Origin of the sequence: Halorubrum depositum (assembly GCF_007671725.1) — an archaeon.
GTDB lineage: Archaea > Halobacteriota > Halobacteria > Halobacteriales > Haloferacaceae > Halorubrum > Halorubrum depositum.
In genome coordinates this window covers 667161-1112458 of record NZ_VCNM01000002.1, presented here as the reverse complement: position 1 = coordinate 1112458, position 445298 = coordinate 667161, and the positions used below count along the sequence as shown (strand labels likewise).

Sequence of the window (445298 nt, the reverse complement as noted above, 5' to 3'; positions counted from 1 at the left end):
ACAGGCAGTTGTGCGCCTCGAAGCGGTCGATGACGGACTCCTCGAGCGAACAGAGGCAGGACTGCGTGACGACGTGGTACCCGTCGTCGTCCTCGGACTCGTGGAGGACGGTCCCGAGCCGGTCGATGTCGTCGAGCAGCGCGTCCGTCGGGGTCGTCTCCGTCGTGATCTCGAGCACCTGGCAGTCGCTCAGCGGCCACTCGCGTATCGTGAGATCCGGGTGCCGCTCCGATATCTCCCGGTACGGACACTCGTGTTTGACCCGGACGGAGGCCTCGTACAGACTCATCGAGCGGATTTGGGCCCTCTCCGGATTAATAGTGCCGGTCATGTCCGGCAGCGACCGTATCCTCCCGTCCGCGCTATTCAAGAGTACGATGCAGGAGCTATCGCCGGACGCGCTCGGTGAACAGCTGCGAAACGACGAGGAGGGCCCGCTCGTCCTCGACATCCGCCACGAGGCGGAGTTCGAGGAGTGGCACGTCCCGGGCAGCGTCAACGTCGACGTGTACGACGAGCTGACCGGCGACCCCGACCGCGCCAAGCCGGCGCTCTCGGAGCTCCCCGAGGGCTCGGAGATCGTCACCGTCTGCTCCGAGGGCGTCGTCTCGCAGACCGCGACGGACGTCCTCCGCGAACTGGGCTACGACGCGGTGACGCTCGCCGACGGGATGAGCGGGTGGAGCCGCGTCCACCGGCACGCCGAGGTGCCGGTCGACCTCGACGGCGCGCTCGTTCAGATCGCGCGCCCGGGAAAGGGCTGTCTCTCGCACGTCCTCGTCTCGGACGGCGAGGCCGCCGTCTTCGACCCGTCGCACTACCTCGACGAGTACGACGCGGTCCTCGACGAGTACGACGCGGAGCTCGTCGGCGTCTTCGACACGCACGCCCACGCCGACCACGTCTCGGGCGCCGCGGCGCTCGCCGACCGCCACGGCGTCCCCTACTCCCTCCACTCGAAGGACGCGCTCGCGCTCGACGCGACGCCGATCGAGGACGGTCAGGTCGTGACCGTCGGCGGGCTCGCCGTCGAGGCCATCCACACGCCCGGACACAGCGAGGGAAGCGTCTCGTTCGACGTCGGCGGCGCGGCGCTGCTCACGGGGGACACCCTGTTCCACGACAGCGTCGGCCGCGTCGAGCTCGGCGTCGAGGCCGGCATCGAGGACTCCGACGTCGAGGGGAACGCCGCGACGCTGTACGAGAGCCTCCGGCGGCTGCTGGACCGACCGGACGACGCGGTCGTGCTCCCGGCGCACGATCCCGGCTCGCCGGAGCCGCCGGTAGCCGCGACGCTCGGCGAGGTCAAGAGCCGGAACGCGGACCTCGGTCGCGACCGCGAGGCGTTCGTCGCGGAGCTCGCGTCGGACGTCCCGGACCACCCGCCGAACTTCGAGCGCGTCAAGCGCGCGAACGTGGGCCAGGAGTCGATTCCGGTAGACGAACTGGCCGAGCTGGAGCTGGGGCCGAACAACTGCGCGGCCGAGTGACCCATGAGCACGGCAACCGATATCAAACAGGGAATCCGCGAACACCTCGGTCAGTTCTCCCTCCACGTCCTGCTCGTCTTCGCGACCGGACTGACCATCGGGTCCGAGCGCACCGTCGTCCCCGCGCTGGGCGAGGACGTCCTCGGCGTCGAGTCGTTCCTCGTGATCGGCTCGTTCGTCGTCTCCTTCGGGATCGTGAAGTCGATCCTCAACCTCTACGCCGGGAAGTGGGGCGAGGAGTACGGCCGCAAGCCCGTGCTCGTCGCCGGGTGGGTCACGGCGCTCCCCCTACCGGTCATCCTCATCTTCGCCCCGAGCTGGGGCTGGATCACCGTCGGGAACGTCCTGCTGGGCGTCAACCAAGCGCTGACGTGGAGCATGGCGATCAACGCCAAGATCGACCTCGCGGGCCCCGACCAGCGCGGCCTCGCGGTCGGTATCGACGAGTCGTTCGGTTACACCGGCGTGGCCGTCGGCGCTTGGGTCACGGGCGTCATCGCCAGCCGGTGGAGCCTCCGTCCGGAGCCGTTCTACTTCCTGGCGATCGTCGTGGTCCTGGCGTTCCTCATCTCGGTCTTCCTGATCAAGGAGACCGTCCAGTACGCGGAGGCCGAGGGCGACGACGACGCTCGCGACGCGAACCTCCCGTTCAAGGAGGTGGTAAAGCGGGCGACCTACGGCGACCGGACGCTGTTCGCGGCGGCGCAGGCCGGTCACATCGAGAACTTCGTCGACACGCTGTTCTGGATCGCCGTCCCGCTGTACCTGCTGAATCAGGGGCTCGGTATCGCGGCGGTCGGGGCGGTGGTCGGCGTCCACAGCGCGATGTACTTCCTGCAGATCGGTACCGGCGGGCTCGCGGACCGGATCGGCCGCCGGCCGCCGGTTATCGCCGGGATGTTCCTGGCCGGCGCGGGCGTGCTCGGGATGGTGCTCGTCGAAGGGTACCTCGCGTGGGCCACGCTGGCCGGCGTCTCCGGGCTGGGAATGGCGCTGCTGTATCCGAACCTGATGACCGTCCCGAGCGACGCGTCCCACCCGACCTGGCGGTCGGCCGGGATGGGGGTCTACCGGATGTGGCGGGACTCGGGCTACGCCGTCGGCGCGGTCCTGATCGGGCTCTCGATGGAGTTCGTCAACGCCGAGGCAGCGTTCTATCTCACCGCCGTCCTGATGTTCCTCTCCGGCGCGGTCGTGTACGCCTGGATGGAGGAGACCCACCCCGAGTTCGGGACCCACGAGCCGCCCGCCCCCGCCTCGGAGCCGCCGGCCGGACCGACCGCGCAGGACTAGCTCGGCGGCGGTCCCGCTGAGACGGTTCGACGTTCGTCGAACCTCAAAAACGACGACTGTAGGCTCTCTCACGGCGGATTAGCGGCGAGAGATAGCAAGACCGTTAACGGCCGAGTCCGTTTCGAGGAGTGAGCTTTCATCACGCATGTCGGAACACACTGATCTTGTCATCGTCGGCGGGGGTATCAGCGGGGCGTCGCTGTTATACGCGGTCGCGAAGTTCACCGACGTCGACGACGTCACGCTGATCGAGAAGGAGCGGGAGATCGCGGCGGTGAACTCCCACCGCACGAACAACTCCCAGACGCTCCACTTCGGGGACATCGAGACGAACTACACCCTGGAGAAGGCCGAGGAGGTCAAGGAGGGTGCGGAGCTGCTCGCTGGCTACCTCGAGGGGACCGACCCCGACCGCGAGATGCACAGCAAGCGGAGCAAGATGGTGCTCGGCGTCGGCGAGGAGGAGGCGGAGAAGCTGGCGGAACGCTACCACGAGAACGGGTTCGGCGACCTCTTCCCGAAGCTTCGGGAGATCGGCCGCGAGGAGATCGCGGAGCTGGAGCCGAAGGTCGTCGAGGGCCGCGACCCGGACGTCGGGCTCACGGCGCTCCAGACGCCCGACGGCTACGTCGTCGACTACGGCGCGGTCGCGAAGTCGTTCGTCGAGGACGCCCGCGCCGAGGACGGCGTCTCCGTCCACCTCGGCACCGCGGTCGAGAACGTCGACGAGGGCCCCGACGGGTTCACCGTCGAGACCGACGACGGCGACTTCGCGGCCGACGCGGTCGTCGTCGCCGCCGGCTCCCACAGCCTCCAGTTCGCCAAGGAGATGGGGTACGGCGAGGACCTGTCGCTGCTGCCGGTCGCGGGGAGCTTCTTCCTCGCCGACGACCTGCTGAACGGGAAGGTGTACACCCTCCAGATGAAGAAGCTCCCGTTCGCGGCGGTCCACGGCGACGCCGACGTCCACGACCAGGGGGTCACCCGGTTCGGCCCCACGGCGAAGCTCGTCCCGGCGCTCGAACGCGGCGAGCTCTCCACCGTGAGCGACTTCGCCGACGTGTTCGGCTTCTCCCCCGCGTCGGTCTTGAGCTACGTCAACATCCTCTCGGACCGCATCCTCTTCCCCTACGTCGTGCGCAACCTCGTGTACGACATCCCCGAGATCGGCAAGCGCGCCTTCCTCCCCGACGTCCAGAAGGTCGTGCCGAGCGTCGACGCCGGCGACATCGAGCGCGCGAAGGGGTACGGCGGCGTGCGCCCCCAGATCGTCGACACGGAGCGCAAGGAGCTCGACATGGGCGAGGCGAAGATCACCGGCGACGGGGTCCTGTTCAACATCACCCCCTCGCCCGGCGCCTCGACCGCGCTGAAGAACGCGATGACCGACGTGCGGACCGTCCTCGACTTCTTCGACGCCGACCACGAGTTCGACGAGGCGGCGTTCCGCGAGGCGACGATCGAGAACTTCCCGCGCGTCGACGACGAGGACGCCGAGGCCGACGGCCCCGGGGTGGCCGACGCCGATCGCGTCCCCGCCGAAGCCGACGACTGACTCCGGACGAGAGCGCGCGCCGCGCGAAACCGGTCGGATCTCGGTCCGACACCGTCCTCCGACGAGACGCGACGTCGCTATCCGAATTGAGCCGGATGTGACCGGCTAAAATGGGCCGAAATCGCGCTAAAATCGGCTGCAGGGCCTGCCTCCCTTTTATCCAATCACCCGCTACGTCGAGTCGCGATGTTCGAAACAGACCCGCTCACGACGGCGACGCTCGCAACCGACGCGGCGCAGGTGGCCCTGCAGGCCGGTCCGCCGGCGGACGCCGCCTCGCAGGCCCCCGCGTTCGTGCAGGAGATCCTCGCCGAGGTCGGCTCCGCCGCCGGCGACGCGGCCGGCGGCATCGGCGAGACGATCAGCGGCCTGACCCCCGGCGGAAGCGACGCTGCCGAGGGCGCGGGCGAGGCCGCCGGCGCTGCCGCGGGGAACGCCCCCGGTCGATAACGACCGCTTTCCTGACCGCTCGGGTTCCTCCTCACTGACACCGCTCCCCCCGTTGACCTCGTTCGGCCTTCCCCCCGCTGACAACGCCCACCGATCGTTTTCGCGTCGGCCGCGACGTTCGTTTCCCGCCGTTCGAGCCATTCTTAAAATCCGGAGATCGGCGACTCCCGGGCCGGGTCACGCTCGCGTCGCTTCGCCGACCTCCCGCTCGAACGCCTCCCGGAGGACGCGGATCGCCCGTCGCTTCGTCCCGTCGGGGACGAACACGAAGGGGATCGGCACGTCGAACGCGCGGTCGCCGTACAGCCCCCAGTCGCCCACCGAGCGCGTCGTTCCGCCGTAGGCGATGGGGATGTCCTCCAGCTCGTCGGGGTCGTACGCGGGCACGTACGATCGGTCGATCCACACCTCGTGGACCGGCACGTCGAGCGCGTCGGCGAGGAGCCGCTCCAGCCGGTCGTCGCCCTCGGTGAGCCACGCCGTGAACTCGTCGAGGTCGGGGGCGCGGCCCCCGCCGTCGCGGTCGTCCCCGCCGTCGCCCCCGGCGCCCCGACCGCCGCCGAGGTCGCCGCCGATCCGGTCGGCGAGCGCGATCCGGTGTTTCCAGCAGGTGGCCGGGAATCGCCGCCCGCGGAACCGGTCGTACATCGACGCGAGCGTCGAGTCGGGGTGATCGCGGGCGGCGGTCCGGAGCCGTTCGAGCACCGCGTTGTCGTCCAGTTCTCTGGAGAGCACGCCGTCGACGGTAACCGGGCTCTCGCCGACCACGGTTTCGTACTCGCCGAGCAGCTCCTGGAGGAGGCGGTTGGCGTAGACGGCCTTGTGGTGTTGGGTGACCCACATGTACAGCGCGATCCGCCCCTCGAGGTAGTTGCCGATGGTCGAGAGCGCCTTCTCGGTGAGCGCCAGCCCCGCCTCGGGGTGGGCGGTGTAGGCGTCGACCATCCGGTCGACGTCGAAGCTCAACACGCCCGCGCCGGTCATGCGGTTGTCGCGGGTGATGTAGTCGAGCCGGTCGACGTCGATGGGGGAGTGGAGCAGCTGCGCGCCGACCCCGTACTGCCAGGGCGCGCCGCGCTCGTACGCGAGGCTGTAGCCGAGGACGTACGCGCACACCTCGAACGGGTCGACGTCGAACGAGCGCAGCGCGTCGCCGTACTCCTCGACGATGAGGACGCAGCCGAGCAGCTCGTGCGGGTTCGCCGACCGGAGCGGCGCGCCGCCGACGCCCGCCCGGTCGAAGGCGTCCACGAGCCCGGTGTCGACGATCCGCTCACGCAAGATTCCCTCGTCGAGGAACCCCTCGGAGAGGTGCGAGAAGGGCGGGTGGCCGACGTCGTGGAGCAGGCAGGCGCACTCCAGCGTGCGCTGGATCTCCTCTAGCTCGTCGGTCGTCGCGCCCCGCGCGAAGTACGACTGCCGGCGGAGGTTCTCGAACACGGTGCGGCCGAGGTGGTAGACGCCGAGCGAGTGCTCGAACCGCGTGTGGTTCGCCCCGGGATAGACGAGGTGGGTCGCCGAGAGCTGGCGGACGTACCGCAACCGCTGGAACGGGCGGGTGTCGACGACGCCGTCGACGAGCGCGTCCGGCAGCTCCACGTAGCCGTGCACCGGGTCCTTGATCTGTGTGGTCGGCATCCGAGCGTCCGTGAGACGACCGCCCGGAACCTGCCTCTTTCGGTCCCGGACCGGGCGCCCGCGCTGCCCGAGTCCGTTCTTATAAATACCGAGCGCGCCGACCCGCTGGCATGACAGGGGACGCCGCCGACGGACCGCGCGCCGCCGGCGAAGGCGCGGACGACGCCGGAAACCGAGCGACCGACGCGGACGACGCCCGCGGCACCGGATCGCCGATCGTCGACCGATGGACCGCGCTCGACCGGGGGTGGCAGGCGCTCGCGCTCGGACTGGGGATCGTCGCCGCCCACCTCGCGGGACAGGCCGCGGGCGTCTTCTGATGCGCGTCGTCGACGCCGCCCGGCCGTACGTCCCCGGTCTCGCGCTGCTGGCGGCCGGGGCGCTCCTCGCGAACCTCGTCGCCGGCGCGGTCCACGGGCTCCAGCCGCTCGTCGTCGCGGTCGCGCTCGGCGCGCTCGTCGGCAACGCGGTCGGGACGCCCGATCTCGCGAAGCCGGGCGTCGGGATCGACAAGCTGTTTTTAGAGACCGGGATCGTCCTGCTCGGCGCCGCGGTCGTCGTCGAGGAGTTCCTCGCCGCGGGGCCGACCGTGCTCGGCATGGTCGTCGTCGCCGTCGGCGGGGGGCTCCTGCTGGCCGAACTGATCGCGCGCGTGCTCTTCCGGCTCAACGGGACCACGCCCTCGCTTCTGGCGGCGGGCGCGAGCATCTGCGGGGTCTCCGCGGTCGTCGCGATCGGGCGCGTGCTCGACGCGCGCGGGTCGGCGATCACGTTCGCGGCGGCGACCGTGCTCCTCTTCGACGCCGTCACGCTCGTCGCGTTCCCGATCACCGGCGAGTGGCTCGGACTCACCGGGCGCCAGTTCGGCGTCTGGGCCGGCGTGAGCATGTTCTCCACCGGCCCCGTCGCGGCCGCGGGGTTCGCCCACTCGCCGGAGGCGGGCCAGTGGGCGACCGTGACGAAGCTCGCGCGCAACTCCCTGCTTGGGGGCGTCGCCGTCGCCTACTCGCTGGCGTACACGGCGCGGTCGGCGACCGAGCCGGGCGTCCGCCGACTGTGGGCGGAGTTCCCGAAGTTCCTCCTCGGCTTCCTCGCGGTCGCCGCGATCGCGAACAGCGGGCTCCTCTCGCCGGCCGTGCTGGAGTCGATCGGGCGCGTCTCGGACGCGCTGTTCACGCTGGCGTTCGTCGGCCTCGGGCTCTCGATACGGGTCCGCGAGATGCGCGAGGTCGGCGGCGCCGCCGTCGGCGCCGTCCTCGTCCACCTGCTCGTCGTGAGCGCGCTCGCGCTGGCGGCGGTGCGGTGGCTGTTGTGACCGCCGTCTCGAACGTTCTCCGCGAGGGGACGGTCTCTACGCGGTGAGCGCCCGTTTAATACCTCAGAGAGCCTATATATGTGAGTCGACCGAGGCGACTGCTCCGACACCCGTTCCGGCAGCGACCGCACCGTTCGGTTCGACGACCGAGTTGAGACAATATGACGACATTCGAGTACGAGATCGAGATCGCAGCGCCCGTCGAACGCGTCTTCGCGTTCGACAGCGCCCCCGAGAACTGGCCGCGAACGATGGCCGGTCTGCGCGATTTCGAGGTGCTGAGCGAGACCGAGACCGGGGCCGAGATGCGCGCGACGTACAAGCTGCTCGGGATCGCGACCGAGATGGAGATGGAGCTGACCGTCGTCGAACCGAACGCGGAGATCGCGGTCGCGATCGACAGCGACGGGATGCGCGGCGAAACGCGCAACCGCTACGTCGCGGGCGGCGACGGGACCCGGATCCTCCATCGGACCGAGTACGAGATGGGCGACTCGCTGCGCGACCGCCTCCTCGAACCGGTCGCGAGGCGGTACAACGAGCGCCAGCTCAGGACCCATCTGGAGAACACGAGGGACCTCATCGAGGCCGAGATCGAAGCGGAGACGGCGACGCCGGCCTGATTCGGTTCCCTCTTCGCGACGGTCGCCGCCCGCGTTCACTCACTTCCCCGCCCGCGTTCACTTCTTATAAGTAGCGAGCGGACGGAGTCCGGGTATGAGCACCATCGGCTTCATCGGCGGCAGCGGCATCTACGAGGCGCTCCCGCTGAACGACGTGCGCGAGGTGGAGTACGACACCCCTTACGGCGAGCCGAGCGACGCGATCACGATCGGGGAGTTCGCCGACACCGGGAAGGAGGTCGCCTTCCTCCCGCGGCACGGCTCCGACCACGGCGTCTCGCCCACCGACCTCCCGTATCGCGCGAACATGTACGCGCTGAAAAAGGCCGGCGTCACCCACGTCTTCGCGTCGAACGCGGTGGGGAGCCTGAAAGAGGAGTTAGCGCCCGGCACGCTCGTCGTCCCCGACCAGATCTACGACCGGACCAAGCGCCGCGACCTCTCCTTCTACGGCGACGGCGTCGTCGTCCACCAGCCGTTCGCGGACCCGTACAGCCCGGAACTCGTCGATCACCTCACCGAGGCCGCCGAATCGGCCGCGCCCGCCGACACCGGCGTCGTGAAGGGCGGCACGTACGTCTGCATCGAGGGCCCCCAGTACTCGACGCGCGCGGAGTCGGAGTTCTACAAGAGCCAAGGGTGGGACCTCGTCGGCATGACCGCGATCCCGGAGGCGAAGCTCGCCCGCGAGGCCGAGATCGCCTACGCGACGATCGCCGGCGTCACCGACTACGACGTCTGGAAGGCGGACAGCGAGGTGACGCTCGAAGAGGTGCTGGAGAACGCCGAGCAGAATCAGACGGCGATCAAGGCCGCCGTCGAGGAGGCGGTCCGAACTCTCCCGGACGACCTGGAGTGCGACGCGCACACCTCCCTCAAAGGCACCGTCAACACCCCAACCGAGGCGATCCCGGAGGATACCCGAGAGCGCGTCGAGCCGCTGCTGGGCGACTACTTATAAATCGCCGACTCCGGATTGCCGGAGAACACCGCCAAAGCCCCAACAGCGAGGACGGCGCACGCTCGCTGCGCTCCTCATTCGGTCGCTCACTTCGTTCGCTCCCTCGTTGCGGTGCTTACGTCGCCTGCGCCGTCCTCGCTGCTGCCCCTTTGCGTCCACCCCGCCCCGCACAGCACCGCACCTCACGCCTCCCCAGCCTCGTCGCTGGCGCCGACGGCGCCAGCGACTCCCTCGCGCGTGCTGACTCGCGCCCTCCGGGCGCTCGCAGGCACGCGCCACCGCTTCATTTGTTTGTAAATAACCGCCAAAGAATCCAGAACCGACACCGCTCTCGAAAACGTACTAATCCGCTATCGCTTCCGACTCCCCGGTCATCGCCGCGGGGTCTTTCACCCACAGGTCGCCGAACAGGTCGTCCTGCTGGAGCCGGACCGAGCCGCGGTGGGCCATGAACAGCAGCGCGAGGTACGTCATGAAGGGGCGCCCGCCGGCGCTCTCGATCTCCCCGAACAGCACCTCCGTGCGCCCGCGGTCGAAGTGGGTCCGAAGGACGTTGTCGATCTCCACTATCACCTCCTCGATGTCCTCGTCGTGGGTGCGGTCGGTCGCCTCGCCCGCGGTCGGCTCCCCGTCGCGCCGGAACTCGTCGCCCGTGTGGTAGTCGAGCGTCTGCGTGCCGCGGTCGTACCCGTGCGGCGACTCCGAGGTGTCGTACTCGCGGGAGTCCTTCCACCACGAGCCGCGTTCGGCCTCGCGGAGCTCCCGGACCAGCTCGTCGAGCGTCTCCGGCGACCCCCGGGTGCTCTTCCGGTCGAGCCGCCGGTCCATCTCCGCCTCCAACTCGCTGACCGGGTCGAAGTCGCCGTCGGCGGGGTCCGGCGCACCGCCCTCCATCGCGACCTCCCACGGCTCCGGGGCCGGCTCTTCGTCGTCATCGTCGTCGTCGGCCAGCATTCCGTCGCTCTTCATCCGCAACAGGACGCTGGCGTAGAACAGCGCCCGCCCCGTCGTCCGGAGGTCCGTCTCGTCGAGTCGCTCTAAGAAGGCGTCCGTCACCTGCACGATGTCGATGTCCCACGGCTCGATCTCGCCCTCCTCGGCGAGCTGGACGAGGAGCTCGACGGGCTCGACTTTTCCGTCCTCTCCGTCCTCTCCGTCCTCGCCGGGCGTTCCGGGCTCCCCGCCGTCCGCCTCGTCGACCCTCGCGTCGCCGTCCCCGTCGCTCGCCGCGGGCTCGTTGCGCCCGGGCGTCTCCGGGAGAGGGCCGTCCCGCGACCCCCCGTCGCGCTCGCTCGTCAGGTCGAGGTCGGGGACGCCTCCCGCCGACTCCGGCGGCTCAGTCATCCGCGGTCACCTCGTCGTCGCTGTCACCGTCGCCGCCGCCGAACTGCATCCCGGTGACCGCCGAGAGGTTGTCGCCCTGCATCGTGACGCCGATGGCGCGGTCGGAGCGCTCCAACAGCGCGGAGCGGTGGCCGACCACGACGAACTGCGCGTCCTCGGCCAGCTCCTCGATCATCTCGCCGACGCGCTCGGCGTTGACCGCGTCGAGGAACGCGTCGATCTCGTCGAGCGCGTAGAACGGCGCGGGGTTGTGCCGCTGGATGGCGAAGATGAAGGAGAGGGCGGTCAGCGACTTCTCGCCGCCGCTCATCGCGTCGAGCCGCTGGACCGGCTTGTCGGCGGGCTGCGCCTTCATTGTCAGCCCCTCCTCGAACGGGTCCGCGGGGTTCTCTAAGAGGAGCTCGCCGCTGCCGGCCGAGAGGCGCGCGAAGATCTCCTCGAAGTGGTCGTTGATCGACTCGAACGTCGCCATGAACGTCTCCTTCTTCGCCGCCTCGTACCCCTCGATGCGCTCCTCGATGGCGTCGCGCTCCTCGACCAGCACGTCCCGGCGCTCCTGGAGCTGATCCAGGGCCTCCTGCACCTCGTCGTACTCGTCGATCGCGAGCATGTTGACGGGCTCTAACGCCTCCATCTCGGCCTCCAGCTCCTCGATCCGCGACTCGACCTCGTCGAGGTCGGGGATCTCGTCGGCGTCGTACTCGCCGACCTGCGACTCCAGCTCGTCGATCTCCCACTCCAGCCGGTCGCGGCGGTCGGTCAGGTCCTCCAGGTCGGACTCCGCCTCGGCGACGAGCGAGCGCTGCTCGTCGCGCTCGCGGGTCGCCGCCTTGATCTCCTCGCGGAGGTCCTCGCGGTCGGCCTTCAGCTCCGTGAGCTCCTCCTCTAAGTCGGCGATCGCCTCCTTCTTCTCCGCGAGGTCGGCCTCCCGCTCCTCGATCGCGGCCTCGTGCTCGGCGACCGCCTCCTCCGCCTCTGCCTTCCGGTTCTGCGTCTCCTCGACGGCGTCGTGGAGCTCGTCGACGGCGTCCTCGGCGTACCCCTTCTCTAGCTCCAGCTCGTTCCGCCGCCCGTCGAGCGAGCTCATCCGGTCTTCCAGGTCCGCGATCTCGGCGCGGATCTCGTCGGCGCGCTCGGAGAGCTCCGGGATCTTCGAGTCGGCGAGCTCCGCCTCGATCTCCTCGATCTCGCCCTCTAACTCCGCGATCTCCGAATCGAGCTCGTCGAGCTCCGCGTCCAGATCGCTCATCTCCTCGTCGACGGACTCGCGTTCGGCCTCCAGCTCCTCGAGCTCGGTCTCCAGCTCGTCGATGCGCTCTTCGGCGTCGGACAGGTCGTCCTCGGCGCGCTCGACGTCGGCCTCCAGCGACCGGACGCGCTCGGCGGCGTCGGCCTTCCGGTCGCGCGCGTCGTCGATGTCGCCCTCGAGGTCGTCGATCTCGGCCTGCAGCGACTGCCGCTCGTCCTCCAGCTCCGAGATTTCGGTCGCGAGCCGCTCCAGCTTCCCGCCGCCGGACTTGGTGAACGCGTACCGCGAGCCGCCGCCGGAGCCGCCCGTCATCGCGCCGGACTTCTCGACGAGATCGCCGTCGAGAGTGACCATCCGGTAGTCGCCCATCAGCTCGCGGGCGGTGTCCATGTCCTCGACGACGAGCGTCGAGCCGAGCACGTACGAGAACACCGAGGCGTACGCGGCGTCGTAGTCGACGAGGTTCCGCGCGAAGTCGACGACGCCCGGAAGCGAGGGCTTCCGCGGGAGGCTCCGGTCGTCCATCTCCGTGATCGGGAGGAAGGTGGCCCGCCCCGCGTTCCGCCGCTTGAGGTAGTCGATACACGTCGAACCGACCCCGTCGTCGTCGACGACGACGTTCGCGAGCCGCCCCCCGGCGGCCGTCTCGCACGCCTCCGCGTACTCGGCCTCGACCGAGCCCAGCTCGCCGACCGCGCCGTGGACTCCGTCGATGCCGCCGTTCTTCACCTCCGTCACCGCGCGCGGCCAGGAGGTGTCGCCGCGCTGGTCGGCGGCCGCCTCCAGCTTGGCGTACTCGTTCTGCTTCTCGCGGAGCTCCTCCTCGACCGCCTCCAGGTCCTCGCTCTTCTCCGCCTTCTCCGAGAAGAGGTCGGCGACCGCCTCCTCGATCGTCTCCTCGTTCTTCTCGGCCTTGTCGAGCTCGCTGTGGAGCTCCGAGATCCGCGCCTTGTGCTCCGGCAGCGACTCGCGGGCCTCCTCCAGCTCGGTCCGGGCCTCGCTCACCGCGTTCGATCGCCGGCGCGCCTCGTCGAGCAGGCGGTCCTTCTCGCGCTGCTTCTCGTTTCTCGTCTCGCGCAGCGACTCGATCGCCTCCTTCTTCTCGGCGAGCTCGGCTTTCAGCTCGTCGAACTCGGTGTCGGCGCCCTCGATCTCGGCCTCGACGTCCGCCAGCTCCGACCGCTTCGTCGCGATCTCGGACTTGACGGACGCCTTCTCGACTTTCACCTCGCGGATCTCCGATTCGAGCTCCTCGATCGTCTCCTCCTTCCGGTCGATCTGGACGAAGGCGTCGCGGCGTTCCGTCTCCGCCTCCGCGGCGCGCTCCTCGGCCGCCTCGATCTTGTCTTCCAGCCGCGAGATCTCGCCTTTCACCTCCTCGATCTCCGACCGGATCCGGATCTGCTCGTCCTCGCCTTTCGTCTCGATCTCGTGGTTGAGGTCGGCCAGATCCTCCTCTAAACGGGTGAGCTTCCCCTGTCTCGCGTCGAGCTCCTCGCGGAGCTCCGCGAGCTCGGCCTCCGCCTCGTCGATGTCGTCCTCGACGCCGTCGAGCGCCTCGCGCTTCTCCTCCAGTTCGGAGGCCTTGAGGAAGCCGCGGTACTCCTCCAGTTCGTCGCGGTACTCCTGATACTGGAGGGCGGTCTCGCGCTCGTCGGACAGCCGGTCGAGCCGGTCCCGCTTCTCGCCGATCCGGAGGTCGGCCTCGCCGATCCGGTCTTCGACAGTGTCGAGCTCCTCGTAGGCGGCCTCCTTCTTCTCGTCGAACTCGGCGACGCCGGCGATCTCGTCGATGATCCCCCGCCGCTGGTACGGGGTCATGTTGATGATCTCGGTGACGTCGCCCTGCATCACGACGTTGTACCCCTCCGGCGTCACGCCGGCGGCCGCGAGCAGGTCCTGCACGTCCGAGAGGTTCACCGAGCGCCCGTTGAGGTAGTAGTACGAGTAGTAGTTGTCCTCGGTCTCCTTCACGCGGCGCTTGATCGTGATCTCGGAGACGTCGCCGACGTTCTCAGTGCCGGCCGCGGAGACGACCTGCGACCGGTCGAGCGTCCCGTCCTCGTTCGAGAGCACCACCGTCACCGAGGCCTCGTTCGGGCCGCCGGAGCCCTCGCCGTCGTCGTGGCCGGGGTTGTAGATCAGGTCGGTGAGCTTCTTCGCTCTGATCCCGCGGGTGCGAGCCAGCCCGAGCGCGAAGAGGACCCCGTCGATGATGTTCGACTTGCCGGAGCCGTTCGGTCCCGTGACGACCGTGAAGTCGTCGTAAAAGGGGATCCTCGTCGTCCGCCCGAAGCTCTTGAACCCGTCCAGAACGACTTCAGTGATGTGCATGTGACGCGGGGATGTGGCGGCGAGTTACGCGACGATGATGTCGCTGTCCGACTCCTCGTCGTCGCTCTCCGCGTCCGACCCGCCGGCCTCCGCGTCCGGCGTCGTCGCCTCCTGCTCGGGGACGACCATGTCGTCGTCGCTCTCGGCTTCGGCGTCCGCGTTCGCGTTCGTCTCCGCGCCCTCGCTGCCGGTCCGCTCGACGACCTCGACGTGGTCGTCGGAGTGCGTCCGCCGCTCGCCGCCGGACGACTCCGCCGCGGCGTCGGCGGCCTCTCGCGCTTCCTCGTCCGCGGCGTCCGCTTGCACGGACACCTCCTGGGCGTCCTCGACCTGTCGGACGCGCTCTTTCATTTCGACCAGCTCCTCCGTGAGCCCGTTGACCGCCGCCTGCAGCTCCGCGACCTGTCGTTCGAGGTCCTCGACGCGGTTACTCATTATACACACGTATGCCCACGCGGGCCGTATAAATCTGCGTCAGACACACGTGTGACCATGTCGCATGATTTCCGCCGACCGCGGCGGCTCGACGCGCTCGTTTCCGGGGGCTGAAACGTCTCGCGGCCACCGTCCGATATCGGGGGGAAGATACTTGTAGCACGGTCGATATGGAGTTCGCATGAGTAAGATCACCTTCCGGGCCGACGACGATCTGGTCGAGCGGCTGGAAGCGTGTGACGCCTCCAAGAGCGAGGTGATGCGGGAGGCCCTCCGCACCCACCTCGACGACGCCGAGGAGGCGACCGCCCCCGACGCGGGCTCGACCGCCGACGAGACGGTCGACGCCGCGTTAGCCGACCGCGTCGACGATCTCATCGCGGATCGGCTCGACGTCGCGTTAGCCGACCGCCTCGGCGGGCGGTCCGTCCCGTCCGACGCGACGTATGCGTCCGGAGGCCCGGCCGAGATCAACGTGAACGTCTCTCTCGACGCGCCTGACGCCGACGACGCCGACGCCCGTGTGACGCGTGAGACGTCGGCGGACGCCGAGACGGGGCGGCGTAAGACGCGGCCGACCGCGAACGCGGGAGAAAACGCCTGCGGGGGCTGCGGAGAGAACGTCCCTTCTGACCACGTCTACTGTCCGAATTGCGGCGAAAAACAGTCTCATCGGGCGTTCTGCGAGTGCGGCGACGAGCTGCGGACCGACTGGGCGTTCTGCCCCGGCTGCGGCCGGCGGACGCCCGCTGCAGACGTGTTAAACGACAGATAACAGAGCCACAGGCCTGTAGGAGTCCGAATACGACGCCTCCGGTGGTTGTCTTACAACCGCCGATAGTTTTATAATGGTAGCCTCGGTGTTTTGAGTTGCGTAAGACGGTCGTCTTACAGCGGCCGTCCGCGGCGGGGATGACCTCGTCGACGGGCGATTCGTCGCTGTAAGACACACGCGTCGCGTGTTCGCCGTCTTACCGGGGGAATACCAATGGAGCGTGTGACACTACGAATCCCGAAACAGCAGATCGACGAGGTCGAACAGATGGTCGAGACGGGCGAGTTCCCGAACCGGAGCGAGGCGATCCGGTCGGCCGTCCGCGACATGTTGAACGAACAGGACGGCGAGCGCGACGAGCGCGGCCGCAACCGCAACTGGGCGAAGGTGTAAACTGATGCAAGATCTCGTTCAGGACGCCCTCGACAACGCGGAAGCGGAGAAGCGCGACATGGACGTCGACATGGACGACGACGAGTTCGGGGACCCCCGGATCGTCATCGTCGGTGCCGGCGGCGCCGGGAACAACACGATCAACCGGCTGTACAACATCGGCGTCGACGGCGCCGACACCGTCGCGATCAACACGGACAAACAGCACCTCAAGATGGTCGAGGCCGACACCAAGATCCTCGTGGGCAAGTCGCTCACGCAGGGGCTCGGCGCCGGCGGCGACCCCAAGATGGGCGAGCGCGCCACCGAGATGGCCCAGGGGACGATCAAGGAGGTGCTCGGCGACGCCGACCTCGTCTTCGTCACCGCCGGGATGGGCGGCGGCACCGGCACCGGCGCGGCGCCGGTCGTCTCGAAGATCGCCAAAGATCAGGGAGCCATCGTCGTCGGGATGGTCTCGACGCCGTTCAACGTCGAGCGCGCCCGCACCGTGAAGGCCGAGGAGGGGCTGGAGTCGCTCCGCAACGAGGCCGACTCGATCATCGTCCTCGACAACAACCGGCTGCTCGACTACGTGCCGAATCTGCCGATCGGGAAGGCGTTCTCCGTGATGGACCAGATCATCGCGGAGACGGTGAAGGGGATCTCCGAGACGATCACCCAGCCGAGCCTCATCAACCTGGACTACGCCGACATGTCCACGATCATGAACCAGGGCGGCGTGGCCGTCATGCTGGTCGGCGAGACCCAGGACAAGAACAAGACGCAGGAGGTGGTCAACGACGCGATGAACCACCCGCTGTTGGACGTCGACTACCGCGGCGCCTCCGGCGGGCTCGTCCACATCACGGGCGGCCCGGACCTCACGCTGAAGGAGGCCGAGGGGATCGCGAACAACATCACCGAGCGGCTGGAGGCGAGCGCCAACGTGATCTGGGGCGCCCGCATCCAGGACGAGTACAAGGGGAAGGTCCGCGTCATGGCGATCATGACGGGCGTCCAGAGCGCGCAGGTGCTCGGCCCCTCGACGCAGAAGCAGGCCGACAAGTCCCGCGCCGCGGTCGACGGCGAGGACCTCGGCGACTCGCGTTCGCGCGCCGCCGAGGCGAACGGCACCGCCGGCGCCGCGACCTCCGGCGGCGCCGACCGCGGCTGGGAGTCCGACGGCGGCACCGAGCCGACCGAGAAGAACAACGGCCTCGACGTCATCCGCTAGGCGCCGCGCGGCCGACCGACGACGCCCGCCGTCGCTTCCGTTTTTCCGACACCGCTCCGGCCCGCCGGACGGCGCGAGGACTTAACATCGCACGGTCCGTGGGGATCCACGTGTCACGCCACCAGCCGAGCCGAAACCCGGTGCCTCGCTCGGGCGACGCCCGCGACCGGATCGGGTTCCCGACCCGATGACCGACGCCGCGCTCTACTTCACGGGCCCGGAGACCGTCGAGGTGCGGGAGACGGCCGTCGGCCCGCCGGCCGCCGGCGAACTGCTCGTCGAGACCCGAACGTCGGCGATAAGCGCCGGCACGGAGCTGCTCGTGTACCGCGACCAGACGCCGGCCGACTTTCCGGCCGACGAGACGCTCGACGCGCTCGACGGCGACCTCTCGTACCCGCTTCAGTACGGCTACGCCGCGAGCGGCGTCGTCCGAGAGGTCGGCGCCGACGTCGACCCGGAGTGGGTCGGTCGGTCGGTGTTCGCGTTCGTGCCCCACCGGACGCGCTTCCGCGCGACCCCCGACTCGGTGGTCGCGCTTCCGCCGGGAACGACGCCGGCGGCCGGCTCGCTCCTCCCCTCAGTCGAGACCGCGACGAACATCGTGCTCGACGCCGCCCCGCGACTCGGGGAGCGGGTCGTGGTGTTCGGCGCCGGGGTAATCGGGCTCTGCGTCACCCGACTGCTGGCCGCGTTCCCGCTGGAGTCGCTCGTCGTGGTCGACCCGATCGAGCGCCGCCGGGCGCTCGCCGCGGAGTTCGGCGCCGACCGAACGACGACGCCGGCCGAGCTCGGCGCCGCCGACGCCGCCGGGTCGGGCCTCGCCGACGAGGACTCCGCCGTCGACGGCGCTGACCTCGCGATCGAGCTGTCCGGTCAGCCGAGCGCGCTCGACGACGCGATCGGGGTCGTCGGCTACGACGCGCGGATCGTCGTCGGCTCGTGGTACGGGACCAAGCGCGAACCGATCGACCTCGGCGGGCGGTTCCACCGGGACCGCATCGACATCGTCTCCAGTCAGGTGTCGACGATCAGCCCCGAACTCCGAGGGCGCTGGGACCGCGACCGACGCATGGACGCGGCCCTCGACCGGCTCGATCGGATCCCCGCCGACGAGCTGATCACTCACCGGATCCCCTTCGAGCGCGCGCCGGAGGCGTACGAGCTGCTCGACTCGGAGCCCGACGCGACGGTCCAGGTGATCCTGGAGTACTCGTGAGCGTCCGACGGGTCAGCGACGCCCGGGGAGCCGCCCGCTGACGGCGAGGTAATCCCGCGTAAACACCGCGAGCGACGGGGCGAGGACGACTGGCGCGAGGGCCCACACGAGATCCGTCGGCGCCGGTGGGACGAGCGCGACGGTCACGAAGATCATCTGGACGCCCGCGAGGTACTTCCCGAGGTCGCTGTCGGGGAGGTCGCCGACGGGGAGCCCGCGGGCGCGCCGCAGCCACACGGCCCCGCGGAAGACGTAGCGCGCGGCGGAGATCGAGAGGTACCAGACCGGGAGCAGACCCCACGCCACCGCCACGAGTGGCGCGGCGACGAACCCGAACGTGTCGAACGCCATGTCGAGCCGGCGACCGATCTCCGTCTCCCGACCGACCGTCCGGGCGACGGTCCCGTCGAGGTTGTCGAGGGCGACGCCGGTTCCGTAACACAGCGCCGGGATCCACGCGAGCGCCGTCTCCGGCGGCGCGACGATGAACCCGGCGACGACGGCGTACAGCGCGCCCCGCACGAGCGTGACCGTATTCGCGAGCCCGAACAGACGCCGCCAGAAGCCGCCGGTTATCCCCTCCGGATCGAGGCCGTAGCCGACGTACCAGAGCTGTCCGGCCCAGCAGACGCCGGCGACGACGGCGGGGGAGAGCCCCCACCGCCCCGTCGCGTCCGCGGGGAACAGCCGCAACAGGAGCGCGGCGAGCGCGACCGCGGCGACGAGCGGGAGCCCGACGCCGATCCCGACGCGGAGGGGCCGTCGCTGGCGGGCCTCGGCCATCTACCCGTCGCCTCCCGTCCCGTCCGAAACGGCGGCGTTTACGGCGGTTCGATGCGCGTTTACGCTCTCTCGGAGTGTCGGCGCGGCGCGGCCGCGTCGCCGTCGGCGCTCCCGGTCCGGCACGGCTACCGGCGCAGGAGGGCGACGAGGACGGCGATCAACACGACCTGCGCGACCTTGTCGACGGCGCCGAGCGTCCCGACGTCGGCCGGGAACGACTTCGTCCCGCCCGCGAAGTTGATGCCGTACCACAAGACGATCTGGACGAGCGTGAAGGGGATCCCGACGGCGTACACCGTGCGCCGGCGGTAGTCGAGCAGCACCAGCACGACCGCTCCGACGAAGCCGAGTCCGGCGAGGAGGAAGCCGATCCGCAGCGGCAACGCGAGCCCCCCGACACCGAGACGGAGGTGGATCGCGGCGGACACCAGGGCCGCGACGATCCCTACCCAGTGGAGGCCGGTGAGCGAGCCGACGTCGATCGCGGACTGTCGTGATTCGGTCGTTGCCATACCACACACACGGACTTCTGTCACATAGGAATACCGCCCGAACCGGCGAGGTCGGATCCGTTACGATTGCCCTACCGCTCGAAGTCGGGGTCGCGCAGGGCGTCGATCCGAGCGACCTCGCCGTCGGTCAGTCGCTCGCCCCCGGCGGCCAGGTTCGAGACGACGTGCGACTCGCTCGTGCTGGACGGGATCGGGACGACCCCTCGCGAGGCGTTCCACGCGACGACGACCGCGGCGGGCGAGAGCCCTCGGTCGTCGGCGATCTCGCCGAGTATGGGCTCGTCGAGGAGCCCGGGCGCCGACAGCGGCGAGTGCGCGACGACCCGGATCCCGCGCTCGTGGCAGAACGCGACGAGTTCGTCACGGGGACGGTAGGGGTGTCGCTCCACCTGCACCAAGGCCGGGTCGACCTCGCCCGCCTCCAGCACCGTCTCCAGCTGCGCCCGCGAGACGTTGCAGACCCCGAGCGTCCGTGCCCAACCTCTGTCGTACACGGCCTCCAGGTTCTCCCACGCGGTCGCGAGCGACACGTCGGCGGTCGCGAGCCCGCCGTCCGCGTCCTCGGGGAAGGTGAGCGTTTCCTGTCGCTCGACCGGTTTCTCTGCGAGCCGTCGCAGTTCTCCCCGGTGTTCGAGCGCCGACGGCCAGTGGAGCGCGTAGCAGTCGAACGCGCCGATCCCGAGCTCCTCGCGGCTGCCCGCGCAGGCGTCGAGGAGGTGCTCGCGGCGGTGGTTGGTGCGCCACGCCTTCCCGAGGAGGAACACGCGCTCGCGGTCCGGCGCGCCCGGCGCGGCGAGCAGCTCCCCGATCCGATGTTCGTTGCCGTACAGCTCCGCGGAGTCGAGGAGGCGGTAGCCGGAATCGAGCGCGGTCGCGATCGAGTCGGCGCGCTCGACGTACTCCCCGTCGCGGTAGCGCGAGCAGCCGAAGCCGACGGCGGGGAGGCGGATCGCTGCGGGCCCCGACGTCTCCTCGCCCTCCCCGTTCGTATTACGTTCCCCCGACGCCGCCGGCCGCACCACCGGTGCCGGCGGCGGGTCGGCAGTCGCCCCGCAGTCGTCGACCGCGACCGGCCCGTCGCCCTCGGCGGCCGCCTCGATCGCGTTGCAGACGGCGACGACGTGGGCGCCCCGGCGCCCTCCGGCCCGCGAGGGGGACCCGGCCTCGACCGACGCGGCGAGGCGCTCCACCGCGTCGACGTACTCGTACGGCTCCTCGGGAGCCGCCGATGGCGCGCTCACGTACTCCCGCCCGACCCGGCCGAACCGGACGGCGTCGCGGTCGTCGTCCATCGCGCCGGTCCCCTTCAGGTACAGCGAGCCGTCGTCACCGTGGAGTTCTAACCCGTAGAACTCCCGGCTTCGGTGGGGCGCGTAGAAGCTGGCGGTCAGCCTGACGGTCGGGCCCGCCGCGAACGCCAGCGTCGCCTCGACGTGGCTCGGCGTCGACGGTCGCCGGTCCTCGCGCTCGGGCCACACGTCGAGGGCGTCGGCGACGCGGACGCGCTCGACCGGGCCGAACCACGACACCAGCAGCGCGAGCGGGTAGACGGCGCCGTCGTACAGCGGGCCGATCTCCAGGAACGACTCGGGGCGGTCGTGCCAGTCGGTCACGCGACCGACGTGGGCGTGGGCGTATCCGAGTCCCACCGGGCCGAGCCTGCCGTCGGCGAGGAGCCGGCCCGCGCGTCGCTGCGAGGGCGCCCGCGGCGTGCCGGGCGCGCAGCCGAGCGCGAGCCCGCGGTCGCGGGCGAGCGCCACCAGCTCACGCGCCCCGTCGGCGTCGAGCGCGAGCGGCTTCTGCGAGTAGACGTGGCGGTCGGCCTTCAGCGCGGTCCGCGTCACCGGCGCGTGGGCGGCGTGGCTCGTCAGGTTCACGACGAGCGGCGCGTCGACCGCCGAAAGCGCCGTCTCTAAATCGGCGAACGACGGGCAGCCGTGGTCTTCGGCGAGGGCGGCGGCGCGGTCCCCGTCGAGGTCGACGACGCCGGCGAGCGACAGAGAACTCCCGGACAGCCCGGCGGCGTACTCCGGCGAGATCGACCCGGCCCCCACGAACAGACAGTTCACGGTCGTACCGAGGCGGGGAGACGTATAGGTGTCCCGCCGGAGCGGTTTAGTCGCCTCGCGCCAACTGGCGGTCGTGACGGAGCCGGGCATGAGCCGCCTCGGGACCGCCTATCTGCGCGGGCTGCAGGCGATCGGTCGGCGGCTCGACTACGGGACGAACGCCTTCGACCGCGAGTGGGACGTCCTCGTCGTCCTCGACGCCTGCCGGGCCGACCTGTTCCGCTCGGTCGCGCCCGACTTCGGCTTCCTCGGCGAGGTCGAGACGGTCCGGTCGGTCGGGAGCTCCTCCTCGGAGTGGTTGGAGAACACGTTCGTCGACCGTCCCGAAACGGCGCGGACGGTCATGGTCACGGGCAACACGTGGACCGACCGCTACCTCGACGTCGACGCGTTCGCCGCGCTCGACGAGGTGTGGAAGTACGCGTGGGACGACGCCCTCGGCACCGTGCCGGCGGCGGCCGTGACCGACCGGGCGGTCGCGCTGGCCCGCGAGCGCGACCCGGATCGGCTCGTCGTCCACTACATGCAGCCGCACCACCCGTTCGTCCCGGATCCCCTCGACGGCGACGACGGGCTGGCTCGGACCGGGAGCCACAGCAACGAGGGGAACCCGTGGGTGTCGCTCCGGCGCGGCGAGGTCTCGGTCGAGCGCGTGTGGGACGCCTACGAGGCGAACCTCCGGCACGTCCTCGCCGAGGTGGCGACGCTCGTCGACAACGTCGACGGCCGGGTCGCGGTCACCGCCGACCACGGCAACCTCTTCGGCGAGTGGGGATTGTACGGCCACCCCATGCACACCCCCGTTCCGGCGCTCCTCGCCGTCCCGTGGGCCGAGGCGACGGGCGTCGATCGCGGGACCCTCGACCCCGCGCTCGAACCGCCGGAGCCGCTTCCGGTGAGCCGGGTCCACGGCGAGACGGGCGAGCGCGCCCGGCTCGAGGCGCTCGGATACCTGTGAGGGAGACGCGAACCGCGAGGCGATTCCCTCGCCTCCCTACCGCCGCCCTCCGGATTTAGGTGCGTCGCGTCCGTGGATCGGTCCATGTACGCGACGACGGTGCTGACCGACTTCGTGGCCCAGCACTACCTCACGGTCCCCGACCCCGGGCCCGAGGGGGTCCCGCACTCCCATCGCTTCGAGGTGGAGCTGACGTTTCGCGGGCCGGCGCTGAACGAGCACGACTACCTCGTCGACATCGACGACGCGGAGGCTGCGCTCGCCGACCTCGCCGACCGCTACCGCGACGAGCTGCTCAACGACCTCCCCGAGTTCGAGGGTCGCAATCCGAGCGTCGAGCGCTTCGCCCGAGCGATCTTCGAGCGCGTGACCGACGCGGTGACCGACGACACCGTGACCGAGCTGGCCGTGACCGTCTGGGAGGACGACGCGGCCGCCGCGACGTACGACGCGCCGGTATGAGGGTCGGGCTCACGCTGTACGGGAGCCTCGACGAGCGGTCGGGGGGGTTCCGCTACGACCGGAAGCTGGTCGAGGGGCTCCGGGCCGCCGGCGACGCCGTCGAGGTCGTCGAGCTCCCGTGGCGGGCGTACCCCCGCGGGCTGCTGGACAACGCCAGCCCGTCACTCCGCGACCGCCTCCGCGTCGACGTCGACGTGATGCTCCAGGACGAGCTCGCGCACCCCTCGCTGGTCCTCGCCAACCGCGACCTGCCGTACCCGGTCGTGAGCGTCGTCCACCACCTGCGGGCGAGCGAGCCGCGCCGGCTCTCGCCGCTGTACCGCGCGGTGGAGCGCCGGTACCTCGCGACCGTCGACGGCGTCGTCTGCAACAGCGCGGCGACCCGCGACGCCGTCGCCGCCCTCGGCGTCGACCCCGAGGCGACCGTCGTCGCCCCGCCCGCGGGCGACCGGTTCGACCCCGCGATCGACGACGACGCGATCGAGAAACGAGCGGCCGCGCTCGGCGACTCCAACCCCTCCCCCCTCCGGGTCGCCTTCGTCGGGAACATCGAGCCGCGGAAGGGGCTGGACACGCTCGTCGAGGGGATGGCGCGGGCCGACGCCGCGGTCGAGCTCACCGTCGTCGGCCGAACTGTCGACGAGGGCCACGTCGGCGACGTCCGGCGACTGGTTCGGGAGCGCGGGCTCGGCGACCGCGTCAGCTTCGCCGGCCGGCTGTCGGACGCCGAACTGGCAGACGTCCTCCGCGAGAGCCACGTCCTCGCGGTCCCCTCCCGGTACGAGGGGTTCGGGATCGTCTATCTCGAGGGGATGAGCTTCGGCCTGCCGGCGATCGCCTCGCGGGCGGGCGGCGCGAGCGATACCGTCACGGACGGCGAGACGGGCGTCCTCGTGGACCCGGACGACCCGGCGGCCGTCGCCCGCGCGCTGGAGGGGTTCGCGGGAGACCCCGACCGGCTCGCCGAGATGGGCCGCGCCGCGAGGCGACGGTACGAGCGCCATCCGAGTTGGTCGGAGTCGACGGCGCGCGTCCGCCGGCTCCTCGCCGAGGTCGCGGACGCGGTCGACGGCGTCGACGCGACCGATCCGGAGGTGGCGACGTGACGGGAGAGCGCGACGGGTCCTCGGACGGGGGCGGCGGCGACGCGCTCGCCGCCGACACCGCCGCGTTCCGGCGCTACCTCCGGGCGAAGCGGGCCGTCGACGACCGGGCGCTCGACCGGCGGCTCGTCGGACTCCTTCGCGAGCGGCTCGCCGACCGCGCCGCGTCGACGGCTGGGCCGCTCCGCGTGCTGGAGGTCGGGGCCGGGATCGGGACGATGGTCGCCCGGCTGCTGGACTGGGAGGTGCTTCCGCCCGGCGAGGCTCGGTACGTCGCCGTCGACCGCGACGCGGGGGCGCTCGCCGGGCTCGGGCCGTTCCTCCGCGAGTGGGCGGCGGAGCGGGAAGGGTCGGTCTCCGTCTCCGACGCCCGCGATCGCTCCGGGGGCGACGAGGCGAACGCGCTCGTCGTCGAGGCCGACGCGCGCACGGTCAGGGTCGAGCCGGTCGCCGCCGACGCGGTCGCGTACGCGGGCGAGAACGCAGGCGAGTGGGACGCCCTGATCGGGATGGCGCTGCTCGACGTGCTCGACCTCGACGGCCTCGACGCACTGCTCGACGCGCTCGCGCCCGGCGGCACGTACTACTTCCCGATCACCTTCGACGGCGGCACCCGGTTCCGCCCGGCGCACCCCGACGATCGGGCGGTAGAGCGGCTCTACCACCGACACATGGACGAGAAGCCGGGCGGGAACAGCCGCGCCGGCGGCGCCGCGCTCTCGCGTCTGCGCGAGGCGGACGGCTCGACGCTCCTCGGGATCGCCGGCTCGGACTGGATCGTGCGCCCGGCCGACGGCGCGGCGGGCCGCTCGGGCGACGGAGCCGGCTATCCGGGCGACGAGGCGTTCTTCCTCCGGCACATTCTCGACACCGTTGAGGAGGCCGTCGGCGAGGTGATCGCCGCCGACGGGGACGGAGGATCGCTCTCGATCGCCGCCCTCGACGACTGGCTCGCCGAGCGACGGCGACAGCTGGACGCCGGCGACCTCGTCTACCTCACCCACCAGCTCGACCTGCTCGGGCGGGTCGACCGTGACATCCGACCGGCGAAAAACTAACTCGCCGCCTCGATCGAGTCGAGCAGCCGGCACTTCCGGCAGACGTCGCGGCTCGTCTTCGAGCCGCAGCGCTCGCACTCGCCGAGGTCGGGGGAGCCGTCGGCGGCGTCGCCTCCCTCGCGGTACGCCTCGGCGGCGAGCGCGGAGAGCTCCTCGTAGCCGGCCATGATCGAGTGGCGGGCGCCGGGGTGATTCTCCTCTAACTCGTGGATCGTCGACTGGATCTCGCCGCGGTACGCCTCCGAGGAGTGGGGGCACTCGGCCATGTGGGTCGGGAGGTCGCGCACGTGGCAGTAGAGCGCGATCTCCTTCTCGGGCACGTCGCGGAGGGGCTTCGCGCGCGGGACGAAGTCGTCGGTCTCCTCGCGCTCGTCGAAGGGACCGAGCGAGGCGTCGAAGTGTTTCGCCACCTGCCGCACGTCGCCCTCGAGGAAGTTCATCATCGCCGTCTGCGCCTCGTCGTCGAGGTTGTGACCGGTGAGCAGCTTGTCGGCGTCGAACTCGGCGGCGTACTCCTCTAAGAGGTCCCGGCGGAACACGCCGCAGTACGCGCAGGCGGCCATGTTCTCGGGGTCGCTCTCGACGACGTCATCCATCCGCACGTCGAACTCCTCCTCGTAGGAGACCACCTCGTGGCGGAGCGACAGCTCCGCGGCCAGCTCGACGCAGGCGTCGAGGCTCTCGTCGCGGTACCCCTCGATCCCCTCGTGGATCGTCAGGGCGAGCATCTCGACGCGGGGGTCCTCGCCGAACACGTCGTCCAGAATTCGGGTCAGCGCGACGCTGTCCTTCCCGCCTGAGAGGCCGATCACCCAGCGGTCGGGGTCTTCGGGCGTCGCCTCCGGATCGAGGAGGGAATCCTCCCGGATCCGGCGTTTCACGCGCTTCTCGACCGACCGGCGGAGGTGCTGGCCGCAGAGGTGCGCCCCGGAGTAGGCGGCGTGGTGGACGGCGTCGGCCCCGCACTTGTCGCACTCCATCGGTGTCGGGTTACCGACGCGCGCGGATACCCGTTTCGGGCCGCCTACGTGAGAGCGGGAGCGAGATCGGATGGGACCGAGACCGACGGAAGCGCTTCCGAAATCCCAGTCGATCACTTATAAACAGTCGAGCGCGGCTCGACGGTGAACACCTCCAAAGCCCCAGTCGCGAGGACTCGCGCGGCTCGGTGCGCTCCTCGCTCGCGCTGCTCGCTGCGGTGCTTCCGTCACCGTGCTTCGCCCTCGCGACTGCCCCTTTGAGTCCCGCCACGCACAGCACCGCACCTCACACCTCCCCAGCCTCGTCAGTCGCCTCCGCTTCGCTCCGGCGACTGACTCCCTCGCGCGTGCGACTCGCGCCCTGCGGGCGCTCGTCGGCACGCGCCATTGCCGTGTATATAAATAAGCGTCCGACGCCGACAACCTCGGGCGCGTTGTCGCCGGTTCCGACACGGGTTTGTCGCCGGCGGCGTCTTCCCGGGACGTGACCGACTCGCCGACCGGTGTCGACCGCGATCCCGATCCGCGCCCCCTCCGCGAGGACCCGCCGGCGGAGAGCCTCCGGACCCGCCTCTGGCGGCACGGCTTCAACCTCCTGCCGGCCTACCGCGGGACCGGCGCCCGCGTCGACCACATCGGCGCCGACTGGCGGTTCGTGCGGGTCCGAATTCCCTGTAACTGGCGCACCCGCAACGGGGTCGGAACGATCTTCGGCGGCAGCCTCTACGGCGCGATCGACCCCCTGTACATGACGATGCTCCGGCGAGTCCTCGGCGACGAGTTCACGGTTTGGGACAAGTCGGCCTCGGTCGAGTTCCTCGAGCCCGGCCGCGACACGCTGTACGCCGAGTGCGAGCTCCCCGCCGCCGAGACAACGGCGATCCGCGACGCGCTCGCGCCCGGCGAGTCGACCGATCGAGAGTACCTCGTCTCGCTCGTCGACGACGAGGGAGTCGTCCACGCCGCCTGCGAGAAGACGCTGTACGTCCGGCGAGACGAGCGGTAGCCCGTCGGCGACGCCCGCCTCGCCGCCGCGGGGAGCGCCGACCGCGCGACCGCCTCAGTCGCTCGCGGCTGCCCCGCCGCCGACCTCGTCGAACGGCGACACCGAGATGACGAGTCGGTCGTCGCTGGCCGTGCTCACCATCTTCGACTCCGCGAACGTCGTCCCGTCGGCGCGGAGTCCCTCGCTCGTCCCCGTCCACCGCTCGCCCTCCATCACGGCGGGGATGACGTGGCTCCGGATGTGCTCGACCTCCTCGTCCGGGTGGAGGCGCTGCCAGGGCTCGCCGACCAGCTCGTCCGGCTCGTAGCCGTACAGCCGCCCGTACTCCTTCCCGACGAACTCGAAGGTCCCGTCGGGCGCGACCGTGCAGACGCCGTCGAGCGCGACGTCGGTCGCGGCCGTCGACTCCGTGACCGACTCGCCCTTGCCGCCCGTTCCGGCGCCCTCGCCGCCCGCTCCGAAGCTCCCTCTCTCACCGTCGACCGCGTGCCCGACGCGGCGCAGGAGTGCGGTGTAGCCGTCGGCGCCCCCGCGCTTGCCGACGTAGTCGCTGACGCCCGCGCGGACCATCTCGGCCGCGATGGCGTCCGGCTCCGTCGCGGAGAAGAGGAGGAACGGGAGGTCCGGCTCGCTCTCCCGCGCGGCCGAGAGGAGCTCGACCCCGGTGCGGCCGGGCATGTCGTAGTCGCTCACGACGCAGTCGAACGCCTCGCGCTCGATGCGTTCCAGCGCGGTCCCCGGATCCGTCTCGGCGACGGCCTCGCAGTCGATCCCGTCGTCGCGTTCGAGGTACGCCGCGACGAGGGCCGCGAGCCCCGGCTCGTCGTCGACGCAGAGCACTCGAAGGGATGGGTCGGTCATATCCCCGCCTCGGCGACCCCCGCCTAAACCGGTTGCTCTCCGATGTTCAGGCGTGATACTGGGACTCGCCGAGGCGAACCGGGGCGGCGTCGCTCCCGCCTCAGGCGGTCGCGCCGGCGACGAGGCTCTCCCGCACCGTCTCGACGAACCGGTCCGGGTGTTCGACGTGCGGGAGCAGCCGCGCGCGGTCGAAGACGACGAGGCGCGCGTCGGCCTCGTCGGCGAGCTCGCGGCCGTCGGAGAGGGGGCTCACCTCGGCCTCGCGCCCCCAGACGACCGTCGGCGGCACGTCGAGGTCGGCGAGCGCGGCCGCCAGGTCGACGTCGCTGTTGAGGTAGCCGGAGACGAAGGAGGCCGGCGCGAACCGAGCGTTCTCGACGTGGGTCGTCCGCCACTCGTAGTCGGTCCACTCCTCGCCCGGGTTCGTCGGGTCGTCGTAGCCGTGGTCGGCGTTGAAGTAGCGGATCGACGGCTTCGAGGCGACGACGTTGAACAGCGCGTCCCCGATCAGCGGCGACCGGATCAGCTCGCGGAGCCACGACTTCGGCGGGCTCGGCCCGGCGGTGCTCGTCGGACAGACGCCGACGAAGCCGCTCACGTCGACCGCGTCGTTCCCCGACCCGTCCCCGGTCGCCGCCCCGGCGGCGTACGCGGCCGACAGCGACGAGGCGACGACGGCCGGCTCGTGGAGGTCGGCGAGGAAGTCGCGGACGAAGTCCTCGTACAGCGCGGCGGAGTACCGGAGCGGCGGCCGGTCGGAGCGGCCGTACCCCGGGAAGTCCGGCGCGATCACGTGGTAGTCGGCGGCCAGGTCGTCGAACACCGCGCGCCACTCGCCGGAGGAGGCGGCGGCGTTGATCCCGTGGAACAGCGCGAGGTCCGGGTCGTCGGGGTCGCCCGCCTCGGTGAACGCGACGTCCATCCCGCGCCAGCGGAAGACGCCGTCGTCGCCGTCGAGCGGGGCCTCCAGCTCGCCCTCGTACCGGAGTCCGGTGTTGACCGCGGCGAGCGCGCCGACGCCGAGGAGGGCGGTCCCTGCGAGGTGCCTGAGCTTCATGGAAACCTGTTGGTCCGCTGGCGACTTATACCTCGTGGCCCGGCAAGGCGGTCACGCCGCCGGCCCGTCAGTCGCCCCGCGGTCGGTCACTCCCGGTCCGTCTCCACGCAGTCGACGATGGGGGCGACGACCTCGGCGGCGACGCTGTAGGGGTCGGTCTCGCGCCGCCGGACCGCCTCGGCGAGCCGGTCGATCCCGCCGCGCCGATCGATCTCGTCGGTCGCGAGCGCACCCACGTCCGAGCGCACGAGCGTCCGGATCTCCTCGGCGTAGCGCCGGCGCTTCGTCGCCTCGATCTCGCCCGACTCGCGGAGGTGCGCGGCGTGGTCGTCGAACGCCGCGATCAGCTCGTCGACGCCCTCGCCCGTGTTCGCGACGGTGCGGAGCACCTCGGGGGTCCACTCGGGAGCGTCGTCGCCGTCGTCCTCGGAGCCCCCCGGGTCGTCCGGGTGCTCCGGCGCGTCGAACCCGTGGTGGCCCGTGTCGAGCCCCTTCGTCGGCCCCTCGCGCAGGTGGACCATCTCCTCTAACTCGGCGAGGGTGCGCTCCGCGCCGTCCATGTCGGCCTTGTTGACGACGAATACGTCGCCGATCTCTAAGATACCGGCCTTCAGGGTCTGCACGTCGTCGCCGGAGCCGGGCTGGACGAGCACCGCCACCGTGTCGGCGGTGCGCACCACGTCGACCTCGTTCTGCCCGGCGCCGACCGTCTCGATGATCACGACGTCCTTGCCGAAAGCGTCGAGCGCCTTCACGGCGTCCGCGGTCGCCATCGAGAGCCCGCCGAGCTGACCGCGCGCGCTCATCGACCGGAAGAACACGTCCATGTCGCCGACGTTCGACCCCATCCTGATCCGGTCGCCGAGCACGGCGCCCCCGGTGTACGGCGAGGAGGGGTCGACCGCGACGACGCCGACCGTGTCCCCGCGCTCGCGGTAGGCGGCCGCCAGCTTGTCGACTAGCGTCGACTTCCCGGCGCCGGGCGAGCCCGTGATCCCGATCACGTCCGCGCCACCGGTGTGCCCGTGGAGCGCGGAGACGATCGCCCGGTGGCCCGCCGCCCGGTCCTCGATCCGCGTGATGACGCGGGCGAGCGCCCGGTGGCTCCCGGCGAGCAGCTCCTCGACGAGCTCGGCGTCGCGGTCGCTCAGCTCCGGGGTCCGCTCCGCCGCCGACCCGTCGCGTTGCGGCCCGTCCATCTACGCCCGCTCCGGCACGTTGTTCCGGATGAACTCGATCGTCTCCTCCATCGGCGTCCCGGGGCCGAACACCTCGGCGACGCCGAGCTCCTTGAGCTCCGCCTCGTCGTCGTCGGGGATGATCCCGCCCACGAGGATCAGGGTGTCCTCGAACGCGTCGTACTCCTTCAGCCCCTCGATCACCTTCGGAACGAGGGTGTTGTGGGCGCCCGAGAGGATCGAGATCCCGAGCACGTCGACGTCCTCCTGGACCGCCGCCTGCACGATGTCCTCCGGGGCGCGGTGGAGCCCGGAGTAGACGACCTCGAAGCCGGCGTCGCGGAACGCCCGCGCGATCACGTGTGCGCCCCGGTCGTGGCCGTCGAGGCCGACCTTCGCGACCAGACACCGGATGGCCCGCTCTTCCTGTTCGACGCTCATGTCGGGTACTGCGTCGGCCCCCCGCTTGACTCTAACGGACGATCGGGAGAGTCCGTGCCGCCGAGGCCGTCGCGGTCGGTCGTTCCGCTCTCGTCGCGGCTTTCACCCGCTCCGCTCCAGACGCGACGTCCGCGATCGACGCGTTGAACGCGCGGCCGTCCGTACCGTCCGACATGACCGACGCTCTCCCCGACGACCGCCTCCCAGCCGGAACGCGGATCGGCCGCGCCGCGCTCCGCGTCGCCGACCTCGACGAGACGACCGCCTTCTACCGCGACGTCGTCGGCCTCGCGGTCCTCGACCGCGACGGCGACGAGGCCGTCCTCGGCGTCGACGCCGAGCCCCTTCTCGTCCTGCGACGCGATCCGGACCGCCCCGAACGCGGGCGCACCGAGGCCGGCCTCTTCCACACCGCGTTCCGGGTCCCCTCCCGAGCGGCGCTCGGCGAGGCGCTGGGACGAGTGCGGGACCGCTGGCGGCTCGACGGCGCCTCCGACCACCTCGTCAGCGAGGCGTTATACCTCGACGACCCGGAGGGGAACGGGGTGGAGATCTACCGCGACCGCCCCCGCGAGGAGTGGCCCACCGACGACGACGGGACGGTCCGGATGGCGACCGACCCGCTCGACGTCGAGGGCGTCGCCGCCGCGGCGGGCGGGGAATCGGGGGAGGCGTCGGACTCGCCCGCCGACCACGCCCCGCCCGGCACCGACGTCGGGCACGTCCACCTCGAAGCGACGTCGCTGTCGGCGTTCGAGGCGGTCTACGTCGACGGGATCGGCTTCGAGATCGGCGTGACGGGGCCGAACGTCAGGTTCGTCGCGGCCGGCGGCTACCACCACCACCTCGCCGCGAACACGTGGCGCGGGCGAACGACGCCCGCGACGGGGCTCGGCCTCGCGTGGTTCGAGGTGGTCGTCCCCGACGTCGACGCGCTGGACGCGGTGCGGACCCGACTCGACGCGGTCGCGGCCGACAGTGACGCCGAGGTCGCGGCCGACGAGCGCGACCGCGGGATCGCCGTCACCGACGCCGACGGCATCGAGGTTCGGGTCCGGACGCCGTAGCCGGACGCCGACGGTCGCGGAGTCCGCCGGCGCGTCGGTCGGGTCCGGTCACCCGACGATCGTTCGGAGCGTCTCCTCGGTGAGCAGCGCGGTGACCCCGAGCGCCTCGCTCGTCATCCACCCGATGAAGGCGACGTACATCGCGAGGAGGACGTACCCCTCCTCGCGGGTGAGCTCGAAGTCCGTCGCGGCCAGCACCACGACGACGAGGGTGGTGTAAAAGAGGAATATCATCAGCGGCACGGACGTGAGGAAGCCGATCGAGACGCCGCCGGCGAGGACGACGCCGATCGGTAGCGCCGCGACGAGGTTGAACGTGTTCGTCCCGAAGACGTTCGCGACCGCCGCCCGCTGGTCGCCCGCCTCGCCCATCTTCACGCCGACGAGCAGGTCGGGGAACGAGCTCATCGCCGACAGCACCGTCACGGAGACGAGGAACGGCGGCGCGCCGAGCGCGTCCGAGAGCTCCATCGTCATGCCGACCATCGATTCGACGCCGACGAGCACGACGCCCAGCCCGGCCGCGAACAGCCCGGCCTGCTTCGGGACGTTCGTCGACTCCGTCCGCTTCAAATCCGACGCGCCGCTCTTCCCGCCGACGAGCAAGATGACGTACACGCCGTACAGCACCAGCAGGCCGACGCCCATTTGCGGGGTGATCCGCGCGAGCTCCCGGCCGTCCGTCCCGAGGACGCCGATCGCGATCACGCCGAAGAGGGCGAGAACGGCCACCATGTAGAAGATGGCGTCGCGGTAGACGATCCCCTGCGTCGTCGACGTGTCGCCGCTCGTAATGGCGACGGCGCTCGGAATGACTAGGATGTTGAACACGGCCGTCCCGATGAGCGCCCCCGCGCCGACGCCGAACTCGCCGAGCACGAGCACGGAGATGACGATGATCGCGAGCTCGGGGAACGACGTCGCGGCCGCGACGATGAGCCCGCCCTGGATCGCCTGCGAGACCCCGAAGTGGTCGCTGATCTTCGAGGTCGTCGACTCGATGACGTTGGCCCCCTTCCAGGTCAGGAGGAACCCGATCGCGCCGAGCGCGACCCAGACGGCGAGCGACTGATCCCCGATGAGCTCCTGCAGTATCGTCACGCGTACCCCGTGGGTGCGGAGTCGATTATGACTTCTGGAGGCCGCGTCCGAACGGAGCGGAGAAGATCGGCGGTCGGACTCCCGCGAACGGGGTCGTCACTTCGTCGAAGATCGGCACCCCGTGGAAGGGGACGCCGTTACGCGAGGGCCGGCTCCGGGTCGCTCCCGAGCCGCACGTCGGTCAGCGCCTCGACGTCCGCCCGCAGCGTCGCCTCGTCGTCGTCGAACCCGTACCGTTCGAGCGTTGCGGCCTCCCCGGTTCGCAGCGACTCGCCGCTCGGCGGGAGCGCGGCCCGGAGCCCGTCGGTCGCTCGCTCGTTGATGACGGTGGCTCGGTCCCTGTCGGGGTCGATCCCGATGCGGAGCCCGGCGAGCGGTTTCAGGTCGTCGTTCCGTTTCGCGGCGTCCACGACGCCGTGGAACCAGCGGGCGGCGAGTCGTTCGCTCGGCAGAATGATATGTCCGGTGTCGCGATCGAAGCTCGTGTTGTGGCGCCGAATGCGACGCTCTAACGTCTCGTTCATGTGCGACTATGTAGGTCCTCTATTCCGTTAAATGTGTGCTTTCAGGGCCTCTATCCGTCGATATTGATCATTACGTTCGGCGCCACGGGGCCGCCTACCGCTCACCGTCGTACTCGCCGAACCGATCGTCGAAGAGGGCGACGACGCGGCGCTCGATCTCGTCGCGGATCTCCCGGACCTCCTCGATCGGGCGCTCGCCCGGGTCGTCGAGGTCCCAATCGTCGGTGTCGACGCCGTCCAGGTCGAGCGTCGAACAGCCCATCGTGGCGACGAAGTCGGAGGCGGCGAGCGTCTCCTCGGAGACGTGCCGCGGCGTCCGACCGTTCACGTCGAGACCGACCTCCGCGAGCGCCTCCGCGACCACGCCGTGGACGCTGTCGGCGGGGGCGGTGCCCCCGGTCACGATCTCGACGCGGTCGCCGAGGCCGCGTCGGTCCCGCTCGCGCTCCGCGAACGCCGTCGCCATCTGGCTCCGCCCGGCGTTGCGGACGCACATGAACGTGAGGGTGGTCGTCTCGTCGGTCGCTTCGTCGGTGTCGGCCGCCGTGTCGGTGGGGTGGGTCATGGTGTGTCTGGTTCGCGCCGGGCGGCGTCAGTAGATCAGCTCGTCGTCGTTCTCGACCATGTACAGGGTGCGCGCCGCCACGTTGACCGCGTGGTCGGCCACCCGCTCGAGGTCGCGCACCGCGAGCAGCGCGCGCGACACCTCGTCGAGGGAGGCCTCCAGCGCCTCGGCGTCGGCTGCCTCGGTGGCGCCGCCGCTCCCGTCCTCGGCGGCCGCCTCGGCGCGGGCGCGGTCGGCCTCCAGCAGCTCCCGGACGACCGCCTCGCTCGCCTGCCGACACCGCTCGTCGAACGCGTCGTCCCGCGCGGCGATCTCCCGGCACGCCTCAGCGTCGCCCGCCTCGTAGGCGGCGACCGCGTCGGCGACCATCTCGCCGGCCCCCGCGCCGAGCTCGCGGAACTCGACGGCCGGGTGAACGCCCCCGTCGGGCCCGCCGTAGCCGGCGAGGTTGGTCGCGAGGTCGGCCACGCGTTCGAGGTCGGTGATCACCTTGAACGAGGCCGCGACCAGTCGGAGGTCGCCGGCGACGGGCTGCTGGAGCGCGAGCAGCTCCGTGCAGTCGTCCTCCAAGCCGAGGTACGTCTCGTTCACCTCGCGGTCGCCCTCGATCACCTCTTGCGCGAGGGCGTCGTCGCCGGCCGCGGCCGCCTCGATCGCGGCGTCGTACCGCTCGCCGACGAGCTCGCCCATCGCGACGACGTCGGCGCGGAGCCGGTCGAGCCGCTCCTGGTAGTTCTTCCGGGGCATCTATCCGAACTTCCCCGTGATGTAGTCCTCGACGCGCTGCTCTTCGGGGTCCTCGAATATCTTGGTCGTGTCGTCGTACTCGACGAGCCGGCCGCCGGTGAGGAAGACGGCGGTCCGGTCGGAGATGCGCGCCGCCTGCTGCATGTTGTGCGTGACGATGATGACGGTGTACTCCTCCGCGAGGTCGTCGATGAGGTCCTCGATCTTCGAGGCCGCGACGGGGTCGAGCGCCGACGTCGGCTCGTCCATCAGGACGACCTCCGGGTCGGGCGCGATGGCGCGGGCGATACAGAGCCGCTGCTGCTGCCCGCCGGAGAGGTCGAGCCCCGAGGAATCGAGCTGGTCTTTCACCTCGTCCCACAGCGCGGCGGCCTTCAGCGACTCCTCGACTCGCTCGTCGACGTCGCCCTCGTATCCCTGGATCTTCAGTCCGTACGCGACGTTGTCGCGGATCGACTTCGGGAACGGGTTCGGCTTCTGGAACACCATCCCGATCTTCCGACGCAGCGCGACCGGGTCGACGTCGTCGTCGTACACGTTCTTCCCGCCGAACTCCACGTCGCCCTCGACGCGGCAGACCTCGATCATGTCGTTCATCCGGTTGATACACCGGAGGAACGTCGACTTGCCGCAGCCCGAGGGGCCGATGAGCGCCGTCACGCGCTTCTCGGGGATCTCGATCGACACGTCGTCGATCGCCTGCTCGTCCCCGTAGAAGACGTTCAGGTCGCGCGCGGCCACCGCGGTCCGCTCCGCGCCCGCCGTCCGGTCGTTCGATTCGGTCTCTACGTCCGTCGTGATGAGCGAGTCGCTCGATCGTGTGTTACTCATGTTAGGTCCCCCGCTCCGCGCGGTTCCGCAGCAGTATCGCCGTTCCGTTCATGCCGATGAGGATGATCAGCAGCGTGATCACGCCGGCCGCGACGACGCCGTACCGGAACTCCGCCTGGGGGAAGTTCGCCCACGCGTAGATCTGCATCGGCATCGCGCTGAACCGGCTGAAGAGGCTGCTCGGCGCGCTGAACACCGTGGTCGCCGCGCCGATCATGATGAGCGGCGCGGTCTCGCCGATCGCCCGCCCGAGCGCGAGGATCGTCCCGGTCAGGATACCGGGCAGGGCCTCCGGGAGGACGACGTTCTTCGTCGTCTGCCACCGGGTCGCGCCCATCGCGTCCGACCCCCGGCGCAGGTCGTCCGGCACCGACCGGATCGCCTCCTGCGCGGAGATGATCGTGATCGGGAGGATGAGCAGCGACAGCGTCAGCGACGCGGTCACCGCGGTCCCGAGCCCGAATCCGAGCAGGTTCGCGAACAGCCCCAGCCCGAGCAGCCCGTACACGACCGACGGAATGGCGGCGAGGTTCGCGATGTTCACCTGAAGCAGCCGCGTCAGCGACCCGACGAGGCCGCTCCCGGCCGTGTACTCCTCCAGGAAGACGGAGGTCCCCACGCCGAGCACGAACGACAGCACCGCGACCAGCGCGATGATGATCACCGAGCCGACGATCGCCGGGTAGAGGCCGGCCTCGGCCGCGGTCCGCGACGGCGCCTCCGTGACGAACGACGCGTCGAGCCACGGGTCCGGCGCCGGGAAGCCGAACGCCTCGACGACGAGCGCCCCGACGAGCGCCCCGCCGACGAGGAGGGCGGGCAGCGCGAGCCCGGCGAGCCCCTCGCCGACGTCGAGCGCGCGGTGGACGTAGACCGCCGTCGGCACGCCCGTCACGGCGAGCACGATCAGCGTGGTGGAGGCGGGGAGCCCGACGCTCCCGGCGAGGAAGCCGCCCGCGGTCGCGACGGCGAGCGGGACGCCGCCGGCGGCGACCCCCGCGGTCCGACCGCCGCGACCGGCGACGACGATACCCCCGGCGACCGCGACCGGGACCGCGATCGTCCAGAGGTAGATGATGAGGTCGGAGGGGTAGGTGGTGACGACCGATCGCAGGAGGACCGCCGCCAACGCGCCCAGGAGGCCGATCGGGATGGCGGCCGTCAGGGCGATCGAGGCGTCCCGGTACCGCCCGTATCCGTACGCGAGCGCCGCCGGGACGACCCCTAGCGTGTACGCGAGGAACCACACCAGCTCGTCGAACACGAGGAACAGCGTCCCCACGGCGAGCCCGATCGCGATCCCGCCGACGAGCCGGCCCGCCAGTCCGAAGCCGACGGCGCCGACCCGCCCGCGGCTCCCGACGTACGCGAGGTACGCGGTGACCGGCACGGCGACGACGAAGAGGTACGCGAGCTGCCAGCTGAGCCGCGGGATCGGCGCGACGAGCGCCTCGACCGCGGTGAACGGCACCGCGACCGCGACGAGTCCCCCGCCGAGCGCGACGAGGGACTGCCGCGTCACCGCCGCGTCGTTCGCGCTGTACAGGCAGAACGCGAGGAACGGAGCGACGAGGGTGAGGAAGTACGTCAGCAGCCACTCCGGGCTGGCGTTCGCCAGGTCGAAGGCGTCGATCGTGACGTACACGAGCAGCACGCCGAGCGCGACGAGTCCGATCACGCTCGCGCCGAGCGAGAGGTACTCGAAGAGGACCCCTCGGACCCGACTCACCTCGCCGAACCCGCCCGAGGTCGCGTTGTCCGTCGCCATCAGTACTCCTCCCGGTAGCGTTGCGCGATGATGTCACTGATCACGTTCATTGCGAGCGTCACCACGAACAGCGTGAGTCCGAGCGCGAACATCGAGTCGTACGGGATCGACCCGCCCGTGAGGTCGCCGCCGGCGATCTGCACCATCGCGACCGTGATCGTCATCCCGGAGTCCAGGAGGACGTCGGCGGGGTTGATGAACGGAATTCCGAACGCGGCCTCCCGGACCGCCGGCATCCGCGCCTGCGCGCCCATCGCGACGACGACGATCATCGTCTCGCCGATGGCGCGCGACACCGCGAGGATGTACGACGAGGCGATCCCCGAGATCGAGGCGGGGACCACGATCCCGGTCGACACCTCGAACTTCGTCGCGCCGAGCCCGTAGCCCGCCTGCCGCAGGTCGTCGGGGACCGCGCTCATCGCGTCCTCCGAGATCGACGACACCATCGGGATCGTCATGATGCCGACCATGATCGACGCCGAGAGCGCGTTGAAGGTGCTCATTTCCGGGAACAGCGTCGCCTTCAGCGCCGGCGTGACGTACACCAGCGCGAAGTAGCCGTACACGACCGTCGGGATGCCGGCGAGGATCTCGAGGAGCGGCTTCAGTATCGAGCGCGCGTTCGACGTTGCGTACTCGCTGAGGTAGATCGCCGTCAGCGTCCCCACGGGGAGCGCGATGAACGCCGCCGTGACCGTCACGACGATCGTCCCGATCAGCAGGGGGATGATGCCGAACGCCTGCCCGCCGCCGGCCGGGTTCGGGCTCCAGTTGGTGCCGGTCAGGAACTCGGCGATCGCTACCTCTTGGAAGAACACCACTGCGTCCGACAGCAGCGTCACGAAGATCGCGACCGTCGTGAGCAGGGTGACCGCCGCGCACGCGGCGAAGAGGCCGCCGTAGGTTCCCTCCTTCAGTCGTCTGAGCCCGCTCCGACGCTGGAGATCGGGGCTCTCGGTACTATCTGTCACAACCGGTCGGGTATCGAACGCTGTCGTAAATCAATACACCGGTTCATGGCGCCGACTCAGCCCTGCGCCTGCTCGATGGCGTCTTCGAGGATCTCCATCTGCTCCTCCTGGGTCTCCTCGGTCGCGGGCACGTATCCGACGTCGCCGGCGACGAGCTCCTCGTTCGTCGTCTGCTCGACGAAGTACCGGGCGAACTCGGCGACGTGCTCCTTACCGAGCGACTCGATCGAGGGGTACGTGTACAGCGACCGCGAGAGGGGGCTGTACTCGCCGGAGGCGGCCGTCTCGAGGCTCGGTTCGACCGGCCCCTCGCCGGAGTCGATCCCGAGCGCCTTGAGCTGGTCGGGGTTCTGGAAGTAGTACGCGAAGCCGAAGTAGCCGATCGCGTACTCGCTCCCCGAGACCCCCTGCGCGATCGAGTTGTCCTGCTCGGTCGCCTGGTAGTCGCCGGTGTGGCCGCGCTCCTCTAAGATCGTCTCGATGAAGTAGTCGTACGTCCCGGAGGTGTCGGCGGCGCCGAACCGCTCGATCTCCTCGTTCGGGAACTCGTCGCGGACCTCGTCCCACGTCTGGGCGGGGTCCTCCTCCCAGATCTGCGCGAGCTCCTCGACGGTGAGGGAGTCGATCCAGTCGGCCTCGGGGTTGACGACGACCGTGAGCGCGTCCGTCGCCGCGATGAGCTCGACGTACTCGACGCCGTTCTCCGCGCACAGCTCCTCCTCCGCGGGCTGGATCTCACGGCTCGCGTTGTTGAAATCGGTGTCGCCGACGCAGAAGTAGTTGGAGAACCCGCCGCCGGAGCCGGTCGAGCTGATGTCGACCGAGACCTGATCGTGTTCGGCCGCGAAATCCTCCGCGATCGCGCTCATCAGCGGGAAGACGGTCGAGGACCCGGCGATGTTGATCGACCCGGAGAGCGTGTCGTCTCCGCCGTCGGAGCCGTCTCCGGAGCCGCCGTCGGAACCGTCCCCGGAGCTCTGCGTACAACCGGCGAGGCCGAGGGCCCCGACACCGGCGAGCGCCGCGAGCGATTTCCGCCGTGTGATCTCCGTAGTGTCTGCGTCGTGGCTGGAAGCCATCAACAGCTGATCGACGTGTCCCAGTTAAGTAGTATGCTATGAGGGGTATGCCCCGAGCAGTATCGCTCCCCGGCGATATATACTCTATATAGTTCGACCGACCCCTCGTCTCGCGGTCGGCGTCGACGGCGAGGGTGCGGGCGTGTTTTTAAGACCCTCCGTGCGAACACCGGGACGATGACCCCTCCGACGAACGGGAACCTCTCGCTCTCCCGCGAAGAGGCGTGGATCGCCCACGCCGCCCTGCTCGACGCGGGCGCGGTCGCGGCCGCCGCCGGCGACGATCCCCCCGCGCAGCGCCGACCGATCCGGCGCATCGAGCGCGATCGCGCGCTCGCCCCCGAGGGCACCGAGCTGCTCCGCGACGCGCTGATCGACTACCTCGGCGACGCTCCCGTGCGCGACCGGGCTCCGGGGCGGGCGCTGCTGCGCCGGGTCGACGAGGCGGTCGAGTCCCGAGCGCCGTCGTCCCCGCGGGACGCGGGCCGGGGCGCCTGAATCCGGGTCCGCCCTCTCACTCCGCCTCCACCGCCTCGATCAGGAGTTCGGCGACGTCGACGATCTCCACGTCGTCCTCGAAGTCGCCCGTCTTCCGGCCGTCCTCGAACATCGTCGTGCACATCGGGCAGGCGACGACGAACTTCTCTATCGCGCCGCCCGCGTCGGTGTCCTCGACCGCCTCGCGGAGGCGCTCCTCGCTCGGCTTGACGGCCTCGTCGTGCTCGGTCCAGAGCCCGCCCCCGCCGCCGCCGCAGCAGAACGAGTCGTCGCGCGAGCGCGGCATCTCGTGGAGGTCGGCGCCGGTCGCTGAGATTAGCTCGCGGGGCGCCTCGTACTCGTCGTTGTACCGGCCGAGGTGGCAGGGGTCGTGGTAGGTGACGGTGTAGTCGAGCTCGTCGCCCGACAGCCCGAGCCGGCCCTCGTCGACGAGCTCTTCGACCACCTGCGTCCAGTGGCGCACGTCGATCTCTCCCTCCGGGTTCCACGGCTCCTCGCGGTCGAACGGCATCATCGGGTCGTCCGCGAACTCCGCGAAGTCGACCTCGGGGTACTCGTTTTTGATGGTGTTGTACGAGTGCGGGTCCGTGCAGACGATCTTCTCGAACTCGCAGTCGGCGAACGTCTCGACGTGATGGCCCGCCAGCTCGAGATAGAGGAACTCCTCGCCGATCCGGCGGACGTCGTTGCCGTCGTTCTTCTCGTCGTCGAACAGGATGCCGAACTCGACGCCCGCCTCGTCGAACAGGCGGGCGAGCGCGCGGGCGACCTCCTTGTTCCGGTCGTCGAAGCTCGGGTAGTCGCCGACGTACCAGAGGTACTCCACCTCGCGCTCGCGGGCGTCCGGGACCTCGACGTCCTCGAGCTCGTCCGCCCAGTCGCCGCGGGCCGACTGCGACTCGCCGAAGGTGTTCCCCTTCTGCATCACGTCCTGGAACACGTCTTGGAGGTTCGAGTCCACGGCGCCCTCGTCGACGAGCTGGCGGTTCATCTTGGTGAAGGAGGTGAGGTGCTCGATGTCGACCGGGCAGGCGTCCATGCAGGCCATACAGGACATGCAGGACTCCATCGACTCGCTGTCGATCACGCCGCCCTCGTCGGCGACGATGGGGACGGTGCCGCCGTCGCTGGCGGCGGCGGAGCTGGCCACGCCGCCGTCGGTCGCGACCGACCCGCCGCCGCCGCTCCCCGCCACCGGGTCGTCCGTCACCGACTCGCGGTACGCCTTCAGGTCGAGGATCACGTCACGGGGGTCGAGGTTCCGGCCGACCGTGTCGGCCGGGCAGGCGTCGGTGCAGCGGCCGCACTTCGTGCAGGCGTCGCCGTCCATCAGCTCCTTCCACGTGAAGTCGTCGAGCGACTCGGCGTTGGTGTGGTCGAGGTCGGCGGGGACGTTCGGGAGCCGCGCGCCGGCCTTCTCGTCGCGGGCGACGACGTTCGCGAACGAGGAGATCATGTGGAACGGCTTCGCGTACGGGATCCACGCGATGAACGCGAACGCCAAAAGCGAGTGGCTCCACCAGACGACGCCGTAGATCGCCTCGGCGCCCGCGGGCGTCAGCCCGGCCCACCGGAACCCGGCGGCCATCGCCATCCCGATGAAGCTCACCGTCTCGTCGGCCCGCGCCGGCTGGCCGACGATGCCGAGCGCCTGCACGACGAAGCCGCCGACGCCGAGCAGGAAGAGGGTCCAGACGAACGCGTCGTCCTCGAACGTGGTGTGTTTCCCCCACAGCCGCCCGTCGCGCTCCCTGTAGCGCCGGTACATGGCCATCCCGACGCCGACGACGAACAGCAGGCCGAACGCGTCGACGGTGAACTGGTAGGCCAGGTAGAAGTCGCCGACCCAGAACGACTCGCCCGCGATCGGGCGGTAGACGTCGATGTCGAACCCGAGGATCGTCGTCGCGACGAGCAGGGTGAGAAAGCCCCACAGCACGAACGCGTGCATCACGCCGGTGTACGCGTCCCCGTCGAACTGGTTCTCGTTCGAGAGGACGGTCCGGGTCGCGGAGACGACCCGGCTCGGGAGGTCCGACAGCCGGTCGCGGGGGTCCGCGCTTCCGCGGGCGTACGCCGCGAACCGAGCGTACACGCCGTACAGGAAGACGAGGATCGCGACCGCGGCGAGCCAGTAGAACGCGGCCTTCCCCACCGGGCCGATCGTCCAGAACGTCTCCCGGGTGGCCGCCTGCAGCGGAGTCATGGTAGATCAGCCGGATACGGTCCGGTTAAAACTTGCCACGCGGAGTCGATCCGCCGTCGGTCCGGGGCCGTTCCAGGCCTCAGACCGCTCCGGCCAGCGCGGCCGCGAGCAGGCCGCAGCCGACCGCCAACGCGACCGCGTCCGCGCGTCCGAACGCGAGCCGCGGGAGCGTCGGATTCCACGCGAAACACCGGGCCGCGAGGGCGGTCCCCAGCCGGTCCGCGCGGCCGAGGGCGCGGTCGATCCCCGCGACGGCGACGATTCGCATCCGGTCGCGCACCGGTAGCTCGTCGCCCAAGCGCACCCGCATCGCGTCGCGCGCGGTCAGCAGATCGCGTTTCAACAGGGGGAGGAACCGGAACACGAGCGCGACGCCGGCCCCGAGGAGCTGGCCGGGCCTGCCGGGGACGGTGTGCTGGATCGCCGCCCGGGAGTCGCGGACGGGCGTCGACCGCACGTAGGCGGCGGCGACGACGAGCACCAGGAGGACCCGGTAGCTCGCCAGCGCCGTGTCGGCCGCGCGGTCGACCCGGAACCAGGGATCGCCGAGGGTCGCGCCCGCCACGAACGGGGCGACGAGGAGGAACGGGAGCGCGACCCGGTACGCCCACAGGTCGCGCGGGCCCCCGCCGGCCAGCCGCAGGCAGCCGACGGCGACGACCGTCAGCGCTGTGAGCCCGCGCGGCGTCGTGTGCGCGAAGGCGGCGGACGCGAACCCGACCTGCACGAGGAGCTTCGACCGCGGGTCGAGGCGGTGAGCGAGCGAGTCCCCGGGGACGTACGAGAGCGTCACGGATCGGCTGCCCGTTCCGCGAGGCCGTTCTCGGGAACTCGAACGTCGAGCCCGGGGAGATCCCCGACGGCCGCCTCCGGGTCAGCGTCGACCGCGACCCGGCCGTCCGCCAGCCCGATCACGCGGTCGGCGAGCCCGAGCACGTCCCGCAGGTCGTGGGTGACGACGATCACGCTCGTCCCCTCGCGGTGGAGGTCCCGGAGGCGGTCGACGACCGAGCGCCGCGCCGGCTCGTCGAGCCCGGTGAACGGCTCGTCTAAGACGAGGTGGTCCGGCTCCATCGCCAGCGCGCCGGCGATCGCGACGCGCTCGCGCTCGCCGCCCGACAGCGACGCGATCCGGTCCTCCTCGCGCCCGGTCATGTTGACGGCGTCGAGCGCGGTCGCGACCCGGCGGTCGATCTCGGCGTGCGACAGGCCGAGGTTCTCCGGGCCGAAGGCGACGTCACTGCCGACGGTCGCCGCGACCAGCTGGTCGCGCGGGTCCTGGAACACCATGCCGACCGCGGTCCGGGCGGCGACGAGGTCGTCTGCGACCGGGTTTCCGTTGACCGACACGGTCCCGGAGTCCGGCGTCACCAGCCCGTTGAACGTCCGGACCAGCGTCGTCTTCCCGGAGCCGTTCGCGCCCGCGACGATCAGGAACTCGCCGTCGGGGACCGAGAGGGAGACGTCGTCGACGGCGACCACTCTCCCGTCGCCGTCGCCGCCGCTCTCGCCGGACCGCGTCCCGCCGTACCGACGGGTGACGCCGTCGACGTCGATCACGGCGCCGCCTCCGGGTTACTCACGCGGTCACCTCACGCGGCCGCGATCGCGTCCGAGCGCACGATCCCGACCGCGGCGGCGATCTTCGCGGCCTCCGCGGGGAGGAACACGGCGGCGCCCTGGACGAACGCCTCGGCGAGGGTGAGCTCTAAGACCAGGTAGAGGCCGACGACGCCCATCGCGTAGACGACCGTCGTCCCGGCGGCCATCGCGGCCACGAGGACGGGAACGGGGACGGCGTCGAGCTCGCGGAGGTCGCCGCCGCGGTGGACGATCGCGCCGACGAGCGCGGCCGCGATCGGGTACGACCAGAGGTAGCCGGCGGTCCCCCCCACGAGCTCTCCGAAGCCCGCGGAGCCGCCCGCGAACACCGGCGCGCCGAGCGCGCCCGCGGCGAGGTAGAGGACGAGCGTCGCGCCCCCCCAGACCGGGCCGAGGAAGATCCCGGCGAGGAAGACGCCGAGGACCTGCAGCGTGACCGGCGCGGGCGACACCGGGAACGGGAAGGAGACGTACGCGAAGGCGCCGACGAGCGCCGCGAACAGCGCCGCGCGGGCGAGGTTCGTCGCGGTCTCGTCGCCGACGAGATCCACCGACTCCGTGTTGGTTGCCATGTCCACGACAGGCTCGTAAACCGACTTGAATATATTGGTTGACGATAGCGCTCGGCGGTCGGCAGTCTCCGGGAGCCGACCGAACGGCGTCGCTCGGCCGCTGCGCCTCTCGGCGGCGATCCGGAGCGATCGCGCCCGAGACGTCCGAAACCGGACGCGAGGCTTTTCTACCGTGAGTGCGTACGTGCGGGTCCATGGACGAGAAGACCGCCGAGCTCCGCGACATCTTCGTCGAGACCACCGGGTCCGACACGGTCACCGAGCGGCAGGCGGAGTCCCCCGGCACCCTCACCGACCGCGACGAGGCCGCCGTCGCAGAGCGCGTCCGCGAGCTGGTCGCCGCGATGCGGGAGCGGTACGACTTCTCGACGCCCCTCGACGACGCGACGTACGTCCGGATCGCCCGCGGGCGCTTCGAGCTGGAGGACGACGCGGCGATCGTCGCCGCGCTCGCCGAGGGCGACGACGCGGGCGCGCTCGGCGGCGACGAGGGGGACGAAGACGGCGGCGACGACCCCGAGCCGGTCGACGTCGACCCCGACACCGTGCGCGACGCCCGCTTCGACCTCCACCTCGTGCGCGAGGCCGACCGCGCGGTCGACGACGCCCCGTTCGACTACGCCGACCTGAAGTCGCTCACAGCCGAGGGGAGCTCCATCGTCGACTGCGCGCAGGCGCTCGACGCCGACCCCGACGCCGTCGCGAAGTACGCGCGCGTCGCTCGCGTCGACCTCACCTCCACCCGGGCGAACGACCGCTTCCGCGACGAGCTCCGCGACCTCCTCACCGACGCCGAGATCGAAGGCAACCACGCCGAGACCGCCCGCGAGGACGGGTTGCGGGAGGCGACCGAGGACATCGAGACGGACGTCTCGCTGTAGACGCCGCCCGCGTCGACGCCGGCCCGCGTCGACCCCGGCCCGCCGCCCCGCTCGCGTCCCGCCCGTGCCCTTATCAGCGAAACCGCGCCCATCCACCTCGTGACCCCCTTCAGCGACGTGGCCCGCGCGGCCTACTGCCCCCGACAGCTCTACTACGCCCGCCGCGAGGACGACCGGGCGGTCCCGGCGGACGCCCGCGCCCGCATCGACCTCGCCTATCGCTACCCCGCGCTCGTCGACGCGCCGGACGCGACGCTCCGGCGGCTCCCGATCCGGCGCTCGCCGGCCGCCTACCGCCGGAACCTCGACCGCCTCCGCGACCGCGACGACTACGATCGGCTCGCCGACCCCGCCCGCGAGCGCGCCTTCGTCTCCGGGAAGGACTGTCACGGAACGGTTCACAAGGTGTTGGGCGGCGGTGGCGACGCCACCGATCCGCCCGATTGCGACGACCCGCCCGTCCCCACGGTCGTCTCGCCGGGCGAACCCCCCGAGAACGGCGTCTGGGAGCCGCAGTCGGTCAGGGCCGTCGCCGTCGCGAAGGCGGTCGCGTGGGAGCGCGGGCGCGAGGTGCCGCGCGCGCTGGTGGAGTACCCGAGCGTCGGCGCCGTCCGCGAGGTCCGGCTCACGATCCGCCGGAAGGCCGCCTACCGCCGGGCGCTACGGGCCGCCCGCGCGATCGACGGCCCGCCGTCGCGCGTCGACGACGACCGGTGTTCCGCCTGCGACTACCGCGAGGCGTGCGGCGTCGGGCGCCGGTCGTTCCGGTCGCTGCTGGGGTGAGACGGCCGCTGACGGGGCGCTACGGCGAGAACGACGTGCCGCACTCGGTGCAGGTGAACCGGAACCGGCCCTCGTCGGTCAGCTCCGTCGCGTGCGGGAGCTCCTCGCCGCAGGTCCGGCACTCGATCAGCGACTCGATCGCCTCCCAGTCGTGGCGCGCGCCGGGCGCGCCGAACGCCCACGCGACGACCCCCTCGTCGGCGTCCTCGCGGACGAACCCGGACTGGAACTCGCCGGGCGCGAACCGGATCAGCTCGCCCGCCCCGACGTCGACGCGCTCGCGCTCTCGGCCGACCTCGAAGGTCGCGGTCCCCGACATCACGTAGAACACCTCCTCTTGGTCGCCGTGCGTGTGAAGTCCGCCGGAGAAGGCGTCTCCGGGCGCGAGCTCGAAGTAGTTCATCGCGACGTGTTCGGTGCCGAGGTCCCGAGAGACCGGTCGGCGCACGTCGTGGACGTCCATCGGGTTCGTGACGACGTCGACGTCGTCGACCGCGACTCGCTTCATGCGGGCCGCTCTCGGTCCGCGCGTGTAATCCTGTCGGCGACCGGCGGCTCCCGCCGGGCAGTGTTCCGGGCGTCGCCGACGTATCCTCGACGAACCGCCGACCTCGCCGACGATCCGTCGGTCATTCCTGTCGCGACCCGTCCGTTTATACGTGTGTGACGCGTCGGCACGGACACGAATGACACGAGACGATCGTGGTCGTTCGGAGGATAGAGGAAGTCGCCTCGCGGCGGCTGGCCGCGAAATTCTCCGGCGATAACGACTCCGGGGCACGACCGCCCCGCGGCGGCACCGACCCCGAACCCACCGCAGAGCCGACGGACTCCCTTTTGACCCGAACACCACTCACCGAACTCGACGAGGTACAGCTGTTAGACACCACCCTGCGCGACGGCGAGCAGATGCCCGGCGTCTCGCTGACGCCGGCCGAGAAGGTCGACGTCGCCCGCGAGCTCGACGCCGCGGGGATGCACCTGATCGAGGCCGGCTCGGCGTGCACCTCCGAGGGCGAGCGCGAGGCCATCCGCCGGGTCGCCGGCGAGGGGCTCGACGCGACCGTGACGAGCTTCGCCCGCGGCGTGAAACGCGACGTCGACCACGCGCTCGACTGCGGCGTCGACGGGATCAACCTCGTCGTCCCCGCCTCGGACAAACACGTCGAGACGAAGGTCGGCTCGACCCGCGAGGAGGTGGTCGAGACGACCGTCGAGCTCGTCGAGTACGCCAAAGAGCACGGCCTCTGGGTCGAGGTGCTCGGCGAGGACGGCTCGCGCGCCGACCTCGACTACCTCGAACGCCTGCTCGGCGCGGGCCTCGACGCCGGCGCCGACCGGATCTGCTACTGCGACACCGTCGGCGCGGCCGACCCGGAGCGCACCGCCGAGGTCGTCTCCCGGCTCGCCGAGCTCGGCCCGACGAGCCTCCACACCCACGACGACCTCGGCCTCGGCGTGGCGAACGTCCACGCCGGGCTGAAGGCGGGCGCCGACACCGTCCACGGCACCGTGATGGGCGTCGGCGAGCGCGCCGGTAACGTCGCCTTGGAGGAGGTCGCCGTCGCGCTCGCCCGGTCGTACGACGTCGACACCGTCGAGTTCGAGCGACTCTACCGGCTCTGCCGGGTCGTCTCGGAGGCGACCGGCGTGGCGCTCCCGCCGAACAAGGCGGTCTGCGGCGCCAACGCCTTCGCCCACGAGTCCGGCATCCACACCGACGGCACGCTCAAGGACGGGACGATGTACGAGCCGTACCCGCCGGAGACGGTGGGCCGCGAGCGCCGGCTCGTCCTCGGCAAACACGCCGGCCGCGCGGGCGTCAAGGCCGCGCTCGCCGAGCACGACGTCGCGGTCGACGCCGACGAGCTGAGCGAGGTCGTGAGCCGCGTGAAGGAGCTCGGCGACCGGGGGAAGCGCGTCACCGACGCCGACCTGCTCGCGATCACGGAGGACGTGCAGGGCCGCGAGCGCGACCGCCGCGTCGAGCTCGTCGACCTGTCGGCCACCTCCGGCGGGAACCTCCCCACCGCGTCGGTCCGGCTCCGGGTCGGCGACGAGGAGCGAGTCGCCTCCGGCACGGGCGCCGGTCCCGTCGACGCCGGACTTGAGGCCGTGCGGGCCGCCCTGGCTGGCGATGGGGCCGACGGCGAGGGCGACGGCCCCGGCGGCGTCTCCTTCGATCTGGACTCCTACCACGTCGACGCGATCACGGGCGGCACCGACGCGGTCGTCACCGTCGAGGTCGACCTCTCGCGGGGCGACCGCTCGGTCTCCGTCTCCTCGACCGACGCCGACATCACCCGCGCCAGCGTCGTCGCGATGGTCGACGGGCTCGACCGCCTGCTCTCGGCCGCCGCCGAGGACGGGTCGGTCCCGGACGTCGCCTCGCTCGCGGACGACTGACCGGGGCCCCTCGCCCCGAGTGATCCGCGTTCAGCGCTTCTCGGCGCGTATCCAGGCGTAGTCGCAGGCGTCGAGCTTGAACGTGACGCCCCCCTTCGCCACGTAGTGCTCGCCGTCGCCGACCACGTGCTCGACGGTGGCCGGGTCGACGTCGAAGCCGACGATCTCCTCGCGGTACTCGTCCGCGAGGTTGTGCGCGCAGAGCAGGACGGTTCCTTCGTGTTCGAACCGGTGGACGCGCGTCTCCTTGTGGTCGCAGTCGAGCGCGCGGTAGCCCCCGCGGGCGATCTCCGGACAGGCGTCGCGGGCCGCAACGATTTCCTCGACCCGCGAGAGCAGCGAGTCGGGGTCGCCGCGCTGGTCGGCGACGTTCACGCGGTCGTAGGCGTACTCGCCGTCGTCGACCACGGGGTTGTAGCAGTCCTCCGGATCGGCCGTCGAGAAGCCGCCGTTCGGGGAGTCGTCCCACTGCATCGGGGTGCGGACGGCCTCGCGCTCGGGCAGGGAGAGGTCCGCGCCCATCCCGATCTCGTCGCCGGACTGGAGCGCGACGGAGCCGGGGAGCGAGAAGAGGAGGCTGTGAGCGAGGGCGATCCGGTCGCGGTCGCCGCCGTACAGGTCCGCGAGGCGGAGCCGGTGGCCGCGCTCGAAGATCCACGAGTCGCCGTCGTCGTCGCCGAAGTGCTCGCGGGCGTGCTCGAACGCCTCCTCGGGGAGCTTCAGCAGGTTCCACTCGTCGTGGTTCCGCAGGAAGTTCACCCACCCGCCCACGTCGGAGACGTCCGGGAGGATCTCCTCGGCGCGCTGGAGCGGCCAGGTGTCGTTCACGCCGACGGCGTAGGTGAGGTGCGCGTTCATCACGAAGTTGAACTGGAGGTGGAACGCCTCGCCGTCGCCGAAGTAGTAGTCGAGGTGCTCCGGCTCGTCGTCCGCCTCGGCCAAAAGCACCGCGTCGGACTGCTCCGCCTCGACGACCCGCCGCATCTCCTTGAACAGCTCGATGGACTCGCCCAGGTCGGTCTGATCGAGGGTGGTCGCGTCGTGCCCCTTCGGCATCAGCATCGGGTGGGCGGCGTCGATCCGGAAGCCGTCGGCGCCCTGGTCGAGCCAGAACCGGAGCACGTCGTACAGCTCCTCGCGGACGGCGGGGTTCGCGACGTTGAGGTCGGGCTGGTGGCCGTAGAACTGGTGGAAGTAGTGCTTCTCGGCGACCTCGTCGTACGTCCAGACCCCGTCCTCGTACTCGGGGAAGATGTTGCCGCGCTGGTGGGCGTCGTCGAGGTGACTCGTCCACAGGTAGTAGTCGTGGTACTCGGACTTCGGGTCCTCGCGGGCTCGCTGGAACCACTCGTGCTCGTCCGAGGTGTGGTTGAAGACAAGGTCGGTGATCACCCGGATGCCGCGCTCGTGCGCCCGGTCGGCGAACTCGCGGAAGTCGTCGAGGCTCCCCAGCCGGTCGTCGACGCCGTAGTAGTCGGCGACGTCGTACCCGTTGTCGCGGAGCGGACTCGGGTAGAACGGCCGGATCCAGAGCGCGTCGACCCCGAGCTCGTCGAGGTAGCCGAGCCGGTCGATCGCCCCCCGGAAGTCCCCCCATCCGTCGCCGTCGCCGTCGTTGAACGTCTTGACGTCCAGCGAGTAGATCGTCGCGTCCTCGTACCAGGCCGGGTCGCTCATGCGTCCGGGTAGGGAGGCGGGGGTCTGGTTTCTTGCGGTTCGCTCTCGCCCCGTCCGCGGTGGTCTCACCGGTCGAGCGGCGACCGCCGACCGCGTCGCGAGCGGTCGCGTCTGACGAGGTTTTTAAGCGATGACGCCCGAACGTCGCCCGTGAGCGTCGTCGTCGCGGTGAAGCCCTCGGCGCGCAAGCGCAACGCGAAGGTGGGGCGGCTCGTCTTCGAGGACGGCCCCCGTCACGCGTTCGAGAGCCGCGCGGCCGCGGAGCGGTGGGCGGCCGACCTCTCGACGGGCGACGGCCACGTCTGGGTCGCGAGCGCGCACCCCCGCGACGGCGACGAGGTCGACTGCTACCTCGTCTCGCGGGCGACGAACGCGAAGCTGGAGGCGGCCTACGACAAGCGGCGACGGCGGCTGCGGGGCGACTCCGGGAGCGAGCAGGAGTCGCTGGGCGGACAGCCGTAGGGTCCGACCGCGGTCGCCGTCCCCGGCCGCATCGCTCGCGGGGCGGCGTTCGAGAGAAGCGCCGAGGCGGAGATTTGAACTCCGGTGTCCGAATGGACAGTAGATTTCGAATCTACCGCCTTGGCCAGGCTAGGCTACCTCGGCTCACTTGCGGGTTGGCCGGTTCCGCTGTTATGCGTTTCGATCGCCGGTGACGAAGCGCCGACGGCGACGGATCCCAGACAGCGACGGCGACGCGTCGAGACCGCGTCTCCAGGGTGCCGAGGGGAGCCGGACCGCCGCCGGCAACGCTTTTCGGCGCGGCTCCCGTGCGCCCGGTATGGACGTCCCCGAAGCGGCGAGGGTCTGCTCGCGCGTCGTCGAGGAGGTCGGCGGCGCGGTCGTCGCCGACCGCGAGTTCCTCGACCGCGTCACGCTCGGGATCCTCTCCCGCGGCCACGTCCTCTTGGAGGACGTGCCCGGCACCGGCAAGACCCTCTCGGCGCGCTCGTTCGCGACCGCGCTCGGCTTGGAGTTCTCCCGGGTGCAGTTCACGCCCGACCTCCTCCCGTCCGACGTCACCGGGACGAACGTGTTCGACGAGCGCGACGGCTCCTTCGCCTTCTCGCCCGGCCCGATCTTCGCCAACGTCGTGCTCGCCGACGAGATCAACCGCGCGCCGCCGAAGACCCAGGCCGCGCTGCTGGAGGCGATGGAGGAGGGACAGGTGACCGTCGACGGCGACACCCACGAGCTTCCCAGCCCCTTCTACGTCATCGCGACCCAGAACCCCGTCGAGAGCGAGGGCGCGTTCCCGCTGCCGGAGGCGCAGCTCGACCGCTTCGCGATCAAGACCTCGATCGGCTACCCCGACGAGGACGGTGAGGTCGAACTGCTCCGGCGGCGCGCCGGCCGCGTCGAGCAGGCGCCGACGGTCGACCGCGTCCTCGACCCCGACGCCGTCTCCGCGCTCCGCGAGGTACCGGAGACCGTACGCGTCGACGACGACCTGCTCGGGTACATGGCCGCGCTCGTCCGCGCGACCCGCGAAGACCGCCGCGTCGACGTGGGCGTTTCGCCCCGCGGCACGCAGCGGCTGTTCGAGACCGCCCGCGCCGCGGCGGTCGTCGCCGGCCGCGAGTTCGTCACCCCGGACGACGTGAAGCGCGTCGCGGAGCCGACGCTCGCGCACCGGCTCGTGTTGACCCCGGACGCCGCCGTCAACGACGTCGACGAGCGCGACGTGATCGCCGACGTCTTGGAGCGCGTCGCGGTGCCGACGGTGGACGCGCCGGAGACCTGACGCCGGTTGAAAAACCCGCGGCCCCGGACTACCGTTACTCCGCGTCCCGCTCCGCCAGCAGCTCCGTCGCCGTCAGCAGCGACTCCAGCTCCACGCCGTGGTCGGCGAGCAGCTCCGCGGCCCCCTCCTCGCGGTCGACGACGACGAGCACGCGGTTCACCGTCGCGCCCGCCTCGCGCAGCGCCTCGACGGCGTCGACGGCCGACTGCCCGGTCGTGGCGATGTCCTCTAACACGACGACCTCCTCGCCCTCGTCGAGCCGGCCCTCGATGCGGTTGCCGGTGCCGTACTCCTTCGCCGACTTGCGCGCGATGACGTACGGGCGGCCCATCTCGGCGGCCGTCACGGCCACCAGCGGGACGGCGCCGAGCGCGACCCCCGCGAGCTTCGCGTCGGTGTCGGCGAGCCGGGCCGCGAACGCCTCGCTCACGAGCGTTAACGCCGCCGGGTCGGTCTCGAACAGGTACTTGTCGACGTAGTAGTCGCTGGTGCCGCCGTGCGAGAGCTCGAACTCGCCGAACCGGACGGCGTCGGCCGCCCGCAGCGCGGCGATGAGCTCGCGTCGTCGCTCGTCGTTGGTCATACCCTGAGGGGGCGGGCCGGCGACTATAAACGGGTCGGAACGCGGGCGACGCCCGCCGGAGGGAATGCGGGCGGCTGCCGCCGGCCGAAACGCTGGCGGACCGGCCCCTACCGGTCGATGCCGCCGCCGCCGTCGACGACGTCGGCCACGTCCTCGGGCGTGATCACGGCGAGGTCGCCGTCGACGGTGCGCTTCAGGGCGGCGGCCGCGGCGGCCCACTCCAGCCCGTCCGCGACGCCGCCGCCGTCGAGCCGCTTGGCGAGGTAGCCGGCGACGAAGGCGTCGCCGGTGCCGATCGCGTCGAACGTCTCCGCGTCGAAGACGCCCTGCTCGTACACCGCGCCGTCCCGCAGCGCCACCGCCCCCTCCGTGCCCCGCGTGACGACGACGGTGTCGAAGCCGAACTCGGAGGCGAGCCCGTGGGCAATCTCGACGGCGTCGCCCTCGCGGCCCAGCACCTCGCGGGCGTCGCGCCGCGGGACGAACAGCGTGTCGACGTGCGCGAACAGCTCCTCGTACGCCGCCCGGGCCGTCTCGGGGTCCCAGAGCTTCGCCCGGTAGTTCAGGTCGAACGAGCGGATCGCGCCGGCCTCGCCCGCGGCGCGGAGCAGCGCGGTCGTCGTCTCCGCGGCACGCTCGGAGAGAGCTGGGGTGATCCCGGTCGTGTGGAAGCGCTCGGCCGCCTCCAGCGCGGCGGTCGGCAGCTCCCCGGGCTCGACCGTCGTGATCGCGGCGTCGGCGCGGTCGTAGACCACGGTCGTCCCGCGCGGCTCGCCGCCGTGCTCGAGGTAGTACGTCCCGACGCGGCTCGACTCGGGGTCGGCCCACGCGACGCCGGTTCGGACCCCGTGGCTCCGGAGCTCGCTCACGACCCGCCGCCCGAGCGGCGACTCCGGGAGCTTCGAGAGCCAGACGGCGTCCGCGCCGAGCCGCGCCGCGCCGACCGCGACGTTGCTCTCCGCCCCGCCTGCCTGGACGCCGAGCTTCCGTGTCGTTTCCAGCCGGACGCCTCGCGGCGGCGAGAGCCGGAGCATCGTCTCGCCGAACGTTACGAGGTCCGTCACGCTGACCACCCCGCGAAGTCGGGTTTCGGAGGGAGCGCGGCCGCCACGGTCGCTGCGGTTTGCATACCGGAGCGTCGGCGGGGGAGTACAAAAGGGCAAGCGATCGGCGGCGGCTCGACCGTCGCGGTCCGGGTCTCACCGGATCGCCGACGCCAGCACCACCGCGCCGAACAGCAGCAGCGCGAGGGCCGCGACCGGCTGCGACCCGGCGGCGGCGAGGTAGACGCCGGAGGCGACCCCGACCGAGAGCGCGCCGACGAGCAGGGTCGTCCCCGCGTGGACGGCGACGTTCCGCCGGGTCCGGGCGTCGCGGCCGACCTGTGCGCCGACCGAGAGCCCGTGGTCGGCGAGGTCCCACGCGACGGCGAGCCCGACCCCGGCGACGAGCAGCGCCTCGACGCCGCCGCCTCGATACCCCGCGACGGCGAGCCCGACGACCCCGACCCCGGCCGCCCACGAGAGGAGCCGGTGTGACCGGCGGAGCGACCCGGCGGCGATTCCGACCGTCGCGGCGGCGAGAAGGGTACCCCCGGTCGGCGCTGCGAGGAAGGCGGCGAGGGTCGCGACCGCGGCCGCGACGAGGCCGACGACGACGGCGAGGGTCGGGGGGCGGGCGTCGCGCTCCGGCCGGTCGACGCGGTCGGTCGCGTCGTCGGCGTCGTCGTCATCGGCGTTGTCGGCGTCGTCGGGGGAGATGTCGACGCTCACGGCGACCACCTGCTCGTCGCCCGCGCGACCGCGACGGGGAACGACTCTCCGCCCCACTCGACCGCGCGGATCCCCGCCGACCGGAGCTCGCGCAGCCGCTCGCGGCGCTCGAACCCGGCGAGCCGCTCGCCGGAGGTTCCCGCCGCAGTCACGTCCGGCGAGAGGACGGTGACGAGGTGGCCGTGCGCGTCGATCCGACGCGCGAGCGACGCGGGCGCGTCGTCGACGAGGGGGGTGAAGAACAGCACCTGCGCGTCGGCCGGGAGCCGCCGCCGGAACCGGCGGAGCCACAGCGACCGGTAGAAGCGGTCCCCGCTCGGCGTCGGCGCCAGTGCGGGATCGGTCGCCAGCGTCTCGCGCCCGCGGGCGGCGTGTGCAGTGCCCGCCCCCGGAGCGAGCCAGCAGTCGACGGGGCCGAGCGCCGCGATTCCGACGCGGTCGCCGCCGTCGAGGAGCGCGCGGAACGCCTGCCCGGCGGCGCCGACGCTCGCCTCGACCGCGGTCTCTCCCGCGGGCTCGGACGCGGCGTACGCGGCCTCCCGCGCGTCGATCAGGAGGACGACGGTCGCGGAGCGCTCCTCGCGGAGCTCCACGGTCGCCAGCTCGCCCGTCCGCGCCCGGCGGTTCCAGTCGACGCGCTTGAGCGGGTCGCCGCGGCGGTACTCGCGGGTGGCGTGGAACTCCACGCCCGCCCCGCCGACGTCGGTCGGCATCCGCCCGTGGGACCGCGTCGTCAGCCCCCGGAGCGGGAGGTCGCCGCCGGCCGACAGCTCCGGGGTGCAAACGATCCGCGCGGGGTCGGTTGGCTCGATCGCGGTCGTCCGCTCGCGCGACCCCGCCGGGTTCCGCGAGATCGCCGTGAGCGCCTCCCACTCGTGCTCGCCGCGGGTCGCGCGCACCGCGTACTCGAACGCGACCGAGGCGCCCGGGCGGAGCGCGGTCGCGACCCGCGCGGGGCCGTCGACGACCTCCAGCCCCGGCGGGACCCCGTCGACGAGCCGGAGGTCGGCGATCGGCGCGCCGCCGACGTTTCGCGCCCGGACCGCGACGGTGACCTCGTCGCCGGGATCGGGCGTCGCGTCGCTCACCGTCCGGGCGACGTCGAGCGTCGCGGCCGGCGCCTCGCCGAGTCCGGCGTAGAGGGCGTAGCCGACCCCGACCGCCCCGAGGAGGACGAGCCCCGGCCGCCGCGCGACGACTCCGACGCCGACCAGGGCGAGCGCCGCCCCGCGGATCCCGTCCCAGCGCCCCGTCTCGGCCTCGCGGAGGGGCCTGTGCTCGGTCGTCGCTGGCTCGCCGTCCTCACTCATCGCTCGCCTCCCGCCCCTCGCCGTCCCTCTCGGACCCCCCGTTGTCCCCCTCCAGACGCCCGACTGCGTCGACGGTGGCCCGGAGGCCGAACTCGTAGCGCGAGCGCCCCGAGACCGCCGCCCGGAGCCGGACCCGGACCGGGTACGACGACGGGCGCGCGAGGAACGCGGCGGCGGTGGCGTCGTCGGTCCACTCGCCGGTCTCGACGAGGCGCTCGGCCGCCTCGACCGAGACGTTCCGGTCGCGGGCGACGGTCGCGACCGCGACCTCCCGGACCCGGTCGCGGATCTCCCGGCGGGCCCGGTGACCGCCGAGCGCGGAGCCGGTCGCCCGCGCGACGCGATCGTCGAGGTCGGCGCCGGGCACCGTCGCCGGCGCGCGTCGCTCCGGGTCGCCAGGGGACGTGGCCGCGCGATCCCGGTTGCGGCGGGCGTTGGCGTACCTGGCCCCTTGGAGCACGCCGAGCGCGCCGATCAGGGTGACGACGACCGTCGACGGGTCCAGCGCGCTCGCGACCCCGCGGTCGACGGCTGCGACGAAGCCGACCGCGACGGCCGCCACGCCGAGGGCGACGAGGGGCCGCACCGCTACCCAGCACCCCCGTGGCGCTCCTCGATCCGGCGGAGGGCCTCGGCGGCCCGGCGCTCGCGCTCGGCCGTCGCGTCCTCGCCCCCGTACCGCACCCGCTCGAAGACGGCGGTGAGGTCCGCGACCGGCTCCTCGTCGACGCCGGCGTCGACGGCCGCGGCCGCGAACTCGGCGGGCGTCGAGGAGGCGGGGCGGTCCACGTCGAGGGCTTCGGTCATGTCGCGCCACGCGCGGTACACCTCGTTGTCGGCGTCCGACCGCTCGATCCGCTCGGCCGCCGCGCCCGCGGTCCGCCCGACCTCGCGGAGGTCCGGGTCGGCCGGGTCCGATTCCTCGCTCTCGGCGTGCCCTTCGCCGTCGGCCGGCTCGTCGTCGCCGCCGGCGCCGAGGAGCACGGCGACGCTCGCGACGAGCGCCGCGACCACGACCAGCGCGAACAGCAGCTCCGGCGCCGAGGCGGTCCCCTCGCCGCCGCCCGCGCCGGCTCCCCCGCCGCCCTGCGGGAGGAAGCCGCCCTCGCCGACCGCGGCGCCGAGCGCGAACTCGATCTCCCCGTCGACCGGGCGGCAGGCCGAGAGCAGCCAGCCCAGCGCGGCGACCGGGACCCCCATCGATCCGGCGACGGCGCCCGCGGCGAGCCGCGAGCCGGTGTCCCGGTAGACGAACGCCGCGACCCCGGTGAGGACGGCGGCGAACGCCAGCAGCGCCGGCGGTTCCCGGAGGAACTCGAAGCACGCGGGCGGGACGGAGAGCGCGCCCCCGCCGCTCGGGGCGGGCGACGCGCCGACGTCGCCGCTCTCCCCGCTCGGGCCACCGCCGTCACCGGTGCCGCCGAGCCCGCCGCCGCCGAGGCTCACGGCGGAGTCGAGCGTCGCCGCCGCGACGCCGAGGGCGACGACCGCGAGGAGGGCGAGGAGGACCGCAGCGAGGGTGTCCCGCTTCACGTCCGTGGATACGCCGTGCCGAACGAATAGCTTTCGACGGTCACCCCGACGTCTCGCTCCCGTCCACGGAATCGTCGAGCGGCGTCGTCGGGAACAGCGCGTCGACGTCGGGGTCCGCGTCGACGAGGCGGTAGCGGGCGCCGTCGCGCTCGACGACCCCCGCGTCCGCGAGGTGGTCGAGGTGCGCGAACGCCTCGCCCGGCCCGTGGAGCACGTGGATGTCGACGAGGTCGCCGAACAGCTCCGCCGACACCTCCCACGCCGTCGCGGGGCCGCGGTCGGCGAGGACGTCGAGCACGCGGCGCGTCCGGTGGCGGTGGTGGTCGAGGATCGTCGCGGCCCGCCGGCTCGGGTCGTCGATCCGCTCGCGGTGACCCGGGTGCGCCGCGTCGAAGTCGCGCTCGACGATTCGCGCGAGGCTCCGGGCGTACGCCGCGAGCGGCGCGTCGACCCGGACGTCGGCGCCGCCAACGTTGGGGGTGTACCGCGGGAGGAGGGCGTCGCCGGCGAACAGCTCCTCGGGGGCGGTCGACGCGTCTCGCGGCGCTCGGCCCCCCGCCCGCCCGACCGGCTCGTGGTCCGGGACCTCGCGCGGGTCGAACGCGAACCCGGTGAGCCCGGCGGTGTGGCCCGGCAGGTGGACGGCCTCCAGGGCGACGCCGCCGACCTCGATCACGTCGCCGTCGGCGACCGTCGTCACCTCGGCGGGGCGACCGCTGAGCCCGGTCCCCACCGCGTCGAAGAAGTCTCGCAGTCGGTCCTGGTCCTCGTCGGGGAGCCCCCATCGGTCGAACGTCTCGCGCTGGAGGTCGGGGTCGGCCGCGAGCGGCGTCTCGGTCCCGTCGACGAGGGGCGCGTCCGCCTCGTGGACGTACACGTCGGCGCCGCTCTCGGCCTGTATCTCGCCGGCCAGCCCCGCGTGGTCGGGGTGCCAGTGGGTCAGGGCGACCGCGTCGACGTCGGCGAAGGCGACGCCGTGGTCGGCGAGGCCCGCCTCCAGGTCGGCGCGGACGTCCGGTAGCGCGACGCCGGTGTCGACCAGCGCGGTCGTCTCGCCGTCGAGCAGGTAGACGTCGTTCTCGCCCTCGAACACGGTGTTGCCGAGCTGGATCCGCTTCACACCCTCCCGTCGTCGGGCGCCCATTTGAGGGTTGCCACCGCGGAACCCTCGGGGGTCGGATTCTCCCGCCTCGGGGCCCGCTCAGTCGAGCACGTCGACGCCGGTGAACTCGAAGCGCGCGCCGCCGTCGGCGCCGTCGGTGACGCGCACGTCCCAGCCGTGGGCCGCCGCGACGGCCTCGACGATCTCCAGCCCGAAGCCGGTCCCGCCGTCGTTCGTGGTGAACCCCGCCTCGAACACCGCCTCGCGGTCGGCCTCGGGGATCCCCGGGCCGTCGTCGGACACGTAGAAGCCGCCGTCGAGGTCGCCGACCGTGACGGTGGCGTCGTCGCCCGCGTGCTCGACCGCGTTTCGGACGAGGTTCTCGAACACCTGTCTGAGCCGGCTCCGGTCGGCGCGCACCGCGCTGTCGGTCTCGACGCGGAGCGTCGCGTCGGCGGTCTCGACCCCCTCCCAGCACGCCTCGGCGAGCTCGCGGAGGGGGACCCGCTCCGTCCCCTCGACGCCCTCGCCGTCGCGGGCGAGCGTCAGGAGGTCGTCGATGAGGGAGTCCATGCGCTCGTGGGCCCGGGCGACGTGGTCGAGGTGCTCGGAGTCGCACTCCTCGCGGGCGAGATCCAGTCGGCCGCGCGCGACGGAGAGCGGGTTCCGGAGGTCGTGGCTCACGATACTGGCGAACTCCTCCAGCCGCTCGTTCTTCTCCCGGAGCGACTCTTCCCGCTCCTTCCGCTCGCGGACGTCCCGGATGACGCCGACGCGGTCCAGCTCGTCGCCCCCCTCGCTCGTCACTCGGTTGAACCGCATCTCCACCGGGAACCGCTCCCCGTCCGCCGTGAGGAACTCGTACTCGACGGCGCCGGCGTCGCGGTCGCCCGCCTCCATCTCGCGCCGTACCCGTGTGGCCTTCTCCGCCGTCTCCTCGGTGACCCAATCGTAGATTTCCGTCCCGAGCAGCTCCTCGCGGCTCACCCCCTTCATCTCCGCGTAGCGCTCGTTGACGTACGCGATAGTCCCGTCGGGACGCACGGCGTACACGGCGTCGTCCAGCGAGTCGAGCATCGTCTCGTACCGCCGTATCTCCCTGTCGCGGGGTGCCCGTTCCGTCATGACTTCACTCGCAAACTCATTTCAGCCGTTCGGTAATAAATGGGTCGTCGCGGTCGGCCGCTCGGTCTCGGTGCGGTTCCGGCGTCGACGCGGTCCGGTTCCGGTGTCGACGCGGTCCGGTTCCGGTGCGTTTTCCTCGCCGCGCGCCCATCCGATCGCATGGAGTATCAACCCGGCGTCTGTAACATCGGACCGGCCCAACAGCGACGGCGGCTCGCCCTCGGGGTCGCCTCGTTCCTCCTCGCGGTCGCCCTCGTCGCCGCCGTCGTCGCGGTCGGCTGGCCGCGCTGGGCGCTGCTCGCCGCGGTGTTCCCGCTGTACGGCGCCGCGATGGGCTACTTCCAGTACAGCGAGCGGTTCTGCGTCGGCTTCGCCGGCATCGGCGTCTTCGACGTCGGCGACGGCACCAACCAGGTCCTCGACGAGGCGGCGCTGGCGGCCGACCGGAAGCGCGCGGTCCGGCTGAACGCGAAGTCGCTGGCGGTCGGCGTCGTCGGCGCGGTACTGATCTACGGCGTCGCGGTCGTCGGGTTATAAGTGGACACCGTCGGAGCGGAGGTAATTCTCACCGAAGTCTCGCGCGCTCGTTTATAAAATGTCGAGACCGGGTCGTCGGTGAACGCCTCTAAAGTCCCAGCCGCTCGGCTAGACGCGGTTGATTCCGGACCGTCGGTCTACACCTCCAAAGCCCCAGCCGCGAGGCGGGAGCACAGCTCGCTGCGCTCCTCACTCGGTCGCTTACGCTCCCTCGTTCGGTGCTTGCGTCGTCTGCTCCCGCCTCGCGGCTGCCCCTTTGAGTCCCGTCCGCCCGCAACCGCACCGCGGCCTCACGCCTCCCCAGCCTCGTCGGTCACTCTCCGCTTCGCTCCGAGTGACCGACTCCCTCACGCGTGCGCCTCGCGTCCTGCGAACGCTCGGCGGCACGCGCCACCGCGCATCATCAGCGAACCGCGTCGTCACAGAAGCCGATCGGGACTGCACGAACGTGCACATAGAAAAGCATTAGAACGGCCTCGGTAACCACATAAGTGAATGAGTCTCTCCGAACCGGACCGCGAGCTCGTGGTGGCCGAGCTCGGTCGGGAGCCGACGACGGCCGAGGCCGCGCTGTTCGAGAACCTCTGGAGCGAGCACTGCGCGTACCGCTCCTCGCGGCCCCTGCTGTCGGCGTTCGAGAGCGAGGGCGACCAGGTCGTCGTCGGGCCCGGCGACGACGCGGCCGTCCTCGCGCTGCCCGAGCCGGACGCCGCGGACGCCCCGGCGGCCGAGCGCGCCGCCGACGACTACGGCGACCAGTACGTCACCTTCGGCGTCGAGAGCCACAACCACCCCTCCTTCGTCGACCCGTTCGACGGGGCCGCCACGGGGGTCGGCGGCATCGTCCGCGACACCATGTCGATGGGCGCGTACCCGATCGCCTTACTCGACTCGCTGTACTTCGGCGGCTTCGACCGCGAGCGCTCCCGGTACCTCTTCGAGGGCGTCGTGGAGGGGATCTCCCACTACGGCAACTGCATCGGCGTCCCCACCGTCGGCGGCAGCGTCGCCTTCCACGGCGGCTACGAGGGGAACCCGCTCGTCAACGTCGCCTGCGTCGGGCTCACGAACGAAGACCGGCTCGTGACCGCGACGGCTCAGGAACCCGGCAACAAGCTGGTCCTCGTCGGCAACGGCACCGGCCGCGACGGGCTCGGCGGCGCGTCGTTCGCCTCGGAGGACCTCGCGGAGGACGCCGAGACGGAGGACCGCCCCGCGGTGCAGGTCGGCGACCCCTACGCCGAGAAGCGGCTGATCGAGTGCAACGAGGCCCTGGTCGACGAGGATCTCGTCCTCTCCGCCCGCGACCTCGGCGCGGCCGGTCTCGGCGGCGCCTCCTCCGAGCTCGTCGCGAAGGGCGGGCTCGGCGCCCGCATCGACCTCGACAGCGTCCACCAGCGCGAGCCGAACATGAACGCGACCGAGATCCTGCTCGCCGAGAGCCAGGAGCGGATGTGTTACGAGGTCGCCCCCGGCGACGTCGACCGCGTGCGCGAGCTCGCCGACCGGTTCGACCTCGGCTGCTCGGTCATCGGCGAGGTGACCGACGGGAACTACGTCTGCGAGTTCGCGGGCGACGGCGATAGCGAGACCGTCGTCGACGTCGACGCCGAGTACCTCGCCGACGGCGCGCCGATGAACGACCTCCCGAGCGAGGCGCCGGCGCAGCCGACCCGCGACCTGCCCGACCCCGAGCCCGCCCTCGCCGACGCGGTCGAGTCGGTCGTCTCCGCGCCGTCCACCGCGAGCAAGCGCTGGGTGTACCGGCAGTACGACCACGAGGTCGGCGCCCGGACCGCCGTGAAACCCGGCGACGACGCGGCGATCATGGCGATCCGGGAGACCGCGGTCGACGGCGACGACGCCGCACTCCCGCCCGCCGAACAGGGCGTCGGCCTCGCGCTCTCATCCGGCGCGAACCCGAACTGGACCGAGGCGGCCCCGTACGAGGGCGCCCGCGCCGTCGCTTTAGAGAACGCGACCAACCTCGCCGCGAAGGGCGCGGTGCCGCTCGCGGCGGTCGACTGCCTCAACGGCGGCAACCCGGAGAAGTCCGACGTGTACGGCGGGTTCAAGGGGATCGTCGACGGGCTCGCCGACGCCTGCGCCGCCCTCGACACGCCCGTGGTCGGCGGCAACGTCTCGCTGTACAACGACAGCGTCGAGGGGCCGATCCCGCTGACACCCACGCTCGCGCTGATCGGGACGAAGCGCGGCTACGACGCGCCGCCGGCCGCGCTCGACGCGGAGCGCGCAGGCGACTCCGAGCTCCTCTTAGTCGGCGCCGGCGGCGACGCGCTCGGCGGCTCCGAGTACCTCGCGCAGGCGGGCGGGACGGACCGGTTCCCGGAGCTGCCGGACGCCGACTCGGGCCCCGACTCTCCCGCGCTCGCCGACCTCGTCGCGTCGCTCGCGGCGGTCGCCCGTCACGAGTCGACGCTGGCGACCCACGACGTGAGCGACGGCGGGCTCGCGGTCGCGCTCGCCGAGCTCGTGACCGACGCGGCCGGCGCCGACGTGACGCTCCCAGACCGCGTCGCGGCGTTCGACGAGACGCCCGGCCGCCTCGTCGTGCAGACGACCGACCCCGAGGCGGTCGCCGATCTCGCTGACGACCTCCCCGTGCTCCGGCTCGGTGACGTGACGACGGACGGGACGCTCTCGCTGTCGGTCGGCGACGAGTCGACGTCGCTCGACGCCGACGCGGTCCGGGAGCTCCGCGGCGTGATCGAGCGCGAACTGGCCTGACGACCTGCGGCGAACCCCTCCACCTCCGATTTCCGGCGCCTGAAAGCGAGCGACACGCTTTTAGGCTTTCCTAAAATACGTAGGGGCAACCACGGGACGCCGGCGGTCCCGGCACCCGACTCACCGATGGCTCAGACACAATCAGTCGGAACGAAGCGGTCGAGCGCGACAGAGAGCGAGTCCCCCGCGGACCCGTCGCCCGACCCGGTGTTGTCGCTGTCGGACGTGACCAAGGAGTTCGGCCCCGAGACGGCCGTCGACGGCGTCTCGCTCGACGTCGAGCCCGGTGAGCTGCTCACCTTCCTCGGTCCCTCGGGCTGCGGGAAGACGACGACGCTCCGCACCATCGCGGGGTTAGAGGAGCCGACGGAGGGACGTATCCGCCTCGGCGACGAGGTCGTCGCCGGCGACGGGGCGCTCGTCCCGCCCGAGGGGCGCGACGTCGGAATCGTCTTCCAGAACTTCGCGCTGTTCCCGCACCTCACCGTCCGCGAGAACATCGCGTTCGGGCTCTCCGACGCCGACGCGGCGGCGACCGAGACGCGCGTCGACGAGCTGCTCGACCTCGTCGACATGCCGGAGCACGGCGCGAAGACGCCCGACCAGCTCTCCGGCGGGCAGAAGCAGCGCGTCGCGCTCGCCCGGTCGCTCGCCCCGGAGCCCGAGGTGCTCCTCCTCGACGAGCCGTTCTCGAACCTCGACGTCCGGCTCCGCGTCGAGATGCGCGAGGAGGTCCGCCGCATCCTGAAGGAGGCCGGCGTCACCGCCGTCTCCGTCACCCACGATCAGGAGGAGGCGCTCTCCATCTCCGACCGCGTCGCCGTGATGAACGACGGCCGTATCGAGCAGGTGGGCCGCCCCGAGCAGGTGTTCGAGCGCCCCGAGTCGAAGTTCGTCGCCTCCTTCCTCGGACGGGCGTCGTTCCTGGAGGGGGAGCTCCGCGACGGGAAGGTCGAGACCGGGATCGGCCGGTTCGACGCCGTCACGCTGGAGGGGTACGACACCGTCTACGACGGCGCGCCGGTCGACGTGCTCGTGCGCCCGGACGACCTCCGGGCGACGCCCGCGAGCCCCGAGCTGGCCGACGGGGTCATCGTCTCGCGGCAGTACGTCGGCCCCTCCTTCGTCTACCGGGTCGAGCTGGAGTCCGGTGACGTGGTCCACTGCCTCCACAACCACGTCGAGGAGTTCGACCTCGACGAGCCGGTCAGCTTAGAACTCACCGCCGACCACCCGCTGGCGTGGTACCCGCGGTAGGCGCGTCGCTGTCGGCGGTTCGTCGTGTCTTTTAAAACCGGGAGCGAACGGTGTCGCCGCTCAGAAGCTGAACAGGAAGGGGATGACGTACGCGATCAGCAGGCCGACGAGAGTGATGGCTGCGCCGATGCCGACCTCGCGGCTGCCGAACTCCTGCATCGGGGAAGTCACGCGTTCGTCCGGATCGGGTTCGTGAGAGTGGTCGTCCATGTTCGAGGTTGGGTACGGGGGACACATAAGGGCATCTGAACGCCGTCGCGGTGGCGTCGATCTCAGCTGTCTCCGTTCGAGGAGGCGCTCTCCCCGTCGTCGGACGCGGGCTCCGAACGCTCGAAGACGGCCGCCCCAATCGCGACCCGGTCGATGGGATCGCCACCGCCGCCGTCGCCTCGGGGGTGAAGCACGGCTTTGCCGCCGTCGTCCGACGCGATCGAACGGACCTCTTCGCCGCCACCTTCGAACACCACGGTTACCGAGAGACCGGTGAAGTCGCCAGCCACGTGAACCGCCCCGTTGCCTCTAAAATCCACTTCGCTCACCGGACAGTCAATCTCGTCGAACGTCCGCGTCTTTTCGACCGACGCCCCGTCGGTCTCCCCGCTGAAACCCAGCGTGAACGACGCGTCTCCTACCTGCCCGCAGGTGATCGACACCGACTCGCTCTCTCCCGGAGCCAGTTCCAGCGAGAATGGCTCGTCGAAGTTCTCGTCGCCCACGGTGACATCGCCCACCACCTCGTTCATCTCCTCGACGGACACGTCGAGGGAGAGACCGTCAGCGAAGCTGTTCGTTATCTCCACGACCTCGGCCGGTCGCCCGACGGTCGCGGTTCTGGTTTCAACGTCGAGGCCGAGATACGCGTTCTCGTCCTCGACGACGTTCACCGCCACGCCGCGCTCGGCCTCGACGCTGCTGAACGCGCCGGTGCCGACGCTCATCGCACCGGAGCTCGCTCCGCCGAGCAGCAGGATGAGGTTTCGGCGTTTCATGTCCAACGTCGATTCGCGCTTCGTCCAATCGACACAACGCGTTCCGTTCCCATGGTTATACGGCGCCGGAACCGCAGAAGGCACCGCCTGAAACCCCACGCCCTACGTCAGTTCGGGGGGTTCGTCAGGTTCGCCGACTTTCATCTCCGCGGTGTAGTACTTGTGCGTGATGGCGGAGAACGCGAACGCCACGACGATGGCGATCATCCACGCCATGTCGGGCAGGAGGACGAACGGCCACGCGTCGAGCCACACCGCGCCGGTGAGCGCGACGGCGACGCCCGACAGCCCCAGATAGTAGGTGCTCCAGGGGATCTCCTTCCCTTCGACGACGTCCATGTAGAGGTCGACGTTCTGCAGCGCGGGCGTCGGCTCGATGACGCCGCGGGCCTTGTTGAAGTCGACGACGCCCGCGTCGTCCATCTTCGGCAGGTGCGACTGCTGGAGCGCGGTGTAGACGCGCTTGCGCTCGTTGCCCGTGATCTCCGTCGTCTCGATCCCGTTCTCCCAGGCCGCTATCTGCTCGGCCATCTCGCCGATCGCGACCCGGTCCTCCTCCTCTCGTTTCAGCAGGTGTACCGCGAACCACCGACGCTGATTCGCCAGGACGTCGAACAGCTCGTCCTCGGACACCTCCGTCGTCGGTTCGGCCCCTCCCCCGTCGATCTGCTGTGCCGACGCCATTGTCTGTCAGACACATATTCACAAGTCAACATAAATCCCGTGGTTATGATAATCAGCCAAACTTTCTCTACGTTTATACAGTCATCAGTCAAAACACGCTATCTGCGCGTATTGTCGCCTGTAATCCGGGAAATGCAGTCTTTTGTGAATCGAGATCGCGGTTCGTTCGCCGACAAGTTATCACTTTCTGTCAAATTCAGACGCGTCTCAGAAGCAACGATTGCCGGTTCCGGCGTGTCCTGAACGACTCGTGAACGGATCCCAGGGTCGGCCTGAAGCGATCGGATCTGGGTTCAGGCGGGGGCGGAACTGATCGGCCGGATGTTCAGCCTCCTCCGGAAATGTTTCTGGAAATTCATAACGATATGGGATAGGGCCCATGGGTGTCGTAGAGCGACCCCGGGTGACGCAGGATGTCTCGCGTCGGCGGCCTGCGGGTCGTGTGCGGACAACACGAGGTCAACAAAATGGCAAACCGACGCAAGTTCATCGCCGGTCTGGGCGCATTGGCTACGGGTAGTGCAGCTGCAGTGGGTACGGGGGCGTTCACGACTGCACGTGTAGACCGTTCTATCAGCGTGGATGTCGCTGGCGACAATGCGGCATACCTCGGGCTGGATCCATCAATAAGTGAATACGCGGTTCAGCAGAATAAGAAAATGCAGCTCGTTTTCGATGGGTCGAATGGCCAGAATGGTGATGGTTTGAATCCTGATTCAGATACGGGTTTTCATAATGTCTTCCGCATCGTGAATAACGGCACGAATACGATTCGTGCACAACTCCAAGACGTGCCGAGTGACTCCCCAATGGTGTTTAAATACACCAGTGACGCGGACGATAGCACTACTCTAACGGACCAAACGTACTTCCCTAATTCGCCACAGCCACTTGCCGATACGAGCTATGGTCCTAGTGGGAGTACTAACTCTGGCTATCTTGAATTGGACCCTGGTAACGATGCGTACGTACACGTGAGCTTTTACCTCCGGGATGAGGGAGACGCAACCGACGATGTGACAACAGATAAGAGTGCCATTCCCAGCGACGTCGGTATATACGCAAGTGCGCTTCCGGACACTGACGGCCTGTAATTGTAACAACTGTCTGTAATTGCCGAACAGTATTTTGAAGAATATGTCGACAGCCCACCGTACCCTGACCCTCGCCCTGCTTCTCGTAGCGGCGACCACGTTGATATTCACCACGGGGGCGGCGGTCATCTACAGCAACGCCGACACCGTCGCCGACGGCGACCTCGCGGTCCAGTCGGTTGACGGACCGAACGGGCAGTACGCCTATCTAAATGACGACCACGAGATCGCGATCGACGTCTCGGCGGCGAATCCGGATCTTCCGACCGACTTCGAGGGGCTGAACGTCGGATCGACCGGGCAGATCGCCGGAATATTCCAGATCACGTACACGGGCGAGCAGTACGCGCACGTGTGGATCGAGTACGACAGCGAGAACGTCAGCTTCGTCGCCGACGGCGAGTCGATAGAGGGCAACGAGAGCAGCGTCACGCTCGCGCCGAACGAGACCGTCACGGTTGGCCTCGCGTTCGACACCCGAGACGCGACCGTCGGGACGCGGCTGGGCGCCGACGAGTTCTCGATCGAGGCGAAGCTCGCGGAGCCCGACGATGCGACGGAGATGGATACGGCGGACCAGCAGACCAGCGCCGACGGCCCGACCGTGACGACCACGGCCCCGAGCGCAGACAGCCGCGAGTTCACCGCGAGCGAGATCGACCACGGGGACTCAGTGCGGTTCCGGGCCGACGGGATGGCGCTCGCCGGCGACGACGTCACCCTGGAGGGGATCGACCTGGCGGGCGTCCGGAACGAACGCGTCGAGCTCGACGCGGCGGGGAGCCCGGAAACCTTCGAGGGCGGGAGCGCGTTGAGGACGTCGACGACGCCGCGCTCGATGGCCTACCTCGCGCTCGACCACGACTTCGCGCCCGGCGCGGTCGACGAGATGACGATCCGGTTCAGCGCGGACCCGGACCACCTGAATGCGACCGGGACCGCTCCCGAGGACGTGACGCTCTACCGGCAGACGGACGCGGGCGAGTGGGAGGAGAAGCCGGTCGAGGTCGTCGACGGGGAGGTCGTCGATCTCTCGGGACTCCCCGAGGACCGCGTTCACTTCCGCGCGACGACGACGGAGTTCTCGACGTTCGCGGTCGCGGCGCGCGAGCCTCGGTTCGACGTCACCGAGGCGACGGTCGTGCCCGAGGCGATCGATCCCGGCGACGAGGCGACGGTGCGAGCGACGATCGAGAACGGCGGCGGCGCGGCGGGTGAGCAGGTGGTGACGCTGACCGCCGACGGCGACCCGGTCGCGAACGAGACCGCCGCGCTCGCGCCGAACGAGACGGCGACGGTCGCGCTCGGCGGGACCTTCGAGACCGCCGGCGCGTACGAGCTCGCGGTCGACGGGACGCCGGTCGGCACCCTGATCGTCGGCGACCCGAGGGGGAACGGCGCTGGCGACGAGGCGGGAGGGTCCGCGGCGGCGGGCGGGTTCGGTGACGCCGGTGAGCCGGGCGACGGTCCCACGGAGGAGCCCGGCGCCGTCGACTTCGTCGACCTCGGCGGGCTGCTCGTCGCCCTCGTCGTCGCGGTGACCGGGCTCGCGCTGTTCCGCCGGGTGCCCCGGTCGTGAGGCGCGCGAGCGCTCGGGAGGCGACCGCGAACTCGTGCCCGCGGCCGGGAGGCGTCAGTTATCGCGAGCGAGACGCGCGCCGACAGGTATTACCCGCCGGTCGCCGAGGTCTCGGCCGTGACGGCGTCTCCGATCGACGAGCGCGACCGCGGCGCCGCCGAGACGGGTCGGGACGCGGACCGCGACTTCCGGCGGGAACTGCTCGCGAGCGTCAGGGCGGTCGACCTGTTCGTCCTGCTCGCGGTGCCGGCGGTCCTGCTCGCGGCCTTCTCGCTCCCGGAGGCGACCCGCCGGTCGCTCGCGTTCGCGTACGCCGACCCGACGCTCCGGAGCGCCTTCGCCTCGCACTACGTCCACCTCGACGCGGGGCACCTCGCCGGCAACGTGGCGGGCTACTGCCTGCTCGCGGGCGTCGGCTACGCGCTCGCGGTGCTGGGCGGGTCGCGCCGCTTCTTCCTGACCGCGCTGGCGACGTTCCTCTCGGCGTTCCCGTTCGTCCTCTCGGCGCTGAACCTCGCCGTCCCGCGGGACGCGATCGGCTTCGGCTTCTCCGGGATCAACATGGCGCTCGCGGGACTGCTCCCGCTGCTGCTCGGGACGTACGCCCGCGAGCGGTTCGCTCCGGGAGCGTCGCTCCGCGCGCTGCCCGCGGTCTTCTTCGCGCTCGTCGGCTGGATCGCGCTGCTCGCGCTCCCGGTGTCGACGACCGGCCTCGGGCTCGCCGGACTTGCCACGGGCGTCGCTGGCGCGCTCCTCGCGGTCCTCTACGCGTCGAGCGCCGGGACGTCGGTCCGCGAGACCGTCCGCGAGGGCGTCCGCGCGGTCGCCTCGCGGCCGGGCGAGGGCGACCTGTTCGCCGTCGGCGCGGTCCTCGTCCTCGGCTATCCCGTCGTCGGATTCCCGGGCGACCCGACCGGCGCGGGGAGCGTCGTGAACCTCTACGTCCACCTGCTCGGCTTCTGTCTGGCCTTCATCGGCTCCTTCGCGCTGCTCGCGATCGGGGCGTTCGGCGAGTGAGACCGAGCGGGACCGCCGAAAGGGCCCCGGACCGCCGAACTCCCGCCACGTCCTGCTCCGAACCCCGAATTTATAACGTGTCGATTACATTCCATGATCGGAGACCCGTGGCGAACCGAAGAGGAACCGACGCCCGGATCGCAACGTCCGCGCCAGCCCACGCCATATGTCACCGAAACGCATCCTCTCGATAACGCTGCAGGTCGCGGTCGTCCTCGTCGTCCTCTCGCTGGTCGTCGGCCAGCTGCTCGGGCAGCCCGTGCTGCTCAGCTTCGTCGAGACCGGCAGCATGCAGCCCACCCTCGACCCCGGCGACGGGTTCGTCGCGATCCCCGCGCCGCTCGCCGGCGACGTCGGCGTCGGCGACGTGGTGACGTTCGACGCGCAGGAGATCGAGGGCGGCGGATTAACCACCCACCGCGTCGTCGAGGAGACGGAACGCGGGTACGTCACGCAGGGCGACAACAACCCCTTCACCGATCAGGACGGGGGCGAGCCCGTGGTGCAGGACGCCGACGTCGTCGCGGTGGCGCTCCAGGTCGGCGGGAGCGTGGTCGTCATCCCGCACCTGGGCACCGTCGCGATGGGGATCCAGTCGGGGCTCGCCTCGTTCCAGACGTGGCTGGCGGTCACCTTCGGGGTCCGGTCGTTCCAGGGAACGCAGGGACTGGCGTACATCCTCTTCGCGCTCTCGGCGGTCGCGTACGCTGCCGACTGGTACGCGAACCGGAACTCTCGCGAGACCCGCGAACGGGACCGCTCCCGCGACGACGGCACCTCGGTGTTCGCGATCGTCGCCGTGCTCGCGATCGTGCTGATGGCGACCGCGACCGCGGCGATGGTCGTCCCGGCCGGCACGCAGGAGTACGGCGTCGTGAGCGCCGAGTTCGAGTCGGAGAACCCCACCGTCATCGAGCGCGGCACGAGCCAGGAGCTGGAGTACGTCGTCCCCAACGCCGGACTGGTCCCGGTGTACGCGTACGTCACTCCGGCGAGCCCCGGTGTCGACGTCGACCCCCAGCGGCTCACGGTCGGAAGCCGCGGCGAGGCGTCGACCACGGTGACGCTCACCGCGCCGCCCGAGACCGGCTACTACCGGCTGCTCGTCGCCGAACACCGATACCTCGCGGTGCTCCCGCACGGCGTGGTCGACGAGCTGTACGGCGTCCACCCGTGGGCGCCGATCGTCGCGATCGACGGGCTGCTCGGCGGCGTCGTCGTCGGCCTCGGGCTCGTCCTGCTGCGCGGCGAGCCCGCGCGGATACGCTCCCGAGAATCGCGCGAGAGACCCCCGCTGTATCGCCGGCTCCTCCGCCAGATATACAGGTGACCGAATGAGCCCCTCATCCCCAGACGAGACCCGACTCCGGCTCCGCGCGGTACTGGACGCACAGTTCGCCGTGATCGTCGCCGTCCTGCTGATCGCGGCCGCCGTAGGCGGCGGGCTCGTCTACGCGACCCACGTCGACCCCGGCACCGAGACCCGCGAGCGGACCGTCTCCTCGTTCACCGTCGAGACGGCGTACAACCACTCCGCCGAGGTGACCGAGCCGAACTCGGTGTTCGAGGTCGGGACCGCCCTCGACGATCGCGACACGTACTTCACGCGGGTCGCTCCCGTGCTCGACGTCGACGTCGAGACGACGTACGCGGCCGCGTCCGCGTCGAACGTCGACGTCCGGCTCGACTCCGTCCTCGTCGTCCGCAGCGTCGGCGAGGACGGGAACGTCGTCTACTGGAGCGACCGGCGGACGCTGGCGTCGGAGACGGTCTCGGACGTCGAGCCCGGGGAGACCGCGACGGCGTCGTTCGCGCTCAACAGCAGCGAGGTGGACGCGACCGCGGCCGAGATCGAAGAGGAGCTCGGCGCGTCGCCGGGCGAGACGGAGACGTTCGTCGTCACCGACGTGGCGCTCGAGGGCGCGATCAACGGCGAGCAGACCTCGTACGCCCGGACGATCGAGCTGGGGCTCGACCACGGCGGCGACACCTACTCCGTCTCGGACCCCGGCGTTCAGTCGGACACCTCGGAGCGCACGGAGCCGGTGACCGTCGAGCGGAGCTACGGCCCCCTCCGGTCGATCGGCGGGCCGATCCTGCTCCTCGTCGGCCTCGTCGGGGCCGGCGGGCTGGCGTACGCCCGTCGGGAGCGCGACCTCGCGCTCACGCCCGCCGAGCGCGACTACCTCGCGTACAGCGACGACCGCTCCGAGTTCGCGGAGTGGATCACGACGTTCCGGCTCCCGGCGTCCGTCCACGAGCGCCCCGAGGCGGAGGCGGAGAGCCTCCGCGACCTCGTGGACTTCGCCATCGACAACGACACCGGCGTCGTGGACGACCCCGAGACGGGCGCGTACCACGCCGTGGCCGGCGACTTCGTCTACACCTACCGACCGCCGTCGCCCCCGGCGGTCGGCGATCTGGAGGAAGGCGAAGACGGCGACGCCCCCGACGTCGACGACCTCGCGTCCGTCGACGAGGCGGGGAGTATCGAGGACGGTACCGGCGTTGAGGGCGGAATCGGAGCCGAAGACGGAATCGGCGCCGAGGACGCCGCCGACGAGTCCGCGGATGCGGCAACGGGAGACGGACCCGGGAGCGACGACGCCCGCCGGGAGTGACGCGCTCGTCGGTACCGCGGCGCTTCGCGCGCCGGTCGGTCGGACGAACGCGGGGCCGCCGACCCGTCAGGGAAAGTAACCTACTTGAGTGCGCGCGGGCAATCACCGATCGCAGTCCCGTGGTGTAGTGGCCAATCATAATGGCCTTTGGAGCCATTGACGGCGGTTCGAATCCGCCCGGGACTATTTTGACGCGGGTAACGGAGCAGAGGATATCGATGACTCCCGGTCGCTCCACCTCACACGAGCACCCCTACAGCGATCACGGAGCCGGTAATGACGGCACCGACCAACTGTTTCCTGGTAGCGTAGATACGAAACGGAGCGACCATCAGCGGTGTGACGACGACGATCGAAACCGCTCCGATCAGCGACGGGAGGGCGGTCGATACGACGGCTAACCGGACGACGAGCGCCCAAGCGGCGACGTGGAAAGCAGTAATACCCCGGTAGTACGGCGTCTCGTCGCCGGCGGCCGTGTCGTCGTCGGAGTAGCGGGCCAATCGCAAGACGCCGAACCCGAGGATGACTGCCCCGGCGAGGCTCTCGAACACAGCTCCCCCGGTGAGGAGGTCGGACACGACGACCGCGGCCGGAACGAGATAGATCACCACGTCCGCCAACGCGTCGAGGTGGGCTCCGAGCGACGAACCGTATCCGCGTCGTGCCAGACAACCGTCGGCCTTGTCACACAGGAACGCGAGAAGCAGCGTCAGCGTTGCCGCGTCGGGGTCGCCCTGCAGGAACAGGCTGACAGCCGTCCATCCCAGCCCCAATCCGATGAGCGTGGCGTAGTCCGCGAGAGCGAGTCGGCGGAACACCCTACGATTGCCCTCTGCGTTGAAATCCGAACACCTGATAGTACGATCGAGTGCGCTTTCGTTCGAAGCCCACACCCGTCAGAACGCGCTTCGACGGGGTGTTGTCGATGCCAACCAGCGTCTGGACGCGCGTTTGCGACGTCTCGTTCGCGACGAACGAGAGCGCTCGGGCGACGAGCGCCGTCGCAACGCCCCGACGACGCCACTCGGGAGTGACGTACAGTCCCCAAAAGTAGGCACCATTAAACTCGATCGCTTGCTCGAGTGGCTCGACGTAGAAGGGGCGATCTACGGTCACGGGCTGGACGCCGACGATTGCGTCGTCGGCGACCGCGACGGCGATTCGGTCCCGATCGGACAGTTCCGGACGGTCCATTCGACCTGTAAGAGCGAACGTTTCTGGAGCATCAACGCGAAGTGAGATCTCGTCGGGAACGGATGTGTCTGGGACCGGTCCGTTGAGTGCGTGTTCGAACTGCTCAAGTCGTGAAAACATCACCCCCGCATTCGCGAGCGTATCAAACACCCAGTGGCCAAATGAAGTCCGAGTAAGCCTCCATATCGGGAGTGTCACCGAAAACAGTAATTAGATACACATAATATGCTTTCTGATTCGGCCAGTCCGTGACATGTGTCGGTTGGCTACGGACAGCCGACTCATCACGCAGCATGAGACGTGGGAATCGTGAGTCGAGCCGAGGTCACATTCGGTCGTATCCGGAACACAGAGCTATGTTGTTGAGTTGTCCCGCGGTGTCGGTCAATCGCGACTTCCGATGCGAAACTCGGAATGCCAGCCCCGCCCGGGACTACTTCGTTCTTCGTCCGGTCGGCTCTCGTCACCATACGCTCCCCGCCTCCGGTCGATCCCGTCGCGTGCGGCGGTATCCTCGTCGAGTGTGAACTCCCCGCAAAGCATATGTCATCTGAGTGTCCCCAGGGATCCGTATGTCCGGATCCGCCCGATCGCCGCCTTCGGTGCGAGACCCCGACGACGAGGCGCGGCCGGCGTTCGAGCGCGACCTGCGGTGTCTCACGGACGTCGCCCGGAACCCCTCGCGTCGGCCCCTCGCCACCCTCGTCGCGGCGGTCGTCGTCTGCGTGCTCGGCTATCAGTCGTACGTCGTGACCGTCACGGCGGGCCCGACCGTCGGACTCCTCTCTGTCGCCGCCGTCGCCGTCGCGTACGCGGTCGCGAAGCGGTGTTGGGCGGTGCAACACCGGTACGTGGTCGCGGAGCTCGCGGCGGCGGACGAGCTCGACCGGCTCCGGTGACGCGGTCGCCGGCCTCGCCTTCGCCGGGAACTCGCACCGGTCGCCGGCATGTGTGTCATTTTTTATCATGCGATTCGTGTGATCCCGTATGGATCACACGCAGTACCGCGACGCCGTCGTCGAGAACCGCCGGAAACACGACTTCGAGCCGGTCGACGAGTACACGAACGGGTTCGACCCGGTGTGGGAGACCCGCGACGACGACGCCTCGGTCGGGGAGGTCGCCGTCGTCGCAACGCTCGTCGACGACGAGTCGGACCCCAGCCCGGAGGACCTCGTCGCGGTCGCGGACTCGTTCCGCGACGTGCTCGTCGACCGCGTCGACGACCGGCACGGCGCGACGACCCCCCTCGGCTACGTCGTCTTCCCGGTCCCCGATCCGGACCCGCCGCTCGTCGACGCGGCGCGCTCGTACACGGTCGCCCGACGCCGGACCAACGTCTTCCCCATCGTGTACGACTGCGAGGCGGAGACGCTCCACCGGCACGAGGTGCCGCGGCTGAAGGGGCGGGGGATCTACCGCCGACAGGCGGAGGACGCCGACCGGCTGTTCGACGTGTGACGCGCGGCGAAAAGCGACGGCGACCGCTCAGATCAGCCGTTCCGCGATCCGACCGGCGCCCTCCGCGGCGGCGGTCGCGGGGTCGTCGGGCGAGACGACCTCGACGTCGCGGTCGAGCTCGGCCGAGAGCCGCTTCTCGAACTCCTCGACGAGCCCGGGGATACAGGCCATGCCGCCGGTCGCGGCGACGGGCCGGCCCAGCGCGAGCTGGTACGGCTTCATGTGGTCGTTCGCGAGCTCCGGGAGGAACTCGTTGGCGACGGCGTCGACCGCCTCGTCGATGTAGCGGTCGACCGGCTCGCGCACGCCGCGGTCGACGGTGAACTCGTGGCTCCCGCCGCCGGGCTGTTGGATCACGTCGGTGAACGGCTCGAAGTCGTACACGTCGGCGTGCTCCTCCTTGTACTCCCGGGCGGTCGTCCGGTCGATGTGGACGCGGCCCTGGCTCTCCTCCTCGACGGCGGCGACGATCCGGCGGTCGACCTCGTTGCCCGTCACCGAGCCGGTCGAGAACGGCGAGAGCTGCTCGCCGCGCCGGTAGGCGCACGCCTCCAGCGTCGTCGACCCCATGTTGATCGAGACGAACACCTCGTCGACGGCGGCCAGGTCGTCGCCGTAGGCGGGGATCGCCCCGCACAGCGACTCGGGGTAGCTCCGCGTCTCTACCCCGCCGATCGACGAGCCCTCGATCACCGACTTGAGGTTCTTCACGCCCGCCTCGTTGTCGATGGTCGGGACCGCGTAGACGACGGCGCTGTCCTCGGGGACCTCGTGAGCGTCCACGACGGCCTCGAAGAACCGCTCCGCGTCGGCGACGCTCCCCTCGTCCTCCGGTAACCCCGACCGGAGCATGAAGCGCACCGTGTCGGGGTACTCGATCGCGGCCTCCTCGCCGAACAGGACCCGCTCCTCGCCCGTGATGGCGTCCTCGTACGTCGCCAGACACGTCAGCGTCGCGTGGCGCTCGCGGCCGCCCCGCCCGTCGGGGAGGTCGAGCACCGTCCGTGTGCTGCCGAGCTTCACGCCCACCGCTTCCGGGCCGTCTGTACCGTCGATCTCCGTGGATTCGTCGTCGTCGCTCATGATTCACTCGCACACGAAGCGATCCGGACGATGGAGACGAGGCTGATCCGGTGGTCCGCGGGGGTGAACGGCCGGTCGTGCCGCGGGGCGTCGAACCCCTCCAGCCGACGCGCCAGCGCGTCGGCCGCGTCGGGGGCGAGCCAGCCGAGCTCGGCGTAGTACGACAGCGCGTCGCGGCTCCGCAGGCGACCGCCGACGTCGACGAGGTAGCCGAGCCACTCGCCGACCTCGCGCTCCGCGTCCGGCGATGCCGGGACCGCCCGCAGGTACGGGCGGTCGCCGGCGTCGGCGGGGCGGTCCCCGTCGCCGGACAGCCGCAGCCCTCGCTGACGCTGGAGCAGCTCGGTGAACGCGGCCGAGCGGGCCGCCCGCTCCGCTCGGCTCCGGTTCGGCTGACGAAGCGACCGCTCCCGAGGCGCTCCGTCCGCGCCGTCCCGCGGTGCGTCCGCGATCCGGCGCAGCTCCCGTACGTCGTATTGCCGTGGATTCAGACTCATGTTCCGTCCGTCGTTCGCGTCCGTACCGTCACGGTCGCCGTCGGAATATATGATAGTTCCTCCGCAGTTATCAACGGTGAGAAACTACTCGACCGTCTCTCGGCCGACGACCGTCTCCATCCCCAGTTCGTACAGCGAGAACCCGACGCGCTCGACCGCTTCGTCGAACAGCCGAAACGGCGGAAACCACTCGTTGAGCGTGTTCTCGTCGACATCCTCTTGCCACTCCCGGAGCGGGCCGCGGACCTGAACGCTCCACGACTCCGTCGCCGAGCCCTCGTAGCACACGAACGTGGCGGTCTCGGTCGTCTCGATGAACTTCCCCTTCTCGCCGTCGCCGTCGTGCTCGCTCACGCGGAGGAGGAGCCGGTCGCCGTCGTAGTGGTAGCTCAGCGGGACGGCGTACGCGTCGTCGCCGTCTGCGAGTCCGAGGACGCCGTGCTCGCCCGCCCGGAGGCGGCCGTCGACGTCGGACTCGGACATGCCGCTCGTGTACACGTACTCTGCGTGTTCCATACGAACGCCACGCGGCGGAGGGACAAATAGGCACCTCGGCTGTCAGCGGACGACCACGTTCGAACGCCCGTGATCGGCGGTGGGCCGCCGCGCTACGCGCTCCCGTTCGCTTCGCTCTCGCTCCACGGGAGCGGCTCCGTACACCAGTGACAGAAGTCGAGCTCGGCGTCGGTCTCCTTCCCGCAGTTCGGGCACTCGACCCGCACGGTCTCACCGTCCTCCCCGGTGAGTTCGGCGACGGGCGACCCGGCGGCGCTCCCCTCGTCGTCAGCGCTCGCGGCGCGGCGTCGCACCGCCTCCGCGGTCGCGTCGGCGCGCTTCCGCTCGGCGACGTCCGCCCGCCCGACGACGTAGGCGTCGATCGACGACAGCACGGTGAGGAGGGCGATTGGGAGCGTGACCTCTGACGGCAGCGCGGCGGCGGCCTCGAACGGCGACGCGGTCGATCCGCCGGCGTCGATATCGTAGAGCGTGAGCAGCGCCACGCTGCCGCCGACGATCGTGACGTGCCACAGCAGCGCCCGCCCCCATCGGCGCAGGAGGAGGTGGCCGAGCCCCGGGAACGCCAGCGCGAGGACGGCGGCGAGGACGGGACGCAACTGGTCTCGCATACGACGCGGGTTTGGGTGGGGGCTATTTACCGCCTGCGGTGTCGGCGGTCGCCCCGTCGCGGATAACAACCGTTAATCGACGCGCGGTCCTCCGGTCCGGCATGAGCAGGCAGCGGGCGACCGCGTTCGTCCCCGGGCACGTCACCGCCTTCTTCAGCGCACACCCGGCCGAGCGTCCCGCGGCCGCCGGCTCGCGCGGGGCCGGCCTCGCCCTCACCGACGGGGTGACGGTCGAGGTGTCGATCGCGGGGATCGACGGTTCGGGACGAGACGACCCCGCGACCGACGGCGACGCCGGGTCCCGCACGATCGACGGCGAGCCGGGAACGATCGGCGCGGTCGAGGACGTGCTCGCGGCGCTGGGGGCCGGGGGCGGCGCGAGCGACGGCGACGCGGGCGGTGCGGGTGACGGCGACGCGAGCGACGCCGACGGCGTCCCCGTCGACGTCGCGATAGAGACCGATCTCCCGATCGGCGCCGGCTTCGGCGTCTCCGGCGCCGCGGCGCTCGGCGCGGCGCTCGCGGCCAACGGCGCCCTCGACCGCGGACGCTCCGAGAACGAACTGGTCCGGATCGCTCACGAGGCGGAGGTGAACCGCGGCACCGGCCTCGGGGACGTGGTCGCGCAGGCGCGCGGCGGGGTCCCGATACGTGTACAGCCGGGCGCGCCGGGCGTCGGGGAGCTCGACGGGGTCCCCGCGCCCGCCCGCGTGGAGTACGTCACCTTCGGCGAGCTGTCGACGGAGGGGGTCCTCGGCGGCGACACCACCGCCCTCTCCGCGGCCGGCGAGGACGCGCTCGACCGGCTCCGCGCCGACCCGCGGCTCCCGACGCTGATGGAGGCCGCCCGCGCGTTCGCCCGCGAGGCGGACCTCCTCGTCCCCGAGGTCGCGGAGGCGATCGCGGCGGTCGACGCCGCTGGCGGCGACGCCGACGGTGACCCCGACGACCGCGGGGCGGCCATGGCGATGCTCGGTCGCACCGTCTTCGCGCTCGGCACCGGGCTCTCCGACGCGGGATACGACCCCGAGGTGTGTCGGATCGACGCCGCGGGCGCGCGGCTCGTCGACGACCGCGGCCGTGAGTAAGGACTTTGTCGCGTTCGGCCGGAGTGGCGCACATGGCTGAGTCGCTCCGCTCCTTTTTCGACGATATCGAGGCGCCGGACCGGCACCTGGTCGTGTTGAACCGGTCGTCGCCGGACCCGGTTCGGAACCTGCTCGACTCGCTGCTCGACGGCCAGCCGGTGGGGATCGCGGAGACCCAGACCGGGGACGCGGGCGACGACGACGTCGTCGCGCTGGTCGAGGACGGCGACGTGATCGCGCGGTCGACGCTCGACGAGCTCCTCGAGTCGGTGCTGCTCATCAACTCCGACCTGTACAAGACCGGGGCGGTCGAGCTCGACGAGGTCGCTCTTCCCGACGTGCTTCGGGGGCTCGACGAGGTCCCGTTTCGGGTCCGGGGATACCCGGCGTCGAGCAAAGAGAAGCTCCTGTTGATCGTCGTCTCCCGGGTGATAGAGCGGATCGCCGCCGAGCGCGGCGGCGGGACGCTCCGGGCCTCGTTCCAGCGGCTCTCACGGATCAACGACGAGCGCGGGACGAACGCGGTGTACGAGCGGGTCGCCGCCGCCGGCGTCGACGTCCACGTCTACGGCGTCGGCGACGCGGCGGAGCTCGACGGGATCCCGCTGACGGTCCACACCGGGACCTCCTACCCGTACCGACGGTCGTGGTTCGTCGTGTTCTCGCCGCCGGACGGCGCCGCGGGCGACCACGTCGCGCTGCTCGCGATCGAGGACGAGCCCAACGTCTGGGACGGCTTCTGGACGTTCCGTCCGGAGCTCGTGACCCGGATCGAGCGGCACATCGCCGAGCATATCTGAGCCGGGCGGACCGCTCGCTCTCGCGTCGCCCTCGGCGGCGCCGACGAACGAGCGGCGGCGCCGACGAACAAAGCTTTACCGCGTCGCCCGCCTATCTCCGGCAAATGGTACTCGACGACCTCGGTTCGTCCCTGCGGAGCAGCCTCGACAAGCTCCAGGGGAAGACCCGCCTCTCCGAGAGCGACGTCGAGGAGATCGTCAAGGAGATCCAGCGCTCGCTCCTCTCGGCCGACGTCGACGTCTCCCTCGTGATGGAGCTGTCGGACTCGATCAAGACCCGCGCGCTCGAGGAGGAGCCTCCGGGCGGCACCACGGCGAAGGACCACGTCCTCAAGATCGTTTACGAGGAGATGGTCGAGCTGGTGGGGGACTCCACGGAGCTCCCCTTGGAGAACCAGACGATCCTCCTCGCCGGCCTCCAGGGGTCGGGGAAGACGACCTCCGCCGCGAAGATGGCGTGGTGGTTCTCGAAGAAGGGGCTCCGCCCCGCGGTGATCCAGACCGACACCTTCCGACCGGGCGCGTACGACCAGGCCAAACAGATGTGCGAGCGCGCGGAGGTCGACTTCTACGGGAACCCCGACAACGACGACCCCGTCGACATCGCGCGGACCGGCCTCGAGGAGACCGCCGACGCCGACGTCCACATCGTCGACACCGCGGGCCGACACGCGCTCGAAGACGACCTCATCGCGGAGATCGAGGAGATCGAGCGGGCCGTCGACCCCGACCGCTCGCTCCTCGTGCTCGACGCCGCGATCGGGCAGGGCGCGAAGGAGCAGGCCCGCCAGTTCGAGGAGTCGATCGGCATCGAGGGCGTGATGATCACCAAGCTCGACGGGACCGCGAAAGGGGGCGGGGCGCTGACGGCGGTCAACGAGACCGACTCCTCGATCGCCTTCCTCGGGACCGGCGAGACGGTCCAGGACATCGAGCGGTTCGAGCCCTCCGGCTTCATCTCCCGGCTGCTCGGGATGGGCGACCTCAAGCAGCTCTCCGAGCGCGTCGAGCGCGCCATGCAGGAGGCCCAGGAGGAGGACGAGGACTGGGACCCCGAGGACATGCTGCAGGGGGAGTTCACCCTGAAGGACATGAAAAAGCAGATGGACGCGATGAACCGAATGGGGCCCTTAGACCAGGTGATGGACATGATCCCCGGCATGGGCGGCGGGATGATGGACCAGCTCCCGGACGACGCGATGGACGTCACCCAGGACCGGATGCGCCGGTTCGAGCGCATCATGGACTCGATGACCGAGGAGGAGCTGACGAACCCCCGCGTCGTCGGCCAGTCGCGCACCGAGCGGATCGCCCGCGGCTCCGGCACCGACGAGGAGACGGTCCGGCAACTGCTCGAACAGCACTCGATGATGGAACAGACGATCAGCCAGTTCCAGGGGATGGGCGAGGGCGACATGCAGCGCATGATGAAGAAGATGGGCGGCGGCGAGGGCGGCGGCCTCGGCGACATGATGGGCGGCGGCAAGGGCCCGTTCTGATCGCCGCGTCGCGGTGACGGTACCCCCGCGCTGCAGGCCGCCTCGGTGGCCGACGTCGACGCGCCCCGCCGAGCCGTCGACGCGACCCGCCGACCCGCCGAGCCGTCGACCCGTCTTCACACCGCTTATCAGTCCCACCCGGCTACGGTCGATAGATGGAGCTCAGGCGGACCGGCGGCTACGACGCACTGATCCTCGTCTCGGTCATCTGGTTCCTCGGGAAGTTCGCTCGCTACCTCTTCCCGCCGCTCTTCGGTCCGCTCCAGTCGACGTACGGCCTCAGCAACGCCACGATCGGGGCCGCCTTCTCGGGGTTCATGGTCGCGTACGCGCTGATGCAGTTCCCCAGCGGCGCGGTCGCCGACCGGATCGGTCCGGTCCCCGTGGTCGTCGCCGGCGCGTCGGTCGCGGGGGTCGGCGCCCTCGCGCTCGTCGTCGACTCGCCGTTCGCGGCGCTCGTCGCGGCGATGGTCGTCATCGGCGTCGGGACGGGCGTCCACAAGACGGTCGCCGTGCGCCTGCTCGCTCGCGTCTACCCGGCTCGAATGGGGCGGATGCTCGGCATTCACGACACGCTCGGCGCGCTGAGCGGGGTCGTCGCGCCCGCGGTCGTCGTGGCGTTCCTCTCGCCGCCGGCGGCGCTCGCGCTCGCCCTCGACTGGTTGCCCGGCGCCGACTGGCGCGCGCTCTTCCTCCTGACCGGGATCGGCTTCCTCGCGCTCGCCCTCGTCTCCGCCCTCCGGCTCGGCGGGCGCTTCGCGGAGGAGAGCCTCGCGACCGACTCGGGCGAATCCGAGTCGACGGATGCACGCGAATACCTGCGTCAGTTCGGCGACCGACGCTTCTCGGCGTTCGTCTCGGTGACCGTCGGCGTCTCGTTCGCTCACAACGGTCTCGTCGCGTTTCTCCCGCTGTACCTCTCCGAGGAACTCGGGCTCGCGACCTCGACCGCGGGCCTGCTGTATTCGGTCCTCTTCGCGGTCGCGCTCGTCCAGCTCCTCAGCGGTGACCTCTCCGATCGGGTGGGCCGGTTCCCGGTGATCGTCGCGACGAGCGGGCTGGCGGCGGCCGGGCTGGCGGCGCTCGTACTGCTCCCTCCCCTCGACGTCGGCGTCGTCGCGGCCGCCGTCGCCGTCGCCGGTTTCGGCGTCGGGTCACACGGGTTTCAGCCGGTCCGAAGCGCGTACCTGATGGAGCTGCTTCCGGAGCGGCTCGCCGGCGGCGGGCTCGGCGTCGTCCGGACGCTACTGATGGGGGCCGGCGCGCTCGCGCCGGGAATCGTCGGCGTCGTCGCTGACACGGCCGGGTTTCGGCCCGCGTTCGGCCTGCTCGCGGTGGTCCTCGCGGTGTCCGCGGCCGGCACCGTCGCGCTGTGGCTCACCGAGTGAATCGGCGAACCGTCTGCCGTTCCGGCCCCGGCGGGGAGCGGTCCGGCGACCGTTCGACCAACATCCCGGTCGTCGGCCCTCGGCGCCGCGTCCGTCAGTCGTCGGCGTACAGCGAGTCGAGGATGAACTGGTCGATGGCCTTCCGCGCCTCGGCCGGCGCGTCCTCGTGGCCGAGCGCCATCCGGCGGCCGCGCGCGGCGTGGATGACGTCGGTGATGAGCTGACCCATCCGCTTGGCGTCGACGGGCTCGAACTCGCCCCGTTCGATCCCCTCTTCGACGACCTCGACGATGCTCCCGCGGATGCGGTCGTAGTGCTCGTTGAATATCTCCCGGTGGTCGCCGTCGTTCTGTGCGTGGGTGTACAGCTCGTGGTACACCTTCATGCGCTCCCAGTGCGAGAACTCCTCGAACTCCGGCCCGAACAGGCACTGGTCGATCCGCGCGTCGAGCTCCGTGCGGGGGTCGTCCTCGTGGACCTCGACGCTCCCCTCGTACTGGTCGATGACGTACTCGAGGAACGACGACAGCAGGTCGTACTTGCCGTCGAAGTGGTAGTGGATCACCTGTCGGGTGAGGTCCATCTCCTCGCCGATGTCGCGCATCCGGAGGTCCGTGTACCCGTGCTTGCTCAGCGCACGGAACGTGGCCTCCATGATCACCTCCTCGGTGTCCTTGGAGGAGACGGTCTCGCGGGAGTCGCTCATACGACCCTCTCCGACGGTGAGACACATAAGCGATCCCACCGATCGGCCGGATTTACCATACAGTAAATTTTTAACCTCTTGGTCAAACGGTACAGTCGGACATGACACGAAAGATCATCCGGAACGGGACGGTCGTCTCTCTCGATCCCGACGTCGGAGATTTCGAGGAGGCGGACGTGCTGATCGAGGACGGCGAGATCGTCGACGTCGGCCGCGGGCTCTCGACCGAGAACGCCGAGGTCATCGACGCCACCGGTCAGATCGTCGTCCCCGGCTTCGTCGACTCGCACATCCACCTCGCGCAGACGCAGGTGCGGGGGATCGCCGGGGACTGGTCGCTCATGGGTGAGTACTTCGACCACATGCTCGGCAACATCACCGGGCTGTATCAGCCTGAGGATATGTATCTCGGCGGGCTCTACGGCGCGTTCGAGAAGCTCCACACGGGAACGACCACCGCGCTGGACTGGTCGTACCCCAACACGCTCGAACACGGCGAACGCGCCGTCGACGCGCTGCAGGACACCGGCCTGCGCGCGGTGTACACCTACGGCCCGCCGGGCGACGACGCGGCGAAGTGGTGGTACGAGAGCGACGTCGGCCTCCCCGAGGAGAAGATCCGGAGCCTCTACGAGGAGAAGATCCGCGACGACGACCTGCTCAGTCTCGCCCTCGGGCTCCGCGGGCCGGACTTCTGTACCGACGAGACCGCCCGGGGCGACCTGGAACTGGCGCGGGACCTGGACGTGCTCTCGACGATCCACATGGGCGCCGCGCTGTGGCCGTCCTCGGAGTACGGCGAGGACTACCAGGGGTTCGGCTGCATCGAGGACATGCTCGGTCCCGACGTCAACGTCGCCCACGGGAACCACTTCTCGCAGGAGGACGTCGACCACGCCGTCGAGCAGGGCGTCTCCTTCTCCTCGACGCCGGAGGTCGAGATGCAGATGGGCCACGGCATCCCCGTCACCGGGAAGGTGCTCGAGGCCGGCGGGCGCCCGACGTGGGGCGTCGACGTCTGTTCGAACGTCAGCGGCGACATGGGCAGCCAGATGCGGATCGGGATGCAGCTCCAGCGGATGTTCGACAACCAGGCCGTCCTCGAGGGCGACGAGGAGGTCACCGAGGTGAGCATTTCGGCGCGCGACACCCTCGAGATGGCGACGATCGAGGGCGCGAAGGCGCTCGGGCTGGACGACGAGATCGGGACGATCACGCCCGGCAAGCGCGCCGACCTCGTCTTGTTCGACGCCTCGGACTTCATGACGGCGCCCTCGCACTCGCCGGTCCAGACCGTCGTCTTCCAGGCCGACCCCTCGCACATCGACACGGTGCTCGTCGACGGCGAGGTCGTCAAACGCGACGGCGAACTGACGAACCCGAAGGTCGACGAGGAGTTCGACCGGTTCGTCGCCTCCGGCGAGCGCCTGCTCGACGAGGCCGGCATCGACCTGTAAACCGCACGGACCGAATTCACTACCCCAACACATCTCAATGCGACTCGGACAATACCGAACGGCGGACGCGGAAGACCCCTGGTGCGGCGCGCTGATCGACGACGGCGACGCCGTCGTCAACCTCCCCGAGGCGGGCGCGGCCACCGGGGTCCACATCGACGGCGGAACGACTGGCCTACTCGCCGACTGGGAGTGGCGCCGGAAGGCCGAGCTGGCGGTCGAGTACGCGACGGAGACCGGCGTCGGGCGCTACGACGCCGACGCCGTCTCGCGGGCGGCGCCCGTCTCCGACCCGCAGAAGGTCGTCTGCGTCGGCCTCAACTACCGCGACCACGCGGAGGAGGGCGACAACCCGATCCCGGACGAGCCCGTCCTCTTCTCGAAGTTCCCCACCTCGGTGACGGGGCCGGAGGACACGGTTTCGTGGGACCCGGAGCTGACGCAGAAGGTCGACTACGAGGCGGAGCTCGTCGCCGTCATCGGCGAGGAGGCGCGCCGCGTCGACCCAGACGAGGCGATGGACCACGTCGCCGGCTTCACCGTCGGCAACGACGTGTCGGCGCGCGACCTCCAGCACGGCGACGGCCAGTGGGTCCGGGGCAAGAGCCTCGACTCGTTCGCCCCGATCGGCCCGGAGATCGTGACCACCGACGAGGTGGACGACCCCCACGACCTCGCGATCTGGGCGGACGTGAACGGCGAGCGGCTCCAGGAGTCGACGACGGCGAACCTGATCTTCGGGATCGACGACCTCGTCTCCTTCTGCAGTCGGGCGTTCACGCTGAAGCCCGGCGACCTGCTCTTTACCGGCACGCCGCCGGGCGTCGGCGTCTACCGCGAGCCGCCGGTGCTTCTTGAGGACGGTGACAGCGTCACAATCGGCGTCGAGGGCGTCGGCGAGCTGACGAGCGAGTTCGCGTACGACAAATAATAGCGACGCGACGACTCTCCCGGGAGTACGTGAGCCGAGTCGGCTCGCGACTTTTATAAGTGGTCGAGTGGTGTTGCCGTCGGCTGTTTATCGGTGGTCGCTGACGCTGCGGTGAACACCTCCAACGCCCCAGCCGCTCGCTTATAAATCGCTGACTACGGATCGGCGGGGAACACCTCCAAAGCCCCAGTCGCGAGGACGACGTACGCTCGCTGCGCTCCTCAGTCGCTCGTTTCACTCGCTCCTTGCGGTGCTTTCGTCGCCTAAGTCGTCCTCGCGACTGCCCCTTTGAGTCCCACCCGCACAGCACCGCACCTCACACCTCCCCAGCCTCGTCGCTGGCGCCGCCGGCGCCAGCGACTCCCTCGCGCGTGCTCCTCGTGGCCTGTCGGCCACTCGGAGGCGCGCGCCACCGCACGGTGCCGGTTTATAAACGATCGTCGCCGTCGCTCAGGGATCTGCCTGAAGGACGTGGTTTCGACGGATCGTTCCGGCGGAATCGTGCCTACTCCTGCTCGAAGTCGAAGACCTCTCGCGGGTTCTCTAACACCACTTTCCGGATGTCGTCGACGTCGATCCCGTACCGGTACAGCTCGAAGATCGCGCGCTTCAGGGCGTACGGGTCGGTCCGGAGGACGTTCGCGCAGTCGGTGTCGACCATGATCCGGTCGGGGCCGTACTCGTCGATGGCGTCGGCGACGTCGGCGGCGTCGACGCCGACGAGCCACGAGTGCCCGATCGTGTAGCTCAGGTAGCAGTCGGTCTGCTCCATCAGGTACGCCGTGTTGTTGCGGTCGGCGTGGGAGGCGACGACGCGCTCGTCGTCGAGTCCGGCGTCGCGCATCGCCTCCACGTCGAGTCGCACCGCGTCGAGCGCGGGATTCTCGCCGTCGAGGACCGGGTCGGTGCCGAGCCCCGCGTTCTTCTCGTAGCCGGGGGTCACGCCGAGCCCGTCGCGGTACGGTCGCTTCGACTCCGCCGACGTGTTCGGCGTGTGGAGGATCACGGGGAGCCCGTGGTCGCGCGCGAGTTCCATCTGCGCCCCGACGACCGCCTGCTGCTCGTCGAGGGCCCACCCCTCGACGTGGCCGGCGGGGACGACGCCGGTCTCGCCGACCGCGACGACCTCGTCGAGCGCGCAGTACGCGTCCATCGCCGTCAGCAGCTCGTCGGGGTTCTCGATGCGGACGCCGGTGTGGACGCCGAGCCCGAGCTTCGCCTCGAAGAAGTGGTTCCGCTCGATGGCCGCGCGGCGGTTGATCGCGTCGTCCCAGAGGAACCGGATATCGTCTGCCTCGACCGGTTTGTACGGGGTCCAGTGGTAGCCGGACGCGACCATGAGCATGGAGCGACAGCCGGCGAGCGCGTAGCGCTCGCGGTCGTCCCACGAGAGCGTGTGCGCGTGGTTGTGGATGTCGATCCACGGGAGGTTGAGCAGCTCCCGCGGGAGGTCGATGTCGTCGTCGAGGTGCGCCGCGTCGGTCGGTCGCTTCGTCGGATAGGATGTGGTCATGGGTGGGAGCGTGTTAGAGCCGCCGGCGCCGCGCCGTTCCGGCACGGTCGCGCCGCCGGCGGCCCCTCGTCGCTCTCCGCTTGCACCCCCGGCCACTTAGCGTTTTACAGCTTGGTAAAAACTTTAGTACGCGTCCGACGCACGTGTTCGTGTATGACGCTTTTGATCGGGACGGACGACGGACTGTACCGGGTCGACGACGTGCCGTTCGACCGGGCGGACGCGGAGCGGGTCCTCGACTGCGAGGTCGTCACCGCGGTGAAGTCGTGGGACCACGCGGAGGGCGTCTTCGTCGCCTCCTCGACGGGCGCGTACCGCTCCCGCGACGGGGGCCGGACGTGGGAGGACCTCGAGGTCCCCCTCGGCGACCGCTTCTGGCACGCCGGCCAGAGCGAGGTCTGGTCGATCCTCGCGACCGCCGACGGCGCGCTGTACGCCGGGACGAACGACCCGTACATCTTCCGCTCGGTCGACGACGGGGAGACGTGGACGGAGCTGAAGGGGTTCCGTGACCTGCCCTCGCGCGGCCACTGGGAGTCGCCGATCGACCCCCACTACGCCAGGCTCCGGGCGCTCGAGGTCGTCCCGGGCCGACCGGAGCGGCTGATCGCGGGCGTCGAGGCCGGCGGGATCCACCTCAGCGACGACGCCGGGCAGACGTGGACGGACCGGCGCGACACGATCGTCGACGACGTCCACCAGATCCTCCCGATCTCGGAGGACGTCTGGCTCGCGGCGACCGGGTATCTCGACCATAACCTGGAGAACCTCGGGCTCGGTCACGCGGTCGGCGAGGGCGGCCTCTGGCGGACGACCGACGCGGGCGAGTCGTGGAGCCGGGTCGACGTCGGGAACGACTTCTCGTACGTCCGGCGGGTGTTCGTCCACGACGGCACCGTCTTCTTCTGCGGCGGCGAGGAGGCGCCGCCGGCGTGGGTGAACGACGACCACGGGGTCGCGCTGTTCGAATCGACGAACTTCGGCCGCGACTTCGAGCGCGTCCCCTTCCCGGGCGAGCCCCACGAGGTCGTCGAGACGTGGGCCGTCTACGACGGCGACGTGATCTGCGGCTCCGGGCTGTTCGACGTGCCGGACCAGCGCGACGACGTCGAGGGCCGGATCATGCGCCGGGGCGACGACGGCGCCTACGAGACGGTCGGACGCGTCGACGCGAACGTCAGCCGCATCGAGGTGGTGTCGGCGTGAGCGACGACGACGCGGCCTCGACCGACGACGCGGCGCCGACCGCCGAGTCCGCTTCGTCCGCGACCCCCCCGTCGGCGATCGGACGCGCCCTCTACGGCGGCATCCTCGCGTACATGGCCGTCGACGGGTTCCAGAACAACGAGAAGCGGGTCTCGGTCGCCGAGGAGAAGGGCGTCCCGATGCCCGACGTGCTCGTCCCGTTCGTCACCGGGATGCTGTTCGTCGCCAACCTCGGCGTCGTCTTCTGGAAGTTCCCGCGCGCGTCCGCCGGAGCGCTGATCGTCTTCTTCCTCGGGACGACCCCCGCGATCCACGACTTCTGGACGATGGAGGGGAAAGAGCGCCACGGCAACAAGATCAACTTCCTGAAGAACGTCGCGCTCCTCGGCGGCGCGGTGATGTTGCTGGACGCGGCCGCCGAAGACGCCGAGTAGTCGACTGTCCCGCGCGGCTCGCGTTTATTCTCCGAGCTACCCCTCCGGATCGAACGTTTCCGGGTCGAACTCGTGCTCTCGGAGCCGGTCGGGGTCGACGGCGCGGAGCACGGACTCGTTCGTCGCCTCCAGCACGACCGGCGGCGCGACCCCGGCGTCGGCCGCCTCGACCCACCGGCCGACGCAGAGACACCAGCGGTCGCCGGGCTCCAGCCCGGGGAAGTCGAACTCCGACCGCGGCGTGACGAGGTCGTTCCCCCGCTCCCGGCCGTACGCCAGGAACTCCGCCGTCACGACCGCACAGAGGGTGTGCTCGCCGACGTCGCCGTCGACGTCGCGGAGGTACCCCGTCGTCGGCTCGCGCCCGCAGGGCGCTAGCTCGCCGCCGAACACGTTGCGGTCGCCGTCGGTCTCGTCGGTGGACACGTCCCCCGTTCGGTGACCGCGCGACTTATCGGTGGTGCCGGAGCACGCCTCGATCCCGTTCCGCGCCGCCGAGCGCGCCGTCGGATCGGTGCGTCTATCCGACGGCCCGCTTCAATCGGTGGCATGGCCGAACGCTGGCTGTACGGGTGGGGGCTCGGGTCCGTCGCGCTCGGGGGCGCCTCGCTCGTCGTCCCGCTGTACGTCGTCGAACTCGGCGGCGGGCCGTTCGTGCTCGGCGTGCTCGCCGCGGTCGCCGCCGTCGTCGGGGTTCCCGCCGCGCTCGGCGCCGGTCGGATCGCCGACCGGACCGGAAAGCGGCGCCCGATCGTGCTCGCGATGCTGGCGCTCGTCGCGGCCGGCATCGCCGTGATCCCGCTCACCGATCGGGTGACGCCGGTGATCGTCGCGAACGGCGCGATCTGGTTCGCGTTCGCGGCGGCGACGCCCGTCCTGACGCTGCTCGCGGTCGCCGACGTCCCGGAGAGCGCCTGGAGCGAGCGGATCGCCCTGCTGAACCAGTACCAGGGCGTCGGCTGGGCGCTCGGGCTGCTGCTCGGGGCGGTCTGGACGGGGATCGGCGACCGGTTCCTCCCCGCCGAGGCCGTGATCCGGTGGCTGTTCGTCCCGTTCGCGGTCTGTGCGGTGTTCGGACTCGTCCTCGGAGTCCGGACGCTGCCCGCGGACCCGGGCCCCGGCGGCGACCGGCGCGCGTCGGGGACGCGCCTCCGGCGCGCCATCCGCGCGGCCGACCGCTTCAGCGTCCGGACCGCCGCGTTCCCCTTCACGGTCGGGCGGGCCGACTTCCGCGGGCTCCACCCCCGGCGGTTCGTCGAGCGGTTCACCCCGGCGCTCGCGCTGTACTTCGCCGCCGTCTTCTGTTTCTTCGCCGGCTTCGCCGTCTTCTTCGCGCCGCTGCCGGCGTTCCTCACCGCCGTCGGTTTCGGCTCCGACGGCGTGTTCGCGCTGTACCTGATAAACGGTCTCGCCGCCGCGGCCTTCTTCGGCGCCGCGGGGCGGTTGACCGCCGACCGCGACGCCGCGCTCTTACAGATCGCTTCGCTCTCGACGCGCGCGGTCGCGCTCCCCGCGGTCGCGCTCGTCGGCGCGACGTGGGGCGCGGCCGCGTTCGGGTTCGGCGCCATCGCGGCCGTCTTCGCCGTGATCGGGGTGACGTGGGCGGTGATCGCGGTGACCGCGGGGACGCTCGTCACCCGGCTCTCGCCGCTGTCGATCCGGGGCGAGGCGCTCGGCACCTACGCCGCCCTCGGCGCCCTCGCGGGCGGAGTCGGGAGCGTCGTCGGCGGCTGGCTCGCCGCCCTGAGCTACGCCGTCGCGTTCGGCGCCGCCGGCGGACTGGTTCTCCTCGGCGCGGTGCTCGTTCTCCTCGTCAGGCGGTACACCGCCGCGGCGCCGCCGATCGACGGCGCCGCCCGGTGATCGGCCGACAGTATAAGGAGCGCCCGGCCGAAGCCCGAGCAAATGAGCCGGAACGACGAGGTCGCCGCCCTCTTGGAGGAGTTCGCCGACCTGCTCGAGGCGACGGGCGTCGAGTACAAGCCGACCGCGTACCGCCGCGCCGCCGAGAACGTCCGCGAGCACACCGCGCCGATCGAGAACCTCGCGGGAGAGGGGGAGGACGCGGTCGCCGAGATCGACCGGGTCGGCGACGCGATCGCGTCGAAGATCGTCGAGTACTTCCAGACCGGCGAGATCGAGGAGCTGGAGGACCTCCGCGAGGAGCTCCCGGTCGACATGGCGGGGCTCACCGCCGTGGAGGGCGTCGGCCCGAAGACGGTCGGGAGCCTCTACGAGGCGCTCGGCGTCACCACGCTCGACGAGCTGGAGGCGGCCGCGGAGGCGGGCGAGATTCAGACGGTCTCCGGCTTCGGCGCGAAGACCGAGGAGAACATCCTCGAGAACATTCCGTTCGCCCGCGAGGCGCGGAAGCGGACCCGGCTCGGCGACGCCCGGCCCGTCGCCGACGCGGCGCTCGCGTACCTGACCGACCTCGACGCGGTCGCGTCGGCCGAGGTGTGCGGCTCGATCCGGCGCTGGAGGGCGACGATCGGCGACATCGACCTCCTCGTCGCCAGCGACGCGCACGAGTCGGTCGTCGAGGCGTTCACCGGCTGGCCAGAGGCGGACGCGACGATCGAGGCGGGCACCGGGAAGGCGAGCGTCCGCGCGGACGGGACTCGGGTCGACCTCCGGGTCGTCGACGCCGCGGAGTTCGGCGCCGCGCTCCAGTACTTCACCGGTTCGCGCGCCCACAACGTCGCGGTGCGCAACCGCGCCATCGACCGCGACCTGAAGCTCAACGAGTACGGGCTGTTCGACGTGAGCGGCGTCGACGACGCGGACGGCGACGCGAACGCCGGAGACGACGGAGCCGACGCCGATTCCCGGCGCGTCGGCGAGCGCGTCGCCGGTGAGACCGAGGCCGGCGTCTACGAGGCGCTCGACATGGCGTTCGTCCCGCCGGAGCTCCGGGAGGACAACGGGGAGGTGGAGGCGGCCGCGGCGGGCGAGCTCCCGGAGCTCGTCGAGACGGGCGACCTGCGCGGCGACCTCCACACCCACACCGACTGGTCGGACGGCGGCTTCTCGATCGCGGAGATGATCGAGGCCGCCGCGGAGCGCGGCTACGACTACCACGTCGTCTCCGACCACGCCGCCGGCCCGGGGATCTTCGGCAACACCGGCCTCGACGAGGCCGACATCGCCGAGCAGGCCGCGGCGGTCGAAGACGCGGTGAGCGAGGTCGACGGCGCCGTGATGGGGCGCGAGAGCGACGGCGCGGGCGCCGGCGATGACGCCGACGCCCGGATCGCGGTGTTCCACGGTATCGAGGCGAACATCGACGCGGAGGGAGCGATCACCACCGACGACGCGACGCTCGCCGACCTCGACCTCGTCGTCGCCTCGCCGCACTCCGCGCTCGGGCAGGACGACGACGCCGCCACGGAGCGGCTGATCCGGGCGGTCGAACACCCTCACGTCGACGTCCTCGGCCACCCGACCGGCCGGATCATCAACAGCCGGCCGGGGATCTCGCCCGACATCGAAGCCGTCGTCGCGGCCGCGGCCGACGCCGGCACCGCGATCGAGGTGAACGCGAACCCCGCCCGCCTCGACGCCGACGGCGACGCGGTACGGGCCGCGATCGACGCGGGCGCCGCGATCGCCGTGAACACCGACGCCCACTCGCCCCGCGAGCTCGACAACGCCCGGTACGGCGTCCACACCGCCAGGCGCGGCTGGGCCGAGACCGCCGACGTGATCAACGCGCGCTCGACCGCCGGCCTGCGCGAGTTCCTCGACGACTGATGTCGGCCGGCGACGGCGGCGCCGCCGACCCCGACGACCGCCCCGAGTACGTCCCAGACGACGTGGGAGCGTCGCCGGCGGCCGGGTCCGATTCCGCCCCTGAGGCCGACCTCCGCCCCGCGTGGCGCTGTCGCGACTGCGACCAGTGGTTCTGGAAGGGGAGCCACTGGGCGTCGGTCGCCGAGCGGATCGACGGGATCTGACGCCGCGGCCGACGCCGACGAGGCCGCCGCGTCCCCGCCCGAGCGAAACCGGTTTGCCCGCGACCCGCCTACGACCCTCCAATGAACCGCGAGCAGGCGGTCGACCGGCTGGAGACCCTCGTCGACCGGGTCGAGACGGAGACGATGCCGGTCCCCGTCCGCGAGGTGTGGGCGTTCGGCGACGTCGCGCTCGGGCTCGACCCCGTCGAGCGCCTCGACGTCTACCTCACCAAGGACGTGATCATGGGCGGCGATAGCGAGGCGGCCGCCGCGTTCGAGGCCGAGTACGGCGTGAAGGGGGTCGGCACCTCCGTGCGCGCCGAGTGGGCCGAGGCGCACCCGGACCGCGTGCGCGCGAGCGACAACGGGTACGCCGCGCCCGAGAAGTGCCTCGCAGCCGAGCTCGTTCAGGGGGACGAACCGATCCACCTGGAGGTGTGTAACGCGAGCTTCGAGGACAACGTGCGCCAGCGCCTGAAGGGGGCGCTCGCCCGCGACGCCTACGAGGAGGTGCTCGACCCGCGCGGGGTCTGCCTGTGGGTCGACGGCACCCGCGACGCGGAGGCGTTCGACCGGCTCCGCGAGGCCTCCCTCGCGATGCCGACGCTCCCCGCCGCGCTCGGGATGCTCGGCGCCGACGAGGAGGTGGCGCGCGAGGCCGCGGACGTGCTCAAACGGGAGCGCGCCGAACAGGAGGGCGCGTCGGTGCGCGGCGACATGGTGTAGCCGGCGGACGGCGATCGACGCGTCCCCTCCCCCGCCGGCCGCGTTTGGCCGCCACCCGACGGCTTTTTGCGCGGTTCGCCGTGTGGACGGTATGCCGACTCCCACCGACCGCGTCCGACGCGCGGAGCGCTCGCGGATCCGCGTGATGTTCGACCTCGCACAGCGTCACGACGGCGACCTCGTCCGGCTGGAAGTCGGCGAACCGGACTTCGACACGCCCGAGCACGTGATCGACGCGGCCGCGAGCGCCGCTCGCGGCGGCGCGACCCACTACACCTCGAACGCGGGGCTCCCCGAGTGCCGGCGGGCCATCACCGACACGCTCGCGACCGAATACGGCGTCGAGCACGACCCGGACGAGATCGTCGTCACCGTCGGCGGGATGGAGGCGCTCCACCTCGCCGTCCTCGCGACGGTGTCCCCGGGCGAGGAGCTGCTCGTTCCGGGGCCGACGTGGCCGAACTACGAGACGCAGGCGACGCTCGCGGACGGGACGTTCCGCGAGGTGCCCATGCCGGCCGAGACGGGGTTCGCCCTCGACGCCGACCGCGTGATCGACGCGATGAGCGACGACACCGCGGCGGTCGTGCTCACGACGCCGTCGAACCCGACCGGGCGCGTCTTCGACCCCGACGAGTGCCGGGCGGTCGTCGAGGCCGCGGCCGAGCACGACGCGTACGTGATCGCCGACGAGGTGTACCTCGGGCTCACGTACGACGGACCGGCCCGGGGGATCGCCGCCGTCACCGGCCACCCCGACCACGTGCTAACGGTCGGCTCCTGCTCGAAGCGGTACGCGATGACCGGCTGGCGCCTCGGCTGGCTCGCGGGCGACCGGGAGGTGATCGACGAGGTGGTGACGGTCCGGGAGTCGACCACGGCCTGCGCGTCGAGCGTCGCCCAGCACGCCGCGATCGCCGCCCTCACCGGCCCGCAGGGGCCGTTCGAGGAGATGTACCGCGCGTTCGAGGAGCGACGCGACCTGGTCGTCGACCGGATCGACGCCATCGACGGGCTCTCGGCTCCCCGCCCCGAGGGCGCGTTCTACGCCTTCCTCGACCCCGGTATCGACGCGCCCGCCATCGATGTCGCGAAGTACCTGCTCCGGGAGCACGGCGTCGTGCTCGCGCCCGGCGACGGCTTCGGCGACACGGCGCCCGGGCGGCTCCGGCTCTCCTTCGCCAACTCCGTCGACCGGCTGGAGGAGGGGTTCGACCGGATCGAGGCCGGGCTGGCGGAGTACTAGCCCCTACCGCATCAGCTCCCCGCCGTTCACGTTCAGCGTCTCTCCCGTGACGAACGTCGCGTCCCGGAGGTAGGCGGCCGCGTCGGCGATGTCCTCGGGCTGGCCGTATCGGTCGACGGGGATCTCGGCCAGTTCTTCGCGCTTCTCTTCCGGGGTCCGGTCGTCGGTCATGTCCGTCTCGACGTGGCCGGGCGCGATCGCGTTCACCCGTATCTCGGGCGCGAAGTCGCCGGCGTGGCTCCGGGTGAGCGAGAGGAGCGCGCCCTTCGAGGCGGCGTAGTGACACTCGATCGGCGCCCCGGTGTGCGCGAGGATCGACGAGACGTTCGTCACCGAGGGGTCGTCCTCGGACGCCCGGAGGTGCGGGAGCGCCGCCTTCGTGACGGTGAACGCGGAGTTGACGTTGACGTCCATGACCCGGTCGAAGTCGTCGGGACTCAGGTCTTCGGTGTACACGTGCTGGTCGATCCCGGCGTTGTTGACGACGTGGTCCACCCCGCCGAACGCGTCGGCGGCGGTCTCCACGAGGCGCGCGGCGGCGTCGGGGTCCGAGACGTCCGCGCCGACGGCGACCGCCTCGCGCCCTCGGTCGCGGACCGCGTCGGCGACGGCCTCGGCGGCGTCGTCGCTGGCGCGGTAGTTGACGGCGACGTCGTAGCCGTCGTCTGCGAACCGGAGCGCGATCGCCCGTCCGATACCCCTCGAAGACCCCGTCACGAGTGCGGCCGGCATGTCGCACGGATCGCTCCCCGCCGACTTCGACCTTCCGGCCGTGGGGGTCGCCTACGCCACCCGACCCACCGTCACGTCGAACGGGACGCGCTCGACGCGCTCGTACTCGCCGGCGCCGATCGCGTCGACCACCTCGCGGCCCATCTCGCGCCAGCGCCGCCGGAGGTCGTCGTAGGCGTCCACGGAGGTCGCCGCCACCAGCTCGTCGCGGTGGTCGGCGAGCCCGGCCCCGGACGCTTTCCGAGCGGCGGACGAGAGCGCGGGCTCGGCGTACGGCGGGGTGGTCCGCTTCTCGTGGACGTACCGGCGCGTCCGGAGGTCCTCGAGCCCCGCCCTCGCGAACGCCTCGCGCACGCGGTCGCCGAGGGCGACGTCGGTGTCGACGCCGTCGAGGTACGCCTCGCGGGCCTCCCGCTCCAGTCGCTCCTCGGCGGCGACAGTCGAACTGACCGTCACGTCGCCGTTGTCCGGTTCGATCGCGGCGACGAGGTCGGAAGAGACGCGGGCGAGCTCCCGGACAGCGGCGGTCGGGTCGGGGAGGTTGATGAGGAGGGCCTGACAGACGCCGAGGTCGACGGCGTCGTCCGGGAGCGGGAGCCGAGTCGCGTCGCCGGCGACGTACGGGAGTTCGGTCTCCTCCCGGGCGACCGCCAGGAGGTCGGGGTCGGCGTCGACGCCGATCACGGTCGCCTCCGGGCCCGCCTCCGCGGCGAGGACGCGAGTCAGCTCGCCGGTGCCGCAGCCGACGTCGAGCACGCGGCGGCGACTCGCCAGCTCGAGGTCCGCGAGGGCTTCCCGGCCGTCGGCCCACATTCCCTGCCGGGTGTGTTCGAGGTACTCCGCGGAGAAGCGTCGCACGGCCCCGCGTTCGGCGCGGGGCGAATTAAACGTGGGGAACTCGACCGTCCGGGCGAGATTCGGCTCTCACTCCTCGTCGCCGTCGCTCCCGAACCCGGCGAGGTCCGAGAGCAGCGCGGCGGTGACGCCGGCGCAGTAGCCGACGAACGCGCCGGTCAGCCCGACCGCGGCGAACGCCATCGTCACCCCGCCGATCGGGGAGTCGCCGGGGCCGACCCCCGGCACGCCGAAGACGGTCCCGACGACGACGAGCGCGGCGAAGACGACCGCGGGCACCGCTCCCACCGCGAGACACGCCGGGCCGCCGCAGCGCGCGTACCCGCCGACGGCCGCGATCGGCGCCGGTGCGTAGAAGGCCAAGAGCGGCACGAGCCGGTCGGTCAGCGCCGCCGCGGTCGGGATGCCCGCGCGCTCGGCGACGACCGCGACCGCTAGCGAGAGCGCCACCAGACCGGCGAACCCGCCGACCATCGTGAGGGCCAGGCGGCGCCGGCGACCGATGAGGAGCGCCTCAGTGGTGGTCATATCCGTGGATCACGGCCCCGAGTATATAAATCCGCGTCGGACAATTTTAAATAAATTTCGAGGATCCCCGTCGCATCGCTCCCGTGACGGCTCGGGCGCCCCGAACTCACTCCGCGCGCAGCTCGCGGACGCGCTCGATGTTCCACGCGAAGCTCTTCCCGTTCTCGGTCGGCGTCTCCAGCGCCAGCGGCACGTCCGCCAGGTCCGGGTGGTTGACGATCCGCTCCATCCCGGCCTCGCCGATGTGCCCCTCGCCGATGTGCGCGTGCTCGTCCTTGTTGGTGCCGCAGGCGTGTTTCGAGTCGTTGAGGTGGATGTACTCGAGGTGCTCTAAGCCGACGACGTCGTCGAACTCGGCGACCGTCTCGTCGACCGCCTCGGACGTCGAGAGGTCGTATCCCGCCGCGAACGCGTGGGCCGTGTCGACGCAGACGTCGATGTCGGTGTCGGTGCGGTCGATGATCCCCGCGAGGTGCTCGAACTCGTCGCCGAGCTTCGTCCCGGCGCCCGCGTCGCTCTCGATGAGGATCGTGACGCCGTCGGGAACGTCGATGTCGTCGATAACGCTCGCGGCGTTGTCGAGACCGCCCTCGACCCCCGCGCCCGTGTGCGCGCCGAGGTGAACGTTGACGTACGGAATATCCAGCTTCGCGGCCGCGTCGACCTCCTTCTGCATCGAGTCGAGCGACTTCTCGCGGAGCCCTTCCTTCGGCGTACAAAGGTTGACGAGGTAGGAGGTGTGGATCACCCACGGTCCCACCAGGTCGCGTTCGGTCCCCTCGCGGAACTGCTCGGCCTCCTCGTCGCCGATGTCCGGGTCCTGCCACACCTGCGGGGAGTGCGTGAATATCTGCCCGCAGTTGCCGCCGAACTGCTTCTGTCTGAACACCGCGTTCGCGATGTTTCCGTACGGCGGGGTTTCGGGATCGTTGGACGCGCGCGACCCGGAGATCGAGACGTGCGCGCCGACCTTGAGGCTCATACCGCCACAACGGGGGCGACTGAAAAAGCCCCTTCGGAACCGGGCGGTCCCGCCTTCCCCGTCTCCGGCGACTACGCGCCGTCGTTTCCCGGTCGCGTCCGGACCCACCCGTCGTCGCGGTACTTCTCCTCGACGAGCTCCTCGGCCCGGGCGAGCTCGGCGCTCGACCACGATCCGTCACGGTCGAGCGCGACCGCGTCGCCCTCGGCGTCGTCGCTGTCGTCCGCTCCGACTACCCACGCGACGAGCGCGCCCTCGACTGCCGCCACGGCGTCCGCCCGATCGACCTCGACCAGCTCGTCCATGCCGACGACGCGCTCGCGGAACTCCTCGGGGGACACCGGCGGGTCGGAGAAGACGCCGAGGTGGCGTTCCGCGTCGACGGCGAACGTCAGCGAGCCGTGCTGGATCACGGCGTCGCGCTTGCGGTACTGCGCGTTGCCGGCGATCTTCCGGCGGTCCGTCGCGCCGTCGTCGCTCGATCCCTCCGAGCCGTCCGCTCCGTTCGACCCCGCCACCACGTCGTGCGCGGGGTGGAGCTCCCGGAGGTAGCAGGCGGGGTGGTACAGCTCCGGCATCGACTCCTCGACGTAGCCCGCGTCGATCCCGAGGCGGTCGAAGGCGTCGAGGACCGGTTCGCAGAGCAGGTGGTAACAGTCGAGTAGCTCGCCGGGCACGTCGGCGGCGGGCACCGCGATCGAGTAGGCGACGTCTCCGTGCGCGTCGTGGTAGATCCCGCCGCCGCCGGTCTGGCGGCGAGTCACGTCGATCCCCTCGCGCTCGCAGAACGCCCAGTCGACCGTCTCCGGGTCCTGTCGGTAGCCGAGCGTGAGACAGCTCGGGTCCCACCGGTACGTCCGGAGCGTCGCCGGTCCGCCCGCGGCGGCCGTCTCCGCCGCCACCTCGTCGAGCGCCATCTGCATCGGCCCCGGGCGGGCCTCCTCCCGGATCAGCCGCCAATTCCCCGTCGGCGCGGTCATGCGCGCCTCTCCGCCCGCCGCCCCGAAAGCGGTTGCGCTCGCGCGGCGGCGGCAAATCCGCATTTTCTATCGCGGAATACCATTTATTGACACCGCTCGCGGAACGCGCGCCTCTTTTAGGAATCGCCGGAGTAGGGGCCGTATGGTTCGAAACGTCGCCGGCGACATGGCGGAGCTCGATCCCGAGGACTTCTACCTCCTCTCGGGCGTCGAGCAGGGGATGCGGTTCTCCGAGTGGGTCCGCCGGGACAAGCTCCCCGACTACGCCGACCTGACGCGCGAGGAGGTCGACTACCGGATCGACCGGTGTCTCGACCGCGAGCTGATCGAACGGAAGACGATCCAGTACGAGGGGTACCAGCTCACCTTCGAGGGGTACGACGCCCTGGCGCTCCGCACGTTCGCCGAGCGCGAGACCATCGACGGCGTGGGCTCGCCCCTGGGGTTCGGCAAGGAGGGAGACGTGTACGAGGCGCAGTCGTTCAAGCCGCTCGCATTGAAGTACCACCGCGAGGGGTACACCAACTTCCGCGAGGTGCGCCGCGAGCGCGAGTACACCGCCGACCGCGACCACGTCTCCTGGATGTACACCGCGCGCAAGGCGGCCGAGCGCGAGTACGAGGCGATGGAGGCGATGTACCCCGACGTGAGCGTGCCGCGGCCGGTCGACCACAACCGGCACGCCATCGTGATGGACAAGTTCGACGGCGCGGAGCTCGCGCGCGCGAAACTCGAGCCCGAACAGGCCTCCGCGGTCCTCGATCTGGTCCTCCGCGAACTGGTCACCGCCTACGACCTCGGCTGGGTCCACGCCGACATGTCCGAACACAACGTCGCGGTCGCGGAGAGCGGCGTCACGATCTTCGACTGGCCGCAAGCGGTCCCCGTCGACCACGAGAACGCCCGCGAGTTCCTCGAGCGCGACGTCGCGAACCTCATGCGGTACTTCAGTCGGAAGTATCCCCACGAGGTCCCCCGAGACGCCGATATCGAGGGAATCGCCGGCGCTATCGCCGACGGCTCGTTCGAGAGCGTTCGGGCGTTCGCGGCCGAATAAATCATCTGTCGCTATATCGAATACGCTTCTCGTCGCTCGGGTTCCGTCCGCTCTGCCGACGGCCCCACTTTCGGTCGCGTCAGTGATCGAGCGGCTTCCTTCCGCAACTGGTTTATATTGTTAGGCTGGCCTAAAAATATGGCCGCAGCAGGCGATCGAGGGGGCGGGCGGGTACCGCAGTACCTTCTCGCCCTGTACATCGCGGAACATCGGGGGAAGCCTCCGATTCCGTCCGGGCGCGTCGCCGACCTGCTCGACCGCTCTCCGGCCGCGGCGACCGAGATGCTCCAGCGGCTCGAGGCCGACGGCCTCGTCGTCCGGGAGCCGTACGCGGGGGCGACGCTCACGGACGGCGGCCGAGAGCGCGCGGCGAAACTCCACGAGTCGTACGTCCTGCTCTCGTGGTTCTTCCGCGAGGTGCTCGGCCTCGACGCCCACGAGCGCGAGGCGATGGAGATGGCGGGGCTGATAAGCCCCGACGTCGCGGACCGCCTCGTCGGGCTCCTGTCCGAAGGTGCCGACCTCTCTCCCGACGAATTGGTGGTCTCGTCGCCCGAGACCGAGTGAACGGCGCCTCGGACGACCGACCCCGCGCCCGGTCGCGCGTCTCGCGGCCCCGAGAGCCCTCCCGACCGTTGACCGCAACCGCATCCTTTTTGTTTTAGGTTTGCCTAAAGAGGCGCAATGTCAACGGCCGCGCGGTCCAGCATCGAGGCTCGATCCGAATCGGAAACGACTCGAACTCCGGCTATCAACGTCTGTGAGGGGCGTCCCGGTCGGTCCGTGTTCATGGAGGTCGACAACACGGACGGGTGGATCGCGAGCGACCTCGTCGTCGACGTGAGTCGATAACATGTCCAACGAACCGTCCGCCACCGATCCCGATTCCGACTCGGACCCGGAACGGTCGTCCGAGCCGGACGGCGATCGGACGGTGATCGCGGGTCGGAACTTCGAGCAGGAGTACCGGCTCGACGCGAGCGAGGCCGGCGAGTTCCTGATCGCGCTCGGCGAACAGCTCCGCGACGGCGACGAACTCAGGATCGAGACCGAGGAGTGGGAGCTCCCCTTCGCGTTCGGCGAGCCCGTGGAGCTCGAGATCGACTTCGAGGGCGTCGGCGAACCGGAGCTGGAGATCGAAGCGACGCTCCCGGGTCGGACCGACCAGACGGCGCCGGACGTCCGCTGAAGGGTCTCGGGCGTCTCGATCGGCGTGCGTTCCCCGACTACTCCGTCGCGGACTCCGTGACGAGCGTGTCGTCTTCGAGGTAGTGTTCGATGTGGTGGGCGTGTTCCTCGATGTCCTCCAGCTGTTCGCGGAGCATCTCGCCGGTCGCGTAGTCGCCGAGCCCCTCCGCCAGTTCGATGTGCTGCCGGTAGCTCTCGATGATGTCGCCCATCATCTCGAGGTCGTTCGCGAGCGACGTGCGGATGTCGTACACGTCCTCGTCCTCCGGCTCGACGGTGGCGTTCTCCGCGAGCGTCGTCATGCTGGCGTGCGGCACGCCACCGAGCGCCTGCAGCCGTTCGGCGAGTTCGTCGGCGGCCGCCTCGACGTCCTCGTACACCTCTTGGAGGAACACGTGGACGTCGAGGAACTCGGCCCCCTCGACGTTCCAGTGGTGCTTGTGAAGCTGGTGGTAGAGGACGTAGGCGTCGGCGAGGTCGGTGTTCAGCGCCTCGACGATCTGCTCGGCCTTCTCCGGTTCGACTCGCAGCGCGTTCTCCTCGACGGTGCCGGCGCGCTGTCGCGTCTCTTTCTGCGTGCTCATGACGGTTAGGCGTACGCCCCCGCTCCACTTATATCTTATCAACGTAAAAACACTTTTTCGCACCACCTAAAACACGAGAAAGCGGGCTACAGCGGATTCAAACGAGCAGATACCTCAGAACATATTAGATATAATATCTGTATTTTCTCCCGGATCAATCAGCCGAGAGCGACCCGACCGATTACGTGTCACTCTCGTTTTAGGCTCTCCTAAAATTCGAAAGCGATATATTCCTTTAGGGTGGCCTAAATCATATGTCGAACGACGCGGACGGAGACGGGCCGACGCGACGTGACGCGATCAGGTACGGCGGCGCGGTGATCGGCGCGGGCGTACTGGCGGGCTGTACCGGTGACGGCCCCGCCGGCTCTCCGGGGACGACCGACGGCGAGGCGGGCGACGGGGGCGACGACTCCGCGAACGAGTCCGACGACGGTGCGTCCGATGAGTCGGCGTCGAGCGACTCGTACGCGGTCGAGATGGCGCCGGTCGGCGAGCTCCGCTTCGAGGCGCCGCCGGAACGCGTCACGACGTACTTCCCGGGGTACGCCGACATGTGCGTCGCGCTCGGCGTCGAGGATTCGCTCGTCGCGATGGGTGAGAACTCCCGGTATCACGACCACCACTACGACGAGCTCGACGGGGTCGACGTCGACGTCGAGGGGCTCGACGACATCGTGCTGGACACGGGCATCGACAAGGAGGTCTTCTACGAGCTCGACAGCGACCTCCACCTCATCGACCCGGAGTGGCTGGTGAACAACTCGTTCTTCGGCCTCGACCGCACCGACGTCGAGGAGATCCGCGACAACGTCGCCCCGTTCTTCGGGAACACCGTCTTCCGCCGGACGGACCCGTGGCACGACTACCGGTACTACACGCTGTACGAGACGTTCGAGAAGGTCTCGCGGGTGTACGGTCGCGAGGACCGGTACGAGGCGCTCGAATCGTTCCACGACGAGTACGTCGCCGAGGTCCAGTCGCGGCTGCCGCCGGTCGACGACCGACCGACCGCCCTCCTGACGTACGGCGCCGGCGACGAGCCCGACCAGTTCTATCCGTACCGCGTCTCCGATCGGGGGACGAACAACAAGCAGTGGCACGACCTCGGCGTCGAGGACGCGCTCGCCGGCACCGGCGTCAGCGGTCTGAGCACCTCCGACCGCGGGACCATCGACTACGAGACGATGCTGGAGGTCGACCCCGACGCGATCCTCGTCCGCAGCGACACGATTCGGACCGCCGGCGAGTTCGAGGACACCGTCCTCGCGTACATGCGCGACCACGACGTGGCGAGCGAGCTCACGGCGGTCCAGGAGGGCCGGGTGATCCGCGGCGGGCCGATCTATCAGGGTCCACTCATCCACCTGTTCACGCTGGAGGCCGGCGCGCAGGGGCTGTATCCCGACGAGTTCGGCGCCGACGAGGAGCTGTTCGACCGCGAGGAGGTCGCCGCGATCGTCTCCGGAGGCGCGGAATGAGCCCCCCCGTCGATCGCGACGTCGTCGTGGTCGGCGGCGGTCCGGCGGGCTGTTCGGCCGCGATCTTCGCCGCGCGCGAGGGACTCGACGTCGCCGTCTTCGACCGCGGTCGGTCGTCGCTCGCCCGCTGCGCGCATCTGGAGAACTACCTCGGCTTCCCCGCGGGCGTCGACGTCGAGACCTTCGCCGACCTCGCGCACGCCCACGCGGAGCGCGCGGGGTGTTCGGTCGTCGCGGACCTCGTCGAGTCCGTCGACCGGCTGGACCCCGAGGCGGGCGAGCCCGACGGGGTCCCCGCCGGCTTCCGCGTCACGCCGCAGGCGGGCGATCCGGTCACCGCCCGCCGCGTCGTCGCGGCGACGCGGTACGGCGGCGGCTACCTCCGTGGGCTCGACAACGACGAGGCGATGTTCGAGACCCACGAGTACGACGGCGAGCGACGCGAGCACTTCGACCGGGGGTACGCCGACCGCGACGGGACGACGCCGGTCGAGGGGCTCTACGTCGCCTCGCCGTCCGACGCCGACCGTCAGGTCGTCACGGCGTCCGGGCGCGGCGCCCGTGTCGGGAAGCGGGTCGTCGCCGACGCGCGGATCGACGACGGCTGGTGGCCCGCGGCCGCCGAGGGCGTCGACTGGCTGCGTCGCGAGGCGGAGATGGACGACGAGCGGGCCGACCGCGACCGACGGGCCGAGCGGTTCGACGAGCGCCACGCCGACGGCCCGGTCGACCCGGACTCGGAGCGGTTCGCGCGCGTCCGCGAGGCCGCGATCGACGCGTCGCTCTCGTCGTACGTCGACGCCGACGAGGCCGAGTCGCGGGCGGCGACGGGGCGGCGCGCGCTCGCGGCGCACCTCGATCCGACCGCGGTCGTCGACGCCCACGGGGCCGAGGCGCTGCTCGACGCGATCGACGACGGGGCGATCGCGTCGTACGCGGCCGACGGCGGCTCCGCGGACGCCGAGGAACCGGCCGACGCCGGGACCGCCGCCGGAGGGACGCGATGAGCCGGGAAGGCTCCGCGGTGGGCGGCGGGGCCTCGACCCGCCGCTCGCAGGGGGCGAGCCGATTCGGCTGGCTGTTCGACCCCAAGCTGGTCACGGTCGCGCTCGCCAGCCTCGCGGTGGTCGTCGCCGCGGGGCTCGTGCAGGTGAGCTTCGGCGCGTACTCGATGACGGTCGGCGAGGCGTGGCGGGCCGTCCTCGACCCGGCCGTCCTGCTCGACTCGCGGTGGCTGCTCAACTTCCTCGTCGGCGAGGAGCTGATGCGGGCGGTCACGGGGTTTCGGGGCGAGCTCCCGGAGCTGTCGCACGGCACGCTGATCGTCTGGAACATCCGCCTGCCGCGGGTGATCGTCGGGGCGATCGTCGGGATGAACCTCGGCGTCTCGGGGGCGATCTTCCAGGCGGTCACGAGGAACGAGCTCGCGAGCCCGTTCATCCTCGGCGTCTCCTCCGGCGCCGGGCTGATGATCCTGCTGACGTTGGTCGTGTTCGGGAGCCTCTCGGCGTTCCTTCCGCTGATCGCGGCGCTCGGCGGCGCGGCCGCGTTCCTGATCGTGTACGCCATCGCGTGGAAGAACGGGACGAGCCCCGTCCGGCTCGTGCTCGCGGGCGTGATCGTCGGGACCGTCTTCGGGAGCCTCCAGACGGCGCTGTTCTTCTTCGCCGACGACATCGGCGTCGTCCAGTCGGCGATCCAGTGGACGACCGGCTCGCTGACCGGAACGGACTGGGAACAGGTGCGGCTGGCGCTGCCGTGGACGGTCGTCGCGGTGCTCCTCTCGATCGCCGGCTCGCGGCAGCTGAACCTCCTGCTCTTGGGCGAGCAGACCGCCAAGTCGCTCGGGATGTCGATCGAGAAGGTGCGGTTCGCGCTGTCGGGCGTCGCCGTGCTCGCGGCGGCCGCGAGCATCGCGGTGGCCGGCATCGTCAGCTTCGTCGGGCTGATCGTCCCGCACGTGGTGCGGAACCTCGTCGGGAGCGACTACAAGCGGGTGATCGTCGGGTGTCTGTTCGTCGGCCCCGCGCTGATGGTCGCCGCCGACGTGGGCGCCCGGCTCGGGATGAGCGTGGTGACGGGCGCGGACGCGCAGATCCCGGTGGGGATCGTCACCGGGCTCGTCGGCGGGCCGTACTTCCTGTACCTGATGCGGAGACAGCAGAACATGGGTGAACTCTGAATGTCCATCGAACGCGCGAACGCGACGGATCCGGACGAACTGAGCGGCGCGAACACACCGAGCGAAACGGACGGGGAGCGCGCGGCGGCGGACGCCGCCGACGCGAGCGACCTCGACGCCGAGGGGCTCGTGTTGGGGTATCCGACCGCCCCTGAGCCGGTCGTCGACGGCGCCTCGCTCGCGGCCGAACCGGGGGCGGTCACCGCCCTCGTCGGCCCGAACGGCTCGGGCAAGAGCACCCTGCTGAAGGGGTTGGCGAACCAGATCTCGCCCGAGGACGGCTCCGTGCTCCTCGACGGGCGCGACGTCCACTCGATGGACACGAAGGCGCTCGCCCGGAAGCTCGGCCTGCTGTCACAGGAGAGCACGTCGCCGGACGGCATCACCGTCGAGGACCTGGTCCATCACGGTCGCTATCCGCACCGCGGCTTCTTCGAGCGGACGACCGCCGAGGACGCCCGCGCGGTCGACCGCGCTATCGAGCTGGCGGGCTGTGGCCACCTCAGGGACCGCGAGGTCGGGAGCCTCAGCGGCGGACAGAAGCAGCTCGCGTGGATCGCGATGGTCCTCGCGCAGGACACCGACGTGCTCCTCTTAGACGAGCCGACGACGTTCCTCGACTTACACCACCAGATGGAGGTGATGGAGATCGTCGAGACGCTGCGCGACGAGAGCGACGTCACGGTCGTCGTCGTGCTCCACGACATCGAACAGGCCGCGCGGCTCGCCGACCGGATGGTCGCGCTCAAGGACGGCGAGATCCGAGCCCGCGGTCCCCCGGAGGAGGTCGTCACCGAAGACCTGCTCGCGGACGTGTTCCGCGTCGACGCCGAGGTCGTCGCCACCGAAAACGGCCCCCGCGTCACGCCCCTGCGCGCGCGGCACGAGGATCCGGAGTAGGGGCCGGGTCCGAGCGGCATCGGTTGGTTTAGGTTGGCCTAAAAACCGAAGCGGTTAAATCTTTTTAGGCTAGCCTAAAAGTATGCCCAGAGACGACGCGGCACGCGGAGCACCGACTCGCAGAGCGTTCGCGAAGTACGGCGGCGCGGTCGCCCTCGGCGGCCTCCTCGCCGGCTGCACCGGCGGCGGCGACGGCGCCGACGGCGGTGGCGGCGCGGAGAGCGGCGACGGCGACGCGGAGAGCAACTCGACGGCCTCGACCGAATCGGAACCCGACGACGACGCGTCCGCCGGGCTCCCGTACACCGCCTCCATGGAACCCGTCGGCGAGGTGACCTTCGAGGCGGTCCCGGAGCGGTGGATCGCGTACGACGGCGGCTTCGCGGACATGGCCGTCGCGCTGGGGAAAGGCGACGGGCTGGCCGGCATCGGCAACGCCGACCGGTACTACACGTACGTCTACGACGAGCTCCCGGGCGTCGAGGTCGACCGGAGCCCGATCGAGGCGTACCCTGAGGTCAGGACGAAAGAGGAGTTCTACGAGCTCGACGCTGACCTCCATCTGTACGACCCCCAGATGCTCGTCAACTGGTTCGACTGGGGGGAAGGCGACGTCGAGGAGATCCGCGACAACGTCGCCCCGTTCTTCGGCAACCTGATCTTCCGGCGGTCGGACGGGTGGCACGACTACCGGTACTACACGCTGTACGAGGCGTTCGAGCGGGTCGCGGCGGCGTTCGACGAGCGCGAGCGCTACGAGGCGTTCGCCGAGCTCCACGAGTCGTTCATCGCGGACGTGCAATCGCGCCTTCCGCCAGCGGACGACCGGCCGAGGGTGTTCCTGACGTTCGAGGGAACCGACGAGCCGGAGACGTTCTCTCCGTACCGACTGGTCGACAAGGGGACGAGCAAGAAGCAGTGGCTCGATCTGGGCGTGACCGACGCGCTCGCGGGGACGGACGTCGAGAACCTCAGCACCACGAACCGCGGCGAACTCGACTACGAGAACCTGCTCGAAGTGGACCCCGACGTGATCCTCGTCCGCGGGCACGAGCGCAAATCCCCGACGGAGTTCCGCGACACCGTCCTCGCGTACATGGAGGACCACCCCGTCGGAAGCGAGCTCACGGCGGTCCAGAACGGCCGCGTCTACCGCGGCGGCTACCTCTACCAGGGGCCGATCCACAACCTCTTCCTGACCGAACGGGCCGCGAAGCAGATGTATCCGGACGAGTTCGGCCCCGTCACCGACGACGCGGAGCTGTTCGACCGGCAGCGCGTCGCGGACATCGTCAACGGGGACCTGTAGATGCGCGCCCGCGAGTGGGCCGTCGCGGCGACCTACGGCGACCCGACCGACTACGACGTCCCGGCGCTGCCCGCGTGGCGGGTCGAACGCGGCGCGTGCGGAGACCTCGCGTTCGCGGCGACCGACGGCGAGGAGCCGTTCATCGCCGCCGCCAACCCGGTTCGGGTGCGGCGATGACCGGTCCGTCCTCGCTCTCTCGGCTCCCGGGGCCGGTCGCGACGCGCGACCGAAGCCACTTCCTCGTTCCGCTCGTGTCGACGGGTATGGATTCGAACCACGCGTCGGCGGCCCAGCACCGAGACCGTCTCCGACGAAGCGGACGGGTGTTCGACCGATGACCGAGACACGGACCACCGAGCGCGACGTGGTCGTCGTCGGCGGCGGCGTCGCCGGGCTCTCGGCGGCCGTCTTCACGGCGCGCCAGGGGCTCGACACGCTCGTCGTCGACCCGGGCGAGTCGCTCCTCCGACGGAACGCTCACTTGGAGAACTTCCCCGGGTTCCCGCTCGGCGTCAACGCCCGCCAGCTGCTCGACCTCCTCGGCGAGCAGGCCGAGACCGCCGGCGCGGACCGGCTCGACGCCCGAGTGACGCGGGTCGAGATCATCGACGCGGTCGACTCCGGCAACGCCGACGACACGGACGAGACCGATCCGAACGACGACGCCCGGTTCGCCGTCACCACCGACGGCGACGACCGGATCCGGACGCGGTACGTCGTCGCGGCGACGAAGAACGAGGTCGGCTACCTCGACGGCGTCGACGGCGTCGGGATCCTCGACCGCGGGAAGGCGTACATCGACGTCGACGAGCGCGGCCGGACCGGCGTCGACGGGCTGTACGCGGCGGGGCGGCTCGCGGAGAAACCCCACCAGGCCGCGGTGTGCGCCGGCCACGGCGCCGAGGTCGCGGTCACGCTGTTGGAGGACGACGACGCGCCCTTCTACCACGACTGGGTGGCGCCGGAGGGGTACTTCACCGACCGCGGCCGCGACCTGCCGCCGGGCTGCGAGGAGATCGGCGCCGACGAGCGCCGCGAGCGCGAGGCCGCCTCGCTGGACGCGACCCGCGAGCGGTTCGCGGAGCCGCACCCCGACCCGCAGGAGACCCACCCGAGCCTGGAGGAGTAGCGCGACGTTCGGTGCGGCTCTCCCGCGTTATCTCCCGTCAGCCTCAGTCCCGCCCGCTTCGGTCGGCTCGCCGGCCTCGATCCGAACGAGGTCGGCCTCCACGTCCTCGACGAAGGCGCCCTTCCCGCCGACGGTGACGGTCCCCTCGTCGGTCTCCACGACGAGCGAGTGCTGGACCGGGAACTCGTTGTTCGTCGGCTCGACCGTCCCCTGTTTCGCCGCGACGACGCGCCCGACGACCTCGGCGGCCTCGCCGCTCTCGGTCCACCGTCCGCCGACGGTCACGCGCGGCGTCTCGCCGGCGCGGAGGCGGAGCGTCGCCTGCAGGACGGCGTGCCGAAAGTTCTCGTACTCGACGGGAAGCGGCGCCGGCGGCGCGGTCGCGACCTCGCTCGCGGCCGGCCAGTAGTTCCCGAGGAAGGAGCCGACGATGACGGGCGCGAGCTGCTCCTGCGAGAAGCGGATCGCCTGCCGGTCGGTGTCGGACCGGCGGAGCAGCTCGGGCGGCGCGACGACGCCGGCCGCGGAGTCGACGGTGAGCAGCGTGGGCATCGCCTCGCCCCACGTCCGGACGACGCTGGCGACGCCCTCGAGGTCGACCGCGTCGCCGTCGGAGTCGACCGCCTCCCCGTCGGCGCCTCCGACCGACGTCCTCTCGACGTCGGAGACGACGAGGAGCACGAGCACGCCCCGGTCGACCGCGTCCGCGAGCGACTCTCGGACCTCCGGGAGGTGGTCGGCCGCGATCGACAGCGTCACCTCCGACTCCGCGTCGTCGAGCAGCGACCGGATCCGCTTGACGACGGTGACGCGGGACTTGATCACCTCGAACTGTTCGGCCCGCCGCTCCACCCGCGAGAAGCGCTCCTCCAGGCCGGGCCGGATCGCGTCGACGTCCGAGCGGAGGCGGTCGATGACCTCGTCGGGCGGGTTCGCGCGGATCGTCGTCGGCACGACGTGGTCGTTCACCTCGACGAATCCGCGGTCCGCGAGCGACTCGCTCACGCTGTAGACGTAGCGCTTCGACACGCCGGCGGCGTCAGCGATCGTGCTCGCCTTCGCCTCGCCGTGCGCCAAGAGACTGAGATACGTGTCGATCTCCTTGTCCGAGAGCCCGAATCGGCGGAGGAGGTCGTTCAGCGTCCGGTCGTCCATACGGACAGAGGACGGGGCGTCCTCTTATAAGGGCCGGACGACGCGGCGGTCGCGGGAGCGGGAGTCGCGACGGAGAGGGCCCTATCTGAGGACGGCGACGGCGTCGACGGCGACCTCGGGTCCGACCGCGCGGTCGCCGAACAGGTCGGTCTCGATCCCGTCCGGAACCCGAACGATCGCCGGCTCGCTCCCGAAGTTGACGACGACGATGAGGTGGATATCCTCTCCGCCCGCCGCGTCGCCGTCTGCCGCGTCGCCGTCCGCCTCGTCGCCCCCCTCCGCCGTCCGGGCCCACGCGGTCACCCGATCGGGGTCGCCGTCGACGACGCGTACGTCAGCGGCGGAGTCGTCGAACGCGACGGCGCCTTCCCGCAGGAGCGGCTCGCGCTCGCGGAGCGCGGCGAGCTCGCGGTGGAAGTCGGTGAGGTCGTTGTCGCCGTCGTGCCAGCGGATCGGGCCCCGGTACGTCTCGTTGCCGCGCTCCTGGCCGGCGTATATCATCGGCGCGCCGGGGAGCGCGAAGACGGTCGCGGCGGCGGCCTTCAGGGCGTCGCGGCCGTGCTCGGCGAGGTACCGCTCTTCGTCGTGGTTCTCGACGTAGCGGAGCTGCGCGCCCGGGTCGTCGAAGCCGAGCCACGCGGCGCGGTCGAACGCCTCGGCGACCGCGTCCGCGGGCGCCCTGCCGGCGCCGACCTCGCCGAGGGCCCCGTACAGCGAGCTGTCGTAGTGGAGGTCGAACTCCCCCTCGCCGTAGAAGGGGTCGTGCGGGAGCGTCTCGTCGAGCAGGAGGACGTCGTCGGGGACGCGGTCGGCGACCTCCTTCCAGAAGCCGTGCGGGACGCCCCACGCCACGTCGGCGCGGAAGCCGTCGACCACGGCGGCCCACTCGTCGACCACGTCCAGCAGCCACTCACGGACGGTCGGACTGTCGAAGTTGAGGTTGGGGATCCGCCGCCAGTCGAAGTAGTACTCCGGCATGTCGCCGGGCGCAAGCTCCGCCCAGTCCGTTCCGGTCACGTCGAAGTCGCCGTCGGCCCGCCGGTAGTGGTCGGCGTACTCCTCGACGCCAGCGGCGTGCATCTGGAACGCGGGGTGGTCCCGGGAGGTGTGGTTGATAACGAGGTCGAAGATCACCCGGATCCCGGCGTCGTGACAGGTCTCGACGAGCGACTCGAACGCCGCCCGGGAGCCGAGGTCGCTCGCCGTCTCGTAGTAGTCGGTGACGTGGTAGCCGTGCTCCGTCGGCGAGGCGAGCACGGGCGTCAGCCAGAGCGCGTCCACGTGCAGGCTCTCTAAGTACGGTACGCGGCGCTCGATCTCGCGGAACGTGGTCGGCAGGGTGTCGCCCGCGAACGACCGGACGAAGACCTCGTAGATCGTCGGCGCGTCGGCCCACGCCGGCGGCGCGTGGGGGTCGGTGACCGCGACCGGCGCGCCGTCGCCTTCGGCTGTCCGTCCGTCGTCGCCGTCACGCCCGATCCGCACCGTCTCAGCCGCCCCGTACCGCTCCGCGTGCGGGACCGCGTGGACCCTGAGTCCGTCGCCGTCGAGCGCGTCGTCCGGGATCTCCCCGAGCGGGACGGCGAGCGTGGTTCCGTCTGCGAGCGACTCGATCCGCGCGACCGCCTCGGGGGTCGCGTCGCGGTCGTCGACGAGGAACTCGACGCCGACGGCGGACGCGCTCGGCTCGTCGCGGTCGCCCAGCGCGGGCGGCGCGTCGACGTCGGCCGTCAGGACGACTGCAGGCTCGCCGCTTCCGGTGTCCGTCCCGCCTTTGCCGTCCCCGCCGCCCTCGACGCGCGCGTCGAGCGACAGCCGGGGGCGTCCGGGGCCCGGGACCTCGACGACGTCGCCGCGCTCGTCGCCGAGGTCGTCGTTGGCGACGAATCCGAACCGGTGGCGGCCCGGGGGCACGCGGGTCTCGAGGACCCAGTCGTCGCCGTCGCGCTCGGGGCGGTCGCGGGCGAGGAGGCGCTCGTTGTGCGCCCACATTAGCGAGACGCGGTCGACGTCGGCGTCGGCGACCGGGAGGTCCGCGGCCGGGACGCGGAGTTCGACCTCCCGGCGCTCGTCCGGGAAGGCGCGCACGCGCTGGCGGTGCGTCCCGTCGGGCGCATGGAGCGTCAGGACGTAGGTCCCCGGCGCGTCCGGCCGGAGGTGGACGACCGGGGAGTCGGACCGACTCGTCGCGCCGCGGGCGAGGACCGGCGGGCTTCCCGTTCGTCCGCCCTCGCTCTCGGCTCGTGGCCCGTCGCCGGCGTCGACGGCGCTCGCGGCCGGCGCGTCGCGGACCGCCCACTCGTACGTCCCGTCCGGGTCCGGGGACCGCGGCGCCAGCTCGACCGACTCGCCGACGCTCGTCGTCCGCGGGGGTCCGGGCTCGTGCATGGGGGTACCCGGGCGCCCCCCGGCTTGAGGGTTTCCGTCTCTGAAACTCACGAACAATAATTACACCAAAACTTCATACGCTGAGGGGCCGTTCGTCCGCGTAATGCAACTCCGCGACGCGCTCGACGACTACAAGCGCAACGCCGGACACGCCACCCGGTTCCCCGGTGAACGGCGGACCGTCACGGGGCGGTTCTCCGGGGGCGAGGGGCGGCTCGTCCACGTCGACGGCGACGGCGAGCTCCGCGACTTCGGCTACCCGCTGACCGGGCAGACGGGGCTGGTCCGCTCGCGGATCGGGCTCGCGGTCGGCGACGAGATCACCTGGCTCGACGAGACTTCAACCGAACAGCGGTACGTCGGCGACGCGACGCTGATCGAGACCGTCCACGAGGCGGACGCCGCCACCGTGACCCGCCACGACGTCACGCTCGGGGACGCGCACGTCACGCGCGCGACGGTCGACGTCGGCGAGGACGGGCACGCGAACGTCGATCCCGACGCCCTCTCGCTCGTCGTCTACGCCCGATTCGCCCCGGACGGCCGCGATGACCGGATCGGCCAGCTCCGGTACGACGACGCGGTTGAGGTGTACCACGCCGACGAGCGCGACTTCCTCGCGAGCGCCACCGGCTTCTCGGACCTCCGCGGTCAGCTCCCGGCGACGTTCCACGAGCTCGTCGACGACGCCCCCACCGACCTCCCCCGCGATCGCGACAGCGACCGCTACGAGGAGGAGCGCCTCTCCGGCGAGGTGATCGCCGACGTCCCCTTCGATGGCGGCGTCGCGACGGTCGCGTCGCTGCTGACCGACCGCGACGAGACTCCGCGCGAGGCGGCCCGCGCCCGGCTCGACGAGCTGTTCTCGGAGCTCGACTCCGTCGACGCGCTCGCCGCGGCGGCGGACGAAACGACGCCCTCGGTCCCCGCGTCGGCGCCGGCCCGCGAGTCGCTGATCGCCGACCTCCGCGTGCTCTCGCTGCTCTCGGCCGAGTCGGGTCTCCGGATCGCCGGCCCCGACTTCGACCCGTTCTACGCGACCTCCGGCGGCTACGGCTACACGTGGTTTCGTGACGACGCGGAAATCTCGACGTTCCTGCTCGGCGCCGACGACCGGCTCGGGCTCGGGCTCGACGACTGGCACGCCCGCTCGGCCGAGATGTACGTCGCAACCCAGCGCCCGGACGGCTCGTGGCCTCACCGCGTGTGGCCGCGGAACGGCGCGCTCGCGCCCGGCTGGGCGAACGCCCGCATCGAGGACGGTCCCGACGTCGACTACCAGGCCGACCAGACCGGGAGCGTCATCGCCTACCTCGCGCAGGCGCGGGCGACCGGTGTCGACGTCCCCGACCTCGACGCGACCCTCGTCGCCGCGCTCGCCGGGCTCGACGAGACGCTGGAGGACGACGGCCGCCCCGTCGTCTGTCAGAACGCGTGGGAGGACAGCGCCGGACGCTTCGCCCACACCGCGGCGACGTTCCTCGAGGCGTACAGCGAGCTCGCGCTCCCCGGCGACGGGCTCGACGCCGGCGCGCTCGAAGCCGGGACGGACGCCGCCGATTCCCCCGACGGCGACGCGGCCGCCCCCGGTGCCGACTTCGACGCGGACGCTCTTCCGGACGACCTCGCCGGCCACGCCCGCGACCAGGCGACGCGGGTGTACGACGCGCTCGACGACCTCTGGGTCCCCGAGCGCGGCTGTTACGCGCTCCGCGAGACGCCCGAGGGAGCGATCGACGACAGGCTCGACTCCTCGACGCTGTCGCTGGCGAGCGCGCACCGGTCGTACGACGCGCTCGGCGAGAGCGACGGGAGCGGCGGGGCGAGCGGGGCCGTCGACGACGAGCGCCTCGACCGGCTCGTCTCGCACGTGGAGACGGTCGTCGACGGGCTCGCCCACGAGAGCGACGAGATATCGGGACTAATCCGGTACGAGGGCGACGGGTGGCGGCGGGCCGGGCAGCTCTCGGAGAAGGTGTGGACCGTCTCGACGGCGTGGGGCGCGAACGCCTGCGCGGAGCTCGCGGCCCTGCTCGCGGCTCACGACGATCCGCGCGCCGACCGGATGGCCGAGCGCGCCCGCGAGCTCCTCGCGCACGTCTCGCCGGGCGGAACGCTGTGCGAGTCGACGAGCTACCTCCCGGAGCAGTTCTTCGACGACGGGACGCCCGACAGCGCGACCCCGCTCGGCTGGCCGCACGCCATCCGGCTGGCGACGGTCGCGCTGCTCGACGACCGCGACCTGCTGACGGCCGACCCCGTCCCGGCCGACGACTGACCCGGAGCGATCGGCGACGCGATTCGACCGACGCGGTGTCGGGGTCGTCGTCGGAGACGGGACGACCGCGGTCTCACGTCGCGTCCGCGAGCGCGGCGCCGCCGATCTGCTGGACGACGTAGTAGACGATGATCGAGACGGTGACCAGCGGGTCGGCGAACGGCAGCGAGACCAGCAGCGCGATCCCGAGGTTCTTCAGGTTCGTGGTGAAAAACAGGGAGAACGCCCGGTCCCGGTCGATGCCGAACGCGCGCTGACAGCCCGCGGTGAGCGCCGCGCCGACGCCGAACAGGAGGCCTGAGACGCCGACGACGGCGAGCAGCGCCGCGGCGTCGACCCCGCCGACGCCGGCGCCGGCCACGGCCGTGTAGATCAGGAGGAGTATCGCGAGCGTCGAACTTCGCTCGATCGCCTCGGTCGACAGCGCGTCGGTCGGGACGGCCGCCGCGAGCAGCACCCCGCCGCCGACGATCACGGCCAGGTCCGTGAGGATCGACGCGGTCGGCACGGCGATACGCGAGCCGACGAGCCGGGTGAGCACGAGAGGAGTCGCCACCGGCGCGAGGAGCAGCGACGCGATCGAGGTGAGCGTCGCCAGCTGTACGTCGCCGCGCGCGAGCCGCGTCCAGATTATCGCGCTCCCCGCGGTCGTCGGCACAGAGAGCGCGATCGCGAACCCGAGGGCGGGCGCGTCCCCGAGCGCGACCGCGACGAGACGCATTCCCGCGAGCGGCAACACGACGTACGAGAGACAGAGCGAGAGGGCCACGACCGCGACGTACGACGAGTAGTCGATCGACGCGAACCGGACCCCCCGGAGCGACGTGAACACGAGGAAGACGACGAGCGGCGTGATCAGCGGATCGAGGTACGGCGACAGCTGCGGAACGAGAACGCCGACGGCGGCGGCCCCGAGCACGAGGAGAACGTTCGAGAACCGCGAGACTGGACCCCGGATCATCTGTGAAATCGACGTGGAATGAGATGTCGCCGGCGGTCGGTTAATAACCCGATGGTTACGGTCACGGGTCCTCACCGCGCGCCTCGCTCCGCCGGCGGCGGCGGTCAGCGACGCTCGCGACTCGCCTTCGATGCTCCGTTTCGAGTCCGACGCCGACCGTGCCGGGAGGCCCCGTCGGCACCGGTCCGGTCCCCCCTACCGCCACTCGGCGCGCGGCACGCAGTCGGCCTCCCGGACCGTGATCCACCGCGTCGTCCGCTCGTCGGGATCGCGGTCCCGTTCGAAGAACGTCACCTCCCCGTCTCCAGAGCCGTCGTCGGTCCGCCTGCAGACGAGCTCCGGGCGCTCGGCACGGACACGCGTCGATGACGTGGACATACGTCGCGATTCGCTCGGCATCACATAATAACTGTTGATTTCGATCGATACTATTGAAAACTACAACAGTTGTGAATGGTAATTATTCTCTTCCGAGTAAGGACGGACGACGGCTCGGCTACAACCGGACGGGAACGCCGCGCTCGTCGAGGTACCGCTTCGTCTCCTCGATGGTGTAGTCGCCGAAGTGGAAGATGGAGGCCGCGAGCCCCGCGTCGGCGTTCGCCTCGGTGAACACCTCGTACATGTCCTCGGGGCCGCCGCAGCCGGAGGAGGCGATGACGGGGGTCGAGACGGCGTCGCAGACGGCCGTCATCAGCGGGATGTCGTAGCCGTCCTTCGTCCCGTCCATGTCGATGGAGTTGACGAACAGCTCGCCGGCGCCGCGCTCCTCGGCCTCCTTCGCCCACGAGACGGTGTCGATCCCGGTTCCCTCGCGGCCGCCCTTCTTCGTGCATTCGAACCACACCGTCTCGCCGTCGTCGTCCTCGTAGAAGTGCTCGCCCGCGTCGTCGTGTCGGCGGCGCGCGTCGACGGAGATGACGATACACTGGCTGCCGAACGCCGCGGCGCCCTCCTCGATGAGCTCGGGGCGCTCCAGGGCGCCGGTCGTGATCGAGACCTTGTCGGCGCCCGCGCGGAGCGTCTCCTTGATGTCGGCCTTCGTGCGAATTCCGCCGCCGACCGTGAGGGGGATGAAACACTCGTCTGCGACCGCGTTCACCACGTCGAGCATCGTCTCGCGCCCCTCGGCGCTCGCGGTGATGTCGAGGAAGACGAACTCGTCGGCGCCCGCGGCGTTGTACTTCTTCGCCAGCTCGACGGGGTCGCCGGTGTACTCCAAGTTCTCGAAGTTGACGCCCGTGTACACCGCCGCGTCCCCGTCGTCGTCGAGGTCGACGTCGATACAGGGGATGATCCGCTTCGTGAGTCCCATTCGTTACCGGCGGTAGACGACGACGGAGGTTAAAAGGCGCGGGGACGGACGAGCGCTCCGCGCCGGCGGTCGGTCAGCGGTCGACCGATCGTCCGTCGGTCCCTTCGTGGGCGGCCCGTCACTCCTCCCGCTCCCGCCGGTCGTACTTCGCCACGGCGCGGTCGGCCCGGTCGGTGATCCCGTTCGGGTTTCGGGCCGGGCTCCGGTCGCGACCGCGGGCGACGAGCCCGTCCGAGCCACCGCCCGCGAGCCCGACGAGCACGTCGCGGCCGGTCGCGGCCCACCGGGAGGGCGTCGACTCGCCGCGGACCACGTCGACGGCCGCGCCGATCGCGTCTGTCGCGGCGTGCGACCCGACCCGTGCCACCACCGTCGGCCTGACGCCGTAGTTCTTTAAGAGTCGGTAGGCGAGCGCCCGGTACTTCCAGCCCCACTCGCGGGCGCTGCGCCCGCCGTCGGCCGCGGTCGGGCTCGGCAGCTCCTTCGTCGCGGCGAGGTCGTCTCGCCACGCGACCTCGCGGCCCATCCGCGCGAGCCGGTGGGCCGCGTCACGCGCGCCGCCGGTCCGGAGGTACTCGTCGAAGCCGTCGAGGTCCCGGAGCGTCTCTCGCCGGAAGGCGACGTTCCCGCCCGCGAAGTAGGTCACGTCGCGGCCCGCGATCGTCCGGCGTTCGGGGCCGGTGTTCGGCTCGTCCACGTTGTCCGCTTCGTTCGCGTCGTTCGCGCCGTTCGCGTCCGCGTCGTCCTCGGCGCCGGCGCTGTCCCCCTCACCGTCAGCACCCGCCTCGGTCCGACGGGAGGGTTCGGCCGGCGTCACCGGTCCCGTCACCGCGTCGGCGTCGGCGAGGCCGGTTCGGAGGGCGTCGAGCCATCCCTCGCCGATCCGGTTGTCGTAGTCGACCAGCGCGACTGCGTCGCCGGTCGCGACCTCGATGCCGGCGTTGCGGGCGACGTTGACCGTGCGGTCCGAGATCTCCACGAGCACGTCGACGTCGTCGCGGTCGCGGACCATCCCGGTCGTCCCGTCCGCGGAGGGGCCGTTGGCGACGATCACCTCGGCGGCTGGGGCGTGCGTCGCCAGCGCGTCGAGACAGGCGGCCAGCCGGTCCCGCCCGTTGAGGGTCGGTACGACGACCGAGAGCTCCATACGCTCGGGTATCGGGACGAGGGATTAAAAAGGGCTCCGTGCGGCGTCGACGGTCGGTTCGCTCCGACGGTCGAGCGACCGGCTCAGATAGTCAGGTAGTACACCTGTTTGCGCGCGTCCTTGAAGCTGTAGCGGGAGTCGACGAGCCCCTCCTCCTCCAGGCGGTTGAGCGCGTAGCGAACGGTCCGGTCGGGCAGGAGCGACTCCTCCGCGAGTCCGCCCTGCGAGAGCGGCGAGTCGCCCTCGAGCACTTTGGCGACGAGCTTGGCGCTTGGCGGTAGCTCGCGCAGACGATCGCGATATTCGCTCTCCGAGAGGCGGTCCTGGTCGGCGGTCTCCGCTGGACTGGTACTCATGTTACTTCTGAACTCTTTGCCTATTGGTAAAGGTTAGCTACATATTGGGGAATCCGATTGGGATAATATAATGTGTTAATATCACGTTTGGGTGTGGAAATTATGCCGATCGATCAGGTAGAATTCTCCCGGTTTCCGCCGTACGCGTCTCTGCGACCCCCAACCCCCGCGTTCGCCCGCTGACGGCCGCCGTCCACGTCCCTACCCCCGCGTCGCCCCCGGGCGACGTCGGCGCCGTCCCCGACCGCATCCAGTACGGTTTTGTCGGTCGGGCTTGCAGTACGGACAACGTGAAGGGACAGGACTGGTACCAGGCCGACGAGGTCGCGGAGGAGTACGAGGACGTCCGATTCTCGGGCGGCGGCGAGCTCATCGATCGACGCGAGAAGGAGGCGGTGCTCTCCGCGCTCGGACCGATCGAGGAGGGTCACCGCGTGCTGGAGGTCGCCTGCGGAACCGGCCGGTTCACGACCATGCTCGCGGACCGGGGCGCCGACATCGTCGGCATCGACATCTCCCGGGAGATGCTCGAACAGGGCCGCGCGAAGGCGGTCGAAGGGGGGTTGTCGGACCACGTGGAGTTCGTTCGCGGCGACGCCTCGCGGCTCCCGTTCCCGGACGACCACTTCGATACGGTGGTCGCGATGCGCTTCTTCCACCTGATGGACGACCCGGTGCCGTTCGCCCGGGAGCTGTGCCGCGTCAGCGCGGATCAGGTGTTCTTCGACACGTTCAACCGCCGCAGCCTCCGGACGCTGTACACCTGGCTGCTCCCGATGGGCTCTCGGCTCTACTCCGAGCGACAGGTCGTCGACATGCTCCGCGCTGCGGACCTCACGCTCGCCGGCGAGGAGCACGACTTCGTGCTGCCGTACGGCTTCTACCGCGAGCTCCCCGGTCCCGTCGCGAAGCCCTTCCGCGTCCTCGACGAGTTCGTCGGCGACACGATTCCGGGCGACTACGTGGCGTCGGTCTCCTACTGGGACGCCCGCGTCTCCGCCGACGGCGACGACTGATCTGCCCCGCCGACGGCGACGACCGACTCCCTTCCCCTCGACGTCACCGCCGCCCGACAGCCTCCCGTCCCGCGCGACCGCGTCCCGCCCAACGCCCCAGCGCGACCGCGTCCCGCCGAACGCCCCCGCGCGACCGCGTCCCGCGCGACTCAGTACGTGTGGACGACCTCGCCGCACCGGAGACACTCGATCGTGTCGCTCCGGAACAGCCGCTCCTTCTTCTCCGTCGGCCCGTTACACTCGGGGCAGACACCGAGATTCCGCCCGTCCGCGACGCGCGCGGAGAGGTCGAGGAACCGGTTCTCCAGCGTCTCGATCCGCTCGGACTGCTCTTCGACCACGGACTCGAGCGCCTCGACGCGGTCCTCGTACGTGTCGAGCGCCTCCACGTCGATGGCCGTCGTCCCCGCGGGTTCCGTCTCCGTCGTCCGCTCCGTCCCCTCTTCCGTGTCGTCCGCCGTTCGGGTCGCCGTCTCGGTCTCGTCGTTCGCCATGCGGGTACTACGGACGCCAGAGCGGTTTCGTTTCGGGTCACTGGTAAGGTCCGCGCCGTCGGCGACGGTCGACACCGGACGGAGACCGCGGTCGTTCGCGGCGCCGAGCGCGCTCAGACCCGCGGAACCGGTGTTTCTTTCTAGGCTTCACTATTAATATAAAATCTCGTTCCGATCCGGCGAGAACGCGTACCTTACTATGCTGTGTCGAAGTTGATTGTTTTATGGGCGGTATCCGTAACTGCGTATGGATCCGACAGTACTACAGGCAGGGTTCGACGTCCTCGGGGACGGCCGGCCCGAAACGCTGTGGCTAGGTATCGGGACGCTATTCATGCTCGTCGGGACCTTCTACTTCATCGCCAAGGGCTGGGGGGTCACGGACAAGGAGGCCCGTGAGTACTACGCGATCACGATCCTCGTGCCGGGCATCGCGTCGGCCGCGTACCTGTCGATGTTCTTCGGCATCGGGTTGTCGGAGGTCGAAGTCGTCGGGCGCGGGACGCTCGAAATCTACTACGCGCGGTACGCCGACTGGCTGTTCACCACGCCGCTGCTGCTGCTCGACCTGTGTCTCCTCGCCAAGGTCGACCGGGTCACCACCGGGACGCTCATCGGCGTCGACGCGCTGATGATCGTCACCGGCCTCATCGGCGCCCTCTCGGAGACGATGCTCGCGCGGTACTCCTGGTGGCTGTTCAGCACGATCGCGTTCGTCTTCGTGCTGTACTACCTCCTGACGAGCCTCCGCAGCGCGGCGAAGCAGCGCTCGGAAGAGGTACAGAGCACGTTCAACACCCTGACCGCGCTGGTGGCGGTCCTCTGGACGGCCTACCCGATCCTGTGGATCCTCGGGACCGAGGGCGCGGCCGTCGTCGGCCTCGGCGTCGAGACGCTCGCGTTCATGGTGCTCGACGTGACCGCGAAGGTCGGGTTCGGGTTCGTCCTGCTGCGCAGCCGCGCCATCCTCGGTGACACCGAGGCGCCGGAGCCGTCCGCCGGCGAGGCGTCGGCCGCCGACTGAGGGCTCTCGCCCCTTCGAACCGACCGAAGAATCGTTGTAGCACCTTTTTGTACGACTCAACGGGTATGTCTGACGACTCGTACGACCCCGTCGCCGTACTGAACATCGGGTCGGTCGTCGGGATCGGGGTCTGCGCCGTTCTGGCGGCCGTCGGGATGTTCGCGCTGCCGACGCTCCGGCGGTACGGGCTCGGGTTCACCGCCGCGTTCTGGACCGTCTCGGCCGTGGAGCTGCTCGCGGCGATCGGCATCGCCTACTTCGTCCACAACCTCCACGAGGAGCGCGGGTAATCCGCTCCCGCTCACCGAGGACGCGGTCGGTCGGCGCCGACGCTCAGTCCCGGGGCGGAACGGCCCGCCCCTCGCCGTCGCTCACCGAGGGCGCGGTCTCGGCGATCGCGCGCTCGAAGTGGTCGACGTCGACCGCGATCGCCTCGCTCGGCCCGTCGGCACCGCCCCCGTCGACGATCGTCTCCTCGATGGCGAGCATCGCGGCCTCGCGGACCAGGGCGGCGATGTCGCCGCCGCTGTAGCCCGAGGTCCGCGCCGCCAGCGCGTCGAGGTCGACCGACGGGGTCGTCGGCGTGTCGCGGGCGTGGATCCCGAGGATCTCCCGGCGGGCCGCCTCGTCGGGCAGCGGGGTCTCGACCGCCTTCTCGATCCGCCCCGGCCGCAGCAGCGCCTCGTCGATCGAGTCGGGGCGGTTGGTCGCCGCGACGACGACCACGTCGGTCAGGGGCTCGAGCCCGTCGAGCTCCGTCAGCAGCTGGGAGACGACGCGCTCGCCGGCGCCCGTGTCGTCGCCGCTCCGCTTCGGGGAAATGGCGTCGACCTCGTCGAAGAAGACGACCGCCGGAGCGTTCTCCCGCGCCGTCGCGAACAGGTCCCGGACCGCCCGCTCGCTCGCCCCGACGTAGCGGTTGAGCAGCTCCGGCCCGTTCACGGAGATGAAGTTCGCGTCGCTGAGGCTGGCCGCGGCCCGAGCAAGCAGCGTCTTCCCGGTGCCGGGCGGCCCGTACAGCAGCACGCCGGAGGGCGGCTCGATGCCGGCGCGCTCGAAGCGGTCGGCGTACTCCAGGGGTCAGTAGACGGCGCGGACGATCTCGCGTTTCGCCGCCTCCAGCCCCCCGACCTCGTCCCACGAGACCGACGGGACGTCGACGGCGACGTCCCTGAGCCCGCCGGGGTCGATCGACGCCATCGCGGCGTCGAGGTCGGCCCGCCGGACCGCGGTGTCCTCCTCGCGCCGCACCGCCCGCTCCAGCGCGGCGTCGACGAGCACCGCGACGTCGGCGAGGACGAACCCGTTGATCCGCGTCGCCGTCTCCGCGAAGTCGACGTCCGCCGCGAGCGGGACGTCGCGCGCGACGCTCTCTAAGGCCGCCCGCCGGTCCTCGACGCTCAGCGGCGCGAGCTCGACCTCGCGGTCGAACCGCCCACCGCGCCGCAGCGCCTCGGGGACGCGGTCGGCGTCCGTGGTCACCCCGATCGCCACCGTCCCGTCGGTGGCCCGTAGCCCGTCGAGCGTCTCGCGGAGGCGGTCGCCGAGCGTCGCGGCGGCGCCGTCGTCGCCGAGGACCTCGAGGTCGTCGAGCAGGACCACCGCCCGGTCGGCGTCGCTCGCGGCCTCGACGACGCGGTCGAGCCGGCGCTCGCGGTCGCTCGCGCCCTCGCCGCGCAGCCGTGCGGCCGAGGCCCGAACGAGGGTCGCGTCGACCGCGGCCGCGACCGCCTCGACGAGCGTCGTCTTCCCGGCTCCCCGCGGTCCGCACAGCAGGAGCCCGAGCGTCGTCGGCCGGCCGGCCGCCGCGAACGACTCGCGCCCGTCGAGCCGGGTCGCGGCGGCCTCGCGAAGCTCACGGAACGTCTCGGCGGGCACGGCACCGTCGATCCCGGACGCGTCGGGCTCGCTGACGACCGCCGCCGTCCCCTCCTCCGTCTCGACCTCGATCTCGGTCTCCTCGCCCACGATCCCGGGCGAGGACGGCGCCACGTCGTCGACGACGAACGTCAGCCGCAGCGCGCCGCCGAGCAGCGCCGCCCCCACCTCGTCGCCGACCGAGACGGCTGTCCCGTCGAGACGCCGCCGGATGGCGGCCGCCGCGCGGGTGAGGTCCATCGCCTCGTCGAGCCGGAGCGTGACCGCGGACGCCGAGACGGCGTCGACCGGATCGAGCGTCACCGCGTCGCCGATCTCGGCGTCCGCGTTCCGGCGGATCGGCTCGGGCAGCCGGGCCCCGTCGGGATCGCCGTCGACGCGAGCCGCGACCGCGACGGTCGTCCGGCCGCCCCGGACGCTCACGGGGTCGCCGTCCTCGATGCCGAGTTCCGCCAAGACGGAGGGGGAGAGCCCGACTCGGCGGTCCCCGACCGATTCGGGGACGTCCGCGACCGGCAGTCGAACGCTCATGTTCGGCATGGTCGTCGGGAGAACCGCTCGTCGGCGACGCTCGTCGACGTCATGTGACGGGATACGCGCGGATCGCACATAGTAGCCACGACGGTTCGGGTCGTCCCGGCCGCCCTCGGTTCCCTCTCGCTCGGCGTCGTCGTTACGCCGACTCCTCGACGACCTCGCCGACCGCGAAGTTGGACTTGACCTCCGTGATCTCGATCTTCACGCGCTCGCCGACCTCCGTGTCGGGGACGATGATCACGTAGCCTCGCTCGACGCGGGCGATGCCGTCGCCCTGCTTGCCGAGATCTTCGATCTCCACGTAGCGCATCTCGCCCGGCTCGACCGGGGGCTGCGGCCCGTCGTCGTCGCGGGACGCCGAGACGTCGGTGCCCCCGTCGGCGTCGTCGCCCGCCTCGGTCTCCGAGCGCGAGATGAGCGCGACCCGGTACGTCTCGCCCGGTTCCAGCGATCCGGTCTCGATCTCGCGGCGCGGGACGTCGACGACGTACTCGCCGTCCGCCTCGCGAACGTCGGCGCTGAACAGACAGAGGAGCTTCTCTGAGATCTCCATAGTAGAGTTCACCCGTACGTGGCGACGGACCAGTATAGTTGTACCGCCGGCCCGGATCCGCGCGGCGCCGAGCGCCTCGCGGTCGACGACGTTCGAACGGCCCTCGATACCAGTTAACGAATAAACATATATCGGTCGGCGCCGACGTTTCCGCTATGAACCCTCCGTTCGGCACCGCCAGACGCCGTCGTATCGCCGTCGCCCTCGCGATCGTCGCGCTCCTCTTCCCGCTCGCGACTGGGATCGCGGCGGCCCAGTCTGCTCAGGGGGCGTCCGGAACGATCGTCGTCGACGAGGGCGAGACGGTCGACGGGATCGAAGGCGTCGCCGGGACGATCGTCGTCCGCGGCACCGTCGACGGCGATCTCTCCGGCGCGGCCGGTTCGATCCGCGTCGCGGAGACCGGTCGCGTCGCCGGAAACGTTCGGGCCGCCGCCGGGACGATAACCGTCGACGGAACGGTCGGCGGGAACGTCGAGGCCGGCGCCGGCTCGTTCGAACTGACCGACACCGGTCGGATCGACGGCTCGCTCGACATCGGCGCCGGCTCGATAACCGTCGACGGCGCGGTCGGCGGCGACGTTCGGGCGGCCGCCGATTCGGTCGTCCTCGGCCCGAACGCGGACGTCGGCGGGGAGTTCCGGTACGACGCCGAGACGTTCACCGAGAGTCCGGACGCGACGGTCGCCGGCGGCGTGGTCGAGGACGACGGCCTCCGCGGCGACACCGGGATCGCGTTCGGACCTGACCTCGTGCCCTCGTGGGCCGGCTCCGCGTACGGCGTCGCCGTCAACCTCGCGCTGGGCGCCGTGCTCCTGCTCGCCTTCCCCCGATTCTCGCGCGGTGTCGCCGACCGCGTCGGCGGCGACGCGCTCCGCAGCGGCGGCGTCGGCCTGATCGCACTGATCGTGACGCCGATCCTCCTCGTCCTCGTGGCGATCACGGTCGTCGGGATTCCCCTCGCGCTCGTTGGGATCGGGGCGTACATCGTCGCGATCTGGGTCGGCTCCGTGTACGGTCGGTACGCCCTCGGATCGTTGGTCCTCGACCGGCTCGACAGGCCGAATCGGTGGATCGCTCTCCTCGTCGGCGTCCTCGGCGTCGCCGCGATCGGGCTCGTTCCGTGGGTCGGCGGTCTCGTCGACTTCGTCGTGCTGCTGCTCGGGCTCGGGGCGCTCGGAATCGCGCTGCTGGACCGGTACCGCGGCGGCTCCGGAGTCGCCTCCGAGCCGGGGTCGGTCACCGCGGAGTGACCGCGGCGCTCGTGAGCGGGGGTCCCGGTTCGGACCTCCGGGCTCCGGCCCGTTCCGGCGCGCGTCCTCACGTCGACCGCCGCCGTTGGGCAACGCCTTTCTCCCGGCCCGCCGAACCCGGGATCATGACCGACCTCGACTTCCGGTACGGCGCCGTCTCGCCCCCGATCGTGACCCCGTTCGACGCCGACGGCGACGTCGACGCCGACGCGCTCGCGAGCCACGTCTCGACTCTCGTCGACGCCGGCCTCGACGGGATGGTCCCCTGCGGCACCACGGGGGAGTTCGCCAGCCTCACCGACGCGGAGCGCCGGACGGTCGTCGAGACGACGGTCGAGGCGGCCGACGGCCGGATCCCCGTGATCGCGGGCGCGGCGGACACGACGGTGTCGGGCGTCCTCGACTCGCTCCGGGCCGCCGACGCGGCCGGCGCGGACGCGGGGCTGATCACGCTCCCGTACTACCACAACTCGACAGCGCCGGCCGGCCAGCGGGCGTTCCTCGACGCGGTCGCCGACGAGACGCCCCTGCCGCTCGTCCTCTACGACATCCCGTCGACGGTCGGCGAGGCGATCGACCCCGACGTCCTCGCCGCCGTGGCCGAGCGCGAGTCGGTCGTCGGGCTGAAGGACACGAGCGGCGACATCTCAGCGGTCGACGTCGCCGTCGACCGGACCCCCGAGGAGTTCACCGTCTTCCAGGGCGTCGACGCCCTGCTGTATCCGAGCGCGTCGCTCGGCGTCGACGGCGGGATCCACGCCCTCTCGCAGGTGATCCCGGAGGTATTCGTCGCCCTCGGCGAGGCGCTCCGCGACGGCGACGACGACCGCGCGCTGACGCTCCACCGCCGGGCGATCGCGCCGCTGTTCGACCGGTGCGGGGACCACGGGTTCGCGCCCGCGACGAAGGTCGCGGCCGCGCACCGCGGGTTCATCCCGGACGCCCGGGTCCGCCCGCCGCTCACGCTCCCCGACGACGCGGCCCGAGAGGAGATCGTCGCCGACGTGGACGCGGCGCTCGACGTCGTCTGAAGGCCGTCGACCGGCGATGAGTCTCAGGTCTCACTCCCCGTCGACTGGCGTCCCGTCGCCCTCCTTCGGTCCTTCCGAGTCGAAGACGACGACGTCGCCGTCGGCGCGCTCCGCGGCCGCCGGGTCGTAGCCGTCGCGCACGCCGATCGCCTCCTCCAGCTCGCGGACCGCGCGCTCTTTGAGCGACGCGGCGAGCGCCTCGGCGTCTTCGCGGGAGATATCGCGATCGAGCCCCTCGCACTCGTGGGCGCGGACGATTCCGGCCTCGTCGACCGCCTCTCCCATCGGCTGGCTCGTCCCGTCGAGCGCGACGCTGAACGGGTAGGTCCGGCAGATGAGCGGTCTGGAATCGTGGACCGCGCAGGCGCCCACACCGTCCGTCTCCTCGTAGAAGGTGCAGTCCCCGCAGTCGTCGGTCGCGAGCGCCCACTCGAACGTCTCGCCCGTCGGCTCGCCGTCGTCGCCCTCGGAGAGCCCGAACGGCATCGGACGGGCGACGTCGCGCCAGTCGTACGACTCGCCGAACCGCTTCTCGGCCGCGGTCGCGACCGCGCGGACCTCGTCCGGGAAGACGGTCGCCGTGTGGGGCTCGCGCTCGGGAGCGGCGGAATCGTCTTCGGGGTCGTCCGCCCCCTCCCCCGCCGGCGCGCCGCCCGGCTCGTCGGGGGCGTACCCCGTACAGCAGCCCCCGCAGCGCGTGCACTCGAAGCCCATCGCCTCGATGGCGTCGGCGAGGTCGTCGACGGCGAGCCCGCGGGCCCGCGAGAGCTCGGCTTCGAGCGGTTCCATGGGGGTCGGTTGCGGCGCGGTCGGGTTAACGTCGTCCCTTCTCGGAGACAGCGACCGCGGCGCCTCCCGAGGGCCGCGAGTCCCGCTCCGCCGAAGGAGCGAAGTGCGACCGCTCCCTACCCGCGGCCGTGAAGAAGTACGAGCGGAAGGGGCTCCTCGAACGCGTGAACCGCGAGGCCGCGACGGTGGGCGCGGACATCCCCGAGGAGATCGAGGTCCAGGGGGAGCCGATCGAACTGCGGTCGTTCGTCTTCGAGATCAAGCGGCGCGACTCGATCCCCTCGGGCGAGCGCGACCGCGTCGAGCGCGCGAAGCGGAACCTCCGCCGCGAGCGGTTAGAGCGGCTCGAACCCATCGAGGAGAACGAGGTGAGCTACGAGGAGGGCGAGGAGCTCGCGGCGTCGATCATCGGGATCGACCGCGCGCTGGAGGCGTTAGAGGGGCTCGACGCTCCCGACCCGGAGACGGAGGAGCAGCGCCAGAAGGCCGCCGACCGCAAGCGCTGGATGAGCTTCCTGAAGAAGGCGCTCGGGCGCGACGACGCCGGCGGAGCGAGCGGGCGGACGCGGTTCTGACGGGAGCGGCGTCCGGAACCGGAGGCGGTTCCGACGGCGCGCCTCAGGCCGACTCGAACCGGAGCCGGTAGTCGTAGTATCGGTCCCCGTAGCGGATCCGCTCGGATCCCGATTCGGTCCACGCCGCGTCTTTCCGAACGTTGCCGTCGATGTACGGGCGCTCGTGCAACGCCCGAAGCAGCTCCGCGTAGCCGTCCGAGTACGGGTGTGACTCCTCGTACCCGCCGTGTCTGGCGGCCTCGATCACCTCCCTCGCGTCGGCCGAGAGGTCGTCGTCGTCGATCCGCGCGCCGACCGTCTGCGCTCGGAGGATCGCCTCCATCCCCTCCGTCGACTCCGCGACCGGCTCGGCGACGGCGCGGTAGACGGGCTCGTAGAACTGCTCGCGGGTGACTTCGACCCGATAGGCCGAGTCTCGGTAGGTGACGCGGTCTGGTCCGTCCGCCGCGGGCAGTTCGCTCGCGTCGACCGCGTCCGCGTCGCGGTAGACGTAGCCGCCGCGTTCCACCAATCCGACCGGGACGCCGCCCGGATTCCCTCGCGCCCGCGTCGACTTGTGCGCGATTTCCACGGCGTTGCGGTCGCTTTCCGGGAGCGTCTGTGTCTCGACGGCGTCGGTCTCGTCGTCATTGTCGGTCTCACCGTCGTCGTCGGCCTCGAACAGGCGGAGCACGGGTCGTGTCTCGACCGCCTCGTTGACGACGACGGAGTCCAGCCGGTAGTACGTCTCCTCGTGGACGGCGTACGTCGGATCGTCGGTCGCGGCCGGGAGCGGTTTCCGGTACTGAGCGGTGTACCGCTCTCCGTCGCGGGCGGCCGCGAACGCCGCCTGGTTCCACCTCGGATCGCTCTCCGCGGGGTCGATGACGGCGCCGTCTCGGAGGGTCTCTCCCGCGTCGTCGAGCGAGAGTCTCAGGACTCGGCCGTCGCCGTCGTCGTTCGCGGGACCGCCCGTCACTGATCCGTCGAGACAGCCGGCGACCGCGCCTGCCGCCGCGGCGAGACCGGTGGCGAGCACTCGGCGTCTGGAGGGCTTCGGATCGCTCATACCCGTCTTTCATCGCCCCGACATAAATGCGCCGGCGTTGCACAAACAGCCGCTGTCGTCTCCGCCTCAGTTCCCGGTGAAGTCGATCCGCGAGTCGCCGGCGTCGCCGTCGCGTCGGGCGGGACCGAGCCTGACGAACTCGTAGGCGGCGTCGGTGAGGTACACGCCGTCGCCGTCGACGGTCACGTCGACGCCCTCCAGCACGGCCCCCTCGCAGGGGCCGAAGTTGCAGTAGCCGCCGTCGGCCTCGAAGGTGGCGCCGTGCTTCTGACAGAACACCTCGCCGTTGCGGACGAACGCCCCGTCGTCCTTGTCGAGGCGCACGTCGGTCCAGTGCTGGCAGTAGTTGCGGAACGCGCGCATCTCGCCGGCCGCGCGGGTGAGAATCGCCTCGACCTCGGGCGTCCCGTCCTCAGACTCGCCCACGTCGCCCTCGCCGTCGTCGACGCTCTCGGGGTCGACGGGCCGCAGCGTCACGAGCAGCGTGCTGTCCTCGGGAACCTCCTCGACGGCGGCGATCCGACGGTCCGCGTTCATATATTTTCGTGGCCTGCGCCGGGTTTGAACGCTGTGATAGCGGCTGGGACCGGGCTCGAACGTCGGGTGTTGCCGAGCGGTGACCCACAGAGAGCACCCCCGAAGCTCCAACCAATCGCTTATAAATGATTGATACTGGATCGACGGCGAACACCTCCAAAGCCCCAGTCGCGAGGCGGTCGCACGCTCGCTGTGCCCTCAGTCGCTCACTCCGTTCGCTCCCTGCGGTGCTTACGTCGCCTGCGACCGCCTCGCGACTGCCCCTTTGAGTCCCGCCCGACCGCACCGCAACCGCGCCTCACGCCTCCCCAGCCTCGTCGGTCGCCTACGGCGACCGACTCCCTCGCACCGTCGGTTCGCGGCCCTCCGGGCCGCTCACCGGGGCGCGCCACCGCTGTGTTCATATAAACAAACGCCGCCGACTACAGCCGCTCGCCGTCGTAGTAGCGCTCCTCCACGCGTCGGTCGAACAGCCGCGAGAGCAGGGTCGTCAGGGGCCCCTCGACGCCCTCGCCGTCGCCGTCGACCGCGAGGCCGTCGACCGTCTCGACGGGCCGGATCTCCCACGTCGAGTTGGTGAGGAAGACCTCGTCGGCCTCGCGGACCGCGTCCGGCGCGTACGTCCCCTCCTCCACCGGGATCCCCTCCTCCTCGGCGATCTCGATCACGGTCCGGCGGGTGACGCCGGGGAGGATCGGCCCGTCGAGCGAGGGCGTCTTGAGGGCGGTCCCGTCCGCGAAGAAGACGTTCGCGGTCGCGCCCTCCGCGACGTCGCCGGCGGGGTCGAGCATGAGCGCCTCGTCGGCGCCGGTGACCCGGAGCTCCAGCCGTGCGAGGATTCCGTTGAGGTAGTTGTGCGTCTTCGCGTCGGCCGGGAGCGCGCGAGAGGAGGGCTTGCGCGTCTTCGTCGTCTGGACGGCGGCCGGCCCGTCGTGGACCGGCTCCGAGTCGATGCCCCCCCGGGGGAGCGGCTTCGCGATGACGACGACGGTCGGGTCGACCGCCGGTTTCGGGTCGAGCGTGCCGGGCTGGACGCCGCGGGTGATCGAGAGCTTCACGTAGGCGTCGGCGAGGTCGTTCGCGGCGAGCGTCTCGTCGATCCGGGCCTTCAGGTCCGCGTCCGCGAGATCGTGATCGAGCCCGAGGGTGTCGCAGGTGTCGGCGAGCCGGGTGGCGTGGTCCTCCCACCGGAAGACGGCGCCGCCGTACGCGCGCATCGTCTCGAAGGCGGCGTCGCCGTAGGCGAACCCGCGGTCCTCGACCGAGACCGTCGCCTCGCTGGCGGGCACGACCTCGCCGTCGACGTGGTATTGAAGTTCCTCACTCATGCGTCTCGCACCCCTCCACGAAGTTCGCCACCATCGCCTTCCCCCGCGGCGTGAGGATGCTCTCGGGGTGGAACTGCACGCCGATGTGGGGGCGCTTGCGGTCGCGCACGCCCATCACGACCTCCCGTTCGTCCTCGGTGCGAGCCGTCTCGACGAGCTCGTCGGGGAGGTCGCCGCGCTCGACGCACAGCGAGTGATACCGCCCGACCCGGAGCCGGTCTGGGAGCCCGGCGAAGACGCCAGAGCCGTCGTGGGTGATCGTCGACGGCTTCCCGTGGACGACCTCCGGGGCGTGGCGCACCCGGCTCCCGCGGTTCGCGCACAGCGCCTGGTGGCCGAGACAGACGCCGAGGACGGGACGAGCAAGGTCGAAGACGGCGGTCGAGACGCCCGCCTCCGCCGGGGTGCCCGGCCCCGGCGAGACGACGACGCCGTCGGGATCGAGCGCGCGGATCCCGGCGAGGTCGACCGCGTCGTTCCGCCGGACCGCGACCGCGCCGGCGACCTCGCCCACGTACTGGACGAGGTTGTACGCGAACGAGTCGTAGTTGTCGACGACGAGCACCCGGGCGTCGGCGTCGCCGGCGCCGGGTCGCCAGCCGGTCGCGGCGTCGGCCGTGCCGCCCGCGGCATCGGCGGCCCCGCCGGGATCGGGCCACGACGCGTCAGTCATCGCTCGCCTCCGGTCCCTCCGCGTCGCTCGCGGCTCGGGCTTCGTTCACCGCCATCTCGCCCGCCGCGAGCGCCTCGTCGATGGCGGTCACGAGCGCTCGCGCCTTGTCGAGCGTCTCCTCGTACTCCGCGTCGGGCTCGGAGTCGTGGACGATCCCGGCGCCGACGCGCAGGTGGTACGCCGCGGCGTGCCGGACCAGCGTCCGGATGACGATGTTCAGCGTCGCGCGGCCGTCGAAGCCGGCGGCGAGCATCGAGCCGGTGTACGGCCCCCGTCGCGTCGCCTCCAGCTCGTCGATGATCTCCATCGTCCGCGGCTTCGGGGCGCCCGTGATCGTCCCGCCGGGGAAACAGGCCGCGACCGCGTCGGCGACCCCCACGTCCGGGCGCGCCTCGCCCTCGACGACGCTCACGAGGTGCATCACCTCGCTGTACCGGTCGACGCGGCGGTACTCCGCGACGTCGACCGTGCCGAACCGGGAGACCTTCCCGAGGTCGTTGCGCTCCAAGTCAACGAGCATCGCGTGCTCCGCGCGCTCCTTCGCGTCGTCGGTCAGCTCCGCTTCGAGTGCGTCGTCGTCGTCGGCCGTCGCCCCCCGCGGCCGCGTCCCGGCGATGGGCTCCGTCACGAGTCGGGCGCCCCGGTCGGAGTCGTCGGTCGGGACGCGCTCCAAGAGGAGCTCCGGGCTCGCGCTCACGAGGTCGACCCCGGATGGGACGTCGCCGCCACCGCCCTCGTCCGCCTCCCGCGAGAACTCGATCAGCCCGGAGTACGGCGCCGGGTTCACCGTCCGGAGCGCGTCGTACGCCTCCACCGGGTGGACCGCGGCCGGCGCCCGGAGGCGCTGCGAGACGTTCGCCTGGAAGGTGTCGCCGTCGCGGACGTACCCCTTCACCCGGCGGACCGCCTCGGCGTACCCCTCGCGGCCCACGTCGCTCTCGAAGGTCGCCGTCGACGCGTCCGGATCGGGCGCCGGGCCGACGCCGGGGTCGCCGGTCTCGATCCGGTCGATCAGGTCGCCCGCCCGCGACGCCCCCGCGTCGAACAGCGCGTCGAGGGCGTCGCGGTCGGCGGCCGGGTCGTCGAGGCCAGCGGGGACGCGCGGACAGGCGGTCACGCGGAGCGTGACGGGTGGTGCCTCGTCCGCGCCCGAAGTCTCGGTCTCGGCGTCGTCGCCGTCCCCTTCGTCCCTCCCGGCGACCGGACACTCCCACGCCGCGACCCGGTCGAAGACGCCGACTTGGAGTCGCGGGAGATCACGGTCGTCGACCGCGCCGGGACCCGTCGGTGCGGGGGCCGGGAACGACTCCAGCTCGCGGGCGACGTCGTAGGAGAGCCAGCCGAACGCGCCGCAGGGGTAGGGGACGTCGCAGTCGCCGCGCGCGAGGCGCTCCCCGTCGAGGAGCCCTTGGAGCGCCGCGAGCGTTGGGCTCGGGCGGCGGTAGTCGCCGGTCGGGCTCCGGCCGCCGGCGTCCGAGCCGTCGGATGCGCCGCCGAGCGACGCGCCGTCCTCGTCGCCCCCCGCCGCGACGACCGCCTCGCCCGAGACGGTCAGCCGCTCGACCGGGTCGACGCCGAAGTACCCCCACCCGGACTGCCCGCCGGTGGTCTCGTAGCAGAAGCCGCCGGGGCCGTCGCGGGCCCGGCGGTAGGCCGCGAAGGGGTCGTCGACGGCGACCCGGCGCTCGACCGGGACCCGAGTCCCCGCGGGCGCCGCGGCGGCGACCTCGCGGAAGCGGTCCCGGTCGGTGTGTACCGATCGCTGCATGTGGGTCGGTTCGGCGGGCGCGACGAAACAGTTGCGGTCGGCGGCCTCAGAACTCGTTCGCCCGTTCGATCCACGTCGCGGCGCGGCTCTCGCCGACGCTGGCGCCCTCCGCGACCGCGTCGACGTCGGCGGCCGCGAGGTCCTCGACGCTCCCGATCCCGATCTCGGCCAGCCGCTCGGCGTACGCCGGGCCGATCCCCTTGAGTTCCTCGACGTCGGTGCCCGGCTGGTCGACCTCGACCTCTTCGTCGTCGACCTCGACTTCCTCGTCGTCAACCTCCTCGTCTGCGACCCCCGCCGCTTCCGCCGGCTCGGCCGCCTGGGACGGATCCTCGGCGGCGCCCTCCTCGTCGACCAGCGAATCGGTCGATGCGGCCGCCTCAGTCTCCGCGGCGACCGGTTCGTCGCCGTCCGCTCCCTCGTCCGGGGCCGCCTCACCGGCGTCGCTCGCCGGTTCCGGCTCCGACTCCGATCCCTGCTCGGGGTCGCTCTCGACGGTCACTTCCGTCTCCGTTTCGTCGCGTTCGGCGCGGCCGGTCCCGAACCCGAGTTTCTCCTTGATTTTCTGCAGTAGGGCCATCGACGAAGCATACGAACGTGGGATATTTAAAAACCCTCGCCGTCGCCCGTTCCCCGTCCCTGGCCGCCCCCGGCGTCCGGCGACCCCGTCTCGCCTGTTTATAAGTGGCGTCGGTCCTTCCGACGGATATGGATATCGTCAACCCGGTCGTGTGGTCGCTCCACGTCGGCTTCGCGGTCCTCTGGACCGGCAGCGTGTTGTTCGTCACCCTCGCCGTGCTCCCGCCGGCGCTCCGCGGCGACGTGGACGGCGACGCCCTCGGGGCGATCGTCGGCCGACTCCGATGGATCACCCGGATCGCGGCCCTCGCCTTCCTCGCGTCCGGCGGCCACATGGCGGGGACGCTGTACACCTTCGAGTCGCTCACCGGGACCGGCCGCGGCCACCTCGTCCTGACGATGATCGCGCTCTGGTTCCTGATCACCGGGCTCGTCGAGGTCGCGAGCGGGAAGCTGACCGACGGGCTCGACGCCGGGAAGCTCCGCGAGCCCGCGCGCGAGGCGAAGCCGTTCCTCTACGGCGCCGCCGGGCTCTCCGTGGCGCTCGTCGTCACCGCCGGGCTGCTGGCGACCCCCGGACTCATCTAGAAGACCGACGCTCTCGGACGCTCCGCGCCTACTCCAACTCGGCCCGCAGCGCCGCGTTCATCGCGTCGACGGGCGCCTCCCGGTCGGTCCAGATCTCGAACGCCTCGACGCCTTGGAACAGCAGCATCCACGCCCCGTCGACCGTCGTCGCGCCCGCGTCGGCGGCCTCCCGCAGGAGCCGCGTCTCGATCGGCGCGTACACCGCGTCGAGGACGGCTAGGTCGCCGTGGAGGTGCGCCGCGGGCACCGGCGTCTCCCCGGGGGCCTCCATGCCGACGCTGGTCGCGTTGACCAGCACGTCCGCGCCGGCGACGCGCTCGCCGAGGTCGTCGAGGCCGCCGCCGGTCGCCCGGGGAACCGCCTCGGCCAGCGAGACGGCTCGCTCGGCGGTGCGGTTCGCCACGTGGACGTTCGCGCCCGCGTCCGCCAGCGCGAACGCCGCCGCCCGTCCCGCACCGCCGGCCCCGACGACGACCGCCGCCCGGCCGTCGAGTTCCACGTCGTGGCGCGCGAACGCTCGCTGCACGCCCGCCGCGTCCGTGTTGTGACCGCGGGGGCGGTCGGCGTCGCCGTCGCGCAGCGGCCCGAAGTCGACCGTGTTGACCGCGCCGATGCGCTCGGCGAGGGGGGCGGCGTCCACCGCGTCGAGGACGTCGCGCTTGAACGGCACCGTGACGTTGAGCCCGGCGACGCCGAGGTCGGCGGCGCCCGCGACCGCCGCGGCCGCCGCGTCGGCCTCGGGCTCGAAGGTGACGTAGCGCGCGTCGATCCCGAGCGCCTCGTAGCCGGCCTCGTGGAGCGGCGGCGACAGCGAGTGCTCGACCGGGTTCCCGATCAGTCCGTACACGTCCATGGGCGCTCACGCGGCCGCGACCGAGAAAAGTGGCGCGATCCCCTCACCGCGTCGTCCCTTCCCTCACTTCCCGTCCGTCTCTCGGTCCGCGTCGATGACGTCCTCCAGCGTCTCCGTCCCGACGTCGCTCGCGAGCTTGACGCCGACGAGCGAGACGACGATCCCCGCGACGATGAACCCCGCGAGCCGCTGGACGGGGGTCACCCCGACGCCGATCGGCTCGAACGGGTCGATCACCGACTCCTGCGCGAGGAAGTAGCCCGCGAACCCGCGGACGACGAGCGAGACGGCGACGATGACGAACGGGAGGTTGAGGTAGGGGGTCCGGATCCCCTCGTCGCGGATCAGCTCGTCGAGGAGCCGCCCCACGGCCGCGGTGACGCCCGCGACCGCGAACCACGGGACGGCGGCGTGGGTGAACTCCATCGCCTCCACGATCCGGGGGGCGCTCGCGAGCTCCGAGGCCGACAGCACGCCGAAGAAGCCGCCCACGAGCGCGAGCCCGGCGGCGACGACGTACGTGACGATCGACACCTGCCCGGCGTACAGCGCCTCCCGGACCCGCTCCGGCATCCCGGCGACGAACCGGTCGATCGCGAGCCCCTTGTAGAGGAGCGCCGCGCCGAGCAGCCCCGCGACGCCCGCGACCGCCTCGGCGGGAGAGAACCAGTAGAACAGCGCCGGCAACAGCAGGAGGGCGACGCCGAACGGGACGAGGATCGTCGACCGGAGCTGCTCGTCGGCGAGGAACTGCTTCAGGAGGTAGTACGTTGACTCGATGTCGCGGGCCTGACGGACGACGACGCGGTCGACGGAGTCGACCGGCATCCGCGACTCCACGATCGGGAGCACCTGCTCGTCCTCCGCGGAGTCGACGACGACGACCGCCGCGCGGGGGTCGTACCGGTCCACGAGGTCGTCGAGCTGGGCGGCGATCGAGCGGTCGGCGCCGACGGCGGTGTCGCTCTCGGCCGACACGACCGCGACGACCGCCTCCTCGCGCTCGTCGCGGAGGTCGCGGGCGACCCGCAGCGACTCGAGCAGACAGTTGACGCTGGCGTCCTCCGGGTCGCTGAGCCCGGCGTCGGTGACGAGCGAGCGGACCGCCTCCCAGCCGGCGACCGGCATCGGGACGTTGGTGGCCCGCCCGATCGCCCCCGAGCGGTCGATGCAGATGACCAGCGTCGTCACGCCTCGACTCTCGATCCGCCCGGATAAAAAGCTCCCCGTCGGCGAGGGGGTCGCCGGGGGCGGGTCCCCTGCCCGCCGGAGCCGCCGATCGACCCACTGCGGCGGGCACGCGCCCTACCGCAGCTCGACGTCCACGTCGCCGCCTTCGCTCGCGAAGACGCTCGCGACGCCGCTGCCGGCGGCGAACGCCACGCGCTCCGCGCCGATGCCGAGCCGCTCCGCGAGCCCCCGGTCGGGCGTGAACTCGCGGACCTCCGGCTCCGCGTCGATCAGCTCCCCGAGCCGATCCTCGACGTCGCCCTCGGTGCCGAGCTCGTCGACGAGCCCGATCTCGAGGGCGTCGGTGCCGAGGTACACCCGCGCCTCCGTCTCCCGGATCGCCTCGGGGTCCATGTCGCGTCCCTCGCTGACGGTCTCGACGAACTGCTCGTAGTAGCCGTCGATGATCCCCTGGAGGTACTCCCGCTCGTCCTCCTCGATCTCGCGCAGCGGGACGCCGGCGTCCTTGTACTCGCCGGCGGTGAACTGCTCGTAGGAGATCCCGAGCTTGTCGGCGAGCCCGGCGGCGTTCGGCCGGGAGCCGACGACGCCGATGGACCCGACGAGGCTCGCGTCGCGCGCCCACAGCTCGTCGCAGCCGCTCGCGATCCAGTAGCCGCCGGACGCGCAGGTGTCGGTCGCGTACGCGACCGTGGGGCCGTCGAAGTCGGCGGCCGCGCGCCGGATGTCGTCACTCGGGAGCACCTCGCCGCCGGGCGTGTTGAGCTCGACGACGAGCGCCTCGACGTCCTCGTCCTCGTCGGCCGCCTCGATCTGCTCGACGACGTCGTCGGCGGTCGTGCCCCCCGGTCCCGACAGCGGCGAGGGACGCCCCTTGTCGCGTCGGATCGGTCCCGAGACCGTCACCTTCCCCGCGTTGTACTCTTCGCTCTCGCCGAACCGCCCGCGGGTGAGCCGGGCCACGAGCCGCCTGCCGGCCACCGTCGCCGTCGCGCCGACCACGGCGGCCGCGAGGAGGTTCCGTCCGTCCGAACGCGCGTCGCTCTCCATACCGTCGGTTGGGGGCGCGGCCGTTTATATGGTGGCGCTGCGGGGATCGGCGTCGGGCGGCGATTCGTCGGCCCGACTGAGCCCGACGCCGTCGCTGGCGGAATTGGAAAGACCGCAAAACCGGGGGAAATCGGGGTCCGACTTACAGCAGGCCGGTCTTCTGGAGCTTCATCAGGTCTTCGGTGTCGAGCGTCTCGCCCTCCTTGAACTTCTGGTAGATCTCCTCGGCCTCCTCCTTCTCCTCCTCGCGCTTCTCCGCGCGCTCGTCCTTGCGCTCGCGCTCCTCTTCCTTGTCGAGCTCGCGCAGGCGCTTCTGGACGCGCACGAAGTCCTCGTGGTGTCGGTCGGCGGCCTCCTGGGCCTCCACGAACAGCTCGTGCATCTCGTCGGCCTCGTCGCGGATGTCGTCGGCCTCGCGGTAGGCCTCGATCATCTGGTTGTGGTGCTCCTGGGCCTTGTCCGCGAGCTCCGTCACCTTCTGGTGGTGCTGGGACGCCTCGGACCGGACCTCCTCGGCCTCCTCGACCAGCTCGTCGAGCTCGCTGGTGTCGTCGACCTTGTCCTTCTTCTCGGCGAGCTTCTCGCGCTTCTCGTCGATCTTCTCGATGAGCTCGCGCTCGTCCTCGGCGTCGAGGACTTCGGTCTGCTGCCGGAACTCGAGGTCTTCGATCTCCTCTTTGAGCTCCTCGATGGACTTGCCGGAGCCGAGCTCCATGTCCTGTTTGAGGTCCTCGACCTCGTCGAACAGCTCGTTGGCCTCGGCGTTGAGCTCGTTGCGCTTGTCCTTGTGCTCCTGGACCTGCTCGTTGAGCTCGTCGCGCTTCTCGCGGTGTTCCTGGGCCTCGTCGACCTTCTCGCGCGTCTTCGCGTTGAGATCGTCGCGCTTGGAGGCGCGCTCGGAGGCCATCTGGTTCAGCTCGTTGCGTCGGTCTCGCAGCTGACCGGCGCGCTTGATGAGCTGTCCCTTCGACCCGTTCTCGAGGTCGTCCTCGGAAAGGTCCACGTTGTCCGCCTCGTCCATCGGTTCGATGTCGTACTGATCGATGACTTCGTCTTTCGTTACCATTTTTTATCTCTCCATCACCGCTCCGGGGGTAGCGGTCGCTCGCCGTCGTGCGTCGGGCCGTTCACAAGAGCTCCCGTTCATTTCAGCGTGCGATCCCACCAGCGCCGGAGGCGTTCTGGTACCAGATCCTACCGCAGGCCGACATATAAAGACTTCGGTGGATCGGGTGTAACCCGGTAGCACGGGCCGTATACCCGCCGATCCGTGGCGAACGATCACACACCCATCGCTATTTATGAAACGTTCCTCGGAGCACCGCCGGTCACCGTTCGCGGGCGCTACCGGGCGTCGCCCGCGGGGTCTCGGGGGCGGCGCCGGGGCCTCACTCGGCGTCGCCCCGGACCTCGTACGAGAGCACGATCCCGTCGTCGAGCCGCTCCGCGTCGACCAGGTCCAGCCGCGGGAACGCCTCGGTGAACCCCTCGCCGTCGGCGAGCGTCGGCGCGTCGCGGCCGCCGACCACCAATGACCCGACGTACACGTGGAGCTCGTCGACGAGCCCCGCCGCGAAACAGGAGTAGATCACCTCGCCGCCCCCCTCGACCATCAGGCGGTCGACGCCGCGGTCGGCCAGCGCCGCGAACCCGGCCGCGAGGTCGACGTGCCCCCCGTCGGTCTCCTCATCGACCGCGACGACCTCCGCGCCGGCCGCGGTCAGCGCCTCGCGGCGCTCCTCGGCCGTCGCCGGCGAGACGAGCAGGTACGTCGTCGCCGCGTCGTCGAGGATCCGGGCGTCGGTCGGCGTGCGTCCCTCCGAGTCGACGACGACGCGGGCCGGGTGGCCGGGGCGCCCGTTCCGCAGGCGCTGGACCCGGCGGTCCTCCTCGTCGAGCGTGAGGTGCGGGTCGTCGGCGAGCACCGTCCCGACGCCGACGAGCACCGCGTCGGCGGCGGCCCTGACCCGGTCGACCCGGTCGAAGTCTTCCGGCCCCGAGATGCGGAGCTGCTCCCGGCACCGCGTCGCGAGCTTCCCGTCGACGCTCTGGGCGGCGTTGACGACGACGTGCATACGCGTGCGTGACGGGGGCGGGGAATGGTCGTTTCGGTCGACTACTCCGCGTCGACGCCGGCTATTCCACGTCGCCGGCGCCGTCGCCGCCGACCCCGTTCCGCACCTTCACCGCGACGCCGCTCGCGAACGCCTCGGCCTCCGCGCCGGAGAGCTCCGCGCGGCCGACCGCGAACAGCGCGTCCGCCTCGTCGACGACGAGCACCTCGTCGCCGGGGCGGATCCCGTCGTCGGCCGCGGTCACGAACTTCGCGAAGGCGTTGCGCCCCTCGCGGACGAACGGCTCGCTCTCCTCGCCGACGACCATCCGGTGTCGCGGCGGGGCGAGCGCCTCGCGCAGCCGCCGGCCGCCGGCGACCCCGAGCGTGAAGCGCCCGTCGGTGCCGTACGAGACGAGGCGGTCGCCCTCGGAGCTCCCGGGCGTGTCGTCGACGTCGCCGACGATCACCTGTCGCGGGCGGCCGCCGCTCGACCGGCGGACCGTCAGGGGCTCGTCCGGGGGGAAGAGGGCGCGGCCGGCGGCGGCGCCGAACTGGTAGTCGGCGCCGGTCCGTAAGTCCGCGAGCGCGTCGGCGTCGGTCATACCCGCACTGTCCCGGCCACGCGCAAAGCCGTTACGACACGGGACGGTCCTGACCGCCCGACACCGAGCGGCCCGGGCCGCACGAGACGGGACGGTCCGCTCACAGCTCGATCCGGTCGACGATCGACTCCGTCCCGTCGCCGTTGCTGTGGGTGTTGATCGCGATCGTCTGGATCCGGTCTTCCAGCAGGGACCCCTCCATCTTCGCCTTCAGCAGGGAGTCCACCTGGTAGACGCCCGCGGCGTTGTTCATCCGGATCACGATCTGCACGGGCGTCTCCTCGCCCTGGCGTAGCGAGACGCGCTCGATCGCCTGCGAGGAGACGGTGTTGATCCCGCGGCCGCCCTCCTCGTAGGGGACCCGCGAGCGCCCGCGCTCCATGTCGAGCCCGTCGGCGATCCGGACGACGCCGGCCTCCAGCGTCAGCGGCTGCTCCTCGGTGTGGTGACAGAGGATCGCGTGGAGCACCTCCGCCTTCACGCGCACCTGCTCGGTCACGTCGTAGAAGGAGGGAAGGAGGTCGTCGAGCAGGTCGGCCGCGAGCGGGATCGAGTAGTACGGGTGGTCGTGGCGGTGGACGACGTGGCCGATGTCGTGGAGCGTCGCCGCGAGCGCGATGACGACCGCCTCGTCGGCCTCGTCGAGCCCCTGCTGGCGGGCGCCGTTGAACTCGACGCCGCCGGCCTTCAGCAGGTCGTACAGCCGGAGCGCGCGGTCCCGCACGATCTCGATATGCTTCGCGCCGTGGTCGTTGTACCCCTTCCGGTCGACGGGGTTGACGTTCTGCGCCGCCAGGTACGCGGTGATCTCCGCGTCCGAGGCGATCCGGTCGAGCATCTCGTTGAGCCGGTCGTCGGGGAAGGCGTGCTCGGCGTCGGGGTCGTACTCGTGGCGGTCGGCGTCGGTGTCGGGATCGATGTCCGGGTTGCTCGGAGACTCGGCCGGGTCGGTCATGAGATCGGTGAAGACGCGTCGGCGACCTAAAAGGTGTGCGTGCTCGACCCGTGGACGGCGCTCCGGGAGCCCGTCCGTCGACCGGCAGTTTCGACCAGAGACACAACTTATAAGCGGTACAGGCGTCCAGTACGGGTGTGACCCGACCCGCGTCCGGACGCGGCTCGCCGACGCCGTCAGCGACGCGGCTCTTCTCGAAAAAACGCGCGTGAGCCGTCCGCCGGCGGGAGTGGCGACCCCGTCCCGGACGACCCCCGACCCGCGCGCAGTCCGTTCGACCGATCGCAGACACCGACGAATCGCAGACACCCGCACTCACCCATGACAGACGCGACCACCACGACGCCCTACGGAGCACAGACCGAGACGGACCGAGAACAGACCGACGAGCCCTTCGAGGGGGTGTACCCGGCGATGACGACCCCGTTCACCGAGGACGACGAGGTCGACCACGAGCAGCTCGCCGACAACGCTCGCTACCTCGAACGCGCGGGCGTCGACGGGGTCGTCCCCGTCGGCTCCACCGGCGAGTCGGCGACGATGAGCCACGACGAGCACGTCGACGTGATCGAGACGGTCCGTGACGCCCTCGACGACATCCCCGTGATCGCCGGCACCGGATCGAACAACACCGCCGAGGCGCTCTCGCTCTCCCGGCGCGCCGCCGACGCGGGCGCGGACGGCCTCCTCCTCATCTCCCCGTACTACAACAAGCCGGAGGCGCAGGGCTTCCTGAACCACTACCGCACCATCGCCGACGAGGTCGACCTCCCGCAGATCGTCTACAACGTCCCGAGCCGGACCGGCCAGTCGATCCCCGTCGACGTCACGGCCGAGCTCGCGGAACACCCGAACATCCAGGGGTACAAGGCGGCCTCGGGCGACCTGAACCTGATCAGCGAGGTTATCGAGCGCACCCGCGGCGAGGCGTTCTCCGTGCTCTCCGGCGACGACGGGCTCACCTTACCAGTCATCTCCATCGGCGGGACCGGCACGATCAGCGTCGTCGGCAACGTCGAGCCGGAGCGCTCCTGCGCGATGGTCGGCGCCGCGCTCTCAGGGGATTACGACCGCGCCCGCGCGCTCCACCACGAGCTCTCGCCGCTCGTCCGCGAGCTGTTCGCCGAGACGAACCCGATCCCGGTGAAGGAGGCGATGCACATCCGCGGCCAGGGCGGGCCGCTGGTCCGCTCGCCGCTCTCGCGGCTCTCCGCCGAGCGCCGCGAAGTCCTCCGCGAGCTGCTGGCCGAGTACGACGAGAGCGCGCCCGGCACCGTCGACCCCGAGGCCGTCGAGCCCGCGGCGGCGGGGGACGCGGAATGAGCGACGGCCCGACCGACCCCCTGTCCGTCGCCGTCACCGGCGCGGGCGGTCGCATGGGCCGCGAGGTGATCGAGGCCGCGGTCGACCGCGAGGGCGTCGCCGTCGCGGTCGCGGTCAACCGCACCGCGACAGAGCCCGTCGCGGGCGTCGCGGTCGACGACGCCGACCGGCTGGGGGAGCTGCTCGCGGCCGAGTCCGCGGACGTCCTCGTCGACTTCACCGGGCCGGCCTCGGCGGTCGCCTACGCCGAGGCCTGCGCCGACGCGGGCGTCCCGCTGGTCACCGGGACGACCGGCTTCGAGGGCGGGCAGCTCGACGGCCTCCGGGCCGCGAGCGACGCGGTCCCGGTGCTCAAGGCGTCGAACTTCGCACGCGGCGTCGCCGCGCTCCGCCGCGCGGTCCGCGAGGCCGCGGCCGCGCTCCCCGGCTACGACGTGGAGCTGACGGAGACGCACCACAACGGGAAGCGCGACGCCCCCTCGGGCACCGCGAAGTCGATTCTCGACGACGTGGAGTCGGTCCGCGACGACCTCGACGAGCGGGTCCACGGCCGCGAGGGCGACGCGCCCCGCGAGGCCGGCGAGATCGGGGTCCACGCCCGGCGCGCGGGCGACGTCACCGGCGAGCACGAGGTGCTCGTGGCCGGGAACCGCGAGACGCTCTCGCTCACGCACCGCGCGGGCGACCGCGGGGTGTTCGCCGAGGGCGCGCTCGACGCCGCCGACTGGCTCGCCGGCCGCGACCCCGGCTGGTACGGCTTCGACGACGTGCTCGACGCCGGGAGCGAATAACCGCAGAACATACACATATCGACGAATAAATACCGACACTCATCCATACTTCACCCAATGACGCTCGAATCCGACGTATCCGACCTGTGGGACCGCTATCAGGAGGGACTGACCGTCGCCGACGCGACGAGCGAGGACGCCGAGGTCCTCGAGTCGTTCCTCTCGGCGCTGGAGGCTGGCGAGGTCCGCGCCGCCGAGAAGACCGGCGACGACGTGACCACCTGGGAGGCCAACGAGTGGGTCAAGCGAGGCATCCTGCTGAACTTCGGCCTGCGCGAGACGGAGCCCCGCGAGCACGGCGGCGTCACCTACTACGACGTGCTCCCGTTGCGCGACACCGCCGACCTCGGCGAGCGCGGCACCCGCAACACCCCCGACGGCACCGTCATCCGCCGCGGCGCGTACCTCGGGAGCGACTGCATCATGATGAGCCCCTCGTTCGTCAACATGGGCGCGCACGTCGGCGACGGCACCCTCGTCGACTCCTGCGACACGGTCGGCTCCTGCGCGCAGCTCGGCGAGAACGTGAAGCTCGGCGCCAACACGCTGATCGGCGGCGTCCTCGAACCCGTCGAGGACGCGCCGGTCGTGGTCGAGGACGGCGTCTCGCTCGGCGCCGGCTGTCGGGTCACCTCGGGCTTCCGCGTCGGCGAGAACTCGATCGTCGGTGAGAACACCCTCCTCACGCCGCGGATCCCGGTCTACGACCTCGTCGAGGAGGAGGTCCTCTACGGCCACCTCCCGGCCGACCGCCGGGCGTTCACCCGGATGGTCGAGTCGTCCGTCGGCGACCACGAGCTGTTCGAGGGCGGCGCGTACAAGCCCGCGGTCGTCGCGACCCACGTCGAGGAGGACACGCTGGAGGCGACGCGGCGCGAGGACGCCCTCCGCGAATGAGCGACCGCGACGCGGGGGCGGCGGCCGACTCCGGCGGCGACGATCCCGCCGACGGCGACCCCCCGGTCCGGCGCGTGAGCGACTGGGACGCGGACCGCCTCGCCGCCCTCGCGGCCGAGCACGGCACGCCCCTCTACGTGCAGGACCTCGACCGCGTGCGCGAGAACTGCGAGCGCCTGCGCGACGCCTTCCCGGACGCCGACGTCCGGTACGCCGTGAAGGCCCACACCGGACGGGCGGTCCTCGAAGCGGTCCGCGAGGCCGGGCTCGACGCCGAGTGCGCCTCGGCGGGCGAGGTCGACCGCGCGCTGGCGGCCGGCTTCGGCGGCGACCGCCTCCACTACACCGCGGTCAACCCGCCCGCCCGCGACCTCGACTACGTCGTCGGCGTCGCCGAGGCGGAGCCCGACCTCACTGTCACCGTCGGCGCGGTCGACACCCTCGACCGCCTCGCCGAGCGCGGCTACGACGGGCGCGTCTGCGTCCGGGTGAATCCCGGCGTCGGCGCCGGCCACCACGCGAAGGTCCGGACCGGCGGCGCGGCGAAGTTCGGGATCCCGTACGACCGCGCGGCCGACGCGGCCCGCGCGGCCGCCGAGCGCTTCGACGTGGTCGGGATCCACGCCCACGCCGGATCCGGCATCGACCCCGACCAGCTGGACAGCCACCGCGAGATGGTCGCGCGGATGGGCGAGCTGGCGCGCGACCTGACCGATCCGACCGGCGACGCCGCCCCCCTCGACCTCGAGTACGTCGACGTCGGCGGCGGGTTCGGCGTCCCCTACGAGGAGGCGGATCCCCCGCTCGACCTCTCGGCGGTCGCCGAGGCGACCCGCGAGGCCGTCGCGCCGCTGCCCGCGGGCGTCGACCTCGCGATCGAGCCCGGCCGGTACGTCGTCGCCGACGCGGGCCTCCTCCTGACGCGCGTGAACACGGTGAAGCCGACGCCCGACGAGCGCGTCGTCGGCGTCGACGCCGGGATGACGGACCTGCTTCGCCCGGCGATGTACGACGCGTACCACCCGATCAGGAACCTCGGCGGGGGACGGGGAGCCGACGGGAGCGACGCGCCGGCCCCCGAGGAGCGGGAGGCAACCGCTGTCACGGTCGCCGGACCTATCTGTGAGACCGGCGATACCCTCTGTAGGGACCGAGCGCTCGCCGACCCGGTCCGCGGGGACCTCCTCGCGGTCGGGATCGCGGGCGCGTACGGATACGAGATGGCGAGCCAATACAACTCACGACCGCGGCCGGCGGAGGTCGCGCTCGACGACGGAACCGCGACGATCGCCCGACGCCGGGAGAGCCTCGCCGACGTGACGGCCGCCGAGCGAGCGGCCGACCGGCCGGAGACGGCGACGGAGCCCGGAACGCCCACCGAACCGGAGACGGGGGGAGAGCGATGAGCACCCACGCCGTCCCGGTCGAGAAGTACCACGGCACGGGCAACGACTTCCTCGTCGTGGACGCGAGCGCGGAGAGCGTCGGCGACCGCGCGGCGTTCGCGCGCGCCCACTGCGACCGAGAGACGGGCGTAAACGGGGCGGACTTCGGCGCCGGCGTCGAGGGCGACGGCGTCACCGGCCCCGACGGGAACGCCGACCGCCGCGGCGCCGACGGCGTCCTCTTTTTAAGCGTCGAGGAGCGGTTCGACCCGACGCGCGTCGTGATGACGCTGGTCCAGCCCGACGGCTCGACGGCGACGATGTGCGGCAACGGCGCGCGCGTCGTCGCCCGGTGGGCCCACGACCGGACCGGCGACCGCGAGTTCATGATCGACACGCAGGCCGGCACCCGCCGCGCCTCGGTGAACGCCGACGCGACCGCCGCGACCATCGAGATGGGCGAGCCGACGTTCGACCCGCGGCGGGTGCCGGTCGCCCGCGACGAGCCCCTGATCGACGAGCCGGTCGCGGGGCTGACCGTCACGGCGGTCAACACCGGCGTCCCGCACGCGGTCGCGTTCGTCGACGGCGGGCGCGACGACCCCGACGGCATCGACGCGGTCGACCTCGACGCCGTCGCCCCGCCGGTCCGTCACGCCGACGTCTTCCCCGAGGGCGCGAACGTGAACCTCGCGGCGGTCGTCGACGACGGGAGCGGCGACGGGCCGGCGGTCCTCGACCAGCGCACCTTCGAGCGCGGCGTCGAGGGCGAGACCCGCTCCTGCGGGACCGGCGCGGTGGCGGTCGTCGCCGCCGCGCGCCGGCTCGACCTGATCGACGGTGAGTCCGCCGTGAGCCGCCCGCCGGGCGGTGAACTGGAGATCACGGTGCCCGACGCGGGCCACGCGACGCTGACCGGGCCCGTCGCTCACGAGTTCACCGGCACGCTGCCGGCCGACCCCCGATGAGCGACCCGTCGTTCGACCCCGTCTCCTTCCTCGACCGCGCCGTCCGGACGCCCTCTCACGAGTCCGTCGACGGGACCCGCGAGCTCGTCGTCGAGACGCTGGACCGGTTCGGCGTCGAGAGCGAGGTCGTCGCCGGCGGCTGCGTGCTCGCCGAGAAGCGGTCGCCCGCGCCGGACGCCGGGCCCCACCTCGTGGCGAACACCCACCTCGACACGGTGACGCCGCACGTCCCCTTCGAGCGGGGAGCGGCCCGCGAGGGCGAGCGGACCGGGGCCGAGCCGGGCGACGCGCCCTCCGAGGAAGTGATCCGTGGACGCGGCGCCTGCGACGCGAAGGGACCGCTCGCGGCGCTCCTGTCTGGATTCCTCGCCGCCGACCCGGAGCGCGGCCGGCTCACGCTCGCGCTCACGCCCGACGAGGAGGCGCTGTCGCTCGGCGCGGCGGCGCTGACGGGGAAGCTGCCGGGGACCGAGGACCGCCTCGACGGCGACCTGTACTTAGTCGGCGAGCCCACCGGCCTCGACGCCTGCACCGCCGCGAAGGGACGGTTCCAGGGGACCGTCGAGCTGTCGGGCACCGCGGCTCACGCCGCGGAGTTCGCCGGCGCGAACGCCGTCGCGGCCGCCGAGGGCGCGCTCGCCGCGATCCGGACGTTCGACGCGGACGCCGACGAACACCCGCAGCTCGGCCCGCCGAAGCTCACGCCGACCGTCATCGAGGGCGGCGAGGCGACGAACCAGGTGCCCGCGGACTGCGCGATCACCGTCGACCGACGGAGCGTCCCGCCGGAGACGGCCGAGGGGTTCCGCTCGTCGCTCGCGGCCGCGGTGCGATCGCGCGTCCCCGACGACGTCGGCGTCGACGTCGCGCTCACCGACCGCGAATCGCCCTTCTTCGAGGCGTTCTCGACTGACCCCGACCACGAGCTGGTGGAGGCGGTCGCGAACGCGGCGCGGACGGCGGCCGATTCGGTCGGGCTTCCGGCGGACCGCGGCGGCGCGGTGCGCCCGTTCGGGGCGGCGACGGAGGCGTCGTACTTCGCGCCGGCGCCGACCGTCGTGTTCGGCCCCGGCGACCTCGCCGACGACGCCGGCGCGGTCGCGCACGCCGAGCGCGAGTACGTCCGCGTGCGGGAGGTGGAGGCGGCCGCGGCGACGGTCGAGCGGTCGATGGCGGCGCTGCTCGGCGACGCCGAGGCGCGAAACCGGTCCGATTGACGCCGTCGTCTAGAGCAGGAACGTCTCCTCTTCCTCCGAGAGGTCGACGAACTCGTCGGCCGCCTCGATCAGCTCGTCGGCCGCGGAGTTGCCGAATCCCATCGCCTCGACGCGGACGCCCTCGTGGCGGAGGTGCGAGCAGAGCCGGGCGAAGTCGCCGTCGCCGGTACAGAGCACGACGGTGTCGACGTGGCTCGCGAGCGAGACGGCGTCGAGGCTCATCCCGAGGTCCCAGTCGGCCTTCTTCGAGCCGTCGGCGAACGTCTTGATCTCCTTGATCTTCGTCTCGAAGCCGATGTCGCGCAGCGCCTCGAAGAAGCTCTCCTCCTCCGGCGAGTCGGCCCGGATCACGTACGCGATCGCCCGGACGAGCGCGCGGTCGTCGACGGCGCTCTCCAACAGGCCCGAGTAGTCGATGTTGCGGGAGTAAAAGCTCTGTGCGGAGTGATACAGGTTCTGCGAATCCGCGAGCACCGCGACGCGCTGGTCGGGATGGATCTCGGTCATACCGTCCCGTTCTCCGGCGCGGCTTAGGGGCTTTGGGATCCGCGTCGCCGACCGGACGGCCCGTACCGCCCGAACGAGCCGTCGCGACCGAAAGATGTGCCTGTCCGTTTACAAATTGACATTTTGTGGTGAGTTTATCCGCCCTTAACGGTCGAATTTGGCGGATATACACCGATTCCGTCTGAACATCTGAAGTTTTTAGTAGGTACACTCGTTGTCTCTTGGTATGTCACGGCGACACACTGACGGCAACAACGACGGTCGGCGTCTCGGACGTCGGCAGTGGCTCTCCATGCTCGGTATCGGCGGCGCGACCGCGCTCGCCGGCTGCTCGGGTAACGGCGGCGACGGCGGCGACGGCGGCGACGGGGGAACCGGGAACGGGACCGACGGCGGCGACGGGACGGACGGCGACGACGGCGGGACCGACACGTCGACGTACGCGACGGCCGCGGCGGCCTCGTTCACGACGCTCAATCCGATCTACAACACCGAGAACGGCGCCGGCAACGCGATCGCTCGCGCGCTCGATCAGGGGTACACGTTCGACGCGGAGAACGAGTACGTCCCGCTCCTCTACGACATGTCCACCGAGGACGGCGAGGTGTGGACGTTCGAGGTCCGCGAGGGGCTCCGGTTCAGCGACCCGTACGGCGAGGTGACCGCGAGCGACTTCGTCTACCTGATCCAGGAGATCCACCAGGGCGGTTGGGCGAGCTCGGCGGCGACGACGAGCTGGCGAGGCGTCACGGTCGAGGAGACGGGCGAGTACGAGTTCCAGGCCACCCTGGAGAGCCCGTCGCTCCTCTGGCCCGAGAGCTACGACCCGCTCCTGTACCCGATCCCGCAGGCCCTCCTCGAACCGTACGTCGCGGAGGAGGACACCGAGGGGCTCCGGCAGGACGAGGAGCTCCTCGAGCTCCAGTTCTCGGGGAACCTCGGGCCGTACGTGCTCGACGAGTGGCAGCGCGACGGCGGCACCCAGTACAGCCGCAACGACGACTACTACCTGCGGGACGCCGACGACCTCCCGGACGTGTTCAACGAGGCCCCGTACTTCGACTCCGCGGAGATCCGGGTACTTGGCGAACAGGCCTCCCGGCTCGGCGCGTTGGAGACCGGCGAGGTCGACCAAGCGGCCATCCCTCCGGAGCGGGTACAGGAGTACCGCAACAACGACGAGATATACGTCAACCAGATCCCGCAGCCGTACAACGAGAAGATCTCGGTCAACATGCGGGACAACGGCTGGACGACGGGGCCGGGCAACATGTTCCGGCACACGGCGTTCCGGCAGGCGATGGCCGCCGCGATCGACAAGCAGAGCCTGATAGACGGCGTGTTCCGCGGCTTCGCCGAGACCCACTTCACCTGGCAGCCCCGCTTCAGCGAGTTCTACCCGCCGGAAGAGGAGATCCCGCAGTTCGGCGTCGGCGACCGCTACGGCAGCGAGTTCGCTCGCGGACTGGCCGAGGACGCCTTCGAACAGTCGGAGTACGACTACGGCTTCGACGGCGAGACGATGGTCGACCCGGACGGCAACCAGGTCCAGCTCAGCATCTACCACAGCGCCGGACAGGAGACCGAGCAGCTGATGGGCGAGTTCATCGCGCAGGAGCTCGGGAACAACCTCGGCATCGACGTGAGCGTCGAGGCCATCGACGGCACCCGGTTCAACAACGAGTACTGGACCACGACCGAGTTCCCGACGCCTGAGCGCAACGAGGAGGGAGAGGTCACCGAGGTCCCCGACGAGCTCGTCGACACCGTGAACGGCGAGGAGGTCGAGTGGACGTCGCCGAGCGCGACGAACCCCGGGCCGCGCAACGTCACGGCCAACGAGGAGTGGGACATGGAGATCGTGTTCGGCCTGAACACGTACCCGCGGAACCCGATCACCAACAACGCCTTCTTCGACGGGGCGACCGCGTTCTACAACCCGGTCGGCTACTACCCCGGATTCGACGCGCAGGAGCTGTTCGACAACGCGCAGCAGGCGACGAGCGAGGAGGAGCTGGCGGACGCGCTCGTCGAGCTGTTCGCCAACCTCGCGGAGGAACAGCCGTACATCATGCTCGCGTTCCCCGACAGCACGGTCGGCTACCGCGAGGGGCTCGAGGGCCCGATCGAGAACTTCTCGAACGGGTGGAACCTGCCGGCGTGGAGATACGATCAGTAACGCCGCCCCCACCACACCTCCTAGACTATCATAATGGGATTCGGAAAGTACGTCGGCGCGCGCGTGCTGTGGGCAGTCGTCGTCTCGCTGATCATCACCACGATCACGTTCCTCCTGCTCGCGGCCGCGCCCAACCCGGCGATCCGCGAGGCGGCGACGCAGGCCGCGCTGCAGGGCGGTGACCCGGCGGCCGCGGTCGAGCGGGAACGCGAGCTCCGCGGCCTCAACCAGCCGCTGTACGTCCGGTACATGGACTTCATCCGGAGCGTCTACACCCTCGACTGGGGCTGGTCGGAGAGCCGCAGCCAGCCGGTGATCGAGGCGATGGGACAGGCGCTCTACTACACCGCGCAGTACTCGATCCCGTGGACCGTCCTCACGATAACCCTCGGGCCGCTCGTCGGCGTCTACTCCGCGGCGAACATGTACAGCTGGCGGGACCACGTCGCGACCGGGTTCGCGTTCTTCGGCTACGCCATCCCGAACTTCTTCTTCGGGATCATCCTGCTTCTGGTCTTCGGGGTCTGGTTCGAGGCGGTCCCCATCTCGTACGACACGAGCGCCCCGGTGTTCAGCTTGGAGAACGCCAGACAGCTGATATTACCGGTGTTCGTGCTCGTGACGGGTTCGATCGGCGCGACGATGCGGGTCTCGCGGAACGAGTCCGCGGAGTTCCAGAACTCCGACTTCATGAAGACGGCGAAGGCGAAGGGCGTCTCGCCGCTTCGCGCGTACGCCTACCACGTGATGCGGCCGACGATGGTGCCGGTGTCGACGACGCTCGTCGGACAGCTCCTGGCGCTTTTCATCGGCTCGTCGCTGCTCGTGGAGGTCGTCTTCGGCATCCCCGGACTCGGCAGACTGACCTTCGAGGCGCTCCTCTCGCAGGACACCAACCTCGTGTTGGGGTCGACGCTCGTGTTCACGTTCGTCGCCGTCGTCGGCAACCTGCTGGAGGACCTGGTGTTCACCGTGCTCGACCCGCGGATCAACTACGACGACAGATAACTCACACATGGCAACCGAGAAACCGGAGCAGTTCGACCGCGTCGACTGGAGCGAGCTCTCTCAGTCGGGCCGGTTCGACCTGTCGATAAACTCGATCGGCATGCTGGCGGCGACGCTGCCGCTGGCGCTCCTCTGGCTGTACGACTACCTGTTCGTCGGCGAGCGCGAGGCGACGTTCCAGGCCATCGGCCTCGGCAGGAACCTCGACCCGCTGGACTACGCCTTCGTCTTCACGCTGTTCCTGTTCGTCTTCTACCTACTCCTCCCGCTGTACCAGAACCCGCGGATGACGCGGTACTACTGGACGGAGTTCAGGCGGAACCGCCCCGCTGTCGTCAGTCTCGGGTGGCTGGGGATCGTGTTCGTCGGCGGGCTCGTCGGTCCGCTCCTCATCAGCGCGCCGGAACAGAGCATCCTCACCGGCCACCAGCCGCCGGTGTTCCTCTCGATCGACGCGGCGAACGTCGCGAACTGCGTCGGCGAGGTCGCGAACGGCCGGTGTCAGGGGACGTGGCAGCACCCGCTCGGGACCACCCGCGGCGGGAAGGACGTGTTCGCCGGGGTCGTCTACGGGATGACGATCAGCATGCAGATCGCCTTCATCACGACGACGATCGTCGCGGCGATCGGCATCACGTTCGGCACCGTCAGCGCGTACGCGGGCGGCTGGGTCGACGAGGTGATGATGCGGTTCGTCGACATCATCCTCTCGTTCCCGACGTTCCTGATGTTCCTGCTCATCCTGTACATCTACGGCGCCGGGCTGGGGATGTTCATCCTCGTCTTCTCGGCGTTCGCGTGGGGCGGCACCGCGCGGTACGTGCGCAGCAAGTCGCTGTCCGTCTCCGAGGAGGAGTTCATCAAGGCGACCCGGATCAGCGGCGCGAGCACGTACCGCGTCGTCCGGAAACACGTCGTCCCCAACGTGGCGAGCAGCATCATCACGCAGCTCACGCTGCTCATTCCCGGCTTCCTGCTCGCCGAGGCGCAGCTCGCGTTCCTCGGGATCGGCGACTCGGCGGTCCCCTCGTGGGGACAGCTGATCTCCGCCGGGCGGAGCGACCTGGCGTTCGCCCCGTGGATCGTGTTGGCTCCCGGCATCGTGCTGTTCCTGACCATCCTGGCGTTCAACTTCATCGGCGACGCGCTGCTGGACGCCTTAAACCCCGAAGCGGAGGCGGAGAACGCGTAATGTCCACCCCACTGCTCGAGGTCGAAGGCCTCACGACGACGTTCAGCACCGACAGCGGCGAACTCACGGCGGTCGACGGGATCGACTTCTCGGTCGACGAGGGCGAGACCGTCTGTATCGTCGGCGAATCGGGCTCCGGGAAGACGGTGGCGACGGAGTCGGTGACGCGGATCGTCAAGGAGCCGCCGGGGCGCGTCGAGGGGTCGGTCCGGTTCAAGGGCCGCGACCTCCTGGAGATGAGCGAGCCGGAGCTCCGCGAGATCCGCGGCTACGAGATCGCGCACATCTTCCAGAACCCGCAGGAGGCGATGAATCACTGTTACACGGTCGGGTGGCAGATCGTCGAGGCGCTGCAGATCCACCGCGACGTCTCCGACGACGAGGCGCGGGCGAAGGCGATCGACCTGATGGACAGGGTGGGGATCGCGAACGCCAGCTCCCGGTTCGACGACTACCCGCACGAGTTCTCCGGCGGGCAGAAGCAGCGCGTGATGATCGCGATGGCGCTCGTCGGCGACCCCGACCTGCTGATCGCCGACGAGCCGACGACGGCGCTGGACGTGACGGTGCAGGCGCAGATCCTCCGGCTCCTCGAGGACCTCCAGGCGGAGTTCGACATGGGGGTCCTCTTCGTCACCCACGACCTCGGCGTCGTCGCCGAGATCGCCGACCGCATCGTCGTGATGTACGCTGGCAAGGTGATGGAGCGGGGCGACGTGCTCGACGTCTTCGAGCGCCCCGCGCACCCGTACACCCAGCGGCTCCTCAACTGCCTGCCCGAGATCGGCGGAAAGAAGGGCGGGATCCCGGGGACGCTCCCCGATCCCCTCGACCCCCCGGACGGCTGCCGGTTCGCCCCGCGGTGCGAGCACGCGGTCGACGCCTGCGTGACCGGCGACCAGCCGGAGGAGATCGAGATCAACCCGGGACAGCGCGCCTCTTGCGTTCACTACCGTCCGGGCCGCGACGACTCCGTCGTCCGCGACGGGATTCCGGACGCGGGCGCCGACGACGAGGGGGTGCGCTCCGCCGATGACTGAGGAGCCGCTCCTCTCCGTGCGGGACCTCGAGAAGCACTACCCGATCCGGAAGGGCCTGTTGAATCGGCGGGTCGGCGCCGCTCGCGCCGTCGACGGCATCAGCTTCGACATCGCGCCCGGGGAGACGCTCGGGCTCGTCGGCGAGTCCGGCTGCGGGAAGTCCACGGCGGCGACCTCCATCGTCCGGCTGGAGGATCCGACGGGCGGCGAGGTGATCTTCAACGGCGGCGGGCGAGGCGGCGCGACCCGGAACGCCGACGGCACGCACCCGAACGACGTGACGCGCTTCGACGACCGGGAGCTGAAGGCGTTCCGCCGCGACGCCCAGATGATCTTCCAGGACCCCTCCTCCAGCTTCGACCCGCGGATGTCGGTCGGGAGCGCGGTCGCGGAGATGCTCCAGATCCACGGGATGTCCGACCGCCACCGGCGGCGGGCCATCGTGGAGGACCTGCTCGAGCGGGTCGGGCTCTCGCCCGCGGATTACGACCGCTACCCGCACGAGTTCTCCGGCGGCCAGAAGCAGCGGATCGCGCTGGCCCGCGCCTTGGTGTTGAACCCGGAGCTCATCGTCGCCGACGAGCCGGTCTCCGCGCTCGACGTCTCGATCCAGGCGGAGATCCTCGACCTGATCGCCGACCTCCAGGCGGAGTTCGACCTCTCGCTTCTGTTCATCAGCCACGACATGTCCGTCATCCGTGAGATATGCGACCGGGTGGCGGTCATGTACCTCGGCGAGATCGTCGAGATCGGACCGACGGACCGGGTGTTCGCCGACCCGCAGCACCCGTACACGGAGGCGTTGCTCTCGGCGATCCCGACGCCGGACCCGCGCTCGACCGCGAAGGGCATCGAACTGACGGGGACCGTGCCGAGTCCGGAGGACCCGCCCTCCGGCTGTCGGTTCCACACCCGATGCCACAAGGTGATCCAGCCGGATGACGTCGACCTCGACCAGTCGAGCTGGCGGGGACTCCTGAACCTCCGGGACGCGCTCGCCGCCGGCAGCGTCGACGTCGAGCAGATCCGCGAGAACTTCCGGACCGGGAGCGACGCCGAGGCGACGCCCGAGGCCGTGAAAGGCCAGATCCGCCGAGAGTTCGACGTCGAGGAGGCGGTACCCGCCGCCGAGATGGAGTCGCTGCTCGACGCGGCGCTCGACGAGGCGCTCGACGGCGACCCCGAGGGCGCGGCCGCGACGCTCTCCGAGCGCGTCACCACGCCCTGCGAGGAGACCGTTCCGGAGCGGACCGACCACGGGGCCGGTCACGAGTCGGCGTGTCTCCTCCACGAGCGGGACCGGTCGGCGCCGTTGAACCCGGCCGACGACTGAGGCGATCGCCGCCGTTCTCGCCCGCTTCGTCCTAGCGATCGCCGACCGTCGGGAGCGTCACCCGAGGCGAGTCGCCGTCCTCCCGCTCGACGGTCACGGTCGGTTCACCGTCGTCCGTCGCCTCGCCCGCGAGGACCGACGTCGCGCCCGCCGCGAGCGGCGCGACGACGCCCGCGGCCAGCGCCCGGGAGTCCGCGAGGTCGCCGCGGAGAACGGCCCTGTCGCCCTGTTCGAGCCTCAGTTCGTCGACGACCGACCCGGCGGCGTCGAGGAGCGCGCGGTGGGAGACGTCGCCGGCCTCGTCCGGCTCGTCGCCGTTCGCTCCGCGGAGGACGGGATCGTCCGGGCCGACTCCGCTCGGGGGCATTCCCGGGTTCTCGCTCCACAGCTCCTGCTCCCAGTGGGTCGTCTCCGGTCGCTCCGGCGGGCCGCCGAAGGCGGCGAGGCTGGTACCGGGCGCCGGCTCGGTCGTCGACTCGTCGGCGACGTCGACGAGGACGACGCGGTCGCCGCGCACGATCCCCGCCGCGGGGTCGAACCGGACCGGCGCGCCGAGTCCGGCGGCGCCGAGGAAGGCGAGCGTCGTGTGGAGCCCCGGCGCCGGCTCGACGGCGACGGTCGACCCCTCGCGCGCGCCGAGGTAGCGGAGCACGTTCGCCGCCTTGTACGCGTTGGTGATCAGGTCGCGGTACGTGCGCTCGCGCCCGTCGGGCGTGACGAGCGCGACGTCCCGGCTCCGTCGATCCCGCGCGAGGAGGTCCCCGACCACATCCATATCCGGGGCTCGGAGCGGCCGAGACTTAAAAACGAGGAGTGGCGCGGTCGGGCGCGCCGATCCCGTGGGAGGCCGGGGGCGCGCCTCGTGTCAGGGCGCGCCCCGCGTCAGGGCGCGCCGGCGACGACCATCCGCGAGCCGTCGGCGGAGAAGGCGAGGTCGCGCGTGGAGTCGGCGTCGACCCGGACCGCGTCGCCGGGGCCGAGCTCGACGGGCTCGCCGTCGACCGTCAGCGTCGCCGCGCCGTGGAGCAGCACGTACACCTCCTCGTGGTCGGCGTCGGCGTGGTCGTGTTCCATCCCCTCCCAGCCGTCGTCGGCCTCCACGACGGTCACGCCGAGCTTCTCGCAGTCGAGCGCGTCGCGGAGGAAGTACATCCCCGGCGCGCGCGGTTCGACGTCGTCGTAGGCGGTGGTGTCGTAGCCCATATCCGCAGTACGTGGCGCGTGTTGGAAAAACTACGGGACGAGAGCGGTCAGAAGGAGCTCTTCAGCCGCTCGAAGAAGCCGCCGCCGACGTCGATGTCCTCGCCGCCGGCCTCGGCGAACGCCTCCAGCGCCTCGCGCTGCTCCTCGTTGAGCGAGTCCGGGATCACGACGCCGACCTGCACGTAGAGGTCGCCGCGGCCGCGCCGACGCAGCCGAGGCATCCCCTTCCCCTCGAGCCGGAACGTCTCGCCGCTCTGGGTGCCGGCGGGAACGTCCATCTCCACGGTGCCGTCGACGGTCTCGACCTCGACCGTGTCGCCGAAGACGGCCTGCGGGAAGGAGATCGCCTCGCTGACGCGGAGGTCGTCGCCGTCGCGCTCGTACCGGTCGCCCACGTCGACGTCGACCTCGATCAGCAGGTCGCCGTTGGGCCCGCCGTTCTCGCCGGGGGCGCCCTCGCGCTCCATCCGGAGGCTCTGCCCGGAGCGGATCCCCGGCGGGATCTCCACGGAGAGCGTCGCCTCCTCGCGGACGACGCCGTCGCCGCCGCAGTCGGCGCAGTCCTCGCTGTACAGCTCGCCCTCGCCCTCGCAGCGCGGGCACGTCGAGGTCTGCTGGACGCGGCCGAGCGGCGTCTGCTGGACCTGCTGGACCTGCCCGCGCCCGTTACACTGCGGACAGGTCTCCACGTCGGCGTCCGGCGGGTGCCCCGCGCCGTCGCAGGTGCTACACGCCGTGGGTCGGGTGAGCGTGACCTCCTTCGTGGCGCCCTCGAACGCCTCCTCGAGGTCGATCGTGAGTCCCGTCCGGAGGTCTTGGCCCTGCCGCGGGCGATCGTCGCGGCCGCCGCGGCCGCCGCGGCCCCCGCCCCCGCCGAAGAACTGGTTGAAGATGTCCTCGAAGCCGCCGGCTCCTCCCGCACCGCCGGCGCCGCCGAAAGGCCCGCCGGCGCCGCCGGGGCCGCCGCCCGTCGCGCCGCGCTTGTCGGCCTCGGTGAAGCGGTCGTGGCCGAGCTGGTCGTACTGGCGGCGCTTCTCCTCGTCGGTGAGCACCTCCTTGGCCTTCTGGATCTTCTTGAACCGCTCCTCGGCGTCGTCGTCGTCGCTGACGTCCGGGTGGTGTTCGGCGGCCTGCTTGCGGTACGCCTTCTTGATCTCCTCCTCGCTGGCGTCCCGCGACACGCCGAGGACGTCGTAGAAATCTTCGCTCATGCGTTACGTTCGTTGTTGAGTCGTTCGTGGCTGGGTCGTGTTAAGGGGCCCGTCCTCCCGACGGCCGACGCGTGGTCGACGCTACTCCTCGTCGTCGTCGTCCACGTCCTCGAAGTCGGCGTCGACGTACTCGTCTCCGTCGCCGTCGGCGCCCGCGCCGCCGGGGCCGGCCGCACCGCCCGGACCTGCCGCGCCGCCCATGCCGCCGGGACCGCCCGGACCGCCGGCAGCGCCGCCGGCGCCGCCCGGACCGGCCTGCGCGGCCTGTCCCTCGTACATCTGCTTGCCGATCTCCTGGAGCTGCTCGGTGAGCGCCTCGGTGACCGATTCGATCTCGTCGGTGTCGGCGTCCTCGTCTTCGAGGACCTCCTCGACGTCCTCGATGGCCGCCTCGATGTCGGCGACGAGCTCGTCGTCGTCGAGCTCCTCCTCGTTCTCCTCTAAGAGGGTCTCGGCGCGCTGGATCGTCGTCTCGGCCTCGTTGCGGGCCTCGATCCGCTCGCGGCGGGCCTCGTCCTCCTCCTTGTGCTTCTCGGCCTCTTCCTGCATCTGGTCGATCTCCTCGTCCGAGAGGCCGACGCCGCCCTCGATGGTGATCGACTCGGCGTTGCCCGAGCCCTGGTCTTCGGCCTCCACGTTGACGATGCCGTTCTCGTCGATGTTGAACGAGACCTCGATCTGCGGGGTGCCCGCGGGCGCCGGCGGGATGCCGGAGAGCTGGAACGCGCCGAGCAGCTCGTTCTCCTCGGCGATCTCGCGCTCGCCCTGGAAGACGCGGACGTTCACCGACGTCTGGTTGTCGGCGGCCGTCGTGAACACCTTCGACTCCTCGGTCGGGATGGTGGTGTTCTTCTCGATGAGCCGCTCGAAGAGGCCGCCCTTCACCTCGATCCCGAGCGAGAGCGGGGTGACGTCCAGCAGGACGATGTCGTCGACGTCGCCGGAGAGGACGCCGCCCTGGACCGCCGCGCCGAGCGCGACCGCCTCGTCGGGGTTGACGTTCTTCTTCGGCTCCTGGCCGACGAGCTCCTCGACTTGCTCTTGGACCTGCGGCATCCGGGTCGACCCGCCGACGAGGATGACCTCGTCGATGTCGCCCTTGCCGTAGCCGGCGTCGGAGAGCGCCTGCTCGGTCGGTTCGACGGTGCGCCCGATGAGGTCCGAGGTGAGGTTCTCGAACGTCGCGCGGGTGATCGACTGCTCGAGGTGGACCGGGCCGCTGTCGGTCGCGGTGATGAAGGGGAGGTTGACGGTGGTCTCCTTCTTGTTCGACAGCTCGATCTTCGCCTCCTCGGCGGCGTCCTTCAGGCGCTGGAGCGCCTGCCGGTCCTCGCGGAGGTCGATCCCGTGGTCGTTCCGGAACTCGTCGGCGATGTGGTCGATGAGCGCCTCGTCCCAGTCGTCGCCGCCGAGGTCGTTGTCCCCGTTCGTGGCGACGACCTCGTAGACGCCGCCGCCCAGGTCGAGGACCGAGACGTCGAACGTGCCGCCCCCGAGGTCGTACACGAGGACGGTCTGGTCGGACTCGTCGTCGAGGCCGTACGCCATGGAGGCGGCGGTCGGCTCGTTGACGATGCGCTCGACGTCGAAGCCGGCGATCTCGCCGGCGTCCTTCGTCGCCTGGCGCTGCTTGTCGTTGAAGTACGCAGGGACGGTGATGACCGCCTTCTCGACGTCGTCGCCGAGGTACTCCTCGGCGTCGCGCTTGATCTTCTGGAGGATCATCGCCGAGACCTGCTCCGGCGTGTAGTCGTCGTCCCCGATCTCGACCGTGTAGTCGTCCTCGCCCATGTGCCGCTTGATCGACTGGATCGTGCGGTCGGGGTTCTGGACGGCCTGGTTCTTCGCCGGCTTCCCGACGAGCCGCTCGCCGTCGTCGGCGAAGGCGACGACGGAGGGCGTCGTCCGGTCGCCCTCCGCGTTCGCGATGATCTCGGGCTCGTCGCCCTCCATCACCGCGAACGCGGAGTTGGTGGTACCGAGGTCGATACCGAGGATCTTGTTGCTCGCCATCTTAGCCAAAGTTAGCGGCTTGTGTCGGTTAAAGGTTACTAGACGGCGCGATCTCACCGGACAGCCGATCCCGCTCACGTCGTGCGGTTTCGACGATCGTGTGAACCGCTCGCACCGGTGTCTTTATACAGATCCGCAAGCGCAGGGACCCGCGACGGTCGCCGGTGTGGTACGATCGAGCGGTTCCAGCGGCCCTCGCCGCGCTCAGAGCCCGGAGACGAGGTCCTCCAGCGCCGCCCGCGGGTCGTCGGCCTTCGCCACGCCGGAGGCCAGCAGGATCCCGGACGCGCCGAGGTCGCCCGCGGCGGCCACGTCCTCGCCGGTCGAGACGCCGGCGCCGCAGAACACGTCGACCGCGGGGTCGACCGCGTCGGCGGCCGCGACCGCGTCCTCGACGATCCCCGGGTCGGCCGTCGAGACGGAGACGTCGCCGCCGATGAGCTCGGGGGGTTCGACGGCGACGGCGTCGGGGCCGAGCGCGGCGGCCGCGCCCACCTGTGCGGGGTTGTTCGCGCAGACGATCGTCTCCAGGTCGGCGCGCTCGGCGGCGCGGACGGCGCCGTCGACGTCGGCGAGCTTCAGCCGCTTCTCCGAGTGGTTGATCAGCGTCCCCTCGGCGCCGTTGGCGGCGACGGCCTCGGCGAGCGTCGACCCGGTGTGGGAGCCGTGGTCGTTCGGCGAGACGTGCTGGGCCCACGTCTCGACGCCGGTGTCGGCGACACGGGCGAGGTCGGCCGCCTGCGGCGAGACCGCGATCCGGGCGCCGGCCGCCTCGGCGACGTCGCGGGCGGCGGTCGCGACTTCGATCGGATCGCACGGGTACGCCTTGAGGTTCACCAGAATGAACATATCCGGGCTCGGGGCCGCGGGCGCAAATACCTTCATGCTCCGGCGACGCTGCGCCGGAGATCGACGCGGTTCCGCCCGCCGACTCGCCCCGTCACACCGCAGGGAGCATAAACGTCCTTATACCCCGGTGCTGTGGGTCGGAACGAACGATGTCCCTCATCGAGCTCATCGCCGGCGTGGAGGCTCGCGAGGCCACGCTGACCGTCTTCAACGCCGACCCGGCGGTCACGGAGGAGCTCCGCGAGCACTTCGCCGACCGCAACGTCCGGATCGTCGAGGAGCGGACCGACGGGGGGCCGGACGGGTACGCCGTCCTCTCGCGCGACGGCGAGTTCGTCACGGCCGCCACGGTCGACGAACTCCTCCCCGGCGTCGGCGGGGAGACGGGGGCGGCCGACGACGGCTCGGCCGAAGGGGACGCGGCCGGCGACGACGCGACCGCCGAGGTCGGAGCCGGCTACCGGCGACGGGTCGGCGAACCGATCCTCGATCACCTCGACGAGACGATGTTCACCTCCTACTCCCACGCCGACATGGTCGCCGCGTCTCGGGAGATCGAGGACCGCGCGTGGCGCGTCGGCGACGGTGAGCTCCACGCCGGCTTCCAGACCCTCGATGTACTCACCGGAGAGGCGGACACCTACGACCTGCTGGGCGGCAAAGAGCGGCTCGACGTCCACGCGTACGCGGCGAACGAGGGCAACCCGCCCGACGTGGAACACTACACCGTGCACGTCGGCGAGACCGCGGAGATCCGCGAGACCTGGTTCGTCGCGTACGACGGCGGCGGCTACGACGACGCGAAGTGCGCGCTGCTCGCCGAGGAGCGCGCCCCGGGCGAGTTCTTCGGCTTCTGGAGCTACGACCCCGAGACCGTCGACTACATCATCGGCTACCTGACCGAGCAGTACGGGGATTCCGAACGGACGGACGAGGGGGGAGCGACGGTGTGAATAGCCGTTTCCCGGAGGCGGCCGTCTGGCTGTCGGCCGCGACGCTCGTCGCGACGGTCGCGACCGCGGGGAGCCTCTGGTTCAGCCTCGGGCTCGGGCTCGCGCCCTGTGACCTGTGCTGGTACCAGCGGATCCTCATGTATCCCCTCGTCGTCGTGATCGGCGTCGCGGCGATCGAGGGGAGGCCGGCGGTCGCGCGGACCGCACTGCCGCTCGCGGGGCTCGGACTCGGCCTCTCGACGTACCACTCCTACCTCCAGGCGACGCAGGCGCAGTGCACGCTCGGCGGCCCGTGCGCGACGGTCCAGTGGCAGAGCCCGGCGCTCGGGCTCACGATCCCGAACCTCTCGCTCGTCGCGTTCGCGCTGCTCGCGGTGCTTCTCGGCGGGACGTGGCTGCGCGTCGAATAAGAGCGGAGCGGCGAACGTCGCGAGGCGACCGCTTCAGTCCTTCCGCTTGACCACGTCGCCGAGCGTCATCGTCCCGGAGTCGCCGCTGTCCCAATCGGCGTCCTCGACCGACTCGCCCTCGACGAGCGAGACGTCGAGCGCGCGCTCCAGCTTCCGCTGGACCTCGTCGGTCGGGAGGGTGTCGCCGCGTTCGAGCTTGCGGATGAGGCTGGCCTTCTCGTTCAGCTGGTCGGCCAGCTCCTCCTGGCTCAGCCCGCGGGACTCGCGGGCGTTCCGGATCTGATCGTCGTAGTCGGTGGCGATCTCGTCCATGTCGTCGAACATGTCGCGCGGCCGCGTCGAGCCGCCCGAGGAGCCGCCGGACCCGGAGGACGACGACGAGGAGGACGACTTCCCGGTGCTCGAGCTCGTGGAGTACTTGCCGCCGCCGGAGCCGGTGGACTCGTCGCGGACCTCGGTGCCGAAGTCCGTACAGGAGCTACACAGCTCCAGCTCGGCGCCTTCGACCTTCGTCGTCGTCAGCGAGGCCTGGTCGGCGCCGCACATCTCACACTGGGGCATACGCGACGGTAACGCTCCCGGTGGTATAAAGGGTGCGCCGGGGCGCTCCGCCGGCCGATTCGGCTCGCACCGTGGACGGCGCCCGCCCGCCCAATCGTGCCGCGTCCGGTACCGACTTGTCGCCGGGGACGGCAGGGACGGTATGGACGCCCACGTCACCAACTCGACCGTTCGGGGGACCGCTCGCGCGCCGCCCTCGAAGAGCTACACGCACCGCGCGCTGCTCGCCGCGGGGTACAGCGACGGCGCGACCGTGCGGTCCCCCCTCGTCTCCGCGGACACGCGGGCGACCGCCCGCGCCGTGACCGCCTTCGGCGGCGCGGTCGGGCCGGAATCCGGCGGGGACGCCGATGCCGCCGACACCGCCGACGCGCTCGTCCCCGACGATGCCGAGGCGCTCGCCGTCGACGGCTTCGGCGGTCGCCCGTCGGTTCCCGACGACGTGATCGACTGCGCGAACTCCGGGACGACGATGCGGCTGGTCACGGCCGCAGCCGCGCTCGCGGACGGCGCGACGGTGCTGACGGGAGACGGGTCGCTCCGGTCGCGCCCGCAGGGACCGCTCCTGACGGCCCTCGGCGACCTCGGCGTGCGCGCGGAGTCGACCCGCGGCAACGGGCAGGCGCCGCTGGTCGTTTCCGGCCCCCTCGCGGGCGGCGAGGTGGCGATCCCGGGCGACGTCTCCTCGCAGTACGTCACCGCGCTGCTGATGGCCGGCGCGGTCACCGACCGGGGGATCGACGTCGAGTTGACGACCCCCCTCAAGTCGGCGCCGTACGTCGACATCACGCTCGAACTGCTCGACGACTTTGGGGTGGAGGCGACGCCGGTCGGCGACGACGGCGAGGCGCTCGACGGCGCCGCCGGCGCGGCGGGGTTTGTCGTCGAGGGCGGCCAGTCGTACACGCCGGCCGGCGGGAGCTACGCCGTCCCCGGCGACTTCTCCTCGATCTCCTACCTCGTCGCCGCCGGGGCGATCGCCGCCGAGCCCGGAGAGGCGGTCCGGATCGAGGGCGCCCGTCCGAGCGCGCAGGGCGACTCCGCGATCGTCGGGATCGCGGAGCGCATGGGCGCAGACGTCGAGTGGGACCGCGACGGGGGCGTCATCACCGTCCGGCGCTCCGACCTCTCCGGCGTCGAGGTCGACGTGGGCGACACGCCCGACCTGCTCCCCACCATCGCCACGCTCGGGGCGGTCGCCGAGGGCGACACCCGCATCACGAACTGCGAGCACGTCCGGTACAAGGAGACGGACCGCGTCGCCGCGATGGCCGAGGAGCTGACGACGCTGGGCGCCGAGACGACCGAGGAGCCGGACGTCCTGACGATTCACGGCTCCGAGAGCGACCTGCGGGGCGCGACCGTCGACGGCCGCGCCGACCACCGGATCGTGATGGCGCTCGCCGTGGCCGCCCTCGCCGCCGAGGGCACCACGACGATCCGGGGCGGCGAGCACGTCGACGTCTCCTTCCCGGACTTCTTCGACGCGATGGCCGACCTCGGGATGGCCGTCGAACGCGACGGCGCGAGCGAGTAGACGAGATATATAAAGACCGCCAGACTGCGACGGTAATTATATATGAATAAACGGCGGTGCGGTGGCGCGTGCCTCCGAGCGGCCGATAGGCCGGGAGGAGCACGCGCGAGGGACGCGGCGACCGTAGGGAGCCGCGAGGCTGGGGAGGCGTGAGGTGCGGTTGCTGTGCGGCCGGGTGGGACTCAAAGGGGCAGCCGCGAGGACGACGCTTGGCGACGCAAGCACTGCAAGGAGCGAGCAACGCGAGCGACTGAAGCGCGCAGCGAGCCACGCGAGTCGTCGCGGCTGGGGCTTTGGATGTCCTCACCGACGATCCGGAGTCGACTAGTTATAAACGAGCGACTGAGAGCTTAGGGGCGTTCGTCGCAGCAAGACTGGCGTCTCGGCTCGTCTCATTATCAACCGCTCACGCTTCATCTTCCTCGCAATACCGACGGGTACACGTACGCGCCGCACGCACGACCCGGTATGGACGACATCGACGTCGAACCCGTGGATCGCGTCGAGGAGCCCGAGAGCGACGACGAGGCCGCGGACGACGGCGAGCACGGAGCCGGCGGTCACGAGACCGACGCCACCGACGCCGACCTCCCGGCCGAGACGGACGCCACGGCCCTCCCGGAGGGCGTCGACGCGCCCGAATACGTCCTCTACGGCGGGAAGGGCGGGGTCGGCAAGACGACGATGGCGGCCGCGACCGGGCTCTCCTCGGCCGCCGGCGGGGTCCGGACCCTCGTCGTCTCGACCGACCCGGCCCACTCCCTTTCCGACACGTACGAGACCGATATCCCCGCCGAACCGACGCGAATCCGCGAGGACGTGCCCCTGTTCGCCGCCGAGATCGACCCCGACGACGCGATGGAGGAGGGGATGTTCGGCGCCGAGGGCGACCCGCTCGGCGGGATGGGCGAGATGGGCGACGCGATGGGCGGGATGATGGGCGGCGATGCCGGCGCCGCGGGCGGCGACCCCGACGGCGAGGAGGGGCTCGGTTCGCTGCTCGGCGGGACGATGCCCGGCGCCGACGAGGCGGCCGCGATGCGCCAGCTGCTGGAGTACCTCGACGACCCGCGCTTCGACCGGGTGATCGTCGACACCGCGCCGACCGGGCACACGCTCCGGCTGCTCCAGCTTCCCGAGATCATGGACTCGATGATCGGGCGCGTGATGAAACTTCGAAACCGCTTCTCCGGGATGATGGACGGGCTCAAGGGGATGTTCGGCGGCGGGGACGACGACGCCGACCCCACCGCCGACCTCGACGAGCTCCAAGAGCGGATCGAGCGCCTCCGGGCCGTGCTGCGCGACCCCGCGCAGACCGACTTCCGCGTCGTGACGATCCCCGAGGAGATGAGCGTCGTCGAGTCCGAGCGGCTGGTCTCCCGCCTCGACGAGTTCGGGATTCCGGTGAGCACGCTCGTCGTCAATCGGGTGATGGAGGGCGTCGGCGACGTGGCAGACGTCGACCCCGCGTGGATCGTCGAGCCGAACCCCGACACTTGCGACTTCTGCGCGCGGCGCTGGGAGGTCCAGCAGGGCGCGCTCCGGCGGGCGACGGAGCTGTTCCGCGGCCGCGACGTGAAGCGCGTCCCGCTGCTCGCGAACGAGGTCCGCGGCGAGGCCGCGCTGCGGGTCGTCGCGGCGTGTCTGCGCTAGGACCGCTCGTCTAACGCGCCGTACAGCCCCTCGCGGACCCGCTCCGCGACGCCGGTGAGGTGCGCCTGGCCGAAGAGCGCCACGACCAGCGCGCCGATCGAGTTGTACGTCAGATCGGCCACGGTGTCGTCGAGTCCGAACTGCGCGAGCGGCATCGAGATCCCCGTCTCGTCGGCGACGATGTCGAGCGCGAACTCGAACAGCTCCCAGACGACGCCGAACGCGAGCACCACGACGAAGATGAAGACGAACGCGAAGCGCGACGGGATCCGGATCTCGTCGCTGTGAAGGTCGATAGCGCGGAGCGTCGTGTACCCCGCGCCCGCGATCAGCGACGCCGACAGCGCGTGCGTGAGGTGGTCCCACCACGGGACGCGGGCGTAGAACCCGGCGGATCCGACGGTGTGTAACAGCACCGCCGTCGTGATCCACACGCCGAGCCAGGGGTCGAGCGGGATGTCGTAGTTGCGTTCGAGCAGCGCCGGAACGAACGTGACGAACAGCCCGATCCCGCCGTTGGTGATCGCCTTCGGCTGGCCGAAGACCACGCCGTAGACGACGATGGCGGCGAGCAGGAGCTGCATCCCCCTTGTGAGCCGGCGCTGCGTCCGCAGCGATGGGCGAGCTCGGAAGGCGCCGCGGACGCTCATCGGCGCACCACCCGCCAGATGCTCCGGCGGAGCCGCGCGCCCCGCCGCCGGAAGTAGGCGTCGAAGAGGACGCCGGCGGCGAGCCCGGCCAGCGTCACGTAGATCCACTCGATCATCAGCGCCTCGTTCGTCGTCAGGTAGCCGGTTCCGAGCAGCCGGTCGGCGTTCCACCGGAGCACCGTCCACGCGGCCGCCGTCGCCATCGTGGTCAGCACGACGAACAGCACCGCGAACCAGTGGGTGACCCGCAGCGAGGTGAACATGTGGAGCTCGACGGTGACGATCAGCGCGAACGCGGCGATCGCGAGGTACGTCGCGAACGTCCCGAGTTCTCCACCGAGGAGCGCGCGCACGAGGATCGGCAACAGCGCGAGCCCGAGCACCTCCCACGGGAGCATCACCCGCGGATCCCGCGCCGCGACCGCCGGCGCGACCACGACCGCCGTGATCGCGGCGACGAGGGCCATCGGAAGGAGGTCGAACCCGAGCAGGCTCTCGACGAAGGCCCCGACGAGCACCGCCACCATCGCCCACGCGACCAGCGCGTTCGTCCGGCCGCTGCGGAACAGCCGCGCCACCCGGTCCTCGATGGCGTCGCCGTCCGGGACCTCCGGCCCCCGCTCGCCCGGGGCCTCGCCGTCGGATCCGTCGGTGTCCATACCCCCTTTGACCGGCGCCCACTGATATGGGTTACCTCCGCGGCACGTCGAACGGACGGCCTTTTACCCGACACGCGCCTCCGTCCGGTATGAACTGCCGGCGGTGCGGCACCCCCCTCCGCAAGCCCGGGGACTACTGTCTCACCTGCAACACCGCCAACGCCGACGCCGTCGTCGCCGAGTTCGCCGAGGACCGCGCCCGCCTGACGATGCTCGACGAGGACGCGGTCGTCGGCGAGACGACGGTGACGACCCGGCCGGAGAGCGACGAGCGGCTCACCGAGGTCCAGCTCCGCAACTTCGCGGGCCGGGTCGCCGACGAGATCCGCCGGAAGCGCCCCGACACCGTCTACGCCGCCGGCGCCCGGAAGCCGCTCCGCGAGACGCGCGCGCAGGTCCACCACGAGTTCTACCGCGTTCCCGACGCCGACGTCGACGCGGGGGACGACGACGGTCGCGAGCGTGCGAGTCCCGTCGTCTCGTGGGTGCTCGACCGGCGCGGCGACCGCGCGCTGGAGGTGGTCGAGACGCCGCCGCGCGAGAAGATCGGCGGCTCCCACTCGACGCTGATCGGCGACCGAAAGGGGCGGAAGGCGGTGAGCACGGTCGCGCAGCACCCGCACGTCAAGAAGATCGTCCCCGGTCCCATCGACGCCGGGGGCACCGGCTCGCGGACCGGACTCCGCGCGAAGGCGACGCGCGCCGGGACCAACGGCAACGTCCGACTCCTTCTCCGAGACGGCTCCAGCGTGCAGGAGAACCGGATCGTCACCACCGCGATGGACCGCGAGACGGGTGAGCGCATCCGCGAGGACCTCAACGAGGCGCTGCGGGAGGCGGAGCTCCAAGACGAGTGACTGCGGATCCGCAGGAGTTCCGCGGACGCCGCGTCCGACCGTCGACCACTCCCGGTAGGTATTTCCGCCGTCGGCCGCGATCGCTTATAAATGCTGAGCGACGTCATGGAGGATTATCTGAAGGCGATCTACGTCCTCCAGTCCGAGCAGGGGCCGCCCGTCTCGACGTCCGCGATCGCGGAGTACCTCGGCAAGACCGCCCCGTCGGTCACGGACATGCTGGGGAAGCTGGAGGACCGCGGGCTCGTCGAGCGCGAGCCGTATCAGGGCGCGGAGCTCACGGCGGAGGGCGAGGCCGTCGCGCTGGAGGTCGTCCGCCACCACCGGCTGCTGGAGGCGTTCCTCGCCGACCGGCTCGACTACGACTGGAGCGAGGTCCACGACGAGGCCGACGCCCTGGAACACCACATCTCCGAGGAGTTCGAGCGCCGCGTCGCCGAGGCGCTGGGCGACCCCGCCGTCGACCCCCACGGCGACCCGATCCCGGGGGCCGACCTCGAACCCGTCGACGAGGGGAGCGGGCCGCGGCTCTCCGACCACATCGAGGGCGACCGCGTCGTCGTCACGCGCGTCTCCGACCGCGACGAGGACGAGCTCGACTACCTCGCCGACGCCGGGATCACGCCGGGCACCGAGCTCGAGGTCGTCGACGTCGCCCCCTTCGGCATGGTGACCGTCGCGACGCCGACCGGCGAGCAGAGCCTGCCGGCGGCGATAGCCCGGTCGATCCGCGTCGAGGACACCGACTGAGCGCGGAGCCGTCGGCGTACGCGTCGCCCCGGCTCGGGCCGTAGGCGTACGCGTCATCCGCCCGTCGCGACCGCACCACCCGCCAGTTCCGACCATCGATGCCCGCTTTCCGACCGTAACGTCCACCCGTCCTTCGCGGACTTTTTCACGAAAACGCCCGTTTCGAAGCGCGTGAACCTCCTCGTGACGCTCGGTGCGGGGGTCGTCTTCGGCCTCGCGCTCGCGGCCCCGCCCGGTCCGATGAACGCCGTCATCGCCGAGGAGTCCGTGCTCCGCGGCCGGACCGCCGGCTTCCGGGCGGGACTCGGCGCCGCGACCGCCGACGCGATCTTCTTCGTCCTCGCGTACCTCGGCGTCGTCGCCGTCGTCGACGCGCTCCCGCTGCTCCGTGCCGCGATGGTCGCGGCCGGCGGCGTCCTCATGTTATACTTCGCCGTCGGCGCGGCCCGCGGAGCGCGCGCGTCGTTCCGCCCGACATCGGGCGACGAACCCTCGATCGACGAGGGGAAGGGGTTCCGCAAGGCGCTGGTGCTCGCGCTGACGAACCCGTACCAGGTGCTGTTCTGGCTCACCGTCGGCGTCGGCCTGCTGCGCCCGGGCGAGCTCGACGTGCTGGCCCGGCTGCCGGTCGTCGGCGCCGACCTCGCCGGCACGTTCGTCGTCACCACCGGCTCCCCCGCGCTGATCGGCGGCTTCTTCCTCGGTGTACTGATCTGGATCACCGGATTCCCCGCGGGGCTCGTCGCCGCCGAGAACCGGACCGAGACGTTCGCGCCGCTCGTCGCGGTGGCCTCGGCGGTCGTGCTCGCCGGGTTCGGCGTCTTCTTCCTCTACGACGCGGCGACGACGTTCTTATAAACAGCCGATAGCACAGTGGCTGACTCGGAAGCTGCAGTATACATTTATGAGCAATCGATCTCGGATCGGCGTCCAACGGCGCCAACACCCCCGTTGCGAGGACTCGCGTCTGTCCCTTTGAGTCCCGCCCACCACCGCTCCGCACCTCATTCCTCCCCAGCCTCGTCGGTGGTCCTCCACTTCGCTCCGGACCACCGACTCCCTCGCGCTCGGGTTCGCGCCCCGGCGGGCGCTCACCGGATCGCGCCACCGCACCGCGATCTGTTTATAGACTGCCGTCGCGCTCCCGCTTGGTCCGTCGCGCTGCGTCCGGCGTCGTGTCGGTGATCCGTTCGGAAATCCGCATCTTCTAGACCCTCCGGTCGCGTATCTGAGCCATGTTCGACAAGTCCACGTGGATCAAGCTCCCGCGCAACGTGCTCGTCGGTCACGACGTGATCGACGACCTCGGCGCCGCGGTCGGCGAGCTGTACCTCACGGGGCGGCCGCTCATCGTCACGAGCCCGACGCCGAACGAGATCGCCGGCGACCGGGTGCGCGCGCAGTTCGACGACCCCGCGACCGCCGTCGTCGAGGACGCCTCCTTCGAGGCGGTCGAGGAGCTCACCGCGACCGCGGAGGCGATAGACCCCGGCTACCTGATCGCGCTGGGCGGCGGGAAGCCGATCGACATCGCGAAGATGGCGGCCGACCACCTCGACGTCGGCTTCGTCTCCGTCCCCACGGTCGCCTCCCACGACGGGATCGTCTCCGGGCGCTCCTCCATCCCCGAGGGCGACACGCGCCACTCGGTCGCCGCCGACCCGCCGCTGGCGGTCGTCGCGGACACCACGCTGCTCGCGAACGCCCCGTGGCGGCTCACCACCGCCGGCTGTGCCGATATCATCTCCAACTACACCGCGGTGAAGGACTGGCGGCTCGCCCGTCGCCTGCGGAACGTCGAGTACAGCGAGTACGCCGGCGCGCTCTCGGAGATGACCGCGGAGCTGCTCGTCGAGAACGCAGACATGATCCGGCCCGGCTTAGAGGAGTCGTCGTGGGTCGTCGTGAAGGCGCTCGTCTCCTCCGGCGTCGCGATGTCGATCGCGGGCTCCTCGCGGCCCGCCTCCGGCGCGGAACACCTCATCTCCCACCAGCTCGACCGGATCGCCCCGGGGAAGGCGCTCCACGGCCACCAGGTCGGCGTCGCCTCGGTCATGACGGAGTACCTCCACAGCGGCGAGAACGGGCGGTGGAGCGCGATCCGCGACGCGCTCGCGGAGCTCGACGCCCCGACGACCGCGGCCGAGCTCGGCGTCGACGACGAGGAGCTGCTCGCCGCGCTGACGACCGCTCACGAAATCCGCGACCGCTACACGATCCTCCAGGGCGGGATCAACGAGGAGGCGGCGATCGAGGTCGCGACGGCGACCGGCGTCATCGAGCGATAGCCGAGGCGGCGTCGCCGGGGGCGACGCGTCCCGACCGACGGGAGCACCCGAAGCCGACTTATCGCTCCGTTCCCTCCTCCCGATATGTCCACCGCCAGCGTTCGCGACCGGGCCAAGGAGCGGGCCGGCGCGATCACCGTGCTCCTCACGATCGTCGGCTACGGGGCCGTCGGCGGCGTCTTCCTGGTCCCCGAGTTCCAGGCGCTGTTCCCGACGCTCTCCCGCGGCACCGTCGACCTGCTCGCGCACGCCATCGCCGCGGTCAACACCGTCACCGTCGTCGCGCTCTCGCTCGGCTGGTACTGGATCCGCAACGACGAGGTGAAAAAGCACGCGGCGGCGATGACGACCTCCTTCGCCCTCATCCTCCTGTTCCTCGGGATGTACCTCCCGAAGGTCGCGGGCGGCGGCACGAAGGAGTTCGTCCTCGACTCCGCGTACTCGTGGGTGCCCCTGTGGGACTGGGTGTACCCGGCGTACCTGATCATGCTCGCGATCCACATCGTCCTCTCCGTCGTCTCCGTGCCCGTCGTCCTCTACGCGATCGTCCTCGGGCTCACGCACACGGAACGCGAGCTGCGGACCGAGACGCCCCACCGTCGGGTCGGTCGGATCGCGGCGAGCGCGTGGATCCTCTCGCTCGTTCTCGGCGTCTTCACCTACCTCCTCTTGAACCACCTGTACGACTCGACGTTCGCGGCCGCCGAGGCCGCGACGGTCCTGCTCCCGGTCGTGCCCGGCTTCTGAGCGGACATCCCCGTTCGACCGCCGGCACCGGCCGCCGCCACCGAAACGCTTGACCCGCCGCCACCGCACCTTCGGCCATGACCGACTGGATCGGCGACACCTTCACGAGCGACGCCGGCTGGGACCACCTCGAAGCCCTCGTCGACCTCGAACACCGCATGGCCGGCAGCGACGGCGAGCACGAGGGACTGGAGCTAACGCGCGACGCGCTGGCCGAGGCCGGCGCGCGGAACGCCCGGGTCGAGGCGTTCGAGATACAGGGCTGGGAGCGCGGCGACAGCGCGATTCGCGCCGGCGACGAGACCGTCGCGAGCGGGATGAACGCCTGCATCGCGCTCCCCCGGTCGCCGAGCGGCGAGGCGACCGGCGAGTTCGTCGACCTCGGCTACGGCGTCCCGGAGGACTTCGAGGCCGACCTCGACGGAAAGGTCGTGATGGTCTCCTCCGACACGCCCGACTCCGTCGACCGGTTCGTCCACCGCCGCGAGAAGTACTACCACGCCGTCGAGGCCGGCGCCGCCGCCTTCGTCTTCGCGAACCACGTCGAGGGGACGCTCCCGCCGACCGGCAGCGTCGGCACCGCGGACGCGCCCGTGGGCGACATCCCCGCGGTCGGGGTCTCGAAGGAGACCGGCGCGCGCCTCGCCCGCCGACACGAGGGCGACGACCTGGCCGTCGCCGTCGACTGCGAGACGCCGGCCGCGACGAGCGGGAACGCGGTGGCCGAACTCGGCCCCGAGACCGACGACTACCTCGTCGTCTCCTCGCACGTCGACGCCCACGACATCTCCCAGGGAGCGATGGACAACGGCGCCGGAACCGCCACGCTCGTCGAGGTCGCCAACGCGCTCGCCGCCCGCGAGGACGAGCTCGACCGGCGGGTCCGGTTCGTCGCCTTCGGCGCCGAGGAGGTCGGGCTCGTCGGCTCCTCGCTGTTCGCCGAGGGGGTCGACCCCGACCGGGTCGCGGCCGTCGTCAACGTCGACAGCAACGTGTTCGGCCGCACGCTGAAGCTCGACCACCACGGGTTCGACGCGCTGGAGGCGGCCGCGGAGCGCGTGAGAGACCGGTTCGACCACCCGGTCTCGCTCGGCGCGGAACTGGTCCCCCACAGCGACCACTGGCCGTTCGTCGAGCGCGGGATCCCGGGGTACATGGTCTCCGGCGAGACGGAGGGGCGCGGCCGCGGCTGGGGTCACACCGGCGCCGACACGCTCGACAAGCTGGAGTCGCGGAACCTCCGCGAGCAGGCGATCCTCCTCACCGAACTCGTCGCCGAGCTCGCCGACGCGTCGGTGACGACCGAGCGGCGGGACCGCGACGAGATAGCGGCCGCCCTCGATCGCGAGGGGAAGGCGACCGGCATGAAGATCACGGGCGACTGGCCGTTCGGGGGATAGCCGCCGTCGCGAACCGAGGGGTTTTCACGCGCGCCGGCCGCACCCCTCGCGTATGGAATCGTCGGAACGACGCGTCGCGGTCGTCGGCGACGACCGGGCGGCGGCGCTCCGGCGCGCCCTCGCGGGCCTCCCGTATCGGTCCGTCGAGCGGTCCGCCGCGGACGCGGTCGTCGCGGTCGGCGACGAGGCCCTCCGCGACGCGCTCGTCGACGCGCCGGACGCGCCGGTGATCCCGGTCGGCTCGCGGCGGATCGCGGTCGATATCGACGTCGCGGAGCGACGCGTCAACGCCCTGCTCGACGCGGCCCTCCGCTCCGACGGCCACTCCCCCGTCGACGGCGACCCTCTCGGCGACGACGTCCGACGCGTCGCGCACCCGGTCCTCGCGGTCGACGCGGGAGACGGGGAGACGCGGCGAGCCGCCTTCGACGTCGCGCTCGTCACCGCGGAGCCCGCCCGCATCTCCGAGTTCGCGGTCGGTCTCGTCGGAGGGCCGGACGAGTCGTTCCGCGCGGACGGCGTCGTCGTCGCGACCCCGCTCGGGAGCGACGGGTACGCCAACGCCGCCGGCGGCCCGGTCGTGGAGCCCGGCGGCGGTCTCTCCGTCGCGCCGATCGCTCCGTTCAGCACCCGGACGGACGCGTGGGTCGCCGCCGGGCGGCTCTCGCTCTCGGTCGAGCGCGAGACCGAGTCGGTCGCGCTCGTGGTCGACGGTCGGGAGCGCGGCTCCGTCGTGCCGCACCGACCGGTCGCGATCGAGGCGGTCGACTCGGTCGCGCTGGTGACGCTCGCGGACCCGCGCCGAGCGCGGCGATCGGAAACACTCTAATAACTCGTGACCGGATGTGTCGGTATGGACCCACTGCAGTTCCTCGTTCCCCTCGGCTGGCTGTCCGCCGTCGGACCGGTGCTGCCGTACGCGATACTGACGATGGCGGTGGCGAACCTCGCGACGCGTCACCTCGAACACAGACGACACGTCGAACAGGGCTCCGACGGCGACGACGTCGAACCGTACACGCCGCACGCGGTCACGAACATCGGACTGCTCCTGTTGAGCCTCCTGTTCGTGCTCGACGCGCCCGTGAGCGGCGTGATCCTCTCGGTGCTCGTGATCACGATGCTGGTCGCCGACCTGTTCGAGCTGGAGGCGCGTAACGTCGAGGCGCGCAACGACATGTCGATCGAGGCCCCGAAGAGCTCGATCGCCGCGTCGCTGCTCGTCATGGTGTTCGCCTCCTACTACGCCCTGTGGTTCCTCGTCGCGGGCATCTGGAACCAGTTCGTCGTCGCGTAGTCCGGCTCGTCCGGAGCCGCGAGAAAACGCGCCTTCTCCCCGTCACCGTCGGCAGTCGCAGTGCCGCGCCCGATGTCGCGTTCGCGCCGCGTCCCGCTCTCTTTTCGTCCCGGAGTCGTTCTCGACGTCGACCCTCCTGCCATCCCCGACTCCTCTCGGCGTCGCGTCTGCTCACCTCCGGTAGCCGTGCGGGCACGGGAAAGCGCCGACAGCGTCGACGCGGATCGGACGCTCGGCGAACTCAGGCGGCTGCAGAACGAGGGGCGAGGCGAGAACCGCTTCGGGCCGACGGAGGGAGGGCGGTCGTCAGTTCGCCGCGTCGGCGTCGTCGTCGAGGGCGTCGCGCAGCTCGCGGCTCGCCGGGATCAGCACCCAGAACGTGAGCGCGCCGAGTATCATCACCCAGAAGAACGCGTCGCCGGCGACGAGGCCGACCTGGCCGTAGGCGCTTTCGATGCCTTCGGCCGGGTTGACCAGCTGCACGACGTCGTAGTACGAGGGCGTCCGGTACCAGCCGCCGAAGGTGAGCCAGCCGAGGCCACCGAGCGTGAACAGGGCGAAGCCCTTCATGAACTCGTCTGCCATTACGTCACGATTCGCCGGAGTCGTCTTGAGACTTTCCCATCCCGCGGCCGCGGAACCGCGTCCCGAGCACGTACACCGCCGTCCCCGCGACGATGAACGCGATGCCCGTGACCGCCAGCGCGGCGACGAGCGTGTCGTTCGACGGGTAGAGTCCGGCGCTGTTCAGGAGATAGACGATCGTCGTCCGAACGAAGCTGATCTGCAGCGTCGCGGCGTCGACGAGCGTGAATCCGATCAGGTACGCGACCACGGCCGCGAGCGTCGAGAAGACGGTGACGGCCTTGTAGAGGCGGAACGGGACGACGACCTCGCGTCCGTCGGGCCCGATCCGGGGCCCGGTCGGCTCGCTGCGGGGATCCTCCCGTTCGTCAGCGGCGATCGGGTCGCCCGTCTCGTCGACCGCCTGTGCGTCGTCGTGGTCGGTGGGTGATGACATCGAAATAGTGTGCGACGGGCGGGATACCGGACGGCTCGCCCGGCGGACGGTCGGCGGCCGTTACTTCGGCGGTCGCAGCATGTAGTACCGCCGGTTCAGGTCGTACATGTACCCCTCACGCATCGTCTTCAGCACCGCGTAGGTGATGATGCCGCCGGCGACCGGCAGCATGAACGTCAGCGTGAGCAGCAGGTCAAGCGAGATCGGGAAGAAGTTCTGGATCGCGAGCGCCGCGAGCGTGAACGACAGGATGACGCCGGTCACGCCGACGGCCGCCCAGAACGGCTGCTCGACGGGACGCCGGGCGCTCCCCTTGTTGAGGAACGGAACGAGCGTGATGACGCCGAAGACTATCCCGTGAGCGATGATCCCGAGGAACTCGTTGGAGATGGCGATGTTGCCGCCGAGCACCTCGAGGCTCGGGTTGATCGGGTTGAGCTTCAGCAGGCCGAACGACCAGTAGAGGTACCAGTCCGGCAGGATGATCGCCGGCGTCGAGCCGGGGTTCGCCGGCTCCCCGAAGTGCGCGGGCATCAGCGCCGCGACGAGGATCATGATCCCGACGAAGAAGCTCGTGATCGCGAGGTTCCGGATCGTCTCGTGGGGCCACGCCGGGAAGCCGAGCACGTCGCGCTCGACGTACGTCGACTCCGCTCGAAGGTCTTCGTCCTCTCGGCGGGAGCGCTCGAAGTACTGATACGTGAGCTGAGCGAGCCCGCTGGACTGCTCCTTGCGCTCGGTCCAGGTGGGCGTCTCGTCGTCCGGCGGCACGGTCGCCGGCGGACCGCCGTCGGTACGTGCCTCCTCGTCGGTGCCTCCGTCCGTCATGGGGGTGGTGTCGTCGGTCATTGGATTAGTGCGGCTCGGCGATCCCCTGCACCCAGACGATGCCGACGTGGAGCGCGATGAGGCCGGTCACCACGAACGGCAGCACGAAGACGTGCAGGATGTACATTCTCACCAGCGTCGCCTGTCCGAGGGTGAAGCCGCCGAACAGGAGCTGCGCCGCCCACTCGCCCACGATGGGCGTCGCGAGCGCCATCTCGACGCCGATCTGTGCGGCCCAGAACGACAGCTGCTTCCACGGGAGCACGTACCCCGAGAAGCCGAACAGAAGCGTCAGACCGATGAGGACGATCCCGAGGATCCAGTTGACCTCGCGCGGCTCCTTGTAGGAGCCGGTGAAGTAGACGCGGAGCATGTGCAGGAACACCGCGGCGACCATGAACTGCGCCGCCCAGCGGTGGATCGAGCGGAGCATGTATCCGAACTGGACGTCCGTCATGATCATCACGAGGGAGTCGTACGCGGCCGTCGGGTCGCCCTGCGCGGCGGCGCCGGCGGTCGACGGGGCGTAGTAGAACCCGAGCAGCGCGCCGGAGACCGCCGCGACCAGGTACGCGATGATCGACAGCGACCCGAGCGAGTACAGCGGGTACCAGTACCAGAACTTGTTGTCGAGGTCGTACTGCTCCGTGTGGCTCTTCGGCATCTGGAGGTTCGCGCGGTAGTACATCGTCTCCAGCAGCTCGAGGTAGTCGACGATGCGGAGCCGCTTGTCGAGCCAGATGAGCGTGGTGAGGAACGCGGTCTCGATGACCGTCAGGTCCTGCTCTTTGAGCCACGCGTTGTGGTCCATCTCGTCTTGTTTCTTGAGGCTCATTGGGGGATCACTTCTTGTAGTAGGGGTAGATCGCGCGCTTGAGGGTGTCCATCGCGCCGCCGGTGTCTATCCCGACGCCGTCCTTCTCGTCTTCCCGGACGTAGAGGTCCTCCCACTTGCGACGACGCTTCTTCACGATCATCACGTCGGGGAGGAACTCCTTGCGGTACAACAGGAGGATGAAGGCGAGGTCGATGAAGATCATCGCCAGCAGCGCGCCGGTGTACATGTTGCCGAACTCCGTCGACGCCCACGCGGACATGAGCCCGTAGACGAACAGCCCGACGAAGACGACCTCGATGACGGTGAGGAGCACGATGGCGATCGCCGCGGCGGTGCTCTCGCGGGCCGGCTCGTACCGGTGGATGTCGCCGTACGAGGAGCCGCCGGAGCTCATTGGTTCCCTCCGTGACCGGTGTGGGCGGACTCGCCGTACTTCAGCAGGTAGAAGGTGAACACGAACGTGAGCGAGATGCCTAAGATCGCGGCGATCCCGACCCAGTGCGCGTGGAGCGGCACCCCGACGTGGGCGATGTTCTCCGGCCACCCGTCGGACGCCCCGCCGACCTCGACGGTGGGGACGTCACCACCGACGGCGATGCCGCCGTGCATCCCCGTCGCGGTGTGGGGGACGCAGTGGTAGTGGGTGATGCCGGCGTCCTCCTCGGTCACCTCGTACTCGTAGGTGTATCCCTCCTCGCCGACCGGGTCGCCGCTGTCGAGGCTGGCCGGGCCGCCGTCCTCGACGGTGACGACGTTGTGCGCGCCGCCGTTCCCGGTCCACTCGAACGTGATCGTCGTGCCCGTGTCGACCCACAGCTGGGTCGGATCGAACGCGAGGCCGCTGTCGCCCCCGCCGACCTGCACGGTCACTTCGCTCTCGCTGCGGGCGTCCTGATACGATCCGAGGTTCCCGCCCGTGACCCCGCTCGGCCAGTCCGGTTGTTGCTCCTGTGCGGCGGCCGTCCCGGTCGCGCCGGCACCGGCCGCGACCGCGGCGGTCGCACCCCCGGCCGTCCGCACGAATTCCCGCCTTTTCATACAGGTTGACTCAGGACGGCGACTGCTTAAACCCACCGACTGAATCCGTCGACGCGGGGGCATTTACAGGGCCTCTATCACCCGATATCGGCGCTTTACTCGTCGAGCTCCTCCTCGTCCACGGCCCCCCCTTCGACGGGGACGAAGTCGGGTCGCTCCTTCGCCTCGCGGAGGGCCCGCAGCCGCTCGCGGTACTCCTCCGAACGGAACCGGTCCGAGAGCCGCGCGTTCGCCACCATCACGAAGAGGAACAGCCCGATGAGCAGAAACACGATCCCCATCGCCGGCGCCACGATGGTGTCGAGGTCGGTGAGGAACGTGGCGGCGAGCAGCGCCGCGCCGGCGAGCACCTGCACGACAGCGATCACTTGGACCATCAGGTTGCCGAACTCGCCGGAGCCCTGAGGAACGGTGTCCGGGTGCGGGAGCGACCAGTCCTCGGGCGGCTCCGGCACGTCGTACGACTCCATCGCCGCCAGCGCGACGATCGGCTCGATGTCCCGGAGCACGGTCCCCTGTCCGGTCACCTCGCCGGTCGGCCTCACGATGGCGTACCCCTCGTCGGAGTAGACCAAGACCCGCTCCTCGCCGTCGGCCCGAACTCGTTCCAAGACGCCGAACACCTCCCGGCGGGCGATCCGCGACTTGAGCTCCGCCTCGGCGCGCTCGAGCAGGCGGTCGCCCGTGATCCACGAGTCGGGGTCGAAGGCGGCGTCCCACTCCTCGGCGCTCATCCGGGCCATGTCCGACGGGCCGAAGTCGTCGAAGTCGTACTCCTCCTCGACGCGCCGCCTGAGCTCGTCGAGGTCGTCGGGGTCGTCTCCGACGGTCGGTTCCCCCTCGTTCCCGGACGTTTCCCCGCCGGGAGACGCCTCGTCGCCGTCCGGTGCGCCCCGCGCTCGGTCCGGTCTCGGCTCCGACTCCGATCCCGTCGAGGTGTCCTCCATCGTCCGCCCGTACGGGCTCCGGACGCTAACTGTTTTCGTCCTCCGTCCGCCCCCGCACGCGGCGACCGCACCGACCGGATCGGAGGGGACGTCGATCGGATCGGAGTGGACGCGGTCCGGTGCGAGAAGCGGATCGGGGAGTTTTACGCGCCGGAGCCCGAAGCGCCGACAGATGGTAGACGAGTCGGTCTTCGCGGCGCTCGCGGGACTGTCGGTGACGGCGAGTCTCCCCTTCCTGCTGTACGGGGCGTGGATCATGATCGACGCCGAGACCGTGAGCTGGAACGTCCTCACGCACCACCTCCGATACATCGGCGTGGGGCTGACGCTGACGACCGTCCCGATCGTCGGGTGGATGATCCCCCGGGTCCTCCGGCGGCTGACCGGCCTCGCCGTGATCCACGCGTTCCTCGGGCTGCAGGCGTACGCGCTGCTGGCGTTCGCACTCACGGGTATCGTCCGTATCTTGCAGGCCAAGCGAAACGCCGACGCGTACGAGGACCCCGACGTCGACATCGACGAGATCCACGAGGACATGGGTCACTGGCGCGCCCGGCTCCGCGTCGGGGTGGCCGGGTTCATGCTCCTCTGGCTCTGCGCGTGGGTGACTGGGCTCTACCGGTTCTACTCGATCCACGTCGCTTCGGCGCTGTGAGGACGTGAGCGGCGCGGTCGTCTCTCCGCCTCGTCTCGCCGCCGTTTCGCCGACCGACAGCTTCAATCCCGTTTTGCCCCAAGAGAGGGTATCGTGGCAGTCACCTTCGACCTGTTCGGGACGCTCGTCGACGTCGAGTACCCCTCGGACCCCGCGGAGATCGTCGCGCGCGAGCTGGAGTCCCGCGGCGTCGAGGTGCCGGACGACTGGCACGTCGCGTACGGCGAGCGACACGTGGACGCCCCGGCGGGCGCCGAGGTTCCCCTCCCGGCCCACGTCGCGCACGCGCTCGACTCCCGCGGCGTCGACGCCGCGGAGAACGTCGTCCGGCACGCCGTCGTCGCGGCGTTCGACCCCGACGTGACCAGACGCGACGGCGCCCTCGACGCCGTCCGCGACGTCGGCGAGCAGGGGCCCGTCGGCCTCCTCTCGAACTGCGCCGTGCCGGAGCTCGTCTCCAAGACGCTGATCCGCGCCGGGCTCCGCGGCGAGTTCGACGCGGTCACCACCAGCGTCGGCTGCGGCTGGCGCAAGCCCCACCCCAAGGCGTTCGAGGCCGCGGCCGAGGCGCTCGACGTCGCCCCCGAGACCCTGATACACGTCGGCGACGACCCCGCGACCGACGGCGGCGTCGAGGACGTCGGCGGCCGCTTCGTCGACGTGACGGAGACGCCGCTGCCGCGGGTCGCGTCCGAGCTCGAGGCCGAGCCGTAAGCGCGGCCCCTCCGGGCGGCGGCGCCCCTCACTCCGCGCGCTCGCTGTCGAGCCGGTCCGTCCACGCCCCGTCGATCCGTCCCTCCGCGAGGAGCTTCTCCAAATGCGCGGCGACCGTCGCCCGCGCGAGGTCCGCGACGCCGGTCAGGTCCTTCTCGTAGGCGCCCTCGACGACATCGTCCACGTCGCTCGCGCCATCCGCCACCGCCGCGAGGACCGCTCGCTCCCGGTCGAGCCGGTGGTCGATCAGCCGGCCGCAGACGGTCTCGGGGTCGTCGATCACGGGGCCGTGACCCGGGTAGAGCCGGTCGTAGCCTCCATCACGGACGCGTTCCAGACTGTCGAGGTAGTCGCGGAGGTCGCCCTCCGGGGCGCCCACGACGACGCTCCCCTCGGCGACGGCGAGGTCGCCGCAGAGCAGCGCGCGGGAGGGGACCCCGCTGTCGGTTTCCTCCCTCACCGCGAAGGCGACGTGATCCGGCGCGTGGCCGGGCGTGTCGACCGCGCGGACGGCGGTGTCGCCCACGGTCTCTCCGCCCTCGAACGTCCCGTCCGGCTCGACGCCGGTCGCGTCCGCGAACCGGTCGACGCCGTCGGCGTGCGCGAGGACGGAAACTGACGCGAGGTCGGCGTACTCGGCGACCGCGCCCACGTGGTCCGGGTGGGTGTGCGTGACGGCGACCGCGTCGATGGCGCCTCCCTCCTCGGAAGCGCCAACGCTGACCGCCGCGTCGAGCGCCTCGGTGCGGGCCGCGGGGTCGACGAGGAGTTCCCCGGCGACGTACGCGTTCGTCGTCCCGCCGGGCGCGCGGGTGTCGACCGGGACCGGAACGCGCTCGACCGACGGGTGCGGGTCCGACGGCGCCATCGCCTCAGTCCCCGCGGCCGACCGAGGAGCCGTCGCGCCGGTCGAGGAGGGAGCGAGCGGCCGGACCGGGGCCGGACCCGGCGCGCTCGCGCCCGGGGATCGGCACGTCGACGTCGTCGGCGACGGCGAACCGGGAGAGGTCGGCGACGCCGGCGTCGACCTCGTCGACCGAGCCGTACGGGCGCCCGACGACGACGTCCCCGGCCTTGCTCCGGTTGATCCCGGGGATCGCGGTCAGCTCGTCCATCGACGCCGCGTTGACGTCGAGGGGGTACGGGACGCCCGTCACTGAGCGGTAGCCGTGGTCCGTGATCGCCACGTCGATGGCGGTGCCGAGCTCGCGCTCTCCGGGCACGGCGACGAGGAGGGCGTACGTGCCGAGCTGGCGGCCGAACGTCTTCCCGTCCTGGTGGTACTCCAGGTGCACGTCGGGGAGGACCGTCCCGGGCGGGACGACCCGGTCGAGCATCGGGTTGTCGACCGTCTCGCGCACCTCCCGCTTGTACGCCTGGAACTGGTCTTTGTGCTCCTGGGCGATGTCCGCGCCCGTCTCGGCCATCTCCGTGCCGGCGAACGCCATCACCTGGCGGATGTTGATCCGGCGGAGCATGAGCCCCTCGTCGTAGACGGTCTGGAGGAACCGCTTGTTGTGCTCGTACGTCTCCGGGCGCTCGCCGGCGAGGCCGTGAACGAGGTTGATCCCGGGGAGGAGCTTCGGGAGGCGCGGCGAGGCGTCCGGCCCGGTCGAGGGGCCGGTCACCCGGTCGTCGGGGCCGGGCGTCGCCGCCGCGGTGTCGCCCGGCCGCCAGCCGCCCTCCTCGTTGACGACGCGGACGGCCTCCAGGCACTCCTCGGCGGTGACGAGCAGGTTGTTCTGCTCCTGCACGACCGGGTCCGCCGACTCTAGGCCGAACGCGGCGGTGTCGCCCGGGGTGTTGTGCGCGGCGATGACCCGGATCGCCTCGCGGGAGGCCTCGGGGTAGTCGGTGATCGTCACCGGGTTCATGTTGTCGAGGTGGAGCGTTCGCAGGTCGGGCGCGACCTCCCGGATCCCGCCGTACAGCTCCCGGAGCGCGTCGGGGTTCGGCGCCTCGCCGTCGCCGCCGAACGCGAGGATGTCGGCCTGCCGGCCGAGCCGGAAGTGCCTGACGCCGCGGTCCGAGAGCGCGTCGACCTCGTCGACGACGGAGCGCGCCTCGCGGAACGCCGGGCTCCCGTACAGCGGCTCCGTGCAGAACGAGCAGCGGTAGGCGCAGCCGCGAGAGGTCTCCATCTCGCAGATGAGGTAGTCGGGGTGGTTGGGGTGCTGCTCGACGACGAACGCCCCCTTCTCGGCCCACCGGTCGATCTCGGCGTTGTCGCGCATCCGGTTGCCGAACCCCTCTAACCCCTCGCTGACGAGGTCGTACGCGGCCGCCTCCACGTCGCCCATGGCGACGAAGTCGTAGTCGAGGTCGTCGCGCTCGGTCTCGGTCGCGCCCGCGTTCTCCTCGCCGACGCCGAACCGCACGGGCCCGCCGAGCAGGGTGACGCCGTCCGCGGTCCAGCCCAGCTCCCGCACCTCGTCGGGTTCGGCCGGCGTCCCGCCGACGTACTTCCCCGGGACCGTCATCCCGCCGACGTACACCATGAGGCCGGCGTCGGCGACGTCGGCGCGCTTGCCTCGGTCGTCGCGCAGCTCGTCGATCGTGTGGTAGGTGATCTGCCCCTCCGGGACGCCCGCGTCGACGAGCGCGCCGGCCGTGTACCGCGGGTACGTCGAGATGTACGGCGGCACCCCGAAGTGCGCCGGCTCGTCGACGTAGCCGTCGACGACGGTGACGGAGAGATCGGCCGGATCGGGCGGAAGGGAGCCGCGGCCGGCCGCGGGCGAATCGGTCATGTTACCCGTCCGTAGTCGGCCGAGACGGGAAAAGCGTGCGGAAGGACGCGGTGCGACCGGCCCCCTCGGGAGCGGGGGTGGGTTCGAACCGACCCGAAGCGGATTGGGACCCTTCCCCAACCATTATACCGTCGACCGGTAAGAAGCGGACATGCCGGAGGCCGCCGAGGAGACGGTCCGCGTCCTCAGCGTCCCGGAGAGCGACGATCGCCGTCTCTTCGGCACGGACCGGGCGGACGACGAGTTCGAGATCGCGGTCGAGCCGAGACCGGACTCGGCCATCGAGCGACTGCGCCGGGAGCCGTTCGACTGCGTCGTCGCCGGGTACGACCTCTCGGAAAGCGACGGGGTCGAACTGCTCAGAGACGTCCGCGACCGCGCCCCCGCGACGCCGTTCGTGCTCGCGACCGCGTCGGGGTCAGAGCGCGTCGCGAGCGAGGCCGTCGCGGCCGGCGTCACCGAGTACGTTCCCCTCGACCGGTCGCGGAGGCCGGACGGCGACGACGGGGACGGCGACGAGGGGCCGACCGCCGACGGCGAGGCGCTCCTCGACCGCGTCCGCGCGGCGGTGGACGACGGCGGCGGGGACCGCGACGGCGGCGGCGCCCGCGACCGCGACAGGCGGCGGCTGGAGACGCTGATCGGCAACCTCCCCGGGATCGTGTACCGCTGCCGGAACACGCCGGGATGGCCGATGGAGCTCGTCCGCGGCGAGGCCGAGTCGATCACGGGATACACCGCGGAGGAGCTCGCGAGCGACGCGGTCGTCTGGGGGACGGACGTCGTTCATCCCGACGAGAGCGAGCGGGTCTGGGAGGTCATCCAGGAGGCGATCGACACGGGCGAGGAGTTCGAGATCACCTATCGGATCCGCGCTCGCGACGGCGGCGTCCGCTGGGTGTGGGAGCGCGGCTGTCTCGTCGAGTCGACCGTCGACGGGACCGCGGTGTTGGAGGGGTTCATCACGGACGTGACGGACCGGCAGGAGTACGAGGCGGAGCTGGAGCGGCGGAACGGGGAGCTGGAGGCGTTCACCAGCGTCGTCTCCCACGACCTCCGAAACCCCCTGTCGGTGGCGAAGGGACGGGTCGAACTGGCGCGGGAGCGGCACGACGACGCCGACCTCGATCACGCCGCTCGCGCGCACGACCGAATGGAAGGGCGGATCGAGCAGCTCCTCACGCTGGCGCGAAACGGGAAGCGGGTGACCGGCGCCGAGCCGGTCGACCTCGGTGCCGCCGTCGACCGCTGTTGGTCGGGGATCGAAACGGGCGGGGCGACCCTCGACGCCGACGTGGACCTGACCGTCGAGGCGGACCGCGAGCGGCTCGTCCAACTGCTCGAGAACCTCGCGCGAAACGCCATCGACCACGGGGGCGACGACGTCTCGGTTCGCGTCGGCGAGCTCGACGACGGGAGGGGGTTCTTCGTCGCCGACGACGGGCCGGGGATCCCGGAGGGCGAACGCGACCGCGTGTTCGACGCGGGCTTTACCACCGCGTCGGACGGGACCGGCTTCGGGCTCGGCATCGTCTCGCGGATCGCCGAGGCGCACGGGTGGACGGTCGACGCCGTCGATGGCGACGTCGGGGCGCGGATCGAGGTACACACCGATCCGACCGCCTGAGACGGGGACGCGCCCGCCGCCTCCACGCCGTTTAAGCCCTCGCCGCCACAACGGTCCCGTATATGCCATCGACGATGGAGGTCAAATGCGAGAGCGACGACTGCGAGCTCGACATGTTCGAGAACCACTACACGTACGACGTGCCCGACGACCACGCGGTCGGGGACCTGTCGTGCCCGTACTGCGGCGGGAGCGAGCTCGCCGAGATCGAGGTGTAACCCGTGAGCGGCTTCGTCGAGGCGAGCCGGTCGGCCGTCCGCCGCGTCCTCGAGCGCGTCGGCCGCGGGTGGAGCAGGATGCAGGAGCGCCGGCCGCTCTCGTACGACCTCCTCGAGAGCGACGACGCCTACCTCGTCGTCTTCGACGCCCCCGGCGTCCGCGGCGAGGACCTGAACGTGACGTTCCTCGACCGCACCGTCGAGGTCGAGCTGGACCGGTTCCGCGACTTCTACGACGGCTACGAGATGGTGTTCCCCGGACGCGGCGTCTCGCTCGCCGGGAGCGCGGAGCTCCCTCGCGACGCGAACGTCACGCCGCAGGGCGCGAACGCGACGCTGACCCGCAACGGAACGCTGCAGGTGGAGATCCCGAAGAACGACGACGCGCGGGACGTCGCGGTCGTCGAGGAGGACGAGGCCGACGAGACCGACGACGAGAACTGAGACCGTTTCCGCCTCCCGGCGGTCTCCCCCGCGCTCCGATCTCACTCCCCCGCCCGCTCTTCCACCGACATCCCCTCCGTGATCTCGAACGTCTCGTCGCCGTCGAACCGGTCGGGATCGAAGGCCTCGATCCACGGCGACTCGGGAGCCTCGGCATCCACTCCGTCGAGCGACGCCAGCACGCCCTCGGCGACGAGCTCGCCGACCGCCGGCGCGCGCATGAAGCCGTGGCCCTGCCAGCCGGCGGCGACGAACAGGCGGTCCGCGCAGTCGCCGTCGGGCCCGTCCCCGGCGTCTCCCGTCCCGCCGACCGGCCCGACGAGCGGGTCACCGTCCGGCGTCGCCGTGCAGAGGCCCGCCCACGCGCGCTCGACGTCCGGCTCGGCGGCCGACCTGCTGCCGCTCGCGGCGTCGAGGCGTTCGCGGAGCGTCTCTGCGACCGAGTCGACGAACCAGCCGTCGCCCTCGCGGTCGTAGCCGTCGGGATCGGCCGCGACCGGCTCGGTGCCGTCGCCGGCCAGCAGGCCGGTCGGGTGGGGTCGGACGTAGACGCCCGCGGTCGCGTCGTACACCATCGGGCCGTCGTAGGCGACCGCGCTCGTCAGCGCCTGCACCCGGTAGGGGACGACCGGGACCGCGATTCCGGCCCCGGAGAGGAGGTCGGCGGTGCGCGCGCCGGCGGCGACGACGACCGCGTCGAACGCGCCGGTCTCGGCGGTGCTCCCGTCCGCCGCGTCGACCCGGAGCACCGCGGGATCGCCCTCGGTCAGCGAGACGGCCGTCGCCGTCTCGACGGCGACCCCCTCGCGGCGCGCCCGTCGGCCAATCGCCGCGACGTAGCTCGCGGGGTCGCACCGGCCCGCGTTCTCGGCGACGGCGGCGACCGCGAGGTCGTCGGTCGCGATCGGGAACCGGTCGGCGAGCGCCGCGGGATCGACCACGGAGACGTCGCGCCCGTGCGAGCGCATCCGGTCGACCATCGCGGGGACGGCGTCGGCGTCCGAGTCGCCCTCGCGGACCGCGATCACGTACGGACACGGTTCGAAGGCGAAGCCGGGCAGCGACCGGTCGAACGCTCGGAACCGCTCCATCGCGCGGGCGGCCAGCGCGGCGTCGACGTCCTCGGCGTACGCGTCGTACAGCACGCCGGCGGCGCGCCCGGAGCTCTCGCTCCCGAGCGAGCCGCGCTCGTAGAGGGTCACGTCGGCCCCGCGGGCCGCGAGGTCAACGGCCGCGGTGACGCCGACGGCGCCCCCGCCGACGACCGCGACGGCGGGCGCAGCCTCGTCTCGTTCGGACATACGTCAGGGGAACGCGGGCGCAGACGAAAAGCCACCGGCGCGGACGGAGCCGCGCCGGCCCGTGCGCCGAGGCTGGGAAGGCGTGAGGTGCGGTTGCGGTGCTGTGCGGGGCGGGACTCAAAGGGGCAGCCGCGAGGGCGAAGCACACCGACGTAAGGACCGCAGGGAGCGAGCAACGCGAGCGACTGAGGACCGCAGCGAGGTGCGCGAGCCGTCGCGGCTGGGGCTTTGGAGGTCTCCACGATCGATTCTCAGTCGGCTGGGATTTCGAAGATGGGAACCGCGCCGGCAAGTATTTATTTGCGATCGTCATCCCCACGCTGATTCCACGCTTCGTACGGCCGGGTGACACGCACGTCCCCGCCCACGTTATGGGCGTCGAGCCCGTGAATCCGATATGAATCAACTCGTCGACGGCGAGTGGCGGACGGACGCGTACGAGGCGACGGACGAGGACGGCTCGTTCCAGCGCGGCGAGACGACGTTCCGGAACTGGATCGCCGGCAGCGACGTGCCCGACCACGTCGACGCCGAGCCGGACGAGCGCTTCCAGCCGGAGGCCGGCCGGTACCACCTGTACGTCTCGTACGCCTGCCCGTGGGCGCACCGCGCCCTGATCGCGCGGTCGCTGCTCGGCTTAGAGGACGCCATCGGCGTCTCGGTCGTGGACCCGTACCGCGCCGAGGGCGGCTGGCAGTTCACCCCCGAGAAGGCGGGCTGCACGCCCGACCACCTGCACGGCAGCGACTACCTCCGCGAGCTGTACGTCGCGGCCGACCCCGACGCCACCTGCCGGGTGACCGTCCCCGTCCTGTGGGACACCGAGGAGGAGACGATCGTCAACAACGAGTCCCGGGAGATCCTGCGGATGCTCTCGACCGCGTTCGACGACCTCGGCAACGGCGTCTCGCTGCTGCCCGGCGCCGACGCCGAGGCGACCGTCGCCGACGTCGACGAGGTGATCACCGAGATCTACGAGCCGGTCAACAACGGGGTGTACCGCGCCGGCTTCGCGACGTCGCAGGACGCGTACGACGAGGCGATCGACGAGCTGTTCGGCGCGCTCGACCGCTGGAACGACCATCTGGCCGATCAGCGGTACCTCGTCGGCGACTCCCTCACCGAGGCCGACCTCTGCATGTTCACCACGCTGGTCCGGTTCGACCAGGTGTACCACACCCACTTCATGTGCAACCGCAAGTTCATTCACCAGTACGAGCACCTCTGGCCGTACCTCCGCGACCTCTCCCAGACCGAGGGAGTCGCCGAGACGGTGAACATGGACCACATCAAGGAGCACTACTACACGACCCACCCGGACGTGACTCCCTCCGGGATCGTCGCGCGCGGCCCGGACCTCGACTGGGAGGTGCCGCACGACCGCGACCGGCTCGGCGGCGAGGCGCCGACGCCGACCGCCGACGACTGAGCCGACGGCCGGACACTCGCCGACCGCGGCGACAACGGCTTCAAGTGCGCGCTCGTCCCACCGGAGGGTAAGCAATGGAGCCGCCGAACATCGAGCGGTTGGACGAGCGCACCGTCCAGCGCATCGCGGCCGGCGAGGTCGTCGAGCGCCCGGCGAGCGTCGTCAAGGAGCTGATCGAGAACAGCCTCGACGCGGACGCGAGCCGGGTCGCCGTCTCGGTCGAGGCCGGCGGCACCGAGGGCGTCCGCGTCCGCGACGACGGCGTGGGGATCCCGGCGGACCAGCTAGAGGCCGCGGTCGCGGAGCACGCCACCTCGAAGATCGGCGACATCGAGGACCTCGACCGCGGCGTCGGCACCCTCGGCTTCCGCGGCGAGGCGCTGTACACCGTCGGCGCGGTCTCGCGGCTCACCGTTCGCTCTAAGCCGCCCGGCGCAGACGCCGGCGCCGAGATCACGGTCGAGGGCGGCGAGGTCGGCGAGGTCCGACCCGCGGGCTGTCCGGAGGGGACGTCCGTCGAGGTCGCGGACCTCTTTTATAACACCCCCGCCCGCAAGAAGTTCCTCAAGCGGACGGCCACCGAGTTCGACCGGGTCAACACGGTCGTCACGGGCTACGCGCTCGCGAAACCCGACGTCGCCGTCTCGCTGGAGCACGACGGCCGCGAGACGTTCGCGACCGAGGGGAACGGCGACCTCAGGTCGGCCGTGCTGGCCGTCTACGGCCGCGAGGTCGCGGAGGCGATGGTGGACGTGGAGTGGACGCCCGAGAGCGTCGACGGCGCGGACGCCGACGGCGCCCCGGCCGACCCGCCCGTCCGTCGCGTCACCGGCCTCGTCTCGCACCCGGAGACGACGCGCTCGACTCGCGAGTACCTCGCCACCTACGTCAACGACCGGTACGTCACCGCGAGCGCGCTCCGGGAAGCGGTGCTGGAGGCGTACGGCGGCCAGCTCGCCCCGGATCGCTACCCCTTCGCGGTGCTGTTCGTCGAGGTGCCGCCCGGCGACGTCGACGTGAACGTCCACCCCCGGAAGCTGGAGGTCCGGTTCGACGAGGAGCCCGCCGTGCGCGCCGCCGTCGAGGAGGCGGTCGAGGCGGCGCTGCTCGATCACGGGCTGATCCGCTCGACCGCGCCGCGGGGGCAGTCGGCACCGGACCAGACCGAGATCAACCCGGAGGGCACGGAGGCCGAGGCCGTCGGCGGCGCGGGGACCGACCACGAGCGCGCGGCGCTCGACGGGCGCGACGGGGGCGACGCAGGGGGATCCGAGGGGCCCGCGACCGACGCGGCCGAGCTCGATCCGACGGACGAGGACGCGTGGGCCGTCGGCGACGCGGGCTCGGACGGCGCCGTCGACGCCGGTGGTTCCACCTCCGGCTCCGCCGGACTCGGCGAGTCAACCGGCTCTCACGACCCCTCTGCCGACCGCCCCTCGCCGCGGAGCTGGCAGTCGGAACCGGACGACGGAGGAGAGAGCGAGGGAGACGACGGGGCGACGGCCGTCGAGACCGCCGCCGGGGAGGGGGACGGGTTCGACCGGTTCGGTGACGGCGAAGCCGACGCCGGCGCCAATTCGGCGGCCGGCGGCGTCACCGATTCCGGAATCGACGGCGTCGCCGGCGCACCCGACGACGTTGTCGGCGCGTCTGACGATGTCGAAGGCGCGCCGAACGAGCGACGGCAGCCGGCGACCGAGCCGCGCTCGACCGCGACCGCCCAGCGGACGCTCGCCGGCGACACCACCGAGGCCGCGGAGCGGAGCTACGACTCCCTCCCGCCGCTGCGCGTCCTCGGGCAGCTCCACGAGACGTACGTCGTCGCCGAGGCGCCGGACGGGCTCGTGCTGATCGACCAGCACGCGGCCGACGAGCGGGTGAACTACGAGCGACTGCGGGAGGCGTTCGCCGACGGCGCCGACGCGCAGGCGCTCGCGGAGCCGGTCCGCGTCGAGCTCACGGCGCGGGAGGCGGCGCTGTTCGACGACTTCGCCGGCGATCTCGCCGAGATCGGGTTCCGCGCCGAGCGCGCGGGCGAGCGCGATGTGGCCGTCGAGTCGGTCCCGGCCGTCTTCGACGCCGCGCTCGATCCGGACCTCCTGCGGGACGTCCTCTCGGCGTTCGTCGGGGACGCCACCCAGGGCGAGGAGCCGGTGACCGACGTCGTCGACGAGCTGCTCGCGGACCTGGCGTGTTACCCCTCCGTGACCGGGAACACCTCGCTGACGGAGGGGCGGGTCGTCGACCTGCTCGACCGGCTCGACGCCTGCGAGAACCCGTACGCCTGCCCGCACGGGCGCCCGGTCGTGATCCGGCTCGACCGCGAGGAGATCGGGTCGCGCTTCGAGCGCGACTACCCCGGGCACGCCGGTCGGCGCGCGGAGTGACCCGGCGGGGACGGCCCTCGCTTCCCGGGCGACCGCAGAGAGGTACGCTTTAGGCGGGCGCCGTGGACCCACGGGTATGGAACGCGTAGCGATCATCGGCGCGTCGATGACCCGGTTCGGGCAGCGCGACGCTTGGGTCCAGGAGCTGCTGGCGGAGGCGGGCGCGGCCGCGCTCGACGACGCCGGCATCGACGGCGACGACCTCGATCACCTGTACGTCTCGAACATGGCCAGCGGCGAGTTCGAGGGACGGACCGGCGTCCCGAACGCGCTCGCTCACGACCTGGCGGCCACGGGGGCGTACACCGCCCGGATCGACCAGACCTCCTCGTCGGGAGGCGCGGGCGTGTACGCCGCGTGGCAGTCGGTCGCCTCCGGCGCGAGCGACCTCACCATGCTCGTCGGCGGCGAGAAGATGACCCACCGGACGACGTCGGAGGCGACCGACGTGATCGCGTCGCTCACGCACCCGGTCGAGTACAAGCACGGCGTCACGCTCCCCTCGTTCGCGGGGCTCACCGCCCGGCTCTACCTCGACGAGTACGACGCGCCGCGAGAGAGCCTCGGGAAGGTCGCGGTGAAGAACCACGCCAACGGCGTGGACAACCCTCACGCGCAATTCCGGAAGGAGGTTGACCTCGACACGGTGCTCGACTCGCCGATCGTCGCCGACCCCCTCCGGCTGTACGACTTCTGCCCGATCACGGACGGCTCCGCGGCGCTCGTGTTCTGTCCCGAGTCCGTCGCCGAGGAGTACGCCCCGGAGAGTGAGTACGCGGTGATCTCGGGGATCGGCGGCGCGACCGACACCCACGTCGTCCACGAGCGCGCGGACCCGACGACGATGGGCGGCGTCGTCGACTCCTCGGAGATCGCCTACGAGATGGCCGGGATCGGCCCGGACGACGTCGACGTCGCGGAGCTCCACGACATGTTCACGATCCTCGAGTTCCTCCAGAGCGAGGACCTCGGCTTCTTCGAGAAGGGCGAGGGGTGGAGGGCGGTCGAGGAGGGGGTCACCGACCGCGACGGCGACCTCCCGATCAACACCTCCGGCGGGCTCAAGTCCAAGGGTCACCCGCTCGGGGCCAGCGGCGTCGCACAGGTGTACGAGATCTATCAGCAGGTCACCGGGAACGCCGGCCCCCGGCAGGTGGAGGCCGACACGGGCCTCGCCTGCAACGTCGGCGGGTTCGGGAACTGCGTGACCACCGCGATCCTGGAGGGAAGCCAATGAGCGAGAACACTCAGACGGACGACCAGACCTTCGAGGCGGCCGAGTACGCGGACGGGACGGTCACCTACCCGCCCCACACCGTGAGCCCGAACGGCGCCGAGCGGGTCGGGACGGTCGACCTCCGCGAGCGCGAGGGTCGCGTCGTCACGTGGACGACGTCGACGGCGACACCGCCGGGCGTCCGCGAGCCCAACACCCTCGCGATCGTCGAGTTCGACATGGGCGAGGAGTACGACGGCCCGGTGGTCCGGGCGCTCGGGCAGGTCGCGCCGCGCGCGGACGCTGACGACGCCGGCGAGTCCGGCGACGTCGACGTCGACATCGGCGACCGCGTCGAACCGGTCTACGCCGACGACCTCAGGGAGCCGGGCGCGGGGATCCGCGAGCCGGAGAGCCAGGAGTGGGACGGCTTCCGGTTCCGGCCGGTCGAGTAGCTAGACGGCCCGCCTCGCAACGGCCTCTCAGGCCCGGAACCGCGACGCCGCCGAGTCGGTGAGCCCGCCGAGCCGCTCCTCGTGGGCCCCGTCGAGCGTGTACACGTCGGGTCGGTACCGGATCGCCTCGGTCACCCCGTGGGCCTCTCTGAGCCGGCGTCGCACCCGGTCGACGTCCTCCCGGTCGAAGTAGTTGGGCGTGAACACGAGCACGGCGTGGTCCGTCTCGCCGAACGCCTCGCACCCCGCCAGCGTCGTGACCTTCGCGTCCCAGAACCGCTCGGCCGCGACGTCGTCGACCACACCCTCCCAGAGCTCGTCGACCGTCTCGGGCGGGCGCTCGATCAGCCACTTTCCGCTCAGGTACGTCGTTTCGAGCGCGAGCCGGTCGGCGTCGGCGACGGTCTCGGCGTCGGCCGGGAGCGCGTCCTCCCGCCCTCGGTCGACCGCCGGCAGGTCCGCCTCCGTCGTCGCCGCGGGCCGCGTCACCCCGTGTCTCGGGAAGTAGCCGTCGCGGGCCTCCCGCGGGAACCCCGTCACGCCCTTGACTCGGAGCCAGTGCCGCCCCGCCTCGTCGATCTCGGTCGGCGCGCGGTCGGTGACCATGGCCCGCGTTCCGCCTCCCGGGGGAAAACGCTCTCGGCGAGGGGCGCGGCGAGGAAACGGGTCGGCGCGCTCGACGGCCCCCTCAGATCCGCCGGAAGTCGCCGAGCCGAGTCCCGTCGAGCAGGTACGCGTCGCCCGCCGGGAGCGCGTCGGGGAGGAACGGCGCGAGGAACGACTGCCCGTCGACGTTCACCCACGTCCCCCCGGAGCGCTCGTTGAACGCCGGGAAGACGACGAGTTCGGGCGGGTCGCCGGAGGCGGCTGCCGTCGAACCGTCGTCATCGACGAACGCCGCCGGATCGAGCCGGCCGCGGAGCCACGCGCGCTCCACGCGCGAGCCGCCGACCGCGTCCTCCAGCCGCACCTGCGGGTGCTCGTGGCCCATACACACCACATCGGCGTCGAGCAGCGCCGGATCCGGCCACGTGTGGCCGTGGAGGACCGCGACGCGGCCGGTCCGGCTGCTCTCTCCGTCCGCTTCGCGGGCGCCTCCGCCTCCGATAACGCCGCCGCCGCCCCCGATCACGTCGAGGTCGTCGGCGAACGCCTCAGCGACGCCCGCGTCGTGGTTCCCCTCGACGAGCGTCATTGGGACCCGGTCGGTCACCGCCCGGATCAGAGTCTCCAGCTCCTCGCGCTCGTCGCCCTCTGGCGCCGCGATGCGGTGGGCGAGGTCGCCGAGGACGACGAGCCGGTCGGCGTCGGTCTCGGCGAGGAGCGCGCAGAGCCGCTCGCGGCGCTCGTCGGCCCGGTCGTCGAGCTCGACCCCTCGCTCGTAGCGGAGGCCGACCTCGATGCCGGCGTGGACGTCGGCGACGAGCAGCGCGCGCTCGCCGCCGAGGTCGGCCACGGCGGCGGGTTCGCCGACGATCGGCTCGACGCTGACCGGCTCGCCACGCGCCATCAGATCGGCTTGAGCACCCCGTCGCCGGGCTCGTAACACTTCCCGCTCATCAGCGTGTCCTGGATCGCGTCCTCGACCGGGTCGGCGGCGACGCCGTGCTCGTCGACCACGCGCTCGACGACGGCCTCGCGGTCGGCGCCGTCGCCGTCGTCGAGCGCGCCCATGGCGTCGATGACGGCGTCCTCGAGGTCGACGTCCTCGGCGGCCGCGTCGCCCTCATCCGGCTCGGCGGCCGCGTCCGGTTCGTCGCCTCCGGCCGATCCGCCGGTCGCGTCGTCGTCCACCGCTTCCGTTTCGGCGAGATCGGTGTCGAGGTCGGCCGCCGCGGCGTCCTCCGGCGTCTCCTGTAGCTCCTCCGGGTCGGGCACGTCGATGTCGGCCTCCCCGGGCTCGTCGACCTCGGAGCCGGTCGCGAAGTCGGTGCCGAACTCGGACTCTATCTCCTCGCGCTCCTCATCGTCGAGCTCGTACATCTCGTCGCTCGCGGGATCGGCGGCGTCCGCGTCGGTCGTGGCGTCCGCGCCGGCCGTAGCTTCCGCGTCGGCCGTGGCTTCCGCGTCGTCGAGCGCCCCTTCGGTTGTGTCGCTGTCGTCCTCGTCGCCCCCGGCCTCGAAGTCGCCGAGTCCATCATCTCCGGCGTCGGCGGACTCCGCGGTGTCGGCGCTCACGTCGGCCCCCGCGGCGTCGGCCGCGTCGCTCTCCTCGGCGTCGGCCGCGTCGCTCTCGACGACATCGGTCGCGTCGGCCGACTCGATCGGCTCGGACTCCCCGCCGTCGTCCACCGCGGTCGCCTCGGTGTCGGTGGCAGCGGCCGACTCGACCTCGTCAGGCGCTTCGGTCTCGGTGGTCGTTTCGGTCTCGGCGGTCGTCTCGGCCTCGTCGGCCGATCCGGTATCGACACTCGCCTCGTCGGCTCCAGACGGCGCCGCGGCCCCGGTGGGGGCCTCGATCGTCACGTCGGTCTCCGGGAGCGCGCCGATGTCGCTCTCGCCGCCCGCGTCCGGGGCGAGGTCGAGCGCCCGGACCTCGTCGCGGTCGCCGGCGATCAGCTCCAGCGCGTCGACGGCGAGCCGTCGAACCGCCTCGACGTACGCCGTCGAGGTGTCGTAGTGGTCGATCGCCTTCGGGATCCCCGCCGCCAGCGACGCGGGCGCGCCGCCGGATTCGAGGGCGGCGCTGAGCTCCTCTCCGCGGAGGTCCGAGTCGAGGGCCTCGGCGAAGACGGCGAGCCGGTCGAGCGTCGCCTCGGCGGCGGAGACGACCCAACGGTCGCGCGTGTCGGCGTCGACCTCGTTGAGGCTCTCGGGGCGGACCGAGGTGAACACTCGATCGGAGTCCTCCGGCTCGAAGGTGCGCGCCTTCCCCGTGAGCGCGACGAACGACGGCGGGTCGGCGCGCTCCAAGAACGCCTGCGCCTCGGGCTGGTACTGGCCGGCGTATGTGACGAAGGCGCCGGAGGGGTCGACCACCCGCCCGCGGCGCGTCTCGTCGTTCACGCGCTCGATCTCGGTGAGCACCCCCGCGACGAACAGCCGGTTCACGCGCGCGCCGGTCGGCGTGACGACGTAGTTCGGGGCGCGCTCCTCGTCGCTCTCGGAGTACGAGAGGGAGGCGTCGTCGAACTCGGCGGCGAACAGCCGGTGGGCGACCTCGCGGGCGCCCGGTCCGTCGTCGCTCATTCGCCCACCTCCGCTAGCGCGGCGCGGGCGTGCTCGGCCGGGTCGTCGTCCGCGAGCTCGAACTCGCTCGCGTCGAGGTTGGCCCCGTAGTCGTCGACGGAGAGGTTCCCGCGGACGCGGTAGGCGCGCCCGACGAGCGAGTCGGCGATCTCCTCGGCGACGACCTCCTTGTCCATCGCGTCCTTCGCGGCGTCGAGGGCGTCGTCGAGCCCGCCGCCGTACACCTCGGCGGTGAGCTCGTCGTCGAGGACGACGGTGACGGTGTCGGTGCCGTCGTCGAGGATCGCCTTCACGCGGAGGTCGTCCTCGCCGTCGACGTCGCCGTGGCTCCGGCACTGGCCGTTCTGGACGACGCGGCCGCAGTCGGGACAGCGCTCGATGAGCCCGGAGCCGTCGCGGATCTGCAAGACGTTGCCGACGACCTCGACGTCGAACATCCCGCCGGAGGCGACCGCCTCGCCGACCGAGAGGTGGGGGGCGTCCTCGGCGACCTCGACGGGGTCGGGGAGGGGGGTGACCGTCGAGAACTCGGTGAGGTTGAGCGAGGGGACGCCGCGGAACTCGCGGACGTACACGTCCTCGATCCGGAGGTCGGCGCCCGGCTCCAGCTCGGCGCGCGGCTGCCAGTCGGTGAACGGGAGCTTCGCGGTCGCGTCGCCGACGACGCCCTCTAAGATCTCCGTCTCGCCGTCGCGCCCGGAGATCGTCTTCTCGTCGACCTCCAGCACGCGGACCTCGACGTTTCGCCCGCGGTCGCCCGCGTCGATGTCGACGAGGTTCCGATCGCCGCCGACATCGCGGTCGACCTCGACCGGCTCGTCCGCGATGGCGACGGTGGTGGAGTCGTTGAGGTTGAGCTCCGGCGCGCCCTCCCACTCCCGGACACCGGCGTTGCCGATCGTCAGCGAGTCGCCCGGTTCGAACCCGAAGTCCTGCCAGGCGGTGTAGGAGATGACGCCCGTCTCGTCGGCGATCTCTCCCTCGCGGATCGTGAGGTCGTCGCCCTGATAGCGGATCGTCCGCGTCCCCTGCGTGAGCACGCGCACGGTGACCGTCACGCCGTCGTGGTCGGTGGTGATCTCGCCGACGTCGACGGCGTCGGGGGTCGGGGTCGAGCCGCCCCCGCCGCCCCCGTGTTTCCGGCGGACGCTCTGTTTCGCCTCGTCGATCGGGACGCTGTACTCCAGTAAGTTCTCCAGGTCGGCTTTGACCTCCTCTTTGTCGACACCGAGGTCGGAGGCGAGCTCCTCGGCATGGCTGTTGACGTCCATCGGAGTCGACTTCGACGCGACCGCACAAAAGGATTCACCACCCGGGGGCGGTCGGGATGCGCGGGCGGCGCGGGCGGTCCGTCGAAGCGTCTCCGGGGACGAGCGGGTGTCGACGGCCGGTACTGCTAAACCGTCCCCGTTCGCACCGTGAGGTATGGACGAAGTCAACATCGACGCGCGCGTCACGGGGGAGCGAACCGTCATCGACGTGACCGGTACCCGCGACGTCGGGGTCGTCGTCCGATCGGAGGGCGGCGAGCGGATCTACCTCCCGCCCGAGAGCTTCGACGAGCCCGTCTCGGGGTCGCCGTACACCTCGCCGTATCAGGGCGCGAGCGGTGTCGACGGCGAGGAGAGCCCGTACGGCGGTACCTCCGGCAGCACCCGCGGCGTGGTCGAGACGGCCGAGGGGTTCCGGGTCAGTCACCCCGAGCCGGCGACGGAGTTCGACGTGTACCGGGGCGACGAGGAGTCGGCCGAATAGAAGCCGGACCGAGGGAGGCGTCTCACCCTTCGCAGCGTCTCGTACTCCGCTAATCCGTCCTACGCCACGTCCTCGTACACCGCCAGCGTGTCCTCCGCCACGTCCAGCCACTCCCGGCGCTCGTACTGCGGCGGCTCCTCGCGGTCGAGCGCCTCGACGAGCCCGTCGACGATCGACTCCGAGTCCGTCTCGACCTCCACGAGGCAGCCGTCGGGGAGCACCTCGGCGACGCCAGAGGGCGTCGCGACGACCTGCGTCCCCGCCTCCAGCGCCTCCGTGATCGTGATCCCGAACGGCTCCGCGTACGAGGGGGAGACGAACGCGTCCGAGGCCGCGTAGTAGTCGCCCAGTTCCGCCTCGGGGACGTAGCCGACGAACTCGACGCGGTCCTCGATGCCGAGGAGCTCGGCGAACCGCTTCAGCTGGTCCGTCTGGTGGCCCGACCCGCCGACGACGAGGGTGACGTCGCGCCCGCGGAGCTTCTTCATCGCGTACAGCAGGTGGGAGATCCCCTTCTGGTCGGTGTGTCTGCCGACGAAGAACAGCATCTCGCCGTCGATGCCGAGGTCCTCGCGGACGTCCTTGCCGGAGAACTTCGGCGTCGAGAAGCCGTTGTACACGACGCGGGAGTCGGCGTCGTACAGCTCCCTGATGTCCCCGCGGACGATCTCGCTGACGGCGATGTTCGTGTCGGCGGCGTTCGCGAGGCGGCGTTCCGTTTCGACCTCGCGGCTCGGCGGGTCGATGTTGCGGTCGCTCGCCAGCGAGTGGAACGACGAGACCCACGTCGCGTCCGACGCGCGGGCGGCCTGCCGTCCGGGCGCGTAGCCGAACCAGTCGTGGGTGTGGATCACGTCGTGGTCGGGCGCCAGCTCCGCGAACCGGTCGCTGAGGCGCTCTATGCGGGCGGCGATGTCGCCGTCGCCCGTCTCCACCGGTTCGAGGCCCGGCTCGTCGTCCGGGGCGAACTCCGCGGGCAACACCAGGGTGGCCTCCACCCCGAGGTCGTCGCGGAGCCCGGAGAACAGTTCGCCGACGTGGACGTCGAGCCCGCCGGTGATGTTCGGCGGGTACCCCCATCCCAGCATGAGTACGCTCGGTGGCATACCTCTCCGTTTCTGGAGTCGGCACTTAGGTATGCCCCTCGTTCGACCGAGCGGGGGCTGTCGGGGCGGGAAAACGGAACGAAAAGACGCTCGAAAAACTCAGTGACCCCGGTTCAGGCCGCCCGCACGGCGTCGCGCAGGGAGCCCGTCCGCTCGGTGATCGCCGCTGCGGCGTCGGCGAGCAGGTCGAGCGGGTCGTCGGACTCGGATTTTACCGTCAGTACCGGCTCCGTCTGGCCACCGGACTGCTCGGGGTTCATGTCGTAGGTCGCGGCCGCGACGCCGTCCGTCTCCAGCAGGACGCCCTTCAGCACGTTCATGAACGTGTGGTCCTCGCCGGCGATCTCGATGCGGAGTTCCGTGTCGGTCTTCTCGATGACCCGCAGTTCCATACTCGTGCGGTCGGGCGAGCGGCGTTTCAAGCTTTCGTCTCCCGGATCTCGGCGGATGCGGACGACCCGCACGCGACTCCCGTGCGACCCGAACTCGTATGCCGCCGGCGTCGATCACCGGCGTATGCGACTCCGACGACTGCCGGCCACCCGGGCCGCCGCCGCGCGGTACGCGGCCGAGCTGTGGCTCCCGTACCACCGCGACCTCGCCGAGCGCGTCGCCGACCACGCCCTCGCCGACCGACCCGACGGAGAGCTGATCGCCGAGGAGACCGCGTTCCGACTCGACCGACTGCGCGAGGACGACTACCGGCTCTGGGTCGTGTCGGTCGCCGTCGAGAGCGGACCGAGCGGCGACGGCGGTTCCTCGGCTCTCGGTTCTTCGACTCCCGGAGGCGCGGATCCCCGGTCGCTCGATCCCGCCGACCCCGCGCCTCCGGGCGTCCCCGACCCGGACCGGGACCTCGTCGCGTTCGTCTCGACCGGCGTCGACGCGTGTCCCGTCGTCTTCGACCGCCCCGACCGACTCGTCGTCGGGGACCTCTACGTCTCGGCGCCGTACCGCGGGACGGTGCTCGCCGACCGCCTAATGGAGCGCGCGGTCGCCGACGCTCGCGAACGGAACTGCGAGGAGATTCGGCTCGACGTCGACGTCGACAACGAGCGCGCGCTCGGCTTCTACGAGAAACAGGATTTCGAGGCGTATCGCAAGCAGTTGACGCGGGACGTGGAGTGATCGGGTTACGCCCGGCCCCCGGCGGCGACTCGCCGGCGCCGCGGCTACGCGGGTGATAAACGGAGAAGTCGGTCGGGTGCGCTCGGCGAGGCGTTACTCGTCGGCGTCGACGGCCACTTCGTCGGCCTCGACGTCGACGGAGGCCTCCTCCTCGGCGGCGACCTCGCGCGGCCGCGCCTCCAGCGTCAGCTTCTGGACCTCGACGCGGCGCAGCGGGTAGATCAGCTTCGCCTCGCCGTAGATGGCCGAGGAGAGGTTCCCCTCGACGATGGCGTCGACGAACTCCACGAAGGTGCGCTCCTCGGCGGCCGAGTGGACCTTGTCGATCATGACGCGGCGGATCGCCTTCTCCTGGGAGCGGTCCGCCTTCTTCGTCGTCAGCGCGACGGGCTGGACGCGGATGCGGTAGTCGTCCGTCGTCAGCACCGTGATCGACGCCTCGACCTTCGAGGCGCCGCGGCGGACGAGCGAGCGCAGGTAGTCCCGCGTGAGCTCGTACGTGATGAACTCGGTGTAGGCCGTGTCGCTGCCGACGTCGGTGATCTTGAAGGTCAGCTTCGTGTTGTTCGCGCCGGAGTCGCCGGTGAGCTCGCCGAGCGTCGTCGTGATCGTGCGGCCGACGACCTGGTCGGGCTCCTCGGCGAGCGTCTCGCCGAGCTCCTGTCGGTCGAACTGTTCGGGCGCCAGCACGGTGTACCAGCGCTTCTGTTCTCTGCTCTTGGATACGGATCGTTCGCTCATGTGTTGGTGGTGTCGCCGTTGGTGTCGGAGCGGCGCGCTCCGTCGTCGGCCGCGAGGTGGTCCCTCGCGCGCTCGACGATTCGATCTGCGACGCGCAGGTTCACGACGTGGTCGTCCGCGGTCGCCCGCAGCCCGCCGGTCGTCGGCCGCTCGATCGCGCACTCGATCGCGTCGCCGTCGACGCGGGTGGCCATCGAGTCGGTCTCGTCCGGGGCGAGCGCGGCGGCGACGAGGGCGGCGTCGGCGTGGGTCGTCCGGACGGTCGCCGTCCGGGTCGCTCCGTCGCCCCGCGTCTCGTCGGTGTCGGTCCGTGGCTCGTCTCCGCTCATAGCGCCTCCCTGAGCGCGGCGAGCGCGCTCGTGACGTCGCCGTCGGTCTCGCTCTCGCCCTCCTCGGCCGCGCCGACCGCGAGCCCGCCGCGCCCGGCGGTCCCCCAGCCGTCGCCGTCGACCTCGGCCGCCGCCGACCGGCAGGCGTCGCCGAGCCCGAGGGGCTCGACCGCCGCGGCGGCCAGCCAACCCGCGGTCTCGTCGACCGCGATCGCGACCGGCTCGGGCGACCGGAAGTCGCGGGCGAGCCGGGCGACGGTCGGGAGGACGGCGGCCGCGTCGCGCGCGGCGTCGCCGTCTCCGAGGCCGTCTCTCGCCCCCGCGACGTCGACGCGGACGACGACGCAGCCGTCGTACCGGCCGGTCGTCGCGGCGTCGAGCGCGCGGTGCGCCGCCAGCCCGTGGGTCCGCCACGCGTCGAGCGCGGCGGTCCGGAGGTCGTCGCTCGGGTCGGCGTCGAGCGCCATCGCGACCCCCGTGCCGGGGGCCTCGCGGGCGAGCGCGTCGAGCACGTCGGCGTAGCCGCCGACCGTCTCGAACGGGCCGTCCGTCGCGTACGGGCGCAGGGCGCGCTCGACCGCGGTGGCGGCCCGCGCGCTGGCCCCGTCCGCGTCCGCGACGTCGACGGCGACCAGCGACGCGAGGCGTCGGTGGGCGTCGTCGTCGAGGTCGGCCGGGAGCCCGAGATTCGCGAGCGCGGCGCGCGCGGACTCGGGGTCACCGGAGTACGGCGTCCGAACGAGCGCCGAGGCCGCGAGGCCGTCCGCGAGGTCCGCGGTCGGAATCCCGACGCCGGGTCGCCGGCGGACGCGCTCCGACGCCTCGGCGGCGGCGAGCGCGTCGCCGGAACCGTCCGTTCCGGGGACGGAGCCGGCCGCGACGACGCCCGCGAGGGCGACGACGGGGTCCGGCTCGACGCCGAGCGCGCGCGAGACCGCGAACGCGTCCGCGCTCGCCGGTCGTCCGGTGCCGGGGATCGCGTGTGGACCGCGCGCGGCGCCGACGGTCACCGCGACGCCGTCGCCGGCGTCGTCGGGGACCGGATCGGCGGAGACCCGGACCTGGAACGGCGTGCCGACGGCTCGCAGCGCCCGGGCGAGCAGCCCCGCGGCTGCCAGCGCGTCGCCGTCGTCGGTCGCGACGAGCCGGGCGAACGGCGCGTCTGCGAGGACGTCGGCGAGGGCGTCGGGGGCGGGCGTGGCGGTCGTCGCTTCGGTCATGGGTCGGGTAGTGCGGTCGTGGGCGGCTGTCGTGTGGTCTGCGTGTCGCGTCGTCTTCGGTTGCTGTCGGTTCGTCGGTGCGTCTCGTCGGCGCTTACTCGTCGTCGACGAGCTCGGCGGCGAGCTCGTACGTGTACGTGAACTCCTCGTCGATCTCGTCGCCGCGGTAGTAGTTCGCGAGGCGGCGGATCTTCGACTCGGTGTTCTGGAGCGCGCGCTTGTTCTGGTAGTCCTGGCCGTTCTCCGCCATGTGCTCGCGGAGGCGAACGGCGCGTTCCATCAGCTTGTAGAGGTCCTCGGGGTACTCCGGCTCTGCGTCGTGCTCCTCGAGGATCTCGGTGACCTTCTTTCCGGTCGCCAGCTTCACGTCGGGCACCGGAACGCCCTTGACGCCCTCGTCGCGCAGCTTGAGGCCGATGACGCTGGGGTCGTGGCCCTGCTCCGCCAGTTCGACGACGCGGGACTCGATGTCCTCTGCGTCGACGTCGCTCCACTCCGGGTTCTCGTCCGTCGCCGGCTTGTCCGAACCGGACGAACCGCGACGGCGCGTGTGCATTCGTGCCATTGTCTGAAATTGGAACGGCACAACCACAACGTGACCGCGGCTCCGCGCGGCGCGGCTGTCGGGCGCTCGCGTCGAGCGAGCGGTCCCGCGGCCCGATCCGCGCGAGCGGACCGGCCCGGGCCGCGACGCCGGAGGCGTCGGTGCACTGCTACATTCCCAAGCCGCGGGCGAAGAGGCCCCGGCGCGTCGGATCTGCAGCTGTGCTGTTCCCGTTCGTGACGTCGCCGCCGGGGTTCTTAAGCGTGTTCTTGTGGATCGCCGTGCGCCGGGACCGAAACCGATCGACCGTCGGACGGGCGGCGTGAGAAAGGAGGGTTTAGGTGGATCGTCCGTCACCGGGTGCGTAGGTGAGACACGTGATCGACCCACCAGACGACGATTCGGCGAATCGTACCCGCGAGGAACCGCGAGACGGCGATCCGGTGCCCGTCACCGACGGCGGGTTCGGAGACGAGTCGGCGTCGACGAACGAGCCTCGAATTAGCTTCTACGGCGGCAAGTGGGCGAGCACGGTGCCGATCGCCTTCTTCATCGTCTGGGCGATCGTCCAGAGCGGGGTCCTCGGGATCGGCGACACGAACGGCCTCGTCGTCGGCGCGCTCGTCGGGACCATCCTCGGGATGTTCTTCGCGCGCGGCGACTGGAAGGCGTACGCCGACACCATCTTCGAGGGGATGACTCAGCGCGTCGCCGCGACCGCGATCGTGGCGTGGCTGTGGGCCGGGATGTTCGCCGAGACGCTGCAGGTCGGCGGCTTCGTCGGGGGACTCATCTTCGCGGCCGACGCCCTGAACGTCGGCGCGACCACATTCCCCGCGGCCGCGTTCGTCCTCTGCGGCCTGCTCGCGACCGGGATCGGAACGGGGTACGGTGCGACCGTCGCGTTCGTGACGCTGTTCTTCCCGGCCGGCGTCCTCATCGGCGCGAACCCGGTGCTGCTGTTCGCCGCCATTCTCTCGGGCGCCGTCTTCGGCGACAACCTCGCGCCCGTGAGCGACACGACGATCGTGAGCGCGGTGACGCAGGACGCCGACATCGGCGGCGTCGTCGCCTCACGGTTCAAGTACGCGATCATCGCCGCGGTGCCCGCCTTCGCCGCGTACCTGATTATGGGCTCGGTCCTCTCGGGCGCGAGCCTGGAGGGCGCGGCCGCGCTCCGCGAGTCGGCGACGGCGCCCGGGCTGGTCCACCTGATCTCGATGGGGGTCGTCATCGCGACGGCGGTCGCGGGCCGCCACATCGTGGAGGCGATCTCGTGGGGGTTGATCGTCGCTATCGCGTTCAACCTCGCGTTCGGCCTCTCGTCGGTCGCCGACATCCTCGTGTTCACGACGACTGATCCCACGCCCGCCGCGGCGCTCCCGTTCGTGCAGGTCGGCGAGACCGCGGGCGTTGGCGGGAGCCTCTACTCGGGCGCGATCGGCTTCTTCCCGCTCATCGTGTTGACCCTGCTCATCGTGGCGATGGCGCAGATCATGATCCGCGGCGGCGGCTTCGAGGCGATCCTCGAGTTCCTGCTCGACTCGGTCGCGACCACCGTCCGCCGCGCCGAGCTGACGATGGTGCTCGGCACGGCGGCGATCAACGGGATGATCACGATCAACACGGCCGCGGAGATCGCGATCGCCCCGTACATCGCCCGGATCGGCGAGAAGTTCAACATCAACGGCTACCGGCGCGCGAACATCTTGGACGCCAACACCTCGGCGCTCGGCTACATCTTCCCGTGGGCCGGCGGCGTGCTGGTGGGGTACCAGGTGATGGTCGGGCCCGACGGGCTCGGCGAGCAGTACGGGCCCGAGATGGTCGTCAACCCGATCGAGGTGGTGCCGTACGTGTTCCACGGCTGGTTCCTCGTGATCGTCTTCCTGCTCGCCGCGGTCACCGGGTTCGGGCGGGAGTACATCCCCGACCGGATCTCCGAGGAGGTGTCGCGCGCATGAGCCGCTTCGAGAAGTTCCTCGCCGGCTGGTCGTTCCGGGGGTCGACCCCCGACTACGAGCCCGGCGACGTGATCGAGGTGATGGTCACCGGCGACGCGGGCGGCGAGACGGTCGCCCGGATCGGCGACTCGACGCTCCGCATCGAGGGCGCGCCCGACGACGCGGTGGACACCCGCGTCCGGGTCGCGGTCGAGACATGGGACGAGACGACCCACCGCGGCACCGGGACCTACCGCGAGACGGTCGGCGAGAGCGCGTTCTGAACGGTCGGCGAGAGCGCGACGTCGACTCTCGACGGAAGCGGTTCGCTCTTTTATAAGCGATCGACACCGGATCGTCGGTACACACCTCCAAAGTCCCAGCCGCTCGGCTAGACACGGTTGATTTCGGATCGTCGGTAAACACCTCCAAAGCCCCAGTCGCGAGGACGACGCACGCTCGCTGCGCTCCTCGTCACTCGCTGCGCTCGTTCCTGCGGTGCTTGCATCGCCTGCGTCGTCCTCGCGACTGCCCCTTTGAGTCCCATCCCGCACGGCACAGCACCTCACGCCTCCCCATCCTCGTCGGTGGTCCTCCGCTTCGCTCCGGACCACCGACTCCAGCGAGAGACCTCCGGTCTCTCTGGCAGCCGGCGGCGACGTCGCCGGCGACCTCGCACGGGCTCCTCGCGGCCGCCGATGGCGGCCGCTCGGAGGCGCGCCGCCGCTCTCGGGTTTGAATATCACGTCTCCGTCGGCGCCGTCGCCTGCGGCGGTCGGGACGGATCGCCGCGGACCGGGGCGCTTTTTAAGACGAGTACCGAAGTACGGCGCGTGCTATCGGTCGAGCTCCACGCGCACTCCGCGCTGTCCTACGACGGGCGCGACCCGGTCGACCTCCTGTTGGAGCAGGCGGCCGCGGTCGGGCTGGACGCGCTCGCCGTCACGGACCACGACGAGATCGACGCCAGCATCGAGGCGGCCGAGAAGGCCCCCGACTACGGGCTCGTCGGCATCGTCGGCATGGAGGTGACCTGCGCGGTCGGCCACGTGCTCGCGTTCGGCATCGACGAGCGCGTCGAGAGCGGGCTCCCCTTCGACGAGACGCTCGACCGGATCCGCGACCGGGGCGGGATCGCGGTCGTCCCCCACCCTTTCCAGAAGTCCCGCCACGGCGTCGCCGCCCACATCACCGACGAGCAGCTCGCGGGCGCCGACGCCATCGAGGTGTACAACTCCCGGCTGTTCACGGGGCGCTCGAACCGACAGGCGGAGAAGTTCGCGCTCCGGAATCGGCTCCCGATGACCGCCGGCAGCGACGCCCACATCTCTGAGATGGTCGGACAGGCCGTGACCGAGGTCGGTGCCGACGAGCACTCGGCCGACGCGATCCTCTCCGCGATCCGCGACGGTCGGACCAGCGTCGTCGGGAAGCGAACCCCGTGGCGCATCTCGCTCCGCCAGTTCGGCGGCGGCGCCAAGCGTCGCGCGCTCCGCGCGTTGAACGCGCTGCGCTGACAGCGATGGCGGGCCCCCCAGCCGCCGATCTCCGCGGGGCGCCTCCAGCCCGCGTCCGCGACGCCCTCCGCGACGGCGACCCCCTCCCCGGCGGACGCGGCTTCGCCGGGCGCCTCGACGATCCGCCCGGCCGCGACGGGCCGGTCCTCGTCCGCGACGTCCTCGGCCGCCAGCCGCTGTTCGTCGAGCGCGGGGCGATCGACCCGGCGGCCGACTCCGTCCCGGCGACTGGCTCCACCCCGGCGACCGATCGCACTCCGACCGACCCGGACGCGTGGAGCTTCTCGCGGACCGCCCTCAACGACCCGACGCCGGTTCCGGCGGGGAGAGTCGCCTCCGCCGCCGGCGTCGAACGGGTCTGGACGCTCCCCGACGCACCGCCGACCGACCCGGAGCCCGCGCAGGCGGCGGTCGACGCCGCGGTCGGTGACGCGCTCGGAGCGATCGCCGACGGCCGCGACGGTCTCGGCGACTCGGCCGGGGGGCTCGCGGTCGCCTTCTCCGGCGGCGTCGACTCCGGGCTCGTCGCCGCCGGCGTCCCCGACGCGCCCTGCTACGTCGCCGGATTCGAGGGGTGTCACGACGTCGCGGCCGCCCGCGACGCGGCCGCGGCGATGGATCGCGAGCTCCGCGTCGTCGAGATCACCCACGAGGAGCTCCTGCGCGCGGTCCGCGCAGTCGCCGACGCGACGGGGCGCCGTAACCCGATGGACCTCGCGATCGCGGTGCCGCTGTACCTCGCGGCAGAGGCGGCCGCGGCCGACGGCCTCGACCGGCTTGCGGTCGGCCAGGGCGCGGACGAGCTGTTCGGCGGGTACAGCAAGGTCGTCGACCCCGCGACCGACGACCGCGTGGACGCCGACACGGTGCGGGGCGCCCGGACCGAGACCGTCCTGACCCTCCCCGACCAGCTCGAACGCGACGTGCTCGCACTCCGCGCGGCCGGGGTCGAGCCGGTCGCGCCGCTGCTCGACGACCGCGTCGTCGCGGCCGCGCTGGCGTTGCCGGGCGAGCTGCTCGCGAGCGACGGGGAGCGGAAGGTCGCGCTCCGCCGGGCGGCGGCCGGACGCGTGCCGGAGTCGGTCCGGACGGCCGACAAGAAGGCGGTCCAGTACGGGACGTACGTCTCCCGCGAGCTCGACCGGCTCGCGCGGCGGGCCGGGTTCAAGCGGCGCATGGACGACCACGTCGGGCGGTATCTCGACGACCTGCTGGCTGGCGAGTGACGGGAGAGCGTTCGCTCCGCGGGCGATGTGTCCTGACGAAAAACGGCCCGTGAGGGCCGATGCTGACCAAGCCGCCGTATGGAGTACCAGTCCTACGGCCGACGCCCGATCGTTCGGGCGTCTGGTTACGAATAACGGGGACCGGTATAAAATACGGGGAGTAGTGACAAATATGGCTGCCACGGTCGGAGTATAGATGACGATCGGGCACCGAATGGCCTATCTCGATTCGGATGTGCCGATCCACACCTCGGAGGAGGGTCGAAACCGCACGCGCATCCGGCCGGATGTCGACGCGCGATCCGATCGGCTCACCGGAGACGACGAGGCTCGCTCACCGAACGAGGTACGGGTCGCTCCCCGCGATGAAGCGTCCGAGGTCGCTTTCGCGGCGGAAGTCCGTCGACCGCAGTTCGCGGAGTCCGTCGACGAGCCGGTCGGCGTCGTCGCCCTCCCACTCGGTCGGGTCCTTGATCGGGAGGACGAGCCACCCGGACCCGAGGAGCTCCTCGCCGTGGAGGGCGTCCATGTCGACCTCGGTCTTCCACGCCCGCGCCGTGTACTGCTCGAGGACGTGCTCGGTCGCCCGGGCGCCGACCGGGAGAAGGACGTGCGCGGCGATCGCGCGGAGCTCCGCGTCGAAGAACCGCTCCATGTCGTCGTACGACGCCGCCGTCGGCTCGCCGTCGGGCACGCACATGTGGAGGTACGAGAAGTACGTGCGCTCGGTGCGGACCGGTTCGGACTCCGCGTCTCCGTCCGGCCGGCCGCCGTTCGCCGCGATCTCGCGGTTCGCCGACGCCGCGGCCCCATCTGTCTCACTCGTTCCGTCCGGCGCCGCGCCCTCGGCGAGCCCCGCGAGCAGTCCCCCCCCGGTCAGCGCCGAGAGGAACGCCGCCGACCACGGCTCGCCGGTGAACGGGACGCCGGTCGCGACGCCGCCGTGGACGCCGGGGTGGTCGCCGACGACGTGGAAGTCGGCGTTGGCGTCGCCGTAGCCCGGGACGAACGACCGACAGTCCGGCCGCATCCCGAATGGATTCCGCGTCCGATCCGTAACGTTCTGCACGCCTCTCCGTACGCGACGCCCCGGATAAATCCCGTTCGGTCTGCGGGCGGACGCCGTCCGGTCTGCGGCCGGGCGGGCCTCGCCTGCGCGTCCCGACCGCGGTTGCGAGTGGTCGTCGCGACCCCCGGATGCGAGGCGCACGAGGCGCGTTAGTTACGCGTAACTTACGGAAACGAGCGGGGTTCACACCGCCGTGGATATCCCGATCGTGACAGTCCGCCGATTATATTTCATAATTGTTAATCTACAATGCGAAAACGCACGACTGCGTCGGGGTAGACGGCGAGCGAGCCCCGGAAAGTATTTATATACTCCTCCGTTCCGGTCGTCCGAAGACCCATGTTCGACCGCATCCGCTCGGCGGCCATCTTCGGCATCCACCAGGCGACCGTCGCGATCGGTATCTCGCTGTTCCCGGTGGCCGTCTTCGCTCGCACGCGCCTCGGCATCAACGTCCCCATCGGCCGGCTCGTCGAGACCACCGGCGAGGTGTACGAGCGCGTCGAGGAGTAAGCTCGACCCCACCCGTCCGTCGACGCCGTCGAACGACTGCGATAGCGCCGCCGCGACCCCGTTTTGCTCCCTCGTTCCGCCGCCGCCAGTCGCGTCTCACGGAGCGGCGGCCTCGTCGAGACGATCGACCGACGCGACGACGACTCGCGGGCCGCGACGGCCCGCGACGAATAGGCCCGTCGGAACCGGCGGGCGGTCCCCGAAGGGTTGCCTTTATCAGCGCGCCGGGCCAACGGAGGCGTAATGCGAACACCGACTGGCGACCTCTCCGACGGGACGGCCGACGAGCTGGGCCGCGACCAGCCCGTCTTCGGACCCGAGCTCGGCGAGTTCGAACACAGCGAGCGCCGCGCGGCGCAGGCCGACGGCGAGGGCGAGATGAAGACCGGCACGACGACCGTCGGCATCAGGACCGCGGACGGCGTCGTGATGGCGACCGACATGCGCGCCTCGCTCGGCGGCATGGTCTCCTCGAAGGACGTCCAGAAGGTCGAGGAGATCCACCCCCGCGGCGCCCTGACGATCGCCGGCTCCGTCTCCGCCGCCCAGAATCTCATCTCCACGCTCAAGGCCGAGACGAGCCTCTACGAGACCCGACGCGGCAAGGACATGTCGATGGAGGCGCTGTCGACGCTCACCGGGAACCTCCTCCGGACGGGCGCGTTCTTCATCGTCCAGCCGATCCTCGGCGGCGTCGACGACGAGGGCGCCCACATCTACTCCATCGACGCCCTCGGCGGCACCACCGAGGAGGAGTACACCGTCACCGGCTCCGGCTCCCAGTACGCGCTCGGTGTGCTCGAGCAGGAGTACCACGACGAGGTCACCGTCGACGAGGCGAAGACCATCGCCGCCAAGGCGATCCAGTCCGCCGTCGAGCGCGACCTCGCGTCCGGCAACGGGATCAACGTCGCCGTCGTCACCGAGGACGGCGTCGACATCACCCGGCACAAGGAGTTCGACGAGCTGCTGTAAGCGGCTCCGTCGCGGCCGCCTCGACGACTCGCTTTTCGTTTCGTTCTCGACTCGCTCCGTCCAACCACCGGTTCGGCGCGCTTTCCCTCGCCGTCGCGGATCAGACGCCCCGCTCCCCGGCGTCCTCGGGGGGCGACCGGATCCCGTCGCCCCAGTAGAACCGCGGGCCGAGGAGGAGGTAGCCGCACGCTAAAAAGAGCAGCGCGAACGCGAACCCCTCGCCGATCCACGCCGGGAGGGCGGCGGTGGCCACGTGTCCGACGGGGGTGAGGATGACGGCGGCCTGCACGACGCCCATCACGAGCGCGTCCTGCGCGTGGAGGTCCGGGTACGTGACCGTCGTCCCCATGAGCACCGCGAACGCGGCGGTCCCGGCGATCAGAATGCCGGGTTCGGTGTAGCCGGCGATCACCGCGGCCGCGAGGATCGTCGCCGCCAGCGTGGTCGGCACGCCCACCGTCTCGCGGGCGTCGCTGTCGTACGCCGTGTACAGCCCGAGCCGGGCGACCGCCGTCGCGACGAACAGGGCGCCGGCGCCGACGCCGACGGAGACGAAGACGGGCGCGCTCGCGAACGACGCCGCGTCGAGGACGGCGACCGCGACGAGGGCCGCGGGCGCGACGCCGAACGAGGCCACGTCGGCCAGCGAGTCGAGGTAGGGCCCGGCGTCGGTCGAACCGCGGTGTCTCGCGACCACCCCGTCGAGCCCGTCAGCGACCGCGGCGAGCAGCACCAGGCGGGCCGCGAGCTCGAGGTCGACGGTCGCCGCGACGACGGCGAGGAAGCCGACGGCCGCGTTCGCCACCGTCACCGCGTCCGCGAGCCCGAGCCGCCCGACGAACCGGAAACGCATACCGGATCGGTCGACGAGACGGGTTTTAGTGCTTGTTATCTGGCGTGCGGCCGGCCAGCGGAGGTTCGGCGGCGCGGTCTCAGAGGCGTCGGAGCGCGGCCCCGAGACCGGCGCGGACGCGATCTCAGGGGATGTACCAGATCCCCCGCCCGAAGTCGAGCCACTCGCCGACGACGACGTGCGGCAGCGCGATGATGCAGACGAAGATCGTGTAGAAGGCGACCGCCCCCGGCAGCAGCGAGCCGCCGGCCAGCGGGTTGGGTGCGACCAGCCACAGCGACGCCCCGACCGCGGCTGTCACGAGCGCGCCGACCACGAGCACGCCCCACGCCGTCACGACGGAGACGCCTTCGGTCCGACTCGGCCGCGCCTCCTCGACGACCATGCTCCGGGCGGACTGCCGCAGCGAGTACCACAGCGGGAAGTAGAGCCCGATGGCGATCACGACGGGCACGAGGGCGAAGTAGGCGACGAGCAGCAGCGTCTCGGCGGCGTCGAGCAGCCACGACCGCGTGACGCCGCCGCCCGTCGCGAGCCCCCCGCCGAGGTGGAGGAGGACGCCGAGGCCGTACACCGCGCCGAGCGCCGTCGTGACCGCCTCCGGCGACGTCGCCGCCGGCCCGACGAGCTGCCCGTCGAACACGTTCAGCATGTAGCCGGTGAACCCGTAGAACGTCTCCGTCCACGCGACCGCCGGGACGATCATCACGGCGCCGCCGCGGACGAGCGCGGCGAGCGCGCGCTGCGGCCGCGAGGCGAGGTGGTCGGTGCCGACGAGCGCGTCCATCACGTGGAGGTCGCCGTGCCCCCCCTTCGCGACCGCCGTGCCGAACGCGAGCGCGAGCGCCGGCAGCGGGGCGACGACGAACAGCCCCACGAAGCCGACGACGAACGCGAGGTAGAGCCCGACGTATCGCGCGCCGAAGGGGAGCCCGCGCCGCCTGAGGTTCGAGAAGTGCTCGTAGCCGCCGTGCGGGAGGTTCAGCGCGACCATCCCGACGAGGTAGGCGAGCATCTGCGTCCGGAGGCTCGGTTCGGTGCCGGCCGCGTACGCGCCGGCGAACGCGACGGTGAGAAGCAACAGCGCCGCGCGCGAGGCGTTCACGGCGATTCGCTCGGGCCGTTCGAGACGACGACCATCGGCGTGGCTCACGGATCCCGTCGACATGCGTGAACGTACGGGCGCCCGATCGTTGTGTGCTCACCCATACTATGTCGATTTCCACGACTCCCCGAAGGCGGTTCGCCGGTATCAACGCTTAATCCGTCGGACGACCAAGGGAATGTCATGCCGGGTTCTCGGGCGCTGTTGGTCCATCCGGAGGAGGGGAGCGACCGCATCACGTCGGCGCTCGGCGCCGCCGGGTTCGACGTGACGACGGTCAACAACGCCACGTCCGCGGTCGCGAAGGTGACCACCGGCGAGTACGACTGCATCGTGAGCGAGTACTCCCTGCCGGGGGACGACGGCCTCGCGCTGGCGGAGGCGTTAGAGGAGTCCGACGCGCGGGTTCCGGTCGTGATGTTCTCCGAGGAGGAGGACGAGGAGGTGTTGGAGGCCGCCTTCGAGAGCGGCGTCGACGAGTTCCTCCACAAGAACGGCTCCGCGTCGATCGACCGGCTGGTGACCGACGTCTCGACAGTCTGTTCCGCCGAGGGGGCGCCGGGCGCCAAACAGGACGTCTCTGGACACGAGCCCAGCACGGAGGAGGTCAGCCGAGCCGTGCGCGAGGCGCCCGTCGGCGTCAGCCTCAGCGACCCCGAACTGCCGGATTACCCGCTCGTGTACGCCAACGACGCGTGGGAGGACCACACCGGATACCCGGTCGAGGAGGCCCTCGGTCGAAACCCGCGCTTCCTGCAGGGCCCCGGGACGGACCCCGAGACGGTCGACCGCCTCTCGACGGCGATCTCGGACGAAGAGCAGATCACGGTCGAGATCCGGAACTACCGCCGGGACGGGACGCCCTTCTGGAACGAGCTCACGGTCGCCCCGGTGTACGACGCCGACGGCGACCTGGCCCACTACGTCGGGTTCCAGAACGACGTCACCGACCGCAAGCGGGCGGAGCGGCTCGCGGAGGAGCGCGCGGAGAAGCTCGCGACCGAGCGACAGGCCCTCGACCGAGTCCTCGGGCGGGTGAACGGACTGCTCAGCGAGATCAGCCGGATACTCGTCGAGAGCCGGGACTCGGAGATGATCGCCGAGCGCGTCTGCGAGGAGATCGCCGACGAGCCGGGGTACATGGGCGGCTGGATCGCCGAGGTCTCGTCGGCGACGGGGCGGCTGGACGTGACCGCGGCGAGCGGGGTCCCGGTCGAGGCGGGCGCGTCGTTCTCCCTCGACGAGACGCCCCGCGAGGTCCGGCAGGCGATCGAGACCGAGGAGGTTCACGGGGGGGCCGCCGGGGGCGACTCGGACGACGGGCTCGCCCCGAGCGCGGTCGGCGCCCCGCGGCTCCTCGTCGTCCCGATCACGTACGGCCACCGCCGGTACGGTCTGCTCGGCATCTACAGCAGCGAGGGGAACGCCCTCGACCGGCGCGAGCGGAAGGTGTGCGAGTCGGTCGGGAAGATGATCGCCAACGGGCTCCACTCGGTGGAGACGACCCGCATCCTCACGACGGACCGCGTCGTGGAACTGCAGGTCGCCATCGGGGACCGATCGTTCTCGCTCTCGCGGGTCGCCGACGCGCTCGGCGGGCCGATCGAGCACCTCGGAACCACCCGACTCGACGACGACGCCTGCGAGCTGTACCTCAGAGTGACGGACCCGACGGAGGACGTGAGCGCCGTCGAGGCGCTCCCGTTCGTCGAGGCGGTCCGACTGGTCTCCGAGACGGACGACGACGTCACCGTCGCCGTGACCGCCACGGAGTCGCCGCCGCTGACGCGGCTCTCGGAGTTCGGCGGCGTCGTCGTCGAGGCGACCGCGGACGCGACGAGCGCGAGCCTGACGATCGAGGCGCCGCCCGAGCAGGACGTCAGGGCGATGCTCGACGTGTTCCGCGCGGAGTACGACGGCGTCGAGCTCCGATCCCGCGTCGAGCGCGAGAGCCGGGATCGGAGCCTGACCGAGTTCGCGTCCGCCGTGGACGACCGGCTCACCGACCGCCAGCGGTCGGCGCTGAAGACGGCCGAGCTGAACGGCTACTTCGAGTGGCCCCGCCCGGTCGACGGCTCCGAGATCGCCGAGCGGATGGGGATCACGCGACAGACGTTCCACCAGCACCTCCGGGCGGCCGAGCGCAAGCTCGTCGAGGCGTACGTCGACCCGCGGTCGCGGAACTGAGGCGACGATCGAGACGCTCTGACAACGACTCATGTTCACGGCACGCGACTCGACCGCGGTCGACGCCGACGCGGCGTCCGTCTTCGACTTCCTCGACGACCCGCGCAACCACGCCGCCGTCACGCCCCGGCTGGAGGACGTCAGAGACGTCGAGCGGCTGCCGAACGGCGGGAAGCGGCTGGCGTACACCTATCGAATGGCCGGGATCGGGATCGACGGGGAGATCGTTCAGACGGTCCACGAGCCGAACGAGCGGATGACCTTCGAGCTCCGCGGTCGGCTGACGGGGACGATCGATCTGACCGTCGAGCCGGCGGACGGCGGGACGAGGCTGACGTACGCGGCGGAGTACGATCTCCCGGAGAACGCGCTGACCGCCCTCGGCGAGCCGGTCGTCCGTCGGTTCAACGAGCGACAGGTCCGAGCGACGCTCGACGCCGTCGCGGAGCGGTTCGAGGCGGACGAGGGGTGACCCGCGACGGCGACTCGCGCCGGAATCGACGGAACGAACCCTCACGCGGGCGAAGTATTAAGAACGAGATGGCCTAACTTCGGGGCATGGACCCGATCTCCCTCCAACTCGGTTTCGGCTTCGGCCTCGTGAGCGTCGGCCTGCTCTTCCTGTTGCTGGTGGTCGTCACGCTCTGGCAGTCGTTCGAGATCGTCGACGCCTACGAGAAGAAGACGCTCACGGTGTTCGGCGAGTACCGGAAGCTGCTGGAGCCGGGAATCAACCTGATCCCGCCGTTCGTCTCGCGGACGTACGCGTTCGACATGCGGACGCAGACGCTCGACGTGCCCCGCCAAGAGGCGATCACGCGGGACAACTCGCCGGTGACGGCGGACGCGGTCGTCTACATCAAGGTGATGGACGCCAAGAAGGCCTTCTTAGAGGTCGACGACTACAAGAAGGCGGTCTCGAATTTAGCGCAGACCACGCTCCGCGCCGTCCTCGGCGACATGGAGCTCGACGACACGCTGAACAAGCGCCAGGAGATCAACGCGAAGATCCGCAAAGAGCTGGACGAGCCGACCGACGAGTGGGGAATCCGCGTCGAGAGCGTCGAGGTCCGCGAAGTCAACCCCTCGAAGGACGTCCAGCAGGCGATGGAGCAGCAGACCTCCGCCGAGCGCCGCCGGCGCGCGATGATCCTGGAAGCGCAGGGGGAACGCCGCTCCGCGGTCGAGCAGGCGGAGGGGGACAAGCAGTCGAACATTATCCGCGCGCAGGGGGAAAAGCAGAGCCAGATCCTCGAGGCGCAGGGGGACGCGATCTCGACGGTCCTCCGCGCGCGCTCCGCCGAATCGATGGGCGAGCGCGCCATCATCGAGCGCGGCATGGAGACCCTCGAAGAGATCGGCAAGGGCGAGTCCACCACCTTCGTCCTCCCGCAGGAGCTTACCAGCCTCGTCGGCCGCTACGGCAAGGCGCTCTCCGGCTCCGACGTCCAAGAGATGGAGGGGTTAGAGGGGAAGGAGTTCGACGACAACACCCGGAAGATGCTCGGGCTCGACGACATCGACGAGATCCTCGGCCAGATCGAGGAGTCCGCCGAGATGGACGTCGAGGAGCTGGAGAAGGAGGCCGAGGCGGTCAAGGCGGGCGGCGCCGGGGGCGACATCAAGTCCGCGGACGAGGTCATTCAGGAAATGGACGAGGAACCGGTCGACGAAGAGGTCGAGCGAGAGACCTGATCGGGCCGCGACGGAACCGGTCGCGGAACCGGTAGAACGACCGGATCCGCCGATTCCGCCCCGAACGAAGTGCTTTTGTCTCGGGGTCGACTATCCTCTCGCGTGACTGATGGGTTCGACGGACGGAAGCGCGAGACGCTCCGACGGTTCGCCGCCATCGGAGCCGCCGCGCCGTTCGTCGGAACCGCGAGCGCCGACGGGGAGGACGACCCCAACGAGACCCGCGAGGCGATCCGCGGCTACGTGCCGACGACCCCCGGCGCCCACTTCTCGAAGCTCCGCGACGACCTCCGTCTCGGGACCGGCGAGGCGCAGTACCACCTCCGGAAGCTGGAGGAGGCGGGCGAGATCGAGTCGGCGAAGGACGCCGACTACCGCCGGTACTTCCCGGCGGGCCGGTTCGACGAGCTCGACAAGCGCGCGCTCGGCTACCTCCGCCGCGACACGCCCCGCGGGATGATCCTCGCGCTGTTGCGCGACCCGAACGCGACGGGGGCGGAGCTCGCGGCCGATCTCGGCGTCTCTCGACCGACGATCAGCGCCGCGGCCGCCGCGCTCGACGACGCCGGGCTGCTCGACCGGACCGACGGCTACGCGCTGACCGAGCCCGAGCGGCTGCTCACGCTCGTGGTCCGGTACGCCGACTCGTTCGACGCCGAGGCGGTCGCGTTCGCCGACGACGCCGCCGAGCTCGTCGCCTACGACCCGTAGTCGACGAGCCCAGCCGACGACGCCGTTTCCCGACCCCCCTCGCCGCTACTCCGTGACCATCCACGTCGTGCCGGAGGAGTACCCCCACTTCTCGACGTCGATGTCGGCGGCCGCGTCGGCGACGGCGCTCATGTTCGCGCCGACCTCCTTCGCGGAGAGGTCGAGGTCGTCGGCGATCAGCCGCGACTTGAAGTACGTCCGGTCGCCGGCGTTCTCGCGCAGGTACCCCAGAATCCGCGCCTGCTTCGCGGAGAGGCCGGCGGGCTCGACGACGACCGCGTCCGATTGGACCGTGCTCATATCCGATACAGGCGACGTCCGCTCATAAGCGGGTTGGTAGACTCGGTTAACACGCTGCAGTCGTGCGATTCTCCGTCGAATACCCCCGGCGAGTACCGGACCAGTCTCCGGTTTCGGTACGAACACCGAACCGCGCCGTTCGGTTCGATCGACCGCCGCCGACTCAGTACAAGTCGGAGACGAACGGGCCGAGCGCTCCGGCTACCGCCGTCGCCAGCGCGTCGGCGCGGTCAACGCGACCGGCCGTGAGCGCCCCTGCAGCGCCCCCGCGCCTCGCGACGCCCGTCGTGTCGAGGACGTCGTCCATCACCGGGCCGAGCTCCGCGCCGTCGTCGATCCGCGCGGCGACGTCGGCCGGGAGCGCGACGCTCGGCCCGCCCCCGCGGCCCGCCCGTGATCCGTCCGAGACCGCCGCCCACATGACGAGGAACAGTTCGTCGGCGCCGTCGAACCGCGCGACGCCCCCCTCGATGCCGACGCCGAGGTCGTACGCGCCCGCGTCGAGGACCGCCGCGGCGCGGTTCTCCGCGCCCGCGACGGTTTCGGCGTGGCCGGTGGGTTGTTCGCTCACGCCCGACGGGACGGGGACCGACTCGACCGCGACGGTCGTCGGATCGCCCGCGAGGTCGTCGGCGAGGTCGCGCCCCCGCGACGACTCCAGGACCCGTTCGACCGCGCGCCGCTTCACCGGGTTACCGCTGCCGACGCCGACTCGCATACCGGCGGTTGGGCGACGGGGTACGAATAGGCGTCGGGTCGGTTCCGGGGGCGGCTACGGGGCTGACTCCGGGGACGGCTACCGAGTCGACCTCGGGAACGCCTCCGGGTGGAACAGCCCGGCCAGTCGCTCGACGCCGTCGATCAGCGCCGGGCTCGGCTGGTTCAGGAGGGAGTCGTCGATCACGTGGACGGGGGCGTCCACCGCCCAGTTGCGCTCCGCGACGGTCGCGGGATCGACCCGGTCGCCGCGCCCGCAGACGTGAACGACCAGGTGGTCGGGGTCGGCCGCCTCGACGCTCGCGGGGTCGACCTCGCGGGAGCGCTCGCCGGGGTCGACGAAGGGGTAGCGACCGCCGGCGGCGCGCACGGCGTCGGGCACCCAGTTGCCGGCGGCCATCGGCGGGTCCGACCACTCCTCGCAGTAGACCGTCGGGCGCGGGCGGTCCGCCACCGCCTCGGCGACCCGGTCGAGCCGCTCGCGGGACTCCTCGGCGAGCCGCTCCCCTGCCTCCGGTCGATCCACGTCGGCGCCGCGGGCGACGAACGTCTCGACCGCCTCGTCGAGGGTGGCGGGCTCGCGATGCCGGACGTCGAACCCGCGCTCGCGGCAGTCCTCGGCGAGGTCGTCTTGGAGGCCGTCGCTCGTGAGAACGACGTCCGGGTCCAGGTCGGCGACGCGGTCGAGGTCCGGGTTGAGCCAGCCGCCGACGGTCGCCGGGATCTCGCCGTCGCGCGCCGGTTCGGCGTACGCCGACTCGGAGTGCACCGATCCGGCGTCGGCCGGCGGGTCGCAGTGGGCGGTGACGCCGACGAGGGTCTCGGCGGCGCCCAGGGCGGTCACCGTCGCGGTCGCGCTCGGAGCCAGCGAGACGACGCGGGGAGCGGTCATCGATTCGCTCTCCGGACGCCGGCGGCCCAAGCGTTTCGGTCGGTGGAGGGTCGGCGGTCGTCCGGGCGGCAGTCGGGCCGTGTCGGGTTGGGTCGAACCGAGTTGGTCCGGGTCGGGTTGAGCCGGCTCGGTTCGGGGATCGTGTCACTCGCCGAAAACCCGTGATAGATCGTGTCCTTTCGTCGGGTTTCCGGCGACACGTTCCGGTCGTTTTAAGTTCGGTTCCGCCGTCTATCGGGTAAGATCGCTCTCGGACCGTGTTCAGTTACCGAGAGGGGGTTTAGCCATGAGTGAACGATTACACACGCGGGGGAGTCGCTCCCGAACGGAGACCGACGAGGAGGAATCGGAACGAACCGACGAGACGCTCAGCTGTCCGGAGTGCGACGGGAACGTCATCAACGACGAGGAGCACGGCGAGAGCGTCTGCGCCGACTGCGGGCTCGTCGTCGAGGCCGACTCGGTCGACCGCGGGCCGGAGTGGCGCGCCTTCGACTCCCGCGAGAAGGACGAGAAGAGCCGCGTCGGCGCCCCGACGACCAACACGATGCACGACAAGGGGCTCTCGACGAACATCGACTGGCGCGACAAGGACGCGTACGGCCGGTCGCTCGGCGCGCGCCAGCGCCAGAAGATGCAGCGGCTCCGCAAGTGGAACGAGCGGTTCCGCACCCGCGACTCCAAGGAGCGCAACCTGAAGCAGGCGCTCGGCGAGATCGACCGCATGGCCAGCGCGCAGGGGCTCCCGGACAACGTCCGCGAGACCGCCTCCGTCATCTACCGCCGCGCGCTCGACGAGGACCTCCTCCCCGGCCGCTCCATCGAGGGCGTCTCCACCTCCTGCGTGTACGCCGCCGCGCGGATGGCCGGCGTCCCGCGCTCGCTCGACGAGATCGCCGACGTCTCTCGCGTCGAGAAGGCCGAGATCGCCCGGACGTACCGCTACGTCGTCCGCGAGCTCAAGCTGGAAGTGAAGCCGGCGGACCCCGAGCAGTACGTCCCCCGGTTCGCCTCCGACCTGGAGCTCTCCGAGGAGTCCGAGATGCGCGCGAAGAGCCTCCTGCGCAACGCCAAGGAGAAGGGCGTCCACTCGGGTAAGTCGCCCGTGGGCCTCGCCGCGGCCGCCGTCTACGCCGCCGCGCTCCTCACCAACGAGAAGACGACGCAGGCCGCCGTCTCGGAGGTCGCCGACATCAGCGAGGTCACCATCCGGAACCGGTACCACGAGCTGTTAGAGGCCGAGGACGGCCTCGTCGCCTGAGCCGCGCCGCCTTTTTACTCGCGGGATCTGCGTGACCCGCTTCGCCACGGACGCACACACATAAGTCCCCGCCCCCGGAACCCCCGGGTATGTTCGAGGAGTTCGTCCTGACCGCGAGCACGGCCGACCTCTCGGAGGAGCCGCGCGCGCGCGAGCACGCCGACGCCGCGGAGTTCCGGATGGACCTCGCGGACGCCCCGCTCGCCCAGCTCGACGCCTACGACGGGGAGCTCCCGCTCCTCGTCACGAACCGCGCGTCGTGGGAGGGCGGCGAGGCCGAGGACTTGGGTCGGTACGACGCGCTCTCGACCGCGCTCGGACACGACGCGGTCGCCGCGGTCGACGTCGAGCTCGCCGCCCTCCGCGGGAACGCGCCCGAGGGCGAGCAGGCACACGCGATCGCGCTCCGCGACACGGCCCGCGAGGAGGACGTCAGCGTCGTCGTCTCGGTCCACGACTTCGAGTCGACGCCCGAGCCCGCCGCGCTCGTCGACCTGCTCGCCGACGCGGTGAGCGAGGGCGACGTGGGGAAGCTGGCGACGACCGCGACCGCCCCTCGGGACGCGCTCGCGATGCTCGAAGCGACCCACGAGGCGACCGCGGCCGGCCACCGCGTCGCGACGATGTGCATGGGCGAGCCCGGGCGCCACACCCGCGCCGTCACCCCCCTCTACGGCTCGAAGATCGGCTATGCGCCCGTCGACCCCGCGAACGCGACCGCGCCCGGGCAGTACCCGCTCGCGACGCTCCGCCGGCTCGTCGACGGGCTGCGGGAGGGCGAGACGGACGGGTGAGCTATTTATAAATAGACCGCGGTGGCGTGCGCCGGTGAGCGCCGCGAAGCGGCGCGAACCGCCCGCGCGAGGGAGTCGCTGGCGCCGGCGGCGTCAGCGACGAGGCTGGGGAGGCGTGAGGTGCGGGGCGGTTGCGGTCGGGCGGAATTCAAAGGGGCAGCCGCGAGGACGGGGCAGGCGACGCAAGCACCGCAGGAACGAGCCCAGCGAGTGACGAGGAGCGCAGCGAGCGTGCGCCGTCCTCGCGGCTGGGGCTTTGGAGGTGTTCAGCGTCGAGTCACCGATCTCATTCGGCCGAGCGGCTGGGGCTTTGCGAGTGTTCGCCGCGTAAATTCCGAATTATACGCGAACAGCCGGTGCTACGTCGGCGCTACCCGATCGAACTCCGTTCTGCACTTATAATATATCACCGTACCCATCAACTGCTATCCCACATACCGAGTCAGAGAGCCAAACCGCTTTAGGAGCGCCCACGTAAGGGGCGGTAATGGCGACGTGCGACGTCTGTGGGGAGTACGAGAACCTCCCGTACCAGTGTAAGCGGTGCGGCCAGACGTTCTGCGCCGAGCACCGTCTGCCGGAGAACCACGACTGCCCGGGGCTCTCGCAGTGGAACGACCCCGGCGGCGTGTTCGACAGCGGCTTCGACGAGAGCGTCGAGGCGGGCGGATCGGGCGCCTCCGGCGGCGAGTCCGCGGGCGTCGCGGACCGCGTCAAGCGCCGCATCGACCGCGAGACGAGCACGGGCGGGCTCGTGAGCTACGTCCGCGGCAACGCGACGTACGCCCTGCTGGCGGCGATGTGGGTCACGTTCCTCGCGCAGTGGGCCGTGACGCTCACGCTCGGCGAGGCCGCCCACAGCCAGATCTTCGTCCTCCGGTCGGACGCGATCGGCAACGTCTGGACCTGGTTCACCTCCGTGCTCTCGCACTCTCGACTCCAGCTGTTCCACATCATCGGCAACAGCATCGTGATCCTGTTCTTCGGTCCCCTCGTCGAACGCGCGGTCGGATCGAAGAAGTTCGTCGCGTTCTTCTTCGGCGCGGGGATCCTCGCCGGCCTCGGCCACGTCCTGTTCGCGGTCGCGACGAACGCGCCGACGACGGGCGTGCTCGGGGCCAGCGGCGCCGGCTTCGCGATCCTCGGCGTGCTCACCGTCTGGCGGCCGAACATGCAGGTGCTGCTGTTCTTCGTCATCCCGATGAAGATCAAGTACCTCACGTGGGGGATCGCGCTGATCTCGGCGGTGCTCGTGATCCAGACCGGGACGGGCGGCGTCGGCGGCATCGCCCACCTCGCGCACCTGATCGGCTTCGCGATCGGGCTCGCGTTCGGGAAGCGCAACGAGAGCCTCGCGCGGTCCGCGGGCGGTCCCGGCGGGATGCAGATGGGTGGCGTGCGCGGCCCGCGCGGTCCGGGCGGACCGGGCGGACCGGGCGGGCGCTATTAAATGTCGCCGCCGGATTCGGTGCGGTCGCCCCCGGTCGACCCGGGGGCCGTCGCGCGCCCGGAGTTCCTCCCGGATCCCGTCCTCTCTCGAGCCGAGATGGAGTCGCTCCAGCGCGAGCTGGCCGCGACGGCGACGTTCGCGGACGATCACGGCCTCGACCCGGCCGCGGTGGCGATCGACGACCCCGCGGATCTGACCGACGGGCTCCCGGACGCGCACCAAGAGACGCTCCCGGGTACGCACCGAGACGTCGGCGACCCCGACGCACCGGTCGTGGTCGGCGTCGATCAGGCGTTCCTGACCCCCGACGACGGCGAGGACAGGGCGGTCTCCGCTGCGGTCGCGGTCCGCGACGGGGTCGTGATCGAGTACGCGAGCGCGACCACGCCGCTCTCGATCCCGTACGTTCCGGGCCTCCTCGCGTTCCGCGAGGGGGAGCCGATGCTGGCCGCGCTCGACGCACTGGAGGCCGAGCCGGACCTGTTGGTCTGTGACGGCTCCGGCCGGATCCACTTCCGGGAGGCCGGCATCGCGACCCACGTCGGCGTCCTGCTCGACGTCCCGAGCGTCGGCGTCGCGAAGAGCCTGCTGTGCGGCGAGCCCGACGATCCGACCGACGAGCGACCCGAGGGGTGGCGGACGCCGATCCGCGCCGACGACTCGATCGAGACGGCGGACCCCGGTGAGTCCCTGGTCATCGGCCACGCCTTCCAGTCGCGGCAGTACCCGAACAGCCGCCGCGTGAATCCCCTGTACGTGAGCCCCGGACACCGAGTCTCGGCCGAGACGACCGTCGAGCTGGTCGACGCGCTGTGCGCGGGGTACAAGCTCCCCGAGCCGACTCGGCTCGCGGACGCGTACGCGGACGCCGTGAAGCGCGGGGAGGACTGACTCGCGAATTCGCCCGGCTCTTCCGATCCATCGCCGCTCGATCCTGGCACGGACTGTCACGGACCGCCGGTTTATATATTGTGGCCCGCGAACGCGAAGACATGGGAGACGAAGACACGGACGGACCGATGTCTGCCGAGGAGTTCCGCTCGCTGCGCGACGGGCTGGTGCGTCAGAGCTCCGGCGGGGGGACGACCGTTTACAAGAACGCCGCCGGCGTCGGGTGCCCGAACCCGGACTGCGACCGCGGCGTGTTCCAGACGCTGTTCGTCAGCGACCACGGCTGGCAGCAGATCGGCGCCACCAGGGACGGGATCGACCTCTGTCTGTGTAACACAGAGACGAAGCGGCTCGTCTTCATCCACGACGAGTGACGCGACCGTGAGCGACGAGTCCGATCCGGTCGCGGCGTTACGCGACCACCTCGCGGCCACCGAGGAGCGCCCGATGGAGCGCGAGGCCGGCTGGCGACTCGGCGAGGCCCAGGCGCTGGCCGCGGAGATCGCCGACGGCGAGGTCGACGACGCGACCGTCGTCCGACGAGCCGCGGAGATCCGGACGCTGCTCGCGGAAGTCGACGGGACCGGCGACCCGGAGGCCGACGATCACGTCGACGCCGCGCGGGAGCTCGCGGCCCGGATCGCGAACCGGCCGGACGGCGGGTGACCGATAACCGGTGGTTTAGTCGTCCGCCGTCGACTCCCCGCCCGCGTCCGCCGCACACCGGTTCGGTCCGAGCTCTAACTCGATCGCCGCGGTCTCGTCCGGCGGCGACTCGACCCCGCGGTTCGCCGCGATGACGGACTCGTAGTTCGGCGGCTTCTCAGGCAGCGTCGCCGTGATCCGCTCCACGAACGCCTCGCGGTCGAGTCCGAGCACCTCCAGCTTTCGGCGCACCGCGCCCACCGTCGTCGTCACCGGCTCGCCGGGCACGACGTCACCGGTCGTTCCGTCGTTCCCGACCGCGAAGTGGCCCGGGCAGACGACGACGTCGTCGGGCTCCGCGAGCAGCGTCCCGTGGAGCGAGTCGTACAGCTGTGTCGCGCCGTGCGTCGCGTCCGCCGCGTCCGCGGAACCGTCCGGCGTCTCTTTCGCGCTATCGTCGGCGTCCCCGAACTGTAGCTCCGTCCGGCCGACGCTGTCGGTGAACAGCGCGTCGCCGGTGAGCACCGCCGACCGACCGACGAGGTAGCTCGCCATGTCAGAGGTGTGGCCGGGGGTCGCGAGCGCCTTCACGTCGGCGCCGCCGACGTCAAGCGTCTCGTTGCGCCCGAGCGGCTCGAAGTCGTACGCCACGTCGCGCTCTGCGGCCGCCGCCGGGAGGTAGTAGGGGACGCCGATATCGTCGGCGAGGTCCCGACCGCCGGAGAGGTGGTCGGCGTGGACGTGCGTGTCGAGGACCGCCGCGATCGACGCGCCGCGCTCGGCGGCCGCCTCCCGCCACTCGTCGCCGTGACGGGAGACGTCGACGGCGATGGCGACGCGGTCGGAGCCATCGGGATCGGCGACGGCGACGCGGTCGGAGCCGTCGGAAGCGGCCTTCTCCTCGGCCGAGCGCCCGCCCACCACGAGATACCCCAGACACCCCTTCGCGCGCCGCTGGATCTGGACGACGTCGAGGGGGTCGTCTCCGGCATCGGGAAGCGGAACTGCCGTCCGGTCGTACACGCCCGACCAGCCGCGCATCCCGTCCGCGACGACCGTCACGTCGTCGTACCCCGCCGCTTCGAGCTCCTCGGCGAAGTCGAGCGAGGCCTTCCCCTTCGCGCAGACCGTGACGACGGCGTCGTCGGGGCCGACCCCGGTCTCGGCCGCGAAGTCGTCGGCGTCGAACTCGTGAAACGGCTTGTAGAAGTAGTGGACCGAGTCGGCGATCCGCCAGCTCTCGTAGCTCTCGTCCGGCCGCGTGTCGACGAGGGCGAAGGACCGCTCGCCGCGGCGGCGTTCGTCGATCCGGTCGCGGAACGCGTCGGCGTCGATGACGGTCGGCATGGTCGCCGTTTGGCGCCGAACGGCAAAACGCTGTGCGGTGGAGTCGGCCGTAGCCGCGCTCCCTCACGCCCGCGATGGGTGGGATTCGCGATGGACAGGCTTTAGCCGAGCGACCGGACAGGTGTGCGCATGGTCGAGGCGTTCGCGGTCGCCAGCGGGAAGGGCGGCACGGGCAAGACGACGAGCACGCTCGCGCTCGGGATGGCGTTGGCCGACGAGCACGACGTCACCGTCGTCGACGCCGACACGGGGATGGCGAACCTCCTCTTTCACGCCGGGCTCGACGACGCGGCGGTCACCCTCCACGACTTACTCGTCGAGGGGACCGCGACCGACGTCGCGGAGGCGACGTACGACCGGTTCGGGCTCTCGGTCGTCCCCTGCGGCACGTCGCTCGCGGGGTTCGAGGCAGCCGAGCCGGGACGGCTCCGGGACGTCGTCGCCGAGCTCGCGAGCGACACCGACGTGCTCCTGCTCGACTCGCCGGCCGCGCTCGGCTCCAAGTCGGCGGTCCTCCCCGTCGTCCTCGCGGATCGGGTCGTCGTCGTCGTCGAACCGACGATCCCCGCGCTCTCTGACGGGCTGAAGGTACAGGAGTACGCCCGCTCGTACGGCACCGAGACGGCGGGCGTCCTGTTCAACAAGGTCCGGGACGATGCCGCGGACGTGGCCGAGCAGGCCGAGCGCCACTTCGGCGGGCCGGTGCTCGCACGCGTCCCCGACAGCGACGTGGTCAGGGCGGCGCGTCGAGCCGGCGAACCCCTCCTCGCGCACGCGCCGGAGAGCGACGCGGCGGCCGGCTACCGACGGGCGGCGGCCCGGCTCGACGTGCGCGACGGCGACGGCGACGCGGTCGCCGACCGGTTCCGGAGCGCGGTCGTGCCGGACACGCCATGACGGGTTCCGCAGACGGGACGGGAGAGTCGGCGGAACCGAGGGGAGACGGGAGGGGGGAATCGAGCGACGCGCCGGAGCTCCGGATCCCCCGCGGGACCCTCCTCCGATCGCGGGTCGTCTCCGACGTGGCCACGACGCTCTCGCGGGCGCTGGACCGCGAGCTGACCGGCTACGCGACGCTCGTCCCGCAGGAGACGCTCCTGTTGGAGGGGGACGCGCGCGGCGTCCTCACCTTCGCGGACGGGGTTCCCGTGCTCGCGTACAACACGGTGAGCGACAGCGGCGGCCCCGACGCGCTCGCCGAGCTCGCGGTGCCCGGCCCGTACCGCGTCGAGCTGTACGCGGTCGACGACGGCGGACTCGACGCGGCCCACGAGACGGACGCGCTCCGCGTCGCGCCGGGCGCGGCGGCGACGGAACTCGCGGACGACCCGTCGCTCGCCGACCGCACCCGCGAGCGGGCGCCCGACGAGCGGCTGACCGACCCGGAGGCGGACGACGCCGACGCCGTCGCGGCGTTCCTCGCGGACGACGACCGGATCGAGGCGATACGCGAGCAGGCGCGGGAGGAGGCGGCCGAGCGCGCCGACGAGTGGGGGCTCGACGCGACGCTCTCGGACGACTCCGGCGACGCCGACGCCGGTGAGGCCGAACTCGGTCGTACTCCAGAGCGTTGAGCGGAGCGGTTTTGTCGGCCGCGGACGTAGCCGAGGCATCACGGTCCTCCGACTCCTCCGGCTGACGGGCCCCGCCGACTTCGCGGACTGGTACGCGGCGAGCCGCGCGTACACCCGGCACGTCGCCGACGGCATGGGGCTCGCCGGTGTCGACGCGATCGACGGCACGCGGGTCGTCGACCGGCTCCGGACCGACCACGCGACGCTGTCGCCCGCCGAGGCGCGGTCGGTCGCGGCGACGCTGCTCGCCGACGGCGCCTTCTCCGAGCCCTACTGCGAGTGGCTGCCGACGTGGTACGAGCTCGCGCTCCTCGCGCCGGTGCGGTACGGCGACTGGCGCCTCCGACGCGTCGCCGCCGCGGTCGCGGGAGCCGCCGGCGTGACGGTGACCGCCCCGCGGTTCTCCCGCCCTCGGGACGTGACGATCGACGGCCGGCCGGCGCTCGCTCGCGTCTCGGGGTTCCGCGACCGCTTTCTCCTCGCCGACGCGCTGTTACATCTGGAGTGGTTCGTCCACGCCGCCGCGGCCGACGGGGTCGACGTCCCGTCCGCCCTCGTTGAGCGGACCCGCGAGGAGTCGCTGTCCTACTACGCCGGCGACCGGGCGTCGCTCTCGCCGCGCGTCCGTCGGTTCCAACGCCTCCTGTTCGCCGACGACGCGTGGGTCCGCCGGGTGAACGACCGATACGGCCTGAACAGCCGGCTGTTCGGCGTCTGGGAGCGGCTCCTCCGCGCGGAGCGCGAGCGGCTCGTCGACGACTGACCGTCCGGAGAGTGGTGTTACAACACCTGTAACACGTTACTGGGGCTGATTCCCCTGTTGGGAGGTAAGTATAGGATAGACGGGAATGAATGACGGGGTACGAACCGACAGACGGTTCGTCGTTCCCTGACTGCTTCGGCCCTCTCCCCACGTTCGCGCTCTGCGACCGACTCTTCGGCGCGCTCTGCGACCCGCTTCCCGCGTTTGATCCATTAAGCGACTGCGACGTCCGGTTCCGGCCGCGCCCCTCGGCCCGCCCGTAACTCGCGACTGAGTAATCTTTTATTCACCGTTTCTTCGGCCGGAAGCTTCATAGGTCGGCTCGCGGATCCTCCGGGTACACGAATGGCAGTACTCTGGCTGGAGGACGTCGACGCCGACGACGTCGGGACCGTCGGCGGGAAGGCCGCTTCGCTCGGTGAACTCATCGGTGCCGGACTCCCGGTTCCCCCGGGATTCGCCGTCACCGCGGGCACGTACCGGACCTTCATCGAGGAGGCGGGGATCGACGAGGAGCTGTTCTCGGCCGTCGACGTCGACCCCGAGGACTCCGCCGCGCTCCGCGCGGCCGAGGAGCGCGCCGAAGAGCTGATCCTGGAGACGCCGTTCCCCGAGGAGGTCCGCGAGGAGATCCTGGAACGGTACCGCTCGATGGGCGACGGGGACGACGAGGCGTTCGTCGCCGTGCGCTCCTCCGCGACGGCCGAGGACCTCCCGGACTCTTCGTTCGCCGGCCAGCAGGAGACGTTCCTCAACGTCCGCGAGGACGACCTGCTGCGCCGGGTGAAGGAGTGTTGGGCGTCGCTGTTCACCCAGCGGGCGATCTACTACCGCCAGCAACGCGGGTTCCCGCACGCCGACGTCGACATCGCGGTCGTCGTCCAGCGGATGGTCGACGCCGAGAAGTCCGGCGTGATGTTCACCAGCCACCCCTCGACCGGTGATCCGCAGATCACCATCGAGGCCGCGTGGGGGCTCGGCGAGGCGGTCGTCTCCGGCACGGTCTCGCCCGACAACTACGTGTACGACCGCGAACGCGGCGCCGTCGAAAATGTCACTGTCGCGGACAAGAAGGTGGAGATGGTGAAAGACGACGAGACGGGCGAGACCGTCCAGCTCGACGTCGACGAGGAGCGCCGCACCGCGCGGGTCCTCTCCGACGCGGAGATCGAGGAGCTGGTCGCGCTCGGCGAGCGCGTCGAGGACCACTACGGGACCCCTCAAGACGTCGAGTGGGCGATCCGCGAGGGCGAGATCTACATGCTCCAGTCGCGCCCGATCACGACGATTCAGGAGGACGCGGGCGACGAGGGCGACGAGGGCGACGAGGGCGACGCGGATGCGGGCGGAACCGGCGGCGAGACACCGAGAAAGTCCACCGCCGGGGACGCGGCGTCTGGCCAGCCCGGCGCGGCCAACGGCGGAACCGCCGGGTCGGACGAGGACGTCCTCGTCGACGGGCTCGGCGCCAGTCCGGGGGTCGTCTCCGGGGCGGTCCGGATCGTCCACAAGCTCGACCACCTCGACCAGGTCCAGGAGGGCGACGTGATGGTCACGGAGATGACGATGCCGGACATGGTCCCGGCGATGAAACGCGCCGCGGGGATCGTCACCGACGAGGGCGGGATGACGAGCCACGCCGCGATCATCTCCCGCGAGCTCGGCGTCCCGGCCGTCGTCGGCACCGGGAACGGGACGCGGCTGCTCGAGGACGGCCAGCAGGTCACCCTCGACGGGGACAAGGGGACCGTGCGCGCCGGGGCCGACGCCGAGGCCGAGTCCGGCGAGGAGTTCGAGCCCGTGGAGGCGGCCCGCCCCGAGACGCCGGTGAAGCCGATGACGGCGACGGAGGTGAAGGTGAACGTCTCGATCCCCGAGGCGGCCGAGCGCGCGGCCGCGACGGGCGCCGACGGGGTCGGGCTCCTCCGGATCGAGCACATGGTGCTCTCGCTCGGGAAGACGCCCGAGAAGTACATCGCCGACCACGGCGCCCGCGCGTATCAGGACGAGCTGATCGAGGGCGTTCGCCGCGTCGCCGACGAGTTCTACCCGCGGCCGGTCCGCGTGCGCACCATCGACGCGCCCACCGACGAGTTCCGCGAGCTGGAGGGCGGCGAGGGCGAGCCGAACGAGCACAACCCGATGCTCGGCTGGCGCGGGATCCGGCGCAGCCTCGACAAGCCCGACCCGTTCCGGCAGGAGCTCGCGGCGTTCGCGCGGCTCTTCGACATGGGGTACGACAACCTTGAGGTGATGTTCCCTCTCGTCAACGACGCGGCCGACGTCGAAGCGATCACGGGCCACATGCGCGACGCCGGCATCGACCCCGAGACGCACCGCTGGGGCGTGATGATCGAGACGCCCGCGAGCGCGCTGCAGATCGAGGAGCTGGCGAACGCCGGGATCGACTTCGCCTCCTTCGGCACCAACGACCTCACGCAGTACACGCTGGCGGTCGACCGCAACAACGAGCACGTCGCCGGCCGGTTCGACGAGCTCCACCCCGCGGTGCTCCAGCTGATCGGCGACACGATCGAGACGTGCCGCGAGCTCGGCGTCGACACGAGCATCTGCGGGCAGGCCGGCTCCAAGTCGGAGATGGTCGACTTCCTCGTCGAGGAGGGCGTCTCCTCCATCTCCGCGAACATCGACGCCGTCCGCGACGTACAACACGAGGTGAAGCGGACCGAACAGCGGCTCCTCCTCGACTCGGTGCGCTGACGCGGCCGGTCCTCCGGCGGTCGCGGGCCGCGATCTCCCCGTCCGGCGGCATCGGACCGCGGTCCGCCGTCGGGCGGCCGCGAGACCCGAGAGCGGAACGGGTAAGACCCTCCGCGGCGACGTTCCGTCGAATGCAGGGGCTCGAGCCGCAGTCGTTCGACCGGGTGCTCTCCTCGATGTGTACCGAACCGCACCCCGCGGCCCGGGCGGCGGCCGAGCGCTACCTCGCGACGAACCCCGGCGACCCGGCCACCTACGAGGCGGTCGCGTCGCTGGAGGAGCGCGCGGTCGAGCTGCTCGCGACCCTCGCGGACCACCCGTCGCCGACCGACGCGGCCGGCTACGTCACATCCGGCGGGACCGAGGCGAACGTGCAGGCGCTCCGGTCCGCCCGGAACCGCCACGACGCGAGCGACGTCAACGTCGTCGTCCCCGAGAGCGGCCACTTCTCGTTTCACAAGGCCGCGGAGCTGCTCGACGTCGGGCTCCGGACGCTCCCCGTCGACGGCGACTACCGGGCCCGGATCGACGCGGCCGCCGCCGCCGTCGACGACGCCACCGCCCTGGTCGTCGGCGTCGCCGGCAGCACGGAGTACGGGCGCGTCGACCCGATCCCGGCGCTGACCGAGATCGCCCACGACGCCGGCGCGCTGATGCACGTCGACGCCGCGTGGGGCGGGTTCCTCCTCCCGTTCACGGACCGCGCGTGGTCGTTCGGCGACGCCCCGGTCGACACGCTGACGATCGACCCCCACAAGTTCGGACGGGCGCCCGTTCCCGCCGGCGGGCTCCTCGCCCGCGAGCCGGCCGCGCTCGACGCGCTCGCGGTCGACACGCCGTACCTGGAGACGCGGTCGCAGGCGACCCTGACGGGCACGCGGAGCGGCGCGGGCGTCGCCGGCGCGGTCGCCGCGGTGGAGGCGCTGTGGCCCGACGGCTACCGCGAGGCGACCGAGCGGGCGACCGGGAACGCCGCGTGGCTCGCCGACGCCCTCGCCGAGCGCGGCTACGACGTGGTCGAGCCAACGCTCCCGCTCGTCGCCGCGGCGCTCCCCGAGGCCGAGTTCGACGCGCTCCGGGAGGCCGGCTGGAAGGTGTCGCGGACGGCCGCGGGCGAGCTCCGCGTCGTCTGCATGCCGCACGTGACGCGCGAGGCGCTCCGGGCGTTCGTCGCGGACGTCGACCGGATACGGGAGTGAGGCCGGAGCCGGATTACTCCGCCCCGTCGGCGGCGTACGTCTCCAGTGCCGCCAGCCGCCCGTCAGCGACGTCGAAGACGTCGACGAACGCGAACACCTCGTCGCCGTCGGCGTCCAGCAGCCGCCCGCGGACCGCGACGCCGGGGCCCGCCGGGTACACCGCGTCGACGGCGTGGGTCGTGTCCGTCATCGGCCGCTCGTCGCGCATGAACGCCACGAAGCGGTCGCGGCCCTCGAAGGTGCGGTCCGGGCGCCGCTGGACGAAATCGGGGGCGAGCAGCTCTCGAAGCCGCTCGTAGTCGCCGGCGTCGAGCGCCTCGTAGTAGGCGCGGGCGAGGCCCTCGGGGTCCGCGGCCGACGAGGCGGTCACGACGCGAGCGCCTCGAACTCCTCGGCGGAGGTGCGGGTTCCCTTCGAGATGACGGCGTCGCCGGGGCGCAGGACGGTGTCGATGTCGTGCCCGATCAGCCACCCCTCGTCGGGGCGGCGGATCGCGATCACGCTCGTGGAGACGTCGGTCGTCGGGATCCCGTTCTCGACGCTCGCGCCCGCCAGGTCGCTCCCCTCCCGGATCACGGTCCGCGTGATGATCTCGTCGGACTCCTGGACCGCCATCTCCACGACCGGGTGGACGCCGAGGTCGCGCGCGACGCCCTCGGTGATCTCCAAGGCGGCGTCCGATATCTCCTCGGTGGCGACGCCGAGGTGGATCAGCCCGCGGAGCGAGACGGGGTCGTCGGCCTCCCGCGCGGCGCGGAGCGTCCACGCCTCGAACCGTGACTGGAGCGCGTCGACCTCGATCTCGAGGTTGGACACCTCCTCCGCGAGCTCCTCGTTGTTGAACAGGATCGAGCCGTACGCCAGGTCGACTGCGAGCTCGGAGAGGTTCTTCATCAGCACGATGGAGTCGACCGCGCGCTCCAAGTCGTCGATCGCGGGCTCGACCGGCTCCTCCGGCTCGAACGGCTCGCCCGCCAGCTCGGGATACGCCTCGGCGACGCCCGTCTCCGGGCCGCGAAGGAGCGCCACGTCGCCGGCCTCGAGCCGCGTCTTCGGCCCGGGGTTGAGGATCCAGTCGTCGTCGCGCCGGATCGCGATGACGCGGACCCCCGTCTTCGACTCCAGGTCGATGTCCTTGAGCGTGCGACCGGCGTAGCCGGAGTCCGGCGCGACGGCGCCGCGGACGAGCGTCTCGACGCCCCCGGTGAGCGCGCCGCGCATCGCGTCGGGGAGCCCGATCTCCTCGGTGACGATCTTCGCGATGTCGCCCGCGGCGTCGGAGATCTTGTCGGCCGCGCCGATCACGCCGAGCACCGGGGCGAGCGTCTCGGCCTCGTCGGGGCTCCGGGCCGCGAGCATGAGGCTCATCCGCGCGCGCATCTGGAGGACGTCCATTCGGTGTTCCAGCTCGACGACCTCCTCGGCGATCGTCGGGCTCCCGTGGAGCACCGCCGAGTACGACAGGTCGATCAGCAGCTCCGCGGTGTCTTTCATCTCCACGAGCAGGTCCTTCACGCTCGTCGGCTCGTACGTGACCGACAGCGGCGACTCCCGCCGGTCGAATCGTCCCATGCGAACACCCTCTCCGGCGCCGAGTAAAAGGCTTGTTGCGGGCCGTTCTCGCCGATTCGGAGCGGGACGCGCTCAGGTGCCGATCTCGGCCGCGTCGCCGGCGACGTAGGCGGGCGACGCCTCGGTCCCACCGGTTCCGTCCCCGTCGACGCGCTCCGCGAGGTCGACGAGGGCGAGCCACGCCAGCAGCCGGGCCGCGCGGTCGCGCCACGTCGCCTCCCACTCCGGGTCGCGGGCGCGGTCGTGCCGCGGGACCGACTCGCGGGTCGCCTCGAACAGCGCGTCGGGTGTAAGCGGGTCTTCGGGCGTCACCTTCCGGAGCGCCGCGAGCGTCTCCGGAACGAGCAGGACGCCCTCGCGGAGCCTCTCGCGGACCAGTTCGGGCGTCGGCTCCGCGTCGGCGCGCACGAAGCCGCGCGGCGTCTCCCGGACGAGTCCGAGCGCGCGGAGGAACGCGAGCCAGTCGTTCGCGGTCTGACGGTCGGGGAGGTCACAGCGGTCGCGGAGGCGAGCGCAACAGTCGTCGGTGCTCCCGGGAACGAGCGGCACCGCCCGCTGAAGCTCGCGGAGGTCGTTGACGGCGGCCGGGGGATCGGGGACGGGCTTGAGTCGCATCGAACCGACCGGGTCAGCGGTAGTCGAACGACTCGGCGAGCAGCTCCTCGTCCGTCTCGCCGACGGCGTAGACGGGACCGTCGACGACGTCGACGGTGACTTTCGCGGGCGCGAAGACGCGCTCGTCGACCTCGTAGAAGTCCCAGTCCGCCTCCTCGAACACCTCGACGAAGGGGGTGCCGTACTCCTCGCGGGCGGTCGAGACGATCTGGTCGAAGCGGTCGTCGTCGCGAGCGACCTGGAGGTGGACCTCGCCGCCGTACGCGAGGGCGTCGTTCGTCCGCCCCATCGCGAGGTCCTCGTCGCGGGTCACGGGGGCCATCGGCGCGGACCCCGAGGCGTGGAGCACGTCGGTCGGCTCGTAGCCGAGCTCCAGCAGGCGGAAGACGGCGAGCTCCGCGGCGCGGGCCGCGGTGGCGACGGAGCCGGCGGTCGAGCCGGTCGCGTACGCCGGGAGGAAGACGCCCTCGGCGTCGACCTCGGCGAGGTCGGCGACGTGCTCGGCGACCTCCTCCGTCGGGAGCTCGGTCGACTCCACCGCGAGCGTGGCGAACTCCGAGGAGTCGTAGTAGCCGACGCGCTCGAACTCCGCCTCCTGCCCGACGAGCGCGCGGGCGGGGCCGGAGCCGAGCCCCTCGTAGCCGGACTCGAAGCCGAGCTCCCAGCCGGCCTTCTGCGAGCAGAGCAGGGCGATCGCGGGGTGGTCCGTCGACAGCTCCACGTACTGGCGGGGCGCGCCGGCGACCTCGCCCATTCGGGTGCGGAGGTTCGCGAGGCCGGCGGTCTGGATCTCGGCGAGCAGCAGCCCCGCCTCGACGCCGCCGGCGGCGTCGATCCCGAAGTCGACGACCGTGGCGCCGTTCTCCAGCTCGTAGCCGACGACGTCGAGCTCGCCGGCGAAGTCGAGCGCCTCGTCGACGAGCTCGATCGCGGTCCGGTTGATGCTTTCCATACTCGATACGTTTCGCTCCCCGGTTAAGGGGTTTGTCTGTTGGCGTCGCTCATCGGGCGACGCCGCCCTCCGCATCGGTCAGTTGCCGTCGACTACGCAGATCGGTCGTCGTCGACTACGCAGATCAGTCCCCGTCCCCGGTCGAGACCGGTTCGACGCGGAAGACGTACCCCTCGTACGCGCTGTCGAGATTGGCCGGGCCCTCCGCGACCGTGTGGTCCACGCAGAGGAGGGCGGTCGCCTCGACGGCGCCCGTTCCGGTGTCCTCCTGATACCGCTCGGTGACCTCGAACGCGGCGGGTTCGTCGCAGCCGCGTCGGTAGCACGTCGGCGGACCGTTCTCCGACGGTTCCGCCTCGTCGCCGCGCTCGCGGGCCTCGGAGATGTCGCGCTCGATCCGTCGACGCTCCTCGTCGCGGGCCTGCTTGTCGCGCCCCGATTTGGTGTCCGGCATGCCTGACCCGTAACGCCTCACGGGGATAATTGTACGGTCGATAATGACAGACTGATGTCGAGGACCGGATCGCGGCGTCGCGCTACCAGAAGCCGCCGTCGGAGTCGCCGGCGTCCCCGATCCCGCTCGGTCCGCTCGGTCCTCGCGGACCGCTCGGCCGCGGGTCGGGGTCGATCTCGACCAACTCGCTCTCGGCGCGCGGGTCGACCTCGCGCCCCTCGTCGTATCGGACGAACGAGAGGTAGAACGGCTCGCCGCAGCCGGGGTCGTCGCCGTCGACCTCCCCGCCGCCGTCACCGTCGCCGTCGCGGTCCCCGCCGACGTCGGTCCCGCGCACCCCGTCGCGCGGGTCCCAGACGACGCCGTCGCTCTCGCCGCAGACGAACCTCACGCCGTCGACGTCGTCTTCGTCCTCGAACGACTCCGCGGGGGCGACGTACGTCCAGCCCTCGAGGGGGTACGGCGTCACCGCCTTGTCCGCGAGGTAGCCGTCGCGCTCCAGCTCGACGAGGGTCCCGCAGTGCGGGCAGTAGTAGGTGACCGGGTAGCTCATGCGGGAGTTACGGGCGCCGTTTTTATACGCCCGTCGGCGACACGTCGGTCCTCGCCGCCGGCCCTCGCCGCCGGGCGAGACGCCGACGCCGCTCGCGCCCGGATCAACATATTCACTACAACCCGTCACGAACCGGGTGGTATGAGCTCGGACGACGTCTCCCGGCGCGCGTTCATGCGGACCGCGGGCGGCGCGACCGCTGCCGCCGGGGCGGCGACGGCGACGGCGGGGACCGCGGCGGCACAGGAGGAACAGCCGGTCTGGCCGAGCGGGGCCAGCAGCGGGAACGTCGGGTCGTACCAGGACGCCCGCGGCGAGAGCGAGGTGACCGTCCAGGTCGGCGCGGGCGACAGCGGGCTCGCCTTCGACCCGACCCTGCTGTGGGTCGACACCGGCACCACGATCACTTGGGAGTGGACCGGAAGCGGCGGCGCCCACAACGTCCAGACCGTCGAGGGCGGCGGCCCGGCGAGCCTCGACAGCGGCGACCCGGTCGGCGAGGAGGGGGCGACCTACGAGTACGAGGTGACCGAGGAGGACGCCGGCATCACTCACTACCACTGCGTCCCCCACACCTCCGTGGGCATGCACGGGGGGCTCGCCGTCGGCGGGGACGTCGAGACCGAGTCGACCGGCGGCGGCGGCGGCTCGAACGCCGTCTTCGTCCCGCAGGGCGCCCGCGCGCTCGGCGTCGCGACGTTCATCGCGATGGTGAGCACGCTCGGGCTGGCGTTCGTCTTCATGAAGTACGGCGGGACGATCACCGGCGACGAGGAGTAGTCGGCGTTCGGCGTTTTTTCTCACTCGCCGAGGAGCCCCCGGTACGCCTCGACGTACCGGTCTAACACCGCACCGTGGTCGTAGCTCGCGAAGTCGCGCTCGATCGGCTTGCGCTCGAGGTCGCCGACTGCGACGAACTCGTCCGCGAGCTCGGCCGGGCTCGTGACGAGGCGGCCGCGCTCGCGGCCTTCCACCAGCTCGTGGGCGCTGGAGTCCGCCTGGTACTCGACGAGGGCGACGCAGCCGCACGCGAGCGCCCACAACAGCTCCGTCGCGAACGTCTCCCAGGTCGCCGTCGCGGCGACGACGTGGGTTCCCTTAAATAGCTCGACGCGCTCGCGGCGCGGGAGGTCGCCGAGGAACGACACCCGGTCGTCGATCCGGAGGTCGCTCGCTGTCGCCTCGATCCGCTCGCGCTCGGGGCCGTCGCCGACGACGGCGGCGGTCCAGTCGCGCCCGCGGAGCTCCGCGAGCCCGAGCAGGAACGTCTCGACGTTGGCGTGGCGGTCCAACCGTCGCGCGTACACCGCGTCGAACCGGTCGTCGACGCCGGCCGACTCGACGAGGTCGAAGTCGACGCTCTCCGGGACGACCCGCACGTCGGCGCCGTCGGCGCCGTGCTCGCGGACCCGCGTCTTCGTCGTCCGCGAGGGGGTCGTCACCCTATCGGCGCTCCGGGCGAGGATCCGGTAGCGGCGGGCGGCGTCCGCGGGGTGGTCCCGCCACCAGTCGACGACGACCGGCGTCCGCGTCAGCGTCCCGGCGACCGTCGCGCCGAGCCCCGGCGTCGGCGGGCTGTTGACCGCGTGGACGACGTCGGGATCGACCCGGCGGAGCGCGAGCGGGAGCCGCGCGGCGAACGCCGTCGGCGACGGGTCCGCCGTCACCGACCGGTACTCGATCCCCTCCTCCTCGAAGACGTCGTGGTCGCCGCCCCACCAGCGCGCGCAGAGCCAGACGACCTCGTGGCCGCGGGCGGCGAGCCCGCGGGCGACCCGTCGCGTCCGCTCCCGGGCCGGCGTGTCGCCGTGACCCGGGGCGAGAAGCGAGACGAACGCGACGCGCATACGCCGACCGGACGGCGGGCCCGGGTAAAAAGACACGGCATCGCGGCGGGGGCGGCGGGGGCTCGCCGCGCCGGGATCGGGGACCGAGGCGGTCCGGAACCGTTCCCCCGCCACCCGAAACTGTTTCCCACCGCGGCCGGAACCGGACCCTATGCACCGGTACGACATCGAGCGGTACCTCAACGTGCGCAGCGCCGGCGGGGCGGACCTGGGTCCCGACGGTCGGCTCTCCTTCCTGCTGAACACGACCGGCACCGGACAGGTGTGGTCGCTCGGCGAGCCGCTGGGATGGCCCGAGCAACACACGTTCTTCGAGGAGTCGGTCTCGTTCGTCGACTCCTCGCCCGAGCGCGCCGAGGCCGTCTTCGGGATGGACGAGGGGGGTAACGAGCGCGCGCAGCTGTACCGGCTCAACTACGAGTCCGGCGAGATCGTCGACCTCACCGAGCGCCCCGAGGCGAAGCACCGCTGGGGCGGCTGGGACTCCGAGGGCGACCGCTTCGCGTTCGCCTCGAACCGTCGCGACGAGTCCGTGTTCGACGTGTACGTCCAAGAGCGCGACGCGACCGGCGACGACGCCGAGCTGGTGTACGAGGGAGACGGCTGGCTCTCCGTCGCGGGCTGGTCGCCGAGCGACGACCGGCTGATCGTTCACGAGGCACACTCCTCGTTCGACCACGACCTGTACACGCTCGACGTCGCGAGCGGCGACCTGACCCACCACACCCCCCACGAGGGCGACGTCCGGTACGGCAGCCCGGAGTGGGGGCCGGACGGCGAGGGCCTCTACCTCGTCACCGACCGCGACAGCGACACGCTCCGCTTAGAGCGGCTCGACCTCGCGACCGGGGAGTTCTCGGTGGTCGCGGACGGGGCCGGCGGGCGCGCGGCGGGCGACGGCGAGGCGAGCGACGAGTCGAACGACGCCCCCGAGAAGCCCGGCGGCGACGACGGCTGGAACGTCGACGGCGTGGCGGTCCACGAGGAATCCCGGCGCGTCGTCTACTCCGAGAACGTCGACGGCTACACTGAGCTCGCGGTCGGCGAGCTCGTCGAGCCCGACCGGATCGATCCCTTCCCGGCCCCGGACCTCCCGAGGGGCGTCGCCGGCGGCGTGAGCTTCGGGCCGGACGGGAACCGCTTCGCGGTCACCGCGACCGGGAGCACCCATAACGCGAACGCCTACGTCGTCGACGCGACGACCGGCGAGACGGAGCGCTGGACCGCGGCCTCGACCGCCGGGATCCCGCCGGACACGTTCGTCGAGCCCGAGCTCGTCCACTACCCCACCTTCGACGGCCGAGAGATCCCCGCGTTCTTCTCCGTGCCGGAGACGGAGCCGCCCGAGGGCGGCTACCCCGTCGTCGTCGATATCCACGGCGGCCCCGAGTCGCAGCGTCGTCCCTCGTTCGCCTCGGTGAAGCAGTACCTGCTGAACAACGGCTACGCCGTCTTCGAGCCGAACGTCCGCGGCTCCTCGGGGTACGGCAAGGCGTACGCCGCGCTCGACGACGTGGAGAAGCGGATGGACTCGGTGGCCGACGTCGAGGCCGGCGTCGAGTGGCTCCACGACCACCCCGAGGTCGACCCCGATCGCGTCGTCGCCATGGGCGGCTCCTACGGCGGCTTCATGGTGCTCGCCGCGCTCACCGAGTATCCCGATCTGTGGGCCGCCGGCGTCGACGTCGTCGGCATCGCGAACTTCGTCACCTTCCTGGAGAACACCGGCGACTGGCGCCGCGAGCTCCGCGAGGCCGAGTACGGCTCGCTCGACGAGGACCGGGAGTTCTTAGAGTCTATCTCGCCGATCAACAACATCGAGCGGATCGAGTCCCCGCTGTTCGTCCTCCACGGCGCGAACGACCCGCGAGTCCCCGTGGGCGAGGCCGAGCAGATCGTCGAGGAGGCGCGCGAGCAGGGCGTCCCGGTCCGCAAGCTGATCTTCGACGACGAGGGGCACGGCTTCTCGAAGCTGGAGAACCGCATCGAGGCGTACCGCGAGGTCGTCGACTTCCTCTCGGAGCACGTCTGAGGCGGCTCCCGTAGTCGGACGCGAAACGGGACGCGCGCACCGCCGTGACCGTTATGTTCCCGCGCGAAAGACCACGAAGAAATGAACGGGTCCGAGCCGCTCGGCCTCCTGCTCGACCAGGCGCAGGACAAGATCGCCCTGCTGGACGAGGCGGGGCGATTCACCTACGTCAACGGGGCCGCGGAACGGATCCTCGGATTCTCCCCCGAGGAGCTCGTCGGCGGGAACGCCTTCGAGTACGTCCACCCGGAGGACCGGGAGGCGGCCCGCGGCGCCTTCGACAGAACGATAACGAGTGACGGGTTCGCCGAGGAGACGGTCGAGTACCGGCACCGGACCGCGGACGGCTCGTGGGTCTGGCTGGAGAGCCGCATGTCGAACCTCACCGACGACGCGCTCGACGGGTACGTCGTCAGCTCCCGCGACGTCACCGACCGGGTGCGGGCCGAGCGAGACCACGCGGAGACGGCCTCGCACCTCCGGGAGATCGCGGCCGTCTCGGGCGACGTGTTGTGGATGTTCGACGCCGACTGGACGGAGGTGCTGTTCGTGAACCCCTCGTACGAGGAGATATACGGCGGGTCGATCGAGGAGCTCGAGGAGGATCCGCAGCGGTTTCTCGACGCGATCCACCCGGACGACGTCCCGGCGGTCGAAGCGGCGATGGAACGGATCGCCGCCGGGGCGTCGGTCGACATGGAGTACCGGGTGAACCCCGAAGAGAACTACAACCGGTGGGTCTGGGTGCAGGCGGAACCGATCGAAGACGACGGCGAGGTCGTCCGCATCACGGGGTTCACCAAGGACGTCACCGACCGGCGGCGGCGCGAGCGCCAGCTGGTCGTGATGGACAATCTCCTCCGGCACAACCTCCGGAACGACCTCAACGTCATCCTCGGCACGGCGGAGCTCCTCGAGTCGTCGGTGCCGGAGTCGACCGAGCACACCGCCGTGATCCGTCGTGTCGGCGAGCAGCTCCTCGAGACCGCCGAGAAGGAACGCGACATCATCGACCTCATCACCGGGAAACAGGAGTGCGAGCGGGTCGAGCTCCGCGAGGCGGTCGCCGACTGCGTCGAGACCGTCCGGGACCGGTATCCGGACGCCTCGATCGAGGTCGAGACGCCGGAGCCGGTCGCGGTCGAGGGGCGTCCGGAGCTCCGGGCCGCGGTGACCGAACTGTTGGGGAACGCGGTCCGACACGCCGACGGCGTCGATCCGACGGTGAGCGTTTCCCTCCGCCGGACGCAGGCCGGCGCGGAGGTCGTCGTCCGGGACGACCACCCGCCGATCCCGGCCGTCGAGGCCGACGTGCTCACGGGCGACCACGGCATGACCGACGTGTACCACAGCAGCGGGCTGGGGTTCTGGCTCGTCTACTGGAGCGTGGAGCTCTCGAACGGCAGCGTCGCGGTGGAGTCCGGCCCCGACCGCGGAAACGAGATCGCGATCACTCTCACTCGGGTCGTCGACTGACGGGGCGACGAGACGCGGCGCCCCGTCGCGCTCGAAGCGAACGCTACTCCCAGTCTGGACCGAAGTCCGGGTTCAGCTGGCGGTCGGTCCGGCCGAGCGTGTCGATCTCCTCGACGTCCTCGTCGTCCAGGTCGAGCCCGAGGCTCGCCCAGTTGTCGGCGATGTGGTCCTCGCCCGTCGCCTTCGGGATGGCGGTGACGCCCTTCTCGCGGAGCCACGCGAGGCTCACCTGCGCGGCGCTGACGCCGTGCTTCTCGGCGATGTGGGTGATCGCCGGGTCGTCGAGCACGTTCCCGCGGGCGAGCGGGGAGTAGGCGACGAGCTCGACGCCGTTGGCGTCGGCGTACTCCCGGAGCTCCTCCTGCCGGAGCAGAGGGTGCATCTCCACCTGGTTCGCGAACGGCGCCTCGCCGAGGGCGTCGGTCGCGGCGTCGAGGTGGTGCGGCTCGAAGTTCGAGACGCCGATCCGGTCGATCAGGCCGTCGTCGCGGAGCTCCGCGAACGCGGGCAGCGTCTCCGCGGGGTCGTACGCGCCCGCCGGCCAGTGGACGTACAGCAGGTCGACGTAGTCGGTGCCGAGCTTCTCTAAGCTCTCGCGGGTGGACGCGACCACGTCCTCGGGCGCGAGCTGGTCGATCCACACCTTCGTCGCGAGGAAGACGTCGTCGCGGTCGACGTCGGCCGCGGCGATCCCGTCGCCGACGGCGGCCTCGTTGCCGTAGATCTGGGCCGTGTCGATGTGGCGGTAACCGGTCTCCAGCGCCGTCGTCACCGATTCCGTACACTGAGCGGGCTCGTCGTTCTCCCACGTGCCGAGCCCGAGGACGGGCATCCCGTCGCGGGTCGAGACGTCGAAGGACTGCTGTCGCTGTGACATGGTAGTGGGTAGTCGCGTGAGGGGAAAGTCGGTTGCGGTCGCGGCGGGCCGGGCGGGGGAGCGCGGGGACGGGGGTCCCGGCCGCGCCCGCCGCGACCAAACCGGAGTTCGTTCCCGGTCAGTCGTCGTCCAGCAGCGCCCGCGAGGAGTTCGTCACGACGAGCAGGCTCGAGGTACCCATCGCGACCGCGGCGAAAAGCGGGTTGAGGAGGCCGGTCACCGCGAGCGGGATGGCGACCGCGTTGTACAGGAACGCCCAGCCGATGTTCCCCTTCACGCGCCGGCCGGCCGCCCGCGAGAGCTCGAAGACGGTCGCGACCGAGCCGAGGTCGTCGTCGACGATCGCCACGTCGGCGGCGTCGGCCGCCATCGCCGTGCCGCCGCCGAGCGCGATCCCGAGGTCAGCCGCGGCGAGCGCGGGCGCGTCGTTGGTCCCGTCGCCGACCATCACCGTGAGCCCGCTCGCCTTCAGGCGCTCGATCGTCTCGGCCTTCCCCTCCGGCGGGACGCCCGCGAACACCGAGGCGACCGCCTCGTGCTCCTCGAAGACGGTCGCCGCGCGCTCGTCGTCGCCCGTCAGCACGACCACGTCGACGCCCGAGTCGTCGAGCGCGGTCACCGTCTCTTCCCACCCCTCGCGCAGCTCGTCGCCGACCACGACGACGCCCTCGGCGGCGCCGTCGCGCCCCACCGCGACGGGGACGCGACCCACGTCGCGCGCCTCGGTGACCGCCCGCCGGATCTCGTCGGGGACGGTCCAGCCGCGCTCGTCGAACAGTGCGGGGTGGCCGACGACGACGTCGGTCCCGTCGACCGTCCCGGAGACGCCGCGGGCGTGGCTCTCGAAGTCGGCGACCGCGAGCGCGTCCGTCGCGTTTCCGGCGTCGCCGCCGCCCGCGCCCGCGGGCTCGTCGGCGGCCGCCGTCGACTCGGCAGTCCCGCCGTCGGCGACCGCGGCGGTGGCGGGCGACGCGTCCGGTTCGCCCCGAGACCCCCCGCTCGCCCGCGCCGCGGCGATGGCCCGCCCGACCGGGTGGGCCGAGCGCTCCTCTAACGCGGCGGCGAGCCGGAGCAAGTCGTCGTCGACGTCGGCCGCGATCAGCTCCATCTCGCCGGTGGTGAGCGTCCCCGTCTTGTCGAAGACGACGGTTTCCGCGTCGCGCACCCGCTCGAAGACGGTGTCGTCGAAGATCACGATCGACCGCTCCAGCGCGTCGCGGATCCCCGCGGCGACCGCGAGCGGGGTGGCGAGCCCGAGCGCGCACGGACACGAGACGATGAGCACCGTGAGTCCGACGAGCATCGCCTCCGTCACGCCGTTGCCGAGCGCGAGGTTCGCGGCGGCGGCGACGATCGCGACCGCGAGGACGACCGGCACGAAGACGGTCGCGAGCCGGTCGGCGAGCTTCTGGACGCCGTGGTTTCCGCTCTGGAGGTCCCAGACGAGCTCCGCGACGCGGTCGAGGCTGGAGCTCGCGTCCGGGCCGACCGCGACCGTCAGCGAGCCGTCCGCGACCACCGATCCCCCGACCACGTCGTCGCCGGCGGTCTTCCGGACCGGCATCGACTCGCCGGTGACGACGGACTCGTCGACCGCGGCGTCGCCGGCGACGACCGCGCCGTCGACCGGGACGCGCTCGCCGGCGCGCACGAGCAGGCGGTCGTCGGGTTCGAGCGCGTCGATGGCGACCTCCTCGGTCTCGGCGGCGGCCGCGTCGGGCGCGTCGCCGCCGGCGGTCAGCCGCCGAGCGCTGTCGACCTGCACCGCGGTGAGATCGGAGAGGAGCTCCGTCGCGCGCTTCTTGATCGAGTCCTCGTAGCCGTTCCCGACGGTGACGATCACGATTATCGCGACCGTCACGTCGTAGTAGATCGACGGCGACTCGACGAAGATCACCGCGAGCGTGCTGTAGACGTACGCGCTCACCGCCGCGATGGCGACGAGCAGGTCCATGTTCGGCGACCTGGTCTTCGCGCTGACGTAGGCGCCACGCAGTATCGGCTTGCCGGTGAAAAACAGGACGACGGTCGTCAGGGCCGCGATCACGATGAAGAAGTACGTCCCCGACGTCGACGACATCGCCTGGTTGAGGTACTCCAGGGTGCGCTCGTTGTAGAACGGGAACGCGAAGTACGTCGGGTAGATGATGACGATGTACTGCAGCATGACCGCCATCCCGACCATGACGCCGGCCGCGAGCCGCGCCGTCGCCATGTTGTCGGCCTGCCGGCGCGAGAAGGCGTCGTCGCGGGGGTACGCGCTGTAACCGAGGCCGCTGACCGCCTCCGAGAGGTCGTCGGTCGAGACCGACCCCGGGTCGTGGTCGATCCGGACGGTGTCAGTCACGTAGCTCGCGCTCGCGTCGCTGACGCCCTCGGTCCGGGTCGCGACCGCCTCGATGAACGCCTCGCAGGTCGCGCAGTGCATCCCGTCGACCTCGAGGAACGTCGCCTCGTGGTCGGGGGGGACGTCGGTGCGGGACCCCTCGTCCGCGCTCTCCCCGTCTCCCTCATCGGCGCGGCGCCGCTCGCGCACCGCGTCGGCGTCCACGTCGGCGTCGCCGAGGGCCGCGTACACGTCCCGGCAGCCGGGACAGCAGAACTCGTTGCCCGCGTCGTCGGTCACGTCGACGCCGTCGGTCGGGAGCTCACAGAGGGTGCAGTCGGCCGCCATCGTCACATCCCCCCCATCCCGGCGTCGAGCGGGTTCCAGAACGGGAGCCGCGGGTGCGGCACGTGGATCCCGACCGACATCAGCCCGTGCGCGAACAGGACGTAGCCGAGCGCGACGAACGCGACGCCGAGCAGCCGGTGGATCCGGCGCCGGTGGACCGCGTCGACGCCCTCGATCACGGTGCCGTAGAGGAACACCGCGGGCATCGTGCCGACCCCGAGCGCCGCGAGCGCGATCCCTCCGCTCACCGCCGAGCCGCTGGCGAACGCGTAGAGGTACGCCGGGTAGAGGATCGGACAGGGTAAGAGTCCGTGGACCGTGCCAAGCGCGACGATGCCGGGCCCGTTCGCGAGCCGGTCGACGTGGCCGGTGAGCCAGCCGGTGACCCGTTCGAGCCCGGGGAGGTGGACCCCGCCGGTCGCGCCGCCGAGCGCGTACCGGACGCCGACGAGGATCACGGCCGCGCCGACCCCGAGGCCGACGACGCCCCGGACGACCTCTGCCGCGCCCGTCAGCGTCGCCGTCGTAACGAGAACGACACCGCCGAGCGCGCCGAGCGCCGTCCCGATGGTCGCGTAGCTCGCCGCGCGGCCGAGGTTGAACAGCGCGTGCTGGCGGACCTCGTAGGTCGTGAGGTGACTCCCGCGGCGGTCGGAAGCCGCGGACGCGGCGCCGCCGGTCCCGCCGCTCGCCGCGCCGCCGTCGGTCCGGCCGCCGCCTTCTCGCATCCGGCCGGCGTACACCGTCACGAGCGGGCCGCACATGCCGATGCAGTGGGCGCCGCCGAGCAGCCCGATGGCGAGGAACAGCAGGACGTCGGTCCCCAGAAGCGTCGAGATGTCCATGGGCGTGTGTTACCGCGTCTTGGCGTCGCGGGCGGTAATGGGTTTCGTCGGTCGCGGGTCGGATCGGCCGGGAAGGCTCCGGCGCATCACTCCTCCACGAAGACGGTCGCGTACATCCCGCCGGTCTCGTGCGGGATGCAGACGTAGTCGTAGCGCCCGGCGACCTCGAAGGTGTGCGAGTAGCGGTCGCCGCTCTCCAGCCCGCCGCCGAAGTCGGACGCCCACGCCTCGCGGGCGGTCTCCTCGTCGTCGTAGCCGCCGGAGGCGAAGTAGTCGGCCGCGTCCGGGATCGCCGCCTCGTAGGCGGTCACCGTGTGCGCCCGCGAGCTCGTGTTCTCCCAGACGACGGTGTCGCCGACCGACACGGTCAGCTCCGCGGGGCGGTAGGCGGACGCGAGCATCCCGACGTCGTAGCCGGGGTCGCCGCCGACGCCGGCGCAGCCGGCGAGGGCGGCGGTCGCTCCGGTCCCGACGCCGGCCGCACCGACCCGTCGGAGGAACCGTCTCCGTTGCATACCCCACCTCGGGGCCTCGGTCGTTTCAATATCGCGGTTCGCCCCACCGCGTGGGAATCGCTCGGGCTCGCCCACGCGATGACGCGGACGGGACCGCTCCTCCCCGTGCCGCGGTCGCAGCGGTCGTCGCCGGCCGCCCTCCCCCCGACTGGCTCCCGAAGGTCGGGCGCTGATGGAGATCCGCGGAAAACGATCGTCCACGATCGATTTTACGAATCGGAACATTTCGAACTATCCGGTCTGAGATCGAAATCCGTCAGAAAACCCTTACTCGTCAGGTTTGGACGTTTACTGAGGTCGACGCCTACCCGCGGACGTCGCATGATCGAAACAGCCGCGGCCGACCTACTCGCAAGCGGAACGGTCCCGCTCCAAATGACCCAAGCCGACGCGTTCCAGGCGATTCGGGACGACGCGCTCCTGAGCGCGTCGCTCTGGATAAACATCGCCCTCGCGGGCCTCTCGATCCTCCTGTTCGTGTACATGGGGAGGAACGTGGATGACCCCCGCGCCCAGCTGATCTTCGTCGCCACGCTGATGGTGCCGCTGGTGTCCATCTCCAGCTACACCGGGCTCGTCTCCGGGCTCACGGTGAGCTTCCTCGAGATGCCGGCCGGACACGCGCTGGCCGGCCAGGAGGTGCTCACGCCGTGGGGCCGGTATCTCACGTGGGCGCTGTCGACACCGATGATCCTCATCGCGCTCGGTCTGCTCGCCGGATCGAATCTGACGAAGCTGTTCACGGCCGTCGTGGCCGACGTCGGGATGTGCGTCACCGGCCTCGCGGCCGCGCTGACCACGTCCTCCTACATGCTGCGCTGGGTGTGGTACGCCATCAGCTGCGCGTTCTTCGCCGTCGTTCTCTACATCCTGCTCGCCGAGTGGGCGGAGGACGCCGAGGTCGCCGGAACCGCCGAGATCTTCAACACGCTGAAGGTGCTCACCGTGGTCCTCTGGCTCGGCTACCCGATCTTCTGGGCGCTCGGCGCCGAGGGGTTCGCGGTGCTCGACGTCGCCGTCACCTCGTGGGCCTACAGCGGGATGGACATCGTCGCGAAGTACCTCTTCGCGTTCCTCCTGCTGCGGTGGGTCGTCGACAACGAGCGGACGGTCGCCAAGATGGCCTCGGGCCTCGGCTCCGCCTCTGGCGGCGCCTCGCCCGCCGACGACTGAGGTCGGTCGACCGCCCCGCGGCTCGAATTTCTCCTCTGGCATCTTTCGGTCCGCCCGGTCAGCCGCCGGTCCGGTCGAGAGCAAAGCGCTAAACCCGCGGCGGCGGTGGTTCGGGACATGAAACAGGCCATCGTCGCCCGGACGGACATCGGCATGGGCGAGGGGAAGCTCGCCGCGCAGGTCGCGCACGCGTCGCTGTCGGCGTACCAGGACGCGGGGCGCCGCGCCCGGAAGAAGTGGCAGGGCGAGGGACAGAAGAAGGTCGTGCTGAAGGGCGACTCCGAGAGCCAGCTGTTCGAGCTGGCCGACAAGGCGGACAAGGAGGGGCTCCCGTACGCCATCGTCCGGGACGCGGGCCACACGCAGCTGGAGCCGGGGACCGTCACCGCGCTCGCGGTCGGCCCCGCCCGCGACGACAGCGTCGACCGCGTGACCGGCGACCTCTCGCTGTACTAGATGGCCCCCGAACACGCCCTCCGCGAGGCGCACCCGACCGAGCGCGCGGTCGGCATGGACTACTACGTCAGCGACGCCGACGGGATCGGCGGCCGGCTCCGTGAGTCTCCCGAGGACTTCCGGGTCCGCGAGCTGGAGGCGTTCGACCCGGAGCCGCTGGGCGCCGACCGCGGGAGCTACCCCGAGTTGGTCGTCCGCGTCACGCTGCGCGACTGGGACACGAACGACTTCGCGCGCCGGATCTCCGACGCGCTCGGGATCAGCCGCGAGCGCGTCTCGTGGGCCGGCACGAAGGACAAGCGCGCGGTCACGACGCAGCTGTTCACCCTCCGCGAGGTCGACCCGGACGACCTCCCCGCGATCCGCGGCGCCGACATCGAGCCGCTCGGCCGGGCGGGGCGGCGGCTCTCCTTCGGCGACCTCGCCGGCAACGCCTTCGAGATCCGGGTCGCCGACGCGGTCGCGGAGGCGCCCGAGCGCGTCGCCGAGACAGTCCGTGACCTCCGGGCGTTCGCGGGCGACGAGGGCGACGCATCCGACACCGAGGACGCGCCCGCCGAGGCGACCGTCGGCGTCCCGAACTACTTCGGCCAGCAGCGCTTCGGCAGCCGGCGGCCGGTCACCCACGTCGTCGGGCTCGCGATCGCTCGCAACGACCCGCGCGAGGCGGTGCGGCTGTACGCGGGCAACCCCGCCGAGACGGAGCCGGACGACACCCGGGCCGCGCGCGACCGCGTCGACGCGGCGTTCGGCGTGGACCCCGACGCCGCCGGCGGCGCCGCCGAGGAGGGCCTCGCCGGGGACGTCGCCGCCGGCGTCGACGACGCGGAGCGCTCGGCCGCCGACGGCACCGGCGACGGCGACTGGGGGGCCTGCCTCGACGCGATCCCGGGCAAGCTCCGATTCGAGCGCTCGATGGTCCACCGGCTCGCCGACCGCGGCGTCGCCCCCGACGCGCCGCCCGACGACGGGGACTGGTGGCACGCGCTGGAGGCGGTGCCGTCGAACCTCCAGCGGCTGTTCGTCAACGCCGCGCAGTCGTTCCTCTTCAACCGGATCCTGAGCGAGCGGCTCCGCCGCGGGCTCCCCTTCGACCGCCCCGTCGCCGGCGACGTGGTCTGTTTCGCCGACGGCGACGCCCCCGACGAGCTGTACGCGCCCGACACCGACCGGCTCCAGCGCGTCGACGCCGACCGCGTGTCGGTCGTCTCGCGGCACTGCGAGCGCGGGCGGGCGTTCGTCACGGCCCCGCTCGTCGGCACGGAGACCGAGCTCGGTGACGGCGAGCCCGGCGAGATCGAGCGCGAGGTCCTCACCGACGCCGGGATCGAACCGGGCGACTTCGCGCTCCCCGGCGACTTCGACTCGGCGGGCACTCGCCGGGCGATACTCCTACGCACCGACCTCGACGCGTCGGTTGCGGACGGCGACCCCCGGTTCGCGTTCGCGCTTCCAAGCGGCTCGTACGCGACCGTGTTGCTCCGGGAGTTCACGAAGCGCGAGCCGCTCGACCTCTGATCGGGGGCGTGGATCCCTCGATCGATCCTCGTTCGTGCATTACCGAGGCGTTGAGAGAGTCGAAACCACCACGATACTGCGCCCCGTTCCGAGCCGTTTTTGTGCCGGAGCCGTCAATCGGAGCCATGACCCGAATCGTCGTCATCGACCTCCACGGCCAGTTCACGCACCTCGAGCGGCGGGCGCTCCGCGACATCGGCGTCGACACCGAGATCGTCGACGCCGACGAGCCGGCCGACGAGGTCGAGGCCGACGGGATCGTCCTCTCGGGCGGCCCCGACATGGACCGCGTCGGCAACGCGCCCGACTACCTCGACCTGGACGTCCCCGTCTTCGGGATCTGCCTCGGCATGCAGCTGATCGCGACCGAGCTGGGCGGCGAGGTCGGCGGCGGCGACTACGGCGGCTACGCCGACGTCGACGTGGAGATCGTCGACGACGAGGACCCCCTCGTCGGCTCGCTCGCGCCGTCGACCCGCGTCTGGGCCTCCCACGCCGACGAGGTGAAGTCGCTCCCGGACGGGTTCACTCGGGCCGCCACCTCCGACGTCTGCGGCATCGAGGCGATGTCGAACCCCGAGGCGGACCTGTACGGCGTCCAGTGGCACCCGGAGGTCGCCCACACCGAGCGCGGCGACGAGGTGTTCGAGAACTTCGTCTCGATCTGCGAATCGTCGTAGGGCCACCCGCGCTGCGCTTCCCCACCCGCGCCGCAGTTCCGACTGCCCTCTCACTCCTCCAGCCGCGCGGTCAACACCGGCGCCTCGCTGTGTCGCACGACCCGCTCGGCGACCGATCCGGCGGCGAGGAACCGACCGACGCCGGTCCGACCGTGGGTCCCCATCACGATCAGGTCGGCCTCGTAGTCGCTCGCGGCGTCCAGGATCTCCTCGTGCGGGCGCCCGCGTCGGAGGTGTCTCTCGACCGGGATCCCGCGCTCCGCGCCGACCGTGGCGACGGCGTCGAGCGCGCGCTCGCCGCGCTCCTCCTCGCGCTCGACGACCACGTCCCAGCCGTCGGCGCCCGCGATCGTCTCGTCGACCACGAACAGCGCGTGGATCCGTGCGTCGGCCAGCTCGGCGAGGTAGCGCGCGTGTTCGACGGCCGCGTCGCTCCCGGGGCTCCCGTCGGTCGGACAGAGGATCTCGTCGTACATCGCGGCGGGGCCTCCCCTCCCGTCTCAGAGACGGTACCGCCGGACGTGCTCGGTCCCGCAGCTCGGGCACTCCCGTCGGTACTCGACGGTCGCGCCCGTCGTGACCGCCTCCCACCCGCCTTCGTCGTCGACGAACCCGCACTCCTCGCAGGCGTGGGGGCGCTCGTCGAGCCGCTCGCGAAGTCGCTCGAACGCCGACCTGCCGCCGTAGCTCGATGACATGCGGTAACAGTACACACGGAATCGATTAATAGCTGTCGGTGAGGGATCCGTGCGGACCGCGCCGCTCCCGTGCGTCGCTCTCGGACCCGGGACGCGCGTCGACGCCGCGACGGTCGGACCCGTCGTCAGGCTCGTCGGACTCGTGGAAAAGCGGGAGGAAACGACCGCCTACTCCGCGAACAGCTCGTCGACCGCCTCGCCGGCGGTCTCGGCCGCCTCGCGGGCGACCGCGTCGGGGTCGGGGTCCTCCGGGGCGTTCAGGTAGACGTCCACGTCGAGTACGCCCTCCTCGAACGTCACCGTGACGTCGAGGTCGGTCACCGCCGACTGGTCGTAGTGGGCGAAGACGACGCCCTCCGCGGCCTCGGCCGCGGTGCGGACCACTTCGTCGTCCGTCGGCTCGTCGCTCATCGCTCGCTTACGCGCCGCCCGCGCCCGGACCGCCCGGGCCCATCGGACCGCCGCCGCCGGCGCCGCCCTGGAGCATCTGCTGGAGTTCGCCCTGCAGGTCGTCGAACTGCTCTTCGACGCGCTCTTCCTGCTTCTCGAGCTGCTCGGCGCGGACCTCGAGCGAGTCGACCTTGTTCTCGAGGTCGTCGTAGGCGGACTCGTAGTCCGTCTCGACGAGGACCTCGCCGATCTCGCGGTACATTCCGGCGTCCTCGTCGACGTCTTCGAGGGCGTCGAGCGCCGTCTTCGACTCGTTGAGCGCGGTCTGCGCCTGCTCCTTCTGCTCGGCGACCTGCTGTGCGGTCTCCTGCAGTTCCTGAAGCTCCTCGATCTTCTCCTGTGCCTCGGGCGGCATGTTCCCTTGCATGGGCGAAGCGAGGCGGTCCGGACGGAAAAACCCCCGTCTTCTAGCCTGTCGGCCTGAAATGGCGCGAGGAGCCGCGAGCGGATTGATTCCGTCGGATGATCGAACCGGATCGGCGTTACCCGCGGTCGAGTTTGGCTTCGGATCGCCCCGCGAGTTCACCGATCCCCGACGCGCTCCGCGACCTCGACGAGGCGGGACCAGCTGTTGACCCCGGCGCGGAGGGCGACGAGGTCGTCCGCGGCGACTCGGACTCGGACCGCGTCGCCGTCGCGGGAGACGGTCGCGGCCGAGCGCGCGTCGTCGATCTCGCCGACCTCGGGGGCGAGCGCGTCGGCGACGACCCGTGCGCGCCGCTCGGAGGGGTAGGCGAACGAGAGGACCGTCTCGTGTGCGCGGGACGCCGTCACGGTCGGATCGGACCGGACGGTTACTCGACGTTGACTTCCTTCACGTCGCCGCCGCGCTCCTTCAGGAGGACGCGGTGGCCGCAGTACGGGCAGCGCACGCCGCCGTACTCGTCGAGGGTGACGTCGCGCTTACAGCGGGAGCACTTGTAGCTCATTACCTACTCCTCGTCGGCGAGCGCGGCGCGGATGGAGCGGCGGACGGTGCGGCCGCCGGGCGTCTCGGGGCGGTACGCCCCGCCCGTGAACGTCTCGCCGGTCTCCTCGTTCACCCAGATGCCGGTGCCCTTGCGCGTGACGTCGTCGCCGTCGACGGTCGCGTTGCGCATCTCCTCTTCGATGTCCTGGACCCGCTTGCGGGAGACCCGGCCGTAACGGGCGCCGAATCGGCCCGCACTACCGGTGCTTCGTGCCTTGTCCTCAGCCATAGTGAGTCCGTCTACCGCCAGCGCGGGTAAAAAGGCTACGAGTCGGGGGCGTCACGAGGGGCCGCCGGCGCCCCTCGGCAAGACGGGCTTGCCGCCGACCGCAACGCCTTTGACAACTGAGTAATATCACTAAGTTGTATGCACGGATTCGACGGCTTCAGCGACGTGAGCGAGACCGACGTGACGAAGGCGATCGGCGAGGAGTGGACCGACGGGTTCCTCGAGTTCACCGACTCCGAGGTCATCATCCTCGGCGGCGGTCCGTCCGGGTTGATGGCGGCCAAGGAGCTCGCGGAACGCGGCGTGAAGGTGATGATCGTCGAGAAGAACAACTACCTCGGCGGCGGCTTCTGGCTCGGCGGGTTCCTGATGAACACCGTCACGGTCCGGGACCCCGCCCAGGAGATCCTCGACGACCTCGACGTCGACTACGAGCCGGTCGAGGACGTCGACGGCCTCTACACGGCGGCCGGTCCCGAGGCCTGCTCCGGGCTGATCAAGGCCGCCTGCGACGCCGGCGCGCGCGTCCAGAACATGACGGAGTTCACCGACCTCGTCGTCCGCGAGGACCACCGCGTCGGCGGGATCGTGATGAACTGGACGCCCGTTCACGCGCTCCCGCGCGAGATAACCTGCGTCGACCCGATCGCGGTCGAGTCCGACCTCGTGATCGACGCGACGGGCCACGACGCGGTCGCGATCAGCAAGCTCGACGAGCGCGGCGTCCTCTCGGCGCCCGGCATCGAGCACGCGAAGGAGCACAACACCGGGATGGACCAGACCGGAGACGGCGAGTACGGCGCCCCCGGCCACGACTCGCCCGGCCACGACTCCATGTGGGTCGGCGAGAGCGAGGACCAGGTCGTCGAGCACACCGGCGTCGTCCACGACGGGCTGATCGCGTCCGGGATGGCGGTCGCGACCGCCCACGGCCTCCCGCGGATGGGGCCGACGTTCGGCGCGATGCTCGTCTCCGGGAAGCGCGCCGCGCAGGCCGCCCTCGACGAGCTGGAGGTCGACGGCCCCGACGTCCGTCTCTCCGCGGGCGACGCGCCCGCGCCGGCCGACGACTAGAGAGCGGCGCGGACCCCGCGGTCGACGCTCGGAACGCGACGCCAGCGACGGCGACCCCGCTGACGGCTCTCACCCTCCCTCCCCGACGGTTTTATTATCCGTATCTCCCGAGCGTCGCTCATGTACTGGCGGGGCCACGTCGGCATCGCGCTGCTCGCGTACGCGCCGGTCGCGGGGGCGGTCCGCGTCGCCGGCGAGCCGGGGCTTGCGACCCTCGGCGCGGTGGTCGCGGTCGCCTTCGCGACGCTCCCCGACGCCGACGAGTGGCTGCCGGTCGCGCACCGCGGGCCGACGCACACGGTCGCGTTCGTCGTCGCCGCGGGAGTGGTCGCGGCCCTCGCGGCCCTCGCGGCGGGGGTCGTGCTCCCTGCGAGCGCGCCGACCGGGACCACCCTCCCGCCGTGGACTCCGGCCTTCGTCGGCGGCGTCGCGGCCCTCTCGGTCTGCTCGCACGTCGCCGGCGACGCGATCACGCCGATGGGGATCCGGCCGTTCCGCCCGCTCTCGGGGTGGCACGTCACGCTCGACCTGACGCCGGCGGCGAATCCGCGCGCGAACCGGCTGTTCCTCGGGCTCGGCGTCGCCGCCCTCGCGCTGTCGATCGGGCTCACGCCCTGAGCGCGCCCGCGAACGCGGGGGTGTCACCGGTCGTTCGACTGCCCTTCCGGGAACGTCACGAACGTTCACTCGCCCCCGACTCAACCGTGTGCCTTTTTGCGGCCGTGCGCCGAAGCCGGCGGTATGCGCAACGCCAAGATCGTCTGTACGATCGGTCCCGCGTCGGACGACCGGGACGCGATCCGCGCCCTCGCCGACGCGGGGATGTCCGTCGTCCGGCTGAACGCCAGCCACGGGACGACGGCCCACCGCGAGAAAGTCATCGAGCGGGCCCGCGCGGTCGACGACGCGATCGACGACCCGCTCGCGGTGATGGTCGACCTGAAGGGCCCGGAGGTCCGCACCGCGGAGCTCGACGAGCCGATCCAGCTCCCGACGGGCTCCGAGGTGACGTTCGCGGAGGGCGACGACGCCACTCCCGATCGCGTGGGACTCACCCACTCCATCGCGGCCGCCGGCCCGGGCGACACGATCCTCCTCGACGACGGGCGGATCGAGTGCCGCGTCGAGCGGGTCGACGGCGACTCGGTCGTCGCGACCGTCGTCTCCGGCGGGAAGCTCAGCTCGCGGAAGGGCGTCAACCTCCCGGGCGTCGCCATCGACGTCGACCTGATCACGCCCGAGGACGAGGCCGAGCTCGACCTGGCCGTCCGGACGAACGCCGACTTCGTCGCGGCGTCGTTCGTGCGCAACGCCGACGACGTCTACCGTATCGCCGACGAGTTAGAGCAGCGCGGCGGCGACGACATCCCCGTCGTCGCGAAGATCGAGCGGGCCGGCGCGGTCGAGAACCTCGACGGCATCGTCGACGCCGCGGACGGCGTGATGGTCGCGCGCGGCGACCTCGGCGTGGAGTGCCCCCTGGAGGACGTCCCCGTCATTCAAAAGCGGATCATCCGCAAGTGCGTCAACGCGGGCGTCCCCGTCATCACCGCGACGGAGATGCTCGACTCGATGGTCCACTCGCGGCGGCCCACCCGCGCCGAGGCCTCCGACGTCGCCAACGCGGTCCTCGACGGTACCGACGCCGTGATGCTGTCCGGCGAGACCGCCATCGGCGACGACCCGGTCAACGTCGTGGAAACGATGGACCGGATCGTCCGCGAGGTCGAGTCCAGCGACGAGTACGCCGAGACGCGCGAGCAGCGCGTCCCGGCCGCCGCGGAGGGCTCCCGGACCGAGGCGCTGGCGCGGTCGGCGCGCTACCTCGCCCGCGACATCGGCGCCTCCACCGTGGTCGCGGTGTCGGAGTCCGGCTTCACGGCCCGCAAGACCGCGATGTTCCGACCGGGCGTCCCCGTGGTCGCGACGACTCCGGACGACCGGGTCCGGCGACAGCTCGCGCTCTCGTGGGGGGTCCGCCCCGTCCTGACGGAGTACGCCCGCGACATGGAGGCGATCCTCGACAACGCGGTCGACGCCGCGCTCGACACCGGCGGCGCCTCCTCCGGGGACACGCTCGTCGTGCTCTCCGGCATGCTGACGGAGTTCGAGGGGACGAACACGACCAACACGCTGAAGGTCCACGTCGCGGCCGAGACGCTGGTGACCGGGAAGGCGGCCGTCGCGGGCCGCGTCGCAGCGCCCGTCTACCGGACCGACGACGGCGACCTGACCGAGGTCCCTGAGGGGTCGATCGTCGCGCTCGGTCCCGGCTTCGAGGGCGAGTTCTCGGGGGACCTCGACGCGATCGCCGGCATCGTCGACGCCCGCGAGGGGATGACGGGCTACCCCGCCGTCGTCGCCCGCGAGCTCGGCGTCCCGATGGTCTCCGGCGCGACGCTCCCCGAGCGCGTCGCCGACGGGACGGTGGTCACGCTCGACGGCGAGCGCGGTATCGTGTACGACGGCGACGTGATCGCGGCGGCGCGCGAGCGATAACCGACCTCTCTGCCGAACGCACCCGCCAGCCATTTACCCGTCACCCGCCTACCGCCGGGCATGTCCAGCGACGAGGGGACCGACGACAACGCCGCCGACGACGACACGCGGAGCCGGGCGAACGAGACCCGGGACGCCGACGGCGGCGACGAGCGCCAGTGGCGGTTCGCCGTCGACGACGTCGGGCCCGACGGGATCACGGAGGACACCGGCACCCCCGAAGAGGAGCCGATAGAGCCCGGGTCGATCGACCTCGAGAACGCCGCCCTCGTCGCGCTCGGCGTCGCGATCACGGTCGGCGTGCTGCTGTTCGGCTTCTGAGCCGGCCCGCGCTCGGCGGGTGCACGCCGTCCCCGACTCCCCGGCGCCCGCACCACCACTTATACCGACGCGGCCGTACGTCCGGACATGGATCTGCTCTTGGGATCCGGGTCGCTCCTCCAGTCCGGGCTGATCGGACCGGACACGCTTCCCCTCCTGCTGTTGACGGCCGGCCTGCTGCTCTCGATGGCGGAGGCGCTCGCACCCGGCGCGAACTTCATCGTCGTCGGTATCGCGCTGATCGGCGCGGGACTGGGCGGCCTCCTCCTGACGTCGCTCGGCGTCGCGGGCGCGGGTCTCACGCTGATCATGGCGCTGCTGACGCTCGTCGTCGGCGCGGCCGCCTTCTACGGCTACCACGAGTTCGACCTCTACGGCGGGAAAGGCCAGCGACAGACCAGCGACAGCGACTCGCTAAAGGGGAAGACCGGCACCGTCACCGAGCCGGTGACCCCGTCCGGCGGCGAGGTGAAGCTCTCCGGCGGCGGCTTCAACCCCTACTACTCCGCGCGCTCGATCGAGGGGGAGATCGAGGAGGGCGAGGAGGTGATGGTCGTCGACCCCGGCGGCGGCAACGTCGTCACCGTGGAGTCGATGGGGTACGTCGAGGACGACATCGACAGGGAGCTCGCGGCGGACCGCGCCCGGAAGGAGGCGGCGGAGGGCGCGGAGACGGACGAGCGCGAGGAGGACTCCGAGGGAGAGGGAACCGAGGCCGACGCGGAGACCGAGACCGAACGCGAGTGACCGCGTTCGGGGGTCGGCCGCGGTCCGGTCTGGTCAACCGAGGCCCGGACGGACAAGACACTTGTGCGGCCCCGCGGATCGCACGGCTATGCCCTCCCCGATCGCCCCCCTCTCCCGAGCCGTCGGTTCGCTCCTCGACCGCTCCCGCGCCCACTTCGAGGCGGTCCGCCCGCGGTCCGGCGCGGTCGCGGTCGGGCTCGTCCTGCTCGTCACCCTTTCGACGGTCGCCGGGGTCCTCGCGCTCGGCGCGGCCTTCGACGCGACGATCGACAGCGAGGTCACCGTCGACAACCCCGACCGGCCGCCGGAGGCGACCTGCGAGTCGTTCGGCGACGACGACTCGCTGATCGGCGAGCGGTGCGACCGGCCCGAGCGGATCGAGGTCGACGTCGGCGAGGAACTCCGGGGCGCGACCGGCGACTACGTCGCGTACGGCCTGTTCGGCGTGCCGGTCTGGTGGGGGATCTTCGCGCTCGCGCTCCACGGCGGCGCGCGCCTCGCCGGCGGGAGCGGCACCGCGGGCGACTCGTTCGCGATCGCGGCGTGGGCGCTCGTCCCCGAGCTCCTCCGACTCGCCGCCGGGCTCGCCGCGATCTGGTACGCGCTCTCGACCGCGACGGTCGACGGCGCGACGATCGAGGCGATCGCGAACGAGATCGTCGCCGCGATCGGGACGATGGAAGGCCCCCTGCTCGCCGCCTCCGCGGTCGTGATCGCGGTCCAGTGGGTGATCGTCGTCAGCGGGCTGGAGGCGGTCCACGACCTCGACCGCGGGACCGCGGGGACGGTCGCCGGCGCGTTCGCCGCCCTCGCGTTCCTGCTCGCGGCGGTGTGAAGCGTGGGCCGCGCGGCCGGCGACGCCCGCGCTGCTCCCGCGACGCTCTCTGACCCCCGCGACGACGCATTCGGGAGTTTTTAAGCCGAGCGGGCTCCGTCTCCCGACATGATCCTGTCGGACGCGGACATCCTCGACCGGCTCGCGGCGGGGGACCTCGTGGTCGAGCCGCTCGGCGACGTCGACCAGCAGGTCCAGCCCGCGAGCGTCGACCTGCGGCTCGGCGAGCGCTTCCTGGAGTTCCAGCGCACCAACATCCCCTGCATCCACCCGACCGAGGCCGACGAGGTCGGCGAGTACGTCACGGAGACCACCGTCGACGAGGGCGACGAGTTCATCCTCCACCCGGGCGACTTCGTCCTCGGGACGACGACCGAGCGCGTCGAGATCCCGGACGACCTCGTCGCGCACGTCGAGGGCCGCTCGTCGCTCGGGCGGCTCGCGATCGTCGTGCACGCCACCGCCGGCCTCTGCGACCCGGGATATAAGGGACAAATCACGCTTGAGCTGTCGAACCTCGGCACCGCGCCCGTCGCGCTCTCGCCGGGCATGCGCGTCTCCCAGCTCACGTTCACGGAGCTGAAGTCGCCCGCCGACCGCCCGTACGGCGCGGAGCGCGGCTCGAAGTACCAGGACCAGGACGGGCCGCAGGCCTCCCGGATCGGCGACGACCCGGAGTTCGACGGCGACCGCGAGGCGGAGACGCCGCCGGACGCCGCCGAGGGCGACGACGGAACCGCGGGGGACCGCCCGTGAAGTTCATCGAGGAGGTCGTCGTCGACGAGTTCCTCCCCACGGTCCGCTCGATGCTCGCGGAGGACCTCCGCGACCGCGGCTTCACGCAGCGGGAGGTCGCCGACGCCCTCGGGATCTCCCAGTCAGCGGTCTCGAAGTACGCCCACGGCGACGTGGCGCGTCACGACCGGATCGTCGCCGACGAGCGCGTCCGCGACCTGGTCGACCGCGTGGGCGAGGGGCTCGCCACGGGCGACCTGAGCCCGGTCGGCGCGCTCGTCGAGATCGAGGTGCTGATCCGTCGACTTGAGGAGGGGGACCTCCTCGCGGAGCTCCACGAGGAGGCGATGCCGGCGCTCGCCGATGCCGACGTGGAGTTCTCGGTCCACGACCCGGACAGCGGGCTCCGCGAGCGCGAGCGGGTCCTCGGCTCGGTGCGGCGCGGGCTCCGCACCCTGACGAACGCCTCGGGCTTCGCCGCGCTCATCCCGAACGTCGGCGCCAACGTCGCCGAGTGCCTCGACGACGCCCGGACGATCGACGACGTCGCCGCGGTCCCCGGGCGCCTCGTCGACGTGAAGGGGCGGGCCATGGTCCCCGGCGAGCCCGAGTTCGGCGTGAGCGAGCACGTCGCGACGGTGCTGCTCGCGGCCCGCGAGGCGGGGTCGACCGCCCGCGGCGCCGTGAACGTCCGGTACGATCCCGAGACCGTCGCGGCGCTCGCCGAGTCGCACCCGACCGTCGAGTTCGACGCCGAGCTCCCGACCCGCGAGGCCGTCGCCGACGCGGTCGCCGCGGCCGACCTCCCGGCGGGCGACGAGTCGGCGACGCTCGTCCTCTACCAGACCGGCGCCGTCGGCGTCGAACCGATCGTCTACGTGCTCGCCCCGACGGCGTCGGAGGCGGCCGCGGTCGTCCGCGAGATCGTGTAGGCGCGACGGACGACGCGTTCCGCCCTCGCCCCGGTCCGTGGCCGGTCTTCATTACCGTGCCCGTCCAAGATCGCGTATGAGCGCCCCCGACGCGGTTCGAATGGACGACGACGAGCGCGACGAGTTCCTCGGGCGGTCGGGAACTGGGGTCCTCTCCCTGTCGAGGGCCGGCGACGACCCCCCGCACTCGGTCCCGGTGTCGTACGGATACGACCCGGTCGAGGAGGTGTTTTACTTCCGGCTCGCCGTCGGAGAAGAGAGCGGAAAAGCGAACCCCACAGATCGCGGGACCACGTTCGTCACCTACGGGGAACGCGACGGCCGGTGGAAGAGCGTGGTGGCGAGCGGTCGACTTGTGTCGACCACCGACGAGTCCGTCTCCGCGGAGTCGCTCGCCGGTCTCGAACGGACGGACCGGATACCGATAGTCGACGTCTTCGGCGAGCCGCCGGGCCGGGTGGAGTTCGAGTTCTACCGGCTCGATCCGGACCGACTCACCGGTCGCGCCGAACGACCGATGGACCCCTAGGGGCGTCCCCGCGAGACCGTCGCCGAGCGGCCGCGTCTGACCCCCGTCCGAGCGATCGGGCACGGCTTCCCGCCGACGCGACCCACCCGTTTCGATCCCACCCGGAAATCAGCGGGCTTTAGGCCCGTATCCACGACAACTCGATACACGCACCTCATGAGCCACGACGACTTCCCCACCGACGACCCGGCGGTGGTGACCTGTGGACTGCCGTACGCCAACGGCGACCTCCACATCGGCCACCTGCGCACCTACGTCGGCGGCGACGTGTACAGCCGCGCGCTCGAGCGACTCGGTCAGGAGACCGCGTTCGTCTCCGGCTCCGACATGCACGGGACGCCCGTCGCGGTCAACGCCGAGCAGGAGGGCGTCTCGCCCGAGGCCTTCGCGCTCGACTGGCACGAGCGGTACGCCGCGACGTTCCCGAAGTTCAACGTCGAGTTCGACAACTACGGCCACACCCACGACGAGACGAACACCGCGGTCACCCAGGAGCTCGTCCGCGACCTGGAGGACGCCGGCCACGTCTACGAGAAGGAGATCATGGTCGCGTACGACCCGGTCGACGACCAGTACCTCCCGGACCGCTACGTGGAAGGGACCTGCCCGTACTGCGGCGCGCACGCCCGCGGCGACGAGTGCGACGAGGGATGCCAGCGCCACCTCGAGCCCGGCGAGGTCGAGGACCCCGAGTCGACGATCACCGGCAACCCCGCCGAGTACCGCGAGCGCACCCACAAGTTCTTCGCGGTCTCGGAGTTCTCGGAGTACCTCTCCGGCTTCCTCGACCGGCTGGAGGGGACCTCGAACGCCCGGAACCAGCCCCGCGAGTGGATCGAGCAGGGGCTCCAGGACTGGTGTATCACCCGCGACATGGACTGGGGGATCGATTATCCGGGAGACAATCCCCAGGACCTCGTCTTATACGTCTGGGTCGACGCCCCGATCGAGTACATCTCCTCGACGAAGCAGTACTCCGAGCGCGTCGGCGCCGACGCCTTCGACTGGGAGGCCGCGTGGAGGGAGGGCGCCAGCGACGCTCACCCCGAGGGCGGCGAGATCGTCCACGTGATCGGCCGCGACATCATCCAGCACCACACGATCTTCTGGCCCGCGATGTTAGAGGCGACCGGCCACGCCGAGCCCCGCGCGGTGATGGCGAGCGGCTTCGTCACCCTCGGCGGGAAGGGCTTTTCCACGAGCCGCGACCGCGCCGTCTGGGCCGACGAGTACCTCGACGAGGGGTTCCACCCCGACCCGCTGCGCTACTACCTCGCGACCAACGGCGGGTTCCAGCAGGACGTCGACTTCTCGTGGGAGAAGTTCCGCGACCGCGTCAACACCGAGCTTGTGGGCACCGTCGGCAACTTCCTCTACCGCTCGCTCCTCTTCGCGCACCGCAACTACGACGACGCGCCCATCGCGGAGGAGACGAGCGACGAGGTGCAAGACCGGATCGAGGAGGCGATCGCCGACGTCGAGGCCGCGGTCAACGACTACTCCGTGCGCGCGCTCGGCGACGCCGTCACCGACCTCGCGCGGTTCGGCAACGAGTACATCCAGCGGAACGAGCCGTGGAAGCTCGTCGACGAGGAGCCCGACGAGGCCGCACGGGTGATCTACGACTGCGTCGCGATCGCGAAGGCGATCGCCGTCCTCTTCGAGCCGATCGCCCCCGAGAAGTGTGAGCGCCTGTGGGCCCAGCTCGGCGAGGACGGCTCCGTCCACGACGTGACCGTCGCGGCGGCCCGCGAGGGGCCCGCCGGAGACCTCGCGGAGCCGACGGAGCTGTTCGAGCAGATCGAAGACGAGCGCGTCGAGGCGCTCAACGAGAAGCTGGAATCGCGGGTCGCCGAGGCGGAGGCGGCCGACGGCGACGAGAGCGAGGGCGACGAGGACGCATCGACCGACGAGGATGCGACCGACGGAGACGCGACCGACGGAGACGCGACCGACACCACCGACGACACCGACATGACCGACATCGAACCTCTCAGCGACGACCGCGTCAGCTTCGACGACTTCCAGGAACTGGACATCCGGGTCGGCCGGATCGACGAGGCCGAGGGGATCGAGGGGGCCGACGACCTCCTGAAGCTCCGCGTCGACCTCGGCGCGAAGACCCGGACGATCGTCGCCGGGCTGAAGCAGCTCCACGACGTCGACGACCTGCCCGGGACGAAGGTCGTCGTGCTCGCCAACATGGAGAAGGCGGAGCTGTTCGGCGTGGAGTCGAACGGGATGGTGCTCGCCGCCGGCGACGAGGCCGACCTCCTCACAACCTACGAGGACGCCGGCCCGGGCACGAAGGTCAAGTAAGAACGGTCTGGCTTTTCTCCGACCTCACGCGTCCAGCACTTCGATCAGGTTCCCCTCGGGGTCGACGACGAACAGGATCGTGGTCCCGCTCTCGGTCGTTCGCGGTTCACTGAGCGTCTCCACGTCGTCGTCGAGCTCACGGTAGAACTCCGCCACGTCGTCGACGGAGAGCCCGAGGTGGATCGCACCCGGTCGGTTCAGCTCCGGGTCGGGCGCCGGTTCGCCCTCCGGGTCGTACGCGACGAGTTCGACGACGGTCTCGTTGCCTCCCCCGTCGGCGACGAGGTGCGCGAACTCGGCGGCCGCGCCGTCGACGTCGACGGCGTCCGCGAACGCCTCGCCGCCCACGGCGAACTCGGCGGCGACGTCGAGGCCGAACGTCTCGGTGTAGAAGTCGACGGCGCGGTCGAGGTCGGAGACGGTGACGCCGACGTGATGGGGGGTCGGATCGGACACGGGTCGAACGACGCCGACCGATTTCAAAACCGTGTCGGCCGGGACTCGGTTTCCCCGCCGCGCCGACCGACCCCCGTCAGAGGAACCCGGCGAGTCCCATCGCGTCCGCGAGGGGGACCCCGGCGACGACGGAGCCGATCAGGTAGCCGCCGATGGCGCCGCCGTTCAACAGGGGGAGCCCGGCGTGCGGCCGGCCCTTGATCACCCAGCTCATCAGCACGAGGAGCCCGGCGAGGCTCCCGACCATCGCGAGCAGCGCGGGGAGGTTGATCCCGATCAGCGGGACCGCGAGCCCGGCCGCGGGTGAGAACGTCGCCGCGCTCGCGACCAGCACGGCCGGGATCACGGCGTCGCCGAGGCCGATGAAGAACGCGTCGCGCTCCTCGATCGGCGTGGGGTCCGAGACGTCGGCGCCTTCGCCCGCGCCCTCATCGTCGTCGGTAGTCGCGGGGTCGTCGCCGTCGGGGTCTCTCTCCCCCTCCTCGTCGGCGCCGAGGAGCGAGTACGACAGCGACAGCGGGATGACGAGCACCACGGGGATGTTCAGCTCCATCACGCCCTCCGCGAGCGACAGCATGTGCTCGGTGCCGTACACCGAGATCGCGTCGTAGACGGCGAGGAACGCGAGGAGGATCAGCGCGGGGAGCAGCCCGAACGAGATGCCGAACAGCCCGGCCGCGCCGGCGCCCATCAACACCCCGGCCGTGTCGATCACGTACCACTCGGGGTAGACGAGCAGCCCGACGCCGACCGCGGCCGCCGGCACGGCCGCCGCCAGCGGCGACACCAGCGCGGAGAAGACGTACCAGGAGAGCCACGCCGAGACGCCGACGATGAGGAGCCGGATCGCGCCGTCGAAGTCGTACTTGAACGCGGCGAGCATCAGCCCCGTCATGGCCAAGATTGCGAGGACGTACACGACGCTGTTCGTCGGGTCGTCCGGGTTCTCGACCGCCTGATACCCGCTCTCGGCGAACTCGGGGACCAGCGCTAGCGCGCCGAGCTGGACGACGAGGAACAGGCCGACGACGAAGGCGACGCCGCGGTACTCGCGGGGGAACATTCGACCGACGGTTCGGGATCAGGGGGTTTCGTCCTTGCGCTTCGCCCCCGTCGCTGGAGGGAATCGGGTGTCACGGACGCGGGCCGCGTAACCGTCGAGCGCGCGCCGCAGAACGGGTTCGGGTACGGTGTGGGAGCGGGTCGGACCCGAACCCGAGAGCCGACGGACGACGGACGGTGGAAGCGAGCGTCCGGCCGGCCCGCCCGAAACCGGACGAGCCGGCCGGGTTCGTCCGCGGCGTTTACGACCAGCCCCATTCGGAACAAGAAGCTACCGCTCGAATTATCGCGACCGATACTCGACGCGGACCGATGCGGAGCCGCGATGCAAAAGGGGGGACTCGGAGACGGGTCGACGCGTGACGCGGAGTGAAAAGCGGGAGACTTCGCGGGGCGAGGTGTGGCGCGGAACCGGAAAGGCGAGAGGCGAAGGTGGGATGGGAGGCGGGCGGGCGGCAGCCGGACAGCGGACCCCCGGGCTGTCGTCGGCGTCGCCGCCCGAGCGGTCGGGACGGGCGCGCGTTGTTGTCGCCGAACTCCAACGAGAAAAGCGTCGGACTTCGGCAACTCCTCATTGTCGCTTCTCCGGTATAAACCAGACGGTCCGACCTCGGCCGCCGGGGGGTCGACGCTCGGTGATCGGCGGTCAGCGCCGGTCCCGCAGCGCCGGGAACTCCTCGCGCACCGCCGCCACCCGCTCGGAATCGATCTCCGCGGTCACCGTGGTCGGCTCCTCCCCTGCGGACGCGAGCGTGGTGCCCCACGGGTCGTAGACGGTCGTCCGCCCGCAGAGCGCGTCGCCGTCGAACGCGCCGCTCCCGTTGACGGCGGCGACGTACGCGAGGTTCTCGATCGCCCGCGCCCGACCGAGCGTCCGCCAGTGCTCGACGCGCGGGTACGGCCACGCGCTCGGCACCAGCACGCATTCGACGCCCGCCTCGACCATCTCGCGGAACTGCTCCGGGAAGCGGAGGTCGTAACACGTCGTGACGCCGACGCGCACGCCCTCCAGGTCGACGACCGGGACCCGCTCGCCGGGGACCATCCGGTCGGTCTCCTCGGAGCCGTACCCGAACAGGTGGTGCTTCCGGTAGACCAGCCGCCGATCCCCGTCGCGGTCGAAGAGGACCGCCGCGTTCGCGAGGCCCTCCTCGGCCGGGACGTCGATCCCGTCGGCCGCGGAGGCCGCCAGGTCCTCGACGACGGTCCCCGCGAGGAGGTTGACGTCGGCCTCGGCCGCGACGGTCGCGAACCGAGCCAGCCGGTCGCCGGCGAGGCTCTCCGCCGCGCGGGCGTAAGCGTCGAACGCGAAGTAGCCGACGTCGAACAGCTCCGGGAGGACCACGAGGTCCGCGCCCTCGGCGGCTGCCGCCCGAACCCGGTCGACCGCGCGCTCGACGTTGGCCGCGACGGCGCCCCCCTCGACGCCGAGCTGGACGCAGGCGATCCTCATGCCGTGGGACCCAACGAGGCGCGGAGCGCGTCCTCGAGGTTGTCGAGCTCCGCGTCGAAGTTGCGCTCGAAGAACGACTCGACGCCCGGCAGTCGACCGTCGACGACGAACTCGTTGGCGAGCCGACAGCCGCCGTCGGTCTCGGTGATCGCGTGCTCGCCGGTGACGCGGAACGCCTTCGACCTACCGACGAACTTCACCCGATTCGGGGGGTCGCGCTCGACTTCCTCGGTCTCGACGGAGATCGTCGACCGGATCATCGGGATCGGGAGCGCGACGTGCCAGGTCGCGCGTCCCTCGCCGTGGACGTCGAAGGTGTCGACCACGCTGATCGCGCCGGCGCGCTTCTCTGCGTCCGAGATGAACGCCCACACGTCTTCCGCGGGCGCGTCGAACTCGAACGTCCGGGAGACTCGGACGGTCATACCACTCCGTTGGTGCCACGGGGGTTAAAAACACGCGAGTCCGGCAGGCGGATCACGGACCCCGGCGGAGTCGCCGTCGGCCGAGGGGCCCGTCCGACGCGCCGCCCCGCACTCAGTCCCGCCGGTCAGCCCTGCGGCGTCACGCGCCACGTCGTCGACCGGGAGCGGCCCCACTTCTCGATGTCGACGTCGTCGGCCTTCTCGGCGAGTCGGGGGAGGCGTGAGCCGACCTGCTTGGCCGTCAGGCCGATGGCGTCGGCGATCGTCTTCGAGCGGACGTACCGCTCGCCACGGGTGACGCTGTCCGTGAGGTACGCGAGGATCCGCTGCTCCTCCTCGGTGTACTCGCTCATGCTGCGAGCGTAGGCGTCAGACGTCCTTAACGGTTTCTCGTTCCCCGGTCGCTCAGTCGAACAGCTGCACGGCGACGACCGCACAGAGGGCGAAGACGAACGCCGCCGCGAACCCCCACGCGCGGCCGAGCTGCGACGGGTACCCGAACATCAGCGCCGTGCCGACGAGCGCGACGGCCCCCAACGCGAGCGCCACGCCGATCTCCATGTCAGACTCGATAGATCCCTCGCTCATACCCGTCGCTTCGCGGGCGGCTACTTAGTTCATACGAAGGGCGCGACGCGATCGTTCCCGCGAAGGAGGCGACGCGGCGTCGGAACCGGTCGCTCTCAGATGATCTCGACGTGTTCCGACTCCTCGTTGAGCGCGAGGTTCGCGGCGATCTCCGCGTTCCGCATCGCGTACTCGGCGGTGTGCTGGAGGCTGACGAGCACCTCGCGGGTCATCAGCAGCGTGTCGTTGTCGAGGTCGTCCGGCAGCTCGGCGAGGATCTCCTGTTCGCGGTCCTCCAGCCGGGCGAACAGGTCGCGGCATTCGACGGTGAGGTCGTAGTCGCGCTCGACGACGGCCCTGACCGCGAGCGCCGTCAGCTCGTCGACCTGGTCGGTGAACTCGCGGATCTGGCGCATCGTCGCGCTGTCGACGTCGAGCGTGTGGCCGTCCGCCTCCATCACGATGTCGGCGATGTCCTCCGCGTTGTCGGCGGTGAGCTCCAGGTTCTTCGCCACGGAGCGGTAGCCGATGAGGGGGAACCCCTCCTCTAAGCCGACCGCGCGGGCGAGGTTCGGGTTCTGGTACGCCGTGAAGATGAGCCGGAGCAGGAGGACGAAGATCTTGTTCGCCTGCCGCTCGCGGTTGAGCGCGCGTTGCGCGAGGTCGGGGTTGCCGTGCGCGAGCGCCTTCACGGCCTCGCCGCGCATCGTCGACCCGGTGTTCTCCAGCCGCTCGAGCAGGTTGTCGAGGGTGAAGTCCTCGGGGTCGACCGAGCAGCGGATGGAGATGTCCTCCGGCGTCTCCTCGATGACGCCGAGCCCCATCAGCTGCGTCTCGGCCTTGTAGACGGCGTTGATGTGCTCGCTGTCGAGCGTGCCCTCGCTCCGGACGTGGATCACGCGCCGCCCGAGCACGTACTGCGCGACGATGGCCCGCTCCAGCGACCGCGCGTCGAGCCCGTCGGCGTTGATGACCGCCTCCGACTCCTCCGTGCTCACCGACTCGGGGAGAACGGTGAGCGTTCCCTTGCCGCCCATCCGGAGCGACACCTCGTCGCCCTTGTTGACGCCGTGTTCCTGTGCCCATTCGGCGGGGAGGGTCATCGCCAGCGTCGACGGACCCAGCCGTTGGACCTTCCGCGTTTCCATGCGAGGAGATATCGCGGGATACACCTTAACGTTGTTCCTATGTTCATTATACGCTTGATCGAATATACAAGGGCTTGTTGTGCGGATCGGACGCGCCGATCGGGGCCGGCGCCGGGCGATCCGCGCGCTTATGTCGGTCAGTTGCCGATCGCGACCCATGACCGAGCGGGTGCTCGTCGTCGACGACTCCCCGTTCCAGCGGACCGTGTTCCGGGACGCGCTGGATGGGTCGTTCGACGTCGTCGGCGAGGTGGAGAACGGCGCGGAGGCCGTGGAGCTGTTCGAGGCGCACGAGCCCGACGCCGTGTCGATGGACGTCGTCATGCCGGAGATGACCGGGATCGAGGCGACGCGGGCGATCAAGGATCGGTGGCCGGACGCCGCGGTCGTGATGTGCACGAGCGTCGACCAGCGAGAGAAGATGATGGAGGCGGTGAAGGCCGGCGCCGACGGCTACGTCACCAAGCCGGTCGACCCCGACGATCTGGTCCCGGAGCTGGAGTGTCACCTCGGCTGAGCGACGGGGGTACGGGTCGGTTCGCTCCGGTCACGGCGGATCGAACGACCGGAGGAGCGACGCGAGCGCGCTCGCCAGCTCCTCGAAGCGGTCCATCTCCATCGAGTCGGTCGTCACCCACACCCCGTGACCGTTGGCGATCACGCGCGTGAGGTACCCGTTCTCGAACACCCGCACGGTGAACTGGTAGTCGCCGAGTTGGGTGTTCGCGTACAGCGACTGCGCGTGGAACCCGTGGCGCTCGCTCTCCGCGAACCCGACGAGGTCGGCCGTCCGGCTCAGGTCGCTGCGGAGGTACAGCTGTTCGACGTCGTCGTCGGTGAAGTAGGTGAGGCTGCGAAGCTCGTCGCCGGTCGCGGTTCGCGACGCGCTGAGAAGCTCCTCGGCGTTGGAGTCCGGAACATGTGTCATGCTACCACGATCGATCGTCTCATACATGAGCGTATGGGTGTCCGCAGGCCCGTCGGTGCGAGCGACGGCCGTCTCGAGAGGTGTCCGGAGCGGTGTCGCCGAGGTGTCCGGAGCGGTGTCGCCGAGGTGTCCGGAGCGGTGTCGCCGAGGTGTCCGGAGCGCCGCCGCCGACAACGCTCGCGTCGGAAGGGCAGAGTTTAGGGACCGCCCCGCCGTCGACCCGCCATGAGCGACTACGACGACGTCTGCGTCCTGCTGCCCACGATGGACGAAGTCGAGACGGTCGCGCGCGTCGTCGAGGCCTTTCGCGACGTCGGGATCGAGGAGGTCCTCGTGATCGACGGCGGCTCGACCGACGGGACGCGGGCGGCCGCCCGAGAGGCCGGCGCGCGCGTCGCCGAGCAGTCGGGCCGCGGGAAGGGACAGGCCGTCCGCGAGGCGGTGCGCGACCACGTCGACGCGACGTACGTCGTGATGGCCGACGCCGACGCGACGTACGACGCCGACGACGTCGACGCGATGCTCGAACCGCTGTTCGCCGGCGAGGCCGACCACGTCATCGGGAACCGGTTCGCCGACATGCGACCGGGGGCGATGACCCGCCTGAACCGGATCGGAAACCGGGTCATCAACCTCGCGTTCCGCGCGATCCACGGCGAGGGCTACAGGGACATCCTCTCCGGCTACCGGGCGTTCACCCGAGAGTCGTTCCTCCGGCTCCACCTCACCGCCGACGGGTTCGGGATCGAGACCGAGATGGCGGTCGAGTGCGTCAAAAACGAGGTCTCGGTCGCGGTCGTCCCGATCACCTACCGCGAGCGCCCCGGCGGCTCCGCGACCAACCTCCACCCGATCCGCGACGGCGGCGTGATATTCCTCGAACTGTACCGCAAGGCGAAGACGAACAACCCCCTGTTCTACTTCGGCAGCATCGGTGGGCTGTCGACGGCGGCGGGCGCGCTCATGACCGCGTACGTCCTCTACGAGTGGTTCGTCTTCCGCGTTACCCACGAGGTCATCGCCATCGGCGCCGTCGGTTCCGCGATCCTCGGGATCCAACTGCTGATCTTCGGCGTGCTGGCGGACATGATCCTCTCGCTGCACCGCGAACAGGTGGCGCGGCTCGAGCAGGCGATCGAAGACCGTGAGGCCGACGAGCGGAGCGACGAGGGTGCGGGCGGCCGGGCGGCCGACGTCAACGCGGGCGACCGGTCGATCGACGCCGACGACGATGACTGACGGTTGACGTTGACGACCGACGGTCGGCGCCGTCGACTGACGGTCGACCGTCCGATCCGGAGGCGCATAGTTTATGTCGGCACACCGAGACGAGCGGCCATGGACGAGAAGCGGTTCGTCATCGCCCTCTTCGGCCTCGCGGTCGCGCTCATCGTCGGATTCATCGGCTACCGGTTCGTCGCCCCGCTCACGGTCGCCGTGTTCCTGTACTACTCGACGCGACGGCTCTTCCACCGGCTCGAACGCTTCCGGCTCCCCGCACGGGTCCGGGCCGCGCTCTCCCTGTCGCTCATCGGCGTCCCGCTGATCGGGCTCATCGGCTACACCGTGCTGCTGGTGTTGATCGAGGCGCGTCGGTTCATCGAGCAGTACCCGGTCGCCGAGGCGGTCGGCGCCGAGAACTCCTGGGTCGGCGACCTGGCCGAGCTCTCGAATCCGACGCTCGACGGGGTCGTCGCCGCCTACCGCTCGGGCCAGCTCGACCCCTTGATCGAGTTCGTCTCCGAGCAGGCGCCGCTGCTGGCGAGCACGCTCGGCGGCCTCGCCCTCAACCTCCTGATCGTCGTCGTCGTCACGTACTACCTCCTGCTCGACGGCTCGAAGTTCCACGAGTGGCTGCTCACGTTCGACGACGACGCGGTGGTCCGGGAGTACCTCGAGACGGCCGACGCCGAGCTGGAGGCGGTGCTGTACGGGAACCTGCTCAACGTCATCGCCATCTCGATCATCGCCGTCGTGACCTACACCGCCTACAACGTGGTCGCGCCGGCGCCCGTGGAGGTTCCGTATCCGGCGCTCGCGGGCGCGCTCACCGGGATCGCGAGCCTCATTCCGGTGATCGGAATGAAGATCGTGTACGTCCCGCTGGCGGCGGTGACCGCGGTGCCGACGGTCCTCGGCGGCGGCGACCTCGCGCTGCTCGCCTACGTCGCCGGCTTCCTCGTCGTCGCGGCGGTCGTCGTCGACACGATCCCCGACGTCGTGCTCCGACCGTACTTCAGCGGGAAGACGACTCACGTCGGGCTGCTCATGCTCGCGTACATCTTCGGGCCCGTCGTCTTCGGCTTCCACGGGCTGTTCCTCGCGCCGATCGTGTTGGTGCTGGCTCTCACCTTCGCGGACACGGCGCTGATCCGGCTGCTCGGCGGCGACCCGGACGCGACCGGTTCCGAAGGGCGCTTCGCGCCGGTCCCCCGAGGGCAACGGCGGCTCGACGAGTTCTGACCGCCGGGCGCGGAGCGGGGGCTCTCCGGCACCGCCGAGCCGAAGAGATAAGCCCCCGCTCGCCGACCGGAGTGACGTATGCGCCTTCACGTCATCGGTCTCGGCGGCGCCGGTGGCCGGATCGCCGACCGGCTCGCGGCCGACCACGGCGGCGACCGGTTCCTTCACGGACTCAACGCGTTCGACACGGACGCGGCGGCCCTCGACGCCCTCCGGTCGCTCGACGAGTCGCGGCGCTACCGCTTCGGCGACGCGGCCGATGGGAGCGGACTCGACGGAGACCTCCACGCCGCCCGGCGGCTCGGCGACGCCCACGCGAGCGAGCTCGGCCGCGTCATGGACGACGAGAGCCCGTCGGCCGCGGAGGCGTTCCTGCTCGTCGTCGGCCTCGGCGGGGGCGCGGGGGCCGGGGCCGCGCCGGCGCTCGCCGGGGAGCTGTCGCGCCTCTACGACGTCCCGGTGTACGCCGTCGGGCTGCTCCCGACGCCGGCGGAGTCGGCGTCGAGCGAGGTCGACCCCGTCCGCGGGAGCGCGACCGAACCCGAGGATCGGGCGCCCCGGCGCCCGCTCGCGGAGAAGAACGCCGCTCGGACGCTTGACGGCCTCTCGGACCCCTGTGCGGCCCTGTTCCCGTTCGACAACGACGCGTGGCTCCGCCCGGGCGAGACGCTCCCGGACGCCAGAGACCGGCTGAACGGCGTCGTCGCCGACCGGATCGCGGCGCTGTTCGGCGCCGGCGAGGCGGGGGAGGCTGAGTCGACCCCGCAGCAGGTGCTCGACGCGAGCGACGTCGCCCGCGCGGTCGGCGACGACGGGGAGATCGCCGCGATCGGCCACGCGACGCAGGCGGTCGAACCCCCGGAATCGGGGTCGCGGTTCGGGCTCGGACTGTTCGGCTCGAGCGAGCCCGCGGAGGTCGACACCGGCGAAGCGGTGTCGGCGATCGAGACGACGATCCGGAAGGCGGCCCGCGGGAAGTCGACGGTCGAGGTCCCGGAGGGACGCGCGGACCGGACGCTGCTCGTCGTCGGCGGGCCGCCGGCGTGGCTCAACCGGCAGGCGATCGCCGACGGGCGGCGGTGGCTCGCCGAGGAGACCGGCTCGGACGCGATACTGAGCGGCGACGCGCCGGAGCCGGACGCCGAGGCCGTCTTCGCCGTCGTGCTGCGCTCGGGGGTCGACGAGCCGGCGCGAGTCCGGGAGATCCGGGAGTCGATCGCGTGACTCCCGGTCGGGGCCCGGACCTCGGGGCGCGGGCCGGACCCCGGACCCGAACCGATTAACCCCTTGTGGCGCCCAGATCGGCCGTGACCACCCACGCCGACCTCGGGCTCGACCTCGACGTGCGCGACGCGGACGCGGTCGCCGACCGCCGCGACGAGATCGTCGCCGCGGTCCGCGACCACGCCGGGACCATCGCCTACCAGCTCGCGAAGCTCCAGGGGGGCGACTACGGCCGACGGGAGCTGTCGACGCCGGGCGGGACGTGGACCGTCAAACACGAGGCCGGGGAGCTGGAGTTCCTGCTGTTCTCGCCGAAGTCCGGCTCCGACGTGTACGTGATCTCGACGAAGCAGCCGCCTGACCCGGAGGACCTCGCGGCCGCGCTCGAGGACTACGCGAACCTCGTCGCCGCCTGGAACGACTACGTGGCGTCGCTGTCGGGCGTCCTCGACGGGGTGAGCGCCGAGTTTCCGGAGCCCGCCTCGACCGACGGGGTCGTCGCCGAGCGCGACCGCGTGCTGGACCGGATCCGCGAGGCCTGCGCCGTCATGGCGGGCGAGATATATCGGTACGAGGGCGACGACTACGGGACGTACACCGCCCGCGTCGACGGCGACCGCTGGGAGCTGAAGTGGGACGAGGGGACGGTCTCGTACCTCCGCGTCGGCGGCTCCGGCGGCCTCTACCTCCTCTCGCAGTACGAGGCGCCCTCCGCGGCCGACGTCCGGGAGTACGCCGACTCGTTCCGGGGGTTCGTCGACGCGTACAACGAGTTCGTCGACGAGCTGGAGAGCGACCTGGCGACGGTCGAACTCTGAGGAGCCCCCGCTCGGCGTCCCCTCACCCGCCTCTTTCTCACTTACCTCCCGACCCGCTGAAGGCGCCGAACGTGTACTCCAGGCCGAACATGACGAGCGCCATCGTGAGGGCGCGGACGACGAGGAGGTCCCCGTTCAACACGAGGCCGACGGCGAGCACGCCGACGCCCGCAGAGCCCCCCAACAGGGCCGCGTACCGTCCGCGAGAGAGGCCGCGCGCCCACCCGTCGACCCGGTCGTAAAGTCCCGTTATTGCGGTCACGCCAACGGGGAGCACCCCCGGACGGAAAACGGTTCGTGGCCGCCGCCGTCGCTCGACGGTGTCCATGTTCGTGCGTATTTCTTCGTCCGATGTGGGAATATTTATGCAGTAACGTCGGGTAGCGACCGCGTATGTCGATCACTCTCCCGGGGCCGACGCTCGGCGTCGTCGGCGGCGGACAGCTCGGTCGGATGATGGGCGAGGCGGTCGCGCGGCTCGGCGTCGAGGTCGTCGTGCTCGACCCGACGCCGGACTGCCCGGCCGCCCCCGTCGTCAGCGACCAGATCGTCGGCGACTTCGACGACCCCGACGCGGTCCACGAGCTGGCGAGCCGCGTCGACGCGCTCACCTTCGAGATCGAGCTGGCCGACCCGGACCTGCTGGCGGAGGCGAGCGCGGAGCACGACGTGCCGGTCCAGCCGGACCCCGCGACCCTCGAGACGATCCAGGACAAGCTGGTGCAGAAGGAGGCGCTCGCCGACGCCGGCATCCCCGTCCCGGAGTTCGTCGCGGTCGCGACCGCCGAGGGGCTCGAACGCGTCGTCGAGGAGTTCGGCGGCGTCATGCTGAAGGCCCGCGAGGGCGGCTACGACGGCCGCGGGAACGTCCCCGTGGAGGACCCGGACGACGCCGCCGACGCCCTCGACGAGGTCGGCGGGAACGCGATGGCCGAGGAGCTCCTCGACTTCGAGCGCGAGATCGCCGTGATGGGCCTGAAGGGCGCCGACGGCGAGACGCGCACGTACCCCGTCACGGAGACGATCCACCGCGAGGAGATCCTCCGCGAGAGCGTCGCGCCCGCCCGCGCCGACGACGCGGTCGTCGCCGAGGCCGAGTCGGTCGCCGGCGACGTGCTGGAGTTCCTCGACGGGCGCGGCGTCTACGGGATAGAGCTGTTCGAGACGAAGGAGGGGGTGGTCCTCGTCAACGAGATCGCGCCGCGCCCCCACAACTCCGGTCACTGGACGATCGAGGGCGCGCGGACGTCGCAGTTCGAGAACCACGTCCGCGCGGTGCTCGGATGGCCGCTCGGCCCGACCGACCTCGTCGCGCCGGCGGTGACGGCGAACGTCCTCGGCGACGTGGACGAGACCGAACCCGCGATGCTCCGGAACGTCGAGACCGTCTTCGACGCGCCCGACGCCGACCTCCACTGGTACGGGAAAGACGACGTGCGCCCGCTCCGGAAGATGGGTCACCTGACGGCGACGGCCGGTCGCGACGACGCGGACGCTCCCGGTGACACCGACCGCGACGCCCTGCTCTCGCGGGCGCGCGAGCTCCGCGACGGGCTGACGTTCCGAGACGTGTAGCTGCGGGTCGGTCGATCATCACGAGTTCCGGGCGATCCACGCGCAGAACGCGTCGAAGTCGCGCGCTCCTGCGCTCTCGGCGATGTCCCTGAGCGTTCCCGCTCGAAGTTCGTCGTGTAACGGGACCGTGACCTGCCTCCTGTCCGCATCATTCGTCGGGTGTTCGTAGTAGAGCTGTGCGTGGTCGCCGGCGGTCCGTCGCCACTCGAACCCGCCGCGGTTGACGAGTACCTTCACGACCTCCTGTCCGGAGAACGTGCGTCTCGCCACGCTACTCGAGGACGTCGGGAGGTTCCGCCTCTCCCGTCGCGTTCCCATCGGGATCGATCCCGACCTCCCGGAGTTCTTCGTCTGTCGGTTCCCGGCCGATCTCTCCCCGACGAAGCGCGACAGCCTCGTCGAGGTTCTCCAGCGCGTCGGATCGGGACGCTCCCTGCGTCGTGACGCCCGTCCCAACGTCTCTGGCGATCCACCAGTCGTCCTCCCGCCAGAGTCGGATCTCGCCATCGCGGTCCGTCCCGTTTTCCGTCGAGCTCGCCATTACCGTACTATTCGTGCGATTTCGTTGATAAGGGTTGGGCAGATGAATCGCTGGGACTGGAAGTGTCCCCCGCGGCCGCACATCCGGCACTTCCTTATCGGCCTCCGCCGAACCACCGTCCATGCCAACGGTGCAGGACCTCATCGACCGGCTCGAAGCGGAAGCGGCGGCCGACGCCGATCCGGAGACCACCCCCGACGTCGGGATCGTCATGGGCTCGGACTCGGACCTCCCCGTCATGGAGGGCGCGTACGACGCGCTCGACGAGCTCGGCTTCGCGGAGCAGACCGACTTCGACGAGGCGCCGGACGCCCGGTTCACCTACGAGAGCTACGTCGTCTCCGCGCACCGCACTCCCGAACTGATGTACGCGTACGGGGAGACCGCCGCCGACCGCGGGCTCGACGTCGTGATCGCCGGCGCGGGCGGGAAATCCGCCGACCTCCCGAACATGACCGCGTCGATCGCGTACCCGATCCCCGTCATCGGGGTCCCGGTACAGGAGAAGTCGGTGGATTCCGTGATCGGGATGCCCACCGGCGCCCCGATCGTCGCCGTCGACGCCGGGAAGTCGTTCAACGCCGGCCTATCGGCCGCGCAGGTGCTCGCGCGCGAGCACGACGCGATCGAGGAGCGGCTGATCGCGTACCACGAGGACCTCAAAGGCGGCGTCGCCGACGTCTCCGCCGAGCTCCACGACCTCGGTATCGACGGGTTCCGCGAGCGCGACGACTCGTAGGAGGGCCGGACCGCCGAGACGACACCCGAGCCGATCCCCCGTCCGGACCGCTCGCCGTCGTTTTCGGCGGCGTGGGGGCGTTGCGGTGAAGACTCAACGCTTATGAGGGGGCGGTCCAAATCCCCGCACGTTACGGAGACCTATATGAGCGATTGGATAGCGATCGGCGCCTTGGCGGCCGTCGGCCTGCTCATCCCGATAGGGATGATGACCGTGTCGGCGTTACTCCGTCCGAGCGTGCCTGAGACCGGTAAAAGCACCACCTACGAGTCCGGCGAGACCCCGACGGGCGGGACCCGGATCCGGTTCAACATCCAGTACTACATGGTCGCGCTGTTGTTCGTCGTGTTCGACATCGAGACCGTGTTGCTGTTCCCGTGGGCCGTCATCTACCGCCCGGCGATCGAGGCGGGCGTGCCGATGACCGCCCTCATGTGGCCGATGTTGGCGTTCGTCGGGATCCTCGCGATCGGGCTCGTCTGGGCGTGGCGGTCGGGGGCGATCAGCTGGGCCCGGAGCCCCCGCGCGACCAGACGGAAAACGGAGCGTGACCTCAATTAATGAGCAGCGATCAACCATTTATCACCGACGAATCGCAGGTCGTAACTGAAACTCGGGACGCCCGGATGACCGGGCAGGGAGACCGGTTCAACTCCCGCCTCCGCGAGGCGTTCGGCTCCTCGCCGTTCATCCTCACCAAGTTCGACAAGTTCCTGAACTGGTGTCGCGGCTCCTCGATGTTCATGCTGCAGTTCGGCATCGCCTGCTGCAGCATCGAGATGATGCACACCTACGCCGTGAAACACGACCTCGACCGGTTCGGGAGCGGGGTCCCCCGCGCGTCGCCGCGGCAGGCCGACGTGATGATCGTCCCCGGGACGATCGTCTCGAAGTTCGCGCCGCGGATGAAGCGCGTCTACGACCAGATGCCCGAGCCGAAGTTCGTCGTCGGCATGGGCTCGTGTACCATCTCCGGCGGCCCGTTCCAGGAGGGGTACAACGTGATCAAGGGCGCCGAGGAGGTCATCCCGATCGACATCCACGTCCCCGGCTGCCCGCCCCGTCCCGAGGCGCTCGTCTACGGCGTCGTGAAGCTCCAGGAGCGCGTCGCCAACGGCGAGGCCGCCCCCGTGACGGTCAAACCGTACGAGCTGGAGGAGTTCTCCGACCTCGAACGCGACGAGCTCGTCGACAAGCTCGCCGACCAGATCGACGACGACGAACTCGTCATGCGGTACAACTTCGCTGATTCGCCATGAGCCTCGAACGACCGGACACCACCGACGACGCGGCGATCGAGCGCACCCCCGACGAGCTGGAGGCGCTTTTGGGCGACCTCGTCGTCAAGCGCGACGACCACCTGAACGCGCCCGGCTTCGTCATCCGCCCGGACGCCGTCCAGGAGACGCTCTCGATCCTGAAAGAGCGGGCGGGGTACGACCACCTCTCGGTGGTCACCGCCCAGGAGTACGAGAACCGCTACGAGTCGATCTACCACCTGAAGAAGTTCGACGACCCGACCCAGGAGGTCAGCGTCGTCGTCCCCGCCGACAAGGACGACCCGGTCTCGGAGTCGGCCGAGCCCGTCTTCCGCACCGCCGACTGGCACGAGCGGGAGGCGTACGACCTGATCGGCGTCGAGTACGACGACCACCCCGACCTGCGCCGGATCCTCCTTCCCGAGACGTGGCAGGGCCACCCCCTGTCGATGGACTACGACAAGGACCGGCCGCAGATCGCCACGCTACCGGAGCACGCGAACCCGCTGCAGGAGCACCACAAGGACAGCGAGTCCGACACGATGTTCCTCAACATCGGGCCGCACCACCCGGCGACCCACGGGGTGCTCCACCTGAAGACGACGCTCGACGGCGAGCAGGTCGTCGACGTCGAGCCCGACATCGGCTACCTCCACCGCAGCGAGGAGCAGATGGCGCAGTCCGGGACGTACCGCCACCAGATCATGCCGTACCCGGACCGCTGGGACTACATCTCGGCCGGGCTCCTCAACGAGTGGGCGTACGCCCGCGCGGCCGAGGACCTCGCCGAGATCGAGGTGCCCGAGTACGCGCAGGTCATCCGGACGATGGGCGCGGAGATGTGCCGGATCGCCGCGCACATGCTCGCGCTCGCGACGTTCGCGCTCGACGTGAACGGCGACTTCACGGCGACGTTCATGTACGCCATCAACGACCGCGAGCGCGTGCAGGACCTGCTGGAGGACCTGACGGGCCAGCGGCTGATGTTCAACTACTTCCGGCTCGGCGGGGTCGTCTGGGACCTGCCAGAGCCCCGCGAGGAGTTCTTCTCGAAGACGCGCGACTTCCTCGACCAGCTGCCGGAGTCCGTCGAGGAGTACCACAACCTCGTCACCTCCAACGAGATCTTCCAGATGCGGACGATCGACACCGGAATCCTCCCGCCGGACGTCGCGAAGGACTACGGCGCGACCGGCCCCGTCGCCCGCGGCTCGGGTATCGACTTCGACCTCCGCCGCGACGACCCGTACGGCTACTACGACGAGCTCGACTGGGACGTCGTCACCGAGGACGGCTGCGACAACTTCAGCCGCCTGCTCGTCCGGATGCGCGAGGTCGAGGAGTCCGCGAAGATCATCGAGCAGTGCGTCGACCTCCTCGAGGACTGGCCCGAGGACGAGCGGACGATTCAGGCGAACGTGCCCCGCACGCTCCGCCCGGACGACGACGCCGAGATCTACCGGGCCGTCGAGGCCGCGAAGGGCGAGCTCGGCATCTACATCCGCTCCGACGGCACCGACAAGCCGGCCCGGTTCAAGATCCGGTCGCCGTGCTTCTCGAACCTCCAGACGCTGCCTGAGATGGCCAACGGGGAGTACATCCCCGACGTCATCGCGGCGCTCGGGAGCCTCGACATCGTGCTCGGGGAGGTGGACCGCTAATGGGGACGGCGCCCGCACAGCTGTTCCCCGAGTTCCTCGCCGAGACGTTCGGGCTCCCAGGCGTGCTCGGCGAGGTCGTCGCGGCGCTGATCGCGGCGGCCGTCGTCGGCAACATCGTCCTCGCGTTCACCGGCGTCGCCGGTCCGTGGGCGAAACGGAAGATCACGGCGGCGTTCACCGACCGGATCGCGGTCAACCGGGTCGGGCCGTTCGGCCTCCTGATCATCCCGGCGTCCGCGGTCCAGCTGCTCGCGAAGGAGCTGATCATCCCCGAGGGCGTCGACCGCCCTTCCTGGGACATCGCGCCGATCATCCTGCCCGCGTCGGCGCTGCTCGGCTTCGCCGTGATTCCGATGGGCCGGCTCGGCCCGATCAACTTCCACCTCGCGGACCCCGAAGTCGGGTTCGCGTTGGTGTTCGCGTTCGCCTCCATCGCCTCGATATCGCTGGTGATGGCCGGCTACGCGTCGAACAACAAGTACTCGCTGCTCGGCGGGCTCCGCGCGGTCGCGCAGAACCTCGCGTACGAGATCCCGCTCATCGTCACGGCGATGTCCGTCGTGCTGTTCGCGGGTACGCTCCAGATGAGCGGTATCGTCGGCGCGCAGACGACGACGCTGGTGACGATCGCCGGGATCGACATCCCGGCGTGGTACGCCTTCGTGAACCCGTTCGCGTTCGTCCTGTTCCTCACCGCGAACATGGCCGAGATCGGCCGGAACCCGTTCGACATCCCGGAGGCGCCGACGGAGATTGTCGCCGGCTACCAGACCGAGTACTCCTCCGCGTACTTCGTCCTGTTCTACCTCGGCGAGTTCGTCCACATCTTCCTCGGCGGGGCGATCCTCGCGGTGACGTTCCTCGGCGGCGCCTCCGGGCCCGGTCCGGAGAGCATCGGCTTCATCTGGTTCGTGGTGAAGATCTGGGGCTTCTTCCTGTTCACGCAGTGGTGCCGCGCCGCGCTGCCGCGCGTCCGTATCGACCAGCTGATCGAGATCGGCTGGAAGGGAATGCTGGTGCTGTCGTTCGCGAACCTGGTGCTCACGGCCGTAATCGTGGGGGTGATCGCGTAACATGATCGGACTCATGAAATCCATGGCGACGACGATGAAACACGCGCTGGACGGGTCGACGTTCACGGTGGAATACCCGGAGGACGCGCCCGAGGTGAGCCCGCGCTTCCGCGGGGTCCACAAGTTCAGCCAGGAGCGGTGCATCTGGTGCCGCCAGTGCGAGAACGTCTGTCCGAACGACACGATCCAGATCGTGCAGGACGACCAGCGCAACGGGGAGCAGTACAACCTCCACATCGGGCAGTGCATCTACTGCCGGCTCTGCGAGGAGGTCTGCCCCGTCGACGCCATCCTGTTGACGCAGAACTTCGAGTTCACCGCGGACACGAAGGACGACTTCGTGTTCAACAAAGAACAGCTCAAGAACGTCCCGTGGTACAAGGGAATCGACCCGCTGGAGTCCCGGAACCCCGATCGCGGCGCGTGGATCGGGGAGGGCGACGGCGAGGTCGACTACCAGTAGCGGGCGCGTCTCGAAATCTTCAAAGGGACTCTCATAGGAGACAAACACAATGGTTTATGCTACCATCGCGTTCGGGCTGTTCGCCGCGGTCACGCTGGCGTTCGGCCTCGGGGTCGTCCTGGCGCGCGACGTGTTCCACGCCGCGCTGCTGCTGGGCGGAGCCCTGACGAGCGTCGCGGTGCACTACGTGATGTTACAGGCGGAGTTCATCGCCGCCATGCAGATCCTCGTCTACGTGGGCGGGGTTCTGATCTTGGTCACGTTCGCCGTGATGCTCACGCGATCGGACACGGAAACGGAGGTGAATAGCGCATGAGCGACGACGACTCGGGCCGGGGCGGACGCGTCGTCCCCGCCGCTGTGGTCGGGCTTCTCTTCGCCACGATGGCCCTGACGGCGCTTTCGGCCGACTTCGCGTCGGCGGGAGCCGGCTTCCCGGCCGACGCGTCTGTCGTCCACAACATCGGGTACGCCCTCTTCAACCTCGGCGAGTACGACGTCGCGACGATCCCCTCCGAGGGGTTCCTCGCCGCGTTCCTGATCGCCGCGGTCGCCCTCGACGTCGCCGTCGACGGCGCGGTGTACCTGGCGAAACGCGAGGAGGGCGGCTCGATCATCGCCGCGGTGGGGCAGGCGTTCACCGACGGAGGTGAGCGGCAGTGACCGCCGTCGCCTCCTCGATCCCGCCGGAGTGGTACCTGCTGCTCTCGGCCGCCGTCTTCTGTATCGGCCTGTTCGGCATACTCACGCGGCGCGACGCGCTGTACTTCCTGATGAGCGTCGAGCTCATGATGAACGCGGCGAACATCAACTTCGTCGCCTTCGCGCTGTACTACGGCGACCTCACGGGGCAGGTGTTCGCGCTGTTCGTCATCGCGCTCGCCGCCGCGGAGGTCGCGATCGGTATCGGCATCATCCTGGTGCTGTACCGCAACTTCGGGGTCACCGACGTGACCGTCCCAACGGAGATGAGGTGGTAACATGATAGACGTGTTCTCATACGTTCCGGCGATCGTACTCCTCCCGTTCTTCTCGTTCCTGATCGCGCTCGGCGCCGGCAAGTACCTCCCCAAGGGAGGCGCGTTCGGCGGCATCGCGGCGACGGCGGGCTCGTTCCTGCTCTCGCTGTGGGTGCTCGCGACGGTCGCGGGCGGCGCGGCGGCGAACCGAACCATCTACACGTGGGCGAGCGCCGGCGGGATCGGCCCGACGGACGTCGAGCTCTCCTTCGGGCTCCTCGTCGACCCGCTGTCGGCGCTCATGCTCGTCATCGTGACGCTCGTCGCGCTGCTCGTGCACGTGTTCTCGCTCGGCTACATGAACGACGAGGGCGAGACGGGCCTGCCGCGCTACTACGCCGGGCTCGGCCTGTTCACGGCGTCGATGCTCGGCTTCGTCGTCGCCGACAACCTGCTGATGGCGTTCATGTTCTTCGAGCTCGTCGGGCTCTGCTCGTACCTGCTCATCGGGTTCCACTTCCGTGAGCCCGGCCCGCCGTCGGCGGCGAAGAAAGCGTTCCTCGTCACCCGCTTCGGCGACTACTTCTTCCTCGTCGGCGTCGTCGCCGTCATCGGGACGTTCGGTACGGCGCAGTTCGCCGGGCCGGAGTCGTTCCCGGCGCTCGCCGAGGCGGCGCTCGCCGGCGAGGGGTCGGTCGCGTGGACGCCCGGCGGCGTCGAGCTGCAGACGTGGCTCACCGTCGTCGGCCTGCTCGTTCTGGGCGGCGTCGTCGGGAAGTCGGCGCAGTTCCCGCTGCACACGTGGCTCCCCGACGCGATGGAAGGCCCGACGCCCGTCTCCGCGCTGATCCACGCCGCGACCATGGTCGCGGCCGGCGTCTACCTCGTCGCGCGGATGTACGGCTTCTACGCGCTGACGCCGACGACGCTCGCGGTGATCGCCTTCATCGGCGGCTTCACCGCGCTGTTCGCGGCGACGATGGGCGTCGTCAAAGACGAGCTGAAGCAGGTGCTCGCGTACTCCACCATCTCGCAGTACGGCTACATGATGCTCGCGCTCGGCGCGGGCGGCTACGTGGCCGCGGTGTTCCACCTGACCACGCACGCGTTCTTCAAGGCCCTGCTGTTCCTCGGCGCGGGCGCGGTGATCATCGCGATGCACCACAACGAGGACATGTGGGACATGGGCGGGCTCAAATCGAAGATGCCCGTCACCTACTACACCTTCCTGGCCGGGTCGCTGGCGCTCGCGGGCATCTTCCCGTTCGCCGGCTTCTGGTCGAAAGACGAGATCCTCTACGAGGCGCTCGTCCACGCGCCCGGCGAGCCGCTGCTGTTCGGCGGCTACCTGATGGGGCTGCTCGCGGTCCCCGTCACCGCCTTCTACACCTTCCGGATGGTGTTCTTGACCTTCCACGGCGAGCCGCGTAGCGACACCGCGCGCGACCCCGAACCCGTTCGCTGGAACGTGAAGGGGCCGCTGGCGGTCCTCGGCTCGCTCGCGGTCGTCACCGGTCTCATCAACATGGTGCCGGTCCAGAAGGTCCTCGGCCTCGAGGGGATCGACCTGCTCCACCGCTGGCTCGACAACGAGTGGGGCGGCATCGAGGGGCTCTCCTCGCACCACTACGGCGACATCGGACCGTACAGTAGCGAGTACATCGTCGGCGGCGAGGTCGCCACGGTGCTCGTCGGTGCGGCCGTCTCGCTCGGACTGGCGCTGACCGGTCTGCTGGTGGCGTGGCGGCTCTACAACGTTCCGTCGCCGACGGAGCACACGGCGAAACTCGGCGGGATCAAAGACGTGCTGTACAACAACTACTACCTCGACGAACTGCAGGTATGGCTCGCGTATCGCACCGAGGACGTCGCCGGCGGCGCCGACACCTTCGATCAGGGGATCGTCGACGGCGTCGTCAACGGCGTCTCCTCGGTGAGTCTCATCGGCGGTGACCGGATCCGGAAGCTGCAGAACGGCGTCGTCTCGCAGTACGCCGCGCTGCTCACGCTGGGGCTGGTCGCGCTGATTCTCGTGCTCGGCGCCACCGGGGGGTGGTTCCTGTGATAGTCGAGGCGCTCATCGCGGTCGCGTTCGCGAGCGCGCTCCTCGTGATGCTCTCGCCGAACGAGTGGGCGGGTCGGCTCGCGTTCGCGCTGAGCCTGATCCCGTTCCTCGGGTCGTTATACCTCTGGTCCGGCTTCGACGGCTCCGGCAACGCCCTCACGGGCGGCGAGATCGCCTACCAAACGCAGATCGAGTGGCTGGAAGTCGGCGGCCGCTCGGTCTCGTGGTTCGTCGGGCTGGACGGCATCAGCCTCCCGCTCGTCGTGTTGACGACGTTCCTCGTCCCGCTGGCGATCCTCAGCGCGTGGACGCCGATCGACTTGCGGCAGAGCCAGTTCTACGGGCTCATGCTGTTCATGGAGGCGAACCTCCTCGGCGTGTTCACCGCGCTGGACTTCTTCCTCTGGTTCGTCTTCTGGGAGGCCGTCCTCGTTCCGATGTACTTCCTCATCGGCATCTGGGGCGGCCCCCGGCGGAAGTACGCAGCGATCAAGTTCTTCGTCTACACGAACGCGGCGTCGCTGCTGATGTTCATCGGGTTCATGAGCCTCGTGTTCGCGCTCGGCGACTCCGTGAGCTCGTTCGCGCTCCCGGAGATCACAGCGGCGATCGCGAACGGCGGCCTCGAGACGTGGTTCGGCATCTCTCCGGGCCGGATCGCGATGGTCGCGTTCCTCGCGATGTTCCTCGGGTTCGCGGTGAAGGTCCCGATCGTCCCGTTCCACACGTGGCTGCCGGACGCTCACGTCGAGGCGCCGACGCCCGTGTCGGTGCTCTTGGCGGGCGTCCTCCTGAAGATGGGGACGTACGCGCTGCTCCGGTTCAACTTCACGATGCTCCCGGAGCAGGCGTCCGCGCTCGCGATCCCGATCGCGGCGATCGCCGTCATCAGCGTCATCTACGGCGCGATGTTAGCGCTCGCGCAGAAGGACCTCAAGCGCATCGTCGCCTACTCCTCCGTCTCGTCGATGGGGTACGTCATCCTCGGACTCATCGTGTTCACCGAGTACGGCGTCGGCGGCGCGACGTTCCAGATGGTCGCGCACGGCCTCATCTCGGGGCTGATGTTCATGGCGGTCGGCGTCGTCTACAACGCGACTCACACGCGGATGGTCGGCGACATGGCCGGGATGGCCGACCGGATGCCTGTCACGGTCGGCATCCTCGTCGCCGGCGCGTTCGGCTACATGGGGCTCCCCCTGATGGCCGGCTTCGCGGGCGAGTTCTTCATCTTCGTGGGCTCGTTCTCCGCGCCGGCGCTCCCGTACGCGCCGCTGTTCACGGCGCTCGCGATGTTCGGCATCGTCATCGTCGCCGGCTACCTACTGTCGGCGATGCAGAGCACGCTGTTCGGGCCGTTCGAGCTCGCGACCGACTACGACGTGGGTCCGGCGCCGTTCCACGACGTCGCCCCGCTCGCGGTGCTTCTGGTGGCGATCATCGTCCTCGGCGTCGCGCCGGACATCTTCTTCGAGATGATCCGCGACGCCGCCGTTCCCGTGGTCGAGGGGGTGAGCGTCGATGGTTAATACGCTCCCGCAGGTGACGGCGCTGCTGCCGGTGCTGCTGCTCGGCTTCACCGGGCTCGCGCTGCTGCTCGTCGACACCTTCCGCCCCGACACCCGGTCGAACACCTCTATGGCGGTCGTGAGCGCACTCGGCGCGCTGGCGTCGCTGGCCGCGACAGTCTGGTTCGTCGCCTCCGGCACGGGGAGCGGCGACACCGGCGGCGCGATCCTGCTGTTCGCCGACGCGGTCAAGGTGGACACCATGGCGCTGTTCTTCACCGCCATCTTCGCGTCCGTGACGTCGCTCGTCGTCGTCGCGGCCCACGACTACTTCCACGACCACCCGAACCCGGCGACGTTCTACTCGCTGACGCTGTTCGCGGCGACCGGCATGTCGCTGCTCGCGGTCGCGAACTCGCTGGCGGTCGTGTTCGTCGCCTTAGAGATGGTGTCGCTGCCGTCGTACGTGCTCGTCGCGTTCCTCAAGCAGAACCGCGGGAGCGTCGAGGCGGGGCTGAAGTACTTCCTCGTTGGCGCGCTCTCCTCGGCGATCTTCCTGTTCGGCATTTCGCTGGTGTACGCGGCCACGGGATCGCTGATGCTCGGCGAGGTCGCCGGGGTACTCGGCGACATCGCCTCCGACACCGACGGGATCGGCAGCCGCAGCGGGATCGCCGGCCTCGGGATCGTGATGATCCTCGGCGGCGTCGCGTTCAAGACCGCCTCCGTCCCGTTCCACTTCTGGGCGCCGGAGGCGTACGAGGGCGCGCCCGCGCCCGTGAGCGCGTTCCTCTCGTCGGCGTCGAAGGCGGCCGGCTTCGTGGTCGCGTTCCGCGTGTTCACGGAGGCGTTCCCGGTCGGCGCGTCGCTCTCCGCGAACATCAACTGGGTGCTCGCATTCGGCATCCTCGCGGCCGTGACGATGACGCTGGGCAACTTCGCGGCGGCGGTCCAAGAGGAGGTCAAGCGGATGCTCGCGTACTCCTCGATCGGTCACGCGGGCTACGCGCTCATCGGCGTCGCGGCGCTCTCCGCGGACGGGAGCGGCAACGGCGCGGTGATGGGCGCGGCGATGGCGCACCTGCTCGTCTACGGCTTCATGAACACCGGCGCGTTCCTCTTCGTCGCGATGGCGGAGCGGTGGGACGTCGGCCGGACCTTCGAGGACTACGCCGGGCTGGCCGAGCGCGCGCCCGTCGCCTCGACGGCGATGGCCGTGTTCATGTTCTCGCTGGCCGGGCTCCCGCCGTTCGCCGGGTTCTTCTCGAAGTACTTCCTGTTCATGGGCGCCATCGACAACGGCTTCCTGTGGCTGGCGGCGATCGGCGCCGTCAACAGCGTGATCTCGCTGTACTACTACAGCCGGGTCGTGAAGGCGCTGTTCATCGACGACCCCGCGTCGCCGACCGCGCTGGACGCGATCGACGTGCGGCCGACGGCGCTGTACGCCGCGGTCGTCTTCGCGGCGGTCGCGACGGTGCTGCTGTTGCCCGGCTTCGGTCCGGTCATCGAGACCGCCGAAGCGGCCGCGTCGGCGCTGTTCTAGCGGCCTCGCGGTTCCCTCCCCGCTTCTTCGTTCTTTCCGAGTAACCGTCCGTCCGGTACCCGCAGGTATTCCCGCGTCCGGCGCCTTCGTTTGTGTATGAGCAGGACCCGAACGTACCGCTGTCTGAACTGTCTGGATCACACCGTGAGCCGGGAGTTCGACACGTCGCATCTCTCGGTGACGTGTCCGAACTGCGGCTCGTTCGAGCGGTTCGTCAACGACGCGGTGTTTCAGCAGTTCCGAGCGTTCGAGGAGTCGCCGCCCGCGGAACTCGACTGGGCGCGGCTGGACCGCACGGAGAAGCTGATGGTCTCGGAGCGGCTCGTCCGCTCGACGAAGACGCTGGCGGACTTTGACGTCGTCGACGGAGGCGCGTCGGCCGGGAAAGGGAAGGCGGCGGCCGGAACGAGCGAGGCGTCGGCCGGAGACTGAGTCAGCGCGCGTACAGCTTCCCGCCGACGAGCGCGGCGAGGCCGTCGCCGTCGTTCGGGGTGACCGCCACGTACGGCCGGTCGACGGGACCGAACACGTCGACGACGCGGCCGACCGTCGACAGCGACTCGTCGACGACCGCCGAGCCGATCCGGGGGGGCTCCTCGCCGCGGTCGCCGCGGGCGATCGCGAGCCCGCCGGCGGTGCGGACGACGGTACCGACGCGTCGCATCGTCACTCCCGCATAACCCCGAGGTAGGCGGCGACCGCCTGCACGAGGTCGTTCTTCGCGGTGTCTTCGGTGCCGCGCACGACCACCGCGCCCCGCGGCTCGAACTCGCGGGAGTACGTCTTGTCGCGTTCGATCACCGCGTCGTAGCCCACCTGCTGGACCGCCTTGGCGATCTCGTCGACGGTGGGCTCGGAGATCGCGAGGTCCATCGGAACGCGGCGGCCATCCGATCGCGACCGCTCGGCGTCGAAGTACGCGGGATAGACGACGTTCTCGACCATACCGGAGAGGCGAGCGCGCGGCCTAAGGTCGTTTCGGACGCGCGCGGCCGGCTGGGCGACTCGGGCGCGGTCGGATTCGAGCGCTCGGCCGCGACCCACCCCGGAACCCTTTTGCACGAACACGGGTCACGTTCCCCTAATGAGCGATCTCGAAGCGGAGTACCGCCTCGATTACTTCGAGGAGGAGGGGTTCGTCCGGAAGGAGTGTCCCTCCTGTGGGGCGCACTTCTGGACCCGGGACGGCGACCGCGAGCTCTGCGGGGAGCCGCCCTGTGAGGACTACAGCTTCATCGACGACCCCGGCTTTCCGGAGCCGTACTCGCTGTCGGAGATGCGGGAGGCGTTCCTCTCCTTCTTCGAGGAGCACGACCACGAGCGGATCGACCCGTACCCGGTCGCGGCGAACCGCTGGCGCGACGACGTCCTCCTGACGCAGGCGTCGATCTACGACTTCCAGCCGCTCGTCACCTCGGGGCGGACGCCGCCGCCGGCGAACCCGCTCACCATCTCGCAGCCCTGCATCCGGATGCAGGACATCGACAACGTCGGCAAGACGGGCCGGCACACGATGGCGTTCGAGATGATGGCCCACCACGCGTTCAACACGCGCGAGGAGGTCGACGAGGACGAGTACGCCTACCACGGCGAGGTGTACTGGAAAGACGAGACGGTCGCCTACTGCGACGAGCTGTTCGAGAGCCTCGGCGCGGATCTGGATGAGATCACCTACATCGAGGACCCGTGGGTCGGCGGCGGCAACGCCGGGCCGGCGATCGAAGTGATCTACAAGGGCGCCGAGCTGGCGACGCTCGTCTTCATGTGCATGGAGCGGGACCCCGACGGCGAGTACGAGATGAAAGACGGGAACACGTACTCGTTCATGGACACGTACATCGTCGACACCGGCTACGGGTTAGAGCGGTGGACGTGGATGAGCCAGGGGACGGCGACCGTCTACGAGGCGGTGTACCCCGACGCGATCGAGTTCCTGAAGGAGAACGCGGGGATCGAACACACCGAGGAGGAACGGAAGCTGGTCCACCGCGCCGCGAAGCTCTCCGGGCGGCTCGACATCGACGACGTCGACGACGTGGAGGCCGCGCGCGGCGAGATCGCCGACCGGCTCGACGTCGACGTCGACCGCCTCCGCGAGCTCGTCGAGCCCCTCGAATCCATCTACGCGATCGCCGACCACTCGCGGACGCTCGCGTACATGTTCGGCGACGGGATCGTCCCCTCGAACGTCGGCACGGGCTACCTCGCCCGGATGGTGCTCCGGCGGACGAAGCGGCTCGTCGACGAGGTCGACGTCGACGCCCCCCTCGACGAGCTCGTCGACATGCAGGCGGAGCGGCTCGGCTACGAGAACCGCGACACGATCCGCGAGATCGTCCGCACCGAGGAGCGGAAGTACCGGGAGACGCTCGAGCGCGGCTCCCGAAAGGTCGAGTCGCTCGCCGACGAGTACGCCGGCACCGGCGAGCCGATCCCGACCGAGACGCTCTTGGAGCTGTACGACTCCCACGGGATCCAGCCGGACATGGTCGCCGACATCGCCGAGGAGCGCGGCGCGACCGTCGACGTGCCGGACGACTTCTACGCGCTCGTCGCCGACCGCCACGAGGAGGCGGACGCCGACGAGGCCGGGGACGAGGCCGACGAGCGGCTCGGCAGCCTCCCGGAGACGGAGAAGCTGTTCTACGACGACCAGGGCCGCACCGAGTTCGAGGCGGTCGTCCTCGACGTGTTCGAGCGCGAGGAGGGGTACGACGTCGTTCTCGATCAGACGATGTTCTACCCCGAGGGCGGCGGCCAGCCCGCCGACCGCGGGCAGCTCACGGTGGGCGAGACGACGGTCGACGTCGTCGACGTGCAGGAGGAGGCGGGCGTCGTGCTCCACCGGACCGACGCCGACCCCGGCAAGGGCGAGTTCGTCAGGGGGCAGGTCGACGGCGAGCGCCGCGACCGGCTCCGCGCGCACCACACGGCGACGCACCTGATCGGCCATGCTGCCCGCCAGGTGCTCGGCGAGCACGTCCGGCAGGCCGGCGCGCAGAAGGGGATCGACTCCTCGCGGCTCGACGTCCGCCACTACGACCGGATCACCCGGGAGGACGTCAAGCGGATCGAACGCGTCGCCAACGAGCTCGTCCGCGACGACGTGCCCGTGCGCCAGGAGTGGCCCGACCGCAACGAGGCCGAGGCCGAACACGGCTTCGACCTCTACCAGGGCGGCGTCCCGCCGGGAACGAACGTCCGGCTGATCCACGTCGGCGACGCCGACGTGCAGGCGTGTGCGGGCACTCACGTCGATCGGACCGGCGAGATCGGCGCGGTGAAGGTGCTGAAGACGGAGCCGGTGCAGGACGGCGTCGAGCGCATCGTGTTCGCCGCGGGCGGCGCGGCGATCGAGGCGACCCAGCGCACGGAGGACGCGCTGTACGACGCGGCCGACGTGCTCGACGTCGACCCGCTCGACGTCCCCGAGACGGCCGAGCGGTTCTTCGAGGAGTGGAAGGCGCGGGGCAAGGAGATCGAGTCCCTGAAAGAGGAGCTCGCGGCCGCGCGGGCCTCCGGCGGCGCCGACGTCGAAGAGGTCGACTTAGGCGGCGCCACGGCGGTGATCCAGCGGCTCGACGGTGACGCCGACGAGCTGCGCGCGACCGCGAACGCCCACGTCGAGGACGGGAAGGTCGCGGTCGTCGGCAGCGGGGCCGACGGCTCCGCGAGCTTCGTCGTCGGCGTCCCGGACGGCGTCGACGTCAACGCCGGCCAGGTCGTCGCCGAGCTCGCCGGTCGCGTCGGCGGCGGCGGCGGCGGACCGCCGGACTTCGCGCAGGGCGGGGGCCCCGACGTCGACGCCCTCGACGACGCGCTCGCGGCGGCGCCGGACGTGCTTCGGAACCTGCAGGAGGCCTGAGCGACGCACTCGCGCCCGATACTCCCCAACATGCCACACGCGAACAACGGCGGCGTCTCGATCCGCTACGAGGTCGACGCGCCCGACGCCGGCGCCCCCGACGAGGCGGTGGTCTTCTGCGGCGACGTCGGGCTCGGCGCCTGGCAGTTCGGCTGGCAGCACGCCGCGCTCGCGGGGCCGCACACGGTGATCACGCCCGAGACGCGCGGCGTCGGCGACTCCGACGCGCCGCCCGGCCCGTACGCGGTCGCGGACCTCGCCGCCGACGTCGACGCGGTGTGCGCCGCTGAGGGAGTCCGGAACGCCCACCTCGTCGGCTACGGGCTCGGCGGGATGGTCGCGCTCGCGGCCGCGCTCGCCTCCTCGCGCCCGGCGAGCCTGACGGTCATCGGCACGCCGCCCTCCGGCGACGCCTTCAAACCCGACGCCGTGTGGGCCGACCCCTCGGACCCCGCGGCGGTGGAGGGATCGCTCCACGGATTGCTCTCCGTCGACTTCCGCGAGACGCACCCCGACGCGATCCGGCGGATCGCAGAGTGGCGGCTCGCGGAGGACGCCGGCCGCGAGACGTTCGAGGCCCACCGCGCGGCCGTCGAGTCGTTCGACGTCGCTGACCGGCTCTACGAGGTCACGACGCCGACGCTCGTCGTCCACGGGACGGACGACACCGTGTGCCCGGCACCGGCGTCGGAGACACTCGCCGAGGGGCTCCCTCGCGGCGAACTCCGCGCGGTCGAGGGCGCGCGCCACCTCGTCGGCGTCGAGGCGTCGGCCGCGGTCAACGACGCGCTGGCCGGGTGGCTCGCGGAGCACGGTGCCGACCCGTTCTCGGGGTAGGATCCGGCCCGGCTCTCCGAGCGTCGCAACCGCGCCCGGCCGCGTTCCCGGGTGCCCCCGACCGTGCCCTCCCCGACGCCGGTAGCGCTTCCCGTCGCCGCAACCGTTTTGCGTCCGTCGCGCCTCGGTGGGGTCAATGACACGGCTTCGGTTCGCCCTGCTGAACGCGGCCCACGACGGCGCCGACACCCGGCGGAACTTCCGGCGGGAGCTCGACGCCGACCTCGTCGAGTTCGACGCGACCGAGGGGAACCTCCCCGAACACACCGACTTCGACGGCGTGGTGGTCACCGGCTCGCGGTCGTCCGTCTACTGGGACGAGGCGTGGATCCCCGCGCTCGTCGACTACGTCGCGGACGCCGCGGCGGCCGGCGTCCCGGTGCTCGGCGTCTGTTACGGCCACCAGGTGCTCGCCGAGGCGCTCGGCGGACGCGTGGCGGGAATGGACGGCTTCGAGATCGGGTATAATTCGGTGCGCCGACGCGGCGACGACGAGCTGTTCGACGGGGTGAGCGAGGAGTTCACCGCGTTCACCACCCACGGCGACGCGGTGGTCGAGCTCCCGCCGAGCGCGACGCTGCTCGCCGAGAACGACCACGGCGTCCACGCCTTCCGCGACGGCCACTGCTGGGGCGTGCAGTTCCACCCGGAGTACGACGTCGACACCGCTCGGGAGGTCACCGAGGGGAAACGGGAGCGGCTCGGCGACGCGCGGGTCGACGCCGTCCTCGAGGCGATCACCCCGGCGGCGCACGACGCCGCCTGCGAGGTGAAGGGCCTGTTCGACAACTTCACCGAGTACGCCCGGCGGCTTCGGGCGGAACGGGGGTCGCGGGCGGCGGCCGACGACTGAGGGGCCGCGGCGCGACGGTCGCAGTCGGTCGCTTCTCTCGTCTGCGTCGCGTCGGTCGCGGAGCGGTTTCGACCCCGCGGACGGGGGTGCCGGCCGGGTCGAACACGCTTATACCGCTCCCGCCCGGAACGGCGGTATGAACGTAGTACCGGACACCAGTGCGGTCGTCGACGGCCGCGTGTCCGAACGCGTCGCGGACGGGACCTACGAGGGGGCGACGGTGCTCGTCCCCGAGGCCGTCGTCGGCGAGCTGGAGTCGCAGGCGAACGACGGGCTCGAATCGGGGTGGGACGGTCTGAGCGAGCTCAAGCGCCTCGCCGACCTCGCCGACGAGGGGACGATCGAGCTGCGGTACGTCGGCGAGCGCGCCGGCGGCGACGCTCGCTCGCACGCCCACGAGGGCGACGTCGACGCCCTGATCCGGGACCTCGCCGTCGACCACGGCGCCACGCTCCTCTCCAGCGACGTGGTGCAGGCGGAGGTCGCCCGCGCGAAGGGGGTCGACGTCGAGTACGTCGAGCCGGTCGCCCGCGGCGTCGTCGACGAGCTCCCGATTCAGGACTTTTTCACCGACGAGACGATGTCGGTCCACCTCAAGACGGGGACGAAGCCGAAGGCGAAGCGCGGGAGCCTCGGCGAGATGCGGTACGAGGTCATCGACGAGGAGCCGACGAGCGAGGAGCAGATGGACGAGTGGGCGACCGCGATCGTCGACCTGGCGCGCCAGTCCAACGAGGGGTTCATCGAGCTCGCCGACGACGGCATGGACATCGTCCAGTTCCGGAACTACCGGATCGCGGTCGCGCGGCCGCCGTTCGCGGACGGGATCGAGATCACGGCAGTCCGACCGATCGCGAAGACGACGCTCGACGACTACGAGTTCGCCGACGAGCTCCGCGAGCGGTTCAAAGAGCGGAAGCGCGGCGTGCTCATCTCCGGGTCGCCCGGCGCCGGGAAGTCGACGTTCGCGCAGGCGGTCGCGGAGTTCTTAAACGAGAACGACTACGCGGTGAAGACGATGGAGAAGCCGCGCGACCTCCAGGTCGGCCCGGAGATCACCCAGTACGGCGCGCTCGGCGGCGAAATGGAGAACACGGCCGACTCCCTCCTCTTGGTCCGCCCCGACTACACCATCTACGACGAGGTGCGGAAGACGAACGACTTCGAGGTGTTCTCGGACATGCGGATGGCCGGGGTCGGCATGGTCGGCGTCGTCCACGCCTCCCGCGCCATCGACGCGCTCCAGCGGCTCGTCGGTCGTGTCGAGCTGGGAATGATCCCCCAGATCGTCGACACCGTCGTGTACATCGAGGCCGGCGAGGTCCACACCGTCTACGACGTGACGACGGAGGTGAAGGTGCCCGCGGGGCTCACCGCGGAGGACCTCGCGCGCCCGGTCATCCAGGTGTCGAACTTCGAGACCGGCCGGCCGGAGTACGAGATCTACACGTTCAACCGGCAGGTCGTCACGGTCCCGCTCGACGACGAGGACGGCGAGGGGGAAAGCGAGACGGGGGTCGGTCGCATCGCCAAGAAAGAGATCGAACGCGAGATCCGGTCGGTCGCGCACGGCCACGTCGACGTCGAGCTCAGGGGGAACGACGAGGCGATCGTGTACGTCTCCGAGGGAGACATCGGCACCGTCATCGGGAAGGGGGGCGGTCGCATCAGCGACATCGAGAGCCGGCTCGGCATCGAGATCGACGTCCGCACACACGACGAGAAGCCGAAGGACTCCGGTGGTGCCGGCGGCGCGGGCGATGGCGGGCGCGGCGGGAACGGACGGTCCGGCGGGCAGGTCGGCGAGGAGCGCGGCACCGTCGTCCAGCCCGAGATCACGTCTCGGCACGTCGTCATCGACGTCGACGACGGCGTCGGCGAGACGGTGGAGGTGCGCGCCGACGGCGAGTACCTGTTCACCGCCACCGTCGGCCGCGGCGGCGAGGTGCAGGTGTCCCGCGGGTCCGCCATCGCCGAGGAGTTAGAGGACGCGATCGACCGCAAGCGGACCGTCACGGTCGTCCCGGCGCGCTGACGCGGCCGGGGTGGCCCCGCACCGATTCCAACGGCGTCGTTCGACTCCCCCGGGTTCGTCGATCGTCGTACTCTATCCCTCCTGAAAGATAACGCTTTTTTGGTGGTGGTCGGAAGGTCACAGCATGTCAGACGAGTTAAAGCGCGGGCTCGAAGGCGTCCTCGTCGCGGAGTCGGAGCTGAGCTACGTCGACGGCGAGGTCGGCAAGCTCGTGTACCGTGGGTACGACATCGAGGACCTCGCTCGCGGCGCGAGCTACGAGGAGGTGTTGTACCTCCTCTGGCACGGCTCGCTGCCGACGCGCGAGGAGCTCGACGCGTTCGCCGCGGACCTGGCCGCGGAGCGGGCCGTCGACGACGACGTGCTCGACACGGTCCGGACCCTCGCCGACGCCGGCGAGCGGCCGATGGCCGCCCTCCGGACGGCGACCTCCATGCTGTCGGCGTACGACCCCGACGCGGACGCGGAGGACGACGACGATGTCACGGCGACGGCCCGCCGGCAGGGCCGTCGTATCACGGCGAAGATCCCGACCGTCCTCGCGGCCTTCGAGCGCGCGCGCCAGGGCGAGGCGCCCGTGGCGCCGGATCCGGACCTCTCGTACGCCGGGAACTTCCTCTACATGCTTACCGGGACCGAGCCCGACGCCGTCAGCGAGGAGACGTTCGACATGGCGATGACCCTCCACGCCGACCACGGGCTCAACGCCTCGACGTTCACGGCGATCGTGATCGGCTCGACGCTGGCCGACGTCTACTCCGGCGTCACCGGGGGGATCGGCGCGCTCTCCGGCTCGCTCCACGGCGGCGCGAACCAGGACGTGATGGAGGTGCTCCACGAGATCGACGAGTCGTCGAAGGACCCGGTCTCGTGGGTGAAGGACGCCCGCGATGACGGCCGGCGTATCCCCGGCTTCGGTCACCGCGTGTACAAGGTGAAAGACCCCCGCGCGAAGATCCTCCAGGAGAAGCTGCGGGACCTCTCGGAGTCGTCCGGCGACGCGAAGTGGCTCGACTACACCACCGCGATCGAGGAGTACCTGACAGACCAGGGACTGCTCGACAAGGGGATCGCGCCGAACGTCGACTTCTACTCCGGTTCGGTGTACGACTCGCTCGGGATCCCGGTCGACATGTACACGCCCATCTTCGCGATGAGCCGCGCCGGCGGCTGGATCGCCCACATGGTCGAGTACCAGGCCGACAACCGGCTCATCCGCCCGCGCGCTCGGTACACCGGCCCGGAGAGCGCCGATTTCGTCCCGATCGACGAGCGGTAGGGCGGCTCAGCGCACCCCGACGCGCGAGCGTGTTTTTCTTATAAGCAGACGTCTACGCTCCCCACCGCTCCCGGGCGAACTTCGCCAACAGCGGGAGGTCGTCGAGGTGGAGCAGCTTCGCCATCGCGGACTTGTCCCCCTGGTTCGCCTTCTCTAAGGTGTCGTCGTCGGTCCGGCGGAGGTCCTCCATGAACCGGTCGTACCGCTCGTTCGGCGCGAGGTACAGCAGTCGGGTGAGCATCAGCCGGGCGCGCATCCGCGGGGCCACGTCCCGGTGCCAGAGCCGTTCGTAGACGGCGAGGCTCTCGGCGTCGACGCGGCGCTCCGAGTCCGTGAGACACCGGTCGATGGTGGCCGCGGCCGCGCGGGCCGACTTCATCCCCTTGTGGATCCCCTCGCCCCACAGCGGGTCGATGGTGGGGACGGTGTCGCCGATCGCGAGGAACCGGTCGGTGTGCATCTCGTCCGGCATCTGGATGTGCGCCGAGCCGCGATGGACCTTCCCGTCGATGCGCTCGGCGTCGGCGAAGCGCGGGTCGCGGTCGACCCACGCCTCGAGGTAGCCGTCGACGGTCTTCCCCTCCTCGGCCTCCTCGCGGTGGCGGTCGTTCTGGATGTAACAGATGCCGACCTTCGCGGTGTCCTCGCCGGTCGCGAAGATCCACGAGTAACCGCCGGGCGCGATGTCGTGGTCGAGCCGGAGCATCATCGCCCGCCGGAGGTCGGCGTACTCGGGGTGGTTCATCTCGACGCCCTCCATCTCGTACTCGATCCCGATCGCCTGGTTCTCCCGCTCCAGATCGACCACGTCGAGCGCGCTCGCGATCGGCGCGGCCGGCCCGGTCGCGTCGACGACAACCTCGGCGTACACCTCCTCGTCGCCGTCGTACCGGACCCCCTCGATGACGCCGTCGTCGTCGAGGATCGGGCGGGAGACGCGGGCGTCGAACCGGTACTCCGCGCCGTTCTCGCGGCCGTCTTCGACGAGGAACCGCTTGAAATCGGCGAACTCCAGGACGGCGCCGGGCTGGTAGCTCTCGTAGTAGCTGTTCGGCGACTCCAACACCACGTCGTCCGTGTACGACATCACGACGTCGTCGGGGATCCCGAAGGCCGACATCATCGAGGGGAACGTCCCCGCGGTCGACTTGTTGCTCTGGCGGGGGAACTCGGCCTCCGGCTCCGTTTCGAGAACGACGACGTCGTAGCCGCGCGTCGCCAGGTCGCGGGCGCACTGCGCCCCCGCCGGACCGGCGCCCGCGACGACGACGTCGTAGCGATCAACCATACCTCACGTAATTCGGACCCACGTAATTAGGCTTGCTGAAACGGGTCGCGAACGGCCCCTGACCCGGCTCGATCGCCGGAATTTGGCTATCCGAGAAGGTCGGAATGTCGACGGAGTCGCCGATCGCCGGTCACCGAAAGCGGTCGGAAAAACGGGCGCCGGCGTCAGTAGAACTCGCGGACGAGGTCGGTCGCGCCCTCGGGCGCGCCGTCCGGGATGACGGACATGTCCTCGTCGACGCCGTGCTGCTCGTGGTACGGCACGGAGTCCTCGTTCTGGTAGATGACGCCCTGGTGTTCCTTCTCGGAGTCGAGGATGACGTCCTTCGCGTCGCTCCGGTCGGTCGGGTCGTGGTCGGTCTCCTTCAGGTCGACCAGCGAGTCGCGGAAGTAGTCGTACGTATCGACGTCGTTGAACGTGACGCACGGCGAGTAGACGTTGACGAAGCCGAACCCGTCGTGTTCGACCGCCTTCTGGATGATCTCCTGGTGACGGAGCGCGTCGGAGGAGAACGACTGCGCGATGAACGTCGCGCCCGACGCCAGCGCCAGCGCGTGCGGGTTGACCGGGGGCTGTTTCGGCCCCTCCGGGCTCGTCGAGGTCTCGAAGTCCTCGCGCGAGGTGGGCGACGCCTGCCCCTTCGTCAGCCCGTAGATGCGGTTGTCCATCACGACGTACGTCATGTCGACGTTACGCCGGACGGCGTGGACGAAGTGGCCCGCGCCGATGGAGTAGCCGTCGCCGTCGCCGCCGGCGACCATCACTTCGATGTCGGGCCGGGCCATCTTGACGCCGGTCCCGACGGGGAGTGCGCGCCCGTGAACGCCGTGGAGCGCGTAGCTGTGCATGTACGTGCCGATCTTACCGGAACAGCCGATGCCGGCGACGACGAAGGTGTTGTCGGGGTCGTTGCCCGTCTCCGCGAGGGCCTTCATCATCCCGTTCATGGTGCCGAAGTCGCCGCACCCCGGGCACCACGTCGGCTGCTTGTCGGACTTGAAGTCGGTGAATCGAATGTCTGAGCTCATTGGTTACGCCTCCGCCCCCTCCGCGAGGGTCGCTTTGATCTCCGATGCGAGTTCGTCGGCCTTGAACCGCACGCCGTTGTACTTGTTCACCCGGTCGACGCGCTCTAAGACGTCGTGCTCGACCAGGTCCGCGAACTGCCCCTGCTCGTTGCACTCGACGACGACGACGTCCTCCGCGGCCGCGACGTCGTCGGTGAGGTCCGGCCGCGGGAAGATGTACGGCACCGAGAGCACCCGCACGTCGAGCCCCTCGTCGTCGAGGAGATCGACCGCCTCGGCGAGCGCGCCCTCGTTCGACCCCCACGTGATCACGAGGGTGTCGGCGTCCGCGTCGCCGAACTCGCGCGGGCTCCAGTCCTCGCGCTCGCGGGCCGTCTCGACCTTCCGGTTGCGCTTGTCGACCTGCGCGACGCGCATCTCGGTGTCCTCGGTCCGGCGGCCCTGCTCGTCGTGTTCGAGACCGGTGGACATGTGCGCGCCGTCGGCGGTGCCGGGGAACGCCCGCGGCGAGACCCCGTCGTCGGTGATCTCGTGAGGCTGGAAGCCGCCGGAGTCGCTCATGTGGTCGTCGATCGTCGTCTCGTCGACGACGTTGCCGCGGTCGACCTCGACCGCGTCCATGTCGAACGTGTCCGGAGAGAACGTCTGCTCGGTGACCGCCATCGAGAGGTCGGCGGTGAGGTAGACGGGGAGCTGGTACTTCTCGGCGAGGTTGAACGCCTCGACCGTCTTCCAGAAGCACTCGTCGATGGTCGTCGGCGCGAGCACGAACCGCGGCACCTCGCCGTGGCCGCCGTACAGCATCTGGTTCAGGTCGCCCTGCTCCTGTTTCGTCGGCATCCCGGTCGAGGGACCGGAGCGCATCACGTTACAGATGACGAGCGGCGTCTCCGAGGTGGCGATGAGCCCGAACGTCTCCGTCATCAGGTCGATCCCGGGCCCGGAGGTCGCGGTCATCGACCGCGCGCCCCCGCGGGCCGCGCCCAGCGCCATGTTGATCGCGGAGAGCTCGTCTTCGGCCTGCACGACGTGGCCGCCGTAGCGCTCGATCCGGCCCGTGAGATACGTCATCACGTCGGTCGCGGGCGTGATCGGGTAGCCGGCGTAGAAGCGGCAGCCCGCGGCGATGGCGCCCATCCCGATGGCCTCGTCGCCGTTGAGGAGGACGTAGTCCTCGTCGGTGGTCTCCAGGTCGTAGTCGAACTCGTGGTCGTACTCCTCGTCGACGTACGACTGGCCCGCGCGAGCGGCCTCCTTGTTGTTGTCGACGAGCTTCTGACCCTTGTCGTTGAACCGCTTTTCGAGGGCGGAGTCGAGGTTCTCGATGGGGAACTCGGCGACCTCGCAGGCCGCGCCGAGCGCGACGACGTTCCGCATGATCGCCCCGCCGGCCTCCTCGGCCAGGCTCTTGAGGGGCACGTCGAGGCCGATCATCTCCTCCGGGATCTCGACGTCCTGCATCGTGGTCCGCTCGCCGTCGTAGATGATCACCGACCCCTCGTGGAGCTCGTCGAGGTTCTCCTCGATGGTCCGCGGGGTCAACGCGATGAGCACGTCGAGCCGGTCAACGACGCTCTGTACCTTGTCGACGGAGGTTCGCACCTTGTAGGCGGTGTAGCCGCCTCGGATCCGCGAGGCGAAGTCCTTCGACGTGAACACGTGTCGACCCGCCCGAGAGAGCGCTTGCGCGAAGATCTTCCCGGTCGAGTCGATGCCGTCGCCGGCCTCCCCGCCGACGGCCCAATTGAAGTCCGCAGCCATGCTATGACGCAGTTTTCGCCGGACTCATCAAAAGACTTCTGGAAGGAGCCACCAGCGACTTTCCCAACGTTCGTTCAACTATCCTCGAATATAGGTGGATATGGATGGCACTTTCGTTCAGAATCGGTTTTTAGTGGACGATCGTTTTCCAGTTTCCTCACGATCGACCCACCTCGTCGCAGTCGGTTTTCGACGTTCGTCGAACTATTCGGCGTCGTCCTCGCGCACGGGTCGCGCCCGGCGGCGCGGACCGGCGCCCCGGGGGCGCGCGCCGACGAGATCCGTCCTCGGATGGTCGCCCGCGGTGCGGGCGTCACGGACCGGACGTCCTCGACGAGGGCGGCGTCCCTGACGCGGGCGGCGTCCCAGACGCGGGCAACACCGACGCGGACGGGAACACGTTTGTGTCCGCCGGCCGGATCGGCGATATGGACACGACAGCGACGGTCAGCGCGGTCGAGGAAGTCGGCCGCGACACGTACGCCCTCCGGTTCGACGCGCCGGACGGATTCGCCGCGGAGCCCGGTCAATTCGTCAAGCTCGGCACGGAGATCGACGGCGAGTCGGTCGCCCGCTTCTACACCCTCTCGTCGCCGACGGTCGGCGACACGTTCGAGGTCACGGTCGGCATCGACCCCGAGGAGGGCGGCGAGTTCTCCGCGTTCCTCGCGGACGCCGAGGCGGGCACCGAGATGACGCTCTCCGGGCCCTTCGGCGACCAGCACTACGACGGCGAGCCGCGTGCGGTCGTGATCGCGGGCGGCCCGGGCGTCGGCCCGGCGGTCGCCATCGCGGAGCGCGCGCTCGACGACGGCGCCGAGGCCGCGGTCGTCTACCGCGACGACGACGTGTCGCACGCCGACCGCCTGGACCGACTGAAAGAGCGCGGCGCCGCGATTCACCTCCTCGACGCCGCCGAGGCGCTCGACGTCGCGGTCGCGGAGGCGCTGACGGGGGTCGACGGCGAGACCGTCTTCGTGTACGGCTTCGCCGATCTCGTGGCCGACGCCGAGGCCGCGGTCGAGGCCGCCGGCGGCGACGCCGACGCCGCGAAGGTCGAGAACTTCGGGTAGACGCGGTTCGGTACGTTTCGATTGAACGTTTATAAGTAGTTGATTGCGGCTCGGGGGTGAAGACCTCCAAAGTCCCAGCCGATCGGCTCTTCTTCGTTGAAATCGCTGTGACGGAGCACACCTCCAAAGCCCAGCCGCGAGGACTCGCGCGGCTCGGTGCGCTCCTCGCTCAGTCGCTACCGCTCCTTCACTGCGGTGCTTCCGTCGCCGTGCTTCGTCCTCGCGGCTGCCCCTTTGAGCCCCACCCGACCGCAAAACACCACAGCCTCACGCCTCCCCAGCCTCGGCGGACGGCCCGGCGCGGGCGAAGCCGCGCCGGCCCGCCGCCTCCCTCGCGCGTGCTCCTCGCGCCCGGTGGGCGCTCGAAGGCACGCGCCACCGCCTTGCGTCGTCGATTACTCTCCGAAGTAGTCGGCCAACCGCTCCGCAGCCTCGACGGCTCGGGGGGTGACGAGGGCGAACCGGATCCACTCGTCGCGCGCGGAGCCGAACGCCTCGCCGGGCATCCCCGCGACGCCGGCCTCGTCGACCAGCCGCTTCACGTTCGTCATCGTCCCGGGGAACCCCTCGAAGCGCGCGAGCACGTAGAAAGCGCCCTCGGGGCGGCTGTACTCGGCGCCGGCTGCGTCGAGCGCGTCGGTGAACGCGTCGGCGCGCTCCGCGAGCAGGTCCCGGGCCTCCGCGTAGTAGTCGGGGGGCGTCTCCGCGAGCGCGTGGTGGACCGCGTACTGCGAGGGCCGCGGTCCGGCGACGTTCACGAGCATGTGCCGCGTCTTCGCGTCGCCGACGTGCGCCTCGGGGAACACCCCGTATCCCACCCGGAACCCCGTGATCGCCATCGACTTCGAGAAGCCGGTGGTGACGATGACGCGGTCGGAGTCCAGCGTCAGCGCCGACTCGAACGAGCCGGTGAGATCGAAGTGGTCGTACACCTCGTCGACGAGGACCAAGGCGTCGACCGCGTGTGCAATCTCGACGACCTCGCGGACCGTGTCGAGGTCGTAGACGGCCCCCGTCGGGTTGTTCGGCGTGTTCAAGGCGATCAGCGCGGTGTCCGCGTTCGCGGCCTCTCGGATCGCCGCGACGTCGAGCCCGCCGTCGCGCTCGGTCGGGACGAGCGTCGCCTCGCCGCCGAGCATGTCCACCTTCCCGGGGTAGTACGGGTAGACGGGGTCCATCAACAGCGCCTCGTCGCCGGCGTCGCGATCGAGCGCGCGCGCCATCGCGAGGTAGTTCGCCTCGCCGGTCCCGTTGGTGACGACGACCCGGTTGACGTCGACGTTCCGGCGCTCGGCGATCGCCTCCCGCAGCTCCAGTAACCCCTCGCTCGGCGGGTACTGGAAGGCGTCGGGCGGGAGGTCTGCGTACTCGCGGAGCGCCTCCCGCAGCGCGGCCGGCGGCTCCCAGTCGGGGTTGCCGCTCACCATGTCGATGACGTCGCCGTCGGCCGCGGCCGCGTACTGCATCACGTGGAAGAACTTCGGCTCCTCGTACTCCATACGGACCGCTGGGCGGCGTCCGCCGTGGCTCTTTCGACCGGCGGCGCGCTCGCGTGTCCGGCGGGACCACCCCTCTCCAGTCGCCGGAATCCGGTGGTTTCACCTACGCCCCCGGCCTCCCCGTCGTATGAACAAACGCGGCCACGTCCTCAACGCCTTGCTGCTCGCGCTCGGGCTCGGCTTCGTCATCGAGCCCGGGCTCGACGCGGCCACGGCGCGGACCACCGCCCAGATCACCGTGCCGATCGTGTTGGGGGCACTGTTCCCCGACGTCGACACCGCGTTCGGACGCCACCGGAAGACGCTCCACAGCCTCCCGGTGCTCGCCGTCTTCGTCGCGTACCCGATCGTCTTCGGGAACCTCCAGTACGTCTGGATCGGCGTGTTGACCCACTACCTCCTCGACGTCGTCGGGAGCCGTCGCGGCATCGCGCTGTTCCACCCGCTGTCGGACACGGAGTACGGGCTCCCCTCCGGCGTGACGACGAGCAGCAAGTACGCCGACCTCGTCACCGTCGTCATCACGGCGCTGGAGCTGGCGGCGTTCTGGGCGCTCCACACCTACGTCGTGACGCTCGATCTCGACCTCTCGGCGGCCGCCTCGGAGGCGGCGGCGGGGCTCGGCGTCTGAGGGATCTCGCTTCGGTGCGCTCGCGACGCGGCGACTCACCTATTTCGGCCGGTAGTCCGACAGCGTCCCGGAGTAGACGCTCACGTCGTTGAACCGACCCTCGTAGACGACGTTCGTCGGCAGGGTCGGCTCGTCGCCGGAGAGGAACAGCCGGTCGAGCTTCTCCCAGGTGTTCTCGTAGCCGAGGTGAGCGAACTCCAAGAGCCCTCGGAGCTGGTGGCGGACCCCGCCGCGATGGACCACGGTCCGGGGACGCTCCTGCCGGAAGGCGTCGACGACGGCGTCGGCGTCGTCGAGGTCGCCCTGGAACTCGGTCCACGCCTCGCCGACGGTGCCGGACAGGTGCGCGTACGAGGAGCCGAAGCCGGGCATATCGGTCACCTCCGCGATCCGTCGCGTCCGGGCGTTCTGGTGGGGGAGGAGCTTGGTGTTGTACGTCTCGACCGCGGCGAGCCGCTCGGCGTGGGCCGCGATCTCGGGCCGCGTGAGCGAGATGGTGGCGAAGCCGGGATGCGGGACGAGCACGGCGGCATCCTGCCGCTCGAACTCGGCCATCGCCGCCTCGAAGGTGATGTAGTCGGGAACGGGCTCGTCCAATCCGATAACGAGGAGGTGACGGCGGTTCCCCCAGTCGCCCGTGAACACCTCCCGGCCGGGGACGACCGTCAGATCGTCGTCGGCGTACCGGGCCGCGCGCTTCCGGACCGTCGGGAGCCGGGTGAAGTGCGGCGCGTACACGAGCGCGTCGATCCCCCGCTCCTTCGCGAGGGCCACGACGTCGTCGTCGAGCACCTTCACGTGGGCGTCGACGCGCGTTCTCGATCGGGTCACGAGTGCATCGAATGCGTGCCCGAGCAAAGGCGTATCGTTCGACGGCGAGCGGATCCGGTTCCGTCGTCGACGACGGCGCCCGCCGCCCGCCGCGCGGGGGAAACGGTTAATCCCCCGCGGGAGCGACGGAGACACATGCCCCGCTGGACGTGCGGAATCGACGGCTGCGACGCCGCCTTCGACGACGTTGAGTCGGCCATCGTCCACCAGACCGACGGCCACCAGCGCCACGAGTGCAAGGTGTGCGGCACGATCGTCCCGGACGGCTACTTCGCGATCCGGCACGCGTTCGACGAGCACACCCGCGCCGAGTTCGTCCGCGCGTACGACGCCGACTCCGCGGCCGTCCGCCGCCGCGAGGAGATCAAACGGGAGATCGAGAGCGAGGCCGACCTCCAGCGCGTCGTCGACGAGCTGGACCGCGGCGTCTGAGCGGCGGCTTCGCCGTCTCGCCGGCCTACCACAGCACTCGTTTCCCAAACGCGCTCGCCGCCAGCTCCGTCGCGAGCTCCGCCGTCTCGTTGTGCTGGTCGAGCGTCGGGTTCACCTCGACGAGCTCCATCGACCGGAGGCTGTCGGCGTCGTCGACGATCTCCATCGCGCTGTGGGCCTCCCGGTAGGTGACGCCGCCGCGGACCGGGGTCCCGACGCCGGGCGCCTCGTTGGGATCGAGCCAGTCGAGGTCGAGGCTGACGTGGACGCCGTCGACGCCGGCGCCCGCGGTCGCCATCGCCTCCTCGGTGACGTCGGTGATCCCGCGCTCGTCGATGTCGGACATCGTGTACGCCGCGAAGCCGTGGTCGCGGATGACCTCCACCTCCGACTCGTCGACCGATCGGAGCCCGACCAGCGCGACGTTCTCCGGGGTGAGCCCGGGCGCGTTCGCCCAGTCCGACCCCGCGAACTCGTCGAAGCCGAGCGCGGCCGCGAGCGGCATCCCGTGGACGTTGCCCGAGGGGGTCGTCGAGGGGGTGTTGAGGTCGGCGTGCGCGTCGAACCACACCGCGCCGACGTCGGCGTCGCGCGCCGACCCCGCGAGCGACCCGATGGCGATCGAGTGATCACCGCCGAGCGCGAGCGGCACGGCCCCGTCGGCGAGCGTCTCGCCCACCTCGTCCGCGAGGCGCCGGCAGACGTCGGCCGTCTCTCGGAGGAACTTCGCTTTCCCCGCGCTCGGCGCGTCCGCGTCCGGGTCGCGCTCCTCCGCGCGCGGGACCGCGAGGTCGCCCGCGTCGACGACCTCGACGCCGGCGCTCGCGAGCTGATCGGCGAGCCCGCCGTACCGGATGGCCGACGGCCCCATGTCCACGCCGCGTCGGTTCGCCCCGTAGTCGGTCGGCGCCCCGATGATCCTGACGGTGGTCATACCAGTGAGCGCGGCGCCCCGACGCTTGAATGGTGGGGTCCAGCGGTGGCCGCCGGGCGACCGGGATCGCACACGGTTTTGCCGTCCCGCTCCGATCGGCCGATATGAGCGGCACCGACGACCCGCCCTCCGAGTTCGACCCCGCCGACGTCCGCGGCAGCGACATCGAACCGGTCGGCGCCATGATCGCCGTGGCGTTCACGGGGGCCGTGATCGGGCTCGTCGGCGCCGGGATCGCCCTGTTCGTCAGCGACCTCGGGCTGGCCCTGATCGGGGTCGGCGTCGTCGTCGCGCTCTCCAGCCCGCTCGCGTACCTCCGATTCCGCCGACGGTACGGAGCGTAGCAGCCGACGGTACGGGCCGTAGCCGTCAACGGTACGAATCGTGGCCGTCAACGGTGCGGATCGTCGGATCTCACACGATCGTTTATAATGGGCTTCCATCGCATTTAAGCAGTGCCGCCATCTAGTCGCGACCATGTCATCGATCGAGCTCACGTCGAGTCAGAAAAGCATCCTCACGGCCCTCATCAACCTGTACGGGGAGCAGGAGGACGCCGTCAAAGGCGAGGCCATCGCCGAGGAGGTCGACCGCAACCCCGGCACGATCCGCAACCAGATGCAGAGCCTGAAGGCCCTCCAGCTGGTCGAGGGCGTCCCCGGCCCGAAAGGCGGCTACAAGCCCACCTCGAACGCCTACGAGGCGCTCGACATCCAGCGCATGGACGAGCCCGCGGACGTCCCCATCTTCCACGAGGGCGAGGAGGTAACGGGCGTCAACGTCGACGGGATCGACCTCTCCAGCGTCCACCACCCCGAGCTCTGCCGCGCCGAGATCCACGTCCAGGGCTCCGTCCGGAACTTCCACGAGGGCGACTCCGTCACCGTCGGCCCGACGCCGCTCTCGAAGCTCGTCATCGACGGCACCGTCGACGGGAAAGACGACACCGCGAACATCCTCATCCTCCGGATCGACGACATGCGCGCGCCCGACGAGCCCGCCGAGCACTGACCGGTTTCGCCGGCTGTATCGGTCTGTCTCCCTCTCTTCGCGCTTGCTTCGTCGCCGCCGGCCCGAAGCCGTCGCTCTCGGAGTCGAAGACGGTCGTCCGCGAACGAGAGTCGCCGCCGTGACGGGTGCGCTTTCGCCGGTCCTACATGTCGCCGAACGCGCTCACGCCGCGCCCGGCCGAGGAGACCTTCGCGATCCACCGCACCGCGATGGACTTCTTCAGCAGCTTCGCCGGGGTGCCGCCGAACGTCTCGATCGGCATCCCCATCACGTCGTGGGCGACCGCCTCCTCGCCGACCGAGATGACGGTCCCCTTGTCCTTGTGCTCCCACGACTGGAGGGGCGCGCCGCGGGCGGCCCGCGCGAGGTTCTCGCCGGCGACCTCGGCGGCCTGCCAGGCGGCCTGCGCTGTCGGCGGCGCCACGCTGTCGTCGCCCTGCTCGACGAGGGCGGTGTCTCCGATGGCGAACACGCGGTCGTCGCTGGTGACGAAGTCGGAGGCGGCGTGGACGCGGTTGGAGCGTTCGTCCTTCTCGACCTCGACGTTCTCCAGCTCCGGCTGGCCCGTGATGCCGCCGGTCCAGACCAGCACGTCGTGCGCGAGCTCCTCGGGATCCTCGTCCTCGCCGCCGCCGAGGTAGACGGCGTCCGCGTCGGCCTCCGAGATGAAGTCGCCGGTGCGGATCTCCACGTCGGCGTCCTCCAGCCGCTGGCGGAGCGCGCCCTGAAGCTGCGGGTCGTTTCCGGGGAAGACCTCGTCGAGGCCCTCGACGAGGGTGATCTCTATCGGGGCGCGGTGCTTGTCTCGGTACTCCGCGATCTCGCCGGCGGTCTGGATGCCGGAGAGGCCCGCACCGCCGACGATGACCTCGACGGGGTCGGAGCGGGTCGCCTCGGCGGCGGCCGACCGCACGTCCTCGTGGATCGCCTTCGCGTCGTCGAGGCTCTTGAGCTGGTGTGCGTGTTCCTTCAGGCCGTCGATGCCGAAGAAGGCGGTCGTGGAGCCGACGCCGAGCAGGAGGTAGTCGTAGTCGACGGTCGTCCCGTCGTCCGTCTCGACGACGCGCTCGTCGGTGTGGACGTCGACGACGCGGCCCTGCACGAACTCCGACTCGGGCGACTTGATCTCGTCGACGGGGATAGTGATCTTGTCCGCGACCGCGGGGTTGCGGATGGCCCGGTGGACCTCGTGTAAGACGAGGTGGTAGTCGTGCTCCGATATCCACGTGAGCTCCGCCTCGCCCTCGCCGACCTCGTCTTCGAACGCCTTCACCGCACCCGCCCCGGCGTAGCCGGAGCCGACGACGACGACCTGTGTACTCATGTACATCGCTCCGCAGTGCGCGGGTAAAGTCGCTTTGAAACGTCCGTGAGGTCGCCGTCGTCCGGCCGGTCGCCGACGGGAGACGTGCCCCGGCGTTACAGCGAGAGCCCGGCGTGCCAGCGGTCGGCGCCCGCCTCCCGCTTCACCTCGTCCATGCGCGAGAGGAGCTTCACGGCGAGGCTCGCGGTCTCAGCCGCCCGCGACTCGCCCTCCGTCCGGAACTCGCCGGTCACTCGGTTCGCGTACACCGAGCAGACCGCCCCGGCCCGGAGCCCGTACACGTTCGCGATCGTGAGGATCGCCGACGCCTCCATCTCGATGTTCTTCACGTTCGCGTCCCGCAGCTCCGCGACCAGCTCGTCGGAGCCGGCGGCCTCGAACCCCTCGAAACCGGGGCGGCCCTGCCCGGCGTAGAAGGAGTCGGCGCTCATCGTCACCCCAGTGTGGTACTCGTACCCCAACCGCTCCGCCGCGGCGACGAGCGCCGAGACGACCTCGCCGTCGGCGGCGGCCGGGTAGTCCTCGCGGACGTACTCGTCGCTCGTCCCCTCCTGCCGGACCGCGCCGGTCGTGATCACCAGGTCGCCGACGTCCATTCCGGGCTGGATCGCGCCGCAGGAGCCGACCCGGACGAACGTGTCCACGCCCACCCGCGCGAGCTCCTCGACGGCGATGGCGGCCGACGGGGAGCCGATCCCCGTCGACGTCACCGAGATCGGCGCGCCGTCGTAGCTGCCGGTCGCGGTGCGGTACTCGCGGTGGTGGGCGACCTCTTCGTGGTCGTCCCACAGCGCCGTGATCTTGTCGACGCGCTCGGGGTTCCCGGGGAGGAGCACGGCGTCGGCGACGTCGTCGGAACCCACCTCGACGTGGTAGCCGATCTCGTCGTTGGGGTCCTCGCTGTCGCTCGCGCCGGCCTCGTCGGCGGGGGTCTCGCTCTCGTCGGTCATATCCCCGACCTTCGGCGAGCCGTACAAAAGTAGTTCCGTCTCGCGGTCCGTCGTCCGGCGATTCGGCCTCCCCTCCGCCCTCAGACTTCCTTCGCGTCGTCGAGCGTCCCCTCGGAGATGGTGTTCGGCAGGAGATCGCCGAGCGTGTACGCGCTCGTCTCGCCGTCGCCCTCGTCGCAGACGACGACGAGGTCGTCGGCCGCGAACTCCGCCAGCGTCTGCCGGCACATCCCGCAGGGGGTGACGCCGTCGCGGACGCCCGAGGTGACCGCGATCCGGTCGAACTCGCGGTGGCCGTTCTTCACCGCCTCCGCGAGCGCGACCTCCTCGGCGTGGAGGCTATTGGAGTAGTTCGCGTTCTCGATGTTACAGCCGGTGTACACCGTGCCGTCGGCGGTCCGGAGCGCGGCGCCGACGCGGTACTCGGAGTACGGGACGTGCGCGTCGTCGAGCGCGTCGCGCGCGGCCTCGATCAGGTCCATACCCGGTCGTCGGCCGGCGGGGCGATAAGCGGCCGGGTCGCGGTCGGGGAGGTGACACGCGGTCGGCGGGGCGAGGCCGTCCGGACGGGAGTCACCGCCCGGTGTCGTACTTGTACGTCGCCGACTCGGGGTCGATCCCGAAGTCCTCCGGCGACTCCGCGGTGTCCTCCTCGGCCGCGTCCGCCGGCTCGGCCTCCTTGAACGCCTCGCGGAACCGGTCCGGCATCTCGAAGGCGTCGACCGGGAGCCGCAGGCCGACGACGCCGCCGCCGAGGAACTCGCGCTTCTCGCCGAGCCGGTCGGAGAGCGCCGCCGGGAGGTCGTCGGTGTCGACCGCCTCGAAGCCGAACTGGGTCAGGTAGTCGGGCTGGTCGGTGAGCACGTACACCGTCTCGAACCCGTCCGCGGCCGCGGTGTCGACGAGGCGCTCGACCACGTGCGCGCCGACGCCGCGGCCGCGCCACTCGGGGAGCACGCCGATCCCGGTGAGCTCGATGCGGTTCTCCTCGTCCTCGTCGCCGCGGTGCAGGCGCAGCCGGCCGAACCCGGCCCGGTCGCCCGACTCCTGGTCGACCGCGATCACGTAGTCCCGCGACCGGAACGCGACGTCGTCGAGCCCGAGCCGCTCGATCGCGTCCAGCAACCACGCCTCGTCACGGTTCTTGGCGTCGCGGACGTACATACGCTCACGTACGCGGGCCGACGTAAAAACCGTTCCCCGGGCGCCGAGGCGACCGCGGCGGAGCGCGGCGGCGCGCCGGCCGCGCTCGCAGCGCCCGCGCTCAGATCCCCTGACCCATCAGGTGGCTGCGCAGCACGTCGGGCGTCTTGAGGCCGGCGTCGCTGTTGATCAGGACGACCGTCTCCGTCCCGTCGAAGAACCCCTCCTCTTTGAGCGCCCACGCGCCGGCCGGCGCGGCGCCGCCGGTGGCGCCCATCTCCATCACCTCGTTCTGCGCGACGGCGACCGCGCTCGCGAGCACGTCCTCGTCCTCGACGCCGACCGCCGTCCCGCCGCTCTCCGCGACCGCCTCGACCGCGGCCGCGCCGCCCGCGGGGTCGGCGATCTCCAGCTCGCCGCAGATCGTGTCCGGCGTCGACCACGGCTCCGGCTCGTCGAGCCCGCGCTCGACCGCCGCCGCGATCGGCGCGCAGCCCGCCGCCTGCGCAGCGACAATCTTCGGGACCGCGTCGATCGCTCCGACCCGCTCCAGCTCCGTAAATCCCTTATAAACGCCCGCGACGACCTCGCCGGACCCGGTCGGGACGACGACGACGTCGGGCGCTTCGCCGAGGTCGGCGACCAGCTCGAACGCGAGCGTCTTCACGCCGTCGTGGCGGTACGGCGTCGCGAACTCGCCGAGGTCGGTGTACTCCGTCTCCAACTGCTCGTCCACCGCCGCGGCCGCGTCCGGGAAGCGCCCGCCGACCACGCGCATGTCGCCGCCGTGGACGTTCGTCATCGCCTTGTTCGAGAACGCGCACCGGGAGGGGACGAACGCGTACGAGCGCAGGTCGGCCCGGCCCGCGTACGCCGCCATCGACTGCCCGGCGTTGCCCGGGCTCGCGCACGCGAGCGGCTCGACATCGGCCCCGTCGGCCGCCCGCGCCGCGACCGCGGTGAGCGCCACCGAGAGCCCGCGGTCGAGCACCGTCCCGGTGGGGTTCCGGCCCTCATCCTTGACATACACCGCGTCGACGTCGAGCTCGTCGGCGAGCCGCTCCGTCGGGACGAGCGGCGTGGCGCCCTCGCCGGCCGAGAGCGCCGCGTCCGCCGGGAACGGGAGCAGCGCGTCGAAGCGCCAGTGGCCGCGTCCCGTTCCGGCGGGGCCGTCCCGCGGAGCCCCGAGGAGGGCCTCCGGGTCGACCGCGTCGTAGTCGTAGGCGGGGTCGAGCCCCCGCGCCTGTTCCTCGGCCGACACCGTCGTCGGGTCGGCCGTCTCGTGGACGCGACCCGACGCGCGACTCTCCAGCCCGCGGAACGCCGTCGTCGTCTCCGTCGACTCCATACGCACCGTTGCGGCGGCGGCGACTAATCGCTTCCCTCTCGGGACGTTCAGTCTCGCTCGGGAGAGTCCGTCATTTGTGCTGTGGCGCGTGCCTGCGAGGCCGCCTCGCGGCCGAGGAGCACGCGCGAGGTCGCCGGCGCTCCGCGCCGGCTGCCAGAGAATCTTTGATTCTCGCTGGAGTCGCTGGCGCCTCGGCGCCAGCGACGAGGCTGGGGAGGTGTGAGGTGCTGTGCGGTCGGGTGGGACTCGAAGGGGCAGTCGCCGGCGGCGGTGCCGCCGGCTGCCAGAGGCGCTTCGCGCCTCGCGGCTGGGGCTTCGGAGGCGTTCACCGTCGCTCCGTCAGCGACCGCTTATAAACTCGCGACCCGATCACGGACGTATGAACGGAGACGTTACGGTCGTCGGCGGCGGGCTCGCCGGGCTCGTCGCGGCGAGCCGGCTCGCCGAGGCGGGCGCGGACGTGACGCTGTACGAGCGACGGCCCGCGGTCGGCGGGCGCGTGCGCACCGAGACGGTAGACGGCTTCACGCTCGACCGCGGCTTCCAAGTGCTGTTCACGAGCTACCCGGCGGTCGCGGACGAACTCGACGTCGACGCCCTCGACGTCCGGCCCTTCGCGCCCGGCGCGACGATCTGCCGGCCGGGGTCGCGCTCGACGCTCTCTGACCCCCTCCGCGACCCCCGCGGTGCGCTCCCCTCGCTGTTGAACGACGAGATCTCCTTTTCCGACAAGCTCCGGACGCTCGCGCTCCGGTACGACCTCTCGAAGCGCGACGATGGCGACTTCTTCGCGGGCCGGGACGCCTCGATCCGCGAGTACCTCGACGACTGGGGGTTCGCCGACGACTACGTGGAGAACTTCGTCGAGCCGTTCTACGGCGGGATCACGCTCGACCGGAGCCTCTCGACCTCGAAGCACGTGTTCGAGTACACCTTCCGCGCCATGAGCCGCGGCGCGATCGGGGTCCCCGCCGCGGGGATGGCCGCGATCCCCGAGGCGCTCGCCGCCCGCGCCCGCGAGGCGGGCGTGACGATCGAGACCGGCGCGGACGTGGAGTCGGTCCGGACCGCGGGCCAGGGGCGGATCCCCTTCCGCACGGGACGCGCCGACGCCGAGGGCGCCACCGTCGAGCTCGCCGACGGCTCGACGCGCGAGACCGACGCGGTCGTCGTCGCGGCGACCCCGCCGGAGGCCCGCCGGCTCACCGGCGTCGAGTCGATTCCCACGGAGGGCGTCCCGAACGCCACCGGCTGGTACGCGCTCCCCGCGGGCGAGTCGTTCGAGACCGGCGGGCGGATCCTGCTCAACGCCGCGAACGACTCGCCGAACGCCGTGGTCCCGATGTCGGAGGTCGCCCCCGAGTACGCGCCCGACGACCGCGCGCTGCTCGCCGCGACGTTCCTCGGCGAGGACTCCCTCGACCGTCCCGCCGGCGCGCTCCGCGAGGACGTCCGCGACGCCCTCGAAGCGTGGTACCCCGACCGCGACTTCGGGGGGCTGGAGACCCTCGACGTTCACCGGATCCGGTTCGCGCAGTTCGCGCAGCCGCCGGGCGTCCACGCCGACCTTCCGGACTCGGACGATCCCGAGGGGCCGGTCGTGCTCGCCGGCGACTACACGGAGTGGTCGTCGATTCAGGGCGCGCTGAAGAGCGGGCGGACGGCGGCCGACGCGGCAGGCGGGTACTTGTAGCCGCCGCGAAACGCTCCCCGAGCGCCCTACTCCTCCCGCCGGAACGCCCCCTCCCCGTGCTCCTCGACCGCCGCGAGCAGCTCGTCGCGTTGGCGACGGATCTCGGGCGGGAGGTCGGCGTACGCGTGCTCGAACATGTCGGTCGGGTCGGCCTCGACCGACTCGGCGAAGTCGATCGCGTCGGCGACGACCTTGTCGGCCTCGTCGCGGATCGCCGCGACCCCCTCGTCGTCGATCCGGCCGGTCTCCCGCAGGAACGCCTCCATGCGGTCGAGCGGGTCGAGCGCGCGCCACGGGTCCACGTCGTCCGGGTCGCGGTAGGCTGTCGGGTCGTCGGCGGTCGTGTGCGCGCCGAACCGGTACTCGACGAACTCGATGAGGGCGGGGCGGGGGGTGTCGCCGTCGGCGGATGGGTCGCCGTCGCCCTCCGGACCGCCGCCGGCTCCCCGGGCGCGCTCGGCCGCCGCCCGCGTGACCGCGTAGCTCGCGAGCGGGTCCATCCCGTCGACGCGGACGCCCTCGAACCCGTAGGCGGCCGCCTTCTCGGCGAACGTGTCGCTCGCGGTCTGGCGCGACTCGGGGATAGAGATCGCCCAGCCGTTGTTGTGACAGCAGAAGAGGGTCGGCGCGTCGAAGACGCCGGCGAAGTTCATCGCCTCGTGGAAGTCGCCCTCGCTGGTCGCGCCGTCGCCGAAATGCGCAACCGAGATTCGGTCCTCGTCCCGGTAGTCGAACGCCCACGCGGCGCCGACCGCGTGCGGGAGGTGCGCCGCGATCCCGATGTTCAGCGGGAACACGTTCCCCTCCGCGATCGCCTCGGTCCCGGACTCGTGGCCCATCCAGTAGGGGAGGTACTCGGAGAGGAGGTCGCGGACGACGACCGCGCCGTGCTCGCGGTACTGGTAGCTGATCAGGTCGTCGTCCGCGAGCGCGTGCGTCGACCCGACCGCCGACCCCTCCTGCCCGGCGCAGGGCGCGTACGTCCCGATCCGACCCTGTCGCTGGAGGCTCACCGCGCGCTCGTCGAACCGGCGCGTGACGACCAGGTCGCGGTAGATCGCGCGGAACCGCTCGTCGGAGAGGTCCGGGACGGTCGCGTCCGGCAGGGGGCTGCCGTCCGGCCCGAGCACCCTGAAGACGTCGGCGTCGGCGAGCGGGTCGGTCGCGGCGTCGGACGGGTCGGCAGGCGAATCGGTGGAGCCGGCGGCGTCGGTGCCGTTCTCGTCCATGGTAGATCGGTGTGCGCGCCGGTCACAAGGAGTTAGCGGTCCCGGCGGCCTCCGACCGCTCTCGGCTCCGTCGACGGACGTACGTGATCGGGAGGCCGACGAGCACGCCCGCGACGGCGACCGCGCCGAGCACGAACCCGATGAGCAGGGGCACGGGGCCCGCAGTCAGCATCTCCGGTCCCCAGACGTATACGAACCGGGCCGTCCAGAGGCCGCCGGTGACGAGCGCGGTGAGCAGCCCGAACGCGGCTCCGCGGGGGTAGGTGAGGGCCCCTCGTCGCTCGACGAGCGCCCACCAGACGCCCGCGCCGACGACGAGCGCCGGCGTCGCGAGAAGCGGCATCGAGAACGCGGTCGGGAGGCCGATCACCTCCGCGAAGAGGCCGAGCATGTCGGAGAGCACGAACGCCGTGAGAGTCGCGCAGCCGAACGCATAGACGCCGGCGAGCAGCGCCCACCGCTGCGGCGACGGGAGTCCCGACTCGGACGGATAAGCGTCGTCCATACTCGAACGTCGTGAAAGCGAACTAAAACGTTTCCCGTGGGTGAAACGCCGACTTGTGTCTCCGCTGCGACGGCGGCTCCCTCGATCGGTGGGCGGACCGCCGCGCCGGCTCACCCGACCGCGATTTTCAGCCTGAACGGGTACGCCCCGTGTTCCTCCGGCGTCCGATCCGGGACGCTCCAGGAGACGCGGAACAGCCCGCGGCTCACGTACGAGCCGGCGGGCAGCGACTCCGGGACCGCGTACGTCGCGGCCATCTCGTCGCCCGCGTCGAGCGACTCCAGCGCCTCGCCGTCGCTGCGGCTCGGCCGCGGGCCGTCGATCCCCTCGGTCTCGACGATGTCCAGCTCCGTCCGCTCGTCCTCGTAAACGACCCAGAGCGCGCTCGGTAGCGCGCCGCGGCTCGTGAACGTGTACGGCCCCTCGGCGTCGCCCTCGGCGTTCTCGGGCGCCGGTGCGACCCTGAGCGTGAACTCGCGGTCGGCGTCCTCGCTCGCCGCGACCGACACCGACACCGGGAGCCGATCGTACCGCGCCTCGCCGACGATAACGTCGTACACGGTCCCGTCGAGCCGGTAGTACGGCGGCTCGTCGTACTCGGCGGCGACGTCTCCGTAGGCGTCCGGCACGTCGTCCGCGAACAGTTGGCTGCGGTCGGGAGTCGTCAACGCGGGGGCCCGGTGCCGCGACACCAGCGCGCGCTCGAAGAACGCCACCACCTCGGCGTCGAGCACCGACTCGTCGACCACCGGCCGGTCCCACATGTCCGTCCCGGTCAGCTCGCGCGCCGTGATCGCGTACGGGGGGTCCTCGTTCTCGACGACCGTGCGGATCCGGGAGACACCGCGTCCGTCCTCCAGGTAGTCGTACTCGTCGAGGAACGCGGCGACGGCGCCCGGCCGCACGCACCGGCGGTACTCGCCGCGGGCCGCGTTCGGACCGTACGCCGTCAGGGCGTTCACGAACGTCTCGACCGCCTCGGAGCCGAGGTCGTCGCGTCGCCCCGCCTCCCGGAGGACGCGGTCCTCGTCGTACCCCTCGGCCTCCTCGTCGACGAGCGCTGCCGTGAACGTCGGGAGGGTCGGGTCGAACGCGTAGCGCGTCCCGTCCAGCTCGACGTACGGCTTGAGCTCGCCGCGGTCGTAGACGCGGAACTCGTCGACCGCGGCCAGCAGCGCGTCGCTCGGGTCGTCGGTCTCGAACCGCCCGCCGCGCGCCTCGGCGAGGGGGTCGCGTAGCGCGGCCGGGACCTCCGACTCGGGGACGACGTGCTCCGGGTCGATTCCGCGGCTCGGCGACGGCTCGTAGGCGGTGACGACGTGGGGTACCGTCCGGAGCTCGACGTCGAGAGTGTCGGTCGCCCCGTCGCCGTCGTCCGCCGCCTCGTCGCCGGTTTCCGTCGACCCGTCGTCGGTTCCGTTCGTCGCCGGGTCCGCGCTCGGATCGAGTCTGACGCATCCGGAGAGCGCGACGACCGATCCGCCGATCGCGGAGAGGAGGGCTCTGCGCTCCATGATCGACAGTTTATAACGATCGATAAATATCTTCTGCGGGCCGTGCGGACCTCGGCGGTCGGCCCCCGACTCAGGGGGTGATCACGGCGCGCCCGTCGATCTCGCCGTGTTCGAGCTTCTCGGCGACCGTGTTCACGTCGCCGAGGTCGTACCGGCTCGTGTGGAGGTCGACGTCGCCCTGTTCGACGAGCGCGACCAGCTCCTGGAGCTCGGCGTACCGGCCGACGATGTTGCCGACGAAGGAGAACTCGCCGTTCACCAGCGCCTGCGCGGGCTCGTGGACGTGCCCGCCGTAGCCGATGATGTGGTGGTCGCCGCCGGCGGCGGTGATGTCGGGGGCGTACGCGGTGGTGACGTCCTCACCGACGAAGTCGAGCACCTGCGCGGCGCCCGTGCCGTCGGTGATCCCCTCGATCTCCGCCGGGACGTCCGACTCGGAGGGGTTGATCAGGTGGTCGGCCCCGTAGCTGTCGGCCAGATCGAGCGCCGATTCCTTCAGGTCGACCGCGGTGATCCGGGCCGCGCTCATGGCATTCAGGCACTGCAGGCCGATGTGGCCCAGCCCCCCGACGCCGATGACGACCCCGTGGTCGCCGGGGGCGAGGTCGGCGACCGCCTTCTTCGCGGCGTGATACGCCGTTATCCCGGCGTCGGCGTGTGGCGCGATGTCGATCGGCTCGACGCCGGACGGCAGCGGGATCACCGAGCGCTCGCTGGTGTGGAGGTACTCGGCGAACCCCCCGTCGACGGTGAGTCCGTTGAACGCGTTATTCTCGCAGTACATCGTCTCGCCGAGCCGGCAGGGACGACAGGTGCCGCAGGTCTGGACCGGGTGGCAGATCACCGGGTCGCCCTCCGAGACGATCTCGACGTCCTCGCCCGTCTCGACGACGGTGCCCGCGTTCTCGTGGCCCAGCGTCATGGGGAGATCTTGGGGGACGTACTCCGTCCACATCCCCTCGATGATGTGGTTGTCCGTCTGGCACCACCCGGCGCCCTCGACCTCGACGATCACGTCGCTCGCGCCCGTCGCGTGCGGCCGGTCTACCTCGTCGATCGTGAGCCCCTCGCTCATGTCATCGGTGTACTCGTGGAGTCTGGCTGCTTGCATGTGACATAATATCTCGCAGCCTACATCATAAACGTTCGTTACGGTGAGGGCTTCTCACATCGCTCCCGGCTTCGGGGACGACGCCGACGAAGCGAAACCGCCGACCCGACGCGTGAACGAAAAACCGGTGCGTAATTTACCTGAACGATCCTTATAGTTATGTGTTGTCGAGTCACACATTCACTCGTATGTACGAGAAGGACGGCGAGGAGATCTTCGTCATCGACGGCCACGTTCACCTGTGGGACGCGCGACAGGAGAACATCATCCACGAGGGGGGCGAGCAGTTCCTCCAGTGTTTCTACGACTACCACACCGGGTTCACCCCGGAGGAGGAGCAGTGGGACATCGACACGTACCGCCACTACGGCGCCGACAAGATGACCGAGGACCTGTTCGGGAACGCGGCCGCGGACATGGCGGTCTTCCAGCCGACGTACCTCGACGACTTCTACGACGAGGGGTTCAACACGACCGAACAGAACGCCGAGCTCGCCGAGGAGTACCCCGAGAGGTTCGTGCTCAACGGGAGCTTCGATCCGCGAGACGGCGAGGAGGGGTTACGCTACCTCGAACACCTCAAGGAGGAGTACGACATCCCCGGCGTGAAGCTGTACACCGCCGAGTGGCGCGGCGACTCGAAGGGGTGGCGGCTCGACAGCGACGACGCCTTCGAGTTCTTAGAGAAGTGCGCGGAGCTCGGCATCGAGAACATCAACGCCCACAAGGGGCCGACGATCCGTCCGCTCAACCGCGACGCGTTCGACGTGAAGGACGTCGACGACGCCGCCTCGTCGTTCCCGGAGCTCAACTTCATCGTCAACCACGTCGGGCTCCCGCGGCTCGACGACTTCTGCTGGATCGCGGCCCAGGAGCCGAACGTGTACGGCGGGCTCGCGGTCGCCTCCGCGATGTCGACCCACCGCGAGCGGAAGTTCGGCGAGATCATGGGCGAGCTCCTCTTCTGGCTCGGCGAGGACCGGATCCTGTTCGGCTCCGACTACGCGCTGTGGAACCCCGACTGGCTCGTCGACCAGGTGATGAACGCGGAGCTCACCGACGAGCAGAAAGACGAGTACGGGGTCGAGCTCGACGTCGACACCATGAAGAAGATCATGGGCGAGAACGCCGCGGAGCTGTACGACATCGACATCGAGGCGAAGAAGCGCCAGTTCCGCGACGACGACATTTCCGAGCGGTTCGATCTGGCGGACCACTACGGCGGCGACGCGGGGGCCGCGGCGGACTGATGTCGGGGAGCAGCGCGGATCCGACCGGCGACGCCGGCGGCGATCCCCGAGGGGACTCGACGGGGGAGCACGCCGGCGACGCCGACGGCGTGGCGGCGGTCAGGGAGCGACTGGACCGCGTCGAGGATCCGGAGCTCGCCCGCTCCATCGTCGAGCTCGACTACATCGACGCGATCGAGGTCGACGGCGACAGCGTCGAGGTCAGGTTCACGCTCCCGACGGCGTGGTGCTCGCCCGCCTTCGCGTGGATGATGGCGACCGACGCCCGGGACGAGGTCGAGGCGCTCGACCGGGTGCGCGAGGCGCGGATCGAGCTGTGCGACCACATGCACGGCGAGGAGATAACCGCCGGCGTCAACGCCCGGGATAGCTTCGGCGAGACGTTCCCGGACGCCGACGGCGACGTCGCGGCGGTCCGAGCCGCCATCGCCGACAAGGCCCGCGTCTCTCGGCAGCGCGAGGCGGTCCGGACGCTGCTCGACGCGGGGGCCGACCCCGAACAGGTCGTCTCGCTCGTTCGCGCCGACCTGACGATCGCCGGGGACGAGGCGCACGTCGACCTCGACGGATTCTCGCTCGTCGTCGACGCCGCGCCGATCGCCGACTACCTCGACCGCGTCACGACGAGCGGGCACGTGACCGAGCCGGCGGACACGCTGTTCCTGACCCCGGAGGGCGACCCGATCCCCGCGGACGAACTCGACGTGGTCCAGAAGCGGTCCCGGCTCGCGACGGTGAACATGGGCGGGCAGGGCGCCGTCTGCGACGCGCTCCACCGCGCCCGCCACGGTCCCGACGGTCCGGACGGATCGGGACCGAAGTACGTCGACCCGTCGGACGGCGACCGGTCGACGTACGACGGCGACGAGTTCACCTCGACGTGGACGCTCGCGACCGAGGAGTGAGCCGCTAGCGATCGGTCCGTCGCTCTCCTCGTCTCTCTCCGTCGCGTTCGCCCGCCCTCAGCGGATCGGCCCGAGACCTCCGAGCCTGCCGCCTCCCGAGCGATCGTCCTCCTCGGGCTCGCCGTGGCCCTCCTTCTCCAGTCCGTGGCGACCGCTCGCGGCCCACTCGTCGCGGTCCCAGCCGCAGTCCGGGCACTCGCCCTCGCCCCAGTCGAACGGCTCGCCGCAGCCGAGGCAGGCGTTCTCCGTGTTCATAGCTCACGATACGCACGCGTCGACAAAAGCGTTCACAACAGCTCGCGGAACTTCCCCAGCGGCGGGAATCGGAGTGGTTCTCCGACGTTGCCCGCGCCGCCGGCGGTGTCCGCGCGGCCGGCGTCGTCTGCGCCCGCCGCTCCCGGGTCGACCACGACCGGCGCCAGCCGGTCCGCGTCGGTGACGAGCGGGGAGTCGAACGCCCCCGTTCGCATGTCGTTGACGGCCACGCCGGGGGCGAGTCGGGTGAATGCAGGGAGCATGAGGAGGTCGGCGCCGCGGTAGACGCCCTCACCCCGGAGAAAGCAGGGACGCCTGTCGCCCTCGATTTCGATCGTCGGGTGGACGTGACCGATCACGTACCGGTCGGCCGCCGTCGACGGCGCCTCGTGGCCGTGGCAGACGACGGTCCGGGGGGCACCAGCGGCGTCCAACACGTGCTCCTCGCGAACCGGACCGTCCCAAGCGTCCGCGAGGGCCGCGTCGTGGTTGCCCGCGACGAGTTCGAGGGCGGCGCCGTTCGCGTCGCAGGCGTCGCGAAGCGCCGCTAGGGTCCCGAGCACGCGGTCGGTGACGCGGTCGAACGTGTGGACGACGTCGCCGGCGACGACGACGGTCGCGGGGTCGAACCGCGCGAGGTGTCCGCGAAGCCGATCGACGAGGTCCTCGCGCTCGCCGATCGGGAGCGACACCGCGGAGGCCTCCCCGCGGCCGACGTGGAGGTCGGCGACGACGAGCGCGTCGTGGCGGCCGAGATACGCCGCGCGCTCGGCGAACGCGACCCCCGTCATCGACCGCCCCTCGTCATCGACCGCCCCCCGTCATCGACTTCTCCCCGTCACCGGCCGAATCCCGCCGGGGGATCGGTGCGATCGCCCCGGGGCGCGGCGCGCCCGCGTCCGCTCCCCTCGCCCGCGCTCGCGGCGTGATTGCGGGCGGTCGCGTACGCCTCGCGGACGCGACGGAACGACTCCTCGTCGCCCCCCTGGTCCGGGTGGGTCTCTTTGACGCGCTCGCGGTAGGCGCGTTTCACCTCGTCGGCGTCGGCGCCGCGGGCGACATCGAGCTCCGCGAACGCCGCGGCGACCGGGTCGCGGTCGCCCCGGTCGACGGACGGGTCCGGTCCCCAGTCCGGCTCGATAACGTCGAACGGGAGGCGGCGGCCGAGCCCCCGGCCCGGCATCTCGTGCTCGCAGAGGACGGTGTAGACGCCCTCGCCCTCCAGTCGGAAGTAGTCGTGCGCGTCGAACGTGATGGCGACCTCGCGCTCGGGGAGGTAGAAGGGGACGGCCACCTCGCCGAGCGCGTGGTCCTCGCGGAACCGCTCGTCGATCGCCGTCAGGTACTCGCGGATCTCTCGGCGGCGCCGCTCGTCGCCCGCGGCGGACCGGCCTCCGCCCGCCGCGGCGACGCCCGGGGCGACGAACCGGTTCCCGAGGTAGAAGGCGAGCGCCGCGAGCGCGGAGGCGACGCCGCCGAGTGCGACCCCGAGGAGGATCCACGGCGGCACCGCGCCGATGAACTCGACGACCACGGCTCCGGTAACGGCTCGGCGCCTATCAACCCCTCGCCGAGATCGCGGGAGATCGCCGAGCGACGCGCTACTGACGGGAGCCGACCGTCGGAAAAGGGGGCGTCGGCGTCAGATGATCCCCTTCGACTCGAGGCCGTCGAGGATGTCGTCGACGAGCTCCTCGGCGGTCTCGTAGGGGAACTCCTGTTCGCTGCCGAGCTTCGCGGCCATCTCCATCGCCGTGAGGCTCACGTCGCCGGCCTCGAACTTCGTGGCCGGGCCGTTCGGGAGCGCCGGGACGAGGTCCATCTGGTTCTCGACGGGGAAGTCGGCGCCGCCGAACGCGTCGAGGAACTGTTCGCGGAGTTCCGCTCTGACGTCACTCATACACTCCCATCCCGCGAGCCGCCGCAAAAGCGTTGCGGAACAACGATAAACTTATTTGACGTTCTCGAACGACGACGCGGGGTCGGTGCGGACGTCGGAGGCGCGGGGGACCGGCGAGAACGGCGACGAGCGTGCCGGAACCTCCCTACCTTTGGTGCTGGACTCCAACGGTCGCCCATGTCGTTCGACTTCGACTTCGAGCTGTTGCGAGAGCTGACCGAGGCCCGTGGCGTCCCGGGCTACGAGGACGACGTCCGCGAGATCGTGCGCCGGGAGCTCGCCGACACCGCCGACCGGGTCCGCACCGACGCGATGGGGAACGTGGTCGGGACCGTCGAGGGCGACGCCGACTACTCGGTCGCGGTCGCGGCCCACATGGACGAGATCGGCTTCATGGTCCGTCACGTCACCGACGAGGGGTTCGTGCAGGTCGACCCGCTCGGCGGGTTCGACGCCCGCGTGCTCCGCGCCCAGCGCGTCACCGTCCACGGCGAGGAGGACCTCACCGGCGTCATCGGCTCCGTGCCGCCGCACACGCTCACGGACGAACAGAAGGAGAAGGACGAAGAGGTGAAAGACGTGTTTATCGACCTCGGCCGCGACGGCGGGGAAGTCGACGAGCTCGTCGGCGTCGGTGACCTCGTCACCCTCGACCAGACGACGACGCGGATGGGCGACCGGGTGACCGGGAAGGCGCTCGACGACCGGATCTGTGTGTTCGCGATGCTGGAGGCCGCTCGCCGGATCGACGACCCCGACGTGACGATTCACTTCGCGGCGACCGTACAGGAGGAGGTCGGCCTCCGGGGCGCGAGCGCGCTCGGCGTCGACATCGATCCGGACCTCGCCGTCGCCCTCGACGTCACCGTCGCCAACGACGTCCCGCAGATCGGCGAGCCGGCAGACGCCGTGACCGAGCTGGGCGAGGGGACCGCGATCAAGCTCAAGGACTCCTCGGTGATCACCAGCCCGAAGGTCCACGGCCGACTGACGGACGTGGCCGAGGCGGAGGGGATCGACCACCAGCATGAGGTGTTGCCCGCGGGCGGCACCGACACCGCGGGGTTCCAGAACACGGCCGGGGCGAAGCCGGTCGGCGCCATCTCGATCCCGACGCGCTACCTCCATACCGTCACCGAGACCGCCGACGGCGAGGACGTCGCGGCGACGATCGACCTGCTGACGGCGTTCCTCGACTCCGAGACCGGCGAGCACGACTACACCCTATAACCAGCCGCGGTGGCGCGCGCCTCCGAGTGGCCGCCGCCGGCGGCCGCGAGGAGCGCGTGCGAGGGAGTCGGTCGTCCGGAGCAACGCGGAGGACGACCGACGAGGCTGGGGAGGCGTGAGGCGCGGTTGCGGTGCGGTTGGGGTGCGGTTGGGGTGGGACTCAAAGGGGCAGCCGCGAGGGCGACGCCTGACGACGCAAGCACCGCAGGGAGCGAACGAAGTGAGCGACTGAGGAGCGCAGCGAGTCACGCGAGCCGTCGCGGCTGGGGCTTTGGAGGCGTTCACCGTCGGCCTGGTGGTATTCGTTAATTAGTTACCGACTGAGATACCGAAGACGCCTCCGACCATGTCGAACACACGCCGACGACCTACCCGATCCTCTCACACGTAGTCTCGCCGGACCGCTTATTACGCGCCGCCCGAACCACCGTGCGTGGACGAACTCGTCGTGAGGACCGAGGTGTACGCCGACCCCGAGGCGGTGTACGAGTTCCTGCTCGACTTCCCGGGCTACGCCCGCTACTCGAAGTACCTCGACGACGTGCGGACGATCGAGGGCGACGGCGGCCCCGGCACCCGCTACGCGCTCCGGTTCGCGTGGTGGAAGGTCACCTACACGGCCCACTCGCGGGTGACAGGGGTCGAGCCGCCGGAGCGGATCGACTGGGAGATCACGAAGGACATCGACGCCGGGGGCTGCTGGCGCGTGACGCCGACGGAGCCGGAACCCGGGTCCGACGGAAACGAGAGTGGCGACCCCGCCTGCGAGGTCGCGCTCGAAGTCGAGTTCGATCCGGGGTCGGCCAGCCCGGACGCGCTCGACCTCCCGCGGCTCGTCTCCTTCGACTGGGTGGTAAAGAAGGCGGTCCCGCTCATCCGGACCGAGGCCGAGCGCGTCGTCCAGCGCGCCGTCCGCGACTTAGAGGGGTCGACCCGAAACGTCGATCTGGACGTGTACGTCGACTCCGAGCAGATCTGAGGGCAGAACGACCCGGTGCAAGCCGATTCCCCGACCGTCGCCGAGTCGAAGGCCTTAATATATCCAGCGGGGAACGATGGAACGCGTACGAGGGCTCGTAGATCAGTGGTAGATCATCCCCCTGGCACGGGGAAGGCCCGGGGTTCAAATCCCCGCGAGTCCACTCGACTCACTTCGTTCGTCTTCTTTCCTCGCGTGCCCCCACTCGCTTCGCTCGTGGGGACCCCGCGAGTCCACTCGAATCGCTTCGCCGTGCTGAGGAGTGTGAACCCGAGCGACGCGGGCTTTCGAACGCTGGTCGTCTGAAATCGTCTCTCTGGAAAGCTCCTCTCCGACAGAGAGCGCGATCGGGCCGACCGCGAGGGGAACATATTAATTCATTAATCTATAGCCGTAAATAACTAATGTTTACCAGTATCGCCTTTGAGTTGGGGTGTATGGGATTGGAAACGGTACTCTTGGCCGTCGGCGAGAAGGACGATGACCGACTTGACGACCTCGCATCGATCACAGCGGATATCGCCGGGCCGCCCGGTGCGTCGGTGGCGCTGGCCCACGTGTTCACCGAGGGGGAGTACCAAAAGGCACGCAACAACCTGGATTTCGACCGCGACAGCGAGGTCACGCCGGACGTTACCGCCCAGCGGTACGTGAACATCCAGGCGCTCATCGACGACATGGAGGACGCGGGCGTCGAGCACACGGAACACGGTCGGTTGGCCAAAGGGGGCGCCGTCGGCGAGGCCATCATCGGAATCGCGGAAGATGTCGGTGCGGACTTGGTCGTCATCGGTGGCCGACGCCGCTCGCCGAGCGGCAAGGCCGTCTTCGGTTCGGTCGCACAGAACGTGTTGTTGAACGCGCCCTGCCCCGTGACGTTCGTCCGCCAAGACTGATATCGGGCGTCGTCGACCATTCCGCGTCGCCCGCCCTCTGCCGTGTGACCGGTCGGGAACGCAGTGTCGAACGGTTCGCGCGAGGGCATCGAGCGGCATCGAGACGATCGATCTGCGATCGGGAAGACGCGGCTTGGCAGGGAGTTCGTTCGGGACCGACGGCACAGGGTCACAGTCACGTCGAGCGACGCGGTCTCGCCGAGAAACCGCTCCCCCTCGAACCCGGTTAACTCACTCCGTTCGATCGGCCGTTCTTCCGCGTGCTCCCACCCGCCTCACGTCTCACTGAGCCAGCGCAACGCCTCGTCTCGGTGATCGAGCAGCGTCGCGAGGTGGTCGGTCTCGGTGACAGTGAGGCTCACGTCGTTCCCGCTCGCGAAGTCCCGCACGGCAGAGAGCGGCGCGTTCTCGTCGCGCGTGCCGTGCCAAGCGCGAACGGGCCCTGACACTCGGTCGACCCCGCTCCATTCGCCCGCGAACGACCGGTTCTCCCGGGCGACCGGCTTCGCCCCCTGCCGCAGGGCCTCGTGGAAGTCGTCCGCGACCGCCCGCGAAACGGGCTCCGACACCGAGCGCTCCGTGTACTGACCGACGATCGTGCTCGGCCCGGCGACCGACGCGTACGCCTCCGACAGTCGGAAGAGGGCACGCACGGCGAGCGGGACCCGCGACAGCGTGACGAGGCCGACGTCGGCCGGCGGGACGACGCTGCTGACCAGTCCGACGCGACCCACCCGTTCGTCCGCCGCGGCCGCGAGCGCGAACGGCCCGCCGCCAGAGAACCCCACGGCCCCGCACCGATCGACCGACTCCGCGTCGAGGAGCGCCGCGAGGTCCGCCGGCCAGTCGCGCCACTCCCAGTCGTCCGGCGGCGGCGACGACCGACCGTACCCCGGTCTGTCCGGGACGATGAGCCGGACTCCGGTCTCGGCCGCGGCCTCGGTGAGGAGCGCCGCGAACAGCCGCGATCCAGGGGTTCCGTGGTGCGCGATCACCGGCGTCCCGTCTTCGGCCCCGCCGACGGCGTAGGCGAGCGTTCGACCGTCCGAGAGCGTGCACGTCTCCGTGGCGAGCCCGCGGGGCCGGCCCGCCTGCCGCGTGTTCCGTTGCACGCGTCGCCCTTCCGCTTCGGTCGGGATAACGGGTCGGGACTCTCAAATCGCTCTTTTAGCCTCCGTCGGTTCGGTCCGCCGCGCGTTCCCCGACTGACATCGGTGTTACCGCGAACTCATGAGGGACGCTCCCGTGGATCACTGCATGTCGTCACACGAGGTCACGGCGGAGCGCCCGGACAGCCTGCTGCACGCGACCGGCTGGGACCACGTCACGCTGATCGGGAGCAACGCGGACGACACGGTCGCGTTCTACCGTGACGTGCTCGGCCTCCCCCTGGTCGTCAGACAGCCCAACCTCGACCGCGAGGAGGTCGAACACCTCTTCTTCGACGCGGGCGACGGGCGGCTGGTCACCTTCTTCGTCGACGAGTCGCGCGATTCCGTCGAGACGCAGGATCCGGAGATCGGAGCGGTCCATCACCTCGCGTTCAGCGTCGAACCGGAGGAGCTCCCGGCGATCCGCGACCGCCTGCTCGACGCCGGCCACGAGGTGAGCGAGTTCGACCGCGGCGCCTTCCACTCGCTGTACACCCACGACCACAACGGGCTCGTCATCGAGCTCGCGGCCGACAAGTTCGAGCTCCCGGACGACCGGAAGGGCGAGGTGCTCGCGCACGCGCAGGCGGCCCGCGTCGCCGCCGGCGACGAGTACGTCGCGACCGAACACCTGAAGGCCGCCCTCGAGGAGCTCGGTCTCCCCGTCGACCAGTACGACCTTCCCGACGCCGCGACCGGTCGGGACTTCTGAGGCGCCCCGCGCGACGCGACCGATCGGGCGTCCCGGAACGGGCCTACCGCAGCGTCGACGTCGGCACCACGGACGGGAACACCCCGTCGCCCGCGGCGTCTTCGATCACGGCGTCGGCGACGTGCTCGCCGCTGAGCAGGCACATCGGCATCCCGATCCCGGGGTTCGTGTACGCGCCGACGTAGTAGAGCCCCTCGACGCCCGGCGCCCGGTGCGCCGGCCGGAGCGGCCCCGTCTGGCCGAGCGTGTGCGAGAGCGCGAGCGCGGTGCCCCGCGGCGCGTTGAAGCGCTCGCGGAAGTCGGAGACGCAAGCGGTCTCCTCGAAGACGACCCGATCGCGGAAGTCGACGCCGGCGTGCTCGGCCAGATCGTCGAGCACCAACTCGCGGAAGCGTTCCCGGGCCTCCGGGCCGTCGTCGAGCCCGGGCGCCAGCGGGACGAGGACGAACACCGCCTCGTGACCCTCGGGCGCCGCCTCCGGGTCCGTCTTCGAGGGGACGTGGACGTAGTACGCCGGGTCGTCCGGCCACGCCGGGTCGTCGAAGATAGACTCGAAGTGGGGCCGCCAGTCGGTCGGAAACACGAGCGCGTGATGGTCGAGGTCGACGTTGCCCTCGACGCCGAAGTACATGAGGAACGCGGAGGGGGCGTACGTCCGCGACTCCCAGTACGCCTCGCGGCGCGCGAACTCGTCGGGGAGGAGGTCGCGCTCGACGTGCGGCGGCGCGGCGTTCGCGACCACGCGGTCGAACCGCGCGCTCGATCCCCCGGCGTCCACCTCGAACGTCGGCCCCGCGGCCGCGACCGAGGGCTCGATCGCCGTAACCGGCGCCTCGGTGCGGATCTCGGCGCCGAGGTCGCCCGCGAGCGCCGCCATCCCGTCGACGACGCTCGCGATGCCGCCGGTCGGGTGGTAGACGCCGAGGTTCATGTCGACGTGGCTCATCAGCGTGTAGATCGCCGGCGTGTTGTACGGGGACCCGCCGAGGAAGACGAGCTTGTACTCCGCGATCTGCCGCAGTTTCTCGTGGTCGAAGTAGTCGCCGACGTAGTCGTCCATCGCCCGGAGCTTCGGGAGCGCACGGCCCGAGCGCAGCACGTCCGCGTCGACCATGTCACGGAGCCGGGAGCGGCTCGGGTAGACGAACCGGTCCATCCCGAGCTCGTACGCCTCCGCGGCGTCGGCGAGGTAGGCGTCGAGCCGGTCGCCGGCGCCCGCCTCGTACGACTCGAACAGTGCCTTCTGGCCCGCCCGGTCCGCGGGCATCGCCGCGCGGTCGCCGTCCTTCCAGACGACTTCGTAGAGGGGGTCCAGTTCCGTCAGCTCGTAGAACTCCTCGGTCGACCGCCCGAAGTGGCCGAAGAAGCGGTCGAACACCTCCGGCATCAGGTACCACGAGGGGCCGGTGTCGATCCGGAAGCCGTCCCGCTCGATCCGGCCGGCGCATCCTCCCAGACGCTCGTTGCGCTCGAACACCGTCACGTCCGCGCCGGCGTCGGCGAGGTAGGCGGCCGCGGAGAGGCCGCCGAACCCGGCGCCGACCACCGCGACCTCCTCGCCGGCGAGGCGCTCGTCGTCGCGTGAACGAGGGCTCATCGCGAGGCGGTACGGCCTACAGCGGATTCACTCTCCAGCCATACAATGTCGGCCCGTCACCCCTCCCGCGGCCGACCGTCCTCACGCGCCCTCCTCCCGCGGCGCCCTGTCCTGCAATCGCCGGGCGGCCAGCGCGAAGAGCCCGGTTCCGATCAGGTAGAGCCGCCAACCGGCGCTCGCGACCGGGAAGATACGCTCGACCGGTTCCTCGATCTCCTCGGCGGGATCGCGCGGCTCGACCGGGTTGTTGACGTGGACCGTCTCCGTGGTCCCCGTGGCGCCGGCGTCGACCGTGCGCGTCCCGGTCTCCGGGTCGACCCGCAGGTCGACGAACGTCTGGACGAACCCGTCCGCCGTCGAGAGCATGATTTCCCCGTCGAGCCGGAGGAACTGGTCGCGGAGCGGCCAGAGGTAGTTCACCCCGTCGAGATGGACCCAGTCGAGCGCCACGTGCGCGAAGACGTGCGCGAACAGCGCGGCCCACGCGACGGTGATCCACCGCGCCGAGAGGCGCGCGCGCACCGCTGACGTCTCCCGGATCCGCGTGTCGTAGTACAACAGGACCGCGGCGACCGCGGGGATCACGAGCGTGTGGCCGACCGTCCGGTGGGCGCCCGGCATGATCGGGCCGAGGAAGCTGTCGGCCTCGGGCGCGACGACGACGAGGAGCAGGACCGCGAGCGCCCGGCGGTCGAACCGGTCGTCGAGCAGCCCGGCCGCGAGCAGGACCGCGAACCCGGCGTGGACCACTGTGGAGACCATCTACCGGGTCACCTCCGGGTCGTCGTCGGTCTCGGCCGTGTCGACGCCGGCCGACTCGACGTCGGCCCTCCCCGTCCCGCCCCGCCTCTCCCACCGGAGCCGGACCGCCAGCAGCGCCACCGCGGCGGCGACGACGACCAGCTGCCAGCCGGTGCGGACGAGGTGGAGCTCGCGCTCGGCGCCCGGCGAGAGCCCCGGTCGGCCGTCGGGGTTCGAGAACATCGGAATCGCGTACGACTCGGTCGTGCCGAGCGTCTCCAGCGGAAGGATCCCCGGACCCCCCGCGCCGAACGCGACGAACGTCTGGACGACGCCGTCCTCCGTCGAGAAGAGGAGCCCCCCGTCGACGAGGTAGTAGGCGTCGGCGAGCGGGTACAGCAGGTTCACCCCCTCGCTACCGAACAGGTCCGGGCCGACGCCGGCGACGAGGAACGCCGCGAGCGCGACCCACGCGACCCGGACTCCCCGTCGCCCCGCCCGCTCGCGGAGCCGGGAGGCGTCGCGGATCTCCGTGTCCCAGTAGAGGGCGATCCCGGCGGCGAGGGGGAGCCAGACCGCGTGGAGGAGGGCGTTCGTCGCGCCCGGGACCGCGAGGCTCGCGACCGCGTCGAGGTCCGGGAGCATCGCGGCGGCGACGACCACCGCGACCGAGCGCCGGTCGAACGCGACGCCGAGAAGGGCGGCCGCGAGCAGCGCGCCGAACGCGGCGTTGACCAGCGTCGGTGCCATACCCGTCCTGACGACCGCACGCGAATAAGTCGCTCGGGGGATCGTCCCGTTCGCCGAGCGGTCTCCGGGTCAGCGGGCGTCGTCGTCGCGGTCAGTAGAGGTGGCGTCGCGGTCGGCGGGGGCGGCGTCGCGGTCGGCCGGAGCGGGGTCGTCGACGAAATCGAAGTCGCCGTCGATCGAGACGTCTTCGTCGCTCTCGCCATCGTCGTCCTCCACCGAGTCCGCCGAATGCGACTCGGCCGGCTCCCGACGACCGAGCAGCGCGAGGCCCATCCGCCGGGAGACGTACGCCACGAGGTTGGTGAGGTGAAGCGCGAGGAGGACGCCGACGACGCCGAGCGGGAGCGCGATCAGCGCCTCCGGGAGGGTGTCGATCGCCCACGTCACCGGCTCGCCGTTCACCTCGCCGAAGTCGGCCTCGTAGGGGTACCGCAGGGGGGCGGCGACCAGCGGCAGCGCGCTCGCCAGCAGGAAGAGGGGGACGAACGCGAGGAGGCTCACCCAGAACTTCAGCGAGAGGAAGCCGAGCCCCGCCCACGTCGACGGGGCGTCGACGTACTTCCTGACGCCCGCGAGCGCGCCGTCGGCGTCGGCGAGGTCGTCCGGGCGCAGCAGGTGGGTCCCGAGCAGTGCGTTCGCGAGCCGACGCTCCAGTCCCGCTGCGAGCCGGGCCCCGATCAGGGCCGCGAACAGGACGACGAGCCCGACGAGCGCGACCGAGAGGACCAGCCCGAACGCGACGCCGAACGTGAACAGCGTCGAGTAGACGAATCCGAGCGGGACCGCGAGCAGGAGGTACAACAGGTGCCTGTACGTGCGGCCGTCGGCGACGACGCCGACGACGGGGAGCGCGGAGGGGTGACGGAGGGAGACCATGTCCGGTCGGAACCGGTTCCGCTGTCGACATAAATCGGTCGCTCCCGGCGGCGTGCGGCGGTCTCAGAGGCCACCAGAGCGACCACGGAGGCTGACGGTCGCTCTCAGCCGACGAAGAAGTCGATGGCGTTCCCCGTCGACTGGCCCTTGTACAGCTCCGAGTAGCCGCAGTTCGCACAGGAGACCACGACGAACGAGCGGTTCTGCACGTCAAACATCTTCGTGAGACCGGTGCCGCTCGTCGCGATCTCGTCCGTCTCTGTCTCCTCGCTCCCGCATTTCGGGCAGCCGTCGTCCTCCCCGGTCGCCAGCGATTCGGACCCGTCTCCCGGACGGGTTGAGTCGGGGTCGGCGCGTCGGTCGTCGCCCGCGTCCGCCCAGTCGTCGCTCGGTTCGTTGCCGAAGACGGAGTACTCCGTCTCGTCGGTGTCGTCGGAGGGCATCGACCGCATCTGCACGCGCGACCGACAAACCTCTTGTGGCGCCGACGGCCTCCTCGCGGCGCGGATCGGCGCTCGGCGCGGGCCGTCGGCGACCCCGCTGCTTACTCGTCGATCTCGTCGACGAGGTCGTCGGCGACGCCGACGTACCCCGCGGGAGTCATCGCCTGTAGCTCCCGGCGCACGTCCTCGTCGACGTCGAGGTCGGCGAACAGCTCGCGGAAGTCGTCGAGCGTCACCGACCGCCCCCGGGTCAGCGCCTTCACCCGCTCGTAGGCGTCGGTGTCGCCCTCGCGCCGGAGGATCGTCTGGACGGCCTCGCCGATCACCTCGGGGGTCGCCGCCAGCTCCTCGCGCATCACGGTCTCGTTCGGCACCACCTTCGCGAGCCCGTTCTCGGCCTTCGAGTAGCCGATGAGGCAGTGCGCGAGCGCGGCGCCGACGTTGCGCTTGACGGTGGAGTCCGAGAGGTCGCGCTGGAGCCGCGAGCTCGTCACGTAGTCGGCGAGGAACGCGAGGTCCGAGTTCGCCTTCGAGAGGTTCCCCTCGCTGTTCTCGAAGTCGATCGGGTTCACCTTGTGCGGCATCGTCGAGGAGCCGGTCTCGCCCTCGACCGTTCGCTGGCCGAGGTACCGGTCGGAGACGTAGAGCCACGCGTCGAGGTCCAAGTCGAGCAGGACGTTGTTCACCCCTCGCAGCGCGTCGAACAGCGCCGCGAGGTCGTCGCAGGGGTTCACTTGCGTCGCGAGCGGCGTGTGCTCCAACTCGAGCCCGCGCACGAACGACTCGGAGAAGGCCCGCCAGTCCACGTCGGGGTATGCGGCGTCGTGGGCGGCGTAGGTGCCGGAGGCGCCAGCCAGCTTCCCGGAGAGGTCGCCGTTCGCGACGACGACGCGACCGAGCGCGCGGCCGAGGCGCGAGGCGTACACCGCCATCTCCTTGCCGAACGTCGTCGGCGTCGCGGGCTGGCCGTGAGTGCGCGCGAGCATCGGCGTCCCGCGGTGCTCCTGCGCGAGGTCGACCAGGGCGTCCCTGACCTCGCGGACCGCGGGCACCAGCACCTCGCTCACCGCGGGCTTCAGCAGCAGTCGGTGCGCGAGGTTGTTGACGTCCTCGCTGGTGAGCCCGAAGTGGATCCACGGGTACAGCGCCTCGGCGACGTCGACCGTCCCGGACGCCTCCAGTTCGTCCAGCCGAACGCGGAGGAAGTACTCGACCGCCTTCACGTCGTGGTTGGTCGCGGCGTACCCCTCGGCGCCCTCGACTTCGAGCGCCTTGATCAGGCGCGCGTCCTCGGCCGAGAACGACTCGTACACGTCGCGGAGGGCGGTCTCGGTCTCGTCGACGAGCGCGATCGGGGTCGCGTCGAGCGCGGCCAGCTCGATCAGGTACTCGACCTCGACGCGGGTCCGGGCGCGCATGAGCCCGGCCTCGCTCGCGTACGGCGACAGCGGCGCGGTCCGCGAGGCGTAGCGCCCGTCCAGCGGGGAGACGGCCGCGAGGGGGTCCGACCGCGACAGGCCGTCGATGGCGTGGTCCGTCATGTCCGCGACTGCCCCCGGAGCCAGCAAAAGCGTGTCGATGGCGTGACGCACGGACGTGGATAGCTCCCTCCCGTTTCCCACCCCGGATCGCCCATTGTATCCGCGAACGTGGATACTCGGGCGCCCCGGACCGCAATCGATATACGCGATCGGTCGGTCCACTCGCGTATGAAGATCGCCGGACTCGCGAGCAACCGGGGGCGGAACCTCAGACACATCGCCGACGTCGCGCCGGGCGGCGCGGAGCTGTCGGTCGTCCTGACGAACCGGGAGCAGGCGCCCGTGCTGGAGGCCGCGACCGAGCGCCGGATCCCGACCGAAGTCGTCGAGCGCGACGAGGAGGAGTCGCGCGCGTCCCACGAGCGCCGGATCCTCGATCGACTCGCCGACTACGATTTCGACCTGGTCTGCCTCGACGGGTACATGCGCGTGCTCACCGACGAGTTCCTCGACGCGGCGCCGACGACACTGAACGTCCACCCCTCCCTGCTCCCGGCGTTCCCCGGCATGGACGCCCACGAGCAGGTGCTCGCCGCTGGCGTCCGGACGACGGGCTGTACCGTCCACGTCGTCACCGAGGAGATCGACGGCGGCCCGATCGTCACCCAGGAGCCGGTCCCCGTCTACGGCGACGACGACGCCGACGCGCTGAAAGAGCGGGTGCTCCGCGACGCGGAGTTCACGGCGTACCCGCGGGCGGTCCGGTGGTTCGCCGAGGAGCGCGTGACGGTCGAGCGCGAGCGCGGCGACCCGGTGGACGTGACCGTCGAGGGCGACGCGGGCGGGGACTTCCCCGAGCGCCGGTTCGTCTCCGAGGAACGCGCCGAGACGCTCCGCTACGGGGAGAACCCGCATCAGGACGCCGCGCTCTACGCGGACGACGGCTGCGAGGAGGCGAGCGTCGTCGGCGCCGACCGGCTGAACCCCGGCGCGAAGGGGATGGGGTACAACAACTACAACGACGCCGACGCCGCGTTGAACCTCGTGAAGGAGTTCGACGACCCCGCGGCCGCCGTGATCAAGCACACGAACCCCGCCGGCTGCGCGACGGGCGACGCGCTCGCGGACGCGTACGACCGCGCGCTCAGCACCGACGCGAAGTCGGCGTTCGGCGGCATCGTCGCCCTGAACCGCGAGTGCGACGCCGACACCGCGACCGCGATCGTCGACTCGTTCAAGGAGGTCGTCGTCGCTCCCGGCTACACCGACAGCGCGCTCGACGTGCTCCGGGAGAAGGGGAACCTCCGCGTGCTCGACGTCGGCCCGCTCGGCGAGGGCGACGACCGCTTCGCCGAGCGCTTCTCCGAGAAGCCGATCGTCGGCGGCCGCCTCGTGCAGGAGCGGGACCTCCAGTCGCCGACCCCCGCGGACCTGGAGGTCGTCACCGAGCGCGAGCCCACCGACGAGCAGCTGGAGACGATGGTCTTCGCGTGGAAGACGCTCAAACACGTCAAGTCGAACGGCATCCTGTTCGCGACCGGCACGGAGACGGTCGGCGTCGGCATGGGGCAGGTGTCGCGCGTCGACGCCGTGACGCTGGCGGCGATGAAGGCCGAGAAGGACGCCGAGGGTAAGTCCGCCGAGGGCGCCGTGATGGCCTCGGACGCCTTCTTCCCGTTCCCGGACGCGATCGAGGAGGCCGCCGAGGCCGGGATCGAGGCCGTGATCCAGCCGGGGGGCTCCGTCAACGACGAGGACGTGATCGCCGCCGCCGACGAGCACGACATGGCGATGGCGTTCACCGGGTCGCGCTGCTTCCGACACGACTGACGCGGCGCCTTTTCGGACCGTCTCCCCGCCTACTCGGAGAACTCCATCCCGGTGATCTCGAACCGCGCTCCGCCCGCCGCGCCCTCCGTCACGGCGATCTCCCAGCCGTGCGCCGAGACGACCTGCTGGATGATCGTCAACCCCAGCCCCGTGCCCGACGCGTCGGTGGTGTAGCCGTCGACGAACACGTCGTCGCGCTCGGCCTCCGGGATGCCCTCGCCGTCGTCCTCGACGTAGATTCCCGTCCCGTCCGCGAGGTCGCCGACCCGGATCGCCACGTCGTCGCCGCCGTGCTCGACGCCGTTCCGGAACAGGTTCTCGAACACCTGCTGGAGGCGGCTCCAGTCGCCGAAGGCGACGCGGTCGGTGTCGACCGCCAGCGTCGCGTCGCCGGCGCTCACGAACGACCACGACTCGCGGGCGAGCGCCACGAGGTCGACCTCCTCGCGTCCCCCGATCGTCCGGCCCTCGCGGGTGAGGAAGAGCAGGTCGTCGATCAGCGACTCCATCCGGTCGACCGCGTCGCGACACCGCTGGAAATGTTCCGGGTCGCCGGTCCGCTCCGCCATGTCGAGGTAGCCGTCGATGATCCCCAGCGGGTTCCGGATGTCGTGCGAGACGACCCGGGAGAACTCCTCCAGCTCGTCGCGCTGCCGCTGCATCCGCTCGGTCGCCTGCTTCCGGAACAGCTCGTAGCCGACCCACTGGCCCAACAGCTCCACGAACGTCTCCTCGTCCTCCGAGAAGGGACGATCCCGCGCCTCGGTGTCGGCGAAACAGAAGGTGCCGTACACCTCGCGGTTGACCACGACCTTCGCGCCGATGTACGCCTCCAGCCCGAACTCCTCGTAGGCGGCGTCGTCCTCCCACCCCTCAACGCGGGCGTGCTGGACCGTCAGCGCGCCGTCGACGTCGACGGTCCGCCTGCAGTACGCCTTCGAGAGCGGACAGCTCCGGCCCGCCTGCAGCAGTTCGTGGTCGCCGCGGGCGTCCACGATCACCTGCGTCTCGTCGTCGATCTCGGTGAGGAAGCCGGTCTCCACGCCGAGGTACGCGCGACCGAGGTCCAACAGGTCCGGGAGTTTCTCCTCGAACGGCCGCTCCTGGTCGGCGGTGATCCGGTACATGCGGCGGAGGGCGTCGCCCTCGGACGGGCCGTCACTCATCGTCGATCACGACTGCGATACCGTACTACGGTCTCCGCTCGCCTTAAACCGGACGGTGCCGGCCCGAGCGTCCGTCGAACCCGGCCGAACCCGGCCGAACCGACCGAAGCCGTCGGATACATGGGGCTCGCACGATTCCCGTCTCCATGGCCGCCGACGAGCGCAACGCCTTCGAAGTGTACCGCGACCGGGTCGACAGGCCCCTCCTCCGGCTGTTCCGCGAGTACGGCGCCGCCGAGGCCCACTGGCTCGCGATCGGGATGGCCGCGAACGTCGTCGCCCGCGTCGCCGGCCTCCTCCCCCCGGTCGTGCTCGGCGTCGCCATCGACGCCGTGTTCACGGGGGACGGCCCGTACACCCTCCCGGTCGTCCCGGACGCGTGGCTCCCCACCGCGGGGCCGGCGCAGTTCCGGCTCTCCGTCGCCCTCATCGTCGGCTCCTTCCTCGTCACCGGCGTGTTCACGTGGATCTACGGCATCGCCGCGAACAACTTCGCACACCGGGTGATGCACGCGGTCCGGACCGACTCCTTCGACCGAATGCAGCGGCTCGACATGACCTTCTTCGACGACAAGCAGACCGGCGAGGTGATGAGCGTCCTCAACAACGACGCCTCCAACCTCGAGGTGTTCTTGGACAACGCGCTCCAGAACTCGGCGCGGCTCGGCGTGATGGTCGCCGGCATCGCGGGCGTGCTCTTCTACTACAACTGGGAGCTCGCCTTGGTCACCCTCTCCGCCATCCCCCTGATGATCCTCTTCACGCTCTGGTTCATGCGGGCCGTCGAGCCGCGGTACGTCGCCCAGCGCTCCGTGGTCGGCGACCTCAACACCGCCCTGGAGAACGCGCTCTCGGGCGTCGAGCTGGTGAAGACCTCCAACACCGAGCCGTACGAGAGCGACCGCGTCGAGACCGCCTCATACCAGTACTTCGAGCGGACGATGTCGATCCTCCGGCTCAACTACGTCTACCGCCCCGGGATGGAGCTGTTCGCCGGCCTCGCGTTCGCCGCCACCTTCGCGGTCGGCGGCTACTGGCTCTCCGCCGGACCGCCGGGCCCGTTCACGACGACGCTCACGGTCGGGACGTTCGTCACGTTCGTCCTGCTCACCCAGCAGTTCGTCGCGCCGCTCGCGGAGGTGTCGAACATCATCGACCAGTACGAGAACGCGAAGGCGTCCTGCGAGCGCGTCTTCGGCCTCCGGGACATCCCGATCCGGATCACCGACGACGGCGACACGGTGGTGCTGGGGCGCGAGCGCGGAACCGCGGAAGGCGACGGAACCGCCGACCGAGAGGGCCCCGACCACGGCGGCGTCGCCGGCGCCGTCGAGTACGACGGCGTCTCCTTCGCGTACCCCGAGAACGCCCTCGTCGACCCGACCGACGCCGACGAGGAGGTGATCAGCGACGTCTCGTTCACGGCCGACCCGGGCGACACCGTCGCCCTCGTCGGACCGACCGGCGCCGGAAAGTCGACGCTTCTGAAGCTCCTCTTGCGCCTCTACGACGTCACCGACGGCGCGGTCCGGGTCGACGGTCACGACGTGCGCGACGTCACCGTCGAGAGCCTGCGCTCCGCGGTCGGCTACGTCGCGCAGGACACGACGCTGTTCGACGGCACCATCGCCGAGAACATCCGGTACGGCCGATTCACGGGCGTCGACGGCGACGTCGAGAGCGACGCGGTCCGCGAGCGGGTGATCGAGGCCGCCAAGGCCGCCGAGGCCCACGAGTTCATCGACTCGCTCCCGAACGGCTACGAGACGCGGATCGGCGAGCAGGGGGTGAAGCTCTCGGGCGGCCAGCGCCAGCGGGTCGCCATCGCGCGGGTCGTCCTGCAGGACCCCGCCATCCTCATCCTCGACGAGGCGACCTCCGCGGTCGATACCGAGACGGAGATGCTGATCCAGCGCTCGCTCGACGAGCTGGCGGCCGACCGCACCACGTTCGTCATCGCGCACCGCCTCTCGACGGTGACCGACGCCGACGCGACGCTCGTGTTAGAGGACGGCGAGGTCGTCGAGCGCGGGACCCACGACGAGCTGCTCGAAGCCGACGGGCTCTACGCGAAGCTCTGGGGCGTGCAGGCCGGCGAGATCGATGAGCTGCCACAGGAGTTCGTCGACCGCGCCCGCGAGCGCCACGTCGACCGCACGGTCGAGCGGGCGGTGGACGGCGAGGTCGAGAGCGAGTCGCTCGACGACTGAACGGAGCGGCCGACGTCACGGCCGGGGGCGCGTCGCGACGACCGCGTGCGGAGCGACTCGCGAATCCCTCTCCGAAGACGGCGATGATAGATCAATATAATCTACTTTCAGCGAATATACGTTGACAATTCGAGTATTTTATTGCCGTACGGCCACAAATGATTGTTGTTATGGCAGCTCGTAAGTCGAATTCCGAACACGGCACCATGCGACTGAAAGACACCCCGCGACCCGAGGACCTCGAGTCGACGCCCAGCCCCGCCGCCCGCCTCCTGGCGTGGCTGCGCTCCTGAGCGTTTGGTCTTCCTTTTAGTGGCGGACGCGAATCGCCGGTGAGTCGAATCGCCTCGGCGCGACGCGGACGCGCCGTCGCTTGACCGAACCCGCGGCGTTTTCCGACGCTCTCGACAGATAGCGAGCCGCCGCAGCGATCGATCGGACTCCGAAAGCGTCGCGGCAACCGATCCGAGTCGTCCGAACTGCAAAAGATATCAACGGATCACCGAGGCAGGCGCGCCCGCCTCAGTCGTCGCTCGACGCCTGTCCGGTCGACTCGCTCGCCGCGCCCGGGACGGCCTCGGCCGCCGCCGGCGGCTCGTCGCGCACGTCGGCGCCCTTGCCCTCGGCGATGACGTCGGCGTACGCGTCGGGGAAGACCCGGACGAAGTCGTCCAGGGTCGCCGCCCAGTCGTCGAGCAGCTCGGCCGCGCGGTCGCTGCCGGTGTACGCTCGGTGGTTCTCCACGAGCCGGCGGAGCATGCGCTCGTCGGAGTCGTCGAGCGTCTCCGAGACCGACACCATCCCGCGGTTGACGCGGTCGTCGAGCCGGTTGTCGGGGTCGTACACGTAGGCGACGCCGCCGGACATCCCGGCCGCGAAGTTCCGGCCCGTGTCGCCGAGCACGGCGACGACGCCGCCGGTCATGTACTCGCAGCCGTGGTCTCCGACGCCCTCGACGACCGCCCGCACGCCGGAGTTGCGGACGCCGAAGCGCTCGCCGACGACGCCGTTGACGTACACCTCGCCGGCGGTGGCGCCGTACAGCCCGACGTTGCCGGCGACGACGTTCTCCGCGGGGTCGTAGCCGGCCTCCTCGGGCGTGTTGACCACGATCCGACCGCCGGAGAGCCCCTTCCCGAGGTAGTCGTTGGCGGCGCCGGTGAGCTCTAAGGTGACGCCGGACGCGAGGAACGCGCCGAAGCTCTGGCCGGCGTAGCCGTCGAACCGGCAAGTGACGGTGTCGTCGGGGAGCCCCTCGCCCCCGTGCTCGGAGACGACGCGGTTCGAGAGCGTCGCGCCGACAGCGCGGTCGACGTTCTCCACGTCGCGGGTGAGCGCGACGGGCGCGCCGTCCTCGATGGCCGGAGCCGCCTCGTCGATGAGGTCCCAGTCGAGCAGCGCCTCGATGTCGGCGTCGTCCTGTTCGCGGGTCTTGGTTCGGGCGTCGCCCGCGGGCTCGGCGATCACCGCCGAGAGGTCGAGGTGCTTCGCCTTCTCGTGGTCCGTCTCGCGCTGGGAGAGGAGCTCGGGCCGCCCGATGAACTCCTCGACCTCCGTGTAGCCGAGCTCGGCCATAATCTCGCGGAGCTCCTGGGCGATGAACGTCATGTAGTTGATGACGTGGTCCGGCTGGCCGGGGAAGCGCTGTCGGAGGTCCTCCCGCTGGGTCGCGACGCCGACCGGACAGGTGTTCTCGTGGCACTGGCGGGCCATCACGCAGCCGGCGGTGACGAGCGACGCGGTGCCGAACACGTACTCCTCGGCGCCGAGCGCGGCGGCGACCGCGACGTCGCGGCCGGTCTTGAGCCCGCCGTCCGCGGTGACGCGGATGCGGTCGCGCAAGCCGGTCGCGCGGAGCATCTGGTTCGCCTCGGCGAGGCCGAGCTCCCACGGGAGCCCCGCGTTCTTGATCGACGTCTTCGGGGACGCGCCCGTCCCGCCGTCGTGGCCGGAGACGTGGACGACGTCCGCGTTCGCCTTCGCGACGCCGGCCGCGATGGTGCCGATGCCGGCCTCCGACACCAGCTTCACGTTGACGTCGGCGTCGGGGTTCGCGGCCTTCAGGTCGAAGATGAGCTGTTTGAGGTCCTCGATCGAGTAGATGTCGTGTTGCGGCGGCGGCGAGATGAGCCCGACGCCGGGCGTCGAACACCGGACGTGCGCGATCATCTCGTTGACCTTCTCGCCGGGGAGGTGGCCGCCCTCGCCGGGCTTCGAGCCCTGCGCCATCTTGATCTGGAGCTCGTCAGCGCTCGCGAGGTAGTCGGCGGTGACGCCGAACCGGCCGGAGGCGACCTGCTTGACGTTGCACTCCTTCTCGGTACCGAATCGCTCCGGGGGCTCGCCGCCCTCGCCGGTGTTCGACTTCGCGCCGATCCGGTTCATCGCGATCGCGTTGTTCTCGTGGGCCTCCGGCGAGATGCTCCCGAGGCTCATCGCCGCCGTCGAGAAGCGCTCGACGATCGACTCGACCGGCTCGACCTCCTCTACCGGCACCGGATCGCGGTCGGACTCGAACTCGAGGAGGCCGCGGAGCGTCTGGAGCTCCTCGGACTGGTCGTTCACCAGCTCGGCGAACTCCCCGTACTGCTCGTAGTCGCCGCCGCGAACCGCCTGCTGGAGCGTCCCGACCGTCTGCGGGTTCCAGCCGTGTTTGATCCCCGACGAGCGGTGCTCGTACTCGCCGGTCGTCTCCAGCTTGGGATCGGCGCCGAACGCCATCGCGTGACGCGTCCGGAGGTCGCCTTCGATCTCCTCGGTCCCGATCCCCTCGGTGCGGATCTCGGTCCCCTCGAAGTACTCGCCGACGAACTCGGAGGCGAGCCCGACCGCCTCGAAGATCTGGGCGCCCTGGTACGACTCCATCGTCGAGATGCCCATCTTCGCCATCGTCTTGAGGAGCCCGTCCTCCAGCGCGCCGCGGTACGCCGCGAGCGCCTCCTCCTCGTCGGCGCCGTCCGGCCCCGCGACGACGTCGGCGATGGATTCGTACGCGAGGTACGGGTCGATCGCGTCGGCGCCGTAGCCGACCAGCGTCGCGATGTGGTGGACCTCGTGCGGCTCGCCCGACTCGACGACGATCCCGGCGCGGTTCCGCAGCCCGTTCCGGACGAGGTGGTGGTGGACCGCGCCGGTCGCGAGCAGGCTCGGGACCGCGAGCCGGTCCGGGCCGACCGCGCGGTCCGAGAGGACGACCACGTCGGCGCCGTCCCGAATCGCGGCCGCGGACTCGTTGCGGATCCGGGTGACGGCGTCGACGAGCGACCCCTCGCGGTCGTACGTGATATCGACCGTCGCCGAGGCGAACGCCGGGCCGTCGCCGTCGACCGGCTCGCCGTCGAGCCCCTTCAGTGCGGCCGTCTCGGCGTCGGTGAGGATCGGCGAATCCGAGACGATCTGCTCGGCGTGTTCGGGGGTCTCGTCGAGCAGGTTCCGCTGGTTCCCCATCCGGGTCTCCAGCGAGGTGACGAGCTCCTCGCGGATGTAGTCGATCGGCGGGTTCGACACCTGCGCGAACAGCTGCTTGAAGTAGGTGAACAGCGGGCGGTCGACGTCCGCGAGCACCGACAGCGGCGTGTCGTCGCCCATCGAGCCCACGGGGTCTTTCCCGTCTTTCGCCATGGGCTCGACGAGGTGGTTCAGCGAGTCCGTCGTGTAGCCGAACGCGGCCTGGTGGATCCGGACTGTCGACTCGTCGCTCTCGGCGTCTTCGCCGCCCTCGTCCACGCCGGGGGCGTCGACCGCCTCCGTCTCGGGGTCGACCTCGCTCGCGACCTCGTCGAGGTCGACCTGGCGCTCGTCGACCCACTCGCCGTACTTCTCGTCGGTGAGCTCGGCGAACACCTCGTCGTCGGGGACGATCCGCCCCTCCTCGGGGTCGGCGACGAAGATCTCGCCGGGCTGGAGCCGCCCGCGGCGCTGCACCTCGGCGGGATCGGTCGGCAGCGCGCCGACCTCGCTGCCGACGACGAGGCGGTTCTCCTCGGTCACCTCGTACCGGCAGGGGCGGAGCCCGTTGCGGTCGAGGACGCCGGCGACGCGGTCGCCGTCGAAGCCGATGACCAGGGCGGGACCGTCCCACGGCTCGACGAGCGACGCGTGGTAGTCGTAGAAGTCGGTGCGCGCCGCGTCCATCAGGTCGTCGTCGCGGAACGCCTCCGGGATCAGCATCCGGAGGGTGTGCGGGAGGTCCCGACCGGCCTGCAGGAGGAGTTCGACCGCGTTGTCGACGCTCGCGGTGTCCGACTGGTTCGGGTCGTCGATCACCGGCTTGATCGTGTCGAGCTCGGCGCCGAACGCGGGGTGTTCGAGGTCGTTCTCGCGGGCGCGCATCCAGTTGACGTTCCCGCGGATCGTGTTGAACTCGCCGTTGTGGACGATGTTGCGGTACGGGTGCGCGAGGTGCCACGCGCCGAGCGTGTTCGTCGAGAACCGCGCGTGGACCAAGGCGACGTGGCTGGCGAAGCGCTCGTCGGTCAGGTCGGGGTAGTAGTCGGCGAGCTGGGAGCCCTTCAGCAGGCCCTTGTACACGACGCGCTGGCGGTCGAGCGAGCAGACGTAGAACCGGCCGGCGCCGTCGACGTCGGCGACCGCGTTCTCGATCTCGCGGCGGGCGGCGTACAGCGCGCGGTCGAAGCCGAGGAGCTCGGGGTCGGCGTCGTCCGGGCGGGCCTCCTCGCTGGTGAACCGCTCGGCGAGGCCGGCGCCCTCGACGGGCGCGGCGAACAGCTGGGCGATCTCCGGCTCGGAGTCGAGCGCGGTCTCGCCGAGGTCGGCGTTGTCCGTCGGGACGGAGCGCCACGCGAGCACCTCCAGCCCGTAGACGGAGAACACCTCGGCGATGACGTCGTGGATCTCCGCCTGGACGCTCCCCTCGGTCGGCATGAAGACGGAGCCGACCGCGTACTCGTCGGGGAGGTCGGCGTCGACGACGTCGCGGAAGAAGTCGTCCGGGCGCGCGACCATGATCCCGGCCCCGTCGCCGGTGTTCTCCTCGGCGCCCGTGGTCCCGCGGTGCTCGAGGTTCTCCAGCAGCCGGACCGCGTCGGTCACCGTGTCGTGGCTCGGGTCCCCGTCGAGGTCGACGATCCCGCCGATCCCGCAGTTCGACCGCTCGTCTGATACGTCCGCAAGCCCCCCACCGTGGCCCGAGGATTCCGAACCCCCCCGGGTGTCACTACGTGGCTCGGTCATGCTCCCCACTCACAGATGATCACTTAAAGGTATAACCCTGATACGGGTAGGATCCCTCGTACACACATTAGGGAATATAAGGTAATTATTCATCAGGGGTGAATAACACACAATTCGTTTCCTGTTTGATCAGTTATAATCCGGAGATAGCCTAGTTATAATTTGTAATTGGAAATAAAACCGCCGAGACAGAGAACGATACGGAAAATAGGTGCGTTATCGTCAACGGAAGAAAAACCGCGCGATAGTCGGCCGAAATCGAATTCACCGTTGAGCGAAACCGAACTCGTCGTCGATCGGAACCCGGCCGGTCACTCGCGAAGCGGCGTGAACGTTCCGTTGATGTCCCACTCGTGGATGCAGTAGACCTCGCCCGGTTCGTCGGCGATCTGCCAGCCGGTGTTCTCCTCGTCCCACCGCTCGCGGCGACCGCACAGCTCGCACTCCCGCTTCCGCGGCGGGGTGATGGTCACGCTCATACCCGACGGAAGGGAGCGGTCCAGCAAAAGGATACCGCCACCGCGGCGTCGGAGCGTCGCCTCACGCCTCCCGATCCCGCCGACGCGCGGCGAGCCCACCGGCGAACAGGAGCGCGACCAGGGCGGCGAGCGGACCGAACCCGGGCACGTCCTCGGCGGTCGTCCGGATCGGCGCGTCGTCGTAGCTCGGAGTCGCCGGGTCCGTGTCGGTCGTGTCGGGGTTCGATCCCGCCGTATCCGATTTCGATCCCGAACCGTCGCTTGCGGGGGCCTCCGCGTCCGCTCCGTTCGCTCTCGCCGCCTCGTCGCTCCCGGCACCCGTGTCGTCCGACCCGGCGTCGCCGCGGCCCGCACCCGCCTCGGACCGGACGCTGCCGTCTCCCGGCGAGGCGATGCCTACCCCGGAGGACGCCGCCGTCCGAGAGACGGACGCGGGTGATCCGGTGGAATCGTCGCGCGCGACCGTCCGGACGTCGGCGACCGGCCGGATCCCGAAGCGACCCCCGCTCCGCCCGAGTTCGGACCGCGGCCCGTCACCGTTCTCGTTTCCCGCCTCTCCCGCCTTCGTCCCTCTCGGCGGAGAGCCCGTCTCGGGTGGGGACCCGGTCGCTCTGCCGCCGGCGGTTCCGCCGCTCCCCGTCGCAGCGCTTCCGCCGGACGTCCCGCCGCCGGTCGCGTCACCTCCCGTCGCTCCGCCGTCGGACCCACCCTCGCCTCCACCGCCTTCGAGGCTGCCGTCGCTCTTCGAATCGCCGTCCTCCCCGTCTGGAGGCGGCGTCTCGAAGGTCACCGTCGTCGACGCGGTGTGACCGCCGGTCGGATCCGACGCCGCCTCGCGGAGCCGTTCGTCCGCCACGAGGAACTCTGCGGTGAACGCCTCCCCGTCGGCGGGCGTCTCGTCGGTCGCGAGGGCGTCGTCGGCATCGGCGACGAGGTACAGGCCTCGGTCGTCGACGTGAACGGACGAGTTCCTCGGGACCGACCCGTTCGCGTCGGTTCGGTCGTCCTCCGCCGTCGAAATCGTCGACGCGTTCGAGCGTACGCCGAAGGCGAGCCCGTCGAGCCGAGCCAGGTCGGCGCCCGTCTCCGGGGTCGCGTTCCGCGCGGCCGGCAGCCCGGTCAGTCCCGTGGCGTTCGCGACGTACACCACGGTTTCGCCGGAAGTGACGGTTGACGTCGGCGAGAGCGTCCCGTTCGCGATCGCCCGCTGTACCGCATCGGCCGTCCCGAGGTCGCTCCGATCGAGGTCGGCCGTCGCGTAGGCGGTCAGCCCGTTCGTCGACCGGTTCGCGACCATGACAGTCGTCTCGTCCGCCGTCGCGGCGAGTCCCTGCTCGGAGCGGACCGCGACCCGATACTCCCCCGGTGGCAGCGTCTCGTTCGACATCGATGTGTTGACCGATTCGACGGTCGCACCCGGCCCCGCGGTGACGAGACCGTCCGTCAGCGATTCGTTACCGAGTGCGTACGTGTTGATCCCAATCGAGGTGCGACCGGAAGATGGTGTGGAGAGGTTGGCAGTTGCGAGTGTGCTGTTTGTATTTAAGTTAAAGATTCTCACACTAACTTCCGGGGTGTGATGACATAGCTCATAGTCTGTCTGGATTCCGATTTCCATTTCTTCCCTGATGTTGTCGATTTCTACTTCTTGGGCATCCCTCCCGATTAATTTGAATCGATTTCCCTTCTCAAATCCACCACCGGTGAGTGAATAAGTCCCTGTGGGTAAGCCAGTCGTATTAAAAACTACTCCCTCTGTGCCATTCAGAGGCGTTCCTAATCCGGCTATTATTGAACGGTTATCTGGTAGTCTTCTATGCAATTTAATAGAGTTTGTTGTGGAGGTGTTATTTTCGAACAGGACTACTTCTCCAGAATAAATTTGTTTACCAGTGTAGTTCGTATGATTGAACTTACGATCCAGTCTACTACTGTTGTTTATATCCAAGGGAACATTGGTAATGCGCACATCTGCACTATCGGACACATCTCCCTCTACAAATTGATGGTTTATATCTGAATTCGGCAACCGCTTCGTTGATGCCAAATTCACGGGGTCTCCCGGTTTTTGTCCCTGTGCAAGCCGAATAGTTGCCACATATCGGTTACTGTGCCAAATTCTGCTTTTGCTTCCATTTGCATCTCTAACAGGTATTTTTATCCCATCGTTCACACCAACAAGAACATCTGAATATCCAATATACTCATCATACACAACTTTATTACTGGAAGTAATTGGGTGGATAGAAATAATATATGGTGTGTTCATCCCGATCGTGTCTCGTACTTCAGAAGTTGCCACAGAGATATTGGCTGCTCCTGCTTTTTTGAATTCTTGATTTTCAAACTCTACAGTACCCAGGTACACGTGCGCTCTGTCTTTATCAACTGCTGAATTTTTCTCTTGTTCAGATAGTTCTGTATCGATACGATCTTGATTTATACTAATGTTCTCACTCGGTATGAGATATGCCCCAACTGCCCCGCCCAAATTTGACGTATTGAGCGACATATTGTCTTTGTCATTTATTTGTTCTACTGAAAGCGATTTATATCCAACAATGTCGCTAGTATCCTTGTCAGTAAGGACGATCGTCGAATTTACATTTGATTCGATTTCACTAATAGTCACTCCAGATGTAGTTCTGCTGTTTCTAACAAAATTCGTAGAAACTGTTGCCTGATCTTGAACTGTAATAGAACCGTTTACAGAATTATATTCTCCTGAAGTTGTTATATTGTGAGATCGGCTCCCATCCGCTTCCCCAGAAGCCAGAGTTACACCCACCGCGACAACTGAAATCACGACAACACAGATGACGAGAATAACCACCGGCCCACGCTGAGTTGAGTTTCTTCGATCCATCGTGACGGACCACGATCGACAGAGCCGAGGCTAGGCAGCGTCCGCACCGCAGGAGTCGACGAGCTCGCTACGCTGCCACCGTCTGGCGTTCGTGGAACACGCTCATTCGGTTGATTGTTTATTATAGGATTTACGGAGACAGAAGCTTCCTTTCGCGGAAACGTCGCTGTCGGATCGATTCACGTCCGGCGATCTGAGCCGTCGCTCTCTGGCCGTTGGCGACGTCGGAAGGAGTGGACTGCCGGGCCGGCCGACGATCAGTGTTCGACCTGTTCCATCAGCGAGAGGACGGCGTCGCCGGCGTCGATAGCGGTGGGATGGACGCCGACGAGAGCGATCACGTCATCGTCGTGCCGGACGGTCGCGACGTAGAGGAACACGGGGACGTCCTCGGCGCTGCCGCTCTGGTTGTTCCCGGCGTCGACCTCCGCGTTGATCGTGGTTTCGAGGATCGAGACCTCGACCTCCTGCTCGAGGATAGTCCGCGTCTCCGACCCGCGGTTCTCGATGTCCTCGGCCTCCACGTCGGTGCCCTCGCCGCCGAATCCCCGCTGGTCGGTCTGTTCTAACAGCCGGCGGATCAGCTCCGCGTCGTCCGCGCGGACGAGGGGATTGACCGACTGGCCGCCGACCGACGCGTCCGGGGTGCTCGCCACGAACAGCGCCGACCCGTTGTCCGGGTTCTCGTACCCGGCGACCCAGGTCGTCGCCGACACCTGGGCGTTCACGCCCGCCACGTCGAACTCCTGTTCGATGGTGAACGACTCCGGCTCCTCGCCCTCGTACCCGGCGTCGGAGGCCGTTTCCGACGGGATCCGGGCGGGATCCGCGTCGTACTCGTAGCTCCCGTCTTCTCCGCCGGCGCACCCGGCGACGGCGACGGACGTCGATGCGGCGATCGCCGCGAGCAGTCCACGTCTGTGCATGAGCACTGTTAGGCCCGTTGTAACGGTTAAGCGTATCGACGCGGGGATCCCTGTCTGATAATTGGCGGCGCGCTCGGTCGGCGCGCAGTCGGTCAGTGCGCGCTCGATGTCAGCCGCGCGAACGAAGGCACAAAGTTCACGGTGTGGCGCGCGCGAAGTGAGCCAAATGGAACGCCGAGGACAGACGGGGCTGGTGGAAGCGCTCCTCCTTGACGTGGTCCGTCTCCACGAGACGTGGATGGAAGTCGTCTTCCCGCGACAGCTGGATCCGAGCGCGGTGCTGGGGAAGTGGAAACCGGAGACCGCCGTCCAGACGGTCGGGTACTACCTCTGGGCGATCCTCGGCGGCCCGCTGGTCGCGGTCGCGTACCCGCTCCTGCTCGTCGGGTTCGCCACGCGGTACTACGCCGCGAAGCTCGACTCGGCGGTGGCCCGCTTCGGCGTGCTCGGCGCGGTCCTCGTCGCGACGCTCGTCTGGGGGTCGCTCACCTTGCTCGCGCACTTCCAGCTCCCTACCGAGGTGATGCTCGGGATCGGCGGCGCCAGCGTCGTGGCGGTCGTCTCCGCGGGCGCGGCCGCCGGGTTCTCGAAGGCCGGCGGGCGGTTCGTCAGCGTCCTCCTCGCGTACCCGTTCGCGATGACGGCCATCTTCCTGCCGCCGGTGGTCGCCGGGCTCCTCACCCCCTCTATCTCGAACCTGGTGCTCGATCCGAGCTACGACCTCGCGGTCTGGATCCTCGACACGTTCCTCTCCGTCGGCGGGATCAACGAGACGCTCCGCGGGGCCTTCGACCTGGAGACGTTCGGCGAGCAGTGGGGGGTCGCCGGCCTCGGCTACGTCCTGATGTGGCTCGGCATCTCCGTCCCGCTCGGCTGGTTCCTGGGCGTCCTCGTCGCGCTTGCGAACCTGATCCGGCCGAAGCCCGACGCCTGAGACCCCGCTCAGGCTTCGGCGCCGAGGGCGCCTCGGAAACAGGGTTACTCTCCCGCGTCGAACCGCTCGCTCGCCGTCTCGAAGGCGGACTCGGACTTCTCTCTGCTCCGCCGACCCTCGCGTGCCGCGATCGCCTCGGGGTCCGGGCTCGCGTCGTCGTCGATCCGCGCGAACGACTTGTGGACCTTCGTGTGACACCAGCGGCACAGCGCGACCGTGATCTCGTGGGGCCCGGCGTCGTCGCTCTCGGTGGTTTCGCGTTCCGCCGCGCCGCCGTCCGCGCTCCCGTACGAGAGGTGGTGTTCCTCCACCAGCGGTCGGGCGTCGTCGTGGGCGATCCGGACCTCCTCGAGCCCGCAGCGGTGACACTCGCGGCCGTCGGTCGTCGAGCGGTAGTGGGGACACTTCCGCCACGCGCCGCCGGGACCGACGTGGCAGGCGTAGCCGTCGGCGCGGCGGGCCGCGGCGAACTCGGGATCGTCGCCGGAGCGCGTCAGCGCGAACCGACAGCGACCCTCGTCGGTCAGGTGGTCGCAGACGCCGGCGACCGCGTACGGGTCGTCGACGCCGACCGGGGTCCCGTCCGGCGTCCGCTCCATCTCAGATCAGGCTCGCGCCGTCGAGGTCGGTCCGCCCGTAGTCGACGTCGAGCAGTCGCAGGAGAGTCGGCGCGACGTCGAGGAGGTCGGCGTCCTCGACGTTCGCGTCCGGGTGGTCGACGAAGAGGGCGGCGTCCTCGAAGGTGTGCATCCCCGTCCGCGGGCCGTCCGGGTCGAACACCGCGTCGTGGGAGCGGAAGCCGGACTTGAGGTCGAACCCCTCGTTCGGGATGACGACGAGGTCCGGCGCGATCTCGTCGTGGTCGCCGCGGAAGACGGTCTCGCGCTCGACGACGCGCTTCGCGACCGGCTTCCCGTCGGGGCCCGCCCACGATTCGAGGGCCGACTGCAGCTCGGCGCGCACGGACTCGTACTCCGACTCTGGGACGACCCCGTCGGGTTCGCGGCCCTCCAGGTTGAGATAGAACCGGCCGGGGACGAGCGAGTACGCGCGGGTGTCGCCGTCGATGTCCGTCAGCGCGCCGTGGTCGTCGTCGTCGTACGAGAGCCAGCCCTCCCGCTCCAGCCACTCGTTACAGTAGACGTCGTAGCGGAGCCGCGCGAACCCGTGGGTCGATCCCACGACGAGGCGGACGTCGTCCGGGAGGGCCTTCCGGACCGCACCGATGTGCTCGTCGAGCGCGGCGTAGAAGTCGAGGAACGCCTCGCGGTACTCCCCGTTCTCCGCGTAATCGCCCCACAGGAAGTGATTGATCCGGTCCGGCGCCGTGAACACGCCGACGAACAGGTCCCAGTCGTCGCGCTCGACGTACCGGGAGAAGGCGGCGGCGCGGGCGTCGAGCGTCTCCCGGGCGTGCTCGATGAATTCCGACTTGTCCGCCTTGTGCCCGAGCTTCGCGTTCACCGACAGCCGATAGTCGCTGCCCGTGAGGTACTCGCGGAGCTCGTCGGGGTGGGCGGCCTTGTCCAAGTCGGGCGAGAGGTAGCCCGACACCATCCGCTGGACCGTCCGCTGAGGCGGGAACGTGACCGGGACGTTCATCACCGTCGCGTCGAGCCCGGCGTCGGTGGCGCGGTCCCACACGCGGGTCGTCTGGACGTCTCGCCCCATCGGAACGTAGGTGTCGTAGGATCCGATCTCCCGGTCTTGAAAGCCGTAGACGCCGGTCTCTCCGGGATTCCGGCCGCTGGTGAGGACGGGCCAGCACGCGCTCGACTCCGGCGGCACGGTGCTGTCGATCGGCCCGCCGTCGCCGTCGGCGGCGATCGCCGAGAGCGTCGGGAACGTGTCCGGGTTGTCGGCGACGAGACCGTGCGGGAGACCGTCGATCCCGATGAACGCCACGCGCGGGGTGTCGTTCCCGCGCAACCGGTCGAAGAGGCCCATAGGGGTACATCCGGCGTGGAGGGCAAAAGGGTTGACATCGTCCCGGACCGGCTCGGGACCCTTTTGGGGCCGCCCCGCGATGGTGACGCATGGAGACGCGACGCGCGCTGCTCGTCGACGCGTTCACGGACGAACCGCTGGCCGGGAACGTCGCCGGCGTCGTGCCGGACGCCGCGGGACTGAGCGACGACCGGATGGGGCGGATCGCCGCCGAGCTCGGCGCCTCCGAGACAGCGTTCCTCTTCGACGCGGGCGACGGCGCCGACGAGCGGGTCCGCTACTTCACCCCGTCCACGGAGATCGACCTCTGCGGCCACGCCACGATCGCGAGCTACGCCGCGCTGTACGACGCGGGGGAGATCGACGCCGGCGAGCGCACCCTCCGGACGAACGTCGGCGACCTCTCGATCCGGGTCGACGAGGACGGCACCGTCTGGATGCGACAGAACCCGCCGACCGTCGAGCCGGTTGACGGCGCCGAGCTCGACGCCGACCGCCTCGGCGACGCGCTCGGGATCGACCCCGCGGCCCTCAGGGACGTGGGCGCCGACCTCCCCGTCGCGGTCGCCTCGACCGGGCTCCCGTGGCTCGTCGTCCCCGTCAACTTCCTGGAGCGCCTCGGCGAGGCCGAGCCCGACGCGGCCGCCGTCGAGGCGATCTCGACCGAGCACGACGTCGCCGGGATCTACGCGTACACGTTCGACGCGCTCGACGCGGCGTCGACGCTCCACGGCCGGGCGTTCGCGCCCGCTCTGGGCATCGACGAGGACCCCGTGACGGGCACGGCGAGCGGCGCGGTCGGGGCGTACCTCCGGGCGGTCGACGCGTTCGACGGCGAGCTCCCCGACGACCTCCGCTTCGAACAGGGCCACTTCCTCGACCGCCCCGGGCACGTCAGGGTGCGAGTCGACGGCGACGAGGTCCGGGTCGGCGGTCGCGCGGTCGTCTCGACGGAGGGCGAGCTGACGCTGCCGGCGGAGCGGGACGACGACATCATCGAGGCGTGAGCGCGTCCGAGCCCCGCGGCGCCGGTCTCCGGGACGCGACCCGGACGCCGTCGCCGAGCCGAACGTTTAGGCCGTCCCGGGACGTACCGCTGACATGGAGTTCGACCTCCCACGCGCGGCAGCGCTGCTGGTACTGATCGTCGCGGTCGGCGCCGCGGGACTGATCGGAAGCGGAGTGATGCCGCTGCGGATCACGCTGATGATGGTCGTTCCGTCGATGCTCGCCTTCGGAGCGGTCGCCTTCGCGATCGGCGTGAAGCACGGCCAGTTCCGGGCGACGCACGCCTGACCGGCTCGCGCTGACCCGTGACCGCCGCGACGGCGGGGGCGGGCTGATCCGAACCGCGGCGCTTTTTAAATATGACCGACAACCGGGAGCCGTGTTGCTCGGGTCGCCGCTCACGGAACTCCTGCTCCTCGTCGGGGGCGCCGCCCTCCTGTACGCGGGCGCCGAACTGCTCGTCAAGGGCGCCAGCGACCTGGCGCTCGCCGTCGGCCTGAAGGCGTCGACGGTCGGGGTCACCGTCATCGCGTTCGCGACGACCGCCCCCGAGCTGTTCGTCTCCCTCCTCGGCGCCGTCACCGTGTCGACGGACGTTGGGCTCGGGACGATCCTCGGGTCGAACATCGCGAACATTGGGCTCGTGTTGGGCGTCTCCGCGCTGATCCGCCCCCTCAACGTCTCCGAGACGGTGTTCGAGCGCCACGTCCCCTTCATGGTGCTCGCCGCGCTGCTGCTCGTGGGGCTCGGCTGGAACGGGCGCATCGGCCGACCGGGCGGCCTCCTCCTGCTCGGGACGCTCGTGGCGTTCACCGTCGTGGTCATGCGCCGGATCCGGCAGACCCAGTCCGGCATCTCCACCGCGGAGCGCGCGGAGATGCCGGACGCCAGCCTCCGCGACGTCACCGCCGTGGTCGGCGGGATCGCCGCGCTGGTGCTCGGGTCGCGGTGGCTGATCGACGGCGGGGAGTCGCTGCTCTCCGCGGCCGGCTTCTCCGACATCTTCATCGGGCTCACCGTGCTCGCGCTGGGTACCTCGCTCCCCGAGCTGGCGGCGAGCGTCGTCGCCGCCGTGCGCGGCCAGGCCGAGTTCAGCGTCGGCAACGTCGTCGGGTCGAACATCTACAACGTCCTCGCCGTCATCGGGATCATCGCGGTCATCCGGCCGATCGGCGTGAGCTCGGGCGTCCGCGGCTTCGAGTTCCCCGCGCTGCTCGCGTTCACCGGTGGGCTCGTCGGAATCATGTATCGCGGCGATCGGATCTCCCGGGTCGACGGCGCGGTCCTCGTCGCCGGCTACGTCGCCTTCGCGTACCTGCTGCTCCCGTGAGCGCGCTCCGGGTCCCGACGGTTCGGCGCCCGGAATCGACGCCTATTCGGCGGCCCGACCCGGACCGGAATCCGTGATAGCGATCGTCGTCAGCCGGGCCGACAGCGCCTCCGAACACATCGGCGAGCGCCTGCTCGCGGTCGGCGACTGGGAGGAGCGCGTGGACGAGACCCGCCCCGACGCCGCGGGCGGCGGGACCTACTACCGGACCGACGGGTTCGAGCTCCGGGAGTTCGACGGCCTCCACATCGAACTGGACGACCCGGCCGCCGCGTTCGGCGGCGGCGGCGAGGTCGACGCGGGCGACGCCGCCACGGAGAACGACGCCAAGGGCGCCGGCGACCCCGACTTCCTCGTCTTCGTCTCCCGGCACTCCGGGGAGACGGGGGAGCTCCTGACCGCCCACGTCACCGGGAACTTCGGCCCGGCGCCGTACGGCGGCGAGCCGGAGACGCTCGCGGACCCCGCCCCCGGCGCCGAGAAGCGGGTCGTCGAGGCGCTGGCGGCGCGCGCCCCCGAGGGGTACGACGTCGGCGTCGAGTGTACCCACCACGGGCCGACGAACGTCTCCGTCCCCTCGCTGTTCGTCGAGCTCGGGTCCGACGAGGCGCAGTGGGAGGATCCGGAAGCGGCCGAGGCGGTCGCCCGCGCGGTCCTCGACCTCCGCGGCACCGGGCCGGACCTCGTCGACGGCGACGCCCCCCGCCACGTCGTCGGCTTCGGCGGGGGCCACTACGCGCCGCGGTTCACCCGCATCGTCCGCGAGACGGCGTGGGCCGTGGGGCACGTCGGCGCCGACTGGGCGCTCGGCGAGATGGGCGCGCCCGAGGCGAACCGCGAGACGATCGAGCAGGCGTTCGCGCGCAGCCGCGCCGACCGCGCCGTGATCGAGGGCGACAGGCCCGAGCTCGCGGCCGTCGTGGAGGAGCTCGGGCACGGGGTCGTGAGCGAGACGTGGGTCCGGGAGGTCGGCGACCGGCCGCTCCCGCTGGTCGAGCGGCTGGAGCGCGACCTCGCGACCGTCGAGGAGGGGCTCCGGTTCGGCGACGTCGCCCCCGCGGAGTCGGGCGCGCTCGACGCGGTCTCGGTCCGCGAGCTTCCCGGGGGGCTCCTGTCGCGGGCGCAGGGGATCGACCCGGAGGCGACCCGAGAGGCCGTGGCGGCGAACGCCGTCGCCTTCGACACGGAACAGGCCGGCACCCGCGCGGCGGGGGCGGCCGCCTTCGCGGACGGCGCGGACGCCCCAGACTACGCCGACCTCGTCACCGATCTCGCGGCGGTGCTCGGAGAGGGGTACGACGCGGTCGAGGTGGCCGACGGCGCGGTCGTCGCCCGCGAGACCGCCTTCGATCCCGAACTGGCACGGGACCGCGGCGTCCCCGAGGGGCCGGCGTTCGGTCGGCTCGCCGACGGCGAGTCGGTCGAGGTCGACGGCGACGCGGTGGCCCCGGAGGAGGTGTCGCGGTCGCGGACGGAGCGGTTCCCGATCGACGCCGCGGACGCGGCGGAGTGAAGCCGACGGCTTTCCCGCGCTGTCGCCGGTCTCCCGGCGTCTGACTCGCGTCAGACATTGGGCAAAAATAAATACGTCCGGGTCGCAACCACACCACATAATGGATTCTATCGTGGAGGACGCCATCGACGAAGCCGAGGAGCCCCCGGCGGACGACGCCGGGGAGGCCGGCGCCGGTGCGACCGACGCGGCGGCCGGCGCCCCGCCGCAGTCCGGGACGATGACCGACGACGAGCTACAGGACGTCTTACAGGACCTCCAGACGAACATCACGGTCGTCGGCTGCGGCGGCGCCGGCGGGAACACGGTCAACCGGATGACCGAGGAGGGGATCCACGGCGCGAAGCTGGTCGCGGCCAACACCGACGTCCAGCACCTCGTCAACATCGAGGCCGACACGAAGATCCTCATGGGCCAGCAGAAGACCCAGGGGCGCGGCGCCGGCTCCCTCCCCCAAGTCGGCGAGGAGGCCGCCATCGAGTCCCAAGAGGAGATCCAGGACGCCATCGACGGCTCCGACATGGTGTTCGTCACCGCCGGGCTCGGCGGGGGCACCGGCACGGGCTCGGCCCCGGTCGTCGCGAAGGCCGCCCGCGAGTCGGGCGCGCTCACCATCGCCATCGTCACGACCCCGTTCACCGCCGAGGGCGAGGTCCGCCGGACGAACGCCGAGGCCGGCCTCGAACGCCTCCGCGACGTGAGCGACACGGTCATCGTCGTCCCCAACGACCGCCTGCTCGACGCGGTCGGGAAGCTCCCGGTCCGGCAGGCGTTCAAGGTCTCCGACGAGGTGCTGATGCGCTCGGTGAAAGGGATCACGGAGCTCATCACGATGCCCGGGCTGGTCAACCTCGACTTCGCCGACGTCCGCACCGTCATGGAGAAGGGCGGCGTCGCGATGATCGGCCTCGGCGAGTCCGACTCCGACTCGAAGGCGCAGGACTCGGTGAAATCGGCGCTTCGCTCGCCGCTGCTCGACGTCGACATCTCCGGCGCGAACTCCGCGCTCGTGAACGTCACGGGCGGCACGGACATGTCCATCGAGGAGGCCGAGGGCGTCGTCGAGGAGATCTACGACCGGATCGACCCCGACGCGCGGATTATCTGGGGCACCTCGGTTGACGACGAGCTGGAGGGCGAGATGCGCACCATGATCGTCGTGACCGGCGTCGAGTCGCCGCAGATCTACGGGAACAACGGCGAGCCGCCGGAGGGAACGGCGGCGGAGATGGAAGACATCGACTACGTGGAGTGACGCGTCGCCCGCGCGGCCCGTCTCGATAGCGCTCCTTCTCGCGGTCCCCGCTCTCGGGTCCGGGATCGCCCCGCATCAAAAGGTAAAAACCGCCTCGCCTCGAAGCGCGTCGTAACATGGACGTTCCGTACGACCTCAACAGCTACGTTCGGGTGCTGAAACTGGCGAGCACGCCGAGCACCGACGAGTTCCTCCAGGTTTCGAAGATCGCCGGCGCCGGCATCCTCCTCGTCGGCTTCATCGGCTTCCTGATGTTCGCGATCATGAGCCTCCTGCCGGGGGTCGGCGCCTGATGCCGATCTTCTCGGTCAAGACCACCGCGAGCCAGGAGCGCACCGTCGCCGACATGCTCGCGGAGAAGGAGATGCCGGAGATCCAGGCGGTCATCGCCCCCGACCAGCTCACGAGCTACGTGATGGTCGAGGCGACGGACGGCAGCGTGTTCGCCCGGATCCTCGACGAGATCCCCCACGCCCGCGGCGTCATCCAGGGCTCCGAGGGGCCTGCCCAGAGCCCCTTCTCCGAGGTCGAGCACTTCCTCTCGCCGACCCCCGACGTCGAGGGGATCGCCGAGGGCGACATCGTCGAGCTGATCGCCGGCCCGTTCAAGGGCGAGAAGGCCCGCGTCCAGCGCATCGACGAGGGGAAAGACCAGGTGACCGTCGAGCTGTACGAGGCGACAGTCCCGATCCCGGTCACCGTCCGCGGCGACCAGATCCGGGTGCTCGACTCCGACGAGCGCTGACCGCGTCGAATCGCGTTTCCTCTCTTCTCCGTCTCTCTCCGGCGCCCCGCACCGCCGTCTGTCTCCGTTCGCCGCGCTCCGGAACTACCCCACGGATCGTCGGCAACGACAAGGGCTTTATCCGACGACGACCGACGGTTCGGACATGTTCGGTCCCGGCGTGCCGGCGATCCTGAGCCTGATCCCCGACACGTTCACCTTCGCCTGGCTCGTCGCGATCCTCTTCGCCGTCTCGTGGCTGCTCGACAGCCGCGGACTGGCCGCGGGCCGGTCGCTCGCGGCGGGGACGTGGGCGCTGTTCGGACTGTTCTGGCTGACGACGGTCCCGTACTTCGCGTTCGAACACCAGAGCTACGTCGAGTCGATCCTGGCGCTCGTCGGCGTCCCGGCCTGCATCTACGCCGGCTACCTGCTGTACAACGGCCGCGCCTCGCTGTTCACGCTCACGCGGGCCATCTCGCTCATGCTGTTCATCTACCTCCCGTTCGAGACGATCCCGGCGTTCACGCTCGCGGGCGTCGCGTTCCCCGAGCCCCGCCGGATCCTCATCGAGGCGGTCGCCACCCAGACCGGATTCCTCATCGATCTCCTCGGCTACGCGCCGGAGCGCGTGACGAGCTACGAGGGGTACGACGCGGCGTACGCGTGGACGCTCCCCGACGGCCACACGGTCACGATCCACGTCGTGCTGGCGTGTACGGGGCTCGGGAGCATGGCGATCTTCGGCGGGCTCGTCGCCGCCGTGCGGGCGCCGCTCTCGCGGAAGCTCCGCGCGCTCGCGGTCTCGATCCCGCTCATCTACGTGCTCAACATCCTCCGGACGACGTTCATCTCCGTCGTCGCGGGCAACCAGTACATGCAGTGGCAGACCGACCTCGTGCTCGCGATGTTCGGCGCGAGCGACCCGTACCGGGTCTCGTTCCTCATCTCCGACCGGATCATGAGCCAGCTCCTCGCGGTCGTCGCGCTGATCGGCATCACGTTCCTCGCGGTGCGGGAGCTCCCGGAGCTCGCCGTCATCCTCGAGGACGTCCTCTACCTGCTCACGGGCGAGGAACACGACCTGACGGAGTCGCTGGACCTCCCGCGGGAGCCGACGAACCGCTGAGGCGGGACGGACGGGCCGACCGTCATGCCAAAGTATAGGGTCGATTGCGCGAGACATCGGCCCATGGACGGGACGTCTCGGTCGGCGCGACGGTGTCACGGCCGGGGTGATCGGCCGTGCTGACCCCGGTCGCCGCGACCCCGGTCGACCCCCTCGTGTACCTCCAGACCAACGTCGCGAAACTGATCTTGGCGACCGCGCTCGGGATGTTCCTCGGACTCGAGCGGGAGTGGTCCCAGAAGTCGGCGGGGATCCGGACGTTCGCGCTGATCGGCCTCGCGTCGGCGGTGTTCTCGCTGCTCGACCAGGACGGGCTCCTGATCGTCGGCGGCGTCCTGATCGTCGCCATCGCGGTGCTGTTGGCCGTCCGGAGCTTCGTCGAGTCGGACGTCGACGGCCTCTCGCTCACCACTTCCGTGTCGATGCTCGTCACGTACGGGGTCGGGGCGCTGGTCGCCGAGGAATTCTTCATCGAGGCGGTGACGGTGGCGATGCTCTCCTCGCTGCTGCTCGTGTTGAAGCGGGAGCTCCACCAGTTCGCGTGGGGGCTCTCCCGCGAGGAGGTCCGCAGCGCCGTGGAGTTCACCATCCTCGCGTTCGTCGTCTTCCCGCTGCTCCCGACCGAGACGATCGACCCGTGGGGGGCGGTCCAGCCGCGGCTCATCTGGTCGCTCGTCGTCGCCGTCAGCGCCATCGGGTTCGTCAACTACGTGCTCGTGAAGCGGTACCAGGGGCGCGGCTACGCGGTGACCGGCTTCTTCGGCGGGCTCGTGAACTCGACGGCGGTCGTCGCGGAGATGGCGAAACGGGCGAAGGGACAGGCGGACCTGCTCGACATCGCGGTCGGATCGATCCTGTTGGCGAACGCCGCGATGGCCCTCCGGAACGCCGCCGTCGTCGCCGTCTTCGTTCCGGAGGCCGCCCTCGTGGTCGGCGCGCCGCTCGGCGCGGTCACGCTCGCCGGCGTCTCCATCGCGATCTGGCGGAGCGACTGGCGGACGACGATGGAGGCGGAGCTCACCTCCCCGTTCAGCCTCCGGAACGCCCTGACGTTCGGCGCGCTGTTCCTCGCGGTGCTGCTCGTCTCCGCCGGCGCCGAGCGGATGTTCGGCGCCGGCGGGTTCGTCGCCACGTCGTTCCTCGCGGGGCTCGTCTCCTCCGGGACCGCGACGACGACCGCCGTCTCGCTGCTCGGGACCGGGCAGATATCGGTCGAAACGGCGGTCACGGGGGTCATCGCCGGGACCGCCGCGAGCATCCTGGTCAAGACCGCGTTCGCGGCGAGCATCGCTCGCGAGCTCGTCCGCCCGGTGCTGCTCTGGAACCTCGTGCTGATCGCCGTCGGGGTCGCGGTCGGCGTTCCGCTACTCCTGTTGTAGCCGGGCGGTCGACGACGCCCGAGCCCGGTTCCGACTCACGACAGGTGCGCCGCGACGTCGGTCGACGAGACCATGCCGACGTAGTCGTCGTCGACGACGGGGAGATGTTTGACCCCGTACATGGTCATCATCGCCGCGACCTCCTCCATCATGAGGTCCGGCGTCACCGTCTCCACGTTCTCGGTCATCACGTCGCGGACGACGGCCTCGTCGAGGTCGCGGCCGGCCGCGACGGCGCCGACGATGTCGCTCTGCGTAATGATGCAGCCGCCCCCGGTCGTCACGACGAGCGCGCTGATGTCGCCGTCGCTCATCCGACGCGCGGCCTCGCGAAGCGGCACGTCCGCTCCGATCGTCTCCAGCGGCGTCGACATGACCTCGCTGACGCGGGTCCGGTCGTTCAGGTCCATACCCTGTCATGTGCTACCAGATCTGATTACTCTTCCGGAACGCGCAACGGAGCGGCGGTCGAGGTCGCGGGACGCTCGCTCCCGACCCGTTCCGTCGCGAGCCGGGCGTCGACGGCCGGTAGAGGCGAGGTCAGCGGCGGTGCTTCGAGAGGTACGCCGTCAGGTCGGTCGTCGACAGCATCCCGACCAGTTTCCCGTCCGCGCCGACCACCGGCAGGTGGGTGTATCCCCGGTTGGTCGGCTCCGCGAGTTCCTCGATCGAGTCGTCGGGGGAGACGGTGACGACGTCCGTCGTCATGAACGCCTCGACCGGCGTCTCGTCTTCCGGGTCGTTCCGCCGGACGAGTGAGACGAAGTCCGTCGCGGTGATCAGCCCCGCGAGGCCCCCGTCGCCGTCGACGACGAGAACGGAGCTCACGCCCGTCTCCAGCATGCGTTCGGCCGCGGTGGCGGCCGCCGCTCCCATGGGAATCGTGACGAGCTCGGTGGACATCAGCCGTTCGACGGGCACGTTTGTCATGCGCTGTGATAACGCGGGACGGGAATATCAAACGTCCGGTCGGTGGCGACCCTCGGCGCGCTCGCCTCCCGAGGCGCTTCACTCCTCGACGAGCTCGGCCGGTGCCCCGGCGAGTCCGGCCAGCGCGTCGGCCTCGAGGTGGTGGAGGTCGCCGGGGATCACGAGGAGGTGAAGCGGGTCGCCGAACTCCCGATCGGCCAGCGCGCCGAGCCGGTCGGCGGCGACCACCGCGTCGGGCGAGCCCGCGCGGGCGACGACGACGGCCAGCTCGTCGCGCCAGCCGTCGGCGAGGAGACCGGCCGCGACGTCGGCCGTCATGTACTCCTCGTGTTCCGGGTCGGGACCCGTCGGACCGGTTCCGACCTTGATGTCGAGGTAGACGACGGTGTGGAGGCCGCGCTCGCGGTTCGCCTCGATCGTCTCGACCACGCTCTCCGGCACCTCGTCGCCGCCGTGGGCGTACGGGAAGGGGAGGGTCGTCGCCTTGCCGAAGCGGTAGTTCTGGAGCCCCGTGAGACTCGACGCGGCCGACTGGGCGGTCACGCCGTGGATCACGCGGGTGTCGATACCCCGCTCCTCGGCGCGCAGCCGGAGGTCCGCGTGCGTCGTCGAGATCATCGTGTCGCCGGCGGTACAGAAGGCGACGTCGCCGTCGGCGGCGGCCGAGAGGATCGCCTCGGGGTCCCGCTCGACACCCTCGCGCGGCCGGACCTCGATCTCGACGCCGTGGTACGCCTCCAGCTCGTCGACGTCGGCGCCGACCAGCCGGCTGGTGTAGAACTCGGCGAAGACGCGGTCGGCGGCGCGCAGGGCCTCGCGCCCCTCGACGGTGACCGACCGCTCGTCGTAGAGCCCGAGCCCGATGAACGTGAGCATACCCGCCGTCAGGCGGGCGGCGAGTAAAAGGGCGCGGAACCGCGGTGCGGTGGGCCTTCTGACCTCCGACCTAAAGGTCTTTCATGATTGTTCCTTGTGATTCCATAGCAAGCCCTAAGAGGTAACCACCACAACCACAGAGCACGAGGCCCTCACGGGCTACCATACCACTATGACTGACGACGAACTCATCTGGCGGATATCGGGGGGATCCGGCGACGGGATCGCTTCGACGAGCCAGAACTTCGCAAAGGCCTTGATGCGATCGGGGCTCGACGTGTTCACGCATCGCCACTACCCGTCCCGCATCCGCGGCGGTCACACCTACACCGAAGTCCGCGCCTCGGCGGACCCGGTGAACTCCCGCGGCGACGGCTACAACTTCCTGCTGGCGCTCGGCGACTCGTTCGCCCGGAACCCGCAGGAGGAGGCCGTCTACGGGAACGAGGAGATCAAACCGCTCTCGGAGAACTTAGACGAGCTCCGCCAGGGCGGCGTCATCGTCTACGACGAGGGGCTCCTCGACGCCTCCGAGATCCCGAACTTCGAGGAGCGCGCCGAGGAGAACGACTGGCACGTGTACCCCCTCGACCTCCGCGGGCTCGCCCGCGACATGGGCCGCGAGGTCATGCGCAACACGGCCGGCGTCGGCGCCACCTGCGCGCTGACCGGGATGGACCTCGACCACGTCCAGGACCTCATGCGGGACGCGATGCCGGAGAAGATCCTCGATCCGAACCTGGAGATCCTCCAGACCGCCTACGATCAGGTACGGGAGGAGTACGACGTCGACGCGCCCGACGTGGGCGTCCCGACCGGCGAACACGACGAGACGCAGCTGCTCATGTCCGGGTCGGACGCCATCTCCTACGGCGCCATCGACGAGGGCTGTCGGTTCATCGCCGGCTACCCGATGACGCCGTGGACCGAGGTGTTCACGATCATGACGAAGAACCTGCCGAAGCTCGGCGGGATCTCCGAGCAGGTCGAAGACGAGATCGCGGCGGCCGCGCTCGCGGTCGGCGCCTCGCACGCCGGCGTGAAGGCCATGTCCGGCTCCTCCGGCGGCGGCTTCGCGCTGATGTCGGAGCCGCTCGGGCTCGCGGAGATGACGGAGACGCCCGTCGTCCTCGTCGAGGCCATGCGCGCCGGCCCCTCGACCGGGATGCCGACGAAGCCGGAGCAGTCCGACCTCGAACACGTCCTCTACACCTCTCAGGGCGACTCCCAGCGCGTCGTCCTCGCGCCCGGGACCGTCGAGGAGGCGTACGAGCAGTCGCGGATCGCCTTCCGGCTGGCCTACGAGTACCAGATCCCGTCGATCCTCCTGTACGACCAGAAGCTCGGCGGCGAGATGACGAACGTCCCCAAGAGCCACTTCGACCGCGAGCCGAACCCGACGCTCGGGAAGACCCTGAGCGAGGACGCGCTGGCGGAGGAGCCGCACTCGGCCGACGGGAAGTTCCACCGGTTCCAGCACGACGTCGAGGACGGGGTCTCTCCGCGCTCGATCCCCGGCCAGAAGGGCGGTCGCTTCCTCGCGACCGGCAACGAGCACGACCCGACCGGCCACATCGCCGAGTCGCCGGACAACCGCGTCGCGCAGATCGACCGGCGGACCCAGAAGCTGGAGGCGATCCGCGCCGACCTCGACACGGTCGACACGGGTTCGTACGCCGGCCCCGACGACGCCCAGTACGGCATCCTCACCTTCGGGAGCCAGCAGGGCACCGTCGAGGAGGCCGTCGGGCGCCTCAACGACGCCGGGGTCTCGGTGAAGTCGTACGGCGTCTCCGACATGCTCCCGTTCCCGACCGAGCAGGTCGAGGCGTTCGTCGAGAGCGTCGACGAGGTCCTCGTCGTCGAGATGACCGCCTCGGGGCAGTTCCGCGGGCTCGTCCAGAAGAACCTCGGCCGCTACGGTGAGAAGCTGTCGAGCCTGTTGAAGTACAACGGGAACCCGTTCGAGCCGGCGGAGATCGTCGACGGGTTCGAGGCCGCTATCGTCGAGGGCGACGGCGACGCGTCCGGCCATCAGACCACCTTCGTCCCAGCCGCAGGTGACTAACAATGAGCACGTTTTCAGCAATCGGAGAGGAGCGAGAGATCGACCGCGACGAGTACACCCCCGGCGTCGAGCCGCAGCCGACCTGGTGTCCGGGCTGCGGTGACTTCAGCGTCCTCAAGGCGCTCAAGCAGGCGCTCCCGGAAGTCGGGCGCACGCCCGAGGAGACCCTGCTGTGCACCGGGATCGGCTGTTCCGGCAAGCTGAACAGCTACCTCGACACGTACGGGTTCCACACGATCCACGGGCGCTCGCTGCCCGTGGCCCGCGCCGCGAAGCTCGCGAACCCCGACCTCGAAGTGATCGCCGCCGGCGGCGACGGCGACGGCTACGGGATCGGCGGGAACCACTTCATCCACACGGCCCGGGAGAACCACGACATGACGTACATCGTCTTCAACAACGAGATCTTCGGGCTCACGAAGGGCCAGACGTCGCCCACCAGCCCGAAGGGCCACAAGTCGAAGACGCAGCCGTCCGGCAGCGCCAAGGAGCCGATCAAGCCGCTCTCGATGTCGCTGAACGCCGGCGCCTCCTACGTCGCCCGCACGGCCGCGGTCAACCCCAACCAGGCGAAGGAGATCATCATCGAGGCGATCGAGCACGACGGCTTCGCGCACGTCGACTTCCTCACCCAGTGCCCGACCTGGAACAAGGACGCGCGCCAGTACGTCCCGTACATCGACGTCAACGAGTCCGACGACTACGACTTCGACCCGACGGACCGCGTCGAGGCCGCGGAGATGATGCGTGAGACCGAGGAGTCGCTGTACGAGGGGAAGGTCCTCACCGGCCGCTACTACGTCGACGAGGACCGCCCGTCCTACGGCGAGGAGAAGCAGGCCATCGGCGAGATGCCCGAGGAGCCCCTGGCGGAGCGCTACTGGGACGACGACTACGAGTGGGAGCGCTCGCACGACCACTTCCTCGACAAGCACGCCTGAGGCGACCGTAGGCCGGGATCGCCGGCCGGTCCCGCCGCGGTTCGCCGTCCGTTCGTCTCGTTTTTCAATTCGCAAGGTATTTTTTCCGTGGCGACAAAGAGCCGGACATGAGCACGGTATCGACGGAGGAACGGATCCTGTCGGTGTTAGAGGAGGACGCGCAGGCCTCCTGTGCGGAGATCGCCGAGCGCGCCGACGTCTCGAAGCCGACGGTGCGGAAGTACATCGACCGGCTGGAAGAGCGGGGCGTGATCGTCGGCTATTCCGCGGAGATAGACCCGAAGAAGCTCTCGTCGCAGTCGATCGCCATGGTGGGGATGGACGTCGACTCCGGGAAGTACGTGGGCGCGACCCGCCAGCTGAAAGAGCTCGACGAGGTGCAGGCGCTGTACACCTCCTCCGGCGACCACATGCTGATGGCCGAGGTCCGCGCCGGCGACGGCGACGAGCTCGGCGACGTCATCTCCGAGAAACTGCTGGCGATCGACGGCGTCACCGCGGCGCATCCCTCCTTCCTGCAGGAACGGCTGAAGTGAGCGCGGGCCGGTCGACCGGTCCGACGCCGCCGAATCCCAGTTACCGATAGGCGAGCGCGACGAGGGGGCCGGACGCGTTACCGCAGGTCGCTCGCGTCGACGACGACGATCGACTCGTCGCCGGCGGGCCCGCGGCGGGTGCCGCGGGGGCTGAACCCGTGCGCGGCGAAGAACTCCTGTGCGCCGGGGCTGTCGGCGGGGACGCTCGCCCGGAGCGTGTCGACGCCGCGGTCGGTCACCGACGACGCGACGCGCGCGAGCAGGTCGGCGGCGACGCCCTCGCCCGCGTGGCTGGGGTGGACCCACAGCGCGAGCAGCTCCGCCTCCGGCCCCTCGGCGTCGGGGTGCGCGATGGCGACGCCGACCGGGCCGTCGTCGTCCTCCATCAGGAACGACCACTCCGCCTCCGCGGCGGCCTCGCGGACGCCGGCGGCGGACACGTCCAGGAGAGGGGATCCGATGTCGTCGAAGACGGTCGCCTCGCGCGCCCGCGAGACCGCCGTTCGCAGCGCCTCCGCGTCGTCGGGCCGCGCCGCCCGGACATGCATAGTCGACCGTGAGTAAAGAACGCACCTATAGGTTTCGGGACGGGAACCGCCGGCACCCGAGCGGCGGGGCGAACGAAAAGGACGATCAGTTCCGCAACCGACCCGTCCGCCGTGCGACCGACGGGCGTCTTGCGCGACAAGCGTCGCCACGCGACGGACGCCCTACGCGACCGGCTCGATCCCGATCGTCACGACGACGTCCTCGACGTCCCACTCCTCGACGAGGCCGTCCTCGTCGGCGGCGGCGTCGCTCGGGTCGTCGAGCCACTCGTCGGCGCGCACCTCGCCGGCGATCAGGTCGGCGTGGTCGTCGACGAAGCCGGCGATCCGGTCGTCGTCGACGTCGACGCCGACGCGGATCCGGGCCTCGACGTCCAAGTCGAGCTCCTTGCGCATCTCCTGGATCCGGCGGATCACGTCGCGGGCGTATCCCTCCGACTCGATCTCAGGAGTGAGCGACGTGTCGACGTAGACGGTGCCGCCCTCGAAGTCGACGCCGGAGACGTTCTCCGGGGGTTCGGCGACGTACTCGACCATCGCGTCGTCGAGGTCGACCGGCTCGCCGTCGACGGTCACCGCGCCGCCCTCGACCGCCGCGCGCGTCGCGCCCTGCACCGCGTCCATCACCTTCTGGGCGTCGGCGCCGAAGGCGGGACCGATCTCGGCCATCTGCGGTTCGGCGGTCTCGACGAGCTCGTTGAACGCGTCGGTGACGGTCACCTCGCGGGCGTTGACGCGCTCGCCGATCAGGTCGGCGAGGCGCTCGACGGCGGCGGTCACCTCCCCGTCGTCGCTCTCGACGACGACGCGCGGCACGGGCCACCGGAGCTTGCGCCCGGCCTGCTGGCGGGCGTTCGCCGCGGCCTCCTCGACGTCGCGGAGGACGGCCACGTCGCGCTCGAGGTCCGGGTCGCGGAGCCCGTCGTCCGGCTCGGGGTAGTCGAGCTGGTGGACGGTCGCGGCCTCGCCGTCGAGCGTCTGGTACATCCGCTCGGTCATGTACGGCGCGATCGGCGCGAGCATCCTGACCACCTCGTCGAGGACGGTCGCGAGCGTCGCGTAGGCGCCGCGCTTCGAGGCGGAGTCCGCCTCCTCCCACATCCGGTCGCGGACGGCCTTCACGTAGAACCGCGAGACGTCCTGCGTGACGAACTCGATCACCGCGTTGACGGCGTCGCTGACGCGGTAGTCGGCCCACGCCTCGGTCACCTCGGTCTCGACCGACTGGAGCCGGGAGAGCACCCACTCGTCGACGAGTTCGAGCTCGCCGTCCGAGAGGTCGGCCTCGGCGGGGTCGTAGCCGTCGAGCTCCATGTACTCCAGCGGGAAGCGGAACACGTTCCAGAGGATGTTGAGCTTCCCCTGGAGCTCGCCGAGCCCGTCCCACTCGAACGCGAGGTCGACGCCCTGCTGGTCGTGGGAGAGGAGGTAGGTGCGGAGCGGGTCGCGGCCGGCGCGCTCGATCGCCTCCTCGGGGGTGACGATGTTGCCGACCGACTTCGACATCTTGCGGCCGTCCTCGTCGTTGGCGAACCCGTGCATCAGCACCTCCTCGTAGGGGATCTCGCCGACCGCGGCGGTCCCCATGCCGAGCTGCGACCAGAACCAGCCGCGGGTCTGGTCGTGCGCCTCGACGATGAGGTCGGCGGGCCACAGCTCGTCGTGGGCGTCCTCGTTCGAGGGGTACCCGAGCGTGCCCCAGCTGGCGACCGAGGAGTCGAGCCACACGTCGAACACGTCCTCGACCCGGCGGTACGTGACGCCGTCCTCGACGATCGTCAGGTCGTCGACGGCCGGGCGGTGGAGGTCGATCGACTCGGGGTCGACGTCCTCCTCGACGCGCTCGGCGAGCTCCTCGCGGGTGCCGATCACGATCATGTCCTCGTCGAGGTTCCCGGCGTCGGCGCCTTCGGGAACCCAGATGGGGATCGGGACGCCCCAGTAGCGCTGGCGGGAGACGTTCCAGTCGGGGGCGTCCTCGATGAAGTCGCGGAAGCGGTTGTCGCGGGCCCACTGCGGGTGCCACTCGGACTCCTCCATGTTGTCGAGGAGGTCCTCCTTGACGTCGGTGATCGAGATGAACCACTGGTCGGTGACCAGCTGGATGATCCCGGTGTCACAGCGCCAGCAGTGGCCGTAGCTGTGGTCGACGGTGCCGTGCGCGAGCATGTGGCCGTCGGCGACCAGGTCGTCGATGATGTCGTCGTTGGCGTCGCGCACGAACTGGCCGGCGTACTCGCCGGCCGCCTCGGTGAACTCGCCGTTGGGGCCGACGGGGCAGAAGATGTCGAGCCCCAGCTCGCTGCCGCGGTGGAAGTCCTCCTCCCCGTGGCCCGGCGCGGAGTGGACCAGCCCGGTGCGGTCGGCCTCCACGTAGTCGGCGGCGTACACCCGACCGGCGCCCTCGAAGTCGGGGTAGTCGGCGACGCGGTCGGCGAGCGGGTGGTCGTACGCCCAGCCGACGAGCTCCGCGCCCGTCAGCTCGGCCTCGACCTCGTAGCTCTCGTAGCGCCCCTCCTGCAGGACGTCCTCGACGCACTCCTCGGCGACGTACAGCAGCTCCTCCTCGCCGTCCCGCTCGGCGCGGACGGCGTTGTACGCAAGGTCCTCGTCGACGGCGACGAAGGTGTTCGCGGGGATCGTCCACGGCGTCGTCGTCCAGATGACGAGGCTCCCCTCGCGGTCGGCGAGCGGGAACTTCACGTAGATCGAGGGGTCCTCGACGTCCTCGTACTCGACCTCGTTGTTGGCGAGCCCGGTCTCGCAGCGCGGGCACTGCGAGATGGAGCGTTTCCCCTGCTCGACGAGCCCGTTGTCGGCGACCTCGGAGAACGCCCACCACGCGGCCTCCATGTACTCCGGCGAGATGGTCTCGTACGGGTCGTCCCAGTCCATCCAGACGCCGATGGACTCGAAGTCCTCGTCCATCGCCGCGCGGTTCTGTAAGGCGAACTGCTTGCACTTCTCGATGAACGCCTCCATCCCGTACTCCTCGATGTCTCGCTTGTTCTCGAAGCCGAGCTCCTCCTCGACTTTCACCTCGATCGGGAGCCCGTGCATGTCGTAGCCCGGGCGGTCGGTGACGCGGTGGCCGGTCATCCGCTTGTGGCGGATGATCGCGTCCTTCAGCGTCTTGTTCCACGCCGTGCCGAGGTGCATCTGCCCGGAGGTGTACGGCGGCCCGTCCACGAAGAAGAAGGGCGGGTCGTCGGCGTGCGCCTCCTTTGCCGACTCGTAGGCGTCCACGTCGTCCCAGTACTCGTCGACCGCCGACTCGACGTCGGCCGGCGCGTACTGGTCGTCGATCTGCTCCATATCCGTTGGTCTTCGCGCGCGTATTTGAATACGGCGGAGTCGGGGTCGCCGTCGCGGGAGAGCCGGGATCCGCTCTGCGAGAGAACCGGAGTCGCCGTCGCGGGAGAGCCGGGATCCGCTCTGCGGGAGAGCCGTGACGTGCGCCGAGTAACCCCGGGGAAATGTCACTGAAGACCACGGTAATCGCCCCATACCAATACTACCGGGGCCATGAGTCCGCGTATGAACGTTTCACGTTCGGCGCTCGTCGTCGCAGCGGTACTGTTCGTCGCGGTCGCCGCGACCGGCGGCGCGGTCGGTCAGAGCGCCGATCCGGTGACGCTCACCGTCTCGGTCGTCGATCAGGACGGCGACGCCGTCGGCGGCGCGACCGTCGAGGGGTCGTGGGAGACCGAATCGGGCGAGACGGGGAGCGCGTCCGGCTCGACGGCGAGCAACGGACAAGTGCTCCTCGACGTTCCGGAGGGATCGACCGTCGAGCTGGACGTCGACGACGACACGTACGTCCGGAACCGGCCGCTCGAGATCGAGAACGCGACCGCGAGAGGCGTCGAGCTCGGCGTCACTCGGAGCGGGACCGCGACGGTGTCGGTCGTCGACGACCGGAACCGGTCGCAGGCCGACGCGAGAGTGGTCGTCCGCGAGGACGGGCGGTCCGTCGACCGCGGCGAGACCGGCTCGGACGGGGTCTACGAGACGGTTCGCCTCGAGCGGGGCACGTACAACGTCACGGTCGTGAAGCCCGGCTACTACGAGACGGAGCGCGAGGTGACGGTGTCGCTGAACACGGAGACGACGGTCGCGATCGAGCGGGGGACCGTGACGCTCGACGTCCGCGCCCTCGACGACCACTTCGACCCGCCCGAGCCGATCGAGACGGGAGCGGTCCGGGTCTCGTCGTCGGTGTTCGACGGCGAGGTGAGCGTGACCGAGGGGACGGCCTCGCTCAACGTCCCCGTGAACGCGGCGTACACGGTCGAAGTGGTCAAGGACGGGTACGACGCCTCGTCCGAGCGGATCCGTGTGCGGGAGTCCGCGGCGAGCGTGAACGCCACGGCCCAGCGGACCCCCGCGCTCTCCGTCACGCCGGCGAACGAGCGCGTGCTCGTCGGCGAGACGACGCGCGTGACGGTGCGGAACGCGTACGACGAGCCGGTGTCCGGCGTCACGGTCGAGGTCGACGGCGACGAGGTCGGCGAGACCGACGAGCGCGGTGAGATCGACGTGCCGATCTCGTCCGCCGGGGACCGGACGATCGTCGCGCGCGACGGGGACGTCGAGTCCGAACCGGCGACGGTCGAGGGCGTCGAGACCGCGGACGAGGCGGACGGGAACGACACCGACGGAAACGGTACGGACGGCGACGACGCGGGGGCCACCGACGACGGCGCGCCCGGCTTCGGCGTCGTCGCCGCGGTCCTCGCCCTGCTCGCCGCGGCCGGCGCCGCGGGTCGGCTTCGGGACCGGTGAGGAGCGCGCCCGAGCCGTCGCTGCGGTAGCCCGTCGGGGACGCTACCAGGCCGAGCGCAACACGCCCTCGATCGCCTCCGGCGTCGCGTCGAGGCCGTCGGGCGCGCGGTCCATACACCAGTCGTCGGCGACGTACTCGGCGATCGCGGGGAGATCGCGCTCCGCTGTCCCCGGGAGATCGCGGAGGCGCTCGGGCACCGGGAGCGCGTCGCGGACCGAGGCGACGGCCGCGACGACGTCCTCGGCGACCGCGTCGTCGCCGCGGCCGTCTGTGTCGACGCCGAGGCCGACCGCGAGCGCCCGGCGGCTCGCGTCGACCTCGTCGAAGAGGTACGCGAGGACGTGCGGGGCGACGGCCGCGTGGACGTCGCCCTGCTGGACGTCGTAGCGGCGCGCGAACCCGTGACCGAACGCGTGGATCACCGAGATCCGCCGGTCGAGCTGGACGAGTAGCGCGCCGACCACGGCGCGGTCCACGGCGGCCTCGCTCTCCGGCCGGTCTCCGGCGACCCGCGGAAGCGCGTCGGAGAGAAGCCGGAGTCCGTGGACCGCGGCAGCGTCGCTCACAGGGGTCGCGTCGCTCGCGTACGGCGTCTCGATCCCCTTGTCGAAGCCGTTCATCGCCGATCCCGCGAGCACCGACGTCGGGGTCGTCTCGAACAGCGCCGGGTCGGCGAGGTCGACGGCCGGCATCGGCCCGTCGCCGCTGACGGTCAGCGGCTGACCCGTGGGCGACTCGTCGGCCGGGAGCACCTCCAGCGAGCCGCCGGTCGAGAGGTCCGCGCCGGCGAACGTCGTCGGGATCACGACGACCGGGAGCGAGGGGTCGCTTCCGGGCGCGAGCGACCCGAGCGCGTCGGGTCCCGCCGCCGCGTCGGCGCGGAGCTCCGCGAGGTCGCGGCCGTCGACGTCGAGCATCGCCGCCTGTCGGGCGATATCGAGGCTGCTCCCGCCGCCGACCGCGACGAGGGCGTCCGCGCCGACCTCGGCGCGCTTATCGAGGAGGTCGTACGCCGTCTCGACCCGCTTGTCCGGGGTCGTGCCGTCGAAGACGCCCGCGAGCCGGTCGCCGAGCCCCTCGCGGATCGGGTCCATCAGGTCGTCGTTGGCGCCGACGTTGGAGCCGCAGACGACGAGCGCGTCGCCGAGTCCCCGGTCGCCGAGGACCGCGCTCAGGTCGCTCGCGCGACCGCGTCCGTACAGGATCTCACAGCCCCGGTAGTCGTGCTCGAATGCGTCCGCGATCGGTAACATCGCGAGTCGGTACGGCGGGCGGCCGCTTGTAGCTGTGGGAACGGGAGGCACGCCGCCGGCGACGCGACGGGCCGAGCGGCGCCGCTCGGGGCCTCCCAAAGAGCCAACCCGCTGCGGGTCGGAGGCTCAGGTCGGTCGCTCGACCGCTCCATCATGCACCGATTCCCGCCGCTCCCAGACCTCGACGACCCGGAAGCGCCCGACGACCTCCTCGAGGGACACCTCTGGCTCCTCGAACTGATCGACGGAACGGGGCTTCGGTTCAGCATGGACGACTCCGGGCTCCTCCGGTTCGGCGGTCCGGACGCGACGTACCCCGACCTCGACGCCGTCCCGCTCGCGCTCCGGCCCGCGGTCCGACACGTTCGCGACCGGTTCGACCGGGACGCGCTCCGGGAGGCCGTCGCCGACCCCGCCGGCGTGACGTTCCTCGGCGTCGCGCCCCACAGTCGCCGCATCGACTACGACTGGGACCGGATCCCGCCGTTCCTCGGCACCGACGTCTGGGTGGGTGCGGACGGAGGTGGGGCGACGGGTGCGGACGGGAGGTTGGAGATCGGAGCATCGGACGGAGCGTTCCGACCGCCCGACGCCGCCGCGGCGATCTTCGAGGGGGTCGGGCTCGACCCGGTGAACGCGCTGGCGCGCGAGGTGAACGCCCGCGACTTCGATCCCGACGGGTACGCGGTCCCGGCGTCGGCGTGGCGCGACGGCCCGGTTGCGGGCGTCGTGGTCCGAAACAAACGCGGCGGACGCGGGACGATCGCGATGGAGGCGGGCGTCGGTGACGGCGATGCGGGAGACGGCCGCGCGAGAGGCGCCCGGGAGCCGGACCCGCCCGACCCCGACGACCTCGCCGCGGTCCACGCCGGACGAGGGCGGTTCGAAGGCGTCCTCGCGACCCTCGAACGGCGCGGCGAGCCGGCGACGGTCGACGCCCTCGCGGACCGGACCGTCGAGGCGGTCGCCAGGGAGACGCCACTCCGGTTCGGGGAGGAGCAGACTGACCCGGCCGGGGTCGACACCGCCCGGTTCCGCGCGTCCGTCGTCGAGCGCGCGCGAGCGTTCCTCGACGACCGCCGAGACGGGGGCCACGGCGGGCCGGACGGCGCGAAGTAACTCGGGCCCGCGGACGGGGTGGGCCGGGACTACGCCGGCGCCGTCTGGGGGTTCTTCACGCCCGCGTGCGCGTGCGCCGGCTTTATAACCCGGCACTGACTAAATCAGTCAAGTTCTATGTCAGAGCAGAGTGAATACGGAGCCGGCCAGATACAGGTCTTAGAGGGCCTACAGGCCGTCCGTAAACGTCCGGCGATGTATATCGGGTCCACGGACGGTCGAGGGTTACACCACCTCGTCTACGAGGTCGTCGACAACTCCATCGACGAGGCCCTCGCGGGCCACTGCGACGAGATCACCGTCACGATCCACGACGACGGCTCGGTCAGCGTCAGCGACGACGGGCGCGGCATCCCGGTCGACACCCACGAGAAGTACGACCGGCCGGCGCTCGAAGTGATCATGACCGTCCTCCACGCAGGCGGGAAGTTCGACTCCAAGTCCTACCAGGTCTCCGGCGGTCTCCACGGCGTCGGCGTCAGCGTCGTCAACGCGCTCTCCGAGCGGCTGGAGGTCGAGGTAAAACGCGACGGCGGCGTCTACCGCCACGAGTTCGCCCGCGGCGAACCCGTCGAGGGCGGGTTCGAGCGCGTCCGCGACATGGAGCGCGGCGAGGACACCGGGACGTACATCCGCTTCTGGCCCGACGGCGACATCTTCGAGACCGACGAGTTCGAGTTCTCGACGCTCGCCAGCCGCCTGCGCGAGCTCGCCTTCCTCAACTCCGGCGTCGCCATCACGCTCGCCGACGAGCGCGACGCGGACGGCGACGCCGACGACGCGGGCGACGAGCGGACGTTCCGCTACGACGGCGGCATCCGCGAGTTCGTCGCGTACCTCAACGAGACGCGGACGCCGATCCACGAGGAGGTCATCTACTTCGCCGACGAGCAGGACGACATCCACGTCGAGGTCGCGATGCAGGCGACCGAGGAGCTGCAGGGCTCGGTCCACGCGTTCGCGAACAACATCAACACCCGCGAGGGCGGCACCCACCTCACCGGGTTCAAGACCGCCCTCACTCGGACCGTCAACGACTACGCCAACGAGCACGGGCTCGTCGACGACCTCGACGCGAACCTGAAGGGCGAGGACGTCCGAGAGGGGCTCACGGCCGTCATCTCCGTGAAACACCCCGACCCGCAGTTCGAGGGGCAGACGAAGACGAAGCTCGGCAACAGCGAGGTCCGCGGCATCGTCGAGTCCGCGACCCACGAGAAGCTCGGCACGTTCTTCGAGGAGAACCCCGACACCGCCCGAAAGGTCGTCCACAAGGCCGCCGAGGCCGCGCGGGCGCGCAAGGCGGCGAAGAAGGCCGAGGAGCTCACCCGCCGGAAGTCCGCGCTGGAGTCGACGGCGCTGCCCGGCAAGCTCGCCGACTGCCAGACCCGTGACCCGACCGAGGCGGAGCTGTTCGTCGTCGAGGGCGACTCCGCGGGCGGCTCGGCCAAGCAGGGCCGAAACCGTGAAAATCAGGCGATCCTCCCGCTCAAAGGCAAGATCCTCAACGTCGAGAAACACCGGCTCGACCGCATCCTCGAGAACGACGAGATCCGCGCGCTGATCACCGCGATCGGCGCGGGGATCGGCGAGGAGTTCGACATCGACGACGCCCGCTACAACAAGATCATCCTGATGACGGACGCCGACGTCGACGGCGCGCACATCCGGACGCTCCTCTTGACCCTCCTCTACCGCCACATGAAGCCCCTGCTGGAGGCGGGCTACGTGTACGCCGCCCAGCCGCCACTCTACCGCGTCCGCTACCGCGGCGAGACGTACGACGCGATGACGGAGGCGGAGCGCGACCGGATCGTCGAGGAGGAGTGCGACGGGAACCCGGACCAGGTCCAGCGGTTCAAGGGCCTCGGCGAGATGAACCCCGACCAGCTGTGGGACACGACGATGGATCCGGAGAACCGCATCCTCAAGCAGATAAACATCGACGACGCCGCCGCGGCCGACCGCATGTTCAACGTGCTGATGGGCGACGCGGTCGAACCCCGTAAGCAGTTCATCAAGGAGCACGCCACCGAGGCGGAGTGGGTGGACATATGAGCTCGGACGTCCCCGACGTCGACCCGAACGACGTCCGCGCCGCGCAGGTGACGAACGCCCGCATCGAGGACGAGATGGAGCAGTCGTACATCGACTACGCGATGTCGGTCATCGCGGGCCGCGCGCTCCCCGACGTCCGCGACGGGCTCAAGCCCGTCCACCGGCGGATCCTCTACGCGATGCACGAGGCGGGCGTCACGAGCAACTCCTCGCACCGGAAGTCCTCATCCATCGTCGGCGAGACGATGGGCGACTACCACCCGCACGGCGACAGCGCCATCTACGACACGCTCGCGCGGATGGCCCAGGACTTCTCGATGCGGTACCCCCTCGTCGACGGGCAGGGGAACTTCGGCTCGGTCGACGGCGACCCGCCGGCGGCGATGCGGTACACGGAGGCCCGGATGGCCCCCATCGCCGAGGAGCTTTTGGCCGACATCGAGCGCGACACGGTCGACTTCACCGCCAACTACGACGACCGGCTCGAGGAGCCCGAGGTGTTGCCCTCGGCGGTGCCGCACCTGCTCATCAACGGCTCCTCCGGGATCGCGGTCGGGATGTCGACCAACGTCCCGCCGCACAACCTCGGCGAGGTCGTCGACGCGACGGTCGAGCTGATCGAGAACCCGGAGTCGACCGTCGAGGACCTGATGGAACACGTCAAGGGACCGGACTTCCCGACCGGCGCGAACATCGTCGGTCGGAACGCGGTCCACAAGGCGTACAAGACCGGTCGCGGCCGCGTCCGCGTTCGGGCCGAGTTCGAGGTCATGGAGGAGGAGGGCCGGATCGTCATCTCGGAGCTCCCCTTCCAGCAGAACAAGTCGCGGCTCGTCGAGCGCATCGCCGAGGACGTCAACGAAGGCGCGATCGAAGGGATCCGGGACCTCCGCGACGAGTCCGACCGCGACGGGATGCGCATCGTCGTCGAGCTCAAGCGCGACGCGATGGCGGAGGTCGTCAAGAACCAGCTGCTGGAGAGCCACCTCGAACGCACCTTCGGCGTCATCAACCTCGCCTTAGTCGACGGCTCGCCGCAGGTGTTAGACCTGAAGGAGACGCTCGAACACTACGTCGAACACCGCCGCGAGGTGGTCCGCCGGCGCTCCGAGCACGAGCTCGCGGAGCGCGAGGACCGCGCGCACATCCTCGAGGGCCGGCTGAAGGCGCTCGAACAGGTCGACGACGTGGTCGAGACGATCCAGGACTCCGAGGACCGCGACGCCGCGAAGGCGGCGCTGGAGTCTCAGTACGAGTTCAGCGAGGCGCAGGCGGCACACATCGTCCGCATGCAGCTCGGCTCGCTCACCTCGATGGAGACCCAGGAGATCGAGTCCGAGTACGAGGACGTCGTCGCGCGGATCGAGCGGTTGGAGACGATCCTCGCGAACCCCGACGAGCTCGACGCCGTGATCGTCGACGAGCTGAACGAGATGAAAGACGAGTACGGCGACGAGCGCCGGACGAGCTTCATCGAGGACGTCGGCGACGTCACCCACGAGGACCTCATCCCGGAGGAGGAGTGCGTCGTCGCCATGACCGAGGACGACTACATCAAGCGGATGCCGCTCGACACCTTCCGGGCGCAGAACCGCGGCGGCAAGGGGATCATCGGCACCGGCCTGAAGGAGGGCGACCGCGTCTCATCCGTCTTCGCCGCCAACTCCCACGACTACCTGCTCGTGTTCACCAACCGCGGGCAGATCTACGAGCTGAAGACGTACGAGATCCCGGAGATGTCCCGGACCGCCCGGGGGAAGTCGGCGGTGAACCTCCTCGACCTCGACGACGGCGAGGAGATCGAGGCGGTCGTGAACACGGAGGACTTAGACGACGAGTTCCTCACGATGGTCACCCGCGACGGGTACATCAAGCGGACCGCCGTCGACGAGTTCGGAAACATCAGGTCGACGGGGATCCGCGCGATCCGGCTGGAGGACGGCGACGAGCTCGTCGACGTCGAGGTGACCGACGGCGAGACGGACATCGTCATCGGGAGCCGGAACGGGATGGCGATCCGCTTCGACGAGTCGGAGGCCCGCGCGATGGGTCGGACCGCCCGCGGCGTGATCGGGATCGACCTCCGCGAGGGGGACGCGGTCGCCGGCGTCGCCGCCATCGACGACGACTACCACAACTGGGTGCTCACCGTCACGGAGAACGGCTACGGGAAGCGCTCCGACCTCGACGAGTACCGGCCGCAGTCTCGCAACGGAATGGGGCTCGTCGACATCAAGACCGGCGACCGCAACGGCGAGGTCGTCGCCATCGAGGCGGTCACCTACGGCGACCACCTGCTCGCGATGAGCGGCGCCGGGCAGATCATGCGGACCCGCGTCGAGGAGATCTCCACGGTGAGCCGCAACACGAAGGGCGTCATCGTGATGAACCTCGAACCCGACGACGAGGTCGCCTCCGTGGACATCGTCCCCGAGGCCGCGTACGCCGGCGATGAGGGAGCCGACAAGGCGGCTGACGAGGCGGACATCGTCCCGGACGAGGCCGACTCGACGGACGACGAGCCGACCGAGACCGAGTAGGCGCGCTGACCGACCCGACCGCGTCGACCGGAACCGATCTCCCGACGCGGTCGGCCGTTTTCATACGAATGCGCGGTCTCCCGACGCTCGCGTGTCCGGGGTTCAAGTTCCGCGACGACGACGTGCGCCCGTGCACAGACGCGAACTCCTCGCGGCGACGGCCGCGACCGCGACGACGGGAGCGGCCGCGGGCTGTCTCGGCCTCGGCGAGACCGACGCCGGCCGACTCGACCTGACCGTCCGGAACGACGGGGACGCCCCCGTCGACGTGAACGTGGTCGTCGAGGGCGACGACGGGACGACGTACGAGGAGACGTCCGACCGCGTCGACGCCGGCGTTGCCCGCGCGTTCGAGGTGACCGTCGGCGAGACCGGCCGGCACGAGGTCGTCGTGACGGGCGCCGACTGGGAGGGACGGCTCGCGTGGGACGCCGGCGTCTGCGCCCTGTACGACGGGACGGTCGCCGTCGACGCCGGCAACGTCGCGGTCGCCGGCGAGTGCGCCGACCCGCGGTAGCCCGAATTTCAGGAAAATTACTTACGGTCACCGCGAAAACGGCCGGACGAGATGGACGAGTACGAGGGGATAGACGAGGTCGTACACGAGCCGCGCGAGGCGTTCGCCGAGTCGACGAACGTCGCCGCGTTCATGCGCGAGTACGGGATCGACGACTACGAGGCGCTGATCGAGCGCACCACCTCGGAAGTCCCGGGCGAGCCGGCGTCCGGCGTCGACTGGTTCTGGGACGAGATCGTCGACTACCTCGACATCGAGTTTTATAGCGAGTACGACGAAGTCCGCGATGACACCGACGGCCCGCAGTTCACCGACTGGTACCCCGGCGGCGAGATCAACGTCGCCCACAACGTCGTCGACCGCCACGCCGCGGTCGACTCGCCGAACCGGAACCGGGTCGCGCTGATCTGGGAGGGCGAGCCCGGCGACGTCCGCGAGGTCACCTTCCACGAATTGGCCCGGCAGACGAACCGCGTCGCCAACTACCTGGAGACCGTCGGCGTCGAGACCGGCGACACCGTCGGGCTGTACATGCCGATGGTGCCCGAGGTCGTCTCGATCCTCTACGGCTGCCTGAAAGTCGGCGCGATCGCGGTCCCGATCTTCTCCGGCTTCGGCACCGACGCGGTGGCGACCCGGATCGCCGACGCCGAGCCGGCGGTCATGTTCACCGGCGACGGCTTCTACCGCCGCGGGAGCGAGGTCCGGCTGAAGGCGACCGCCGACGAGGCGATCGCGGACGCGGGCCACGTCGAGCACGCGGTGGTGTACGACCGACTGGGCGCGACGCCCGCGGGCGACGCCGACGCCGGGAGCGTCGACGGCGACTCCGAAGACCCGGTCCCGTGGGACTCCGACCGCGACGCCACGTGGGACGAGGCGATCGCGTCGCAGTCGACCGACTACGAGACGAAGCGGCTCCCGAGCGACCAGGAGTCCATGCTGCTGTACTCCTCGGGGACGACGGGCGAGCCGAAGGGGATCGTCCACACACACGCGGGCGTCCTCACGCAGTGCGCGAAGGAGATCCACTTCGGCTTCGACCAGAAGCCCGCCGACCGGTTCTTTTGGGTGAGCGACATCGGCTGGATGATGGGGCCGTGGACGCTGATCGGGAACCACGCCTTCGGCGGGACCGTGATGATGTACGAGGGCGCGCCCGACCACCCCGAGCCCGACCGGTTCTGGGAGCTGATCGACCGACACGGGATCACCCAGTTCGGCATCTCGCCGACCGCGATCCGGGCGCTCCGCAAGCACGGCAGCCGTCAGACTGCGTCTGACGAGCCGTCCGACTCCGATGGAGTCGGAGACGACGAGTGGGTCGAGGGGCACGACCTCTCATCGCTCCGAATCTTAGGCTCCACCGGCGAGCCGTGGGACCCGGAGTCGTGGCGGTGGTTCTACGACGCTGTCGGCGGCGGCGACTGCCCGATAATAAACATCTCCGGCGGCACGGAGATCTGCGGCTGCTTCCTGATGCCGATGCCGAACCAACCCCTCAAACCCTGCACGCTCGGCGGTCCGGGGCTCGGGATGGACGTCGACATCGTCGACGAGAGCGGCGAGTCGGTGAGAGACGAGGGAGAGCGCGGCTACCTCGTCGCCCGCGACTCCTGCCCGTCCATGACGAAGTCGCTGTGGTCCGGCGACGAGCGCTACCTCGAGGAGTACTGGTCGACGTGGGAAGGCCTCTGGGACCACGGCGACTTCGCGCAGAGGGACGCGGACGGCTTCTGGCTCCTCCACGGGCGCGCCGACGACGCGCTCAACGTCGCCGGCCGCAAGGTCGGCCCGGCCGAGATCGAGGGCGTGCTCATCGATCACGACGCCGTCAACCAGGCGGCCGCGGTGGGCGTCCCGGACGACACCACCGGCACCGCGGTGGTCGCGTACGTCGTCCTCGAACCCGGCGTCAAGCCCAGCGACGGGCTCCGCGAGGAGCTGCGCGAGCTGGTCGGCGAGGAACACGGCAAGCCGTTCCGGCCGCGCGAGCTCCTGTTCGTCGACGCCTTCCCGAAGACGCAGTCCGGGAAGATCATCCGGCGCGCGATCGAGTCGGTGTACAGGGGCGAGGACCCCGGCGACCTCTCCTCGATGGAGAACCCGGAGTCGCTGGCGGACCTCCGCGACGCGGCCTGAGGCGACCTACGCCGCCGCCTCGTCGGCCGCCTCGTCGACCGCCTCGTCGAGCGCGTCGTAGTCCGGTTCCTGTCCCGAGTGCTCCGCGAGCCAGCGGTACGTCACGACGCCGTCGCCGTCGATCACGAAGACGGCCCGCTGCGCGACCGTCTCGACGCCGTAGTGTTCGAAGTCCTCGATGACGTCGTACGCCTCGATCGCGCGGTGGTCGGGGTCGCCCACGAGCCCGAACGGGAGCTCGTACTGCGTCCGGTAGGCCGCGAGCGCGTGCGGGAGATCGGTGCTCACGCCGAACAGGGTGCAGTCGCCGCGGTCGAACTCGTCGCGGAGCGCCTCCATCTCGTCGGTGCAGGTGTTCGAGAAGGCGGCCGGGAAGAAGGCGAGCACCACGGGCTCGTCGCCGAGGCGGTCGTCCAGCCGGAACGGTTCGATGTCGCCGTCAACGAGCGAGGCGGTGAAGTCGGGGGCGTCGTCGCCGACTGTCGTCATACCTCCCGATTACGCCCCGGGCGTATCACGGTTTCGACGTTCGTCGACCGACTCTCCGGGAAGGCGGAATTCTCGGCGCGTTGGCCGTCCAACGACGACTCGCCGTCGGCTCACCGAGGCAAAAAGACTATAGTCGCAAGAGGGTTACTCCGGGACAGAGATGGTAAGTGCGATTCCACTGATCGGCGGCATCCCGGCGGGCCCGGAGCTCCTCATCATCCTGCTCGTGCTGGTCCTCCTGTTCGGGGCGAACAAGATTCCGAAGCTCGCTCGGTCGACCGGCCAGGCGATGGGCGAGTTCAAGAAGGGACGCGAGGAGGTAGAGGACGAACTGAAACAGATGCAAGAGGGCGACGAGGAGTCGGCGGTCGACGCGGACTCGACGGTCGACGCCGACGAGGACGAGGAGCTCGAGGACCTCGAGACCGAGAAAGAGACGAGCGCGTAGACCGGCTCGGCGACGCCGACCGATCCCCGCTGCGACGTTTTCTCCACCGCGTTGGGCGCGTGGCCTAGCGGACAGGGCGAGAGGTTCCTAACCTCTCGATCGCGGGTTCGAATCCCGTCGCGCCCGTTCTTTCGCTTCGCTCATTCACGGCCGCGACTGGCTCCACGCTCGCTCACTCCGTTCGCTCGCGTGGATCCCGCCGTGCCCGCTATCTGCGAACGAAGTGAGCAGTAGCGGCACAAGCGGGATCCTCGCGAGGATCCCGTCGCGCCCTCCTGTTAATCAGTCTCGCCCAGCCGCGGGAACGATCGCCACGCGAGCCACACCGCGAACCCGGCAATCGCGAGCGTCGCGCCCGCGAGCAGCGGTCCGGGCTCGTACAGGAGGGGCGGGTGATACCCCATCCCGTAATCGAGGGCGACGTTCCCGACGGCCAGCGCGAGCGCGAGTGCGAGCGCGCCGCGGGTCGTTCGACCGAACGCCGGGAACAGCAGCGCGAGCCCGACGAAACAGAGGTGCGTGCCGAGCACGCCCCAGTAGTAGATCCACGCGTCGGGGGCTGCGACGTACTGCGAGAAGGCGAGGTTCAGCGAGACCAGCGGCCAGAGGCCGAACGTGACCAGCCAGACGAACGCGAGCGTCTGAAGGTACGCCAGCGGTCGCGACGCGGGGGCGTCGGCGACGACGCTCCCGCCCGCCCGAACCGTCGGCACGAGCGTCAGCAGGACCGCCCCGCCGAGCGCGACCGCGACCGCCGAGTCCGCGTACAGCGGCCACAGCGGGACCGGCACGTCGCCGGCGGTCGGGGCGTAGTAGCCGGCGCCGACCGCGAGCATGAACGCGACGAACGCGAGCACGACGCCCAGGCTCCGGGGAGTGCCGAGCAGCTCCTCGGCGATCGCCGCGCGGACGCGGCGGCGGACCGCCGGCCGCCGGAGGCGACCGAGCGCGCGGCGGAGCGGAACGTCGTCTGAGGGTGCCACGCCGTCGCTTCGGCGGCCACCGACCTAAAAACCGTCCCCTCGCCGGGCGATTATCAGTCGCGGGGTTTTGCGAGACACCTTTTTTAACGGTCGAGCTGTTTACGCAGTTATGGCAACCGAGGACGCCGAGCGCTCGCCGCAGTCGCCAGAGGAGGCGACCGACGGGACGGCGTCCGACCCGCCCGTCGCGAGGGGACGGTACTCGTGGCGGGCGTTCCTGAACGATCGCGGCCGCGCCGACGCCGCGGCGGAGCTGTACGCCGACGTCGGCGTGGAACCGGTCGTCCCGGCGAGCGCCGTCGCCGCGCACGCCGAGGACGGCGCCGACGGCGTGCTCCGCGCGCCCGGCGTCGACGAGCCGTTCGTGGCCGACGGCGACACCCCGGTCTCCGGTCACGGGACGCCGGACGCGGGGACGCTCGTCGTGGGCGCCGACCACGTCGTTCTCAGCGGCGACGCCGTGGTCCCCGACGGGACGTCGACGGCGGCGGTGGACCCCGGCGCGTTCGCGTCGGAGCCGGAGGCGGATCCGGACGCGACGACCGAGAGGGACGAGCCGGAGGAATCGACCGAAAGGGGCGACGCTGACGACTCCGCTGAAGCGCCTGATGCGGAAGTGGCCGGGGAGTCTGCGGACGACCCCGAAGCCGACGACGAACCCCATCCCGACGACGAGGCGTCTGCGACCGACCCGGACGGGACGGACGACGAAACGGACGGGACGGACGACGAAACGGACGGGACGGACGACGAAACGGACCGGACGGACGACGAAACGGACGATGAGGACCGGCTCGCGGTCGGGGGCGGCGGCGTGTCCGGGACGGTCGCCGTCGCGGCCGCCGACGTCGAGACGGTCCCGCGGCGCGCGCCGACCGCGGAGGAGTGGGCCCGCGTCGACGTCGACCCGAGCGAGTTCCTCGGCTTCGACCCCTCGGAGACGGCGTACCGGGTCCGGGCGGCCGCGGCCGTCGGCGACGTCCTCTGGGACCTGTGTTCGGCCCGGTACGACCTCTACTCGGTGCCGGTCCTGAAGGGGTACTACACGTGGGACGATTACCGCGACGAGTACTTCCTCGACGAGGAGGGGAACCCGCCGATGGACGAGGACGACGAGCCGCTGGAGTTCACCCACGAGGACAAGACCGAGGCGCTCGGGTTCGACCCCGATCGGACCGAGGATCTGCTGGGCGCGGGCGGGAGCGCCGCCGCCGAACTCGCCGACCTGGTCGACGAGCGCACGGTGAACGTGAACCCCGAGGTCGACGAGGACGCGTTCTTCTCGACGGCCGCGGGCGACACCACGCTCGCGAACCGGTACGACCTGGAGAAGGCGGTGCCGATGCCGAAGAAGACCCACTTCCGCGAGATCGAGCGCTACTGGGTGAACGAGCCGTACGCGTTCGTGATCGTGTTCCGCTCGACGAAGGAGAACGAGGTGAAGTACTACGCCGTCCAGCCGTACCGGACCGAGATCGAGACGGACCTCGTCGAGTTCCTGACGGGGAAGCTCCGCACCTCGATCAAGTACGCCGACGAGGCGATCGCGGGGGGCGACGAGGAGTTCCGCAAGGAGGTGATCGTCGACGAGGCGCTCACCCTGCTCGACCGGTACGACCTCTACGAGCGCGAGGCCGGCGACCGGGGGGTGATCGACGACCTCGTCGACGACGCGGTCGACCGGTTCGGGTTCGACGTCACGGAGGGGATCGCCGCTCGGATCACGGAGTCGCTCGGCTACGAACCCCCCGCGGAGCCGGACGCGGAGTCGGCGCCGGCGAAGATCCTCGCTCGCCCCGAGCCGGCGGTGCTGGCCGAGGACCCGGAGACGCTGTCGGACCACCAGGTGGAGAAGCTCCTGTACTACCTCAAGCGAGACTTCATCGGCTACGAGCGGATCGACCCGATCAAGTACGACATCAACGTGGAGGACATCTCCTGTGACGGGTACAACTCCCCGGTCTTCGTCTACCACTCCGACTACGAGCAGATCATCACCAACGTCTACCACGAGACCGACGAGCTCGACGACTTCGTCGTGAAGCTCGCGCAGCGCTCCGGAAAGGGGATCTCGAAGCGGCGCCCGCAGGTGGACGCCACTCTCCCGGACGGCTCCCGCGCCCAGCTGACGCTCGGCCGAGAGGTGTCGGACCACGGGACGAACTACACTATCCGGCAGTTCAACGAGATCCCGTTCACGCCGATCGACCTGATCAACTGGAAGACGTTCTCGCTCGACGAGATGGCGTTCCTCTGGCTCTCGATCGAGAACCACAAGAGCCTGATCTTCGCTGGCGGTACCGCCTCCGGGAAGACGACGAGCCTGAACGCGGTCTCCCTCTTCATCCCCTCGAACGCGAAGATCGTCTCCATCGAGGACACCCGCGAGGTCGAGCTCCCCCAGCGCAACTGGATCGCCTCCGTCACGCGCCCCTCCTTCTCCGACGACGACAAGGGCGACATCGACGAGTTCGACTTACTGGAGGCCGCGCTCCGCCAGCGCCCCGACTACATCGTGATGGGCGAGATCCGCGGCGAGGAGGGCCGGACCGCCTTCCAGGTGATGTCGACCGGCCACACCACCTACACCACCTTCCACGCCGACACGGTCGGGGAGGTGCTCAAGCGGTTCACCACTGAGCCGATCAACGTCTCGAAGACGATGTTCACGGCCCTCGATCTGGTCTCCGTCCAGACGTCGACTCGGGTGCAGGGGAAGAAGGTGCGCCGGAACAAGTCGCTGACCGAGATCAACCACTACGACGCCGAGAACGACGAGATCAACGTCCAGGACGTGTTCCAGTGGCAGGCGGAGACGGACGAGTTCCTCCAGATGGGCGACTCGAACACCCTCGAGGACATCATGTTCGACCGCGGCTGGGGCCGCGAGACGCTGAACGAGGAGCTCCGGAAGCGCCGGGTCGTGTTGGCGTACCTCATCGACCGAGGGCTCAACAGCTACGCGCAGGTGGCCGCGACGTTCCAGGCGTTCATCAACGACCCGGAGACGGTGCTCGCGCTGATGGCCAACGAGGGGCTCGAGCGCTCGCTGGAGGACCTCCGAGAGATGGAGTCCGTCCTCATCAACGTCGACCGCGACAAGGAGGAGATGGTGCCCCGACCGGAGCCGGACGAGGCGGGCCGCGCGGAGGTCGAGCGGATCCTCGCCGACGCCGAGGACCTGTTCGCCGAGTACCGCGGCCGGATGCCCGACTCCGTCGCCGACGCGCTGCTCGACGTGACGCCCGCCGCCGACGTGGAAGCGACGCCGGACGACGACCGCGAGGCGCTCGCGGAGACGGCCCGCGATGCGGCGGCGCTCCACCCGGACGCGGCCGGTCCCGAACGCCCCGACCGCGTCGCGGATGGCGAGAGCGCGCCGCTCGACGGAACGGCGGCAGAGGCGGTGACGACCGAGCCGGTGGCGACCGAGACGACGACGGCTGACGGATCGTCGACCGACGGATCGTCGACTGACGACTTCGACGGGGTCGCCGACGCGAGCCCGGTCGACGGGAGCCCCGGCGTCGGGCCGAGCGATCGGTCCCGGGCGTCGGGCGAACCGGCGAGCGCGACCGGGACTGAGGCGACTAACGGCTCGTCTCCGGGGGACGGCCTCCGAGACGTGACCGACGCCGATCCGGCCGCCGGAAGCGGCGCGATCGACTTCGACGAGCCGTTCGAGGAGGGGATCGACGTGCTGGATCCGGCCGCCGCCGACGGTGACGAAGGCGATCCGGACGGCGACACCGAGGGCGACGACGCGGCGGCGGAAGGCGAGGACGAAGCGGAGAGCGACGAGGGGGCGGAGAGCGACGAGGGGGCGGAGAGCGACGACGGGCCGACCGTCGAGCGCGACGACGGGCCGACCGTCGAGCGCGACGACGACGCGGAGGGCGACGACGACATCGGCGACTGGGGGTTCGGCACGGTCGAATCCCCGGAGGAGCGGTAGCGTCGTGTCCCCGACGAGGTGGCTCGCGTGAGTCTCGACACGGGGGTCGGCGACGGCTCCGCCGACGCCGACGTCCTCGCGGAACTGTTCTACCCCGTCTTCGAGCTGCTGTTCGACGCCGACGGCGACTTCGTCGGCGACGTCGAGCGCAAGCTCGCGGAGGCCCGGATGCCGGACCAGGTGGAGATGTACGTCTCGCGGGCGCTCGGCGCGGGACTGCTCGTCGGCGGGCTCCTCTGGGCGCTCGGCACGCTGATCGGCTACGGCGTCTTCTCGCTCGGGCTGATCGACCCGAGCACGCTGTCGCTCGGCGTGCCGGCGCCGACGCCGGAGATACAGGCGCTGTTGCGGTCGCTCGTCGTGCCGACCGCGGTGCTGATAAGCGGCCTCGTCTTCGGCTCGATCGGGTTCGCGCTCGGGTTCGGCACCGTCGTCGCGATCCCCTACTCGCGGGCGTCCGCGCGGAAGCGCGAGATCAACCTCCTTCTCGCGGACTCCGTCTCGTTCATGTACGCGCTCTCCGTCGGCGGGCTCAACCAGCTCGAGATCCTCCGCGCGATGGCGACGGCGGAGGACACGTACGGCGAGGTCTCCCGCGAGTTCCAGAGCATCGTCAACGAGACGGAGTACTTCGGCACCGACTACCGGAACGCGATCCGCCAGCAGTCGATGGAGACCCCCTCCGACGAGCTCTCGCAGTTCCTCGCCGACATGCTCTCTATCGTCAACTCCGGCGGCGACATGGAGAGCTTCCTGAAGGACAAAAAGGAGAAACACCTCCGCACGTCGAAACAGGAGCGCGAGATGACGCTGGAGACGCTGGAGCTGTTCGGCGAGATGTACATGACGCTCTCCTTATTCCCCCTCCTCCTCATCATCATCCTCGTCATCATGGGGATGATGGGCGAGGCCGACGACCGGCTGCTGTACGCGACGGTGTACGTGCTGATCCCGCTGACCGGGATCGGCTTCCTCGTGCTCGTCTCCACCGTCAAGCAGGACGAGCCGGGCGACGGCTACCTCCGCCCCGACGGCGGCAGCGAGCGCCTCCGACAGACGAGCCAGGAGGGGCTCCTCCACTTCGGACTGATCGAGGGGTTCGTCGGTCGCTTCGGCGTCTTCGACCGGATCCGCGACCGGGAGGGGACGTACAAGACGAAACAGATCGTCTCGGCCCCGCACGTCTTCCTGCGCGACAATCCGCTGTACACGCTGGCGCTGACCGTGCCGGCCGCGGTCGCGATCGTCGCCATCGCGGCGCTCACCGGCAACGCGCCGACGACCTTCGACGGGTGGGTCGCTCGCCCCGTCTGGTCGGCGTTCGTCTGGATCTACGTCCCGGCGTACCTCGTGATGGGGCCCCTCGCGGCCTTCCACGAGTGGAGCCAGCGCTCGAAGCGGGCGATCACGGGGAAGCTCTCCGAGAGCCTCCGGAAGCTCTCCTCGGCGAACGACACCGGGCAGACCCTGCTCGAATCGGTCCAGACGGTCTCGGAGACCTCCACCGGCCAGCTCGCCGAGGAGTTCGAGGTGATCCACGCGAAGGTGAACTACGGGATGAGCCTCCGCGACGCCATGGTCGAGTTCAACAACAAGTACGCGGTCCCGCGGCTCGCCCGGACGGTGAAGCTCATCTCGGAGTCACAGGAGGCCTCCTCGCAGATCACGGACGTGTTGACGACGGCGGCGCAGGCCTCGGAGAACCAGGACGACATCGAGCGCGAACGGATCTCCCGGACCCGGATGCAGGTGGCGATCATCGTGATGACGTACGTCACGCTGCTCGGCGTGATGGCGATCCTCCAGACCCAGTTCATCGACGTGATGGGCGACCTCTCGTCGCAGGGGGAGTCCGCGGGCGGCGCGAGCGGCGGCGCCGGGTTCGGGGGCGGTGGCGGCGTGGATCCCGCCGTCCTCTCGATGCTGTTCTTCCACGCGGTGACCCTGCAGGCGGTGCTCTCGGGGTTCATCAGCGGCTACATCCGCAGCGCCGACATCATCTCAGGCGTCAAGTTCGCGGTAGTCCTGATGACGCTCGCGCTGGGGGTGTGGATCTATGTCGGGTGACCGGCGCGCGGCCACCTCTCGCCGACCGCTCGCGAGAGACCGCGCGCAGACCCCGATCGACTTCGCTATCGGCGCGAGCGTCTTCCTGCTGACGCTCGGGTTCGTGATCGCGTTCGTCCCGACCGTGTTCGATCCCTTCGCCGGCGCGGCGACCGCCTCGCCGGTCGTGAGCGACCGCGTCGCCGCGGGGCTCGCCGGCGACCTGCTCGCCGCGTCGCCGACGGAGCCCGCGGTGCTGTCGCCGGCGTGTACGGCCGCCTACTTCGAGGGCGACGCGGGCAACGCCACCCTCGCCGCCGCGGCCGGCTGTCCGGCCGGGGTCGCGAACGACACGGCCGCGGAGTTCGGGCTCGACGACGACGTGCTCGTCGTCGTCCACGCGATGAGCGAGCCGGACCCGATCGGCAACGCATCGACCGTCACCGTCGACACGGAGCACGGCACGCACACGGTCGACATGCGCCGCAGCACGAGAGACCCGGTCCGCGTCGACCGCGGCGGCGTCAGCGTCTCGCAGCGGCTCGTCTCGATCGACGGCGACCAGTACCGGCTCACGGTGTGGGTGTGGTGACCGTGGCGACCGACGACCGCGCGCAGGCGCACACGCTGGAGGCGTTCGCGGCGGCGATACTGATCGTCGCCGGGCTCACCTTCGCGCTGCAGGCGACCGCGGTGACGCCGCTGTCGGCCAGCACGTCGAACCAGCATCTGGAGAACCAGCAGCGGGCGGTCGCGAACGACCTGCTGGAGACGAGCGCGGCCAACGGCGACCTCGAAGCGGCGCTGCTCCGCTGGGACCCGGACAGGGAATCGTTCACGGACGAACGGAGCCCGAGCTACTTCACGAGCGGCGGCCCGCCGAACGCGTTCGGCGAGGCGCTGAACGCGAGCTTCGGTGAGCGACGGATCGCGTTCAACGTCCGGATCCGACACGGGGCGGGCAACGAGGAGGAGACGACGCTGGTGAACATGGGCGCGCCGAGCGACAACGCCGTGACGGCGACGCGCACGGTCGTTTTGACCGACGACGCGAACCTGACCGCCCCGGGATACCAGAACACGACGCTGCGGATGCTCTCCGACGGGAGCGCCAGCGGCGAGTTCTACGCGACCGACGCCGGCGGCGGCGCGGTGTACGACAGGCTGGAGGTGCGCATCGTCGTATGGCAGCTGTGATTCCCGGGCCGTCCGGCGGTGACGGCTCCCGCGACGACGGTGTTCGCGGCGGCCGACGCTTCCGCGACGCGGACCGCGGACAGCTCCTGTTGGTCTCCGGGCTCGTCGTCGCCGTCTCGCTGGTGGCGCTCGTGGTGCTGCTGAACGCGAGCATCTACAGCGAGAACGTCGCGACCCGCGGGGTCGAGGCCGCGGACGGGGAGGCGCTGGAGGTCCGCGCCGCCGCGGTCGAGGAGACCGGAAAGCTGATCGACGGGACGAACCGGAACCGACTCTCGGACCACGATGCGGCGGCAACCGCCGTCGAGAACGGGACCGCCGACCTCGATGCGCACCTCGCCCGGGCGTACGCCGATCGCGGCGGGGTGACCCGCGTCGCGGCCGACCCCTCGTCGATCCGCGGCGGGAGCTACGTGACGGGGAACCTCACCGCGAACAGGACCGGCGACTCGAACGCGACGCTCGCGCTCGACGTCGCTCAGATCCGAGGGTTCGTCGTGGCGGTCGACTCCGCCAACCTCTCGTCGACCGACGCGAGCGGGGCGGACACGAACGCCTTCTTCCTCGAGTTCGACGACGGCGTCAACGAGACGCGGGAGGTGTACGTGTACAACGAGACCGGCGACGTCACCGTCGCCGTCGGCGAGAACGGGAGCGCCCCGACGGTCGTCTGCTCGGCGCCGGCCGCCGACCGCGTCGCGGTCGATCTGACCGGCGAGCGGCTCGGCGACGAGCCCTGTCCGGGGCTCTGGCCGTCGAGCGCCGGGGCGCTGGGAACCCCCTACGACGTGACCATGGAACGGACCGACGCGGCGAACGGCACGGTGACCGCCACCGCGCGCCCCGATACGGGAGACGCCGTCGCCTCGGACCACACCGCGACCCCCGCGGTGTACGACGCGCGGATCGACCTCAGCTACCGCACCGCGGAGCTCCGGTTCGAGACCACGGTCCGGGTCGCCCCGGGTGAGCCCGATGCGTGAGCACGGGACGGTGGACGGCGGCGGCGACCGTTGCTTCCGCGGCGACGAACGCGCCGTGAGCGTCACCGTCGGGTACGTGCTGACGCTCGCGATCGGCGCGGTGCTGCTCTCGGGTGTCGTCATCGGCATCGGGGGCGTCGTCGATTCGCAGACGGACCGCGTCGTCAGGGGCGACCTCGCCGTGGTCGGACAGACCGCGGTCGCGAACCTCGAGAGCGCCGACCGGCTCGCCCGCGCGGCGGAAGTCGACCGCCCGGCCGGCGCCCCCGACGCGAACGTCGCCGTCGACGTCGATCTGCCCACCCGGATCGCGGGCCGCCCCTATCGGATCGCGGTCGACGGCGAGGCCGTGACGCTGCGGACCGACGACCCGGAAGCGGTCGCCGAGATCCCGCACGCCGCGAACCTGTCCGTCGAATCGTCTCGCGTCCGTGGCGGTCCGATCCGGATCCGGTATAACGGCTCGACCGGGCGGCTGGAGGTGACGGAGCGATGAGCCGGCGGGGGCGGAACCGGACGATCTCGGTCGGCGGCGTTCCCTCGCTCGCGGACGACGAGCGCGGCGTGAGCGACGTCGTCGGCTACATCCTCGTGTTCTCGCTGATCACGATCACGATCGGCACGGTGTTCGCGGTCGGCATCACGGGCGTGGAGGACCGCCGGGAGGCCGAGCGCGTCGCCAACGTCGAGCGCGCGTTCGACGTGCTCGACGACAACCTCCGGGACGTCCAGCGGTACGGCGACCCCAACCGGGCGACCGAGATCCGGCTGGCCGGCGGCACGCTGTCGGTCGGCGAAAGCACGCGAGTCGTCCTCGCGACCACCAACGACTCCGACGACGTCGCGAACCACACGCTCGACGAGTGGACGTCCCGGACGATCGCGTACGAGGAGGGCGACACGACGATCGCCTACGACGCCGGGGCGCTGGTCCGCGGCGACGGCGACGGCTCGGTGATGCTCTCGGAACCGCGCTTCGTCGCCGCCGACGGCCGGACGACGATTCCGATCGTGGCGTTGGCCCGCGGTGACGGGGCGGAGCGCGTCGCCGGCGACGGCACCGTCCAGATCACCGCGGTCGAGGACCCGAACGCGGACTCGGAGACGGCGCGCTTCGACGCCGCGAGCGGCGAGACGTTGTACCTCTGGGTCGAGACGAACCACTCGGACGCGTGGGCCCGCTACTTCGACCGCGCGGACGGGTTCTCGGACGCGACCCCCGCGGGCGCCGACGGCGTCGCCGTCGCGGAGCTCGCGCACGACGACGAGGTGTACGTGCGCGAGACCGTCCGTCTCGTCGAGCTCCGGCGCTGATGGTCGCCCCGCGAGCGGCCTCGTTCCGAGCGGCTCGGCCGGGCTAGTCGTCCTCGATCGTCACTCGGTGTCGAGAGACGTGCAGGTGGCTCACCACGGGGACGGAGTCGCCCTCGAACGGTTTGGCTTCCCTGAGCGACTCGTCGTAGTGGAGGCTGAGGTCGGCGTCGTCGAACTCGAAGCTGCCGGAGGTGAACGACCCTTTAAACGTCATCTGGTTTCTGAGTTCCACGTCGCTCGTGGGGGCGTACATGACGCCCGCGAAGTCGATGCCGTCGGTCTGGTCGCCGGCGAAGTAGACGTCGTCTCCGCTCGAGTACAGCCACAGGTTCTTCGTCACGTCGCTGTCGGCGGCGATCCGCGCCTGGTCCGTCACGTCGACGTTGCCGGTGTTGTACAGCTCGAAGCGGGTTCCGGTGGCCGTCGTGACCGACGCGTCGTTCCGTACTTCCACCGCGCCGTCGACGAACAGCCTCTTGCGGTCGCCGCCCTGGGCTCGAAGCGTCGACTGGTCCAGCATCGAGAAGTCGCCCTCGACGAGGACGTCGACGTCGCCCGCGTCTCCGAGTTCGACCTCGCTTCCGTCCTCGCTCACGGTGAGCGCACCGTCGACGTGAACGGTCGCGTCGTTCATGATCCGGAGCGTGCTGCCGTTCGAGACCGAGACATCGCCGTCGACGTAGGTGTCCTCGCCGATCGTCCAGACGCTTCCGTTGTCGTGGGCGAGTCCGTTGTCGATCGTCTTGCCGGATTCGAGGTTCTGGTCCCGGACTCGGTTCATTCGTTCGCTTATAGCGCCCGAGATGGGATCCGCTTCGCTCAGGGAGTCGTCGGTCCGTCGTTCGCCGGTGACGTTCAGCTTGTCCTCCTGTCCGGGCGGGATGTTGTACGACTCCGCTACGAGGTCGCCGCGGATTTCGATCGACTCGGTGTTCCCCCCGCCGCCGGCCGTGAGCCGGAACTCTCCGGTGGTCTGGACTGTCGCGTCGTCGTTCGCGTTGTCGCGTCCGGGGTAGGGGGTGTTGCCGGCAGAGTCGTAGCTGTCGGCGTACAGGCTGTCGATCCCGCCCGTGTCGAGACGGGACCGGCCCACAGACGAGACGCTCGCGCTCAGCGTGGGGTGGACCGTCTCCGTGCGGAGCGCGACGCGGACCTCCGTCGGCGACACCTGGGTGACGTTCGCCCGCGTCCGCGTCTCGAAGAACCGCCCCCACGCCTCCGCGTACTCGCTCTCGACCGTGATCGTCACGTTCCCGCCGAGCAGCGGGTTCGAGACGTTCTCGGAGGGGAACAGCCCCTCCGGGTGTTTCGACGTGCCCGTCACGACCGCCGCGTCGCCGAGTCGCCCGTCGGCCCCGTCGATGGTCACGAGCGGGAGCGTGAGGGTGTCGCCGCGGTAGTGGAACTCCGGCGGGGAGACCATCCACGAGCCGCCGGCGTTCGACCGCCAGACGCCGCCGCCCTGGTACGCGACCCGGTCGTCGCCCCGCTCGTAGACCATGGCGCCGAGCGTGACGTTCTCCGTCACCGTCTCCAGGTCGCCGGCCTCGTTCTCCGCCTCGACCTCGATCCGCATCACCCCCGCGTCGCCGTCGACGCGCACGTCGGCGCTCCGCCCCGGGTCGAGCCGGACGCGCTGGCTCGTCGACCCGCCGTGCGCCACGAGGCTGGCCTTCGAGTCGACCTGCGTCATCGCCCCCTCGATCCGCTGGACGTCGGCCGACGACTGCACGTCGGCGAGCGCCGTCGACCCGAGCGCGACCGTGATCCCGACCGCGGTGATCGTGAGTCCGAGGAGGAGCACGACGCCGATCACCTCGCTCTGCGCCCGGTCGGGACGGTTCATGTACCCGCGTACGCCGGGAGCACGGATAAACGTCGACGTCCGAGTATCGGATCTGAGAGCGGCGGTCGGCCGCTCCTCGACGGCCGCGCTCCCCACGCGCGTCTCGCCCCGAGCGCACCACCTAAGCCGGCGGAAGCGCTCCCTTCGGATATGACCGAGGAGCTGTACCTCGCCGACGACACCGTGACGACGTTCGAGGCGACCGTCGAGCGCGCGCTCGACGACCGCGTCGTCCTCGACCGGACGCACTTCTACCCGACCGGTGGCGGCCAGCCGCACGACACGGGGACGCTCCGCGTCGCGGACGGGGAGAACGGTGCCCGGTGGCGGGTGGTCGACGTGCAGAAGAAGGACACGATCTACCACACTCTCGCGGCGACGGACGGAGGGAGCTCACGGTCCCCGCCCGAGCCCGGTACCGCGGTCGTCGGCGAGATCGACGCGGCGCGTCGGTCGGCTCACTCGCGGTACCACACCGCCCAACACCTGCTGTCGGCGCTTCTGTTAAACGAGTTCGACGCGCGGACCACCGGGAACCAGCTGTACGACGACCACGCGCACCTCGACGCGGCGTACGACCGTTTCGACGACACGGATCTCGACCGGATCGAGGCGCGGCTCAACGAGCTCGTCGCCGACGAACGCCCCGTCACGAGCTACGCGATGGACCGCGCGGAGGCGGAGGCGACGCTGGACCCGGAGCGCACCCGCATCGACCTCCTTCCCGACTCGATCCGGGAGCTCCGGATCGTCGAGATCGGTGCGGCGGGCGCCGACGACGCCGGGGCGGAGACCGGCGCGGACCCGTACGACCGCACCGCCTGCGCCGGGACCCACGTCGGCGACACCGCCGAGATCGGCGAGATCGTCGTCACCGGTCGGGAGACGAAGGGGAGCGATGAGGAGCGCGTGCGGTTCGCGCTCGCCGACCACCTCGACGGCGAATAGCGCGCGAACCGCCGTCGACGCGATCGACGCCGCTCGTCCGCGATCCCGTCGTTTATATACGATCCGCGGCTGGTTCCGCCATGAAGTTCTGCGACGAGTGCGGCTCGATGATGAAGTCGGGCGAGGGCGAGGACCACTGGGTGTGTAGCTCCGAGGACTGCGGCCACGAGATCGGCCGCGAGGACGGCGACGACGAGTGGACCACCGAGTCGCAGGTCGAGTCGGAGATCATCGACGTGAGCGACGCGGAGGACAAGGGGCTCCCGCAGACGACCGCCCACTGCCCGGAGTGCGGCAACGACCGCGCGTACTGGTACATGCAGCAGATCCGCTCGGCCGACGAGTCCGAGACCCGCTTCTTCGTCTGCACCGAGTGCGAGCACAAGTGGCGCGAAGACGACCACTGACCCGATCCGCGGCGGCCCGCTCTCCGCTCGCCGGCCGAGCCGCCTCCGCCCGAGTCACCCCCGGCTCCGCCCGCCTTTAATTACCCTCGCGGCGAACGCCGACCATGGACCCGCCGGTCGTCCCCACGGACCGCCTCGACGGCTGGCGACGCGTCGCCGAGACGACGGACCGACCGTTCGCGGCCGGCCCCATCTCGGTGACCGCGAGCACGGTGCGATACGAGCGGACGGACGACCCCCCGCCGCGCCCCTTCTGCTTCGCGAGTCGTCTCCGGATCCGCCCGGAGACGACACCGAACGCCGCGCTCACGCGGCTCGTCGAGCGGCGGGCTCGGGAGGGGTTCCGCGACCGGCTCGCCGAGCGCGACGTCGAGGCCGTCGAGCGCCGCGGCGAGCGCGAGATCGCTGTCGACGACCCGGCCGCCTCGCGCGCGACGCTCTGGACCTTCCGCGGCGACTGTCGGGTCGGTACTGACGAGGGCGTCGTCGACGCCGACGGCGAGGAAAGCGGCGCCCGCGACACCGTCCCGGTCGAGGCGCTGTTCGCGGTGTGGGCGACCGACGAGTACCTCCTCGCCGGCGGCGCCTACCCGCTCGGATCGGACGCGTACCCGGACGGCCGGAGTCCCGAAGACGCGCGGCGGGAGCTGCTGGGGATCGTGCGCGGGGTCCGGTCGCCGGCGGGCGGAGGGGACGGCGGAGACGGCGAAGACGACGAGTAGCGGACCGCGAGGCGCGCGCCGACTCAGCAGGTCGCGGTGCCCGCGCTCGACTCGATCGGGGAGCCCTCGCCGCGGTACTCCGAGTCGCCGATCGCGCCGCCGAACATCGGGAGGTCGAGCTCGTACGCGTACAGCACGTCGAACGCCGCGAACGGGTCTATCCCGTTCGAGATCGCCTCGCGCGCGGTGAGCCGGACCCCCGCGGCGAGCGTCACGATGGGGTCGCCGTCGAGCGTCCCGGCCGCCTCCAGGCCGAACTCGTTGCCGGCGGCGGGGTCGGTCAGCACGGAGAGGTGGACGACCGCGTCGATCGTCGCGCCCGTCTCGCCGATCGAGATCGGGTAGCCGTCGCCCGCGAAACACCGCGTCGGCGGCGCGGAGACGGCGCCGGGAGCGTCGCTCTCGAAATCGTTGCTCTCGGGAATATCGCCCTCGCGCGTGTCGTTCCCGGGCGCGTCGCCGCCGGTCTGTGCCGCCCCGAGGCCGACGGCCGCGCCGCTCGCGGCCAGCGCCGAGACGAGGAGCAGCGCGACCGCCAGCGCCGCGAGCCGGGCCATCTGGTGGCGGGCCGCCGAGCGATTGGTCATCGGTGCGGGGTACGACGGCGAGGCCTAAAACGCCGCGGCCTCCGCTATCCGATCTGATACTCGGAAGCGGAGCGGGGTCACGGCGAATCGAGGAGCCCGTCGACGAGCAGTTCGCCGGAGGCGACGTTGGTCGCCAGCGGGACGTCCTTCACGTCGCAGACGCGCAGCAGCGCGGAGATGTCCGGCTCGTGCGCCTGCGCGGTGAGCGGGTCGCGGAGGAAGACGACGCCGTCGATCGCGTCGTCGGCGATCATCCCACCGATCTGGAGGTCGCCGCCGTACGGGCCCGACGCCTGCCGGTTTACGGCGAGGCCGGTCTCCTCGGTGATGCGTTTTCCGGTGGTCCCCGTCGTCACGAGCTCGCACTCGCCGAGGGCCGCGGCGTGTTTCGTGACGAACTCCACCATCTCGTCTTTCAGCTCGTCGTGGGCGATGAGCGCGAGTCGCATGGCCCGACGTTGCCGCGTCGCCGGTTAAAGACTCGCGTCGGCGCAACGCGGCGAAAGCGAGCGGGAGAGCCGTGGTCGGTCTACTTGAACCGGAACGTCTCCAGGTTCTTCGGCGCGAACGTCCGCATGTTGTAGTCGTGGTACAGCGCCGACGAGAGGTCCTGCACGGAGCGCTCGTCGCCGTGGACGCACAGCACCTTCTCGGGCCGCGGGTTCATCGTCTTCACGAAGTTCTCCAACCCCTGCCGGTCGGCGTGACCGGAGAAGCCGTCGACGACCTCCGTCCCCATCTCCAGGGTGAGCGTGTCGCCTCGGCTTCCGCCGCCCCAGCCGTCGACCGGGATCTCGTCCCAGCCGTTCTGGATCCGGCGGCCGAGCGTCCCCTGCGCCTGGTAGCCGACGAAGACGAGGTTCGAGTCCGGATCGGGGCCGATGTGGCGGAGCCACGACATGATCGGCCCGCCCTCGATCATCCCGGAGGTGGAGATGATGATACACTCGTCGCCGTCGGCGACCTCCTGTCGCTCGTCCTCGCCGGCGTCGATGTGGTTGAACTGCTCGGCGAGGAACGGGTTCTCGTCCTCGTGGAAGATCCGGTCGCGGAGTTCGTCGCGGAGGTACTCGGGATAGGTGGTGTGGATCGCGGTCGCCTCCCAGATCATCCCGTCGAGGTGGACGGGCATCTCCGGGATATCGCCCTCGCGCATCGCCTCCTCCAAGACGAGCATGATCTCTTGGGAGCGCCCCACGGCGAACGCGGGGATAACGACCTTCCCGCCCTGCTCGTACGTCTCGTTGATGACCTCCTTGAGCGCCTCCTCGGAGTCGGCCTGGTCGGTCTGGTAGTCGTCGCGGCCGCCGTAGGTGGACTCAAGGACGAGCGTCTCGACCCGCGGGAAGTCGTTGACCGCGCCGTTGAACAGGCGGGTGTCTTCGTAGTGGATGTCCCCGGAGAAGGCGACGTTGTAGAGCCCGTCGCCGATGTGGAAGTGCGTGACCGCGCTCCCGAGGATGTGGCCCGCGTTGTGGAAGGTGAGCTTCACGTCGGGCGCCACGTCGGTCACGTCGCCGTACTCCAGCGGGATGGTGTGTTTGATCGCCTCGCGGACCTGCGCCGACTCGTACGGCGGCGTCCGGCCGTCCTTCGCGGCGACGTCGAGGTAGTCCAGCGTGAGCAGCCCCATCAGGTCGCGGGTCGGTTCGGTCGTGTATATCGGCCCGTCGTATCCGTACTTGAACAGGAGCGGTAACAGCGCCGAGTGGTCGAGGTGGGCGTGCGTCAGGATGACCGCGTCGAGCGTCGCCGCGCCCGCGCCGAGCGCCTCGGGGACCTGGAGGTACGGCACCTCGCCCTCCGCGCCGGGCTTGTCGCCGCAGTCGATGAGGATCCGGGTCTCGGGCGTCGAGAGGATGAAGGCCGCGCGGCCGACCTCGCGGCAGCAGCCGAGCGTCGTGATCCGGACCCACTCGTCGTCGGACATCTCCTCGCGGTGGATCTGGCGGCCGACGCGCTCGAGGATGTCGCGGCGCTCCTCGCGCTCGTTCTTCAGGAAGCCGCGCACGTTCGAGACGGTGGAGGACTCGATCGGCGGCGTCCGAACGACCTCGGGGGTCCAGCCGACCTCCTGGGTGATCTCCCGCAGCGTGGAGCCGCGGCGGCCGATCACCATCCCCGGCTTCTCCGCCTCGATGACGACCTCGCCGGTGTCCTCGTGGAAGTCGAGGTCGGTCACACCGGCGTCGTCCGGGATCACCTCTCGCACCTCCTCCTCGGCGCGCGCCGGCGGAGAGAGGGCGCTGGGGTCGGGGCGGACCGTGATTCGTTTCCGGAGCTTGGAGGCGAGCCGGCGGATCAGGTCGCCGTCGCCGGCGAACCGCTTCGGGTCGCGGGTGTACACGACCAGTTCCGGGCCCTCGTACTTGACGTCGGTGACCGTGATGTCGTTCGGAATCTCCTGTTCGATCTCTGATTTCAGGGTATCGAGCTGCTTGTCGACTTGACTCATATCTTACCGCGGGTAGTTGGGTCGCCGCCGCCGTCGAACGCGTCCGCGCGCCGGTCCGCGGCTCGTCGCCGAACGGCCGACCGTGACGGGGGAGGCATAGTGGTAGTACTGTCCGTAGGTGGTTCCGTGCGGGAACAGCCAGCGAAAACCCGCTTAGGTGGACGTATACCCCCGTTATTATAAAACCCTTCGCAAAGGGCAAACCCCTTGTCCGGCGTCGGCGTTCGAATCCCCATGCGCGTCACCCCCGAGACGGTCCGCGACGAGCACGCGTGGGTGCGCGACCGCGCGCCCGTCGTCGTCCCCCTCATCAACGAGACCCGCGAGCGGCTGGGGTCGCTGTTCGAGACGGACGTCGCCCCCGTGAGCCGCGAGGCGTACCGCCGCGAGGTCGACGCCGTCTTCGCCGACGGCGAGGTCGCGGTCAACGTCGCCGGCTGCGTCGCGCTCCTACGCGACCTCGACGTCGCGGGCGACTACCCCGGCTTCGTCGTCGACGAGGTCCTCGGCCGCGAGCTCGCGGCGACGATCGCCGGCGGCCGCCCGCTGTCGCTGCTCGCGGAGGCGACGTTCCACTTCGTGGACGTCCACGTGAGCGAGGACGAGACCGCGCCGGGCGACGACGCCGGGACCGCCGGCGCCGACGACCTCGACGCCGCGCTCGCGGCGGGTTTCCAGACGCGGCTCCCGGGCTGGGAGTGGCGGGAGGGCGAGAGCCCGTTCGCGGTCGGATCAGGGCCCGGAGAAGCGGAAAACGGCGACTGACGCTACGACGTGAACTTCCGGACGAGCTCGTATCCCCGGTCGAACACCGCGTCGGGGAGGAAGCGCGCGAGCACGCCGACGCGGGCGGCCGTGCCGGGCTGGACCCGCGCCGGGGGCCGCGTCGCGCTGGCGGCGTCGTAGACGGCGTCGGCGACGAGCTCGGGCTCGACCGCGCCGGGGCCGTCGCCGCCGATCAGCTGCGCGTCCTCGAACATCGCGTAGAACTCGTCGTAGGCGCCGGAGCGGTCGACGCCGTCGTCTCCGTCGGCGTCGTCGCCGCCCTCTCCGTCCGGATCGACGCCCGCCTCGGACTGCGCGCGCCTCGAGAAGTTCGTCTTCACCGGCCCCGGTTCGACGACGACGACGTCGATCCCGTGCTCGGCGACCTCGTTGCGGAGCGCGTCCGACATCGCCTCCAGGGCGAACTTCGACCCGGAGTAGACGCCGCCGCCGGGGAACGAGACGCGCCCGGCGACCGACGAGACGTTGACGATCGTCCCGTCGCGCTCGCGGCGCATCGCCGGCAACACCGCCTTGACGAGTCGGTGCGGCCCGTACACGTTCACGTCGAACTGCTCGTGTACCTTCGCGGTCGACACGTCCTCGATCGGCCCGAACTGGCCGTATCCCGCGTTGTTGACCACGGCGTCTATCTTCCCCTCCTCGTCTAAGATCCGGTCGACGACGCGGTCGACGTCGGACTGGTCGGTGACGTCGAGCGTGGCCAGTTCACAGCCCGCCTCGCCCAGCGTCTCGACGTCCGCGGGGTTCCGCGCGGTCGCGTACACGGTCCAGCCCTCGTCGTTGAACGCGTGTGCCGCGGCGCGGCCGATACCCGAGGAACAGCCGGTGATGAGTACCGTCTTCTGCACGCGTCGTCGGTCGGCCCCCGTCGGCATAACTCTCCCGACCGGGCGCGAGGCGGACGGGTCGCCGCGGTCGCGGCGATCGCTCCAAAAAAAACGGCCGAGCGGCGGGCGCCTTACTCCTCGTCGGCGTCGCCCGCGTCCTCGGCGTCGCCCGCGTCCTCGGCGCCGTCCTCGTCCTCCTCGCCCGCGAGCAGGTCGCGCTCGTCGAGGATCGCCTCGATCTCCTCGTTCGACCGCTCGGTGTAGCCGTCGTCGTCCTCGACGGTGATCGTGGCGACGCCGACGCCGTCGGGCGCCAGCTCGCCGTCGTTCGACTGCGCGAGGGTGTCGAGCGCGAGCCCGACCGCCTCGTCGGTGGAGAGCCCCTCCTCGTACTCCTCCTCGAGGTAGTCCCGGAGGTCGCTCCGGTCGGAACCGATCGAGAGGGCCTGCCACTCGTAGGGGGTGCCGGAGGGGTCGGTCTCGAAGAGGCGCGGCTCGCCGTTCTCGATCCCGCCGACGATCAGCGCGACGCCGAAGGGGCGCGCGCCGCCGACCTGCGTGTACTGCTGGATGTGGTCGGTGATCGTCTTCGTCAGCGTCTCGATGCCGATCGCCTCGCCGTAGCGCAGGCGGTTCACCTGCGCCTGCCGGCGCGCGAAGTCGATGAGCTGGCGGGCGTCGGCGACGTGGCCCGCGCTCGCGACGCCGACGTGGTCGTCGGCCTTGTGGAGCTTCTCGATGCTCGCCGGCTCCATCAGCGGGGAGCGGGCGCGCTTGTCCGCCGCGAGGACGACGCCGTCCTCGGCGCGGACGCCGACGCTCGCCGTCCCGCGTTTCACCGCCTCCCGGGCGTACTCGACCTGGTAGAGCCTGCCGTCGGGAGAGAAGATGGTGATGCCTCGGTCGTACGCCTGCTGTTGGGATTGGCCCTGCATGATATCACTCGATGTCGAACGCCGCCGCGCCGACGTAACCCGACTCGACCCACACGTCGCACGCGTCCTCGCGCACGACCGCGGGCCGCTCGGCGTCCCCGAACGCGACGTCTCGCTGTGTCGAATTAGCGCCCGCGCGACCCATATATCTTTCCTCACAGGCACGCACCGTCCCCGAGATTCCACGGACGTGGATCCCGACGGGGTCGCCGTCGACCTCGCTCACGCAGGCGATCGCCGCGCGCGCCTCGGCGACGTGGCCGTGCCGGACCCTGACCACCGCTTCCCCCGTCCCGTCGCCGTGCGCGAACGAGAGCAGCGTGAGGTCGGCGTCGGCGCTGCCCGCGTCGCCGATCAGGTTGCCGGCGGCGTACCAGAGCGCGCGCTGGAAGGAGCGGCGTCCGAGGTCGGCGTCGGGCCACGTCTCGATGCCGACCGCGACGTACCGCCAGCGCGGTCGGAGGTGCTTGGGGAGGTGTTTCATCGGGCTCGGCTCACTCCCCGCCCGCGTCGCCGCCGAGCCGCTCCGCGACGATCACGGCGACCTGGTCGTGGACGCGCTCGACCGCGGTCACCGCGAACCCCTCGGCGGTGAACGCCTCGACGAGGGTCCCCACGGTGGCCGGGTCGTCGACATCGGGGCCGTAAAACGGCGCCTCCGGGTCCGCCTCCTCGAAGAACGCGACGTCGCCGAGGACGATCCGGCGGGCCCCCGTCGCGGCCATCACGCGGATCGCCTCGCGCTTCTCGTCGTCCGCGAGGTGGTGGAGCGCGAAGTTCGAGGTGACGACGTCGACCCGCTGGTCCGGGTCGACCTCGGGCTCGCGGAACTCGCCGTACGCGAACTCGACGTTCGCGAGCCCGCGCTCCTCCGCCTTCCGGCGCCCCTCGTCCATCATCCCCTCGCTGACGTCGCGGGCGAGCACGCGTTCGGCGTCGGGCGCGAGCGCCAGCGCGATGGCTCCGGTGCCGGCGCCCAGGTCGAGGACCACGTCGTCGGGGGTCGGGCCGGCGTGCTCGACGACGAGGCTCGCACACGCGTGGTACTCGTCGCTCTTCGAGTCGTCGTACTCCGCCGCCTTCTCGGAGAAGCGCGCCGCGTGCTCCTCAACCGTCTTCTTCATACCTGCCACGTCGGACCCCCGGCTCTATGAAGGCCTCGGAGCGCCGCTCCCGGTTGCGCGCCGCGATCTCGCTCCACGCACGGAGCCCCTCCTCGACCCACTCCGGGTCGAACCCGACCGCCTCGGCGGCGGCGACCAGCTCGCGGGGCGCCCGGAGCGCGAGGTGCGAGCGCGGGTTCGCGCTGACGACGTGGGGCGCGTCGTAGTAGGTCACGATCTCGCGGAGCTTCCGCAGGTCGGAGAGCGCCCGCACCCGCTTCCCGCCGCTCGCGCGGAGCAGCGGGCCGAGGTCGAACTCCACGTGGACCCCGTTGTCGCGGGCCGCCTTCGCGAGGACGTGGTTGAACTCCCCCGGCCCGTCCATCGGGCGCGCGAGGACGTCGACCCGCGGCTCCTCGACCGCGAACCGGTTGAGCCCGTCGTCGCCGCCGACGAGACAGACGACGGTCCGCTCGGACCGGTAGTTGCCCACCGCGCCCGATGCGCTCGTGGCGTCGTCGACGTCGATCTCGACCGCGTCGACGACGTCGACGCCGTACGCCTCCCGGAGCGTCGCCGCCTCCTCCGGGGGTTCGCCGTCCTCGCCGGCCGGGGCGAGCGCGTCCCGCGTGCGGACGACGACCCCGTCGTAGCCGTACCGCGCCGCGGTGGCCGCGTGGCGGGCGACGGTCGCGTCGCCGTCGGGGTGGGCGTGAACGGCCTCGTACATGGCCGACCGTTTCGGCTCCGTCGGTATCGTCGTTGCGCTTTGGGGCGGCGGGGGCGGGGGCTCGCCCCGTCGCCCCCGGGAGACTTTTGCGTCGCTCGCGGGAACCGGAGCCCATGAGCGCCGACTTAGAGGAGAAGACGGACCGCTACGAGCGCATGCTCGCGGACGCGCTGGCGGTCGCGGATCCGCGGCCGCCGGCCGACACCCCCCTCGGCGAGGCCGCGGCCGACGTGACCGAGATGGCCGAGTCGTACCTCGAAGACGGGCGACACTTCCGCGAGGGCGGCGACCCGGTGAACGCGCTCGCGTCGTACTCGTACGGCTACGGGTGGCTCGACGCCGGCGTCCGGCTGGGGCTGTTCGCCGTCCCCGACGACACCGAACTGTTCACGACGTGAGCGGCGGTGCGGCGCCGAACGGGGCCGCGTCGTCGCGGTGCGCTCGCGACTACGCGTCGTCGAGCCGCGGGCGCGCCGCGTCCGCCGCGTCGCCGAGGATCCGGATCGACGCGCCGGTCTCGATCGCGCCGTCCTCGACGATCCTGGCGCGGAGCCCGCCCCGGTGCACCAGCGCCTCGCGGACCCCCTCGCGTTCGAGCAGCGATTCGAGGTACGAGCACGGCTCGCAGAGCTCGACCCCCTCGCAGGTCGCGTCGCCGACGCGGAACCGCGTCCCGACGAGGCGGTTGAGCCCGATACCGCCGGTAGTGAGGTTGCGCCGGTGCTCGTCGGGACCGACGGCGACCCCGTAGTCGCGCTCGACGGCGTCGAGCGTCTCGCCCTCGATCAGCGACAGCTCGCGGCTCACGTCGCGCGCCGACCGCGAGTAGGTCCCGCGCTCGAGGAAGTACCGGTCGCCGCGCAGTCCCCGCCCGGAGACCGCCTCGACGCAGTCTCGCTCCTCCATGGGCGCGCCCGCCTCGGGCGCGACGTGAATCGCCTCGATCCGTCCGGTCATACCGCGTCACACGCTCACGACGGACAAAGCGGTTGCGGCGGGGCGTCGCGGCGGCCTCGAGACAGCCGGCGACCGCGGCCCGTCACCCGCCCCGCTCGCGAAGCTCGGCCAGCACCGCCTCCGTCCCGTCCATGAACCCCTCGTCGAGGACGACGTCGGCGGCGTCGCGGGCGGTCGCGTCCGCGTTGGCGACCGCGTACGACTCGCCGGCGACGCCGAACGTCGAGGCGTCGTTCTCGCTGTCGCCGACGGCGACGAACTCGGCGCCGGCGAGCCCGAGCGCCTCGGCGACGCGTTCGAGCGCCTTCCCCTTGCTCACGTCGGGCGACTTGACGTGGTACGCGTAGCCGGTGTCGACGACCTCGACGCGGCTCTCGGCCGCCGCGGCGACCTCGCGGAGCAGCGCCTCGTCGGCGTCGAGCGACAGCGCCACCTCCGTCTCGCGCCAGCGGTTCACCGTATCGCCGTTGCCCCACCCGATCTCCCCGCCGCGCGCCTCGTAGGCCTCGACGACGGCCCGCGGGACCGCCGGGTCGCCGAGGACCGCCGTCTCGCCGTCGACGTGCGCGACCCCGCCGTTCTCGGCGATGACGGTCTCGGCCCGGCCGAGGAAGTGCGCCAGCGCGACCGGGTAGGGGAACGCCTTCCCCGTCGCGAAGACGACCGGCGCGTCCCAGTCGGGCAACAGTTCGAAAGTGCGGGGATCGATCCGACCGCTCGGCGTCGTCAGCGTCCCGTCGATGTCCAACGCGAGGGGCGGCACCATACCGGCGGTCGGGCGGCCGGGCGCAACTGTCTTGCGTTCGCGCGCGGCGGGAGTCGGCCGCGAGCGTCGAGAAAGGGGGGGGATCAGCGGGCGTCGGCCGCGACGGCTCGGTCGATCGGTCGGTCGCGTCAGGCCGACCACGACGGCCGGTCGAACAGCTCCCGGAACACGAGCGTCGGGAACCGCGGGACGAGCCGGCTCGGCGGTCGCCCCTTCCCGCCGCTCTGGCGGACCGTCACCCGGTCGAGCAACCCCGCGTCCGCGAGCTCGTACAGCACCCGACGCACGGTGGACGCCGAGAGGTCGACCGCGGGCCGCGAGGCGATCGTCTCCGTCGCCGCGCTCACCGATTCCCGGTCGTCCTCCGGCAGGCTGACCAGCTCGTACAGCAGCCGCCGCCGGCTCTCGGAGAGTGCGAGCACCCGCCCCAGCGCGGCGCCGGGCTTCGGCACGCCCTCGATCCCGGCGTCGAGGTCGACCGGCCGGACCGTGGAGGCGCCCGCCCGCTCCGCGCTGATCGCGGCGCCGGCGATCGCGGCGAGCGCGTCGTGGGCGTCGCCGTCGGCCCACTCGCTGACCTCGCGGATCTGGTCGTGGCTGATCGCGTCGCGCCCGAGCCCGGTCGAACACCGGCTCGTCAGCAGCTCGACGAGCACGTGGCGCCGGTACGGTTCGAACGCCACGGCGGCCTCGGGCTCCCACCCGATCGCGTCGGGCGGGTCCCGACCGAGACAGACGGGCGCGATGTGCTCGCTGACCTCGGTGAGCCAGTCGACGACGGTCGTCGCGTCCGGGGTCTCCGGCTCGTTCGTGTGGTCGACGGCGACGACCACCTCCGGACCGGTGCGGACGCCCTCCCGCAGCTCATCGGCGAGCTCGTCGGTGCCGATCCCGTGTTCGGGGACCGGGTCGTCGCCGATCGTCGAGAGGACGTCGTGGTAGAGTCGGAACCGCGTCGAGCCGCGCCGCGCGTCGACGTAGACGAATCCCGGCAGCGTCGGCTCGACCGCCCGCGTCGCGGTCTGGATGGCGCGGCGCGGGCCGCTGTGTGCCGCCAGCCGGTCGAACAGCGCGGAGACGGCGGCCGACTTCCCGCTCCCCTTCGGGCCGTGCACGTAGGTGCTCGGGGGGAGCGAACCGGAGAACGCCGGGCTGAACACGTCGAGTAGCCGCTCGAACACCGGTCCCCGGCCGGTCGGGGACTCCGCGTGCGAGACGGGCGAGACGGCGTCGAGGTCGACGAGGACGCCGGCCCCGGCGTCGTACCCCAGCCGGCGCTCGATCCGATCGTCGATGTTCACGGTCGACCCTCCAGCGCGTCCGAATAAAACAGACACGAACCGCGACGGCGCTGTCGCGGCGGACTCCGGCCGGACGACCGACGCCGCCTCACCAGTGATCGGGCTTGTATCGGTTTATCAGCAGCGTCGAGGCGACGAACACGGCGGCCGCGACGGCGCCGACGATCGCGCCCGCGACGACTCGCGCGCCGATCGGTCCCTCCGCGGTCACCACCACCACGAGGGTGACGACCCCGGCGACCGCGACCATGTTGCGACCGTCGCGTCTCTCGAGCCCCAGCGTCTCCGCGTTCATACCGGCCCCTCGCGCCCGGCGACGTTAAATCCACCTCGAACGCCGTCGCCGCCCGGCGATCGCGACCGGGAGCGGGAACGGAGACGGGACCGCTCCCGCCGCCGTCCACAATCTTAACACCCCCGCCCGCCTCCCGCGGAGTATGTCCGAACCAGAGTTCGACGAGTCGGTCGTCAAAGCCGACAAGCGGAGCAAGGCGGTCGCGCTGCTCGTCGCGATCGCCGCCTTCCTCCTCGTCCGCGAGCTCGTCGTCGACGTTCAGTTCGCCTCGATCACCGCGGCGACCGCCGGCATCGGCGCTCGGCTGTACATCCCGTATCACGCGAGCGTCCGCGTCTCCGAGCCGGACCGGACCTCGATCAGCGACCACCCGACGGCGGGCGCGTATCACCACGGCGCCGCCGGCATCGGGCTGGTGGTCCTGTCGGTCGTCGCCGTCGCCGCGTTCGCGTTCACTCACGGGTTCGTTACCTCGGTTGGTGTCGGGATCATCGCTGGTGTCGTTTCGTATGTGGCTCTTGCCTCGGTGCTTCCGACGGGATAAAAATCGGAAGGCGGCGTTTAGGTGCCCGGCACCCAGATGGAGCCGAGGACGCCGAGGATCGACAGCACCGCGAGGATCGACGCCGTGATGAAGATCGCCGCCGCCGGCGGGTCAGCGTGCGTGTCTCCGTGCGCGTAGAAGACGCGCTGGAAGGCCTCCCCGATCACCGCGCCGAGGAGCCCGAACCCGGCCCCGGCGATCAGGCCGACGGTGCCGCTGAAGCCCGCGCCGGTGAACGCGGCCCACGCCGTCGCGCCCGGGAGCGTCATGTGGTGCGTGACCGGGATCCGGTCGACGCCGAGGTTCAGGAACAGCAGCGTCGCCGCGCTGATACCGAACCCGAGGAAGACGTTTCCGGTCTGGATCGCGGCGTACGCCGCCGCCAGCCCGGACGCCGCGCCGATCGCGGCGACGTGCGACCACTTGTACATGTTCGGCAGCCACGGCTCGACCGCGAGCCGGTCCTCGCTGGACTTGTCGCCGTCGCCGGGCACCTCGTCCGGATCGCGCATCTCCTCGCGCTCGAACGGCCCCATGTCGAAGTAGCCGCTCGCCTTGCTGCTGACGTTCCCGATCACGGAGTAGCCGAACACCGCCCGGTGGAGCAGCGCGCTGGCGACGACGGTGAACGCGATCGGGTCCGTCGGGATCGCCAGGTTCCGGAGCGTCTGTTCGAGCACGATGCCGAAGACGCCGAACGCCGCGCCGACCGCGAGGATGTCAGGTCGACTCCCGAGCGCGAAGCCGATGTCCTTCGCGTTGTGGTAGTCGAAGCCGGACTCCATCGCGCCGTTCTTCGCCGCGTACGCCGACGCCGCCGCGCCGCCGGCGAAGGAGATGTGCGGCCCGAAGACGGGACCGAACCCGACGCCGACGCCGGCCCCCGAGGCCGCGTCGCCGCCGAACACGCCGGCGATGACGAGGAAGCCGGTGAAGATGAACGCCGGGAGCGCACCGAGCGCGGCGCCGAACGCCCCGCCGGCGGCCGCGCCGAGCCAGATCGTCGGATCGAGCAGGATGTCGAGCACCGCCTGGATCGAACCGGCGTTCCACTGCGCGAGCACCCCGCCGGACTGCGCGAGCAGGTCGCCGGACGCGAGCAGCGCCGTAGCCTCGGCGCTCATCTATTCCTCCTCCTCGTCGTCCTGCGCCCAGTTGAGGGAGCGTTCCACCGCGTCGTCCCACCGGCTGTACAGCTTGTCGACCTCCGCCTGGTCCTTCTCGGGGGTGAACTCGCGGTCCACCTGCCAGTTGTCGCGGAGCTCGTCGACGTTGTCCCAGTAGCCGACGGCGAGGCCGGCGGCGTACGCCGAGCCGAGCGCCGTGGTCTCGTCGACCTCCGGCCGGGCGATGTCGGTCTGGATGATGTCTGACTGGAGCTGACAGAGGAAGTTGTTCTTGACCGCCCCGCCGTCGACGCGGAGGCTGGTCGTCTCGACGCCGGAGTCGGCCTCCATGGCCTCGGCGACGTCGCGGGTCTGGTAGGCGATCGATTCGAGCGTCGCCCGGACGATGTGCTCCTTGCTCGTCCCGCGGGTCATCCCGACGATGGTCCCGCGAGCGCGGCCGTCCCAGTGCGGGGCGCCGAGCCCGGTGAACGCCGGCACCATGTAGACGCCGTCGGTCGAGTCGACCGAGCGGGCCAGCTCCGCGGTCTGGGCGGCGTTGTTGATGAGGTCGACGTCCTCCAGCCACTCGATGGCGGCGCCGGTGATGAAGATCGACCCCTCCAGCGCGTACTGGACGGGCTCGCCGGACATCTGGAAGCCGATGGTCGTTAAGAGTCCGTGGTCGGACTTGACGGCCTCGTTGCCCGTGTTCATCAGGTAGAACGAGCCGGTGCCGTAGGTGTTCTTCGCGTCGCCCTCGTCGAAGCAGGTCTGGCCGAACAGCGCGGCCTGCTGGTCGCCTAAGGCGCCGGCGACCGGGACCTCCTCGCCGAGGAAGCCGTCGGCGTCCGTGTGGCCGTAGTACTCCTCGTCGGAGGAGGGGCGGACCTCGGGGACCATCTCCTCGGGCACGCCGAACTCGTCGAGGAGCTCGTCGTCCCACTCCATCTCCCGGATGTTGTACAGCATCGTCCGGGAGGCGTTGGTGACGTCCGTGATGTGGTTGCCCGTCAGGTTGTAGATGAGCCACGAGTCGATCGTGCCCATGACGAGCTCGCCCTCGCGGGCGCGGTCGCGGAGGTCGCCGCCGCGGGAGGCCTGCATCTTGAGCGGCTCCGCGTTGTCGAGGATCCACTCGGTCTTGGTCGCGGAGAAGTACGCGTCGCACTCCAGGCCGGTCTTCTCGCGGATCTCCTCGACCTTCCCCGCCTCCTGGATCTCCTCGACGCGGTCCGTCGTCCGGCGGTCCTGCCAGACGAGGGCGTTGTGGACCGGCTTGCCGGAGTCCTTGTCCCAGACGATCGTCGTCTCGCGCTGGTTGGTGATCCCGATCGCGTCGAGCTGGTCCGCGTCCAGCCCCGCGTCCGCGAGCCCGTCGAGGACGACCTGTTGGGTGTTCTCCCAGATCTCGATCGGGTCGTGCTCGACCCACCCGGGGTTCGGGTAAATCTGTTCGTGCTGTTCGTAAGCGTTCGCGACGACCTGCCCCTCGTGGTCGAACACCATGAATCGGGTACCGGTCGTGCCTTGGTCTATCGCACCGACGTACTGTGTCATGTTCTGGATCCCTCCTGTGGCGCTGGTCCGCACGCAGCGACGTCGCCGACCCCGTCTCGGGCCGTGCCCGAGCGGGTGCGTCTCGGCCCGACCGGGAGTCGGCTCCGCGAGGTGACCTGCCCCGAGCGACCGCGTCCGGCCCGCACGCCGGCCGCACGGCCGCAGTCCGGGGCTCGTCACCGTCGTCGCCGCCTTATATCTTCACGGAAGCTACCACGCCGTTCGTGAACATAATGTACTACCATAATAATCTAACTGTTAAAATCCGCTTTTGAGCGCGGTTGAAAAAGATAGTATATAAAGAAATCGCTGACGCCAACGCTTGCACTACTTGAATGTCCCTGATAGTTATGCGAACTACCGAGGAGGAGGTAAAGTAAAGTGGACGGGGTCCGAGCGGTCGGATATGGACCAACAGGTGGACGTCGTGGTCGTCGGGGGCGGCTCGACCGGCTGCGGCGTCGTCAGGGATCTCGCGCGCCGCGGGCTCGACGCGGTGCTCGTCGAGAAGGGGAACCTGACGCACGGCACGACGGGGCGGATGCACGGGCTCCTTCACAGCGGAGGCCGGTACGCGGTCTCCGACCAGAAGAGCGCGAGGGAGTGTATCGAGGAGAACCGGGTGCTCCGCGACATCGCCGCCCACTGCGTCGAGGAGACGGGGGGGATGTTCGTCAAGCGGCCCGAGGACTCCGAGGAGTACTTCCAGGAGAAGCTGGAGGGGTGCCGCGCGTGCGACATCCCCGTCGAGGTGCTGGACGGCGAGGAGGCGCGCCGCCGCGAGCCGTACCTCGCGCGCGACGTCGAGAAGGCGATCGCGCTCCCGGACGGCGCGGTCGACCCCTTCCGACTCTGCGTCGCCAACGCGGCCGACGCCCGCGAGCACGGCGCCCGGGTCGAGACGCACGCCCCGGTGACCGACGTGCTCGTCGAGGACGGCGAGGTCGTCGGCGTCGAGGTCGAACACGAGACCGGCCCCGGCAAGCGGGTCCACCGCGGGCCCGGCACGACCGAGGAGATCCGCGCGCGACACGTCGTCAACGCCACCGGCGCGTGGGCCGGCAACGTCGGCGAGATGGCCGGCGTCGACGTCGAGGTGCGTCCCTCGAAGGGCGTGATGACGGTGATGAACACCCGACAGGTCGACACCGTCATCAACCGGTGTCGGCCGAAGGGCGACGCCGACATCGTCGTCCCGCACGAGACGGCCTGCATCCTCGGCACCACCGACGAGGAGGTCGACGACCCCGAGGACTACCCCGAGGAGGAGTGGGAGGTCGACCTGATGATCGAGACGCTCTCCGAGCTCGTGCCCGCTCTGAAGGACGCCCGGACGCTCCGGTCGTTCTGGGGCGTCCGACCCCTCTACGAGCCGCCGGGGACCGGCACCGAGGACCCGACGGACATCACGCGCGACTACTTCCTGCTCGACCACGGCGACCGCGACGACCTCCCCGGGATGACGACGATCGTCGGCGGGAAGCTAACCACCTACCGGATGATGGCCGAGTCCATCTCCGACCACGTCTGCGACCTGCTCGGTCACGAGGCGGCCTGCGACACCGCCGACGCGCCGCTGCCCGGCTCGGAGAGCCCGGCGCGCATGGACGAGCTGATGGACGAGTTCGGGCTCCGGTCCCCGGTGGCCCGCCGTTCCGGGCAGCGGCTCGGGTCGCGCGCGGACGACGTGCTCTCCTCGTCTGACCCGAATCCGGTCGTCTGCGAGTGCGAGGGCGTCACCCGCGCCGAGGTGCAGGACGCCATCGGCGACGCCGGCAGCGACCTCAACGCGGTCCGGCTCCGCACCCGCGCCTCGATGGGCAACTGCCAGGGCGGCTTCTGTACCCACCGGATCGCCGCGGAGCTGGCGCGGGAGTACCCGGAGCCCGTCGTCCGCGACGCGGAAGACGAGCTGTATCAGGAGCGCTGGAAGGGTCAGCGCCACGCGCTGTGGGGCCGGCAGCTCTCGCAGGCGATGCTGAACCACCTGCTGCACGCGACCACGATGAACCGCGACGGCGACCCGGCGAACCTCGATAGCGAGGTCGACTTCGGCGCGTTCGACGCCGGCTCGCCGGGTGGCCCGGCCGAGTCCGACGCCGGTAGCGGCGAGGCCGGAACCGCCGCTACGGACGGGGGTCGCTGATGGCGATCGACAGCGACGTCCTCGTCGTCGGCGGCGGGCTGGCGGCGATCACGGCCGCGATATCGGCCTCGCGCGAGGGCGCCGACGTGCGGCTCGTCTCCCACAAGGCGAGCACGCTCCGGCAGGCCTCCGGGCTGATCGACGCGCTCGGCTACGTCCCGGCGACGGAGCCCGCGACGCCGCTCCGCGAGGGGCCGCCGACCGCGGGCCGCGAGCTCGACCGCGACGAGTGGCCCGACCCGGAGGGGCCGCTCGCCGATCCCTTCGAGGGGATCGAGCGACTCCCCGAGAGCCACCCCTACCGGATCGTCGGCGCGGACGCGCTCCGGGAGGGGTTGGCGCTGTTCGACGAGCTCGCGGGCGACGCGTACCGCGGGGGCCACACCGACCGCAACGCGCTCCTCCCCACGTTCGGGGGGAGCGTGAAGCCGACCGCGCGCTACCCGGCCGCCGCCGAGGCGGGGCTCGCGAGCGACGACCGGCCGGCGCTCATCGTCGGCTTCCGGTCGCTCACCGAGTACGACGCGCGGGCGTTCGCCGGCCGGCTGGAGGCCGCCGGCGTCCCGTTCGACGTCGCCGGCGCGGAGGTCGAGTTCGCGGAGGCGTTCCGGGCGGACACGAAGGTCACCCGGCTCGCGAAGGCGCTCGACCACGACGAAGAAATCGACGGCACGCCCGCCCGCGAGGCGCTGGCGAAGGCGGTCGCCCCGCACCTCCACGACGTGGTCGACGAGGCGGGCGGCGTCGACCGCGTCGAGCGCGTCGGCTTCCCGGCGTTCCTCGGCGACGACCGCGGCGACGCGGTGCGCGCCGAGCTGGCCGACCGACTCGGCGCCGACGTGTTCGAGATCTCGATGGGGCCGCCGAGCCTCCCCGGACTCAGGTTAGAGGACCGGCTCTACGACGCGCTCGACGCCGAGGGCGTCCGGTTCGAGACCGGCAACCCCGTCGTCGGCGTCGAGCGCGAGGCGGACGGGCGCGTTGAGGCGGTCGCGGTCGACCGGAAGGGCCGCGAGACGCCGTACGGCGCCGACGCCTTCGTCTTGGCGACCGGCGGGCTCGTCGGCAAGGGGCTCGACTCGGACCGCGAGGGCGTCCGCGAGCCGGTCTTCGACCTCCGCGTCGAGCAGCCGGACGACCGCTACGAGTGGTTCGTCGACGACGCGTTCGGCGACCAGCCGTACGCGCGCTTCGGCGTGCGCCCCGACGAGCGCGGGCGTCCGCTCGACGCCGACGGCGAGGTACAGTACGCGAACGTCTTCGCGGCCGGCGGGGTCGTCGGCGGCGCGGACGTCGCGCGAGAGAAGTCCGCGAGCGGGGTGTCGCTCGCGACCGGCCTCGTGGCCGGGCGGCAGGCGGCGACGGAGGCGACCCAATGACACGACACACGGACGACCACGACGACTCGGAGGGGGCGAACGGGGCGAACGAACCGGATGGCGCGACTGACGGCGACGACGGGAGCGAGACGCGAGCCAGTCCCGGCGTCCCGAAGGCGGGCCGAGACGAGCAGCCGTCGATCTTCGTCCCCGACGACGGGGAGGTTCCGGAGGCGGGTACCGACTCCGACGGCGCCGCCGCGGGCGACGCTCCGACGGCCGAGCGACCGGCCACCGACGGCGGCGTCGAGAGCGCGACCGGCGGCTCCGACTCGGCGGAGCTCGACCCGGACGCGTACGACCCCGTCGACGTGTTCCCCGGGGGCGACCTCGACCTCCGCGAGGGGGCCGACTCCTGTTACAAGTGCACGAGCTGTGACACCTCCTGTCCGGTCGCCGAGGTCGACGACGAGTTCCCGGGGCCGAAGTTCCAGGGCCCCGAGCAGTGGCGGCTCAAGCGGAAGGACGACCACGACATCGACGAGTCGATCACCTCCTGTTCGAACTGCATGCGCTGTGACGACGCCTGCCCCTCCTCCGTGCCGCTCTCGCAGATGCACAACGAGGCGCGCGGCCAGTTCGTCGAATCGCAGATGGAGAAGCTCTCCCGGGAGTACATTCGGAACCGCATCCTCTCGAACTACCGGTTCTTCGCGTCCATCGCGAGCAAGGTGCCCCGGCTGGCGAACGCCGCGACGAAGGTCCCGGGCGCGATGTGGGCCGGCGAGAAGCTCCTCGGGGTCACGAGCGAGCGCGACTTCCCCGAGTTCGCCACGGAGACGTTCCGCGAGTGGTGGAAGGCCCGCGGCGGCGCGCAGGTGGAGGACCCGGACAAGCGCGTGGCGTACTTCCACGGCTGCTACTCCAACTACAACACCCCCGAGGTCGGCAAGGCGATGGTCAGGGTGTACGAGCACTTCGGCTACGAGGTGATGGTGCCCCCGCAGAAGTGCTCCGGCACCCCGATGTTCGCGAACGGGATGTTGAAGGACGCGCGCCGGCACGCGGAGACGAACGTCGAGAGCCTGATCGAGGCCATCGGCGAGGGCGCCGACGTGATCGCCTCCTGTACCTCCTGCTCGATGTCGCTCCGGCAGGAGTACCCGGAGCTGTTCGACATCCACGGGATCGAGGACGTCTCCGAGCACACCTACGAGGCGTTGGAGTACCTCCGGATCAACGAGGACCTGGAGGGCGAGCTGGCGGGCACGAAGCTCGCGGACGAACAGTCGTTCGCGTACCACGCGCCGTGTCACGCCCGCAATCAGGGGCTCTCCCGGCAGGCCGTCGAGACGTTCCGCGACGTCGACGGCGTGACGATGGAGGACGTCGGCGACTCCTGTTCGGGCATCTCGGGCACGTACGGCTGGAAGGAGGAGAAGTACGAGAAGTCGATGAAGATCGGCGAGGAGATGTTCGAACACATGGAGGACGCCGAGGGGGACGTGGGAATGACGGAGTGCCCCACCTGCGCCATGCAGATGGAGCACGGGACCGGGTACGAGATCGAACACCCGCTCCAGCTGCTGGAGGAGACGGTCGGCGCCTGATCGGCAGGCCGTCGGTCGCTCCGCCGCTCGGCTCCGCCTCGGAAGGCCGCCGCCGGGACGCCGATAGACCCGTTTCTCAGACCGGATAACCGCGGACGAACGTTTATGGGTCGAAATTTCGGAGTCGGGGTACGTGACTCTCGAACGGCTCCTCGACCGGTTCGACGGCGTCGAGCGGTCCATCGTGGTCGTCAACCGCACCGACCCGGACCCGGTCGTGAACATGCTCGCCGACACGTTCGGGGAGGGCGCGGTGGACGTGACCGACGGGAGCCTCGTGGGCGACGGCGGCGCCCGGTCCGAGCGCGTCGGCGTCGCCGGCGGAGCGGGACTCTCCGCCGAGCGGCTGACGATGCGCTCGGCGGACGCGGGGGCGGCTCCGGTGATCGATGTCGACGCGCTCCGACGGAACGACGCGGTCCCGTTCGACGGCGACGACCCGGAGGACGTGGAGAACCTCGCGTTGCTCGTCGAGGGCGACGAGGTCGTCGCCGGCTCGACGCTCGGCGAGCTCGGCGACGCCGTGCTGTTCGTGAACTCCGACCTGTACATCACCGGGACTCGGACGCTGACGGACGTCGACCTGCCGGCGGTGATACGCGGCCTCGACGACACGACGTTCACGCTCCGCGGATACCCGGAGTCGAACCGCCAGAAGCTCCTGCTCATCACCATCTCGCGGTTCATCGAGCGCGCGGCGTGGGTCGCCGGCGACGGGACGCTCCGCTCCTCGTTCCAGCGGCTCTCCCGGATCGACGACGAGGTCGGGACGCGCGAGGTGTACGAGAGTGTGGCCGGCACCGGCGTCGATACCCACCTGTACGGGGTGCCGGACGACCTCCCCCGCGGCCTCGACGCGGTGGTCCACGGCGGCGACAGCCGCGATTTCACCCGCAGCTGGTTCGTCGTCTACAGACCGCCGGAGGGGCCGCACTCGGTCGACGACGTCGCCGGCCCGGACCTCGAGCGCGGCGTCGAGGGCGGCGTCGGCCTCCTCGCCGTCGAGACGGAGCCGCGGGTCTGGCGCGGGATGTGGACGTTCGACGAGGCGCGCGTTCGCGCGATGAACCGGTACATCGAGCGGAATCTGTAGCGTCGCGGTAACCGAAACCCGCCCCGGTCGGCCGCCGACGAAATCGTATTTATTTCTCTCGGGCTGAATCTAACCCGTGAGTTCATATTCTCCGAGCGGTGACGGGAGACCATGTTTACGGAGCGGTCCGACCTCGTCGCCGACGGCGACCCCGTCCGCGGGTACGGCGTCGCGGTGACGCCCGGACGGGACGGACCGCTCGTCTTCGTCGCGGGCTACGGGGAGCCGAACCGGCTGTACGCCCGCGACGGCGACCGCTTCGTCGACACGGCCTGCGGCATCGTCGCCGACGGGACCCGCCACGGGATGGGCGTCTGCGCGGCCGACCTCGACGCCGACGGCTGCGAGGAGGTGTACGTCCACAACTGCACCAAAGGCGTCGACGGCGGCGGCGACCCCGACCTCCTCTTGAGCCGGCTCGAGTCCGACGGCTACCGCTGGACGGACGTGTTCGCGCTCGACGTCAACGCCGACCGCCTCGACGTGCGCGCCGGCCGGTCCGTCGCCGCGCTCGACCGCCTCGGGACCGGTCGGTACGGGGTCGCCGTCTCCGGCTACGCCGCTCCTCTCGCCTTTTACGAGCTCGGCGACGACGGCGAGATCACCGACATGGCCGGCGCCGTCGGGCTGGAGGTCGACGGCGGCTGTCGGTCCCTGCTCGCGGTCCCGCACTGCTCCGGCGAGGGCGACCTGTTCGCGGGCGTCGAGCGCGGCCCGAACCGCCTCTTCCGCAACGAGAACGGCCACTACGACTCGACCGGCGGCGGCGCGCTGGCCGACCCCGCGGGCGACACCCGCGGCGCCGCCCTCGTCGACGAGGGCGGGACGTTCGCGTTCGCGGTCGGCAACGAGGACGGGCCGAACCGCCTCCTCCGCCACGGCCCCGACGGCGGGTTCGAGGACGTCGCGCCGGCGGCCCTCAGCGAGCCCGACCGCGTCCGGACGGTCGTTGCGGCCGACTTCGACAACGACGGCCGCGAGGAGCTGTTCTACAACGTCTCGGGCGAGCCGAACCGGCTCTACGAGCGGGTCGGCGGCGACGGGTCGGACGCGGGTGACGACGCCTCTCGCTGGGAGCCCGTCGACCCCGGTCCAGCCGCCGAACCGGACGGCTTCGGCACGGGCGCGGTGGCGGCCGACCTCGACGGCGACGGCGTCTTAGAGCTCCTCGTCGTCCACGGCGAGGTCGCCGCGCAGCCGATCGCGGCCTACGAGGTCCCGGGCGCCGCCGACGCCGGGTGGCTCCGCGTCCGGCCGACGACGCGGCACGGGGCGCCCGCCCGCGGCGCCGTCGTCAGGCTGGAGACGACCGCCGGGATCCAGCGCCGCACCGTCGACGCCGGCGGCGGCTGCCTCTGTCAGACCGAGCCGGTCGCGCACTTCGGGCTCGGCGGGGCAATGCCGCGTCGCGCCGTCGTCCGATGGCCCGACGGCCGCGAGCGGATCCTCCCCGATCCCACGCCCGACGCGGAGATCGACGTCGAACACCCCTCGAAAGGGCGGTCGCCGCCGAGCGGGGGTCGCCGGGTCCACGGCGACCGGCCCCTCGGACGGTAGCGGGAACGAGGGGGCGACCGCCTCGGTGACCGCGGCGGAGCGGTCGACGTCGGCGGCCGGTCCCCGGATCGCCCGGCCAGAACTGCCGCCCTTCGCGGGTTCAAGTGTCCGGGGACGCACGGACGGGTATGGTAGATCCGACTTCCGACCTCGAGGAGGACGTCGACGAGGAGTCCGCGCCGCGCTGCGCGACCTGTGGGGGGCCGGCGCTCGGCGTCGGTCGCCGAACCGTCACCTGGGTCGACGGCGCCGACGTCGAACACCGCCGCTTCTGTTCGCAGGCCTGTCGCGACGACTGGGAGGACGAGCGTCCCTCGGCGGGCCGCTGACCGAACGGTCGGGACGGGGATCGGCGGACCGCGCCTCGCGGGAGGCTTTTTCAGTACGGGGGTGGTATCTCCCCGTATGATATCGCTCGACGAGGCCGTGACGGCCCGACTTGAGTCGCACGGAGAACGCTTCGAGGTGCTGATCGACCCCGACGCGGCGCTCGCGATGAAGCGAGGCGAGTTCGAGGGCGACCTGGAGGACGTGATCGCCGCGGAGGACGTGTTCGAGAACGCCTCGCGGGGCGATCGCCCGGCCGAGGAGGACCTAGAGACCGTGTTCGGCACGACGGATCCGCTGGAGATCATCCCCGAGATCGTCGAGCGCGGGGAGATACAGATCACCGCCGAGCAGCGCGAGGAGATGATGGAGCGGAAGCACAACCAGCTCGTCACCACCATCACCCGCAACGCGGTGAACCCGCAGATGGACGACTCCCCGCACCCGCCCGAGCGCATCGAGCGCGCGCTGGAGGAGGCCGGGTTCCAGATCGATCCGATGGAGCCGGTCGAGAACCAGGTCGACGACGCGCTCGAGGCGCTCCGCCCCGTCATCCCGATCCGCTTCGAGGAGGTGACGATGGCGGTCCAGCTCCCCGCGGACTACGCGGGCTCCGGGCAGGCGCAGATCCGCGAGTTCGGCGACTTGGAGCGCGAGGAGTGGCAGAACGACGGCTCGTGGGTCGGCGTGCTCACGTTCCCCGCCGGGCTGCAGAACGATCTGTACGACCTCGTCAACGAGGTCACCTCCGGCGAGGGCGACGCCCGCGTGATCAAGGACAAAGACGAGCTGCGGACGCGGTAGGGGTCGGCGACGGGACCCGTGCTCGAAACGCGGTCGGTTTCGACCGGCCGCCATACGTGCCGCGGCCGAGAGCTTCATACTCTGCCGCGGGCCTCCTTCTTCGCATGCACGAGCGCGCGGCGGAGTTCGCGGCACGGGCGCGGGACCGATACGGCGTCGACCTCGACGTGTTGGAGTTCGACGCCGGCACGGAGACGGCGGCCGCGGCGGCCGACGCCGTCGGCTGCGACACCGCGGCGATCGCCTCCACGATCGTGGTGTCGCTCTCGGGCGAGGACGTCGCGGTCGACGGCGTCGCCGAGAGCGAGGGGAGCGCCGAGAGCGAAGCGATTGCCGACGCCGACGGGGGTTCCCTCGTCGCCGCGATCACCAGCGGCGCGAACCGGCTGGACCTGGACGCGGTCGCGGCTCACTTCGAGGCCGACGACGCCGCGATGGCGGACCCGGCGCGCATCCGTGAGGTGGTCGGCTGGAGCATCGGTGGCGTGCCGCCGCTGTGTCACGACGCCGCGCTCCCGACCGTCTTCGACCCGACGCTCGCCGGGTACGACACGGTTTACGGCGCAGCCGGGACGCCGAGCGCGGTGTTCGCGGTCGACCCCGATCGGCTCGCGTCGCTCGCGGAGGCGACGACCGTCGATCTCACGGAGTGAGCGGGACGGCGGCGTTCCCGCCGATAGCGGTCGGTGACCGCCCCGCCGTTGTTAATCGGCCCCGCTCTCTGGCCCTCAGTTATTAACTTAGGGTTGTGAAGTAACAATACTTTTCTATTAACGGGCGTTACGGATCGGTATGACTCACTCACGCCGGTCGGTGCTGAAGCGCGGGGGGGGCCTGCTGGCCGCCGGGGCGGCGACCTCGCTCGCCGGCTGTTCGGGCGCCGCGGACCAGGGGTCCGCCGGATTCGACGGCGGGTACGCCGCCTTCTTCACGCTCAACGACTGGGCCAACGAGGTCGCGGGCGACCGCGCGAGCTTCGAGAGCCCGGTCGAGGTCGGTCGGCTCGGACACGGTTGGACGCCCGACGGGAACCTCGCCGCAGACGTCGCCTCGACCGACGCGTTCGTCTACCTCGACAGCCCCGAGTTCGCGTGGGCGCAGGACCTCGCCGCGACGCTCGAGGCCGACTACGACTCCGTCGCCGTTATCGACGCGCTCGCCGACGTCGAGGGCGACCTCCTCGACTGGGACCACTCGCACGAAGGCGAGGACGGACACGAGGAGGAAAACCACGACGGCGAAGAGAACCACGACGGCGACGAGGGAGGCCAGGACGACCGCCAGCACGACCCCCACGTCTGGGTCGACCCGGTGCTCGCGGCGCGGATGGTCGAGACCATCGCGACGGGACTCGGGGAGGCCGACCCCGACAACGCCGAGGCGTACGCCGACAACGCGGCCGCGTACGCCGAGGAGCTCGACGCGGTCGATTCTGCCTTCGCGTCGATAGCGGAGAGCGCCGAGCGCGACGTGGCCGTCATCGCGGGCCACAACTCCTTCCAGTACCTGGAGGCGCGCTACGGCTTCCGGCTCCACTCGCCGGTCGGCGTCTCGCCGCAGAACGAGCCGAGCCAGAGCGAGATCGCCGACACCATCGAACTGGTGAACGCCGAGGGGATCGACACGGTCCTCTACGACCGCTTCGAGTCGCCGCGGCTCGCCGAGACGGTCGTCGAGAACAGCGACGCCACGGAGACGATGCCCGTCAGCCCGGCCGGCGGGACCACAGAGGAGTGGAACGAGGCCGGCTACGGCTACCTCGAACAGATGACCGAGGTCAACGTCCCCGCGTTCGAGCGGGCGTTCGGGGCGCAGTGACCCGCCATCCCGACGGGGCGCCGCCGGCCGACTGCCCCGCCGTCGGCGACGGACTAAAAGAGCTAAACGTTCGGCCGACCCAGAGAGGAGACACGCAGTGACCGCGATCGTCGACCTCGACGGCGTGACGTTCGCCTACGGCGACACCGCCGCCGTGAGAGACGTCTCTCTGACGGTCGAGGCGGGCGATTTCCTCGGACTCGTCGGCCCCAACGGCTCGGGCAAGACGACCCTGCTCCACCTCATGCTCGGGCTCCACGAGCCCGACGAGGGGACCGTCGAGCTGTTCGGTCGCCCGGTCGACGAGTTCGACGACGGCGGCCGGATCGGCTACGTCTCGCAGCAGGCGACGAGCCGCGGCGGCGCGATGCCCGTCACGGTCCGCGAGTGCGTCACCATGGGCCGGTTCGCGCACGCCGGCCGCGGGCGGCTCTCCGAGGCCGACCGCGCCGCCGTCGCCGACGCCATCGAGACGGTCGGGATCGGCGACCTCGCCGACCGGCTCGTCACCGAGCTGTCCGGCGGGCAGAAGCAGCGCGCGTACATCGCGCGGGCCCTCGCGAGCGACGCGGACCTGCTCGCGCTCGACGAGCCGACCGTGGGGGTCGACGCCGAGTCGCGCGACGCCTTCTACGCCCTCTTGGACGAGCTGAACGACGACGGGATCACCATCATCCTCATCGAGCACGACATCGGCGTCGTCACCGACCGCGCGAACCGCATCGCCTGCATCAACACCGAGCTGTACCACCACGGCGACACCGAGTCGTTCGTCGAGAGCGACGCCCTCTCGGAGGCGTACGGCGCGACCGGACAGGTCGTCCACCACCACCACTGATGAGCGGGACCGAGACCGCGGACGGCGAGGGGGAGGCGAACCCGACCGCGGACGCGAGGCCCGAACGCGGGCTTCGACGGACCGCCGAGCTCGCCGCGCTCGGCCTCACGGCGGTCGTCGCGGTCGGGATGCTCGGGTTCCTCCTGCTGTACTGGGCGCAGGACCTCCCGGTCGCGAGCGACCTGTACGCCGGGTTCCGCGCGTTCGGGCGCGGTATGGACGCCGCGTTCGGGACGAACGTGTTCCGGCACCCGATCATGTGGCAGTCGATGGCGGTCGGCGTGCTCGTCGGCGTCGTCGCCCCGCTCGTCGGGTCGTTCCTCGTCCACCGGGAGATGGCGCTGATCGGCGAGACGCTGGCGCACACGGCGTTCGCGGGGGTCGCGATCGGGATCCTCGTCGACGCCTCGACCGGGTGGGGGAGCTCGCTGCTGCTCGTCGCGCTCGCCGTCGCGATCGCGGGGGCACTCGCGGTCCAGTGGCTCACCGAGCGCACCGACGCCTACGGGGACGTGCCGATCGCGATCATGCTCAGCGGGAGCTTCGCGGTCGGCACCCTCATCGTCAGCTACGGTCGCGGGCTGACCGCGATCAACATCGAGGGGTACCTGTTCGGGAACCTCGCGGTCGTCACGGCCGAGGGCGCGCGGCTGATGGGCGCGCTCTCTCTCGTCGTCGTCGCCGGCGTGGCGCTGACGTACAAGCAGCTCCTCTTCATCACCTTCGACGAGCAGGCGGCGCGGGTCGCCCAGCTCAACGTCACCGGCTACAACACGCTGCTCGTGGTGTTGACCGCGGTCGTCGTGGTCGGCGCGATGCAGGTGCTCGGCGTCATCCTCGTGGCCGCGATGTTAGTCGTCCCCGTCGCGGCCGCCTCGCAGGTCGCCCGGAGCTTCCGCGAGACGACGTACCTCGGCGTCATCTTCGGCCAGCTGTCGGTGCTCGGCGGCTTCGCCGTCTCGATCGGGCTCGGGCTCCCGTCCGGCGGCTCGATCGTGGTCACCGCGATCGCGGTGTACCTCGCGAGCATCGCCCTCTCCGGCTTCTCGGTGAAGGCCATCTCGGCGCACGGGTAGCCCCGGGGCGGGAAAGGCGGGAAGACCCGGCGCTCCGGTGTTCGGGACGCGCGTGCGTCAGCCGCGCGCGCTTTCCACAGACCCTTATGTCCCGACCGCGACCGAGACGTATGGGAGAGACGGAAACCTACACGATCACCGGTCCCGACGGTGACGAGGAGTCGTTCGAACTGCCCGCCGGTCTCGTCGACGTGCTCAGCGAGCAGGGCGAACAGCCCACCCGCGTCGTCAGCGACGTCGTGGTACAGGCGATGGCCCAGCAGGCGCACGTCATCGTCCACCACAGCGAGGGCGACGTGCCGGAGGACATCGCGGAGATGAACGAGACGGCCGCGGAGCTGTTCGAGGAGCGGTTCGGGCAGTCGCTCGAGGACGCGCTCGGTCACTCGCACTGAGACGCGGCGGCGTCTTTCGCCCTCGTTTTCCCCGGCGGCCGGCCGCTTAAGCCGCCGCGGGACGTATCGATCCTCATGAGTCACGACTCGGACGCGCCGGTGCTGATCTTCGACGGCGACTGTCCGTACTGCTCGGTCGCGGCCCTCGCGCTCCGCCGGCTGGACGGCGTCGTCGCGGTGCCGTGGGAGGCCGACCCGGTCGGCCCGTTCCTCGACGCGCAGTTCGGCTCGCGCCCGTTCGCGATGGTGCTCGTCGACCCCCGCGAGCGCCGGGTGTACGCCGGGCGCTCGGCCGCCGAGGAGCTCGCCGACCGCGCCGGCACCCCGGGGATCGTCGGCGGGCTCGTCCGCGACAACTACGACCGGATCGCCGACGTCGTCGGGACGCTGTCGGGCCGCGGCCGCGACCCCGCCGACGTCCACGAGACGTACCGGCTCACCGACGACGCGCGCGACCTCGTCGACGACCTCCGCCCCGCCGCGAGCGACCCGCCGGAGGCGCTGTCGTGAGCGGGGCCGGGGCTCCCGATCCCGACGACGGCGGCACCTACACCCTCCTCGTGGAGCTCGCTGATCCCGCCGTAATCGAGGTCGGCGCGCTCGGCGAGGCCCGCTTCGACGGGGGCGTCTACGCGTACACCGGCAGCGCGCTCGGCGCGGGCGGGTTCGCGCGCGTCGACCGTCACCGCCGGACCGCGCGCGGCGAACACGACGTCCGCCACTGGCACGTCGATCACCTCCTCGGTCACCCGGACGCCCGGATCGACCGCGTCGTCCGGAGCGTCGGCGCCGACGTCGAGTGCGCGGTCGCCGAGCGCCTCCGGGCGGGGCCGGTCGACGGGTTCGGCGCGTCCGACTGCGGCTGCCCGAGCCACCTCGCCGCCACCGAGGAGGGAGAGTCGCTCGGCGCGTTCGCCTCGCGAGTCAGGGGTGCGCACGAGGCGGCGGTCGCAGCCCACGAGGGGCTCGGTTCGTCGCACACGGCGCGGGTCGACGTCGTCGCCGGCGAGTAGGGGGCGTCGGTCAGAGGTCGTACCGCTCGACGATGTCGGTGAGCTGTTCGCGCCGGCCCTCGATCGCCTCCTCCCGCAGCGCCTCCTCTTCCGGCGTCGGACAGGTCAGCTCCGGGACGCTCGCGGGGGACCCCTCGTCGTCGAGCGCGACGAACGTGAAGTAGGAGGTCGTCGTGCGGCGCTGTTCGTCGGTCCTCGGGTTCTCCGCGCGCACGTCGACCTTCACGTCGAGGCTCGTGCGCCCGACGTTGAACACGTACCCCTCGATGACGGCGACCTCGCCCATCTCGATGGAGGAGATGAAGTCGACGTGGTCCATCGAGGCGGTGACCACCTGCCGGTTCGAGAAGCGCATCCCGGCGATGGCGCCGCAGATGTCCATCCAGTGGAGGACGGCGCCCCCGAGCGCCCGCCCGAGGTTGTTCGTGTCGTTCGGCAGCAGCATCTCGGTCATCTCCGTGTGCGATTCCGCGACGGTCGCCGTCTCGTCCATACCGGCGGTGGGGAGGCGGGCGACTTGAACCTCCGGCTCTCGGGCCGGCGGAGCGGGGTCCCACCGTCGGTGTGCGTCCCACGGCCGGCGCGCGCCCCGCGGTCAGGAGCCCTCCGGCGGGTCGTCGTCGAAGCGGACGGAGTCCGGGGAGCGGCCGGCCTCGTCGATCACCGCGTCGGAGACGACGACGGGGCAGTCGACCCGGACGGCGAGCGCGAGCGCGTCGGAGGGGCGCGCGTCGAAGACGAACCGCTCCGGCTCGCCGTTCTCGTACCGCTCCGCGTCGACCTTCGCGTAGAAGGTGCCGTCGCGGAGGTCGTCGACCCTGACGCGGTCGATCGCCCCGCCGAACTCGGTGAGGATGTCGACGAGCAGGTCGTGCGTCAGCGGCCGGTCGAACGGCTCGCCCTCCAACGCCAATCCGATCGACTGCGCCTGGTCGGCGCTGACGAAGATCGGGACGTACTCGTCTCGGACCGAGAGGATGACCGCCGGCACGTCGCCGCCCGGCGCGGAGCCCGCTCCGACCCCGACGACCTCGGCTTCGTGTTCCATACCGGACCGTGGTGGCGGCGGCATGAATAGCTGTCCCACGGGCGCGGCGCTTCCGCCCGCGCGGGCGGCCTTCAGGTCCGGGCTGTCCGGTACCAGTACGCCCACGCGACCGTGAACACGAGCGCCGCGCCGATGAAGAAGACGACGCCCGGTTCGAGCAGCGAGACGGCGTAGTCGGCGAGCGGGTCGACGACGTACTCGACCGTGCCGTCGACCGCCGCGTCGCCGCCGTCGGCGGCGGCGTCGGCTCCCCCGCCGTCACCCCCGGACTGCTCCGCGGTGACGCCGGCGTCTCCGCCCCCGTCTCCGGTCGTCGTCGTCACGCGGGCCGTCGGCCCCGCCACCGAGAGGAGGCGCTGGGCGACGGCGGCCGTCGCCGCGATGAGCGCGTACCCGCCGAGCAGCCGCATCAGCGCGCTCTTGATCCCGGCCGACTCCTCCTCGCCGCCGGCGAACAGCACGAGCGGCTCGTCGGCGGCGGCGTACACGTCCATCTCGCGGCCCTTCTCGGAGTAGGTCGTGTCGACGACGTCGACGAGGTCGGCCCCGTCGAGCTTCGCGAGGTGGTACTGCACGTTCTGGAGGGACGTGTCGACCTCGGCCGCGAGCTCCGACTTGGTCGCCGGCTCGTCGTGGAGGCGGGTGAGGATCTCGCGGGCGGTCTCGGAGCCGAGCGCCGCGATGAGGTCGTCCGCGTCCTCGTCGTCGACGCCCACGACCCGCGGCTCCCGGTCCTCGGGAGTCGCGTCGGGCAGGGAGGGCAACAGCCGCGACATGATCGCCTCTCCGCGCCGTGAGGATACAAATTTGTTGGATCGATTACGACCTCGTCGGCCCGATATCGACTCACAAACCCTAAACGCGGCGAGGGGGTACGTCCCGGCAATGACAGAGACGCCAGGGGGCTCCGACGGCGCGTCCGCGCCCCCGACGGCGAGCGACCCCGCGGCGACGTCGGACCCCGACGAGGGCGTCGGATCCGCCGGGAGCGACGGCGACGGGGACGCGCCCGGCTCCGTGACCGTCGTCGGCACCGCGCACGTCTCCGAGCGCTCGGTCGACGAGGTCGAGGAGGCGATCGAGCGCGAGCGCCCCGATGTCGTCGCCGTCGAGCTCGACGAGGGCCGATACCGCCAGCTGCAGGGCGAGACCCCCGACGACCTCGACGCGAGCGACCTCCTGCGCGGGAACACCGTCTTCCAGTTCCTCGCGTACTGGATGCTGTCGTACGTCCAGACCCAGCTCGGCGAGCGCTTCGACATCGAGCCGGGCGCGGACATGCGCGCGGCCATCGACGTCGCCGAGGGGCTCGGGATCGACGTCGCCCTCGTCGACCGGGACATCCAGACGACGATCCAGCGCTTCTGGGCACGGATGACGGTCACGGAGAAGCTCCGGATGGTCGGCGGGCTCGCGTTCGGCGTCACCGACTCGCGGGTCGTCGGCGTGCTCGCGGGGCTGTTCGTCGGGATCCTCGCGGGGCCGGCGATCGGCCTGTTCGGCGGGGCCTTCGGCGTGACCACCGCCCTGCTGACCAGCGTGACCGGCGGCGTGTTGGTCGCCGTCGCGGTCGGGATCGCCGTCGATCAGGTCGGGAAGCTCGCGCTCTCGCCGGACGGCCGGCTCTACGCGGCGAGCGGGCTCGGCGTCGCCGCCGGGGTCGCCGCGGCGGCCTCCGGCGTCGCGAACGGGCTCGTCTCGACGTACCTCGGCGGCTTCGCCGTGACGGCGATCGGCAGTCTCGGCCTCGGGATCTCGCTCGGTCTGACGCTCGGCGTCGTCGTGGCGGCGCTGCTCGGACTGGTCGACGGCGGGGGAGAGCCGGAGCACGGCGGCATCGAGGAGCTCGGCGTCGAGGAGCTCACCGACACCGACGTGGTGACGATGATGATGGAGGAGTTCCGCCAGTTCTCGCCGGGCGGCGCCGAGGCGCTCATCGACGAGCGGGACGCGTTCATCGCCCACCGCCTCGTCGCACTCCGAGAGGCCGGCAGGGACGTCGTCGCCGTCGTCGGCGCGGGCCACCGCGAGGGGATCGAGGGGTACCTCGCCGCCCCCGAGACGCTTCCCCCCATGGAGAGCCTCGTCGGCCGCGAGCGGGGCGGCGGCGGGCTGCCGTGGAAGAAGGCGATCGGCTACGCGATCACCGTCGGCTTCGTCGGATTCTTCGTCCTGCTCGCGCTGGCGGGCGTCGAGAACGCGTTCCTGCTCCGGGTGTTCGGCGCGTGGTTCCTCATCAACGGGGTCTTCGCGTTCGCGTTCGCGAAGGTCGCCGGCGCGCGGTGGACCTCCGCGGGCGTCGGCGGCGCCGTCGCGTGGATGACCTCGATCAACCCGGTGCTCGCGCCCGGCTGGTTCACCGGCTACGTCGAGCTCCGACACATCACCGTGAACGTCGGCGACATCGGCACGCTCAACGAGCTGCTCTCGGACGAGACGCTGTCGCCCTCCGCGCTGGTCTCCCGGATGCTCGACGTCCCCCTGTTCAAGCTCATCGTCGTCGTCGCGATGACGAACGTCGGCAGCATCGTCGCGAGCTTCCTGTTCGCCGTCTACGTGATCCCGGCGATGTTCGGCGCCGAAGTCGGCGGCGTCGACGAGGTGGGGCGGCTCCTGATCGACGGCGCGTACGCCGGCGCGGAGCTGATCCGGAACGCCCTCACGGGCGGGGGTGGCGCGTGACCCGACACACGCGCGGGGGACGAGCGTGAGCTCGGCGTTCAAAGGGCGCCGGATCGCCGGCCTCTACTTCAGCGGCACGGAGCTGCGCGACCTGCTCGTGGCGTGGCTCGCGCTCGGCGTCGCGTTCACGTTCTTCTTCGTCAACGGCACCGCCGGCTTCGACCGGCTGCTCGCGGCGGGGGTGATCCCGCCGCTGCTCGTCGGCCTGCTCACCGCCGGGGTGGCGTTCCTCCTCCACGAGATCGCGCACAAGGTCGTCGCGGTCCGGTACGACCAGGTGGCCGAGTTCCGGGCCGACAACAGCATGCTGTTCCTGGCCGTGATGAGCTCGCTGCTCGGCTTCATCTTCGCCGCGCCCGGCGCGGTCCATCACCGCGGTCGGCTGACCCCGCGGGAACACGGCCACATCGCGCTCGCCGGGCCGGTCGTCAACCTGCTTCTCACCGTCGTCTTCCTCCCGGCGCTCCTGCTCGGTCCGGTCGTCGGTAGCCCCGTGATCACCCTGATCGGCTCCCGCGGGATCGCGATCAACGTCTTCCTCGCCGCCTTCAACCTGATCCCGTACGGCCCGCTCGACGGGAAGACCGTGTTCGACTGGAGCAAGGCGGCGTGGGCCGGCTTCTTCGTCGTCTCCGTGGTTCTCACGGTCGGGCTCGTCTTCGTGGGCGGGCTCGGCTTCGGCGGGCCGTTCTGAGTCGCCGTCGGTCCGCCCTCGACCGCCCGGCGGGAACGGTGCGCTTTTGCTCCGCGGGCGTCCCTCGACACACATGACCGAGGGCGACGGCGGCGAGACGGGGGAGAGCGACGATGGAGCGGCGAGCGAGGGCGGCGACGAACTCACCTACGCCGACGCGGGCGTCGACATCGACGCGAGCGAGGCGGCGACCGCGGCGCTGATCGGCGCGGTCGGCGAGGCCGAGGGCGACTACGCCGGCCTCCTCGACATCGGCGACCGGTACCTCGCGCTCGCGACCGACGGCGTCGGGACGAAACTGCTCGTCGCAGAGGCGCTCGGCGACTACTCGACGGTCGGCATCGACTGCATCGCGATGAACGTCAACGACCTCGTCGCCGCCGGGGTCCGCCCCGTCGCCTTCGTCGACTACCTCGCGGTCGACGAGCCCGACGAGCGGTTCGCCGAACAGGTCGGCGACGGGCTCGCCCGCGGCGCCGAGCTCGCCGACATGGAGCTCGTCGGCGGCGAGACGGCGGTGATGCCGGACGTCATCAACGGGCTCGATCTGGCGGGCACCTGCGCCGGCCTCGCCGCCAAAGACGCCGTCTTCGACGGCGCGGCCGAACCGGGCGACGCGCTGGTCGGCTGGCGCTCCTCGGGGATCCACTCGAACGGGCTCACGCTCGCCCGCGAGGCGGCCACCCGAGACCACGCGTACGCGGACCCCTGCCCGTTCGAGGGGTACGAGACGGTCGGCGACGCCCTCCTGGAGCCGACCCGGATCTACACCGACCTGCTCGATCCCATGCGCGAGCGCGGGGTGCGCGGCGCGGCCCACGTCACCGGCGGCGGCTGGACGAACCTGACGCGGCTCGGCGACCACCGGTACGTCGTCGACGACGCGTTCGACCCCCAGCCCGTCTTCGAGTTCGTGCAGGCCGAGGGGAACGTCCCCGACGAGGAGATGTACCGCACGTTCAACATGGGCACCGGCTTCGTGGCCGCGCTCGATCCCGAGTCGGCCGAGTCGCTGGCGGCCGAGACCGGCGGGCGCGTGATCGGGCGGGTGGAGGAGGCCGACCCGACGGCGGCAGGCGACGGCGACGACGCCGAGGCGGGAACCGTCTCGATCCGCGGACTGGAGCTGTAGGCGCGCGACACAAAAGTAATTATTGCCGGAAAACCGGAACACCGGCCCGATTTACTCGCGAACGCCACCTTTTGATCGAGGGGCGCGTAGCCCCGATCGATGACGGACCGATCCGAGTCGGCCGAGACGGACGTCGCCGAGGCCGGCGACGCGAGCGGGGAACTCGGCGGTGAGGAGGCCGAGGAGCACGACGCCGACGACTCGGGTCACCTCGCCGACGTCGAGGACGGCGCGGGCTGTACGGAGATATGGGAGCGCCTCTCGGAGCGGCGCGAGGCGGAGCGGAGCGAGGCGGAAACTGACGAGACGCGGCGGCGGGAGTAGCCCGCTACGAGAGGTGCGCGGCGATGTCCGCCTCGGTGATGATCCCGACCGTCTCCCCGCCGTCGGTGACCATCACGGCCTTGTAGTGGTCGAGCAGGTTCCGGACCTCGTCGACGGTCGCGCTCGGCGCGACCGTGGGGAACGACTCGCTCATCACCTCGCTGACGGGGTGGTCGCCGACGTTTTCTCCCGCGTGGACCACGTCGCCCTGACTGATCGAGCCGACGGGCACCCCGTTCTGGAGGACCGGGAGCTGCGAGTACGCCTCCTCCTCCATCAGGTCGACCGCCTCGCGCACCGCGTCGTCGGGCGCGACGCTGATCACCGTCTCGTTCATCAGGTCGCTCGCGCGCACGACCTCGCCCTCCGCCTCCTGGAGCGCGTTGACGATCCGCCGGAGCGTCGAGAGCCGCGGGTCGACGTCGCCGCCCTCGATCCGGGCGATCAGGGGCTGGGAGACGTCCGCGGCGTCCGCCAGCTCGCTCTGGGTCAGCTCCAGCGTCGTCCGCCGCTCGCGGAGGTCCTGTGGCGTCGGGAGTTCCATGCGCCAAATAACTCCGGGTTATTAGAAAAGCTTTCGGCGGCGACCGATATCGCGGGGGCGGTCGCGCACGCGCCGATCGGCCCCGAGGCGCTCGCCCCTCGTCGCGGGGCGTTACTCGTCGCCGTCGTCGTCCTCGTCGCCCTCCGTCTCGATGATCTCGATGACTTCCAGGGGAACGTCGCGCAGCGCGCCGCCGACCTCGCTCTTCGCGATCCGCTCCGCGTGCTCCTCGCTGTCGGCGTTGAAGATGTCGATCTCGAGGAGGAGCCCGACGAGGGCCGTGTTCGCGGCGAGGAACGCGGCGTCGAACGGCTCGCCGCAGGCCGGACAGCCGGTGACGCCGGGTTCGACCTCGACGTACTGCTTGTCCGTCTCGTTGAGTCGCTTTCCGGCTTCGCTGACCGCGACGCCGATGGCGTCGTCGGTCTCCTCGACGTCACGGACCAACCAGGCGGCTTCCATCGCGACTTCGTAGTTGCTCATAGCCGCACGGACGGGCCGCAGGGTTTCCTTTCTTGTGGTTCGCCCGCGGTCGCCGTGCGAGAGCGTGTCTCGCGGAGGGCTACGTCTCCCAGGACTATAGCCGGTCGACGATCGCAGCAGTAATCTCGTCGGTCGTCGCGTCGCCGCCGAGGTCGCCGGTGCGGGGCCCGTTGGAGAGCACGCCCTCCACGGCGTCGCGCACCCGTCCGCCCTCCTCGACGTAGCCGAGGTACTCCAGCAGCATGGCGGCCGACAGGATCGCCGCCGTCGGGTTCGCGACCCCCTGCCCGGCGATGTCGGGCGCGGTGCCGTGGACCGGCTCGAACAGCGCGTTGTCGTGGCCGACGTTCGCCGACGGGAGCAGACCGAGCCCGCCGACGAGCCCGGCCGCTAAATCCGAGAGCACGTCGCCGGCGAGGTTCGGACAGACGATCACGCCGTACTGCGTCGGGTCGAGCGGGAGCTTCGTCGCGAACGCGTCCATCAGCTCCTCGTCGGCGTCGACGCCGCGCTCGTCGGCCACCGCGAGCATCTCCTCGCGGAACCGGCCGTCCGTCTCGCGCATCACGTTCGCCTTGTGCGCGACCGTGAACCCGTCCTCCGGGCCGCCGGCGGGGCCGCGCCCGTCGGCGACAAACTCGCAGGCGTACTCCGCCAGCTCCCGGGAGGCCGAGGAGGTGACCACCCGCGTCAGCGTCGAGAGGTCCTCGGAGAGCCGGTCCTCGTGGCCCGAGTAGACGCCCTCGGTGTTCTCGCGTAAGAAGACGACGTCCGTCTCAGGCCGGAGCGCGTCGACGCCGGGGTACGCCTTCGCCGGTCGGACGTTGACGAACGAGTCGACGGCGTCCCGGAGCGGGAGGATGACGTCGGCGGCGGTCTCGCCGGCCGCGCCGAACAGCGTCGCGTCCGCGCCCGCGGCGAGCTCGTACGTCTCCGCCGGAAGCGCCTCGCCGGTCGCCTCCTTGGTCGCGTCGCCGGCCTCGCCCCGGACGAACTCGAAGCCGAGGTCGAACGCCTCCAACACCTCGAGGGCCGCGGGGACGACCTCCCGGCCGATCCCGTCGCCCTCGATGACGGCGACCTCGTGGCTCACGCCTCGTCCCCCGGAATGTCCGCTTCCGGAACGTAGGGGAGCGACCGGGCGGTCTCGCGGACCGCGCCCGCGTTCGCGCCCATCAGCGCCGTGGTGTCCCAGACGCCCTCGACGAGGGCCTTCCGCTGGGCGTCGTGGACCGTCGCGTCGATCACGGTGTCGTCGTACGTGATCGTCTCCGCGGCCACGTCGATGTCGACCTCCGCGTCGGGGTTCGCCTCGACGTAGTCCTGGAGCGCCTCGATCGACTCCTGGTCGGCGGTGACCGTCGGGATGCCGAGCGCGAGGCAGTTGCCCGCGAAGATCTCCGCGAACGACTCGCCGACGACGGCGTCGATCCCCCAGCGCATCAGCGCCTGCGGCGCGTGCTCGCGCGAGGAGCCGCAGCCGAAGTTGGCGTTGACCACTAAGACGTTCGCGCCCTGGTACTTCTCCTCGTTAAAGGGGTGCTCTTTCTCGTTGTCGTCGTCGTCGAACCGCTGGTCGAAGAAGGCGAACTGCCCCAGCCCGTCGAAGGTGACGACCTTCAGGAACCGCGCCGGGATGATCTGGTCGGTGTCGACGTCGTTCCCGCGGACGGGGATCCCCGTCCCCTTGACCTCGGTGACCTTCTCCGCCGGCGCCTCGCCGTCGCTGAACTCGGGGGAGCTCATACGGTCGCCACCTCCTCCATCTCGCGGACGTCGGTGACCACGCCGGTCACCGCCGCGGCCGCGACCATGATCGGACTCATCAGCACGGTCCGGCCCTCTTTCGACCCCTGTCGGCCGACGAAGTTCCGGTTCGAGGAGGACGCGCTCGCCTCGTCGCCCACCAGCTGATCGTCGTTCATGCCGAGACACATCGAGCAGCCGGGCTCGCGCCAGTCGAAGCCAGCCTCGGTGAAGATCTCGTCTAACCCCTCCGCCTCGGCGGCGTCGCGGACGCGCTGACTGCCGGGCACGACCATCGCGCGCACGTCGTCGTCGACCTCGCGGCCCTCGACGAACGCCGCGGCCTCGCGGAGGTCCTTCAGGCGCGCGTTCGTACACGATCCGAGGAACGCCACGTCGATCTCGTACCCCTCCATCGTGTCGCCCGGCTCGACGCGCATGTGCTTTTGGGCGCGGCGGGCGGTGTCGCGGTCCTCCTCGGGGAGGTCGTCCGGGTCGGGGATCGGCTCGGTGATGCCCGCGGTCTGTCCGGGCGTGGTCCCCCACGTCACGGTCGGCTCGATCGCCGACCCGTCGATGGTGACGACGTCGTCGTACTCGGCGTCGTCGTCGGTCCGGATCGACTCCCAGTAGGGCTTCAGCCGCTCGAACTTCTCCGGATCGTCTTTGAACGCGTCCGTCTCCCGGAGCCACTCGTAGGTGGTCTCGTCGGGGTTGACGTACCCCGCGCGGGCGCCGCCCTCGATGGACATGTTACAGATGGACATCCGTCCCTCCATGCCGAGACTCTCGATGGCCTCGCCGCCGTACTCGTAGACGTGGCCGACGCCGCCGTCGGTCCCGAGCTTCCCGATGATCGTCAGGATAATGTCCTTCGCGGTGACGCCCTCGCCGAGCTCGCCGGTGACCTCGATCCGGCGGACCTTCTGTTTCTCCATGGCGACGCAGCCCGTCGCCAGCACGTCGCGAATCTGCGAGGTGCCGATGCCGAACGCCAGCGCGCCGAACGCGCCGTGCGTCGAGGTGTGTGAGTCGCCGCAGACGATCGTCATGCCGGGCTGGGTGAGCCCCTGCTCCGGTCCGATGACGTGGACGATCCCCTGGTTCCCCGAGTCGGGGTCCGAGAAGTCGATGCCGGACCCGCGGAGGTTCTCCTCGAGCTCCGACATCATGGTCTCGGCCGCCTCGTCTTTGAACGGTCGGTCGCGGTTGCCGGTCGGCACGATGTGGTCGACCGTCGCGTGCGTGCGCTCCGGGAACGCGACCTCCTTCCCGCGCTCTTTCAGCATCCCGAACGCCTGCGGGCTGGTGACCTCGTGGACGAGGTGGAGCCCGACGAACAGCTGGTCCTGTCCGGTCGGCAGCTCCGTCACCTTGTGGCGGTCCCACACCTTGTCGTACAGGGTCCCCTCGCTCATCGGGGATCACCCGTGCGGGGTGCGGTCGCCGTCGCCCCGTTCGCGTCGCCGCGGGCGCCCATCAGGCCGTCACCTCGGTCGACTCCTCTTCCTCCTCGCCCTCCTCCTGCCACGCGAACAGGCCGCGAAGCTCTTCGCCGACGGCCTCGATCTCGTGGTTCTTCTCCGCGTTGCGGAGCTGGGTGTACGCCGGCCGGCCGGCCTGGTTCTCGGAGATCCACTCGCGGGCGAAGGTGCCGTTCTGGACGCCCTCGAGGACCTCCTCCATGTTCGCGCGGACCTGGTCGTCGATGATCTCGTCGCCCCGGGTGAGCCCCCCGTACTCCGCGGTGTGCGAGACGGAGTCCCACATGGCGCCGAGCCCGCCCTCGTACATCAGGTCGACGATGAGCTTCATCTCGTTCATGCACTCGAAGTACGCCATCTCGGGGGAGTACCCCGCCTCGACGAGCGTCTCGTACCCCTGCTTGATCAGCGAGGCGATGCCGCCGCAGAGGACGGCCTGTTCGCCGAACAGGTCGGTCTCGGTCTCCTCCCGGAAGCTCGTCTCGACGACGCCGGCGCGGGTGCAGCCGATCGCGGCCGCGTACGCGAGCGCCTCGTCGTGGGCCTCGCCCGTGGCGTCCTGGTACACCGCCAGCAGCCCCGGCGTCCCCTGGTCGTTCTCGTAGTTCCGGCGGACGATGTGACCCGGCGACTTCGGCGCGATCATCGTCACGTCGACGTCCTCGGGCGGCTGGATCTGGTTGTAGTGGATGTTGAACCCGTGCGCGAACTGGAGCGTGTCGCCGGGCTCTAAGTTCGGCTCGATCGACTCCTCGTACACGTCCGACTGGACCGTGTCGGGGAGGAGGACGCTCACGATGTCGGCGGCCTCGGCGGCCGCGGCGGGCGTCGCCACCTCGAGCCCGTCGCTCTCGGCGGCCGCCCGCGAGGAGCTGTCCTCGCGGAGACCGACGATCACGTCGATCCCGCTCTCGTGGAGGTTCTGGGCGTGCGCGTGCCCCTGGGAGCCGTAGCCGAGCACGGCCACGACCTTCTGGGCGATCGCTTCGCCGTCCGCGTCTTCGTCGTAGTATACGTTGGATTCGACCGTCTGCATGTCGTTGTCGCTCATTGTGTATCGTGTTTGTAACTGCGTCAGCTGTCGTGCGTCGTCGGTTCGCCGGCCGTTCCGGGTTTCTCTCCGGGCGCGGTCGGGACGTCGCCGCGCGCGAGCGCGGTCTGGCCCGTCCGCGCGATCTCGATAATGCCGAACTGGCGGAACGCGTCGAGCGCGTCGTCGATCCGCGCCTCGTCGCCGGTGAGCTGGACGGTGATCGTCCGTGGCCCCGCGTCGAGCGTCCGACCGTCGTACATCTCGGTGACGGCGTGGACCGCCGCGGGGTCGTCGGCCTCGACCTTCAGCAGGACGAGCTCGGCGGTGACCGCGTTGCCGGACACCTCGCCCACGGAGATAACGGGTTTCAGCTTCGCCATCTGCTTTTCGATCTGGTCGATGCCGGGGTCCGTCTCCTCGACGACCATCGTGATCCGCGAGTGGCCGTCGACGGTCGTCGGGCCGACGGTGAGGCTCTCGATGTTGAACTGGCGGCGGGAGACGAGCCCGGAGACGCGCGCGAGCACGCCCGGCTCGTCCTCCACGAGCGCCGAGATGACGGCGCGCCGCGACTCGTGTTCGGCCTCCAGGACGGGGTCGATCCGGATCCCTTCGAGGTTCCGGCGCCCCTCCGGGTGGTCCCGCTCCTCGGGACCGGGCTGCTCGCTCGGCGCGGGCCGCGAGTCGGCCTCGGGCACGCCGGCGTCGGACGCGGAGCCGCCGTCGGTCGCGGGTCGGGAGTCGGGCGAGTCGCCGCTCATAGCTGGTCCTCCGCGGTGGCGAACTTCCCGTTCGCGCCGCCGCTCGGCACCATCGGCAGGACGTTCTCCTCGGGATCGACGTGGAAGTCGATCACGGCGGGACCGTCGTAGTCGAGCGCCTCCTCGATCGCGGGCGCGACCTCGTCGTAGTCGTCGACGCGGAGCCCGAGCGCGCCGAACGCCTCGGCGAGCTTGTCGAACTCGGGCATCCACGTGTAGTCGGAGGCCATGTGACGCCCCTCGTAGAAGGCGTCCTGCCACTGGCGCACCATGCCGATGTACTCGTTGTTGAGCACGGCGATGGTGACATCGAGGTCCTCGCGCACGGCCACGGAGAGTTCCTGCATCGTCATCAGGAAGGAGCCGTCGCCGTCGAAACAGACCACGTCGCGGTCGGGCTCGCCCATGTTGTCGGCGGCGACGCGCGCGCCGACCGCGGCGGGCACGCCGTACCCCATCGTCCCCAGCCCGTGCGAGGAGATCCACGTTCGCGGCTCCGTGTACGTCCAGAACTGGGAGGCCCACATCTGGTGTTGGCCGACGCCGGTCGTCACGATGGTGTCGTCGTCGGTCGCCTCGTCGAACGCCTCGACGACGAACTGCGGCTTCAGCGGCTCGTCCTCGGGCGTCGCGTACGTGAGCGGGTACGTCTCCTTCCACTCGGCGCAGCGCTCGCGCCACGCCTCGGCGTCGGGCGCCTCCCGGACCGCCGCGGTCAGCTGGTCGAGGACGCGCCCCGCGTCGCCGATCAGCGGGTGGTCAGCGTGGACGTTCTTCGAGATCTCGGCCGGGTCGATGTCGACGTGGACGACCTCGGCCTCCGGCGCGAACGTGTCGATCCCGCCGGTGAGCCGGTCGTCGAACCGGGTGCCGACCGCGATCAGGCAGTCGGTGTGGGTGATCGCCATGTTCGCGTAGCCGGTGCCGTGCATCCCGGCCCACGAGAGGCAGAGCTCGTCGTCCTCGGGGAACGAGCCGATCCCGGGCATCGTCGTCGTCACCGGGATCCCGTACGTCCGCGCGAACGTCCGCGCGGCGTCGCTCGCCTCGGCCTTGATCACGCCGCCGCCGAACAGACAGACCGGTCGCTCGGCCGCCTCGATGGCTCGGGCGGCCGCCTCGACCGCGTCGGCGTCGGCGTTCGGGTCGGGGTCGGTGCCGGCCGGCGGTGCCGCCGCCCCCGGCGTCTCGTCCGTCTCGTCCTGGGTGACGTCCTTCGGGAGGTCGACGAGCGTCGGTCCCGGGCGACCGGCCCGCGACAGCTCGAACGCCTCGCCGACGGTGTCGCCGACGGTGTCGGCGCCGCTCGCGAAGTAGTTGTGCTTCGTGATCGGGCGCGTGACCCCGATGGTGTCCGTCTCCTGGAACGCGTCGTTGCCGACGAACTCGGTCGGCACCTGTCCGGTCAGCGCGAGCATCGAGTCGGAGTCCATGTCGGCGTCGGCGATCCCGGTGACGAGGTTCGTCGCGCCCGGGCCCGAGGTCGCCAGGCAGAGCCCCGGCTCGCCCGACACGACGCCGTACGCGTCGGCGGCGTGGGCGGCGCCCTGCTCGTGGGCCATCGTGACGTGGTCGATCGACGAGCTGTACAACGCGTCGTAGACGGGCATGATCGCGCCGCCCTGGACGCCGAAGGCGGTCTCCGCGCCGGCCGCCTCGAGGGCGGCGACGACCGACTCCGCGCCGGTCGAGACCGCCCCCGCGGCGGGCGTCTCGTCGGACTCGGCGGCGGGGGCGTCGTCCGCTCCCGTCGCCGGCTCCTCGGAGCCCTCCGGGTCGTCCTCTCGTGGGTGTGCTGCTGTGTCGCTCATTGTCGTGGTGGTGTGTGTGGCATCTCTCGCGCGTCGGAGTTCGATCCGACCGCCGGGCGATGGATCGCGTTCCGATCGCGGCGGCGGTCGGCGGTACGTCGAGTCGGTGAGGAAGGGGTTGTGTAGGGGATTATACCCCTACGATGATCGGCGCGACGGCTCCGGCGACGTCGGCTGTCGTCGGGTCCGCGGTGTGCCGTCGCATCTCGCCCTGACCAACGGAGTCGGGGTATAAATCCCTGTCGGGGCGTCGCCCCGACCGGTCGGATCGCGGCTCCGCGCCGCGTCGCGCCCCCGCACCGGCTTGCGGTCCCGTATCGGCTCGCTGCGAACGGGCTCGCGGGAGCCCCCGCCGATCCGCGCGGCGGTCGCTCGGCGGGCTCCCCGGTCAGGGGGGCGGCCATCAGACTCGGACCTCCTCCTCGCGGTCGATGCCCGCCTCCTCGGCGAAGCGCTCGACGTCGCCGGCGGTCACCTGCCGCTTGCCGGCGCCGTACTCCTTGACGCGCTTGGTGATGCGGCGGACCTCGCCGTCGCTCGGGTCGAAGCCGGCCTCCTCTAAGTGCTTGCGCACACTGTGGGTGCCGGTGTGTTTCCCGAGGACGAACTCGCGTTCGGCCCCCACCATCTCCGGGGTCATCACGCCGGTCTCGAACGTGTCGGCGTTCTCGATGACGCCGGCCGCGTGGATGCCCGACTCGTGCGCGAACGCGTTCCGCCCCGTGATGGGCTTGTTCGCGGGCACGGGGATGTCCGAGGCCTCCTCGACGATCCGCGCCAGCTTGGTGATCTGGGTCGTGTCGATGCCGGTGTCGACGCCGTACACCGACTCCACGGCCATCACGACCTCTTCGTAGGCGGCGTTGCCGGCGCGCTCGCCGATCCCGTTGACCGACACCTGCGCCTGCTCGGCGCCGTTCTCGAAGCCCATGATCGCGTTCGCCGCGGCCATCCCGAAGTCGTCGTGCGTGTGCACGTCGACGCGGGCGTCGGTCGCCTCGACGACGGCCTTCACCGTCTTCCCGAAGCTGCTCGGCATCCCGACGCCGCAGGTGTCGGGGATGTTGATCCAGTCGGTGCCGGCGTCCGAGACCGCCTCGACGATGTCGATCAGGTAGTCGGGGTCGGTCCGGGTGGCGTCCATCGGCGAGAACATGCACTCGACGCCGGCGTCTTTCACCTGCTCGACGGCGGCGACGGCGCGCTCCTTCGCCTCCTGCCGGGTCGCGTGCATCGAGTCCTCCAGCTGCACGTCGCTGGTGGAGACGAACACGTGGACCATCTCGACGCCGGAGTCGATCGCGGCGTCGATGTCGCCCTCGACGACCCGCGCCAGCCCGCAGACGGTGGTGTCCGTCGCGGCGGCGATGTCGCTCACGGCCTCGAACTCCGCGTCCGAGTTCACCGGGAACCCCGCCTCGATGACGTGGGTGTTCATGTCGTCCAGCGTCGCCGCTATGCGGCGTTTCTCGTCGTAGCTGAACGACGTCCGTGGTGACTGTTCTCCGTCTCGTAACGTCGTGTCGAAGATCCGTACAGGACCGATTTCGATGTTAGAAGCTATCGTGCCCTGGAAGAACTCGATCCGCCGGGGTGTCCGACGAAGCCTCCGTGATGTCTGTCATCGACTGTCGACAGTACGGTCGAGAACTTAACGCTTGTGCCGTTCACAAAAACCACTCCACGGCGACAGGTTCGTGTCGAGCGGCGTCGGCGAAAAATCGCATGACACCAACGCCATGTCATCTCCTTATATTGATTATATACCACGCGGCGTGATCCGGGACTGTGGTTTCGGAACCCGAGTCATAAGGCCGATCGACGTTCGTTTCCTTTCGGCCGCGGTCCGTGCGCGTCGCGCGCTGATCCCGGAGCGGGGCCCGACGGCGTCGCGTCCCGATCCCCGATTCAGAGCCCGAGCGCGTCGGTTATCTCGCGACGGGCCGCCAGCAGCTCCCCGTCGGTCCGGTCGCGGGGGCGGTCGGCGTCGACGTCGACCACCGCCTCGATCGTCCCGGGCTGTCCGCCGAGGACGACGACGCGGTCCGCGAGGTAGGCGGCCTCCTCGACGTCGTGCGTCACCAGCGCGACCGTGGTCCCCCGCTCCGCCCACACGTCGAGCAGGTGGTCCTGCTGCTCGTGTTTCGTCAGGCGGTCGAGCGCGGAGAACGGCTCGTCGAGCAGCAACACCTCCGGCTCGTAGGCGAGCCCGCGCGCCAGCGCGACGCGCTGGGCCATCCCGCCGGAGAGCTCGCCCGGCCGGCTCTCCGCGAACCCGTCGAGCCCGACCGTCTCGATCAGTTCGTCAACGCGGTCGCGCGTGTCGGGGTCGTCGCGGTCGACGTCTGCCGGGAGACCGAGGGCGACGTTCTCCCGCACGTCCGTCCACCCGAGGAGCCGCGGCTCTTGGAACACCATCCCGACGGCGTCGCTGCCGCCCTCGCGCACGTCGACCCCGTCGACCGCGGCGTCGCCCTCGAACCGGCCCTCCAGCCCGGACAGCACGCGCAGCAGCGTCGACTTCCCGCAGCCGGACGGGCCGACCACCGCGACGAACTCCCCGTCGCCGACAGCGAGGTCGACGTCCTCGAGCGCGACCGTCTCGCCGTAGCGCTTGGTGAGCCCGCGGACGGCGAGGGTCGGCTCTGCCATCGACCCGGTGCCCCGTTCCGACTCGGTCGCGTCCGCGGTCGCTGCGGCGTCGCCGTCGTCCGCGTCGACCGCGGCCGCGTCGCCGTCCGCGTCGACGTCGTCGTCCGTGAGCACGCCCTTACCGAACGACGACACGGTTCTTCACCTCCTTGACCGCCAGGTCCGAGAGGTTCCCGAAGAACGCGAACAGCAGGATCGAGCCGACGATGATGTCGGGGCGCGCGAGCACCCGGCCGTCGCTCAGCAGGAACCCGATCCCCTCGCTGGCCGCGATCAGCTCTGCGGCCACGACGAACATCCACGCCAGGCCGACGCCGCCCCGGATCCCGACGAGCAGGCTCGGCACCGCGGCCGGGAACACCACCCGTCGGAGCGACTCGATCCGGCCGAGGTCGTACACCTCGGCGACCTCCAGAAGGTCCTCGCTCACCTCGCCGATCCCCGTCGAGAGGTTGAGGTAGACGGGGAAGAAGGCGCCGACGGCGATCAGGAGCACCTTCGCGCCCTCGCCGATCCCGAACCACAGCAGGAACAGCGGCACCCACGCCAGCGAGGGAATGTTCTTGAGGCTCTGGAGCAGGGGGTCGAGGAGGTCGGCGGCGAGGTCGTACAGCCCCGTGAGCGTCCCGAGGAGGATACCGACGCTCGCGCCGAGGAGGACGCCGAGGAACACGCGCTGGACCGTGATCGCGACGTGACCCCACAGCTCGCCGGAGACGCCCAGCCCGTAGAGCGTCTCGACCACCCGCAGCGGCGTCGGAAGCTGGTGGGCGGCGAAGACGCCGGTCGCGACCAGCAGGTGCCAGGCGACGACGACCGCCGCGGGCACGACGAAACCGATCAGCCACCGGAACTGGTCGGCGTCGGGGAGGGTCTCGGCGGCGACGCCGATCCCCGTCCGCTCCGTCTCGCGCGTCGCGGCCATCTCACTCGCCCCCGCTTCCGGCGTCGCCGACGATATCGGCCGCGAACTCCGCGTCGAGCAGGTCGTCGATACTCCCCGCGGGGTCGGCGTCGTCGTTGACGAGCCCCTCGCGCTCTAAGATCGGCGCGAGGTCGGAGAGCAGGCCGCGGTGCGCATCGCCCGGAAGCGGCTCCGAGAGGTCGGTGCGGCGCGTGAACACGCGCTCGGCCACCGCCTGGGACATCTCCGACTCGCTCGCGAGGATCCCCGCGGTCTCCGTCGGGTTGTCGATCGCCCACTCGCGGCCGCGCTCGTAGGCCTCGACGACCCGCCGGGCGTCATCGGGGTGGTCCGCGAGGAAGCCGTCGAGGAAGTTGAGGAAGCCGTAGGTGTTGTAGGCGGGCTCGCGGAAGAACAGCTCCGCGCCGTCGTGTTCTAGCTCCAGCTCGGCCATGTGGGGGTCGAGCCCGGCCCACGCGTCCACGTCGCCCCCCACCAGCGCCGACTGCCCCTCCGGATGTTGGAGGTGGACGACCTCGACGTCGTCCTCGCTCAGCCCTGCGTCGTCGAGCGCCTGCAGCAGGAAGAAGTACGGGTCGGTGCCGCGGGTGGCCGCGACGCGCTTGCCCTCCAGGTCCGCGACCGACTCGATCCCCGTCTCCGCGAACGTGACGAGCGCGGTCCACTCCGGCTCCGAGTAGACGTACGGCGTCGTGATCGGGACCCCGTTCGACCGCGCCATCAGCGCCGCGATCCCGGCGGTCGAGGCGACCTCCGCCTCCCCTCCCTGCGAGTACTCGTTGGCCTGGTTGCTGCCGAGGCTCAGCACCCACTCCACGTCGACGTCCGTCTCCGCGAACGCCTCCGCCAGCCACCCCTTCTCGCGCAGGACGAGGCTGACCGGGTTGTAGTAGGCGTAGTCGACCGTCACGGTGCGTCCGTCGCTCCCGGCGCAGCCGGCGAGCAGCGAGCCGCCGATCGCTGCGCCGGTGCCGCGCAGGAACTGTCTTCGTTCCATCGTACCTCTCCGTACCGGCCCCACTGATAAGGGCGTATGCTTATAGAGAATATTTATCTGCAGCTATGATGCTCTACAGTAATTTATTCGGCGATGTGAGAGACGAACACAGGGGCGTATCCGCCGTCTCGGAAGTTCTGACGGCGGTCCGTGCGGCTCGATCGGTCCGTGAGCCGCGAGCCGTCGGATCCCCGACGTGTGTGATACCGGAACCGATTGCCGTCACGCGTCACGCGGGCGAGGCACGTCGCCGAGGCCGCGGGCTACGCCTCGTCGAGGCCGCGAACCGCGTCGAGGAGGTCGGTGGCGTCGACGTCCCGGTCGACCGCGACGACTCGGTCGGCGGCCGCGACGACCGCCGCGTTCGGCTCGGCTCGGTCGCTCTCACTTCGATCGGTGTCGCCGCCGGCGCCGTCGACGACGACGGTCGCGTCGGCCTCGTGCGCGAGCTCCGCCGCGGCCTCGCGGGTCCCCGCGCCGACCGGCTCGAACGCGGGGGCCGCGACCACCCGGGCGCCGGCGTCGCGAGCGGTCTCGGCGGCCGCGTCGCCTTCGGGGACCACCCCGACCGAGAGCTCGTGGCCCGCGGCCGCGAGGCGAGCGACGACCCGCGAGGCCGCCCGTCCCTGCCCGACGACGTGGAGGCGCCGCGCGTCGGTCTCGCCGCGGTCCGCGTCATCGCGGTCCGCGTCGCGCCCGCCGGCCGCCCCGACCGCGTCGAAGGCGGTGACCGCGGGCGTCCCGGTCGCGGGGTTCCGGCCCACGAACGCCTCGGCGTCGAACGCGGTCCGGAGCGCGTCCGCGGTCAGCACCTCGTCGGGCGGCCCGGTCGCGTGGACGCCGCCGTTCGCGAGGACGACGATCCGGTCGCAGTACCGGGCCGCGGCGTCGAGGTCGTGGATCGCCGCGAGCGCGCTCCGGCCGTCGTCGACGAGGTCGCGGACGAGCTCGAGGGTGCGCACGGCGTGGTTCGCGTCGAGGCTCGCCGTCGGCTCGTCCAACAGGAGGGCCGGCGTCCCCTGGGCCAGCGCCCGCGCGAGCAGGACGCGCTGGCGCTCCCCGCCCGACACCTCGGTGATCGAGCGGTCGGCGAAGCGCGCGACGCCGGCCGCGTCCATCGCCTCTCGGACCGCCCGGTCGTCGTCGGCGCCGTGGCTGTCGAACCGGCCGAGGTGGGGCGTCCGGCCCATCTCCACCACGTGCCGCACCCGGAAGTCGAACGCGAGGCTCGTCTCCTGCGGGACGCTGGCGACGCGGCGGCCGGCCTCGCGCGCGGAGAGGTCGGCGGCGCGGTCGCCGTCGAGCAGGATCTCCCCCGAGTCGGGCGTGAGCGATCCCTTGATCGCCCGGAGCACCGTCGTCTTCCCCGCGCCGTTCGGGCCGACGAGCCCGACGAGTTCACCGCGGTCGACCCGGAGGTCCACGCCGGAGACGACCGGCACGTCGCCGAATGACGCCGTCAGGCCGCTGACTCCGATGAGGGGGTCGTCGCCGTCGGGATCGGTGGCCCCGAGACCGTCGCCCGCCCCGCCTCCGCCGTCCTCCGCGGCCGGCTCGGAGCTCACAGCTCGTGCACCTCCCGCTTCGAGAGCAGGTAGACGAAGAAGGGCGCGCCGACCGCGGCGGTGACGATGCCGACCGGCAGCTCCGTGCTCCCGGCGCGGGCGACCGTGTCGGCGGCGACGAGGAACGACCCGCCCGCGAGCGCCGCGGTCGGTAACAGGACCCGGTGATCGGGGCCGACGACCAGCCGGAGGATGTGGGGGACGATTAGCCCGACGAAGCCGATGATCCCGGCGAAGGCGACGCCCGCGGCCGTGATCAGCGCGGAGGCGCCGAGCAGGACCCGCTTGGTGCGCTCGACCGCGATCCCGAGCCCGCGCGCCTCCTCCTCGCCGAGCAGGAGGACGTTGAGGTCGCGCGCGTACACGAGGAGGAGGACGAACAGCGGGGGCACCACGACCGCCGTCGCGGCGACCTCGCTCCACGAGGCGCCCGAGAGGTGGCCCATCAGCCACGCGACGACGCGGCGGAGCGACTCGCCGGCCTGCAGCTGGAGGTACGAGATGACCGCGCCGAGGAACGTCTGGACCGCGACGCCCGCGAGCAGCAGGGTCGCCACCGGGGTCCGCCCGTGTCGCGTCGCGATCGCGTACACGCCGAAGGCGGCCGCGAGCGCGCCGACGAACGCGAAGAGGCTGACGCCGGCGCCGTGCGAGAGCCCCAGGTCGACCGCGCCGACCAGCGGGAGCGTGACGGTCGCCGACAGCGCCGCGGGGAAGACGATGAACGCGACGGCGCCGACCGCCGCGCCGGAGGAGACGCCGATGATCGACGGGTCGGCCATCGGGTTCCGGAAGAACCCCTGCATCACCGTGCCGGCCGCCGCGAGCGCGAAGCCGACCAGCGCGGCCATCAGGATTCGGGGGAGCCGGACGCCGACGACGATCTGCGCGTGGACGTCGTCGACCGGGAACGCGAACGGCGAGGCGTAGGCGAGATCGATCCCGGGAAGGGTCAGCGGGCCCACGCCGGGGAGCCGCAGGGTGCCGATCCCGGCGGTCGTCGTCTCGATACCGGCCGGCACGGTGACCGCGTTCAACACGGCCTTCACGACCTCAGCGGGCGGGATCCTGACGGGACCGATCGCGGCGCTCACCACGGCCACGGCGACCAGCGCGGCCGCTAACCCCGCCGACCAGACGGACGCCCGCGTCCAGGCACTCATTCGTTCTCCAACAAAACTTGTAGTAGGTAAATACTTATTGGACGAGCCGCGTCGTCGATCCGATGCGAACGAGATACGTTATCGCGGTGGCCCTGCTCGTGACGACCGCCCTCGTCGGCGGCGTCGCGGGCCCGGCCGCGGGTGCACAGCCGGCGACGGTCGAGTCGCCGACGGACGGACCGACGCTCCAGGCCCCGACCGACGGGCCGAGCGTCCACCAGACGGGAGACGCGTGCGGGTTCCCGCTGGAGATCACGGACGCGACGGGGACCACGATCACGCTCGACGAGGCGCCCGAGCGGATCACGACGACGAACCCGTCGGCCGCCCAGACGCTTTGGGAACTCGGCGAGCAAGACCGCGTCGTCGGCGTCACCCAGTACGCAGCGTACCTCGACGGGGCGAGCGAGCGGGAGAACGTCTCCGCGGAGGGGCTCGGCGTCAGCGTCGAGCGCGTCGTGGCCACCGAGCCGGACCTCGTGCTCGCGCCGAACGCGTCGGCGGGCCAGGTCGAGGCGCTCCGCGAGCAGGGCCTCACCGTCTACCACTTCTCCGAGGCGACCTCAATCGAGGACATCGCGGAGAAGACCGAGACCGTCGGTCGCCTCGTCGGGAACTGCGAGGCCGCCGCCGAGACGAACGCCGAGATGAATGAGGCCGTCGCTGACGCCGAGAACCGGACCGCCGACCTCGACCGGCCGGACGCGCTCTACCCGCTCGGGAGCGGCTTCGTCGCCGCGAACGACACGTTCATCAACTCGATCATGGAGGCCGGCGGCGTGGACAACGTCGCGGCCGCGGAGGGCGACGGCTACCCGCAGCTCTCCGACGAGGTGATCCTCCAGACCGACCCCGAGCTAATCTTAGTGACCACCCCCGACGCCGCGATCTTAGCGGAGGAGCCGTACGCCAGCACGACCGCCGGCACCGAGGGCAACTACGTCGTGATGAACGTGAACTACCTCAACCAGCCGGCGCCCCGCAGCGTGATCGAGTCGACGACCACGCTCTCGACCGCCGTCGCGGAGCTCCAGGCGGAAGACGGAGAGGCGGGCGGGAGCGACGGAGAGAACGAGAGCGATGGCGAGACCGACGGCAGCGACGGCGGCATGAACGAGAGCGACGGCGGCGACGGATCGACCGCGGACGGCAGCGACGGCGGCGACGCGACCACCGGCGACGAGGCGCCCGGGTTCGGCGTCGTCGCCGCGCTGATCGCCGCGATTGCCGCGGCGCTGATCGCGCGGCGGCCGTGAGACGGGGGCCGAGCGTCGATCCCTACTGATTCGCCGACCGGGCGTCGAGCGCGACCGGGATCGACCGGGCGGCGACGTCGCCCGCGAACGCCTCGCCGTCCGCCTCCAGCTTCTCGAAGGTGTCGTAGTGGATCGGGACCACTAGGTCCGGGTCCATGCGCTCGGCCAGGTCCGCGCTCGTGTGTCTATCGGAGACGATGCCGCCGCCGCCGATGTTCGCGAGGAATACCGAGACGTCGAGCTCCGCGAACGCGTCGAGCGCGTCGGAGTCGCCCGGCCAGAAGACGGTTCGGTCGCCGAGACCGAGCAGGAACCCGCAGCCGAGCCCGGGCGGGTGCGTCACCGAGCCGTCCGGGCCGGCGTTCGGGCCCTCGGGGTCGTTGTGGGCGGCGACGGACCACACGGTCGCCTCCCCGGCGGGCGTGTGGACGTCGACGCGCGCCTCGTCGTCGACGCGGATCACGTCGTAGTCGTCGGCGAGCGAGTCGATCGACTCCACGTCGCGGTCGATCCCCTCGGGGTCGACCGCGTCGTAGATGACGAGCGTCGCCTCCTCGCTCGCGACCGACCGGATCCCCTCGGGGTCGTAGTGGTGGTCGTGGGTGACGACGACGAGGTCGCCGTCGCGCGCCCAGTAGTCGTCGAGCACGCCGTACCGCCCCGGGTCGGTGTAGGCGACCGGGCCGTCCTCGGGCGCGAGCCGCGCCGTCGCGTAGCCGAGCCACTCCACCGCGAAGTCGTCGTAGCGGACCGTCATGTGATCGCGGTCCGGGCGCGGACGCCTTGAGGGTGGCTATGGGCGGTCGACGCCGCCGAGCGCCTCGTCCCCCTCGTCGACGCGGATCAGGTTCCAGGCGTCGTCGAGGTCGGCCGCGGGGTTCTCGTTCCCGCTCTCACTGCTCCTACCCCGATCGGGCGCGAACGCCGGCCCGAGCACGTGCTCCGGGACGATGGGCATGGGGATCGGGACGTAGCCCGCGGCCCGCATCGGCGCGAAGCCGCTGGCGCTCTCGACGACCGCGCCGTCGGCGCCGCGGCGCACCCGGAACCGCTTGTCGTCGGGGTGGCGGCTGTACGCGTACGGGAACGCCTCCGCCGGCGGCTCGCGGAGGCTCTCGACGCCGGCGAGCACCGCGACGACCCGCCCGTCGACCTCGCAGACCAATCGGGGGACGACCGGGCGACCCGCCTCGTCGACGGCCGCGGCGTCGACGCCCGGTCCCGCGGGCACCGGGCCGACCGGGGTGTCGGTCTCGCGCCACGCGAACGTCGGCTCCCCGAGCCCCTCGAACCGGACGCAGGCGTACCCGCCGCCGGCGACGGGGATCCGGTCCGGACCGGCGTGGAACGTCCGGCGGCCGTCGCGCTCGGCGACGAGCAGCGGGGGGTCGGCGAGCAGCGACCGCACCCGCTCGGCGGTCGCGCCGTCGTCGACGACGAAGCACGCGCGGCGGTCGCGGTCGAGCGCGTGTGCGAGCCGCGAGGCGATCACCGTCGGCGTCGCGTCGTCCGGCGTGAGCGGCTCGACCGCGAGGGGCGATCCGCCGTCCCGGGGCGTCGCCACCGCCGGGGGCTCCGCCCGCGTCTCGGGGTTCGCGACCTCGTAGCCGTCGTCCGCGAGCCGCGCCGCGGCCGCGTCAGTCAGCCGCCGTCGCGCCGCGTCCCCGAGCGGGCCTGGCATGCGAGGCAGTACGGGCCCGAGCGTGAAGTTGTTTCGCGTGGGGAGAGTCGCGTTCGCCCCGGCGTCGCGGGTTTCAAGCGATCACCCCGAGTCGCCCGCGAGCCGCGCGACCCGCTCCAGCGAGTCGGCGTCTTCCACCGACTTGTCCTCGCGGACGCCGACGAACCGGGGGAACCGCAGCGCGTACCCCGACGAGTACGTCGGTGACGTCTGAATCTCCTCGTAGCCGACCTCCAGGACGACCGCCGGCCGGATCGAGAGCTCCGTCCCGTTCTCGCTCACGACGCGGGGCTCCAGCCGCTCGGTGAGGTCGGCGAGCTCCTCGTCGGTGAGGCCGGTCGCGACCTTGCCGACGGTCGCGAACCCCTCGCCCGCCTCGCCCCCCTCGCCGTCTCCGCCCGCCCGCACCCCGAGCAGGAACGTCCCGAACAGCTCCGCGCGTCGTCCCTCTCCCCACTCCGCGCCGACGACGACCGCGTCGAGCGTCTCCACGTCGGGCTTGCGCTTCAGCCACTCCCGCCCGCGATCGCCCGGGGTGTAGGGAGCGTCCGGGTCCTTCAGCATCACCCCCTCGTGGCCCGCGTCGAGCGCGGCCGCCTCCGCCGCCTCGATCGCCTCGACCCCGCTCGCGACCTCCAGGGGCGCGGCCGCGTCCGGGACGACGTCGACGAGGCGCTCGTGACGGACCCGGAGCGGCTCGTCGAGCAGGTCGTCGCCGTCGGCGTGGAGGCAGTCGAAGGCGTGGAGCCGCAGCGACACCTCCTCGCGCATCCGGTCGACGTCGTGTTTCCGGCGGAACCGCCGCAGCACCTGCTGGAACGGGAGCGGGTCGCCGTCGTCGTCGACCGCGACGACCTCGCCGTCGAGGATGACCGGGACGTCGACCCGAGCCGCGACGCGCTCGGCGATCTCCGGGAGCGCGTCGGTCACGTCGTCCATGTTCCGGGAGTAGAGCTTCGGGCCGAGCGCGTCTCCCTCCGGTTTCCCGTCGCCCTCGGGCACGTAGTGGACCTGCACGCGCGCCCCGTCGAACTTCGTCTCGACGGCGACCTCCCCGAACGCCTCGACCGCGTCGGTCGCGGTCCCCGCCTGCGCGAGCATCGCCTGCACGGGGCGCCCGACGACGAGCCCCTCGGCCCGGAGCCCCGCGAGCCCCTCGTCGCGCGCGAGGACCGCGACCCGGCCGTAGTCGTTCGTCACCTGCAGCGCGCGCTCGACGGCCGCGACCGCCTCGTCGCCGGCGCGCGGGGTCGGCTCCTCGTCGTCGCTCTCGGCAGACTCGAACTCCGGGTCGGTCAGGAACGCCTCGGCGATCGCGTCTCGAACGGTCCCCTCGCCGACGCCGATCCGCATCTCGCCGAGCACCAGGCGCGCGAGGAACTTCGCCTCGGCGGGGTCACACCGGTTAAACAGCCCGAACAGCGCGTCGAGCTTGCGGGACTCACTCCCGTCGCCCGACGCGGCCGCCAGCCCGCGCAGGTCCGCGTCCAGCTCGGCGACCGTGAGCGCGTCGCGCCCGTCGCCGAAGGCGGCGAGCCCGCGCTGGCCGCCGAAGTCGAAGCCGGCGGCGACCGCGCCGATCTCGCCCGCCGACGCCAGTCGGTCCTCGACGTCGGCGGCGGTCACGTTCTGGCCCGCGGCGCGGGCGATCGCCTCCCGGCACAGCGCCGGGCCGACGTCGAGGGTCCGCGTGTCGTGCGCCGGGAAGACGCGGCCGAGCAGGAGGCGGGTGACCGTCGCGAGGTCGTCGCCGTCGCTCGGGTCGTCCGCGCTCCCCTCTCCGCCGGCCTCGCGGAGCAGATCCGCGACCGCGAGCGTCGTCTCGATGTCGCCCGGCTCGGCCGCCAGCCGCTCGGCCCGCGCGGCGAACGTGGCGAACTCCATGTGCGGAGTCGGCGATCGGCGGGCAAAAACGCGCCGGTCCGTCGGCCGACTCGACCGCACGCCGTCTGTCGGTCGCCCCGGCCGCTCGCCGTGCCGATCGTCCCCACGCGACCGATCGGCCGTAGCCCTTTTTACCGGGCCGACACGTCGACCGTCCCATGAGCACGGAGTCCGCCCTCGCAGACGGCGTCCGCGAGGCGCTCGCCGTCGACCCGGACGAGTTCGCCGCGCGCGCCGAGGAGGAGGCGGAGATCGTCAAACAGGAGCTCCGCGACGGCTCCTTCGACAACCACCAGTCGATCGTCGGCTTCGAGTACGAGTTCTACGCGGTCGCCGACGGGCGCTGGAGCGAGGAGTCGCGGGCGGGCGAGTACGCCCTGATGCGCGTCCCGCGGCGGCTCTTAGAGCTGATGGGGTTCGAGAAGGAGCTCGGGCTCCACAACGCGGAGATGTCGACGAGCCCGCAACCGCTCTCCGACCACGGGCTCCGGGCGCAGCTCGCGGAGGTGCGCGCGCGGCTGGAGGCCGCGGAGAACACCGCGGGCGTCGAGGGGATGCGGCTCGTCTCCGACGGGATCTGGACTATCCCCCCGACCGGCGAGACGGCCCGCGAGTACCTCACGGACTGCGTCGACGTCGACGGCGTCACCGTCGCGGTCAACATGAGCGACTCGGTCAGGTACCACGCGATGGCGAACACGGGCGCCGCCGACGAGCGCGGCACGGTCGTCGAGGCGCCGGGGGTGTCGCTCGCGGCCGACACCGTGATGCCGGAGAGCCTCATCACCTCGATCCAGCCGCACTACCAGGTCGCGCACGCGGAGACGCTCCCGCGGCACTTCCGCTACGCGCTCCGGACCGCGGGCCCCCTCCTCGCGCTCGGCGTCAACTCCCCGTTCTTCCCGCCGGAGCTGTACGACGACGGGTGGGACGGCGAGCGCGTCCTGAGCGAGGGCGCCGCCGAGAACCGGATCCACGTGTTCGAGTCGGTGCTCAACGAGCGGACCGACGACGACAAGGTGCGGTTCCCGCGCGACGTGCACGACGT

450 protein-coding genes and 4 tRNA genes (2 of these 454 cut by a window edge) are annotated in these 445298 nt (G+C 70.8%); 232 read left to right on the top strand and 222 right to left on the bottom strand.

Going from position 1 to position 445298, the window contains the following annotated elements; translation table 11 throughout:
- Nucleotides 1–289, bottom strand: partial view of a helix-turn-helix domain-containing protein gene (locus FGM06_RS13050; RefSeq protein WP_144799671.1) — the 5' portion only. 446 nt of this gene lie to the left of the window's left edge; 289 of the gene's 735 nt are visible here — the first part of the coding sequence; it begins with the start codon at nt 287–289; its stop codon lies off the left edge, out of view.
- Between the two features lie 88 nt (nt 290–377).
- Between FGM06_RS13050 and FGM06_RS13045 the strand changes: the two genes are divergently transcribed.
- The 4 genes from FGM06_RS13045 (at nt 378) to FGM06_RS13030 (ending at nt 4788) form a co-directional block, all read left to right on the top strand.
- A complete protein-coding gene (locus tag FGM06_RS13045; RefSeq protein ID WP_144799961.1) occupies nt 378–1490 on the top strand; it encodes an MBL fold metallo-hydrolase in 1113 nt (370 codons plus the stop codon).
- A gap of 3 nt (nt 1491–1493) precedes the next feature.
- On the top strand, nt 1494–2783 hold the full coding sequence (locus FGM06_RS13040; RefSeq protein ID WP_144799670.1) for an MFS transporter: 1290 nt from the start codon (nt 1494–1496) through the stop codon (nt 2781–2783).
- Nucleotides 2784–2928: 145 nt separating this feature from the next.
- On the top strand, nt 2929–4338 hold the full coding sequence (locus FGM06_RS13035; RefSeq protein WP_144799669.1) for an FAD-dependent oxidoreductase: 1410 nt from the start codon (nt 2929–2931) through the stop codon (nt 4336–4338).
- 186 nt (nt 4339–4524) lie between these two features.
- On the top strand, nt 4525–4788 hold the full coding sequence (locus tag FGM06_RS13030) for a hypothetical protein (RefSeq protein WP_144799668.1): 264 nt from the start codon (nt 4525–4527) through the stop codon (nt 4786–4788).
- Between the two features lie 177 nt (nt 4789–4965).
- On the opposite strand, the gene FGM06_RS13025 is transcribed toward FGM06_RS13030, so the two are convergent.
- Nucleotides 4966–6426, bottom strand: a complete 1461-nt coding sequence (locus tag FGM06_RS13025; protein WP_144799667.1) for an HD domain-containing protein — start codon at nt 6424–6426, stop codon at nt 4966–4968.
- Nucleotides 6427–6536: 110 nt separating this feature from the next.
- Between FGM06_RS13025 and FGM06_RS13020 the strand changes: the two genes are divergently transcribed.
- From FGM06_RS13020 to mtnP, 4 genes are all read left to right on the top strand, one after another.
- Nucleotides 6537–6746, top strand: a complete 210-nt coding sequence (locus FGM06_RS13020) for a hypothetical protein (RefSeq protein ID WP_144799666.1) — start codon at nt 6537–6539, stop codon at nt 6744–6746.
- Nucleotides 6746–7741 carry a YeiH family protein gene (locus FGM06_RS13015; RefSeq protein ID WP_144799665.1) on the top strand — a complete coding sequence of 332 codons (996 nt, stop codon included), beginning with the start codon at nt 6746–6748 and terminating at the stop codon, nt 7739–7741. Before FGM06_RS13020 ends, FGM06_RS13015 begins: the two co-directional genes overlap by 1 nt.
- A 161-nt stretch (nt 7742–7902) precedes the next feature.
- A complete protein-coding gene (locus FGM06_RS13010; protein WP_144799664.1) occupies nt 7903–8364 on the top strand; it encodes an SRPBCC family protein in 462 nt (153 codons plus the stop codon).
- A gap of 94 nt (nt 8365–8458) precedes the next feature.
- Entirely contained in the window at nt 8459–9325 is an 867-nt protein-coding gene (gene mtnP, locus FGM06_RS13005) for an S-methyl-5'-thioadenosine phosphorylase (protein WP_144799663.1), read from the top strand.
- 342 nt (nt 9326–9667) lie between these two features.
- Here the strand turns inward: mtnP and FGM06_RS13000 are convergent, their stop codons facing one another.
- Genes FGM06_RS13000 through FGM06_RS12990 form a run of 3 tightly spaced genes read right to left on the bottom strand, consistent with a single transcriptional unit; the run spans nt 9668 to nt 14687 of the window.
- Nucleotides 9668–10669: a segregation and condensation protein A gene (locus FGM06_RS13000; RefSeq protein WP_144799662.1), complete on the bottom strand. Its 1002-nt coding sequence runs from the start codon at nt 10667–10669 to the stop codon at nt 9668–9670.
- Nucleotides 10662–14252, bottom strand: a complete 3591-nt coding sequence (gene smc, locus FGM06_RS12995; RefSeq protein WP_144799661.1) for a chromosome segregation protein SMC — start codon at nt 14250–14252, stop codon at nt 10662–10664. Before smc ends, FGM06_RS13000 begins: the two co-directional genes overlap by 8 nt.
- 24 nt (nt 14253–14276) lie before the next feature.
- Nucleotides 14277–14687: a DUF7518 family protein gene (locus tag FGM06_RS12990; protein WP_144799660.1), complete on the bottom strand. Its 411-nt coding sequence runs from the start codon at nt 14685–14687 to the stop codon at nt 14277–14279.
- 181 nt (nt 14688–14868) lie between these two features.
- Here FGM06_RS12990 and FGM06_RS12985 point away from each other — a divergent pair, with 181 nt between their 5' ends.
- The 4 genes from FGM06_RS12985 to FGM06_RS12970 all read left to right on the top strand — a co-directional run bounded on the left by FGM06_RS12985 (nt 14869) and on the right by FGM06_RS12970 (nt 18290).
- The gene (locus tag FGM06_RS12985; RefSeq protein ID WP_144799659.1) at nt 14869–15462 is read left to right on the top strand and encodes a double zinc ribbon domain-containing protein; all 594 of its coding nucleotides are present in this window, start codon (nt 14869–14871) and stop codon (nt 15460–15462) included.
- Between the two features lie 213 nt (nt 15463–15675).
- On the top strand, nt 15676–15855 hold the full coding sequence (locus tag FGM06_RS12980) for a ribbon-helix-helix domain-containing protein (protein ID WP_004595187.1): 180 nt from the start codon (nt 15676–15678) through the stop codon (nt 15853–15855).
- Between the two features lie 4 nt (nt 15856–15859).
- Nucleotides 15860–17071: a cell division protein FtsZ gene (gene ftsZ, locus FGM06_RS12975; RefSeq protein WP_144799658.1), complete on the top strand. Its 1212-nt coding sequence runs from the start codon at nt 15860–15862 to the stop codon at nt 17069–17071.
- Between the two features lie 187 nt (nt 17072–17258).
- Nucleotides 17259–18290 (top strand): zinc-dependent alcohol dehydrogenase, encoded by a 1032-nt coding sequence (locus tag FGM06_RS12970; RefSeq protein ID WP_144799657.1) that lies wholly within the window; start codon nt 17259–17261, stop codon nt 18288–18290.
- A 12-nt stretch (nt 18291–18302) separates the two neighbouring features.
- Here the strand turns inward: FGM06_RS12970 and FGM06_RS12965 are convergent, their stop codons facing one another.
- The 3 genes from FGM06_RS12965 to FGM06_RS12955 all read right to left on the bottom strand — a co-directional run bounded on the left by FGM06_RS12965 (nt 18303) and on the right by FGM06_RS12955 (nt 21654).
- On the bottom strand, nt 18303–19073 hold the full coding sequence (locus FGM06_RS12965; protein WP_144799656.1) for a CDP-alcohol phosphatidyltransferase family protein: 771 nt from the start codon (nt 19071–19073) through the stop codon (nt 18303–18305).
- A gap of 125 nt (nt 19074–19198) precedes the next feature.
- Entirely contained in the window at nt 19199–19585 is a 387-nt protein-coding gene (locus FGM06_RS12960; protein WP_144799655.1) for a DUF7475 family protein, read from the bottom strand.
- 71 nt (nt 19586–19656) lie between these two features.
- Nucleotides 19657–21654: an aldo/keto reductase gene (locus FGM06_RS12955; RefSeq protein ID WP_144799654.1), complete on the bottom strand. Its 1998-nt coding sequence runs from the start codon at nt 21652–21654 to the stop codon at nt 19657–19659.
- 88 nt (nt 21655–21742) lie between these two features.
- Between FGM06_RS12955 and FGM06_RS12950 the strand changes: the two genes are divergently transcribed.
- From FGM06_RS12950 to FGM06_RS12935, 4 genes are all read left to right on the top strand, one after another.
- Nucleotides 21743–22612: an alkaline phosphatase family protein gene (locus tag FGM06_RS12950; protein ID WP_144799960.1), complete on the top strand. Its 870-nt coding sequence runs from the start codon at nt 21743–21745 to the stop codon at nt 22610–22612.
- A gap of 84 nt (nt 22613–22696) precedes the next feature.
- The gene (locus FGM06_RS12945; protein WP_144799653.1) at nt 22697–23074 is read left to right on the top strand and encodes a 6-pyruvoyl trahydropterin synthase family protein; all 378 of its coding nucleotides are present in this window, start codon (nt 22697–22699) and stop codon (nt 23072–23074) included.
- On the top strand, nt 23071–24180 hold the full coding sequence (locus tag FGM06_RS12940) for a glycosyltransferase family 4 protein (protein WP_144799652.1): 1110 nt from the start codon (nt 23071–23073) through the stop codon (nt 24178–24180). The genes FGM06_RS12945 and FGM06_RS12940 overlap by 4 nt, the downstream gene beginning before the upstream one ends.
- Nucleotides 24177–25235, top strand: a complete 1059-nt coding sequence (locus FGM06_RS12935) for a methyltransferase domain-containing protein (RefSeq protein WP_144799651.1) — start codon at nt 24177–24179, stop codon at nt 25233–25235. Before FGM06_RS12940 ends, FGM06_RS12935 begins: the two co-directional genes overlap by 4 nt.
- Here FGM06_RS12935 and ncsA read toward each other — a convergent pair.
- Nucleotides 25232–26215, bottom strand: coding sequence for a tRNA 2-thiolation protein NcsA (gene ncsA / locus FGM06_RS12930; RefSeq protein WP_144799650.1), 984 nt, complete (start codon nt 26213–26215; stop codon nt 25232–25234). The genes FGM06_RS12935 and ncsA overlap by 4 nt on opposite strands.
- A gap of 484 nt (nt 26216–26699) precedes the next feature.
- Between ncsA and FGM06_RS12925 the strand changes: the two genes are divergently transcribed.
- Nucleotides 26700–27221, top strand: coding sequence for a DUF4442 domain-containing protein (locus FGM06_RS12925; protein WP_144799649.1), 522 nt, complete (start codon nt 26700–26702; stop codon nt 27219–27221).
- Nucleotides 27222–27275: 54 nt separating this feature from the next.
- On the opposite strand, the gene FGM06_RS12920 is transcribed toward FGM06_RS12925, so the two are convergent.
- The 4 genes from FGM06_RS12920 to FGM06_RS12905 form a co-directional block, all read right to left on the bottom strand.
- A complete protein-coding gene (locus tag FGM06_RS12920; protein ID WP_144799648.1) occupies nt 27276–28082 on the bottom strand; it encodes a response regulator in 807 nt (268 codons plus the stop codon).
- A 100-nt stretch (nt 28083–28182) separates the two neighbouring features.
- Nucleotides 28183–29139 carry an alpha/beta fold hydrolase gene (locus tag FGM06_RS12915; protein ID WP_144799647.1) on the bottom strand — a complete coding sequence of 319 codons (957 nt, stop codon included), beginning with the start codon at nt 29137–29139 and terminating at the stop codon, nt 28183–28185.
- Between the two features lie 86 nt (nt 29140–29225).
- A complete protein-coding gene (meaB, locus tag FGM06_RS12910) occupies nt 29226–30338 on the bottom strand; it encodes a methylmalonyl Co-A mutase-associated GTPase MeaB (RefSeq protein ID WP_144799646.1) in 1113 nt (370 codons plus the stop codon).
- Complete coding sequence (locus FGM06_RS12905) at nt 30339–30758, bottom strand: cobalamin B12-binding domain-containing protein (protein WP_144799645.1); 420 nt, start codon at nt 30756–30758, stop codon at nt 30339–30341. It abuts the gene before it with no gap.
- 173 nt (nt 30759–30931) lie between these two features.
- Between FGM06_RS12905 and FGM06_RS12900 the strand changes: the two genes are divergently transcribed.
- The gene (locus FGM06_RS12900) at nt 30932–31825 is read left to right on the top strand and encodes a VOC family protein (RefSeq protein ID WP_144799644.1); all 894 of its coding nucleotides are present in this window, start codon (nt 30932–30934) and stop codon (nt 31823–31825) included.
- Nucleotides 31826–31873: 48 nt separating this feature from the next.
- On the opposite strand, the gene FGM06_RS12895 is transcribed toward FGM06_RS12900, so the two are convergent.
- From FGM06_RS12895 to FGM06_RS12860, 8 genes are all read right to left on the bottom strand, one after another.
- Nucleotides 31874–32926 (bottom strand): sodium:calcium antiporter, encoded by a 1053-nt coding sequence (locus FGM06_RS12895; RefSeq protein ID WP_144799643.1) that lies wholly within the window; start codon nt 32924–32926, stop codon nt 31874–31876.
- Between the two features lie 137 nt (nt 32927–33063).
- The gene (locus FGM06_RS12890; RefSeq protein WP_144799642.1) at nt 33064–33450 is read right to left on the bottom strand and encodes a hypothetical protein; all 387 of its coding nucleotides are present in this window, start codon (nt 33448–33450) and stop codon (nt 33064–33066) included.
- A 94-nt stretch (nt 33451–33544) separates the two neighbouring features.
- Nucleotides 33545–34015 carry an arsenate-mycothiol transferase ArsC gene (locus tag FGM06_RS12885; protein ID WP_144799641.1) on the bottom strand — a complete coding sequence of 157 codons (471 nt, stop codon included), beginning with the start codon at nt 34013–34015 and terminating at the stop codon, nt 33545–33547.
- Nucleotides 34016–34042: 27 nt separating this feature from the next.
- Nucleotides 34043–34762: a phosphate signaling complex PhoU family protein gene (locus tag FGM06_RS12880; protein ID WP_144799640.1), complete on the bottom strand. Its 720-nt coding sequence runs from the start codon at nt 34760–34762 to the stop codon at nt 34043–34045.
- A complete protein-coding gene (gene pstB, locus FGM06_RS12875; protein WP_144799639.1) occupies nt 34763–35593 on the bottom strand; it encodes a phosphate ABC transporter ATP-binding protein PstB in 831 nt (276 codons plus the stop codon).
- Nucleotide 35594: 1 nt separating this feature from the next.
- The gene (gene pstA / locus FGM06_RS12870; protein WP_144799638.1) at nt 35595–37361 is read right to left on the bottom strand and encodes a phosphate ABC transporter permease PstA; all 1767 of its coding nucleotides are present in this window, start codon (nt 37359–37361) and stop codon (nt 35595–35597) included.
- Nucleotides 37361–38335, bottom strand: a complete 975-nt coding sequence (pstC, locus tag FGM06_RS12865; protein ID WP_144799637.1) for a phosphate ABC transporter permease subunit PstC — start codon at nt 38333–38335, stop codon at nt 37361–37363. Before pstC ends, pstA begins: the two co-directional genes overlap by 1 nt.
- A 56-nt stretch (nt 38336–38391) precedes the next feature.
- A complete protein-coding gene (locus FGM06_RS12860; protein ID WP_144799636.1) occupies nt 38392–39414 on the bottom strand; it encodes a PstS family phosphate ABC transporter substrate-binding protein in 1023 nt (340 codons plus the stop codon).
- A 177-nt stretch (nt 39415–39591) separates the two neighbouring features.
- Between FGM06_RS12860 and FGM06_RS12855 the strand changes: the two genes are divergently transcribed.
- The gene (locus FGM06_RS12855; RefSeq protein ID WP_144799635.1) at nt 39592–39912 is read left to right on the top strand and encodes a DUF7853 family protein; all 321 of its coding nucleotides are present in this window, start codon (nt 39592–39594) and stop codon (nt 39910–39912) included.
- A gap of 16 nt (nt 39913–39928) precedes the next feature.
- Here FGM06_RS12855 and FGM06_RS12850 read toward each other — a convergent pair whose 3' ends face one another.
- The 4 genes from FGM06_RS12850 to FGM06_RS12835 all read right to left on the bottom strand — a co-directional run bounded on the left by FGM06_RS12850 (nt 39929) and on the right by FGM06_RS12835 (nt 44292).
- Nucleotides 39929–42118, bottom strand: coding sequence for a heterodisulfide reductase-related iron-sulfur binding cluster (locus tag FGM06_RS12850; protein WP_144799634.1), 2190 nt, complete (start codon nt 42116–42118; stop codon nt 39929–39931).
- A gap of 79 nt (nt 42119–42197) precedes the next feature.
- Entirely contained in the window at nt 42198–42911 is a 714-nt protein-coding gene (locus FGM06_RS12845; RefSeq protein ID WP_144799633.1) for an energy-coupling factor transporter transmembrane component T family protein, read from the bottom strand.
- Nucleotides 42908–43678, bottom strand: a complete 771-nt coding sequence (locus FGM06_RS12840) for an energy-coupling factor ABC transporter ATP-binding protein (protein ID WP_144799632.1) — start codon at nt 43676–43678, stop codon at nt 42908–42910. The genes FGM06_RS12845 and FGM06_RS12840 overlap by 4 nt, the downstream gene beginning before the upstream one ends.
- Nucleotides 43679–43710: 32 nt before the next feature.
- Nucleotides 43711–44292 carry a biotin transporter BioY gene (locus FGM06_RS12835; protein WP_144799631.1) on the bottom strand — a complete coding sequence of 194 codons (582 nt, stop codon included), beginning with the start codon at nt 44290–44292 and terminating at the stop codon, nt 43711–43713.
- 194 nt (nt 44293–44486) lie between these two features.
- Here FGM06_RS12835 and FGM06_RS12830 point away from each other — a divergent pair, with 194 nt between their 5' ends.
- Both FGM06_RS12830 and FGM06_RS12825 read left to right on the top strand, forming a co-directional pair.
- Nucleotides 44487–45173 carry a hypothetical protein gene (locus tag FGM06_RS12830; RefSeq protein ID WP_144799630.1) on the top strand — a complete coding sequence of 229 codons (687 nt, stop codon included), beginning with the start codon at nt 44487–44489 and terminating at the stop codon, nt 45171–45173.
- 99 nt (nt 45174–45272) lie between these two features.
- Nucleotides 45273–45956, top strand: coding sequence for a hypothetical protein (locus tag FGM06_RS12825; protein ID WP_144799629.1), 684 nt, complete (start codon nt 45273–45275; stop codon nt 45954–45956).
- Between the two features lie 19 nt (nt 45957–45975).
- On the opposite strand, the gene FGM06_RS12820 is transcribed toward FGM06_RS12825, so the two are convergent.
- Nucleotides 45976–46464, bottom strand: a complete 489-nt coding sequence (locus FGM06_RS12820; protein WP_144799628.1) for a cupin domain-containing protein — start codon at nt 46462–46464, stop codon at nt 45976–45978.
- A gap of 329 nt (nt 46465–46793) precedes the next feature.
- Between FGM06_RS12820 and FGM06_RS12815 the strand changes: the two genes are divergently transcribed.
- Nucleotides 46794–48362, top strand: a complete 1569-nt coding sequence (locus tag FGM06_RS12815) for a (R)-citramalate synthase (RefSeq protein WP_186311020.1) — start codon at nt 46794–46796, stop codon at nt 48360–48362.
- Between the two features lie 30 nt (nt 48363–48392).
- On the opposite strand, the gene FGM06_RS12810 is transcribed toward FGM06_RS12815, so the two are convergent.
- A complete protein-coding gene (locus tag FGM06_RS12810; RefSeq protein ID WP_144799626.1) occupies nt 48393–50039 on the bottom strand; it encodes an alpha-amylase family protein in 1647 nt (548 codons plus the stop codon).
- Nucleotides 50040–50189: 150 nt separating this feature from the next.
- On the opposite strand from FGM06_RS12810, the gene FGM06_RS12805 reads away from it, so the two are divergent.
- Entirely contained in the window at nt 50190–50501 is a 312-nt protein-coding gene (locus tag FGM06_RS12805; protein WP_144799625.1) for a hypothetical protein, read from the top strand.
- A 59-nt stretch (nt 50502–50560) separates the two neighbouring features.
- On the opposite strand, the gene FGM06_RS12800 is transcribed toward FGM06_RS12805, so the two are convergent.
- Nucleotides 50561–50645: transfer RNA gene (locus FGM06_RS12800), tRNA-Ser, on the bottom strand.
- A 175-nt stretch (nt 50646–50820) separates the two neighbouring features.
- On the opposite strand from FGM06_RS12800, the gene FGM06_RS12795 reads away from it, so the two are divergent.
- Nucleotides 50821–51783 (top strand): AAA family ATPase, encoded by a 963-nt coding sequence (locus FGM06_RS12795; protein WP_144799624.1) that lies wholly within the window; start codon nt 50821–50823, stop codon nt 51781–51783.
- Nucleotides 51784–51817: 34 nt separating this feature from the next.
- Here FGM06_RS12795 and pyrE read toward each other — a convergent pair whose 3' ends face one another.
- From pyrE to FGM06_RS12755, 8 genes are all read right to left on the bottom strand, one after another.
- On the bottom strand, nt 51818–52366 hold the full coding sequence (gene pyrE / locus FGM06_RS12790; RefSeq protein ID WP_144799623.1) for an orotate phosphoribosyltransferase: 549 nt from the start codon (nt 52364–52366) through the stop codon (nt 51818–51820).
- Between the two features lie 107 nt (nt 52367–52473).
- Nucleotides 52474–53439, bottom strand: coding sequence for a bifunctional 2-dehydro-3-deoxygluconokinase/2-dehydro-3-deoxygalactonokinase (kdgK1, locus tag FGM06_RS12785; protein WP_186311019.1), 966 nt, complete (start codon nt 53437–53439; stop codon nt 52474–52476).
- A gap of 126 nt (nt 53440–53565) precedes the next feature.
- Nucleotides 53566–54138, bottom strand: a complete 573-nt coding sequence (locus FGM06_RS12780) for a DUF7519 family protein (RefSeq protein WP_394348618.1) — start codon at nt 54136–54138, stop codon at nt 53566–53568.
- Nucleotides 54135–55448, bottom strand: coding sequence for a DUF58 domain-containing protein (locus FGM06_RS12775; protein WP_144799620.1), 1314 nt, complete (start codon nt 55446–55448; stop codon nt 54135–54137). Before FGM06_RS12775 ends, FGM06_RS12780 begins: the two co-directional genes overlap by 4 nt.
- Nucleotides 55441–56034, bottom strand: coding sequence for a DUF7269 family protein (locus tag FGM06_RS12770; RefSeq protein WP_144799619.1), 594 nt, complete (start codon nt 56032–56034; stop codon nt 55441–55443). The genes FGM06_RS12775 and FGM06_RS12770 overlap by 8 nt, the downstream gene beginning before the upstream one ends.
- Nucleotides 56035–56036: 2 nt before the next feature.
- Nucleotides 56037–56981 carry a DUF4129 domain-containing protein gene (locus FGM06_RS12765; RefSeq protein WP_144799618.1) on the bottom strand — a complete coding sequence of 315 codons (945 nt, stop codon included), beginning with the start codon at nt 56979–56981 and terminating at the stop codon, nt 56037–56039.
- A 40-nt stretch (nt 56982–57021) separates the two neighbouring features.
- The gene (locus tag FGM06_RS12760; protein ID WP_144799617.1) at nt 57022–58101 is read right to left on the bottom strand and encodes an MBL fold metallo-hydrolase; all 1080 of its coding nucleotides are present in this window, start codon (nt 58099–58101) and stop codon (nt 57022–57024) included.
- Nucleotides 58102–58182: 81 nt separating this feature from the next.
- Entirely contained in the window at nt 58183–59208 is a 1026-nt protein-coding gene (locus tag FGM06_RS12755; RefSeq protein ID WP_144799616.1) for a two-component system sensor histidine kinase NtrB, read from the bottom strand.
- A 159-nt stretch (nt 59209–59367) separates the two neighbouring features.
- Between FGM06_RS12755 and FGM06_RS12750 the strand changes: the two genes are divergently transcribed.
- From FGM06_RS12750 to FGM06_RS12740, 3 genes are all read left to right on the top strand, one after another.
- Nucleotides 59368–59745 (top strand): hypothetical protein, encoded by a 378-nt coding sequence (locus tag FGM06_RS12750; RefSeq protein WP_144799615.1) that lies wholly within the window; start codon nt 59368–59370, stop codon nt 59743–59745.
- A gap of 495 nt (nt 59746–60240) precedes the next feature.
- Complete coding sequence (purL, locus tag FGM06_RS12745) at nt 60241–62493, top strand: phosphoribosylformylglycinamidine synthase subunit PurL (protein WP_144799614.1); 2253 nt, start codon at nt 60241–60243, stop codon at nt 62491–62493.
- Between the two features lie 126 nt (nt 62494–62619).
- The gene (locus FGM06_RS12740; protein ID WP_144799613.1) at nt 62620–63750 is read left to right on the top strand and encodes an ABC transporter ATP-binding protein; all 1131 of its coding nucleotides are present in this window, start codon (nt 62620–62622) and stop codon (nt 63748–63750) included.
- A gap of 60 nt (nt 63751–63810) precedes the next feature.
- Here the strand turns inward: FGM06_RS12740 and FGM06_RS16090 are convergent, their stop codons facing one another.
- The 3 genes from FGM06_RS16090 to FGM06_RS12730 form a co-directional block, all read right to left on the bottom strand.
- Nucleotides 63811–63960 (bottom strand): DUF7550 family protein, encoded by a 150-nt coding sequence (locus FGM06_RS16090; RefSeq protein ID WP_186311018.1) that lies wholly within the window; start codon nt 63958–63960, stop codon nt 63811–63813.
- Nucleotides 63961–64022: 62 nt separating this feature from the next.
- On the bottom strand, nt 64023–64634 hold the full coding sequence (locus FGM06_RS12735; RefSeq protein ID WP_186311040.1) for a hypothetical protein: 612 nt from the start codon (nt 64632–64634) through the stop codon (nt 64023–64025).
- 207 nt (nt 64635–64841) lie between these two features.
- Nucleotides 64842–65423 carry a DUF7344 domain-containing protein gene (locus FGM06_RS12730; protein ID WP_144799611.1) on the bottom strand — a complete coding sequence of 194 codons (582 nt, stop codon included), beginning with the start codon at nt 65421–65423 and terminating at the stop codon, nt 64842–64844.
- Between the two features lie 467 nt (nt 65424–65890).
- On the opposite strand from FGM06_RS12730, the gene FGM06_RS12725 reads away from it, so the two are divergent.
- The 6 genes from FGM06_RS12725 to FGM06_RS12700 all read left to right on the top strand — a co-directional run bounded on the left by FGM06_RS12725 (nt 65891) and on the right by FGM06_RS12700 (nt 71920).
- Nucleotides 65891–66517, top strand: a complete 627-nt coding sequence (locus tag FGM06_RS12725) for a hypothetical protein (RefSeq protein WP_144799610.1) — start codon at nt 65891–65893, stop codon at nt 66515–66517.
- A 43-nt stretch (nt 66518–66560) separates the two neighbouring features.
- On the top strand, nt 66561–68096 hold the full coding sequence (locus tag FGM06_RS12720; protein WP_144799609.1) for a CARDB domain-containing protein: 1536 nt from the start codon (nt 66561–66563) through the stop codon (nt 68094–68096).
- Between the two features lie 117 nt (nt 68097–68213).
- Nucleotides 68214–69113 (top strand): hypothetical protein, encoded by a 900-nt coding sequence (locus FGM06_RS12715; protein WP_144799608.1) that lies wholly within the window; start codon nt 68214–68216, stop codon nt 69111–69113.
- Nucleotides 69114–69279: 166 nt separating this feature from the next.
- Complete coding sequence (locus FGM06_RS12710; RefSeq protein WP_144799607.1) at nt 69280–70443, top strand: signal peptidase I; 1164 nt, start codon at nt 69280–69282, stop codon at nt 70441–70443.
- Between the two features lie 4 nt (nt 70444–70447).
- Nucleotides 70448–71734: a DUF5305 domain-containing protein gene (locus tag FGM06_RS12705; protein WP_144799606.1), complete on the top strand. Its 1287-nt coding sequence runs from the start codon at nt 70448–70450 to the stop codon at nt 71732–71734.
- Between the two features lie 113 nt (nt 71735–71847).
- Nucleotides 71848–71920: transfer RNA gene (locus tag FGM06_RS12700), tRNA-Gln, on the top strand.
- A 53-nt stretch (nt 71921–71973) separates the two neighbouring features.
- Here FGM06_RS12700 and FGM06_RS12695 read toward each other — a convergent pair.
- Together FGM06_RS12695 and FGM06_RS12690 are read right to left on the bottom strand one after the other, a co-directional pair.
- The gene (locus FGM06_RS12695; RefSeq protein ID WP_186311017.1) at nt 71974–72555 is read right to left on the bottom strand and encodes a CDP-alcohol phosphatidyltransferase family protein; all 582 of its coding nucleotides are present in this window, start codon (nt 72553–72555) and stop codon (nt 71974–71976) included.
- A 1-nt stretch (nt 72556) separates the two neighbouring features.
- A complete protein-coding gene (locus FGM06_RS12690) occupies nt 72557–73129 on the bottom strand; it encodes a GNAT family N-acetyltransferase (RefSeq protein ID WP_144799604.1) in 573 nt (190 codons plus the stop codon).
- Between the two features lie 374 nt (nt 73130–73503).
- On the opposite strand from FGM06_RS12690, the gene FGM06_RS12685 reads away from it, so the two are divergent.
- Entirely contained in the window at nt 73504–73830 is a 327-nt protein-coding gene (locus FGM06_RS12685) for a hypothetical protein (RefSeq protein WP_144799603.1), read from the top strand.
- A gap of 88 nt (nt 73831–73918) precedes the next feature.
- The gene (locus tag FGM06_RS12680) at nt 73919–74392 is read left to right on the top strand and encodes a hypothetical protein (protein WP_144799602.1); all 474 of its coding nucleotides are present in this window, start codon (nt 73919–73921) and stop codon (nt 74390–74392) included.
- 27 nt (nt 74393–74419) lie between these two features.
- On the opposite strand, the gene FGM06_RS12675 is transcribed toward FGM06_RS12680, so the two are convergent.
- The 4 genes from FGM06_RS12675 to FGM06_RS12660 all read right to left on the bottom strand — a co-directional run bounded on the left by FGM06_RS12675 (nt 74420) and on the right by FGM06_RS12660 (nt 77099).
- The gene (locus FGM06_RS12675) at nt 74420–75475 is read right to left on the bottom strand and encodes an acetate and sugar kinases/Hsc70/actin family protein (RefSeq protein ID WP_144799601.1); all 1056 of its coding nucleotides are present in this window, start codon (nt 75473–75475) and stop codon (nt 74420–74422) included.
- Nucleotides 75472–75972, bottom strand: coding sequence for a FlaD/FlaE family flagellar protein (locus FGM06_RS12670; RefSeq protein ID WP_144799600.1), 501 nt, complete (start codon nt 75970–75972; stop codon nt 75472–75474). The genes FGM06_RS12675 and FGM06_RS12670 overlap by 4 nt, the downstream gene beginning before the upstream one ends.
- 84 nt (nt 75973–76056) lie before the next feature.
- Nucleotides 76057–76488 carry a pyridoxamine 5'-phosphate oxidase family protein gene (locus FGM06_RS12665; protein ID WP_144799599.1) on the bottom strand — a complete coding sequence of 144 codons (432 nt, stop codon included), beginning with the start codon at nt 76486–76488 and terminating at the stop codon, nt 76057–76059.
- A 92-nt stretch (nt 76489–76580) separates the two neighbouring features.
- Nucleotides 76581–77099 (bottom strand): DUF7575 domain-containing protein, encoded by a 519-nt coding sequence (locus tag FGM06_RS12660; protein WP_144799598.1) that lies wholly within the window; start codon nt 77097–77099, stop codon nt 76581–76583.
- Between the two features lie 101 nt (nt 77100–77200).
- On the opposite strand from FGM06_RS12660, the gene FGM06_RS12655 reads away from it, so the two are divergent.
- From FGM06_RS12655 to FGM06_RS12640, 4 genes are all read left to right on the top strand, one after another.
- The gene (locus FGM06_RS12655; RefSeq protein ID WP_144799597.1) at nt 77201–78187 is read left to right on the top strand and encodes a pantoate kinase; all 987 of its coding nucleotides are present in this window, start codon (nt 77201–77203) and stop codon (nt 78185–78187) included.
- Between the two features lie 32 nt (nt 78188–78219).
- Complete coding sequence (locus tag FGM06_RS12650) at nt 78220–78987, top strand: DICT sensory domain-containing protein (RefSeq protein WP_144799596.1); 768 nt, start codon at nt 78220–78222, stop codon at nt 78985–78987.
- 104 nt (nt 78988–79091) lie between these two features.
- Nucleotides 79092–80486 carry a signal recognition particle protein Srp54 gene (locus tag FGM06_RS12645; protein ID WP_144799595.1) on the top strand — a complete coding sequence of 465 codons (1395 nt, stop codon included), beginning with the start codon at nt 79092–79094 and terminating at the stop codon, nt 80484–80486.
- 155 nt (nt 80487–80641) lie between these two features.
- A complete protein-coding gene (locus FGM06_RS12640; RefSeq protein ID WP_144799594.1) occupies nt 80642–81874 on the top strand; it encodes an MFS transporter in 1233 nt (410 codons plus the stop codon).
- Between the two features lie 94 nt (nt 81875–81968).
- On the opposite strand, the gene FGM06_RS12635 is transcribed toward FGM06_RS12640, so the two are convergent.
- Entirely contained in the window at nt 81969–82580 is a 612-nt protein-coding gene (locus tag FGM06_RS12635) for a TetR/AcrR family transcriptional regulator (protein ID WP_144799593.1), read from the bottom strand.
- Nucleotides 82581–82681: 101 nt separating this feature from the next.
- On the opposite strand from FGM06_RS12635, the gene FGM06_RS12630 reads away from it, so the two are divergent.
- Nucleotides 82682–84037, top strand: coding sequence for an amidohydrolase family protein (locus tag FGM06_RS12630; protein WP_144799592.1), 1356 nt, complete (start codon nt 82682–82684; stop codon nt 84035–84037).
- 37 nt (nt 84038–84074) lie between these two features.
- The gene (locus FGM06_RS12625; RefSeq protein ID WP_144799591.1) at nt 84075–84968 is read left to right on the top strand and encodes a fumarylacetoacetate hydrolase family protein; all 894 of its coding nucleotides are present in this window, start codon (nt 84075–84077) and stop codon (nt 84966–84968) included.
- Nucleotides 84969–85473: 505 nt separating this feature from the next.
- Here the strand turns inward: FGM06_RS12625 and FGM06_RS12620 are convergent.
- Nucleotides 85474–86481, bottom strand: coding sequence for a TatD family hydrolase (locus FGM06_RS12620; protein WP_144799590.1), 1008 nt, complete (start codon nt 86479–86481; stop codon nt 85474–85476).
- Nucleotides 86482–86634: 153 nt separating this feature from the next.
- Here FGM06_RS12620 and FGM06_RS12615 point away from each other — a divergent pair, with 153 nt between their 5' ends.
- Nucleotides 86635–87687, top strand: coding sequence for a WD40/YVTN/BNR-like repeat-containing protein (locus FGM06_RS12615; RefSeq protein ID WP_144799589.1), 1053 nt, complete (start codon nt 86635–86637; stop codon nt 87685–87687).
- Entirely contained in the window at nt 87684–88121 is a 438-nt protein-coding gene (locus FGM06_RS12610; protein ID WP_144799588.1) for a DoxX family protein, read from the top strand. The genes FGM06_RS12615 and FGM06_RS12610 overlap by 4 nt, the downstream gene beginning before the upstream one ends.
- A gap of 36 nt (nt 88122–88157) precedes the next feature.
- Here FGM06_RS12610 and FGM06_RS12605 read toward each other — a convergent pair whose 3' ends face one another.
- A complete protein-coding gene (locus FGM06_RS12605) occupies nt 88158–88547 on the bottom strand; it encodes a DUF2237 family protein (RefSeq protein ID WP_144799587.1) in 390 nt (129 codons plus the stop codon).
- A gap of 84 nt (nt 88548–88631) precedes the next feature.
- On the opposite strand from FGM06_RS12605, the gene FGM06_RS12600 reads away from it, so the two are divergent.
- The 5 genes from FGM06_RS12600 to FGM06_RS12580 all read left to right on the top strand — a co-directional run bounded on the left by FGM06_RS12600 (nt 88632) and on the right by FGM06_RS12580 (nt 94049).
- Nucleotides 88632–89984 (top strand): MFS transporter, encoded by a 1353-nt coding sequence (locus FGM06_RS12600; RefSeq protein ID WP_394348622.1) that lies wholly within the window; start codon nt 88632–88634, stop codon nt 89982–89984.
- A 42-nt stretch (nt 89985–90026) separates the two neighbouring features.
- Nucleotides 90027–91874, top strand: a complete 1848-nt coding sequence (locus FGM06_RS12595) for a helix-hairpin-helix domain-containing protein (RefSeq protein ID WP_144799586.1) — start codon at nt 90027–90029, stop codon at nt 91872–91874.
- A complete protein-coding gene (locus tag FGM06_RS12590; protein WP_144799585.1) occupies nt 91874–92077 on the top strand; it encodes a Mut7-C RNAse domain-containing protein in 204 nt (67 codons plus the stop codon). Before FGM06_RS12595 ends, FGM06_RS12590 begins: the two co-directional genes overlap by 1 nt.
- Nucleotides 92078–92158: 81 nt before the next feature.
- Entirely contained in the window at nt 92159–92803 is a 645-nt protein-coding gene (locus tag FGM06_RS12585) for a DUF7095 family protein (protein ID WP_144799584.1), read from the top strand.
- 91 nt (nt 92804–92894) lie between these two features.
- Complete coding sequence (locus FGM06_RS12580; RefSeq protein WP_144799583.1) at nt 92895–94049, top strand: pyridoxal phosphate-dependent aminotransferase; 1155 nt, start codon at nt 92895–92897, stop codon at nt 94047–94049.
- 3 nt (nt 94050–94052) lie between these two features.
- Here FGM06_RS12580 and FGM06_RS12575 read toward each other — a convergent pair whose 3' ends face one another.
- The 5 genes from FGM06_RS12575 to FGM06_RS12555 all read right to left on the bottom strand — a co-directional run bounded on the left by FGM06_RS12575 (nt 94053) and on the right by FGM06_RS12555 (nt 98126).
- Complete coding sequence (locus tag FGM06_RS12575) at nt 94053–94781, bottom strand: 3-oxoacyl-ACP reductase family protein (RefSeq protein ID WP_144799582.1); 729 nt, start codon at nt 94779–94781, stop codon at nt 94053–94055.
- A 51-nt stretch (nt 94782–94832) separates the two neighbouring features.
- Entirely contained in the window at nt 94833–95639 is an 807-nt protein-coding gene (locus tag FGM06_RS12570; RefSeq protein ID WP_144799581.1) for a class I SAM-dependent methyltransferase, read from the bottom strand.
- 66 nt (nt 95640–95705) lie between these two features.
- Nucleotides 95706–96164: a hypothetical protein gene (locus FGM06_RS12565; RefSeq protein ID WP_144799580.1), complete on the bottom strand. Its 459-nt coding sequence runs from the start codon at nt 96162–96164 to the stop codon at nt 95706–95708.
- 106 nt (nt 96165–96270) lie between these two features.
- Entirely contained in the window at nt 96271–97146 is an 876-nt protein-coding gene (locus FGM06_RS12560) for a deoxyribonuclease IV (RefSeq protein WP_144799579.1), read from the bottom strand.
- A gap of 71 nt (nt 97147–97217) precedes the next feature.
- Nucleotides 97218–98126, bottom strand: coding sequence for a lipoate--protein ligase family protein (locus tag FGM06_RS12555; RefSeq protein ID WP_144799578.1), 909 nt, complete (start codon nt 98124–98126; stop codon nt 97218–97220).
- A 142-nt stretch (nt 98127–98268) separates the two neighbouring features.
- Between FGM06_RS12555 and FGM06_RS12550 the strand changes: the two genes are divergently transcribed.
- From FGM06_RS12550 to FGM06_RS12540, 4 genes are all read left to right on the top strand, one after another.
- Nucleotides 98269–99183 (top strand): serine/threonine-protein kinase RIO2, encoded by a 915-nt coding sequence (locus FGM06_RS12550; RefSeq protein ID WP_144799577.1) that lies wholly within the window; start codon nt 98269–98271, stop codon nt 99181–99183.
- 138 nt (nt 99184–99321) lie between these two features.
- Nucleotides 99322–99750: a metal-dependent transcriptional regulator gene (locus tag FGM06_RS12545; protein ID WP_144799576.1), complete on the top strand. Its 429-nt coding sequence runs from the start codon at nt 99322–99324 to the stop codon at nt 99748–99750.
- Nucleotides 99751–99867: 117 nt separating this feature from the next.
- A complete protein-coding gene (locus tag FGM06_RS16085) occupies nt 99868–100035 on the top strand; it encodes a hypothetical protein (RefSeq protein WP_186311016.1) in 168 nt (55 codons plus the stop codon).
- Between the two features lies 1 nt (nt 100036).
- Nucleotides 100037–100372, top strand: coding sequence for an amphi-Trp domain-containing protein (locus tag FGM06_RS12540; protein WP_144799575.1), 336 nt, complete (start codon nt 100037–100039; stop codon nt 100370–100372).
- A 37-nt stretch (nt 100373–100409) separates the two neighbouring features.
- Here the strand turns inward: FGM06_RS12540 and dpsA are convergent, their stop codons facing one another.
- Nucleotides 100410–100955, bottom strand: a complete 546-nt coding sequence (dpsA, locus tag FGM06_RS12535; RefSeq protein WP_144799574.1) for a DNA starvation/stationary phase protection protein DpsA — start codon at nt 100953–100955, stop codon at nt 100410–100412.
- 254 nt (nt 100956–101209) lie between these two features.
- Here dpsA and FGM06_RS12530 point away from each other — a divergent pair, with 254 nt between their 5' ends.
- The 7 genes from FGM06_RS12530 to FGM06_RS12505 all read left to right on the top strand — a co-directional run bounded on the left by FGM06_RS12530 (nt 101210) and on the right by FGM06_RS12505 (nt 107956).
- On the top strand, nt 101210–102436 hold the full coding sequence (locus FGM06_RS12530; RefSeq protein ID WP_144799573.1) for an ABC transporter substrate-binding protein: 1227 nt from the start codon (nt 101210–101212) through the stop codon (nt 102434–102436).
- Nucleotides 102433–103443 (top strand): FAD-dependent oxidoreductase, encoded by a 1011-nt coding sequence (locus FGM06_RS12525; protein ID WP_144799572.1) that lies wholly within the window; start codon nt 102433–102435, stop codon nt 103441–103443. The genes FGM06_RS12530 and FGM06_RS12525 overlap by 4 nt, the downstream gene beginning before the upstream one ends.
- Nucleotides 103440–104618, top strand: a complete 1179-nt coding sequence (locus FGM06_RS12520; RefSeq protein ID WP_144799571.1) for a FecCD family ABC transporter permease — start codon at nt 103440–103442, stop codon at nt 104616–104618. Before FGM06_RS12525 ends, FGM06_RS12520 begins: the two co-directional genes overlap by 4 nt.
- Nucleotides 104619–105518 carry an ABC transporter ATP-binding protein gene (locus tag FGM06_RS12515; RefSeq protein WP_144799570.1) on the top strand — a complete coding sequence of 300 codons (900 nt, stop codon included), beginning with the start codon at nt 104619–104621 and terminating at the stop codon, nt 105516–105518.
- A gap of 82 nt (nt 105519–105600) precedes the next feature.
- Nucleotides 105601–106827 carry an ABC transporter substrate-binding protein gene (locus FGM06_RS12510; RefSeq protein WP_144799569.1) on the top strand — a complete coding sequence of 409 codons (1227 nt, stop codon included), beginning with the start codon at nt 105601–105603 and terminating at the stop codon, nt 106825–106827.
- Entirely contained in the window at nt 106828–107004 is a 177-nt protein-coding gene (locus FGM06_RS16080) for a hypothetical protein (protein ID WP_186311015.1), read from the top strand.
- A 157-nt stretch (nt 107005–107161) separates the two neighbouring features.
- Nucleotides 107162–107956: an FAD-dependent oxidoreductase gene (locus tag FGM06_RS12505; RefSeq protein WP_144799568.1), complete on the top strand. Its 795-nt coding sequence runs from the start codon at nt 107162–107164 to the stop codon at nt 107954–107956.
- 27 nt (nt 107957–107983) lie between these two features.
- Here FGM06_RS12505 and FGM06_RS12500 read toward each other — a convergent pair whose 3' ends face one another.
- The gene (locus FGM06_RS12500; RefSeq protein WP_144799567.1) at nt 107984–109111 is read right to left on the bottom strand and encodes a TrmB family transcriptional regulator; all 1128 of its coding nucleotides are present in this window, start codon (nt 109109–109111) and stop codon (nt 107984–107986) included.
- A gap of 81 nt (nt 109112–109192) precedes the next feature.
- Nucleotides 109193–111499, bottom strand: a complete 2307-nt coding sequence (locus FGM06_RS12495; RefSeq protein WP_144799566.1) for an alpha-amylase family glycosyl hydrolase — start codon at nt 111497–111499, stop codon at nt 109193–109195.
- Nucleotides 111500–111602: 103 nt separating this feature from the next.
- On the opposite strand from FGM06_RS12495, the gene FGM06_RS12490 reads away from it, so the two are divergent.
- Nucleotides 111603–113777 (top strand): glycoside hydrolase family 15 protein, encoded by a 2175-nt coding sequence (locus tag FGM06_RS12490; protein WP_144799565.1) that lies wholly within the window; start codon nt 111603–111605, stop codon nt 113775–113777.
- Nucleotides 113778–113850: 73 nt separating this feature from the next.
- Here FGM06_RS12490 and FGM06_RS12485 read toward each other — a convergent pair whose 3' ends face one another.
- The 5 genes from FGM06_RS12485 to FGM06_RS12465 form a co-directional block, all read right to left on the bottom strand.
- Complete coding sequence (locus FGM06_RS12485) at nt 113851–114738, bottom strand: bile acid:sodium symporter (protein WP_144799564.1); 888 nt, start codon at nt 114736–114738, stop codon at nt 113851–113853.
- A 195-nt stretch (nt 114739–114933) separates the two neighbouring features.
- Entirely contained in the window at nt 114934–115116 is a 183-nt protein-coding gene (locus tag FGM06_RS12480) for a DUF7511 domain-containing protein (RefSeq protein ID WP_144799563.1), read from the bottom strand.
- A 118-nt stretch (nt 115117–115234) separates the two neighbouring features.
- A complete protein-coding gene (gene hisF / locus FGM06_RS12475; RefSeq protein WP_144799562.1) occupies nt 115235–116053 on the bottom strand; it encodes an imidazole glycerol phosphate synthase subunit HisF in 819 nt (272 codons plus the stop codon).
- A gap of 118 nt (nt 116054–116171) precedes the next feature.
- Nucleotides 116172–117200, bottom strand: a complete 1029-nt coding sequence (locus FGM06_RS12470) for a glycosyltransferase family 2 protein (RefSeq protein ID WP_144799561.1) — start codon at nt 117198–117200, stop codon at nt 116172–116174.
- 83 nt (nt 117201–117283) lie between these two features.
- Entirely contained in the window at nt 117284–117556 is a 273-nt protein-coding gene (locus FGM06_RS12465) for a helix-turn-helix domain-containing protein (protein ID WP_144799560.1), read from the bottom strand.
- A 290-nt stretch (nt 117557–117846) separates the two neighbouring features.
- On the opposite strand from FGM06_RS12465, the gene FGM06_RS12460 reads away from it, so the two are divergent.
- Complete coding sequence (locus FGM06_RS12460; RefSeq protein WP_144799559.1) at nt 117847–118572, top strand: class I SAM-dependent methyltransferase; 726 nt, start codon at nt 117847–117849, stop codon at nt 118570–118572.
- Between the two features lie 149 nt (nt 118573–118721).
- On the opposite strand, the gene FGM06_RS12455 is transcribed toward FGM06_RS12460, so the two are convergent.
- Nucleotides 118722–119066, bottom strand: coding sequence for a hypothetical protein (locus FGM06_RS12455; protein ID WP_144799558.1), 345 nt, complete (start codon nt 119064–119066; stop codon nt 118722–118724).
- A 247-nt stretch (nt 119067–119313) separates the two neighbouring features.
- On the opposite strand from FGM06_RS12455, the gene FGM06_RS12450 reads away from it, so the two are divergent.
- Both FGM06_RS12450 and FGM06_RS12445 read left to right on the top strand, forming a co-directional pair.
- Nucleotides 119314–120090: a bacteriorhodopsin gene (locus FGM06_RS12450; protein ID WP_144799557.1), complete on the top strand. Its 777-nt coding sequence runs from the start codon at nt 119314–119316 to the stop codon at nt 120088–120090.
- Between the two features lie 65 nt (nt 120091–120155).
- A complete protein-coding gene (locus FGM06_RS12445; protein ID WP_186311014.1) occupies nt 120156–120380 on the top strand; it encodes a hypothetical protein in 225 nt (74 codons plus the stop codon).
- Nucleotides 120381–120423: 43 nt separating this feature from the next.
- Here FGM06_RS12445 and FGM06_RS16490 read toward each other — a convergent pair whose 3' ends face one another.
- From FGM06_RS16490 to FGM06_RS12435, 3 genes are all read right to left on the bottom strand, one after another.
- The gene (locus FGM06_RS16490; RefSeq protein WP_343195298.1) at nt 120424–121167 is read right to left on the bottom strand and encodes an AAA family ATPase; all 744 of its coding nucleotides are present in this window, start codon (nt 121165–121167) and stop codon (nt 120424–120426) included.
- 3 nt (nt 121168–121170) lie between these two features.
- Nucleotides 121171–122499, bottom strand: coding sequence for an AAA family ATPase (locus FGM06_RS16485; RefSeq protein WP_241662572.1), 1329 nt, complete (start codon nt 122497–122499; stop codon nt 121171–121173).
- A gap of 142 nt (nt 122500–122641) precedes the next feature.
- Nucleotides 122642–123058: a TRAM domain-containing protein gene (locus tag FGM06_RS12435; RefSeq protein WP_144799556.1), complete on the bottom strand. Its 417-nt coding sequence runs from the start codon at nt 123056–123058 to the stop codon at nt 122642–122644.
- A gap of 155 nt (nt 123059–123213) precedes the next feature.
- Between FGM06_RS12435 and FGM06_RS12430 the strand changes: the two genes are divergently transcribed.
- Both FGM06_RS12430 and FGM06_RS12425 read left to right on the top strand, forming a co-directional pair.
- The gene (locus FGM06_RS12430) at nt 123214–124311 is read left to right on the top strand and encodes a bactofilin family protein (protein WP_144799555.1); all 1098 of its coding nucleotides are present in this window, start codon (nt 123214–123216) and stop codon (nt 124309–124311) included.
- Nucleotides 124312–124436: 125 nt separating this feature from the next.
- Nucleotides 124437–125342 carry a dihydrodipicolinate synthase family protein gene (locus FGM06_RS12425; RefSeq protein ID WP_144799554.1) on the top strand — a complete coding sequence of 302 codons (906 nt, stop codon included), beginning with the start codon at nt 124437–124439 and terminating at the stop codon, nt 125340–125342.
- Nucleotides 125343–125372: 30 nt separating this feature from the next.
- Here FGM06_RS12425 and FGM06_RS12420 read toward each other — a convergent pair whose 3' ends face one another.
- Nucleotides 125373–126131 carry a YkgJ family cysteine cluster protein gene (locus tag FGM06_RS12420; RefSeq protein ID WP_144799553.1) on the bottom strand — a complete coding sequence of 253 codons (759 nt, stop codon included), beginning with the start codon at nt 126129–126131 and terminating at the stop codon, nt 125373–125375.
- 128 nt (nt 126132–126259) lie between these two features.
- Here FGM06_RS12420 and FGM06_RS12415 point away from each other — a divergent pair, with 128 nt between their 5' ends.
- On the top strand, nt 126260–126706 hold the full coding sequence (locus FGM06_RS12415; RefSeq protein ID WP_144799552.1) for a DUF5788 family protein: 447 nt from the start codon (nt 126260–126262) through the stop codon (nt 126704–126706).
- 43 nt (nt 126707–126749) lie between these two features.
- Here the strand turns inward: FGM06_RS12415 and FGM06_RS12410 are convergent, their stop codons facing one another.
- The 6 genes from FGM06_RS12410 to FGM06_RS12385 all read right to left on the bottom strand — a co-directional run bounded on the left by FGM06_RS12410 (nt 126750) and on the right by FGM06_RS12385 (nt 132640).
- Nucleotides 126750–127754, bottom strand: coding sequence for a hypothetical protein (locus tag FGM06_RS12410; protein WP_144799551.1), 1005 nt, complete (start codon nt 127752–127754; stop codon nt 126750–126752).
- Between the two features lie 66 nt (nt 127755–127820).
- The gene (locus FGM06_RS12405; RefSeq protein ID WP_144799550.1) at nt 127821–128291 is read right to left on the bottom strand and encodes a Rieske (2Fe-2S) protein; all 471 of its coding nucleotides are present in this window, start codon (nt 128289–128291) and stop codon (nt 127821–127823) included.
- A 422-nt stretch (nt 128292–128713) separates the two neighbouring features.
- On the bottom strand, nt 128714–129619 hold the full coding sequence (locus FGM06_RS12400; protein ID WP_144799549.1) for an aminotransferase class IV: 906 nt from the start codon (nt 129617–129619) through the stop codon (nt 128714–128716).
- Nucleotides 129612–130292: an anthranilate synthase component II gene (locus tag FGM06_RS12395; protein ID WP_144799548.1), complete on the bottom strand. Its 681-nt coding sequence runs from the start codon at nt 130290–130292 to the stop codon at nt 129612–129614. The genes FGM06_RS12400 and FGM06_RS12395 overlap by 8 nt, the downstream gene beginning before the upstream one ends.
- Nucleotides 130285–132060 carry an anthranilate synthase component I family protein gene (locus FGM06_RS12390; RefSeq protein WP_144799547.1) on the bottom strand — a complete coding sequence of 592 codons (1776 nt, stop codon included), beginning with the start codon at nt 132058–132060 and terminating at the stop codon, nt 130285–130287. The genes FGM06_RS12395 and FGM06_RS12390 overlap by 8 nt, the downstream gene beginning before the upstream one ends.
- A gap of 46 nt (nt 132061–132106) precedes the next feature.
- Nucleotides 132107–132640: a helix-hairpin-helix domain-containing protein gene (locus tag FGM06_RS12385; protein WP_144799546.1), complete on the bottom strand. Its 534-nt coding sequence runs from the start codon at nt 132638–132640 to the stop codon at nt 132107–132109.
- Nucleotides 132641–132768: 128 nt separating this feature from the next.
- On the opposite strand from FGM06_RS12385, the gene FGM06_RS12380 reads away from it, so the two are divergent.
- The gene (locus tag FGM06_RS12380) at nt 132769–133227 is read left to right on the top strand and encodes a transporter (RefSeq protein ID WP_144799545.1); all 459 of its coding nucleotides are present in this window, start codon (nt 132769–132771) and stop codon (nt 133225–133227) included.
- Nucleotides 133228–133255: 28 nt separating this feature from the next.
- Here the strand turns inward: FGM06_RS12380 and FGM06_RS12375 are convergent, their stop codons facing one another.
- From FGM06_RS12375 to FGM06_RS12345, 7 genes are all read right to left on the bottom strand, one after another.
- Nucleotides 133256–134080, bottom strand: a complete 825-nt coding sequence (locus tag FGM06_RS12375; RefSeq protein WP_144799544.1) for a shikimate dehydrogenase — start codon at nt 134078–134080, stop codon at nt 133256–133258.
- Between the two features lie 63 nt (nt 134081–134143).
- Nucleotides 134144–135271, bottom strand: coding sequence for a DUF373 family protein (locus FGM06_RS12370; RefSeq protein ID WP_144799543.1), 1128 nt, complete (start codon nt 135269–135271; stop codon nt 134144–134146).
- A 114-nt stretch (nt 135272–135385) separates the two neighbouring features.
- A complete protein-coding gene (gene sppA / locus FGM06_RS12365; protein WP_144799542.1) occupies nt 135386–136321 on the bottom strand; it encodes a signal peptide peptidase SppA in 936 nt (311 codons plus the stop codon).
- Nucleotides 136322–136463: 142 nt separating this feature from the next.
- Nucleotides 136464–137387, bottom strand: a complete 924-nt coding sequence (locus FGM06_RS12360; protein ID WP_144799541.1) for a coiled-coil protein — start codon at nt 137385–137387, stop codon at nt 136464–136466.
- A gap of 322 nt (nt 137388–137709) precedes the next feature.
- The gene (locus FGM06_RS12355; RefSeq protein ID WP_144799540.1) at nt 137710–138396 is read right to left on the bottom strand and encodes a 2,5-diamino-6-(ribosylamino)-4(3H)-pyrimidinone 5'-phosphate reductase; all 687 of its coding nucleotides are present in this window, start codon (nt 138394–138396) and stop codon (nt 137710–137712) included.
- Nucleotides 138397–138457: 61 nt separating this feature from the next.
- Nucleotides 138458–138979 (bottom strand): PUA domain-containing protein, encoded by a 522-nt coding sequence (locus FGM06_RS12350; protein ID WP_144799539.1) that lies wholly within the window; start codon nt 138977–138979, stop codon nt 138458–138460.
- Nucleotides 138980–139079: 100 nt separating this feature from the next.
- Complete coding sequence (locus FGM06_RS12345) at nt 139080–139934, bottom strand: HD domain-containing protein (RefSeq protein ID WP_144799538.1); 855 nt, start codon at nt 139932–139934, stop codon at nt 139080–139082.
- Nucleotides 139935–140255: 321 nt separating this feature from the next.
- Here FGM06_RS12345 and dapA point away from each other — a divergent pair, with 321 nt between their 5' ends.
- Genes dapA through FGM06_RS12315 form a run of 6 tightly spaced genes read left to right on the top strand, consistent with a single transcriptional unit; the run spans nt 140256 to nt 146515 of the window.
- Nucleotides 140256–141257: a 4-hydroxy-tetrahydrodipicolinate synthase gene (gene dapA, locus FGM06_RS12340; protein ID WP_144799537.1), complete on the top strand. Its 1002-nt coding sequence runs from the start codon at nt 140256–140258 to the stop codon at nt 141255–141257.
- Complete coding sequence (dapB, locus tag FGM06_RS12335) at nt 141254–142048, top strand: 4-hydroxy-tetrahydrodipicolinate reductase (protein ID WP_144799536.1); 795 nt, start codon at nt 141254–141256, stop codon at nt 142046–142048. The genes dapA and dapB overlap by 4 nt, the downstream gene beginning before the upstream one ends.
- 57 nt (nt 142049–142105) lie before the next feature.
- On the top strand, nt 142106–142945 hold the full coding sequence (locus FGM06_RS12330; protein WP_144799535.1) for a 2,3,4,5-tetrahydropyridine-2,6-dicarboxylate N-succinyltransferase: 840 nt from the start codon (nt 142106–142108) through the stop codon (nt 142943–142945).
- Nucleotides 142942–144351 (top strand): diaminopimelate decarboxylase, encoded by a 1410-nt coding sequence (lysA, locus tag FGM06_RS12325; protein ID WP_144799534.1) that lies wholly within the window; start codon nt 142942–142944, stop codon nt 144349–144351. Before FGM06_RS12330 ends, lysA begins: the two co-directional genes overlap by 4 nt.
- Nucleotides 144348–145298, top strand: a complete 951-nt coding sequence (gene dapF, locus FGM06_RS12320) for a diaminopimelate epimerase (protein ID WP_144799533.1) — start codon at nt 144348–144350, stop codon at nt 145296–145298. Before lysA ends, dapF begins: the two co-directional genes overlap by 4 nt.
- Nucleotides 145295–146515: a M20/M25/M40 family metallo-hydrolase gene (locus FGM06_RS12315; protein ID WP_144799532.1), complete on the top strand. Its 1221-nt coding sequence runs from the start codon at nt 145295–145297 to the stop codon at nt 146513–146515. The genes dapF and FGM06_RS12315 overlap by 4 nt, the downstream gene beginning before the upstream one ends.
- Nucleotides 146516–146524: 9 nt before the next feature.
- On the opposite strand, the gene FGM06_RS12310 is transcribed toward FGM06_RS12315, so the two are convergent.
- Nucleotides 146525–147022 (bottom strand): LabA-like NYN domain-containing protein, encoded by a 498-nt coding sequence (locus FGM06_RS12310; RefSeq protein WP_144799531.1) that lies wholly within the window; start codon nt 147020–147022, stop codon nt 146525–146527.
- 226 nt (nt 147023–147248) lie between these two features.
- Between FGM06_RS12310 and FGM06_RS12305 the strand changes: the two genes are divergently transcribed.
- From FGM06_RS12305 to FGM06_RS12285, 5 genes are read left to right on the top strand one after another with little or no spacing between them, the layout of a single operon-like run.
- Nucleotides 147249–149201, top strand: a complete 1953-nt coding sequence (locus FGM06_RS12305; protein ID WP_144799530.1) for an ABC transporter substrate-binding protein — start codon at nt 147249–147251, stop codon at nt 149199–149201.
- A 33-nt stretch (nt 149202–149234) separates the two neighbouring features.
- Nucleotides 149235–150209, top strand: a complete 975-nt coding sequence (locus FGM06_RS12300; protein ID WP_144799529.1) for an ABC transporter permease — start codon at nt 149235–149237, stop codon at nt 150207–150209.
- 7 nt (nt 150210–150216) lie between these two features.
- Nucleotides 150217–151401, top strand: a complete 1185-nt coding sequence (locus FGM06_RS12295) for an ABC transporter permease (RefSeq protein WP_144799528.1) — start codon at nt 150217–150219, stop codon at nt 151399–151401.
- Nucleotides 151401–152441, top strand: coding sequence for an ABC transporter ATP-binding protein (locus FGM06_RS12290; RefSeq protein WP_144799527.1), 1041 nt, complete (start codon nt 151401–151403; stop codon nt 152439–152441). Before FGM06_RS12295 ends, FGM06_RS12290 begins: the two co-directional genes overlap by 1 nt.
- A complete protein-coding gene (locus tag FGM06_RS12285; RefSeq protein ID WP_144799526.1) occupies nt 152434–153774 on the top strand; it encodes an ABC transporter ATP-binding protein in 1341 nt (446 codons plus the stop codon). Before FGM06_RS12290 ends, FGM06_RS12285 begins: the two co-directional genes overlap by 8 nt.
- Before the next feature lie 31 nt (nt 153775–153805).
- Here FGM06_RS12285 and FGM06_RS12280 read toward each other — a convergent pair whose 3' ends face one another.
- The 5 genes from FGM06_RS12280 to tpiA form a co-directional block, all read right to left on the bottom strand.
- A complete protein-coding gene (locus tag FGM06_RS12280; RefSeq protein ID WP_144799525.1) occupies nt 153806–154549 on the bottom strand; it encodes an acyl-CoA synthetase family protein in 744 nt (247 codons plus the stop codon).
- A gap of 107 nt (nt 154550–154656) precedes the next feature.
- Nucleotides 154657–154977, bottom strand: coding sequence for a cupin domain-containing protein (locus FGM06_RS12275; protein ID WP_144799524.1), 321 nt, complete (start codon nt 154975–154977; stop codon nt 154657–154659).
- Between the two features lie 47 nt (nt 154978–155024).
- Complete coding sequence (gene dnaJ / locus FGM06_RS12270; protein ID WP_144799523.1) at nt 155025–156188, bottom strand: molecular chaperone DnaJ; 1164 nt, start codon at nt 156186–156188, stop codon at nt 155025–155027.
- A gap of 81 nt (nt 156189–156269) precedes the next feature.
- Entirely contained in the window at nt 156270–158201 is a 1932-nt protein-coding gene (gene dnaK / locus FGM06_RS12265) for a molecular chaperone DnaK (protein WP_186311013.1), read from the bottom strand.
- Nucleotides 158202–158405: 204 nt separating this feature from the next.
- Nucleotides 158406–159050: a triose-phosphate isomerase gene (gene tpiA, locus FGM06_RS12260; protein ID WP_144799521.1), complete on the bottom strand. Its 645-nt coding sequence runs from the start codon at nt 159048–159050 to the stop codon at nt 158406–158408.
- Between the two features lie 149 nt (nt 159051–159199).
- Between tpiA and FGM06_RS12255 the strand changes: the two genes are divergently transcribed.
- Entirely contained in the window at nt 159200–160003 is an 804-nt protein-coding gene (locus FGM06_RS12255; protein WP_144799520.1) for a DICT sensory domain-containing protein, read from the top strand.
- Nucleotides 160000–160413 (top strand): disulfide bond formation protein B, encoded by a 414-nt coding sequence (locus FGM06_RS12250; protein WP_144799519.1) that lies wholly within the window; start codon nt 160000–160002, stop codon nt 160411–160413. The genes FGM06_RS12255 and FGM06_RS12250 overlap by 4 nt, the downstream gene beginning before the upstream one ends.
- A gap of 33 nt (nt 160414–160446) precedes the next feature.
- On the opposite strand, the gene FGM06_RS12245 is transcribed toward FGM06_RS12250, so the two are convergent.
- Nucleotides 160447–160974 carry a multiprotein bridging factor aMBF1 gene (locus tag FGM06_RS12245; RefSeq protein WP_144799518.1) on the bottom strand — a complete coding sequence of 176 codons (528 nt, stop codon included), beginning with the start codon at nt 160972–160974 and terminating at the stop codon, nt 160447–160449.
- A gap of 142 nt (nt 160975–161116) precedes the next feature.
- Between FGM06_RS12245 and aroA the strand changes: the two genes are divergently transcribed.
- Both aroA and FGM06_RS12235 read left to right on the top strand, forming a co-directional pair.
- Nucleotides 161117–162511 carry a 3-phosphoshikimate 1-carboxyvinyltransferase gene (aroA, locus tag FGM06_RS12240; RefSeq protein ID WP_144799517.1) on the top strand — a complete coding sequence of 465 codons (1395 nt, stop codon included), beginning with the start codon at nt 161117–161119 and terminating at the stop codon, nt 162509–162511.
- Between the two features lie 468 nt (nt 162512–162979).
- On the top strand, nt 162980–164167 hold the full coding sequence (locus tag FGM06_RS12235) for an ArsA family ATPase (RefSeq protein ID WP_144799516.1): 1188 nt from the start codon (nt 162980–162982) through the stop codon (nt 164165–164167).
- Here FGM06_RS12235 and FGM06_RS12230 read toward each other — a convergent pair.
- Nucleotides 164164–164817 carry a hypothetical protein gene (locus FGM06_RS12230; protein ID WP_144799515.1) on the bottom strand — a complete coding sequence of 218 codons (654 nt, stop codon included), beginning with the start codon at nt 164815–164817 and terminating at the stop codon, nt 164164–164166. The two genes, FGM06_RS12235 and FGM06_RS12230, sit on opposite strands and share 4 nt — an antisense overlap.
- Entirely contained in the window at nt 164814–165476 is a 663-nt protein-coding gene (locus tag FGM06_RS12225; protein WP_241662571.1) for a hypothetical protein, read from the bottom strand. The genes FGM06_RS12230 and FGM06_RS12225 overlap by 4 nt, the downstream gene beginning before the upstream one ends.
- A gap of 89 nt (nt 165477–165565) precedes the next feature.
- On the opposite strand from FGM06_RS12225, the gene FGM06_RS12220 reads away from it, so the two are divergent.
- The 8 genes from FGM06_RS12220 to FGM06_RS12185 all read left to right on the top strand — a co-directional run bounded on the left by FGM06_RS12220 (nt 165566) and on the right by FGM06_RS12185 (nt 172815).
- Entirely contained in the window at nt 165566–166333 is a 768-nt protein-coding gene (locus FGM06_RS12220; RefSeq protein WP_144799514.1) for a DUF2103 domain-containing protein, read from the top strand.
- Nucleotides 166334–166423: 90 nt separating this feature from the next.
- Entirely contained in the window at nt 166424–167083 is a 660-nt protein-coding gene (locus FGM06_RS12215; RefSeq protein WP_144799513.1) for a metal-dependent transcriptional regulator, read from the top strand.
- Nucleotides 167084–167254: 171 nt separating this feature from the next.
- Nucleotides 167255–167941 (top strand): LysE family translocator, encoded by a 687-nt coding sequence (locus tag FGM06_RS12210; RefSeq protein WP_144799512.1) that lies wholly within the window; start codon nt 167255–167257, stop codon nt 167939–167941.
- A gap of 377 nt (nt 167942–168318) precedes the next feature.
- Nucleotides 168319–169371, top strand: a complete 1053-nt coding sequence (locus FGM06_RS12205) for an NAD(P)-dependent glycerol-1-phosphate dehydrogenase (protein ID WP_144799511.1) — start codon at nt 168319–168321, stop codon at nt 169369–169371.
- An 84-nt stretch (nt 169372–169455) separates the two neighbouring features.
- Nucleotides 169456–170118 (top strand): DUF420 domain-containing protein, encoded by a 663-nt coding sequence (locus FGM06_RS12200; protein WP_144799510.1) that lies wholly within the window; start codon nt 169456–169458, stop codon nt 170116–170118.
- A 77-nt stretch (nt 170119–170195) separates the two neighbouring features.
- On the top strand, nt 170196–171518 hold the full coding sequence (locus FGM06_RS12195; protein WP_144799509.1) for a M28 family peptidase: 1323 nt from the start codon (nt 170196–170198) through the stop codon (nt 171516–171518).
- A 52-nt stretch (nt 171519–171570) separates the two neighbouring features.
- Nucleotides 171571–172347: an NAD(+)/NADH kinase gene (locus FGM06_RS12190; RefSeq protein WP_144799508.1), complete on the top strand. Its 777-nt coding sequence runs from the start codon at nt 171571–171573 to the stop codon at nt 172345–172347.
- Between the two features lie 24 nt (nt 172348–172371).
- Nucleotides 172372–172815 carry a DUF7313 family protein gene (locus tag FGM06_RS12185; protein ID WP_144799507.1) on the top strand — a complete coding sequence of 148 codons (444 nt, stop codon included), beginning with the start codon at nt 172372–172374 and terminating at the stop codon, nt 172813–172815.
- A gap of 306 nt (nt 172816–173121) precedes the next feature.
- On the opposite strand, the gene FGM06_RS12180 is transcribed toward FGM06_RS12185, so the two are convergent.
- The 7 genes from FGM06_RS12180 to FGM06_RS12150 form a co-directional block, all read right to left on the bottom strand.
- Entirely contained in the window at nt 173122–173400 is a 279-nt protein-coding gene (locus FGM06_RS12180) for a DUF7314 family protein (RefSeq protein ID WP_144799506.1), read from the bottom strand.
- A 4-nt stretch (nt 173401–173404) separates the two neighbouring features.
- A complete protein-coding gene (locus FGM06_RS12175) occupies nt 173405–173836 on the bottom strand; it encodes a DUF7315 family membrane protein (protein ID WP_144799505.1) in 432 nt (143 codons plus the stop codon).
- Between the two features lie 60 nt (nt 173837–173896).
- Nucleotides 173897–174685, bottom strand: coding sequence for a cytochrome b family protein (locus tag FGM06_RS12170; RefSeq protein ID WP_144799504.1), 789 nt, complete (start codon nt 174683–174685; stop codon nt 173897–173899).
- Between the two features lie 4 nt (nt 174686–174689).
- A complete protein-coding gene (locus tag FGM06_RS12165) occupies nt 174690–175499 on the bottom strand; it encodes a cytochrome b (protein ID WP_144799503.1) in 810 nt (269 codons plus the stop codon).
- A gap of 7 nt (nt 175500–175506) precedes the next feature.
- Nucleotides 175507–175896 carry a DUF7318 family protein gene (locus FGM06_RS12160; RefSeq protein ID WP_144799502.1) on the bottom strand — a complete coding sequence of 130 codons (390 nt, stop codon included), beginning with the start codon at nt 175894–175896 and terminating at the stop codon, nt 175507–175509.
- On the bottom strand, nt 175893–176540 hold the full coding sequence (locus FGM06_RS12155; RefSeq protein WP_144799501.1) for a halocyanin domain-containing protein: 648 nt from the start codon (nt 176538–176540) through the stop codon (nt 175893–175895). The genes FGM06_RS12160 and FGM06_RS12155 overlap by 4 nt, the downstream gene beginning before the upstream one ends.
- 95 nt (nt 176541–176635) lie before the next feature.
- Nucleotides 176636–177487 carry a DUF7319 domain-containing protein gene (locus FGM06_RS12150; RefSeq protein WP_144799500.1) on the bottom strand — a complete coding sequence of 284 codons (852 nt, stop codon included), beginning with the start codon at nt 177485–177487 and terminating at the stop codon, nt 176636–176638.
- Nucleotides 177488–177659: 172 nt separating this feature from the next.
- Between FGM06_RS12150 and FGM06_RS12145 the strand changes: the two genes are divergently transcribed.
- Nucleotides 177660–178142: a DUF7321 family protein gene (locus FGM06_RS12145; RefSeq protein WP_144799499.1), complete on the top strand. Its 483-nt coding sequence runs from the start codon at nt 177660–177662 to the stop codon at nt 178140–178142.
- 93 nt (nt 178143–178235) lie between these two features.
- A complete protein-coding gene (locus tag FGM06_RS12140; RefSeq protein ID WP_144799498.1) occupies nt 178236–178856 on the top strand; it encodes an HAD family hydrolase in 621 nt (206 codons plus the stop codon).
- A 28-nt stretch (nt 178857–178884) separates the two neighbouring features.
- Here the strand turns inward: FGM06_RS12140 and FGM06_RS12135 are convergent, their stop codons facing one another.
- Together FGM06_RS12135 and FGM06_RS12130 are read right to left on the bottom strand one after the other, a co-directional pair.
- Nucleotides 178885–179724, bottom strand: coding sequence for an MBL fold metallo-hydrolase (locus FGM06_RS12135; protein WP_144799497.1), 840 nt, complete (start codon nt 179722–179724; stop codon nt 178885–178887).
- Nucleotides 179725–179728: 4 nt separating this feature from the next.
- The gene (locus tag FGM06_RS12130; protein ID WP_144799496.1) at nt 179729–181606 is read right to left on the bottom strand and encodes a radical SAM protein; all 1878 of its coding nucleotides are present in this window, start codon (nt 181604–181606) and stop codon (nt 179729–179731) included.
- A gap of 151 nt (nt 181607–181757) precedes the next feature.
- On the opposite strand from FGM06_RS12130, the gene FGM06_RS12125 reads away from it, so the two are divergent.
- From FGM06_RS12125 to FGM06_RS12120, 3 genes are all read left to right on the top strand, one after another.
- Nucleotides 181758–183233, top strand: coding sequence for an ATP-binding response regulator (locus tag FGM06_RS12125; protein ID WP_144799495.1), 1476 nt, complete (start codon nt 181758–181760; stop codon nt 183231–183233).
- Between the two features lie 62 nt (nt 183234–183295).
- Nucleotides 183296–183451: a DUF7559 family protein gene (locus tag FGM06_RS16075; RefSeq protein ID WP_186311012.1), complete on the top strand. Its 156-nt coding sequence runs from the start codon at nt 183296–183298 to the stop codon at nt 183449–183451.
- Nucleotides 183452–183454: 3 nt separating this feature from the next.
- Entirely contained in the window at nt 183455–183895 is a 441-nt protein-coding gene (locus FGM06_RS12120) for an Hsp20/alpha crystallin family protein (RefSeq protein ID WP_144799494.1), read from the top strand.
- 41 nt (nt 183896–183936) lie between these two features.
- On the opposite strand, the gene FGM06_RS12115 is transcribed toward FGM06_RS12120, so the two are convergent.
- Nucleotides 183937–185196 carry an NAD(P)/FAD-dependent oxidoreductase gene (locus FGM06_RS12115; protein ID WP_144799493.1) on the bottom strand — a complete coding sequence of 420 codons (1260 nt, stop codon included), beginning with the start codon at nt 185194–185196 and terminating at the stop codon, nt 183937–183939.
- Nucleotides 185197–185593: 397 nt separating this feature from the next.
- Here FGM06_RS12115 and FGM06_RS12110 point away from each other — a divergent pair, with 397 nt between their 5' ends.
- The 4 genes from FGM06_RS12110 (at nt 185594) to FGM06_RS12095 (ending at nt 190683) form a co-directional block, all read left to right on the top strand.
- Entirely contained in the window at nt 185594–186625 is a 1032-nt protein-coding gene (locus FGM06_RS12110) for a glutathione S-transferase family protein (protein ID WP_144799492.1), read from the top strand.
- A gap of 74 nt (nt 186626–186699) precedes the next feature.
- Nucleotides 186700–189012 carry a DNA mismatch repair endonuclease MutL gene (gene mutL, locus FGM06_RS12105; protein ID WP_144799491.1) on the top strand — a complete coding sequence of 771 codons (2313 nt, stop codon included), beginning with the start codon at nt 186700–186702 and terminating at the stop codon, nt 189010–189012.
- Between the two features lie 76 nt (nt 189013–189088).
- On the top strand, nt 189089–190249 hold the full coding sequence (locus FGM06_RS12100; RefSeq protein WP_144799490.1) for a thiolase family protein: 1161 nt from the start codon (nt 189089–189091) through the stop codon (nt 190247–190249).
- Nucleotides 190246–190683, top strand: coding sequence for a Zn-ribbon domain-containing OB-fold protein (locus FGM06_RS12095; RefSeq protein WP_144799489.1), 438 nt, complete (start codon nt 190246–190248; stop codon nt 190681–190683). Before FGM06_RS12100 ends, FGM06_RS12095 begins: the two co-directional genes overlap by 4 nt.
- Before the next feature lie 27 nt (nt 190684–190710).
- On the opposite strand, the gene FGM06_RS12090 is transcribed toward FGM06_RS12095, so the two are convergent.
- The 4 genes from FGM06_RS12090 to FGM06_RS12075 all read right to left on the bottom strand — a co-directional run bounded on the left by FGM06_RS12090 (nt 190711) and on the right by FGM06_RS12075 (nt 195143).
- Nucleotides 190711–191289, bottom strand: a complete 579-nt coding sequence (locus FGM06_RS12090) for a putative phosphothreonine lyase domain-containing protein (protein ID WP_144799488.1) — start codon at nt 191287–191289, stop codon at nt 190711–190713.
- Between the two features lie 82 nt (nt 191290–191371).
- Complete coding sequence (locus tag FGM06_RS12085) at nt 191372–192193, bottom strand: metallophosphoesterase (protein ID WP_144799487.1); 822 nt, start codon at nt 192191–192193, stop codon at nt 191372–191374.
- Nucleotides 192193–193872: a hypothetical protein gene (locus FGM06_RS12080; protein WP_144799486.1), complete on the bottom strand. Its 1680-nt coding sequence runs from the start codon at nt 193870–193872 to the stop codon at nt 192193–192195. The genes FGM06_RS12085 and FGM06_RS12080 overlap by 1 nt, the downstream gene beginning before the upstream one ends.
- Nucleotides 193869–195143 (bottom strand): Single-stranded DNA binding protein, encoded by a 1275-nt coding sequence (locus FGM06_RS12075; protein WP_144799485.1) that lies wholly within the window; start codon nt 195141–195143, stop codon nt 193869–193871. The genes FGM06_RS12080 and FGM06_RS12075 overlap by 4 nt, the downstream gene beginning before the upstream one ends.
- A gap of 154 nt (nt 195144–195297) precedes the next feature.
- Between FGM06_RS12075 and FGM06_RS12070 the strand changes: the two genes are divergently transcribed.
- Nucleotides 195298–195627, top strand: a complete 330-nt coding sequence (locus tag FGM06_RS12070) for a DUF7510 family protein (RefSeq protein ID WP_144799484.1) — start codon at nt 195298–195300, stop codon at nt 195625–195627.
- A gap of 59 nt (nt 195628–195686) precedes the next feature.
- Here the strand turns inward: FGM06_RS12070 and FGM06_RS12065 are convergent, their stop codons facing one another.
- A complete protein-coding gene (locus FGM06_RS12065; RefSeq protein WP_144799956.1) occupies nt 195687–196715 on the bottom strand; it encodes a glycosyltransferase family 4 protein in 1029 nt (342 codons plus the stop codon).
- A 131-nt stretch (nt 196716–196846) separates the two neighbouring features.
- A complete protein-coding gene (locus tag FGM06_RS12060) occupies nt 196847–197125 on the bottom strand; it encodes a DNA-directed RNA polymerase subunit L (RefSeq protein WP_144799483.1) in 279 nt (92 codons plus the stop codon).
- A gap of 124 nt (nt 197126–197249) precedes the next feature.
- On the opposite strand from FGM06_RS12060, the gene FGM06_RS12055 reads away from it, so the two are divergent.
- Nucleotides 197250–197861, top strand: a complete 612-nt coding sequence (locus tag FGM06_RS12055) for a GNAT family N-acetyltransferase (protein WP_144799482.1) — start codon at nt 197250–197252, stop codon at nt 197859–197861.
- Nucleotides 197862–197954: 93 nt separating this feature from the next.
- Here FGM06_RS12055 and FGM06_RS12050 read toward each other — a convergent pair whose 3' ends face one another.
- The 4 genes from FGM06_RS12050 to FGM06_RS12035 all read right to left on the bottom strand — a co-directional run bounded on the left by FGM06_RS12050 (nt 197955) and on the right by FGM06_RS12035 (nt 200716).
- Complete coding sequence (locus FGM06_RS12050) at nt 197955–198602, bottom strand: 30S ribosomal protein S3ae (RefSeq protein ID WP_144799481.1); 648 nt, start codon at nt 198600–198602, stop codon at nt 197955–197957.
- Nucleotides 198599–198931 carry a KEOPS complex subunit Pcc1 gene (locus tag FGM06_RS12045; protein WP_144799480.1) on the bottom strand — a complete coding sequence of 111 codons (333 nt, stop codon included), beginning with the start codon at nt 198929–198931 and terminating at the stop codon, nt 198599–198601. The genes FGM06_RS12050 and FGM06_RS12045 overlap by 4 nt, the downstream gene beginning before the upstream one ends.
- Nucleotides 198928–200151 carry an exonuclease RecJ gene (locus FGM06_RS12040; protein WP_144799479.1) on the bottom strand — a complete coding sequence of 408 codons (1224 nt, stop codon included), beginning with the start codon at nt 200149–200151 and terminating at the stop codon, nt 198928–198930. Before FGM06_RS12040 ends, FGM06_RS12045 begins: the two co-directional genes overlap by 4 nt.
- A gap of 94 nt (nt 200152–200245) precedes the next feature.
- Nucleotides 200246–200716 carry a 30S ribosomal protein S15 gene (locus tag FGM06_RS12035; protein ID WP_144799478.1) on the bottom strand — a complete coding sequence of 157 codons (471 nt, stop codon included), beginning with the start codon at nt 200714–200716 and terminating at the stop codon, nt 200246–200248.
- Nucleotides 200717–201138: 422 nt separating this feature from the next.
- Here FGM06_RS12035 and FGM06_RS12030 point away from each other — a divergent pair, with 422 nt between their 5' ends.
- The 4 genes from FGM06_RS12030 to FGM06_RS12015 all read left to right on the top strand — a co-directional run bounded on the left by FGM06_RS12030 (nt 201139) and on the right by FGM06_RS12015 (nt 205381).
- Nucleotides 201139–202659, top strand: a complete 1521-nt coding sequence (locus tag FGM06_RS12030) for a Na+/H+ antiporter NhaC family protein (RefSeq protein WP_394348621.1) — start codon at nt 201139–201141, stop codon at nt 202657–202659.
- Entirely contained in the window at nt 202656–202922 is a 267-nt protein-coding gene (locus FGM06_RS12025; protein WP_144799476.1) for a DUF7513 family protein, read from the top strand. The genes FGM06_RS12030 and FGM06_RS12025 overlap by 4 nt, the downstream gene beginning before the upstream one ends.
- A gap of 549 nt (nt 202923–203471) precedes the next feature.
- Nucleotides 203472–204155 (top strand): PHP domain-containing protein, encoded by a 684-nt coding sequence (locus tag FGM06_RS12020; protein WP_144799475.1) that lies wholly within the window; start codon nt 203472–203474, stop codon nt 204153–204155.
- 5 nt (nt 204156–204160) lie between these two features.
- Entirely contained in the window at nt 204161–205381 is a 1221-nt protein-coding gene (locus FGM06_RS12015) for an asparagine synthase C-terminal domain-containing protein (protein ID WP_144799474.1), read from the top strand.
- A 334-nt stretch (nt 205382–205715) separates the two neighbouring features.
- Here the strand turns inward: FGM06_RS12015 and FGM06_RS12010 are convergent, their stop codons facing one another.
- The gene (locus tag FGM06_RS12010; RefSeq protein WP_144799473.1) at nt 205716–206450 is read right to left on the bottom strand and encodes a uracil-DNA glycosylase family protein; all 735 of its coding nucleotides are present in this window, start codon (nt 206448–206450) and stop codon (nt 205716–205718) included.
- 339 nt (nt 206451–206789) lie between these two features.
- On the opposite strand from FGM06_RS12010, the gene FGM06_RS16070 reads away from it, so the two are divergent.
- The gene (locus FGM06_RS16070; protein WP_186311011.1) at nt 206790–206963 is read left to right on the top strand and encodes a hypothetical protein; all 174 of its coding nucleotides are present in this window, start codon (nt 206790–206792) and stop codon (nt 206961–206963) included.
- Between the two features lie 243 nt (nt 206964–207206).
- The gene (gene psmB / locus FGM06_RS12005; protein WP_144799472.1) at nt 207207–207938 is read left to right on the top strand and encodes an archaeal proteasome endopeptidase complex subunit beta; all 732 of its coding nucleotides are present in this window, start codon (nt 207207–207209) and stop codon (nt 207936–207938) included.
- Between the two features lie 100 nt (nt 207939–208038).
- Here the strand turns inward: psmB and FGM06_RS12000 are convergent, their stop codons facing one another.
- The gene (locus tag FGM06_RS12000; RefSeq protein ID WP_144799471.1) at nt 208039–208791 is read right to left on the bottom strand and encodes a protein sorting system archaetidylserine synthase; all 753 of its coding nucleotides are present in this window, start codon (nt 208789–208791) and stop codon (nt 208039–208041) included.
- Between the two features lie 124 nt (nt 208792–208915).
- Nucleotides 208916–209959 (bottom strand): beta-carotene 15,15'-dioxygenase, Brp/Blh family, encoded by a 1044-nt coding sequence (locus FGM06_RS11995; protein WP_144799470.1) that lies wholly within the window; start codon nt 209957–209959, stop codon nt 208916–208918.
- Nucleotides 209960–210079: 120 nt separating this feature from the next.
- Here FGM06_RS11995 and FGM06_RS11990 point away from each other — a divergent pair, with 120 nt between their 5' ends.
- From FGM06_RS11990 to FGM06_RS11975, 4 genes are all read left to right on the top strand, one after another.
- A complete protein-coding gene (locus FGM06_RS11990) occupies nt 210080–212083 on the top strand; it encodes a bacterio-opsin activator domain-containing protein (RefSeq protein WP_144799469.1) in 2004 nt (667 codons plus the stop codon).
- 31 nt (nt 212084–212114) lie between these two features.
- The gene (locus FGM06_RS11985) at nt 212115–212555 is read left to right on the top strand and encodes an SRPBCC family protein (protein ID WP_144799468.1); all 441 of its coding nucleotides are present in this window, start codon (nt 212115–212117) and stop codon (nt 212553–212555) included.
- A gap of 86 nt (nt 212556–212641) precedes the next feature.
- Nucleotides 212642–213778: an SPFH domain-containing protein gene (locus FGM06_RS11980; RefSeq protein WP_144799467.1), complete on the top strand. Its 1137-nt coding sequence runs from the start codon at nt 212642–212644 to the stop codon at nt 213776–213778.
- A gap of 102 nt (nt 213779–213880) precedes the next feature.
- On the top strand, nt 213881–214489 hold the full coding sequence (locus tag FGM06_RS11975; protein WP_144799466.1) for a winged helix-turn-helix transcriptional regulator: 609 nt from the start codon (nt 213881–213883) through the stop codon (nt 214487–214489).
- Nucleotides 214490–214534: 45 nt separating this feature from the next.
- On the opposite strand, the gene FGM06_RS11970 is transcribed toward FGM06_RS11975, so the two are convergent.
- The 3 genes from FGM06_RS11970 to FGM06_RS11960 form a co-directional block, all read right to left on the bottom strand.
- Nucleotides 214535–214789 (bottom strand): DUF7123 family protein, encoded by a 255-nt coding sequence (locus FGM06_RS11970; protein ID WP_144799465.1) that lies wholly within the window; start codon nt 214787–214789, stop codon nt 214535–214537.
- Nucleotides 214790–214952: 163 nt separating this feature from the next.
- Nucleotides 214953–215507: a DUF84 family protein gene (locus FGM06_RS11965; RefSeq protein ID WP_144799464.1), complete on the bottom strand. Its 555-nt coding sequence runs from the start codon at nt 215505–215507 to the stop codon at nt 214953–214955.
- A gap of 78 nt (nt 215508–215585) precedes the next feature.
- Complete coding sequence (locus tag FGM06_RS11960) at nt 215586–216398, bottom strand: cobalamin-binding protein (RefSeq protein ID WP_144799463.1); 813 nt, start codon at nt 216396–216398, stop codon at nt 215586–215588.
- A gap of 286 nt (nt 216399–216684) precedes the next feature.
- On the opposite strand from FGM06_RS11960, the gene FGM06_RS11955 reads away from it, so the two are divergent.
- From FGM06_RS11955 to FGM06_RS11930, 6 genes are all read left to right on the top strand, one after another.
- On the top strand, nt 216685–217659 hold the full coding sequence (locus tag FGM06_RS11955; protein ID WP_144799462.1) for a transcription initiation factor IIB: 975 nt from the start codon (nt 216685–216687) through the stop codon (nt 217657–217659).
- An 89-nt stretch (nt 217660–217748) separates the two neighbouring features.
- Nucleotides 217749–218453 carry a type I 3-dehydroquinate dehydratase gene (locus FGM06_RS11950; RefSeq protein WP_144799461.1) on the top strand — a complete coding sequence of 235 codons (705 nt, stop codon included), beginning with the start codon at nt 217749–217751 and terminating at the stop codon, nt 218451–218453.
- Nucleotides 218454–218940: 487 nt separating this feature from the next.
- On the top strand, nt 218941–219903 hold the full coding sequence (locus FGM06_RS11945; RefSeq protein WP_144799460.1) for a rhomboid family intramembrane serine protease: 963 nt from the start codon (nt 218941–218943) through the stop codon (nt 219901–219903).
- A complete protein-coding gene (locus tag FGM06_RS11940; RefSeq protein ID WP_144799459.1) occupies nt 219904–220794 on the top strand; it encodes an endonuclease V in 891 nt (296 codons plus the stop codon).
- A gap of 101 nt (nt 220795–220895) precedes the next feature.
- Nucleotides 220896–221168: a DUF7385 family protein gene (locus tag FGM06_RS11935; RefSeq protein ID WP_049906210.1), complete on the top strand. Its 273-nt coding sequence runs from the start codon at nt 220896–220898 to the stop codon at nt 221166–221168.
- Nucleotides 221169–221175: 7 nt separating this feature from the next.
- A complete protein-coding gene (locus FGM06_RS11930) occupies nt 221176–221460 on the top strand; it encodes a hypothetical protein (protein WP_144799458.1) in 285 nt (94 codons plus the stop codon).
- 15 nt (nt 221461–221475) lie between these two features.
- Here the strand turns inward: FGM06_RS11930 and FGM06_RS11925 are convergent, their stop codons facing one another.
- Nucleotides 221476–222786, bottom strand: coding sequence for an MBL fold metallo-hydrolase (locus FGM06_RS11925; RefSeq protein ID WP_144799457.1), 1311 nt, complete (start codon nt 222784–222786; stop codon nt 221476–221478).
- Nucleotides 222787–222915: 129 nt separating this feature from the next.
- Between FGM06_RS11925 and FGM06_RS11920 the strand changes: the two genes are divergently transcribed.
- The 5 genes from FGM06_RS11920 (at nt 222916) to mfnA (ending at nt 229043) form a co-directional block, all read left to right on the top strand.
- On the top strand, nt 222916–223683 hold the full coding sequence (locus tag FGM06_RS11920) for a nucleotide-binding protein (RefSeq protein ID WP_144799456.1): 768 nt from the start codon (nt 222916–222918) through the stop codon (nt 223681–223683).
- Nucleotides 223680–224360, top strand: a complete 681-nt coding sequence (locus FGM06_RS11915; RefSeq protein ID WP_241662569.1) for a hypothetical protein — start codon at nt 223680–223682, stop codon at nt 224358–224360. Before FGM06_RS11920 ends, FGM06_RS11915 begins: the two co-directional genes overlap by 4 nt.
- 133 nt (nt 224361–224493) lie before the next feature.
- Nucleotides 224494–225123, top strand: coding sequence for a hypothetical protein (locus FGM06_RS11910; protein WP_144799954.1), 630 nt, complete (start codon nt 224494–224496; stop codon nt 225121–225123).
- Nucleotides 225124–225468: 345 nt separating this feature from the next.
- Nucleotides 225469–227844 (top strand): phosphoenolpyruvate synthase, encoded by a 2376-nt coding sequence (gene ppsA, locus FGM06_RS11905; RefSeq protein WP_144799455.1) that lies wholly within the window; start codon nt 225469–225471, stop codon nt 227842–227844.
- A 131-nt stretch (nt 227845–227975) separates the two neighbouring features.
- Entirely contained in the window at nt 227976–229043 is a 1068-nt protein-coding gene (gene mfnA / locus FGM06_RS11900; RefSeq protein WP_144799454.1) for a tyrosine decarboxylase MfnA, read from the top strand.
- 13 nt (nt 229044–229056) lie between these two features.
- On the opposite strand, the gene FGM06_RS11895 is transcribed toward mfnA, so the two are convergent.
- The 6 genes from FGM06_RS11895 to FGM06_RS11870 all read right to left on the bottom strand — a co-directional run bounded on the left by FGM06_RS11895 (nt 229057) and on the right by FGM06_RS11870 (nt 233189).
- Nucleotides 229057–229413 (bottom strand): nuclear transport factor 2 family protein, encoded by a 357-nt coding sequence (locus tag FGM06_RS11895; protein ID WP_144799453.1) that lies wholly within the window; start codon nt 229411–229413, stop codon nt 229057–229059.
- On the bottom strand, nt 229410–230615 hold the full coding sequence (locus tag FGM06_RS11890) for a potassium channel family protein (RefSeq protein WP_144799452.1): 1206 nt from the start codon (nt 230613–230615) through the stop codon (nt 229410–229412). Before FGM06_RS11890 ends, FGM06_RS11895 begins: the two co-directional genes overlap by 4 nt.
- Nucleotides 230616–230687: 72 nt before the next feature.
- Complete coding sequence (locus tag FGM06_RS11885; protein WP_144799451.1) at nt 230688–231230, bottom strand: hypothetical protein; 543 nt, start codon at nt 231228–231230, stop codon at nt 230688–230690.
- Nucleotides 231231–231243: 13 nt separating this feature from the next.
- Nucleotides 231244–232182, bottom strand: a complete 939-nt coding sequence (gene mch, locus FGM06_RS11880) for a methenyltetrahydromethanopterin cyclohydrolase (RefSeq protein WP_144799450.1) — start codon at nt 232180–232182, stop codon at nt 231244–231246.
- Nucleotides 232183–232306: 124 nt separating this feature from the next.
- The gene (locus FGM06_RS11875) at nt 232307–232636 is read right to left on the bottom strand and encodes a hypothetical protein (protein ID WP_144799449.1); all 330 of its coding nucleotides are present in this window, start codon (nt 232634–232636) and stop codon (nt 232307–232309) included.
- 82 nt (nt 232637–232718) lie between these two features.
- The gene (locus tag FGM06_RS11870) at nt 232719–233189 is read right to left on the bottom strand and encodes a hypothetical protein (protein WP_144799448.1); all 471 of its coding nucleotides are present in this window, start codon (nt 233187–233189) and stop codon (nt 232719–232721) included.
- A gap of 141 nt (nt 233190–233330) precedes the next feature.
- Here FGM06_RS11870 and FGM06_RS11865 point away from each other — a divergent pair, with 141 nt between their 5' ends.
- Entirely contained in the window at nt 233331–233969 is a 639-nt protein-coding gene (locus tag FGM06_RS11865; RefSeq protein WP_144799447.1) for a halocyanin domain-containing protein, read from the top strand.
- A 20-nt stretch (nt 233970–233989) separates the two neighbouring features.
- Here the strand turns inward: FGM06_RS11865 and FGM06_RS11860 are convergent, their stop codons facing one another.
- Nucleotides 233990–235036 (bottom strand): glycosyltransferase, encoded by a 1047-nt coding sequence (locus tag FGM06_RS11860; RefSeq protein ID WP_144799446.1) that lies wholly within the window; start codon nt 235034–235036, stop codon nt 233990–233992.
- Between the two features lie 151 nt (nt 235037–235187).
- Here FGM06_RS11860 and FGM06_RS11855 point away from each other — a divergent pair, with 151 nt between their 5' ends.
- Nucleotides 235188–237068, top strand: a complete 1881-nt coding sequence (locus FGM06_RS11855) for a S9 family peptidase (protein ID WP_144799445.1) — start codon at nt 235188–235190, stop codon at nt 237066–237068.
- 81 nt (nt 237069–237149) lie between these two features.
- A complete protein-coding gene (locus FGM06_RS11850; RefSeq protein WP_144799444.1) occupies nt 237150–238544 on the top strand; it encodes a PAS domain-containing sensor histidine kinase in 1395 nt (464 codons plus the stop codon).
- 43 nt (nt 238545–238587) lie between these two features.
- Here the strand turns inward: FGM06_RS11850 and FGM06_RS11845 are convergent, their stop codons facing one another.
- From FGM06_RS11845 to FGM06_RS11830, 4 genes are all read right to left on the bottom strand, one after another.
- Nucleotides 238588–239376 (bottom strand): aldo/keto reductase, encoded by a 789-nt coding sequence (locus FGM06_RS11845; RefSeq protein ID WP_144799953.1) that lies wholly within the window; start codon nt 239374–239376, stop codon nt 238588–238590.
- 163 nt (nt 239377–239539) lie between these two features.
- On the bottom strand, nt 239540–242095 hold the full coding sequence (locus FGM06_RS11840; RefSeq protein ID WP_144799443.1) for a heavy metal translocating P-type ATPase: 2556 nt from the start codon (nt 242093–242095) through the stop codon (nt 239540–239542).
- Between the two features lie 2 nt (nt 242096–242097).
- Nucleotides 242098–242940, bottom strand: coding sequence for a sulfite exporter TauE/SafE family protein (locus tag FGM06_RS11835; RefSeq protein ID WP_144799442.1), 843 nt, complete (start codon nt 242938–242940; stop codon nt 242098–242100).
- 86 nt (nt 242941–243026) lie between these two features.
- Nucleotides 243027–243455, bottom strand: coding sequence for a plastocyanin/azurin family copper-binding protein (locus FGM06_RS11830; RefSeq protein ID WP_144799441.1), 429 nt, complete (start codon nt 243453–243455; stop codon nt 243027–243029).
- A 375-nt stretch (nt 243456–243830) separates the two neighbouring features.
- Here FGM06_RS11830 and FGM06_RS11825 point away from each other — a divergent pair, with 375 nt between their 5' ends.
- The 4 genes from FGM06_RS11825 to FGM06_RS11810 all read left to right on the top strand — a co-directional run bounded on the left by FGM06_RS11825 (nt 243831) and on the right by FGM06_RS11810 (nt 247282).
- Nucleotides 243831–244628, top strand: a complete 798-nt coding sequence (locus FGM06_RS11825; RefSeq protein WP_144799952.1) for a bacteriorhodopsin — start codon at nt 243831–243833, stop codon at nt 244626–244628.
- Between the two features lie 117 nt (nt 244629–244745).
- Nucleotides 244746–245084: a peptidyl-tRNA hydrolase Pth2 gene (pth2, locus tag FGM06_RS11820; RefSeq protein WP_144799440.1), complete on the top strand. Its 339-nt coding sequence runs from the start codon at nt 244746–244748 to the stop codon at nt 245082–245084.
- Nucleotides 245085–246602, top strand: coding sequence for a tRNA pseudouridine(13) synthase TruD (gene truD / locus FGM06_RS11815; RefSeq protein WP_144799439.1), 1518 nt, complete (start codon nt 245085–245087; stop codon nt 246600–246602).
- Nucleotides 246603–246727: 125 nt separating this feature from the next.
- Complete coding sequence (locus FGM06_RS11810) at nt 246728–247282, top strand: GMP synthase subunit A (protein ID WP_144799438.1); 555 nt, start codon at nt 246728–246730, stop codon at nt 247280–247282.
- A gap of 50 nt (nt 247283–247332) precedes the next feature.
- Here FGM06_RS11810 and FGM06_RS11805 read toward each other — a convergent pair whose 3' ends face one another.
- The 7 genes from FGM06_RS11805 to FGM06_RS11775 form a co-directional block, all read right to left on the bottom strand.
- Entirely contained in the window at nt 247333–247758 is a 426-nt protein-coding gene (locus FGM06_RS11805) for a universal stress protein (RefSeq protein WP_144799437.1), read from the bottom strand.
- Nucleotides 247759–247782: 24 nt separating this feature from the next.
- Nucleotides 247783–247980 (bottom strand): HVO_0649 family zinc finger protein, encoded by a 198-nt coding sequence (locus FGM06_RS11800; protein ID WP_144799436.1) that lies wholly within the window; start codon nt 247978–247980, stop codon nt 247783–247785.
- Nucleotides 247981–248148: 168 nt separating this feature from the next.
- Nucleotides 248149–248391 carry a DUF3194 domain-containing protein gene (locus tag FGM06_RS11795; protein WP_123114280.1) on the bottom strand — a complete coding sequence of 81 codons (243 nt, stop codon included), beginning with the start codon at nt 248389–248391 and terminating at the stop codon, nt 248149–248151.
- A 7-nt stretch (nt 248392–248398) separates the two neighbouring features.
- Entirely contained in the window at nt 248399–248785 is a 387-nt protein-coding gene (locus FGM06_RS11790) for a prefoldin subunit beta (protein ID WP_144799951.1), read from the bottom strand.
- A 167-nt stretch (nt 248786–248952) separates the two neighbouring features.
- A complete protein-coding gene (locus FGM06_RS11785; protein ID WP_144799435.1) occupies nt 248953–249204 on the bottom strand; it encodes a KEOPS complex subunit Pcc1 in 252 nt (83 codons plus the stop codon).
- Between the two features lie 20 nt (nt 249205–249224).
- Nucleotides 249225–249359 (bottom strand): DNA-directed RNA polymerase subunit P, encoded by a 135-nt coding sequence (locus tag FGM06_RS11780; protein WP_004049526.1) that lies wholly within the window; start codon nt 249357–249359, stop codon nt 249225–249227.
- 3 nt (nt 249360–249362) lie between these two features.
- Nucleotides 249363–249629, bottom strand: a complete 267-nt coding sequence (locus tag FGM06_RS11775) for an eL43 family ribosomal protein (RefSeq protein ID WP_086220860.1) — start codon at nt 249627–249629, stop codon at nt 249363–249365.
- 138 nt (nt 249630–249767) lie between these two features.
- Here FGM06_RS11775 and FGM06_RS11770 point away from each other — a divergent pair, with 138 nt between their 5' ends.
- The 10 genes from FGM06_RS11770 (at nt 249768) to metG (ending at nt 259620) form a co-directional block, all read left to right on the top strand.
- Nucleotides 249768–250703 (top strand): sulfide-dependent adenosine diphosphate thiazole synthase, encoded by a 936-nt coding sequence (locus tag FGM06_RS11770; RefSeq protein ID WP_144799434.1) that lies wholly within the window; start codon nt 249768–249770, stop codon nt 250701–250703.
- A 120-nt stretch (nt 250704–250823) separates the two neighbouring features.
- Complete coding sequence (locus FGM06_RS11765; protein WP_144799433.1) at nt 250824–251321, top strand: metal-dependent hydrolase; 498 nt, start codon at nt 250824–250826, stop codon at nt 251319–251321.
- Nucleotides 251322–251444: 123 nt separating this feature from the next.
- A complete protein-coding gene (pyk, locus tag FGM06_RS11760) occupies nt 251445–253202 on the top strand; it encodes a pyruvate kinase (RefSeq protein ID WP_144799432.1) in 1758 nt (585 codons plus the stop codon).
- Between the two features lie 60 nt (nt 253203–253262).
- Nucleotides 253263–253523, top strand: a complete 261-nt coding sequence (locus tag FGM06_RS11755) for a DUF7312 domain-containing protein (protein ID WP_144799431.1) — start codon at nt 253263–253265, stop codon at nt 253521–253523.
- Between the two features lie 87 nt (nt 253524–253610).
- Nucleotides 253611–254270, top strand: a complete 660-nt coding sequence (locus FGM06_RS11750; RefSeq protein ID WP_144799430.1) for an NfeD family protein — start codon at nt 253611–253613, stop codon at nt 254268–254270.
- Between the two features lie 88 nt (nt 254271–254358).
- Complete coding sequence (locus FGM06_RS11745; RefSeq protein WP_144799429.1) at nt 254359–255105, top strand: Yip1 family protein; 747 nt, start codon at nt 254359–254361, stop codon at nt 255103–255105.
- 108 nt (nt 255106–255213) lie between these two features.
- A complete protein-coding gene (dcd, locus tag FGM06_RS11740; RefSeq protein WP_144799428.1) occupies nt 255214–255861 on the top strand; it encodes a dCTP deaminase in 648 nt (215 codons plus the stop codon).
- Entirely contained in the window at nt 255858–256772 is a 915-nt protein-coding gene (locus FGM06_RS11735; RefSeq protein WP_144799427.1) for a thiamine-phosphate synthase family protein, read from the top strand. Before dcd ends, FGM06_RS11735 begins: the two co-directional genes overlap by 4 nt.
- Nucleotides 256773–256848: 76 nt before the next feature.
- The gene (locus tag FGM06_RS11730) at nt 256849–257301 is read left to right on the top strand and encodes a pyridoxamine 5'-phosphate oxidase family protein (RefSeq protein WP_144799426.1); all 453 of its coding nucleotides are present in this window, start codon (nt 256849–256851) and stop codon (nt 257299–257301) included.
- Between the two features lie 156 nt (nt 257302–257457).
- On the top strand, nt 257458–259620 hold the full coding sequence (gene metG, locus FGM06_RS11725; RefSeq protein ID WP_144799425.1) for a methionine--tRNA ligase: 2163 nt from the start codon (nt 257458–257460) through the stop codon (nt 259618–259620).
- Nucleotides 259621–259644: 24 nt separating this feature from the next.
- Here the strand turns inward: metG and FGM06_RS11720 are convergent, their stop codons facing one another.
- From FGM06_RS11720 to FGM06_RS11690, 7 genes are all read right to left on the bottom strand, one after another.
- Complete coding sequence (locus FGM06_RS11720) at nt 259645–260076, bottom strand: VOC family protein (protein WP_144799424.1); 432 nt, start codon at nt 260074–260076, stop codon at nt 259645–259647.
- A 76-nt stretch (nt 260077–260152) separates the two neighbouring features.
- Nucleotides 260153–261139, bottom strand: coding sequence for a presenilin family intramembrane aspartyl protease PSH (locus FGM06_RS11715; RefSeq protein WP_144799423.1), 987 nt, complete (start codon nt 261137–261139; stop codon nt 260153–260155).
- Between the two features lie 645 nt (nt 261140–261784).
- Nucleotides 261785–262591, bottom strand: a complete 807-nt coding sequence (locus FGM06_RS11710) for a carbon-nitrogen family hydrolase (RefSeq protein ID WP_144799422.1) — start codon at nt 262589–262591, stop codon at nt 261785–261787.
- Nucleotides 262588–263016 (bottom strand): CoxG family protein, encoded by a 429-nt coding sequence (locus FGM06_RS11705; RefSeq protein WP_144799421.1) that lies wholly within the window; start codon nt 263014–263016, stop codon nt 262588–262590. Before FGM06_RS11705 ends, FGM06_RS11710 begins: the two co-directional genes overlap by 4 nt.
- Nucleotides 263017–263141: 125 nt before the next feature.
- On the bottom strand, nt 263142–263369 hold the full coding sequence (locus FGM06_RS11700; RefSeq protein ID WP_144799420.1) for a DUF7123 family protein: 228 nt from the start codon (nt 263367–263369) through the stop codon (nt 263142–263144).
- Nucleotides 263370–263421: 52 nt separating this feature from the next.
- Complete coding sequence (locus FGM06_RS11695; RefSeq protein ID WP_144799419.1) at nt 263422–263604, bottom strand: DUF7525 family protein; 183 nt, start codon at nt 263602–263604, stop codon at nt 263422–263424.
- Between the two features lie 95 nt (nt 263605–263699).
- A complete protein-coding gene (locus FGM06_RS11690; RefSeq protein WP_144799418.1) occupies nt 263700–264731 on the bottom strand; it encodes a phosphate signaling complex PhoU family protein in 1032 nt (343 codons plus the stop codon).
- Between the two features lie 157 nt (nt 264732–264888).
- Between FGM06_RS11690 and FGM06_RS11685 the strand changes: the two genes are divergently transcribed.
- Nucleotides 264889–265248 carry a response regulator gene (locus FGM06_RS11685; RefSeq protein WP_144799417.1) on the top strand — a complete coding sequence of 120 codons (360 nt, stop codon included), beginning with the start codon at nt 264889–264891 and terminating at the stop codon, nt 265246–265248.
- A gap of 30 nt (nt 265249–265278) precedes the next feature.
- On the opposite strand, the gene FGM06_RS11680 is transcribed toward FGM06_RS11685, so the two are convergent.
- Nucleotides 265279–265659, bottom strand: coding sequence for a DUF7522 family protein (locus FGM06_RS11680; RefSeq protein WP_144799416.1), 381 nt, complete (start codon nt 265657–265659; stop codon nt 265279–265281).
- 225 nt (nt 265660–265884) lie between these two features.
- Between FGM06_RS11680 and aglJ the strand changes: the two genes are divergently transcribed.
- The 4 genes from aglJ to FGM06_RS11660 all read left to right on the top strand — a co-directional run bounded on the left by aglJ (nt 265885) and on the right by FGM06_RS11660 (nt 270164).
- The gene (gene aglJ / locus FGM06_RS11675; RefSeq protein ID WP_144799415.1) at nt 265885–266898 is read left to right on the top strand and encodes an S-layer glycoprotein N-glycosyltransferase AglJ; all 1014 of its coding nucleotides are present in this window, start codon (nt 265885–265887) and stop codon (nt 266896–266898) included.
- Nucleotides 266899–266997: 99 nt separating this feature from the next.
- The gene (locus FGM06_RS11670) at nt 266998–268122 is read left to right on the top strand and encodes an AI-2E family transporter (protein ID WP_144799414.1); all 1125 of its coding nucleotides are present in this window, start codon (nt 266998–267000) and stop codon (nt 268120–268122) included.
- Nucleotides 268123–268200: 78 nt separating this feature from the next.
- Nucleotides 268201–269346 carry an FtsZ/tubulin family protein gene (locus FGM06_RS11665; RefSeq protein WP_144799413.1) on the top strand — a complete coding sequence of 382 codons (1146 nt, stop codon included), beginning with the start codon at nt 268201–268203 and terminating at the stop codon, nt 269344–269346.
- A gap of 83 nt (nt 269347–269429) precedes the next feature.
- Nucleotides 269430–270164, top strand: a complete 735-nt coding sequence (locus FGM06_RS11660) for a hypothetical protein (RefSeq protein ID WP_144799412.1) — start codon at nt 269430–269432, stop codon at nt 270162–270164.
- Between the two features lie 37 nt (nt 270165–270201).
- Here the strand turns inward: FGM06_RS11660 and FGM06_RS11655 are convergent, their stop codons facing one another.
- Entirely contained in the window at nt 270202–270426 is a 225-nt protein-coding gene (locus FGM06_RS11655) for a hypothetical protein (protein WP_144799411.1), read from the bottom strand.
- Between the two features lie 131 nt (nt 270427–270557).
- Between FGM06_RS11655 and FGM06_RS11650 the strand changes: the two genes are divergently transcribed.
- Nucleotides 270558–271739, top strand: a complete 1182-nt coding sequence (locus FGM06_RS11650; protein WP_144799410.1) for a 5-(carboxyamino)imidazole ribonucleotide synthase — start codon at nt 270558–270560, stop codon at nt 271737–271739.
- Nucleotides 271740–271757: 18 nt separating this feature from the next.
- On the opposite strand, the gene FGM06_RS11645 is transcribed toward FGM06_RS11650, so the two are convergent.
- Both FGM06_RS11645 and FGM06_RS11640 read right to left on the bottom strand, forming a co-directional pair.
- Entirely contained in the window at nt 271758–272009 is a 252-nt protein-coding gene (locus FGM06_RS11645) for a type II toxin-antitoxin system HicA family toxin (RefSeq protein WP_144799409.1), read from the bottom strand.
- A 1-nt stretch (nt 272010) separates the two neighbouring features.
- Nucleotides 272011–272280: a type II toxin-antitoxin system HicB family antitoxin gene (locus FGM06_RS11640; RefSeq protein ID WP_144799408.1), complete on the bottom strand. Its 270-nt coding sequence runs from the start codon at nt 272278–272280 to the stop codon at nt 272011–272013.
- Nucleotides 272281–272401: 121 nt separating this feature from the next.
- Here FGM06_RS11640 and purE point away from each other — a divergent pair, with 121 nt between their 5' ends.
- From purE to FGM06_RS11575, 13 genes are all read left to right on the top strand, one after another.
- Nucleotides 272402–273019 (top strand): 5-(carboxyamino)imidazole ribonucleotide mutase, encoded by a 618-nt coding sequence (gene purE, locus FGM06_RS11635; protein ID WP_144799407.1) that lies wholly within the window; start codon nt 272402–272404, stop codon nt 273017–273019.
- A 144-nt stretch (nt 273020–273163) separates the two neighbouring features.
- On the top strand, nt 273164–273580 hold the full coding sequence (locus tag FGM06_RS11630) for an NADH-quinone oxidoreductase subunit A (RefSeq protein WP_144799406.1): 417 nt from the start codon (nt 273164–273166) through the stop codon (nt 273578–273580).
- A complete protein-coding gene (locus tag FGM06_RS11625) occupies nt 273580–274278 on the top strand; it encodes an NADH-quinone oxidoreductase subunit B (RefSeq protein WP_006113007.1) in 699 nt (232 codons plus the stop codon). Before FGM06_RS11630 ends, FGM06_RS11625 begins: the two co-directional genes overlap by 1 nt.
- Nucleotides 274275–275939: an NADH-quinone oxidoreductase subunit D gene (locus tag FGM06_RS11620; RefSeq protein WP_144799405.1), complete on the top strand. Its 1665-nt coding sequence runs from the start codon at nt 274275–274277 to the stop codon at nt 275937–275939. The genes FGM06_RS11625 and FGM06_RS11620 overlap by 4 nt, the downstream gene beginning before the upstream one ends.
- Nucleotides 275939–277012 carry a complex I subunit 1/NuoH family protein gene (locus FGM06_RS11615; protein WP_144799404.1) on the top strand — a complete coding sequence of 358 codons (1074 nt, stop codon included), beginning with the start codon at nt 275939–275941 and terminating at the stop codon, nt 277010–277012. Before FGM06_RS11620 ends, FGM06_RS11615 begins: the two co-directional genes overlap by 1 nt.
- Nucleotide 277013: 1 nt before the next feature.
- Nucleotides 277014–277475, top strand: coding sequence for a NuoI/complex I 23 kDa subunit family protein (locus FGM06_RS11610; RefSeq protein WP_004596401.1), 462 nt, complete (start codon nt 277014–277016; stop codon nt 277473–277475).
- 49 nt (nt 277476–277524) lie between these two features.
- Nucleotides 277525–277791, top strand: a complete 267-nt coding sequence (locus FGM06_RS11605) for an NADH-quinone oxidoreductase subunit J (RefSeq protein ID WP_004049822.1) — start codon at nt 277525–277527, stop codon at nt 277789–277791.
- Nucleotides 277788–278138, top strand: a complete 351-nt coding sequence (locus FGM06_RS11600; protein ID WP_144799403.1) for a hypothetical protein — start codon at nt 277788–277790, stop codon at nt 278136–278138. The genes FGM06_RS11605 and FGM06_RS11600 overlap by 4 nt, the downstream gene beginning before the upstream one ends.
- Nucleotides 278135–278455: an NADH-quinone oxidoreductase subunit NuoK gene (gene nuoK / locus FGM06_RS11595; RefSeq protein ID WP_144799402.1), complete on the top strand. Its 321-nt coding sequence runs from the start codon at nt 278135–278137 to the stop codon at nt 278453–278455. The genes FGM06_RS11600 and nuoK overlap by 4 nt, the downstream gene beginning before the upstream one ends.
- A gap of 1 nt (nt 278456) precedes the next feature.
- Entirely contained in the window at nt 278457–280499 is a 2043-nt protein-coding gene (nuoL, locus tag FGM06_RS11590; protein ID WP_144799401.1) for an NADH-quinone oxidoreductase subunit L, read from the top strand.
- Complete coding sequence (locus FGM06_RS11585) at nt 280496–282028, top strand: complex I subunit 4 family protein (protein WP_186311010.1); 1533 nt, start codon at nt 280496–280498, stop codon at nt 282026–282028. Before nuoL ends, FGM06_RS11585 begins: the two co-directional genes overlap by 4 nt.
- Nucleotides 282021–283553 (top strand): NADH-quinone oxidoreductase subunit N, encoded by a 1533-nt coding sequence (locus tag FGM06_RS11580; RefSeq protein ID WP_144799400.1) that lies wholly within the window; start codon nt 282021–282023, stop codon nt 283551–283553. The genes FGM06_RS11585 and FGM06_RS11580 overlap by 8 nt, the downstream gene beginning before the upstream one ends.
- Before the next feature lie 96 nt (nt 283554–283649).
- Complete coding sequence (locus FGM06_RS11575; protein ID WP_144799399.1) at nt 283650–283985, top strand: hypothetical protein; 336 nt, start codon at nt 283650–283652, stop codon at nt 283983–283985.
- Between the two features lies 1 nt (nt 283986).
- Here the strand turns inward: FGM06_RS11575 and FGM06_RS11570 are convergent, their stop codons facing one another.
- Together FGM06_RS11570 and srp19 are read right to left on the bottom strand one after the other, a co-directional pair.
- Complete coding sequence (locus tag FGM06_RS11570) at nt 283987–284217, bottom strand: H/ACA ribonucleoprotein complex subunit GAR1 (protein WP_094526644.1); 231 nt, start codon at nt 284215–284217, stop codon at nt 283987–283989.
- 2 nt (nt 284218–284219) lie between these two features.
- Complete coding sequence (srp19, locus tag FGM06_RS11565; protein ID WP_144799398.1) at nt 284220–284498, bottom strand: signal recognition particle subunit SRP19; 279 nt, start codon at nt 284496–284498, stop codon at nt 284220–284222.
- Between the two features lie 139 nt (nt 284499–284637).
- Between srp19 and alaS the strand changes: the two genes are divergently transcribed.
- From alaS to citZ, 5 genes are all read left to right on the top strand, one after another.
- The gene (gene alaS, locus FGM06_RS11560) at nt 284638–287418 is read left to right on the top strand and encodes an alanine--tRNA ligase (protein WP_144799397.1); all 2781 of its coding nucleotides are present in this window, start codon (nt 284638–284640) and stop codon (nt 287416–287418) included.
- Nucleotides 287419–287448: 30 nt separating this feature from the next.
- Nucleotides 287449–288255 carry an alpha/beta fold hydrolase gene (locus tag FGM06_RS11555; protein WP_144799396.1) on the top strand — a complete coding sequence of 269 codons (807 nt, stop codon included), beginning with the start codon at nt 287449–287451 and terminating at the stop codon, nt 288253–288255.
- A gap of 136 nt (nt 288256–288391) precedes the next feature.
- Complete coding sequence (locus tag FGM06_RS11550; RefSeq protein WP_144799395.1) at nt 288392–289108, top strand: type 1 glutamine amidotransferase; 717 nt, start codon at nt 288392–288394, stop codon at nt 289106–289108.
- Between the two features lie 136 nt (nt 289109–289244).
- Nucleotides 289245–291143: a PINc/VapC family ATPase gene (locus FGM06_RS11545; protein ID WP_144799394.1), complete on the top strand. Its 1899-nt coding sequence runs from the start codon at nt 289245–289247 to the stop codon at nt 291141–291143.
- 124 nt (nt 291144–291267) lie between these two features.
- Entirely contained in the window at nt 291268–292422 is a 1155-nt protein-coding gene (gene citZ, locus FGM06_RS11540; RefSeq protein WP_144799393.1) for a citrate synthase, read from the top strand.
- A 52-nt stretch (nt 292423–292474) separates the two neighbouring features.
- Here citZ and FGM06_RS11535 read toward each other — a convergent pair whose 3' ends face one another.
- The 3 genes from FGM06_RS11535 to FGM06_RS11525 all read right to left on the bottom strand — a co-directional run bounded on the left by FGM06_RS11535 (nt 292475) and on the right by FGM06_RS11525 (nt 296499).
- The gene (locus tag FGM06_RS11535; RefSeq protein ID WP_144799392.1) at nt 292475–293710 is read right to left on the bottom strand and encodes a digeranylgeranylglycerophospholipid reductase; all 1236 of its coding nucleotides are present in this window, start codon (nt 293708–293710) and stop codon (nt 292475–292477) included.
- A 164-nt stretch (nt 293711–293874) separates the two neighbouring features.
- A complete protein-coding gene (locus tag FGM06_RS11530) occupies nt 293875–294738 on the bottom strand; it encodes a 2-oxoacid:ferredoxin oxidoreductase subunit beta (RefSeq protein ID WP_144799391.1) in 864 nt (287 codons plus the stop codon).
- 3 nt (nt 294739–294741) lie between these two features.
- Nucleotides 294742–296499, bottom strand: a complete 1758-nt coding sequence (locus FGM06_RS11525; RefSeq protein ID WP_144799390.1) for a 2-oxoacid:acceptor oxidoreductase subunit alpha — start codon at nt 296497–296499, stop codon at nt 294742–294744.
- 428 nt (nt 296500–296927) lie between these two features.
- Here FGM06_RS11525 and FGM06_RS11520 point away from each other — a divergent pair, with 428 nt between their 5' ends.
- Nucleotides 296928–297572 (top strand): FAD-dependent oxidoreductase, encoded by a 645-nt coding sequence (locus tag FGM06_RS11520; RefSeq protein WP_144799389.1) that lies wholly within the window; start codon nt 296928–296930, stop codon nt 297570–297572.
- A 395-nt stretch (nt 297573–297967) separates the two neighbouring features.
- Here the strand turns inward: FGM06_RS11520 and FGM06_RS11515 are convergent, their stop codons facing one another.
- Nucleotides 297968–299071 (bottom strand): pyridoxal phosphate-dependent aminotransferase, encoded by a 1104-nt coding sequence (locus FGM06_RS11515; protein ID WP_144799388.1) that lies wholly within the window; start codon nt 299069–299071, stop codon nt 297968–297970.
- Between the two features lie 127 nt (nt 299072–299198).
- On the opposite strand from FGM06_RS11515, the gene FGM06_RS11510 reads away from it, so the two are divergent.
- On the top strand, nt 299199–299702 hold the full coding sequence (locus FGM06_RS11510; RefSeq protein WP_144799387.1) for a metal-dependent hydrolase: 504 nt from the start codon (nt 299199–299201) through the stop codon (nt 299700–299702).
- Between the two features lie 39 nt (nt 299703–299741).
- Here the strand turns inward: FGM06_RS11510 and FGM06_RS11505 are convergent, their stop codons facing one another.
- The gene (locus tag FGM06_RS11505) at nt 299742–300533 is read right to left on the bottom strand and encodes a PHP domain-containing protein (RefSeq protein ID WP_186311009.1); all 792 of its coding nucleotides are present in this window, start codon (nt 300531–300533) and stop codon (nt 299742–299744) included.
- A gap of 135 nt (nt 300534–300668) precedes the next feature.
- Here FGM06_RS11505 and FGM06_RS11500 point away from each other — a divergent pair, with 135 nt between their 5' ends.
- On the top strand, nt 300669–300965 hold the full coding sequence (locus tag FGM06_RS11500) for a DUF7565 family protein (protein ID WP_144799385.1): 297 nt from the start codon (nt 300669–300671) through the stop codon (nt 300963–300965).
- A gap of 25 nt (nt 300966–300990) precedes the next feature.
- Here FGM06_RS11500 and rocF read toward each other — a convergent pair whose 3' ends face one another.
- The gene (gene rocF / locus FGM06_RS11495; RefSeq protein ID WP_144799384.1) at nt 300991–301899 is read right to left on the bottom strand and encodes an arginase; all 909 of its coding nucleotides are present in this window, start codon (nt 301897–301899) and stop codon (nt 300991–300993) included.
- 104 nt (nt 301900–302003) lie between these two features.
- Between rocF and FGM06_RS11490 the strand changes: the two genes are divergently transcribed.
- Both FGM06_RS11490 and FGM06_RS11485 read left to right on the top strand, forming a co-directional pair.
- Nucleotides 302004–302243 (top strand): hypothetical protein, encoded by a 240-nt coding sequence (locus FGM06_RS11490; RefSeq protein ID WP_144799383.1) that lies wholly within the window; start codon nt 302004–302006, stop codon nt 302241–302243.
- A gap of 133 nt (nt 302244–302376) precedes the next feature.
- On the top strand, nt 302377–302910 hold the full coding sequence (locus FGM06_RS11485) for an Rrf2 family transcriptional regulator (protein WP_144799382.1): 534 nt from the start codon (nt 302377–302379) through the stop codon (nt 302908–302910).
- A gap of 142 nt (nt 302911–303052) precedes the next feature.
- Here the strand turns inward: FGM06_RS11485 and FGM06_RS11480 are convergent, their stop codons facing one another.
- The 5 genes from FGM06_RS11480 to FGM06_RS11460 form a co-directional block, all read right to left on the bottom strand.
- Nucleotides 303053–304234, bottom strand: coding sequence for an NAD(P)/FAD-dependent oxidoreductase (locus tag FGM06_RS11480; protein ID WP_144799381.1), 1182 nt, complete (start codon nt 304232–304234; stop codon nt 303053–303055).
- Nucleotides 304235–304329: 95 nt separating this feature from the next.
- On the bottom strand, nt 304330–305184 hold the full coding sequence (locus FGM06_RS11475) for a nucleoside phosphorylase (RefSeq protein ID WP_144799380.1): 855 nt from the start codon (nt 305182–305184) through the stop codon (nt 304330–304332).
- 80 nt (nt 305185–305264) lie between these two features.
- Nucleotides 305265–305666, bottom strand: a complete 402-nt coding sequence (gene cdd / locus FGM06_RS11470; protein ID WP_144799379.1) for a cytidine deaminase — start codon at nt 305664–305666, stop codon at nt 305265–305267.
- Nucleotides 305667–305757: 91 nt separating this feature from the next.
- A complete protein-coding gene (locus tag FGM06_RS11465) occupies nt 305758–306348 on the bottom strand; it encodes a GNAT family N-acetyltransferase (protein ID WP_144799378.1) in 591 nt (196 codons plus the stop codon).
- Nucleotides 306349–306448: 100 nt separating this feature from the next.
- On the bottom strand, nt 306449–307675 hold the full coding sequence (locus FGM06_RS11460) for a pyridoxal-phosphate dependent enzyme (RefSeq protein WP_144799377.1): 1227 nt from the start codon (nt 307673–307675) through the stop codon (nt 306449–306451).
- Between the two features lie 379 nt (nt 307676–308054).
- Between FGM06_RS11460 and FGM06_RS11455 the strand changes: the two genes are divergently transcribed.
- Entirely contained in the window at nt 308055–309368 is a 1314-nt protein-coding gene (locus FGM06_RS11455) for an NAD(P)/FAD-dependent oxidoreductase (protein ID WP_144799376.1), read from the top strand.
- 26 nt (nt 309369–309394) lie between these two features.
- On the opposite strand, the gene FGM06_RS11450 is transcribed toward FGM06_RS11455, so the two are convergent.
- From FGM06_RS11450 to FGM06_RS11435, 4 genes are all read right to left on the bottom strand, one after another.
- Complete coding sequence (locus FGM06_RS11450) at nt 309395–310597, bottom strand: thiamine pyrophosphate-dependent enzyme (protein WP_144799375.1); 1203 nt, start codon at nt 310595–310597, stop codon at nt 309395–309397.
- A 22-nt stretch (nt 310598–310619) separates the two neighbouring features.
- Nucleotides 310620–311102 carry a hypothetical protein gene (locus tag FGM06_RS11445; protein WP_144799374.1) on the bottom strand — a complete coding sequence of 161 codons (483 nt, stop codon included), beginning with the start codon at nt 311100–311102 and terminating at the stop codon, nt 310620–310622.
- A gap of 110 nt (nt 311103–311212) precedes the next feature.
- A complete protein-coding gene (locus tag FGM06_RS11440; protein WP_144799373.1) occupies nt 311213–312616 on the bottom strand; it encodes a hypothetical protein in 1404 nt (467 codons plus the stop codon).
- A gap of 70 nt (nt 312617–312686) precedes the next feature.
- A complete protein-coding gene (locus FGM06_RS11435; RefSeq protein ID WP_144799372.1) occupies nt 312687–313727 on the bottom strand; it encodes an NAD(P)-dependent alcohol dehydrogenase in 1041 nt (346 codons plus the stop codon).
- Nucleotides 313728–313915: 188 nt separating this feature from the next.
- Between FGM06_RS11435 and FGM06_RS11430 the strand changes: the two genes are divergently transcribed.
- Together FGM06_RS11430 and FGM06_RS11425 are read left to right on the top strand one after the other, a co-directional pair.
- Complete coding sequence (locus FGM06_RS11430; protein WP_144799371.1) at nt 313916–314977, top strand: amidohydrolase family protein; 1062 nt, start codon at nt 313916–313918, stop codon at nt 314975–314977.
- Nucleotides 314977–315882 (top strand): iron-sulfur cluster assembly protein, encoded by a 906-nt coding sequence (locus FGM06_RS11425; RefSeq protein WP_144799370.1) that lies wholly within the window; start codon nt 314977–314979, stop codon nt 315880–315882. Before FGM06_RS11430 ends, FGM06_RS11425 begins: the two co-directional genes overlap by 1 nt.
- A 57-nt stretch (nt 315883–315939) precedes the next feature.
- On the opposite strand, the gene FGM06_RS11420 is transcribed toward FGM06_RS11425, so the two are convergent.
- The 4 genes from FGM06_RS11420 to FGM06_RS11405 form a co-directional block, all read right to left on the bottom strand.
- Nucleotides 315940–316137: a hypothetical protein gene (locus FGM06_RS11420; protein WP_144799369.1), complete on the bottom strand. Its 198-nt coding sequence runs from the start codon at nt 316135–316137 to the stop codon at nt 315940–315942.
- A 32-nt stretch (nt 316138–316169) separates the two neighbouring features.
- Nucleotides 316170–316928, bottom strand: a complete 759-nt coding sequence (locus FGM06_RS11415; RefSeq protein ID WP_144799368.1) for a metallophosphoesterase — start codon at nt 316926–316928, stop codon at nt 316170–316172.
- Nucleotides 316929–316975: 47 nt separating this feature from the next.
- Nucleotides 316976–317671 (bottom strand): J domain-containing protein, encoded by a 696-nt coding sequence (locus FGM06_RS11410; protein ID WP_144799367.1) that lies wholly within the window; start codon nt 317669–317671, stop codon nt 316976–316978.
- 108 nt (nt 317672–317779) lie between these two features.
- A complete protein-coding gene (locus FGM06_RS11405) occupies nt 317780–318037 on the bottom strand; it encodes an MTH865 family protein (protein ID WP_144799366.1) in 258 nt (85 codons plus the stop codon).
- 177 nt (nt 318038–318214) lie between these two features.
- On the opposite strand from FGM06_RS11405, the gene FGM06_RS11400 reads away from it, so the two are divergent.
- The 4 genes from FGM06_RS11400 (at nt 318215) to FGM06_RS11385 (ending at nt 321142) form a co-directional block, all read left to right on the top strand.
- Complete coding sequence (locus tag FGM06_RS11400; RefSeq protein ID WP_144799365.1) at nt 318215–319267, top strand: M42 family metallopeptidase; 1053 nt, start codon at nt 318215–318217, stop codon at nt 319265–319267.
- 433 nt (nt 319268–319700) lie between these two features.
- Nucleotides 319701–320246 carry a type II toxin-antitoxin system RatA family toxin gene (locus FGM06_RS11395; RefSeq protein ID WP_144799364.1) on the top strand — a complete coding sequence of 182 codons (546 nt, stop codon included), beginning with the start codon at nt 319701–319703 and terminating at the stop codon, nt 320244–320246.
- Nucleotides 320247–320337: 91 nt separating this feature from the next.
- Nucleotides 320338–320409: transfer RNA gene (locus FGM06_RS11390), tRNA-Ala, on the top strand.
- A gap of 274 nt (nt 320410–320683) precedes the next feature.
- The gene (locus FGM06_RS11385; protein ID WP_144799949.1) at nt 320684–321142 is read left to right on the top strand and encodes a universal stress protein; all 459 of its coding nucleotides are present in this window, start codon (nt 320684–320686) and stop codon (nt 321140–321142) included.
- A 275-nt stretch (nt 321143–321417) separates the two neighbouring features.
- Here the strand turns inward: FGM06_RS11385 and FGM06_RS11380 are convergent, their stop codons facing one another.
- Nucleotides 321418–322254 (bottom strand): alpha/beta fold hydrolase, encoded by an 837-nt coding sequence (locus FGM06_RS11380; protein WP_144799363.1) that lies wholly within the window; start codon nt 322252–322254, stop codon nt 321418–321420.
- A 145-nt stretch (nt 322255–322399) separates the two neighbouring features.
- On the opposite strand from FGM06_RS11380, the gene FGM06_RS11375 reads away from it, so the two are divergent.
- Complete coding sequence (locus tag FGM06_RS11375; protein ID WP_144799362.1) at nt 322400–323005, top strand: VOC family protein; 606 nt, start codon at nt 322400–322402, stop codon at nt 323003–323005.
- A gap of 43 nt (nt 323006–323048) precedes the next feature.
- Here the strand turns inward: FGM06_RS11375 and FGM06_RS11370 are convergent, their stop codons facing one another.
- The 6 genes from FGM06_RS11370 to purB form a co-directional block, all read right to left on the bottom strand.
- Complete coding sequence (locus tag FGM06_RS11370) at nt 323049–324602, bottom strand: phytoene desaturase family protein (RefSeq protein ID WP_144799361.1); 1554 nt, start codon at nt 324600–324602, stop codon at nt 323049–323051.
- An 81-nt stretch (nt 324603–324683) separates the two neighbouring features.
- Nucleotides 324684–325364, bottom strand: coding sequence for a metal-dependent hydrolase (locus tag FGM06_RS11365; RefSeq protein ID WP_144799360.1), 681 nt, complete (start codon nt 325362–325364; stop codon nt 324684–324686).
- Complete coding sequence (locus FGM06_RS11360) at nt 325365–326093, bottom strand: hypothetical protein (protein ID WP_241662568.1); 729 nt, start codon at nt 326091–326093, stop codon at nt 325365–325367.
- 69 nt (nt 326094–326162) lie between these two features.
- Complete coding sequence (locus FGM06_RS11355) at nt 326163–326969, bottom strand: sensor domain-containing protein (protein WP_144799359.1); 807 nt, start codon at nt 326967–326969, stop codon at nt 326163–326165.
- A 104-nt stretch (nt 326970–327073) separates the two neighbouring features.
- Nucleotides 327074–327412, bottom strand: a complete 339-nt coding sequence (locus FGM06_RS11350; protein ID WP_144799358.1) for a zinc ribbon domain-containing protein — start codon at nt 327410–327412, stop codon at nt 327074–327076.
- Nucleotides 327413–327513: 101 nt separating this feature from the next.
- Nucleotides 327514–328953, bottom strand: coding sequence for an adenylosuccinate lyase (gene purB / locus FGM06_RS11345; RefSeq protein WP_144799357.1), 1440 nt, complete (start codon nt 328951–328953; stop codon nt 327514–327516).
- A gap of 168 nt (nt 328954–329121) precedes the next feature.
- On the opposite strand from purB, the gene purN reads away from it, so the two are divergent.
- Nucleotides 329122–330723, top strand: coding sequence for a phosphoribosylglycinamide formyltransferase (purN, locus tag FGM06_RS11340; RefSeq protein WP_144799356.1), 1602 nt, complete (start codon nt 329122–329124; stop codon nt 330721–330723).
- Nucleotides 330724–330752: 29 nt separating this feature from the next.
- On the opposite strand, the gene FGM06_RS11335 is transcribed toward purN, so the two are convergent.
- The gene (locus FGM06_RS11335; protein WP_144799355.1) at nt 330753–331889 is read right to left on the bottom strand and encodes a sensor histidine kinase; all 1137 of its coding nucleotides are present in this window, start codon (nt 331887–331889) and stop codon (nt 330753–330755) included.
- A 146-nt stretch (nt 331890–332035) separates the two neighbouring features.
- Between FGM06_RS11335 and FGM06_RS11330 the strand changes: the two genes are divergently transcribed.
- Nucleotides 332036–334099, top strand: coding sequence for an ABC transporter ATP-binding protein (locus FGM06_RS11330; protein ID WP_144799354.1), 2064 nt, complete (start codon nt 332036–332038; stop codon nt 334097–334099).
- 522 nt (nt 334100–334621) lie between these two features.
- Here the strand turns inward: FGM06_RS11330 and gltB are convergent.
- The 4 genes from gltB to FGM06_RS11315 form a co-directional block, all read right to left on the bottom strand.
- Nucleotides 334622–339292 carry a glutamate synthase large subunit gene (gene gltB / locus FGM06_RS11325; RefSeq protein ID WP_144799353.1) on the bottom strand — a complete coding sequence of 1557 codons (4671 nt, stop codon included), beginning with the start codon at nt 339290–339292 and terminating at the stop codon, nt 334622–334624.
- Between the two features lie 311 nt (nt 339293–339603).
- A complete protein-coding gene (locus FGM06_RS16065; RefSeq protein ID WP_186311008.1) occupies nt 339604–339771 on the bottom strand; it encodes an HEWD family protein in 168 nt (55 codons plus the stop codon).
- A gap of 61 nt (nt 339772–339832) precedes the next feature.
- Complete coding sequence (locus tag FGM06_RS16260; RefSeq protein WP_241662567.1) at nt 339833–342637, bottom strand: PGF-CTERM sorting domain-containing protein; 2805 nt, start codon at nt 342635–342637, stop codon at nt 339833–339835.
- Nucleotides 342638–342894: 257 nt separating this feature from the next.
- Nucleotides 342895–343563 carry a DUF6517 family protein gene (locus FGM06_RS11315; RefSeq protein WP_144799352.1) on the bottom strand — a complete coding sequence of 223 codons (669 nt, stop codon included), beginning with the start codon at nt 343561–343563 and terminating at the stop codon, nt 342895–342897.
- Between the two features lie 193 nt (nt 343564–343756).
- Here FGM06_RS11315 and FGM06_RS11310 point away from each other — a divergent pair, with 193 nt between their 5' ends.
- Complete coding sequence (locus FGM06_RS11310) at nt 343757–344497, top strand: hypothetical protein (protein WP_144799947.1); 741 nt, start codon at nt 343757–343759, stop codon at nt 344495–344497.
- Nucleotides 344498–344541: 44 nt separating this feature from the next.
- On the opposite strand, the gene FGM06_RS11305 is transcribed toward FGM06_RS11310, so the two are convergent.
- On the bottom strand, nt 344542–345096 hold the full coding sequence (locus FGM06_RS11305) for a DUF7097 family protein (RefSeq protein ID WP_144799351.1): 555 nt from the start codon (nt 345094–345096) through the stop codon (nt 344542–344544).
- Between the two features lies 1 nt (nt 345097).
- The gene (locus FGM06_RS11300) at nt 345098–346444 is read right to left on the bottom strand and encodes an alkaline phosphatase family protein (protein ID WP_144799350.1); all 1347 of its coding nucleotides are present in this window, start codon (nt 346442–346444) and stop codon (nt 345098–345100) included.
- A gap of 89 nt (nt 346445–346533) precedes the next feature.
- On the opposite strand from FGM06_RS11300, the gene FGM06_RS11295 reads away from it, so the two are divergent.
- The 9 genes from FGM06_RS11295 (at nt 346534) to FGM06_RS11255 (ending at nt 354782) form a co-directional block, all read left to right on the top strand.
- A complete protein-coding gene (locus FGM06_RS11295) occupies nt 346534–347451 on the top strand; it encodes a PhzF family phenazine biosynthesis protein (protein WP_144799349.1) in 918 nt (305 codons plus the stop codon).
- A gap of 94 nt (nt 347452–347545) precedes the next feature.
- The gene (locus FGM06_RS11290) at nt 347546–347740 is read left to right on the top strand and encodes a DUF7333 family protein (RefSeq protein ID WP_144799348.1); all 195 of its coding nucleotides are present in this window, start codon (nt 347546–347548) and stop codon (nt 347738–347740) included.
- Nucleotides 347741–347831: 91 nt separating this feature from the next.
- A complete protein-coding gene (locus tag FGM06_RS11285; protein ID WP_144799347.1) occupies nt 347832–348782 on the top strand; it encodes a calcium/sodium antiporter in 951 nt (316 codons plus the stop codon).
- Between the two features lie 73 nt (nt 348783–348855).
- Nucleotides 348856–350295 carry a D-aminoacyl-tRNA deacylase gene (locus FGM06_RS11280; RefSeq protein WP_144799346.1) on the top strand — a complete coding sequence of 480 codons (1440 nt, stop codon included), beginning with the start codon at nt 348856–348858 and terminating at the stop codon, nt 350293–350295.
- Nucleotides 350296–350395: 100 nt separating this feature from the next.
- Entirely contained in the window at nt 350396–351550 is a 1155-nt protein-coding gene (gene ftsZ, locus FGM06_RS11275; protein WP_144799345.1) for a cell division protein FtsZ, read from the top strand.
- A 116-nt stretch (nt 351551–351666) separates the two neighbouring features.
- Nucleotides 351667–351843, top strand: a complete 177-nt coding sequence (locus FGM06_RS11270) for a protein translocase SEC61 complex subunit gamma (protein ID WP_123114379.1) — start codon at nt 351667–351669, stop codon at nt 351841–351843.
- Entirely contained in the window at nt 351843–352295 is a 453-nt protein-coding gene (locus FGM06_RS11265; protein ID WP_144799344.1) for a transcription elongation factor Spt5, read from the top strand. The genes FGM06_RS11270 and FGM06_RS11265 overlap by 1 nt, the downstream gene beginning before the upstream one ends.
- A gap of 145 nt (nt 352296–352440) precedes the next feature.
- Nucleotides 352441–353403 (top strand): archaeosortase A, encoded by a 963-nt coding sequence (gene artA, locus FGM06_RS11260; protein ID WP_144799343.1) that lies wholly within the window; start codon nt 352441–352443, stop codon nt 353401–353403.
- Nucleotides 353404–353522: 119 nt separating this feature from the next.
- Nucleotides 353523–354782, top strand: a complete 1260-nt coding sequence (locus tag FGM06_RS11255; protein ID WP_144799946.1) for an MgtC/SapB family protein — start codon at nt 353523–353525, stop codon at nt 354780–354782.
- 35 nt (nt 354783–354817) lie between these two features.
- Here FGM06_RS11255 and FGM06_RS11250 read toward each other — a convergent pair whose 3' ends face one another.
- From FGM06_RS11250 to dph5, 3 genes are all read right to left on the bottom strand, one after another.
- Nucleotides 354818–355192, bottom strand: a complete 375-nt coding sequence (locus FGM06_RS11250; protein ID WP_144799342.1) for a CBS domain-containing protein — start codon at nt 355190–355192, stop codon at nt 354818–354820.
- A gap of 130 nt (nt 355193–355322) precedes the next feature.
- Entirely contained in the window at nt 355323–355712 is a 390-nt protein-coding gene (locus FGM06_RS11245; protein WP_144799341.1) for a CBS domain-containing protein, read from the bottom strand.
- 78 nt (nt 355713–355790) lie between these two features.
- Nucleotides 355791–356588 carry a diphthine synthase gene (dph5, locus tag FGM06_RS11240; RefSeq protein ID WP_144799340.1) on the bottom strand — a complete coding sequence of 266 codons (798 nt, stop codon included), beginning with the start codon at nt 356586–356588 and terminating at the stop codon, nt 355791–355793.
- A 172-nt stretch (nt 356589–356760) separates the two neighbouring features.
- On the opposite strand from dph5, the gene FGM06_RS11235 reads away from it, so the two are divergent.
- From FGM06_RS11235 to lrpA1, 3 genes are all read left to right on the top strand, one after another.
- The gene (locus tag FGM06_RS11235; protein ID WP_144799339.1) at nt 356761–358656 is read left to right on the top strand and encodes a 2-oxoacid:acceptor oxidoreductase subunit alpha; all 1896 of its coding nucleotides are present in this window, start codon (nt 356761–356763) and stop codon (nt 358654–358656) included.
- A gap of 2 nt (nt 358657–358658) precedes the next feature.
- Nucleotides 358659–359597, top strand: a complete 939-nt coding sequence (locus FGM06_RS11230) for a thiamine pyrophosphate-dependent enzyme (RefSeq protein WP_144799338.1) — start codon at nt 358659–358661, stop codon at nt 359595–359597.
- A gap of 107 nt (nt 359598–359704) precedes the next feature.
- Nucleotides 359705–360133 (top strand): HTH-type transcriptional regulator LrpA1, encoded by a 429-nt coding sequence (lrpA1, locus tag FGM06_RS11225; protein WP_144799337.1) that lies wholly within the window; start codon nt 359705–359707, stop codon nt 360131–360133.
- A 77-nt stretch (nt 360134–360210) separates the two neighbouring features.
- Here lrpA1 and FGM06_RS11220 read toward each other — a convergent pair whose 3' ends face one another.
- Both FGM06_RS11220 and ileS read right to left on the bottom strand, forming a co-directional pair.
- On the bottom strand, nt 360211–360681 hold the full coding sequence (locus tag FGM06_RS11220; protein WP_144799336.1) for a GNAT family N-acetyltransferase: 471 nt from the start codon (nt 360679–360681) through the stop codon (nt 360211–360213).
- A gap of 162 nt (nt 360682–360843) precedes the next feature.
- Nucleotides 360844–363996 carry an isoleucine--tRNA ligase gene (gene ileS / locus FGM06_RS11215; protein WP_144799335.1) on the bottom strand — a complete coding sequence of 1051 codons (3153 nt, stop codon included), beginning with the start codon at nt 363994–363996 and terminating at the stop codon, nt 360844–360846.
- Between the two features lie 222 nt (nt 363997–364218).
- Between ileS and FGM06_RS11210 the strand changes: the two genes are divergently transcribed.
- Complete coding sequence (locus tag FGM06_RS11210) at nt 364219–365466, top strand: carboxypeptidase regulatory-like domain-containing protein (protein ID WP_144799334.1); 1248 nt, start codon at nt 364219–364221, stop codon at nt 365464–365466.
- A gap of 42 nt (nt 365467–365508) precedes the next feature.
- Here the strand turns inward: FGM06_RS11210 and FGM06_RS11205 are convergent, their stop codons facing one another.
- On the bottom strand, nt 365509–366720 hold the full coding sequence (locus FGM06_RS11205) for an iron-containing alcohol dehydrogenase family protein (protein ID WP_144799333.1): 1212 nt from the start codon (nt 366718–366720) through the stop codon (nt 365509–365511).
- A 153-nt stretch (nt 366721–366873) separates the two neighbouring features.
- Between FGM06_RS11205 and FGM06_RS11200 the strand changes: the two genes are divergently transcribed.
- The 5 genes from FGM06_RS11200 (at nt 366874) to FGM06_RS11180 (ending at nt 375096) form a co-directional block, all read left to right on the top strand.
- Nucleotides 366874–367839 (top strand): hypothetical protein, encoded by a 966-nt coding sequence (locus FGM06_RS11200; RefSeq protein WP_144799332.1) that lies wholly within the window; start codon nt 366874–366876, stop codon nt 367837–367839.
- 117 nt (nt 367840–367956) lie between these two features.
- Nucleotides 367957–369897, top strand: coding sequence for a DNA topoisomerase (ATP-hydrolyzing) subunit B (gene gyrB, locus FGM06_RS11195; RefSeq protein WP_144799331.1), 1941 nt, complete (start codon nt 367957–367959; stop codon nt 369895–369897).
- Nucleotides 369894–372437 carry a DNA gyrase subunit A gene (gene gyrA, locus FGM06_RS11190; RefSeq protein WP_144799330.1) on the top strand — a complete coding sequence of 848 codons (2544 nt, stop codon included), beginning with the start codon at nt 369894–369896 and terminating at the stop codon, nt 372435–372437. The genes gyrB and gyrA overlap by 4 nt, the downstream gene beginning before the upstream one ends.
- Nucleotides 372438–372567: 130 nt before the next feature.
- The gene (locus tag FGM06_RS11185) at nt 372568–372954 is read left to right on the top strand and encodes a hypothetical protein (RefSeq protein ID WP_144799329.1); all 387 of its coding nucleotides are present in this window, start codon (nt 372568–372570) and stop codon (nt 372952–372954) included.
- A 51-nt stretch (nt 372955–373005) separates the two neighbouring features.
- Nucleotides 373006–375096, top strand: coding sequence for an AMP-binding protein (locus FGM06_RS11180; protein WP_144799328.1), 2091 nt, complete (start codon nt 373006–373008; stop codon nt 375094–375096).
- A 6-nt stretch (nt 375097–375102) separates the two neighbouring features.
- Here FGM06_RS11180 and FGM06_RS11175 read toward each other — a convergent pair whose 3' ends face one another.
- Nucleotides 375103–375585 (bottom strand): redoxin domain-containing protein, encoded by a 483-nt coding sequence (locus FGM06_RS11175; RefSeq protein WP_144799327.1) that lies wholly within the window; start codon nt 375583–375585, stop codon nt 375103–375105.
- 160 nt (nt 375586–375745) lie between these two features.
- On the opposite strand from FGM06_RS11175, the gene FGM06_RS11170 reads away from it, so the two are divergent.
- Both FGM06_RS11170 and FGM06_RS11165 read left to right on the top strand, forming a co-directional pair.
- The gene (locus tag FGM06_RS11170) at nt 375746–376033 is read left to right on the top strand and encodes a Sec-independent protein translocase subunit TatA/TatB (protein ID WP_144799326.1); all 288 of its coding nucleotides are present in this window, start codon (nt 375746–375748) and stop codon (nt 376031–376033) included.
- 53 nt (nt 376034–376086) lie between these two features.
- Nucleotides 376087–376159: transfer RNA gene (locus FGM06_RS11165), tRNA-Arg, on the top strand.
- A gap of 152 nt (nt 376160–376311) precedes the next feature.
- Here the strand turns inward: FGM06_RS11165 and FGM06_RS11160 are convergent.
- On the bottom strand, nt 376312–377016 hold the full coding sequence (locus tag FGM06_RS11160) for a DUF1405 domain-containing protein (protein ID WP_144799325.1): 705 nt from the start codon (nt 377014–377016) through the stop codon (nt 376312–376314).
- A 109-nt stretch (nt 377017–377125) separates the two neighbouring features.
- On the opposite strand from FGM06_RS11160, the gene FGM06_RS11155 reads away from it, so the two are divergent.
- The 7 genes from FGM06_RS11155 to FGM06_RS11125 are packed head-to-tail and all read left to right on the top strand — an operon-like array spanning nt 377126 to nt 386511.
- Nucleotides 377126–380971 carry an ATPase, T2SS/T4P/T4SS family gene (locus FGM06_RS11155; RefSeq protein ID WP_144799324.1) on the top strand — a complete coding sequence of 1282 codons (3846 nt, stop codon included), beginning with the start codon at nt 377126–377128 and terminating at the stop codon, nt 380969–380971.
- A gap of 27 nt (nt 380972–380998) precedes the next feature.
- The gene (locus FGM06_RS11150; RefSeq protein WP_144799323.1) at nt 380999–383038 is read left to right on the top strand and encodes a type II secretion system F family protein; all 2040 of its coding nucleotides are present in this window, start codon (nt 380999–381001) and stop codon (nt 383036–383038) included.
- Nucleotides 383028–383609, top strand: coding sequence for a DUF7287 family protein (locus tag FGM06_RS11145; protein ID WP_144799322.1), 582 nt, complete (start codon nt 383028–383030; stop codon nt 383607–383609). Before FGM06_RS11150 ends, FGM06_RS11145 begins: the two co-directional genes overlap by 11 nt.
- Nucleotides 383606–384214 carry a DUF7288 family protein gene (locus tag FGM06_RS11140; RefSeq protein ID WP_241662565.1) on the top strand — a complete coding sequence of 203 codons (609 nt, stop codon included), beginning with the start codon at nt 383606–383608 and terminating at the stop codon, nt 384212–384214. Before FGM06_RS11145 ends, FGM06_RS11140 begins: the two co-directional genes overlap by 4 nt.
- Entirely contained in the window at nt 384202–385197 is a 996-nt protein-coding gene (locus FGM06_RS11135; RefSeq protein WP_144799321.1) for a DUF7261 family protein, read from the top strand. Before FGM06_RS11140 ends, FGM06_RS11135 begins: the two co-directional genes overlap by 13 nt.
- Nucleotides 385190–385693 carry a DUF7266 family protein gene (locus FGM06_RS11130; protein ID WP_144799320.1) on the top strand — a complete coding sequence of 168 codons (504 nt, stop codon included), beginning with the start codon at nt 385190–385192 and terminating at the stop codon, nt 385691–385693. Before FGM06_RS11135 ends, FGM06_RS11130 begins: the two co-directional genes overlap by 8 nt.
- Nucleotides 385690–386511, top strand: coding sequence for a DUF7289 family protein (locus FGM06_RS11125; protein WP_144799319.1), 822 nt, complete (start codon nt 385690–385692; stop codon nt 386509–386511). Before FGM06_RS11130 ends, FGM06_RS11125 begins: the two co-directional genes overlap by 4 nt.
- A 43-nt stretch (nt 386512–386554) precedes the next feature.
- Here the strand turns inward: FGM06_RS11125 and FGM06_RS11120 are convergent, their stop codons facing one another.
- Nucleotides 386555–388357, bottom strand: coding sequence for a DUF7289 family protein (locus tag FGM06_RS11120; protein ID WP_144799318.1), 1803 nt, complete (start codon nt 388355–388357; stop codon nt 386555–386557).
- 150 nt (nt 388358–388507) lie between these two features.
- Here FGM06_RS11120 and FGM06_RS11115 point away from each other — a divergent pair, with 150 nt between their 5' ends.
- From FGM06_RS11115 to FGM06_RS11105, 3 genes are all read left to right on the top strand, one after another.
- The gene (locus tag FGM06_RS11115; protein ID WP_144799317.1) at nt 388508–389305 is read left to right on the top strand and encodes an alanyl-tRNA editing protein; all 798 of its coding nucleotides are present in this window, start codon (nt 388508–388510) and stop codon (nt 389303–389305) included.
- A gap of 80 nt (nt 389306–389385) precedes the next feature.
- Nucleotides 389386–389712 carry a transcription factor S gene (locus FGM06_RS11110; protein WP_144799316.1) on the top strand — a complete coding sequence of 109 codons (327 nt, stop codon included), beginning with the start codon at nt 389386–389388 and terminating at the stop codon, nt 389710–389712.
- Nucleotides 389713–389816: 104 nt separating this feature from the next.
- A complete protein-coding gene (locus tag FGM06_RS11105) occupies nt 389817–390434 on the top strand; it encodes a hypothetical protein (RefSeq protein WP_144799315.1) in 618 nt (205 codons plus the stop codon).
- Between the two features lie 23 nt (nt 390435–390457).
- Here the strand turns inward: FGM06_RS11105 and FGM06_RS11100 are convergent, their stop codons facing one another.
- The 3 genes from FGM06_RS11100 to FGM06_RS11090 all read right to left on the bottom strand — a co-directional run bounded on the left by FGM06_RS11100 (nt 390458) and on the right by FGM06_RS11090 (nt 393476).
- Nucleotides 390458–391021 carry a DUF7332 family protein gene (locus tag FGM06_RS11100; RefSeq protein ID WP_144799314.1) on the bottom strand — a complete coding sequence of 188 codons (564 nt, stop codon included), beginning with the start codon at nt 391019–391021 and terminating at the stop codon, nt 390458–390460.
- Nucleotides 391022–391098: 77 nt separating this feature from the next.
- Entirely contained in the window at nt 391099–391470 is a 372-nt protein-coding gene (locus FGM06_RS11095; RefSeq protein WP_144799313.1) for a methylglyoxal synthase, read from the bottom strand.
- A gap of 80 nt (nt 391471–391550) precedes the next feature.
- Entirely contained in the window at nt 391551–393476 is a 1926-nt protein-coding gene (locus FGM06_RS11090) for a beta-CASP ribonuclease aCPSF1 (protein WP_144799312.1), read from the bottom strand.
- Nucleotides 393477–393710: 234 nt separating this feature from the next.
- Here FGM06_RS11090 and FGM06_RS11085 point away from each other — a divergent pair, with 234 nt between their 5' ends.
- Entirely contained in the window at nt 393711–394241 is a 531-nt protein-coding gene (locus FGM06_RS11085) for a hypothetical protein (protein WP_144799311.1), read from the top strand.
- A gap of 2 nt (nt 394242–394243) precedes the next feature.
- Here FGM06_RS11085 and FGM06_RS11080 read toward each other — a convergent pair whose 3' ends face one another.
- From FGM06_RS11080 to FGM06_RS11060, 5 genes are all read right to left on the bottom strand, one after another.
- On the bottom strand, nt 394244–395140 hold the full coding sequence (locus tag FGM06_RS11080; protein ID WP_144799310.1) for an SDR family oxidoreductase: 897 nt from the start codon (nt 395138–395140) through the stop codon (nt 394244–394246).
- A gap of 83 nt (nt 395141–395223) precedes the next feature.
- Entirely contained in the window at nt 395224–396027 is an 804-nt protein-coding gene (gene psmA, locus FGM06_RS11075; protein WP_144799309.1) for an archaeal proteasome endopeptidase complex subunit alpha, read from the bottom strand.
- Nucleotides 396028–396031: 4 nt separating this feature from the next.
- Nucleotides 396032–396511, bottom strand: a complete 480-nt coding sequence (locus FGM06_RS11070) for an Rpp14/Pop5 family protein (protein ID WP_144799308.1) — start codon at nt 396509–396511, stop codon at nt 396032–396034.
- A gap of 10 nt (nt 396512–396521) precedes the next feature.
- On the bottom strand, nt 396522–397151 hold the full coding sequence (locus FGM06_RS11065) for a class I SAM-dependent methyltransferase (protein WP_144799307.1): 630 nt from the start codon (nt 397149–397151) through the stop codon (nt 396522–396524).
- Entirely contained in the window at nt 397135–397860 is a 726-nt protein-coding gene (locus FGM06_RS11060; protein ID WP_144799306.1) for an RNase P subunit p30 family protein, read from the bottom strand. Before FGM06_RS11060 ends, FGM06_RS11065 begins: the two co-directional genes overlap by 17 nt.
- Before the next feature lie 113 nt (nt 397861–397973).
- Here FGM06_RS11060 and FGM06_RS11055 point away from each other — a divergent pair, with 113 nt between their 5' ends.
- Nucleotides 397974–398258, top strand: a complete 285-nt coding sequence (locus FGM06_RS11055; protein ID WP_144799305.1) for a DUF357 domain-containing protein — start codon at nt 397974–397976, stop codon at nt 398256–398258.
- 49 nt (nt 398259–398307) lie between these two features.
- On the opposite strand, the gene FGM06_RS11050 is transcribed toward FGM06_RS11055, so the two are convergent.
- The 4 genes from FGM06_RS11050 to FGM06_RS11035 form a co-directional block, all read right to left on the bottom strand.
- Nucleotides 398308–398817, bottom strand: coding sequence for an MOSC domain-containing protein (locus FGM06_RS11050; protein ID WP_144799304.1), 510 nt, complete (start codon nt 398815–398817; stop codon nt 398308–398310).
- An 82-nt stretch (nt 398818–398899) separates the two neighbouring features.
- Complete coding sequence (locus FGM06_RS11045; RefSeq protein ID WP_144799303.1) at nt 398900–399583, bottom strand: HAD-IIB family hydrolase; 684 nt, start codon at nt 399581–399583, stop codon at nt 398900–398902.
- Nucleotides 399584–399711: 128 nt separating this feature from the next.
- The gene (locus FGM06_RS11040; protein WP_144799302.1) at nt 399712–400884 is read right to left on the bottom strand and encodes a Cdc6/Cdc18 family protein; all 1173 of its coding nucleotides are present in this window, start codon (nt 400882–400884) and stop codon (nt 399712–399714) included.
- Nucleotides 400885–400972: 88 nt separating this feature from the next.
- Nucleotides 400973–401179, bottom strand: coding sequence for a hypothetical protein (locus FGM06_RS11035; protein WP_144799301.1), 207 nt, complete (start codon nt 401177–401179; stop codon nt 400973–400975).
- Between the two features lie 142 nt (nt 401180–401321).
- Here FGM06_RS11035 and FGM06_RS11030 point away from each other — a divergent pair, with 142 nt between their 5' ends.
- Nucleotides 401322–401723, top strand: coding sequence for a hypothetical protein (locus FGM06_RS11030; protein ID WP_144799300.1), 402 nt, complete (start codon nt 401322–401324; stop codon nt 401721–401723).
- A gap of 17 nt (nt 401724–401740) precedes the next feature.
- On the opposite strand, the gene FGM06_RS11025 is transcribed toward FGM06_RS11030, so the two are convergent.
- Together FGM06_RS11025 and glpK are read right to left on the bottom strand one after the other, a co-directional pair.
- Nucleotides 401741–402847, bottom strand: coding sequence for a hypothetical protein (locus FGM06_RS11025; RefSeq protein ID WP_186311007.1), 1107 nt, complete (start codon nt 402845–402847; stop codon nt 401741–401743).
- Entirely contained in the window at nt 402848–404389 is a 1542-nt protein-coding gene (gene glpK, locus FGM06_RS11020; protein WP_144799299.1) for a glycerol kinase GlpK, read from the bottom strand. It lies immediately after the preceding gene.
- Between the two features lie 406 nt (nt 404390–404795).
- Here glpK and glpA point away from each other — a divergent pair, with 406 nt between their 5' ends.
- From glpA to FGM06_RS10950, 14 genes are all read left to right on the top strand, one after another.
- Nucleotides 404796–406535, top strand: coding sequence for an anaerobic glycerol-3-phosphate dehydrogenase subunit GlpA (gene glpA, locus FGM06_RS11015; RefSeq protein ID WP_144799298.1), 1740 nt, complete (start codon nt 404796–404798; stop codon nt 406533–406535).
- Entirely contained in the window at nt 406535–407914 is a 1380-nt protein-coding gene (gene glpB, locus FGM06_RS11010) for a glycerol-3-phosphate dehydrogenase subunit GlpB (protein ID WP_144799297.1), read from the top strand. Before glpA ends, glpB begins: the two co-directional genes overlap by 1 nt.
- Nucleotides 407911–409464 (top strand): anaerobic glycerol-3-phosphate dehydrogenase subunit C, encoded by a 1554-nt coding sequence (locus FGM06_RS11005; protein WP_144799296.1) that lies wholly within the window; start codon nt 407911–407913, stop codon nt 409462–409464. Before glpB ends, FGM06_RS11005 begins: the two co-directional genes overlap by 4 nt.
- Before the next feature lie 133 nt (nt 409465–409597).
- Nucleotides 409598–410557: a hypothetical protein gene (locus tag FGM06_RS11000; protein WP_144799295.1), complete on the top strand. Its 960-nt coding sequence runs from the start codon at nt 409598–409600 to the stop codon at nt 410555–410557.
- Nucleotides 410558–410668: 111 nt separating this feature from the next.
- Nucleotides 410669–412114, top strand: coding sequence for a CRTAC1 family protein (locus FGM06_RS10995; RefSeq protein WP_144799294.1), 1446 nt, complete (start codon nt 410669–410671; stop codon nt 412112–412114).
- A 128-nt stretch (nt 412115–412242) separates the two neighbouring features.
- Nucleotides 412243–412443: a DUF7576 family protein gene (locus FGM06_RS10990; RefSeq protein ID WP_144799293.1), complete on the top strand. Its 201-nt coding sequence runs from the start codon at nt 412243–412245 to the stop codon at nt 412441–412443.
- 76 nt (nt 412444–412519) lie between these two features.
- A complete protein-coding gene (locus FGM06_RS10985) occupies nt 412520–413245 on the top strand; it encodes a ribosome assembly factor SBDS (protein WP_144799292.1) in 726 nt (241 codons plus the stop codon).
- 104 nt (nt 413246–413349) lie between these two features.
- The gene (locus tag FGM06_RS10980) at nt 413350–413898 is read left to right on the top strand and encodes a YbaK/EbsC family protein (protein WP_144799291.1); all 549 of its coding nucleotides are present in this window, start codon (nt 413350–413352) and stop codon (nt 413896–413898) included.
- A 139-nt stretch (nt 413899–414037) separates the two neighbouring features.
- A complete protein-coding gene (locus tag FGM06_RS10975) occupies nt 414038–415063 on the top strand; it encodes a metal ABC transporter substrate-binding protein (protein ID WP_144799290.1) in 1026 nt (341 codons plus the stop codon).
- A gap of 97 nt (nt 415064–415160) precedes the next feature.
- Nucleotides 415161–415901, top strand: coding sequence for a metal ABC transporter ATP-binding protein (locus tag FGM06_RS10970; protein ID WP_144799289.1), 741 nt, complete (start codon nt 415161–415163; stop codon nt 415899–415901).
- On the top strand, nt 415901–416977 hold the full coding sequence (locus FGM06_RS10965) for a metal ABC transporter permease (protein WP_144799288.1): 1077 nt from the start codon (nt 415901–415903) through the stop codon (nt 416975–416977). The genes FGM06_RS10970 and FGM06_RS10965 overlap by 1 nt, the downstream gene beginning before the upstream one ends.
- A 110-nt stretch (nt 416978–417087) precedes the next feature.
- Nucleotides 417088–417372: a DUF7545 family protein gene (locus FGM06_RS10960; RefSeq protein ID WP_144799287.1), complete on the top strand. Its 285-nt coding sequence runs from the start codon at nt 417088–417090 to the stop codon at nt 417370–417372.
- A 75-nt stretch (nt 417373–417447) separates the two neighbouring features.
- Nucleotides 417448–417882 carry a thiol-disulfide oxidoreductase DCC family protein gene (locus FGM06_RS10955; RefSeq protein WP_144799286.1) on the top strand — a complete coding sequence of 145 codons (435 nt, stop codon included), beginning with the start codon at nt 417448–417450 and terminating at the stop codon, nt 417880–417882.
- On the top strand, nt 417879–418385 hold the full coding sequence (locus tag FGM06_RS10950; RefSeq protein WP_144799285.1) for a GIY-YIG nuclease family protein: 507 nt from the start codon (nt 417879–417881) through the stop codon (nt 418383–418385). Before FGM06_RS10955 ends, FGM06_RS10950 begins: the two co-directional genes overlap by 4 nt.
- A 10-nt stretch (nt 418386–418395) precedes the next feature.
- Here the strand turns inward: FGM06_RS10950 and FGM06_RS10945 are convergent, their stop codons facing one another.
- The 3 genes from FGM06_RS10945 to FGM06_RS10935 form a co-directional block, all read right to left on the bottom strand.
- The gene (locus FGM06_RS10945) at nt 418396–418878 is read right to left on the bottom strand and encodes an acyl-CoA thioesterase (protein WP_144799284.1); all 483 of its coding nucleotides are present in this window, start codon (nt 418876–418878) and stop codon (nt 418396–418398) included.
- A gap of 102 nt (nt 418879–418980) precedes the next feature.
- Nucleotides 418981–419433, bottom strand: coding sequence for a bifunctional nuclease family protein (locus FGM06_RS10940; RefSeq protein ID WP_144799283.1), 453 nt, complete (start codon nt 419431–419433; stop codon nt 418981–418983).
- Between the two features lie 71 nt (nt 419434–419504).
- The gene (locus FGM06_RS10935) at nt 419505–420209 is read right to left on the bottom strand and encodes an ArsR/SmtB family transcription factor (RefSeq protein WP_144799282.1); all 705 of its coding nucleotides are present in this window, start codon (nt 420207–420209) and stop codon (nt 419505–419507) included.
- A 109-nt stretch (nt 420210–420318) separates the two neighbouring features.
- On the opposite strand from FGM06_RS10935, the gene FGM06_RS10930 reads away from it, so the two are divergent.
- The 4 genes from FGM06_RS10930 to FGM06_RS10915 all read left to right on the top strand — a co-directional run bounded on the left by FGM06_RS10930 (nt 420319) and on the right by FGM06_RS10915 (nt 424265).
- The gene (locus tag FGM06_RS10930; protein ID WP_144799281.1) at nt 420319–422115 is read left to right on the top strand and encodes a TraB/GumN family protein; all 1797 of its coding nucleotides are present in this window, start codon (nt 420319–420321) and stop codon (nt 422113–422115) included.
- A gap of 25 nt (nt 422116–422140) precedes the next feature.
- Complete coding sequence (locus FGM06_RS10925; RefSeq protein ID WP_144799280.1) at nt 422141–422809, top strand: metalloprotease; 669 nt, start codon at nt 422141–422143, stop codon at nt 422807–422809.
- 73 nt (nt 422810–422882) lie between these two features.
- Nucleotides 422883–423941 carry a phosphoribosylformylglycinamidine cyclo-ligase gene (gene purM / locus FGM06_RS10920; protein WP_144799279.1) on the top strand — a complete coding sequence of 353 codons (1059 nt, stop codon included), beginning with the start codon at nt 422883–422885 and terminating at the stop codon, nt 423939–423941.
- A gap of 99 nt (nt 423942–424040) precedes the next feature.
- The gene (locus FGM06_RS10915) at nt 424041–424265 is read left to right on the top strand and encodes a hypothetical protein (RefSeq protein ID WP_144799278.1); all 225 of its coding nucleotides are present in this window, start codon (nt 424041–424043) and stop codon (nt 424263–424265) included.
- 4 nt (nt 424266–424269) lie between these two features.
- Here the strand turns inward: FGM06_RS10915 and FGM06_RS10910 are convergent, their stop codons facing one another.
- The 14 genes from FGM06_RS10910 to btuC all read right to left on the bottom strand — a co-directional run bounded on the left by FGM06_RS10910 (nt 424270) and on the right by btuC (nt 439429).
- The gene (locus FGM06_RS10910) at nt 424270–424809 is read right to left on the bottom strand and encodes a CBS domain-containing protein (RefSeq protein ID WP_092566987.1); all 540 of its coding nucleotides are present in this window, start codon (nt 424807–424809) and stop codon (nt 424270–424272) included.
- Nucleotides 424810–424920: 111 nt separating this feature from the next.
- Entirely contained in the window at nt 424921–425292 is a 372-nt protein-coding gene (locus FGM06_RS10905; RefSeq protein ID WP_144799277.1) for a DUF555 domain-containing protein, read from the bottom strand.
- 94 nt (nt 425293–425386) lie between these two features.
- Nucleotides 425387–426385: an isocitrate/isopropylmalate family dehydrogenase gene (locus tag FGM06_RS10900; protein ID WP_144799276.1), complete on the bottom strand. Its 999-nt coding sequence runs from the start codon at nt 426383–426385 to the stop codon at nt 425387–425389.
- Entirely contained in the window at nt 426382–427038 is a 657-nt protein-coding gene (gene leuD, locus FGM06_RS10895) for a 3-isopropylmalate dehydratase small subunit (protein ID WP_144799275.1), read from the bottom strand. Before leuD ends, FGM06_RS10900 begins: the two co-directional genes overlap by 4 nt.
- The gene (leuC, locus tag FGM06_RS10890; RefSeq protein WP_144799274.1) at nt 427035–428456 is read right to left on the bottom strand and encodes a 3-isopropylmalate dehydratase large subunit; all 1422 of its coding nucleotides are present in this window, start codon (nt 428454–428456) and stop codon (nt 427035–427037) included. Before leuC ends, leuD begins: the two co-directional genes overlap by 4 nt.
- Nucleotides 428457–428517: 61 nt before the next feature.
- On the bottom strand, nt 428518–429573 hold the full coding sequence (gene ilvC / locus FGM06_RS10885) for a ketol-acid reductoisomerase (RefSeq protein ID WP_144799273.1): 1056 nt from the start codon (nt 429571–429573) through the stop codon (nt 428518–428520).
- Between the two features lie 23 nt (nt 429574–429596).
- Complete coding sequence (gene ilvN, locus FGM06_RS10880; protein WP_144799272.1) at nt 429597–430316, bottom strand: acetolactate synthase small subunit; 720 nt, start codon at nt 430314–430316, stop codon at nt 429597–429599.
- Entirely contained in the window at nt 430313–432127 is a 1815-nt protein-coding gene (gene ilvB, locus FGM06_RS10875) for a biosynthetic-type acetolactate synthase large subunit (RefSeq protein WP_144799271.1), read from the bottom strand. Before ilvB ends, ilvN begins: the two co-directional genes overlap by 4 nt.
- Nucleotides 432128–432530: 403 nt before the next feature.
- Entirely contained in the window at nt 432531–433712 is a 1182-nt protein-coding gene (locus FGM06_RS10870; protein ID WP_449405050.1) for a LeuA family protein, read from the bottom strand.
- A 323-nt stretch (nt 433713–434035) separates the two neighbouring features.
- Nucleotides 434036–434779 (bottom strand): ABC transporter ATP-binding protein, encoded by a 744-nt coding sequence (locus tag FGM06_RS10865; RefSeq protein WP_144799943.1) that lies wholly within the window; start codon nt 434777–434779, stop codon nt 434036–434038.
- 118 nt (nt 434780–434897) lie between these two features.
- Nucleotides 434898–435704: an ABC transporter permease gene (locus tag FGM06_RS10860; protein ID WP_144799269.1), complete on the bottom strand. Its 807-nt coding sequence runs from the start codon at nt 435702–435704 to the stop codon at nt 434898–434900.
- A gap of 1 nt (nt 435705) precedes the next feature.
- Nucleotides 435706–436701 (bottom strand): substrate-binding domain-containing protein, encoded by a 996-nt coding sequence (locus tag FGM06_RS10855; RefSeq protein ID WP_144799268.1) that lies wholly within the window; start codon nt 436699–436701, stop codon nt 435706–435708.
- Nucleotides 436702–436964: 263 nt separating this feature from the next.
- On the bottom strand, nt 436965–438266 hold the full coding sequence (locus FGM06_RS10850; protein ID WP_144799267.1) for an ATP-binding cassette domain-containing protein: 1302 nt from the start codon (nt 438264–438266) through the stop codon (nt 436965–436967).
- Nucleotides 438263–439429 (bottom strand): vitamin B12 ABC transporter permease BtuC, encoded by a 1167-nt coding sequence (btuC, locus tag FGM06_RS10845; RefSeq protein ID WP_144799266.1) that lies wholly within the window; start codon nt 439427–439429, stop codon nt 438263–438265. The genes FGM06_RS10850 and btuC overlap by 4 nt, the downstream gene beginning before the upstream one ends.
- 62 nt (nt 439430–439491) lie before the next feature.
- Between btuC and FGM06_RS10840 the strand changes: the two genes are divergently transcribed.
- The gene (locus FGM06_RS10840) at nt 439492–440685 is read left to right on the top strand and encodes a PGF-CTERM-anchored ABC transporter substrate-binding protein (protein ID WP_144799265.1); all 1194 of its coding nucleotides are present in this window, start codon (nt 439492–439494) and stop codon (nt 440683–440685) included.
- Nucleotides 440686–440707: 22 nt separating this feature from the next.
- On the opposite strand, the gene FGM06_RS10835 is transcribed toward FGM06_RS10840, so the two are convergent.
- The 3 genes from FGM06_RS10835 to ligA form a co-directional block, all read right to left on the bottom strand.
- Complete coding sequence (locus FGM06_RS10835) at nt 440708–441442, bottom strand: MBL fold metallo-hydrolase (RefSeq protein ID WP_144799264.1); 735 nt, start codon at nt 441440–441442, stop codon at nt 440708–440710.
- A 36-nt stretch (nt 441443–441478) separates the two neighbouring features.
- On the bottom strand, nt 441479–442366 hold the full coding sequence (locus tag FGM06_RS10830; protein ID WP_144799263.1) for a hypothetical protein: 888 nt from the start codon (nt 442364–442366) through the stop codon (nt 441479–441481).
- An 81-nt stretch (nt 442367–442447) separates the two neighbouring features.
- Complete coding sequence (gene ligA / locus FGM06_RS10825; RefSeq protein WP_144799262.1) at nt 442448–444250, bottom strand: ATP-dependent DNA ligase LigA; 1803 nt, start codon at nt 444248–444250, stop codon at nt 442448–442450.
- A 158-nt stretch (nt 444251–444408) separates the two neighbouring features.
- Between ligA and FGM06_RS10820 the strand changes: the two genes are divergently transcribed.
- Nucleotides 444409–445298 carry the 5' portion of a hypothetical protein gene (locus FGM06_RS10820; RefSeq protein WP_144799261.1) on the top strand. The gene runs 679 nt beyond the window's last position, so the window shows 890 of its 1569 coding nt (coding positions 1–890); the start codon lies at nt 444409–444411; the stop codon falls past the right edge of the window.

Excerpts from the sequence above, each read along its gene's own strand:
- FGM06_RS13045 (WP_144799961.1), top strand. The coding sequence starts at position 378 with ATGCAGGAGCTATCGCCGGACGCGCTCGGTGAACAGCTGCGAAACGAC.
- FGM06_RS13040 (WP_144799670.1), top strand. The coding sequence starts at position 1,494 with ATGAGCACGGCAACCGATATCAAACAGGGAATCCGCGAACACCTCGGT.
- FGM06_RS13035 (WP_144799669.1), top strand. The coding sequence starts at position 2,929 with ATGTCGGAACACACTGATCTTGTCATCGTCGGCGGGGGTATCAGCGGG.
- FGM06_RS13030 (WP_144799668.1), top strand. The coding sequence starts at position 4,525 with ATGTTCGAAACAGACCCGCTCACGACGGCGACGCTCGCAACCGACGCG.
- FGM06_RS13025 (WP_144799667.1), bottom strand. The coding sequence starts at position 6,426 with ATGCCGACCACACAGATCAAGGACCCGGTGCACGGCTACGTGGAGCTG.
- FGM06_RS13020 (WP_144799666.1), top strand. The coding sequence starts at position 6,537 with ATGACAGGGGACGCCGCCGACGGACCGCGCGCCGCCGGCGAAGGCGCG.
- FGM06_RS13015 (WP_144799665.1), top strand. The coding sequence starts at position 6,746 with ATGCGCGTCGTCGACGCCGCCCGGCCGTACGTCCCCGGTCTCGCGCTG.
- FGM06_RS13010 (WP_144799664.1), top strand. The coding sequence starts at position 7,903 with ATGACGACATTCGAGTACGAGATCGAGATCGCAGCGCCCGTCGAACGC.
- mtnP (WP_144799663.1), top strand. The coding sequence starts at position 8,459 with ATGAGCACCATCGGCTTCATCGGCGGCAGCGGCATCTACGAGGCGCTC.
- FGM06_RS13000 (WP_144799662.1), bottom strand. The coding sequence starts at position 10,669 with ATGACTGAGCCGCCGGAGTCGGCGGGAGGCGTCCCCGACCTCGACCTG.
- smc (WP_144799661.1), bottom strand. The coding sequence starts at position 14,252 with ATGCACATCACTGAAGTCGTTCTGGACGGGTTCAAGAGCTTCGGGCGG.
- FGM06_RS12990 (WP_144799660.1), bottom strand. The coding sequence starts at position 14,687 with ATGAGTAACCGCGTCGAGGACCTCGAACGACAGGTCGCGGAGCTGCAG.
- FGM06_RS12985 (WP_144799659.1), top strand. The coding sequence starts at position 14,869 with ATGAGTAAGATCACCTTCCGGGCCGACGACGATCTGGTCGAGCGGCTG.
- FGM06_RS12980 (WP_004595187.1), top strand. The coding sequence starts at position 15,676 with ATGGAGCGTGTGACACTACGAATCCCGAAACAGCAGATCGACGAGGTC.
- ftsZ (WP_144799658.1), top strand. The coding sequence starts at position 15,860 with ATGCAAGATCTCGTTCAGGACGCCCTCGACAACGCGGAAGCGGAGAAG.
- FGM06_RS12970 (WP_144799657.1), top strand. The coding sequence starts at position 17,259 with ATGACCGACGCCGCGCTCTACTTCACGGGCCCGGAGACCGTCGAGGTG.
- FGM06_RS12965 (WP_144799656.1), bottom strand. The coding sequence starts at position 19,073 with ATGGCCGAGGCCCGCCAGCGACGGCCCCTCCGCGTCGGGATCGGCGTC.
- FGM06_RS12960 (WP_144799655.1), bottom strand. The coding sequence starts at position 19,585 with ATGGCAACGACCGAATCACGACAGTCCGCGATCGACGTCGGCTCGCTC.
- FGM06_RS12950 (WP_144799960.1), top strand. The coding sequence starts at position 21,743 with ATGAGCCGCCTCGGGACCGCCTATCTGCGCGGGCTGCAGGCGATCGGT.
- FGM06_RS12945 (WP_144799653.1), top strand. The coding sequence starts at position 22,697 with ATGTACGCGACGACGGTGCTGACCGACTTCGTGGCCCAGCACTACCTC.
- FGM06_RS12940 (WP_144799652.1), top strand. The coding sequence starts at position 23,071 with ATGAGGGTCGGGCTCACGCTGTACGGGAGCCTCGACGAGCGGTCGGGG.
- ncsA (WP_144799650.1), bottom strand. The coding sequence starts at position 26,215 with ATGGAGTGCGACAAGTGCGGGGCCGACGCCGTCCACCACGCCGCCTAC.
- FGM06_RS12920 (WP_144799648.1), bottom strand. The coding sequence starts at position 28,082 with ATGACCGACCCATCCCTTCGAGTGCTCTGCGTCGACGACGAGCCGGGG.
- FGM06_RS12915 (WP_144799647.1), bottom strand. The coding sequence starts at position 29,139 with ATGAAGCTCAGGCACCTCGCAGGGACCGCCCTCCTCGGCGTCGGCGCG.
- meaB (WP_144799646.1), bottom strand. The coding sequence starts at position 30,338 with ATGGACGGGCCGCAACGCGACGGGTCGGCGGCGGAGCGGACCCCGGAG.
- FGM06_RS12905 (WP_144799645.1), bottom strand. The coding sequence starts at position 30,758 with ATGAGCGTCGAACAGGAAGAGCGGGCCATCCGGTGTCTGGTCGCGAAG.
- FGM06_RS12900 (WP_144799644.1), top strand. The coding sequence starts at position 30,932 with ATGACCGACGCTCTCCCCGACGACCGCCTCCCAGCCGGAACGCGGATC.
- FGM06_RS12890 (WP_144799642.1), bottom strand. The coding sequence starts at position 33,450 with ATGAACGAGACGTTAGAGCGTCGCATTCGGCGCCACAACACGAGCTTC.
- FGM06_RS12885 (WP_144799641.1), bottom strand. The coding sequence starts at position 34,015 with ATGACCCACCCCACCGACACGGCGGCCGACACCGACGAAGCGACCGAC.
- FGM06_RS12880 (WP_144799640.1), bottom strand. The coding sequence starts at position 34,762 with ATGCCCCGGAAGAACTACCAGGAGCGGCTCGACCGGCTCCGCGCCGAC.
- pstB (WP_144799639.1), bottom strand. The coding sequence starts at position 35,593 with ATGAGTAACACACGATCGAGCGACTCGCTCATCACGACGGACGTAGAG.
- pstA (WP_144799638.1), bottom strand. The coding sequence starts at position 37,361 with ATGGCGACGGACAACGCGACCTCGGGCGGGTTCGGCGAGGTGAGTCGG.
- FGM06_RS12860 (WP_144799636.1), bottom strand. The coding sequence starts at position 39,414 with ATGGCTTCCAGCCACGACGCAGACACTACGGAGATCACACGGCGGAAA.
- FGM06_RS12855 (WP_144799635.1), top strand. The coding sequence starts at position 39,592 with ATGACCCCTCCGACGAACGGGAACCTCTCGCTCTCCCGCGAAGAGGCG.
- FGM06_RS12850 (WP_144799634.1), bottom strand. The coding sequence starts at position 42,118 with ATGACTCCGCTGCAGGCGGCCACCCGGGAGACGTTCTGGACGATCGGC.
- FGM06_RS12835 (WP_144799631.1), bottom strand. The coding sequence starts at position 44,292 with ATGGCAACCAACACGGAGTCGGTGGATCTCGTCGGCGACGAGACCGCG.
- FGM06_RS12830 (WP_144799630.1), top strand. The coding sequence starts at position 44,487 with ATGGACGAGAAGACCGCCGAGCTCCGCGACATCTTCGTCGAGACCACC.
- FGM06_RS12820 (WP_144799628.1), bottom strand. The coding sequence starts at position 46,464 with ATGAAGCGAGTCGCGGTCGACGACGTCGACGTCGTCACGAACCCGATG.
- FGM06_RS12810 (WP_144799626.1), bottom strand. The coding sequence starts at position 50,039 with ATGAGCGACCCGGCCTGGTACGAGGACGCGACGATCTACTCGCTGGAC.
- FGM06_RS12795 (WP_144799624.1), top strand. The coding sequence starts at position 50,821 with ATGGACGTCCCCGAAGCGGCGAGGGTCTGCTCGCGCGTCGTCGAGGAG.
- pyrE (WP_144799623.1), bottom strand. The coding sequence starts at position 52,366 with ATGACCAACGACGAGCGACGACGCGAGCTCATCGCCGCGCTGCGGGCG.
- FGM06_RS12775 (WP_144799620.1), bottom strand. The coding sequence starts at position 55,448 with ATGAGTGAGGACGGCGAGCCAGCGACGACCGAGCACAGGCCCCTCCGC.
- FGM06_RS12755 (WP_144799616.1), bottom strand. The coding sequence starts at position 59,208 with ATGACGGAACGGGCACCCCGCGACAGGGAGATACGGCGGTACGAGACG.
- FGM06_RS12750 (WP_144799615.1), top strand. The coding sequence starts at position 59,368 with ATGGAGTATCAACCCGGCGTCTGTAACATCGGACCGGCCCAACAGCGA.
- purL (WP_144799614.1), top strand. The coding sequence starts at position 60,241 with ATGAGTCTCTCCGAACCGGACCGCGAGCTCGTGGTGGCCGAGCTCGGT.
- FGM06_RS12740 (WP_144799613.1), top strand. The coding sequence starts at position 62,620 with ATGGCTCAGACACAATCAGTCGGAACGAAGCGGTCGAGCGCGACAGAG.
- FGM06_RS16090 (WP_186311018.1), bottom strand. The coding sequence starts at position 63,960 with ATGGACGACCACTCTCACGAACCCGATCCGGACGAACGCGTGACTTCC.
- FGM06_RS12730 (WP_144799611.1), bottom strand. The coding sequence starts at position 65,423 with ATGGCGTCGGCACAGCAGATCGACGGGGGAGGGGCCGAACCGACGACG.
- FGM06_RS12725 (WP_144799610.1), top strand. The coding sequence starts at position 65,891 with ATGGCAAACCGACGCAAGTTCATCGCCGGTCTGGGCGCATTGGCTACG.
- FGM06_RS12720 (WP_144799609.1), top strand. The coding sequence starts at position 66,561 with ATGTCGACAGCCCACCGTACCCTGACCCTCGCCCTGCTTCTCGTAGCG.
- FGM06_RS12710 (WP_144799607.1), top strand. The coding sequence starts at position 69,280 with ATGTCACCGAAACGCATCCTCTCGATAACGCTGCAGGTCGCGGTCGTC.
- FGM06_RS12705 (WP_144799606.1), top strand. The coding sequence starts at position 70,448 with ATGAGCCCCTCATCCCCAGACGAGACCCGACTCCGGCTCCGCGCGGTA.
- FGM06_RS12685 (WP_144799603.1), top strand. The coding sequence starts at position 73,504 with ATGTCCGGATCCGCCCGATCGCCGCCTTCGGTGCGAGACCCCGACGAC.
- FGM06_RS12680 (WP_144799602.1), top strand. The coding sequence starts at position 73,919 with ATGGATCACACGCAGTACCGCGACGCCGTCGTCGAGAACCGCCGGAAA.
- FGM06_RS12675 (WP_144799601.1), bottom strand. The coding sequence starts at position 75,475 with ATGAGCGACGACGACGAATCCACGGAGATCGACGGTACAGACGGCCCG.
- FGM06_RS12670 (WP_144799600.1), bottom strand. The coding sequence starts at position 75,972 with ATGAGTCTGAATCCACGGCAATACGACGTACGGGAGCTGCGCCGGATC.
- FGM06_RS12665 (WP_144799599.1), bottom strand. The coding sequence starts at position 76,488 with ATGGAACACGCAGAGTACGTGTACACGAGCGGCATGTCCGAGTCCGAC.
- FGM06_RS12660 (WP_144799598.1), bottom strand. The coding sequence starts at position 77,099 with ATGCGAGACCAGTTGCGTCCCGTCCTCGCCGCCGTCCTCGCGCTGGCG.
- FGM06_RS12655 (WP_144799597.1), top strand. The coding sequence starts at position 77,201 with ATGAGCAGGCAGCGGGCGACCGCGTTCGTCCCCGGGCACGTCACCGCC.
- FGM06_RS12650 (WP_144799596.1), top strand. The coding sequence starts at position 78,220 with ATGGCTGAGTCGCTCCGCTCCTTTTTCGACGATATCGAGGCGCCGGAC.
- FGM06_RS12645 (WP_144799595.1), top strand. The coding sequence starts at position 79,092 with ATGGTACTCGACGACCTCGGTTCGTCCCTGCGGAGCAGCCTCGACAAG.
- FGM06_RS12640 (WP_144799594.1), top strand. The coding sequence starts at position 80,642 with ATGGAGCTCAGGCGGACCGGCGGCTACGACGCACTGATCCTCGTCTCG.
- FGM06_RS12635 (WP_144799593.1), bottom strand. The coding sequence starts at position 82,580 with ATGAGCGACTCCCGCGAGACCGTCTCCTCCAAGGACACCGAGGAGGTG.
- FGM06_RS12630 (WP_144799592.1), top strand. The coding sequence starts at position 82,682 with ATGACACGAAAGATCATCCGGAACGGGACGGTCGTCTCTCTCGATCCC.
- FGM06_RS12625 (WP_144799591.1), top strand. The coding sequence starts at position 84,075 with ATGCGACTCGGACAATACCGAACGGCGGACGCGGAAGACCCCTGGTGC.
- FGM06_RS12620 (WP_144799590.1), bottom strand. The coding sequence starts at position 86,481 with ATGACCACATCCTATCCGACGAAGCGACCGACCGACGCGGCGCACCTC.
- FGM06_RS12615 (WP_144799589.1), top strand. The coding sequence starts at position 86,635 with ATGACGCTTTTGATCGGGACGGACGACGGACTGTACCGGGTCGACGAC.
- FGM06_RS12595 (WP_144799586.1), top strand. The coding sequence starts at position 90,027 with ATGAGCCGGAACGACGAGGTCGCCGCCCTCTTGGAGGAGTTCGCCGAC.
- FGM06_RS12590 (WP_144799585.1), top strand. The coding sequence starts at position 91,874 with ATGTCGGCCGGCGACGGCGGCGCCGCCGACCCCGACGACCGCCCCGAG.
- FGM06_RS12585 (WP_144799584.1), top strand. The coding sequence starts at position 92,159 with ATGAACCGCGAGCAGGCGGTCGACCGGCTGGAGACCCTCGTCGACCGG.
- FGM06_RS12580 (WP_144799583.1), top strand. The coding sequence starts at position 92,895 with ATGCCGACTCCCACCGACCGCGTCCGACGCGCGGAGCGCTCGCGGATC.
- FGM06_RS12575 (WP_144799582.1), bottom strand. The coding sequence starts at position 94,781 with ATGCCGGCCGCACTCGTGACGGGGTCTTCGAGGGGTATCGGACGGGCG.
- FGM06_RS12565 (WP_144799580.1), bottom strand. The coding sequence starts at position 96,164 with ATGACCACCACTGAGGCGCTCCTCATCGGTCGCCGGCGCCGCCTGGCC.
- FGM06_RS12560 (WP_144799579.1), bottom strand. The coding sequence starts at position 97,146 with ATGAGCCTCAAGGTCGGCGCGCACGTCTCGATCTCCGGGTCGCGCGCG.
- FGM06_RS12555 (WP_144799578.1), bottom strand. The coding sequence starts at position 98,126 with ATGACCGCGCCGACGGGGAATTGGCGGCTGATCCGGGAGGAGGCCCGC.
- FGM06_RS12550 (WP_144799577.1), top strand. The coding sequence starts at position 98,269 with ATGGTTCGAAACGTCGCCGGCGACATGGCGGAGCTCGATCCCGAGGAC.
- FGM06_RS12545 (WP_144799576.1), top strand. The coding sequence starts at position 99,322 with ATGGCCGCAGCAGGCGATCGAGGGGGCGGGCGGGTACCGCAGTACCTT.
- FGM06_RS16085 (WP_186311016.1), top strand. The coding sequence starts at position 99,868 with ATGTCAACGGCCGCGCGGTCCAGCATCGAGGCTCGATCCGAATCGGAA.
- FGM06_RS12540 (WP_144799575.1), top strand. The coding sequence starts at position 100,037 with ATGTCCAACGAACCGTCCGCCACCGATCCCGATTCCGACTCGGACCCG.
- dpsA (WP_144799574.1), bottom strand. The coding sequence starts at position 100,955 with ATGAGCACGCAGAAAGAGACGCGACAGCGCGCCGGCACCGTCGAGGAG.
- FGM06_RS12530 (WP_144799573.1), top strand. The coding sequence starts at position 101,210 with ATGTCGAACGACGCGGACGGAGACGGGCCGACGCGACGTGACGCGATC.
- FGM06_RS12525 (WP_144799572.1), top strand. The coding sequence starts at position 102,433 with ATGAGCCCCCCCGTCGATCGCGACGTCGTCGTGGTCGGCGGCGGTCCG.
- FGM06_RS12520 (WP_144799571.1), top strand. The coding sequence starts at position 103,440 with ATGAGCCGGGAAGGCTCCGCGGTGGGCGGCGGGGCCTCGACCCGCCGC.
- FGM06_RS12515 (WP_144799570.1), top strand. The coding sequence starts at position 104,619 with ATGTCCATCGAACGCGCGAACGCGACGGATCCGGACGAACTGAGCGGC.
- FGM06_RS12510 (WP_144799569.1), top strand. The coding sequence starts at position 105,601 with ATGCCCAGAGACGACGCGGCACGCGGAGCACCGACTCGCAGAGCGTTC.
- FGM06_RS16080 (WP_186311015.1), top strand. The coding sequence starts at position 106,828 with ATGCGCGCCCGCGAGTGGGCCGTCGCGGCGACCTACGGCGACCCGACC.
- FGM06_RS12505 (WP_144799568.1), top strand. The coding sequence starts at position 107,162 with ATGACCGAGACACGGACCACCGAGCGCGACGTGGTCGTCGTCGGCGGC.
- FGM06_RS12500 (WP_144799567.1), bottom strand. The coding sequence starts at position 109,111 with ATGGACGACCGGACGCTGAACGACCTCCTCCGCCGATTCGGGCTCTCG.
- FGM06_RS12495 (WP_144799566.1), bottom strand. The coding sequence starts at position 111,499 with ATGCACGAGCCCGGACCCCCGCGGACGACGAGCGTCGGCGAGTCGGTC.
- FGM06_RS12490 (WP_144799565.1), top strand. The coding sequence starts at position 111,603 with ATGCAACTCCGCGACGCGCTCGACGACTACAAGCGCAACGCCGGACAC.
- FGM06_RS12485 (WP_144799564.1), bottom strand. The coding sequence starts at position 114,738 with ATGATCCGGGGTCCAGTCTCGCGGTTCTCGAACGTTCTCCTCGTGCTC.
- FGM06_RS12480 (WP_144799563.1), bottom strand. The coding sequence starts at position 115,116 with ATGTCCACGTCATCGACGCGTGTCCGTGCCGAGCGCCCGGAGCTCGTC.
- hisF (WP_144799562.1), bottom strand. The coding sequence starts at position 116,053 with ATGGGACTCACGAAGCGGATCATCCCCTGTATCGACGTCGACCTCGAC.
- FGM06_RS12470 (WP_144799561.1), bottom strand. The coding sequence starts at position 117,200 with ATGGAGCTCTCGGTCGTCGTACCGACCCTCAACGGGCGGGACCGGCTG.
- FGM06_RS12465 (WP_144799560.1), bottom strand. The coding sequence starts at position 117,556 with ATGAGTACCAGTCCAGCGGAGACCGCCGACCAGGACCGCCTCTCGGAG.
- FGM06_RS12455 (WP_144799558.1), bottom strand. The coding sequence starts at position 119,066 with ATGGCGAACGACGAGACCGAGACGGCGACCCGAACGGCGGACGACACG.
- FGM06_RS12450 (WP_144799557.1), top strand. The coding sequence starts at position 119,314 with ATGGATCCGACAGTACTACAGGCAGGGTTCGACGTCCTCGGGGACGGC.
- FGM06_RS12445 (WP_186311014.1), top strand. The coding sequence starts at position 120,156 with ATGTCTGACGACTCGTACGACCCCGTCGCCGTACTGAACATCGGGTCG.
- FGM06_RS16485 (WP_241662572.1), bottom strand. The coding sequence starts at position 122,499 with ATGAGCGTTCGACTGCCGGTCGCGGACGTCCCCGAATCGGTCGGGGAC.
- FGM06_RS12435 (WP_144799556.1), bottom strand. The coding sequence starts at position 123,058 with ATGGAGATCTCAGAGAAGCTCCTCTGTCTGTTCAGCGCCGACGTTCGC.
- FGM06_RS12430 (WP_144799555.1), top strand. The coding sequence starts at position 123,214 with ATGAACCCTCCGTTCGGCACCGCCAGACGCCGTCGTATCGCCGTCGCC.
- FGM06_RS12425 (WP_144799554.1), top strand. The coding sequence starts at position 124,437 with ATGACCGACCTCGACTTCCGGTACGGCGCCGTCTCGCCCCCGATCGTG.
- FGM06_RS12420 (WP_144799553.1), bottom strand. The coding sequence starts at position 126,131 with ATGGAACCGCTCGAAGCCGAGCTCTCGCGGGCCCGCGGGCTCGCCGTC.
- FGM06_RS12410 (WP_144799551.1), bottom strand. The coding sequence starts at position 127,754 with ATGAGCGATCCGAAGCCCTCCAGACGCCGAGTGCTCGCCACCGGTCTC.
- FGM06_RS12405 (WP_144799550.1), bottom strand. The coding sequence starts at position 128,291 with ATGAACGCGGACCGTCGGATCGCCGCCGTCGAGGAGGTTCCCGAGGAC.
- FGM06_RS12400 (WP_144799549.1), bottom strand. The coding sequence starts at position 129,619 with ATGAGTGAGGAACTTCAATACCACGTCGACGGCGAGGTCGTGCCCGCC.
- FGM06_RS12395 (WP_144799548.1), bottom strand. The coding sequence starts at position 130,292 with ATGACTGACGCGTCGTGGCCCGATCCCGGCGGGGCCGCCGATGCCGCG.
- FGM06_RS12390 (WP_144799547.1), bottom strand. The coding sequence starts at position 132,060 with ATGCAGCGATCGGTACACACCGACCGGGACCGCTTCCGCGAGGTCGCC.
- FGM06_RS12385 (WP_144799546.1), bottom strand. The coding sequence starts at position 132,640 with ATGGCCCTACTGCAGAAAATCAAGGAGAAACTCGGGTTCGGGACCGGC.
- FGM06_RS12380 (WP_144799545.1), top strand. The coding sequence starts at position 132,769 with ATGGATATCGTCAACCCGGTCGTGTGGTCGCTCCACGTCGGCTTCGCG.
- FGM06_RS12375 (WP_144799544.1), bottom strand. The coding sequence starts at position 134,080 with ATGGACGTGTACGGACTGATCGGGAACCCGGTCGAGCACTCGCTGTCG.
- sppA (WP_144799542.1), bottom strand. The coding sequence starts at position 136,321 with ATGGAGAGCGACGCGCGTTCGGACGGACGGAACCTCCTCGCGGCCGCC.
- FGM06_RS12360 (WP_144799541.1), bottom strand. The coding sequence starts at position 137,387 with ATGGTAACGAAAGACGAAGTCATCGATCAGTACGACATCGAACCGATG.
- FGM06_RS12355 (WP_144799540.1), bottom strand. The coding sequence starts at position 138,396 with ATGCACGTCGTCGTCAACGCCGCCCAGAGCGTCGACGGGAAGCTCGCG.
- FGM06_RS12350 (WP_144799539.1), bottom strand. The coding sequence starts at position 138,979 with ATGACCGACGCCGACGCGCTCGCGGACTTACGGACCGGCGCCGACTAC.
- FGM06_RS12345 (WP_144799538.1), bottom strand. The coding sequence starts at position 139,934 with ATGACCGACCCGGCCGAGTCTCCGAGCAACCCGGACATCGATCCCGAC.
- dapA (WP_144799537.1), top strand. The coding sequence starts at position 140,256 with ATGACAGACGCGACCACCACGACGCCCTACGGAGCACAGACCGAGACG.
- dapB (WP_144799536.1), top strand. The coding sequence starts at position 141,254 with ATGAGCGACGGCCCGACCGACCCCCTGTCCGTCGCCGTCACCGGCGCG.
- FGM06_RS12330 (WP_144799535.1), top strand. The coding sequence starts at position 142,106 with ATGACGCTCGAATCCGACGTATCCGACCTGTGGGACCGCTATCAGGAG.
- lysA (WP_144799534.1), top strand. The coding sequence starts at position 142,942 with ATGAGCGACCGCGACGCGGGGGCGGCGGCCGACTCCGGCGGCGACGAT.
- dapF (WP_144799533.1), top strand. The coding sequence starts at position 144,348 with ATGAGCACCCACGCCGTCCCGGTCGAGAAGTACCACGGCACGGGCAAC.
- FGM06_RS12315 (WP_144799532.1), top strand. The coding sequence starts at position 145,295 with ATGAGCGACCCGTCGTTCGACCCCGTCTCCTTCCTCGACCGCGCCGTC.
- FGM06_RS12310 (WP_144799531.1), bottom strand. The coding sequence starts at position 147,022 with ATGACCGAGATCCATCCCGACCAGCGCGTCGCGGTGCTCGCGGATTCG.
- FGM06_RS12305 (WP_144799530.1), top strand. The coding sequence starts at position 147,249 with ATGTCACGGCGACACACTGACGGCAACAACGACGGTCGGCGTCTCGGA.
- FGM06_RS12300 (WP_144799529.1), top strand. The coding sequence starts at position 149,235 with ATGGGATTCGGAAAGTACGTCGGCGCGCGCGTGCTGTGGGCAGTCGTC.
- FGM06_RS12295 (WP_144799528.1), top strand. The coding sequence starts at position 150,217 with ATGGCAACCGAGAAACCGGAGCAGTTCGACCGCGTCGACTGGAGCGAG.
- FGM06_RS12290 (WP_144799527.1), top strand. The coding sequence starts at position 151,401 with ATGTCCACCCCACTGCTCGAGGTCGAAGGCCTCACGACGACGTTCAGC.
- FGM06_RS12285 (WP_144799526.1), top strand. The coding sequence starts at position 152,434 with ATGACTGAGGAGCCGCTCCTCTCCGTGCGGGACCTCGAGAAGCACTAC.
- FGM06_RS12280 (WP_144799525.1), bottom strand. The coding sequence starts at position 154,549 with ATGGATGTGGTCGGGGACCTCCTCGCGCGGGATCGACGGAGCCGGGAC.
- FGM06_RS12275 (WP_144799524.1), bottom strand. The coding sequence starts at position 154,977 with ATGGGCTACGACACCACCGCCTACGACGACGTCGAACCGCGCGCGCCG.
- dnaJ (WP_144799523.1), bottom strand. The coding sequence starts at position 156,188 with ATGAGCGAAGATTTCTACGACGTCCTCGGCGTGTCGCGGGACGCCAGC.
- dnaK (WP_186311013.1), bottom strand. The coding sequence starts at position 158,201 with ATGGCGAGCAACAAGATCCTCGGTATCGACCTCGGTACCACCAACTCC.
- tpiA (WP_144799521.1), bottom strand. The coding sequence starts at position 159,050 with ATGTTCATTCTGGTGAACCTCAAGGCGTACCCGTGCGATCCGATCGAA.
- FGM06_RS12255 (WP_144799520.1), top strand. The coding sequence starts at position 159,200 with ATGTCCCTCATCGAGCTCATCGCCGGCGTGGAGGCTCGCGAGGCCACG.
- FGM06_RS12245 (WP_144799518.1), bottom strand. The coding sequence starts at position 160,974 with ATGCCCCAGTGTGAGATGTGCGGCGCCGACCAGGCCTCGCTGACGACG.
- aroA (WP_144799517.1), top strand. The coding sequence starts at position 161,117 with ATGGACGCCCACGTCACCAACTCGACCGTTCGGGGGACCGCTCGCGCG.
- FGM06_RS12235 (WP_144799516.1), top strand. The coding sequence starts at position 162,980 with ATGGACGACATCGACGTCGAACCCGTGGATCGCGTCGAGGAGCCCGAG.
- FGM06_RS12230 (WP_144799515.1), bottom strand. The coding sequence starts at position 164,817 with ATGAGCGTCCGCGGCGCCTTCCGAGCTCGCCCATCGCTGCGGACGCAG.
- FGM06_RS12225 (WP_241662571.1), bottom strand. The coding sequence starts at position 165,476 with ATGGACACCGACGGATCCGACGGCGAGGCCCCGGGCGAGCGGGGGCCG.
- FGM06_RS12220 (WP_144799514.1), top strand. The coding sequence starts at position 165,566 with ATGAACTGCCGGCGGTGCGGCACCCCCCTCCGCAAGCCCGGGGACTAC.
- FGM06_RS12215 (WP_144799513.1), top strand. The coding sequence starts at position 166,424 with ATGCTGAGCGACGTCATGGAGGATTATCTGAAGGCGATCTACGTCCTC.
- FGM06_RS12205 (WP_144799511.1), top strand. The coding sequence starts at position 168,319 with ATGTTCGACAAGTCCACGTGGATCAAGCTCCCGCGCAACGTGCTCGTC.
- FGM06_RS12200 (WP_144799510.1), top strand. The coding sequence starts at position 169,456 with ATGTCCACCGCCAGCGTTCGCGACCGGGCCAAGGAGCGGGCCGGCGCG.
- FGM06_RS12195 (WP_144799509.1), top strand. The coding sequence starts at position 170,196 with ATGACCGACTGGATCGGCGACACCTTCACGAGCGACGCCGGCTGGGAC.
- FGM06_RS12190 (WP_144799508.1), top strand. The coding sequence starts at position 171,571 with ATGGAATCGTCGGAACGACGCGTCGCGGTCGTCGGCGACGACCGGGCG.
- FGM06_RS12185 (WP_144799507.1), top strand. The coding sequence starts at position 172,372 with ATGGACCCACTGCAGTTCCTCGTTCCCCTCGGCTGGCTGTCCGCCGTC.
- FGM06_RS12180 (WP_144799506.1), bottom strand. The coding sequence starts at position 173,400 with ATGGCAGACGAGTTCATGAAGGGCTTCGCCCTGTTCACGCTCGGTGGC.
- FGM06_RS12175 (WP_144799505.1), bottom strand. The coding sequence starts at position 173,836 with ATGTCATCACCCACCGACCACGACGACGCACAGGCGGTCGACGAGACG.
- FGM06_RS12170 (WP_144799504.1), bottom strand. The coding sequence starts at position 174,685 with ATGACCGACGACACCACCCCCATGACGGACGGAGGCACCGACGAGGAG.
- FGM06_RS12165 (WP_144799503.1), bottom strand. The coding sequence starts at position 175,499 with ATGAGCCTCAAGAAACAAGACGAGATGGACCACAACGCGTGGCTCAAA.
- FGM06_RS12160 (WP_144799502.1), bottom strand. The coding sequence starts at position 175,896 with ATGAGCTCCGGCGGCTCCTCGTACGGCGACATCCACCGGTACGAGCCG.
- FGM06_RS12155 (WP_144799501.1), bottom strand. The coding sequence starts at position 176,540 with ATGAAAAGGCGGGAATTCGTGCGGACGGCCGGGGGTGCGACCGCCGCG.
- FGM06_RS12150 (WP_144799500.1), bottom strand. The coding sequence starts at position 177,487 with ATGGAGGACACCTCGACGGGATCGGAGTCGGAGCCGAGACCGGACCGA.
- FGM06_RS12145 (WP_144799499.1), top strand. The coding sequence starts at position 177,660 with ATGGTAGACGAGTCGGTCTTCGCGGCGCTCGCGGGACTGTCGGTGACG.
- FGM06_RS12135 (WP_144799497.1), bottom strand. The coding sequence starts at position 179,724 with ATGGCGCCGTCGGACCCGCACCCGTCGGTCGAGCGCGTTCCGGTCCCG.
- FGM06_RS12130 (WP_144799496.1), bottom strand. The coding sequence starts at position 181,606 with ATGACCGATTCGCCCGCGGCCGGCCGCGGCTCCCTTCCGCCCGATCCG.
- FGM06_RS12125 (WP_144799495.1), top strand. The coding sequence starts at position 181,758 with ATGCCGGAGGCCGCCGAGGAGACGGTCCGCGTCCTCAGCGTCCCGGAG.
- FGM06_RS16075 (WP_186311012.1), top strand. The coding sequence starts at position 183,296 with ATGCCATCGACGATGGAGGTCAAATGCGAGAGCGACGACTGCGAGCTC.
- FGM06_RS12115 (WP_144799493.1), bottom strand. The coding sequence starts at position 185,196 with ATGTCCGAACGAGACGAGGCTGCGCCCGCCGTCGCGGTCGTCGGCGGG.
- FGM06_RS12110 (WP_144799492.1), top strand. The coding sequence starts at position 185,594 with ATGAATCAACTCGTCGACGGCGAGTGGCGGACGGACGCGTACGAGGCG.
- mutL (WP_144799491.1), top strand. The coding sequence starts at position 186,700 with ATGGAGCCGCCGAACATCGAGCGGTTGGACGAGCGCACCGTCCAGCGC.
- FGM06_RS12100 (WP_144799490.1), top strand. The coding sequence starts at position 189,089 with ATGGAACGCGTAGCGATCATCGGCGCGTCGATGACCCGGTTCGGGCAG.
- FGM06_RS12095 (WP_144799489.1), top strand. The coding sequence starts at position 190,246 with ATGAGCGAGAACACTCAGACGGACGACCAGACCTTCGAGGCGGCCGAG.
- FGM06_RS12090 (WP_144799488.1), bottom strand. The coding sequence starts at position 191,289 with ATGGTCACCGACCGCGCGCCGACCGAGATCGACGAGGCGGGGCGGCAC.
- FGM06_RS12085 (WP_144799487.1), bottom strand. The coding sequence starts at position 192,193 with ATGGCGCGTGGCGAGCCGGTCAGCGTCGAGCCGATCGTCGGCGAACCC.
- FGM06_RS12080 (WP_144799486.1), bottom strand. The coding sequence starts at position 193,872 with ATGAGCGACGACGGACCGGGCGCCCGCGAGGTCGCCCACCGGCTGTTC.
- FGM06_RS12075 (WP_144799485.1), bottom strand. The coding sequence starts at position 195,143 with ATGGACGTCAACAGCCATGCCGAGGAGCTCGCCTCCGACCTCGGTGTC.
- FGM06_RS12070 (WP_144799484.1), top strand. The coding sequence starts at position 195,298 with ATGGACGAAGTCAACATCGACGCGCGCGTCACGGGGGAGCGAACCGTC.
- FGM06_RS12065 (WP_144799956.1), bottom strand. The coding sequence starts at position 196,715 with ATGCTGGGATGGGGGTACCCGCCGAACATCACCGGCGGGCTCGACGTC.
- FGM06_RS12060 (WP_144799483.1), bottom strand. The coding sequence starts at position 197,125 with ATGGAACTGCGGGTCATCGAGAAGACCGACACGGAACTCCGCATCGAG.
- FGM06_RS12055 (WP_144799482.1), top strand. The coding sequence starts at position 197,250 with ATGCGACTCCGACGACTGCCGGCCACCCGGGCCGCCGCCGCGCGGTAC.
- FGM06_RS12050 (WP_144799481.1), bottom strand. The coding sequence starts at position 198,602 with ATGAGCGAACGATCCGTATCCAAGAGCAGAGAACAGAAGCGCTGGTAC.
- FGM06_RS12045 (WP_144799480.1), bottom strand. The coding sequence starts at position 198,931 with ATGAGCGGAGACGAGCCACGGACCGACACCGACGAGACGCGGGGCGAC.
- FGM06_RS12040 (WP_144799479.1), bottom strand. The coding sequence starts at position 200,151 with ATGACCGAAGCGACGACCGCCACGCCCGCCCCCGACGCCCTCGCCGAC.
- FGM06_RS12035 (WP_144799478.1), bottom strand. The coding sequence starts at position 200,716 with ATGGCACGAATGCACACGCGCCGTCGCGGTTCGTCCGGTTCGGACAAG.
- FGM06_RS12025 (WP_144799476.1), top strand. The coding sequence starts at position 202,656 with ATGAGCCGCTTCGAGAAGTTCCTCGCCGGCTGGTCGTTCCGGGGGTCG.
- FGM06_RS12015 (WP_144799474.1), top strand. The coding sequence starts at position 204,161 with ATGGCGGGCCCCCCAGCCGCCGATCTCCGCGGGGCGCCTCCAGCCCGC.
- FGM06_RS16070 (WP_186311011.1), top strand. The coding sequence starts at position 206,790 with ATGTTCGACCGCATCCGCTCGGCGGCCATCTTCGGCATCCACCAGGCG.
- psmB (WP_144799472.1), top strand. The coding sequence starts at position 207,207 with ATGCGAACACCGACTGGCGACCTCTCCGACGGGACGGCCGACGAGCTG.
- FGM06_RS12000 (WP_144799471.1), bottom strand. The coding sequence starts at position 208,791 with ATGCGTTTCCGGTTCGTCGGGCGGCTCGGGCTCGCGGACGCGGTGACG.
- FGM06_RS11995 (WP_144799470.1), bottom strand. The coding sequence starts at position 209,959 with ATGTCGACGGGATCCGTGAGCCACGCCGATGGTCGTCGTCTCGAACGG.
- FGM06_RS11990 (WP_144799469.1), top strand. The coding sequence starts at position 210,080 with ATGCCGGGTTCTCGGGCGCTGTTGGTCCATCCGGAGGAGGGGAGCGAC.
- FGM06_RS11985 (WP_144799468.1), top strand. The coding sequence starts at position 212,115 with ATGTTCACGGCACGCGACTCGACCGCGGTCGACGCCGACGCGGCGTCC.
- FGM06_RS11980 (WP_144799467.1), top strand. The coding sequence starts at position 212,642 with ATGGACCCGATCTCCCTCCAACTCGGTTTCGGCTTCGGCCTCGTGAGC.
- FGM06_RS11970 (WP_144799465.1), bottom strand. The coding sequence starts at position 214,789 with ATGAGCACGGTCCAATCGGACGCGGTCGTCGTCGAGCCCGCCGGCCTC.
- FGM06_RS11965 (WP_144799464.1), bottom strand. The coding sequence starts at position 215,507 with ATGCGAGTCGGCGTCGGCAGCGGTAACCCGGTGAAGCGGCGCGCGGTC.
- FGM06_RS11960 (WP_144799463.1), bottom strand. The coding sequence starts at position 216,398 with ATGACCGCTCCCCGCGTCGTCTCGCTGGCTCCGAGCGCGACCGCGACG.
- FGM06_RS11955 (WP_144799462.1), top strand. The coding sequence starts at position 216,685 with ATGAGTGAACGATTACACACGCGGGGGAGTCGCTCCCGAACGGAGACC.
- FGM06_RS11950 (WP_144799461.1), top strand. The coding sequence starts at position 217,749 with ATGTTCGAGGAGTTCGTCCTGACCGCGAGCACGGCCGACCTCTCGGAG.
- FGM06_RS11945 (WP_144799460.1), top strand. The coding sequence starts at position 218,941 with ATGGCGACGTGCGACGTCTGTGGGGAGTACGAGAACCTCCCGTACCAG.
- FGM06_RS11940 (WP_144799459.1), top strand. The coding sequence starts at position 219,904 with ATGTCGCCGCCGGATTCGGTGCGGTCGCCCCCGGTCGACCCGGGGGCC.
- FGM06_RS11935 (WP_049906210.1), top strand. The coding sequence starts at position 220,896 with ATGGGAGACGAAGACACGGACGGACCGATGTCTGCCGAGGAGTTCCGC.
- FGM06_RS11925 (WP_144799457.1), bottom strand. The coding sequence starts at position 222,786 with ATGCCGACCGTCATCGACGCCGACGCGTTCCGCGACCGGATCGACGAA.
- FGM06_RS11920 (WP_144799456.1), top strand. The coding sequence starts at position 222,916 with ATGGTCGAGGCGTTCGCGGTCGCCAGCGGGAAGGGCGGCACGGGCAAG.
- FGM06_RS11915 (WP_241662569.1), top strand. The coding sequence starts at position 223,680 with ATGACGGGTTCCGCAGACGGGACGGGAGAGTCGGCGGAACCGAGGGGA.
- FGM06_RS11910 (WP_144799954.1), top strand. The coding sequence starts at position 224,494 with ATGGGGCTCGCCGGTGTCGACGCGATCGACGGCACGCGGGTCGTCGAC.
- ppsA (WP_144799455.1), top strand. The coding sequence starts at position 225,469 with ATGGCAGTACTCTGGCTGGAGGACGTCGACGCCGACGACGTCGGGACC.
- mfnA (WP_144799454.1), top strand. The coding sequence starts at position 227,976 with ATGCAGGGGCTCGAGCCGCAGTCGTTCGACCGGGTGCTCTCCTCGATG.
- FGM06_RS11890 (WP_144799452.1), bottom strand. The coding sequence starts at position 230,615 with ATGGGACGATTCGACCGGCGGGAGTCGCCGCTGTCGGTCACGTACGAG.
- FGM06_RS11885 (WP_144799451.1), bottom strand. The coding sequence starts at position 231,230 with ATGCGACTCAAGCCCGTCCCCGATCCCCCGGCCGCCGTCAACGACCTC.
- mch (WP_144799450.1), bottom strand. The coding sequence starts at position 232,182 with ATGGAAAGCATCAACCGGACCGCGATCGAGCTCGTCGACGAGGCGCTC.
- FGM06_RS11875 (WP_144799449.1), bottom strand. The coding sequence starts at position 232,636 with ATGCCGGACACCAAATCGGGGCGCGACAAGCAGGCCCGCGACGAGGAG.
- FGM06_RS11870 (WP_144799448.1), bottom strand. The coding sequence starts at position 233,189 with ATGAGCTACCCGGTCACCTACTACTGCCCGCACTGCGGGACCCTCGTC.
- FGM06_RS11865 (WP_144799447.1), top strand. The coding sequence starts at position 233,331 with ATGAGCTCGGACGACGTCTCCCGGCGCGCGTTCATGCGGACCGCGGGC.
- FGM06_RS11860 (WP_144799446.1), bottom strand. The coding sequence starts at position 235,036 with ATGCGCGTCGCGTTCGTCTCGCTTCTCGCCCCGGGTCACGGCGACACG.
- FGM06_RS11855 (WP_144799445.1), top strand. The coding sequence starts at position 235,188 with ATGCACCGGTACGACATCGAGCGGTACCTCAACGTGCGCAGCGCCGGC.
- FGM06_RS11850 (WP_144799444.1), top strand. The coding sequence starts at position 237,150 with ATGAACGGGTCCGAGCCGCTCGGCCTCCTGCTCGACCAGGCGCAGGAC.
- FGM06_RS11845 (WP_144799953.1), bottom strand. The coding sequence starts at position 239,376 with ATGCCCGTCCTCGGGCTCGGCACGTGGGAGAACGACGAGCCCGCTCAG.
- FGM06_RS11840 (WP_144799443.1), bottom strand. The coding sequence starts at position 242,095 with ATGGCGGCCGACTGCACCCTCTGTGAGCTCCCGACCGACGGCGTCGAC.
- FGM06_RS11835 (WP_144799442.1), bottom strand. The coding sequence starts at position 242,940 with ATGGACATCTCGACGCTTCTGGGGACCGACGTCCTGCTGTTCCTCGCC.
- FGM06_RS11830 (WP_144799441.1), bottom strand. The coding sequence starts at position 243,455 with ATGCAACGGAGACGGTTCCTCCGACGGGTCGGTGCGGCCGGCGTCGGG.
- FGM06_RS11825 (WP_144799952.1), top strand. The coding sequence starts at position 243,831 with ATGACCCAAGCCGACGCGTTCCAGGCGATTCGGGACGACGCGCTCCTG.
- pth2 (WP_144799440.1), top strand. The coding sequence starts at position 244,746 with ATGAAACAGGCCATCGTCGCCCGGACGGACATCGGCATGGGCGAGGGG.
- truD (WP_144799439.1), top strand. The coding sequence starts at position 245,085 with ATGGCCCCCGAACACGCCCTCCGCGAGGCGCACCCGACCGAGCGCGCG.
- FGM06_RS11810 (WP_144799438.1), top strand. The coding sequence starts at position 246,728 with ATGACCCGAATCGTCGTCATCGACCTCCACGGCCAGTTCACGCACCTC.
- FGM06_RS11805 (WP_144799437.1), bottom strand. The coding sequence starts at position 247,758 with ATGTACGACGAGATCCTCTGTCCGACCGACGGGAGCCCCGGGAGCGAC.
- FGM06_RS11800 (WP_144799436.1), bottom strand. The coding sequence starts at position 247,980 with ATGTCATCGAGCTACGGCGGCAGGTCGGCGTTCGAGCGACTTCGCGAG.
- FGM06_RS11795 (WP_123114280.1), bottom strand. The coding sequence starts at position 248,391 with ATGAGCGACGAGCCGACGGACGACGAAGTGGTCCGCACCGCGGCCGAG.
- FGM06_RS11790 (WP_144799951.1), bottom strand. The coding sequence starts at position 248,785 with ATGCCGCCCGAGGCACAGGAGAAGATCGAGGAGCTTCAGGAACTGCAG.
- FGM06_RS11780 (WP_004049526.1), bottom strand. The coding sequence starts at position 249,359 with ATGAGCTACAAGTGCTCCCGCTGTAAGCGCGACGTCACCCTCGACGAG.
- FGM06_RS11775 (WP_086220860.1), bottom strand. The coding sequence starts at position 249,629 with ATGGCTGAGGACAAGGCACGAAGCACCGGTAGTGCGGGCCGATTCGGC.
- FGM06_RS11770 (WP_144799434.1), top strand. The coding sequence starts at position 249,768 with ATGCACGGATTCGACGGCTTCAGCGACGTGAGCGAGACCGACGTGACG.
- FGM06_RS11765 (WP_144799433.1), top strand. The coding sequence starts at position 250,824 with ATGTACTGGCGGGGCCACGTCGGCATCGCGCTGCTCGCGTACGCGCCG.
- pyk (WP_144799432.1), top strand. The coding sequence starts at position 251,445 with ATGCGCAACGCCAAGATCGTCTGTACGATCGGTCCCGCGTCGGACGAC.
- FGM06_RS11755 (WP_144799431.1), top strand. The coding sequence starts at position 253,263 with ATGTCCAGCGACGAGGGGACCGACGACAACGCCGCCGACGACGACACG.
- FGM06_RS11750 (WP_144799430.1), top strand. The coding sequence starts at position 253,611 with ATGGATCTGCTCTTGGGATCCGGGTCGCTCCTCCAGTCCGGGCTGATC.
- FGM06_RS11745 (WP_144799429.1), top strand. The coding sequence starts at position 254,359 with ATGCCCTCCCCGATCGCCCCCCTCTCCCGAGCCGTCGGTTCGCTCCTC.
- dcd (WP_144799428.1), top strand. The coding sequence starts at position 255,214 with ATGATCCTGTCGGACGCGGACATCCTCGACCGGCTCGCGGCGGGGGAC.
- FGM06_RS11730 (WP_144799426.1), top strand. The coding sequence starts at position 256,849 with ATGAGCGCCCCCGACGCGGTTCGAATGGACGACGACGAGCGCGACGAG.
- metG (WP_144799425.1), top strand. The coding sequence starts at position 257,458 with ATGAGCCACGACGACTTCCCCACCGACGACCCGGCGGTGGTGACCTGT.
- FGM06_RS11715 (WP_144799423.1), bottom strand. The coding sequence starts at position 261,139 with ATGTTCCCCCGCGAGTACCGCGGCGTCGCCTTCGTCGTCGGCCTGTTC.
- FGM06_RS11710 (WP_144799422.1), bottom strand. The coding sequence starts at position 262,591 with ATGAGGATCGCCTGCGTCCAGCTCGGCGTCGAGGGGGGCGCCGTCGCG.
- FGM06_RS11705 (WP_144799421.1), bottom strand. The coding sequence starts at position 263,016 with ATGACCGTCCGAGTCTCCCGGACGTTCGAGTTCGACGCGCCCGCGGAA.
- FGM06_RS11700 (WP_144799420.1), bottom strand. The coding sequence starts at position 263,369 with ATGAGCGAGTACACCGAGGAGGAGCAGCGGATCCTCGCGTACCTCACG.
- FGM06_RS11695 (WP_144799419.1), bottom strand. The coding sequence starts at position 263,604 with ATGAGCGAGGGATCTATCGAGTCTGACATGGAGATCGGCGTGGCGCTC.
- FGM06_RS11690 (WP_144799418.1), bottom strand. The coding sequence starts at position 264,731 with ATGGAAACGCGGAAGGTCCAACGGCTGGGTCCGTCGACGCTGGCGATG.
- FGM06_RS11685 (WP_144799417.1), top strand. The coding sequence starts at position 264,889 with ATGACCGAGCGGGTGCTCGTCGTCGACGACTCCCCGTTCCAGCGGACC.
- FGM06_RS11680 (WP_144799416.1), bottom strand. The coding sequence starts at position 265,659 with ATGACACATGTTCCGGACTCCAACGCCGAGGAGCTTCTCAGCGCGTCG.
- aglJ (WP_144799415.1), top strand. The coding sequence starts at position 265,885 with ATGAGCGACTACGACGACGTCTGCGTCCTGCTGCCCACGATGGACGAA.
- FGM06_RS11670 (WP_144799414.1), top strand. The coding sequence starts at position 266,998 with ATGGACGAGAAGCGGTTCGTCATCGCCCTCTTCGGCCTCGCGGTCGCG.
- FGM06_RS11665 (WP_144799413.1), top strand. The coding sequence starts at position 268,201 with ATGCGCCTTCACGTCATCGGTCTCGGCGGCGCCGGTGGCCGGATCGCC.
- FGM06_RS11650 (WP_144799410.1), top strand. The coding sequence starts at position 270,558 with ATGTCGATCACTCTCCCGGGGCCGACGCTCGGCGTCGTCGGCGGCGGA.
- FGM06_RS11640 (WP_144799408.1), bottom strand. The coding sequence starts at position 272,280 with ATGGCGAGCTCGACGGAAAACGGGACGGACCGCGATGGCGAGATCCGA.
- purE (WP_144799407.1), top strand. The coding sequence starts at position 272,402 with ATGCCAACGGTGCAGGACCTCATCGACCGGCTCGAAGCGGAAGCGGCG.
- FGM06_RS11630 (WP_144799406.1), top strand. The coding sequence starts at position 273,164 with ATGAGCGATTGGATAGCGATCGGCGCCTTGGCGGCCGTCGGCCTGCTC.
- FGM06_RS11625 (WP_006113007.1), top strand. The coding sequence starts at position 273,580 with ATGAGCAGCGATCAACCATTTATCACCGACGAATCGCAGGTCGTAACT.
- FGM06_RS11620 (WP_144799405.1), top strand. The coding sequence starts at position 274,275 with ATGAGCCTCGAACGACCGGACACCACCGACGACGCGGCGATCGAGCGC.
- FGM06_RS11615 (WP_144799404.1), top strand. The coding sequence starts at position 275,939 with ATGGGGACGGCGCCCGCACAGCTGTTCCCCGAGTTCCTCGCCGAGACG.
- FGM06_RS11610 (WP_004596401.1), top strand. The coding sequence starts at position 277,014 with ATGATCGGACTCATGAAATCCATGGCGACGACGATGAAACACGCGCTG.
- FGM06_RS11605 (WP_004049822.1), top strand. The coding sequence starts at position 277,525 with ATGGTTTATGCTACCATCGCGTTCGGGCTGTTCGCCGCGGTCACGCTG.
- FGM06_RS11600 (WP_144799403.1), top strand. The coding sequence starts at position 277,788 with ATGAGCGACGACGACTCGGGCCGGGGCGGACGCGTCGTCCCCGCCGCT.
- nuoL (WP_144799401.1), top strand. The coding sequence starts at position 278,457 with ATGATAGACGTGTTCTCATACGTTCCGGCGATCGTACTCCTCCCGTTC.
- FGM06_RS11580 (WP_144799400.1), top strand. The coding sequence starts at position 282,021 with ATGGTTAATACGCTCCCGCAGGTGACGGCGCTGCTGCCGGTGCTGCTG.
- FGM06_RS11575 (WP_144799399.1), top strand. The coding sequence starts at position 283,650 with ATGAGCAGGACCCGAACGTACCGCTGTCTGAACTGTCTGGATCACACC.
- FGM06_RS11570 (WP_094526644.1), bottom strand. The coding sequence starts at position 284,217 with ATGCGACGCGTCGGTACCGTCGTCCGCACCGCCGGCGGGCTCGCGATC.
- srp19 (WP_144799398.1), bottom strand. The coding sequence starts at position 284,498 with ATGGTCGAGAACGTCGTCTATCCCGCGTACTTCGACGCCGAGCGGTCG.
- alaS (WP_144799397.1), top strand. The coding sequence starts at position 284,638 with ATGAGCGATCTCGAAGCGGAGTACCGCCTCGATTACTTCGAGGAGGAG.
- FGM06_RS11555 (WP_144799396.1), top strand. The coding sequence starts at position 287,449 with ATGCCACACGCGAACAACGGCGGCGTCTCGATCCGCTACGAGGTCGAC.
- FGM06_RS11550 (WP_144799395.1), top strand. The coding sequence starts at position 288,392 with ATGACACGGCTTCGGTTCGCCCTGCTGAACGCGGCCCACGACGGCGCC.
- FGM06_RS11545 (WP_144799394.1), top strand. The coding sequence starts at position 289,245 with ATGAACGTAGTACCGGACACCAGTGCGGTCGTCGACGGCCGCGTGTCC.
- citZ (WP_144799393.1), top strand. The coding sequence starts at position 291,268 with ATGTCAGACGAGTTAAAGCGCGGGCTCGAAGGCGTCCTCGTCGCGGAG.
- FGM06_RS11535 (WP_144799392.1), bottom strand. The coding sequence starts at position 293,710 with ATGGTTGATCGCTACGACGTCGTCGTCGCGGGCGCCGGTCCGGCGGGG.
- FGM06_RS11530 (WP_144799391.1), bottom strand. The coding sequence starts at position 294,738 with ATGAGCTCAGACATTCGATTCACCGACTTCAAGTCCGACAAGCAGCCG.
- FGM06_RS11525 (WP_144799390.1), bottom strand. The coding sequence starts at position 296,499 with ATGGCTGCGGACTTCAATTGGGCCGTCGGCGGGGAGGCCGGCGACGGC.
- FGM06_RS11520 (WP_144799389.1), top strand. The coding sequence starts at position 296,928 with ATGGACACGACAGCGACGGTCAGCGCGGTCGAGGAAGTCGGCCGCGAC.
- FGM06_RS11515 (WP_144799388.1), bottom strand. The coding sequence starts at position 299,071 with ATGGAGTACGAGGAGCCGAAGTTCTTCCACGTGATGCAGTACGCGGCC.
- FGM06_RS11510 (WP_144799387.1), top strand. The coding sequence starts at position 299,199 with ATGAACAAACGCGGCCACGTCCTCAACGCCTTGCTGCTCGCGCTCGGG.
- FGM06_RS11500 (WP_144799385.1), top strand. The coding sequence starts at position 300,669 with ATGCCCCGCTGGACGTGCGGAATCGACGGCTGCGACGCCGCCTTCGAC.
- rocF (WP_144799384.1), bottom strand. The coding sequence starts at position 301,899 with ATGACCACCGTCAGGATCATCGGGGCGCCGACCGACTACGGGGCGAAC.
- FGM06_RS11490 (WP_144799383.1), top strand. The coding sequence starts at position 302,004 with ATGAGCGGCACCGACGACCCGCCCTCCGAGTTCGACCCCGCCGACGTC.
- FGM06_RS11485 (WP_144799382.1), top strand. The coding sequence starts at position 302,377 with ATGTCATCGATCGAGCTCACGTCGAGTCAGAAAAGCATCCTCACGGCC.
- FGM06_RS11480 (WP_144799381.1), bottom strand. The coding sequence starts at position 304,234 with ATGAGTACACAGGTCGTCGTCGTCGGCTCCGGCTACGCCGGGGCGGGT.
- FGM06_RS11475 (WP_144799380.1), bottom strand. The coding sequence starts at position 305,184 with ATGACCGACGAGAGCGAGACCCCCGCCGACGAGGCCGGCGCGAGCGAC.
- cdd (WP_144799379.1), bottom strand. The coding sequence starts at position 305,666 with ATGGACCTGATCGAGGCCGCGCGCGACGCGCTCGACGACGCGCACGTC.
- FGM06_RS11465 (WP_144799378.1), bottom strand. The coding sequence starts at position 306,348 with ATGTACGTCCGCGACGCCAAGAACCGTGACGAGGCGTGGTTGCTGGAC.
- FGM06_RS11460 (WP_144799377.1), bottom strand. The coding sequence starts at position 307,675 with ATGGAGTCGACGGAGACGACGACGGCGTTCCGCGGGCTGGAGAGTCGC.
- FGM06_RS11455 (WP_144799376.1), top strand. The coding sequence starts at position 308,055 with ATGAACGGAGACGTTACGGTCGTCGGCGGCGGGCTCGCCGGGCTCGTC.
- FGM06_RS11450 (WP_144799375.1), bottom strand. The coding sequence starts at position 310,597 with ATGGACGAGAACGGCACCGACGCCGCCGGCTCCACCGATTCGCCTGCC.
- FGM06_RS11445 (WP_144799374.1), bottom strand. The coding sequence starts at position 311,102 with ATGGACGACGCTTATCCGTCCGAGTCGGGACTCCCGTCGCCGCAGCGG.
- FGM06_RS11440 (WP_144799373.1), bottom strand. The coding sequence starts at position 312,616 with ATGGAGCGCAGAGCCCTCCTCTCCGCGATCGGCGGATCGGTCGTCGCG.
- FGM06_RS11435 (WP_144799372.1), bottom strand. The coding sequence starts at position 313,727 with ATGCAAGCAGCCAGACTCCACGAGTACACCGATGACATGAGCGAGGGG.
- FGM06_RS11430 (WP_144799371.1), top strand. The coding sequence starts at position 313,916 with ATGTACGAGAAGGACGGCGAGGAGATCTTCGTCATCGACGGCCACGTT.
- FGM06_RS11425 (WP_144799370.1), top strand. The coding sequence starts at position 314,977 with ATGTCGGGGAGCAGCGCGGATCCGACCGGCGACGCCGGCGGCGATCCC.
- FGM06_RS11420 (WP_144799369.1), bottom strand. The coding sequence starts at position 316,137 with ATGAACACGGAGAACGCCTGCCTCGGCTGCGGCGAGCCGTTCGACTGG.
- FGM06_RS11415 (WP_144799368.1), bottom strand. The coding sequence starts at position 316,928 with ATGACGGGGGTCGCGTTCGCCGAGCGCGCGGCGTATCTCGGCCGCCAC.
- FGM06_RS11405 (WP_144799366.1), bottom strand. The coding sequence starts at position 318,037 with ATGAGTGACGTCAGAGCGGAACTCCGCGAACAGTTCCTCGACGCGTTC.
- FGM06_RS11400 (WP_144799365.1), top strand. The coding sequence starts at position 318,215 with ATGTCGTTCGACTTCGACTTCGAGCTGTTGCGAGAGCTGACCGAGGCC.
- FGM06_RS11385 (WP_144799949.1), top strand. The coding sequence starts at position 320,684 with ATGGGATTGGAAACGGTACTCTTGGCCGTCGGCGAGAAGGACGATGAC.
- FGM06_RS11375 (WP_144799362.1), top strand. The coding sequence starts at position 322,400 with ATGTCGTCACACGAGGTCACGGCGGAGCGCCCGGACAGCCTGCTGCAC.
- FGM06_RS11370 (WP_144799361.1), bottom strand. The coding sequence starts at position 324,602 with ATGAGCCCTCGTTCACGCGACGACGAGCGCCTCGCCGGCGAGGAGGTC.
- FGM06_RS11365 (WP_144799360.1), bottom strand. The coding sequence starts at position 325,364 with ATGGTCTCCACAGTGGTCCACGCCGGGTTCGCGGTCCTGCTCGCGGCC.
- FGM06_RS11360 (WP_241662568.1), bottom strand. The coding sequence starts at position 326,093 with ATGGCACCGACGCTGGTCAACGCCGCGTTCGGCGCGCTGCTCGCGGCC.
- FGM06_RS11355 (WP_144799359.1), bottom strand. The coding sequence starts at position 326,969 with ATGGTCTCCCTCCGTCACCCCTCCGCGCTCCCCGTCGTCGGCGTCGTC.
- FGM06_RS11350 (WP_144799358.1), bottom strand. The coding sequence starts at position 327,412 with ATGCCCTCCGACGACACCGACGAGACGGAGTACTCCGTCTTCGGCAAC.
- purB (WP_144799357.1), bottom strand. The coding sequence starts at position 328,953 with ATGACGGACCACGCCATCGACGGCCTGTCGCGGTCGGACCCCCTCGCG.
- purN (WP_144799356.1), top strand. The coding sequence starts at position 329,122 with ATGAAGATCGCCGGACTCGCGAGCAACCGGGGGCGGAACCTCAGACAC.
- FGM06_RS11335 (WP_144799355.1), bottom strand. The coding sequence starts at position 331,889 with ATGAGTGACGGCCCGTCCGAGGGCGACGCCCTCCGCCGCATGTACCGG.
- FGM06_RS11330 (WP_144799354.1), top strand. The coding sequence starts at position 332,036 with ATGGCCGCCGACGAGCGCAACGCCTTCGAAGTGTACCGCGACCGGGTC.
- gltB (WP_144799353.1), bottom strand. The coding sequence starts at position 339,292 with ATGACCGAGCCACGTAGTGACACCCGGGGGGGTTCGGAATCCTCGGGC.
- FGM06_RS16065 (WP_186311008.1), bottom strand. The coding sequence starts at position 339,771 with ATGAGCGTGACCATCACCCCGCCGCGGAAGCGGGAGTGCGAGCTGTGC.
- FGM06_RS16260 (WP_241662567.1), bottom strand. The coding sequence starts at position 342,637 with ATGGATCGAAGAAACTCAACTCAGCGTGGGCCGGTGGTTATTCTCGTC.
- FGM06_RS11315 (WP_144799352.1), bottom strand. The coding sequence starts at position 343,563 with ATGCACAGACGTGGACTGCTCGCGGCGATCGCCGCATCGACGTCCGTC.
- FGM06_RS11305 (WP_144799351.1), bottom strand. The coding sequence starts at position 345,096 with ATGGAGCGGACGCCGGACGGGACCCCGGTCGGCGTCGACGACCCGTAC.
- FGM06_RS11300 (WP_144799350.1), bottom strand. The coding sequence starts at position 346,444 with ATGGGCCTCTTCGACCGGTTGCGCGGGAACGACACCCCGCGCGTGGCG.
- FGM06_RS11295 (WP_144799349.1), top strand. The coding sequence starts at position 346,534 with ATGGAGACGCGACGCGCGCTGCTCGTCGACGCGTTCACGGACGAACCG.
- FGM06_RS11290 (WP_144799348.1), top strand. The coding sequence starts at position 347,546 with ATGGAGTTCGACCTCCCACGCGCGGCAGCGCTGCTGGTACTGATCGTC.
- ftsZ (WP_144799345.1), top strand. The coding sequence starts at position 350,396 with ATGGATTCTATCGTGGAGGACGCCATCGACGAAGCCGAGGAGCCCCCG.
- FGM06_RS11270 (WP_123114379.1), top strand. The coding sequence starts at position 351,667 with ATGGACGTTCCGTACGACCTCAACAGCTACGTTCGGGTGCTGAAACTG.
- FGM06_RS11265 (WP_144799344.1), top strand. The coding sequence starts at position 351,843 with ATGCCGATCTTCTCGGTCAAGACCACCGCGAGCCAGGAGCGCACCGTC.
- artA (WP_144799343.1), top strand. The coding sequence starts at position 352,441 with ATGTTCGGTCCCGGCGTGCCGGCGATCCTGAGCCTGATCCCCGACACG.
- FGM06_RS11250 (WP_144799342.1), bottom strand. The coding sequence starts at position 355,192 with ATGGACCTGAACGACCGGACCCGCGTCAGCGAGGTCATGTCGACGCCG.
- FGM06_RS11245 (WP_144799341.1), bottom strand. The coding sequence starts at position 355,712 with ATGACAAACGTGCCCGTCGAACGGCTGATGTCCACCGAGCTCGTCACG.
- dph5 (WP_144799340.1), bottom strand. The coding sequence starts at position 356,588 with ATGCTCACGTTCATCGGGCTCGGGCTCTACGACGAGCGGTCGGTCACC.
- FGM06_RS11235 (WP_144799339.1), top strand. The coding sequence starts at position 356,761 with ATGACTGACGACGAACTCATCTGGCGGATATCGGGGGGATCCGGCGAC.
- FGM06_RS11230 (WP_144799338.1), top strand. The coding sequence starts at position 358,659 with ATGAGCACGTTTTCAGCAATCGGAGAGGAGCGAGAGATCGACCGCGAC.
- lrpA1 (WP_144799337.1), top strand. The coding sequence starts at position 359,705 with ATGAGCACGGTATCGACGGAGGAACGGATCCTGTCGGTGTTAGAGGAG.
- FGM06_RS11220 (WP_144799336.1), bottom strand. The coding sequence starts at position 360,681 with ATGCATGTCCGGGCGGCGCGGCCCGACGACGCGGAGGCGCTGCGAACG.
- ileS (WP_144799335.1), bottom strand. The coding sequence starts at position 363,996 with ATGGAGCAGATCGACGACCAGTACGCGCCGGCCGACGTCGAGTCGGCG.
- FGM06_RS11210 (WP_144799334.1), top strand. The coding sequence starts at position 364,219 with ATGAACGTTTCACGTTCGGCGCTCGTCGTCGCAGCGGTACTGTTCGTC.
- FGM06_RS11205 (WP_144799333.1), bottom strand. The coding sequence starts at position 366,720 with ATGTTACCGATCGCGGACGCATTCGAGCACGACTACCGGGGCTGTGAG.
- FGM06_RS11200 (WP_144799332.1), top strand. The coding sequence starts at position 366,874 with ATGCACCGATTCCCGCCGCTCCCAGACCTCGACGACCCGGAAGCGCCC.
- gyrB (WP_144799331.1), top strand. The coding sequence starts at position 367,957 with ATGTCAGAGCAGAGTGAATACGGAGCCGGCCAGATACAGGTCTTAGAG.
- gyrA (WP_144799330.1), top strand. The coding sequence starts at position 369,894 with ATGAGCTCGGACGTCCCCGACGTCGACCCGAACGACGTCCGCGCCGCG.
- FGM06_RS11180 (WP_144799328.1), top strand. The coding sequence starts at position 373,006 with ATGGACGAGTACGAGGGGATAGACGAGGTCGTACACGAGCCGCGCGAG.
- FGM06_RS11175 (WP_144799327.1), bottom strand. The coding sequence starts at position 375,585 with ATGACGACAGTCGGCGACGACGCCCCCGACTTCACCGCCTCGCTCGTT.
- FGM06_RS11170 (WP_144799326.1), top strand. The coding sequence starts at position 375,746 with ATGGTAAGTGCGATTCCACTGATCGGCGGCATCCCGGCGGGCCCGGAG.
- FGM06_RS11155 (WP_144799324.1), top strand. The coding sequence starts at position 377,126 with ATGGCAACCGAGGACGCCGAGCGCTCGCCGCAGTCGCCAGAGGAGGCG.
- FGM06_RS11145 (WP_144799322.1), top strand. The coding sequence starts at position 383,028 with ATGTCGGGTGACCGGCGCGCGGCCACCTCTCGCCGACCGCTCGCGAGA.
- FGM06_RS11135 (WP_144799321.1), top strand. The coding sequence starts at position 384,202 with ATGGCAGCTGTGATTCCCGGGCCGTCCGGCGGTGACGGCTCCCGCGAC.
- FGM06_RS11130 (WP_144799320.1), top strand. The coding sequence starts at position 385,190 with ATGCGTGAGCACGGGACGGTGGACGGCGGCGGCGACCGTTGCTTCCGC.
- FGM06_RS11125 (WP_144799319.1), top strand. The coding sequence starts at position 385,690 with ATGAGCCGGCGGGGGCGGAACCGGACGATCTCGGTCGGCGGCGTTCCC.
- FGM06_RS11120 (WP_144799318.1), bottom strand. The coding sequence starts at position 388,357 with ATGAACCGTCCCGACCGGGCGCAGAGCGAGGTGATCGGCGTCGTGCTC.
- FGM06_RS11115 (WP_144799317.1), top strand. The coding sequence starts at position 388,508 with ATGACCGAGGAGCTGTACCTCGCCGACGACACCGTGACGACGTTCGAG.
- FGM06_RS11110 (WP_144799316.1), top strand. The coding sequence starts at position 389,386 with ATGAAGTTCTGCGACGAGTGCGGCTCGATGATGAAGTCGGGCGAGGGC.
- FGM06_RS11105 (WP_144799315.1), top strand. The coding sequence starts at position 389,817 with ATGGACCCGCCGGTCGTCCCCACGGACCGCCTCGACGGCTGGCGACGC.
- FGM06_RS11100 (WP_144799314.1), bottom strand. The coding sequence starts at position 391,021 with ATGACCAATCGCTCGGCGGCCCGCCACCAGATGGCCCGGCTCGCGGCG.
- FGM06_RS11095 (WP_144799313.1), bottom strand. The coding sequence starts at position 391,470 with ATGCGACTCGCGCTCATCGCCCACGACGAGCTGAAAGACGAGATGGTG.
- FGM06_RS11090 (WP_144799312.1), bottom strand. The coding sequence starts at position 393,476 with ATGAGTCAAGTCGACAAGCAGCTCGATACCCTGAAATCAGAGATCGAA.
- FGM06_RS11085 (WP_144799311.1), top strand. The coding sequence starts at position 393,711 with ATGCGCGTCACCCCCGAGACGGTCCGCGACGAGCACGCGTGGGTGCGC.
- FGM06_RS11080 (WP_144799310.1), bottom strand. The coding sequence starts at position 395,140 with ATGCCGACGGGGGCCGACCGACGACGCGTGCAGAAGACGGTACTCATC.
- psmA (WP_144799309.1), bottom strand. The coding sequence starts at position 396,027 with ATGCAGGGCCAATCCCAACAGCAGGCGTACGACCGAGGCATCACCATC.
- FGM06_RS11070 (WP_144799308.1), bottom strand. The coding sequence starts at position 396,511 with ATGAAACACCTCCCCAAGCACCTCCGACCGCGCTGGCGGTACGTCGCG.
- FGM06_RS11065 (WP_144799307.1), bottom strand. The coding sequence starts at position 397,151 with ATGAAGAAGACGGTTGAGGAGCACGCGGCGCGCTTCTCCGAGAAGGCG.
- FGM06_RS11060 (WP_144799306.1), bottom strand. The coding sequence starts at position 397,860 with ATGTACGAGGCCGTTCACGCCCACCCCGACGGCGACGCGACCGTCGCC.
- FGM06_RS11055 (WP_144799305.1), top strand. The coding sequence starts at position 397,974 with ATGAGCGCCGACTTAGAGGAGAAGACGGACCGCTACGAGCGCATGCTC.
- FGM06_RS11050 (WP_144799304.1), bottom strand. The coding sequence starts at position 398,817 with ATGACCGGACGGATCGAGGCGATTCACGTCGCGCCCGAGGCGGGCGCG.
- FGM06_RS11045 (WP_144799303.1), bottom strand. The coding sequence starts at position 399,583 with ATGGTGCCGCCCCTCGCGTTGGACATCGACGGGACGCTGACGACGCCG.
- FGM06_RS11035 (WP_144799301.1), bottom strand. The coding sequence starts at position 401,179 with ATGAACGCGGAGACGCTGGGGCTCGAGAGACGCGACGGTCGCAACATG.
- FGM06_RS11030 (WP_144799300.1), top strand. The coding sequence starts at position 401,322 with ATGTCCGAACCAGAGTTCGACGAGTCGGTCGTCAAAGCCGACAAGCGG.
- FGM06_RS11025 (WP_186311007.1), bottom strand. The coding sequence starts at position 402,847 with ATGAGCGCCGAGGCTACGGCGCTGCTCGCGTCCGGCGACCTGCTCGCG.
- glpK (WP_144799299.1), bottom strand. The coding sequence starts at position 404,389 with ATGACACAGTACGTCGGTGCGATAGACCAAGGCACGACCGGTACCCGA.
- glpA (WP_144799298.1), top strand. The coding sequence starts at position 404,796 with ATGGACCAACAGGTGGACGTCGTGGTCGTCGGGGGCGGCTCGACCGGC.
- glpB (WP_144799297.1), top strand. The coding sequence starts at position 406,535 with ATGGCGATCGACAGCGACGTCCTCGTCGTCGGCGGCGGGCTGGCGGCG.
- FGM06_RS11005 (WP_144799296.1), top strand. The coding sequence starts at position 407,911 with ATGACACGACACACGGACGACCACGACGACTCGGAGGGGGCGAACGGG.
- FGM06_RS10995 (WP_144799294.1), top strand. The coding sequence starts at position 410,669 with ATGTTTACGGAGCGGTCCGACCTCGTCGCCGACGGCGACCCCGTCCGC.
- FGM06_RS10990 (WP_144799293.1), top strand. The coding sequence starts at position 412,243 with ATGGTAGATCCGACTTCCGACCTCGAGGAGGACGTCGACGAGGAGTCC.
- FGM06_RS10985 (WP_144799292.1), top strand. The coding sequence starts at position 412,520 with ATGATATCGCTCGACGAGGCCGTGACGGCCCGACTTGAGTCGCACGGA.
- FGM06_RS10980 (WP_144799291.1), top strand. The coding sequence starts at position 413,350 with ATGCACGAGCGCGCGGCGGAGTTCGCGGCACGGGCGCGGGACCGATAC.
- FGM06_RS10975 (WP_144799290.1), top strand. The coding sequence starts at position 414,038 with ATGACTCACTCACGCCGGTCGGTGCTGAAGCGCGGGGGGGGCCTGCTG.
- FGM06_RS10965 (WP_144799288.1), top strand. The coding sequence starts at position 415,901 with ATGAGCGGGACCGAGACCGCGGACGGCGAGGGGGAGGCGAACCCGACC.
- FGM06_RS10960 (WP_144799287.1), top strand. The coding sequence starts at position 417,088 with ATGGGAGAGACGGAAACCTACACGATCACCGGTCCCGACGGTGACGAG.
- FGM06_RS10955 (WP_144799286.1), top strand. The coding sequence starts at position 417,448 with ATGAGTCACGACTCGGACGCGCCGGTGCTGATCTTCGACGGCGACTGT.
- FGM06_RS10945 (WP_144799284.1), bottom strand. The coding sequence starts at position 418,878 with ATGGACGAGACGGCGACCGTCGCGGAATCGCACACGGAGATGACCGAG.
- FGM06_RS10940 (WP_144799283.1), bottom strand. The coding sequence starts at position 419,433 with ATGGAACACGAAGCCGAGGTCGTCGGGGTCGGAGCGGGCTCCGCGCCG.
- FGM06_RS10935 (WP_144799282.1), bottom strand. The coding sequence starts at position 420,209 with ATGTCGCGGCTGTTGCCCTCCCTGCCCGACGCGACTCCCGAGGACCGG.
- FGM06_RS10930 (WP_144799281.1), top strand. The coding sequence starts at position 420,319 with ATGACAGAGACGCCAGGGGGCTCCGACGGCGCGTCCGCGCCCCCGACG.
- purM (WP_144799279.1), top strand. The coding sequence starts at position 422,883 with ATGACCGAGGGCGACGGCGGCGAGACGGGGGAGAGCGACGATGGAGCG.
- FGM06_RS10915 (WP_144799278.1), top strand. The coding sequence starts at position 424,041 with ATGACGGACCGATCCGAGTCGGCCGAGACGGACGTCGCCGAGGCCGGC.
- FGM06_RS10910 (WP_092566987.1), bottom strand. The coding sequence starts at position 424,809 with ATGGAACTCCCGACGCCACAGGACCTCCGCGAGCGGCGGACGACGCTG.
- FGM06_RS10905 (WP_144799277.1), bottom strand. The coding sequence starts at position 425,292 with ATGAGCAACTACGAAGTCGCGATGGAAGCCGCCTGGTTGGTCCGTGAC.
- leuD (WP_144799275.1), bottom strand. The coding sequence starts at position 427,038 with ATGAGCTCCCCCGAGTTCAGCGACGGCGAGGCGCCGGCGGAGAAGGTC.
- leuC (WP_144799274.1), bottom strand. The coding sequence starts at position 428,456 with ATGAGCGAGGGGACCCTGTACGACAAGGTGTGGGACCGCCACAAGGTG.
- ilvC (WP_144799273.1), bottom strand. The coding sequence starts at position 429,573 with ATGAGCGACAACGACATGCAGACGGTCGAATCCAACGTATACTACGAC.
- ilvN (WP_144799272.1), bottom strand. The coding sequence starts at position 430,316 with ATGAGCGGCGACTCGCCCGACTCCCGACCCGCGACCGACGGCGGCTCC.
- ilvB (WP_144799271.1), bottom strand. The coding sequence starts at position 432,127 with ATGAGCGACACAGCAGCACACCCACGAGAGGACGACCCGGAGGGCTCC.
- FGM06_RS10865 (WP_144799943.1), bottom strand. The coding sequence starts at position 434,779 with ATGGCAGAGCCGACCCTCGCCGTCCGCGGGCTCACCAAGCGCTACGGC.
- FGM06_RS10860 (WP_144799269.1), bottom strand. The coding sequence starts at position 435,704 with ATGGCCGCGACGCGCGAGACGGAGCGGACGGGGATCGGCGTCGCCGCC.
- FGM06_RS10855 (WP_144799268.1), bottom strand. The coding sequence starts at position 436,701 with ATGGAACGAAGACAGTTCCTGCGCGGCACCGGCGCAGCGATCGGCGGC.
- btuC (WP_144799266.1), bottom strand. The coding sequence starts at position 439,429 with ATGAGTGCCTGGACGCGGGCGTCCGTCTGGTCGGCGGGGTTAGCGGCC.
- FGM06_RS10840 (WP_144799265.1), top strand. The coding sequence starts at position 439,492 with ATGCGAACGAGATACGTTATCGCGGTGGCCCTGCTCGTGACGACCGCC.
- FGM06_RS10835 (WP_144799264.1), bottom strand. The coding sequence starts at position 441,442 with ATGACGGTCCGCTACGACGACTTCGCGGTGGAGTGGCTCGGCTACGCG.
- FGM06_RS10830 (WP_144799263.1), bottom strand. The coding sequence starts at position 442,366 with ATGCCAGGCCCGCTCGGGGACGCGGCGCGACGGCGGCTGACTGACGCG.
- ligA (WP_144799262.1), bottom strand. The coding sequence starts at position 444,250 with ATGGAGTTCGCCACGTTCGCCGCGCGGGCCGAGCGGCTGGCGGCCGAG.